The organism is Aromatoleum buckelii (assembly GCF_012910785.2).
Taxonomy (GTDB): Bacteria; Pseudomonadota; Gammaproteobacteria; order Burkholderiales; family Rhodocyclaceae; genus Aromatoleum; species Aromatoleum buckelii.
The window spans coordinates 396,758-856,678 of record NZ_WTVH02000009.1; the positions used below are offsets into that span (position 1 = coordinate 396,758).

Consider the following 459,921-nt stretch of genomic DNA (forward strand, 5'->3'; position numbering starts at 1 on the left):
GCCGGCGGCACGATGACCGATACCTTCTTCGTGCGCGGGGATGGTCGTTTCGTCGTCGGCAAGGCCCAGAGCAATCCCGGGGACGAATCCCTGGCGATCTACAACTCGTCAGTCGACGCGCTGGCACACTGGGGGCGGGAAGTCGACGACGTCTATCCGGAGCTGGCGACCTGCGTCTACTCGGGCACCGCGATGCTCAACCGCGTGCTGATGCGCAAGGGCCTCGACGTCGGCCTGATCTGCAACCGCGGCTTCGAGCAGATCCATTCGATGGGCCGCGCGCTGCAAAGCTACCTCGGCTACGCGCTCGAGGACCGCATCCACCTCAACACCCACCGCTACGACGAGCCGCTGGTGCCGGTGTCCCGGACCCGCGGCGTAACCGAGCGCACCGACGTGCAGGGCAAGATTGTGATCCCGCTGCGCGAGGAAGAAGTGCGCCAGGCCACCCGGGAGCTGGTCGAGGCCGGCTCGCAGGCCATCGTTATTTGCCTGCTGCAGTCGCACAAGAACGAGAAGAGCGAGCAGCGCGCCCGCGACCTGGCCAGGGAAGAGCTCAAGGCGCTCGGCGTCGACATTCCGGTCTTCGCGTCGGTGGACTACTACCCGTCGCGCAAGGAAAGCCATCGCATGAACACGACGATTCTCGAGGCCTATGGTGCCGAACCGTCGCGCCAGACGCTGAAGAAGGTCAGCGACCGTTTCAAGAAGCACGGCGCGAAGTTCGACCTGCGGGTGATGGCGACGCACGGCGGCACCATCAGCTGGAAAGCCAAGGAGCTGGCGCGCACGATCGTCTCCGGGCCGATCGGCGGCGTGATCGGCTCCAAGCTCCTCGGTGAGTACCTTGGTGACGAGAACATCGCGTGTTCGGACATCGGCGGCACGTCGTTCGACGTCGCGCTGATCACCAAGGGCAGTTTCGCGATCAAGTCCGACCCCGACATGGCGCGACTGGTGCTGTCGCTGCCGTTGGTGGCGATGGATTCGGTCGGCGCCGGCGCAGGCAGCTTCGTGCGCCTGGACCCGTACTCGAAGTCGCTCAAGCTCGGGCCTGACAGCGCCGGCTACCGCGTCGGCACGTGCTGGCCGGAAAGCGGACTGGACACCGTGTCGGTGTCCGACTGCCACGTCGTGCTCGGCTACCTGAACCCGAACAACTTCCTCGGCGGCGCGATCAAGCTCGACGTGCAGCGCGCACGCGACCACATCAAGGCGCAGATCGCCGACCCGCTGGGGCTGTCGGTCGAGGACGCCGCGGCCGGCGTCATCGAGCTGCTCGACCTCACGCTGTCCGAGTACCTGCGCGCGAACATCAGCGCGAAGGGCTACAACCCGGCCGAGTTCACGTGCTTCTCGTACGGCGGCGCCGGCCCGGTCCACACCTACGGCTACACCGAGGGAGTCGGCTTCAAGGATGTCGTTGTGCCCGCTTGGGCGGCCGGCTTCTCGGCTTTCGGCTGCGCCTGCGCCGACTTCGAGTACCGCTACGACAAGTCGGTCGACCTGGGCGTCGCCCAGCTCGCGAGCGACGAGGTGAAGGCCGCCGCCTGCGCGACCTTGCAGGAAGCCTGGAGCGAGCTCGCGACGAAGGTCATCGAGGAGTTCGTCATCAATGGCTACAAGCCCGAAGACGTGATGCTGATCCCCGGCTACAAGATGCAGTACATGGGCCAGTTGAACGACCTCGAGATCGTCTCACCGGTGTCCACCGCCGCGACCGCCGCCGACTGGCAGCAGATCATCGAGGCCTTCGAGAACATGTACGGCCGGGTCTATGCAAAGTCCGCCCGTTCGCCGGAGCTGGGCTTCTCGGTCACCGGCGCGATCCTGCGCGGTACCGTCGTGACGCAAAAGCCGGTGCTGCCGGAAGACCCGGACTGCGGCCCGACGCCGCCGAAGGAGGCCTACCTCGGCACCCGCCCGTTCTATCGCAAGAAGAAGTGGGTCGATGCCGCGCTGTGGAAGATGGAAGCGCTCAAGGCGGGCAACCACATCGTCGGCCCCGCGATCATCGAATCGGATGCGACGACTTTCGTGGTGCCGGACGGCTTCGAAACCACGATCGACAAGCACCGCCTGTTCCATCTCAAAGAAGCCCGGTAGTCGCCGGCCGCCCCAAGGCCGGCGGCGCGCCCCCTCGGGGGCGACGCCGAAGGCGGCTTGGGGGCCAATCATTCACTGAGGAGACACGACCATGAACATGATGACTAACAAGGAAGTCGGCTTTGCCGACCTGCTGAAGAACGGTCAAACGCTCAAGCAGTTCCGTGACGGCATCCTGGAGCGCACGAAGACCTCGGGCCACTACAACGGCCTGGAAAAGCTGGAACTGCGTGACTCGGACCCGATCGGCTATGAAAAGCTGTTCTCGAAGCTGCGCGGCGGCCTGGTGCATGCGCGGGAGACCGCGAAGAAAATCGCGGCGAGCCCGATCGTCGAGCAGGAAGGCGAGCTGTGCTTCACGTTGTACAACGCCGTCGGCGACTGCGTGCTGACTTCGACCGGCATCATCATCCACGTCGGCACGATGGGCGCGGCGATCAAGTACATGATCGAGAACAACTGGGAAGGCAACCCCGGCATCAATCCCGGTGACATGTTCACGAACAACGACTGCTCGATCGGCAACGTGCATCCGTGCGACATCGCGACGATCGTGCCGATCTTCTGGGAAGGCCGGCTGATCGGCTGGGTCGGCGGCGTCACGCACGTCATCGACACCGGCGCGGTGACGCCGGGCTCGATGTCGACCGGCCAGACGCAGCGCTTCGGCGACGGCTACATGATCACCTGCCGCAAGACGGGCATCAACGACGAACCGCTGCGCGACTGGCTGCACGAATCGCAGCGTTCGGTGCGCACGCCGAAGTACTGGATTCTCGACGAGAAGACCCGCATCGCCGGCTGCCACATGATCCGCGAGCTGGTCGAGGACGTGATCCGCGCCGACGGCATCGAAGCCTACGAGAAGTTCGCCTATGAAGTCATCGAGGAAGGCCGCCGGGGCCTGATGAACCGCATCAAGGCGATGACGCTGCCGGGCAAGTATCGCAAGGTGTCCTTCGTCGATGTGCCGTTCAAGCACGAGGACGTTCAGGTGTCGAACGCCTTCGCCAAGCTCGACTCGATCATGCACTCGCCGTGCGAGATGACGATCAAGGCCGACGGCAAGTGGCGCCTCGACTTCGAAGGCGCGAGCCGCTGGGGCTGGCACACCTTCAACGCCCACCAGGTCGCGTTCACGTCGGGCATCTGGGTGATGATGTGCCAGACGCTGGTGCCGACGCAGCGGATCAACGACGGCGCGTACTTCGCGACCGAGTTCCATCTGCCGAAAGGCACTTGGTGCAACCCGGATGACCGGCGCACCGGCCACGCCTACGCCTGGCACTTCCTCGTGTCGGGATGGTCGGCGCTGTGGCGCGGTTTGAGCCAGTCCTACTTCAGCCGCGGCTACCTCGAAGAGGTCAACGCCGGCAACGCCAATACGTCGAACTGGCTGCAGGGCGGGGGCATCAACCAGGACGGCGAGATCCACGCGGTCAATAGCTTCGAAGCTTCGTCCTGCGGTACCGGTGCGTGCGCGGTCAAGGACGGCCTGAACCACGCCGCCGCGATCTGGAACCCGGAAGGCGACATGGGCGACATCGAGATCTGGGAAATGGCCGAGCCGCTGCTGTACATGGGCCGCAACGTCAAGGCCAACTCGGGCGGCTACGGCAAGTACCGTGGCGGCTGCGGCTTCGAGACGCTGCGCATGGTGTGGAACGCCCAGGACTGGACGATGTTCTTCATGGGCAACGGCTTCATGAACAGCGACTGGGGAATGATGGGCGGCTATCCGGCGGCGACCGGCTACCGCTTCGAAGCCCACAAGACCGGCCTCGAGCGTCGCATCGCCAACGGCGAAAGCCTGCCGCTGGGCGGCGACATCGACCCCGCTGCGCCGACCTACGAGCACAACATCGACGCGACCGCGCGTATCAAGCGCGACAAGCAGTGCATGACCACCGAGGACTGCTACGACAACCACGACCTGTACCTGAACTACCTGCGCGGTGGCCCGGGCTTCGGTGATCCGTTCGACCGCGAGCCGAAAGCGATCGAGAAGGACCTGAACGAGAAATTCCTGCTGCCGGAATTCGCGAAAAAGGTCTACGGCGCGGTGTTCACGCAGGACGCGAAGGGCGTGTTCAGCGTCGATGCGGCCGCTACCCAAACCCGTCGCGCGGAGCTGCGCAAGGAACGTCTGGCCCGTGCGGTCCCGGTGCGCGAATGGATGAAGGAAGAGCGCGAACGCATCATCAACAAGCACGCGTCGCAGGCGGTGCAGCACATGTTTGCGACGAGCTTCGCACTGTCGGAAAAGTTCACCAAGCAGTTCAAGGACTTCTGGAGCCTGCCGGACGACTGGCAACTGCTCGAGACCGAGCTCGGCGTGCCGTCCTACGGTTCCAAGCACCGCATGGACCTGTCGCTGATGCCGGGCGTCACGACCGTCGTCCAGGTCGAAGAGTGAACTCCCCACTGAACGAACATCCGAATCAAGGAGCAGAAAATGACCTACACGAATGAGCAGGTTTCGCACTTGGTCGAGGGCACGCTCGACTGGGACACGACTTTCCGCATGCTGTCGATGCCGAAGGACAACGAGCGCTTCGGCCAGTACCTCGCCGCGCTGCAGAGCAAGGTGAGCTTCAAGGACCGCATCGTGCTGCCGCTGTCGCCGCACATGTACATCGTGCAGTCGGCGAAGACCAAGCAGTGGGTCATCAAGTGTGACTGCGGCCACGAGTTCTGCGACTACACCGACAACTGGAAGATGCACGCATTGATCCACGTGCGCGACACCGAGGAGGCGATGGCCGAGATCTATCCGAAGCTGATGGCGCCCGACACGAACTGGCAGGTGTACCGCGAATACTTCTGCCCGACCTGCGGCGTGATGCACGACGTCGAGGCGCCGACCCCGTGGTACCCGGTGATCCACGACTTCGAGCCGGACATCGAAGCGTTCTACAAGGACTGGGTCGGCTTGCCGGTGCCCGAACGCGCAGCCTGATCCACCGCGGCCGGGCGGGGCGCCCGGCGCCTGCGGGCCGGCGCTTCCCGTGACGGGGAGCACCGGCCCCGGAGCCGCGCTCCGCCTCGCGCCGTTTCTCCCTCTTCAAGCAACGAGCCATGCGAGGCGAATGCCCCGCAGGACTCCGGCATGCCAAAAAAATGAAACTCGCGCCGTTCCGGGGCGTGAAGGACAAGGGGAGGAGGACTCCGCGATGAACAGCTATATGCCGCAAGGCTATGAATGGCGCACGACGCGGCTGGCGCAGTTCATCGCGCGCCACGGCTACCGCGACCTCGACGACCTGCGCGAGCGGGCGGCGCGCGAACCCGAGCCGTTCTGGGACCAGGTGCTCGACGCGATCGGGCTCGACTGGGCGACGCCGTACCGTCAGACCCTCGACCTCACCGACGGCGTGATGTGGCCGAAGTGGTTCGTCGGCGGCCGGCTCGATCTCGTCGATAACCTCGTCGGCAAGCACGCGCGCGCGACGCCGGAGAAGATCGCGATCCGCTGGGAAGGGGACGGCGGCGAACTGCGCACGCTGAGCTACGCGGCGCTCGCCGACGAGGTCGAACGCGTCGCCGCCGGATTGCGCGCGCTCGGCGTCAGCGAAGGCGAGCGAATCGCGCTGTACCTGCCGATGGTTGCCGAAGCGGTCGTGACGATGCTCGCGGCGACGCGAATCGGCGCCGTTTTCATCCCGTTCTTTTCCGGCTACGGCGCCGATTCGGTCGCGCAGCGCGTCGCCGACTGCGAGGCGCGCGTGCTGGTGTGCGCGAACGGCTACTTTCGCCGCGGCAAGCGCGTGCCGATGCTCGCGGACGCCCGTGCCGCGGCGCGGGCCTGCCCGTCGTTGCGTCACCTCGTCGTCGTCGACCGCCTCGGCCTCGGACCGCTGGCGGCGAACGACGGTGCCGCGGAGTCGTTCGCCGAAGTGGATTTCCGCGCGTTGCAGGCCGCATCACCCGATCGTGGCCCTGCTTCTACTGCGTGGCCGGCCGACCAGACGCTGATGCTGATCTACACGTCGGGCACCACCGGCAAGCCGAAAGGCGTCGTCCACACCCACGCCGGCTTCCCGGTGAAAGCGGCGCAGGACCTGCTGATGGCTTTCGACCTGCGCGCCGACGACACGCTGATGTGGGTCACCGACATGGGCTGGCTGATGGGGCCGTGGATGGTCTATGGCGGGCTGACGCTGGGGGCGACGCTGGTGCTCTACGAGGGCACGCCCGATTACCCCGACGCCGGGCGGTTGTGGCAGGTGGTCGAGCGCCACGGCGTCACGCATTTCGGCCTGTCGCCGACGCTTGTGCGCCTGCTGATGGCGACCGACGCGAGCCTCCCTGCACCGGGCGCGCTCGATACGCTGCGGGTGTTCGGCTCGACCGGCGAGGCGTGGAACGAGGCGCCGTGGCGGTGGCTGTTCGAGCAGGTCGGCCGCTCGCGGCGCCCGATCATCAACTATTCGGGCGGCACCGAGATCGGCGGCGGCATCCTCGCGTGCTTTCCCGGATTGCCGCAGAAGCCGTGCTCGTTCGACGGGCCGATTCCGGGCATGGCGGTGGAGGTGCTCGACAGCGACGGACGCCCGGTGTGCGGCAGCGTCGGCGAGCTCGCGATCCGTCAGCCATGGCCAGGCATGACGCACGGCTTCTGGCGCGATGCGGAGCGTTACCGCGAGGCCTACTGGTCGGTGTGGCCAGACGTGTGGGTGCATGGCGACTGGGCGCGCGTGGACGCGGACGGATACTGGTTCGTCCACGGGCGCAGTGACGACACGATCAAGATCGCCGGCAAGCGGGTCGGCCCGGCGGATTTCGAGTCGGCGCTCGTGTCGCACCCGCTGGTCGTCGAGGCAGTGGCGGTCGGCATCCCCGACGAGCTCAAGGGCGAGACGGCGGTGTGCTTCGTCACCGTCGCCGACAGCGAGGCGCTCGCGGCGCGGCCGTGGCAGGCGTGGGAGGCGGAACTCGTCGACCACGTCGGTCGCCAGCTCGGCAAGCCGCTGCGCCCGGCGCACGTGCACCGCGTCGAGGCGATCCCGAAGACGCGCAACGGCAAGACGGTGCGCCGGGTGATGCGCAACGCCTACCTCGGCACCGCCCTCGGCGACCTGTCGTCGATCGAAAATCCGGCCGCGATCGATGCGGTGAGCGCGCTCCGTCCATCCGCACAAGCCGTGCCGGATGCGATCGGAACATGATTTTTACCAGGAGAACCTTATGAGCAAAGTGTATTCGGACGCCGGTTCCGCGCTGGCCGACGTCGTACGGGACGGCCAGACCGTCGCGGTCGGAGGCTTCGGCCTGTGCGGCATCCCCGAGCAGCTGATCCACGGCCTGCGCGACGCAAAGGTCAAGGACCTGACCGTGATCAGCAACAACGCAGGCGTCGACGGCATCGGCCTCGGCCTGCTGCTCGAGACGCGGCAGATCCGCAAGATGGTCGCGTCCTACGTCGGCGAGAACGCCGAATTCGAGCGCCAGCTGCTCGCCGGCGAACTCGAAGTCGAGCTCACGCCGCAGGGCACGCTCGCCGAGAAGCTGCGCGCCGGGGGAGCCGGCATTCCGGCGTTCTACACCCGCACCGGCGTCGGCACCCTCGTCGCGGAAGGCAAGGAGGAGCGCGACATCGATGGCAAGCGCTACCTGCTCGAGCGTTCGCTCACGGCCGACGTCGCGCTCGTCAAGGCGTGGAAGGCCGACCGGGCTGGCAACCTCGTCTATCGCAAGACCGCGCGCAACTTCAATCCGGTGGTCGCCACCGCCGGACGCATCACCGTTGCGGAAGTCGAGGAACTGGTCGACACCGGCACGCTCGATCCCGACCACATCCACACCCCGGGCGTCTTCGTCCAGCGCATCGTCGTCAATCCGCGCCCGACGAAACACATCGAACAACGCACCGTGAGGGAGGGATGACCATGGCCTGGACACGCAACGAGATGGCCCGCCGCGCGGCGCAGGAGCTGCGCGACGGTTTCTACGTGAACCTCGGCATCGGCATGCCGACGCTGGTCGCGAACCATATTCCCGATGGCATGGACGTGTGGCTGCAGTCGGAAAACGGCCTGCTCGGCATCGGGCCGTTTCCGACCGATGCCGAGGTCGACGCCGATCTCATCAACGCCGGAAAGCAGACCGTCACGACGCTCGCCGGCAGCAGCATCTTCAGCAGCGCCGACTCCTTCGCGATGATCCGCGGGGGCCACATCGATCTGGCGATCCTCGGCGCGATGCAGGTCAGCGAGCACGGCGACCTCGCCAACTGGATGATCCCGGGCAAGCTGGTCAAAGGCATGGGTGGGGCGATGGACCTGGTCGCCGGAGTGCGTCGCGTCGTGGTGATGATGGAGCACTGCAGCAAGGGCGGCGAGCCGAAGATACTGCGTCGCTGCGAGCTGCCGCTGACGGGGGCAGGAGTCGTGAACCGCATCATCACCGACCTGTGCGTGCTCGACGTCACGCCACGCGGGCTGCGGTTGCTGGAGACCGCGCCGGGAGTCGGCATCGAGGACGTCATCGCGCGAACCGGCGCGCCGGTCGACGTCGAGGAGATGGTGATCGACTGAACCGACGAATTCGCCCCAGCTTTTTGCCGAGCGATCCGGGGTTTGTGGCCGGCCGAAGCCGAGCCGCTCTCTCGCGCAGCCGCCCCGAGCGGCGTCCGTTCGATTTCCGGACGCCGTCCGACGCCGACCGTCCGGAAACCGGACGGTCGGCGATTTCACCTCCCGGACGCTCCGCCCCGGAGTGTCCGGCCATCAGAGTGTGAAGAGATGTTTCCTTTGATGTTCCTCATGGCATCCATTTTGCTATTCTGCTAAAGCTGCGACGGATGCTGATGTCGTGGCTTTCGATCAGCCGCAGAGCTGACCATCCCACAACACGTTCGACGGCGCCTTCGCGGGCAGAATCCACAAGACTTCATCCAATGGCCGTGCTTGCCTCGGCCCGCCGCGAAGCACGCCTGAGGAGGAGACTTGATGACACGGATGCCGGAAGGGCAGATATTTTCCGACCCTCGTAACGACACTGCAGTGATGGCGGCGTGGGAACGCTTTCTCGACGGGGGCCGACCCGCCGATTCGCTGCGCACGCTCATCGACGGATCGTGGCAGCGCTGCCAGCAGCAGAATGTCGACCCGGACAAGTGCAGTGCGCCGCCGCCGGTCGAGGAATCGACGCTCTTCTCGCTCAAGCAGCACAACAGCGAACTGCTCGAAGCGAGCGCGCCGATCATGGCCTATGCACGGGATTTTCTCGCTGAAACCGGCACGATGATGGTGCTCGCGGACACGAGCTGCACGATCCTGTCGACGGAAGGCGACGACCCGACGCTCGGAGTCGCGGAAAGCATCCACCTGATTCCCGGCGTGTCCTGGACCGAGCGAGTTTGCGGCACGAACGCGATCGGTACTGCGCTTGCCGTCGGGGAACCGGTGCAGATCCATTCGGCCGAGCATTACTGCGCCGGCATCAAGCGCTGGACGTGCTCGGCAACGGTGATCCGCCATCCGCACGATGGCGAGGTCATCGGGGTCGTCGATGTTTCCGGATTATCGGAAAGCTACAGCCGGCAAAGTCTCGCGCTGGTCGTGACGACCGCCAGCCGCATCGAGAGCAAGATCGCGATGCGCGAGATGGAGCGGCGCTACGTGCTGCTCGATGCGTCGTTGCCGCGCTGGTCGGGCGCCGTGGCCGGACTGGTGCTGTTCGATCGCCGCGGGTATCCGGTCAAGATGAACGAGATCGCGCAGGCGGCGATGTCCGCTTTGGGTGCCGAAATCGATCTCGCCAAGCCGCGGCGCATGCCGGAGCTGGCGATCGACGAGCTCGGACAGTTGCGGCAGGACTGGGCCCTGCCGGCGTGGCTGCAGCGGGAATGGCTCGAGCCGGTGGTCGACAGCCGCGGCCAGCGGCTGGGGACGCTGCTCGTCGTGCCGTTGCCGCGCCTCGGGCGCGCCGTCTCGGGCGAAGGCGCACGGGACTTGTCACGCGAGCCTGCCCGCTGGGAGGCCAACCTCCCCGCGGGCTTCGCGACGATTGTCACGCGCGACCCGGGGCTGCGCGAGGCGGTGCGCAAGGCCGACCAACTGGCGCGCTCGAAAGTGCCGGTGCTGCTGCTCGGCGAGACCGGCGTCGGCAAGGAGGAGTTCGCGCAGGGGTTGCACAAGGCGAGTCCGTTCCGCGACGGCCCTTACGTCGCGCTGAACTGTGGGGGACTGACGCGCGAACTGCTCGCGAGCGAACTGTTCGGTTATGTCGAGGGGGCGTTTACCGGGGCGCGCCGTGGCGGTCTGGTCGGCAAGATCGAGGCCGCAAACGGCGGCACGCTGTTCCTCGACGAGATCGGTGAGATGCCGCTCGATCTGCAACCGCACCTGTTGCGCGTGCTCGAACAGAGCGAAATTTACCGGCTCGGCGAGAACGTGCCGCGCAAGGTCAATTTCCGCCTCATCGCGGCGACTCACCGCGACCTGCGCAAGGAGGTTGCCGACGGGCGCTTCCGCATGGACTTCTACTATCGCGTCGCGGTGACGTCGGTGCGCATTCCGCCGCTGCGCGAGCGCTGCGGCGACGTGCGCGCCCTGGCAGAGCATTTCGTCGAACGCTTCTGCAAGCAGCACGACCTCGGGCCGCGGCGGCTCGACGACGAGCTGCTCGTGCATCTCGAAAACTATGCGTGGCCGGGCAACGTGCGGGAGCTGCGCAACGTCATCGAGAGCATGCTGCTGATGAGCGACCAGGAATGCGTCGGCCTCGACGCGCTGCCGCCGGAGCTGATGTCCGGCGCCGAGGCCGACACACCGGGCCTCCCGCCTCGCGCGGGACGCGAGGCCCGTGCAGTTGCGTCCGTAAGCAGCATCGCACAGGGCGAAGTAGAGCTGATTCGCCGCGCGATCGCCACGACGCGCGGCAATCTCACGCGCGCCGCTCGCGAGCTCGATATCGCGAAGAGCACGCTGTACCAGAAGGTCAAGCTCTACGGACTCGAAAGCGAGATCGGCCGCATGCGGGGAAGTTGAGCGCGTTCCCCCTGCCGCCCGCCGGGGCCGGAGCTGTAGGGGGAAGTCGGGCAGCGCGGTGAACGGGCAGGTTTCAGTGCCCGCGATCACACTCTCTTGCAGTCGGCCGAAATGGCAGACGGGTTTTTATCGTATCCTCGGGTGAGCCGGGCGGCGCTTGTGCCCGACTCCGGCGTGCGCGCCCGCACGCCCGTCCCTACTGAATCTCGACGGACCCAGCAATGAAACTTCACCCCGTTATCCTGTCCGGCGGCTCCGGCACGCGTCTGTGGCCGTTGTCCCGCGAGCAATATCCGAAACAGCTGCTGGCGCTGATCGGCGACGACACGATGCTGCAGCAGACGGCGCTTCGCCTCGCCGGTTTTTCCGGAGGCCTGCCGGTTTCCGACCAACCGCTCGTTGTGTGCAACGAGGAATACCGCTTCATCACGGCCGAGCAGATGCGGGCGGCTGGCTGCCCGACGAACCACATCCTGCTCGAACCCGTCGGACGCAATACCGCGCCGGCGCTGACGCTTGCCGCGCTGACGGTGCGGCGCGACAGCGACGACGGGGTGCTGCTCGTCATGCCGGCCGATCACGTCATCCGCGACCGCGAGGCTTTCCACCGCGCGGTCGACACGGGCATCGAAGCGGCGCTCGCCGGCGCGATGGTGACGTTCGGCATCGTGCCGGAGCGCGCCGAAACGGGCTACGGCTACATCGGTGTCGGCGACGAGGCGAGCCCAGGCGTTCACGCGGTCGCGTCCTTCGTCGAGAAACCCGACGCCGAGACGGCGGCCGAGTACGTCGCGAGCGGCGCGTACCTGTGGAACAGCGGCCTGTTCATGGTCAAGGCCGGCGTGTGGCTGAAGGCGCTCGGGCATTTCAATCCGGAAATGCTGGCCGCGTGCGAAGCAGCGCTCGAGACGGCCGGCCTTGATGCCGACTTCGTCAGGGTCGGTCGCGAGGCGTTCCAGGCGTGTCCGTCGGATTCGATCGACTACGCGGTCATGGAGAAGCTCGCGGCGACACCGGAACTGGGCATTGCGCCGCAGGTCGTGCCGATGTCGGTGGGGTGGTCGGATGTCGGGGCGTGGGACGCGCTGTGGACGCTCGCCGACAAGGATGACGACGGCAATTCCGGTCGTGGCGACGTGATGTTCGAGGGCACGACCGGGAGCCTCGTCCATGCGACGAGCCGGATGGTCGTGTGCCTCGGCGTCGACGGACTGGTGATCGTCGAGACGCCCGACGCGGTGATGGTCGCGCGCAAGGACCAGACGCAGGACGTCAAGAAAATCGTCGCGCGGCTCAAGTCCGACAGCCGCCCGCAGGCGCTGGCGCACCGCAAGATACACCGGCCGTGGGGCTGCTACGATTCGATCGACACCGGCGGCCGTTTCCAGGTCAAGCACATCGAGGTCAAGCCGGGCGCCTCGCTGAGTCTGCAGATGCACCATCACCGGGCGGAACACTGGATCGTCGTGCGCGGCACAGCAAGAGTCACGCGCGGCGATGAAACTTTCCTGCTGTCCGAGAACCAGTCGACCTACATCCCGCTGGGCGTCACGCATCGCCTCGAAAACCCGGGGAAGATGCTGCTGGAGATGATCGAGGTGCAGTCGGGAAGTTACCTTGGCGAAGACGACATCGTGCGCTTCGACGATACGTACGGGCGCAGCTGAAGAGAAGGTCTATTTGCGGCGGGCCGAACGTATCCCGCTCCGAGGTTCCGGCCTGCCGCGGTGCTTACCAGAGCTGCCACCAGGGCCGGGTGTCCTTCGGCCCGCCGGCGAAATAGGCGCTGTTCGGGAAGTTCTTGCGCATCACGCGGTCGGCGTCGTCGCGCAGCTCGGTCATGCCGAGCGTGTCGTAGCTTTTCACCAGCACGAACAGCGCTTCTTCGGCGGCGGGTGCCTGGGGATAGGTCTCGAGCGCAGTCCTGGCGCGGTTGACCGCCGCGACGTAGGCGCCACGGCGGTAGTAGTAGCGCGCGACGTGCACTTCATGGGCGGCAAGCGAATTGACGAGATATTGCATCCGCTGGCCTGCGTCTTCGGCGTAGCGGCTTTCCGGGAAACGCTTCACGAGCTGGCCGAAGGTGTCGAACGACTCCTGCGCGCCCTTCGGGTCGCGCTCGGAAAGATCCTGGTTGGACAGTCCGGCGAGCAGCCCGAGGTCTTCGTTGAACGTCGCGAGGCCTTTCAGATAGTAGGCGTAATCGGCATTCGGGTGATTCGGATGAAGCTTGATGAAGCGGTCCGCGGCGGCGATCGCGAGCGCCGGCTCGCCCGACTTGTACTGGGCGTATGCGACCTCGATCTGAGCCTGCTGCGCATAGCGCCCGTATGGATAGCGTGCTTCGAGTTTTTCGAAGAGCTTGATCGCCTGCTCGTATGCCCCTTCGTTCATGAAGGTTTTGGCTTCGGAGTAGAGACGCTGCGCGTTCCAGCCCGCCGTCTCGTCGATCTGTTCGGGCATCGAACCGCAACCACCGAGCAGCAGCGCGGCGATAACCGCTAAACTTCGAAAAGTGACCCTGGCCATCAAAAAGACTCGCGTGAATGAACCGGACGATTATAGCCCACAGGATGCGGCGCCTTTGCACCACCGCTTGACGATTCCGGCCGACTGCGCCGGGTTGCGGCTCGACCAGGCGCTGGCGCGGCTGTTTCCGTCCCATTCGCGCAGCCGCCTGCAGGGGTGGCTGAAATCCGGCCGGGTAAGCCTCGACGGCGACCAGCCCGATGCCAAGTTCAAGGTCTGGGGCGGGGAGTCGCTCGAGGTCGACGCGGCTCCGCCGCCCGAAGCCGCTGCCGAAGCGCCCCAAGACATTCCGCTCGTGGTCGTGCACGAAGACGAGGAAATCCTGGTCATCGACAAGCCGGTCGGGCTGGTGGTCCATCCGGGCAGCGGAAACTGGAGCGGCACGCTCCTGAACGCGCTGCTGCATCACGCACCGCAACTGGCGGCCGTGCCGCGGGCCGGCATCGTCCACCGGCTCGACAAGGACACCAGCGGCCTGCTGGTTGTCGCGAAAACGCTGGAAAGTCAGACTGCCCTCGTGCGCCAGCTGCAGGCGCGCACCGTCAGGCGCCACTACCTTGCGCTGGTGCACCGCGCCGTCGCGGGACCGGGCATGGTCGAGGCGCCGATTGGCCGTCACCCGACCCAGCGTACGCGGATGGCGGTCGTGCAGTCGGGGCGAGCTGCGGTGACCCGCTATCGTCCGCGGGAGCGCTTCGCGCGCGCGACGCTTGTCGAGTGCCAGCTCGAAACCGGGCGTACGCATCAGATCCGCGTCCACATGGCGCACATCGGCCATCCCTTGGTCGGCGACGCGACTTATGGATTGCGCCGCAGCGGCAGCCCGGTGCTCGACGCGTTCGCGCGGCAGGCGTTGCATGCTTTCCGGCTCGGCCTGCTGCATCCGGCAAGCGGCGCCGAGATGACTTGGGAATCGCCGCTCGCCGAGGATTTCGAAGCGCTGCTGGCGAGCCTGCGCGAGGAGTCCGCGGCGTGACGGAGGACTGGATCGAGCCGGACTGGCCGGCCCCGCCGCGCGTGCGCGGGCTCGTGACGACGCGCAACGGCGGGGTCAGCACGGGGCCGTACGCGAGCATGAATGTCGGCCTGAACGTCGGCGATTCGGTCGCCGACGTGCGACGCAATCGGGCCCTGCTTCGGAAGTGCCTGCCCGACGAGCCGGCGTGGCTCGAGCAGGTGCATGGCGTCGCGGTCGCGGACGCCGACGACATCGGCGCTCCGGCCTGCGCCGATGCGTCGGTCGCCAGGCGGCCCGGCGCGGTATGCGCCGTGATGACGGCCGATTGTCTCCCGGTGCTCTTCTGCAATGACGAAGGCAGCGTCGTCGCAGCGGCCCATGCGGGCTGGCGCGGTCTTGCCGCAGGGGTGCTGGATGCGACGGTGGCCCGCATGGGCGTACCGGCTGCGACCGTGATGGCATGGCTGGGTCCGGCGATCGGGCCAGCGGCTTTCGAGGTTGGCGACGAAGTTCGGGCGGCATTCCTCGCGACCGATCCAGCCACCGCGATCGCCTTTCGGCGTGCCGGGGGAGCCGGCAAGTGGACGGCCGATCTCTTTCTGCTCGCGCGTCTGCGTCTGGCCGCGCTCGGCGTCTCGCGCGCGTACGGCGGCGGTCTTTGCACTTATGCCGAACGGGAGCGTTTTTTTTCCTACCGGAGGGAGGGTATCACGGGGCGCTTTGTGTCAATGGTATGGTTGGCACCTTAGCCCGAACGCATGATCCGTACTATTGATCGGGGTTGGAATCGGCATCGCGGGCGTCTGTTTCTTCTGCTCCGCGGCGCTTGCGTGCGCTCCGGCGCCGTGCCGGCGTCCCGAACAGCCAGAGGAAAAGGGCTAGCGGTCCCACCCCCCAGAATATGAAAGTGAGCACGCCGCCAATCACCGTGGTGTCGGAAATGGCAGCAAGCAGAACCACGTATAACCAGGCGATGGCGACTATGTACATGACTGCCGATTCTACCCGGCTTGTGCCCGCGGCCCCATGCCCGGCAAGTAGCGTGGAAGGACGGCATACCACCAGGGTCACCGCGGCATGCCCGCAAGCAGGCCGGACCCAGGCCTCAGGAGGGGCGGATGTCTGATTCGGAAGACAAGCAGGCTAACGCAGCGGTTCAGGGAATGCTGCAGTTCGGCCAGGCCATGATGCAGAACTTCTTCGACGCCGTGGGGCGGCAGCAGGCCGCGATGCAGGACAGCTCCGGCGCAACGGTCCAGCGGCTTCCGTTGCCGGAAGCGGAGGAACTCAGCCGCATGCAACAGCAGTTCGCCGAGCGGCACGCGGCGCTGTGGTCTGCGCTGCTGCAGCGCAAACCCGGCGAGCAGGCGGCACCGATCGTCGAACCGCCCCCTGGCGACCGCCGGTTTTCGTCGCCAGAGTGGGCATCGAGTCCGGTGTTCGATTACGTCCGGCAGGCGTACCTGTTGAACTCCGAATTCCTCCAGCAGGTTTCCGACGCGGTGCCGATGGCCGATGGGCGGGCCAAGTCGAGGGTGCAGTTTCTCACGCGGCAGTATATCGACGCGCTAGCGCCGTCGAACTTCGCCGCAACCAATCCCGAATTCATCAAGACGGCACTCGAGACCAAGGGCGAAAGCATCACGAAAGGGCTGAAGAACCTGATCGCGGATCTCGAAAAAGGGCGCATTTCGATGACCGACGAGGCGGCGTTCGAAGTCGGCCGCAATCTGGCCGTCACGCCCGGCGCGGTCATTCACGAGAACGAGCTCGTTCAGCTGATCCAGTACGCGCCGCTCACCGACAAGGTGGCGCAGGTCCCGCTGCTGATCGTTCCGCCGAGCATCAACAAGTATTACGTGCTGGATCTGCAGCCGGAAAATTCCCTCGTGCGCTTCGCCGTCGAGCAGGGTTTCACGGTGTTCCTGGTGTCCTGGAAGAACGTCGGGCCGGAGGGCGGGCATTTCACGTGGGACGATTACGTCGACAAAGGCGTGCTGACCTCGCTCGACGTCGTACGTGCAGTGACGCGCGTCAAAAAGCCCAACGTGCTCGGTTTCTGTGTCGGCGGCACGATCCTGTCGGCAGCCCTTGCGGTCGCGCGAGGCCGCGGCGAGGAGCCGGTCGAGAGCGTGACGCTGATGACGACGCTGCTCGATTTCGCCGACGCCGGGGAGCTCGCTTGTCTCGTCGACGAAGCGAGCGTCGCGGCGCGTGAAGCGGCGATCGGCAAAGGCGGGCTGCTCAAGGGGCAGGAACTGGCCAACGTCTTTTCCTCGCTGCGCGCCAACGACCTGATCTGGCAGTACGTCGTCGGCAATTATCTGAAGGGCAGTACGCCGCCGCCCTTCGACCTGCTGTACTGGAATTCGGACAGTACGAACCTGCCGGGACCGTTCCTAACGTGGTACCTGCGCAACATGTACCTTGAAAACAACCTCCGCGTGCCGGGCAAGCTCAAAGTGCTCGGCGTCAAGGTTGATCTCGGCAAGGTGGATGTGCCCGCCTATCTGCTCGCGACTCGCGAGGACCACATCGTGCCGTGGAAAGGCGCATACCTGTCGCGCGGTCTGCTCGGAGGCGATACGACTTTCGTGCTGGGTGCGAGCGGGCATATCGCCGGAGCGATCAATCCCGCATCGAAGAATCGCCGCAGCTTCTGGGTCAATCCTTCCACCGCCGCCGATCCCGACGAATGGCTGGAGGGTGCCGATGAACGCAAGGGCAGCTGGTGGCTGCACTGGATCGAGTGGCTGAAGCTGCGCGGCGGCAAGCAGGTGGCGGCACGCGGGCGCCTCGGCAATGCGACATACAAACCGACCGAGCCTGCTCCGGGCCGGTACGTGAAGGAAAAGGCCTGACGCCAGAGCCGACAAGAAGAATCAGCTCGCGGCAGCGGTTACGGGGGGCGCTGCCGGGCATTGTTACAGACCCTTCGAGAGATGAAACGGGAGAGGAGTTAGAACATGGCAAGAGTTGCACTGGTAACGGGAGGCATGGGTGGCCTGGGTGAAGCGGTCTGCATCAAGCTCGCGGCGCTCGGCTACCGCGTGGTGACCACGCATTCGCCCGGTAACGCGAAAGCCGGCGAATGGCTGCAGACGATGAACAACATGGGTTACGGCTTCCGTGCCTTTCCCTGCGACGTGTCGGATTTCGATTCGGCCCGGAGCTGCGTCGAAACGGTGACGAAGGAGGTCGGCGCGGTGGACGTGCTGGTCAATAACGCCGGCATCACCCGCGACATGACGTTCCGCAAGATGACCAAGGCGGACTGGGATGCGGTGATCTCGACCAACCTCGACAGCGTGTTCAACATGACCAAGCAGGTCATGGACGGAATGGTCGAGCGCAAGTGGGGTCGGGTCATCAACGTGTCGTCGGTCAATGGCCAGAAGGGCGCGTTCGGCCAGACCAACTACTCCGCGGCCAAGGCCGGGATGCACGGATTCACGAAGGCGCTGGCACTGGAAGTGGCTCGTTCCGGCGTGACCGTCAACACGATCTCGCCCGGTTATATCGGCACCAAGATGGTTATGGCGATCCCGCAGGAGATCCTCGATACCAAGATCCTGCCGCAGATCCCGGTGGCGCGCCTGGGCAAGCCGGAAGAAATCGCGGGGCTGGTGGCCTACCTGTCGTCCGAGGAGGCGGCCTTCGTCACCGGCGCCAATATCTCGATCAACGGCGGTCAGCACATGTTCTGAGCAAGGTCCGCAAGGTTCGAGGACGGCGTGTTCCGGCAGCAGGAGCACGCCGTTTTTACTTATTGCATTGCAGCATCATGCAACAAATGTGCTTATAATCCTCCCGCTAGTGGTATCCGCGTCCCGGGGTGCCGCCTGTCAGCCAACCGAAGAGCGGGGCAGCCGGCGAAGGCGCGACTGCCTGTGATTCCTCATCACCCAATTGCAGCAAGAGGATTGCAAATGAATCAGAAAGTCGCACTCGTCACCGGCGCCATGGGCGGCCTGGGTACCGCGATCTGCCAGGCGCTGGCAAAGGACGGAATGAAGGTCGTGGCCAATTGTCTCCCGGGCTTCCCGCAGAAGGATGAGTGGCTGGGACGGCAGAAGGAGCTCGGCTTCGATTTCATCGCAGCCGAAGGTGACGTGTCCGACTATGACTCCTGTCGCGCGATGGTGGCGAAGATCGAGGCCGACGTCGGCGCGATCGACGTGCTGGTGAACAACGCCGGGATCACCCGCGACAAGTTCTTCCCGAAGATGGAAAAAGCGCAGTGGGATGCGGTCATCAACACCAATCTCAACAGCCTCTTCAACGTCACCCACCACATCTCGCCGAAGATGGCAGAACGGGGCTATGGGCGGATCATCAATATTTCTTCGGTGAACGGCGTCAAGGGCCAGGCCGGCCAGGCCAACTACTCGACCGCGAAGGCGGGCGTGCTCGGCTTCACCAAAGCGCTTGCCGCGGAACTGGCAACGAAAGGCGTGACCGTCAATGCGATCGCGCCGGGCTATATCGGCACCGAGATGGTGATGGCGATCCGCGAAGACATCCGCCAGGGCATCATCGACAGCGTACCGATGAAGCGCCTGGGCAAGCCGGAAGAAATCGGCGCCCTGTGCTCCTACCTGTCTTCCGACCTGGCTGGCTACGTCACGGGCGCGACGATCAATATCAACGGCGGCCTCCACATGTGCTGATGCAGCATCCGAAGCCTGTGGATGATTGCGAACCCCCGCCGAATGGCGGGGTTTTTCTTTCGGCAGCGCGGTATAATTTTTTTACAGAGCGGAATCGACCGCCGTCGAGGAGAAAAGCGAATATGGCCGAGCAAGGGCGCCTGATCAAGAAGTACCCGAACCGCCGTTTGTATGATACTCGGACCAGCTCGTACATCACGCTGGCCGACGTCAAGGAACTGGTGCTCAGCCGCGAAGAATTCCAGGTGGTCGATGCAAAAACCACTGAGGACCTGACGCGCAGCATCCTGCTCCAGATCATCCTCGAAGAAGAAGCCGGCGGCGCGCCGATGTTCACCAGCGATCTTCTTGCCCACATGATCCGCTTCTACGGCAACGCCACCCAGGGAATGATGGGGAAGTACCTCGAGAACAACATCAAGGCCTTTACTGAAATGCAGGGAAAGCTGCAGGAACAGGCGCAGGCAATCTACGGCGAGAACAGCCCGATCAGCCAGGACCTGTGGGCGCAGTTCCTGAATTTCCAGGGCCCTGCGCTGCAAAGCGTGATGGGCACCTACGTCGAGCAGAGCAAGAAGATGTTCTCCCAGATGCAGGAGCAGATCGAGAGCCAGACCCGCAATATCTTCACCGGATTCCCGTTCCCCAGCTACGCTCCTGCGGGCAAGGACGAGACGGGTGCGAAAACGGCCACCGAAACCGAGATGCCGGCAGAAAAACCCACGGGCAAGGGCGGCCGCGCCACCCAGAAATAAGGCGAACCCGGCCCGCGGCCACGATCGAGGACCGCAGAGGGGTTCAACAGAGAGCATGACTCAGCAGAAATTCCAGCACGTGCCGCGCGTCGGCTTCGTATCCCTCGGCTGCCCCAAGGCCACGGTCGATTCCGAACATATCCTGACTCGCCTGCGTGCAGAAGGCTACGACATTTCCGGCAGCTACGATGACGCGGATCTCGTCGTCGTCAATACCTGCGGTTTCATCGATGCCGCAGTCGAGGAGTCCCTCGACGCCATCGGCGAGGCGCTCGCCGAAAACGGCAAGGTCATCGTCACGGGATGCCTCGGTGCCAAGGACGACGTCATCCTTGCAGCCCACCCCCAGGTGCTGGCGGTGACGGGCCCGCACGCTACCGACGCCGTAATGAAGGCGGTACACCAGCATTTGCCCAAGCCGCACGATCCTTTTACCGATCTCATTCCGCCTCAGGGAATCCGGCTGACCCCGGCGCATTACGCTTACCTCAAGATATCCGAGGGCTGCAACCATCGCTGCAGCTTCTGCATCATTCCGTCGATGCGCGGCGACCTCGTCAGCCGTCCGATCCACGACGTTATGCGCGAAGCCGAATCGCTCGTCGATTCGGGCGTGAAGGAACTCCTCGTGATCTCGCAGGACACCAGCGCTTATGGTGTCGACCTGAAATATCGCACCGGCTTCTGGAACGGCCGTCCGCTCAAGACCAGACTGATCGACCTGGCGAAGGCGCTCGGCGAGCTCGGGGTATGGGTGCGGATGCACTACGTCTATCCGTATCCGAGCGTCGACGAACTGATTCCACTGATGGCCGAGGGCAAGATCCTGCCGTATCTGGACGTGCCATTCCAGCACGCCAGTCCGCGCATCCTCAAGGCGATGAAGCGTCCCGGGAATGTCGAAAACGTCCTCGAACGAATCCGCAAGTGGCGCAGCATTTGTCCCGACCTGACGATCCGATCGACGTTCATCACCGGCTTCCCCGGTGAAACGGATGAAGATTTCGAGCAGTTGCTCCGTTTCCTCGAAGAGGCGCAGCTCGATCGTGTCGGTGCATTCGCGTATTCGCCTGTCGAAGGCGCCGCCGCGAACCTGCTTGCCGACCCGGTGCCCGACGAGGTTCGCGAGGAACGACGGATGCGCCTGATGGATTTCCAGGAAGACATCTCAACGCAGCGCCTCGAACGCTGGATCGGGCGCGACATCACCGTGCTCGTCGAGGAAGTCGACGATGAAGGCGCGGTTGCCCGTTCGGGCAGCGACGCTCCCGAAGTGGACGGGCTGGTGATCATCCCGGATGGCGAGGAGCTCGTTCCCGGCGAATTCGCGAAGGTGCGCGTCACCGATTGCGACGTGCACGATCTTTACGCCAAGCCACTCCCGTGATGTCCTGCTAGCGCCATGTACGAAACGGCGCTCCCGTGCGTGCCCGGCAGCAGCCCGGTCATCGGTCTGGCTCTGGGCAGCGGTGCGGCGCGAGGCTGGGCTCACCTGGGCGTCCTGCAGGCGCTGGCTCGTGAAGGAATCGAGCTCCAGGTGATCTGCGGATGTTCGATCGGAGCGTTTGTCGGCGCCGCGATGGCGGCGGGGGATCTCACGAAGCTCACCGAATGGGCGCAGTCGCTGAAATGGCAGGACGTCGTTTCGCTGCTCGACGTCAGCCTCAGGGGCGGACTGATCCGCGGCCAGAAACTCATCCAGTTTTTCGAGCGCAATTTCGTCGATCGGGATTTTTCCGAACTCCAGCGCTCCTTTGCGTGCGTCGCCACCGAACTGGAAACCGGGCGGGAGATCTGGCTGCGGGAAGGAAGCGTTTCGGCCGCCGTGCGCGCCTCGATCGCGCTTCCCGGGCTGTTCACACCGGTCATCCACAATGGCCGCCTTCTCGTCGACGGCGGCCTCGTCAACCCGGTGCCGGTTTCCCTGTGCCGCGCGATGGGAGCCGATGTCGTGATCGCGGTCGATCTGGGGTCGGACATGATCGGAAAATCCTGGCGTCCGGTGCCGGCTGAGGCCGAAACCGGTATCGGCTGGACGGAGCGCCTGTTCGGACGCCTGGGCTTTTTCGGCAGCGGCGGGAACGGTGAGCCGGGAAACGGTCAGAATCCGTTGCGTGAGGTTAACCTGCCTTCGCTTCTGACCGTCCTCACTAGCAGCATCAACATCATGCAGGTTCGTATCGCGCGCAGTCGGCTTGCCGGGGAGCCGGCCGATGTGCAGATATCTCCGCGCCTGGGCCACTTGGGGCCAATGGATTTTCATCGCGCTGCGGAGGCGATTGCGGAAGGAGAGGCGGCCGTCGAACGGATGCTGCCGACGTTGCGATACTGTCTGGGGCATGGTTGAACGGGAGTTGCCCGATATGAACGAGTTGCTACCCACGCTCGCGGCGGCCGTCGGGGCGCCGCATCTGCTCACCGACCCCGAGTCGATGGCGCCTCACCTGACCGACTGGCGCGGGCGCTACACGGGAACTGCGCTGGCGGTCGTCAAGCCCGCCGGGACGGCCGAAGTTGCGGCAGTCGTGCGCGCCTGTGCGGCGGCCGACGTCGCGATGGTCCCGCAAGGCGGAAATACCGGCCTGTGCGGCGGCGCGACCCCACTGGCGAACGGGCAGACGGTGGTGATCAACCTGTCACGCATGCATCGCATCCGCGCCGTCGATCCCGCCAACAATGCGTTGATCGCCGAGGCCGGCTGCACCCTTGCGGCCGTCCAGCAGGAGGCAACATCGGTCGATCGGCTTTTCCCGCTGTCGCTCGCCTCGGAGGGGAGTTGCGAGATCGGCGGGAATTTATCGACGAACGCCGGGGGAGTCCAGGTCCTGCGCTACGGCAACATGCGAGACCTCGTGCTCGGCGTCGAAGTCGTCCTGCCCGATGGTCGCGTATGGGACGGGCTGAGGACATTGCGCAAGGACAACACCGGCTATGACCTGAAGCAGCTGTTCATCGGGGCGGAAGGTACTCTCGGTATAGTCACCGCGGCCGCGCTCAAGCTCTTTCCCCGCATGCGCAGCCGCGCCACGGCCTGGGTCGCGATACCCGACCCTGCGGCCGCGGTGACGGTTCTGGCCCGGCTTAGGAATGCAGGGGGCGACCGGGTGACGGCGTTCGAAATCGTCGGCCGCTCGGCGCTCGATCTGGTATTGAAGCACTTCCCTGGCGCCCGGTCACCGCTTGCCGATCCGGGCGCATGGGCGGTGCTCGTGGAGTTGACGGACGCTTTTGTCGATGCGCCGCTGGGGGAAATGCTCGAGCGGGCGCTGGCTGAAGCGCTGGACGAGGGGCTCGTGCTCGATGCGGCGGTCGCCTCGAGCCTGGCGCAGGCCGAAACCCTGTGGGCATTGCGCGAAAACGTCTCCGAAGCGCAACGGCTCGAAGGCGTCAGCATCAAGCATGACATCTCGGTTCCGGTAAGCAGGATTCCGGAGTTTCTCGAACGAGCAGACGCTGCCCTTCTGGCCGCATGGCCGGATGCGCGCATCGTTGCCTTCGGCCATATCGGCGACGGGAACCTGCACTACAACCTGTCGAAGCCGGACGCGCAGGAAAACGCCCATTTCATCGCCAGAACAGAGGAAGTCAATCGCCTCGTTCACGATGTCGTCGACCAGCTCGGGGGCTCGATATCCGCGGAGCACGGCCTCGGCCAGCTCAAGCGCGTTGAGGTCCGGCGCTACAAATCGGAAGTCGAGCTGGAGTTGATGCGGGCGGTAAAGGAAAGCATCGATCCGCGCGGTTTGATGAATCCCGGCAAGGTTTTGTGAGATGCAAAGATGATCGCAATTTGGGGTTTACAGTGTCATTGGGTAGCCCTATAATGCGCGCTCTTTCGGGTCAGGGGGTATAGCTCAGCTGGGAGAGCGCTTGCATGGCATGCAAGAGGTCAGCGGTTCGATCCCGCTTACCTCCACCAACCGAAGAAGCGACGATGTCCCCATCGTCTAGAGGCCTAGGACATCGCCCTTTCACGGCGGTAACCGGGGTTCGAATCCCCGTGGGGACGCCAGAACAACGCGGGTCGCCGTAAGGCGGCGCGCAAATCGGCAAAAAACTGCCGATAGCAGGTCAGCGCGGAGTGGTAGTTCAGTTGGTTAGAATACCGGCCTGTCACGCCGGGGGTCGCGGGTTCGAGTCCCGTCCACTCCGCCAGTTTCATAGCAGTGTTGGTGTGTCGTTCGCCGCTACGTGTTCATTCGGATCGGCGAACAAGCTGTGCTTGCAGTGCGTTCATTCAAGCGCTATAGTCTCGCGCTCTGTCGTGGGGGTATAGCTCAGCTGGGAGAGCGCTTGCATGGCATGCAAGAGGTCAGCGGTTCGATCCCGCTTACCTCCACCAACCGAAGAAGCGACGATGTCCCCATCGTCTAGAGGCCTAGGACATCGCCCTTTCACGGCGGTAACCGGGGTTCGAATCCCCGTGGGGACGCCAGAACAACGCGGGTCGCCGTAAGGCGGCGCGCAAATCGGCAAAAAACTGCCGATAGCAGGTCAGCGCGGAGTGGTAGTTCAGTTGGTTAGAATACCGGCCTGTCACGCCGGGGGTCGCGGGTTCGAGTCCCGTCCACTCCGCCAACAGACAAGGGAGCCTTCGGGCTCCCTTTTTTTCGCCCGTCAAGCGAGTGTCATCGGAAAGCGATCATCCAGAGTTGGGTACGGGCCGCCGTGAGTGACGGATGGCTGCGATGGCAGGCATTCGCGGCGCTGGCATCATCAAGGTAAATTGCACTAGAGTTTTCCTTATACGCTTCGGTACGGGATTCTCGATGGCAATGCCGATGTGTTCGTTAAACGACAGGAGCGGGATATACAATGAATATGAAGAAAATCGGGATCGTTGGTGCTGGAACGATGGGAAACGGCATAACCCAGGCGTTCGCGGTGGCAGGGTTCGACGTCGTGATGAGCGACGTTGCGGACGCGGCGTTGCAGCGCGGTCTGGCGACCCTGAGCGGCAGCCTCGATCGGCTCGTCAAGAAAGACAAGATGACCGAAGCGCAGAAGGTTGAGGCGATTGCGCGGGTGCGCGGATCGACGGAGCTCGGCGCGATGAGCGACTGCGACCTCATCATCGAGGCGGCAACCGAAAACCTCGCACTGAAGCTGAAAATCTTCGAGCAACTCGACGCCATTGCAAAACCCGAGGCGATCATCGCGAGCAATACGTCATCGATTTCGATCACGAAGCTCGCTGCTTCCACGCGACGTGCCGACCGAATCATCGGCATGCATTTCTTCAATCCCGTTCCGGTGATGGCGCTGGTGGAACTCATTCGGGGTTTGCAGACATCCGACGCCACTTACGCGGCCGTAGAGACGCTTGCCGGCGCAGTCGGCAAGACGTCGGTGCAAGTGCGCAACAGCCCGGGTTTCGTCGTCAACCGCCTGCTGTGTCCGATGATCAACGAGGCGATTTTTGCCCTCGGGGAAGGCCTCGCGAGCGCGGCCGAGATCGACGAGGCAATGAAGCTGGGCTGCAACCATCCCATCGGCCCGCTCGCGCTGGGGGACATGATCGGTCTCGACGTGGAACTCGCGGTGATGCAGGTGCTCTTCGAAGGTTTCAAGGACCCGAAGTATCGCCCCGCGCCGCTTCTCGTGGAGATGGTGGAAGCGGGCTACCTCGGCCGCAAGTCGGGCAAAGGCTTCTTCGATTACAAATAATCCACTCCGTGAGGCAGCCGGCTGTAGAGGCTGCCTTAAAGTCTCCTCGGTAGGAACCCGATAAAAAACGCCACCCGAGGGTGGCGTTATCACTTGAGCGTTCTGCTTCAGCCGCGGCGCATCGCGTCGAAGAACTCACCGTTGCTCTTGGTGGCCTTGATCTTGTCGAGCAGGAATTCCATCGCGTCGATGTCGTCCATGCCGTACAGCAATTTGCGCAGGATCCACACTTTCTGCAGCACGTCGGCCTTGAGGAGGAGTTCCTCGCGGCGCGTGCCCGACCGATTGACGTTGATCGCCGGATAAACCCGTTTCTCGGCCATGCGGCGGTCGAGGTGCAACTCCATGTTGCCCGTGCCCTTGAACTCTTCGTAGATCACGTCGTCCATGCGGCTGCCGGTGTCGATCAGCGCGGTCGCGATGATCGTCAGCGACCCGCCTTCCTCGATGTTCCGGGCAGCGCCGAAGAAGCGTTTGGGCTTCTGCAGCGCGTTCGCGTCGACGCCGCCGGTGAGCACCTTGCCCGAGGCGGGCACCACGGTGTTGTAGGCGCGCGCAAGGCGCGTCAGCGAGTCGAGCAGAATTACGACGTCCTTCTTGTGCTCAGTCAGGCGCTTGGCTTTCTCGATCACCATCTCGGCGACCTGCACGTGGCGAGACGCGGGTTCGTCGAAGGTGGAAGCGACGACTTCACCTTTGACCGATCGCTGCATCTCGGTCACTTCCTCAGGGCGCTCGTCGATGAGCAGCACGATGACGACGACGTCGGGATGATTGGCGACGATGGAGTGTGCGATGTGCTGGAGCATCACCGTCTTGCCGCTCTTCGGCGGGGAGACGATCAGGCCGCGCTGGCCTTTGCCGATCGGCGCGATCATGTCGATCACCCGGCTCGTGATGTTTTCTTCCCCGCGGATGTCCCGTTCGAGCTTGAGGCATTCGTTCGGGTGCAGCGGCGTGAGGTTCTCGAAGAGGATCTTGTGCTTGCAGGCCTCGGGAGGCTCGCCGTTGATCTTGTCCAGCTTGACGAGCGCGAAATATCGCTCTCCGTCTTTGGGCGTGCGGATCTCGCCCTCGATCGTGTCGCCGGTGTGAAGGTTGAAGCGCCGGATCTGCGACGGGGAAACGTAGATGTCGTCGGTTCCGGCAAGATAGGAAATGTCCGGGGAACGCAGGAATCCGAATCCGTCGGGCAGGACTTCGAGCGCTCCGTCGCCATAAATCGGTTCGCCCTTTTTCGCCCGGTTCTTGAGCAGGGCGAACACGAGTTCCTGTTTGCGCAGCCTGTTGGCACCATCGATTTCATTCGCGATGGCCATTTCCAGCAGTTCGCTTACGTGGAGGGACTTCAGCTCCGATAATTGCATGGCGAGAGGGCGCAACAAGGCGCTATTGGATGAAGCAGGTGAAGGGATCTGGGAGAGAGGCAATCGCGGCGCCGGGAATTTCGGCACGGGGCGCGGGAGGCGCCGCGGAAACGACCTGGACTGTAGCGCCGGTCAGAGGTTGCTGTCAATGAACGCGGTGAGTTGGGACTTCGACAGCGCGCCGACCTTGGTGGCTTCGACGTTGCCGCCCTTGAACAGCATCAGCGTCGGAATGCCCCGCACGCCGAATTTGGCGGGGGTCTCCTGGTTTTCATCGATGTTGAGCTTCGCGATTTTCAGCTTGCCGGCGTATTCCTTGGCGACGTCGTCGAGAATCGGCGCAATCATCTTGCACGGACCGCACCATTCGGCCCAGTAGTCGACCAGCACGGGGGTCTGCGACTGAAGCACCTCGGCTTCGAAATTGCCGTCGGTGACGTAATGGATATGCTCGCTCATGTTTCCTCGCATCAGGGGGTAACGGTAGTGCTTCGGATAGGGGATGGGCCCTGACGGACCCGATCGACAAAGGCGGAATCGAACCGCCTCGTGCTGGGAGTTTCCGAAAAGTTATGCGAAGCCGGCCCGCGCGTCAAGAAGTTCTCCGGGCCGCGGGCCATGCCGGGCGAGGCGGGGAGGCGGCAATGGCACCAAGCGGGCTCTCTCGGCTATATTGTGAGCACTGGGAGTGTTGCCCATTTTGACCGCGTATCGAACTGATGGAGTTCAAATAATGACTTATGTTGTAACTGAAGCCTGCATCCGCTGCAAGTACACCGACTGTGTTGACGTCTGTCCGGTGGACTGCTTCAGGGAAGGGGCAAATTTCCTGGTGATCGACCCGACGGAATGCATCGACTGCACCCTGTGTGTCGCGGAGTGCCCGGTGGAAGCCATTTTTGCCGAGGACGACGTCCCCGAGGGGCAGCATCATTTCATCGCCCTCAATGCGGAGCTCGCGCAGCAGTGGAAGCCGATCGTCGAACGCAAGGATCCCTTGCCGGATGCCGACGAGTGGGCGAAGCGAACGGGCAAGCTCGACGAACTGACCAAATAACGGACTCGAATAACGCAGTGGAGAGCCGCATTCGAGGTCTGCGCACGCCGCGACGACGAGTGCGGCGATTTATGCAGATGCTGTTCGCGCTCACGACAATCCACTAACATCGCCCAAGGTGAATTACATGAAAATGGTGGGGGAATACAAATGCTGGTGAGCGAGATTCTTGCGATCAAGGGCAAGGTGCTCTATACGATTGCCCCCAGCAGGAGCATGGCTGAAGCGGTAGCCATCATGACGGAGCAGGACGTCGGCTCGCTTGTGGTTTTTTCGCAGGGCCAGATGACCGGCATGCTGACTTTTCGCGAGGTGCTGCAGGCCGTACACAAGGGCGGCGCGGGGTGGGCCGAGATGCCCGTCGAAGCGGCAATGCTTCCCGGGCCGATGATCGCGTCCCCCGACATGGAAATGGATGCGCTGCGTCGCCTGATGGTCGATCACCACCAGCGTTATCTGCCAGTGATGGACGGTACTACGCTGATGGGCGTGGTGTCCTTCCATGACGTGGCGAAGGCGGTGCTTGAAGAGCAAAGTTTCGAGAACCGGATGCTGAAAAACTACATTCGCAACTGGCCGCGCGAGCCGGGCGAAGAGGACGAAAAATAACGCAGCAGCTTCTCGTTGCGGCGGATGCGCGAGTCCGGTGACAGGGCGTGACGATCATTGCCGCGGCTCCGATGACAGACCGGATCCCGACGCCGCCTCTCTGACGCCGGGCGGGTTCCGGACGGCTTGATCAGATCGCGCTTGCCGGCAGCGGTTTCTGGCTGAAGGAGTCGATGATGGAAAAGATCTGGCTGCAGAGCTATCCCCCGGGCGTTCCCGCAGAAATCGATCCCGACGAGTTCAGCTCCATCGGCGATCTGTTCAGCCGCAGCGTGCGGCAGTTTGGTGACCAGCCGGCCTACATCAACATGGGCAAGGGCATCAGCTATACCGAACTCGACCGCTTGTCCGTCCGGTTCGCAGGCTTCCTGCAAGGCGCGCTGAAGCTTCCGAAGGGCGCGCGCGTTGCGCTGATGATGCCCAACATGCTGCAGTACCCGATCGCCATGTTCGGAGTGCTCCGGGCCGGCTACGTCGTCGTCAACGTCAATCCGCTGTACACCGCTCGTGAGCTGGAGCATCAGCTCCGCGACTCCGGCGCCCAGACGATCGTCATCGTCGAGAATTTCGCCAGCACGCTCGAACAGGTGCTGCCGAAGCTCACGATGCCTCATATCGTCGTCACGAGCCTCGGCGAAATGCTCGGCTTTCCGAAAAGCCTGATCGTCAATCTGGTCGTCCGACAGGTTAAGAAGCTGGTGCCGTCATGGAATCTCCCGGGTCATGTGAGTTTTTCGGCAGCATTGTCCAGGGGCGCCGCATTCCCGCTCGAGCCGGTGAGCGTCGGACACGACGACATCGCCTTTCTCCAATACACGGGTGGCACCACCGGCGTGGCGAAAGGGGCGGTGCTGACCCATCGCAACATCATCGCGAACCTGCAGCAGGCACACGCCTGGATTGGGCCCTTCGTCCATGAAGGCGAGGAAATCATCATCACGGCGCTTCCGCTCTATCATATTTTTTCCCTGACTGCTAACTGCCTGACGTTCTTCAAGCTCGGCGCGACGAACGTGCTGATCACCAATCCTCGCGACATTCCCGGCTTCATCAAGGAACTCGCCAAGTACAAATTCACCGCCATCACCGGGGTCAATACGCTGTTCAATGCGTTGCTGAACAATCCGGATTTTGCCAAGCTCGATTTCTCCCGGCTCCACATCGCGCTCGGCGGGGGAATGGCAGTGCAGCAGCAGGTCGCGGACCGCTGGCGGAAGGTCACCGGAAAGCCGCTCATCGAGGCCTACGGACTGACCGAAACTTCGCCCGCGGTGACCATAAACCCGCTCGACCTGCCCGCCTTCAATCATTCGATCGGCCTCCCCGTTTCATCGACGGAAGTGAGCATTCGTGGCGACGACGGCAGCGAAATGCCGCTCGGGCAGCCCGGCGAGCTGTGCGTGCGAGGGCCGCAGGTGATGCGCGAGTACTGGAATCGGCCGGAGGACACGGCCCACGTCTTTACGCCCGATGGTTTCCTGCGCACCGGTGACATCGCGACGATCGACGAAAAAGGCTTTGTGCGCATCGTCGATCGTAAGAAGGACATGATTCTGGTATCGGGTTTCAACGTCTTTCCGAATGAGATCGAGGATGTCGTCGCAAGCCATCCGGGGGTGCTGGAAGTCGCCGCGGTCGGCGTGCCGGACGAACGCACCGGCGAAGCGGTCAAAGTGTTCGTCGTGCGCAAGGACCCTTCGCTGACCCGCGAAATGATCATTGCCCATTGTCGCGAAAGCCTGACCGCCTACAAGGTCCCTCACCTCGTCGAGTTTCGCGACGAATTGCCGAAGACGAACGTCGGGAAGATCCTGCGGCGCCTGTTGCGGGACGGGAAGGCGTGAACGAATGCGCCCCCGCGTCGCGCTTGTTTTTCTGTTCCATCCATGGTTAGAATCCGCAGCACTGGTTCCCGATATTTGTAATGCCATGACGCATCTGGTTCTCTCCCTCGTCGTAGTACTGCCGGTACGCGTAGTAGCAAGCGTAGGCAGGCGCGCGTCTTAAGGGCAAGGGACAACCAGGTAGCATCGATTCCAACCCCCGCCGGCGCGCAAGCCCGGCGGGGGTTTGTTTTTGTTCCGCCGGTTCATGTCGCCGAATACGAACCGAAGGAGATCACCATGATCCAGATGACCGGCGCCGAACTGATCCTGCGCTTGCTTGAACGGCAGGGCATACGCACCGTTGCCGGTATTCCTGGCGGAGCGATCCTGCCGCTCTACGATGCGCTGTCGGGTAGCAAACTCATTCGCCACGTGCTTGCCCGTCATGAACAGGGAGCCGGGTTCATCGCCCAAGGGATGGCCAGGGTGTCCGGCCGTCCGGAAGTGTGCTTCGCGTCGAGCGGCCCCGGTGCCACCAACCTCGTCACGGCGATCGCCGATGCGCATCTGGACTCGATTCCGATGGTGGCGATCACCGGGCAGGTGCCGCTTTCGATGATCGGCACCGACGCCTTCCAGGAAGCCGACATCTACGGCATGACGGTGCCGGTCACGAAGCATAATTTCCTCGTGCGCTCGGCTGCCGAATTGCTGCAGGTTATTCCCGACGCGTTTCGCCTCGCGATGTCTGGGCGGCCCGGTCCGGTGCTCATCGACATCCCGAAGGATGTGCAGACCCAGGTCGTGAGCTTCGATGCGTTTCCGCTGCCGGCCATACCGGATGCCGCGCCGGCAGGCGATCCGGACGCTATCGAAGAGGCGGCACGACTCATCAACGCTGCGGAACGCCCGGTGCTGTATGTCGGCGGCGGGGCGGTTCATTCCGGTGCGGCGCAGCAAATCGTCGCGCTCGCCGAGCGGGCCGGCTTGCCGACCACGATGACGCTGATGGCGCTGGGCGTGATGCCGATCGACCACCCGCTTTCGCTCGGCATGCTGGGGATGCACGGCGCGCGCCACACGAATTTCATCCTCGAGGAATCGGATCTGCTGGTCTGCGTGGGGGCGCGCTTCGACGACCGGGCGATCGGCAAGGCGGCGCAATTCTGCCCGCGAGCGAAGATCGTGCATATCGACATCGATCCGTCCGAACTGCACAAGATCAGGAACGCGCATGTCGCGATTAACGGAGATGTCGGCGCGGTTCTCGATGCGCTGTTGCCGCGGGTGAACGTCAGGCTGCGCAAGCGCTGGCTGTCCCACGTCGGCAGCCTCAAAAGCCGCTTTCCGCTGCACCTGCCCGGGCTCGACGATCCGCGCAGCCATTATGGTCTCGTCCAGGCGGTGGCCAGCGTGGTGGGCGATGAGGCAGTGGTCACCACCGACGTCGGGCAGCACCAGATGTGGGCCGCTCAGGCTTATCCGTTCCGCCGGCCGCGTCAGTGGCTGACCTCGGGCGGGTTCGGGACGATGGGATTCGGCTTGCCGGTGGCGATCGGAGCGGCGCTGGCGGTGCCCGCGCGAACGGTCGTGTGCTTCACCGGTGATGGCAGCTTCAAGATGAACATCCAGGAGCTCGCGACGCTCGCCGAAGAGGGACTCAACGTGAAGATCGTGCTGATGAACAACAACTCGCTCGGGCTGGTGTATCAGCAGCAGAGCCTGTTCTACGGTAAACGGGTGTTCGCATCGAAGTACCGGGGCGCACCGGATTTTCTGAAAATTGCCGAGGGTTTCGGCATCGGCGGCGTCGATCTCGATACGGCCCAGAACCCGCGCGCGGCGCTGGTCCAGGCGCTTAGTGGCCCGGGGCCGTGCCTGATCCACGCATCGATCGACCGCGAGGAGTTCGTCTATCCGATGGTGCCTCCCGGCGGTGCGAACACCGAAATGATCGGAGGCTGACATGATCGAACAAGTTGCCGACCCTCTGCAGGAATCCGGCTTCGCCAAAGTCGTGCTGGAACTCGAAGTCAACAATCACCCCGGCGTGATGAGCCACATCTGCAACCTGTTTGCTCGTCGTGCGTTCAACGTCGAAGGCATCTTGTGCATGCCGATGTCCGACCCGCGCCGTAGCCGCATCTGGCTGCTGGTGTTCGAGGACCAGCGGCTGGAGCAAATGGTGCTGCAGGTGGAGAAGCTCGTCGATGTCTTGTCGGTGCGCCGGCACGGGGCGGAGCATGAAGTGTTCGAACGGTTGGAGAAATTTTTCTACTGAGTACCGCGCGAGGTTGCGAACGGGCTGCGAAGCGAGGAGAGCGGCCCGGACGAGACCCGGAGGGTGTCCTGAAGCGCTGTGCTAAACTCGGCGCGTCTCCACTCCTCGTCTGAAATCGCGATTCGATGTCCGGCAATAGCTTAGGCAAACTCTTTTGCGTCACTTCGTTCGGTGAATCCCACGGTCCGGCGATCGGGTGCGTCGTGGACGGGTGTCCGCCGGGCATGGCGATTTCGACGCAGGAGATCCAGATCGAGCTCGACCGGCGCAAACCCGGCACGTCGCGGCACGTCACGCAGCGGCGCGAACCGGACGAAGTGGAGATTCTGTCGGGCGTGTTCGAGGGCGTTACGACCGGCACCCCGATTGCGCTGCTGATTCGCAATCAGGACCAGCGCTCACGGGATTACGGCAACATCGCCGAGACGTTTCGCCCCGGCCATGCCGATTATGCGTACTGGCAGAAATACGGGATTCGCGATCACCGCGGCGGCGGCCGCTCGTCGGCGCGCGAGACGGCGGTGCGTGTCGCAGCGGGTGCGATCGCACGCAAGTGGCTGAACCAGCAGCACGGAATCATCATCCGCGGCTTCATGTCGCAGCTCGGACCGATCGAGATCCCGTTCGTCGACTGGGATGAAGTCGGGCGCAACCCGTTCTTCGCCCCCAACACGTCGATCGTGCCGGCGCTCGAAGACTACATGGACGAACTGCGCAAATCCGGCGACTCGGTCGGCGCGCGCATCGCTGTCGTGGCCAGCGGCGTGCCGGTGGGCTGGGGGGAGCCGGTGTACGACCGGCTCGATGCGGATATCGCCTACGCGATGATGGGCATCAACGCGGTGAAAGGCGTCGAAATCGGCGCCGGTTTTTCCAGCGTTGCGCAGCGCGGCACCGAACATTCCGATGAAATGACCCCCGAAGGCTTCCTCTCGAACAATGCGGGGGGAGTTCTGGGCGGCATTTCGACGGGGCAGGACATCATCGTGAGCATGGCGGTGAAGCCGACCTCGAGCATTCGGCTCGATCGCCGCTCGATAGACAAGCGGGGCGACGCGGTCGTTATCAATACCCATGGTCGTCACGACCCGTGCGTCGGCATCCGCGCGACCCCGATCGCCGAAGCGATGCTCGCGATCGTGTTGATGGATCACGCGCTGCGTCATCGCGCCCAGTGTGGCGACGTTTCCTGCGCGACGCCGAAGCTCGCCCGGCTCGCGCCGTCCGGCGTGCAGCGCGTTCCCGCGCCTCCGCGCTGACGGGTTTGCCGTTCGTTGGGGCGCCGGCCGTGCGTCAGGCACTGTCTGCCGCGTCCCGCCAGCGCCGCGGCTAGGACGCCATCCGTGCTGCCGTACTGGCGCCTGTCCGCCTATTACTTTTTCTATTTTGCGTTCGTCGGCGCCTTTTCGCCGTACTTCACGCTCTATCTCCAGTCGATCTCGCTCTCTGCAGCCGACATCGCGATCCTGATGTCGCTGATGCAGGTGATGCGCGTGATCGCGCCCAACATCTGGGGCTGGCTCGCCGAGCATGCCGGACGACGCCTGTGCATCATCAGGCTATCGGCGATCGCCAGCCTCGCCGGATTCTGCGTCTTTTTCGTGACGACGCGCTTCGACGGGCTGTTGATCGCGATGGCGTTGATGGCTTTCTTCTGGAGCGCGGCGCTGCCGTTGGTCGAGAGCCTGACGTTCGCGCATCTCGGGTCCCAGGCAAGCCGTTATGGCAGCGTCAGGGTGTGGGGATCGATCGGGTTCATCGTCGCGGTGCTCGGCATCGGTTACCTGCTCGATTTCCTGCCGCTCGATTCACTGCTGTGGATAACGGCGCTGGTGCTCGGGGGCATCGCACTGTGCGCACTCACGCTGCCCGAAGCCCGCGTCCCAGTGCCGCACTGCGAGACCGCGCGCTTGCGCGATACGCTGCGCCGGCCCGAAGTGCAGGCCCTTTTCGGCGCCTGCTTCTTCATGTCGGCCGCGCACGGCGCACTGTATGTGTTCTATTCGATCTATCTTGTCGATCACGGCTACAGCAAGGCCCTCGTCGGCTGGATGTGGACGCTCGGCGTGCTCGCCGAGATCGGGGTGTTCATGCTGATGCCGCGCATCGCCCGGTCGTTTTCGATGCGCACCATCCTGGTTTTCGCTTTCGCCTGCGCGGTGCTGCGCTTCGCGCTGATCGGCTGGGGAGTCGAGTCGCTGCCCGCCCTCGTGTTCGCGCAGCTGCTCCACGGCGCGACCTTCGGTGCCTATCATGCCGCAGCCATCGCCACGGTGAACCTCTGGTTCCCCGGCAAGCTCCAATCGAAAGGGCAGGCGTTGTATGGAAGCATTTCCTTCGGTGCCGGTGGCATGCTCGGCGGGCTGCTGAGCGGTTTTACGTGGGAAACGATCGGGCCGGCCTGGACGTATACTTTCGGCTCCGGCTTTGCCCTGGGCGGCCTGCTGTGGTTGTTGCGGGGGTGGCGCCCGGGGCTGGAAACGATCAAAGGAGAGGCAGCGTGAAAAACGGATTGAGGCATTGCATCGCGGCACTGATCGCCGGCTTTATCGCAGTGGGATGTCAGACGGTGCAAACCACGCGCGGCGGGACGGTCGGCGTGGAGCGCGGGCAGATGATGATGGTCTCTGCCGAGGAAGTGGAGCAGGCGTCGAGCAAGCAATACGCCGAGGTGCTGGCCGAGGCGCGCAAGAAGAACGCGCTCAATCGCGATCCGCGGCAGGTGGCGAGAGTCCGTGCGATCGCCAGTCGGCTGATTTCGCAGGCGACGGCATTCCGCCCGGATACCGGCGACTGGCAGTGGGAGGTCAATGTGCTCAGTTCCGACCAGCTCAATGCATGGTGCATGGCCGGCGGCAAAATGGCGATCTACTCGGGGCTGATAGAGCAGCTCCAGCTGAGCGACGACGAAATCGCGGCGGTGATGGGACACGAGATCGCGCACGCGCTGCGCGAGCATTCGCGCGAGCAGGTTTCGAAAGCGATGGCGACCGGTCTGGGCATTTCCGTCGCCGGAGCCTTGCTGGGCGTCGGCGAAGTCGGACAGGACCTGATGGGCATGGTGGCCAAGGTGACTTTCGAACTGCCCAATTCGCGCCTGCACGAAGTCGAGGCGGACCGTATCGGCGTCGAACTCGCTGCGCGCGCCGGCTACGATCCGCGCGCCGCGGTGGGCCTGTGGGACAAGATGGCGTCGCGCGCAAGCGGTTCGCCTCCGCAATGGCTGTCGACTCACCCCGCCCACGCAAACCGCCAGAAGGATCTGGCCGAATACGCAGCGCGGGTGATGCCGTTGTACGAAGCGGCCAAACGATGAGGAAAGCCTTGCGGGCCGCGGCTATTCATGGTGTCTCCCCTGTGAAATAATCAATCCCTTTTCTTTCCACGGAATGCATGGGATGGAAGCCCAAACCCTGTACGAAAAGCTCTGGTCCAGTCACGTCGTTCATCAGGAGGCGGACGGCACGGCGCTGATCTATATCGACCGCCACCTGATCCACGAGGTGACCAGCCCGCAGGCCTTCGAAGGCCTGAAGCTTGCCGGGCGCAAGCCGTGGCGCGTCAGTTCGATCGTCGCGACGGCCGATCACAACACGCCGACCGACCACTGGGAACGAGGCATTCTCGATCCCGTCTCGCGCCAACAGGTCGAAACGCTCGACGCGAACATCCGCGAAGTGGGCGCGCTGGCCTACTTTCCTTTCAGGGACGCGCGCCAGGGCATCGTCCATGTGATCGGGCCCGAGAACGGCGCAACGCTCCCCGGCATGACGGTCGTGTGCGGCGACTCCCACACGTCGACGCACGGCGCCTTCGCCTGTCTCGCGCATGGAATGGGGACTTCGGAAGTCGAGCACGTGCTCGCGACGCAGTGCCTGTTGCAGAAGCGTTCGAAGACGATGCTGGTCCGGGTGGACGGCGAACTGGGCCGCGGCGTATCGGCGAAAGACATCGCGCTCGCGATCATCGGTCGCATCGGTACCGCGGGCGGAACCGGCTACGCGATCGAGTTCGGCGGCAGCGCGATCCGCGCGCTGTCGATGGAAGGGCGGATGACGATCTGCAACATGGCGATCGAAGCGGGCGCACGTGCCGGTCTGGTCGCGGTCGACCAGACGACGATCGACTACCTGCGCGACAAGCCGCTTGCGCCGAAAGGCGAGGCGTGGGATCAGGCGGTCGATTACTGGCGCACGCTGAAAACGGACGATGGCGCGAAATTCGACAAGACCGTCGAACTCGACGCCGCGCAGATCCAGCCGCAAGTCACGTGGGGGACTTCGCCGGAGATGGTCGAGACGGTTTCGGGGCGCGTACCCGATCCAGCAGGCATCGGCGATCCGGTCAGGCGCGAAGGAATCGAGCGCGCGCTGAAATACATGGGTCTCGCGCCGAACACGCCGATCAGCGAGATTCCCGTCGATCAGGTGTTCATCGGTTCCTGTACCAATTCCCGCATCGAGGACCTGCGTGAAGCGGCGTCGGTCGCGAAGGGACGCAGCAAGGCGCCGAGCGTCAAGCGCGTGCTGGTCGTGCCCGGTTCGGGTCTGGTCAAGCGCCAGGCCGAGGCCGAGGGATTGCACGAGGTGTTCCTCGCTGCCGGATTCGAGTGGCGCGAGCCGGGGTGTTCGATGTGCCTCGCGATGAATGCCGACCGGCTCGAGCCGGGCGAACACTGCGCGTCGACGTCGAACCGCAACTTCGAGGGCCGGCAGGGCGCCGGCGGCCGGACGCATCTCGTCAGCCCGGCGATGGCTGCCGCGGCAGCGGTCACCGGCCATTTCATCGACGTGCGCGAACTCGCGTGATCGCCGCCGTGGCGCAGGGTATGAATATTTCGAAAGGATGGCGAGCCCATCCAGAGGTGGTGAGACCATGAAGCCGTTTACCGAACTCAACGGGCGCGTCGCCCCGCTCGATCGCGCGAACGTCGATACCGACGCGATCATCCCGAAGCAGTTCCTGAAGTCGATCAAGCGCAGCGGCTTCGGCCCGAACCTGTTCGACGAATGGCGCTACACGGATCACGGAGAGCCCGGCCAGGATTGTGCGAACCGGCCGAAAAATCCGGACTTCGTGTTGAACCAGCCGCGCTACGAAGGAGCGCAGATACTGCTGACGCGCGACAATTTCGGCTGCGGCAGTTCGCGCGAGCATGCCCCCTGGGCGCTCGAAGACTACGGCTTCCGGGTGTTGATCGGTCCGAGCTTCGCCGACATCTTCTTCAATAACTGCTTCAAGAACGGCCTGCTGCCGATCGTGCTGCCCGGGCCGGAAATCGATGAGCTGTTCCAACAGTGCGAGGCCACCGACGGGTATCGGCTCAAGGTCGATCTCGCGGCGCAGACAATCACCCGTCCCGACGGCAAAACGATCGCGTTCGACGTCGACCCGTTCCGCAAGGAATGCCTGCTCAACGGCTGGGACGACATCGGCCTGACGCTGCGGCATGCGGACAAGATCCGCGCCTTCGAAGAGAAGCGCCGCGTCGATCATCCTTATTATTTTGTTGCCTGAGCCGGACCGGCCGGGCATAGCAGGAGACGTTTGCCGATGAAGATTTGCATTCTGCCGGGCGACGGCATCGGGCCGGAGATCACCGCGGAAGCGGTGCGCGTGCTCGAGGCGCTGGACCTGAAGTTCGAGATGGAAGAGGCCCTGCTGGGCGGCGCGGCGGTCGATGCGACCGCCGACCCGTACCCGGAGGCGACGCGCAAGCTCGCTCGCGAGGCCGACGCGGTGCTGCTCGGCGCGGTCGGCGGACCGAAGTGGGACACGTTGCCGCGCGAACAGCGCCCGGAGCGCGGTCTGCTCGGCATCCGCAAGGACCTCGGTCTGTTCGCGAACCTGCGCCCGGCGGTCCTGTATCCGGAACTCGCGAATGCGTCGTCGCTGAAGCCGGAGGTGGTGGCAGGGCTCGACATCCTGATCGTGCGCGAACTCACCGGCGACATCTATTTCGGCCAGCCACGCGGCATCGAGGTTCGCGACGGCGAGCGTTTCGGTTTCAACACGATGCATTACACCGAATCCGAGATCCGCCGCATCGGGCGGGTCGCGTTCGAGGCGGCGCGCAAGCGCAACAAGCGGCTGTGCTCGGTCGACAAGATGAACGTGCTCGAGACGACGCAGCTGTGGCGCGACGTGATGATCGAGCTGGCCCCCGAGTACCCGGACGTCGAACTCAGCCACATGCTGGTCGACAACGCCGCGATGCAGCTCGTGCGCGCGCCGAAACAGTTCGACGTGATGGTCACCGGCAACATGTTCGGCGACATCCTCTCCGACGAGGCGTCGATGCTGACCGGCTCGATCGGCATGCTGCCGTCGGCCTCGCTGGACGCGAACAACAAGGGGTTGTACGAGCCGTCGCACGGCTCCGCGCCCGACATCGCCGGCCAAGGCATTGCGAATCCGCTGGCGACGATCCTTTCCGTGGCGATGATGCTGCGCTACACCTTCGGCCAGGAAAATGCGGCGCTCCGCGTCGAGAATGCGGTGAAGAAGGTGCTGGCGCAGGGCCTGCGGACCGGCGACATTTTCGAGCCGGGCACGACGAAAGTCGGCACGAAGCAAATGGGCGACGCCGTGTTGGCCGCTCTCTGAGATTTCTGGCAATTCGAGGTGAAGGCAATGAACAAGGTAGGTCTGGTCGGTTGGCGTGGGATGGTCGGTTCCGTGCTGATGCAGCGGATGGTCGAGGAGGGGGATTTCGCCCACATCGAGCCGGTGTATTTCTCGACGTCCGCCGCCGGCGGCAAAGCGCCGGCTTTCGGCGGCCGGGAAGCGCCGCTGCCGCTGCAGGACGCGATGAACGTCGACATGCTGCGGCAGATGGACATCGTCATCACCTGCCAGGGCGGCGATTACACGAAAGCGGTGTATCCGCAGCTGCGGGCGGCGGGCTGGAAAGGCCACTGGATCGACGCGGCGAGTGCGCTGCGGATGGAAGACAACGCAGTGATCGTCCTCGATCCGGTCAATCTCGACGTCATCAAGGATGCGCTCGCGAAGGGCGGCCGCGACTGGATCGGCGGCAACTGCACCGTGTCGCTGATGCTGATGGGCCTGGGCGGGCTGTTCCGTCACGGGCTCGTCGAGTGGGTCTCGGCGATGACCTATCAGGCCGCGTCCGGCGCCGGCGCGCAGAACATGCGTGAACTCCTCAGCCAGATGGGGGTACTGCACGACGCGGTGCGGGCCGAACTGGCCGACCCCGCATCGGCAATCCTCGACATCGATCGCAAAGTCGCCGAGACGATGCGCTCGGCCGATTTCCCGGTGAAGAACTTCCGCGGCGTGCCGCTGGCGGGCAGCCTGATCCCGTGGATCGACGTCCCGGTGGAAAACGGCCAGTCGAAGGAGGAATGGAAGGGCGGCGCGGAATGCAACAAGATCCTCGGCAACCCGCCGTTCCGCAGCGCCGGCAGCGTGCCGATCGACGGAATGTGCGTACGCATCGGTGCCATGCGCTGTCATTCGCAAGGCTTGACCATCAAGTTGCGCAAGGATGTGCCGCTGGATGAGCTCGGCGAGATCATCGGCACCGCCAATGACTGGGTGAAAGTCGTTCCCAACGAGCGCGAGATCAGCGAACGGGAACTGACGCCGACCGCCGTGACGGGAACACTCAGCGTGCCGGTCGGGCGGTTGCACAAGATGGCGATGGGACCCGAATACCTGGGTGCCTTCACCGTCGGTGACCAGCTCCTGTGGGGCGCCGCCGAACCCCTGCGGCGCATGCTGCGAATCCTGCTGTCGCAGTGAAATCGCCGGCCGGAATTGCGCCTGACGCGGTTCCGGCCCAATTCTCTCCCGCATGTCACGAACGCCGTTCGAGGGAGGCGTTCGTCCGTGAAGCGCTTCGGCAATCAGAGAATTGCTGTCAGCATTGAAACAAAATGTTAGATTGCGCGGAGCATAGCGAACACTCGCTCGCGTCCACGACGCCATCTTCCACGCAGTTTGGTGCCCTTGCAGGGTGCGGATGATATACAGTTATGAAGACCTCGCTCAAGGCTTCCCTGATCGCAGCCGCGATCGCCACGATTTCCTCCGGCAGTCAGGCTGCCGGACTTGGTCCGATCAACGTTTTCAGCGCCATCGGCCAGCCGCTTAGGGCAGAGGTCGAGCTCAACGCGACGCCGCAGGAGATGCAGTCGCTGACCGCGAGGATTGCGTCGGCGGAAGCGTTTCGGCAAGCGAGCCTGCCGTATCCCCCCCTCATGAGCGCGCTTAAACTCGCTGTGGAGAGCCGCGGAAACCGCGCCGTCGTGCGCATTTCGAGCGACCGCCCGCTCAGCGACCCTTTCGTCGATTTGCTTATCGAGCTCGACTGGACGTCCGGACGGGTCATCCGCGAATACACCTTCCTGCTCGATCCGGCTCCGGCTGGAACGCCGCCTGCACCCGTCGCGGCGCCGGTGACGGCCCCGCTGGTTGCCGCGTCGTCAGCGACACAGCGCGCCGCGCCGTCAACACCTCCGGCGCTCTCTGGCACCTCGGCTCTCCCGGCCCGCCACGAGGTGCGGCGCGGCGATACGCTGCATGGAATCGCCGAAGCGTATCGTCCCCGCGGTGCGACGCTCGACCAGATGCTGGTTGCACTATTGCGGGAGAATCCCGAGGCGTTCGACGGCGAGAACATAAACCGGATGCGAGCCGGTGCAATTCTCAAGGTTCCCTCCGAGGCAACCGTGAGTGCCGTCGAGCCGGCCCACGCGCACCGGGAGGTCGTCGCCCAGGCAGCCGATTTCGAGGCCTATCGAAAACGGTTGGCCGGAAGCGTGGCCGCACGTGCCGCAGCAATCGAACCGTCTGCGTCTCGAGTTAGGGCCGGTGCGATCGTCGCAAGAGTCGCCGAACCTGTGGGGCAGCGGGCAGGCGGCGATCAGGTAAAAGTGTCCTCCCCCTTGAATCCGGTCGCGGCCGAGGCGCTGACCGGCGAGTCTTCGCGCCTCGCCCGGCTTCAGTCGCTCGAAGAGGAATTGGTCGTCCGCGACAAGGCCCTGGAGGAAGCGAACAGCCGGCTCGCCGCGCTCGAGGCCAGCATCCGCGAAATGCAGAAACTGCTGGAAATTCGAAGCGAGGGCCTCGGCGAGTTGCAGCAGCGGGCTGGGGCCGGTGCTCCGGATAGCGCCGGCGCCGGTGCGCAGGCGAATGGACCGGCGGCAGCGGCGCTGATCGAGGTTGCAAGTGTACAACCGCGGACTGTGGAGACTGAGGCTTCGGGACCGCTCGCAGAGGAGTCGAAACCGGAAGCTGCGGTGCCGGTCGTCGAAGGCGATTTTCTCCAGAGCCTCGCTGAAGATCCGAAGATGGTCGCGGCAGGGGGCGGCATTCTTGTACTGCTTCTCGGCTATGCCGGCATCAAGGTGCGCGAACGGCGCAAGGGGGAACAGGACAGCCGCGACGCGCTGGGAATCATGAGCGAGTTGCCCCTTGCTGTGGAGGCCGGCTTCGGCGCAGCGGGCGGGCAGAACGTGAACACCGGGGACGGCAGCATCCTCGCCACCGACTTCAGCCAGTCCGGCCTCTCCGCGATCGATACCGACGAGGGAGTCGATCCGGTTGCCGAGGCCGATGTGTATATGGCGTACGGACGGGACGCCCAGGCCGAGGAAATACTGCTGGATGCACTCAAGGCAGACACTTCGCGCCTTGCGATACCGTTGAAACTGCTCGAAATTTACGCGCAGCGCAACAGTCCGAAGCAGTTCGGAGTCACTGCGTCGGCGCTCCATTCCCGTACCGAAGGTGTGGGACCGGACTGGGAGAAAGCGGCGGAGATGGGCCGGAGGATCGATCCGGACAACCCGCTCTACGGCGTATCGACCACGGCTTCCCGCGCCTCCGGCACCCAACTTCGGCAAGGCGCCACTACGAGCGATCCGCTTTCTTTCGCTACGGTAGGTGCCGGGCTTGGTGCCGTGGCGGCGGAAGCCGGCGCCGCTTCTACGGATTTCGACCAAGCTGGCGCATCGTCGCCTACCTCCGACAGGGCCGAGCGACCGGTCAGGGACTTGGACTTCCCCACCTATTCCCAAGGGGCTGACGATATTTCGCCGGTAGATCGGCCGTTCGCCGAAGCCGAATCGGCACTGTCGAAGAACCCATGGGAGCTCCCGGCTGGCGAAACCGGTGACGAAGCGGGCACTGACGCGGGCGACATCACCCTGGATGCGACCGAGGTCGATCAGGCCGTCTTTGATGCCTTGCCGCAAATCGATGCCGCAGCACTCGATTTCGACCTGGATGTCGGCCTCCCGTGGGGAGACGAAGCGACGCCTGCGGACGCCGACCAGGACGCTGCGGCAGTCGACGCTCCGTTGCCGAACGGCGCGGTTCCGGATCTCGATTTTCTCGGTGAAAGCGACGCTCCGTCAGCGGCTGAAGCGCTTCCGAGCGCCCCCCTCGTCAGCGACAGCGACGCCGATCTGCCGCTGATTCCGGGCACCCGCTTCGATCTTTCGCCGGATCTCGAGGAGCTGATGCCGGATGCCGAGGCCACCGATTTCAACCTCGATGGGCCAACGCTGATTTCCGGAGAAGTTTCCGGCGACGCGAGTCTTGCCGGCGCGGATCCGGAAGAAACGACATTCGACAGCAACCTTCTCGACTTCGATTTCGATTTCGACGATGCCACTCCGGAATCCTCGCCCGTTGTCCCGGCGCTGGACCCATCGAGCATCACTCTTGAGGAATCCGGGCACGATGAAGGCGGGATTGCCGCGCCGCTGCCGGAAATTCCGGCGGACAGCGCATTGAGCGACGAAGTGACCGAGGAAGTCGATACGAAGCTCGAACTCGCCCGGGCTTATGAGGAGATGGGCGACAAGGAAGGCGCACGCGAACTGATCGAAGAGGTGCTGCGCGAAGGCTCGCTTGCTCAGCGCGAAGCGGGAAAGCGCCTGCTGGAGCAGCTTGTCTGACTGCAGCGCGCGTCGAGTTTCCGCTGTTGCCCGGCTTCCTCCGCAAAGCGGTTTTAGTATGCATGCAGGATTGCTGATACTGATATGGGCCGCCGGCGTTGCGGTCATACAGGCTGTCTCCGGCGTGTGGCTCCTGGCCGCGGTGATCGGGAGCGGGCTCGTTGCGTCGCTGCTTGCCCCCGCGCGCAGCTGGCGTTTGGTGCGGCGGGTACGCTTCCTGCTGCTCGCTATCGTCGTTTTTTTTGCCTGGTTTACGCCGGGTGAGGCGTTGGTGGCGGACTGGCCCGGGCTGAGTCCGACTGCGGAAGGCGTGCTGCTGGCGGCGCAGCATGGCGGGCGGCTCGTCGCAGTCGTGTTTTGCGTCGCCATCCTGCTCCAGCGACTTTCCGTCGATCGTCTCGTCAGCGGCCTGTATGCGCTGTTACGGCCGCTGGAGTTTGCCGGCCTCCCGGCGAGCCGGCTCGCGGTTCGCCTGCTGCTCGTGCTGCGCTATGTCGAAGCCGGGGCCGAGCACGGCTGGACACACTGGCTCGACGAGGCCGACGATCCGTTGGACGAGACGATCAGCGTCGTGCGGGAGCGCTTCGGCTTGCGCGAGATCGCGCTGTCGGCATTATGCATCGCGTTGGGCGTGGCCTTGCTGGGGATCGTGAAGTGAGAATCGTGCTTGGCGTGGAATACGCCGGAAATGCGTTCGAGGGTTTTCAGAGCCAGGCCCATGGGCGGACGGTGCAGGATCATCTGGAAACGGCGATCGGACATATTGCCGCGCATCCGGTGCGTCTCCACTGCGCCGGCCGCACCGACGCCGGCGTTCATGCGACGGCGCAAGTCGTGCATTTCGATACCGAATCGGTCAGACCGAACTCCGGCTGGGTGCGCGGCGTCAATAGCCGCCTGTCTTCGCCGGTTGTCGTGCGCTGGGCGACCGAGGCCGGCGACGTGTTCCATGCGCGTTTTTGCGCGGTCTCGCGCCGGTACCGGTACATCCTGCACAATTCGCCGGTCCGCCCCGCGCTTCTTGCCGGCCGTGTCGGATGGTTCCATCCGCCGCTCGACGAGACCGTGATGGCCGACGCGGCCCGTTGCCTCGAAGGGTGGCACGATTTTTCCGCATTTCGCGCCGCGGGGTGCCAGGCCAAGTCGCCGGTCAAGCTGATGCACGAAGTCCGGGTGCAGCGCACCGGGGACTACATCGTGTTCGATTTCTGGGCCAATGCCTTTCTCCATCACATGGTGCGCAATCTCGTCGGCGCCCTGGTGTACGTCGGCAAGGGACGCCACTCGACCGCGTGGCTCGCAGAAGTGCTCGCTGCACGTGACCGCAGCCTTGCCGCGCTGACGTTTCCCGCTGACGGTCTTTACCTGTGCGGCGTCGAGTATGCCCCGCACTGGTCTCTGCCGGGTGAAGGGCGTATCATCGCCGTTCCTCGTATTCCTTTCGTCTGAGTGGCCCGAACCCGTATCAAGATCTGCGGCCTGACCCGCGCCGAGGATGTCCGGTCTGCGGTCGAGGCCGGCGCCGATGCGATCGGGCTGGTGTTTTATCCGCCCAGTCCGCGCTTCGTGTCATTTGAGACGGCTGCAGAACTCGCGGCGCTCGTCCCCCCGTTCGTCACCATCGTAGGACTTTTCGTCAACCCCGCGCCGGCTTTCGTCGCCGAGGCGCTGCGCCGTGTCCCGCTGCAGTTGCTCCAGTTCCACGGGGACGAAGACGAGCGCGAGTGCGTCCGCCACGGCCGTCCGTGGGTCAAGGCCGCACGGGTGCGTCCCGGAGTCGATCTGGTAGAATTCTCGGCTTGCCATCCGGGTGCCTCCGGGCTGCTGCTCGACGCGTTCGTCGAGGGCTATGGTGGCGGTGGCAAAGTATTCGACTGGACCCTGATTCCTGCAGGCCTGGACAAACCTCTGATCCTTTCCGGCGGGCTCGATCCCGACAATGTCGGCGAGGCCATCCGTCGCGTCAGGCCGTGGGCCGTCGACGTGTCGAGCGGCGTGGAATCGGGCAAGGGGATCAAGGACGCGGCGCGCATCGCTGCGTTCATCGCTGGAGTTCGACATGCAGATGGCTGACGCGCCTTACCGTTTTCCCGACCCGAGCGGTCACTTTGGTCCTTACGGCGGCGTCTTCGTCGCCGAGACGCTGATTCCGGCGCTGGACGAACTGCGCGCGGCATACGAAGCCTGCCGCGACGACCCGGCCTTCATTGCCGAGTTCGAGTACGAGCTCAAGCACTACGTCGGCCGCCCGAGCCCGATTTACCATGCCAGGCGCTGGTCCGACCTGCTCGGGGGCGCACAAATCTACCTCAAGCGCGAGGACCTCAACCACACCGGCGCGCACAAGGTGAACAACTGCATCGGCCAGGCCATGGTCGCGCGACGCATGGGCAAGCCGAGGGTGATCGCCGAAACCGGCGCGGGACAGCACGGCGTTGCCACCGCGACAGTTGCGGCGCGTTACGGCATGGAATGTGTCGTCTATATGGGGTCCGAGGATGTCAGGCGACAGGCTGCCAATGTCTATCGCATGAAACTGCTCGGCGCCACGGTGGTGCCGGTCGAATCCGGCTCGAAAACCCTGAAGGACGCGCTCAACGAGGCGATGCGCGACTGGGTCACGAACGTTCACAACACGTTCTACATCATCGGCACCGTCGCCGGGCCCCATCCATATCCGCTGATGGTGCGCGATTTCCAGACCGTCATCGGGAAGGAGTGCCTGCTGCAGATGCCGGAAATGACGGGGCGGCAGCCCGACTGCGTGATTGCGTGCGTCGGCGGCGGGTCGAACGCGATGGGCATCTTCCATCCTTACATCGACATGCCCGACGTGCGCCTGATCGGCGTCGAGGCGGCAGGCGAGGGGATGGAGTCGGGCCGCCATGCGGCCAGCCTCACCGCAGGCAAACCCGGCGTCCTGCACGGCAATCGGACTTATCTGCTGCAGGATGACGACGGTCAGATCATCGAGACGCATTCGATTTCCGCCGGCCTCGATTATCCGGGCGTCGGACCCGAGCATGCGTGGCTCAAGGACAGCGGCCGGGCGGAATACGTGACCGTCACCGACCAGGAGGCGCTGAAGGCGTTTCATGACCTGTGCCGCCTGGAGGGCATCATACCCGCGCTCGAGTCGTCACACGCGCTCGCCTACGCGGCAAGGCTCGCGCCGACGTTGCCGAAGGACAAGATCCTGCTGGTCAATCTCTCCGGGCGCGGGGACAAGGACATGCACACCGTCGCCGAGAAATCCGGCATCCAGTTCTGAGCCTGACGGGTCGCCTCGCGGCCCGCATTCCTGACACCGAATATGTCCAAAATCCAATCCACTTTTCAGCGCCTGCAGGCCACCGGGCGGCGGGCGCTGATTCCCTTCATCACTGCCGGCGATCCGGCACCGGAACTCACGGTGCCATTGATGAACGCGTTGGTCGAGGGAGGCGCCGACATCATCGAACTGGGCGTTCCGTTCTCCGACCCGATGGCCGATGGTCCGACGATACAGCGCGCCTCGGAACGCGCTCTGGCCAACGGCATGACCCTGCGCAGGGTGCTCGATACCGTCCGCGAGTTCCGCACCGGCAACGCCGAGACCCCGGTGGTCCTGATGGGGTACGCGAATCCGATCGAGGCGATGGGCGTCGAGCGGTTCGTGTCGGCCGCGCGCGAGGCCCAAATCGACGGCGTGCTGATCGTCGACTACCCGCCGGAGGAGTGCGAGAGCTTCGCGCGGGCGGCAAAAGACGCCGGACTGGATCCGATCTTCCTCCTCGCGCCGACCTCGACCGAGCAGCGTTTCCGCGACGTCGCGAGAGTCGGCAGCGGCTACATCTATTACGTCTCGCTGAAAGGCGTCACGGGCGCCGCGACGCTCGATTTCGACGAGGTGGCGGCGCGCATTCCGCAGATTCGCGCGCAGGTCGGCATGCCGGTCGGCGTCGGCTTCGGCATCCGTGATGCGGAGTCGGCGCGGCGCATCGGCGAAGTGGCTGACGCGGTGGTGATCGGCAGCCGCATCATCGAGGAGATCGAGCGCAGCCCGCGGGATCGGCTCGCCGCCAATGTCATCGCCTTCCTCAGGGAAATCCGCACGGCGCTCGATCAGATCGAAGGGGGCGTGCGATGAGCTGGCTGCAGAAACTGTTGCCGCCCAAGATCAAGCGGGCGGAGTCGGCGGCGCGCAAGTCGATCCCCGAAGGGCTGTGGAGCAAGTGCTCTGCATGCGAAGCGGTGCTGTACCGGTCGGATCTCGAAAGCAACCAGATGGTGTGCCCGAAATGCGGACATCATCAGCGCCTGCGCGCACGGGCGCGCCTCGACTTGCTGCTCGACGCGGAAGGCCGGTTCGAGATCGGCGCCGAGGTGGTGCCGGTCGACCCGCTGAAATTCAAAGACTCGCGCCGCTATACGGAACGCCTGTCGGCGGCGAGCGCAGATACTTCCGAAGCCGACGCGATGGTGGTGATGCAGGGCGCGATCCTGACCGTCCCTGTGGTCGTCGCCTGCTTCGAGTTCGAGTTTCTGGGCGGTTCGATGGGTTCGGTCGTCGGTGAGCGGTTCGTCCGCGGTGCCAAGGCTGCGCTCGACCAGCGGCTGCCGTTTATCTGCATCACGGCGACCGGCGGCGCCCGGATGCAGGAAGGCTTGTTCTCGCTGATGCAGATGGCGAAGACGACTGCGGCGATCACCCAGTTCGCCCAGCGCAAACTGCCGTTCATCACGCTGCTGACGGATCCGACGATGGGGGGGGTGTCGGCGAGCTTTGCGTTCATCGGCGACGTTGTGATCGCCGAACCTGGTGCCCTGATCGGCTTCGCCGGCCCGCGGGTGATCGAGCAGACGGTGCGCGAAACTCTCCCTGAGGGATTTCAGCGATCCGAGTTCCTGCTCGAAAAAGGCGCGATCGATCTGATCGTCGATCGGCGCGAGATGCGACCGAAGCTTGCCGAACTGCTGACGCTGTTGACGCGCCAGCCGGCGATCGGCGTATAGGCCAAGCGGAACGACGCCCGATGCAATCCCCCGAAACCCTGAAGGGCTGGCTGGAACTGCTGGATCGCCGCCCGGGACTGCCGATCCGGCTCGGCCTGGAGCGGGTTGCCCAAGTCCGGGACGCGCTCGACAGCCGCAGCGACGCAGTGGTGATAACGGTCGGAGGCACGAACGGCAAAGGATCGACATGCGCGATGCTCGAAGCCGTTCTGATCGCCGCAGGTTATCGCGTCGGGTGTTATACGTCGCCCCATTTGCTGCGCTACAACGAACGCGTGCGCATCGACGGGCGCGAGGTCGGCGACGAAGCGCTCGTCGCGGCTTTCAACTGTGTCGAACGGGCGCGCGGCGACGTGCCGCTGACGTATTTCGAACAGGGCACGCTCGCGGCTTGGCAGGTGTTCTGCCGCGAGCCGCTCGACGTGATCATTCTCGAAGTCGGGCTGGGCGGTCGGCTCGATGCGGTCAACGTGTTCGAGCCGGATTGCGCCGTTGTCACAAGCGTCGCGATGGATCACATGGATTATCTCGGCGATAGCCGCGAGAAAATCGGCTTCGAGAAAGCGGGAATCTTCCGCGCCGGTCGCCCCGCGATCTGTTCCGATCCGCTGCCGCCGGAATCCTTGATCGCGCACGCGCGGCAGATCGGTGCCGATTTGCGCCTGGTAGGCCAGGATTTCGGATTTTCGGGCGATCGCACGCAGTGGACCTGGTGGAGCCGGGACGGCCGCCGTCGAGGCGGGCTCGCGTACCCGTCACTGCGCGGGGCGAATCAGCTGCTCAATGCCGCGGCAGTCCTGATGGCGCTCGAAACCGTGCGCGAGCGAGTTCCGGTATCGATGCAGGCGGTGCGCGAGGGCTTGATGCTGGTCGAACTGCCGGGGCGTTTCCAGGTGCTCGCGGGGAAGCCCTCGGTGGTGCTCGACGTGGCGCATAACCCGCAGGCGGCCGGCGTGCTGGCCGAAAATCTTTCGAACATGGGCTACTTTCCGGAGACGTGGGCAGTATTCGGCATGCTCGCCGACAAGGACGTGGAAGGCGTGGTCAACCTGATTCGCGACAAGATCGACCACTGGCTGCTCACCAGTCTGCCCGGCCCGCGCGGCCTGTCCGCCGCCGCACTCGCCGCGCGCCTCGCTGCCTGCGGGGTCGGCGGAGAGGTGCGCTGCTTCGATCGGCCCTCGGACGCGTTCGACGTCGCCCGAACGAGCGCCGAGGAGGGTGATAGAATTGTCGCCTTCGGTTCATTTCTCACGGTGGCGGACGTGCTCGAAGCGGTGCATGCTGCTCGCCACTGAGGTTTCGCGTGACAGATAACGACAACCTCGACCTCAAGAAACGGTCGCGACGCCGTTTGGTAGGGGCCGCGGCCATTGCGTTGCTTGCGGCAATTGTGCTCCCCATGGTGATGGACCAGGAGCCCCGTCCGCCTGCCGAAGACATCCAGATCACGATTCCCGATCGGGACGCCGACGCTGCACTTTCCCTGCCGATCGCCGGTCGCCCCTTGGTACCCGCCGAGCCCCCGCTCGTGCAATCGCCCGAGGAACAGCCGTCGTCCCCGGACAAGACCGCCGAAACCGATCCTGTGCCTGTTGCGCCGCTTGCCGACCCGAAACCGCCTTCTGCCCCGCGCTCGACCGGCACTGCCCAGAAACCGGTCGAGCCAAATGTTCGTCCTGCGCCGGATCGTGCGGCTGCACCGCCGGCCGGCGATGAAGCCGCGCGGGCGCTGGCACTGCTGGAGGGCAAGAAGCCGACTGTCGCTTCGACTGACGAGTCCTTCGTGGTTCAGATCGGCGCGTTCGGTGAAGCATCGAAAGCGAATACCCTGGGCGCAGATCTCAAGAAGCGCGGATTTGCTGCCTATACGGAGAAGGCCGGTGCTGTCACGCGGGTACGCATCGGACCTTTCAGTAGTCGTGAAGAGGCGGACAAGGTGGCCGAAAGGCTGAGATTGAGCGGTATGAGCGGTGTCGTGGTGCAGCGGTGAGCCTGCGGCGGGCCCGCGTTCTTGATGACCGCGTTTGACTACATTTTTCTGGGCGTGCTGGGATTTTCGGCACTCATCGGCCTCTGGCGAGGTCTGGCAAGCGAAGTGCTTTCCCTTTTGGCCTGGGTGCTGGCGCTGTTTGCAACCTGGCGTTATGGAAGTGACACCGCAGCATCGCTGGCGGGAATCGTGAGCGAGCCCGCGTGGCGGTATGTGGCGGCGTTTGTGCTGATCTTCATCGCAGTCCTGTTGCTGGCGGCGCTGCTGCGGTTTTTGCTCCGGGAATTGTTGAAAGCTGCCGGACTCGGCGCTGCCGATCATTTTTTTGGCGCGATTTATGGGCTCGCACGCGGCTTGGCGATAGTGTTCTCGGCAGTGCTGCTTGGAGGAATGATCGGTGTGGCGCAGGAGCCCTGGTGGGCGAACGCGAAGTTCGCGCCGCCGATGGAAGTGGCGGTGATTTCCGTCAAACCGTGGCTGCCGGACGTGGTGGCTGACAGGATTCGTTTCAGATAGGTGTTTATTCCATGTGCGGAATTTTAGGGGTCGTCGCGACTTCCCCGGTCAACCAGTTGCTCTACGATGGCCTCCAGGTCCTGCAGCACCGTGGTCAGGATGCTGCCGGGATCGCGACTTCCGAGGGCGGACGCTTCTTGATGCACAAGGGGCCGGGCCTCGTGCGCGACGTGTTTCGTACGCGAAACATGCGCAATCTCGTCGGCAACTGGGGTATCGGCCATGTCCGCTATCCCACTGCGGGGTCCGCGTACAACCCCGCTGAAGCGCAGCCGTTCTACGTCAATTCCCCGTTCGGGCTGTTGCTTGCGCACAATGGCAACCTGACCAACTCGGAGGAACTCAAGCGGGAAATGTTCCTTTCCGACCTGCGGCACATCAACACCAATTCGGATTCCGAAGTGCTGCTGAACGTGCTGGCCCATGAACTGCAGGCGGCGGCGAAGGGTTTCAAGCTAGATGAGGACGCAATCTTCCGCGCCGTCTCCGGCGTCCATCGGCGCTGCCGCGGCGCGTATGCGGTGGTCGTGATGATTGCCGGCTACGGCCTGCTCGCGTTCCGCGACCCGTACGGGATCCGGCCGCTCGTGGTCGGGCGCAATGACGTCGAGGCGGGGCAGGAATGGCTCGTCGCCTCGGAGTCCGTCGCGATGGATGTCCTCGGATTCAAGATGCTGCGCGATGTCGCCCCCGGCGAAGCGATTCTCATCGATACGCAGGGGAATTTCCGAAGCCGGCAGTGCGCGGACAAGACTGTCGAAGCGCCCTGCATGTTCGAGTTTGTTTATCTCGCGCGGCCGGATTCGATCATCGACGGGGTGTCGGTGTACGAATCGCGCGTCAAGATGGGCGAGTTCCTCGCCGACAAGCTCAAGCGCGTGATGCCGCACGCCGAGATCGACGTCGTGATCCCGATTCCCGATTCGAGCCGACCTTCGGCGATGGAAATGGCCCACCGGCTGAATCTTCCCTATCGCGAAGGGTTCGTGAAGAACCGTTATATCGGCCGCACTTTCATCATGCCGGGCCAGGCGATCCGGCGTAAGTCGGTGCGCCAGAAGCTGAACACGATTCCGCAGGAATTCAGGGGCAAGAAAGTGCTCCTCGTCGACGATTCGATCGTGCGGGGAACGACCAGTCGCGAAATCGTGACGATGGCGCGCGAGGCCGGTGCCGAGAAAGTCTACATGGCGTCGGCCGCGCCTCCTGTCCGGCATGCGAACGTGTACGGAATCGACATGCCGACGCGCAGCGAACTGATCGCCGCAAGCCGCGACGAGGCGCAGATCTGCCGGGAGATCGGAGCGGACGGGTTGATCTACCAGGACCTCGCCGACCTGAAGGCCGCAGTGAGAGCCGTGAATCCGGCGATCAGCTTCTTCGAGACTTCGTGCTTCGACGGATGCTACGTGACTGGAGACATCACGTCGGAGTATCTCGACGGGATCGAGAACCGGCACGATGCCGGCAGCTCCTCATCGGACGATAGCGAGGGCGGACAGCTCGACCTCAATCTGGTCGGCAGCCACGACAACTGATCATGCCCATGAATCCCTACGAATTCGACACCTTGGCCGTGCGGGCAGGCACTGCACGCAGCCAGTTCAACGAGCACAGCGAAGCGCTTTACCTGACATCGAGCTTCGTGTTTGGCAGCGCAGCGCAGGCGGCAGCGCGTTTTTCCGGCGAGGAGCCGGGCAACGTCTATGCGCGTTTCTCGAACCCGACCGTCACCGCAATGCAGGAGCGGCTCGCGGCGCTCGAAGGCGCGGAGGCGTGCGTCGCGACCGCGTCCGGAATGTCGGCGATTCTCTCGCTGGCGATGGCGACGCTGAAAGCCGGCGATCACGTCGTCGCTTCGACGGGGCTGTTCGGTGCGACACAGCAGCTGTTCGGCACGATCCTCTCGAAGTTCGGCATCGAGACCAGCTTTGTCGCCGCCACCGAACTCGATGCGTACCGCGCCGCGGTGACGCCGCGCACGCGCCTTTTCTTCGTCGAAACGCCGTCGAATCCGCTCACCGAAGTCATCGACATCGCAGCGGTCGCGGAGATTGCCCATGCTGCGGGTGCGCTGTTCGCCGTCGACAACTGTTTCTGCACCCCCGCATTGCAGCGCCCGCTGGAGCTGGGCGCCGACGTCGTCGTGCATTCGGCGACCAAATACCTCGACGGGCAGGGAAGAGTGCTGGGCGGCGCGGTCGCCGGGGCGAAAGTCGTCGTCGACGAGGTGCTGAAGTTCCTGCGTACTGCCGGACCGAGCATTTCGCCGTTCAATGCGTGGGTGATTCTGAAAGGTCTGGAGACGCTGCGCATCCGAATGGAAGCGCAGTCGGCGACGAGCCTCAATCTGGCGCGCTGGCTGGAGCATCAGCCGGGAGTGGTGCGCGTGTTTTACCCCGGCCTCGCGTCGCACCCGCAGCACGCACTGGCGATGCGCCAGCAAAAATCCGGCGGCGCGATCGTCAGCTTCGAAGTTGCAGGGGGCCGCGAACGCGCGTGGCAGGTGGTCGACGCCACCCAGATGATTTCGATCACCGCGAATCTCGGCGACACGAAAACGACGATCACTCATCCGGCGTCGACGACGCACGGGCGCATCAGCGCCGAAGCGCGTGCTGCAGCGGGAATCGGAGAAGGATTGCTGCGTGTCGCCGTCGGTCTCGAATCGATCGAGGACCTGCGTGCCGACCTTGCCCGGGGTCTGGGGGCCTGATCCTTCGGCCTCGACGGCAAGGTTGCGGTCAGCGGTCGGCGTTCGGCCCGAACCGCAGCGCCACCGGGGGGCCGGCCTCCTCCCAGCGCAGATAGGGCGCGTCGTCGTGCCAGTCGGCGAGCACCCATCGTCCGCATGATCGGCCGTCCACGATGTGCACATGGTGCGCCGGACGATGCGTATGACCGTGAATGAGCGTCGGATAGTCGTGCTCGCGTAGCAGCGTTTCGACGGCGGACGCATTCACGTCCATGATCTCCATCGTCTTTTCCTGCTTCGCGGTTTCGCTTTGGGATCGCAGGCCCTCGATGACCTGTTTGCGCTGCGCGAGCGGCCGCTCCAGAAAAACTCGTTGCCAGACGGGGTCGCGAACCAGGCGACGAAACGACTGGTAATGCTCGTCGTCGGTGCACAGGATATCGCCGTGGCTCAGCAGTACCGCTTTCCCGCCGAGATCGATCAGCGCCGGATCGGCAAGGATCTGCAGGCGGGCTGTGCGGGCGTAGGACTCGCCAAGCAGAAAATCGCGGTTGCCCGGCAGGAAGAAGAGGCTCGTCCCCGTTTCGGCGAGCGCCGCCAAGGCGTCGCTGACCGCGTTGCCCAGCGGTGTCGCGTCATCATCCCCGGCCCAGTATTCGAAAAGGTCGCCGAGGATGTAGAGGGCCTGGGCGCTGCGCGCCGGGCCCTGAAGGAACGCGAAAAAAGCCCGGAGCGTGCCGGGCCGTTGCTCGCACAGGTGGAGGTCGGAAATGAACAGGGCCGACATCGAGGCCTGTGCCGGCAAGTTGCGCAGCGAGTCAGACGATTTCGGCGCGCTCGATCACGACGTCCTCGACCGGGACATCCTGGTGAAAGCCGCTGGAGCCAGTCTTGACCGAGCGAATCTCATTCACGACATCCATGCCGTCGGTAACCCGGCCGAACACGCAGTAGCCCCAGCCCTGGGTGTCCGCCGAGCGGAAATCGAGGAAGTCGTTATCGGCAACGTTGATGAAAAATTGCGCCGTCGCGGAGTGCGGAGCCTGCGTGCGGGCCATCGCGACCGTTCCGGTGACGTTCTTCAGGCCGTTGTCGGCTTCGTTCTTGATCGGCTCGCGAGTCGGTTTCTGCACCATGCCGGGTTCGAAACCTCCGCCCTGGATCATGAAACCCTTGATGACACGATGAAAGATCGTGTTGTCGTAATGGCCGGCGGTAACGTAGGCGAGGAAATTCTCGACCGTTTCCGGAGCCTTCTCGGCATCCAGTTCGATGGTGATCGTACCGTGGTTGGTATGAAGCTTGACTGCCATGGAAAGCTCCTGGTTGGGCTTACTGCTGGGGGGATTTTGCCGGCGCCGCGTCCACGATGCGGACCGATTCGATCGTGACCGGCTGCTCGGGAACATTCTGCATGCCATTCACGGTGCGGGTCGGAAGCCGGCCGATTTTCTGCACGACGTCGAACCCCTCGGTGACTTCGCCGAAAACCGCATACCCCCAGCCGTCACGGGCCGGGTAGTCGAGAAAGCGGTTGTCGACGAGGTTGATGAAGAATTGTGCGCTCGCCGAATGAGGATCGGCCGTGCGGGCCATGGCGAGCGTGCCGGCTTCGTTGCGCAGGCCGTTCTTCGCTTCGTTCTCGATCGGGGCGCGGGTAGGTTTCTGCCGCATCGCCGCGTCGAAGCCGCCGCCCTGAACCATGAATCCGTCGATGACGCGATGGAAAATGGTGCCGTTGAAGTGGCCGCTCTTCACGTATTCAATGAAGTTCGCGACGGATTTGGGTGCCTTGTCGGCGAAAAGTTCGATCACCACCGGACCTTCGCTGGTCCGCATCTCGACAACCGGGTTGGCTGCGCCGGCGGAAATGAGCCAACCGAACAGAAAGAGTGAGGCGAGCAGGCGCTTCATCGTCGGGTTTCCAGGAGTGAGGAGTGGAGGAGCGGAGAAGACATTTTATCGGGCGAGGCGTTCTGTGATCGTCGGGCCCTGCGCCGGGTCGTGTTGAGAGCCGCACGGGTGAGTCGGTGCAACGAAGGGATTCGAACCCGCTCCGGCTCGGAACATGTTGTCGTTATGCTAGAATCACCGCGACTTTCCGTGAAATCCGCGCGGATCGAGCACATTCTATCAAAGAAATCTGCGCCGCATCGCAATCGAGTGATGGAGGCGAAACGGCTGGGGCGGACCGACGGGTACCGCCTTTTTTGTTGTATCGGTGGCGGTTGCCGATTCCATTCGCGACCTGCGAATCGGCTGCCAGAACCCGACCAGGCGGAAGAAACATGCTGCACATTCACAATACGCTGACACGAAGAAAGGAAGCCTTCGTTCCGATCGACCCGGGCAAGGTGCGGATGTACGTCTGCGGGATGACGGTCTATGACTATTGCCACCTCGGGCATGCGCGCGTGATGGTGGTCTTCGACATGGTAGCGCGCTGGTTGCGGGCGAGCGGTTTCGAACTCACGTACGTGCGGAACATCACCGACATCGACGACAAGATCATCAGGCGGGCGGGCGAGAAAGGTGAATCGATCCGCACGCTGACGGACCGGTTCATTGCCGCGATGCATGAGGATGCGGATGCGCTCGGCGTGCTGCGGCCCGACCACGAGCCGCGTGCGACGGAATATGTGGCGCAGATGCAGTCACTCATCGGCCGCTTGCGGGACAAAGGGCTCGCCTATGTCGCCGGGAACCGCGACGTGTGCTACTCGGTTCGAAAATTCGACAGCTATGGCCGGCTTTCCGGCAAGTCGCTCGACGAGCTGCGCGCCGGCGAGCGCGTCGAAGTTGCCGGCGACAAGCAGGATCCACTCGATTTCGTGCTGTGGAAGCATGCCCGGACCGACGAGCCCGATGAAGTCAAATGGGCGTCGCCGTGGGGAGCGGGGCGCCCCGGCTGGCACATCGAGTGCTCGGCGATGAGTTCGGACCTGCTGGGTGAACAGTTCGACATCCATGGCGGCGGTCAGGACCTGCAGTTTCCTCATCACGAAAACGAGATCGCGCAGTCCGAGGGCGCGCACGGGCATACGTTCGTCAATTACTGGATGCACAACGGTTTTGTCCGGGTCGACGACGAAAAGATGTCGAAATCGCTCGGCAACTTCTTCACGATCCGCAACGTCCTCGAGCGTTTCGACCCTGAAGTCGTCCGCTTTTTCATCCTGCGCGCGCACTACCGCAGCCCGCTGAATTATTCCGACGCGCACCTCGAAGACGCGCGCCAGGCGCTGACACGCCTCTATACCGCGTTGCGCAACGTCGAGCCGTCCGATGCGCAAGTCGACTGGGATGAACCGCATGCGGTGCGATTCCGCGCCGCGATGGACGACGATTTCAACACTGCGGAAGCGGTGGCGGTGCTTTTCGAACTCGCGAACGAAGCCAACCGCAGCGGATCCGCCGCGATCGCGGCGCAGTTGAAGGGGCTGGGAGGCGTGCTCGGCCTGCTCGCGCGTGAGCCGGCGAACTTCCTTCAAGGCAGGATGGCCGGCGAACCGGATGAGGGGGAAGGCGTCGCGATCGAGTCGATGATCGAGCGCCGCGCGTTGGCGAAGAAGTCGAAGGACTACGCGGAGGCCGACCGGATCCGCGCGCAACTGCTCGCGGCCGGAATCGTCCTCGAGGATACGCCGCAAGGCACGATCTGGCGCCGCGCCTGAACGCGTTGTTTCCCGGCGACTCGCGACGCGAGCCCCCGGGGCAGGTGTCGATTTGCCGCGGTGAGCTTGCCGCTCAGGCGCCGAAGAAGTCCTTGACCTTGTCCATCCAGGATTTTGCCTTCGGGTTGTGGCGGTCGGCGTCCGAGCTGGAAACCTCCTCGAATTCGCGCAACAGCTCTTTCTGACGTTCCGTAAGATTGACCGGGGTCTCGACGACGACATGGCACATCAGGTCGCCATGCCCCTGCGAGCGGACGTTGCGAATTCCCTTCCCGCGCAGCCGGAACACTTTGCCGCTCTGCGTCTCAGCGGGAATTTTCAGCCGTGCCATGCCTTCGAGCGTCGGGATTTCGATCTCGCCGCCGAGCGCCGCGGTCGTGATGCTGATCGGCATCTCGCAATGCAGGTCGTCGTGGTCGCGCTGGAATACCGGGTGGGCGCGGATATGGATCTCGACGTACAGGTCTCCCGGTGGCCCGCCATTGACACCCGGTTCGCCGTGACCGGCGTGGCGCAGACGCATTCCTTCGTCGATTCCCGCCGGGATCTTCACTTCCAGCGTCTTCTGCCGCTTCACTCGGCCAGCGCCGCCGCAGTCGCGGCACGGGTCCGGAATGATCCGTCCCGTGCCGTGGCACTTCGGGCAGGTCTGCTGGATCGAGAAGAAGCCTTGCTGGATGCGTACCTGGCCGGCGCCGCCGCAGGTGGGGCAGGGCTTCGGCTGCGTGCCGGGTTTCGCGCCGCTGCCATGGCAGGTTTCGCATTCCTCGACGGTCGGGATGCGGATCGTCTTGTCGGCGCCGCGGGCCGCTTCTTCGAGAGAGATTTCGAGGTTGTAGCGAAGATCTGCGCCGCGATACACGTTCGACCGTCCGCGTCCGCCGCCGCCTGCGCCGCCGAAAATATCGCCGAAGATGTCCGAAAACGCGTCGGCGAACCCTTCGAAACCCTGCCCGCCCGGCCCGGCGCCCGCAGACGAATCGACGCCCGCGTGTCCGTAGCGGTCGTACGCAGCACGCTTTTGCGCATCGGACAGGATCTCGTACGCGTTTTTCGCTTCCTTGAAGTGGTCCTCGGAGTCCTTGTTGTCCGGATTGCGGTCCGGATGATGCTTCATGGCCAGCTTGCGGTAGGCCTTCTTGATCTCGTCATCCGAGGCGTCGCGGTTGACACCCAGCACCTCGTAGTAATCCCTTTTTGCCATCTTGGTCCGCTCAGGCTGTGAGACCGGGAGGGTCTCCAGATCATGCAAAAGGCCGAGCCGGCCGGTGCGAGGGGCACCGGCAGGGGCTCGGCCGACATCTCGCCTTCCGGCGAGCGATTACTTCTTGTCTTTGACTTCGGTGAACTCGGCGTCGACGACGTCGGCATCCGCAGCCTTCGAGCCGCCCGCGGCGCCGCCGCCAGCTGCCTCGCCCGTGGCACCGCCTTCGGCGCCGCCCTGCGACTGCGCGTACATCTGCTCGCCGAGCTTCTGGCTGGCCGTCGCTAGAGCCTGCATCCGGGCTTCGATCGTGTCCTTGTCGTTGCTCTTCAGCGCCTCTTCCGCGTCCTTCATCGCCTGTTCGATCTTTTCCTTCTCGTCGGCGCCGATCTTGTCGCCGTATTCGGTCAGCGATTTCTTCACCGAATGCACCAGTGCGTCGCACTGATTGCGGGTATCGACCAGCTCGTGGGCCTTCTTGTCTTCCTCGGCGTGCGCCGCGGCGTCCTGCACCATGCGCTTGATCTCGTCCTCGGACAGGCCCGAGTTCGCCTGGATCTTGATCTTGTTCTCCTTGCCGGTCGCCTTGTCCTTCGCCGACACGTGCAGGATGCCGTTCGCGTCGATGTCGAACGTGACCTCGATCTGCGGCATGCCGCGCGGCGCGGGCGGGATGTCCGACAGGTTGAACTGGCCGAGGCTCTTGTTGCCGGAGGCCATTTCGCGTTCGCCCTGCAGCACGTGGATCGTCACCGCCGACTGGTTGTCGTCGGCGGTGGAGAACACCTGGCTCGCCTTGGTCGGCACCGTGGTGTTCTTCTGGATCAGCTTCGTCATCACGCCGCCGAGCGTCTCGATGCCGAGCGACAGGGGGGTCACGTCGAGCAGCAACACGTCCTTGACTTCGCCCTGCAGCACGCCGCCCTGGATCGCTGCGCCGACGGCAACGGCTTCGTCGGGATTCACGTCGCGGCGCGCTTCCTTGCCGAAGAACTCCTTGACCTTCTCCTGCACCTTCGGCATCCGGGTCTGGCCGCCGACGAGGATGACGTCGTCGATGTCGGTGATCTTGAGGCCGGCGTCCTTCAGCGCGATGCGGCACGGCTCGATCGTGCGCTGAACCAGCTCTTCGACGAGCGATTCGAATTTCGCGCGCGTGATCTTCACCGCGAGATGCTTCGGACCCGACGCGTCAGCGGTGATGTACGGCAGGTTGACTTCGGTCTGCTGGCCCGACGACAGCTCGATCTTCGCCTTCTCGGCTGCTTCCTTCAGGCGCTGCAGCGCGAGCACGTCCTTCTTCAGGTCGACGCCCTGTTCCTTCTTGAACTCGGTGACGATGTAGTCGATCAGGCGCTGGTCGAAGTCCTCGCCGCCGAGGAAAGTGTCGCCGTTGGTCGCGAGCACTTCGAACTGGTGTTCACCGTCGATGTCGGCGATCTCGATGATCGAGATGTCGAACGTGCCGCCGCCGAGGTCATACACCGCGATCTTCGAGTCGCCCGGCTTCTTGTCCATGCCGAACGCGAGCGCCGCCGCGGTCGGCTCGTTGATGATGCGCTTGACTTCCAGCCCGGCGATGCGGCCGGCGTCCTTGGTCGCCTGGCGCTGGCTGTCGTTGAAGTAGGCCGGCACCGTGATGACGGCTTCAGTGACTTCCTCGCCGAGGTAGTCCTCGGCGGTCTTCTTCATCTTGCGCAGCACTTCGGCGGACACCTGCGGCGGCGCGATCTTCTTGCCGCGCACTTCGACCCACGCGTCGCCGTTGTCGGCCTTGCAGATCGTGTAGGGCATCAGGTCGATGTCCTTCTGCACTTCCTTCTCTTCGAAGCGGCGGCCGATCAGGCGCTTGACCGCGAACAGCGTGTTCTTCGCGTTCGTGACCGCCTGGCGCTTGGCCGGTGCGCCGGTCAGGATCTCGCCGTCCTCCGCGTACGCGACGACGGACGGGGTGGTGCGCGCGCCTTCGGAGTTTTCGATGACCTTGGGCTTGCCGCCTTCCATTACGGCGACGCAGCTATTCGTCGTGCCCAGGTCGATACCGATGATTTTTCCCATTGCCGTTCCTTTCAAGTGAGGGGTGAAGGGTGAGGCGGAGGACGCCTGGCGTCGCCTAACCACGCCTCACCGGATTTTCGTTGTTCAGTAGATCGGGGCGCCGCGCCGGATTTCAAGCATCCGCGGCGAGGCTTACGTACCCTTGGCTTTCGAGACCATCACCATTGCCGGACGGATCACGCGGCCGTGCAGCAGGTAGCCTTTCTGCAGTACGCTGAGGACCGTGTTCGGCTCGCCTTCGGCTTCGATCGCGCTGATCGCCTGGTGCTTGTTCGGGTCGAACTTTTGCCCCGCCGGGTCTTCTTCGGCGAGGCCCGCGTTCTGGAACGCAGCGTTCAGTTGCTTGAGCGTCAGTTCAACCCCTTCCCGCAGGCTCTCCAGAGTCTGCTTCTCGCTCGCGAGCGCAGCTTCGAGACTGTCCTTGACCGGAAGCATGCCGCCAGCGAATTTCTCGGCGGCAAACTTCGACGCCTTGGCGATGTCTTCCTGCGCCCGACGGCGGACGTTCTCGGTTTCGGCGCGGGCTCGCAGCCATGCGTCGTGGTGTTCGGCGGCTTTCAGTTCGGCCTGACGCAGGGTTTCCTCAAGGCGCGGCATCGTGTCCATATCCGCGTTCGCCTGTTCGTTCGCCGGCTGCGGCGGCACGGACTCGCCCTCGGAAGGCTCGGGCAGTTCGCCCTGGATTTCGGAAGGCTGCTTGTTTTCCTGCATGGGTGGAATCTCCCTTTGTTCTTCGACCGAGCCCAATTGGGGGCATGATTCCATTTTTCAAGAGGGCGAGCGACTTTTCGAAAGTTGCCGGTTTGGTGGCGGGTGTGTCACGATTCGCCCCCCTTTGCGTGAACGGCGCGAGGCAGTGCTTACTGCGGGCGGGAAGGCATGGAACGAGGATGAGCGAGATTCCGCACAGCATCGGAAAATACCGGGTCCTCGAGGAGGTCGGGCGCGGTGCGACCGCCACCGTCTACAAGGTGGACTCCCCGGATGACCCGGAGCCGCTGGCCGTCAAGCTCGTCCGCTTCCAGGACAAGGCCAGGGACGAGGCGAAGTGGAACCGTCGCCTGCTGAAGCTGCTGAAGGCCGAACAGGCAGTCGTCAGCCGCCTCGACCATCCGAACATCGTCCGCATCCATGAAGTCGTCACCGAGCCGGACCAGGCTTACGTGGTGATGGAGTATTTCCCCGGCGAGTCGCTCGAACGCTACTGCAGCTTCGAACGCCTGCTGCCGATTCATCGCACGATCGGCATCGTCTTCAAGTGCTGCATGGCGCTCGATCACGCATACCGGCAAGGCGTTGTCCACCGAGACATCAAGCCGGCCAACATCCTTGTCGACGAGAACGACAACGTAAAGATCACCGATTTCGGCCTGGCGCTGAACATCAACAAGAAGGTCGAGACCGACTCGACTTTCATCATGGGCGTCGGTTCGCCCGCCTACATGAGCCCCGAGCAGATCAAGGGCTACCCGCTGAACCAGAAAACCGATCTGTATTCCCTCGGCGTCGTGCTGTTCCATTTGCTGACGGGTCGCTTGCCGTTCCGTGCGGCCAATCCGGCGCAGCTGATCTACAAGATCATCAATGCGGACCCTCCGCTGGTTTCGCAGCTGAACCCGGACATGCCGGAGTTGATGAACACGGTGCTGCGCAAGGCGCTGGAGAAGGATCTTTACTCGCGCTACCGCAACGGCGCCGAGTTTGCGAAGGACCTGTCGGCGGTGCGCTACAAGATCGTCGTCGACGACGACGGGCCGCAGGACACGACGCGGTTCGCGACCCTGCGCAAGCTCGCGTTCTTCACCGAATTCGACGATGTGGAGCTGTGGGAGGTGCTGCGCACTTCGACCTGGCGCAGCGTCGGGGCCCGGACGACGCTGATTCGCGAACGCGACGCCGACCAGCGCTTCGGCGTGGTGGTGGCTGGCGAAGTGGAGCTCTCCGTCGAAGGGCGCCGGGTGCAGCGGCTCGGCCCGGGAGAGGTCTTCGGCGAGCTGGCGTGGCTCGACACGATCGACCACCGGCATCCGCTCAGTGCGGTCGCGGTGGCGCCGACGACTTATATCGAGATCAACCCGGCGGCGCTGGCCCTGGCGACCGAAGAGGTCCTGGAACTTTTCCGTCGGCTGCTCGCGACGACGGTTGCGCGGCGACTCGCGCGGGTCGCGCGGGAAGTTGCCAGGCATTGCGAGCCGGCCGTTATCGGCGATCTGACCGCAACCGGCGGGCTCGACCTGCAGATCCTCGATGACTGAGCCGGGAAAATCGCAGGGCCCGCGAGGCCATGATCAATTCCGGCGCCCGGTGACGATGCGGACCTGCCTGCCGTCGCGCCCGCTCAGCGCCACGCTCGCGAGCCAGGTGAGCAGGCTGTAGAGCAGTGCGGCCCAGAAGGCCGTCCAGAAGTCCGGGACGTACACGCCACCGACGAGGCTCGCGACGGCCCAGAACAGCAATGCGTTGATCACCAGCGTGAACAGCCCGAGTGTCAGCAGTGTGATCGGCAGCGTGATGAAGATCAGGACCGGCCGGATCAGCGTATTGATCAGCGCGAGCAGCAGCGCGGTGACGAGCGCTGCGGCATAGCTGTCCACGCGCAGGTCGGTGATGACTTCCGGGAGCAGCATCAGCGCGACCGCGTTGAGCAGCCACTGCAATGCGAGTCTGAAACGAGGATCCATTTCAGCGCTCCGCTCCTGCGGCACGTGCCCGTTGCGCGGTTGCCGCGAGGCGTTCCGCCGCTGGCGCAGGCGCTTCCAGCCAGTCGCCGATCCGGCTGCGGACGAGGTCGGTCAGTGCCGCTATCCAGTCATGTCGCTCGTTGAGGCAGGGAATGTAATGAAAGGCCTTGCCGCCGGCGCCGAGGAACGCGGTCCTGCATTCGAGGGCGATTTCCTCGAGGGTTTCGAGGCAGTCCGAAGCAAACCCCGGGCAGATCACATCGACGCGGTCGGTTCCTTTGCGGCCGAGTGCTTCGAGGGTCGGCTGGGTGTAGGGTTTCAGCCATTCCGCCTTGCCGAAACGGGACTGGAAAGTGAGCTGCCAGCGCTCGGGCGGCAGGTCGAGCTTCGCGGCGAGCAGGCGGGCCGTAACGTGGCACTCGCAGTGGTAAGGATCACCAAGGTCGAGCGAGCGCTTTGGTATGCCGTGAAAGCTCATCACGAGCTGGTCGGGTTCGCCGTGTTTTGCCCAGTGGTCGCGTACGCTCTTCGCGAGCGCTGCGACGTAGCCGGGGTGATCGTGGAAGTTCCGCACATAGCGGATCTCGGGCAGGTTGCGCCAGTGGGTCAGGCAGCGCGCGACCTCGTCGATGACGCTCGCGGTGGTGCTCGCCGCATACTGGGGATACAGCGGTACGACGAGAATTCGGCTGCAGCCGTCGGCTTTCATGCGGACGAGCGCATCGGCTATCGAAGGCGCCCCATAGCGCATCGCCCAGTCGACGACGACGCCGGTGACCCCTGCATGGCCGAGATATCCGGCAAGGAGCTTTGCCTGTCGTTCGGTGTGGACCTTGAGCGGGGAGCCGGCGTCGCTCCAGACGGCCGCATATTTCTCGGCCGATTTCTTCGGGCGCAGGTTGAGAATGACACCGTTCAGAATCGGCCACCAGATCACGCGCGGGATCTCGACGACGCGCGGGTCGGAGAGGAATTCCTTGAGATAAGGGCGAACCGCCGCGGCCGTAGGCGCTGCGGGGGTGCCGAGATTGACGAGCAGGACGCCGGTGCGCTCGGGCGTGCCATGGGTGTGGGCGGGTTCGGGCCAGTAACGGGCCATGCAAGTCCTTTGGGGCGGCCGAAGCGTTCAACCGGGGTTCGAGAGCGCGTTCGACAGGAGGCGCGCCGTGATGTCGACGATCGGGATGACCCGATCGTAGGCCATGCGCGTCGGGCCGATGACGCCGACCGAACCCACCACTTTGCCGTTGACTTTGTAGCCCGCGGTGACGACGCTGCAGCCGTCGAGTTGCGAGAGCCCGGATTCGTCGCCGATGAAGATCTGCACGCCCTGCGCGCGGTTCGAGAGGTCGAGCAGCTGCATCAGGCCGGTCTTCTGCTCGAAGAGCTTGAACAGTTTGCGCAGGCGCGCCATGTTCGACGACAGATCCTCGACGTCGAGCAGGTTGGTTTCGCCCGACAGCACATAGCTCGCGCTGTCCTCTTCGGCGGCCGCATTGCCGGCCTCGACGGCGGCCGTCATCAGTTCGCTCATGTCGCTGCGCAACTGCTTGAGTTCGTCGCGGATGCGGGCGCGGATGTCGTCGAATCCGAGCCCGGCGAAGTGCTCGGTGAGATAGCTTGCCGCCTCGGCGAGTTCCGCCGGCGAATAGGCGCGGCGCGTGATCAGAATGCGGTTCTGCACGTCCCCCGCCGTGGTCACGATGATCAGCAGGATGCGGTTCTCGGCGAGGCTGATGAACTCGATCTGCCGGATCTTCACGGTATCGCGACGCGGCGATACGACCACGCCGGCGAACTGGGTGAGTTCGGACAGCAGGTGCGACGCGGAATTCATCAGGCGCTGCGGCTGATCGGGCTGCAACTGGCCCTTGAGTTCGCGCACGCGCGCCTGCTCGAGCGGCTGCACGGTCAGCAGCGAATCGACGAAGAAACGGTATCCCAGGGCGGTCGGGATGCGCCCGGACGAGGTGTGCGGGCTGGTGATGAAACCCATCTCCTCGAGGTCGCTCATCACGTTGCGCACCGTCGCCGGTGACAGCTCGAGGCCGGAATAGCGTGAAAGCGCACGCGAGCCGACCGGCTGACCTTCGACGATGTATCGTTCGATCAGGGTCTTCAGCAGTATCTGTGAGCGGGGGTCTAGCAGCTTCATGATCCGTTACGCACTATTGCGATGATTCTAACAGCCTGAGGACGAGCGCTGTCGTCTGCCAAGGCATTACGCGATGTGGTTTAATCCGCGCATGAGCAAGAACTTCCGCGTCGTTGCACTGATCGGCAAGTACCAGAGCCCCGACGTGGCGGAGGCAGTGCTGCGCATCGCCGAATTCCTGCGAGTGCGCGGACTTGACGTGTGGATCGAGCAGGGAACTGCAAGTTCCATTGGCATGGCCGGTCAGTTCGCCGTGGCGAGCTACGACGAGATCGGCGCCCAGGCCGATCTCGCGGTCGTGCTGGGGGGCGACGGCACGATGCTCAACACCGCACGCCGGCTGTCCCAGCACGGCGTGCCGCTGGTCGGAATCAACCAGGGCAGGCTCGGTTTCCTCACCGACATCTCGCGCGATGAAGCGTTGCCGAAACTCGCCGAGATCCTCGAGGGACGCTACATCGAGGAATCGCGGGCGATGCTCGACGCTGAAGTGCTGCGGGCCGGCCAGCGCGTATTCCAGACGCTCGCGCTCAACGATGTCGTGATCAACAAGGGCGACCTAGGCCGGATGATCGAGTTCGATCTGTCGATCGACGGCGAATTTGTCTATACGCAACGTTCGGACGGGATGATCCTGGCGACCCCGACGGGTTCGACGGCATACGCGTTATCCGCCAACGGGCCGATCCTCCATCCGAACGTCGGCGGGATCGCGCTGGTGCCGTTGTGTCCTCACGCGCTCACCGCGCGTCCGGTCACGTTGCCGGACACTTCCCATATCGAGATCGTGCTGTTGCCCCAGCATGACGCCCGGATACATTTCGATGGCCAGGCCCGCTTCGACGCCCGCGCGGGCGACCGGCTGCGAGTTACCCGTTCGCCCGATGTCGTCCGCCTGTTGCATCCGCAGGGCTACAGCTATTTCGCCATGCTGCGCGAGAAGCTCCACTGGAGCGCGACGCCGCGTCGTCCCTGACTGACATACCACCAACCTTTTTCAACCCTCCACCGCTCATGCTCCGTCGCCTGACCATTCGGGATTTCGTGATCGTCGACCGCCTCGAGCTCGAGTTCGAAGCGGGGTTCGGCGCGTTGACCGGGGAAACCGGGGCGGGCAAGTCGATCCTGCTCGACGCACTCGGCCTTGCCTTGGGCGGGCGTGCCGACGCCGGGGCAGTACGCACGGGATGCGGCAAGGCGGATATCGCGGCCGAGTTCGACCTGCCGCTGTCGAGCCCGCTCAACGAGTGGCTCGCGGGGCAGGATCTGGCGGCGGATGACGGAGCGGTGATCCTGAGACGGGTGGTCGAAGCCGGCGGGCGCTCGCGAGCCTGGCTCAATGGCGTGCCGGTCACGCAGGGGCAGTTGCGTGAAGCGGGCGACTGGCTTGCCGACATTCATGGCCAGCACGCCCATCACGCGCTGCTCAAGCCCGACGCGCAGCGCGCATTGCTCGACATGCACGCGGGCGCTGCGCCGCTCGCCGCGGAAGTCAGCGCACGTTTCCACGCGTGGCAGCGTCTCGTCGAACTGCGTCGTGCGGCGGACCACGATTCGGCGGCGTCCGAGCGTGAGCGTGAACTCCTTGCCTGGCAGATACGCGAACTCGACGAGCTCGCGTTCAGCACTGAGGAGTGGGGCCGGATCAATATCGAACATGCACGTCTTGCCCACGCGGCGGGTTTGATCGAGGGAGCGGACGAAGCGCTCGCGACGCTCGGTGAAGGCGATCTCGCGATCGCTTCGCAGCTGCGCCACGTCAGCGTCCGGGTCGATGGCATGGCCGAGATCGATTCCGATCTCGCCGACGTCCGCGATCTGGTCGCCGGCGCGGCGATCCAGGCCGATGAGGCGCTGCACGCGCTGCGGCGCTATCGCGAGCGGCTCGACCTCGATCCTCAGCGCTTGGCCGAGATCGAGCGCCGCATCGAGGACGTCATGACGCTGGCGCGCAAGCACCGCGTGGCCCCCGACGAGTTGCCGAACCTCCGCGCTGACTGGGCGCGAAAACTCGACGATCTCGTCTCGCGCGCGGATCCGGCCCGCCTTGCCGAAGAGGAAAAGCGCCTCCACGGCGAATACGAGGCAGCGGCCCGGCGTCTTTCCGCAGCACGTATGCCGGTAGCCGAAGCTTTATCGCGCGACATCACCGACGCGATGCAGACGCTGGCGATGGCGGGCGGAAAATTCGAAGTGGCGCTCGAAGCCTGTGCCTCACCGATGGCCTACGGCTTGGAGTCAGTCGAATTCCGCGTCGCCGCGAATCCGAACCAGTCACTGCGCCCACTCGCGAAAGTCGCGTCGGGGGGCGAGCTGTCGCGCATCGGACTCGCAATCCAGGTCATCACCAGCCGCGACTCCGCAACGCCGACCCTGATATTCGACGAGGTCGATGTCGGGATCGGCGGGCGCGTCGCCGAGATCGTCGGCCAGTTGCTGCGCCGGCTCGGGCAGGAGCGCCAAGTGCTGTGCGTGACGCATCTGCCGCAAGTGGCGGCGGGCGCCGACTGGCAATGGAGCATCGCCAAAGTGCAACGCGGATCGGAAGTCCTGAGCACGGTTCGCGTGCTCGACAGGGAAGCGCGGGTCGAGGAGATCGCCCGCATGCTGGGCGGCGTGAACATCACCGAGACGACCCGCCGTCACGCCGCGGAAATGCTCGGGGCGGAGTCGTCCGGAGGTTGATCGCAAGGCCCTCTGCCGCTACCGCGAAAACCGCCGGGAAAGGGGGGCCTCCTGCTCAGTCTTCCTCTTCCAGCTTGCGGTTCGGACAGTCCTTTCTCAGGCAGTCCGCGTACAGATAAAGCGCGTGTTCGCGGACGATGAAACCGCGCTCTTCGGCGATCCTGTTTTGTCGCCGCTCGATTTCCGCGTCGAAAAACTCTTCCACCTTGCCGCACTGCACGCACACGAGGTGATCGTGATGGCCGCCTTTCTTGAGTTCGAACACTGCCTTGCCCGACTCGAAATAGTGCCGTTCGAGCAGGCCCGCCTGCTCGAACTGGGTGAGCACGCGGTAAACCGTCGCCAGGCCGATATCCATTCCCTCCGCAATCAGGAGACGATAGACGTCTTCGGCAGTCAGGTGGCGCAGATCGGACGTCTGGAATAGATCGAGGATCTTCAGGCGCGGATAAGTGGCCTTGAGGCCGATGTTTTTCAGGTTTTCCGAATTTTCTGACATGGTCGCCCCGCTGGGTGGCCCCGGAGCCAAGAAGTCATGGCTCGTGCCCGCATATGATATATTTTTTCGCCTTTGCCTGAACGATACGCCGTCTGGCGCCACCGACCAAGAACTCCATCCATGCGCTTCGTGACTCTCCTGCCGGCTGTCGCCGCCTTCGGCCTGTTGGCCGGTTGTTCCATCAGCTCGCTCACCGACCAGATCAATCCCTACCGTATCGACGTGCGGCAGGGCAACTACGTGGATCAGGAAATGGTGGCCAGGCTGAAAAAGGGCATGACGCGCGAGCAGGTGCGGTTTGCGCTCGGCACGCCGCTGATCGTCGACGTGTTCCATCCCGATCGCTGGGATTACGTTTACCGCTTCCAGCCCGGCAGGGGAGAACCGCAGCAGCGCACGCTGAGCGTTTTTTTCGTCAGCGACCGGCTCGATCGCGTCGAAGGGGACATCGAGCCGGGCGATGCGCAAGCCGCGACGGCTGCGCCGCAGGCCGAGCGCAGCCGAGTCGTCGAGATCGCGCCGGCCGCCGAGGATTGACCCGGGTGGCCTGGAAGCGATCGCGCATCGCGCGAGGCTCCCGATCATGTCGAGCAAAAGGAATTCATTGATGTTGCCATTGCGCATTGCCATAGCGGGTGCATCCGGCCGGATGGGCCGGATGCTGATCGAAGCCACGCTGAAGGAGGAGGGAGCGGTGCTCGCTTCGGCCTTCGACCGTCCCGGCACAACTTTCATCGGACGCGACGCCGGCGAACTGTCCGGAAACGCGACCGACGTTCTCATCACGGACGATCCGCGCGCCGCGATCGCCGCGGCCGACTGCGTCATCGATTTCACGCGTCCGGAAGGCACCCTCGCGCACCTTGCCATCGCGCGCGCACTCGGCAAGGCGATGGTCATCGGCACCACCGGCTTCTCGCCGACCGAGAAGGAAGCGATTGCCGCCGCGGCGCAAGCCATCCCGATCGTGTTCGCGCCGAACATGGCAGTGGGTGTGAACGCGGTGTTCAAGCTGCTCGAAGTGGCTGCCCGCATTCTCGACGACGGCTACGACGTCGAAGTGATCGAGGCGCATCACCGCTTCAAGGTCGATGCTCCGTCGGGTACCGCGTTGCGCATGGGCGAAGTGGTCGCACGCGAACTGGGGCGCGATCTGGAAACCTGCGCGATTTACGGGCGCGAAGGGGTGACCGGGGAGCGCAAGGCCGAGACGATTGGTTTTTCGACGATTCGCGGCGGCGACGTCGTCGGGGATCACACCGTTCTGTTCGCCGGTATCGGCGAGCGTATCGAGATCACCCACAAGTCCGGCAGCCGCATGCCGTATGCTTCCGGTTCGCTGCGCGCGGCGCGTTTTCTCGCGGGGCGTTCGAGTGGCCTGTTCGACATGCAAGACGTGCTCGGCCTGCGCTGATTCGGCCCGGACTGCGAGGGGCGCGATTGCCTCGACAGGCGCGAAACGCTATAATTAGCGGCTTCTTGAAAGCGGGATTGGCCGGTCGGCTCGTCCCGTTTTTTTCACGTTCGGGGTGGCTCGATAGCTTTTCCCGTGTCTTTTCGGCTGAATTCAGGAGTTTGTCGTGACTGCTTCCCCGCCCGCCCTACTAGCGCTTGCCGACGGGACGGTATTTTTTGGCAAGGGAATCGGTGCGGCCGGCAGCACGGTCGGTGAGGTGGTGTTCAACACCTCGATGTCCGGTTATCAGGAAATCCTCACCGACCCGAGCTACTGCCGCCAGATCGTAACGCTGACTTATCCGCATATCGGCAACACCGGCATCAATCGGGAAGACGTCGAAGCGGGGCGTGTTCACGCCGCAGGTCTGGTGATCCGCGACCTGCCGATACTGCCGTCGAATTTCCGCATGGATCAGACTCTCGATGCCTATCTCAAGGCCGAGAACATCATCGCGATCGCGGGGCTCGACACCCGCAAGCTGACACGCGTGTTGCGTGAAAAAGGAGCGCAAGGCGGCTGCCTCGTCACTGCCGCCGACGGTGCCACTTTGAATCCCGAGGCTGCGATCGCCGAAGCTCGCGCGTTCCCCGGTCTTGCCGGCATGGACCTGGCCAAGGTCGTCTGCGCCGAAAGCCCGTACCAATGGACCGAGGGCGAGTGGGCGCTCGGCAGCGGCTACAGCGAGCGGGGAGACGGGCGCTACCACGTCGTCGCGTACGATTACGGCGTCAAGCGCAACATCCTGCGGATGCTCGCGAGCCGGGGCTGCAGGCTCACTGTCGTGCCGGCACAGACTCCGGCTGCCGAAGTCTTCGCGCTCAATCCGGATGGCGTTTTTCTGTCGAATGGGCCAGGCGATCCGGGCGCCTGCGATTATGCGATCGCGGCAGTGCGCAAGTTCCTCGAGCGCGGCATCCCCACCTTCGGCATCTGTCTCGGCCACCAGTTGATGGCGCTTGCGGCCGGCGCCAGGACGGTCAAGATGAAGTTCGGCCACCATGGCGCGAACCATCCGGTCAAGGATCTCGAATCCGGGCAGGTCCTGATCACGAGCCAGAACCATGGCTTCGCGGTCGATCCCGACACCCTTCCGGTGAATGTCCGCGCAACGCATGTGTCGCTCTTCGACGGCAGCCTGCAGGGGTTCGCCTGGAACGACGTGCCGGCGTTCTGCTTCCAGGGACATCCGGAAGCGAGTCCGGGACCGCACGACGTGTCTTACCTGTTCGACCGTTTCATCAGGATGCTCGAGACGCGCGTCAAGTAATTCGCCAGCGGCAGCCCGGAGTTGCCGCTCATCAACGCAAGACCGAGGTTAGGCAATGCCTAAGCGTACAGACATTCAAAGCATACTCATCATTGGCGCCGGTCCGATCATCATCGGCCAGGCGTGCGAGTTCGACTATTCCGGCGCGCAGGCGTGCAAGGCGCTGCGCGAGGAAGGCTACAAGGTCATCCTCGTCAATTCGAATCCGGCGACGATCATGACCGACCCGGAAACGGCCGACGTCACGTACATCGAGCCGATCACTTGGCAGGTGGTCGAGAGCATCATCGAGAAGGAGCGGCCGGACGCGCTGCTGCCGACGATGGGCGGGCAGACGGCGCTGAACTGCGCGCTCGACCTCGCGAAGAACGGCGTGCTCGAAAAGTACGGCGTCGAACTGATCGGCGCGTCGCGCGAAGCCATCGACAAGGCCGAGGACCGCCTCAAGTTCAAGGACGCGATGACGAAGATCGGGCTCGGTTCGGCCCGCTCGGCAATCGCACACAGCATGGAAGAGGCGCTGCAGGTGCAAGGCGGCATCGGCTTCCCGGTGATCATCCGCCCGAGCTTCACGCTCGGCGGCACCGGCGGCGGCATCGCCTACAACATGGAAGAGTTCGACGAGATCTGCAAGCGCGGTCTCGAGGCGAGCCCGACGAGCGAGCTGCTGATCGAGGAGTCGCTGATCGGGTGGAAGGAATACGAGATGGAAGTCGTCCGCGACCGTGCGGACAACTGCATCATCGTCTGCTCGATCGAGAACCTCGACCCGATGGGCGTGCATACCGGCGACTCGATCACCGTCGCGCCGTCGCAGACGCTCACCGACAAGGAATACCAGATCCTGCGCAATGCCTCGATCGCGGTGCTGCGCGAGATCGGCGTCGACACCGGCGGTTCGAACGTGCAGTTCGCGATCAACCCCAAGGACGGTCGCATGATCGTCATCGAGATGAACCCGCGCGTGTCGCGTTCGTCGGCACTCGCTTCGAAAGCGACCGGTTTTCCGATCGCGAAGGTCGCAGCGAAGCTTGCCGTCGGCTACACGCTCGACGAGCTCAAGAACGACATCACCGGCGGTGCCACGCCGGCCTCGTTCGAGCCGTCGATCGACTACGTCGTCACGAAGATCCCGCGCTTCGCGTTCGAGAAGTTCCCGATGGCCAACGACCGCCTGACGACGCAGATGAAGTCGGTCGGCGAAGTCATGGCGATGGGCCGCACGTTCCAGGAATCGTTCCAGAAGGCGCTGCGCGGTCTGGAAGTCGGCGCCTACGGCCTCGACGAGGTCGAAGCGGACCGCGAGGACCTCGAGCACGAACTGGCGAACCCGGGCGCGCAGCGCATCTGGTACGTCGGGCAGGCGTTTCGCGAAGGTTACACGCAGGAGCAGGTGTTCAACCTGACGAAGATCGATCCGTGGTTCCTCGCGCAGATCGAGGATATCGTGCTGACCGAGAAGGCGATCACCGGCCGGTCGCTGAAGGCGCTCCAGGCCGGCGAGCTGCGCGAGCTGAAGCGCAAGGGCTTTTCCGACCGCCGCCTGGCGAAGCTGCTCGGGGTCGACGAGACCGCGGTGCGCCTGCATCGTCACGCGAACGGCGTGCGGCCGGTGTTCAAGCGCGTCGATACCTGCGCGGCCGAGTTCGCGACCTCGACCGCGTACATGTACTCCTCGTACGAGGACGAGTGCGAGGCGCGCCCGACCGACAAGAAGAAGATCATGGTGCTCGGCGGCGGGCCGAACCGCATCGGGCAGGGGATCGAGTTCGACTACTGCTGCGTCCATGCTGCGCTTGCGCTGCGCGAGGACGGCTATGAGACGATCATGGTCAACTGCAATCCGGAAACCGTGTCGACCGACTACGACACGTCCGACCGCCTGTATTTCGAGCCGATCACGCTCGAAGACATCCTCGAAATCGTGCATATCGAGAAGCCCGTCGGCGTCATCGTCCAGTTCGGCGGCCAGACCCCGCTCAAGAGGGCGCAGGCGCTCGAAGACAACGGCGTGCCGATCATCGGGACCAGTCCTGACATGATCGACGCTGCCGAGGACCGCGAGCGCTTCCAGAAGCTGCTCAACGATCTCGGCCTCAAGCAGCCGCCGAACCGCACGGCCCGCACGCCCGAAGCCGCAGTGCGGCTCGCGGCGGAGATCGGCTATCCGCTGGTCGTGCGTCCGAGTTACGTGCTCGGCGGGCGCGCGATGGAGATCGTGCACGAACAGAAGGATCTCGAGCGCTACATGCGCGAGGCGGTGAAAGTCTCTAACGAATCGCCGGTGCTGCTCGACCGCTTCCTCAACGACGCGACCGAAGTCGACGTCGATGCGCTGTCCGACGGCAGGCAGATCATCATCGGCGGCATCATGGAGCACATCGAGCAGGCAGGCGTCCACTCGGGCGACTCGGCGTGCTCGCTGCCGCCCTACACGCTCTCGGCGAAGCTCCAGGACGAGCTGCGCCGTCAAACTGAAGCAATGGCTCGGGCGCTGAACGTTTGTGGCCTGATGAACGTGCAGTTCGCGATCCAGGGCGACGGCGACGAGGCGACCGTCTACGTGCTCGAAGTCAATCCGCGCGCCTCGCGCACCGTGCCGTTCGTGTCGAAGGCGTGCGGCCTGCAACTGGCGAAGATTGCCGCGCGCTGTATGGCCGGACAAAGCCTGGCCAGCCAGGGCGTGACCACCGAGATCGTGCCTCCTTACTATGCGGTCAAGGAAGCCGTCTTCCCGTTCGTCAAGTTCCCGGGCGTGGATACGATTCTCGGACCGGAAATGAAGTCCACGGGCGAAGTGATGGGCGTGGGGCGAAGCTTCGCCGAAGCTTTCGTCAAATCGCAACTCGCGGCCGGCGTACGCCTGCCGCAGTCCGGCACGGCCTTCATCAGTGTCAAGCCGACCGACCGGGGCGTCGCGGTCGAAGTCGCGCGCGAACTCCACGAGCTCGGCTTCGGACTGGCCGCGACCCGCGGCACGGGCTCGGCGATCGAGGCCGCCGGCCTTCCCGTCACGATGGTCAACAAAGTCAACGAAGGCCGTCCGCATATCGTGGACATGATCAAGAACAATGAAATCAGCCTCGTGATCAACACCGTGGAGGAAAAGCGGCAGGCGATCATCGATTCGCGCTCGATCCGCACCAGCGCTCTCGCGGCGAAACTCACGGTATTCACCACCATCGAAGGTGCACGCGCCGCATGCATGGGGATGCGCCATCTCGAGGGGCTGCAGGTGTACGGGTTGCAGTCCCTGCATGCCGAACTGAACAAAAAATCATGATCAAGACTCCTCTTACCGTCGCGGGTGCAGAAAAACTTCGCAACGAACTCCACCGGCTGAAAACCGTCGAGCGCCCCAGCGTGATCGCCGCGATCGCCGAAGCACGGTCCCATGGCGATCTGTCGGAAAACGCCGAGTACGACGCCGCCAAGGAACGCCAGGGATTCGTCGAGGGCAGGATCAAGGAGATCGAAGGCAAGATTTCGAGCGCCCAGATCATCGATCCGAAATTGCTCGATGCCGACGGACGCTGCGTGTTCGGCGCTACCGTTGATCTCGAGGATATGGACAGCGGACAGACGGTGACCTATCAGATCGTCGGCGATGACGAGGCGGACCTGAAGGAAAACAAGATTTCGATCAGCTCGCCCATCGCTCGCGCCTTGATCGGCAAGTTTGCCGGGGATATCGCCGAAGTCCAGGCGCCGGGCGGGGTGAGAGAGTACGAGATCATCGACGTTCGCTACGTGTGAGCGGAGCGCCCGCTTCGTACCGCGAGCCTCGTTCGGGCATCAGCCGGGAAACATCGTGAGCCGCCTTTCCGAGCATCTGCTGGTAGTGTTGATCACGCTTTGGGCCGGCGCGCTCTGGTCGATCGGTTACATCGTCGCGCCGACCTTGTTCAACATGCTTTCGGACCGCGCCCTCGCTGGCGACATCGCGGGGCGCCTGTTTGCGCTGTTGGGCTGGATCGGGGTCGGCTGTGCCTTCTACGTGCTGGGGTTCATGCTCATGCGCTGGCGATGGCGAGCGTTCCGGAGCGGCCTGTTCTGGCTGGTCGTGGCGATGCTGCTGGCGACCCTCGCGAGCCAGTTCGGCATCCAGCCGTTGATGGCGCAGATGAAAGCGGACGCGTGGCCGCGCGAGGTGATGGACACCGTGATGCGGGACCGATTCGCCACGTGGCACGGCGTCTCGAGCGTGCTCTATCTCATCCAGAGCGTGCTCGCGTTGCCGCTGGTGCTGGGTGTCCGAAAATTGTTGGGTCGCTGACGGGGGCGTCCCGTCAGGCGAACTATTTGCCGCCGGCCGGCCCGGTTTTACGCGTATAGGTCCGGCTGCGCTTGGCCGCGAGACGCTTCTTGTCCGACGCGGCTTTGATCAACGCGGTGCGACGCGCAGCGGCTGCAAAGGCGCGCGCCGATTTGGCCCTCGCAACGCCTGTGCGCGCACTGGAGGTCATGGGCTTCGCCTGGACGGATTTTTCGGTTTCTTCCCGACGTTGGCGCCAGATGACGAGAATTGTGCCGATGTGCTGGACCGATGAGGCATCGAGAGCCTCGCAGACCGCTTTCATCAGGGCTTCGCGTGCAGCGCGTTCGGCCCCGTGAACCTTGATTTTGATCAGCTCGTGAGCCTGCAGGGAGCGATCGATTTCGCCCAGCACGGCCGGCGTCAAGCCGTTTCCGGCAATGCTGACGACGGGGTTCAGGTGATGGGCGCCGGCGCGCAGTTCGCGCCGCCGGACAGGGGTGATCTCGCTCATACTTTTCTCAAATCTTTCAGGGGCATGGATTTTACTCCGATGAAGCGAACCAAGACCAGCAAGGCGTGGATGCAGGAGCATGTCAACGACCCGTACGTGCAGCGTGCAAAAAGCGAAGGTTATCGGTCGCGGGCAGCATTCAAGCTCCTCGAGCTCGATGAGCGCGATCGCCTGATGCGAAGCGGACTGGTCGTCGTGGACCTGGGCGCTGCCCCGGGATCCTGGAGCCAGGTCGCATTGCGGCGGGTCGGGCGCGAGGGTCGGGTCTTCGCGCTGGACCTTCTCCCGATGGAACCGTTGGGCGGCGTCGAGTTCATCCAGGGTGACTTTCAGGAAGATGCGGTGCTTGCCGAACTCGAGTCGAAGCTCGGCGGGCTACCCGTCGACGTCGTGCTGTCGGATATGGCGCCGAACATGTCCGGCATCGACACGACCGACCAAGCCCGCTCGATCTACCTCGGGGAGCTGGCGCTGGAGTTCGCGGGGCGGCAGCTCAAGCCCGGCGGCAGTTTCGTCGTGAAAGTGTTCCAGGGACAGGGTTTCACCGAGTATCGAAACGAGGCCGCGAAGCATTTCAACGCGCTGCACGTGCGAAAACCGAAGGCCTCGCGCGACCGCAGTGCGGAAGTGTATCTGGTGGGCGTCGGGCACCGCGGCAGTTAAACTTCTCGTCGCAGCGCCAAAACTGCGGAACTCCGCAGTCCGGCACGGACTCTTCCATTGGTGATGCCGGACGCGACAAACCTTTTCGCGGTCATATTGCAATTCAGGCCGGCGACCCCATATCGGAATCGTTGCGGCGCGCCAATCAGGGGATTGAAACAGCCCATCGGGCCTATTGGTTTACGCCGCGGAACGTTCGCCACTAGAATGAGTCCATCTGTCGCTGCCCCCGTTGGGCTCTCAAGGAAAGAAGTTGAATAATCTCTTCAAGAATCTCGCGATCTGGATGGTTATCGGCGTCGTGCTGATGACGGTATTCAACCAGTTCAATACGCGGCAGGTTTCGGCCAGTACAATGGAGTACTCCCAGTTTCTGGAGGAAGCCAGGGCCGGACGCATCGCGAAAGCGACAATCGACGGCCGTCTGGTGCGTGCGACGACGCAGGAAGGCCGGCAGATCACCGTGTATACGCCTGGCGTGCAGGACATCTGGATGGTGTCCGACCTGATTCGCGCCGGCGTCGCCGTGAACGCGTCGAAGCCCGAAGAAGAGCAGTCGTTCCTGATGAGCATCTTCGTTTCCTGGTTCCCGATGTTGCTGCTGATCGGAGTCTGGGTGTTCTTCATGCGCCAGATGCAGGGAGGCGGACGGGGCGGAGCGTTTTCGTTCGGCAAGTCGAAAGCCAGAATGCTCGATGAGAGCGCCAATTCGATCACTTTTGCGGATGTCGCAGGCTGCGACGAAGCGAAGGAGGAAGTGTCCGAACTCGTCGATTTCCTGCGCGACCCTTCCAAGTTCCAGAAACTCGGTGGACATATCCCGAAAGGCGTGCTGATGGTCGGTTCGCCGGGTACCGGCAAGACTTTGCTCGCGAAGGCGATCGCCGGCGAGGCGAAAGTGCCGTTCTTCTCGATTTCCGGCTCCGATTTCGTCGAGATGTTCGTCGGGGTCGGCGCGGCGCGCGTGCGTGACATGTTCGAGCAGGCGAAGAAACACGCGCCGTGCATCATCTTCATCGACGAGATCGATGCTGTCGGCCGTCAGCGTGGCGCAGGCATGGGTGGGGGCAACGATGAACGCGAGCAGACTCTGAACCAACTGCTCGTTGAGATGGATGGTTTCGAAGGGCAAACGGGCGTCATCGTGATCGCCGCGACGAACCGCCCTGACGTGCTCGATCCGGCGCTGCTGCGCCCGGGACGGTTCGACCGGCAGGTCGTCGTTCCGCTGCCCGACATTCGTGGCCGGGAGCAGATCCTCAAAGTCCATATGCGCAAGGTGCCGATCGCGCCTGACGTCGAACCTGTCGTCCTCGCCCGCGGCACGCCCGGATTTTCCGGCGCGGACCTCGCGAACCTCGTCAACGAAGCGGCGTTGTTCGCCGCGCGGGGCGGCAAGCGACTCGTCGATATGGAAGACTTCGAGCGCGCCAAGGACAAGATCATGATGGGGTCCGAGCGTCGTTCGATGGTGATGCCGGAAGAGGAGCGCCGCAATACGGCGTACCACGAATCCGGGCACGCGCTGGTCGCGAAGTTGCTCGACAAGACCGACCCGGTGCACAAGGTCACGATCATCCCGCGAGGTCGTGCGCTGGGGGTGACGATGCAGTTGCCGGAACAGGATCGTTACAGCCAGGACCGCGAACGGTTGCTGCAGACGATCGCCGTGCTGTTCGGTGGGCGGATCTGCGAAGAGATCTTCATGAACCAGATGACGACCGGGGCTTCGAACGACTTCCAGCGGGCCACTGACCTCGCCCGCCGGATGGTGACGCAGTGGGGCATGTCGGACAATCTCGGGCCGATGGTGTATGGCGAAGAAGAGGGAGAGATCTTTCTCGGACGCCAAGTGACGACACACCGGAACGTGTCCGAGGCCACGATGCAGAAAGTGGATGCCGAGATACGCCGCATAATCGATCAGCAGTACGCGCTGGCGCGGCGCCTGATCGAAGACAACCGCGACAAGATCGAGGCGATGACGCGTGCGCTGCTCGAATGGGAAACGCTGGATGCGGAACAACTGAACGACATCATGGCGGGACGTGCTCCGCGCGCACCAAAGCCGATCACACCGGCGCCGAGTCGCCCGAAGGACGACGCGCCGGGAGCCGAGCCTACGGCGCCTGCCCCGGCAGCGTAAATTCGCGCCCCGACAAGAAGTTCCACCTTTCCCTCGGGCCGGCATTTAGCCGGCCCGAGTTCATTTGAGGACTGATATGCAGGTTTTGAGATGCGGCCGATTCCGCCTGGAACTCGACCGTCCACACATCATGGCGATCGTCAATGTCACGCCCGACTCGTTTTCGGGCGACGGCCTCGGGCGGGATCTGGACACGGCGGTGCGACGGGCGCAGGCGGCAGTCGATGCGGGAGCGGATCTGCTCGATGTAGGGGGCGAATCGACACGTCCGGGGTCCGAGCCCGTCTCGGAGCAGGAGGAACTCGATCGCGTCATCCCGCTGGTCGAGCGCCTGGCCGACTGGGCGGTGCCGGTTTCGGTCGACACGTTCAAGCCAGCCGTGATGCGGGAATCGCTGCGGGCGGGGGCGAGCCTGATCAACGACATCAACGCGTTCCGCGCCCCGGGCGCGGTCGATGCCGTGCGGGACAGCGAAGCGGCACTGTGCGTGATGCACATGCAGGGCGAGCCCCGCGGCATGCAGTCCGATCCCCGCTACGATGATGTCGTTGCGGAGGTGATCGAGTTCCTGGACGACCGTGTTCGGGCGCTAGCGGACGAGGGCGTGGCCAGGGACCGGATCCTCCTCGACCCGGGGTTCGGATTCGGCAAAACCCTCGAGCACAACCTCGCGCTGTTCCGCGCCCTCGACCGCATCGTCGCGCAAGACTATCCGCTGCTGGTGGGAGTGTCGCGAAAGTCCATGATCGGGGCGATCACGGGCCGACCCGTGGGTGAGCGAGTGCATGGCAGCGTCGCCGCAGCGCTGCTCGCTGTCGGACGGGGGGCACGGATCGTGCGAGTCCATGACGTCGCCGCGACCCGTGATGCATTGAAAGTGTGGCAGGCGGTAACCGGCATCCCGACATAGCAGGAGCGCACGAAGTCTCCCCGTCGTTGATGCGATAATTCCTTTTTCGACGAATGTCACGGGGGAAAAATGGGGAGAAAGTATTTCGGCACCGATGGCGTGCGGGGGCGTGTCGGCGATTCGACGATCACGCCCGAATTTGTCATGCGTCTCGGTTATGCTGCCGGGGTAACACTGGTGGGGCGGGAGCAGTTGCCTGCCGGAGAGCGACCGGCGATTCTCATCGGCAAGGACACGCGTATTTCCGGCTACATGCTCGAGGCCGCCCTCGAAGCCGGGTTTGCAGCGGCGGGCGTCGATGTGATGCTTGCCGGCCCGGTGCCGACGCCCGCGGTGGCCTATCTCACCCGTGCCCTCCGTCTCCAGGCCGGAGTCGTGATCTCCGCCTCGCACAACCCGTACGACGATAACGGCATCAAGTTCTTTTCCGCGAACGGCACCAAGCTGCCGGACGCGCTCGAGGAGGAGATCGAGTTCCGGGTCGATCAGCCGATGGTCTGCGCCGAGGCGTCGCGCCTGGGCAAGGCGCGCCGGATTGTCGATGCGGCGGGGCGTTACGTCGAGTTCTGCAAGAGTGCGTTTCCGAACGAGTTCGACCTGCGGGGTTACCGCATCGTCCTGGACTGTGCCCACGGAGCGGCCTATCACATCGGACCCAGCGTTTTTCACGAACTGGGCGCGGAAGTGATCCCGCTGGGAGTCGAGCCCAACGGATTGAATATCAACGACCAAGTCGGCGCCACGCATCCGCAGACGCTGCGTTCGGCAGTACTGGCGAACAAGGCCGATTTCGGCATCGCTCTCGACGGCGACGGCGATCGTGTCGTCATGGTCGATGGAGACGGCGAACTTTACGATGGCGACAAGCTGCTGTACGTGATTGCAGCCTCACGGCAGGCTGAAGGGCGCCTCGAGGGCGTCGTCGGCACGCTGATGAGCAATCTCGGCCTCGAGCGCGCGATCGGCCGTCTCGGTCTTGCCTTCGCACGGGCCAAGGTCGGCGACCGCTACGTGCTTGAAACGATGCACGAACGGGGCTGGAAGCTCGGCGGGGAAAACTCCGGTCATATCATCTGCCTCGATCGTCATACCACGGGTGACGGCATCGTCTCCGCGCTCCAGGTTATCGCGGCGCTGATCAAGCGCCATTGCACGTTGGCGGCTGCCTGTGCGGACCTCGTCTTCTATCCGCAAAAACTCATCAACGTGCCGCTGGCCGCAGGATTCGACTGGCGGTCCGACAAGCGCATTGACCAAGCGCGCAGCGACGCCGAACTGGAACTGGGCGAGCAGGGCCGGGTGCTGCTGCGCCCTTCGGGAACCGAGCCGCTGCTCCGGGTCATGGTCGAAGGGAAGGACGGTGCGCAAGTCGAGAGACTGGCGCGACATATCGCCGACTGCATCCGGCACGCCAGCGCCTGACGGAGGCCGCCCAGCCTTTGGAGCCTTCGGCGACGAGGGCTTCGACGGTCTCGTTGTGGCCAATTCTTTTGGTTCCGGCAGCGAGTAGCCTGCCTGTAACACTCCCGAAATATTGCGTCCGTACACTTCGGGCGCCCGAACAGCATCGAGCCGAGTCGTTTTCTGAGACAGATATCGGCTTCGCGATGGATGCGGCGGCTCGGTGCTCGCCAGTGTCAAATTTCTGACACATTTGGCGAGGATGATTCGAGGCGCCTGAAGTCGCGGCAAGATCGCAGCGGCGCCGGGCATCGTTCATTTACCAGGAGATTCCGTATGTCGGGTTTCAAGCAGGTCGTCTTGGCGGCTGCTCTCGTCCTGTTCGGTTCGCATGCTGCCCACGCGCAGTCCATCGTGAAGGTGGATGGTTCCAGCACCGTGTTCCCGATCACGGAGGCCGTCGCCGAGGATATTCAGAAGGCCCGGAAAGGCTCGGTGAAGGTCACTGTCGGCATCTCGGGTACAGGCGGCGGTTTCAAGAAATTCTGCCGCGGCGAGATCGATGTTTCGGGCGCTTCACGTCCGATCCTGAAAAAGGAGATGGAAGCATGCGCGAGCGCCGGCATCAGGTATTACGAATTGCCGGTGGCCTTCGACGCGTTAACGGTCATCGTCCACCCGAAGAACGCCTTCGTCCAACAGCTGAGCGTCGAGCAACTGAAGAAAATGTGGGAGCCTGACGCGCAGGGCAAGGTCACCAGCTGGAAGCAGGTCGACTCGTCGTTCCCGGATGTCCCGCTGAAGCTTTTCGGCGCGGGCTCCGATTCCGGCACCTTCGATTATTTCACCGAGGCGGTCGTGGGCAAGGCAAAAGCTTCGCGCGGTGATTTCACGGCCTCAGAAGACGACAACGTCCTCGTTCAGGGGGTTTCACGCGACCAGAACGCGATCGGCTATCTGGGTTACGCCTACTATGCGGAGAACCAGGGCAAGTTGAGGGCTGTGCCGATCGTGAACAAGGAAGGCAAGGCGGTTTCGCCCGGCCCCGACTCGGTGATCAGCGGCGCCTACAATCCGCTGTCGCGGCCGATCTTCATTTATGTCAGCGAAAAGTCGCTGGAGAAGCCCGAAGTGCGCGATTTCGTGACTTATTACATGAAGAACGCGTCGGATCTTGCGACCGAAGTGAAATACGTTCCGCTGCCGCCGAAGGCGTATGAAACCGCGATGGAGAATATGAACAAGAAGAAGGTCGGCACCGTTTTTGGCGGAGAGGCGGAAGTCGGCGTCACGATCGAGGCGCTTCTGAGCCGCGAAGCAAAGCTTTGACGTCCGGGTGCGCGGGCGGCGCTCGCGCACCTTTTACCCTGTCAACGGGCCAAGAATGCAAGACGCAAACAGCATCGAATCGCTCGAAGGCGCATCCTTCGAGCCGCTGAAGGTCAGCGACCGGCTGGCCAGGAAGGCGCTGCGCCACACGAAAGAACGCGTCATCGAGGCTCTGCTTTTCGCCGCAGCCGGTGTCTCGGTGCTGACGACGGTGGGCATCGTGTGGGTGCTGGTCCGCGAGTCCTACCACTTCTTCACCGTCGTGCCAATCTGGTCCTTCCTGACCGACACGATGTGGACGCCGCTTTTCGCCGACGCGCATTACGGCATCCTGCCGCTGCTTGCCGGCACGCTTACGACTTCACTGGTCGCGCTCGTGGTCGCGATTCCGCTCGGGACGACGATCGCGATCTACCTCTCGGAGTTTGCACGACCCGCGGTGCGGGAAGCGGTGAAGCCGTTTCTAGAGCTCCTCGGCGGCATCCCGTCGATCGTCTATGGCTACTTCGCGCTGGTCGTCGTCATTCCGCTGTTGCAGCTGTTCATCCCGGGCTTGCCCGGGTTCAACATGCTCGGAGCCGGCATAGTGATGGGGATCGCGATCATTCCCTACGTCAGTTCGCTTGCGGAGGACGCGATGCGAGCCGTGCCGATGAGCATGCGCGAAGGGTCCTATGCGATGGGCGGCACGAAATTCCAGACTGCCGTCAGGGTCGTGATACCCGCGGCGCTTTCGGGCATTTTGTCGGCGTACATCCTCGGGGTTTCGCGCGCCGTCGGCGAGACCATGATCGTTGCGGTCGCTGCCGGGATGCAACCGAACTTCACGATGAATCCGACGGAGCCCGCACAAACGATTTCGGCGTACATCGTGCAGGTCGCACTCGGCGACCTGCCTCACGGCTCGATCGGCTACCAATCCATTTTCGCCGCAGGGCTGAGCCTCATGGTGATGACGCTGCTCCTCAATGTCGCCGGTCACTTCGTGCGGCGCCGCTATCGTGAAGCCTATTGAGAGGATGAGCATGATTCCCGCGGATCTCTCCGGCATTCAGCGCATCATCCGGCGCAACAAGCGCCGCGACCTGATTTTTGCGATCTTCGGTTTCGTTGCGCTGCTGATCGGCGTGCTGACCTTTCTCGCACTGTTCCTGCAGATGGCTTTCGCGGGATGGGAGCGCCTGACCCCGGACTTCTTCACCTCTTTCCCGTCACGGCGTGCCGGCCAGGCAGGGATCCTCTCCGCGTGGGTCGGCTCGGTGCTCGTGATGCTGGTGACGGCGGTGTCGGCGGTCCCGCTGGGCGTCGCTGCCGGGGTGTACCTCGAGGAATACGCGACGAGGAGTTGGGTCACCGATCTCATAGAAATCAACGTGACCAATCTCGCGGGTGTGCCTTCGATCGTCTACGGACTGCTCGCGCTCGGTGTCTTCGTCTACGCTTTCGGCTTCGGCCAGAGCATCCTGTCGGCGGGCCTGACGCTGGGCCTGCTGATCCTTCCCGTCGTCATCGTTGCCACGCGCGAGGCGATCCGCTCGATTCCGCAGCACATCCGGGAAGGTGCCTATGCGCTGGGCGCGACCCGTTGGCAGGTCACACGCGACCACATCGTGCCCTATTCGATGCCCGGCATCCTTACGGGGGTCATCATCGGCATGTCGCGTGCGATCGGTGAAACCGCACCGGTCATCACGATCGGCGCGCTGACCTTCATCGCCTTCCTGCCGGAGTCGCCGATCGGGCCGGAGTTTCCCTGGGTGAACTTCGAGTGGCTGAAATCGGGCTTCACCGTCATGCCGATCCAGATGTTCAACTGGACTTCCCGTCCCGAGGAGGCTTTCCAGCAGAATGCGGCCGCCGCCGGTTTCGTGCTGGTCCTCATGACCCTGGCCATGAACGCGATTTCCATCTGGATTCGTTATCATCTGCGCAAGGACATCAAATGGTAGGCCACATCGCAATGCGTTCAATTGATCGACCCGACGGGCAGGCAGCAAGGCCGACTCTCGGGAGTGTTGCCGGCGCATCGAGCGCACTCGCACGCGATGGCCGCTCCTTGCCCGACACGCCCCCCATCAAGGCCGCAGCGGAAAACTTCAGTTTTTTTTACGGCCAGTTCCAGGCCCTGAAATCCATCACGCTGCCCGTCTACGAGAAGCACGTCACTGCGCTCATCGGGCCATCCGGATGTGGCAAGTCCACGCTGCTGCGGGCCTGCAACCGGATGCACGATCTCTACCCGGGCAACAGGTACGAGGGCGCGATCCGGCTGCTGCCGGACAACACCAATCTGCTCGACCCTGCCGTCGATCCGATCGAAGTCCGGATGCGAATCGGCATGGTGTTCCAGAAACCGAACCCCTTCCCGAAATCGATCTATGAGAATGTCGCGTACGGACTGCGCATCCGGGGGGAAAAAAGCCGTTCCGTCCTCGACGATCGGGTGGAGGAGGCCCTCAAGGGCGCGGCGCTGTGGGCTGAAGTCGCACATCGCCTGAACGAACCTGCATTTGCGCTGTCCGGCGGGCAACAACAGCGACTGTGCATCGCGCGTTGTCTCGCGACGGATCCCGAAGTGCTGCTGTTCGACGAACCTACTTCGGCGCTCGACCCGATTGCCACCGCCAGCATCGAGGAACTCATCGACCAGCTGCGGCAGAAGGTCACGATTCTGATCGTCACGCACAACATGCAACAGGCGGCGCGGGTGTCGGACTTCACTGCATACATGTATCTCGGAGAACTGATCGAGTTCGGCGAGACCCGCCAAATGTTCGTGAATCCTGTTCGCCCCGAAACCGAGGACTACATCACGGGGCGCTTCGGCTAGTTATCGGGCGCACACTGTTTTTCTGCGCTCCCCGCTGGGCCCGGACGGGCGGGGGGTCAAGGGGGCGACTTTACCCCGTAGGGCCGGGCACGATAGAATGGCCAGATTTGGCGGATTCGAGTGGATGGAACGCAAGCTTGTCGTCGGCAACTGGAAGATGAACGGCGATCTGGTTGGCAATCAGGCGCTCTTCGAACAGCTTGTCGACCGCAGTCCCTCCAGCGTCGATACTGCCCTGTGTGTTCCGTTTCCTTATCTGGCGCAGGGTCAGCGAGCGTTGTCGGGGAGCGCGATGATGCTCGGCGCCCAGAATCTGAGCGAATTCGATGCCGGAGCGTATACGGGGGAAGTCAGCGGGCGGATGCTCTCGGACTTCGATTGCCGCTTCGTCATCGTCGGCCATTCGGAGCGGCGTACGTTGTTCCGGGAGGATGACCGGCTGGTTGCGCGAAAGGCACGTGCCGCGCTGGCGGCAGGTCTCGTGCCGATCGTGTGCGTCGGCGAGTCGCTTGCCGAACGGGACACAGGTCAGGCAGAAGATGTCCTGTTGCGCCAGCTCGAAGCATTGGCCGAGCTGCTCGACGGCGCGTCGCTGGCACGGCTTGTGATCGCGTACGAACCGGTGTGGGCGATCGGTACCGGACGGGCAGCCTCTCCCGAGCAGGTCCAGCTGATCCTGGCATTCGTGCGCGGCTGGTTGGCCCGTCGCGTGGGAAATTCTCGCGCGGTCAGGATCCTGTACGGCGGAAGCGTGAAGGCGGATACTGCCGCCGCATTGTTCAGTCTGCCGGATTCGGATGGTGGGCTGATTGGCGGCGCGTCGCTCGTTGCCGAGCAATTTCTTGAGATCTGCGAAGCTGCTGCCACAGCTGCGCAGGACGACGATGTGGGTGATTTCAAAGGTTCTCGATGAGTAACTATATTTTTTCAATCGTTCTGACGATTCACGTGCTGGTTGGCCTGTTCATTATCGGACTGGTGTTGATGCAGCACGGCAAGGGGGCGGATGCCGGTGCGGCATTCGGCGGCGGGGCTTCCGGCAGCGTGTTCGGATCGTCCGGTTCGGCGAATTTTCTCAGTCGGACGACAGGCATCCTTGCCACGGTCTTTTTCATAACCAGTTTGGGTCTCAGTTACCTGGCCAGCAACAAGCCGAGCCAGCCTTCGAGCGTGATGGAGGGCGCTTCGACCTTATCCACGCCCGCGACGGAGGCGAATCCTGCTGACGGCGGCGCGGAGGATTCGAAGGCGAAGGCGATTCCAAAATAAGTTCATTTTGGGTTTGCGCACTGCGGAAAAAGTCGTATAATTTTTTGGCTGTAACAACGTGGCCGACGTGGTGAAATTGGTAGACACGCCATCTTGAGGGGGTGGTGGCGAAAGCCGTGTGAGTTCGAGTCTCACCGTCGGCACCAGGTTTTGAAGATCGCCCGCTAATGCGGGCGTTTTCATGCCGTGCAACAGCGAAGTCAGAGCAAATCTAATATTCAAAACGGGGTGTTTCGATGCTGGAAAACTACTTTCCTGTCCTGATGTTCATCCTCGTTGGTCTGGGATTCGGTGTGGTTCCCGTGATTCTCGGGCGTGTTCTCGCTCCTTATCGGCCGGACGGCGAGAAGCTGTCGCCTTATGAGTGCGGCTTCGAGGCGTTCGAAGACGCTCGCATGAAATTCGATGTGCGCTATTACCTCATAGCCATTCTTTTCATTCTCTTCGATCTCGAAATTGCCTTTCTGTTTCCGTGGGCGACTGTTTTTCAGGAATTCATTGCAGCCGGCGAAATTGCCTGGTTTGTATTTGGTTCGGTAATGGTTTTTCTTGCCGTGCTGGTTATCGGCTATGTCGTCGAGTGGAAGAACGGTGCACTCGACTGGGAGTGATGCATGAGCATTGAGGGCGTTTTTCGCGAGGGATTTGTTACCACCTCGCTCGATGCGGTGATCAACTGGACTCGCACGGGTTCTCTGTGGCCAATGACCTTCGGCCTGGCCTGCTGTGCAGTCGAAATGATCCACGCGGGTTGCGCGCGATACGATCTTGACCGCTTTGGCGTGGTTTTCCGTCCCAGTCCGCGGCAGTCGGATCTCATGATCGTGGCGGGTACGCTTTGCAACAAGATGGCGCCGGCATTGCGCAAGGTTTATGACCAGATGGCCGAGCCTCGCTGGGTGATCTCGATGGGCTCCTGTGCCAATGGCGGTGGCTATTATCACTACTCGTATTCGGTCGTGAGGGGGTGTGATCGCATCGTGCCGGTCGATGTCTACGTGCCCGGCTGCCCTCCGACTGCAGAAGCGTTGCTGTACGGCATCATTCAGTTGCAGAACAAGATCAAGCGCACTAACACCATTGCGCGGTGACAGGTGGCCCATTTATGAGTTCGAAGCTGGAACGTCTGAGCAGTTCGCTGCAAAACATCCTGGGTGCGAAGGTGCGGTCGGTGGTTGTTGATCGTGGGGAGGTTACGCTTGAAGTCGCAGCGGCTGATTACCTCGCCGCGGCGCAAATGCTGCGGGACCATCGTGATCTGCGGTTCGAGGAACTGATCGATCTCACCGGTCTGGATTATTCGGCTTACGGAAACGGAGCCTGGACGGGGAAGCGGTTCGCCGTTGCCGTACATCTGCTTTCGATCACGCACAACTGGCGCATTCGGTTGCGTGCATTCGCCGATGATGATGCCTTTCCGGTGTTCGAGTCGCTGGTTGGAGTGTGGGCGGGTGTCAACTGGTACGAGCGCGAGGCCTTCGATCTCTACGGCATCATGTTTGCCGGTCATCCGGATCTGCGCCGAATCCTGACGGATTACGGATTCGTGGGTCATCCGTTCCGCAAGGATTTTCCTGTTTCCGGCTACGTCGAGATGCGTTACGACCCCGAGCAGGGAAGGGTGGTGTACCAGCCCGTGACCATCGAGCCGCGTGAGAACACCCCGCGCATCGTGCGCGAAGAGAACTACGGGGATGTCGGCAATGGCTGAGATTCGCAATTACACAATCAACTTCGGCCCGCAGCATCCTTCGGCCCACGGCGTGCTTCGCCTGGTGCTCGAGCTCGACGGCGAAGTCGTCGTGCGTGCCGATCCGCATATCGGCCTGCTCCATCGCGGAACGGAGAAGCTCGCGGAAACGCGCACCTGGGTGCAATCGGTTCCTTATATGGACCGGCTCGACTATGTGTCGATGATGTGCAACGAGCACGCCTACTGCATGGCGATCGAGCGCCTGCTCGGGCTCGAAGTGCCGATTCGTGCCCAATACATCCGGGTCATGTTCGACGAGATCACGCGGATTCTGAATCATCTCCTCGGCATCGGCACGCACGCGCTCGATATCGGTGCGATGACGATGGTGCTGTATACGTTCCGCGAGCGTGAAGATTTGATGGATGCCTACGAGGCGGTTTCGGGCGCGCGCATGCATGCCGCGTATTACCGTCCCGGCGGCGTCTATCGCGATCTGCCGGATCGCATGCCGCAATATGCGGTTAACAAGTTCAAGAATGCGAATACCGTTCGGGAACTGAACGAGAACCGCCAGGGCTCATTGCTCGATTTCCTGGAGGATTTCACCCAACGGTTCGGCGGCTACTGCGACGACTACGAGACGCTCCTCACCGACAACCGGATCTGGAAACAGCGCACGGTGGGTATCGGTGTGGTCACGCCCGAGCAGGCCAAGGCCTGGGGATTCACCGGGCCGATGCTGCGGGGTTCCGGCGTCGCGTGGGACCTGCGCAAAAAGCAGCCTTACGAAGTGTACGATCGCGTGGACTTCGACATTCCGATCGGGAAGAACGGCGATTGTTACGACCGTTATTTGTGCCGCATGGAAGAGATGCGCCAGTCGAACCGGATCGTCAAGCAGTGTATCGACTGGTTGCGCAAGAACCCGGGACCGGTCATCGCGGACAATTACAAGGTTGCGCCGCCGCCGCGCGAAAGGATGAAGGGCAACATGGAGGAGCTCATCCACCATTTCAAGCTCTTCACCGAAGGCATGCATGTCCCGAGCGGCGAGGTGTACGCCGCAATTGAACACCCGAAGGGTGAATTCGGCGTCTATGCCGTCTCGGACGGCGCGAACAAGCCTTACCGTCTGAAACTCAGGGCGCCGGGGTTCGCGCATCTCGCGGCGATGGACGAAATCGCCCGTGGCCACATGATCGCCGACGTAGTCGCGATCATCGGCACGATGGATGTGGTGTTCGGCGAAATCGACCGCTGAACGAACTGGCATGACAAACGTCGGCAGGCAATCCGGGAAGACGAACACGAAATGCTGAGTCAGGAATCGCTACAACAGATCGATCGCGAAATCGCGAAATATCCGCCCGATCAGAAACAGTCGGCGGTAATGTCGGCGTTGCGTATCGCCCAGATTGAAATGGGCTGGCTGGCGAAAGAGACGATCGAATTTGTCGCCGGCTATCTCGACATGCCGGCAATCGCCGCTTACGAGGTGGCGAGCTTCTACAACATGTACGATCTTCAGCCGGTGGGACGCCACAAGATCACGGTGTGCACCAACCTCCCGTGCGCCTTGTCGGGGGGCGTGCATGCAGCCGATTATGTAAAGCAGAAGCTCGGGATCGATTTCAACGAGACCACCCCGGACGGCAAATTCACGCTCAAGGAGGGTGAATGCATGGGGGCCTGTGGCGACGCTCCGGTGCTGCTGGTGAATAATCACCACATGTGCAGCTGGATGACGACGGAAAAGATCGATCAACTGCTGGCCGATCTGGAAAACAAATGAGCGCACGCGGACTTATTCTCGCCGGCGTCGACGGCGACCGTACCTGGCGGTTACAGGACTATATCGGGCGCGGAGGTTATTCCGCTCTGAAAAAGATCATTGCGGAAAAGATTCCGGCCGAAACGATCATAGCCGAATTGAAGGCTTCTTCGCTGCGCGGGCGCGGCGGTGCGGGTTTCCCCACCGGGCTCAAGTGGAGCTTCATGCCGCGCTCATTCCCGGGAGCGAAATATCTCGCCTGCAATTCCGACGAGGGCGAGCCGGGCACTTTCAAGGACCGCGATATTCTTCGCTACAACCCTCACAGCGTCATCGAGGGGATGACGATCGCGGCCTATGCGATGGGTTGCGAGCGGGGCTACAACTACATCCACGGCGAGATTTTCGAAATCTACGAGCGCTTCGAGGAGGCGCTCGCCGAAGCGCGTGAAGCGGGCCTGCTCGGGCAGAAAATCCTGGGTTCGGATTTTTCGTTCGAACTGTTCGCACACCACGGCTACGGCGCTTACATCTGCGGTGAAGAGACGGCGCTGCTCGAGTCGATCGAGGGCAAGAAAGGCCAGCCGCGCTTCAAGCCGCCGTTTCCCGCAAGCTATGGCCTTTACGGCAAGCCCACGACGATCAACAACACCGAAACATTCGCGTCGGTGCCGTTCATCGTCAATATGGGCGGCGAGAATTTTCTCAACCTCGGGAAGCCGAACAACGGCGGCACGAAGCTGTTCTCGATCTCGGGGCACGTCAATCGTCCGGGGAATTACGAGATCGGGATGGGCACGCCCTTCGCCGAGTTGCTCGAAATGGCGGGCGGAATGCGCGGCGGGCGCAAGCTCAAAGCGGTCATTCCCGGGGGGTCTTCGTCCCCCGTGCTGCCTGCAACCGTGATGATGGACTGCACGATGGACTATGACTCCATCGCCAAGGCGGGCTCGATGCTCGGTTCGGGCGCGGTGATCGTCATGGACGAGACCACGTGCATGGTGAAGGCGCTCGAGCGCCTGTCGTATTTCTACTTCGAGGAATCCTGCGGGCAGTGCACCCCGTGCCGCGAGGGAACCGGTTGGCTTTATCGGGTGGTTCATCGGATCGAGAACGGGCTGGGACGTCGCGACGATCTCGATCTGCTCAACTCGGTGACCGGCAACATCATGGGACGCACCATTTGCGCCCTCGGTGATGCCGCGTCGATGCCGGTGCAGAGCTTCATCAAGCACTTCGGCTCCGAGTTCGAGTACCACATCGAAAACAAGAAATGTCTAGTGCCGCCCGAGGTCCAGCACCAGGGCAGCCAAATCTACGTGAGTCCGTGATGCTAGAGATCGAAATCGACGGCAAGCAGGTATCGGTCGAGGATGGCAGCACCGTGATGGATGCCGCGACCAAGATCGGTGCATACATTCCGCACTTCTGTTATCACAAGAAACTGTCCATCGCGGCAAATTGCCGCATGTGCCTCGTTCAGGTCGAAAAGGCGCCGAAGCCGCTGCCCGCGTGCGCGACTCCGGTCACTAACGGCATGAAGGTGTGGACGCGGTCGGACCAGGCGATCAAGGCGCAAAAGGGGGTGATGGAGTTTTTGCTCATCAACCACCCGCTCGATTGCCCGATCTGCGATCAGGGCGGCGAGTGCCAGTTGCAGGATCTCGCAGTCGGTTACGGCGCGAGCCAGTCCCGCTACGAGGAAGAAAAGCGCGTCGTGTTCAACAAGAACCTCGGCCCGCTCGTCGCGACCGACATGACGCGTTGCATCAACTGCACACGCTGCGTGCGATTCACGACCGAAATTGCAGGCATGATGGAACTCGGCCAGGCATTTCGCGGCGAGCATGCGGAAATCATGCCGTTCATCGAAAAGACGCTGGATTCCGAACTGTCGGGCAACATCATCGATCTTTGCCCCGTCGGTGCGCTGACGTCGAAGCCTTTCCGTTTCGCGGCGCGGACGTGGGAGCTTTCCCGGCGCAAATCGATCAGCCCGCACGATTCGCTCGGCTCGAACCTCGTCGTTCAGGTCAAGCACGACATCGTCAAGCGCGTGCTGCCGCTCGAGAACGAGGCAATCAACGAGTGCTGGCTGTCCGACAAGGACCGTTTTTCGTACGAAGGCCTGAACAGCGAGGATCGCCTGACGGTCCCGATGATCAAGCGCGATGGCGAGTGGAAAGAGGTCGACTGGCAGGCGGCGCTCGAATTTGTCGCGAACGGCCTGCTCGCGACGGCGAAAGAAAACGGGCCGGCGACGATCGGCGCCCTGGCATCGCCCCATTCGACGCTCGAAGAACTGCACCTGCTGCAGAAGCTTGCGCGCACGCTCGGTACCGATAACATCGACTTCCGGTTACGCCAGTGGGATTTCCGCGCGGACGGTCACCGGACCGGGGCCCCATGGCTCGGGATGGCGATCTCCGAGGTCCCGGAGCTGAATCGGCTGCTCATCATCGGCAGCTTCTTCCGCAAGGATGCGCCGCTGCTGGCGCAGCGCGTGCGCCAGGCGGCCAAGCGTGGACTGCACGTGAATGCCATTCACGCTGCGAGCGACGACTGGCTGTTGCCGCTCAAGAACCGGGCGTTGGTTGCCGCGTCGGCAATGGTCGGGATGTTGCTGCAGGTTGCGGGAGCGCTGGCGGCTGAAAAAGGCCTGTCGGTCACGGACGAAATCGCTCCCCGCGTGCCCGCCGAGATCTCGGATGAAGCGCGTGCGATCGCGCAGAGCCTCTCCTCGGGCGCTCGCGTCGCGGTGTGGTTGGGCAATTTTGCGGAACAGTCCGAATTCGCCGCCGAACTGCAGGTCGTTGCGCAGGAAATCGCCCGGTTGAGCGGCGGGTCGCTGGGCTTCATCGGCGAAGCGGCGAACAGCGTCGGCGGATATCTCGCGAAGGCGGCCCCGATCGTCGGCGGGTTCAACGCCCGGCAGATGGTCGAGCAGCCGCTGAAATCCTATCTGCTGCTCAATGCCGAGCCCGATCTCGATTTTGCGAATCCTGTCGCGACAATGGCGGCGCTGCGCGGCGCGCGGCTGGTCGTGGCGCTGTCGGCGTTTACGTCGCCTGCGCTGCGCTCCTGTGCCACCGTGCTGCTGCCGATTGCTCCCTTCAGCGAAACGTCCGGCACGTTCGTCAATTGCGAGGGCAGGGCGCAGAACTTCAATGCCGTCGCGCGTCCGCGCGGCGAGGCTCGACCTGGCTGGAAAGTGCTTCGCGTTCTCGGCAACCTGCTCGAACTGGAAGGATTCGATCAGAACGATTCCGAGGCGGTCGCAGCGGAAGTGCTGTCCGCGGACGTCGCCGAGCGCCTCGGGAACGATGTGTCGGGCGTCGAGCTTTCGGCGCGCCCTGCTGTTGCAGGTGGGCTGGAGCGCGTAAGCGACGTGCCGATCTATTTTGCCGATCCGCTGGTGCGCCGGTCGCCGCCGCTGCAGAAGACGCGGGATGCCGCCGCACCGTCCGTTCGGGTGAGCTCGGCAACGTTGGCGCGCCTGGGATTCGAGGCAGGGGCGCGTGTTCGCGTGAAGCAGGGCGGGGCCGCCGTTGAACTTGCTATCGTCGTCGATGAAAACGTCGCCGACAAGTGCGTTCGCATCGCGGCCGCTCACCCTGCGACCGTGGCCCTCGGCCCGATGTGCGGCGAAATCAGCCTGGAGCGTGTCTGATGGAAGCTTTGCTCGAACCCGTGGTGCAGTTGTTCGGGCCTGCGTGGCCCGCCGTATGGACCCTCACGAAGATCGTTGCGATCATCGCGCCGCTGATGCTTTGCGTAGCGTATCTGACGCTGGCGGAGCGCAAGGTCATCGGCTACATGCAGGTGCGGATCGGGCCGAACCGGGTCGGTCCGAAGGGACTGTTGCAGCCGATTGCCGACGGGATGAAACTCCTTTTCAAGGAAATCATCGTCCCGTCCGGCGCCAGCAAGGGGCTGTTCATCCTCGGTCCGATCCTGGCGATCGCGCCCTCGCTGGCAGCCTGGGCGGTCGTGCCGTTCGGCGACGGAATGGTGCTTGCGGATGTCAACGCGGGGCTGCTGTTCCTGCTGGCAATCACGTCGGTCGAAGTGTATGGCGTCATCATCGCGGGGTGGGCGTCGAACTCGAAATATCCGTTCCTCGGTTCCATGCGTGCCGCGGCGCAGATGGTGTCGTACGAAGTAGCGATGGGATTCGCGCTGATTTGCGTGCTGCTGATATCGGCGAGCCTCAACCTCACCGACATCGTTCGATCGCAGGGACAGGGTCAATTCCACGACATGGGGTTGTCCTTCCTGTCGTGGAACTGGATCCCGCTGTTTCCGATGTTCATCGTGTTCCTGATTTCGGGCATTGCGGAAACCAACCGCGCGCCGTTCGACGTCGTCGAAGGCGAGTCCGAAGTCGTGGCCGGTCACATGGTCGAGTATTCCGGCATGGCGTTCGCGCTGTTCTTCCTCGCCGAATACGCGAACATGATCCTGGTCTCGATCCTGACGTCGGTGCTGTTTGTCGGCGGCTGGCTGTCCCCGGTCAGCTTCCTGCCTGACGGGTTCTTCTGGCTGGCGTTGAAAACGGCATTTTTCCTGTTCGTGTTCCTGTGGGCGCGAGCAACGTTCCCGCGTTTCCGCTACGACCACATCATGCGGCTGGGCTGGAAGGTATTCATTCCCATCACCCTGGTGTGGGTGATCGTGGTGGCAGTGTGGATGATGTCTCCGCTGTCGATCTGGAAATGAGAGGCTGAAGATGGGTGCGAAGGATTACATCGGTAGCCTGTTCCTCACGGAACTGATCAAGGGCATGGCGCTGACCGGGCGCCACCTGTTTGCGCGCAAGATCACGGTGCAGTTCCCGGAGGAGAAGACGCCGGCGAGCCCGCGGTTTCGCGGACTGCACGCGCTGCGTCGCTATCCGAACGGAGAGGAGCGGTGCATCGCCTGCAAGCTTTGTGAAGCGATCTGCCCGGCGCTGGCGATCACGATCGAATCCGAGCAGCGGGACGATGGGTCGCGGCGTACCAGTCGCTATGACATCGACCTCACCAAGTGCATCTTTTGCGGTTTCTGCGAGGAAGCGTGCCCGGTCGACGCAGTGGTTGAAACCCGGGTGTTCGAGTATCACGGTGAAAAACGCGGCGATCTCTACTACACGAAGCAGATGCTGCTTGCCGTGGGCGATCGTTATGAAGCGCAGATCGCTGCCGATCGCGAAGCCGACGCCAAGTATCGCTAAGGGAGGGCGCTGACGGGCGCCACGAAAAGAAAATGGATTTCAAGACTTTCGTCTTCTACGTTCTCGCCGCGATCATGGTTTTCGCCGCGCTGCGGGTGATCACTGCGCGAAACCCGGTCCACGCGGCCTTGTTCCTGGTGCTGTCATTCTTCTCGGCGGGCGGGATCTGGCTGTTGCTGGCGGCGGAGTTTCTCGCGATCGTCCTCGTCATGGTGTACGTGGGTGCAGTCATGGTGCTGTTCCTGTTCGTCGTCATGATGCTGGACATCAACCTCGACCGTCTGCGACAGGGATTCTGGAGCTATCTGCCGGTCGGCGCGCTGATCGGCGTGCTGCTGGTGGTCGAAATGGCGCTGGTGCTCGGCGGGCGGTACTTCGGACTGGAAGCGATGCCCGAGCCGCCCGCGGCGCAGGCGGGGTATAGCAACACGCGCGAGTTGGGGCGGCTGCTCTATACCGATTACGTGTATCCGTTCGAACTCGCTTCGCTGTTGCTGCTCGTGGCGATGATCGTCGCGGTGACCCTGACGCTGCGCAAGCGCAAGGGCGTGCGCTATCTCAATCCGTCCGAACAGATTTCGATCAAGCGTGGCGATCGCGTCGAACTGATTTCGATGTCCGCCGAGAAAGAATAAGAACTGCTGCCGCTGTTAGGCCGATGCAATCAGGGAGTCATTGATGCTTTCGCTTTCCCACTATCTCGTTCTGGGCGCGATCCTGTTCGCGATCAGCGTGGTCGGGATTTTCCTCAACCGGAAGAACCTGATCGTCCTGCTGATGGCTATCGAGTTGATGTTGCTCGCGGTCAATCTGAACTTCATTGCCTTTTCGCATTATCTCGGCGATTTGGCAGGGCAGATTTTTGTTTTCTTCATTCTCACCGTGGCAGCAGCAGAATCGGCAATCGGTCTTGCGATTCTGGTGGTGTTGTTCCGCAATCTGCGGACGATCCATGTGGATGATCTCGACAGCCTCAAGGGTTAAGGAAGCGGCTCGATGACGGACATGCAAAAGCTTTATCTCCTGGTACCGCTGGCACCGCTGGCCGGCGCACTTCTCGCCGGTCTGTTCGGCAAGCTGATCGGACGCGCGGGCGCGCACATCGTCACGATCCTCGGGGTCGCAGTCGCGCTCGCGGCATCGGTGGTGATCTATCAGGACGTGCAGACCGGGAACACGTTCAACGGCACCGTGTACACGTGGATGACGACCGGAAACCTGACCCTCGAGGTCGGTTTCCTGATCGACTCGCTGACCGTGATGATGATGCTCGTCGTGAGCTTCGTGTCGCTGATGGTGCATATCTACACGATTGGCTACATGCACGACGACCCGGGCTACCAGCGGTTCTTCAGCTATATCTCGCTGTTCACGTTCTCGATGCTGATGCTGGTGATGTCGAACAACTTCCTCCAGTTGTTCTTCGGCTGGGAAGCTGTGGGTCTCGTCTCGTATCTGCTCATCGGCTTCTGGTATGAGCGCCCGACGGCGATCTACGCCAACCTCAAGGCGTTCCTGGTCAACCGCGTCGGCGACTTCGGCTTTCTGCTCGGCATCGGCCTGATCGCCGCCTACGCCGGAAGCCTCGATTACGCCGAAGTGTTCGCGAAGGCGGGTGAACTCGCGGCGCAGGACATGGCCGTCACGGGCTGGCCGCTGATCACCGCGATCTGCATCTGCCTGTTCATCGGTGCGATGGGCAAGTCCGCACAGGTTCCGCTGCATGTCTGGCTTCCCGATTCGATGGAAGGCCCGACCCCGATTTCCGCGCTGATTCATGCGGCGACGATGGTGACGGCCGGCATTTTCATGGTCGCGCGCATGTCGCCGCTGTTCGAGCTGTCGGACGTCGCGCTGTCGTTCGTGCTCGTGATCGGCGCGACCACCGCGCTCTTCATGGGTTTTCTCGGCATCGTCCAGAACGATATCAAGCGCGTCGTCGCGTACTCGACGCTCTCGCAGCTCGGCTACATGACCGTCGCCCTGGGTGTCTCGGCATATTCGGCTGCAGTGTTCCACCTGATGACGCACGCGTTCTTCAAGGCGCTGCTGTTCCTCGGCGCCGGTTCGGTCATCATCGGTATGCATCACGACCAGGACATGCGCAACATGGGCGGGCTGTGGAAGTACATGCCTGTGACCTGGTTCACGTCGCTGCTCGGGTCGCTCGCGCTGATCGGCTTTCCGTTCTTCGCGGGTTTCTACTCGAAGGACTCGATCATCGAGGCAGTGCATGCTTCGACGATTCCCGGTGCCGGCTACGCGCTGTTCTGCGTGCTGTTCGGTGTCTTCATCACCGCGTTTTATTCCTTCCGCATGTATTTCCTTGTTTTCCACGGCAAGGAGCGGTTCGGCGCGAACCACGGTCATCACGATCACCACGGCGACCACGAGGACGAGGAACCGAGCGCGGATCACCACCACGGTCTCGCGCCGGGCCAGAAGCCGCACGAGTCACCTTGGGTCGTCACGCTGCCGCTGGTGCTGCTCGCGATTCCGTCGGTCGTGATCGGGTTCTTCACGATCGAGCCGATGCTGTTCGGAGAATGGTTCAAGGGCGTGATTCACGTCGGCGCCAACCACGTCGGTCTGTCCGAAATGGCCGAAAACTTCCACGGGCCGGTGGCCATGGCGATCCACGGGCTCCAGACCGCGCCGTTCTGGCTCGCGATGGGCGGGGTCGGGCTCGCGTGGTTCTTCTATATGGTGCGGCCAGACATTCCGGCAGCGATACAGCGCACTTTCCGGCCGCTGCATGCACTGCTCGAGAACAAGTACTTCTTCGATCGTTTCAACGAAATCGTTTTTGCCGGCGGCTCGCGTCAGCTCGGCAAGGGATTGTGGAAGGGCGGCGACCAGGGGTTGATCGACGGAATTGCGGTGAACGGGACCGCCAGGCTGGTCGGGTGGGTCGCACAGATCAGCCGGCTGTTCCAGACCGGGCACCTTTACCAGTACGCGTTCGCAATGATCATCGGGGTCTTCATCCTGCTCACCTTCTGGTTCAACCTCGGTTGAACGGGCCGGAACAGTGAATAACGATAAACGCGCGTCGGTCGTCGACGCACTTGACGGAAAGTAACGATGACGGGTTTGCCATTCCTGAGCCTTGCGATCTGGGTACCGATCCTGGGGGGGTTGCTCGTGCTAGCGACCGGGTCGGATCGTAATGCGCCGCTGGCGCGATTCCTGGCCATGCTGGTCGCCATTGCCGGTTTCCTCGTGACGCTGCCGCTGTACTCGCAGTTCGACGCGAGTACCAGCGCGATGCAGTTCGTCGAGATTTTGCCGTGGATCCCGCGCTTCAACATCAATTACCACCTCGGCGTCGACGGGATTTCGGTCCTGTTCATCCTGTTGAACGCGTTCATCACGATCATGGTCGTGATCGCGGGATGGCAGGTGATCCGCGAGAAGGTGGCGCAGTACATGGCTGCGTTCCTGATCATGTCGGGCCTGATGAACGGCATCTTCTCGGCACTGGATGCCGTGCTGTTCTACACGTTCTTCGAGGCCTCGCTGATCCCGCTGTATCTGGTCATCGGTATCTGGGGCGGCGCGAACCGGGTGTACGCGGCGATCAAGTTCTTCCTCTATACGCTGCTCGGCTCGCTGCTGATGCTGATCGCGTTGCTGTATCTGTTCATGGAAGCGGGGGGCAGTTTCAACATCCTCGACTGGCACCAGCTGCCGCTCGGGATGGGGCCGCAAACGCTGATTTTCTGGGCTTTCCTCATCGCGTTCGCGGTGAAGGTGCCGATGTGGCCGGTTCATACGTGGCTGCCCGATGCGCACGTCGAGGCGCCGACCGGGGGTTCGGTGGTGCTGGCGGCCATCGCGCTGAAGCTGGGTGCCTACGGTTTCCTGCGTTTCTCGCTGCCGATCGTCCCGGACGCGGCCCAGGCGATGGCCCCGATGATGATTGCGCTGTCACTGATCGCGGTGATCTATATCGGCTTCGTCGCTCTCGTGCAGACGGACATGAAGAAGCTGGTCGCCTACTCGTCGATCTCGCACATGGGCTTCGTCACGCTCGGGTTCTTCATGTTCAACACCATCGGCCTCGAGGGGGCGCTGGTGCAGATGATTTCGCACGGCTTCGTCTCGGGCGCGATGTTCCTTTGCATCGGCGTGCTCTACGACCGCATGCACTCGCGCAACATCGCCGATTACGGCGGCGTGGTGAAGGTGATGCCGAAGTTCGCCGCGTTCTTCATGCTGTTTGCGATGGCCAACGCCGGACTGCCCGGCACCAGCGGCTTCGTGGGCGAATTCATGGTCGTTCTCGGTGCGGTCCAGTTCAATTTCTGGGTCGCGTTCGGCGCAGCGATCACGCTGATTCTTGGCGCTGCATACACTCTCTGGATGTACAAGCGCGTGATGTTCGGCGTGATCGGCAACAACCACGTGGCCCAGCTGAATGACATCGACGGGCGAGAGTTCGCGTTTCTCGGGGTCCTGGCCCTGTGCGTGCTGGCAATGGGCTTGTACCCATACCCCTTTACCGAAGTCATGCATGCTTCGGTCAATGAACTCCTGCGGCACGTTGCCGTAAGCAAGCTCTAATCGAGCGGGCGAGACTTTTTTCGGACTGGTCAGAAGATGAATTTTGTTATTCCGGACTTCTACCCCGCGGCGGCCGAGATTTTTGTTGCCGTGATGGCGCTCATCGTCATGATGGCAACGACCTTTGCGCGTGGGATTGCGCGCGGTCTGGCCTATTATCTGACCCAGGCAACCCTGGTCGCCGCCGCGTTCATCACGATTGGAACGATGGACGGTGAGGTCACGTTGACTTTCAGCAACATGTTCATCTCGGACCTGATGGGCGATTTCCTCAAGGTGATGATCTACTTCACCGTCGCAATCGCCCTGCTGTACGGGCGAGGCTATCTCGCCGACCGCAACATCGATCGTCCCGAATACTATCTGCTCACGCTGCTGATGACGCTCGGCATGATGGTGATGGTTACGTCGAACCACATGTTGTCGCTTTACATCGGACTGGAGATGATGTCGCTGTCGCTTTACGGGATGGTGGCGTTCGACCGCGAGTCGGCTCGTTCGACCGAAGCGGCGATGAAGTATTTCGTGCTCGGCGCGCTCGCGTCCGGCCTGCTGCTGTACGGCATGTCGATGGTTTATGGTGCGACCGGCAGTCTTGAGTTCTCGGGAATCGCGCAGTCGATCTATCACCAGGCCGCGAACAGGACCGTGCTGCTGTTCGGCGTGGTGTTCCTGGTCGCGGGAATCGCGTTCAAGCTGGGGGTGGTGCCTTTCCACATGTGGGTGCCTGACGTCTATCAAGGCGCGCCGACGGCCGTGACGCTGATGATCTCGTCGGCACCCAAGCTTGCCGCGTTTGCGATGACGATGCGGTTGCTCGTGTATGGCCTGTTCGAGCTGGCGGAACAGTGGCAGTCGATGCTGATGTTCCTCGCCGTGCTGTCGATCATTCTCGGCAACTTCGCGGCGATCGCCCAATCCAGCATCAAGCGGATGCTGGCGTATTCGGGCATTTCGCACATGGGCTTCGTGCTGCTGGGCCTGCTTTCCGGCGTGGTCGAGGGCGACCGCCATTTCGCGCTCAACGCCTACAGTTCGGCGATGTTCTACGCCGTGTCGTACGTGATCATGAGCCTCGCGTCGTTCGGAATGGTGATCCTGCTGTCGCGGGCGGGGTTCGAGGCCGAGAATATCGACGACTTCAAGGGCCTGAACAAGCGCAGTTCCTGGTTCGCCGCAATGATGATGGTCGTCATGTTCTCGATGGCGGGCATCCCGTTCTTCATCGGATTCTTCGCGAAACTGGCCGTGCTCCAGGCGGTCGTCGCAGCGGGCTATGTGTGGCTCGCCGTGCTGGCCGTGGTGATGTCGGTGGTCGGCGCGTATTACTACCTGCGCGTCGTGAAGGTCATGTATTTCGATGAACCCGCCGACTCCGCGCCGATTCGTGCTCCGGCCGAAGTCCGCGTGATGCTCTCGGCCAACGGTCTGGCGATCGCGGTACTCGGCCTGCTGCCCCAGGGGCTGATGTCGGTCTGCGCCTATGCCTTGCTCGCCTCCCTCTGAGCGGGACCCCCTCGAAGAACTCGAACTCGATTCCGAGCGGGTTTTCGACGGGGCATTGCTGGAGGTCAGACGCGATCGCGTCAGCCTCCCCGATGGGGCGGAATCGCTGCGCGAATATGTGCGGCATCCGGGCGCGGTGGTGGTGCTCGCAGTGCTTCCCGACGGCGGGCTGCTGTTCGAGCGCCAGTATCGCTACCCGCTTCGGCGGGCCTTTCTCGAGTTGCCGGCCGGAAAGATCGATGCCGGCGAAGACCTGCTGAGTTGTGCTCGCCGGGAACTGCGCGAAGAGACCGGTTACGAGGCGGACGAATGGCAGTACCTGGGTGTTATGCACCCGTGCATCGGCTATTCGGACGAACGCATCGAGATTTTTCTCGCACGCGGCCTCACGCATGTCGGTACCGCCCTCGACGACGGGGAGTTTCTCGAGGTCCTGACCCTTTCCGTCGAGGAGGCACTCGAGGCGGCCCAGGAGGGACGCATCACGGACGCCAAGAGCATCGTTGCGCTGTTCCGGGGTTTTCGTGCGCTGGGCCTGGCGGTGGGACCGGCGGGCGGCAGCTGAAAGGTCTCGAGGCAACCCTGCCTAGCTGTGCCGCTTGTTCCTTTGCGATCACCAAAAGCCCGCGAGTTTCCGCTCGCGGGCTTTTGTTTTGCTCCTCAGCCGCAGGTCCCGACGGCACCGCAGGCGGTGCAGAAATCGCAACCGTCCTTGCGGATCACCGAATAATTCCCGCATTCGGCGCACAGCGCACCCTGCATGACTTTCGGGTCGCTGTTCTCGCGCGGCGCCTCGAGAATACCCATCTCGCGGACCGGATAGCCTTTTTCATCGAGAACGCCGAGCATCGCGTAGCGGTGGATGATCAAGCGTGCCATGTACGCGACGGTGCTCGGATAGTTCTGCTGACGCTTTGTCCCCGGCACGAAGGCCATGAAGTCGCCGAGGGGTTCGGGGTAGTTCAGCAGCTTGCGCAGCTTCATGCCGATCCACGCCGGGTCCATGACCCGCATGTCGAGCGACAGGATGCGGGTCAGCCCGTCCAGCGCCCGGGGGTAATTGCCGGAGAGCCACAGCGAATACGGCCGAGTGACGCCTACCGAGAAGTCGTCCTGGGCCGGTAGCGTGATCTCCTTCATCCCGAGCACGAAGTCTTCGCCGGTAGCGGGGTTCTGGATGTCGACAGTCCAGGACAGCGTGCCGTCGGTGCCGGTCTTCGGCTCCTGCAGGCTGAACAGCGTGTCGAGCACTGGCGTGGGGCCCTCGACAGCGAGTGCGCCGAGCCGTTCGCAACGATAGCGCACGACCTGAGCGAACGCGGAAACAACACCCGGGAAGAGTTTTTTCTCCCCGTGAGGCGGGAACGGCATTTCGAACGACTTTTCGCCGATCGTCATGGCCAGCGTCTCGAGCTTCAGTTTGAGCCAGCCGTGGTCGTTGGCGCGCATGTCCATCGACAGCGTCTTGGCGACTGCGCCGAGGCCGCGCGGCTGGTCGGCGCCGTTGACCCAGACTTCGAACGGGAAACCGCTGATGCCTTGGGTTTCGGTTTCGATGTGGCCGACGAACAGCGCGAATTCCCCTTGCGGCGTACCGAGCATGTAGGTCCACGCGAGGTTGCCGTCGGGCAGTTCGGGGCGGCCGGGCCAGCGCAGGCTCGACAGCACCGGCGCGGGCAGGCTCTTGATCGCCAGGCGCTTGTTCGGCCCGGAGAATTCGATGTCCTGCGGTTGCTTCGGTCCGGCGGAGGGCGTCACCGACAGCACCGAGCCCAGCACCGAGTTCGGGCGATAGGTCGCCAGACCCTTGAGACCGGCTTTCCATGCCGACAGGTAGAGGTCCTCGAACTCGGCATATGGGTAGTCTTCCGGCACGTTCACGGTCTTCGAGATCGACGTGTCGACGTACGGCGCGACCGCTGCGACCATGTCCTTGTGCGCCTGCGCGGAAATTTCGAGAGCGGTGACGAAATAGGGCGGAAGCTCGTCGATATTGCCGCCGAGGTGCTTGAAGAGCCGCCACGCGTAGTCCTCGACCGCGTATTCCTTGTAAGTCCCGTCGGCCATGCGCTTGCGGCGCGTGTAGGTGTAGGAGAACGGCGGCTCGATGCCGTTCGACGCGTTGTCGGCAAAAGCGAGCGAGATCGTGCCGGTGGGGGCAATCGAGAGAAGGTGGGAATTGCGCAGCCCGTGCTTGCGGATCTTGTCCTTGAGGTCGGCGGGCAGGCGCGATGCGAAGTTGCCGCCCGACAGGTACAGGTCGGCGTTGAACAGCGGGAAAGCCCCGCGCTCCTTCGCAAGCTCGATCGACGCGAGGTAGGCGCGGTCTCGCATGTACTCCGAAATCTTTGTCGCCATGGCGCGCGCTTCGGGCGAGTCGTAGCGTTTGCACAGCATGATCAGCGCGTCGCCAAGTCCCGTGAAGCCGAGGCCGACGCGCCGTTTCGACTGCGCTTCGTTCTCCTGTTGCGCCAACGGCCAATGCGTGACGTCGAGCACGTTGTCGAGCATGCGGATCGCGACGTCGACGACCTTGCCGAACGCCGGGTAATCGAATTCCGCCTTGTCGGTGAAAGGGTGCTTGACGAACGGCGTGAGATTGATCGAACCGAGGTCGCAGCAGCCGTATGGCGGCAGCGGCTGCTCGGCGCAGGGGTTCGTCGCTTCGATCGTCTCGCAGTAGTGAAGGTTGTTGTCCTGGTTCATTCGGTCGAGAAACAGGATTCCCGGCTCGGCGTGGTCGTACGTGGAACGCATGATCTGGTCCCACAGCTCGCGCGCGGGCAGCTTGCGGTAGACCCACAGGCCGTCGTCGCGCTGGTAGGCGCCGGCCGCTTTCAGTTCCTCGATCGGTTCGGCCTTGTGCGCGAGTTCGACGTCGGCATCGGTGTCGACAGCCTTCATGAACGCGTCGGTCACGCCCACCGAGATATTGAAGTTGGTCAGGTCGCCATGATCCTTGGCGTGAATGAATTCCTCGATGTCCGGATGGTCGCAGCGCAGCACACCCATCTGGGCACCGCGACGGGCGCCTGCCGATTCGACGGTTTCGCAGGAACGATCGAACACGCGCATGTAGGAAACCGGGCCGGAGGCATTGGAAAGCGTGCCCCGGACCAGCGCGCCCTTGGGCCGGATGCTGGAAAAGTCGTAGCCGACTCCGCCGCCGCGGCGCATCGTTTCTGCTGCCTGTGCGAGGGCGGTATAGATTCCGGGGCGCCCATCGACTGCTTCGGTCACCGAATCCCCGACCGGCTGGACGAAGCAGTTGATCAGCGTTGCCTGAAGATTCGTTCCGGCAGCGCTGTTGATGCGGCCGGCGGGCACGAAGCCTTTTTCCTGGGCTTCGAGAAATTTCGCTTCCCAGTGCGGGCGCTTGTCTTCGGCTTCGACAGTCGCCAGCGCCCGTGCCACCCGGGCGCGCACTTCGCCCACGCTCCGTTCATCACCCTTGGCGTATTTTTCGACCAGGACTTCGCCGGAAATCTCCTGCGGCGCCAGCGTGGATGTGTCGGTCTTGCCCTTGGCCTGATGATGGATAGCGATGCTCATGGTCTTTTTTGGAGTTGTCTGAAGGTGATCGAAGAATAGCGTGTAAAAGCCGATAAGGCAAAAAAATAAAAGTGTTAAAAAACAAGATCTTGATGTTTATTTCGGTATGTCAACCGCTAGATTTGCACTATATGTAGTAGGTCTGGTGAGGGCGTTTTTCCCCCGGATCCCGCTTCCCGCAAGGGTCTTGCGGGGTTCTGCCGGAAGCGGTGGCGGAGGTCCGGTGAAAAGAATTCCTGCCGCCTCGGTGTCCGGCCGAATGCGAAAAGACGGCTATGGTCTGCTGACCTGGAACGACCCGGGCGATCCTGCCCGCAACGTGATTCGGGCAACTGCGTGGTCCGGAGGATCGTCACGAGGCGGAGTTCCTCCGCAGCGAACCACGTTTCCGTCTTGCTCAGCGAGATCCGGGGGGAGGGCTCGCCGCGGACTTCGGCCCGGGAGGGCGCGATGAAAACGTGACGATCTGGCCTGGCAAGGGTTCAGGCTGGAGCGTTGCATGGTGGATGTCGAATTGCTCGGCGAGGAGCCGTTGCAGCGCCACGAGGCTTGTTGGCCACGCTTGCGATGAGTGCAGGACGACATGCGCCGAAAGTGCGACATGGTTCGAGTCGAGGCTCCACACATGCAGGTCGTGAATCGAATGCACTCCTTCGACTTCCGCCATCGCGTGACCGATGGCCCCGAGTGAGAGATTGTCCGGCACACCTTCGAGCAGCGTGTGGGTCGCCACGCGAAGCAGTTTCAGCGTCGAGGCGAGGATCAGTCCGCAGATCAGCATCGACAGCAGGGGGTCGGCGGGGTACCAGCCGGTATAAAGGATTACGATCCCGGACGCGAGTGCGGCGACAGAGCCAAGCAGATCGCCGAACACGTGAAGCAGCGCGGCACGTGTGTTCAGATCGCCTTCGCCGCGCGACAGCATCCACGCGACGATCACGTTGATCGCCAGCCCCAGCGCGGCGACGCCGATCACGGTGCCGGCTTCCACCGGCTGCGGCGTGATCAGGCGCTCGATCGCGTGCCACGCGATCAGCGCCACGACGAACAGCATGAACAGTCCGTTGAGCATCCCCGCCAGAGTCTCGACGCGGCGCAGTCCATAGGTGTGCCGGGGGCTGGAGGGACGGCGAGCCAATATGCTCGCCGCGGTCGCCAGTGCCAGGGCGAGGCTGTCGGTGAGCATGTGTCCTGCGTCCCCGAGCAGCGCCAGCGACCCTGACCACCAGCCTGCCATGGCCTCGACTGCGGCAAAGCCCAAAGTCATTGCGAGCGCCCAGGGCAAGGCGCGGTTGGGGTGTCCGTCGGGATGGAGGGCCTCGCCATGCCCGTGGTGCGCGTGATCGTGGATCGCCGTCCTCCTGTTCGTCGTTGTCGGAAGGTGCTCCCGCGTTCCCCTGCAGGGATGCCTAGAATGAGTATGTTTCGTGCTCGATCCTCGCCGGGTCACTGGGGCGAGCGTGCAAGATCGCCCGGAGGCGAGAGTCCGGACGGGCAACCGGAGTCGAAGTATGCGCATTGTTTCGTGGAACATTCAATAGGGCCGCGGCGCGGACGGGCGCGTCGACCTGGCCCGGACCGTCGCCGCGATCCATGACATCGGCGATGCGGAGGTGATCTGCCTGCAGGAAGTGGCGCAGAATTTCCCCGGTCTCAAAGGCGGCAACTGCGAAGATGAAGTGGCGCTCCTGGCTGCGGCCTTCCCGGGCCATGAAGCGATATATGGGGCGGGCGTCGATGTGCCCGATGGGGCCGGCGGGCGGGCGCGTTTCGGCAACCTGATGCTGTCGCGGCCGGAGGTCGGCGCCGTATTCCGGCATCTGCTTCCGTGTCCTGCCGACCCGGGACAGCCCGCGATGCAGCGCTGCTGCGTCGAGGCCGTACTGCAGGCGCCGTGGGGCCCGGTCCGCGTTCTGACGACGCATCTCGAATACTATTCCGCGCGACAGCGCGGGGCGCAGGTGGCCATGTTGCGGGCGCTGCAGAAGGAGGTTGCCGGACACGCCGGCGCCGACCCTGGCGGCGGGGACGTCAGCCCGGCTTTTGCGGCACGGCGCCGGCCGGTGACCGCAGTCGTCTGCGGAGACTTCAATTGTGAGCCCGGATCCGGCGCCTACACGCTGATGTCGGCGGATATCGCGTTACACGTCCCGGCGTGGCGGGACGCCTGGCGCGTCAAGCATGGCAGCCGCGCACATGACCCGACGGTCGGCCTTCACGGTGCCGAGTGGCCGGGACGGGCCTATTGTTGCGATTACGCCTGGGTGTCGGAGGATCTCGCTGCCCGTGTCGCGAAAGTGGAAGTGTACGCAGCGACTCCGGCGTCCGACCATCAGCCGCTGGTGCTCGAGTTGAACGATTGACGACGGTCTTCAGCCGGCCGGCGCGGCCGGCAGCACGAGGTCGCGATACGCGTGCCAGCTCGCGTGGCCGACGATCGGCATCAGCACCACCAGCCCGAGATGGAAGGTCATGAATCCGATCACCGTCAGGCCGGCGATCAGGAACGCCCAGAGGATCATCGCGCTTGGGTTGCGCATCAGTGCACCGACGCTCGTCAACATCGACGAAATCGCATCCTGGTTGCGGTCGAGCATCAACGGCACGGAAATCACGCTGACGGCGAACACGATCGTCGCAAAGATCAGGCCGACGCCGAAATAAACGAGCAGGAACTCGAGGTTGTCGAGGGCCAGCAACTGCGTCAGAAAACCTGACAGGTTCGGCATCTCGTTAGTGTAGAACAGCGCGAACACGACCATCGAGGCGCGCGCCCAGACGAGGAACACGATGCCCAGCACGACGGCGAAAATGCCGATGTTGCCAGCGTTACGCTTCCACACCGTCAGGGTCGGAAGGAGCGCGCAGGCCGCGCCTTGCTCGCGCCGCCGGCTGATCTCGTACAGGCCCATCGCGAGAAACGGCCCGAGCAGGAGAAAACCCGACGTGAGGGCGACGGTGTAGGCATAAGCGTGCTCGAAAACCATCGTGACGAGCAATCCCATCGCGGCAAAGCAGAATCCGTAGAACAGGCTCGGGATCGGACACGCGCGGAAATCCGCCCAGCCGCTCCTGAGCCAGTGCAGCGGCGCCCCCGCTCCGACGTCCCGGACAACGGGAAACGCCCACTCCTCGGTTCCCAGCTTGACATCCTCCGGCTGCGACATCTCTCTCTCCTGTTGTGGACTTTGTTGTCGATGCAGCGCACGGATTGCCTCTTTGTCTTGTTGTCAGCGGCGGGTGAGGAAGCTCCGTATGGCATTGCCCACTGCATCGGGGGCCTCCGCCAGCATTGCGTGCCCGGCACGAGGAATGGATATCATACGTGCGCCGTCCGTTACCCCGGCAAGCGCTTCGTGCAGGGGTTTGACTGCGCGCCGCGGAGTCATCTGGTCGCGCTCGGCGCAGAGCAGCAGCGTCGGGCAGCGGACCGCTGCGGCAGCCGCGAGACCCCCTTCGTAGGCGTTGCAGGCGCCGAGGTCGATGGCCAGCACGCTGTCGCCCTGTCGTTCCATGAGTCGGCGATTCAGTCCAGTGAGCGAGATTCCCGGTACCGCGCTCGCCCCGAGCTGCGACGCGAAAGTGTAGGACCAGTGGTTGATCATCGCGTGGGCTGCGGCCCGGTCACCGTTTGCGGCGGACAGCAGCGGTTCGGCAACCGGCATCGGCGCGACACTTCCGAGCAGAATCAGCTGCGTGGCGCGATCAGGGAACTGTGCCGCAGCCTGCAGCGCGACGAGCGACCCCATGCTGTGACCGGCAATGGCGGCACGCCGGACGCCGGCCGCATCGAGCAGTGCCCCGAGCCAGTCTGCGAGCGCTTCGATCGACGCGAGCGGGGCGCCGCCCGAGCGCCCATGTCCGGGGAGATCCGGGACGAGCACCGAAAAGCCGTGGCGCGCGAGGTGGCGCGCCTGGAAGTTCCACACGCTGTGATCGTGAGCGGCGCCATGCAGCAGCACGACGACCGGCTGCGCGGGCGCGAAACTCTGCCCGCCCGTATAGATGAAGACCGGGAGCCCGGATACCGTCAGCTGCACCGTCTCTATCCTCCGACCACCCGGCTCGCCGCATACAATCCGCGGTCGAGGTCTTCGATCAGGTCGTCGATGTGCTCGAGCCCCACCGACAGTCGCAGCGTGCCTTCGCCGATCCCGGCGGCAGCGAGCGCGGCGGCGGACAGGCGGCAATGGGTCGTGCTCGACGGGTGGCTCACGAGCGACTTGGCATCGCCGACGTTCGCCAAGTGCGAGAACACTTTCAGGCTCTCGATGAAGGCGCGGGCGGCCTCGCGTCCGCCGGTCAGCTCGAAGGACAGGACCGCTCCCGCGCCATCCGGCAACAGCCGGCTCGCCAGCTCGTGATCGGCGTGGGTCGCGAGTCCGGGATACGCGACTCGTGCGACGATCGATTGACGGGTAAGGTGGGCGGCGACGGTTCGCGCATTCGCGACGTGCGCACGCATCCGCAGCGGCAGCGTCTCGATGCCCTGGAGGATCTGGAATGCGTTCATCGGCGAGAGACAGGCGCCGAAGTCCGGCAGCGCCTCGCACCGAACGCGCAGCAGGAAAGCCGCGACCGGAGATTCCTCGCTGAAATCCATGCCGTGAAAGCCGTCGTACGGCTCGGTCAGCGTCGGGAAGAGGCCCGACTGCTCCCAGTCGAACCGCCCGCTATCGACGAGCAGGCCGCCGACGGCGACGCCGTGGCCGCCGAGAAACTCGGTGGCCGAATGCAGGACCAGATCTGCGCCGAGCGACAACGGGCGCTGCAGGCAGGGGGTGACCAGCGTCGCATCGACGAGCAGCGGGACGCGGCGGGCATGGGCGATCGCGGCGACGGCGGGAATGTCGAGCACCTCGAGGCCGGGATTGCCGAGCGCCTCGCCGAACAGGAGCCGGGTTTCGGGCCTGATCGCGTCACGCCATTCGTCGGGGCGGCGTGGATCGACGAAAGTCGTCTGGATACCGAAGCGCGGCAGCGTGTGGGCCAGCAGATTGCGGGCTGCGCCGCCTAGCGAACGCGACGCGACAACGTGATTGCCGGCTCCCATCAGCGTCGTGATCGCGACATGCAGTGCCGCTTGGCCGCTCGCCAGCGCAATCGCGCCGATTCCCCCTTCCAGGGCGGAGATGCGCTCCTCGAGGACTGCGCTGGTCGGATTCGAGAGGCGCGTATCGACGTGCCCGGGGCGCTCGTGGTTGAACAGCGCCGCGGCGTGATCGGCATCCGGAAAGACGTAGCCGGCGGTGAAATAAATCGGTGTCGCGCGCGCGCCGAAGGCCGGGTCAGGGAACTGCCCTGCATGCAGGGCGAGCGTCTCGGGGGCAGGGGGTCCGTACTGGGTCATTGGCGGCCCGGAATCCTCGTCATCCGGCTTCAGGCCCGCTCGTCGGGTTCGAGCATGCGTTCGACGACGGCGATCCGGTCTTTCAGGGCGAGCTTGCGCTTCTTGAGGCGGCGCAGCAGCAATTCATCTTCCTGGGGCGACGCATCGAGGTGGCTGATCGCCTCGTCGAGGTCACGATGCTCGGCCCTGAGTTCGGCCAGCCTCACCTGCAGGCTGGTAACGTTGTCGAATGCTTCCTCGCTCATCGTATACCTGTTCAATTTAAGGGGATTGCATGCGGTCCGGGCGGCGGGGCCGGTAACGCCGGATGGTATGCCGCAGAACGGGCAATGACAACTCCGGCCGGGCTTTCGGAAGCGCGGAACTGCGCCAGCGGCGACGGGGGATGCGGGATCGGGGGCCGTGTCGGGCACGAAAATGGCGAGCGATGCCGCCGGTTGCCTCGCTCCGCCATTCGTGTCAGGCTCGCGTCCGAATTGCGTCCGCCCCGTTCGCCGCTTTCCGCCATTGCCGAGTCGTTCCACAATGATTCCCCGACGCTTCCCCGCCTGGTCCCTGCTGTGTGCCGCGCTGCTTCCGTTTCACGCCGACGCGCAGGAGTCCTTTCCTCGCTGCCTCGAAGAGTTGCGCGGTATGGCCGCCACGCACGACATCGCACCGCCAACTTTCGAGCAACATGTGGCCAGGCTCGAACCGGACATGGCGGTGATCGGCTTGCTCGACTACCAGCCCGAATTCCACACGCCGATCTGGGACTATCTGGCAGGACTGGTGGACGACGAACGCGTCGCCGACGGCCGTGCGATGGCGGTCCAATGGGCCGGGACGCTGCAGGACATCGAAGCGCGATATGGCGTCGATCCCGCTACCGTCGTTGCGGTGTGGGGCGTCGAGAGCAACTTCGGGCGCAATTTCGGCAAACGCCCGCTGCTCGTTTCGCTCGCAACCCTGTCCTGCTTCGGTCGGCGCCAGGACTACTTTCGCGGTGAGTTCTTCACGGCGCTGAAAATCCTCGAGGATGGCCACGTCGCCCCGGAGCGCCTTGCCGGTTCGTGGGCCGGGGCGTTCGGCCACACGCAGTTCATGCCTTCGACTTTCCGGCGCGTCGCAGTCGATTTCGACGGCGACGGCCGGCGCGACCTGATCGACAGCATTCCTGACGCGCTCGCCTCGACGGCGAACTTCCTGCGCGAGGCGGGCTGGCAGACGGGCCGGCCATGGGGTTTCGAAGTCGCTCTCCCGCCCGACTTCGACGCCGCCGGCCTGGCCGGGCGCCGCAACAAGCGGCCACTGTCCGAATGGGTCGCACTGGGCGTGCGTCGCGCGGACGGAAGCGCGATCGAGCCGGGCGCCGAAGCCGCGGGCCTGCTGCTCCCTGCCGGCGAGCAGGGCCCGGCGTTCCTCGTCCTGCGCAATTTCGATGCGCTGTACTCCTATAACGCGGCCGAAAGCTACGCGCTCGCGATCGCCCATTTGTCCGATCGCCTTCGCGGCGGAGAGCCGTTCCGCACCTCGTGGCCGACCGACGACCCGGGGTTGTCCCGCGCCGAGCGGCGCGAAGTGCAGACATTGTTGTCGCAGCTCGGCTACGACGCAGGAGAGGCCGACGGCGCGCTCGGTGCCCGTTCACGCGCAGCGGTGCAGCAGTTCCAGCGCGGGCAGGGGCTCGACCCTGACGGCCGCGCCGGTCGGCGGGTGCTCGAACTGCTGAGAAAGGCGTACGCTGAGCGCTGACGACCGGCTATCGCATTCCTGCGAGCCTTTGCCGAAGAACTGGATGCCCATCGTGAACAAAGCCTTTGTGACAGAAAACGACGGCGCCGACGATGACGACGACGTACCCGTCGCGGTGCGCCTGCCGGTCGGTGCGAAAAACTACATGACGCGCCGTGGCTACGAGAGCCTGCGCCGCGAACTCGATCACCTCGTCCGCGTCGAGCGGCCGAAGATGGTCGAAACCGTCGCCTGGGCGGCGTCGAACGGCGACCGCTCCGAGAATGGCGATTACATCTACGGCAAGAAACGGCTGCGCGAGATCGACCGGCGCATCCGTTTCCTGATCAAGCGCATCGAAAGTGCCGAAGTCGTCGATCCCGCCGACCAGCGGGAAATCGACCAGGTGTTTTTCGGCGCGACGGTCAGCATCGTCGACATCGATAGTGACGACGACAGCGAGCAGACCTGGCAGATCGTCGGCGTCGACGAGGCCGACGCCAGCGCCGGCCGGATCAGCTGGATCTCCCCGCTCGCACGGGCACTGCTCAAGGCGCGCGAAGGCGACGTCGTGCGCTTCATGAGTCCGGCCGGGCCGCGCGAGATCGAAGTGGTCGAGATCCGCTACGTCTGATCTCGTGCGGGGGCTTGAAATCCGGGGTCTCCGCTCCCATCTGCTGCGCGTTAATCAGCAGATGGAGTTCACGCAATGACCACCGAGCACGCCGCAGGCGCTCAGACCCTCAATTTCCAGGCCGAGGTGAAGCAGCTGCTTCACCTGATGATCCACTCGCTGTACTCGAACCGCGAGATATTCCTGCGCGAACTGATTTCGAACGCGTCGGACGCGTGCGACAAGCTGCGTTTCGAAGCGCTCGACAAGCCGGAGCTGTTCGAAGGCGACAGCGAGCTGGCGATCCGCATCGGCTTCGACAGCGATGCGAAGACGGTCACCGTGTCGGACAACGGCATCGGCATGAGCCGCGATGAAGTGATCGCGCACCTCGGCACGATCGCCAAATCCGGCACCAAGGAATTCTTCTCGCAGCTCACCGGCGACCAGAAGAAGGACGCGCACCTGATCGGCCAGTTCGGCGTCGGCTTCTACTCGGCGTTCATCGTCGCCGACAAAGTGACGGTGGTCACCCGCCGCGCGGGCTTGCCGGCGACCGAAGGCGTGAAGTGGGAATGCGCGATGACTGGCGACGCGGCGGGCGAATACACCGTCGAAGCGATCGACAAAGCGGCTCGCGGCACCGAGATCACGCTGCACCTGCGCGAAGGCCAGGAAGACCTGCTGTCGGGATGGAAGCTGCGCGGTCTGATCCGCAAGTATTCGGACCACATCGTCCAGCCGATCCTGATGAAGAAGGAAGAGTGGGACAAGGACAAGAACGAGCAGGTCACGACCGACGAAGACGAGACGGTCAACCAGGCGAACGCGCTGTGGACCCGCTCGCGGAACGACATCACCGAAGAGGAGTACAAGGGCTTCTACAAGCACGTCGGGCACGACTTCGACGAGCCGCTGGCCTGGACGCACGCGCGCGTCGAAGGCCGCCACGAATACACGCAGCTGCTCTACATCCCGTCGCACGCGCCGTTCGACATGTGGGACCGCAACGCGCGCCACGGCATCAAGCTCTACGTCAAGCGCGTGTTCATCATGGACGACGCCGAGAAGCTGATGCCCGCCTATCTGCGCTTCGTGCGCGGCGTCGTCGATTCGAGTGATCTGCCGCTCAACGTGTCGCGCGAAATCCTGCAGGAAAGCAAGGACATCGACACCATCCGCTCGGGCTGCACGAAGAAAGTGCTGGGCCTGCTCGAGAGCCTCGCGACGAGCGACGACGCTGCCGACAGGGAGAAGTACGCGACTTTCTGGAAGGAATTCGGCCGTGTGCTGAAGGAAGGCGTCGGCGAGGATTTCGCGAACAAGGACAAGATCGCCGGGCTGCTGCGCTTCGCCTCCACGCATGCCGACACACCGGATGAAGTCGTGTCGCTCGCCGATTACATCGGCCGCATGAAGGAAGGCCAGGACAAGATCTATTACGTCACCGCCGAATCGTTCAACGCGGCGAAGAACAGCCCGCATCTCGAAATCTTCCGCAAGAAGGGCATCGAGGTGTTGCTCTTGACCGACCGGATCGACGAGTGGGTCATCGGCAACCTGCCGGAATTCGACGGCAAGCCGCTGGTGTCTGTTGCGAAAGGGGGGCTCGACCTCGGCAAGCTCGAAGACGAGGCGGAGAAGAAGGAAACCGAGAAGGCCGCCGACGAGTACAAGGAACTGCTCGAGAAGATGAAAACGAGCCTCGGCGAACGCGTCAAGGAAGTCCGCGTCACGCACCGCCTGACCGATTCGCCAGCCTGTCTCGTCGCCGACGAGCACGACGTCGGGATGAACCTGGCGCGGATCCTGAAAGCCGCCGGCCAGCAGGCACCGGCGTCGAAACCGATCCTCGAGATCAACCCGCAGCACCCGGCCGTGATGCGTCTGAAATACGAGGAACGCCAGTTCGACGACTGGGCGGCGGTGCTGTTCGACCAGGCATTGCTTGCCGAGGGCGGCACGCTCGACGACCCGGCGACGTTCGTGAAACGGATCAATCAGTTGATGATGGCGATGGGCGGTTCAGCCGGCGCCGACTGAGCGCCGCAGCGGGCGGCGCGCCCGCGTGATGCGACAACGCCACGTACCGGTGCGGTAGGTGGCGTTTTTTTATTTCACGGAACTGCGACTGCCGGCGGACAGCATTGCGCTTTCGCGCTGCACCTGGGCAGTGGCCTGGCGCAGAGCCGGATACGAGAGCGCGTGGTAGAGCGGGATCGGTGCAACCGACTTCGAGAAGGCGTGAGACACGACTGCCGTCGCCATCAGCGGCAGCAGCATCTCGTGGTTCGCAGTCATCTCCATGACGATGACGAAGGACGTGATCGGCGTCTGCGTCATGCCGGCGAGGAACGCGACCATGCCGAGAACCAGGATCACGGCGCTGTGTTCCTCGGGCAAAAGGATCGCGAGGTCGGCGCCCAGGCCGGCGCCGACGGCGAGTGCCGGAGCGAAGATGCCGGCCGGAATGCGGCTGAGGAACGCGAGCCAGATCGCGGCCATCTTCGCGATCAGGAAGTAGAACGGCAGCGTCGCGGAGCCTTCGAGCGCGGCCTTCGATTCGGCATAGCCGGTGCCATACGTAACGCCGCCGCTCATCAGGCCGATGATCGCGGTGCCGAGGCCGCAGGCGGCGGCGAAGGCGATCGGCCGGCTGCGCGAGAATTCCCCGATCGTGCCGGGCAGTCCGCGCGAGGACGCGATCAGCAGGCGGCTGAAGAGTCCGCCCAGCACGCCGCCCGCGGCACCGCACATCAATACCGGCCAGATCCCGGCGGGCCACGTCAGGGCTGCGGGCGTGCGCCCGAAGTACGTGTAGTTGCCGAGCACGCCGAGCGACATCAGCCCGGCGAAGATCACGGCGATGAGCGTTGTGCTGTTCGCGTGAAAGGGCCGGTGGCGGCACATTTCCTCGATCGCGAACATGATGCCGCCGAGCGGGGTGTTGAACGCGGCGGCGATGCCGGCGCCGCTGCCGGCGACGATCAGGTCGCGGCTTGACGCGATGCGCGCCTTCTTGCGTCCGGCGAGCATGTGCATGACCGAGGCGCCGATCTGCACGGAAGGCCCTTCCCGGCCGATCGAACCCCCCGACAGGAGTCCGCCCAGCGTCAGCACGACTTTCGCGATCGCGATCCGAAACGACAGCAGTTTGTGGCGAATGCGCCGATCGTCGGTCATCGACGCGGCGATCGCTTGCGGGATACCGCTTCCTTGCGTGCCGGGGAAAAATCGCCGGGCGATCCAGGCCATCGCCGCGAAGCCGGCGGGAGCGATCAGCAGGGACAGCCACGGCGACACGTTCATGAGGTGTTGATGGGCGTCGATGGCGAGATCCGCGCCGATCGCGAAGAGGATCGCAATGAGACCGGCCAGCAGCGCTGCGCCGACGAGCAGGATGCGCTTGCCCCAACGGCCGACCGACAGCCACGGCAACGCATAGCGTCGGCCGCCCCGGGCAAACTGCCGCATGGCGCGGCCGGAAGGGGTTTCGTTACCGCCTGGCGAATCGAAGGACACGATGAGAGGAGTCAGTCAGTGTGCTGGACAGTCGCCCCACGCTCGGCGGCCGGCGATGAAAGTGAAAAAAACGTGCTCTGCACGGGGAAAGGGGCTGTTTAGATTCCTGCTTACCATGTTCTCGTACATATCGGGAAAGGTGTCGTCTTTTACCCAAAATAGGGTACGGAGGGAATCCCCTTTCCGCTACGATACCCGCGGCGTGTGCAGCTATTAAATGTTTTGACAAATATTTCCCGAATAAATATAGTTGGAGCCCTGATTCATGTCGCAAGAGCAGTCTTCGGCCTTGACAAAATCCCCGGAACGCAAGTCATCGGTTTCGCCCTTGTCGGTTTTGCAGCGTTTTCGCGTACTCATCCGCACTGCGCAGCGTCATTCGCAGTGGATCGAGCGCAAAAGCGGTGTCACCGGTGCGCAGTTGTGGGCGTTGCAGGAACTCAATGAAGCGGAGGGGCTGCGAGTCGGGGAACTGGCGGGGAGAATGGCGCTACACCAGTCGACCGCGTCGAACATGGTGGACAAGCTCGAGTCGGCAAAGCTGATCCGGAAGGAACGCACGAGCGTCGATCAGCGCGTCGTTCGACTGTACCTGACCGAGGCAGGGCGCGATCTGCTCAAGCGTTCTCCGTCGCCCGCCCGCGGAGTGCTGCCCGAGGCGCTGCGCCTGCTCGACGAAGATGCGCTGATGCGCCTGCAACGTGAACTCGACAGTCTGCTGCGGCAGATCAAGGATCTGGACGAAGGCTTCGGCATGCAGCCTTTGCCCTTTACCGAGTAGCAAACCGCGCCGGCGGTCTATCCCGGCAGTGTCTTGCGAACGTGCGGACAGCAGTTTGAAAGCGGCCTTCGGGCCGCTTCTTTTTTGCCATTACTGCTTCTTCGACAACTGCTGCATCGCCCGCTCGAGACCGCCGAGCGTCATCGGAAACATCCTCCCGCCCATGATCTGGTCGACGATCTCGATCGACTTGCGGTACGGCCACAGGTGCTCCGGTTCGGGGTTGAGCCACGCCGCAGCGGGCCAGGTGTCGAGCAGGCGGCGCAGCCACGCCGCGCCCGGCTCGCTGTTCATGTGTTCGATCGAACCGTGCGGGTGCAGGATCTCGTATGGGCTCATTGTCGCGTCGCCGACGAAAATCAGCTTGTAGTCGGGGCCGTAGCGGTGGAGCAGATCGGAAACGGCGATGTTCTCGCTGTGGCGCCGCGAGCTGTCGCGCCAGACTTTTTCGTAGACGCAGTTGTGGAAATAGAAATACTCGAGGTGCTTGAACTCGCTGCGGCACGCCGAGAACATCTCCTCGCAGACCTTGATATGGTCGTCCATCGAGCCGCCGACGTCGAGAAACAGCAGCACTTTCACCGCGTTGTGCCGTTCCGGGCGCATCATCAGATCGAGCCAGCCGGCGTTTCGTGCCGTCGCGGCGATGGTTCCATCCAGGTCGAGTTCGTCGGCTGCGCCTTGCCGCGCAAACCGCCGCAGCCGCCGCAGAGCGACCTTGATGTTGCGGGTGCCGAGTTCGACCGAATCATCGAGGTTGCGGTATTCGCGCTTCTCCCAGACCTTGATCGCCGTCCGGTTGCCCGCTGATTCGCCACCGACGCGGATGCCTTCCGGGTGGTAGCCGTTGTTGCCGAACGGCGAGCTGCCACCGGTGCCGATCCATTTCGACCCTCCCTGATGACGCTCTTTCTGCTCGCCGAGGCGCTTGCGGAACTCTTCCATCAGCTTGTCCCAGCCGAGCTTTTCGAGCTTCGCCTTGTCCTCGGGCGAAAGATGCTTCTTCATCATCGCCTGCAGCCATTCCTGCGGCAGCTCGGCTTCGAGCCCCGGAATCTCGGTGATTCCGTTGAAGTAGCTCCCGAACGCCGCGTCGAAACGGTCGTAGTGGGATTCGTCCTTGACGAGGCAGGTGCGGGCGTAGAAATAGAATTCGTCGATGCTGTGGCTGCAGGCGCCGTCACGCAGTCCTTCGAGGAGCGTCAGGAACTCGCGGGTGGACACTTTGAGCTGGCCCGCTTTCAAATGCAGGAAAAAGTCGATAAGCATGATCTGCTCCGTTCCCGAAATCGCCCGGGCGCCCGATTTCGAGCGCCCGGGGAAGACTTCGAGATGATTTCTTGTGGCGAGCGCAGTGGCGATGCCGGGAAAACAGTGGGGCAAACGCCCTGACGTCAGCGGTTGCTGCGCGCCATGAACACCAGCCGTTCGAACAGGTGAAGGTCCTGCTCGTTCTTCAGCAGTGCGCCGGCAAGCGGCGGGACTACGGCCTTCTGGTCCTTTGCCCGCAGCGCTTCGGGCGGAATGTCCTCGGCGACGAGGAGCTTGAGCCAGTCGATCAGCTCCGATGTCGACGGCTTCTTCTTCAGCCCCGGGACGTCGCGCAGGCCGAAGAACACTTCCAGTGCCTCGCGCAGCAGGTCGCGCTTGAGTCCCGGGAAATGGACGTCGACGATGCGCTGCATCGTGTCGCGATCGGGGAAGCGGATGTAATGGAAAAAGCAGCGGCGCAGGAACGCGTCCGGCAGCTCTTTTTCGTTGTTCGACGTGATGAAGACGATCGGACGATGACGCGCGCGCACCGTCTCGCGAGTCTCGTAGACGTGGAACTCCATGCGGTCGAGTTCGCGCAGCAGGTCGTTCGGGAATTCGATATCCGCCTTGTCGATCTCGTCGATCAGGACGACTGTCGGCGTTTCGGCGTCGAACGCCTGCCACAGCACGCCCTTGAGGATGTAGTTGGCAATGTCCTTGACGCGGTCTTCGCCGAGTTGCGAGTCGCGCAGACGGGACACCGCATCGTATTCGTACAGCCCCTGCTGGGCCTTGGTCGTCGACTTGATGTGCCACTGCAGTAGCGGAACGCCGAGCGCGTCGGCGACCTGCTCGGCCAGCATGGTCTTGCCGGTGCCCGGTTCGCCCTTGATCAGCAGCGGGCGCTGCAGTTTGATCGCGGCGTTGACTGCCAGCATCAGGTCGGGAGTGGTGACGTAGTCTTGTGAACCTTCGAAGCGCATCGGGAAATCCTCTGAGTAAACCGGACCGATTATAGGGCCAGCCTGCGCGGGCAAGGGCGCGCCGGATTGACGGATTTACGGAGTTTTTCGAAGAATGACAGGTATTTGCATTCCGCTTTAGGCGACGTAGAATTTTTTGCGGCCGTTTCAGCCATACTTAAAACAACCCGAGGAGACGCCATGCACGGACGACATTTGCTCATCGCCGCCTGTCTTGCGCTGAGTGGACCCGCCGCGTCGGCGCTGGAAGGCGACGCAGAAGCTGCCCAGGCCAAGACTTCGATGTGCATGGGGTGTCATGGCATTCCGGGCTATCGTACCGCGTTCCCGGATGTCTACCCGGTGCCGAAGCTCGGCGGGCAGCATGCGGCCTACCTCGTGCGCGCACTGCAGGCGTATCGCGACGGCGAACGCAGCCATCCGACGATGCGCGCGATTGCCGCGAGCCTGTCGGAGCAGGACATGGCGGACCTTGCGGCCTACTACAGCGTCGCGGGAGGAGAGGCGCAATGATGATGCGAAATATCACCCTCCCGGCGCTGGCGGCCCTTGCGCTGGCAGGTTTCCCCGCACACGCGGGCGATCCTGCCGCAGGCAAGGAAAAGTCGACGGTCTGCGCAGCGTGCCACGGCCCGGACGGCAACAGTCCGTCGCCGGAATTTCCGCGCCTGGGCGGGCAATACGAAGACTATCTCTACCAGGCGCTGCTCGACTACAAGACGGGCAGGCGAAAGAATCCGATCATGGCGGCCCAGGTCGAGAACCTGTCGCCTGCCGATCTGGGCGATCTTGCAGCGTACTTCGCCAGCCAGAGCGGCCTGTACCAGAAACGGTGAGCGCGAAGGGGAGGGGCACGCCGGCTAGTTCGAGCGTGCCCGGCGCAAGACACACGAAACGTAAGCCGGGCCGTCCGGTTGGGCGTTGTTGCGCTGCGCGTCGAAGAGCGTTTCGCCGAGGCATTCGAGCACGTCGTGGAGCGCATCGTGACGGTTGCCACGCCGGCGCTGGCACGCTTCGAACGCGGCGCGCAGGCCGGGCGGCTGGTCGATCGACAGTTGCTCCTCGATCGCGAGGTGGAACGACAGGTGCAGGAACGGGTTGATCTGTCCGTCCTCCGGCAGGAAATCGCGCGACAGCGAATCGGGGTCTTCGAGCAGTGCCTGATATTCGGGATGCAGGAGCACGAGGTCGGAGGCGATGTGTTCGAGCGGCGTCAGTACTTCCTTCGCCTGATGTTTCCGCCAGCTTTCGATGAAGAAGCTGCGTACCTGGTCACGTGAGGGATTGAACATCTTTTGGACTCGGTTGCTCTGGGTTAAACGGTCTTGTCGCGGAACTCGCACAGGTCGCGCACTCGGCAATCTTTGCAGCGCGGCTTGCGCGCCGTGCAGACGTAGCGCCCGTGCAGGATCAGCCAGTGATGGGCATTGTGCAGGTATTCCTTCGGCACCCGACGCATCAGAGCCTGCTCGACGGCGAGAACATCCTTGCCGGGAGCCAGGCCGGTGCGATTCGCGACGCGGAAAATATGAGTGTCGACCGCCATCACCGGTTCGCCGAAAACAGTGTTCAACACGACGTTGGCGGTCTTACGGCCGACGCCGGGTAGCGCTTCGAGAGCTTCGCGGCTACGCGGCACTTCGCCGCCGTGGCGCTCGAGCAGTAGCCGCGACAGCGCGACGACGTTTTTCGCCTTGTTGCGGTAAAGGCCGATCGACCTGAGGTGTGCGGCAACATTTTCCTCCCCGAGGCTCAGCATCGCTTCGGGAGTCGGGGCGACAGCGAACAACTCGCGGGTCACCAGGTTCACGCTCTTGTCGGTGGCCTGTGCCGAAAGCACCACGGCAACCAGCAGCTGGAAGGGCGACCCGTACTCGAGCTCCGTCGTCGGGCTCGGATTCGCCGCAGCCAGGCGGTGGAAAAATTCACGAATCGCGTCGCGTTTCATCCGGCCGGTTCAGGGCGCCGCCGAAGCCGGGGCAGCCCCTTCGCTGTCGCTCGCCGGGCGCGCTGGCTTGCCGACTGCCGCACGCATGCGGATCCGGTTCGACAGCGCGATCAGGCAGCCGAGCGTAAAGAACGCGCCAGGGGGCAGCACGCCGATCAGGAAACCGGGGTAATCGTCGCCGAACACCGCCAGCGGAGACAGGCCCGGGATCAGCATTTCGATCCCCGAAAACAGCGTGCCGCTGCCGACCAGTTCGCGAATGCCGCCGAGCACGCCGAGCAGCCACACCAGCCCGAGTCCCATCATGATTCCGTCGACGGTGGACGACACCGGATCGTTCTTTGCCGCGTACGCCTCGACCCGCGCGAGGACGATGCAGTTCGTGACGATCAGCGGAATGAAGATGCCCAGCACCAGGTAGAGATCGTGCAGGTAGGCGTTGAACGCGAGGTCAACGACCGTCGTCAGCGCGGCGATGATCAGGATGAACACCGGGATCCGGATCTCGTACGGGATGAAGTTGCGCAGCGACGCGACGGCGAAGTTCGACACGGCCATCACGACCACGGTCGCGAGCCCGAGGCTCACGGCATTGACGACGCTCGTGCTGACCGCGAGGATCGGACACAGGCCGAGCAGCTGCACCAGGCCGGTGTTCTGCTTCCACAGGCCATTCCACGCGTTTTCACGAAAAGTCTGGAGATTCATTGCTGTTTTTCCATCAGATCGCGCTGCCGGTGGACGCGGCAAACAGCGCATCGCGGTGCTCGGCTGCATATTCGAGGACCCGCCCCGTCGCGTTCGTCACGGCACGTGCACTGATCGTCGCGCCGATGCGATATGCGAAGATGCCGCCGTCGCGCTTGACTTTCCACTGCACGGGCGCAACCTCCGCGAACGACATCCCGGCGAATTGACCAATCCACGGCTGCGTCTTGTTGCGATCCTTTCTGGGGTCGATGTAGTCACCGAGCCCCGGCGTTTCCTTGTGCGCGGTCACGCGAACACCGCCGAGGCGGCCGTCGGCGCCGACCGCAACGACGAGCTGGATCTTGCCGCCGTAGCCGTCGGGCGCGGCCGCTTCGAACACGAGGGCCGCAGGAACGCCGGCGCGACGCGCGCGATAGATGCGCCCGCCCCGGTCAAGGCCCAGCTCGGGCGTCGGTCCGGCGGCGACGAAGTCTTCGAGGAGCGTGTTGTCGTAGCTGCCCGGCGGAAGCACGTCGTTGATCAGGCGCATCTTCTGCTCCTGCTCGGACGCTTCGATCGCCGGCCGGGTCGTGCGGTACATCTGCGACATCATCGCGGTGAAGGCGAGCGTGAACACAATCATGATGCCGGCAGTGCGCAGCGAGGTACGGGTGGCGGTATAGCGGTCGCTCATGGCCGGCTCCCACGATGACCGAACACCACTGGTTGCGTCTTCATGTCGATCAGCGGCACGCAGAGGTTCATCAGCAGCACGGCAAACGCGATGCCTTCGGGGAAGGCGCCGAATACCCGGATCAGGTAGGCAATGACTGCGATGCCGGCGGCGAAGATCAGCTTGCCGCGCGGCGTCGTCGCACCGGAAACGGGGTCGGTGACGATGAAGAACGCAGCAAGCATTGCGCCGCCGCTGGCGAGGTGGAACAGCGGCGGCGCGAAGCGCGCGGGTTCCGCGAGCCAGAAGATGCCCGACACGACGGCGAGCGTCGCGATGAACGCGACCGGCATGTGCCAGGTGATGATGCGACGCGCGAGCAGGAACAGACCCCCCGCAAAATAGCCAAGCGCCAGCCATTCCCATCCGCGGCCGCCGACGGCGCCGAACGTGCCGCTTTGCTGCAGCACGCTCTCGACGCTCGCGCCGCTTGTCCGCAGCCCGGTGCGCATCGCGTCGAGCGCCGTCGCGCCGGTGATCGCGTCGAGCTGCCGGGCACCGCCGAGCACGAGGTCGAGCTGCGTCTGGAAGTCGATCTGTCCGGCCGGCGGCCATTGCGACATCAGCGACGGGAACGCGACGATCATCGCGCAATACGCGACCATCGCGGGGTTGAACGGATTCTGGCCGAGCCCGCCATAGAGATGCTTGACCGCGACGATCGCGATCAGCACGCCGAGCACCGTGACCCACCACGGCAGGATCGGCGGAAAGCACAGGACGACGAGCCACGCGGTGACGACGGCCGACAGGTCCGACAGCGCCGGGGCGACCGGCCGCTTGCGCAGCATGAGGATCAGCGCTTCGGCGGCGAGCGCGGTCACGGTCGCGATCAGCAGGTTGACGACGACGACCGAGGCGACCTGCACGACGTAGGCGGTGACGCCGGGAAGAAGCGCGAGCAGCACCGCGAGCATCACGCTCTGGACGCTCGCGGGCTTGCGGATGTAGGGAGAATGGATCATGTTCAGAAGGTTGCGTCGCTGTCGTGCAGGTGCGGCTGCTCGCGCCGGCTGGCGATGTCCGGTTGTGTGCCCGGTCCGCCCGCGTGAGAGGTGGCCGTATTTGCTGATTCGGTCGTCCCCGCCTGCTGCTTGGCGCGGGCGAGCGCTGCCGCGATGAGGACTTTTTTCGGGTCGTCTCCGGCTGCGGCGTCGGTCCCGGCGGCCGACCCGCTCAGCTTGGCTCGCGTTTCGGCAGCTTTCGCCGCGAGTTTGGCAGCTTTTTCTTCCTTTTCCCGCTCCTGCCGATAGTTGCGGAACTCGAACCGCTCGCGCGCCTGATCGGACGCCTTGAGCTCGCGCTCGCGTGCCCAGATCTCGCTCTTCGAAAAGCGGAAATAATCGACGAGCGGAATGTGCGAAGGGCAAACGAAGGCGCAGGAGCCGCATTCGATGCAGTCGAAGAGGTGATATTCCTGCGCTTTGCCGACGTTCTTCGCACGCGAGAACCAGTACAGTTCGAACGGCTGCAGGTCCGCGGGGCACGCGCGCGCGCACGCGCCGCAGCGGATGCACGGCAACTCGGGCGGCGGGGGTGGGAACAGCGCCGGCGACGCGGCAATGATGCAGTTGCTCGTCTTGCCGATCGGCACCGACAGGTCGGCAATGGTAATGCCCATCATCGGGCCGCCCATCAGATAGCGGTCGGTGTCCGGTTTCGGCGTCGCGAGCGCGAGCAGCGTCTCGACGGGGGTGCCGACGAGTACTTCATAGTTGCCCGGATGGCTGACGTTGCCGGTCAGCGTCACGACGCGCGACACCAGCGGTTCGCCGTGGTGGATCGCGCGGTGGACGGCATGGGCCGTGCCGACGTTGAAGCACTGCACGCCGAATTCCGTGCCGAGCTTGCCGTGGGCGATTTCGATGCCGGTCAGCACGCGGATCAGCTGCTTTTCGCCGCCTGCGGGGTACCGAGTGGGAATCGCGATGATCTCGACGGGTGCGGGGAAGTCCGCTGCGGCTTCGCGCATCGCCCGGATCGCTTCGGGCTTGTTGTCCTCGATGCCGACGAGCGTGCGGCGTGCGCCGATCAGTTCGTGCAGGATCGCCGCGCCGGAAACGATCTCGGCGGCGCGCTCGCGCATCAGCCGGTCATCACAGGTGATCCACGGCTCGCATTCGGCGCCGTTGATGATCAGGGTTTCGATGCCGTGGCCGTTGCCGAGCTTGATGTGGGTCGGAAAACCGGCGCCGCCCATGCCGACAATGCCGCACGTGCTCAGGTACCGGAGCGCTGCTTCGCGCGAGACGGCACGGTGGTCGAATGCGCGGCGCTCGATCCATTCGTCCTTGCCGTCGGGCTCGATGACGACCGCCAGCGTGTCGAGGCCCGACGCATGAGCCATCGCGCAGGGAGCGATGCCTACGACCGTGCCGGACGTCGAGGCGTGGACGTCGGTACCGAGCGGACCTTCGCCGGCGCCGATGCGTTCGCCCTTCCGCACGCGCTGACCGGGCGCGACGAGGCAGCGGGCGGCTGAGCGCACGCTCTGGCGCAGCGGAATCGTGAGGCGCGGCGGCAGCGGTGCGGCAGCGATCGGTAGGGATGAGGACTCGTTCTTGTGGGAATCCGGCTTGACGCCGCCGTGAAAGTTGAACAGACGGGCGATCATGCCGCGGACCTCAGATCAAACACCGGGTATTTCCATTTCCAGGTCTCGAGCGTTTCCGGGAGGGGCGTCATCGCGATGCAATCGACGGGGCAGGGCGCGACGCATAGTTCGCAGCCGGTGCATAGCGCCGGGACGACCGTATGCATGTGCTTCGCCGCTCCGACGATGGCATCGACGGGGCAGGCCTGGATGCACAGCGTGCAGCCGATGCACAGTTGCTCGTCGATCCGCGCGACCGATTTGGGTTTTTCCTCGCCATGCTCTTCGGACAGCGGCTTGAATTCGCGCCCGAGGAGGTCGGCGAGTTTGCGTATGCCCTCCTCGCCGCCCGGCGGGCACTGGTTGATGTCGGCTTCGCCGTTCGAAATCGCTTCCGCATACGGCTTGCAGCCGGGGTAGCCGCACTGGCCACACTGGGTCTGCGGAAGGATCGCATCGATTTTTTCGACCAGCGGATTGCCTTCGACCTTGAAGCGGATCGACGCATAGCCCAGTGCTGCGCCGAGCACGATGGCAATCCCGGTCATGACGAGGAGGGCGGTCAGCATGATGAAATGTCGCTCAGTGAGGCGCAGCAGCGTAAACGTTCGCGCCCGCCCGCGTGTTGCGTCTTGTCAGGAGTGGGTAAGTTGATTTTCAATTACTGAAACCGGTCCAGGCCCGCGAAGCCCATGAACGCGAGGCTCATGAATCCGGCGGTGATCATCGCGATCGCGGTTCCCTTGAAGGGCGCGGGGACGTCGGCGCCGTCAAGGCGTTCGCGGATGCCGGCGAACAGGATCAGCGCGAGCGTGAATCCGATCGACGAGCCGAAGCCGAACAGCAGCGACTCGAGCAGGTTGTAGTCGAGCGCGACGCTCAGCAGCGGGACGCCGAGCACTGCGCAGTTCGTCGTGATCAGCGGCAGGTAGATCCCCAGCACCTGGTGCAGCAGCGGACTCGTCTTCTGGATCACCAGCTCGGTAAGCTGCACGATCGCCGCGATGACGACGATAAACGACAGCGTGCGCAGGTAGGCGAGGTCGTACGGCTGCAGCAGGTAGTGGTCGATCAGGTAGCTCGTGCCCGAGCCGAGCGTCAGCACGAACGTCGTCGCCGCACCCATGCCGATCGCCGTTTCGAGTTTTTTCGACACCCCCATGAACGGACACAGCCCGAGGATGCGGACGAAAACGACGTTGTTGACCAGGACCGCGCCGATGACGACAAAGATGTAACTACTCATGATCCAGTACCGGGTGTAATCGCGGGATTATCGCCGCCATCAGTCCGCTGCTCAAGCGTGGTCGGGTTATAGGCTTATGCCCATTCGTGCCGCTTGGCGGCCGGTCAGGCGCCGAAGGAAGCGGATGCGGCGGCGCGGCCGGAGACGACGAAGTCCGTCGTCGCCCGCACGCATTCCCCGATGAGGGATGGGCCGCGGTAAATGAGGCCGCTGTACACCTGTACCAGCGAGGCTCCGGCAGCGAGCTTCGCGCAGGCGCCACGTCCGTCAAGGACGCCGCCGGCCGCGATGATCGGCAGTTCGCCGGCGAGCGCCCGGGAGAGCTGCACGACGACCGCGGTGGAGGCTTCGAAGACCGGCGCGCCCGACAGCCCGCCCTGCTGTTCGGCGTAGCGCACGCCCTGGACCTTGTCCCGCGCGATCGTGGTGTTCGTCGCGATCACGCCGTCGATGCGGTGGCGGCGCAGCGCGTCGGCGATGTTGGTGACCTGAGCCGGCTCGAGATCGGGAGCGATCTTGAGCGTCAGCGGCACGTAACGCCCGTGCCTGTCCGCCAGCTGCTGCTGGCGTGCCTTAAGCCGGCCGAGGAGGTCGTCGAGCTCGGATTCGCCCTGCAGTTGCCGCAGGTTCTTCGTGTTCGGCGACGAGATATTGACGGTGACGTAGCTTGCCAGCGGGTAGACCTTGTCGAGGCAGGCAAGGTAATCGTCGGCCGCGCGCTCGATCGGCGTGTCGAAGTTCTTGCCGATGTTGATGCCGAGGATGCCCCGGTATTTTGCCGCCCTGACGTTCGCGACCAGCGCATCGACGCCGTGATTGTTGAAACCCATGCGGTTGATGATCGCGCGCACTTCAGGCAGGCGGAACATCCGCGGGCGGGGGTTGCCGGGCTGAGGGCGCGGCGTGATCGTGCCGATCTCGAGGAAACCGAAGCCGAGGCGCGCGAGACCATCGATCGCCTCGCCGTTCTTGTCGAGGCCGGCGGCCAGGCCGATGCGGTTCGGAAAGCGCAGCCCCATGACGTCGACGGGGTCCGATTCCGCCGGGGTTCCGGCGGGCAGAACGCGTCCGAAGAAATGGAGCGCGGCGAGGGAGAGTTCGTGGGCGGTTTCCGGGTCGAGCGAAAACAGCAGCGGGCGGGCGATGTCGTAGAGCATCGCGGGATTTTACCGGTTTGGAGGTCGCCTCGCTCCAGGGTTTTTGCTCACTGCGCCGTGGCCCCGTCTCCTTACTCGGAGGCGCGATCGCGCAGCGGATCGATGTCGCGCCATTCTCCGCGCAGCCGGCCCTCGAGCGGATGGAAACGGACTTTGTAAGTCATCTTGCGGCTTTCCTTGATCCAGTAGCCGAGATAGAGGTACGGCAGCTTGAGGCGGCGGCACACTTCGATCTGCCACAGGATGCCGTACGTGCCGTAGCTCGCGTGCGTCTGGTCCGGATCGTAGAACGTATACACGCTCGACAGGCCGTCGCTGAGCCGGTCGATGACGCTCACCATGCGCAGCGCGTCGCCTTCACGGAATTCGACGAGGCGGGTGTCCACATGACTCTGCAGCAGAAAGTGCGCGTACTGCTCGCGGTTGTCCTGGTCCATTCCGCCACCGGCATGGCGCGACGCCTGGTAGCGCTGGTAGAGCGCGTAATGCTCCTCGGAATACGCGAGCGGCTGCTCGTTGGCGCGCAGCTCGTGGTGCATTTTCCAGGCGCGACGCTGGCTGCGGTCGGGTTCGAAGCGCTTGACCGGGATCCGGACCGGCACGCAGGCCCGACAGTGGTCGCAGTACGGGCGGTAGGTGAACATGCCGCTGCGGCGAAAGCCGTTGCGCACCAGCTCGCTATACACCGGCGTATCGATCAGATGGCCGGGCGTCGCGACCTGCGAGCGCGCGACACGGTCCGACAGATAGGAACACGTATAGGGCGCCGTGGCGTAAAACTGGATCAGCGCGTAGGGATAGTCCTTTTGCATGTTCGATCCGTCATGAGAAATTTCGCGAAATCTCCGCCGCTCCCTCGCAGCTCCAGTGTCCAGGCCCGGGGCCTTCATTCGTCCAGCTTGCCAGGCCGGCGCAAAACCTGGCGCGCGGCATCTCTTCGGCGCCGAGCGACAGCAGGTGGGCTGTTGTCATCTGGCAGTCGATCGCGGCGAAGCCGAGCCGTTGCAAATGTACCGCGAGGTGAGCGAGCGCCACTTTCGATGCGTCGTTTCGGCGACTGAACATCGATTCGCCGAAAAACGCCCTTCCCAACGCGATGCCGTACAACCCGCCGACGAGAGTCCCATCGACCCACGATTCGACACTGTGCGCATATCCGAGTTCGTGCAGGCGCAGATAGGCTTGCCGGATTTCGGTGCTGATCCACGTTCCGCCGCCAGGCTCGCGGGGTTCGGCGCACGCGGCAATGACGTCGGCGAAGGCGGTGTCGAAGCGGACTTCGAAGCGTTGCTGCCGGAGCGTGCGGCGCAGCGAGCGGCTGATCCTGAGATGCGCGGGGATCAGCACCAGTCGCGGGTCGGGGCTCCACCACAGGATGGGCTGGTCTTCGGTGTACCACGGGAAGATTCCCCGCCGGTACGCAGCCAGCAGCCACGCCGGCGAAAGCTCGCCTCCCGCGGCGAGCAGGCCATCCGGATCCTCGAGCGCCTGCTCGACAGGCGGAAAATCCGGTCGTCCCGCGAGCCAGGGAATCATGCCGCGACGTGGACGAGCCGGTGCTCCTGGCGAGTGTGCACCGCGTCTTGCGAGTCTTTCTGGAACGTGACGACGTGATCGACATCGAGGCGGATGCCGATTTTCTCGCCGATCGCGTGATTGTGATGGCTCGGCACCAGCGACAACACCCGCGCGCCGCTCGCCAGCCGCAACGTATACAGAATGTCTGCCCCGCGAAACGCCTTGTGCACGACTTCGGCCTTCATCGCGCTGGCATCGTCATGGACGATGTCGTCGGGGCGCAACAGCACTTCCACCGTGCAGTCGCGGTCGCAGTTCGCGCAGCCGATCCCGCACTCGACGGGGATCGCGCTGTTGAGGACGCCGAGTTCGACTTTCACTTGGTGATCGTTCAGCACCAGGCCGGGCAGGAACACGCCCTGGCCGATGAAGTCCGCGACGAAACGGTTCGCGGGCCGGTGGTACAGGTTGTATGGCGTGTCCCATTGCTGGATGCGCCCTTCGTTCATGATGCCGATCTCGTCGGCGACCGCGAAAGCTTCGTTCTGGTCATGGGTCACGAGAATCGCCGTGGTGCGCGTTGCCTTGATGATGTCGCGCACTTCGTGCGACAGGCGCTCGCGCAGTTCCACGTCGAGATTCGAGAACGGTTCGTCGAGCAGCAACAGGCTCGGGCGCGGAGCCAGCGCGCGCGCCAGGGCCACGCGCTGCTGCTGGCCGCCGGACATTTCGTGCGGGTACTTGTGGCCCTGATGGTCGAGGCCAACGATGCGGAGCAGTTCGGCGACGCGTTCGCGCCGCTGCGTCTTGTCCATGTCGCGCAGGCCGAACGCGATGTTTTCCGCAACCGAGAGGTGAGGGAACAACGCGTAGTCCTGGAACACCATGCCGATCCGGCGACGTTCCGGAGGCAGGTGGTGGCCCTTGCCGCTGACGACCACGCCATCGAGCCGAATTTGGCCTGCCGCCACCGGTTCGAAGCCGGCGATGCACCGCAGCACCGTGGTCTTGCCGCAACCGGAAGGCCCCAGCAGACATCCGATGCTGCCTTTTTCGAGTCGCAAGGAGAGCTTGCGCACGACGCGCTGAGCGCCGTAGGCGAGGTCGATGTCGGCGAGTTCAAGGTGAGACATGACGGATCCGATACGGTAGAGGATTTCGCACGGATCATTATTGCATCGCGGCAATCCAAATGCGATCAATTATAATTCGTCACAGTTTGCTGCGCGGAAGGGTCCGCGGCACCGTGCGCGGGAGTGTGATGAAGTTGCTAGGAGGGCTGGAGAGGCTGGTACGGGATGCATCGTGGCTGACGCTCGGCGCGCTTCTCATCGCCGTGCTGATCGCGACGCCGGTGATATCGGTATTCTCGAACGTCTTCACCGGAGGCACTTCCGGGACCTGGTCGCACCTCGCAAGCACGGTGTTGCCCGAGTTCATTCGCAATACCGTGATCCTGTGCCTCGGCGTCGGGCTGGGCGTCGCGAGCATCGGGATCACGACGGCCTGGCTGACGACGATGCTCGATTTTCCGGGGCGGCGTTTTTTCCAGTGGGCACTCGTCCTGCCGCTTGCGGTTCCGGCTTATGTGATGGCCTATGTCTATACCGATTTCCTGCAGTTCGTCGGGCCGGTGCAAAGCTGGCTGCGCGAGACGTTCGGCTGGCGCGCCGGACAATACTGGTTTCCCGACGTGCGCACACCGGGCGGCGCGGTCGCGATGTTCATGTTCGTGCTCTACCCGTACGTCTATCTGCTCGCCCGCACCGCGTTCCTCGAGCGGGCTTCGGGCATGCTCGAAGCCGGACGTTCGCTCGGCCTCGGGCCGTGGGGCTGTTTCTTCCGCGTGTCGCTGCCGCTGGCGCGCCCGGCGGTGATTGCCGGCACCGCGCTGGCCCTGATGGAGACGCTGGCCGACTTCGGCACGGTTGCCTATTTCGGCGTGCAGACTTTCACGACCGGCATCTACCGGGCGTGGTTTTCGCTCGGCGACCGCATCGCCGCGGCGCAGCTGTCGGCGGCGTTGCTGGCGTTTGTCGTGCTCGTCCTCGTGCTCGAACACGCCAGCCGAGGCCGCGCGCGCTTCAACAACACGTCACGCCAGCAGACGACGCCAGTTCCGATCCGTCTGTCGCCGCTTGTCGGGATGATGGCGGCGCTCGCCTGCTTCATGCCGCTGCTGCTGGGTTTTCTGCTGCCGGCCGGGCTGTTGCTCGACATGGCGTTCTCGGACGGGGACGTCCAGTTCGGCCCGCGCTTTCTCCACCTCGCGCGCAACAGTTTCGTCCTCGCCTCGGTGACGTCGGTGCTCGCAGTGTTGCTGGCCGTGGTGCTCGCGTACGCCGCGCGGCTCGCCCGTTCGCGACTGCCGCAGATGTTCAACCGGGTCGTCGGCCTCGGCTATGCGGTGCCCGGGTCGGTGATCGCGGTCGGCGTGCTGATCCCGGTGACGCGCCTCGACACCCAGCTCGCGGCGTGGTGGCAGGACGTGTTCGGCGTCAATCCCGGGCTGTTGCTGACCGGAGGCATCGCGGCGCTCGTGTATGCTTATCTGACGCGCTTCCTCGCGGTGGCCCTGCACACGGTGGATTCGAGCCTCGGCAAGATCACTTCCAGCATGGACGACGCGTCGCGTTGCCTCGGGCTCGGACGGTTCCAAACCCTGCGTCGGGTCCATGTGCCGATCCTGCGCGGCAGTCTCCTGACGGCGGGCCTGCTGGTTTTCGTCGATGTGATGAAGGAACTTCCGGCCACGCTGGTGATGAGGCCGTTCAATTTCGACACGCTGGCGACGCAGGCGCACACGCTCGCAGCGGATGAACGCCTGACCGAAGCTTCGACGGCAGCCCTGACGATCGTGGCGGTCGGCCTGTTGCCGATGTTCCTGATTTCGCGCCAGATCGTCCGCGGGCGACGACGCACGCTGGAGGAAGCAGAAGTCTAGTCGCCGCGGTGAGACCGCGCTCTTAACGATGTGGAGTAGGACATGAAAGTACTGATGTGGTGTGACAACTTGGCGACCCGCAGGGACCTGGAAGCGGCGTGGATGGCAGCCGGATTGACGGTGCTCAAGAAAAACACGACCGAGGTGCCGGACTGTATCGTCATCGACATGGCGGTGCGCAACCCGTGCGTGCGCATCGCCGAACTTCGTGCGGCGCATCCGCAGGTCGACATCATCGCGTTCGCGTCCAAGTTCGACGCCGAGGCGTTTGCGGCAGCCCAGGAGGCTGGCGCCACCGAAATGGCCGCGCAAAACTCGATCGTGGAGCGGGTCACACGGCGCGCGCCCAAGTGAACAGGGTGGGCCGGCTGCTGTCATGTCACCGGTTTGTGGTCTGTTCGACACAAACAGGGCGACTTTGAAAGCATGAATTCAGCGAACGATGAGATAATGCCGCGATGAACGCACCACAACCGACTTCCCCTCGCCGCCGCATGCAGGAACTCCTGGAGATCCCTGATAGCCAGCGCACCGAGGCCGAGTGGGACGAACTCATCGAACTCGAAATTTCAATGGCTCCGGGCAACCGTGAAGGCGCTCCGCAGCCGGGCGCCCGGCGCATGGATTCGGGAACGGGAGGGCCGCGCAAGCCGGGGCGGCACGCGAAACCGGGCAGCGGCCAGCCGCGCTCCGGGCCACAGGGCCCGAGACCTCCGGCCCAGCCGAAACCGCAGGGCCAGGCGAAACCGGCCGAAGACGGGCAACCCAGAAAACCGGCAAGAAAGTTCCGCAAGCGGCCGCCGAAGGAAACGCCGCCGCAATAAGAGTATCGCCGGCATCCCCTTCAGGGGAACATGATCCTGATCATCCCCGGTTTGTCGCCGCGGGCCGCGTTGCGGTTCATGATGTTGGGGATCCGGTCGACGATTTCGGGGTCTCCCTCGACCGTGCCTGCGAACGAACCCGTGCCGTTCCGGTCCAGCTCGCCGCGACCGGCAACACGAATGCTCCCTGTCACCGTGTCGAGTTCGAGCGCCGTTCGATCGCCGACGAGCCGCAGCGTGAGCAGATAGTCGCCGAAATGTTGCCCAGGCACGATATCGACGCCCGCATCCCGCCATGTGATTCGCAGTTCCCCGTTGCACCGGCCTCGCCAGTCGCACGCGATTGCGGGTGCCGAGAATCGGGCATTGCCGCGCCACCCGGCTCGTGAGGCGGGGTGCGGAATCGCGTCGGCGACAAGCGCCGCCGGCAGGTCGAGATCGAGTCCGGACAGATCTGCACCTGTTACGGAGAACAGCAGTTGCGCCAGCGGCCTGCCTTGCTCTCCGAGTTGCAGTGACAGCGCGCTCCCGGTGGTGCCGAAGCGCCAAGTGACCGGGCGCACCGCGCGAAGTTGGCGCCGCCCGTCCGAAGTGGCGAGCGTCCCGCTGCCGCGCCAAAAACTGCCTTCGGCGGCGGCAATCCGAAGGCGTCCGTCACTGGCGGATGCGACGACATGGTCCATGAGGCTCGCAGGCAGGCGCAGCAGCACCAGCGCAAAACCCAGCAGCGCAAAACCCAGCAGCACAAAGAGCGCGAGCTTTTTCATCGCTCCGGGGTTGCTGCGCGTGCCAGGTCGATGTCGACGCTCAACGTATCGCCTTGGGCGGAAACAATTGCGCGCTGCGGGCGCAAACCCAGTTCCCTGTGCATGTCCGCGAGCCATTCGATCAGCTCGTCGAAATCGGCGACTCCCCGCACCTGCAGCGTTTCCCCGGACAGGGCGATCGACAGCGGCAGTGCGCGCGATGCGGCAGCGGCTCGCGCAGCCTCGAGCACCGTCGGCATCGCCGGAGCTGCCGGAAGTGGTGTCCGGCTCAACCGCTGCAGTTCGGCCGCATCTTCCTGCATGCGCGCGAGTTCGCTGCGCGCTTCGGGCAGGCGCCGGGCGAGCTCTGCGCGTGCGTCCCAGACTTGGTCCGCGACGTGGAAAAGCGCGCTCGCGCTGACGACGATTGCCGCGACCGCGAGCAGCTGCCGTTCGCGCGGCGAGCGCGTCGCGACTACAACTGCGATGCGGGTTAGCGGGTTCATGGCTGGTTCTTCCTCGAAAGCATCAGGCTCGGTGCTGCGTCGCCGGTGCTTCGAACAACGTAGCCCAGCAATGCGAAGCGCTTTTCCAGCACGGCGACCTCGCTTGCCGCGGCTGCATCGAGCGTGAGTTTCAGCTGCCCTGCTTCGTAGTCGAGGGTACGCACTGAAGCGGGAGCCGCGCTGCCGCCGATCTCGGTGTACGCCCACAGTAGCGCGAGCAGGTCATCTTCGCGAAGTTCGCCGTGCAGGCTGCGGGCTTCATCCAGATGGCGGCGCAACTGCAGCGCGGGGGCGATCGCCGGCGTGTCGGGGACAGCGGTGACGAAGAGCCGGCGCATGCGCTCTTCGATGCCGTCGAGCTCGTGGCGCTGCCACAGCACGAAGGCAAGGTTCACTGCGACGAACACCGCTACCGAGACGGCGGCGAGAATCAGCGGACGGCGCACTGCCTGCCGCGCAGCCGACCCCCGCTGCGAGGGGGCGAACTCGCCGTGCAGCAGATCGGCACTCCCAGCCGGCGTCTCCCACCATCGATACGCCGACCCGGCCTCGACCCTCAATCCGGCCACCGCCCCGGCAAGGGCTGCCGGCTCGACGCTTCCCGGCGCCGTGGGTGCGCGCCGGACCTCCAGGGCATCCGGTTCGGCGCCGCTCGCGCGGGCCTGCAGGAGCGCATGCGCGAGGATATCGGCGAGCGCGCCCGCATCGGCGACGAACGCATGCGTCGCGTCGACACGCAGGATGCCTCCGCCAGTCGGGCCGAGCGCCAACGTCCAGCTCGATCCGGCATCGGGGACCGCCTGCAGTTCGGCGACCGCGCGCAGCGGCACGCGGCCGACTTCGGCGAGCCGGGCGAGCACGGTGCGAAGCCGCGCGCGGCTGATCACCAGCACGCCCGCCTCGAGCCCTGCGCCCTCGCCGCGCTGATGCGTCACCGCGAGGTGCTGCGCATCCACGTCCTTCAGCAGCTGGGTTTCGAGCGCGTAGCGCAGCAGCCGCTCCTGTTCGCGGCGCGCTGCTTTCGGAATGCGGGTCTCGAACGCGCTGCATTGGGCGCCGCCCAGCACGAGCTCGCAGTGCGGCACGGCCGGCCAGTGCGCCGGTTCCGAGCGACCTTCCTGCACGATCCGATTGCGCTCGTCGAGCAGCACCCACGGCGCTGACGGGATGACAGGCCAGGTTTCGTCGATATAGATGATCAGTCGTTGGGTCATAGGATGCGTTGCCACAGGATGGTGGGCCAGGTTTCGCGGCGATCCAACAGTACTTCCATGCGGACCACCGCGCTGCCGAAACCGGATCGCCCGATGACGGCGAAGTGACGGCTCCTGACGTCGAGCCCCGTCCCGGGGGCCTGCGCGCCGGCCGGCAGACGCGCCGAAAAATCCGCCAGATCGCGGAACCACGCGCGCTCGCGCTCGGCGACAAGGATGCGTGCGTCATTGAGTTCGAGATCGGCGACGACCGCGGCCAGCACTTCGGCCGGTGCGGTGTTGACGTTGATCCGGGTCGGCGCCGGCAGCGCAGTGACGAAAGGGGTGAGCCGATCGACGAGTGCTTCGTCGAAACCGGCGACGAGGCGAAGCTCCGCTGCATCGAGCAGTGACCCGTTTCCCCCCGACGCGCGCAGGCCGGATGACGCTATTCCGTTTTTTTCCTCATTGGTCGTGCTGCCGCCGATCCAGTCGACGACGGCGTGGGCGAGCCGCCCGGCGTCTGCCGGCGCGACGCCGAGCGTTGCCAGCAGCCGCCCGAACTGCGCCAGCGCGACCGGGTCGGCCTTGCCGTCGGGCATCAGATTGTTCAGGTTGAAAAGGCCGGAGCGGTCGTGGATCTCGCCGCCGACTTCGCCGTCGCCGACCGGCGTCGGTGGCACGCGCACTGCCCACATTTCGTGCGCGTGATCGACGTTCGTGCGCTTGAAATCGTCCGCCAGCACGTTGCGCGCCCAGTCCACTGCGCCGCGGGCGAGCAGCCGCGCCTGGGCCTGGTCCTGGCGGCCGGCGACGCTGTCGAGCGAGCGGCCGAAATCGCCGAGTAGCGCGGCCGTCAGTCCGGCGGCGAGCGCGACGCTGAGCAGCGCAAGGATCACGGCCGCGCCGTGCTGGGAACCGGTGTCAGCGCAGCGCATACAGGCGGGTCAGGGTGCCGGCCCCGGGCAGGTCGAGCTGCAGTTCGACGCCAGCGGGAACACTGCCGGGGCTGGACTCGGGCGGCCAGTGATCGAGCCATCCGGCGCTGCCGAGAAAGCGCCAGCGCACGGCGCTGACCGTGTCGAGGAGCGTATTGACCCGGGGGGGGGCGTGCGCATCGCGTCCGGGCCAGCGCAGCCATTCGAAGCGCGCCCCTGCATGACGGAACGCGATGCGGCGCGGCGTATCCGCGGAGGACAGGCTGAGGAGCCGCAGTTCGCTGTCGTCGCCCCTGCGCTGCAGTTCGATCGCCGCAGCCCCGCCCGCGACCGGGCGGGGTGCGGCGAGCTGCTGCAGGTCGGTCTCGATGAGGTTCAGCGCGCGCTCGACTGCGCGCCAGCGTTCGAGCTCGCCACCGAGCCGCTGCCGGCTGTCGATCAGTTGCGCCGTGCCGCGGTAAGTCAGCGTGCCGAGCACCGCGAACACCGCCAGCGCGACGATCAGTTCGATCAGCGTGAGTCCGTGCGGGCGGGGGGTCATCGCAGCGGCCTGACGACGAAACCGGAAAACTCTGCAAGCGCGGCGGGTTCGGCTTCGCCGAACACTCGCACTTCGACGCGGCGGAACAGCGGGTTCGGCGTCGCGTGGACTTCTTCGCGCCACCGGTAGCTGCGGCCGGCCTGTATTGCCTGTCCTTCGTTGCGCCCGAGCGCCGGCCACGCCGCGGTCGCGCGCAGTTCGGCGAGGCGGTTTTGCGCGACCCAGCCGGCCAGCGTGCGCTCCTTGAGCGCTGCGCTCGACTGCGCGGTATTGCCGACCGCGCGCAGCGCCGAAGTCATCGCGACCGCGAGGATCGCGAGCGCGACGACGCATTCGAGCAGCGTGAAGCCCTCGATGCGCTTCACGCGTCACGCTCCCGTGCGCGCTGCTCGATGACTGCCCCGGTTTCGCTGCCCGACAGCGTGATATCGCCTTCGGGAGTGTGCAGCACCAATTCGAAGCGCGGTGCGCGGGTGCCGAACACGAGGCGCTCGGCTGATCGGCCCTCGACGCGCAATTCCCAGTGCATCTGCTGCGGCAGGAGTTTTTCCGCGAACACGGGAGGCTCGTCGAACGCGACCCAGCGGCCGTCCGCGTCGAGGGTGCTGAAGCGATAGCCGTCCGGCAGCAACTCCATCGCGATCGGCCGGCCGCGCACCTGCGCGCGCTCGGCGCTGGCTTCCAGTACCCAGCGCAGGCGCTCGGCGGCGAACTCCGAATCCCGACCACGCAGCGCGTCGAGTCCGAGCGACGCCCCGGCGACGGCGATACCGATGACGATCATCACCACCAGCAGCTCGACGAGCGTGAAACCGCTCACCGTGTGGTGGCCGCACCGCCTCGCGGCGCGCCGCTCAGAGATTCCAGGAGCCGATGTCGGCATCGAAACCTTCGCCGCCGGGCGTGCCGTCCGCGCCCAGGCTCATCACATCAACGTCGCCCTGCAGCCCGGGATTGAGATACTGGTAGGGTGCACCCCAAGGATCGTTCGGCAGACGTTCGAGGTAGGACTTCCAGTTGTCCGGCTGCGGCGCCGCAGCGGGGCGCTCGACGAGCGCCGGCAGGCCTTGTTCGTTGGTCGGGTAGCGGCGGTTGTCAAGCTTGTAGAGTTTCAGCGCCTGCATCAGCGAGGCGATGTCCTGCTTCGCGGCGACGACGCGGGCCTCGTCGGGCCGGCTCATGACGCGCGGCACGACCAGCGCGGCGAGCACGCCGAGGATGACGATGACGATCATCACTTCGATGAGCGTGAAGCCGCGGCAGCGGTGGCAGCGGGGGAGGGTGGAGCGGTGCGGCATTGTTCGCTTACCTCAGCAGGGTGTTGATTTCGATGATCGGCTGCATCACCGCGAGCACGATCGCGAGCACCAGCGCGCCCATCGCGAGCAGCAGCGCGGGTTCGAGCAGGCTCGTCAGCACGGCGGTGCGGTTTTCCAGTTCCTGCTGCTGCAGCCGTGCGGCGCGTTCGAGCAGCTCGTCGAGGCGGCCGGTCGCTTCGCCGTTCGCGATCATGTGGATCAGCAGCGGCGGAAACGCCGCGGTGGCGCCGAGCGCGCGCGCGAGGCCGTGGCCTTCGCGCACGCGCTCGGCTGCGTCGCGCACCGCGTCCTGCAGCGGCAGGCGCGTCATCACTTCGCGGCCCGCGTCGAGCGCCGGCAGCAGCGGCACGCCGCTGCCGGTGAGGATCGCCAGCGTGCTCGCAAAGCGCGTCGCGTCGAGCGTGCGCAGATGGCGGCCGAGCACCGGCAGGCGCAGCAGCCGTGCGTCCCAGCGCCGTTGCACCGAAGAATTGCGCAGCAGCAGGCGGGCCCACAGCCCCAGGCCGCCGGTGCCGACGAGAACCAGCCAACCCCATTCGCGCAGGAAAGCGGACAGGCCGATCATCGCGCGCGTCAGGAGCGGCAGCGCCTGCCGGCTGTGCTGGAACACCGTGACCACCTGCGGCACCACGTAAGTCATCAGGCCGACCACGACGAGCAGCGCGACGGCCGCGACGATCGCCGGGTACAGCAGCGCCTGCAGCGTCTTCTGGCGCAACGCGCTGCGCCGCTCGAGGTAGTCGGCGAGCTGCATCATCACGCCGGGCAGCTCGCCGGACTGCTCACCCGCGGCGACCGAGGCGCGGTAGATCGTCGGGAACGCAGCCGGGTAGCGCTCGAGTGCGGCGCGCAGGCCGTAGCCGGCGAGGATCTCGGAGCGCACGCCGGCGAGGATCTGGCGCGTCGCTTCGCGCTCCGCCTGTTCGATCAGCGCGGCAAGCGACGCATCGACGGTGAGGCCGGATGCGAGCAGCGTCGCCCATTGGCGCGACAGCAGCGTGAGCTCGGCGTCACGCAGCCGGCCCGGCCTGCGTTGATGTCCGGTGGAACCGCGCACGTTCGCCACGTCCAGCGGATACAGGCCGCGCTCGCGCAGCAGGCCGCGTGCGGCGCGGGCGGTATCGGCTTCGAGCACGCCGGCGCTTTCACGTCCGGCGTCATCGACGGCGCGGTAGCGGAACGCAGTCATGGGGCGTCAGTCCTTCGTCACCCGCAGCAGCTCTTCGGCCGACGTGAGGCCGTCCGCGACGTACCGCAGGCCGTCATCGCGCAGGCTGCGCGTACCGGCGCAGCGGGCGTGGCCGCGCAGCTGCGCTTCGTCCGCGCCGTCATGGATCAGCCGCGCCAGGGCCTCGTCCGTGACGAGCAGTTCATAGAGGCCGCTGCGGCCGCTGTAGCCGGTGTGGCTGCAGGCGGGGCACGCGCGCGCGGTCCACAGCGTCGCCGGGCATGCATCGCCGAAGGCGGCAGCCGCTGCGGCGGTGGCCGGCGCCGTGTCGCGACATGCCGGGCACAGGCGGCGCACCAGCCGCTGCGCGAGCACGCCGCGCAAAGTCGAGGCGAGCAGGAACGGTTCGACGCCCATGTCGACGAGGCGCGTGACGGCCGACGGCGCGTCGTTGGTGTGCAGCGTCGCGAGCACGAGATGGCCGGTGAGGCTCGCCTGCACCGCGATCTGCGCGGTTTCGAGGTCGCGGATCTCGCCGATCATGATGATGTCCGGGTCCTGGCGGAGGATCGCCCGCAGCGCCTTCGCGAACGTCAGGTCGATGCGCGGATTGGCCTGGATCTGGCCGACGCCCGGCAGGTCGTATTCGACCGGGTCCTCGACCGTGACGATGTTCATCCGCGCGGCGTCCATCGACTGGATTGCCGCATACAGCGTCGTGCTCTTGCCGGAGCCGGTCGGCCCGGTCACGAGCACGATGCCATGCGGCTGGCCAAGCAGCGTGCCGAACGATGCGCGCGTGTCCGCAGCCATGCCGAGCGCGTCGAGCCCGAGCTGCGCGTTGCTCTTGTCGAGCAGGCGCAGCACGATGCGCTCGCCGTGCGTCGTCGGCAGCGTCGACACCCGCACGTCGACCTGGCGGCCAGCGAGCCGCAGGCCGATGCGACCGTCCTGCGGCAGGCGTTTTTCGGCGATGTCGAGGTTCGCCATGATCTTGATGCGCGACGCCATCGCCGCGTGCAGGCCCCGATGCACTTCAACGATGTCGCGCAAGATGCCGTCGCGGCGCAGGCGCACCAGCGAGCGGCGCTCGTACGGCTCGATGTGGATGTCCGAGGCGCCGTCCCGCACCGCCTGCGTCAGCAGCGCATTGATCATGCGGATGATCGGCGCGTCGTCCTGGCTGTCGAGAAGATCGGCGACCGCCGGCAGTTCGGTAATCAATTTGGACAGATCGACGTCCTGCCCTGCGTCGGCGATGACTTCGGCAGCGCTGCTGTCGGTGCCGTTGTATGCGTCGGCGAGCCGTGCCTCGAACACGGTGTGCGCGACGCGCGTGATCGAGACCGGGACGCCGAGCGTGCGGCGCACTTCGGCGAGCGCGGTGAGGCTTGCGTCGTCGCGCAGCACGAGTTCGGCCGACGCATCGCTGCGGCCGGCGACGAGTATGCCGTGTGTGCTGGCAAAGCCGTATGGCAGGGGGGCGGCGTCAATCACGGGTTGACCCGTGCCGGACTCCGGCCCGGCTGCGCTGGGGTGGTGACGAAGGGCGCCGGCGCGAAGCGGCCGGGCGCGTGCGACACTGGGACGGCAGGGGCCGGGGTGCTGGGCGCGGGCAGCTCCGGCGGCGTGTTCTCGCCGCGCAGCAGCGCGTCCGGTGTGGCGACGTTGCGCTGCTGTCCGATGATGTAGTCGTAGCGCGCGTTGGTGATCGTCGAGTAGCTGTCGCGGTCGCGCAGGATCACCGGCCGCAGGAACACGACGAGGTTCGTCTTCGTGCGCCGTCGCGTGTCGTAGCGGAACAGGCTGCCCGCGAACGGGATGTCGCCCAGCAGCGGCACTTTTTCCTCGCCGGAGCTGTAGTCGTCCTCGACCAGCCCGCCGAGCGCGATGATCGCGCCGTCGTCGACGAGTACGGTCGACTGGATTGAACGCTTGTTGGTCGTCGGCCCGGCCGAGTCGTCGAGGGTCGGCACGACCGACGAGGCTTCCTGGTAGATGTCGAGCCGGATCGCGCCGCCTTCGGAAATCTGCGGCCGCACCTCGAGGGTCAGGCCGACGTCGCGGCGTTCGATCGTCTGGAACGGATTCGCCGGCGTCGTGCCGCCGCCGGTATTGGTATATTGGCCGGTGATGAACGGTAGGTTGCGGCCGACGACGATCTTCGCCCCTTCGTTGTCGAGCGTGACCAGGCTCGGCGTCGACAGGATGTTGGTGCGGCTGTCGGTTTCGAGAAAGCGCGCCAGCAGGCTGAGGTTGAAGACTTCGACCATCTGCCCGTTGATCGGAACTTTCACCGTGCCGCCGCCGAGCAGGAAGTTCATCCCCTTGCCGACCGAGCCGATGTTCTGCGCCGCGCCGATGATGTTCTGCCCGGCACCGCCGAAGTTCGTGCCGCCGAAAAAAGTCGAACTGCTGCCGGCGCCAGGGGTGTTCGCGCTCTGCCACTGGATGCCGAACTCGGCGGCGCGCTCGGTCGAGATCTCGGCGATTAGCGCCTCGATATACACCTGCGCGCGGCGCCGGTCGAGCAGGTCGATGACGTGGCGCAGGTTGCGGTAGATCGCTTCTGGCGCGACGATGATGAGCGCGTTATTGACAGGATCGGCCTGGATCATGCCGCCGCGTTCGGAGGCGTTGCCCTGTTCCGGCGAGGGGCGATACGTCGCCGGAGCGAGGCCGGCGCCCTGCGTCGTCATGCGGTCGGGCGTCGACGCCCCCAGCGGTCCGGACGAGGCACTGCTGTCGCTCGTGGAGGATGCCGAACCGTCACCGGCAAGCGCGCCGTTCAGCGTCTGCGCGACTTTCGTCGCCTCGGCGTTCTTCAGGTAGACAACATGGATGTTGCCGCCTGCGCCGGGACGGTCGAGCGACGCGACGAGCTGGCGCAGCGCGCTGATGCGGGAGGGATTTTCGGTTCTGACGAGCAGGCTGTTGGTGCGCGCATCGGGCACGACCTGCACGCGCTGGCTTGCATCCGCGGCGTTCGCCCCGCTGCCGTTCCCGGTTCCGTCGTTCATCAGGCGGTTCAGCGTCGCGGCCAGGTCGACCGCTGCCGCGTGCCTGAGTTCGAGCACGTGAACGTCGCCCTGCGGAACGTCCACCGAATCGATGATGCGTGCGATCCGTGCGACGTTGTCGGCATAGTCGGTCACCACCAGCACGTTGTTCGACGGGAAGGCGGTAACAGTGTTGTTCGGCGACACCAGCGGGCGCACGACAGCGAGCATCTGCGTGACCGATTCGTTGCGCATCGGGAAGACCTGCGTGACGAGGCTGTCGCCCCGTCCGCGCAGTACCTCCTTGCCGACTGGCACGCCGTGCAGCTTGGCGTCGGCCTCGGGCACGATCTTCGTCACGCCCGGTCCTTCGACCGCGGTATAGCCCTGCAGCCGCAGCGCCGACAACAGGATCTGGTATGACAGGTCGCGCGACACCGGCGTGTTCGTGACGATGTTGAGCGTGCCCTTGACGCGCGGATCGATGAGGAAATTCTTCCCCGATATCTTGCCGATGGCCTTGATGACGGCGTCGATCTCGGCGTTCGCGAAATTCAGCGACACCGTCTCGTCCTGCGCGGTGAGCGCAAGCGGGGAAAGGGAAAGCAGGCCGAGCGTCAATAGCAGGCCGCGCGCGCGAGTCGTCAGGGTCATGGGCACGGGTAGGCTAGCGGTCCGGTTTTGCGGTGGTGGTGGCGACAGGGGGGGAGCTACCGGGCGATTGCGGCACTTCCAGATGGAGCGTCCTGGTGATGCCGCTGCGTTCGATCTCGACGCGGTCGGCATGGATCCGCGCGAGCCGGGTATCCGGTGCGAGCGTTTCCCCTTCGGTCGCGGGGATGACGCTGCCGCCTTCGGGTTTCAGCAGCGCGAAACCCCGGTCGCTACCGAATCCGGTCGCGATGCCGATGAGCGCGTATGCGGGGCTGTCGGTCGTCGCGCCGGAAGCGGTGCGCGTCTCGATGGCGAGCGGCGCGCTGTCGACGATCTTCCGTGCTGCCGTTGCCGGATCGGCCGAGGAACGGAAGGTGGCCGAGATATTCCCGGGAGCGGCAAAAAGCAGGAAAGAATCCGCTGCGACCCACGCCGAAACCGATAATGCAGCGATCCATGCGAACGTCGCCGGCCAGCGACCGAATCGCATGGAGAAAAAACGTTTGAGCATCGGGAGCGACGTGCGGCCTTGAACGAAGGGCGCATATTACTCCTTCGTTTGCGCGTGCAGGAATACGGTAGAGAATGACGAAAAAAAGCCGCCCTGCAGGGCGGCCACGGTATCAGCAATACCGGATATCGTTTAGCGGAAACCGGCGCGGTCGTAGATGCGCTGGGCTTCGGCCGCGGTCTTGGCCAGATCGCCGACAGGCAGCCTATCCGCCTTGAAGTCGCCGAGCGCGTCGAGGGCAGGGTTCGTGACTTTCACGGTCTTGACCACCGGCCATTCATTGTTGCCGTCGGCGAAATACTTCTGCGCACTGTCGGACGCGAGGTATTCGAGGAACTTGACGGCGGCAGCCTTGTTCGGGGCGTGCTTCAGCATCCCGGCGCCGGAGATGTTGATGTGCGTGCCCCAGGTCTTCTGGTTCGGCCACACCGCGCCGATCTTCGCGACAACGGCCTTGTCCTCTTCCTTCGTCGAATTCATCAGCCGCGCGAGGTAGTAGCTGTTCGCGATCGCGACACCGCACTCACCGGCGGCAACCGCCTTGATCTGGTCGGTATCGCCGCCTTTCGGCGCGCGGGCGAAGTTCGCAACGAGATCGCGTGCCCACTTCTCGGTCTTCTCGGCCCCTTCGTGATTGATCATCGCAGCGCCGAGAGAAATGTTGTACGGATGGCTGCCGGAGCGCGTGCAGACCTTGCCTTTCAGCTCGGGGCTGGCAAGGCTGGCGTAGGTCTGGACCTGTTCGGGTTTCACCGTTTCCTTATTGTAGACGATCACGCGCGCGCGGGTCGAATACGAGAACCAGTTGTCGGTGCGCAGGTGGTCCGGGATCCGCTCTTCGAGCATCTTCGACTTCACCGGGGCGAAGACGCCGAGCTCGTCGGCCTTTGCCAGGCGCGATGCGTCGACGGTGATGAACACGTCGGCCGGGCTGTTCGCGCCTTCATTGCGGATCCGCTCCAGCAGCTCGTCTTCCTTGCCCTCGATGCGGTTGATCTTGATGCCGGTCTGCTTCGTGAAGTCCTGGTAGAGGGCTTCGTCGGTCTGGTAGTGACGGGCCGAGTAGAGGTTCAGCTCGTTGTCCGCCGCGTGCGCCTGGACAGCGACCAGGCCGAGGCCGATCAGGATGGAGGCAAGGAGGGTCTTCTTCATGACTTGGCGCCTTTGTGTGTGATTCGACGTCGGCATAATAACGATAACAATTCGCAGTTGCAATCCATTCGTATTAGCGGCAATATGGATGCGAATAATTCTCAACAAGGAGATTCGCATGAACGCCCTGATCGTCGGCGCCGACCGCCTCGGCAACATCCCGGACGTCCTCGCGGGGTTCGGCATCCGCATCGCGGCACACGTCAGCGGGCGCGACAGCGCGCATCAGCGCCGCAGCGCACCGTTGCCGGCCGGCATCCAGATGGTGATCCTGTTTACCGATTTTCTCGGACATAACGTGATGCAGCGTTTCCGCGAGGCCGCCAGCCGCGAAGGGGTGATGCTGGTGTGCTGCCGCCGGTCGGTATGCGCGCTGCAGCAGGCGCTTGGACGCCGCATCGAGCAGGCCGACTGCGAAGGCTGCCGGGGCGGTTGCGCGACGCGCAGGAAGTGAGCGGGGCTGCCGCTAGCGGGGCAGCATCGCGTCGGCTTCCGGCAGCAGGCGACGCGCGCCGTTGAAACGCTGGCTCCAGTAACGCTCCCCAATCTCGTCGATGCGCACCCGGCCGCCACTTGCCGGCGCATGCAGGAAGCGTCCCTCGCCCATGTAGATGCCGACGTGCGAGAACGTGCGGCGCATGGTGTTGAAGAACACCAGGTCGCCCGGTTTCAGGTCCTGCAGGCCCACCTTGTCGCCGAGGCGCGCCATTTCTCGCGCGGTGCGCGGAAGATTCAGCCCGAGCGCGTTACGGAACACGTTCTGCACGAGGCCGCTGCAGTCGAGCCCGGTCGCGGGAGAATTCCCGCCGAAGCGGTAGCGGATGCCCAGATACTCCATCCCTTGGTTCATCAGTTCCTGAGCGGCATTGCCGTAGCGCTCGATCAGGTCGACAGAACCGTTCTCTGCACGGGCATCGCTTTCTTCCACCGCTGCCGCAGGCGTCGCAGCGAATGCGAGGGCGATCAGCAGCGCGGCGAGGACGCCGATGCGAGACAGCGTCCCGCATTGGGCAGCGCCCGGATGTTTCATCATGTCTGTCGTCTCAGATGGCGGCACGAGCGCTCTAGTTCTGCGAGGCTGCGCGGAGTGTTGAGTCCGAGCGCGAGCGCGCGTGCCTGGGCGGCGAGCATCAGCTGGGCGATCGCCCACGCGTCGCCGAGTGCATGGTGGCGCTGGAAAGTCTCGATTCCGAACGCTTTCATCCAGTCCGCGAGGCGGGCGGGACGATCGATGAGTTCGCCGTACAGGGCCGGCAGCAGCCAGTGAAGATCGAGCCAGGTCCATTCCGGCTTGATCCCGAGGTGTTCGCCGAGGGCGCGTTCGAGCAGGGTGCGGTTGAAGCCTGCATTGAAAACCACGACTGGACCCGCCCCGGAGAAAGTCAGCAGGTTGATCAGCGCGGTCGCCGGGTCGGGTTCGAGTCGCGCGTAATAACTCGCGGTCGGCGACAGCAGTCCGCCATCGACTGCGATCGCGCCTACCGCGAGGAGGCGGGCGGCGTCCAGATCCAGCCCGGTCGCCTCGGTATTGACGATGACGTAGCGGGCTTCGAAGTGCGCGACGCCCAGATCCGGCTCGGGCGCGGCCTGCCAGTGCGCGAGCGTCTCGCGCAGCGCGATGTCGAGCGCAGTGATGTCGGCCCTGTTCGAGAGCAGTCGCGTGAGCCAGTTCATAGCTGGTAGTCGAGCTTCAGCCGGAGCTGGAGCTTGCGAGCCTGGCGAAACGCTTCCTTGAGGATGCGACGGTCGAGTTCGTTGAGGTCGTCGGGATTGATGCGATTGTCGCCCGGTGAATCGTGTTCGGTTTCGAGATGCTGCGAGCGCAGGCGCAGCAACTGGATGAAGTGGAAGCCGTCGATCAGCGCTGCGATTTCCTCGGCTTGCATTCCCATCTTCGCGCCGGCCTGGCGCAGGCGCTGAACGGTGCTGCTCGACGCGACGCCGGTGCGCAGCGCGAGGATGCGGGCGACGTCGACAAACAGGCGGGCGCCGCACTTTTTCAGGTCGATCGTGCCGTCGTCGTCCAGGACAAAATCGCGGATGCGGCCGAGCGGCGGGACGACCTGCAGCGCGTTCACCGCCATCATGCGCAGGAAAGCGGTATTCGCTCGCGCGGTATTGTTCAGCCATGTGCGCAGCTGGTCGCCCAGCCGTTCGTTGCCGCACAGCACACGGTAATCGAAGAAAATCGACGCATTGAGGAGCGCCTGCGGGTCCGGTTGGCGGATCCAGTCGCCGAAACGCCCTCGCCATTCCTCGACCGTCAGGCATAGCTCCGGGTTGCTCGCCATGATGTTGCCCTTGCACAACGGGAAGCCGCAGGCCGCGAGGTTTTCGTTCACCTCCCTGCCGAATGCGAGCAGGCGCTTGCGCACGGCTTCCCTGTCTGCGTTCGGCGGGCTGACGAAAATCACGCCGTTGTCCTGGTCCGACGACAGGGTCTGTTCATGCCGTCCTTCCGAGCCGAACGCGAGCCAGGCGTAATCGATGCCGTGGATGTCGTGGCTGGCAGAGGCGAGATCGATGATGCGCCGCGTGAGCGCATCGTTGAGCGCGGAGATGAATTGGGTCAGTTGTTCGGCGCCGACGCCCTGGGCGATCAGGTTCAGCGCGAGCTGGCGAATGTCGCGGCTCGCCCGGTGCAGCCCCTCGACATCCGCCGCGCCTTCGATGCCGGCTCGAACCTGGCGCAGGCTGATGCGCTGCAGCGAGAACAGGTCCCGCTCGGACACCACTCCCTTGAGCCTGTCGTCGCTGTCGGTGACGAGCAGGTGGCGCACGCCGTGCGTTGCCATCTCGAGCGCTGCGTCGTACGCCGACGCCGAGGCTGGCATTTGGTGGGGATCACGAGTCATGACCTCGCTGATCGGGCGCTGCAGGTCGATCGCCGGCAAAACGATGCGCGACAGCAGGTCGCTCTGCGTGAGGATGCCGATCGGGTGCTGTTCGGCGTCGACGATGACCATGCAGCCGAGGCGCATTTCGGACATCTTTTCGAGCGCGGCGCGGATCGACGTGCGGGGTGGGACGAAGATCGCTTCGTTCTTCACAAGTTCGCCCAGCGGCGTCGTCATCGTCTGTTGCTCGGCGGCGCGCTGCGCGAAGCTGGTCTGCAGCTGCTGGCGCGACTGGTTGAGCAGGCTGGCGATGTACTGGGTGCAGAACAGGTGGAACACCGGGCTCATCTGCATGAGCTTGAGAAAATCCTCGGCCGGCAGCTGGTAGATGAAGCTGTCCTCGACGGCGACGTAGCTGTTCGTCGACGGGCGCTGCGCGGAGATCGCGCCGATCGGAAAGCATTCGCCCGGCCCGAGCGTCATCGTCGTGTAATCCGTGACCGTTGCCGGGCTGAACTGGCGCGCCTGCACCTTGCCGCGCTGGACGATATGGAAATGCCGCGGCTGCCCCATTTCCGGCGTCAGGATCTCGCTGCCCCGGGCATGAAATGCCAGCACTGCGCGCTCGGCGAGGAAGTCGAGCGCGAGCGGCTCCATCCCGTTGAAGGGCGAGAAGCGCTTGAGAAAATCCGAGCTGGCGCCGATCAACATCCCGGCGGCGGTGGCGGTCATGGGGCTCTTCCGCACAAAAAAACCCGCGCATTATAGGCCGCGTACCCGTTAATCGGGATGATCCGGAAATGTTTCAGAGGCGGACGTGCGCCCGCCGGTGCGGCGAGCGCACGCGGTTACAGCACTTCGGCCGCGTGATCCGCGAGCCGCGAACGTTCGCCGCGCTGCAGCGTGATGTGGCCCGAGTGCAGCCAGTCCTTGAATCGATCGACGACGAAAGTCAGGCCCGAGCTGCCTTCGGTCAGATAGGGCGTGTCGATCTGCGCGATGTTGCCGAGGCACACGACCTTGGTGCCGGGGCCCGCGCGCGTGATCAGCGTTTTCATCTGCTTCGGCGTCAGGTTCTGCGCCTCGTCGATGATCAGGAACTTGTTGATGAAAGTGCGCCCGCGCATGAAGTTCAGGCTCTTGATCTTGATGCGGCTGCGGATCAGGTCGCGTGTCGCGGCGCGGCCCCAGTCGCCGCCTTCGCCGGCCGTGCCGTTCAATACGTCGAGGTTGTCCTCGAGCGCACCCATCCACGGCGCCATTTTCTCTTCCTCGGTGCCGGGCAGGAAGCCGATGTCCTCGCCAACCGGCACGGTCACGCGCGTCATGATGATTTCGGAATAGCGCTTGGCTTCGAGCACCTGGGTGAGGCCGGCAGCCAGTGTCAGCAGCGTCTTGCCGGTGCCGGCCTGGCCGAGCAGCGTGACGAAGTCGATTTCCGGGTTCATCAGCAGGTTGAACGCGAAATTCTGCTCGCGATTGCGCGCCGTGATGCCCCACACGTTGTTCTTGGTGTGCGCGTAGTCGACCAGCGTTTCGAGCAGCACGCTGCGGCCGTCGCGCTCCTTCACCCACGCCTGCAGCGGCGCCTCGCCGTTCTGGAACAGGAACTCATTGACCAGCAGTTCCGGGGCCAGTGGACCGCTGAGGCGGTAATAGGTGCGGCTGTCCTCTTTCCACGATTCCATGCCCTTGCCGTGGGTGTCCCAGAAGTCGGGCGGCAGTTCACGCCAGCCGCTGTAGAGGAGGTCCGTGTCCTCCAGCACCTTGTCGTTGAAGTAATCCTGCGCATCAAGGCCCAGTGCGCGGGCCTTGATGCGCATGTTGATGTCCTTGGAGACGAGGATCACCGGGCGCTGCGGGAAGCGCTCGGCCAGGTGCATCACGACCGCGAGGATGTGGTTGTCGCCTTTCGCGGTGGGCAGCGCGGCGGGCAGTGCGACGTTGATCGCTTCGGTCTGCAGGAACAGCTTGCCGGTCGCGAGCCCCCGCGACGGGCCCTCGAGGGCGATGCCCGCGTGGATGTCGTCCGGGCTCCCGCTGACGATGTCGTCCATCATGCGGCTCGCCTGGCGAGCATTGCGGGCGACTTCGGACATCCCCTTCTTGTTCGCGTCGAGTTCCTCGAGCGTCATGATCGGGACGAAGAGGTCATGTTCCTCGAAGCGATAGAGGCTCGTCGGATCGTGCATCAGCACGTTGGTGTCGAGGACGAACAGCTTGGTCTTCTGGGTGCGGGGCGCGCGTTTGGTCATGGAGTGCGGAGCAGGTGGGAGGGAGGCCGGCCGGATCTAAAGGGTGGTGACGAAGTCGAGCACTTCCTGGGCGTGTCCCGGCACCTTGACGGCGCGCCATTCGCGGCCGATCGCGCCGTCGGCGTCGAGGACGAAAGTGCTGCGCTCGATGCCGCGCACCGTTTTGCCGTACATGTTCTTCATCTTGATGACGCCAAAGGCGCTGCAGGCGACTTCGTCGGGGTCGGAGATCAGCTCGAACGGCAGCGCGAGCTTGGCCTTGAAGTTTTCGTGCGACTTGAGGCTGTCGCGCGAGATGCCGAAGACTTCGCAGCCGGCGGCACGAAACGCCGCGTAGTGATCGCGGAAGTCCGCCGTTTCATTCGTGCATCCGGGTGTGCTGTCCTTCGGATAGAAGTACAGCACGACCTTGCTGCCGCGCAGAGCGGCCAGCGCAACGGTCGTTCCGCCCGTGGCGGGCAGGCTGAAGTCGGGGGTGGACGAAGTGTCGCTTGCGCTCATGGACCCTCCAGCGAAAATGGATGGCTGCAGCGTAGCGGACAAACGTTGCAGCTGACAATGCGCGCCGGAAGGCGGGCGCGGCGTTCAGGGCGCGTCGAAAATCAGTGCGGCCGCGACGGCGCGACCTTCGGTGGCGAGAATATTGTAGGTGCGGCACGCCGCAGCGAGGTCCATGACTTCGTAGCCGATGCCGGCGTCGATCAGCGGGCGCAGCACGCGTGGCGACGGAAAGCGCAGCCGCGCACCGGTGCCGAGAAGGACGACTTCGGGTCCGAGGTCGCGCAGGGCGACGAAATCGTCGGCAGCAAGGTCGTCGAAACCGGCCGCTTCCCACGCCAGCACGCGCTCGCTCGTCACGATGAGGTTGCCCTCGTGGCGCACCTTGTTGACCATCACGTGGTCGGCGGCGTAGCCGGTGAAGAGATTGAGGTTCGGGTTCTGTTCGAGATTCAGCTTCATGACGGTTCGCTCGGTCGGCAAAATTGCCGGGGGGGGCCGGCTTGGATAAGATAGCTTCTTTTGGCTCGCCGGTCCGGCACGAGGCATTCTACCCCGGCGAGCGAAAACCTTGCGCGCCACTGCCGTGGTGCGGAGTAGCCAGATCATGCGAAAGAAAGGACGGATTGCGATGAGCCTCGAGCCGAAACTACGTGTTGCCCCCCTGGTGGCGGAAACCCAAGCCTCCCCCCTGGCACCCGACACGAGGATGGTGCGCAAGTCCGCGAAACTCGCCAACGTCTGCTACGACATCCGCGGGCCGGTGCTGGTCAAGGCCAAGCAGATGGAGGACGAAGGGCACAAGATCATCAAGCTGAACATCGGCAACCTCGCCGCGTTCGGCTTCGATGCGCCCGAGGAGATCCAGCTCGACATGATCCGCAACCTGCCGAATTCGGCCGGCTATTCGGACTCGAAAGGCATCTTCGCGGCGCGCAAGGCGGTAATGCACTACACGCAGCAAAAGCACATCAAGGGCGTGACGCTCGAAGACATCTACATCGGCAACGGCGTGTCCGAGCTGATCGTGATGGCGATGAACGCGCTGCTGAACATCGGCGACGAGGTGCTCGTGCCGGCGCCCGATTACCCGTTGTGGACTGCCGCGGTAAGCCTGTCGGGCGGCACGCCGGTGCATTACATCTGCGACGAAGCCAACGAATGGCTGCCCGACCTCGACGACATGCGCGCCCGCATCACGCCGAACACGCGCGCGATCGTCGTCATCAACCCCAACAACCCCACCGGCGCGCTGTATCCCGACCACATCCTGCAAGGCATCGTCGACATCGCCCGGGAGCACGGCCTGATCCTCTACGCCGACGAGGTGTACGACAAGGTGCTGTACGACGGCGCGACGCACCGGTCGATGGGTTCGTTCTCCGAGGACGTGCTGACGATCCTCTTCAACGGCCTGTCGAAGAACTACCGTTCGTGCGGCTACCGCGCCGGATGGATGGTCGTGTGCGGCGACAAGCGCCACGCGCAGGACTACATCGAAGGGCTCAACATGCTCGCGTCGATGCGGCTGTGTGCGAACGTTCCCGGCCAGTATGCGATCCAGACCGCGCTCGGCGGCTACCAGAGCATCGACGATCTGGTCGCGGAGGGCGGGCGCATGCGCCGTCAGCGCGACCTCGCGCACGAGCTGATCAGCGCGATCCCGGGCGTCAGCTGCGTCAAGCCGAAAGCGACGCTGTACATGTTTCCGAAGCTCGACCCGAAGTTTTACCCGATCGAGGACGACCAGGCGTTCATCGCCGAACTGCTCGAAGAAGAGCGCGTGCTGCTCGTGCAGGGCAGCGGCTTCAACTGGCCATACCCGGATCATTTCCGGCTCGTGTTCCTGCCGCACGAGGACGACCTGCGCGACGCCATCGCACGGATCGCGCGCTTCCTCGAGCAGTACCGCAAGCGGCACGCCACCTGAGCGGATTCCGCCTCAACCGTGGCACCCACTCGACTCACTCAGCCCAATTCCCAACCGAATCTTATCGAACGAGCTTTTATGAAACCGATCAATGTTGGCCTGCTGGGCATCGGTACCGTCGGCGGCGGTACCTTCACCGTTCTGAAGCGCAACGAGGAAGAAATCACCCGTCGCGCCGGTCGCCCGATCCGCATCACCGCAGTGGCTGACAAGAATCTCGAACTCGCGCGCACGGTCGCAGGCAGCGGCGTACGACTGACCGACGACGCGTTCTCGGTCGTCGCCGACCCGGAAATCGACATCGTCGTCGAACTGATTGGCGGCTACGGCGTCGCGAAGGAACTGGTGCTGAAAGCGATCGAGAACGGCAAGCACGTCGTCACGGCGAACAAGGCGCTGCTCGCGGTGCACGGCAACGAGATCTTCGCCGCGGCGCAGAAAAAGGGCGTCATGGTCGCGTTCGAAGCCGCGGTCGCCGGCGGCATCCCGATCATCAAGGCGCTGCGCGAAGGCCTGTCGGCGAACCGCATCCAGTGGCTCGCCGGCATCATCAACGGCACGACGAACTTCATCCTGTCCGAGATGCGCGACAAGGGGCTGCCGTTCGCCGACGTGCTCAAGGAGGCGCAGGCGCTCGGCTATGCCGAGGCCGACCCGACTTTCGACATCGAAGGTGTCGATGCCGCGCACAAGGCGACGATCATGAGCGCGATCGCGTTCGGCGTGCCGATGCAGTTCGAGGCCGCGCACGTCGAAGGCATTACGAACCTCGACAGCGTCGATATCGCCTACGCCGAACAGCTCGGCTACCGCATCAAGCTGCTCGGCATCTCGCGCATGCGCCCCGAAGGCATCGAACTGCGCGTGCACCCGACGCTGATTCCGGCCAGGCGCCTGATCGCGAACGTCGAGGGGGCGATGAACGCCGTCGTCGTCCATGGCGACGCGGTCGGCGCGACGCTGTATTACGGCAAGGGCGCCGGCGCCGAGCCGACTGCAAGCGCGGTGATCGCCGACCTCGTCGATGTCACCCGCCTGCACACCGCGGACCCCGAGCATCGCGTGCCGCATCTCGCTTTCCAGCCCGACCAGGTGCGCGGCCTCAAGGTGCTGCCGATCGAAGAGGTCGTGACCTCGTATTACCTGCGCATGCGCGTCGAGGACAAACCGGGCGTGCTCGCCGACATCACACGCATCCTCGCCGACAGCGGCATCTCGATCGAAGCGATGATCCAGAAGGAAGCGCCGGAAGGCACGTCGCAGACCGACATCATCATGCTGACCCACATCACGATCGAGAAGAACGCCAACGCCGCGATCGCGAAGATCGAAGCCCTGCCGGTCGTGCAGGGCAGCATCACGCGCCTGCGCATGGAAAGCCTGCAGTAAGCGCGGCGTCAAAAAAACGCCCCGGCTACCGGGGCGCAAGCGGATCGTCCGGGGCCAGGTGGAGGAGACCGGACCCGTGCAGCGGCGATCCGCGCAACAGCGGCCCGCGAGCCGCGGGAATGTGACAAAAATGCGGAACCGGGAGGTTTCCCGGTCGCCGCATCCCAACCCGGCCGGGCGCGGAAACCCCGCTAAGCCTTCATGATCTTCAGCGTCTGGATCGAGGTGTATTCCTCGAGCCCGTAGCGGCCGAACTCGACGCCCAGGCCCGACTGCTTGACCCCGCCGAACGGCGCGTCGGGCTGCACGGCGCCGTGCTCGTTCACCCACGCCGTGCCGCATTCGAGGCGCAACGCGAGCTCCGCGGCTTTCGCCCGGTCTTTCGACCAGATCGAGCCGCCCAGCCCGTTTTCATTGTCGTTCGCGCGCGCGATCACTTCCTCGATGTCCGAGTAGCGGATCACCGGCAGCACCGGGCCGAACTGCTCCTCGTCGACGACGCGCATGCCGTCCTTCGCGTCCGCGATCACCGTCGGCTCGAAGAAGAAGCCGCCGCCGCTGCGGGCCTTGCCGCCGGACAGGATGCGTGCGCCATGCGCGCACGCGTCCTCGACGAGTTCCTGCACGAAATCCATCTGCGCCTTGTTCTGCACCGGTCCGAGCTGCGTGCCTTCGACCAGTCCGTCGCCGACGACCGTCTCCTTGGCGATACGCGCCAGCTCCGCACACACTTCTTCGTAGATGCTGTCGTGCACGTAGAGGCGCTTGAGGCACGCGCAAGTCTGGCCATTGTTGTGGAAGCCGACGCCGAAGAGCTTCGGCGCGATCGCCTTCGGGTCGACGTCCGGCAGCACGATTCCGGCATCATTGCCGCCGAGTTCGAGCGTGAGCCGCTTCAGGTTGCCGGCAGCGTTCTGCATGATGTTCTTGCCGGTCGGCGTCGAACCGGTGAACACGATCTTGTTGATGTCCGGGTGCTTCGCGATCGCCGAGCCGACGCCGGATTCGCCGGTGACGATGTTCAGCACGCCCGGCGGCAGGATCGCATTGGCGAGCTCGACGAAACGGATCGTCGCGGTCGGCGTCATGCCCGACGGCTTGATGACGACCGTGTTGCCTGCACGCAGCGCCGGGATCACGTGCCAGATCGCGATCATCAGCGGCCAGTTCCACGGCGTGATCGAGCCGACCACGCCGAGCGGCTTGCGATGCACTTCGATGCGCGCATCGTCATTGTCCTGGATCACCTCGACGGGCAGTTCGAGGTCGGCGGTGACGTGCGTCCACGCGATCGCGCCCCCGACTTCCATCCCCGACCCGACGCCGTTCAGTCCGCCGAGCGGCTTGCCGGCCTCTTTCGTGACCAGTTCCATCAGCTCCGGCATGTGCGCTTCGAGTGCCGCGCCGAGCGCGTGCATCAGGCGCTTGCGCTCGGCGTCCGGAGTGCGGCTCCAGCCGGGGAACGCCGCGCGGGCGGCGGCGACAGCCTGGTCGACGTGCGAGGCGTCGCCCGCCTGCACGCGCGCGAACACTTCCCCTGTCGCTGGATTCACGACGTCGAAGGTGCTGCCGGCACGCACCGGCTTGCCGTTGATGATCATGTCGAAAACCTGCATCTCGTCTCCTTCACGCTTGCGTCGAAGCGAATTGTTGTAAGTCACCAGCCATCGCGGCGGGCGATGGTCGCAAGCCTATGGGACGCGGCACGCACAGTGTTATCCGAGATCGGCAAGAGCGCGTTCGCGGCGGCCGGATAGGCGCCCCTCGCGGCCCGGGATGGCGACCCGATCCTGTCCGCTCCACGTCCTCCGACGCTCGGACGCGCGGCAAACAGGGAACGGACGCTCGCGCAGATCTCCTGTCGATCCGCTAAAGATTGCGTGGAAACGGACGATAGACAGGATCAGGCGGGAGATTGACGGCCGCGTCTTCGAACTGGACAACTGCGCCGTCGATGCATTCCGAAAACAAGACCCAGGAGACTTCATGAATTCGAATCCGCGCAGCGGTCTTGCTGCATCCCTGTTCCCATTTCTGCGCAAAGGCCGTGACGAGAGGTCGCGCTCGCTGGCGGATCTGAGTGGTGAAAGACCGGATATCGGCGAGAAAGCGACCGGAGTGCGAAGCGGTTTTGTCGCGCAGGTCCGGGAGACGATCGCCGCGCTGCGTGGCAAAGGCTCGAGCATCGCTGTCGAGGCGGCGAAACTGAACCTGCGCATTCATCAGACCACCGTCAGTGCGAACCGCCAGCGTGAGCTCGCAGCGCTGGTTTTCGATGCGAGTCAGACCACTCGCGCAGCCGTTTCGCGGGTGAGCGCCCACGCCGACGAGATCGACGTGGCGACCGCAGCGAACCTGGAGGCGGTGCAGACCAACTATCGGGAACTGCTCGACGTCGCCGAACGCATCAGCGGGATCAGCGAGAAAGTGCAGTCTTTCGACCGCATCGTTGCCGAGCTGAACAATCATTCGGCAAAGATCCGGGATATCGGGCTGCTGATCAATCACATTTCGGACCAGACCAACCTGCTGGCGCTCAATGCGGCGATCGAAGCGGCGCGCGCCGGCGAATCGGGTCGGGGGTTCGCAGTGGTTGCGGATGAAGTCCGCAAGCTCGCGGAAAAGGTCAAGGTCGCGACCGGTGTCATCACCGAGAACTCGGACCAGATGCTCGGCCTCGTCGCCGACACCGAAGTCGAAACGCGCGGCATTGCCGACGACTCGGAGCTGGCACGGCAGGTGGTGCAGAAGTCTTCGGCGAATTTCGCGCTGATGATCGGAGAATTGCAGCGCGTCGGCGCCCAGATGAAAGTCATCACCCATTCGATTCACGAGATCCGCAACACCAACGAGACGGTGCATGAGCGAGTGAACGAAATCAACTCGCTGTCGGGGCAGGTGTCGACGCAAATGCTCGAATCGGAACGCTTCTCGAAGGACCTCCGGGAGCATACCGAAGGCCTTCACGCGCTGTCGTCGCGCTTTCGCATTGGCGAGTCGGCCTACGACAGGTTGGCGGCGGTGGCCGAGGCAAGCCGCAACGAGATGGTCGCGTTCCTCGAGGACAAGGCGCGCACGCTGAACATATTCGATACCCGCTACCAGCCGATCCCGAACACGCACCCGCCGAAATTCCACACCAGCTACGACATGGCGATCGGCAAGGAGCTGCAGGATATTTACGAGCGCGCGCTCGAAAGCTTCCCCGGCCTGGCGTTCTGCGCGGCGGTCGATACGAACTGCTACATGCCCGTCCATAACCGGCGTTTTTCGGCGGAGCCGAACGGCGACCCCGAGCATGACCTGCTGTTCAGCCGGCAAAAGCGCATCTACGACGATCCGACATGCCGCCGCGCGCTCGCCAACACGGGGCACGCGCTGCTGCAGACTTACGTGCGCGACACCGGCGAGGTGCTGTGCGATCTTTCGCTGCCGCTCGTCGTCGGCGGCCGCCACTGGGGCGCCTATCGCTTCGGCTTCGCGCCGGCGCTGCTGCAGGACTGAAGCGGGAGCCGTGCGGTCGCGGCGCGTGGACTGGGTGCGTCCGCTGACGGATAATGCGGCCCTTGTGCCGCCGTAGGGCCTGGGCCCCGGCGCTCTGGCGGCCCGCCGCCCGTTCCATTTGAACCTGCTGATCTGAAGGACTCCCACCGTGAAGTATCTCTCCACGCGCGGCCACGCCGCGCGACCCGAGTTCTGCGACATTCTGCTCGGCGGTCTTGCGCCGGATGGCGGGCTGTATCTTCCCGAGAGCTATCCGCAGATCTCGCGCGCCGAGCTCGACGCATGGCGCTCGCTGCCGTATGCGGATCTCGCGTTCGCGATCCTGTCGAAGTTCGTCACCGACATTCCCGCCGCCGACCTGAAGGCGATCTGCGACCGGACCTACACTGCGGACGTTTATCGCTTTGCGCGTGCGGGCGACGATGCCGCCGAGATCACGCCGGTGCATTGGCTCGAAGCCGGCAAGCTCGGTCTGCTGGAACTGTCGAACGGCCCGACGCTCGCGTTCAAGGACATGGCGATGCAGCTGCTCGGCAACCTGTTCGAGTACGTCCTCGAGCGCCGCGGCGAGACCATCAACATCCTCGGCGCGACTTCCGGCGATACCGGTTCGGCGGCCGAATACGCGATGCGCGGCAAGCACGCCGTGCGCGTCTTCATGCTGTCGCCACACGGCAAGATGAGCGCTTTCCAGCGCGCGCAGATGTATTCCCTGCAGGACGAGAACATCCACAACATCGCCGTCACCGGCATGTTCGACGACGCGCAGGACATCGTGAAAACGGTTTCGAACGATGCGGCGTTCAAGGCGAAGTACAAGATCGGCGCGGTCAATTCGATCAACTGGGCGCGCGTTGCGGCGCAGATCGTCTATTACTTCAAAGGCTATTTCGCCGCGACGCGGTCGAACGACGAACAGGTCGCCTTCTGCGTGCCGTCAGGCAATTTCGGCAACATCTGCGCCGGTCACATCGCCCGCCAGATGGGCCTGCCGATCGCGCGGCTGATCCTCGCGACGAACGAAAACGACGTGCTCGACGAGTTTTTCCGCACCGGCGTCTATCGTCCGCGCAAGGCTGCCGAAACGCACGTCACGTCGAGCCCGTCGATGGACATTTCCAAGGCGTCGAACTTCGAGCGCTTCGTGTTCGACCTCGTCGGGCGCGACCCGAAGCGCGTCGCCGAACTCTGGAAAGCGGTCGATGCCGGCGGCGCCTTCGACCTGTCGACATCCGCCGATTTCGCCCGCATCGGCGATTTCGCGTTCGTGTCCGGCTGCAGCTCGCATGCGGGGCGTGTCGCGACGATCCGCAAGGTGTTCGAGCAATACGGCACGATGATCGACACGCACACCGCCGACGGCGTCAAGGTCGCCTGGGACCTTACCAGCAGCGTGCCGGAGGGCGTGCCGTTGCTGGTGCTCGAAACCGCGTTGCCGGCGAAGTTCGCCGAAACGATCCGCGAAGCGCTCGGGCGCGAGCCGGAGCGTCCGGCCGAGCTCGAAGGCATCGAGAAACTGCCGCAGCGCGTCGAACTCATGGCGCCCGACGTCGAGGCGGTCAAGCGCTTCATCGCCGAGCGCGTGTAGCTCCGGCAGAGCGAGGCCGTGAGCGGGCGTCCATCGCGGCCTCTGGCGGCTGCCCGTGCGGAGGGCGGCTGCTGCGGTCCTGTCTATTAACCCGGCAGGCAAATACCGTTCGGGCTGAGCCTGTCGAAGCCCTGCCAATGCCCTTCGACAGGCTCAGGGCGAACGGTTGTATTTGATTGCCGCCTTAATAAAGTGAAGCAGCGGGCCTCATTCCTCGACATGGCGCAGCGACAGGTCGATCGCCCGGACGTCCTTCGTCAGACTGCCGATCGAAATACGGTCCACGCCCGTTTCGGCGATCGCGCGCACTTTTTCCAGATTCACTCCGCCCGATGCTTCGAGCTCGGCGCGCCCGTCGGCGATGCGCACGGCTTCGCGCATCGTCTCGAGGCTCATGTTGTCGAGCAGGATCATCTTCGCGCCCGCGTCGAGCGCTTCATGAAGCTCCTCGAGCGTCTCGACTTCGATCTCGATGAACACGTTCGACGGCGCGATCGCCTGGGCCTGCTCGATGACGCGCGCGATGCTGCCGGCGGCGATGATGTGGTTTTCCTTGACCAGGATGCCGTCGTAGAGTCCGACGCGGTGGTTCACACCGCCGCCCACCGTCACCGCGTATTTCTGCGCCAGGCGCAGCCCGGGCAAGGTCTTGCGGGTGTCGACGATCTTCGCCCGGGTGCCGGCGATCGCGTCGACGAAACGTCGGGTCGTCGTCGCGGTCGCTGAAAGCAACTGCAGAAAATTCAACGCGGTGCGCTCGGCGGTGAGCAGCACGCGGGCGCTTGCGACGACTTCGCACAGCACCTGGCCCGGTTCGATCCGGTCACCGTCGCGGACATGCCAGACGACCGCGGCAGCCGGGCTCATCACCTCGAACGCGGCGTCGAACCACGCGGTGCCGCACAGGACCGCCGCTTCGCGCGTGATGACGCGACCGCGTGCGTCGGTTTCCCACGGGATCAGACGCGCGGTGAGGTCGCCCGTGCCGACATCTTCCGCCAGCGAGGCGGCGACGTTGCGCTGGATTTCGATGCGTAGCTGTTGTGACAGATTCATTGGCGTCGGCCTCCGAAGTGGAGCGGGGATTCTAGCGGTTCCGTCCCTTCGATGGCGCGAATCTCGTTTGTGCCGGCGCGGGTTCGGGTGCCGTGGCAAGCGCCTCCTGCCGACGCTGCGCGGTACGTCGGCCATCGATAGCAATCAGCACACCTGCGCCGCCGATCGTAAGGATGCCGACCAGTCCCCAACCATCCGGCAACTGGCCGAAGCCGAACCAGCCGATAAGGGTCGCCCACAGCAGCTGCACGTACAGGATCGGTGACAGCATCGAAGCCGGGGCGTCGCGGAACGCGCGGATCAGCAGGAAATGGCCGCAGCCGCCGTAGATGCCGAGCGATGCGATCAGCAGCGCATCGAGCGGTCCGGGCATCGGGCCCTCCCACAACCACGGCAGCGCTAGGCTCGTGGCGGCAGTGCCGACCAGCGCCGTGTAGAACAGCATGTTGACCGGGGTTTCGGTTGGGGAAAGCTGGCGGGTGAGAATCTGGTAGGCCGCGTAGCTCACGGCCGCGCCGAGGGCGAGGGCCACGCCTTCGGCCACCAGCGCGCCGCCGGGCCGGGCAATCAGCAGGACGCCGACGAAACCGGTCACGACGGCCACCCAGCGCAGCGGGCCGATGCGTTCGCCGAGCAGCGGTCCCGCCATCAGGGTGACCATCAGCGGCGCGGCAAAGACGATCGCGGTCGTCTCGGCCAGCGGCATCACCTGCAGCGCCGTGATATTGAAGAACGTCACGGCGAGCAGGCAGGTGGCGCGAACGATCTGCCGTCCCGGCCGCTTCGTCGTGATGAGCTTCAGCCGCATCGACGGCGCCAGGAACACCACCATCAGCAGGAAGTGCAGCGCATAGCGCGACCACACCAGCATCGGGACCGGGTAGGTCGCGGCGAGGCGTTTGGCGGTGGCGTCGAGGAGCACGAACAGGAACAGCGCGCCGAGAAGCAGCATGATGCTGCGCAGCGCATGGGGGTGAGTGTCGGGCATGGGGCGGGGACTCGATTATTGTGGAGGCAGACACGCGGAAGTCCCGGATCGAAGCACGCCGGCGCAGTATTTTCGCCCGCCGGTTTCCTAATTCCTGCTGCCTTCGACAAGGTAGTCGAGACGACCGCGCGGGGCGAGGTATTCGACGGTTTCGACCGGAAGCTTTGCGGCGCTCAATGCCGATTCGATGGTCAGCTCGGCGTCGCGCAGGTCGATCAGCAGTGCCTCGGAGCGCGGAATGTCCGGGTCGTACAGCATCACCAGTGGGTGGAGCAGGTCGGCGGCGTTGGTTTCGACGACCATGCCGACGCTGCCGTTCGACAAGGCAACGAAAGTTCCCGGTGGGTAAACTCCGAGTGTCTTGATGAACAGTTGCATCATCTGCTGGTCATGGCGGGCGGCCTCGTTGCGGAACATCTGCCGCAGCGCTTCGGCCGGCGCTTTCGCTTCGCGCAGGTCGAACGGATTGCACAGGTTGTCGTAGCGATTAGCGATCGCTGCAATGCGGGCGAGACGGGGAATCCTTTCCGCCACGAGGTGATTTGGAAATCCGCTGCCGTCGCAATGCTCGTGATGACAGGCGATGATGTTCTTGACCGGCACGGGCAACTCGCGCAGCCCGCTGACCGCCTTGATGCCGTAGCCGACGTGGGCGCGGTAGAACTCCTCTTCCGGAGCAGTGCGCCGACTGCTGCGCAGAATGCGCGACGGGACGTCCTGCTTGCCCACATCGTGAAGGAGCCCACCGAGACCGAGCTGCCTCATTTCCTCGTCGGGCAGCTGCAGCGTCTTGCCCAGCATCAGCGAAAGGCCCATCACGTTCAGCGCGTGAAAGGCGAGACCGCCTTCGCGGCTCTTCTGGCTGACGAGATGGATGACCATGTTCTCGGTGCCGACCAGTTTTTCGACGATCCCGCCGACTAGGGCGCAAGCGTGGCGGTGGGCGTCCTGTGGGCGGGCGAGCAGGGAGCGGAAAATGTCGCCCGCCGCGATGGCCTGCTGCTCGAACTGCCGTTCCCGGCGCGCCAGGCCTTCGCGCTGCTGTCGCACCCGCTCGAGGCGCATGCGTTTTTCGTCTTGCATGCCGGCGAGCGCTGCCCGGCCGAAATCCGGCTCCGGTCCGCTGGCGTTTCCGGCAGGGCATTCGGGGAGCGGTTCGACGGTACTGCGTGCAGGGTCCCACTCGACCGAGACGATCCCCATTTCGCGCATAGCCTGGATCTGCCGTTCGCTCGAAAGGCAGAACCGGTTCAGCAGGAACGGGTGTTTCATCCATCCGTGTCCGGCGAGCGAGACGAATATTCCGGGCTGGAGGCGATCGACGCTGATTTGCGGCATGAAAGGCGAATGTCGGGACGAGCGCCGATTCTAGCAGCGCACCGGGCGCGCTTCCGACATCGCATCAGGTCCGTTGAGACTTTCAGCGCCCCCGGGCAGCCTTCACGATCCAGCCGTTGAATACGCCACGCGCGGCTTCGGCGACTTCGCTCGCGGTCAGGCCGATCGGGCCGATCCCTTCGCGGGCAAGGCGGTCGGCAGCCGCACCATGCAGATGCACCGCCGCAAGCAGCGCCGAACGGGCGGGCCAGCCCTGGGCGAGCAGGCTGGCGATCAGGCCGGTCAGCACGTCTCCCATGCCCGCGCTCGCCATGCCGGGATGGCCGGTGGTGTTGATGAACCATTGTCCTGTCGTCGTCGCAAGGACGCTGCCGCCTCCCTTGATCACGACGTCGGCGCGAAAGCGCGTCGACAGTTCGAGCGCCGAGGCAACGCGGTCAGCTTGCACGACAGCGGTGCCGATGCCGAGGAGGCGACCGGCTTCGCCGGGGTGGGGGGTAAGCACGGTTGGAGCTTCGCGCGCGGCGACCTGCGCTTTCAAGTGTGGCGTCTCGGCCAGCAGGTTGAGCGCGTCGGCGTCGAGCAGCAGGGGGCGATCGGAGCGGACCGCACGCTCGAGCAGCGCCAGCGCGGCTGCGCTGGTACCTAGGCCGGGCCCGAGTGCGAGGACGCTGGCCTGTTCGAGAACCTGTTCCGGCCGCTTCAGCATCAGTTCGGGCTGGGTGTTGTCGACGGGGAGCGCGTGATCGTCGACGAGCCCGACATACACCCGGCCGCTTCCGAGTTTCAGCGCCGCGCGGCCCGCGAGCAGCGCTGCGCCGGTCATCCCCGGTGCGCCGCCGATGATGCCGACGTCGCCGTAGCTGCCTTTGTGGGTGTTTTGTCGTCGCGGCTGCAGGAACTCCCGCATCATCGCAGGGCGGATCTCGAATCCCGGCGGCGAAACCCAGGCAGCGGGGTCGATGTCGAGCCGATGGACGTGCACCGTGCCGGCGCAGTCCGGCCCGTCGAGCGTGAGCAACCCGGGTTTGAGTGCGATGAAAGTCAGCGTCGCGGTTGCCTGGAACACCGTCCCGAGGATTGCGCCGGTGTCGGCGTCGAGGCCGCTCGGGATGTCGATCGCGAGCCGCGGCGCCTGCTGCGCGTTCATTGTGTCGATCCAGCGGGCGTAGCGGCCTTCGACCGGCCGGCGCAGGCCGATACCGAACAGCGCGTCGACGACGAGAGCCCAACCGTTCGCAGGCGCGCCGGGAAAGTCCGAAACCGTTTCACCGCCGGCCGCGCGCCACGCGGTGAAGGCCGCCTTGGCGTCCGGCGGCAGAGTGCGCGGATCTTCGGCGAATGCTACCGTCACCGCACGCCCGGCCTGCAGGAGCCGGCGGGCCATGACCAGCCCGTCGCCGCCGTTGTTACCCGGCCCGCACACGATAAGCACCTGTCCTGCACGGTCCTGCGTCAGGCGCACGGCTTCTTCCGCCGCGGCGCGGCCTGCCCGCTCCATCAGCGACGGCTGGGCGAGCGGTGCGACACGTGCTTCGATGGTGCGGATGCCGGCGACCGGATAGATCGGACTGGGCGGCTGGAACATGGGGTCTCCGGATGACGAGGGAAAGTCCCGATTCTACCGCCCGGCGATTTGTCGATGATGCGTAACGGGTGATTCCTGCGAGATCGGAAAGGGTCGGCAGGCCCCGCCTGCCGCGTCCTGTGCTCCTCGCAATGCCCCCCCCTGTCGGCGGTGTCCGTCAGTTGTCCGGATGCCCGCGGCGCTTCTCGATCCTCGTCTCCTGCACGAGTTCGACAGTACCGTCCTCGTGCTGCGTCTCGAGGCGTACGGTGAATCCCCACAGCCGTGCCATGTGCTTCATGACTTCGTCGATGGTGCCGCCAAGGGGGCGCCGCCGGTATTCCTGATGGCGCAACGTCAACGAGCGGTCGCCCCGCAGATCCACGTTCCAGACCTGGATGTTCGGCTCGCGGCTGCCGAGGTTGTACTGGTCAGACAGGATTTCGCGCACGCGACGGTAACCGCGGTCGTCGTGTATCGCAGACACCTTGAGCTTGGACTCGTGCTCGTCGTCGAGAATCGCGAACAGCCGCAGATCCCGAATCACCTTCGGTGACAGGTACTGGGCGACGAAGCTCTCGTCCTTGAAGTTCTTCATCGCGAAATCGAAGGTCTCGTGCCAGTCGCTGCCAGCGATGTCCGGAAACCAGGCTCGATCCTCCTCGGTCGGCGATTCACAGATGCGGCGAATGTCCTGCCACATCATGAAACCGAGCGCGTAGGGATTGATGCCGTTGTACCAGCGCTCGTTGTAGGCGGGCTGATACACGACGTTGGTGTGCGACTGGAGGAATTCGAGCATGAAGCTGTCTGCCAGCAACCCCTCGTCGTAGAGCCGGTTGAGGAGCGTGTAGTGCCAGAAGCACGCCCAGCCTTCGTTCATCACCTGAGTCTGGCGTTGAGGGAAGAAGTACTGCGCGATTTTGCGCACGATGCGCACGATCTCGCGCTGCCAGGGTTCGAGGAGCGGCGCATGCTTTTCAACGAAATACAGCAGGTTTTCCTCCGGTTCGGGCGGGAAGCGGGGGCGCAACGCCCGGCCCGGCTTGGCGTCATGGAGCGGCAACGTCCGCCACAATTCGTTCACCTGGCTCTGCAGATATTCGGTGCGTTCGCTTTGGCGCAGTTTCTCCTTCGCCAGCGAGAGCTTCGGCGGGCGCTTGTAGCGGTCCACCCCCAGATTCATCAGCGCATGACACGAGTCGAGCAGCAACTCGACTTCTTCCTCGCCGTGGCGCTCCTCGCACTCGGCGATGTAATGCCGCGCGAAGATCAGATAATCGACAATCGCGTCGGCGTTGGTCCAGGTGCGGAAGAGGTAATTGCCCTTGAAGAAGCTGTTGTGACCGTAAGCCGCGTGGGCGATCACCAGCGCCTGCATCGTCAGGGTGTTCTCCTCCATCAGGTACGCGATGCAGGGGTTGGAGTTGATGACGATTTCGTACGCGAGCCCCATCTGGCCGCGCCGATAACCTTTTTCCGTCGTCAGGAAGTGCTTGCCGAATGACCAGTGGTGGTAGTTCACCGGCATGCCCACGGACGCATAGGCGTCCATCATCTGCTCGGCGGTGATCAGTTCGATCTGCGGTGGATATACATCGATGCCGAATTCGCCGGCAACCCGTGCAATTTCGGTGTGATATGCGTCGATCGCCTCGAACGTCCATTCCGAGGTCGCGGGTAGCTGCTGGAGCTTTTTCACGGCGGCACGTTTCATACGAGCGTCTTCTTGAACAGTTCACGGAATACCGGATAGATGTCGGCCGGCGCTTCGATTCTCTGCATGGCGAAGTTCTTGTGAGCCCCCATCAGCTTCTCGTATTCGCGCCAGAGGTTCTGGGGTTCGCCGGGGGTGATCTCGATGTATGCGAAGTACTGGCAGTAGGGCAGGATCTGGGCATCGAGCAGGTCGCGGCAGATCGGGGAATCGTTGTCCCAGTTGTCCCCGTCCGAAGCCTGGGCCCCATAGATGTTCCAGTTGCCGCGCGCGTACCGTGACATGATGACTTCGTGCATCAGCTTGAGCGCGCTCGACACGACCGTGCCGCCCGACTCGCGCGAGTGAAAGAACTCATCCTCGTCGACTTCCTTCGCGATCGTGTGGTGCCGGATGAACACCACCTCGATGTGCTCGTAAGTGCGATTCAGGAACAGGTAGAGCAGCATGAAGAAGCGCTTTGCAGTGGCCTTCTTCTCTTCGTCCATCGAGCCGGAGACGTCCATCACGCAGAACATCACCGCTTGCGTGGTCGGCTTCGGCACCTTGATGCGGTTGTTGTAGCGCAGGTCGAAGCTGTCGATGAACGGGATCGCCTCGATCTTCGCCCGCACCCGGGCGATTTCCTCCCGCAGCGCGATCGCTTCCGAGCTGTCTTCCCCGCAGGTCTCGATGACTTCGTCGAGTTCTTTCTGCAGCTCCCGCAGTCGCACCGTGAACGGGGAACCGAGCGCCAGCCTGCGCCCGAGCGCCCCGCGCATCGAGCGGATGATGTTGATGTTCGCCGGCGTACCGTCGGCGGTGAAACCGGCCCGCTGGGTCTTGTAGTCGGTGATCTTGGCCAACTGGGTGCGGATCAGGTTCGGCAATGCAAGGTCGTCGAAAAAAATGTCGAGGAATTCCTCGCGCGACAGGTGGAAGACGAAATCGTCCTCGCCTTCGCCCTCGTTGCTGGCCTTGCCCTGGCCGCGACCTCCGCCGCCGGCTGGCGGGCGGTTGATCAGGTCGCCGCTCGAGAACTGGTCGTTGCCCGAAAAGACCTGCTCCCACACTCCGCCGCGGCCGTGCTGGAATTGCGGTTCGCTCAGATCCTTCGACGGGATCGATATCTGTTCGCCGTTGTCCAGGTCGCGGATCGAACGATCCTGGATCGCATCGCTGACCGCGCGGCGAATCTGCTGCTTGAAGCGACGCATGAAGCGCTGGCGATTGACCGCGCTTTTCTTCTTGCTGTCAAACCGTCGATCGATGATGCGGGTCATGGGTTCCTCCCGTGTTGGACTCCGCCCGCCACCATGCGGCGGGCGGGACGTCGCTTACGACGACTTGCGGACCCGCAGATACCACTCGCACAGCAGGCGAACCTGCTTCTCGGTATAGCCTTTTTCGATCATCCGGTTGACGAAATCCTGGTGCTTCTTCTGCTCGTCGCCGCTCGCCTTCGCGTTGAAGCTGATCACCGGCAGCAGTTCCTCGGTATTCGAGAACATCTTCTTCTCGATAACGGCGCGCAGCTTCTCGTAGCTCGTCCAGCTCGGATTCTTGCCATCGTTCTTGGCCCGCGCGCGCAGCACGAAGTTGACCACCTCGTTGCGGAAATCCTTCGGGTTGCTGATGCCCGCCGGCTTCTCGATTTTTTCGAGTTCGTCGTTGAGCGCCGAACGGTCGAGGATCTCGCCGGTATTGGGATCGCGGAATTCCTGGTCCTGGATCCAGAAGTCGGCGTAGGTCACGTAGCGGTCGAAGATGTTCTGGCCGTATTCCGAATAGCTCTCGAGGTAAGCGGTCTGGATCTCCTTGCCGATGAACTCGGCGTAGCGCGGGGCGAGAAACTCCTTGATGAAGCCCATGTAACGGGCCTCGACTTCGGGCGGGTACTGCTCCTGTTCGATCTGCTGTTCAAGTACATACATCAGGTGCACGGGGTTCGCCGCGACTTCACGGTGGTCGAAGTTGAACACCTTCGACAGCGCCTTGAACGCGAACCGCGTCGACAGACCCGTCATTCCCTCGTCCACACCGGCGTAGTCGCGGTATTCCTGGTAGCTCTTCGCCTTCGGGTCGGTGTCCTTGAGGTTCTCGCCATCGTACACCCGCATCTTCGAATAGATGCTCGAGTTCTCGGGCTCCTTGAGCCGCGACAGCGCCGCGAACTGCGCCATCATCCGCAGCGTGTCGGGCGCGCACGGAGCTGCCGCGAGCGAACTCTCGGTAAGCAGTTTCTCGTAGATGTGTATCTCGTCCGACACCCGCAGGCAGTAAGGCACTTTCACCGTGTAGATGCGGTCGAGGAACGCTTCGTTGTTGCGGTTGTTCTTGAACGCGACCCACTCCGATTCATTCGAGTGCGCCATCACGATGCCGTCGAACGGGATCGCCCCGAAGCCTTCGGTGCCCTTGTAGTTGCCTTCCTGCGTCGCGGTCAAGAGCGGATGCAGTACCTTGATCGGCGCCTTGAACATCTCGACGAATTCGAGCAGGCCGCGGTTGGCAAGGCACAGGCCACCCGAATAGCTGTATGCGTCGGGGTCGTCCTGCGAATATTCCTCGAGCTTGCGAATGTCGATTTTTCCGACCAGTGAAGAAATGTCCTGATTGTTCTCGTCGCCGGGTTCGGTCTTCGCGACCGCGATCTGTTTCAGGACTGACGGGCGCAGCTTAACGACGCGGAAACGAGTGATGTCGCCGCCGAACTCGTGCAGGCGCTTCACTGCCCACGGACTCATGATCGTGTTGACGTAGCGGCTCGGGATGCCAAAGTCGTCTTCGAGCAGGCGGCCGTCCTCGTTCACGTCGAACAAGCCGAGCGGCGACTCGTGCACCGGCGATCCCTTGATCGCATAGAACGGCACTTTTTCGATCAGCGACTTCAGCTTTTCGGCAAGCGAGGACTTGCCGCCGCCGACCGGGCCGAGCAGGTAAAGGATCTGTTTCTTCTCTTCCAGACCCTGCGCCGCGTGGCGAAAGTAGGAAACGATATGCTCGATGACCTCTTCCATGCCATAAAAGTCACGGAAGGCCGGATACAGCTTGAGCATCTTGTTGGAAAAGATGCGTGACAGTCGCGGGTCGACGCGGGTATCCACCAGTTCGGGTTCCCCGATGGCCATCAGCATCCGTTCCGCGGAGGTGGCATATGCCGAGCGGTCCGACTTGCACAGCTCGAGATACTCCTGGATCGACATCTCTTCTTCGCGGGCTGCCTCGAATCGCGCCTGGTAGGCATTGAAGATGGTCATCTGGATATCTCCCTTCATGATCGAATCAGTTGAAACACAGAGCGGCAAACACGCTCTTCGACGTTTGGCGAACGACCCGGCACCCTCGGCCCGGCGCGTCTCCAGCCCCTGCCGTCACCCGTGAGAGGCACCTGGACGCAGCAAGTTCCATGCAATGTGCACCGTGCCGGGAAAGATTCCTCGTGGCATTTTGCCGCCGAAAGCCGGCTGGAAGGAAGCTCCGGAGGCTGTGTTAGAATTGAATTTTTACTCCTAATCTGCCCGTTGAACTCACCTTGATCGGCATCGCGCCGCTTGCTGGTCGGGAGTCGATTTTCAGGGCAAACTTTGACTCGTCAGGGATCACTTAATGCAGACCAACCAGGAAACGCAGGGCGCGCTCGAGCGCCGCATCGACATGTCCGTGCCCATGGCCGAGATCGACAAGGAAGTCGATTCCCGGTTGAAGCGGATGGCCCGCACCGTGAAGATGCCGGGTTTCCGGCCGGGCAAGGTCCCGATGAAGATCGTCGCGCAAACCTACGGCTCTCAGGCTCGTTCCGAGGCCATCGGCGCGGCGGTAGAAAAAGCTTTCGGCGACAAGGTCCGGGAACAGAATTTGCGCGTCGCAGGCTACCCGCGGATCGAGCCCCGCGAGGCGGCAGCTGAGGGAGCACTGGAATTCAGCGCAGTGTTCGAAGTCTATCCTCAGGTGCCGCTGGGCGACCTGTCGGGACAGAAGGTGGAGCGGCCGGTGCTGACGGTGGGCGACGCCGAAGTCGACAAGACGATCGAAGTGCTGCGCAAGCAGCGCACAACGTTCGAGGCGGTGGATCGGCCCGCTCAGGAGGGCGATCGGGTAGTGATCGACTTCGCGGGGCGCAAGGAGGGGGAGCTGTTCGAGGGCGGAAAGGCGCAGGATTTCCCGTTCGTGATCGGCGCCGGTTCGATGCTCAAGGATTTCGAGAGTGCCGTGCTGGGTCTCAAAGCCGGGGAAACGAAGACTTTTGAAATGACGTTCCCGGAGGACTATCACGCAAAGGATCTTGCCGGGCAGAAAGTGGAGTTCGAGATCACGGTGAAAGGCGTCGAAGCGCCGGTCCTGCCCGCCGTAGATGCGGATCTGGCCCGCGCGCTCGGAGTGGCCGACGGTGACGTGACGAAGCTGCGTGACGAAGTCCGGGCGAACCTGGAGCGCGAAGTGAAACGTCGCATCCAGGGCAAGGTCAAGGAACAGGTGATGGAGGCGCTGCTGGTGGCGAATCCGATTGAGGTGCCGAAAGCGCTGGTCGAGGCGGAGTCGAGGCAACTCGCCGAGAACGCGAAGCGCGATCTCGAGATGCGCGGCATGAACACCAAGGACATCCCGGTGGAGCCCGCGTGGTTTGCCGATCAGGCTGTTCGTCGCGTCAAGCTCGGTCTCATCATGGCAGAGCTAGTGAACGCGAAGGAACTGTACGCAAAACCGGAGCAGGTCCGCGCGATGATCGACGAGATGGCGCAAAGTTACGAGGATCCGGCGGAACTGGTGCGCTGGTACTACGCTCAACCGGAACGTCTGGGTCAGGCCGAAGCGGTCGTGATCGAGGACAACGTTGTTGCATGGGTGCTGTCCCAGACTCAAACTGAAGACAAGACGGTGACTTTCGACGAATTGATGGGTAACGCGGCCTGATGCCGCAAGGGGCAAAGCGATGAACAGTGCAGCGCCACAGGGAAGCAGCAACTGGGATCCGGTCGGCCTCGGACTGGTCCCGATGGTGGTCGAACAAAGCGGTCGGGGCGAACGCGCCTACGACATCTACTCGCGTCTGCTGAAGGAACGGGTGATCTTTCTGGTCGGTCCGGTCAACGACGTGACCGCGAACCTGATCGTGGCGCAGCTGCTGTTCCTCGAATCCGAAAACCCGGACAAGGATGTTTACTTCTACATCAATTCGCCGGGCGGTTCGGTGTCGTCGGGGATGGCGATCTACGACACTATGCAGTTCATCAAGCCGAGCGTGAGCACCTTGTGCATTGGCCAGGCGGCGAGCATGGGTTCGTTCCTGCTCGCGGCGGGCGAAAAAGGCAAGCGCTTCTGCCTGCCCAATTCACGCGTGATGATCCATCAACCGCTCGGCGGGTTCCAGGGGCAGGCTTCCGATATCGAAATCCACGCCCGCGAGATTCTCGGCATCCGCGCGAAACTGAACGAGATGTTGGCCAAGCACACCGGCCAGCCGATCGAGCAGATCGAGAAGGACACCGACCGGGACCGGTTCATGTCGGCTGCCGATGCCGTGGAGTACGGTATCGTCGACAAGGTGCTGACCAATCGCGCCGACAGTTGATATAAGAGAGGAAGACCATGACGGATAAAAAGGCGGGTGGCGAAAAGCTGCTGTACTGCTCGTTTTGCGGGAAGAGCCAGCATGAGGTTCGCAAACTCATTGCGGGGCCGTCGGTCTTTATCTGCGACGAGTGCATCGAACTGTGCAACGACATCATCCGCGACGAGATTGCCGAAACCGTCGACGCGGAAGGGACTCGCACGACGTTGCCTACCCCGCAGGAAATCTGCGAGATCCTTAACCAGTATGTGATCGGGCAGACCCAGGCCAAGCGCAACCTGTCGGTCGCCGTCTACAACCATTACAAGCGTCTGCGCCACCTCTCCGGCCGCAAGGAAGAGGTCGAGCTGTCGAAGAGCAACATCCTGCTGATCGGTCCGACCGGTTCGGGCAAGACGCTGCTTGCGCAGACTCTTGCGCGCCTGCTCAATGTGCCTTTCGTCATGGCCGATGCGACGACGCTCACCGAAGCCGGCTACGTCGGCGAGGACGTCGAGAACATCATCCAGAAGTTGCTGCAGAAATGCGACTACGACGTCGACAAGGCGCAGCACGGCATCGTCTATATCGACGAAATCGACAAGATTTCGCGCAAGTCGGACAATCCGTCGATCACACGAGACGTTTCCGGCGAAGGTGTGCAGCAGGCGCTGCTGAAGCTGATCGAAGGCACGGTCGCGTCGATTCCGCCGCAGGGCGGGCGCAAGCATCCCAACCAGGATTTCATCCAGATCGACACGACGAACATTCTGTTCATTTGCGGCGGCGCGTTCGACGGCCTTGAAAAAGTGATCCGCAACCGGACCGAAAAGATCGGCATCGGTTTCGGCGCCGAGATCAAGAGTCGCGAGGGAAAGAACGTCTCGGAGTCGTTCCGTCAGGTCGAACCGGAGGATCTCATCAAGTTCGGTCTGATCCCGGAATTCGTGGGTCGGTTGCCGGTTGTCGCCACATTGCAGGAACTTGACGAAGAAGCGCTGATCCAGATTCTGGTGGAGCCGAAAAACGCGCTCGTCAAGCAGTACCAGAAGCTTTTTTCGATGGAAGGCGTCGACCTCGAGATTCGTCCCGCAGCGCTTCATGCGGTCGCTCGTAAGGCGATCCGGCGCAAGACCGGGGCACGTGGTTTGCGCTCGATTCTCGAGTCCGCTTTGCTCGATATCATGTATGACCTGCCCACGCTGGAAGGGGTGGAAAAGGTGGTGGTGGATGAAGGCACCATCGAAGAGGGCGCTCAGCCTCTTCTGATGTATGCCGAGCAGCCGAAGGTTTCGGGCTCGAACTAGCCCGGACGAATCGGTAGCGCGCCGCTTGATTTTTCCCGGTCGGGTCCCCATGTGGGCTCGACACGTCCCATCGAGGTAACAACAATCATGTCAGGCCCGCTCGAGCTCCCCAACGAACAAATGGAACTGCCGCTTCTGCCGTTGCGCGACGTGGTGGTGTTTCCCCATATGGTGATCCCGCTTTTCGTCGGGCGTCCGAAGTCGATCAAGGCTCTCGAGAACGCGATGGAGGCGGGCAAGGGCATCCTGCTAGTAGCGCAGAAGTCGGCTGCCAAGGACGAACCGTCGGCCGAAGACCTGTACGAAATCGGCTGCATCGCAAACATCCTGCAGATGCTCAAGCTTCCGGACGGCACGATCAAGGTGCTCGTGGAAGGCGTGCAGCGCGGCCGTGTCGACTCGGTCGAAGACCAGCGCAGTGTCTTCGTCGCGAAAGTCACGCCGGTCCCGGTTCCCGAAACCGACACCAATGAACTCGAGGCGATGCGCAGGGCGATCGTCGCGCAGTTCGACCAGTACGTGAAACTCAACAAGAAGATCCCGCCCGAGATCCTCGCGTCGCTCACCGGCATCGAGGATCCGGGCCGGCTAGCGGATACGATCGCAGCGCATCTGCCGCTCAAGCTCGAGCAGAAGCAGGAAGTGCTGGAAATGTTCGGCGCTGGCGAACGGCTCGAGCGGCTGCTGACGCAGCTCGAAACCGAACTGGATATCCTGCAGGTCGAAAAGCGCATCCGCGGCCGCGTCAAGCGCCAGATGGAGAAGAGCCAGCGCGAGTACTATCTCAACGAGCAGGTCAAGGCCATCCAGAAGGAACTCGGCGAAGGCGAGGAAGGTGCCGATCTCGAGGAGATGGACCGCAAGATCAAGTCAGCCGGCATGCCGAAGGACGCCCTCGCGAAAGCGCAGGCGGAGTTCAAGAAACTGCGCCTGATGTCGCCGATGTCCGCCGAAGCGACGGTAGTGCGTAACTACATCGAAACGCTGATCGGGTTGCCGTGGAAGAAGAAGTCGCGCGTCAGTCGCGACCTGGCAGAAGCCGAAAAGGTACTCGACAAGGATCACTACGGTTTGGAGCGGGTCAAGGAACGCATCCTCGAGTACCTTGCAGTCCAGCAGCGCGTCGACAAGGTGAAGGCGCCGATCCTGTGCCTCGTCGGCGCTCCCGGCGTCGGCAAGACGTCGCTCGGGCAGTCGATCGCGAAAGCGACGAACCGCAAGTTCGTGCGCATGGCGCTCGGCGGCGTGCGCGACGAGGCTGAGATCCGAGGCCATCGCCGTACCTACATCGGTTCGATGCCGGGCAAGATCCTGCAGAACATGCAGAAGGTCGGCGTCAAGAACCCGCTGTTCCTGCTCGACGAAGTCGACAAGCTCGGTCAGGACTTCCGTGGCGACCCGAGTTCGGCACTGCTCGAAGTGCTCGATCCGGAGCAGAACCACACGTTCCAGGATCATTACATCGAGGTGGATTTCGATCTCTCCGACGTGATGTTCGTCGCGACTGCTAACACGTTGAACATTCCACCGGCGCTGCTCGACCGGATGGAGGTGATTCGCCTGTCCGGCTATACCGAGGACGAAAAGGTCAATATCGCGCGGCGTTACCTGCTGCCGAAGCAGATGAAGAACAACGGCCTCAAGCGCGACGAGCTGTCCGTGACGGAAGAGGCGTTGCGCGACGTGTGCAGGTATTACACGCGCGAGGCAGGGGTGCGCAGCCTGGAGCGCGAAATCTCCAAGATATGCCGCAAAGTCGTGAAATCGCTGGTGTTGCGCAAGCGCGCGAGCAAGATCATCGTCAATGCCCGCAATCTCGACAAGTATCTCGGCGTGCGTCGTTACTCCTTCGGCATGGCGGAAAAGGAAAACCAGGTCGGGCAGGTGACCGGCCTGGCGTGGACGGAAGTGGGTGGCGAATTGCTGACCGTCGAGGCGGTGGTGTTGCCCGGCAAGGGCAAGGTCGTGACTACCGGCAAGCTCGGCGAAGTGATGCAGGAGTCGATCCAGGCCGCGTTGTCGGTGGTGCGCAGGCGGGCTCGCTCGCTCGGTGTTCATGAGGACTTCTACCAGAAGAGCGACATTCACATCCATTTGCCGGAAGGCGCAATTCCGAAGGACGGACCTTCCGCTGGCACCGCGATCTGCACCGCACTGGTGTCGGTGCTGACCGGGATTCCGGTGCGCTGCGACGTCGCGATGACCGGGGAGATCACGCTGCGGGGTGAAGTCCTGCCGATCGGGGGCTTGAAGGAAAAGTTGCTCGCAGCGGTTCGCGGGGGCATCCGGGTGGCGCTGATCCCTGAGGAAAACGTCAAGGACCTGGCCGAGATTCCGGAGAACATCAAGAATACCCTCGAGCTGATCCCGGTACGGTGGATCGACCAGGTGCTCGAACATGCGCTCGAGCGACAGCCGCAACCGCTGACCGAAGCCGAACTCGCGCAGGAGACGGCGGCGGTAGCGGAGCCGGCTGAAGGCGTGGCTGGCAAGAGCGGTGCCAGAGCGCACTGAACGCTTCGGTTTCATATCCCCGGAAGACGTGACGCAGCTTGATTTTCAAGCTGCGTCGCCGCTGCACGGGACTGGCTGCATCCGGTCGGCCAAGGCAAAATTGCACTGGCAAAGCGGGGAAGGATAGTTTAAAGTTCCCGGCTTCCTCGAGTCTCCGGCTACGGGTGCTTAGCTCAGTTGGTAGAGCGCCGCCCTTACAAGGCGGATGTCGGCGGTTCGAGCCCGTCAGCACCTACCAGATACGAACAACAACCAGCATCACGCAGTACCATAACCCGCACGGCTTAAGGCTTTGCGGGTTTTTTGTTATGCCAGCCGACGAAGTCCTGTCTCTTGCCGGGGCATTCATCTTCGGTTCAGGCAACAAAATCTAGACTCGGTCCATGTTTACAACTACCGGGTCTTGTCATGAAACGTCGCGCCGCAACTTCGATCCTGTTTGTTTCAGCACTGCTTGTTGCGCCTGTTTTGGCGCTGGCCGACGTCGAATCGGCGCGCTCCGAACTTTCCGCGGAGCGTCCCGTCGTGCCCGGACCGCTCGGGCCGCGCATGGAGGTGATCCGCGCGACGCTCGTCACCTCCATCAAGGCTCATCCCGACCTGCGCCTTACGCAAGCTGAAGGCGCAGCGCTTGCGTTGGAAGTGGGCAGGGAAATCGATTCGATTCTTGCGGACAGGGCGCTTTCCCGCGCGGCGGGCAGACAGGCGAGCTTGCTGCTTGGCGACATGCGCGACGGGCTCGAGCTCATGCGCACGGCAGGCCACGATGACGCGCGGCGCGTCGGATTGATGAAGGTCGTCCAGGACCTGAGACTCTACGGGCTGCTGTTCGAGCATCCGGGATGGCAAGGTGTGCCGGAAACCCGCTGAATGGCGAAGCGCCTTTCGGACATCCTCGACATCCTCTGGCGCCACTTTTTCATCCGGACGATCCCGCTGTCCTACATCCCGGTACAAGAGAAGGCTCAGGCGCAGGGCATGATCCTGCCCCGCCTGCCCCGCCTGCCCCGCCTGCCGCGTCGACGCAGGCCCCGGTCACTGCATGCCCCGGAGTTTTCATCATGAAACGAATCAAGCTCGGACTCATCTTCGTCCTCATCTTGCTCAGCCTGCTGTGGTGGCAGGCCGATCCGCTGTTGCTGCAGGGCGACCGTTTCTTCGCCGTGCGCAAGCTGGTGGTCAACTACACCGGCGTGCTTGCGATGGGCGTGATGAGCTTCGCCATGGTGCTGGCTTTGCGACCGGTGATCCTGGAACCGCTCCTCGGCGGGCTGGACAAGGGTTATCGGCTGCACAAGTGGCTTGGCATTTCCGGGCTGGTGCTGGGCGTCACGCACTGGCTCTGGGGCAAGGGGCCGAAATGGGCGGTGGGCTGGGGGTGGCTCGAGCGTCCGCAGCGCGGCCCTCGTCCCGAGCAGACTGTGGAAATTTTCCGCTTCTTCCAGGAGCAGCGCGGCCTGGCCGAGACCATCGGCGAGTGGGCGTTCTACGCGTTCGTCATCGCTGCTGCGATCGCGCTGACGAAGCGCTTTCCCTACCGTCGCTTCTTCCAGATACACCGCGTCCTGGCGGTTGTGTACCTGGCGCTCGTGGTGCACAGCGTGATCCTGCTGCCATTCTCATACTGGGGCACTGCCGTCGGCGTCGTGATGGGGGTGTTGATGGCGGCCGGCAGCTACGCGGCAGTCAAATCCCTGCGCGGCCAGATCGGCCGCAGCCATCGCGCCGCGGCCGAGATCGAGACGCTCGTGCGCCATCCGGGCAATCAGGTGCTCGAAGTCGGGCTCAGGCTGAAGAGCCCGTGGCGTGGCCACGACGCCGGCCAGTTCGCCTTCGTCACCTTCGACCGGCGCGAGGGGCCGCATCCCTTCACGATTTCGTCAGCGTGGAAAGGGGACGGGCGGCTTGTGTTCATGATCAAGGCGCTGGGCGACTACACGAAGAGCCTGCCGGAGACGCTCAGCGTGGGAAGCCCGGTCGAAGTGGAAGGCCCCTACGGCCGCTTCGACTTCAGCGGCGACCAGGCGCACCAGATCTGGGTCGCGGGCGGTATCGGCATCACGCCCTTCATCGCCCGTCTGCAGGGGCTGGCGGGGGAACCGTCCCATCCGCCGGTCGATCTTTTCTACAGCACGAGCGCGCTGGACGAAAATTTCATCGCGAGCATCCGGGAACTCGCCGAGCGCGCAAGGGTACGGCTGCATGTCCTGATTGCCGACCGGGATGGCCGCCTCGATGCGGACGGGATCTGCCGCCGTGTGCCGGACTGGCAAGCCGCCGGGTTGTGGTTCTGCGGACCGGCCGGATTCGGGCAGGCATTGCGTCGGGCGTTCAGCGCGAAAGGGTTCGCCGAGGAGAGGTTTCACCAGGAGTTGTTCGAGATGCGGTGAGGGAACCTGCAGGTGCTGGCTCCCGGCTGCGGCCCGGCGGAAAGAGTGCTTTGGTGCGTTGCAGCAGAATGCTAGTCTTCAATGCACGGAATAACGCATTGGAGCGAAAACGGTATGAGCGAAGCTGACCTGAAGAGGTTTTTCCTCGAGCAGGTACGCCTGTTCGAGAGTTTCCCCGCGGGCAAGGTCGAGGAGATCGTCGCCAGATCCCGCATGGCGACTTTCGAGGGCAACGAAGCGATCCTCGAAACCGGTGACGAGGGCCGCTATATCGGAGTGGTGGTCAGTGGCCACGCCGAGATCTCGATCACCGACAACACCGGCACGCGATCGGTGATCAGCGAGCTCGGCGCGGGCGATGTGTTCGGCGTGATGTCGCTGCTCACCGGCGATCGCATCATTGCCGACGTCATCGCCGGCAACCGCTGCTTCGTGCTCATGATCCCGCGGGAAGTCTTCGAAGCCTGCATCCTGACCAATCCGAAGGCTGTTGCCTACCTCTCGCGCCTGCTGGCCGAACGGAGCCGGGCGATGTCGGTGGATCTCGCGACCGCCCAGAGCCGGGCCATCGCCAGATCGGATGATCCGTATGCGCTGTCGCTCGGTACCAGCACGCCGGGCAAGGTCCTGGTGCTCAACGTCGGAATCAGCCAGATTCATTTCGGCATCTACGACACCCGGGATCTCGGTTCCGACATCCACGGCATCATCGACAACATCGACGAGGACATTGCCCGCATCAGCGTCGCAGTCGGTCCGCATGTCCGCAACATGGAGTGCGCGCGGTTTCCGCTGTCCGAGCTGTTCGCGGTAATGCAGGCGGCCACCGGATTGCTCGGCGATGCGTTCGCCTTTCATCCGCAGGAGGTCAGCGCCGTTGGCCATCGCGTGGTGCATGGCGGGAGCAGGTTTTCCAGTGCAGCCGTCATCACGCCGGCGGTCATCGCCGACATCGAGGCGCTCTCGGTATTCGCCCCGCTGCACAACCCGGTAAACGTCCAGGGCATCCGGGAGGCAATGAGGCAACTGCCCGGGGTGCCGCATGTCGCAGTGTTCGACACCGCTTTCCACCAGACTCTGCCGCCCTACGCGTATCTGTACGGGTTGCCCTACGAGCTGTACAAGCAGGGCGGCATTCGCCGCTACGGGTTCCACGGCACCTCGCACCGCTACGTGTCGCTGAAGGCGGCCGAAGTGCTCAGGCGTCCGCTGGGCGAACTGGAGATCGTGTCCTGCCATCTCGGGATCGGCGCCTCGCTGTGTGCGATCGACCACGGCCGCTCGGTCGACACCACGATGGGGATGACGCCTGCCGACGGCCTGATCATGCCAAGTCGCTCCGGCAGCGTCGATCCGGCGGTGATGATCCATCTGTTGCAGAACTGCGGGATGTCGCCGGAGCAGCTCTCGAATCTGATCAACACCGAGAGCGGCATGAAAGGCATTTCCGGCATCTCCGGCGATATCCACGAGATCGAGGCTGCCGCCAACGAAGGACATCATCGCGCGCTGCTTGCGCACAAGGCGTTCTGCTATCAGGTGCGCAAGAACATCGGCGCCTGCGTCGCGGCGATGGGGGGCATCGATGTGCTGACCTTCACCGGCGACGTCGGCGAAACCAGTGCCGCCGTGCGCAGCCTGGCCTGCCAGGGCCTGGGTTACATGGGCATTCGGCTCGACGAGGAAAAGAACCGCAACCTCGGCAAGGTCAATTCCTGCAGCGTCATCTCGGCTGATGATTCACCGGTCACCATCCTTGTTATCGCCAATGACGACGAGCGTCTGGTGGCCTGGGAAACCCTGCGCGCGATCGAGCGCAATGACCTGACGGTGGCGATGAAGGAAGGCCATCCCGAGGCGCCGATCCCGATCGAGGTCTCGGCCCACCACGTGCACCTGTCGCAAGCCGACGTAGACAAACTGTTCGGGCCCGGGCACCAGCTGACGCCGGAACACGAGCTTTCCCAGCCGGGCCAGTTCGCCTGCAGCGAAAAGGTTCACCTGGTCGGTCCCAAAGGGCGGATCGCCAACGTCCGCGTTCTCGGACCCACGCGCAAGGAAACCCAGGTGGAGATCGCCATGACCGAGCAGTTCAAGGTCGGCATCCAGCCTCCGATCCGCCAGTCCGGCGACCTCGCCAATACTCCCGGCGTGACTCTCGAAGGCCCGTACGGCAGCACGACGCTCGAGCGCGGCGTGATCTGCGCACAGCGGCATATCCACATGGCTCCCGAGGACGCGCTGCGCTTTCGCGTGCGCGACAACTACGTCGTGCGCGTACGTGTGGGCGGTGACCGCGAAATGATCTTCGGCGATGTCGTGGTGCGGGTGAATCCCGCCTATCGCCTGGCGATGCACATCGATACCGACGAGGGCAACGCGGCAAATATCCGGACCGGCATGATCGGCTACATCGAGGAGATCCAGAGCCGGCACTAGCGCCTGGAAAGTGACCTCAGCCCGTTCCAGGGCACTTCGCGTCCGCCCGTTTGGCGACGTTCTGCAAAGGCCCAGTCAAGGTGCCAGGCGACAAGCGTAAACCTTGCGCTCGATGCCCGAGTGAAAGCCGGCATCCTGATTCGGCGCCTACGGGCACGAATCGCAACTACCGGACCCGGTGTCGGGCACCTATACAGTAAGGATGCCGTTACCGCCAGCGCATTGGCGTCATGTGGGCGAGCATCGGCGGGGCGTGCCGCTGGAGCCTCGGAGGTGGGGGCCGAAGCGCAACAGCTGCGCTCGACGGCGAGGCCGCTGGGGCTTCGGTTTCATCGTGCTCCCGTCCGTCCCTTAATGGTAGTCCTTCAATGAACAAGGAGACTGTGATGATGCGAGGATGCCGTACGGCGGTGATTGCGGTTGCACTGGGGAGTCTGTTTCCGGCAGCGCAGGCTGCCGACTCGATGGAGCGAGATGGGGATCGCATGATGCGCTTGAGGGCGTCGGCCACGATCGATGGCTGCACCGATCCCGGTATTGTGGGAGCGGCGCGTTTTGTCGAGCGTCCCTCGCCCGAAGGGGTGAAGCTCGTCGATGTTCAGATTTCGGTGAAAGGATTGCCCGATGGCCTGCATGCGGTTCATATTCATCAGACCGGAGCGTGTGCGCCCACCTGCGCCGCCGCGGGTGGTCATTTCGATCCGGGACCGTACGGCCACGTGTCGCCCGACGGTAATCACCCATTCCACGCCGGCGACCTGATCAACCTCGACGTCAAGAATGGTCGCGGCATGCTCAGGACCACCACCAGCCGAGTCACCCTTTCGCCCGGCCCGCTCGGGGTGTTCGACAGCGACGGCAGCGCCCTCATCGTGCATGTCGATCCCGATACCTATTGTCCTGACGGCGCGGTCCCCGGTTGCGCAGGGGGCGGGCGCGCTGCTTGCGGCATTATCGAACCGGTTGGTGGCGACGAGGACGAGTGGTTCGATTGAGCGGCCCGCCAGTGCCGGCCCCATCGTGGTGAAAATCGAGGGGCGGCACTATCATCAAGATTCACGCAGCTGCGCTCCGGCAGGACGGGCTGTTTCTTCATCTCCGGAAACCGAGTACGGCGCGGCGCGGTTTTCCCTGCCCGGCCCGGCCCGGGCCGGCTGCGTAACCATCCCTACAGGAGCAAGCACATGCAGATCACGGACATCCTTGCGCAGACAGGCGGGCTGCAGTCGCTCGCGCGCGAACTGGGCCTTAGCGAGACGCAGGCGGCGAGGGGCGCCGAGGCGCTCGTTCCGGCAATCCTTGGCGGATTCAAGAAGCAGGCGCAGTCACAGCCTGCGGGGGCCGAAGGACTCGATGGACTGCTCGGGCAACTGGGCGGCGGTGCGCTTCTCGATCAGGTGCTGGCGCCGCAACCCACGGACGTGAGCCGGGGCGACAACGTGCTCGGCGAGATATTCGGCTCGAAGGACGTAAGTCGCGCAGTCGCGCAGAACGCGTCCGACCGGTCGGGCCTCGATCCCTCGCTGTTGAAGAAGATGCTGCCGATGCTTGCAATGCTCGTCGCAGGCTATTTGGCGAAACAGCGGGGCGCCGGCGACGCCGGGCACTCCTCTCCAATGGGCGGCGGGCTCGGTGGCCTGGGAGGTCTGTTCGGCGACCGACCGTCAGGCGCTGCCGGCGATGCAACCCCTGGCCGCGCTGCTCCGGGACTCGCTTCGATGCTCGACCTCGACGGCGACGGCAACATGCTCGACGACATCTTGCGTATGGCCGGCAAGGTGATGCGCTGATGAGTACGGCACGTTCGCTGATTCTCGGTCTTTCGGTGCTGTGCATGACTGCAGCCGGGCATGCCGCGGATATTCGGCCCGGGCTGTGGGAATTTCGCTCGACGCGGATGAACATCGGCGGGCTGCCCGACATGTCGTCGCAGATGGCGCAGATGCAGCAGCATCTGAAGAGCCTTCCTCCGGACATGCGCCGCATCGTCGAGCAGCAGATGACGGAACGCGGCGTGACCCTGGGGCAGGATGGCACGGTGCGCAGCTGCATCTCGCCGGAACAGGCGAAGGAGGACAACATCTACTCCGGCAAGACCGAGGGCAACTGCACGCTGGGCAACGTGATGAAGACCGGCGACAGCGTGACGGGACGCCTGACCTGCACGCAGCCGCAAGCCACCGGCGACTTCGCGGCGCGGGTCAGCAGTCCGGAACACTTCACGACGCGCGTCAATATGAAGTCGGCGCACGGCGACATGCAGATGGAAACCGAAGCCCGCTGGCTTTCCGCACACTGCGAAGTTCCTCAGCGCGTGCCGCCCATAGCGCGTTAGGGTCGGGCGGCAGGTACTGGGGGTTTCGGGGGAAGGAATGGGGCGGCTGCGCCGGTGCGAAGCGCCTGCCGTCGAAGTTTGCGTCGTTATTGACCGAGTCGAACAAATTGGAAGAGAACTTCTTCATCGATCCCGAAGCGATCGTTCCGGCCGGGCAGGACCCGGAAGGCGACGACGCGCTGCTTGACGTCGCCCGCGAGTTGCACGCCTACCTGCAGGGATTCGGCGCCCGGCTGGTGCACAACGAAGGCGCGGTCGCGATCGAGGTCGCCGGCAATGTCGAGGTCGATGGTCGCCGCTATCCGTTCCGCCTCGTGCCCGAGCGCGGCGTCCTCGCCCGTGTCCAGAAGTGGCGCAAGCTCGCTGCCGAGCGTCATCTGGCGCTGGTCCGCGAGCGGCTCAACGAGGCGTCGGTCGCCGAGTTCGAAAGCGAGGTGCACCGTTTTGTCGCGCGTGTGCTGCGCGAGGCCGAAGCCGAGGGGCTGGCCGGAGCGCGCTTTCTGCGCGCGCTCGAAACCGGCAAGGAGCTGGCGAGCCGGCGCTTTCGCATCGTCGAGGACCGGCTCGCCGAAGCGTCGTCACGCCGTCGCACCGAGACGCTTGCCGAGGTCGCGCGCGGCACGGTCCAGCTCACCCGCTACCCCGAGTCGTTCGAGACCGCATTCATGATGCGGCGCCGCTTCGTCGCGATCCTCGGGCCGACGAACTCCGGCAAGACCCATCAGGCGATGGAAGCGCTCGCGCAGGCAGCAACGGGTGTGTACCTCGCGCCGCTGCGCCTGCTCGCGCTGGAGAACTACGAACGCCTCGCCGACCGCGGCGTCGCGGTGAGCCTGGTGACCGGCGAGGAGCGCCGCCTCACGCCCGGGGCGACACACGTCGCAAGCACGATCGAGATGCTCGACACGTCGCGCGCGGTCGAAGTCGCGGTGATCGACGAGATCCAGATGCTCGAGGACCTCGAGCGCGGCTCCGCCTGGACCGCTGCCGTGTGCGGGGCGGCGGCGAAGACCGTGTATCTGCTCGGCGCGCTGTCGGCGCGTCCAGCGGTCGAGGCGCTCGCCGAGCGCCTTGGCTGCGAGCTCGAAGTGACCACGCTCGCGCGCAAGTCGCCGCTCGAGATGGCGCCGCGCGCCGTGGGCAGCATCGGCCAGCTGCGCCGCGGCGACGCGGTCATCGCGTTCTCGCGCCGCGACGTGCTCAACTGGGCGACGAACATCGCCGCGGCCGGATTTCGCGTCGCGACGATCTACGGCAACCTCTCGCCCGAGGTCCGGCGCGCGCAGGCGCAGCGCTTTCGCGACGGCGAGGCCGACATCGTCGTCGCGACCGACGCGATCGGCATGGGGCTCAATCTTCCGGTCGCGCGGGTCGTGTTCTCCACCGCGAAGAAGTTCGACGGCATCTCCGAGGACCTCCTGGCGCCGTGGCTCACGCACCAGATCGCCGGCCGGGCGGGGCGTTTCGGCCTGCACGAGGCGGGGCTGGTGGCTGGATTCGATGACCACACCCACCGCATCATCTCGCGCCTGATGCGCACGCCGGCCGACCCGTTGTCGAACCGCGGCTTCTACGTCACCCCGTCGCTACGGCACGTGAAGAGCATCGCCGCGGCAACCGGGGAGCGTACGCTGGCGCGGCTGCTCGAACTGTTCTCGCGCAACATCGACCTCACCGATGATTTCTTTCTCCCCGGCGACCTCAGCGAGCAGACCGAGCGCGCGCAATGGCTCGACTCCCTGCCGCTGTCGCTCGAGCACCGCTTCACGCTGTCGCTCGTGCCGGTGTCGACGCGGGTCGAAACGCTCAATCAGGCGTGGCAGGGATGGGCGCGGGCGCTGGCGAAGGAGCGTAGCTCGCATCTGTCGATCGAACCGGTCGGCGACGCGCGCTATGCGTTGCAGGCGGCGGAGGACGCGTGCAAGAAGTACTCGGCGTACGCGTGGCTGGGCTACCGACTGCCCGATTACTATCCTGATGCCGAAGCGGCAGTGGCGCTCGCGCGCAGCATGTCGGAGACGGTGGACGAGATGCTCGCCCGCCAGCACGGCCGGCGGCGCGACGAGAAACGCACTCCGACTCCCGCCCGGCGCGTTCGCCGCGGCCCCGCATTTCGAGGCGATCGACGAGAAGGGCGGACGCGCACCGGGGAATGAGCGGCATCCGCATAGGCGGTCGCGTGCGCCCGCCTGTATGTAACTCGCATTGAATGCCGATGTGCTGGCTGCCCTGCATTTCCGCAGCGACGGCAAAAAAGTTGTATCTGCAACTGCTTGATTCCCACCAAATCAACTGCTATTGTTCCGCCCGTTTTGGGCCGTCCCGCCCGGGTTGCTTCCAGCGAGGCCTCCGGATGGAGGTCGTGCGGCGCGCCGCGAGCGCACGCGGCGGCGCATGAAATCAAAACGGCACGCGATCAGGAATTCAACGGAGACAAGTTCATGCTGCAAAAATCGTCGCCCGGCGGGGCGCCCGTCGACATCGGCCGGATCCTCGATCACGGACCCTTCACGTCGATGCAGATGCTCGCCGTCATGCTCGCCGCGTTCGCGATCGTCATGGACGGATTCGACGGACAGCTGATCGGGTTTGCGATCCCGATGCTGATCAAGGAGTGGGGCATCACCCGCGCGGCGTTTGCGCCGGCGGTGGCGGCGGGCCTCGTCGGCATGGCAGTCGGCAGCGCCTGCGCCGGGATCGTTGCCGACCGGATCGGCCGGCGGCTGGTCGTCGCCGCGAGCGTGTTCCTGTTCGGCATTGCGACCTGCGCGATCGGCTTCGCGCCCGACGTGGTCACGATCTCGGTGCTGCGATTCATCGCAGGCCTGGGGATCGGCGGTGCATTGCCGAGCGCCTCGACGATGACCGCCGAGTTCACGCCCGCGCGTCATCGGACTCTCGCAGTCACCTCGACGATCGTGTGCTACCCGCTCGGCGGCATGCTCGCGGGCCTGTTCGCGAGCGCAATCCTTCCGGTGTTCGGCTGGCGCGGGCTGTTCTGGATCGGCGGCGCATTGCCGATCGCGTACAGTTTCGTGCTGCTCGCAACGCTCCCCGAGTCGCCCCGTTATCTCGCCCGCAAACCGAATTACTGGCCGGCGCTGAAGAAACTGCTCGCCCGCATGGCCCGTCCGACCACCCCCGACACGACTTTCGTCGATGCGGCGGAGCGGGCGGCCGAACAGCGCGCCGGATTCGCTTCGCTGTTCGCCGGGGGACTGGCACGCGACACGCTCGCGATCTGGTGCGGATTCTTCATGGTCATGCTGGCGACCTACACCGCGTTCAGCTGGCTGCCGGCGATGCTCGCGTCCGAGGGGCTTCCCGCGGCGTTGGCCAGTTCCGGTCTGACCGCCTACAACCTTGGCGGCGTCGTGGGGTCGCTGGGCTGCGCGGTCGCGATCACGCGTTTCGGCTCGCGCTGGCCGCTGATCCTGTGCTCGGTCGGCGCGGCTGCGAGCGCGTTCCTGCTCAAGTACGTCGATATCGCCGAGAACGGAACCTGGCTGATGATCGGCCTCGGCGTGCACGGCATGTTCGTCATCGCGGTGCAGGCAACGATGTACGCGCTGTGCGCATATGTCTACCCGACGATCGTGCGCGCCACCGGCACCGCCTCGGCGCTGTCCTTCGGCCGCCTCGGCGCGATCCTGAGCTCGTTCGCGGGCGCTGCCGTCATCACCTCCGGCGGCGCGTCGTCCTACCTGTCGATGCTCGGCTTCACGATGGTCTTGACGCTCGTTGCGCTGGCGCTCGTCAAACGCCATATCCCAAGCGTGAACGCACAGCCGCCCGTCGCTGCGCCTGCGGCGGCGACGGCAAAAGGCTACGCCTGATCGTATCAGGCCCGGCCCGGACTTCGCCTTTCGGCAGGGCCGGGCCTTCCGCTGTTGCGGAAGCTGCCGGTGACGGGCAGCACGTTTCCTCGCCGCCTTCACCCTTTGTCCCGGTTGTAATCACGTCCCGTCCGGCGCCGAGTGCCTCGTGTATCCGGCGATTGCCTCTCGCCGGCCAGCCGGCTTACGTTGCTGTTGGTGGCGTCGATATCGCCGAAGCTCACTGCCCCCAACATGCGAACTTCGCCTCGTGCACGATGGCGCGCGCCTCGTACGCACAGGCCATCACCACGGCCGATAGCCGGCGTCGGCTCGCCTCAGGTTCGGATGGGTGGTACCTGAAGGTGCATCGGCAATCGCGTTTGACAACTTGTAATGAGTGAACCATCATTCGCACGCATTGACCGACGGGCCATCGGTGCGAGCCTTTCGCGGGTACGGAGGCGGTGCGCGGCCGATCCGCAGTTCTTTTGCTGCTGTTTTCCTGGGCGTTCCGCTGCATCCGGTTCGGACTGTTGGTCACGGCCGAAGCCGGTCATCCCACCTGTAGAAAGGAAAAACGATGAAGACTCGCAACGTGCTCACACCGCTTTTCGCCTCCGTCCTGATGACGTTCGGCGCCGCCCACGCGCAAGGGGACAACGTCGTCACACTGCGCCTGCACCACTTTCTGCCGCCGTCGTCGAATGCCCAGGTGAAACTCATCGAGCCGTGGTGTGCAAAGATCGGCGCGGAATCCGCAGGCCGGCTGAAATGCCAGATCTATCCGGCCATGCAGATGGGGGGGACGCCGGCGCAACTGTTCGATCAGGCCAAGGATGGCGTCGCCGACATCGTCTGGGCGGTTCCCGGGTACCAGGCGGGGCGCTTCCTCGTGTCGGAGGTGTTCGAACTGCCGTTCATGGGCATTTCGGGTGAAAAGTCCAGCCGGGCGTTGTGGGCCTATGCGACGAAAAACGCGACGGACGAATATCGGGGTATACGGCCGCTGATGTTCCACGTCATTGCCGGAATGGCGCTGCACACGACGAAGAAGCCGATCAGGACGATGGCGGATTTCAATGGCCTCAAACTGCGTGCGCCGACCCGTCTCGCCACCCAGATGGTGACCGCATTCGGCGGGACGCCGGTGCCGATGCCGATGCCCCAGGTCTCGGAGAGCCTCGCCAAAGGTGTCATCGATGGCGCCATGATGCCGTGGGAAGTGGTGCCGGCGATCAAGGCGCAGGAGATCGTGAAGTATCACAGCGAGACCGACCCGACGATGCCGCTGCTGTCGACGACCACCTTCGTGCTGGCGATGAATCCGGCGAAATACGACAGCCTGCCGGCGGAACTGAAGAAAGTCATCGACGCTAACAGCGGGGCCGACATGTCGGCGTGGGCGGGCAAGGTTTTTGACGAGGCGACGCTGACCGGGCGCCAGTCGGGCGTGGATCACAAGAACACGTTCTACATGGTGCCCGCGGACGAAGTGAAGAAGTGGCAGAAGGCCTCGGACGGGGTCGCGATGGAGTGGGTCAGCGAAGCCACGGCGAAAGGCCACGATGGGCAGAGGCTTCTCGCGGAAGCCAGGGCGCTTCTCGCCAACTGACGGGCCTGCCGTGCGGGCGCAAGCACGGCAGTAAGCAGTCGCCCGACGCAGCCGAAACGAAGGCCGTTGATCTGGACGGGCAGCGAGCCAGCTCCTTGCCCGTTTTCATGCTGGTCCGTTCCCGAATTGACCGCCCGCGATTCGCTGCTCTACAATATTTCGAAAATAGTGGAAACATAGAATCATGGACCAGAAATCAGCGCTTGCGGTGTTCGAGAGTCTCTCGTCCGGAGTGCGGCTGGATGTGTTTCGACTACTCGTCAAGGCGGAGCCGACGGGTGTCGTCGCCGGCGAGATCGCCTCTGCACTGGACGTCGCCCCGAGCAGCCTGTCTTTCCACCTGCGCACGCTCACCCAGGCGGGCCTGCTCACCGTCGAACAGGAGGGGCGCTTTCTGCGCTACCGGGCGAATCTTTCGCTGATGGCCGAAGTCATCGGTTTCCTCACCGAAAACTGCTGCGCCGGCGTCCCCGGGCGCTGTGCGGCGATATGCGATGCCGAGGCGCAGCTTGCGGACTGCGCCGGCAGCCGCAGTGTCGGTACGGAGCGCCGGGCATGAAAGTGCTGTTCCTGTGCACCGGCAACTCGTGCCGCTCGATTCTCGCCGAAGCCACGTTCAACGTGCTGGCCCCGCAGGGGCTGGAAGCGATCAGCGCGGGCAGCCGCCCTGCCGGCTACGTCCACCCGCGCGCGCTCGCGCTGCTGGCGCGCGAAGGGATCTCGACCGAAGGGCTGTCGAGCAAGTCGTGGGATGAACTTCCGGTTACGCCCGACCTCGTCATTACCGTTTGCGGCAGCGCAGCCAGTGAAACGTGTCCGGCCTATCTCGGACCCGTCGTGCGCGCGCACTGGGGCGTCGAGGATCCCGCCGAGGCGAGCGGCAGCGATGCCCGGATCGACGCCGCCTTCGAACATGCCTACCGCACGCTGCGCGCCCGCATCGAAGCGTTTCTCACGCTTCCGGAAAACCTTGCCCGACGCGATCCAGCCGCCTTCCGCGCGGCGCTCGAGCGCATCGGGCAGATCGCTGCCTGACCCCGTAGAACTTTTAAGGAATCCGTCATGACCACGATCCAGATCTTCGATCCCGCGCTGTGCTGCAGTTCCGGCGTGTGCGGCACCGATGTCGACCAGCAGCTCGTGAACTTCGCCGCCGACGTCGAGTGGGCGAAGCAGGAGGGCATCGCGATCGAGCGCTACAACCTCGCCCAGCAGCCGCTCGCTTTTGCCGGGAACGCGGTGGTGAAGGGCTTCCTCGAGCGTTCGGGGGCCGACGCGCTGCCGCTGGTGCTCGTCGACGGCGAGGTGGCGCTCGCGGGGCGCTACCCGAATCGCAGCGAGTTGGCGCGCTGGGCGGGAGTGAAGGCGAAGCTCACGCCGTTGCCGGCGAGCGAGTGCTGCAGCGGCGGCCGCTGCTGCTGAGGCGCGGGAATCGCGATGCGTTTCCTCGACCAGCCTCCGCGTTACCTCTTTTTCACCGGCAAGGGCGGCGTCGGCAAGACTTCGCTCGCGTGTGCGACTGCGATCCATCTCGCGGGGACCGGGCGCAGCGTGCTGCTCGTCAGCACCGACCCCGCCTCGAACGTTGCGCAGGTGTTCGAACAGGAGATCGGCAACCGCATAACGCCGCTGACGGCGGTGCCCGGCCTGTCTGCGCTCGAGATCGACCCGCAGGCCGCGGCGCGGGCTTATCGGGAGCGCATCGTCGGTCCGGTGCGCGACGTGCTGCCCGAGGCCGTCGTGCGCAGCATCGAGGAACAGTTGTCCGGCGCGTGCACGACCGAGATCGCGGCGTTCGACGAGTTCACCGGCCTGCTCACGGATGCGGCCTTGACGGCCGGATTCGACCACGTCGTGTTCGACACCGCACCGACCGGCCACACGATCCGCCTGTTGCAATTGCCAGGCGCATGGTCGGGTTTCCTGCAGAACAATACCGACGGGGCGTCCTGCCTCGGCCCGTTGGCCGGGCTCGACAAGCAGCGCGAGCAGTACGGCGCAGCGGTCAGCGCGCTCGCCGACCCGGCGCGCACGCGGCTGGTGCTCGTCGCGCGCGCGCAGGCTTCGACGCTGCGCGAAGTCGCCCGCACGCATGTCGAGCTCGCGGCGATCGGCCTCGCGCGGCAGTTCCTCGTCATCAACGGCGTATTGCCCGCGGCGGAAGCGGCCGCGGACGACGCGTTGGCGGCGGCGGTGCTGCGACGCGAAGCAGCGGCGCTCGACGAGCTGCCGGCCGGGCTGCGCGGCCTGCCGACCGACCGGGTGCCGCTGATGCCGTTCAACCTGGTCGGCCTGCCGGCGCTGCGGGCCTTGCTCGGCAGCACCGAGGCGGCAGCGCAGGCCTCGGCCCCCGCCGCTGCGCCGGACGATCGCCCCGCCTTGCCGGACCTGGCGAGCGTCGTCGATGAACTGGCCACCGATCGTCACGGCCTGGTGATGCTGATGGGCAAGGGCGGCGTCGGCAAGACGACGCTGGCGGCGGCGATTGCCGTCGAACTCGCGCAGCGCGGCTTTCCGGTGCATCTGACGACGTCGGACCCGGCAGCGCACCTCGCGGACACGCTCGACGGCTCGCTGCCGAACCTCGCCGTCAGCCGCATCGATCCGCAGGCGGAGACGGAACGCTACCGTCGCGATGTGCTCGACACCCGCGGCGCGAGCCTCGACGCGCAGGGCAGGGCGCTGCTCGAAGAAGAGTTGCGTTCGCCCTGCACCGAAGAGATCGCGGTGTTCCAGGCGTTTTCGCGCGTCATCGGCGAGGCCGGGCGCAAGTTCGTGATCATGGACACGGCGCCGACCGGGCACACGCTGCTGCTGCTCGACGCGACCGGCGCGTATCACCGCGAAGTGGCGCGCCACATGGACAAGAGCGGCGTCGCGCAATTCACGACGCCGATGATGCAGCTGCAGGACCCCGCGCAGACGAAAGTGCTGGTCGTGACCCTCGCCGAGACGACCCCGCTGCTCGAGGCCGCGAGCCTGCAGGCCGACCTGCGCCGCGCCGGCATCGAGCCGTGGGCGTGGATCATCAACAACAGCCTGGCCGCGACGACGACTGCGGCGCCGCTGCTGCGCCGGCGCGCCGGGCAGGAATGGGCGCAGATCGAGGCGGTGCGCGAGCATCACGCGAAGCGGCTCGCGCTCGTTGCGATGCAGGCCGACGAGCCGACCGGAATCGGGCGGCTGCGGGCGCTGGCGGGAAATCATGCGAATTGAAGGGAGGCAGCGCTTGTCATGTCCGCGCAAGGTGAAGTGATGGCGCAAAACGAGGCGTGCATTCCGCTCGGACGATTCGAGCGTTACCTCAGCGTCTGGGTGTTCCTGTGCATCGTCGCAGGCACGGTGCTGGGGCAGGTCCTGCCGGCGGCAGCCCAGGCGGTGGGACGGCTCGAAGTCGCGCACGTCAATATCCCGGTCGGGGTGCTGATCTGGGTGATGATCGTGCCGATGCTGATGAAGATCGACTTCGCGTCACTGCACGAAGTGCGCGCACAGGGGCGCAGCATCGGCGTGACGCTGTTCGTCAACTGGGCGGTCAAGCCGTTCACGATGGCGCTGCTCGGCTGGATCTTCATCCGCCACGTGTTCGCGCCGTGGCTGCCGGCCGAACAGCTCGACAGCTACGTCGCCGGGCTGATCCTGCTCGGCGCGGCGCCCTGCACGGCGATGGTTTTCGTGTGGAGCAACCTGTGCCGCGGCGATGCGAACTTCACGATCAGCCAGGTCGCGCTCAACGACCTGGTGATGGTGTTCGCCTTTGCGCCGATCGTCGCGCTGCTGCTGGGCGTGTCGTCGATTCCGGTGCCGTGGGAGACGCTGTTCCTGTCGGTCGTGATGTATATCGTCATCCCTCTGGCGATCGCGCAGTTCGTGCGTCGGCCGCTGCTCGCCCGCGGCGAGCCGGCTTTCCGTCACGCCATGGAGCGCATCGGCCCGGTTTCGATCGTCGCGCTGCTGGCGACGCTGGTGTTGCTGTTCTCGTTCCAGGGACAGGCGATCATCGAACAGCCGCTCGTCATCGCGATGCTGGCGGTGCCGATCCTGCTGCAGGGGATATTCATTGCGGCGCTCGGCTACTGGCTGAACCGCAGGCTCGGAGTCGCGCACAGGGTCGCCGGGCCTTCGACGATGATCGGCGCGTCGAACTTCTTCGAACTGGCGGTCGCGGTCGCGATCGTCCTCTACGGCTTCGATTCGGGAGCGGCGCTGGCGACCGTCGTCGGCGTGCTGATCGAGGTGCCGGTCATGCTGTGGCTGGTGCGCATGGTCAATGCGAGCAAGGGCTGGTACGAAGCCGGCGCGGCGCCCGGCAGGCTCGCCGCCGCCGCGCCTCGTCGCCCATCGCGTTGAATCGGCGCTGGATTCGCCCTGGATTAGCCCTGGATTAGCCCTGGATTCGCGCCACTCCCCCGGGACGTCGATTGTCGCCGGGGTGGCGGTGGCGCATGATTTCGCCGGCTGCACGAATTTTCGTTGCGCCACCCGCGACCGCGCGGGTTCGATGCATGATGCGGTTTTTCCGAGGCAATCGATGAGAGCGATCCTGCTGGCTGCGCTGACCGCGGCTCTTTTGCTGACCGGCGGCTGCGCCGTCTTCGCCGTTGCCGACGCAGCGGTGTCGGTCGTCGCGACGACGGTGAAAGTCGGCGCCAAGGTCGTCGGCGCGGGCGTCGAAGCGGCGCTGCCCAATGACGAGGACGAGGACGATGACGACTGAAGCGCCGCTGCCGGGCTTCCTGAAGCGGACATCGGGGGCCGGGCAGGAACGTTGTGCCCTCCCTTGCGCGGCGTCGGGAAAACAGATTGCTTCGGCCCGGCCCCGGTGCTACTTTCGGGAACGCAAAAGCCGGATCGGCGAACGGAAACGCCCGCAGCCGGACCCCTCGGCGCCAGGCAGTCGAAAGCCCGTTGGCGATGCTCGTAGTCTCGAAAACGTGTCACAGCCCGGAGGAAATCATCGATGTGGAAATCGCTTCACATTGACCCCGCCAAGTGTACCGGCTGCCTGCAGTGCGAAATGGCATGCTCATACGAACACACCGGCGTCATCAATCCCAGCAAGTCGCGCATCAAGGTCTTCAGCTTCGAACATGAAGGGCGCAAAGTGCCTTACACCTGTACTCAGTGCACCGAAGCATGGTGCCTGCACTCCTGTCCGGTCGATGCGATCCGGCTCGACCTGACGACCGGCGCGAAGATGGTGTTCGAAGACACCTGCGTCGGCTGCAAGGTCTGCACGATCGCCTGTCCGTTCGGCACGATCAACTACAACCAAGACACCGGCAAGGTGCAGAAATGCGACCTGTGCGAGGGGGATCCGGCGTGCGCGAAAGCCTGCCCGACTGCCGCGATCACCTACATCGATGCCGACTGGACAGGCCTCGCGCGCATGCAGGCCTGGGCGGCGAAAGCCAACACGCCGGCCTCGGCGGCTTGAGAGGAGCGGACATCATGGGATGGAATCGCAAGGTCCTCCGCGTGAACCTCGCCGCAGGCACGTGCACGCCTGAGCCGCTGAACATGCAGTGGGCCGACGAATACCTCGGGTCGCGCGGGCTGGCGACGAAATACCTCGTCTCCGAAACCGATCCGAAAGTCGATCCGCTGTCGCCGGACAACAAGATGATCATGGCGACCGGCCCCTTGACCGGCACGATGGCCTCGACCGGCGGGCGCTACACCGTGGTCACGAAAGGAGCGCTGACCGGCGCGATCGCCTGTTCGAACTCCGGCGGCTTCTTCGGCGCCGAGATGAAGTTCGCCGGCTGGGACATGGTGATCTTCGAAGGCCGCTCGCCGACGCCGGTGTACCTCTTCATCGAGAACGAGCGCGCCGAACTGCGCGACGCTTCCCACCTGTGGGGCAGGAGCTGCTGGGAAACCGAGGGGACGATCCGCGCGCAACACCAGGACCCGCTGATCCGCGTGTCGTCGATCGGCCGCGCGGGCGAGAACCAGGTGATGTTCGCATGCATCGTCAATGATCTCCATCGCGCGGCGGGGCGTTCGGGCGTCGGCGCGGTGATGGGTTCGAAGAACCTCAAGGCGGTCGCGATCCGCGGCACCAAAGGCGTTTCGGGGATCCGCGACTTCCCCGGGTTCGTCCAAGCGACGAGCGAGGCGAAGAAAGTGCTCGCCGGCAACCCGGTGACGAGCGAGGGCATGCCGAAATTCGGCACGCAGGTGATGATGAACGTCATCAACGAGATGGGCGCGCTGCCGACGCGCAACCATCGCGACGTGCAGTTCGAGGACGCGTCAAAGATCTCGGCCGAGGCGATGCACGAGAAGCGCCCGAGCGACGGCAAGCCGCAGCTCGTGACGAACGCGGCATGCTTCGGCTGCACGATCGCGTGCGGCCGCATCTCGGCAATCGACAAGACTCATTTCACGGTAAAGAACAACCCGAAATACTGGGGTGCTTCCGGCGGGCTCGAATACGAGGCAGCGTGGGCGCTCGGTGCGGCGAACGGGGTCGGCGACCTCGAAGCGCTGCAGTACGCGAACCTGCTGTGCAACGAGCAGGGCATGGACCCGATCTCGTTCGGCGCGACGGTCGGCGCGGCGATGGAGCTGTACGAGATGGGCGTGCTGACCCAGGAGCAGCTCGGCCTCGACGCGCCGTTCGGCTCGGCCGAGGCGCTCGCGAAGCTCGCCGAGATGACCGCGACCGGCGAAGGTTTCGGGCGCGAGATCGGCCTCGGCTCGAAGCGCCTGTGCGCGAAATACGGCCACCCGGAGCTGTCGATGAGCGTCAAAGGCCAGGAATTCCCTGCCTACGACTCGCGCGGCATCCAGGGCATGGGCCTCGCGTACGCGACGTCGAACCGCGGCGCATGCCATTTGCGCGGCTACACGGTCGCCTCCGAAGTGCTCGGCGTGCCGGTCAAGACCGATCCGCACGTCATCGAGGGCAAGGCCGAGCTCGTCAAGGCGTTCCAGGACGCGACCGCGGTGTTCGATTCGGCCGGCATCTGCGTGTTCACGTCGTTCGCGTGGACGCTCGCCGACGTGCAGCCGCAGATCGCCGCGGCCTGCGACGGCGACTGGTCGATGGACAAGCTCGCGACGGTCGGCGAGCGCATCTGGAACATGGAGCGCCAGTTCAACAACGCTGCCGGCCTGGCCGCGAAGGACGACAACCTGCCGCCGCGCCTCACGAGCGAACCGGCAAAGACTGGGCCCGCGAAAGGCATGGTGAATCGCCTCGCCGAGATGCTGCCCGAGTATTACGGCGTGCGCGGCTGGACGCCGGAAGGCACGCCGACGCCGGAAACGCTGTCCCGGCTGGGGCTGTCGTGACCGCCGGATGATTTGTCTGCGGGAGGCGGCGCAGCGTCCTGCACCGCCTCCCCGCCTCCCGCCTACGCGGCCGCCCGTACGGGCCGCGCCTACCCGACGCGAACGAGGACCTTCCCGATGAAACACGTGATACTCGGCAACGGCCCGGCGGGCGTGATTGCCGCCGAAACCCTGCGCCGCGCCGCGCCAGCCGACGACATCCTGCTCTTTGGCAGCGAAGACGCGCCGCCGTATTCGCGCATGGCGATCCCCTACCTGCTGGAAGGAAACATCGACGAGTCGGGCACATGGCTGCGCAAGTCGCCCGGCCATTTCGACCGCTTGCGCATCCACGAGGTGCGCGGGCGCGCGGTGTCGCTCGACAGCGAGCGGCGTCGCATCCTGTTCGACGACGGCCACTTCGAATCGTGGGACCGGCTGCTGATCGCGACCGGCTCGCACCCGGTGCGTCCGCCGATCCCGGGCATCGATCTGCCGGAAGTGCAGACCTGCTGGACGCTCGAGGACGCGCGCGCGATCGCCCGTTTCGCGACCCCCGGGGCACGCGTGCTGCAGCTCGGCGCAGGCTTCATCGGCTGCATCATCATGGAAGCGCTCGCCGCGCGCGGCGTCGAACTGACGGTCGTCGAGATGGGCGACCGCATGGTGCCGCGGATGATGACGCCGCAGGCCGGCGGCATGATCCGCAAATGGGTCGAGGACCAGGGCGTGCGCGTTGTGACGAACGCCGGCGTCAGCCGTATCGATTGCCGCGCGAGCAACGATGCGCCGCTCGACGTGACGCTGTCGACCGGCGAAGTCGTCGTCGCCGATCTCGTCATCGTCGCCGCCGGCGTCGCGCCGAACATCGCGTTCCTCGAATCGACGCCGGTGCATGTCGCGAAAGGCGTGCTCGTCGACGACCGGCTCGAGACCAGCATCCCCGGCATCTTCGCCGCCGGCGACGTCGCCGAGGCGCCGGACCTCTTCACCGGCGCGCATCTCGTTGCCGCGATCCAGCCGAACGCGGCCGATCAGGCGCGCGTCGCCGCGCTCAACATGGCGGGGCACGAGACGCGCCTGAAAGGCGTTCTCGCGATCAACGTGCTCGACACGCTCGGGCTGATCTCGTCGTCATTCGGGCAATGGTGGGGCGAGGAACGCGAGCGCGGCGGGGCCGGCGTCGAACACGTCGACGAAGCGGCGTACCGCTACTTGAGCCTGCAGTTCAAGGACGACGTGCTGATCGGCGCGACCTCGATCGGGCTGACCGAGCACGTCGGTGCGCTGCGCGGCCTGATTCACGGCAAGGTGCGCCTCGGCGAATGGAAGGAGCGGCTGTTGCGTTCGCCGCTGCAGTTCGTCGATGCGTACATCGCGCGCTCGCAGCAACCGATGGCGCTCGCACGGTGACTTTTGCATTGCGTGCGTGCGGCGGTGCGCGAGGGGGGCGCGCGGGATGAGGGTCGCGTTCAAGCTCTTCGCGTCGCTGACGGACTATCTCCCGCCCGAGCGCGACGGCAACCGCGTCGAACTCGACGTCGAGGAGGGCATCACCGTCGCGGAGCTGATCGCGCGTTTCCGGGTGCCCGAACGCAGCCCGCACCTCGTGCTTGTCAACGGCCACTTCGTGCCGCCGGCGGCACGTGCGACGCGCCGGCTCGGCGACGGCGACGAGCTCGCGGTGTGGCCGCCGATTGCCGGCGGTTGAGCGCGGGGACCGGACTTGGGACTCGCGCCGATCGCGGATGAGTTCGAGCGCGAAGTCAGCGCGTCGCCGCAGCAATTCGAGCGCGAATTGCGCAAGGCCTGGCCCGCGGGCGTCGAGACGCTCGCCTTCGGGGGGTTCCGCGTGCGGGAAGGTCACACGCAGCTCGACATCGAAACGGAATCGCGTGGCGTGCGCCGGCTCGGCCTGTTGGAGCTGCCGGTCGTCGTCGTGCGCTATCGCTTCGCCGGCGGCGACCCGGCAACGCGTCGTGCGTTGCTCGCGGCGCTCGACCGCGCGATGCAGCGCGGCGGCGGCTGAGCGACGCAGCTCGGCGACAGCGCTTCAGACGAGCGCAGCAATGACGACGCCGGGCGCGACGCAGGGGCGCGACCAGTGCCACAGCGCGGGGTGGCCGAGCCAGGGCGTCAGCCAGCGCAGCCATCGATTGGCGACGAGGGGACGAGGGTCTTGCGCTTCGGGATTCGGCGTCGTTCGAATTGCCGTTCAGCTGCCTGCCGGAGGCGGATTGTTGAAGCGGATCCGGTCGGGAGCGGTCGTGCCGCCGGTCATGACGAAAGTCATCGCCTCTTCCATCGTCCAGTCCGTCTGCACGACGTTGGCGAGGGGGACGATTTCTATATAGCCCGAAGTCGGGTTCGGTGCCGTCGGCACGTAGACTGCCGCGAGCTCCGCGCCGCTCGTCGTGTCGCGCATCACCTTCGTCACGAAGCCTATCGTCTTCATCTCCGGTGTCGGAAAGCTGATCAGAACGACGCGCTGACCCTTGACCGGCGGCTTCTGCAGCGTTTGCAGGAAACGCTTCGTGCCGCCGTAGATCGTTTGCACGAGCGGCAGGCGCGCGACCATCGCTTCGGCGGCGTCGAGCAGCTTGCGTCCGATCACGAGCGAGGCCATGACGCCGATCGCATAGAGGCTCGCGAGCGTCAGCAGCACTGCGACGAGCTTCTGGAAGTCGGAGTCGAGCAGCCACGCGGCAAGGGTGTCCGACATCGGCTCGACGAGCCGTGCGGACGCGCGCAGCAGCGGCGTTCCCATCGCGGCGAGGATGCCGAGGAGGAAGTCGAACACGAGCCAGGTTACCCACAGCGGCGCGACGGTGAAGAATCCGATCAGCACGCGCCGGCCGAAATGACGGCTCGCGCGTCCGGGATGCGGAAAAGTCGGGTCCTCCGCGGTCATCGCGTCGCGCCAGGCGCGTTCGGGTTCCCCCCGGCCTGCGGCATCAATGCGGCCGCCGCCGCCGCGCGGGGGTGAGCGTCGATCGTTGTCGAGTGAATCTGCCTGTCCTCCCACTTTGCGTGCCGCCCGAGCGGCGCCCCGGACACTGCGCCTGCCCGCCAGCAGCCGGTTCGATTCGTCGTTGCCAGCTTCGATATTGTATCGTCGCCCGCGTTCCGATTGCTTTGGGAAGGAAGATATTCGTCACGGCCCCGTGAGAAAGGCCCGGGCGATGTCGAAACGCCGCCGTTCCGCTATCCTCCCGCCGATGTCCCTGTTTGCCGCGACCTTCTCCGAAGCGTTTTCACTGCTCGCCACGTTCGACGACCGCGTCGCGGAGATCGTCGTGCTGTCGCTGCGCGTCAGTGGCGGCGCGGTGCTGATCGGCATGCTGTTCGGGCTGCCGCTGGGGGCGTGCCTCGCGATCGGCAATTTCCCCGGCAAGCACACGCTGTCGGTGCTGATGAACGGGCTGATGGGCGCGCCGTCGGTCGTGGTGGGTGTCATCGTCTATCTGCTGCTGTCGCGCTCCGGCCCGCTCGGTGATTACGGCCTGCTGTACACGCCGGCCGCGATGGTGTTCGCGCAAAGCCTGCTGGTCATTCCGCTGATGGCGGCGATCACGCGCCAGGTCATCGAGGACGCTTGGCAGCGCTGCGCCGAGGAACTGCGCGTGATGCGGTTCTCGTGGTGGCAGAGCGTCACGACGCTGCTGTACGACTGCCGCCATTCGCTGGTCGTCGCGGTGCTGGCGGGACTGGGGCGGGGGATGAGCGAAGTCGGCGCAGTGATGATCGTCGGCGGCAACATCGACCGCGCGACGCGCGTGATGACGACGACGATCGCGCTCGAGACGAGCAAAGGCGACCTGCCGCTCGCGATCGCGCTCGGCGTCGTGCTCGTCGTCGTGATCCTGGCGCTCAACGCGTTCGCGTTCGCGATGCGCGGCTGGGCGATGCGGCGGTACGGATGAGCGCGATGTTCCCGCTGCGCATCCGCGACCTGCGTTTCCAGCCGAACGGCCGGGCAGTGCTCGACGGCGTTGATCTGGAACTCGCCGGCGATGGCATCACGCTGGTGCTTGGGCCGAACGGCGCGGGAAAAAGCGTGCTGCTGCGCACGCTGTGCGGCCTGATCGAGCCGAGCGGCGGGACGATCGACTGGGGCGGGACGGTGCGGCCAAAGTTCGGCGTGACGATGGTCTTCCAGCACCCGATGATGCTGCGCGCCTCGGTGCTGGAAAACGTCGCGCTCGCGTTGAAGCCGCATGGCATCGGGCGCGGCGAACGCCATCGCCGCGCCGCGGCAGTGCTCGCGCGCGTCGGGCTCGGCGGACGCGAGGCCGACAGCGCGCGCTATCTGTCGGGCGGCGAGAAGCAGCGCCTCGCGCTCGCCCGCGCGTGGGTCACTGCGCCGCGCCTGCTGCTGCTCGACGAACCCACCGCGAGCCTCGACCCGTCGGCGACGGCCGAAGTCGAGCGCATCGTGCGCGAGATCCGCACCGACGGCACGCGCATCCTGATGGCGACGCACAATCTCGGCCAGGCGACGCGCCTCGGCGACGACGTCGTCTTCATGAGCGCCGGGCGGGTGCGCGAGCACGCGCCGGTGCAGCGATTCTTTGCGAAGCCCGCGTCCGAAGAGGCGCGCCTGTTCATCCAGGGCGAACTGCCGTGGCGGATGAATTTCTGAACCGCGCAGTGCGGCCTGGCGTTCCCTGCCGGTTGCGGTCGTTCAGGCGCTGACGCGCGGCACTGCGCGAGTCCAGTACGGCGTCGGCCCGAACCGTTCCGCGAGGTAATCGACGAGCACGCGCACCCGATGCGGCACGTAGCGGCTGCCGGGGAAGACCGCATAGATCTGCAGTTCGGTGGCCGAATAGTCCGCCAGCACTTCCTCGAGCAGACCCGCCTGAACCGCTTGCGCGCTGAGGAAAGTCGGCTGGTTGGTGATGCCGAGGCCGCGGATTGCCGCTTCGAGCAGCGCGTCGCCGTTGTTCATCTGCAGGCGTCCCTTGACTGGAACGGTGCGCTGTTCGCCGTCGATGCGGAAACTCCAGCCGGACGATGGCGCGAGCGTGTAAGTCAGGCAGTGTTGCCCGAGCAACTCGTCCGGGTGCTGCGGACGCCCGTGGCGGTCGAGGTACGCAGGCGCGGCGACAACTGTGAGCTCGCTGGTGCTCAGGCGGCGGATGACGAGCGTCGGGTCGATGTGCTGCGAGATGCGCACCGTGAAGTCCAGCCCGCCTTCGATCAGGTTGACGCGCCGGTCGGTGAATTCGAGATCGACGGTGACTTCGGGGTAAGTCGTGATGAAGTCGGAAATCAGTGGCACGAGGTGGCGAATGCCGAAGCTCATCGGCACGCTGATGCGGATCGGCCCGCGCGGCGCGCGCTTCTCGCCGGCGAGATCGCCTTCGGCGGCTTCGACCATCGCCAGGATCTCGCGGCATTTTTCCAGGTACGCGGCGCCCGACGACGTGAGGCTCAGGCGCCGCGTGCTGCGGGCGAGGAGCTTCGTGCCGAGGTGCGCCTCCAGCCCGGCGATCTGCCGCGTGATCGCCGAGCGGGCGACGTTGAGGTAATCGGCGACGGCGGTGAAGCTGCCAGCTTCGGCGACCCGAACGAAGACATCCATTGCCTGCAGACGGTCCATTGTTTTCCTGATCGCAACAAAGAATTTGAAAATAGCGCCTGTTTCGATACTAATCAATCGCCTAAAGTATGCCGCTTGAAACTCGCGACATGAGAGGACGGCAGGGTGATTCTGGTGACAGGGGCGAGCGGGCAGTTGGGACGGCGAATCGTCCAGTGGCTCTCGGTCCGGCTTCCCGAAGGGGGCGCCGGAAAACTCGCCGTCAGCGTGCGGGACCCGGCACGCGTCGACGTTGCGGCGCGCGGCATCGAAGTGCGGCACGGGAATTTCGACCGCCGTGAAACCCTGTCCGCCGCGTTCGCCGGCGTCGAATGCCTGGTGCTGGTGTCCACGGCCGGGCCGGAAGACGCTTGCATCGCCCGCCATTGCAATGCCATCGAGGCTGCCGCGGCCGCGGGCGTGCGGCGGGTCTGCTACACGAGCTTTCTCGACGCGGATGCGAAGTCGCCGTCGGCCTTCGCCCGGATGCATGCCGCGGCCGAAGCCGATCTCGCCGCGTCCGGCCTCGCCTGCACCGTGCTGCGCAGCGGCCTTTATGGCGATTTCCTGCCGATGAAATTCGCCGCTGCGCTGCGAACCGGGGCGCTGCGGCTCCCGGCAGGCGACGGCAAGGTGAGCTACCTGTCACGCAACGAACTGGCCGAGGCGATTGCCGCCGCCGCTGTCGCGCCGCGGTTGGAGAAACAGACGTATGAACTGACCGGGCAGACCGCCCATGATTATCGTGACCTCGCCGCCCGAGTCGCTGCCGCGGTCGGCAAGACGCTGCGCTACGAAGCGGTGCTTTCGGGTGCCCCTGTCGAGTCGTTCGAAGCCGGGGACATGCCCGCGGCCACTGCTCGCGTGCTCGCGCCCCTGTACGCGTCGATCGCCGGGAACCGCGTTGCCCGCACGACCAACGACTTCGCCGCGCTCGTCGGCCACCCGCCGAAATCGATCGATTGCCTCGTCGCCGAATTCTTCCGCGCGCCCCGCGCGTAGCACGCGACGCTCCCCAGCACGCAAAAGGAGAAAACCCGATGCCTTCCTGGCCCCATTACACCGTAGCCGCCCGCGCCGCGCACTGGCTGATGGCCGCGCTGATGCTCGCCGCGTTCCCGCTCGGCGTCTATATGCACGACCTGCCCCTGTCGCCATTGAAGCTGCAGCTCGTTTCGTATCACAAGTGGCTCGGCGTGGCAGTGCTGCTGCTGATTTTGCCGCGCCTCGTCGTGCGCCTCGCGCACACGCCGCCCGCGCCCTTGCCTGCGCCGACGTGGCAACAGAAAACCGCCGTGGCGACGCACCTGCTGCTGTATGCGCTGATGATCGCGGTGCCGGTGACGGGCTGGCTGATGAGTTCGGCGAAAGGCTTTCCGGTCGTCTTTCTCGGCGTGCTGCCGTTGCCCGACCTCGTCGGCAAGAACAAGGAACTGGGGGAGCTGTTCATGGCTGCCCACGAAATCCTCAACTACACGCTGCTGGGGCTGGTCGGGCTGCACATCGCCGCCGCGCTCAAGCACCATTTCATCGACCGGGACAGAACCCTGTCCCGCATGCTGCCGGTACTCGAACGGGTCCGCTAAGGAAAATCAAAATGAATGCACCGCTGTCATTCAACGCCGCACTGCTCGCCATCGCGCTGCCGCTCGCCAGTGGCGCCCTCGCTGCTGGGCTGGAACAGGTGTTCAACCACGTCCAGGCGGACAAGACCCGGGTCGATTTCGTCTTCAAGCAGATGAACGTGCCGATCGAAGGGCATTTCGGCAAGGTCAGGACCGATCTCGTGTTCGACGCCGCGGCGCCCGCAAAATCGAGCGTCCGGCTCGAACTTGACCTCGCGAGCATCGACGCCGGTTCGTCCGAAGCCAATTCCGAAGTGCTCGGCAAGCCGTGGTTCAACGTCAAGGACAACCCCACTGCGACGTTCGTTTCCACCGCGGTCAAGCCGCTCGGCGGCAACCGCTTTGAGGTCGTCGGCAATCTCAGCCTGAAAGGCAAGACGCAGCCGCTGACGGCGCCGGTCACCGTCACCCGCCAGGGCGATACGGCGACGTTCGACGGTGGCTTCACGCTCAAGCGCCTCGAATTCGCAATCGGCGACGGCATGTGGGCGGACACGTCGGTCGTCGCCAACGACGTCGATGTCCGTTTCCATGCAGTCGCCCGCAGCGCCACCGCGAAGTAACGTCGCCCTGCACTCTTTTTTTTACCTACTCAACGCAAAAAAGGAATCAACAATGAACGAACTCGTCCGTTTCGCCGTCGCCACCACGTTCGCCGCTGCTGTCGCCGCTCCGGCGCTGGCCGCTCCCGAAACCTTCAGCATCGATAACTCCCACACGTTTCCGCGCTTCGAGTACAGCCACTTCGGCTACTCGACGCAGCAGAGCCGTTTCAACAAGACTTCCGGCACGATCGTGCTGGACCGGGCCGCGAAGACCGGTTCGGTCGAGGTCACGATCGATGCGAAGTCGGTCGACACCGGTTCCCAGCTTTTCGACGCTCATATCCAGGACGAGAAGTTCTTTCACACCGAGAAATACCCGACGATCACGTTCAAGTCGACGGGCGTAAAATTCGACGGCGACAAACTCGCGTCGGTCGATGGCGACCTGACGATAAAGGGCGTGACAAAGCCGGTGACGCTCGAGATCAGTTCGTTCCACTGCATGCCGCATCCGATGCTGAAGAAGCTCGGCTGCGGCGCGAATGCGACGACGATGATCAAGCGCTCGGAATTCGGCGCCGGTGCGAACGCGCCGTATGTCAGCGACGAAGTGAAGCTCGTGATTGCGGTCGAAGCGGTGCAGAACTAAGCGCGGACTGCGCATTCCGAGGCACGCAGTGCCCCCGGCGATGGGGGCACTGTCGATTGGGCCCGGCGTTTCCGGAGCGGGAGGCGTGAGGTCGTTTCCCGACGGCTGGCGCGGAATTTATTGGAGAAGCTGGTGGATCTGAATTCGGGAGCTTCGCGCTCGCCTGCGTTGCCGCGACCATCGGCAGGCGCTGCAGGGGCATCGCCATCGTGAGCGGCGACGTATCGATCGTGTGGAACGAGGACGGAAAGGTGCGCTCGGCGCGGTGGCGTTCGGAGAGCGCAACGCCGGCGCCGAAACGCGTCGTCGTCGCCGACGATCGCCTGAGCGCGGATGCCGCGTACCGGCTGGCGTGCGAGGGGACCGCGATCCTGTGGCGCGGGGACTTTCAGAATGCGCGCCAGCTGCTGCAGGCGATGGCGCGGCGCACCGAACGTCGGGGCGGACGGTCGGGCAAGCCGGGCAAGGCCGCTGCCGAAGGCAATGTGGCCGCGACCGACGCGTTTCATCTGCACCGCCAGGCTCAGGCCCAGCGGGCGCGCACGCTCGGCATGCTGCTGCTGCCGTTCGATGCCGACTACACCATTCCGCTGCGCCGTGCCCCCGACGTCCGGCAGGCGTGCGCCGAAGCCTACGGGCCGCGGGCCGAGTCTTTCGTCGTGTCGCTGCGCGAGCTGCTCGGCCTGATCGGCGCGCACGAATGGCGCAAGAAAGGGGTTTCGATCCCGGCGCTCGGCGAGCGCATCCACCCTCATTACGGCGTGTTTTCGCCGCTGCGCGGGGAATACGTCGGGCTGGTCGCGGAGGCGCCGCTGCCGGCGGGCGCCGAAACACTCGCGTTCGACATCGGCACCGGCAGCGGCGTGCTCGCAGCCGTGCTCGCTCGCCGCGGCGTTCGTCATGTCGTCGCGACCGACCAGGATACGCGCGCCCTCGCGTGCGCTGCCGAAAATCTCTCCCGGCTCGGCCTCGCCGCGCAGGTCGAGGTCGTCCGCGCCGACCTCTTTCCCGAAGGCCGCGCGCCGCTCGTCGTGTGCAACCCGCCGTGGGTGCCTGCCCGGCCGAGCTCGCCCGTCGAGCACGCGGTGTACGACCCTGACAGCCGCATGCTGCGCGGTTTCCTCGGCGGACTCGCCGCCCATCTCGCTCCTGGCGGGGAAGGGTGGCTGATCCTGTCGGATTTTGCCGAGCATCTCGGACTGCGCTCGCGCACCGAACTGCTCGCGCTGATCGACGAAGCAGGCCTGCAAGTCGTCGGACGTCTCGACGCCCGCCCGCAGCATCCGCGCGCCGCTGACGCCTCCGATGCGCTGCACCGGGCGCGCGCAGCGGAAGTGACATCGCTGTGGCGACTCGCAGCGCGTTGAGGCCGGTCGGAATCGCCTCCCGGGAACGAGGATTGCTGCACGAACGGGTGACTGCGGATTTCACTTCGCCGATTAGGTCGTCGGTCAGGCGGATCCGGTCGAGGAGCTCACCCAACGACAAGGAGTGACGAAATGAACTGGGATCGTGTCGAAGGCAACTGGAAGCAGTTCAAAGGCAACGTCAAGCAGCAGTGGGGCAAGCTCACTGACGATCAGCTCGATGTAATTGCGGGCAGGCGTGACGAGCTGGCCGGCCGCATCCAGGAATCCTACGGGATATCGAAGGACGAGGCGGAGAAGCAGATCGCCGACTGGGAAGCTCGGCAAAAGGACTGATGCACCAGCTTCCTCACGGCGCGAGTGTCGTGCCCGCGGGGGACGCAAAAAAGGCCCCTCGCGGGGCCTTGTCGTAATGTCTTCGAACCGAATCGTAATTGTCTACGCGGATTTCTTGCCGTAAGGGCGCCCTTCAGTTGCCTGCGAAGCTGCTTCGGTCGCCGCGGTGAGATTGTCGGCAGTCAGCGATGAAAACCGACGCATACCGGTGTTGAAGGCTTCGAAGGCGGAATTCCAATCACCAACAAACGGGTTGCGGCCGGCGAACTGTGGAATCATCGCATTGAAAGCTTCCTGCTGAGTCTTGGCGAGGATGTCGCAAGCCTTGCGTGTGTAATTCTGGGCGTTCTCCAGCAGCGGCTGGAAGACCATCAACTGGACATCCTGGGGATTCTTGGCACGGGCCATTTCCTGCATCGCCGATGTGCTGATTTCCATCGCTTCGTGCATCGCGCTCATGTTCAATTCCGCCAAGCGCTGGGCGCTCGCCAGATAAAGCGTCGAAATTGTCTGGAACGCCTGGACGACATTCGCGCCGATCGCTTCGTGCTCGTGCTTCGTGGGCATCGTGTTATTCCTCCGGATTCTCGTTGTCGGACGCCGGAGCCTTGCCGACTTCTTCTTGCGTCACCGTTCGTCTGTCGCGCCATGGTGTACGCGGCAGCGAGGGAGTCCAGTTTCCTCCGTTGGGTGCGAGATGCAATCCCTCAATCACTACCGGATGTTTCGAGCGCTGCAGCCTGGCTCAGCGTACTCCGAAAAGCCCGATCAGACCGATGACAATCAGGTAGATCGCGACGATGTAGTTGAGCAGCCGCGGCACGATCAGAATCAGGATCCCCGCGATCAGCGATACCAGGGGGCCGGTGCTCAGGTGCAGGTCCATGCTCGAACTCCTTGTGCGATGTTCCAATATAGTAGAAATCCTTTACCGGTTTTTCCGCCGTTCGTGGCTGCCGGATCATTCACGCTGCGGGTTTTTCGCTTCGCGGATGAGCTTCCCGCAGTCGCTGTCCAGGCCGGGTCCGGTTTCGATCAGCGGGAGGAGGGCGAGCAGCGGGTTGATCAGGCCCAGTGCGACGGCTCCGAGCCCGCGCGCGGCAACCTTGGCGGTGTCGACGGAGGGCTCGGGATTCGCGAAAGTCCCCTGGATGTAAATCGGGCTGCGCAGCGCGACGGGAGTGGTGACCTTGGTGTCCGATTCCAGCGTGAGGTCGAGTTTTTCCTCGCCCAGATCGACGGTACCGGACCCGATGATCCGCATGATGTCGGTGTCGAGCACGAGCGCGTTCGTTTTCATGAGCCCGTCCGTCACGCTGAAGTCGGCGATTACGCAGCGGATCTCGACGAGTTCGTCGCCGGTAAGCTTCAACTGCAGCATGTCCCACAGGTGCAGCCCGAGCGTTTCCACCATGAAACGGCTGATCTGGCCTTCGGACAGGATCAGCGTCGCTTTGCCGTCCGCGGTGCCGAGCATGCCGGCAACGGAATTTCCCCGCCCCTCGAGGTCAATCTGGCCATTGAGTTCTCCCAGCGTGGGCTTCGCGAGGTCGGACGGAGGGAACAACTTTGCAAGCTTGAGGCCTCGCACCCGAAGCTTCGTCTTCGCCTCGAGCGGTTTTTCCTGGCCATTCATGCGGACAGTGCCGCTGAGCGTCCCTCCGGCAATGCCGAACTCGAGCGGATCGAGCGTCAACACCGAATCCTGCATCTGCAGGCGGGTCACGAACTTGTCGATCGGCAGCGCGTCGGGGCGGCGGATCCGGTCGGCCCGGAGCTTGACGTCGGCATCGACGGTGTCCCACCGTCCGGTGCGGAACGGGATCTCGGGCAGCACGGTGCCGTCTTGGGCGGGCGCGTCGGGGGCAGCGTCTTCCGATTTGGCCGGCGCTTCCTTTGCCCCGACGAGCGGGCCGAGGTCGGCGAAATCGAGCAGCTTGAACGCCAGGTCGCCATGCAGCGCCGGCCGTTCGCCGCCGGTGGCGACTTGCAGCGTGCCCGCGACGTCGCTCTTGCCGATCGCCCCAGAAAAGTTCTCGTAGCGCCACATCGTGCCGTTGCGGATCAGGTGACCGGTAGTGCGGTAGGGCGGCGTTTCGGGCAGCGCGATGCCGATGAGCCGATACAAGTCAGCGATGCTCGCCCCGCGAAGGTCCAGGTCGAGGTCGATCGCGGTCAATTTCAGCAGGCTGGTGATGCTCCCTTCGGCTTTCACCGCCGTGTCGCCGAAGCGCGCCTGCACGTCGAGCGGGTAAGGCGTTTCCTCGTCGCGCAACGCCAGTACCGGGCCACCGGTGCCGCGTGCATTCATCGGCAGCCCCTTGTATTGCCCTTTTGCATCGAACCGGATGCCGCCTTCGGCCGCTGTGCCAGCCGGGGCGTCGGCTCCGGGTTTCTCGCCGGCTGCGCCGTCACGCTGGCCTTCGCCGCTGTCCCCGCCGCCGGTCGTCGACAGCGTGGCGTCGATGCGTGTCTTCTGTGCGGGATCCGCGTAACGGATGCGGCCGTCGTGCAGCGCGAGGCGGCCGATGCCGACACGCGCGCCTTCGTCCTTCTGCTCCCGGTCGAGTAGCCAGTTTTTCCGGCCGTCCGGGTGTTGTTCGAGAAAGACATCCGCGCGGTCGAGCGTAATCGTCGGCAGCATCACGACGCGCCTGAACAACTGCGGCAGGCTGACCCCGACGCTGACGTTCTCTGCAGTGAACATTTGCGGTTCCTCGGCCCACTCCGGATTCGCAAACGTGACGCCGGCGGCGCTTAGGCGCGTAACCGGCCAGCCCCAGTCGATGTCCAGATCGCCGTTGATCACGAGCTCGCGGCCGGTCTTCTCGGTCGTCTGGCTCATGATCGGGCCGCGTAGCCAATTCGGGTCGAACAGCAGCGCAGCGAGCACGAGCAGCGCGATCAGGCCGAGAACCGTCACCCCAATGCCCTTGAGTACTCCCCCCGCTTTCATCTGTCCCGTGCCTCCGCGATCTCCGGCGCGTTGCTACCTCATTTCACGCCTGGCGGAGGCGCGAAGGTACAACGTTGCGGCCATGCCGCTCGCAAGCAATCGGGATTCCCGGACGCAGCGATGCCGCGACCGTTCAGGTCTTCTTCTTCGATCGTCGGGCCTTTGCCGGTCGAGTCTTGCTGCTGCCCGGCGATCCGCGTGGAAGCGCTGCCGCGGCAGCGCTCTGGTCGGCGATGCGCTCGGCGCTCACGTTGTCCGCTCCCAACGCGAGCGCGTCGCGGCTCTCACGTAACACCGCATCGACGTCGGCCCTGCGCCCGCCGGAAGCGGCCAGCACTGCCGCCTTGCGCATCAGCGCGCGGCCGAGTTCGGCGTGGCGTGCAGCCGCGCCTTCGGCGCCTGCGTCCTGCGGTCGGGTCGGGTCGGCCGAGCATAGGGTAATGAGGCCGCGCAGGCGTGCGATCGCCCGGTCGATCAGCACGATCTCGCGGCGCGCTTCGCCGGTACGGACCTCGAGCTTCGCGAGCTGTTCGACGGCACGAATCGGCACGCGCCCGCTGCCGTCCTCGGCTTCGATCGCGCGGCAGTATGCGGCACGCGCCGGCTCGAATCCTTCGGCGCCGAGTTCGCCATATACCGCGCCGAGCGCCGCCTGTACTTCAGGAAGCGCCTGCCACGCGGCCGGCCCGCGTGCAAGCAAAGCACCGAGTTCGCATTCGAGCGTCGCGAGATCGCGAGGCGCGTGGCCGAGGGCGACGCGGACGCAGTCGAGCGCATTTACCAGCTCCACCGGAGACACCATCGCCGCCGTGCTCCATCCTTCCGTCTCCACTGCGGACGGCTCGAGCACATGCTCGGGGTCGCCGTACGCCTGGTAGGCGCCCCAGGTGTTGTACTGCGGAAAGCGCTCCCACGTGCTGCGACGCGCCGAGAACACTGCCGGACCGAACGGCTGGCAGCGACGCACGAAGCCGTCGAAGAAAGTCGTCGCGAAGACTTTCGCCGCCTCGTCGTTGACCTGCCAGCCGGCGACGACGACGCAGCGCGCGCCGATCTCGATCAGCTCGCGCGCGAGGCTGTACGCGAGCCGGTTCGCGGTTTCGCGTTGCACAGTCATCGCACCGAGGTGACAGCAATTGAGGAACACGAGCTCCGGCACGGTTTCCATCTGGCCGACTTCGGCTGCCGTGAGCAGCAGCCCGTCGGACAGCACGACGCCGCTGCGCGCATGCCCGTCGCGTGCGACCACGCGGAACACGCCGTGCGCGGCGATCACGAGGATGCGCCACGGCTGATGGAAAAGGCGAGCGAACACGTCGAGCGCTTCAAGTCCTTCGCCGTAAGTGACTTCGTAGCCGCACTCGGCGAGCAGATCGCGGATCGCCGCCCCTTCGGCCGCCGCCCCGGGGAGGTCCGGGAGGTGATCGGCGCGCGGCGGCGCAGCGGCGACCGGTTCGCCGAAAGCGGCGTGGTAACCGCGCGTCGAGGGATTCGCGATGACGCACGCGACCTTGCGCGTCAGGATCATCGGGTTGCGGCGGTAACGCGGCGAGGCGAACTTGCGCACGATCGCCGTCTTTAGCGCGAGCGGCTGGTCCTCCGCCTGCAGCATCTCCCACGGCAGGTTAGCGGTGTAGCGGTCGACGACGAGCACGAGTTTTTCAGCGTCGCGCACCGTGGCCTTGAATTCGAGCGGCATCATCAGCTGGAACAGCGTTCGCGACAGGTCCGCGCTGTATTCGTCGCGGCCAATCGCGTTCTTCACCAGGGCCTCGATCAGGCCGGGCTGGCGTTGCTGCACGACGGTTTCGGCGCGGGCGCGCTCGGACAGGAACACGTAGTTGAGCCGCGACGTGACCGGCCGGGCAGGCGGATGCGGCGCCTCGCCCGGAAGGGCTGGCAATTGCCCGATGTCGTCTTCGCCGTCGAACGCAGATTCGTCGCTGCGATCCGCGTCGGTGACCATCAGCCGCGGCCAGTAGCCGAAGCGCGCGAACACCGCGAGGCGCGGGCGCGCGCCTTCACCCTCGCGCAGTTCTTCGGCCGGCGCGACGCGGGCGTCGAGCCGGCGCAGATCGGCGGCGATGCGTTCGGGCAGTTCGCGTACCGCGCGCGCCGCACTGATCGCAGTGTCGAGGAACAGTTCGATCAGCTCGAGGTGGGTGACACGCAGCCGGGTGCCCGGCATCGCGTCGGCGAACTGGCGGTTCGCCGCGATCACGCCGCGCACGATCATTGCAATCGAGTCCTCGATGCCGATATGCGCGGTCGAGTTGTAACCGATCAGCAGGCTCGCGAGCGTCAACCCGCTACCGGCGTCGTCAACGGGCGCTGCGTCGCCATCCTGAGGGTCCAGCGAGTGCAGCAAGAAAAGCAGCACGCCGGCGCGCACCGTCTCGGCGATGTCCAGCGTCGTCACTTCGCCGAAGCGCCCGAGGCCGACGATCACGGCGCCGCGCGCGGTGCCGCGCAACCGGTCTGCGGCGTTGGGGGCCTGCAGCACGACTGCGCTCGAGCCGACTTCACCGGCGTACACGCCGAGTCGTTCGCGCTGGCGCAACGCCCCGTCGACGAGGTAACGGTCGATGCTGGCCTCGGCCCCGGCGATCGTGTCGCCGATGTAGTGGCCGCAGATGACCGGGTCGCGGGCGAAGCGCAGGTCCATCGCCGCCACCGAAACACGCAGCGACTGCAGGTTCGCCGCCGGCAGGCGAGGTTTCGGCTTGCCGCCGAGGATGCTGCGCGCGAGTTCCTCCTCGGTCGGCAGCACCGGCGGAGGAGCGTCGTACGTCACCGTCGCCGCGGCCGCGCCGCGCAACACCGGCAGGCGGCCGAGGCGGCTTGTCGTGCCGGCGTGCAGCAGCTCGACGATGGCCGGAAAGTGCTCCGCGGTGCCGGTCAGGCTGCCGTGATCGGCCGGCATGAGCCAGCATTGCCCGTCCGGCAGGCCGGCGAGCCGCCCCGACGCCCAGCTCACCGAGCCGTCGCCCTCCGGGGTGCCGACCATCTTCAGCCGGCCGCCGTCGAGCACGAGTCCGCACGGCGTGTTGTCGGCCTTGCCGAACACGTAGACGACGCGCTCGACTGGCTGCGGTGCCGTGCCCGTCGCGAGCGTGACCTGCCACAGCTCGCGGGCCTGCGCCACCGTGTCGGCATCCGGTCGAGCGGCGACGTGGTTGCCGAACCAGCGGTCTTGGTTCTGCTCGGCGAGCGCCGGCCACACCGCGGCGTCGAGATAGTCGGCGTGCAGGGCTGCGCCGTTGTCAACGAAGCCCGGCCGCGGCAGGAGCTGCAACGCGCCGGGGAAGCCGGCGACGATGTCGAGCACGTGCTGCATGTCGTGGCGCAGGTCGAGCCGCGCGAGCTTGCGCACCAGGTCGGACTTGCCGAGCAGGGCCTCGACCATCAGGTGCGAGCCGTTGTTCGGCGTCCCGAGCATCACCAGCCGGCCACCGGGCCGGTGCACGAGCTGCGCCCACAGCTGCGGGTGCTTCGCGATCATCGTGCGGGTGACGAGGCCGCCGAGGCTGTGCGCGAGCAGGCGCACCGGCTGGTTCGGGTGCTCGGCGAGGGCCTGCTTCAGCACCGCCGCGAGATGGTCGGCCGAGGCGCCGTCGGCCTGCAGCGCCTGCCGCCAGTCGTACGGGCAGCGGATCACGAAGTGGCTGTCGGAGAGGTAGTCGGCGAGAGCCCCGTAGAACATGTCGAACAGCGCTTCCTCGCGCACGTCCGGCCGGTCGAAACGGATTTTTGCGAGCCCGCCGCTCGCAAGATCGAGAAAGTCGAACCACACCCGGTCGCCTTCGCCGGGCCGCCGGTCCGGGTCGCGGACCTCGAGGTGCGAACCCATGATCCCCGGCAGCAGGATCACGACGGGCCGGCTGTCACGGAGCGGCGCGGCGCGCCTCGCTGCACGCGTGCGGACGCTCGCGGCATCGGGCTCATGACGTCGGACGAGGGGCGCGAAAGCGGTGAGCGTCGCGGGCTCGTCGGCGGTCAGCCAGTCGCGCAGCGCGCTTCGCGTGCGTCGATTCGAGAAATAGCTGAAGTGATGCACCGATGCCCCTTGGTCGAACAGGTAGCGGGCGTCGTTGCGCGCGGCCAGCCCCGCGTACATCGACTCGGTATCGATGACGAGATCGTTGTCGACGCGGTCGAAGAACATCCAGTCGGTGAACAGCACGCCGATCCGCTTGAGCACGCTGCCGCCTTCGATGTCGCCGCTGATGATCGACATCGCGATGCCCTGCTTGCGCTGGGCGTCCGCGAGGAGCCGCGCCATCGGCGCGTCGGTCAGCATCGCCTCGATGCCCGGCAGAAAGCGCGGGTCGATGCGCTTTGCGGCGACCTCCAGCACGACGCGCGTGAAAGCCGACAGCGCCGCGCTGCCGGCCGGGCCGGTCGCCGCGCCGACGAGCTTCGTCGTCAGGCTCAGCAGGCCGGACAGGAACACGTCGAGGTTGTCCGTCAGCAGCGACGTGCCCCGCGCCGGACATGCGACGCGGACGTAACGTTCGATGCGGAAGTTCTTGTCGGCGAGTTCCTGGCGCAACGCGCGCAGCGAATCCTGTTCGCGCGCCGCGACCAGTTCGCGCAGGCGCTTTTGCTGCGCCGTCTCGCTTGTGTTCGGCGGCCGATCGCGACGATAAGTGGCGATCGCGGCATCGGTGAGGCCGGCAAGGCAAAGCAAGTCGCCGACGAGGCCGCCGCGCGAGTGCGTGACGAGCGACAGCCGGGCGCCTGCGGGCAATGCCCGCGCGAGCGCGAGCGCGTTGTCGATAGGACTTTCGGAAAACGTCCGGTGCTCGAAGCCGAACACCCGGCCGCCGAAGCGCTGCGCCAGCGCCTCCCAGTCGCCGGCGGCGCTGCCGCTGCGCAAATCGCCGAAGCTGGCGAAGGTGTGCGAGCCGGCGCCGTGGATGAACAGCAGGATTGGCGCGTCCGCGCCGTTCGCGAGCCGTGCGTCGCCAGGCTCGCAGCGGTCGGAAGCGGCGGGCGGGGCCTCATTGCGCCAGTGGTAGATTCCCGGTTCGCCAGGCAGACGGCTTTCGATCGCCCACATCAGCGCTTTCGCGCCGAGCCACGATGCACCGGCCGGGGCGAGATCGGGCGCCGCTTCGCCGAGCCAGTCGCGCAGCCATTCGCCGGCCTTCGCGAGCGCATCCGCAGTGATCGCGTCGCTGCGCAGCGACAACACTGACACTCCCGACCAAATCCAGCCAGCCACGCCGCGCGCCGCCGCGTCCGGGTCGTGCAGCGCAGCGAGATCGAGCGAACCGTCCGCGCGCAACGCTGCAGGACGCACTCGGGCGAGATCGTCGCGCAGCTTGTCGGCGCGGATGATGACCGTCGTGCCGTCTCCCGCTTCGAGCGCGAACAGGCGGTCGTCGACGACTGAGACCGCGCTTTCCGGTCCGCCCGCGCGGCCCGGTGCGACGAGACTGAACGCGGCTTCGACCGTGACGATACGATCGAGAAACAGGTCCGGAGCGCTTGGCGCAGCCCGGCTTCCGGCGGTCAGCGCAGGCGGCAGCGCGTCGGCAGCAACGTTTGCGGGAAGCGCCTCGCCCGGCAGGTGGACGAGGATTTCGCCCGGTTTCAATGTGTTCGGCATCGGGCCTCCGTCGGAAGTGCGCTCCACCCGCGCGGGCGGGCTGCGATTCGGGCGAAGGTCGCGAGGGGCGTAGAGTCCCGCCGGACGTATCGCACCCCCGCGGTTCGTCGCCGCTGTCGTCGCGCACCCGGACGCGGCGGTCGGGGGCTTATTCTTTTTGACTATTCCTGTTTAGAAGCCGGCTTCGCATTTGTCAATCGGCCAGGGCCGGCGCCTTTCGCTGCGCCCTCCGCGATGGCGAACCGAATGCATGCGCGAACTGCCGTTGTCGCCGACTGGCGACAAAGCCGTCGGAGCTGAAAACATTTGTCATGGCTGGGCACTTGTCCCCGCTGGCGCTGGCAACGGATGGGGGGCGCAGCCGCGCATGCGCCTCCCGCAGGTGCTGCCCGGCTGTTGTGGATCGGCGACGGATTCGCTGCCCGAGGACGCGCTGCCCGCGACGTCGCCTCAGCCAAAAGGCTTGCCCTTGCGGGTTTTCCCCGAGTGGCACCGAATTTGCTCATTCGCCAACGCCGGAGTTTCACCGGTTGCCGACTCGAATCAGACACCCTCAGGAGACCATCATGAAACGCAAACTCACTCTCACGGCCTTGATCATCGCGGCAGCTGTGCCGCTGACGGCGGCAGCCCAGGGCAGCGGCTACGGCAGTGGCCAGGGCACGTCCCCCAGCCGGACGACGCCTTCCGCCACCACGCCTGCGACCCCGGCGACACCGGCGACTCCGGCTTCGCCGGGCGAACGGATGGGTAGCGATACCGCGAAGGACGCAGACGCGACGATGTTCATGGAACTGGACCGTGACAGGGACGGTCAGGTGACCAAGGCCGAGGCACAGCGCTCGGCCGATCTGACGGCGCGCTTCGACCAGCTCGACACCGACCAGGATGGCAAGCTGTCGATGAACGAGTGGAACGCCGGCAACAAGAAGACGCCGTGACGAAATGCCCTTCACGGGACGACGGACGTAGCTGTCATGTCGTCCTCCGCTCGAAGGCTCCCGGCGTGCCGGATCGACATCCGGTGCTTCGGGAGGCATGCCAAGGAGTTCATGATGCCGATGTTCGCGCGTTCGCTGCTTGCTGTTCTGCTGTTGCTTGCGTCGCTGCTGGTCGCCGCGCAGCAAAAGGCGCCGGATGCTCTGGTCAAGGACGTCACTGAAGAGGTGTTGACGATCCTCAGCGAGGACAAGCAGATACGCTCTGGAGACAGCACGCGCGCCGCCGAGTTGATCGAGACTCGCATCGCGCCACACTTCGATTTTCCGCGCATGACTGCGCTCGCCGTCGGGCGCCACTGGGCGCAGGCGAACGAGGAGCAGCGTAGGCAGCTTACTGAGGAATTCCGCACGCTGCTGGTGCGCACTTATGCGAACGCGCTGACCGAGTACCGCGACGAGACGGTCACTTTCAAGCCCATGCGCAAAGGGCCGGACGCGAAGGAAGTGTTGGTGCAGAGCCAGATCAACAAGCCCGGGGGGCAGCCGATCGATCTCGACTATCGGCTCGTCGACAAGGGAGGCGAGTGGAAAGTAATCGACGTAACTGTCGCCGGAGTCAGTCTCGTCACGAATTACCGCAGCGGCTTCAACAACGAGGTCAGTAGCGGCGGTATCGAAGGGTTGCTGAAGTCGCTGCAGGAGAAGAACCGCAACCCGCAGGCACCTTCCCCTACCGCCGGCCGGAAGAGCTGATCCACGGTGCCGACGGGTGACGGCCGAAGTTCGCTACCGAGCAGGAGACCGTCGCCCGGGTTTTTCACCCTCAGTCATCCACCTGTTGGCGGAGCGTTACAGCCCCCCGAGACGCTTCGCGTTGGCTGTCGCCTTGGCATGGATCGGGCGGAGTCCGCGATGCGCGAGCGTCACGCCCGAGCCGGCGAGCTTCGACATGCTCTGCGCCGATTCCGAAACCAGATTGAAGAGATCGGCCTGTCGTTCGACCGACTGGCCCAGCGTCTGGCTGCCAGCCAGCGACAGCATTGCAGTGGCGCCCTCGATCATGCGGGCGGACGTCTGTTCCCACAGCCGCTGGTTGAGTTTCATCAGGTGCATCGTCATCGCTTGCGCCGATTCGGTGGCCGCCTCGAATTTTTCCTGCCCCATCAGCGCGAATTCCTCCTGGTCACTCGCACTGGGCGCAAAACCCGCGCCGGCCATCCGCGTCGTGCGGTGAGCGATCACCTGGGTGGATGCCATCATCATCTCGATCGTCCTGACGGCGAGGTTGGTCCATTGGAGCATCGGATCGGCGGACAGGCCACGGGGTCGAGCTTGAGTCATGGTGATGTTTTCTTCCATTCAATGAGACGGAGTTGCGGGAACACAGCCCCGCGAGCGTGGTGAAGGTCGAGAGTAACAAGAAACGGGGGCGGAACGTGTTACGACGCGTGCCCGTCGAGTTTTCGACGCGACACGAAGTCGTCGCGCAGCTTGAGCAAAGACTAGGATGCGGGGTTGAGCACGGTTGCGGAAGGCGTGGCGAGCGGCTCCAGCTTTCGCAACCACCACGCCGCTCCCAGCGCAATCGACATCGCCAGCGCGAGCGCCGCGACGACACCCGGCCAAGCCGCGCGCTCCCACGCCAGCCCCGAGAGCGTGCCGAGCAGGCTTGCCCCGAGATAGTAGCTGCACAGGTACAGGGCCGCTGCGAGGGCGCGGCGGTCGTGGGCGCGCCGGCCGACCCACCCGCTTGCCGCCGTATGCGCGCCGAAATAGCCGAACGTGAACACCGCGACGCCGGCAATGACCGCGGGCAGGGCCCCCGACAGCGTCAGCGCGAGGCCACAGCCGCTGGCGAGAATCATCGCCCATAGCACCGTGCGCCGGCCGACCCGGTCGACGAGCCGGCCGGTCCATGCCGACGAGGCGGTGCCGACGAGGTAGAGCATGAACACGCCGCCGATCGCGCTCTGGCCGAGGGAGAACGGTGCGAGCTGAAGGCGGAAGCCGAGGTAGTTATAGAGGCTCGTGAACGCGCCCATCATCAGGAACGCGATCGCGAAGAGGCTGCGCATGCCTCGGTCGCCGAGCAGCGCCGCGACGTCGGCGAGCACGTTGCCGAGCCCGGCGGCGCGCGGCGCAAAATGGCGCGAGCGCGGCAGCGCGTACCAGAACAGCGCGGCGGAGATGACACCGATGAAGCCGAGGGCCCCCAGGGCGAGCCGCCAGGAACTCCAGTCCGTCAGCACGGCGACGAGAAAACGCCCGCTCATGCCACCGAGCGCATTGCCGGCGATATAGAGGCCCATCGCACGACCTTGCGCGCCCGGAGCGACCTCTTCGCCGAGATAGGCCATCGCCGCCGCCGGCAGGCCGGCGAGCACTGCGCCGAGCAGCACGCGCAGCACCAGCAGTTGCGTGAAATCCGCAGCGAACGCAGCCGCGAGCGCGACGATCGCGCCGAGCACCAGCGCTGCCTTCATCACCCGCTCGCGCCCGTAACGGTCCGACAGCACGCTCGCCGGGATCAGCATCGCCGCGAGCGCGGCCGTTCCCGCAGCGACGGACAGGCTGGCAGTGGTCGGCGCGACTGCGAAATCGGTGGCCAGGCGCGGCAGGATCGGCTGAGTCGCGTAGAGCATCGCGAACGTCGCAAAGCCGCCGACGAACATCGCGAGGTTCGCTTTGCGGAACGCGCTGCTGCCCGCTTCGATGCGCTCGTCCTCGCCGATCGCGTCGGCAGTGTCGCAACGGCTGGGCATGGTCGTCTCCTCGGGCAAATGCGCTGTTCCTCGAGACGAATGCTAGGCGGTCGTGATGCAACGAGTCCAATATATTGTTCTGGCCTTATCGATATAAAAAACAGATCATGGAATTGCGCCATCTTCGTTATTTCGTCACCGTCGCCGAAGAGCTCAACTTCACGCGCGCGGCTGCGCGGCTGCATATCGGGCAGCCGCCGCTGTCGATGCAGATTCGCGATCTGGAAACGGAAATCGGCACGCCGCTGTTCGATCGCAGCCGGCGGCACGTCGCGCTCACCGAAGCGGGGCGGCGCTTTCTCGACCACGCGCGGGAAATCCTCGCCCAGTCGCGCGAAGCGGTCGAGGAGGCAAGGCGGGCCGGACGTGGCGAGGCCGGGGAACTGAAAGTCGGATTTGCGTCTTCGCTGCCGTATACGTCGACACTGGCCGACACGCTATACACCTATCGGCAGCGATATCCGAAAGTCGGTCTGCAGCTGCATGAGATGTTCACGGCGGAGCAGTTCGGTGCGATCCTGCACGGCGTTCTGGACGTCGGATTCGTGCGGCACGGCGGCCTCGAAGTGCCCGCCGGCATCCGGGCACGCGAAATCGGGCGTGACCCGTTGCGGCTCGTCGTCCATGCCGCGCATCCGCAGGCCGACCGGGGGGAAGTGTCGCTTGCGGAATTTCGCGACGACGGCTTCATCGCGTTTCCGCCCGATGTCGGTTCGGGCCTGCCGTTCGTCCTCGATCGCCTGTGCCGCAGCGCCGGGTTCGTGCCGCGCATCGTGCAGACGGCGCGCGAGGCGACGACGCAGATCGGACTGGTCGCCGCGGGTCTCGGCACCGCGCTGCTGCCGGCGCCGCTGGAGTGCGTGCGGCTGCCACGCGTGCGCTACCTGGCGATCCGCGACGAGGGAGCGCATTTTTCGCTCGCCATTGCCACGCGTGAAGGCGCCCCGAATCCGTTGCTGGCGGGATTCCTCGAGGTGCTGAAAGAGGTCGCCGGATAGGCGGTCAGGCCGTGCCGGCCTGCAGCACCCAGATCACTGCACTGATCGTGAAGAACGCACTGACCGTCGCGGCCATCAACGCCGCGGCGCACAGGTCTTCGCGGCCGTATTTCTGCGCCAGGATCGGATAGATGCTCAGCATCGGCATGCATGCGAACGTCACCGCGGCGATCTGCAGCGCGCGGTCGGCGGGCGGAACGAGCATGACTGCGGCGAACACTGCGAGCGGATGGAGCAGCAGCTTCCCGGCGACGATATACGCGATGTCGCCGCGCATACCCTTGATTTTCAACCCGACCAGCGTGCCGCCGATGACGAACAGCGCGATGCCGGCCGACGCCAGCGCGAGCAGGTCGATCGCCCGCAGCGCCGGCCCGGGCGGCCGCAGTTCGAGCATCGCGCACGCGAACCCGGCAGCGATCGCGAGGATCAGCGGATTGCGCCCGAGGCGCAGAAACGTGTTCGACAAGACCTCGAGAGCGCTTTCACCGTTGCCGTCGCCGCTCTCCGCGAGCGCCAGCGCGAGAGGCAGGATCAGCAGATTCTCGACGAGAAAGCACAGCGCGAGCGCGATCGCCGCGGGCGGCCCGAGCAACTGCAGAACGATCGGATAGCCGATGAAGGCGCTGTTCGACAGCGACATCCCCATCCCGTGCACGGCGCTCAGCTGCAGGCTCTTGTGACGAAAAAAGCGCGTGGCCGCAACGCCGATCGCAAAGGTCGCGAGCGAGCCCAGCGCGTAGGCCAGCAGGTAACGGGTGTCGAGGATTTCCGCGAACGGCCGTTCGGTCAGCGCCTTGAACAGCATTGCCGGCAGGGCGATGTTGATCGCGAATTTGCCGAGGATGCGCGTGTCGGACTTCGCGAAAAACCCCCAGCGCACGGCGGCGAACCCGAGGGCGATGACGATGAAGACCGGGCCGGTGATCGTGAATACTTGCAGCATGAATGAAATCCAGGCGCAGGCCGTATCCGGAACGGATTGCCAGGCGAGCGGGCGAGGATAACACCGGACTGCAGAGTCTCAGGGCGCGGCGCAGCAGGGACGCGGGAGTGCTGCGGCGAGCGGGATGAGCGGAGAGAAGGGGAGAGCGAGGGAAAAAACAGAGGCAGATAAACACCGCGCTGCAAGGTCCATTCCCTGCAGCGGGCGTTCACCTGCCGGGATCGTTACGCCGCGCGACGGCGGTCGGGGAAGTCGATCACGCGAGCCTGGGTGCGACGCTCGAATACCACCGGTGTGGCCGCGTCGTTCTGCGCGCCGGTCGCACCGAAGCCAGCCAGCAACCCCATTTCGGTCTGCACAGCGGCGGTCATTTCGAACCACGAGCGGATGAGTTCGGTGATTCGCTGCGCGTTTTCCGCGTCGAGCGGGCGCAATGCCTGATCGTTCCCCTCGTGGTCCGACGCCGGAGCGCGGGAACGAGACACCTCGGCGATCGCGACGTTCGCAGCCTCGCTCTGCATCTGCACCGTCCGCTCCCGCAGCGAATCGAGCAGCGTCGTCATCCTGGTGATCGTCCGCATCGTTGGTGCGCACGGCGTGCCGTCCACCTGCCGGAACGTCGCCGCCCCGGCGCTCGCCGTTGCATTCGTCAGCGGGCTCGCTTCCGCGCTGTTGTCCGCATTTGCGGCCTGCCAGGCGAGCACCGCGTTCAACTGGCGTTCCCACGCGAGCCCCCAGGTTTCCGGCAGATCGAGCGGTGGAACGAATTCGCACTCCATGTTTTCGGTCCGAAGCTGTTCTGTCGGGAAATTCTTCATGTCTGGTCTCCTCATCTTGCGTCGATTCGGGTATCGGTGCACCACCGGCTGCGCCTCGACCCGCTAATACTGATTAATAGTCGTCAAAGAGCGACTGGCCAAGGAGATTATGAGCAGGATCGGGGAGGTTGCCGATACCGCACCCGGTGTAGCTGGCATCGTGGGAAAACGGGTACCTTGCTGTCCCGAAGCGCGGCTATTAACCCGATCAAATACAACCGTTCGCCCTGAGTTTGTCGAAGGGCACTGCCAGGGCTTCGACAGGCCCTCCCGAGCAAGGCCGAAGGGCTCAGTCCGAACGGTATTTAGGTGCCGGGTTAATAGGCGAGCTGCGCCGGCGATGCTAGCATTCGCGCATTTGATGCGTATCGACGATATCCGGCAGCGCCTGCGTGGGAGCGGCGCCAAACCCTGCCACGAAGAGCGCGTGTTGCGCGCCTGGACGCAGGCACTCCCGCTCGACGGCGGCCGATGCCGGTCCGAGGATTTTTTCCCTGCGCCGCTGCGCGCCGGACTGCCCGCACTGGCCGTGGAACTCGCCGCGCTTGCGCAAGTGCGCTCTGAACATCCGGGCGAGGATGGCGCGCGCCTGCTGGTCGAACTGGCCGACGGCCAGACCGTCGAGAGCGTGCTGTTGCCGCGCGACGGCCTGTGCGTGTCGACGCAGGTCGGCTGTGCCGTCGGGTGCGCTTTCTGCATGACTGGCCGCGACGGCCTGCTGCGCCAGCTCGGCAGCGCCGAGATCGTCGCACAGGTGGTGCTCGCCCGTTCGCGCAGGGTCGTCCGCAAAGTCGTGTTCATGGGCATGGGCGAGCCCGCCCACAATCTCGACAACGTGCTCGAGGCGATCGCGCTGCTCGGCACCGAAGGCGGGATCGGACACAAGAACCTGGTTTTCTCGACCGTCGGCGACCGGCGCGTGTTCGAGCGGCTGCCGCAGGGGAAGGTCAAGCCGGCGCTCGCGCTGTCGCTGCATACGACCCGCGCCGCGTTGCGGGCGAAGCTCATGCCACGCGCGCCGCGCATCGATCCGGCCGAACTCGTCGAGCTAGGCGAAACCTACGCCCGCGCGACCGGATATCCGATCCAGTATCAATGGACATTGCTTGCAGGGGTCAACGACGACGACGAGGAGCTCGACGGCATCGTCCGGCTCCTCACCGGCAAGTACGCGGTGATGAACTTCATCCCGTACAACAGCGTCGCCGGCACGGGTTTCGCCCGTCCTTCGTGGGAGCATGCGGCGGCAATGGCGCGCCATCTGCACCGGCGCGGAATCCTGACGAAGCTGCGCCATTCGGCGGGGCAGGATGTGGACGGCGGCTGCGGCCAGTTGCGCGCCCGGGCGATCGCCCCGGGTGAGATCGGGCAGCTGGCAGAAGCCACCGCCGATGGGGTGGTCCTTGCGCGCTGCGGGCAGGCCTGATCCGAACGTAGCGCTGCGATGCGCGGCCCTCAGGCGTCGAGGGCGTCGATGAGGGCGAAAAGGCGACGGTAGAAATCGGGGTCGGCGACCGTTTCCTCGCCGACTTTCACCAGCGCTTCCTTGTGTGCAGTCCACGGCAGCGAAATCGAGCCGACGCCGGCGACGCTGACCCCGGTGCTGTTCGAACTCGACTTCAGCTCGTAACGCGTCTGCAGCGCGTTGGCGTACAGGACCGTTCCGACGTTGCTGGGCAGGCACACCAGCGTGATGTGGAGCGTTATCCCGTGGTCCGCCTTCGGCTGGAAGAATTTCTCGCCGCGGATGCTCGTCGGATTGGCGCTGTCGATGCGGTAACCCTGGCTCAGCAGCGCGCGTTTGCCCACTTCGCACGCGACAGGCGGTTCCTGCGTGCTCCAATTGACGAACGGGGACTCGGGTTCGAAAGTCTCGGTACGGTAGACGGGCTGGGGAGACGAGCAGCCGGCCAGGAGCAGTCCGATGACAGCGATGACCGGGAGAAGACGCGTGCGCGGGAGCATGAGGGGAAGTCCGGAGAGCAATAGCCGATTCATTGGTGCCAATGTTAGAACATCCGCGGTCGTTCGGTGGGGTCACTTGTCCGAGGCCTGAAAAAACAGCGCGGCCCGTGCCCCGGTTTCGCCCCGCTGGCAACGCCGGCATCCAGAGGCTACGATCAACTATCAGCCGATCCGCCGGGGAGAAGCCCGTGAAAAGCGTCGCCGCCATTCTGAAGGAGAAGCGCGATCCGAGCGTCTATACGATCGGGCCCGACGCGTCAGTGTTCGAGGCGCTCGAGCGGATGGCGGAACACAACGTCGGCGCGCTTCTCGTGATGGAACGCGAGCGGCTCGTCGGCATCGTCAGCGAACGCGACTACGCGCGCAAAGTCATCCTGCTCGCGCGCTCATCGAGGGACCTGCCGGTGCGCGCGATCATGTCGTCGCCGGTGAGGTATGTGAGCCTGCACCAGACCAGCGAGGAATGCATGGCGCTGATGACCGAGAAGCGGCTTCGCCATCTTCCCGTCGTCGACTCCGGCAAGGTCGTCGGCATCGTGTCGATCGGCGACCTGGTGAAAAGCATCGTCGCGGAGCAGCGGTTCATCATCGAGCAGCTCGAACACTACATCGCCGGCGACCGCGGAGTCTGAGCGCGGGGTGAAGCCCCCCTCAGCGGCCCCTCGCCCCGCGGCCGCCGGATTTCCTCACGCCTCGATGAACCCGCAGGACGCGTCAGTGCGCCCTGCGCGCACGCGGAGGTTTGGCCGCGGCAGCTTGCGGCGGCGGCGCCACCGAAGGCAAATAATCCTCGATCAGGTCCCGCAAAGTCGTGCTGAGCGGCATTGCGCCGGTCGTCTCCCGCAGCGCCGCAGCGGCGTCCCGCTGCCACGTCGACAAGGCTTCCTGCACCGCCGTAACGAAAGCGCTCTGGCTGCCGATCATCGTTTCGGCGAGGTGCTGCACGGCATTGACCTGGTGCTGCGCGGCTTTCCATGGCGTTTCGCCCGCCGCGAGCGTCACTGCCGTCCAGTCGCCGGCAGCGAGCATGCGACCGACGGCGGTTTCCAATTCGGCGCTGCAAGTGTCGATCGAATGAGTGCTCGCGTCGATCCAGCGCAGGCTGTTTTCCCGCAGCAGCGCGCACAGGCGCAAGTACAGTTCGAGATTCGTCTTGTACAGCGCCAGCGACGCACGCGTGTCGAAATGCATGGCGACCTCCTTTTCGGGAAGTGACGAACGGGATGGCGGTGGAGGCCGGCAAGTGCCTATTTTTCCCGCACGTACTGGCCGGGGGCATCATCGAGGACGGGATAGCCGGACTGCGGTGCACCGAGCGTCGGCGACGCGACCGGAGCGGTCGAGCGCGCCTTCAGCCAGGCAATCCACTCCGGCCACCACGACCCTTCGTGTCGGGGCGCGATTTCAAGCCAGTGGTCGGGTGAGACATAGTTGCCCCCGACACGCCGCTCGAGGATCTGGAAGTGCCGTCGTGCGCGTCCGGGCTCGCTGATGATGCCCGCATTGTGACCGCCGCTGGTGAGCACGAAGGTGATTTCCGCCGGGGTCAGGTAATGCAGCTTGTGGACCGACCGCCACGGCGCGACGTGGTCCGTGACCGTGCCGACACAGAAAATCGGCGTATCGATGTCGCTCAGCGCAACGGGTTTGCCGCCGACCGGGTAACGTCCTTCGCTCAGGTCGTCGTTGAGAAACAGCAGCCGCAGGTACTGCGTGTGCATGCGCGCGGGCATGCGCGTCGCGTCGGCGTTCCACGCCATCAGGTCGTTCATCGGCGCGCGCTCGCCCATCAGGTATTCGCCGACCATGCGCGACCACAGCAGGTCGTACGAGCGCAGCAACTGGAACGCGCCGGCCATTTGCCCGGCGGTGAGGTAGCCGGTCTCGGCCATCTGGGCTTCGAGCAGGCTGACTTCGCTTTCGTCGATGAAAAGCGCCAACTCGCCCGGCTCGGTGAAATCCGTCTGCGCCGCGAACAGCGTCATCGACGCGAGCCGCTCGTCGCCGTCGCGCGCCATCGCTGCATTGGCGATCGACAGCAGCGTGCCGCCGAGACAGTAGCCGGCGGCATGCACCTTACGGTCGGGGACGATCGCGTTGACCGCTGCGAGTGCCGCATGGAAGCCGGACTGCACATAGTCTTCCATGTCGAGGTCGGATTCTTCCGCGCCCGGGTTCTTCCAGGAGATGCAGAACACCGTGTGTCCCTGGTCGACGAGGTACTTCACGAGCGAATTGTGCGGGGACAGATCGAGGATGTAGTACTTCATGATCCACGCCGGAACGATCAGGACCGGTTCGGGATGGACTTTTTCGGTCGTCGGCGAGTACTGGATCAGCTCGATCAGGCGGTTCTTCAGCACCACTTTGCCCGGCGTCACGGCGACATCGCGGCCGACGACGAAATCTTCGGCGCCGGCTGGAGGGTGTCCGGTCGCGACGCGCTCGAGATCGTCCAGCGCATTCACCAGCCCCCGCCACAGGTTCGTTCCTCCCTGCTCGGTGGTGCGTTTCAGCACGAGGGGATTCGTCGCGAGGTAATTGCCCGGTGAAAAGACGTCGAGCCACTGCCGTGCGGTGAACGAGACGACGTTCTCGTGATGCCGGGAGACGCCGGGAACGCCGCGCGTCGCCGCCTGCCACCATTCGTCGGCGAGCAGGAAGGACTGGTGCATCAGGTTGAACGGCCAGTGGTGCCATTCGTCGGCGACGAAGCGCCGGTCGCGCGCCGGAGGCTCGATGCATTCATGGGCCGGCGAGCCCGGCAGCGCACGTGCGAGTTCGCGGATGTAGCGCACCAGGCGGCGGTTCTGTTCGAGCCCGAGGTTGACGAGCTCCAGCCGTTTGCCCGGCGAGCCGGCAAGGTGTCCGGCCCAGTCGATCGTCGCGAGCAGCAGGGACATCGGGGAAACCGACGACGTCGCCCGTGCCAGCGCGGCATGAACCTTGATGTCGAGAGGATTGCGGGTGCGGGAAGGGGGTTCCGGAATTGTCGGAGGCGTCGCGGGCGAGGGATTGCGCATGTTCATGTTCGTCTGCTCCTGCAGGGCAACAGCGGGGCGATTATCCGTCGAGCGGGGCTCGCGCATAGTGTGGGGCATTCTTTTATGCTGTGTTAGAGTTTTTGCTGCCCGGCATGGGGTGGACGGAACGTCCACTCGCCGGAACGCGCAGCACCTCAGGATTCAATTCCCTCGAAGGAGACGTCGATGAAGCTCTATCACTCCCCCGGAGCATGCTCGCTCGCGCCGCATATCGTCGCGCGCGAACTGGGCCTTGCGGTCGAACTGGAAAAAGTCGATATCCCGACGAAGAAGACTGCCGGCGGCGACGACTACTGGAAGATCAATCCGAAAGGCTACGTGCCGGCGCTGGTTCTCGACAATGGCGAGGTGCTCACGGAAGTGGGGGTCATCTGCCAGTACCTCGCGGACCAGAAACCCGAATCCGGGCTGGTGCCGAAATTCGGCACGATGGAGCGTTACCACCAGATGGAGGCGCTCAATTTCGCCGCCACCGAAGTCCACAAGCAGATCGGGGCGCTGTTCAATCCGGCGATGACGCCGGAGTCCAAACAGGTGCAGCTCGGCACGATCGAGCGCCGCTTCGATGCGCTGGAAAAAATCCTTGCCGGGAAGCAGTTCGTCACCGGTGACACCTTCACCGCCGCCGATGCCTATCTGTTCACGGTGCTCAACTGGACAGGGATGCTGAAGATCGACGTCGCGAAGTGGCCGAACATCCAGGCGTTCATCGCCCGCGTCGCGCAGCGGCCGAAGGTGCAGGAGGCGATGAAGGCAGAAGGTCTGGTCGCGTAGCGGCGACGGCTCTCGCATGCGGCAAAACGGCCCGTCGACGTGTGTCGACGGGCCGTTTCGTTTTTTGCGCGCCCCGTCGAAGGGGCGCGAAACAGCGCTCGCTCAGGCGGCGAAATTCTTCGACGCGAAGTCCCAGTTCGCGAGATTGTTCAGGAACGCGGCGACGAAGTCCGGGCGGCGGTTGCGGTAGTCGATGTAATAGGCGTGTTCCCACACGTCGATGCACAACAGCGGCTTGTCGCCGGTCGTCAGCGGCGTCCCGGCCGCGCCCATGTTGACGATGTCGACGCTACCGTCGGCTTTCTTCACGAGCCACGTCCAGCCGGAGCCGAAGTTGCCGACGGCGGAGGTGGTGAAGGCTTTCTTGAAGTCTTCGAACGAACCCCACTTGGCCTTGATCGCGTCGGCCAGCGAGCCCGCCGGTTCGCCGCCGCCGCTCGGCTTCATGCAGTTCCAGAAGAAGGTGTGGTTCCAGACCTGGGCGGAGTTGTTGTAGATGCCGCCGGCTGGGGCCTTCTTGACGATTGCTTCGAGATCGAGGTTCTCGAATTCGGTGCCCTTGATCAGGTTGTTCAGGTTCGTCACGTAGGCCTGGTGATGCTTGCCGTAGTGGAATTCCATCGTCTCGGCCGAGATGTGCGGGGCCAGCGCTTCTTTCGCGTAGGGCAGCTGAGGCAGGGCATGTTCCATTTTTCTCTCTCCTGTTGCAATTCAGGTTGTTGGGCTAAAAGCCTGCCGATTCTAGGCGGGCTTTGATGATGGTGGCAATGCCGCAACAGCGACTCCGCAAACAGCGCTCTGCCGGAACCGCGCGTTTTTCGCGTCATGCGTCCGTGCTGTTCACCGTAGCATGAAGTCGGCCGGTGGCCAGTTCGACCGATACCTTTTCACCGCTGCTGACACCCGCCGACGTGCGCAGGATGTGGCCCTGGGCATCCCGTGTGATGCTGTAGCCGCGCGCCAGCACGGCGTGTGGCGCGAGGTGCTGAAGATGGGCGGCGAGGCCGGCGAGGTGTGCGCGATGCCGGTCGATCAGGCGATCTGCGGCGAGGACGAGGCGGTTCGCAAGGCGTGCGCAGCGTTCGGCCTCGCGGTCGATATCGGGCCGGCGCGTTTCGAGGCGAAGGGAAAGCTGCTCGTTACGGGCGTGCAGGCGCTCGAGGCGGCGGCTCATCGCGGCGGCGAGGCGCACGCCGAGACGGGCGGTACGCTCGTGTGCCACCGCGAGGCGTTCGCGCGGGTGTACGAGGCGCAAGGCGGCGCGGTCGATCCGCTGCGCGAGCGTGTCGAGGCGATAGTGCAGCGCCGCCGAAAGCGTCCGGCCGAGCGAAGTGATGCGCGCGCAGGCTTCATGGTAGCCGGCGCTCGCGAGCTCGGCCGCGCCGGTCGGGGTCGCCGCGCGCAGGTCGGCGGCAAAGTCGGCGATCGTGAAGTCGGTCTCGTGTCCGATGCCGCTGACCACCGGCACCGGGCACGCGCGGATCGCCCGGGCGAGGTTTTCGTCGTTGAACGCCCACAGATCCTCGATGCCGCCGCCACCACGCACGAGCAGCAGCAGGTCGATGCCATCCATTGCGGCGCGCGCCGAGGCAACGCGCACCGCCTCGGCCAATCGCGTTCGAGCCGCCTCTCCCTGCACCGGAGCGGGGTACAGCACGACTTCGAGGTGCGGCGCGCGTCGCCGCAGCGTCGCGAGAACATCGTGCCACGCGGCCGCTGCCGGCGACGTGACGACGCCGATGCGGCGCGGGTAGCGCGGCAGCGCCCGCTTCAAGGCGGCATCGAACAGTCCTTCACCGGCGAGCCTGTCCTTCAGGCGCACGAAAGCTTCGAAAAGATTGCCGACCCCGGCTTGTCGAAGCGCTTCGATGCCGAGCTGGAAGTCGCCTCGCATCTCATACAGCGTCACCAGCGCGCGGGCCTCGACACGCATGCCGTTTTCCGGCCGGAATGGCAGCAATTGCGCGCGATTGCGCCACATCGTGCAGCGAACCTGCGCTTGCGCATCTTTCAGCGTGAAGTACAGGTGGCCCGATGGCGCGCGAGTCAGGTTGGACAGTTCGCCGCCGACCCACAGCAGCGGAAAGCGGGATTCGAGCGTCTGGCGCGCGAGCCGGTTGAGTTCGGCGACGCTCAGCACGTGGCCAGCCGAAGGGAGGCGGCACGGATCCCCGTCGCCATGCGGGAGCTCGGTTTGCATGCGCGGATTGTAGCGGAATCCACAAGCGCGGCGCCTTGTCAATCCTGATTAGGAAAACCCTTTCTATTCAAGGTCGTATTTTCAACATATTGATAATAAAGGAAATTTTAGTTGCTCATTTTTTGATCGAAGTGGCCATTGGCTTGACGCGACAGAGTTTCGGGGCGCTATCCGCGAAAAATCCACATACTTATCCACAGCTTTTGTGGATTCTTCGAGGCCCGCTGCCCGAGTGGCCGAGCTTGCCCTGCCGACATGCGAACGCTAGAGTTCCGCCTTTGCAAAGGGGAGTCTTCTCGCGTGTTCGCGCTCATACAGGCCTCGGGCTGGCCGATCTGGCCGCTGTTGCTGGCATCGGTGATCGCCCTGGCTCTCATCATCGAGCGCGTGACGACGCTGCGCCGCTCCAGAATCGCCCCTCCCGACCTGCTCGACAAGGTGCTCGCGGATCTGCGCCAGAAAGGCGTATCGAGTGAAATGGCGAACCGCGTCGCGGCCCATTCGCCACTCGGGAAAGTTCTCGCGGCCGGACTGCGCAACGTCAACAGCTCGCGCGAGGTCATGAAGGAGGCGATCGAGGAGAGCGGCCGGGTGGTCGCGCACGAGCTCGAACGGTTCCTGACGACCCTCGGCACGATCGCGGCGATCAGCCCGCTGATGGGGCTTTTCGGCACCATCGTCGGCATGATCGACATCTTCGCGTCGCAAAGCGCCGCCGGCACGAACCCGCAGCAACTCGCGCAGGGCATCTCGACCGCGCTCAACTCCACCGGCCTGGGCCTGATCATCGCGATCCCGGCGACGATCTTCTGGCGTCATTTCCGCGCCCTCGTCGACAGCTTCGTCATCGAAATGGAGCAGCAGGCGATCAGGCTTGTCGAAGTCGTGCACGGCGAGCGTCGCGCCTGAGAACGCACATGAACTTCCAGCGCGGCCGACGCCAGGAAGAGCCGGAGATCAACCTGATCCCGCTCATCGACATCATGCTCGTCCTGATCATCTTCCTCGTGCTGACGACGACGTTCTCGAAAGTCTCCGGCCTCGAGATCAACCTGCCGACAGGCGAAGCGCAGCCGGCCGAGACGTTGCCCGACGAGATCGACCTCGCGGTGAGCGCTACCGGCGACATCCTCGTGAACCGGCAGCCGGTCGGAGGCAAGGACATCGAGGCGATTGCGGCGGCGCTCGGACGGGCGGTTCCTGCCGGAAAGGATGAGCCGGTCGTCGTCATCAATGCCGACGCGAAAGCCGCCCATCAAAGCGTCATCAACGCGATGCAGGCAGCGCAGCGGGCGGGCCTGTCGCGCATCACGTTCGCGGTCCAGGCGCCGACCCAATGACGCCGGCCCCTGCCTCTTCCCGCCAGGGACCGGCGCGGTCGTTCTGACCCATGCCGCGCAACGCGCCGGCGTTCTGGCAGACCCGCTCGCTCGCAGCCGTACTGCTGCTGCCGCTGTCGGCCCTGTTCCTGCTGCTTGCAGCCGCGCGCCGGCAGTTGTTCAAGCTCCGGATCCGGCGTGCGGTGCGCCTTGCGGTGCCGGTCGTCGTCGTCGGCAACATCGCGGTCGGGGGCAGCGGCAAGACGCCGGTCGTCGAATGGCTCGTCGCTCGGCTGCGGGACGCGGGCTTCACGCCGGGCATTGTCAGCCGGGGCTACGGCGGCAAAGTCGCCGGGGCCGTGATCGTGCCACCGCACGGGGACGTGCGGCTGTTCGGCGACGAGCCGGTGCTGCTCGCGCGCCTCACCGCCTGTCCGGTCGCTGTCGGCGCCGATCGCCCCGCCGCAGCGCTCAAACTGCTGCAGGCACACCCCGAATGTGACGTCATCGTCGCCGACGACGGCTTGCAGCATTACCCGCTCGCGCGCGACGTCGAGATCGCGGTCGTCGATGAACGCACGCTGGGCAATCGCTGGCTGCTGCCGGCGGGGCCGCTGCGCGAAAGGCCGGGGCGACTGCGCGACGTCGATATCGTCGTCGCCCATGGCGCACTGTCGCCCGCACTGTCGTCGCTACTCGACGGGCGTCCGGTGTATGCGATGCATCTCGAAGGCGCCGAATTCCGCCGCCTCGACGGCAGCGCATGCTGCAATGCCGAAACGTTTCGCGGCAGGCGTGTGCACGGCATCGCCGGCATCGGCCGTCCGGAGCGTTTCTTCGCCCAGTTGGCCGGGATGGGGCTCGATGTCGTGCCGCACCCGTTTCCCGATCATCATCCCTTCACCGCGGCGGACCTCGATTTCGCGTCGGGCGAGCCGAAAATCCTCACCAGCAAGGATGCGGTAAAATGCGCGTCTTTCGCGTCCGCCGACACTTGGGAGTTCCCGGTGAAAGCGCATATCGCCGCGGGCGCCGCCGAACGTATCCTGGAGAAACTGACGCATGGACGCCCGACTGCTTGAAATCCTCGTGTGCCCGATCTGCAAGGGCCCTCTCGACTTCGTCAAGGACAAGCAGGAACTGGTGTGCAAGGCCGACCGCCTCGGCTTCCCGGTCCGCGACGGCATCCCGGTGATGCTCGAAGAGGAAGCGCGCCAGCTCGGCGCCGAAGAAGTCGACGCCTTGCGGCGCCGCTGATGGCTGCGTTCCACGTCGTCATCCCGGCGCGCCACGCGTCGAGCCGGCTTCCGGGCAAGCCGCTCGCCGACATCGCCGGCAAGCCGATGGTCGTGCGCGTGCTCGAGCAGGCGCGCCGCGCCGGCGCCGCGTCGGTGTGGGTCGCGACCGATCACCCGGCGGTGTTCGACGCGGTCAGGGCGGCCGGCGGCGATGCGCTGATGACGCGCGAAGACCACCCGAGCGGCACCGACCGGCTCGCCGAAGTCGTCGAAGCGCTGGGCTGGAAAGCGGACGACATCGTCGTCAACGTTCAGGGCGACGAACCACTGATCGAGCCGAAGCTGATCGCGGCCGTCGCCCAGGCGCTCGCCGACGACCCGCTCGCGGCGATCGCGACGGCGGCGCACCCGCTGCACGCCGCGGCCGAGCTTTTCAACCCGAACGTCGTCAAGGTCGTCTGCGACGCGCGTGACCACGCGCTGTATTTTTCGCGCGCCCCGATTCCGTGGGCGCGCGATGCGTTCTCCACTGCCCGCGACGGGATTCCCGCCGGCCTGCCGGTGCTGCGTCACGTTGGCTTGTACGCGTACCGCGTCGCGTTCCTGCGCTGCTACGCGAGCCTTGCCCCGTCTCCGCTCGAGCAATGGGAAGCGCTCGAACAGTTGCGCGCGCTGTGGCACGGACACCGGATCCGGGTGATGCCTGTCGAAGTTGCTCCGGCCGCGGGTGTCGACACCCCCGAAGACCTCGAGCGCGTGCGGGCGGCGTTTGACCGCCATGAACGAGTCGGTTAAGTTTTGCGGCTTTTGTTGGCAGTTCTTTTTTGCATAACGACGCGGCTGGCAGCATCGGCCGCCTGACTGGGAGAGAGGTGTATGCGTCTGATTCTGTTGGGACCGCCGGGCGCGGGGAAAGGTACGCAGGCGAACTTCATCAAGGAGAAGTTCGGCATTCCGCAGATTTCCACGGGTGACATGCTGCGCGCCGCCGTCAAGGCCGGCACGCCGCTGGGCATCGAGGCGAAGAAAGTCATGGATGCGGGCGGCCTGGTGTCCGACGACATCATCATCGGCCTCGTGAAGGATCGCCTGAAGGAAGACGACTGCAAGTCCGGCTACATGTTCGACGGCTTCCCGCGGACAATCCCGCAGGCCGACGCGATGAAGGAAGCCGGCGTGCCGATCGACTTCGTCCTCGAAATCGACGTGCCCGACAGCGAGATCATCGAGCGCATGAGCGGGCGGCGCGCGCACCTGCCGTCAGGGCGCACCTACCATGTCAAGTACAATCCGCCGAAAGTCGCGGGCAAGGACGACGTCACCGGCGAAGACCTGGTCCAGCGTGACGACGACCGCGAGGAGACGGTGGCGAAGCGCCTCGAGGTCTATCATTCCCAGACCAAGCCGCTCGTCGAGTACTACTCGAAGTGGGCCGCGTCGGGCCAGCCGGGCGCGCCGAAAGTGCGCAAGATCAGCGGTCTGGGCGCAGTGGACGAAATCACCGCGCGGGCATTCGCGGCGCTGAAGTAAACCGGAGTTTTCCCGCATGGCGCGGCGAGCGGCGGGAATTTTTCCCGTCCCTCGCCGCGTTTGCGTTTCTGGACCGTGATGAACAAAGCCAACCTGCTCTATGCCCAGTCCGGCGGCGTGACCGCGGTCATCAACGCGACCGCGGCAAGCGTCATCGAAGCCGCTCGGGCCCGCGCCGATGCGGTCGGGCGGGTGCTCGCTGCGCGTCACGGCATTCTCGGCGCGCTCGACGAGGATCTGATCGACACCGCGCCGCTGTCGGCCGCCGATCTGCGCCGCCTCGCCGGCACGCCGGGCGGGGCGTTCGGCTCGTGCCGCTTCGACCTCGATGCGCCGGAGGCGAACCGCGACCAGTACGACCGCCTGTTCGCGGTGTTCGCGGCCCACGACATCGGTTACTTCCTCTACAACGGCGGCAACGGTTCGATGGACACGGTTGCGAAAGTGTCGCGTGCGGCTGCCGAGCGCGGCTATCCGCTGGTGTGCGTCGGGGTGCCGAAAACGGTCGACAACGACCTCGAAGGCACCGACTGTTCGCCCGGTTTCGGCTCCGCAGCGAAATACGCGGCGACGTCGATGCTCGAAGCCGGGCTCGACCTGGCGGCGATGACGAGTCGCGTCGGGCGCGCGTTCGTGCTGGAAGTCATGGGGCGCAACGCCGGCTGGCTCGCTGCGGCGACCGCGCTTGCCGCGCGCAACGACGACGAGCCGCCGCATGTGATCCTGATGCCCGAAGTGCCGTTCGACGAGGAAGCTTTCCTCGCGGCGGTCTGCTCCACCGTGTCGCGTCTCGGCTATTGCGCGATCACCGTATCCGAAGGCATCCGCCGCGCCGACGGCTCGCTGCTGATGGAGCAGGACGAGGATGCGAAAGGGCATGTCCAGCTCGGCGGCGCCGGGCAGTGCATCGCGCGCCTGATCCACGCGCGCCTCGGCTACAAGCATCACTGGGCGATCCCGGACTATCTGCAGCGCGCGGCTGGCCACCTGGTGTCGGCGACGGACCACGCGCAGGCTCGCGCCGTCGGGCAGGCGGCGGTGGAGTACGCGCTGGCGGGGCGCGACGGCGTGATGGCCGCGATCCGCCGCCTCGCCGACGCGCCGTACCGCTGGGACGTCGCGCCCGTCGCGGTGGCCGCGGTCGCGAACCTCGAACGCCAGGTGCCTGCGGCTTTCATTCGCGCCGACGGGCTGCACGTCACCGACGCCGCGCGGGCGTACCTGCGCCCGCTGATCGAAGGGGAAATGCCGGCGTGTTTCGCCGGCGGACTGCCGGATTACCCGCGTTTCGCGCTGCCTGGCGTGCCGCGCAGGCTCGCGCCGTACCGTCCGTGACGCGTGCTCGCCGCGCCCGCCTGCCTCACCCCGCGCGGCGCTCCAGCGCGGGATTCAGGCTATAGAGGCCGGTCAGCTTCGCCTCGGCGAGCACATGGGCCGTGAGCGCATTGCGCACTTCGGCGCCGCCGAAGCGGCCTTCGAGCGCGATGCATTCGACGTCGAGCGCGTAGAGCGTGAAGACATAATGGTGCACCAGCTCGTCGTTCCACGGCGGACAGGGGCCGTCGTAGCCGTAGTAGTCGCCGTGCATCGACTCGTCGCCGGCAAACCACGCCGTGTAATCGTTGATTCCGTGCCGCCCGTGCGGCGCTTGCGGCCCGGGCTTGCCGCCCGGCGTGACGGCCGCCGAGAAGCTGCCGGCGGCGATTTCGCTCAGCTCCGCGGGAAGATCCACCAGCACCCAGTGGAAGAAATCGACGCGCGGCAGACTCGCCGGCACGACGCGTCCTTCCTGATTGACGTCGTCGCCCTTGCCTGGAACATCGGGGTCATGGCAGATCAGCGCGAACGAGCGGGTTCCGGACGGGATGCTGCTCCATGCCAGGTGCGGGTTGAGGTTGCTGCCGAGGCACACGTGCCCGGCGGTCGCGGGAATGCAGAATGCGAATTCGCCGGGAATCGTGGCGTTGTCGGTGAAGCTCTGGCTCGTGAGTTTCATGCCCTCGGGCTCCTTCGGTGGGGCGGCGGGAAAGCCGGGATGGATTCATTGTAGAGCGCGTTGCGGTGATCGGCGTCCCGCCTCCGGAGCGACATCGACCTCCCGCCGACCTACGCGGCGCGGCGGCGAAAATCGCGCAGGCGAAAGCCGAGTGCCAAAAGCGTCGCGAAATACGCAACCATGCCGGCGACGACGACCACCGACAGCCGCAGCACGCGCGCCAGCCCGCCTTCCGCGAGCCACCAGGCATCGTCGCCGCGCCCGAACCACAGCACGGTGCCGAGCACCACCAGCCCCCCCGCGAGCCGCAGCCAGAACCGGCCCCACGCCGGCTGTGGCCGGTACACGCCGCGCCGCCTCAGGCCGCGATACAGCAGCCCCGCGTTGAGCAGCGACGCGAGGCCGATCGACAGCGCGAGCCCGGCGTGCTGCAGCGGCACGATGAAAGCGAGGTTCATCAGCTGCGTCGCTGCGAGCGTCAGCAGCGCGATCTTCACCGGCGTGCGGATGTCCTGGCGCGCATAGAAGCCCGGCGCGAGGATCTTCACGAGGATGAGCCCGGCAAGCCCGACGGTGTAAGCGATCAGCGCGAGGCGGGTCTGCATCACGTCGGCGGGGGTGAACGCGCCGTGCTGGAACAGCGTCGAGATCAGCGGCACCGCGAGCAATGCCAGCGCCAGCGCCGCCGGCAGCGTCAGCATCAGCGTCAGCCGCAGGCCCCAGTCGAGCAGCGACGAAAAAGCTTCGGGCTGTTCGTCGGCGTGCAGCTTCGACAGGCTCGGCAGCAGGATCGTCCCGAGCGCCGCGCCGAGCAGCCCGGCGGGGAATTCCATCAAGCGGTCCGCGTAGTACAGCCACGACACGCTGCCGCTGGGGAGAAACGACGCGAAGACGGTGTTGATGATCAGCGAAACCTGGCTCACCGACACGCCGAGCATCGCCGGCCCCATCAGCTTCGCGATGCGGCGCACGCCCGGATCCGACAGATTCAGATCGAAGCGCGGCAGCAGCCCGATGCGCGCGAGCGGGCGCAGCTGCAGCGCGAGCTGCAGCACGCCGCCGATGAACACCGCCCAGCCGAGCGCGAGCACGGGCGGGTCGAAGTACGGCGCGGCGAACAGCGCCATGCCGATGAACGACAGGTTCAGCAGCACCGGCGTGAAGGCCGGAATCGCGAACCGGCTCCAAGTGTTGAGCACGCCGCCGGCGAGCGCGACGAGCGACATGAACAGGATGTAGGGGAAGGTGATGCGCGTCAGCTCGACAGTCAGCGCAAACTTGTCCGGATTCGCCGCAAACCCGGGCGCCGTGACCTGGATGATCCACGGCGACGCGAGAATGCCGAGCACCGACACTGCGGTTACCGCGAGCCCGAGCGCCGTGGCGACCCGATTGACGAGCCGGTGCGCTTCCTCGGGCCCCTGGCGGTTCCGGTATTCGGCGAGGATCGGCACGAAGGCCTGCGAGAACGCACCTTCGGCGAACATGCGCCGCAGCAGGTTCGGCAGACGGAACGCGACAAAAAAAGCGTCGGTTGCGATCCCGGCGCCGAACGCACGAGCGATGACGAAATCGCGGACGAAGCCCAGGATGCGCGACAACAGGGTCATGCCGCTTACGGTGGCGAGGGCGCGCAGCAGATTCATCTGGGGTAGCCAAAAGGGGAGGATGATAGCGGCTGAAGGCTCGCGGCGCACTTGCATCAGACAGCCCGAATCGGTAGACTCGCGCGTTTTCAAGAACCAACCAACGGAAGAACATCTATGGCCAATTCGGCACAAGCCCGCAAGCGCGCCCGTCAGGCGGTCGTGGCCCGCGCTCACAACGGCAGCCTGCGTTCTCGTCTGCGTACCGCGATCAAGGCTGTGCAAAAGGCCGTCGTGGGTGGCGACAAGGCTGCGGCGCAAGCCACGTTCCGCACCTCGATGAGCACCATCGACAGCATCGCGGACAAGAAGATCATCCACAAGAACAAGGCCGCTCGCCACAAGAGCCGCCTGTCGGCCGCGATCAAGGCGATGACTGCCTGAGCTTCACACCGGGCTGGCAGCAAATGAAAACGGCGACTTCAGGTCGCCGTTTTCATTTTCAGCGTCGCATCCGCCGCGGCGAGGGTTCAACGCCCGCTTCTGGTTCAACGTCCGCTTCTGCCGCGAGCCGAAAAGGGCCGGGCTGCGCGGAGAATCAGATCTTGACCTGATCGTCGTCGATCCGGTCCACGACCAGGTCGTTGTCTTTCGCGAAGTTGAGCAGGAACTTGTAGGCCAGAGGTTCGATTTCGTACAGTCGGGCATCGACGAGCACTGCCTTGTGCCCTTTGAGCGTGCAGCCCGGGCGCACGTAGGGCGAATACATCATGCGGTGATCTGCGCCGAATGCCGACATGATGCCGCACAGGCGATCGGCCCAGTCGCTCGGGCGGAAAGTCTTTCCCTCTCGCGTGACCCCGATGATGACAAAGCTTTCGATCAATTGGCTCATGTGGCGCAACCCGGCGGCTGAGGGAATTTCAGAAGGCGGCGTCCCGGCTCGAGCCGGTGTTGTGAGGACCGCGAAAGACGCGGCGGATTCTAGCAGAAAACCGGCTTTGCGATTTCATGTCGTGGCTGACGGTTTCATGATGCGAGTGTGATGAAGCGGGGAGGCGACACGCGGCGCGGGTTCGGAACGGGGGCTTGCAATCTGTACAAGGCGCGCATTTTTCGCTTAACATCGACCCTTCGATTATTCACGGCGGCGAGTGCCGCCGTGTGCATTTCTGCTTCATCCTGATCGGGGTCCTCCATGTCGCATCTCATGAATACCTACGCCAGATTGCCGGTCGCATTCACGCACGGCGAAGGGGTCTGGCTCTTCGATGAGACGGGCAAGCGTTATCTGGACGCCCTGTCCGGGATCGCCGTGTCGACGCTCGGTCACAATCACCCGCGTCTGGTGCGCGCAATCGCCGGCCAGGCGGCGAAGGTGCTGCATACGTCGAACATCTACCGCATCCCGCTGCAGGAAGAACTCTCCGACCGGCTCGCCGCGGTGTCGGGCATGGACGAAGTGTTCTTCTGCAACTCCGGCTGCGAGGCCAACGAGGCGGCGATCAAGCTCGCGCGTTTCTACGGACACCGGAAAGGCATCGACCAGCCGGCGATCATCGTCATGGAAAACGCGTTCCACGGGCGCACGCTGGCGACGTTGTCGGCGACCGGCAACCGCAAGACCCAAGCCGGCTTCGAGCCGCTGGTGTCCGGTTTCCTGCGCGTGCCGTACAAGGACATCGGCGCGATCCGCACGGTCGGCGAGCACAATCACAACGTCGTCGCGGTCATGCTCGAAATGATCCAGGGCGAGGGCGGCGTCAATATCGCCGACGAAACCTTCCAGCGCGAGCTGCGCGCGATCTGTGACGAGCGCGGCTGGCTGCTGATCTGCGACGAAGTCCAGTGCGGCATGGGGCGCACCGGAAGCTGGTTCGGTTTCCAGCAGGGTGGGGTGACCCCCGACGTGATGACGCTCGCGAAGGGCCTCGGTTCCGGCGTGCCGATCGGCGCATGCATCACCGCCGGGCGCGCCGCCGGCCTGTTCGGACCGGGCAATCACGGTTCGACTTTCGGCGGCAATCCGCTCGCCTGCGCCGCGGGCCTCGAGACGCTGGCGACGATCGAGGACGACGGGCTGATGGCGAATGCCGTCAAGGTCGGCGAAGCGATCCGCGCCAGCTTGCAGGAAGCGCTCGCCGGGCTTTCCTGCGTCGTCGACATCCGCGGCCGCGGGCTGATGATCGGCATCGAGCTCGATCGTCCGTGCGGCGACCTGGTTCGCCAGGCGCTCGACGCCGGCCTGCTGATCAACGTCACCGCCGACCGCGTCATCCGCCTGCTGCCGGCGCTGGTGTTCACAGAGGCCAATGCCCAGGAGCTGGTGTCGCGTCTCGCGCCGCTGGTGCGCAAGCATCTCGAATGAACGGGCGCGCGATGACCAAACCCAGGCATTACCTGCAGTTCAAGGATTTCACGCGCGACGAATACCGGCACGTGTTCGAGCGCACGCGCTGGATCAAGGACAAGTTCAAGCGCTACGAGCCCTATCACCCGCTGTTCGACCGCACGCTGGTGATGATCTTCGAGAAGGCCAGCACGCGCACGCGGCTGTCGTTCGAAGCCGGCATGCAGCAGCTCGGCGGTTCGGCGATCTACCTCAATACGCGCGACTCGCAGCTCGGTCGCGGCGAGCCCGTCGAAGACGCGGCGCAGGTGATCTCGCGCATGAGCGACGTCGTGATGATCCGCACTTTCGAGCAGGACATCATCGAGCGCTTCGCCGCGCATTCGCGCGTCCCGGTCATCAACGGGCTGACGAACGAATACCACCCGTGCCAGATCCTCGCCGACATCTACACCTTCATCGAGCACCGCGGCTCGATTCAGGGCAAGACGGTCGCCTGGGTCGGTGATTCGAACAACATGTGCAACACCTGGCTGCAGGCCGCCGAGCTGCTCGACTTTAACGTCCACGTGTCGACGCCGCCCGGCTACGAAGTCGAGCCGGAACGGGCCGGACTGTACGGCACCGGTCATTTCGAGCAGTTCGCCGACCCGATGGAAGCGTGCAAGGGCGCGGACCTCGTCACCACCGACGTGTGGACGTCGATGGGTTTCGAGGCGGAAAACGACGAGCGGATGAAGGATTTCGCCGACTGGTGCGTCGACGCCGAAATGATGGCGGCGGCCCGCGCCGATGCGGTCTTCATGCACTGCCTGCCGGCCCACCGCGGCGAGGAAGTCACCGCCGACGTCATCGACGGCGCGCAGTCGGTCGTGTGGGACGAAGCGGAGAATCGCCTGCACGTGCAGAAAGCGCTGATGGAATACCTGGTGCTCGGCAAAGTCGAAGACTAGCCGGCGTCTTTGCAAGTCCAGGCTGCAGACCGCAGGGCTGCGGCCTGTCTGTTGAGCGGAAATCGGAAAAAGCGGAAATCGACATGAGCGACGTCAAGAAAGCGGTGCTTGCCTATTCGGGCGGGCTGGATACTTCAGTCATCCTGAAGTGGCTGCAGGATACCTATCAGTGCGAAGTGGTGACGTTCACGGCCGATCTCGGCCAGGGCGAGGAACTCGAGCCTGCGCGCCAGAAGGCGCTGAAGTTCGGCATCAAGCCTGACAACATCTTCATCGACGACCTGCGCGAAGAGTTCGTGCGCGACTTCGTCTTCCCGATGTTCCGCTGCAACACTGTTTATGAAGGCGAATACCTGCTCGGCACGTCGATCGCCCGCCCGCTGATCGCCAAGCGCCAGATCGAGATCGCGCGCGCGACCGGCGCCGAGGCCGTGTCGCACGGCGCGACCGGCAAAGGCAACGACCAGGTCCGCTTCGAACTCGGCTACTACGCGCTGATGCCGGGCGTGAAAGTCATCGCGCCGTGGCGCGAATGGGATCTTTTGTCGCGCGAGAAGCTGCTCGCGTACGCCGAGAAGCACGGCATCCCGATCGAGATGAAGCACAAGCAGGGCGGTTCGCCGTATTCGATGGACGCGAACCTGCTGCATATCTCGTTCGAAGGCCGCCACCTCGAGAATCCGGCTGCGGAAGCCGAGGAGTCGATGTGGCGCTGGACCGTGTCGCCGGAAGCGGCGCCGGATGCGGCCGAGTACGTCGACCTCGAATTCGAGCGTGGCGATCTCGTCGCGATCAACGGCACGCGCCTGAAGGCGCACGAGCTGCTCGCGAAGTTGAACGAGCTCGGCGGCAAGCACGGCATCGGCCGCCTCGACCTCGTCGAAAACCGCTACGTCGGCATGAAGAGCCGCGGCTGCTACGAGACCCCGGGCGGCACGATCCTGCTGCGCGCGCACCGTGCGATCGAGTCGGTCACGCTCGATCGCGAAGTTGCGCACCTCAAGGACGACCTGATGCCGCGCTACGCCAGCCTGATCTACAACGGCTACTGGTGGAGCCCGGAGCGTCGCGCGCTGCAGGCACTGATCGACAACACGCAGGAATCGGTCAACGGCTGGGTACGCGTCAAGCTCTACAAGGGCAACGTCATCGTAACGGGGCGCGACTCGAAGACCGATTCGCTGTTCGACCCGACGATCGCGACGTTCGAGGACGACCAGGGCGCCTACAACCAGAAGGACGCGCACGGCTTCATCCGCCTCAACGCACTGCGCATGCGCATCGCGGCGAATGCGAAGACGAAGCGCGGCTAAGGAGGCCGATCGATGGACGGCGACGCAGTCATCTTCGGACTGACGATCGCGGAGTTCGAGGACTGGTCGCTCAAGATCCTGCTGACTGCGCTGATCGTGTACATGCTGTTCATCATCGGCAACCTCGCGAAGCAGTCGAAAGCCGGCAGATACGGCACCGTGTGGCTGTTCATCGCGCTCGGGCTGGGGTTCGTCGGCTTCGTCGCGAAGAGTTTCATCCAGAGATTTCTCGGCATCGAATAGGAAAGCAGCAATCATGAGCCTCACCGAAAAGTTCGACGGCGTCACTGTCGCCACCAAGGCCAACGTCTATTTCGACGGCAAATGCGTGAGCCACGGCATCGTGCTGGCCGACGGCACGAAGAAGTCCGTCGGCGTGATCCTGCCGGCAACGCTGACGTTCAACACCGGTGCGCCCGAGATCATGGAAGGGGTCGGCGGGAGCTGCCGCGTGCGCCTGAAAGGGGCCAACGGTGAAATGGGCGAGTGGAACGTCTACGGCGCCGGCGAGTCCTTCAAGGTACCGGCCAATTCCAGCTTCGACATCGAAGTTGCCGGCGAACCGTACCACTACGTCTGCCACTTCGGCTGACCGGAGTCGAGCCATGCCATCCTTCGACATCATGTCCGAAGTCGATCTGCCTTCGCTGAAGAACGCGGTCGACGTCGCCAACCGCAAGATCAGCGGCCGCTACGACTTCAAGGGCAGCGACGCGCGGGTCGAGCAGGGCGAAAAAGTGCTGACGCTGTTCGGCGACAGCGACTTCCAGATCGACCAGATGCGCCAGATCCTGCTGCCCGAAATGACGGCGAAGAAGATCGACGTGCGCTGCCTCGAATATGGCGACCTGCAGAAGATCGGCGGCAACAAGCTCAAGCAGGAGCTCAAGGTCCGCGTCGGCGTCGAGCAGGACCTCGCGAAGAAGATCGTCAAGCTGCTCAAAGACAGCAAGCTCAAGGTCCAGGCCGCGATCCAGGGCGAAGCGATCCGCGTCTCGGGCGCGAAACGCGACATCCTGCAGGAAGCGATCGCGCTGGTGAAGAAGGACATCACCGACTTCCCGCTGCAGTTCGGCAACTTCCGCGACTGACGGCGCCCGCCGATGAACGTCGCCGCGATCGCCGCCACCGCCTCCGCAAATAGCGCAGCCACCGTCCAGGCGCAAGCTTCGCTATTGGTCCTGAGGAAGGCGATGGACGTGCAGCAATCCCACGCCGCGCAGCTCTTTCAGGCGCTCCCCCAACCCGCGGTCGCGCCCACTCCCGGCGCAACCGTTGGCGGATCGATCGACATCTTCGTCTGACCTTGTGCGCGTCGCGGCGCGAGCGATCCGGCGTCGAAGCGACGGGCGATTCTCGGAAAACTCCCCCCGGGAAACCCTGCATTTCCGACGTCGACTACCCGTTTTTGGTAGTCGATGTACATCCTGTTCGTCATAACAATCCTGCTGTTCAGCGTCTAGTGTTCCAACTGGTGACCGCCCCGGGCCTCGGGGGACGGTCGGGGGGCCGCGTGCGACGCTTCCGGGGACAGCCAAAGGAGAGATCGATGAACAGACGACGTAGCCCGGTTTTCGGTGCCAGTGTTGTGGTCGCCGCCCTCTTGACGGGGGGAGCACCGAGTCATGCCCAGGACGCTCCCGACCGCCCCGCCGCGGCGCCCCGCGATGCAGCGGCCGAAGTGCAAACCCCCGGCCAAGTCCCGATCACCCGCCCCGAGCAGCGCCTGTCCGAACATGACCGGTCGAACGTGTTCAACCCCCCGGAGGGTGCGCCGCTGTCGCCGGCTTTCCGCAACCAGCCCGACAATGGCCGCGTGCTGGGCTTCGATTTCGCCCGTGACCCCCTGAACGCCAAGGAGCCGATGCAGACTTTCGAGGAAACGATGCGCGCCGACGTCGCCGCCCGCGCCGAGGTCATGCAGACCCAGCGCGGGTTGCTGGCGAGCCGCTACGACCTGACGCCTCGCCTCGACCCGGAAGCGCGGATGTCCCGCGGCAAGCCGCTGCCGGTCGGGCCGACCGCACGTCTTGCGCGAGGCGTCGACTGGGATGCCCTCGCCGAAATGCCGCCCGAGCAGATCCGCGAGCGCGGCCTCTTCCCCTATCCGTCGCTGCCTCATCCGAAGCAGGCCACCGGCGGCCAGGTGTTTCCGCAGATGCAGATCGACATGTTCCCGCGGCTGGAGCGCTTCGACGTCGAGTTCGACCTGCCCGAAGCTTTCCTGCCGGAATTCCCGCCAGCGATTTTCCTGCAGAACCGCCCGGAGCTGGGCGACGTGTCGCGCGGCGAAGTGGTGTCGATCAACAACTTCCACCGCCTGTTCAAGGGCATCCTGACGCCGGTTCAGCTCGACGGACTGCGCCTCCTCGTCACGCCTTTCCCGCAGGAAGAATTCAACGCGACCGACGACCGCAAGAGCGCACAGCCGAGCCTGGGCGTCGCCTGTTTCGACTGCCACGTCAACGGCCACACGACCGGGCAATTCCACCTGAACCCGGACGACCGCCCGCAGGAACGGCGCTTCCGCCTCGATACGACCAGTTTGCGCGGTCTCTTCAACCAGCAGATCCATGGCTCCAAGCGCAGCCTGCGCTCCGTCGAGGATTTCACCGAGTTCGAGTTCCGCACCGCCTACTTCAACGGCGACCCGATCCACGCGATGAAAAAAGGGTTCACGATCTTCGACCGCATCCACGTCAGCCACATGGCGCAGCTGCAAAACATGCTCGACTTTCCGCCGACGCCCAAGCTCAACGTCGAAGGGCGGCTGGACCCGGCCAAGGCGACCGAGCAGGAGCTGCGCGGCGAGGCCATCTTTTTCGGCAAAGGCCGCTGCGCCGGCTGCCACGAGCCGCCCGCCTACCTCGACCACCAGATGCACGACTTGCATCTCGAACGCTTCCTCGACGAGCCGGGCGACGGACCGATCAAGACTTTCACGCTGCGCGGCATCAAGGACAGCCCGCCGTACATGCACGACGGGCGCTGCCTCACGCTCGAGGACACAGTCGAGTTCTTCAACCTCGTGCTGGCGCTGAAGCTGAACGGGCAGGAGAAAGCCGACCTGGTCGCATTCATGCGGCAGCTGTAGGGAAAAAGGCGGGAGGGGGCGCAGTTCAGGAGGGCTGCGCCGCTCCTCCCGCGACGCGGGGCTGCGATCCCGTTGGGTGATCGGCGACGGTCTCACCCTCCGGGGGTCATCCCAGCCGCTCGTCGAGTAGACTATGGCCCTTCATCGACAGCCCCACCGCCCGATCGAGGCTCCGATTCACAAGCAAAGGGACGTCTGAAGAGTGATTGGAATCCTGAACAGAATCATGCGCAGGAAGCACGACGACAACAAGCGGTCGCTGAGAGAGAACGCCGAAAAAGTCCTGAGGCACGATCAGCTGATTGCGAGAGTGAAATCGGGGACAGAGGTAGGCGCCGCAGCGGTCCCCACCCCCGCCCCAGTGCAGGAATTCTCTCCGGTGGAACCGGTGATCGATCTCGAAAGCCACGTGGCCGCTGGCCCCGAACCCGACCTGCCGCCGGGATTCGAGGAGGAGCTTCGGCGGCTCAGTAAACTGATGGATTTTTGATGACGTATGGGTAAATAAGCCAGACTTTTCCCTGTCGTCTCTCACTCGCTGACCGTTTGATGCGGGATTTCGTCATCCTCGTTGCAGGTCGCATTGCGCTTAATCACGATGAAGTTCTGATTCTCGAGGCTTTCTGTCACCGTGAGATAAGACGACGGGTGAGCGCGGTTCGACTCGATACTGCCGTCACTAACGCCTTCGACACCAAAGCGACAGACCTTGACACCCGATTCATTCTCAGCCCCGACTTTAGCTCCCGTTCCCGTGAAATCTACCGTAAGCGTACCTGACCAGACCGGCGGTGTGGCTAAATCGCCATCATTGTCGACGGGTGTTATAACGCAGCTGTAGGAAATGATGTCCCGATTCATCTTCTTTGTTGGATCGGGCGGGACTGGGGCAGGATCGGGCGTGTTTGGAAGGGCGCTGTCGTCGAAGCATTCGTCGACAAGAGTGCCTGGATCGATATTCGCCGCTGCTGAAATGGTTGTCTGACCCCCGATCGTGGTTGTGTCTGTAGATATGCTAGTCGTGCCGATATTCAGGAATTCTGGGGGAGCTCTTGAGCTCTTTCCCGCGCTGATATATCCGGAAAGCAGGTACCCCTTCAAAACCGTGCAATCGGTGTAGTTGCCGGTAGTTAGATCTGCCAGAACGTCATCACTAATAGTTGCGTCCTTATCGGTACAGCGGTACTCGATGATCCCTGTATCGTTGTTGAACACAAGCCGTACATTCGGTGATCCGGGGGGGGCGAAAGCGCTTTTTCCACCCGTTAGATCCTTTGCAGGATAAGGAATGCGCAAGTTGCGATTGTATGGCGTCTTGATGACATCCTTGGTGCCGCAGCGGATGTCGGTATCGGTCTGGCACGCAATTAGCCACGCTGCGTCGGCCGGATCATGTTTGGCTATGATAGAGGGTAGCGTCAGAGTTCGGGTGGCGCCTTGCTTGTTACTAACTTTCCCGAAAGTAATGCCATATAGGCGATAATATGCGGCATGAAATGCAAGCGAACTTCCGACGGTCGCGCCCACGATCATCACACCTTGCAGGTGATGCGGCAGCAGGCCATCAAAGCGGTGCGTGAGGGGCAGACCGTGCAGAGCGTCGCCGCCTCGTTCGGCGTGAATCCTCGCAGCGTCTTCCGCTGGCTGGCCGACTTCGCCAACGGCGGCCAGAACGCCCTGCTCGCCAAGCCGATCCCGGGACGTCCGCCCAGGCTCAGCGCCGAGGAGATGGCCTGGCTCGCCCGCGCGGTCCGCGACCACACCCCGCAGCAGTTCAAGTTCGAGTTCGGGCTGTGGACGCTGACGCTGATCCGTCACCTGATCAATCGTCAGCTCAAGAAGGAACTGTCGGTTTCCTCGGTCCACCGGCTCATGAAGATCCTGGGCTTCAGCGCCCAGAAACCGCTCTATCAGGCCTGGCAGCAGGATCCCGTGCTGGTGCGGACCTGGGAGACCGAGACCTATCCCGCCATTCGCGCCGAAGCGCGTGCGACGGGCGCGACGATCTACTTCGCCGACGAGTCGGGAATCCGTTCCGACTACCACACCGGCACCACCTGGGCGCCGCAGGGCCAGACGCCGGTGGTGACGGCCACCGGCCGGCGCTTTTCGCTGAACATGATCTCGGCGGTGAGCGCGCAGGGCGAGTTTCGGTTCATGCTGCATGAAGGCTCGGTCGGTGCGAAGGTCTTTCTGGAGTTCCTCAAGCGCTTGATGATCGGCGCTCAGAAGCCGGTGTTCGTCATCGTCGATGGTCATCCGATCCACAAGGCAAAGTTGATCAAGACCTATGTCGACAGCCTCGGCGGCCGGCTGAAGCTGTTCTACCTGCCGCCGTATTCGCCGCACCTGAACCCGGACGAAACGGTCTGGGCGCATGTGAAGCGCAAGGTTTCGCGCCAGGTGGTCGAGAGCAAGGAGGACATGAAGCGCCTCGCACTCGGGGCCCTGCGCAGCATTCAGAAACTCCCCGAGCTCGTGAAGTCATTCTTCCGGCAACCAGAGTGTCAATACACTCTATAGTGACACTACTTATTGAAAAGTTAGTATTCCAAGTCATGTCGATCAGGACCAGTTTGAGGTCAGGAGTGACGGTGACGGAAGGCGTTCCTGCCCAAGTCAGACTAACCGAGTTGGCGGTTACCGTCGTCCCGCGATTGAAGGCTGCGACGTAATTGCTGTTGTTGATCGCCGCACTCGGAACGTTGGCGATTTGGGCATACGCGAAATTCGAGGCCAGGGGAGTTGCCGGAACATCGATTACGTCAAATCCCCGTAGCCGATCCATCTGCTCCTGCGCAAGGAACAGCGCCTCCACCCGGTCCCGACCGGTTCCGATCGCATCGGCGAGGGTAATTTGGAATTTTCCGATTGCGAGTAACCCGAAACCGAGAATCACAAGAGCAAGTAGAGCTTCGATCAGACTGCTGCCGGTTTGCAGATTTTTGGCGGTGAAGGTTGATCGAAGCGAAGAGCCAGATTTCATAATTGTTTCTCCAGTGTGACGTAACGATAAAATCTCACCAATCAGTGAAAATCGCAGTCGTTACACCAGTCCTTCCATCCGCCCGGAATTCGCACATAGCTGCCTAGATTACGTTTGACGTTATTAAGAACATTGGAATCATAAGTCGGATTCGGGGTGCCTGTTGCTTGGAAATTCCCCTCGGCAATGGCTGCCCCGATGATCTGTGAAGTGCCACCTCCGGAGTTGTTCCAGGTAAACGCACTGCAGTAAACTACTCCGTAGATGACGACATTGCCGTTTATTTGCAAGGGTCCGTCGACGATCAGGATCACCGGCTCCGAGGCGGTACCAATTGTAACGTTCGAGTTAATTTGTGCTCCGCTCGTGGTATTCACCCAGATGACCTTGCCTTGCCCGTCCACGCTATCGATCGCGCTCGGACAAGGGCCATTGCAATCTATCTGCACGGCTTCCGCCTTGACGCTGTCCTTGCTTTCGCCAAAAAAACCTTGGAAAAATCGATCACCGGTCAAATTTGAAAGCGTTGAATCCTCTTTTGCGACGCTCGCTTCCGGGGGGGTACCCGGCACCGTAACCAGGTCTGCGCTGCCATCCGAGGTATAGGTGCCTCCGGCGTGGACCGTGGTGCCGTTTGTGGCGGCCTCTGTGTTGGTAATGGTGACGTTTCCGCTGAAACTTACATTCCCTTTCGCCGTGAGCGCAGCAGAGGGGGCTGAGACCATGCTCGGTTTGAATACTACGCTTTGAGTCGCTAAGGCTCGGGACGTGCAAGCAGCCGCGCCGGGCGCCTGTCCGTCGGCGCAACCCAACACGTTGATCAGGATCGCCCTGTTGGGATCCGTGATTGTGGAGGGGGTGCTCAAGCGTTTGAAGCGAGCCTGAAAGGAACTGATGTTTACGCCAACTGGTGCCGTTGGCATGGTGCCGTCGGTCGTAGCGGCGAGTCTTACTTCATCCACGAGGCCATTCGGGGTGTTGCTCGTGTCGAGGAAGAAACCGTAAAGCGTACCGTCGTACCATGGGTCGGTCACTGGATCTGAGGGCGATCCGATTAGCAGCTTCTCGCGATTCGTTTTTTTTGCCAGCACCGCCAGCGATGCTTCGAGCCCGCCCATCGCCGCTTCCTGAGCCATGATTGACTTGATCTGATTGGCCTGGCTTTTCACGCCAAATACCAGATTGCGATTCGTGAACAGGGCGGTCAGGGTCGCCGCGACAAGCAGCACGAGCGCGACGATCATTGCAACGCCGTGCTGGCGCATCCGAATTGTGTTCCTGCGCTTATTCATAGCGGACCTCATGTTGCGGGAGGGGTGGACTCGGCGGCACCCCCCTTGAAGATGTCGGCGCGCACTCGCACCCGCTCATTCAACGTCCGTTTAACGGCGCTATCAGCTTTCAACTGGCCCGACATCGTGATTGCGATCTCGGTGACGAAATGAGCACCATCATGGCTTTTCGAAGGGGTGGGCGGTGTTCCAGCGCAGACCGCCGGACCTCCATTTGCAGGATCGTCTCCATCGATGTCGATGCAACGATAGGTTCGGCTTAACGCGAATTCGGTAATTTGGGTGACGTTTGGGTCGGTAATGGCCTGCCAAGTACCTCCGTCCCGACGCTGAAGCGTATTCGAGTCCAACCTGTAGCCATGCTGCTCGGTAGTCGCACCGGTATCCAAGGTGTCGTCCGAGTTCTCGTCGTACCAGAATTTGATCTCGCTTCCGCTAATATCGGCTTGCGGATTCAGGAAAATCGGAAAAGTCGCAGCCCGGGAACTCGAATCCTGGGTCAGATTAAGGATATCGAGATGAACGTCACGCTTGTAGCCCATGCGTTTAATGTCGCGTGCGACGATGTCCATTGCCGTCCGCATCTCCTGATCGAGACGCGCCATCTGAATCAATTGCCGGTTGTTTTGCAGATAGTTGACAAAAAACGTTGTGATGCCGGTCATCACGACCAAGCCGACGGTGACGCCGACCATCAGTTCGACGAGCGACAGACCTTTCTGCGTAGAGCGTTGGGGTTTCAACATGATGGGTACCCCATGGATGCGCCATCGGTCGAAGGCGCGCAGAGCTTCACTGAAATTGGCATAGGCTTGACGCCCGCCTTTCCTGTGCTGTTTCCAACCAAAATTGTGTCTACGCCGATAGTGCCGCCGACGGCGTCGGTGATGGTGCCCTGCGTGCCATCAAAGGTCAGTGATGTAAATTCTGACGTCAATATCGTGCCATTGAACGCGCTGCCTGCAACCGTTTTGATTACGCAGTCTGCCGGCGTTGCGCAGCCAGGATCCGTGTCGTTCACGCTGTAAGACCAGTCTTCGCCGGGGGTAATCGAAACCGTAATCTGCCGATTGCGCAGCACGGCCTCGGACCTAGCATAAGTGAGATCGGTGTGAAGCGCTTCCGCTGCGCCCCGAACCCTTGCTTTCTTTATGAAATCATTAAGCGACGGTACGGCGATGGTTGCGAGGATTGCGGCGACCGCAATCACCACCATCAACTCGATCAATGTGAAACCTGAACTGCGGGTGCCATCGTCCATGTTACTTACTCCAACAGGCGGCAGTCGGTCCGTTGCTTACCGTATTACCGCCGCCGGTCACGGTCATCGTGATCGTTGTGCAGGTGGTGTCTGCAGCTTGGGATTTTCCGCTCACCGGGCTCGCCGTTGCGGTGTAGCCAATCGCTGAAACCGCGCTTAGTGCGATGGTGTAATAGCCCTCAGTAGACGGAAGCGGGTCGGCCAGCCCCAATTGGACCAAGGTGCCGTAAGTAGTGTTATTCAATCTGTATGTTTCCTGCGCCAGCTGGATCTTTGCCAGTGAGGTCGTTGCGTCCGACCGGCGCGACTTGCGGATGGATTCCATATATGACGGAACGGCGATGGCTGCGAGAATTGCGACTACCGCCACGGCGATCATCAGCTCGATCAGCGTGAATCCGCCTGTTCTGGACTTCATGTGTTTCTCCGAATGGCTGGAGTTTGGGTTGGTGGAAATGCGGCTTTTCAGTTCGAAGCGGCCTAGGTCGGCGCGGACGTGTCGAAGGCCCTCCGGACTCTGACATAGTCTTACACTTTATTACAGAGCCGTGCGAGAGAAGCTCGACAGGCGGCACGTACGGCGCGATGACTGGCAGCGGTGTATCGACTGAGGATATTAAGGTGTCGCAAGTCGGCAGGGCAGTTGGCTCGGCACCCGGCGCGACGACGCAATTTCGAGGTATGACAGCATGGGTTATGCGGGCTCCGGCAACAGCGTGACGCTCCCCGATTTCCGCAATCTGGGAGTGATGCTGCGGATTTTGGTCATCGCGGAGTTTGCGAGCAGTGTCGCGCTGGTGGCTCATGCACCGGAGGGCTTTGCCGTGCTGCTGCACATCACCGAGTCGGGACTGTTGTTCGAGTCCTCGCTGTTGCTCGTCGTGCTGCTGCTTTTTCTGCTCTCGCCGTCGCTGGGCCGTTTGCCGTACAGGAGGGGAGTGTGGGCGGTGGCAGGTGTTGCGGCGGCGGTTTCCGGAGCGCTCGATCTGGGCGTGCGCGCCTGGGTCGGCGGCGCGCCTACGGGAGGGGCGGTGAAGGCGGCAGTATTCGCGGCCATGCTGGCCGGGTTGCTACTGGCGTATTTCAACTGGCGGCAACGTGTGCTTTCTCCTGCACTGCCCGAGGCGCGCCTGATGGCGCTGCAGTCACGCATCCGGCCGCACTTCCTGTTCAACAGCCTCAATACCGCTGTATCGCTCGTTCGGCGCGACGCGCGCCTCGCGGAGCAGGTCCTGCTCGACATGTCCGACCTGTTCCGGGTGCTGCTCGCGGAGCCTCGTTCGCTGGTGCCGCTTGCCGAGGAGATCCGCCTTGCACGCTCTTACCTGAAGATCGAACAGCTTCGCCTCGGTGAACGTCTTCACGTGACATGGGACTGCGAAGGCGCCCCGCAGGGAGTCCCTGTGCCCGTGTTGCTGCTGCAACCGTTGCTGGAGAACGCGGTGAGGCATGGCGTGGAACCATCCGAAAACGGTGGCGAGATCCGGGTCCGAATCGGGGGCCGGGGCAGGGTTCTCGATATCGAAGTGCAGAACACGATCACGGATTCAACGAGCGGAACCCCTGCGGGAAACCGGATCGCGCTGGCAAACATAGCGGAGCGTCTAGCTTTGCATTTCGATGCGGAAGCGCAGCTGCGAACCTGGCAGCAGGAAGACAGCTTTATCGTGCGCGTGCAGCTTCCGCTGCTCAAGCATCAGGAGGGGGTGCTTCGTTCTTGATGGGTCACCCGTCTGGACAGGGAGGATGCCCGGTCACTTTCGCTACTGCTGTTTTCGGCGAGCAGGTCCGGATTCGGCCGACGTTGCTGACGATCACTTTGATTTCCTTGCCGCCGGGTGACCGCAACGAGAGGGTGACGTTCGTGCCGAGCGTCGTGCCCGAAATCGGGTCGAACCGGGTGGCATTGCGGTTTGCGCTGGCGGTGATGCCTTGAAATTGCGCCCCGTCGAGCACCGTGAGCGCTCTGCCGCCGCTGGAGGGGATGGTGCATGCATCGGGTTGCGCCGGGTTGGACAGCGAAGTGTCGCACTGGCTGTGGTCGTGAATGCCCATCCTCCAATTGACCGTGTCTTTCATCGAGTACGTTACGAACATGGGCGCGCTCTGTTGTATCGCCTCCGTTCTTGCGTAGTGCAGTTGCGTGACGAGGAGGTCGGCCGCACCGCTGATGCGACTGGCTTCGAGGAAGCTGGCGAGGAGCGGCGGCGCAATTGAATAAAGGATCGCAGCCACCGCGATCGTCACCATGAGTTCAACGAGGGTGAGCCCGTGCATTTTCCGATTCATGACAAATATATAAATCAGCAGGGCGTATTATGCAAATCGTGTTTTCCAGCACCATCACAACCTCGGCCCAAGTCGGGGATCAGCCCGTCCTGCTGGTGCAATCGGGTATTCGTCGGTAACCTTTCTTGGTTGTCTCGAGAGCGGTTCGCAGGGCGGGTTCGAGGCGCAATTTCTTCTTCGAAGGTCATCGATGCGGCAGATTTCCAAGCTGTGCCGGGTTGCGGTGGCGTCTCTCGGGACGGCTTGCGCCGGGGCGTCGTTCGGCGCGGAGGTCGAGCTGGTCGGCGTGTTCGGCGCGAAGGCGGTGCTGATCGTCGATGGTGGCGCCCCGAAGACGCTGGCCGTCGGCGAGCGCACGCGCGAGGGAGTCAGGTTGATCGAAGTGCGCGGCGAGACGGCGGTCGTCGAGGTTGACCGCACGCCGCGCCGGATTGCGCTCGGGCAGGCGGTGTTGCGCGCCGACGGGCCGCAAGCGGAATCGGCGACAGCCAGTCTTTTTGCCGATTCCTCCGGTCATCACTTCGCGAACGGCACGATCAACGGCGCCGCGGTGCGTTTTCTCGTCGACACCGGCGCGAGCATGGTGTCGATTGGGATGTCGGATGCGCGGCGGGCCGGCATCGACTACCGTCGCGGCATGCCGGCCCACACACAGACGGCAAGCGGGCCGGTAATGGTGTGGAAAGTGCGGCTCGATACCTTGCGCGTCGGCGACATCGTGGTGCACGGCGTCGATGGACTGGTGCATGAAAACGACCTGCCGTTCGTGCTGCTCGGGATGACTTTTCTCGGCCGCATGGACATGCAGCGGGACGGTGACCGGCTCGTGCTGCGCAAGCGCTACTGAACGCCCCAGGAAACGGCTTTGCCGTTTCCGCCCGCGAACGGGACAAGAAAATCCGTGGCCGCCGGGCGTTTTCTGGAGAGGTAAGACGAGTGATCGAAAAGAAGCTCATGGAAGCGGCACTGGATGCCGAGGGGCTGCGGCGCCGGTTTGTCGATGCGCCGCAGATGGCGCCGGTGCGCGAAGACGGCTCCCACCGGGGCGAGTTTCGCCCGGCTGCGGTGCTGGTGCCGGTGGTCCTGCGCCCGGAACGGCTCGCCGTGCTGCTGACGCGCCGCACCGATCATCTGCACCATCATCCGGGCCAGATCAGCTTTCCGGGCGGGCGGGTCGAGAAGGCGGACGTCTCGGCGGTGATGACGGCGTTGCGCGAGACGGAGGAGGAGACCGGTCTCGATCCGGAACGCATCGAGCTGCTCGGCGAGCTGCCCGAATACTTCACCGGGACCGGCTTCAGGATCACGCCGGTGGTCGGGCTCGTGCATCCGCCGTTCGAGCTCAAGCTCGACACGTTCGAAGTTGCCGAAGCGTTCGAAGTGCCGCTGGCGCATTTCCTCGATCCGGCCAACCACGAGCGCCACACGATGGAGTACCAGGGCCGGATGCGACAGTATTACGCGATGCCGTACGAAGGGTATTTCATCTGGGGCGCGACGGCGGGAATCCTGGTGTCGCTGTACCGGTTTCTCGGTGGCGAGGCGCCCGTGTAGCGCTCGCCGAGGTTGACGTTGACGTCAACGGACATTATGTTGCGCCCTCGAACGCCCGGATCCGGGCGGCATTCACGGAGAGTCTCGCAATGAAGATCGAAAATGGTGTGTTCGTCGTCACCGGAGGCGGATCGGGGCTGGGGGCGGCGACTGCGCGGATGCTGGTCGGCGCCGGAGGCAAAGTGGTGCTGGCCGACGTGAATCGTGACGCGGGCGAGGCGCTGGCGGCCGAGCTGGGCGCCGCGGCGGCGTTCGTCGCGACCGACGTGACCGACGAGGCGAGCGCGAAGGCGGCGATCGAGCGCGCGGTGTCCGGCTTCGGCGCACTGCACGGGCTGGTCAACTGCGCCGGCATCGCTCCGGCCGAAAAAGTCGTCGGCCGCGAGGGACCGCACCAGCTCGAATCGTTCGCGCGCACGATCACCGTCAACCTCATCGGCAGCTTCAACATGATGCGCCTCGCGGCGGACGTGATGACGAAGGCGGCGCCGAACGACGAAGGCGAGCGTGGCGTGATCGTCAGCACCGCGTCGGTCGCAGCCTATGACGGGCAGATCGGCCAGGCCGCGTATGCGGCATCGAAGGCGGGCGTCGTCGGACTGACGTTGCCGGTGGCGCGCGAGCTGGCGCGCTTCGGCGTGAGGGTGATGACGATCGCGCCGGGAATCATGGAGACGCCGATGCTGATGGGCATGCCGCAGGAAGTGCAGGATTCCCTCGGCAGGACCGTACCGTTCCCGTCCCGCATGGGACGGCCTGCGGAATACGCGGCGCTGGTGCGCCACATCATCGAGAATGCCTACCTCAACGGCGAGACGATCCGCCTCGACGGCGCGATTCGCATGACAGCGAAATGAGCTGAAGCGGACGGCGCCGCGGCGACGGTAAGCGGCGCGTGCGACGATTGCGGCTCTTCGGGGTTGGCGTGCCGCAAGTTTTGCTGCACTGCAATAGCGGCGGGACATCAAGTGTGCTAAAAGACGTTTCGCTGCCTGACCGGACGGAGGGGGCCGCCCACTCGCCGCCCTTGCCGCCCTCGGTGTTTCCCTGATGAGCGCTTCCGAAATCGAGTCTGTCCGAGCATCGTTGCCTGAGCAGGACTGCTATCACTGCGGCCTGCCGGTCCCGCCCGACACGCACCATTACGTGACGATCGACGGCGCGTCGCGGCGCATGTGCTGCGTCGGCTGCGAGGCCGTCGCCGAGTCGATCGTCGCCAATGGCCTGACCGATTACTACCGCCATCGCGACGCGATGCCCGAGCCGCAGAAGGAGGCGCTGCCCGCCGAACTGCAGGAACTCGGGCTGTTCGATCATCCCGATTTCCAGAAAACCTTCGTCCAGCCGATCGGCGAGCACGAGCGCGAAGCGGCGCTGATCCTCGAAGGCATCACCTGCGCGGCGTGCGTGTGGCTGAACGAACAGCATGTCGCGCGCCAGCCGGGCGTTTCGTTGGTCGAGGTCAACTATGCGACCCGGCGTGCGCGGGTGCGCTGGGACGAACGGCGCGTCAAGCTGTCCGAGATCCTCTCCGCGATCCAGGCGATCGGCTACCGCGCGTATCCGTACGACGCGGAGCGCTCGGAGCAGATCGGCAAGCGCGAGCGGCGGTCGATGCTGTGGCGCGTCTTTGTCGCCGGCTTCGGCATGATGCAGGTGATGATGTACGCGTTCCCGGCGTACATCGCGCCGGAAGGCGACCTCGCGCCGGACATCGAGCAGCTGATGCGCTGGGCGAGCCTGCTATTGACGCTTCCGGTCGTGCTGTATTCCGCGGCGCCGTTTTTCCAGCGGGCGTTGCGCGACCTGAAGCTGCGCCGCCTCGGCATGGACGTGCCGGTGGCGCTCGGAGCCGGCAGTGCGTTCGCGGCAAGCCTGTGGGCGACGCTCGTCGGGGGCGGCGAAGTGTATTTCGACTCGGTGACGATGTTCGTGTTCTTCCTGCTGTGCGGGCGCTATCTGGAGATGGTCGCGCGCCAGAAAGCGGTGCGCGGTGTCGAGGAGCTCGGCAAGGTGTTGCCGGCGTTTGCCGAGCGCCTGCCCGGCTGGCCGGCGCCGGACGGGGAGCGCGTGCCGGTGTCGCAACTGGTACCGGGCAACTTCGTGCGGGTGCGTCCCGGTGAAGTCATGCCCGCCGACGGCGTCGTCGTCGACGGACGCAGCGAGGCGAACGAGGCGCTGCTGACGGGCGAGAGCCTGCCGGTGCCGAAGTTTGCCGGGAGCCCGGTCACCGGCGGCAGCATCAACATTTCGAGTCCGCTGACGGTGCGCGTCGAGCAGGTCGGCGACTCGACCCGTCTCGCGGCGATCCGCCGCCTGATGGAGCGCGGCGCGAGCGAAAAGCCCCGCCTCGCGCAGCAGTCGGACCGCGTCGCAGTCGTGTTCATCGTCGCGCTGCTGGTGCTCGCGTTCGCGACGGGTCTCGCGTGGTACTTCATCGAGCCGGGGCGGGCGCTGTGGGTGTTCGTGTCGGTGCTGGTGGTCGCGTGTCCTTGTGCGCTGTCGCTGGCCACGCCGACGGCGCTGACGGTAGCGACCGACGCGCTGGCCCGAATCGGAGTGCTGGTGACGCGCGGCCACGCGATCGAGACGCTCGGGCGCGCGAATCACTTCGTCTTCGACAAGACCGGCACGCTAACGCGGGGGCGGATGAGCCTCGAAGAAGTCCTGCCGCTCGGCGAGCTTGGCGAAGCCGAATTGCGAGTGCTGGCAGCGGCGCTCGAGCGCGATTCCGAACATCCGGTCGCCGAGGCACTGCGCCGCGTCGGGGGTGACGACGTGCTGCCCGCGGTCGATGAGGTCATCGCGCAAACCGGGCAAGGCATCGCGGGGCGGATCGATGGCGTGCGCCATGCGATCGGACGCCCGGCCTACGTCGCAGCGCAACTGGATCTCCTCGAACCCGCGCGGTGCGCGGAATTCGAGGCGCGGGGCGGGTCGGTGATCGCGCTCGGCAGAACCGGCGAATGGCTCGGTCTGTTCCGCCTCGCGGACGTGCCGCGCGAGGAAGCGGCGCAGCTGACGACGAAGCTTCTCGCAGAGAAAGTGCGCATGACGGTGCTGAGCGGCGATTCGCCCGGCGCGGTCGATGCGGTCGCGCAGGGTCTCGGTATCGATGACGCTCACGGCGGGCTGACGCCTCAGGGCAAACAGCAGTTCCTGGCGAGGCTGCAGCGTGCTCCCGGGGCAGTGGTGGCGATGGTCGGCGACGGCGTCAATGATGCGCCGGTGCTTGCCCAGGCCCACGTGTCGGTGGCAATGGGCGGCGGCACCGAGCTCGCCCGCAACGAAGCCGACATCGTGCTGTTGAGCGAGAATCTCGCCGGGCTGGGGCGCGGGCTCGACCTTTCGCGCCGCACGCTGCGGATCATCCGGCAGAACCTGTGGTGGTCGTTCGCGTACAACTTCACGTCGGTGCCGCTCGCGATGGCCGGCCTGGTCACGCCGTGGATGGCGGGCATCGGCATGGCCGGGAGCTCGCTGCTCGTCGTTCTCAACGCGCTGCGCCTGCAGCGCCAACCGCAGAGCGGGGTTCGCTGATGGAAAGCCTTTACATCCTGATCCCGCTCTCGGTCGTGCTGGTTTTCGTGATCGGCGTGATTTTCTGGTGGTCGCTCAAGTCAGGGCAGTACGACGATATGGAAGGTCCGGCGTACCGGGTGCTGATGGACGACCGCGATGCGCCACCGCCTGCCGAGAAGCAGCCGGACGGCACCGACCGCGAGGCGCCGAAGTGAGGCGGAGCACCTCGCGGCACTGCCGGGGACACTCTTTGTTGATCCTGGTCAAAACTTCATCCGGCCGAGATGGGCATACTTTTTCCATGGTTTTTACGGGTGTCGCCGCGAAATTTCGGGAGGCATTCCGGCAGCTGGTATTCATGTCTCTCTGTTGGGGTTGGGGGTGCGTTCGATACGCACCCTTTTTTTTGCCTGCGATTTTCACCATGTTTCCAACATGGTTTTTTTGCGCGATTGGTGCTCCATATGCTTCCGCCCGATTGCGCGGTGCAATATAATGTTGACCTAAGTCAACGGCCGATCAGCGGTGTTGTGCATTGACGCGTTCGTCCCGGATGCTAGTGCGTCGATGACTGCAGACCGGGCGTAAAGGTTTTTCATCAGGGGGGCAGTTACATGCAATCGCAAGCGACTTACAACTACAAAGTCGTGCGCCAGTTCTCCATCATGACAGTGGTGTGGGGAATCGTGGGCATGCTGGTCGGCGTGATCATCGCGGCACAGCTTGTATGGCCGGAACTCAACGTCGCGGAATGGTTCCACTTCGGCAGGCTGCGTCCGCTTCACACGAACGCGGTGATCTTCGCGTTCGGCGGCTGTGCGCTCTTTGCGACGTCGTATTTCGTCGTTCAGCGCACCTGCCATACCACGCTGTTCGCGCCGGGTCTCGCGGCTTTCACGTTCTGGGGCTGGCAACTGGTCATCGTGCTGGCCGCGATCACGTTGCCGCTCGGCATCACGAGCAGCAAGGAATACGCCGAGCTCGAATGGCCGATCGACATCCTGGTCGCGGTGGTTTGGGTGTCCTACGCGATCGTGTTCTTCGGCACCATCGCCAAGCGCAAGACCTCGCACATCTACGTCGCGAACTGGTTCTTCGGCGCGTTCATCCTGACGGTCGCGCTGCTGCACATCGTCAATAGCGCCGCGCTTCCGGTAACGCTGACCAAGTCTTATTCGGCGTACGCCGGCGTGCAGGACGCGATGGTGCAGTGGTGGTATGGCCACAACGCGGTCGGCTTCTTCCTGACCGCGGGCTTCCTCGGGATGATGTATTACTTCGTGCCGAAGCAGGCAGAGCGCCCCGTGTATTCGTACCGCCTGTCGGTGGTGCACTTCTGGGCGCTGATCTTCACCTACATGTGGGCCGGCTCGCACCATCTGCACTACACCGCGCTGCCCGACTGGACCCAGTCCGTCGGCATGGTGTTCTCGCTGATCCTGCTGGCGCCGTCGTGGGGCGGGATGATCAACGGCATCATGACGCTGTCCGGCGCGTGGCACAAACTGCGCACCGACCCGATCCTGAAGTTCCTGATCACCGCGCTATCGTTCTATGGCATGTCGACGTTCGAAGGTCCGATGATGTCGATCAAGACGGTGAACGCGCTGTCGCACTACACGGACTGGACTGTCGGTCACGTCCATTCGGGCGCGCTCGGCTGGGTCGCGATGATCTCGATCGGCTCGATGTATTACCTCCTGCCGCGCATGTACGGCCGGACCGAGATGTATTCGACGGGCCTGATCAATGCCCACTTCTGGATCGCGACGATCGGCATCGTGCTGTATATCGCGTCGATGTGGATTGCCGGCGTGATGCAGGGGCTGATGTGGCGTGCGACGAATCCGGACGGCACCCTTACGTACTCGTTCGTCGAGAGCGTCAAGGCGAGCTACCCGTTCTGGTCGATTCGCCTGGCAGGCGGCGTGCTCTTCCTGACCGGCATGCTCATCATGTTCTACAACATGGTCAAAACGATGGCCGGCCACCGCGCGTACGACGCTCCCGTCGTGCTTCCCGCCGCTGCGCACGCCTGATCGGAGAAACGTGACATGGCCAAATCCAAATCGAATCACGATTTTATCGAGCGCAGTGTTGGCTGGCTGATCGTGCTCACGCTGCTGACGGTGAGCGTCGGTGGTCTTGTCGAGATCGTCCCGCTGTTCTTCCAGAAGTCGACAACGATGCCGATCGATCGCCAAGGCAACCAGCTGAACGTCAAGCCGTACGATCCGGTGCGGCTCGTCGGGCGCGACATCTACGTCCGCGAAGGCTGCTACAACTGCCACTCGCAGATGATTCGGCCGTTCCGGGCCGAGACCGAACGCTACGGCCACTACTCGGTCGCCGGCGAATTCATCTACGACCGGCCGTTCCAGTGGGGCTCGAAGCGGACCGGCCCAGACCTGCAGCGCGTCGGCGGTCGCTACTCGGACGAGTGGCACCGGGTGCACCTCAACAATCCGCGCGACGTCGTGCCGGAATCGAACATGCCTGCGTTCCCGTGGCTCGAACGTCCGGTCAAGGCGGACGACATCGAGCAGAAAATGCAGGTGCTGCGCACCCTCGGTCATCCGTATTCCGACGAGGAAATCGCCGGGGCCCGGGCAGCGCTCGAAGGCAAGACCGAGATGGAAGCGTTGATCGCGTACCTGCAGGGGCTGGGTACCGCGCTTTCGAACTTCAAGTGAAGAACAGGAGAAGCGCCGTGGATATCAACGATTTGCGATCCCTCATCACCGTGCTCGGCCTGACCTGCTTCCTGGGCATCTGTTTTTGGGCCTACAGCAAACGTGCCCGGGCCGGATTCGATGAAGCGGCGCTGCTTCCCTTCACCGATGATGATGCGCCGATGCCGCATGGTGGCCGGCAAGCCAAGGAAGGATAAAAAATGGCTGACTTTGTTAGCGGTTTCTGGAACGTGTATGTGATGGGCCTGGTGGCCCTGAGCCTGCTGTTCTGCCTGTTCGTGCTGATGTCGAACAACAAGCGCGAGACTGGCCCAGTGGAGTTGCACGGCCACGTCTGGGACGAAAACCTCGCCGAATACAACAACCCGCTGCCGCGCTGGTGGTTGTACCTGTTCTGGCTGACGCTGGTTTTCGCAGTCGTCTACCTGATCCTGTATCCGGGGTTCGGCAACGCGAAAGGCCTGCTCGGATGGGCGTCGGTCGGGCAGTACGAAACGGAAATCCGGAAGGCGGAAGAGCGCTACGCGCCGATCTTCGCCAAGTACCAGGGCATGGACGTGGCGGCAGTGGCGGCGGACCCCGAGGCCCGCGGGATGGGGCAGCGGCTGTTCGTGACCTATTGCGCGCAGTGCCACGGGTCGGATGCGCGCGGGGCGAAAGGCTTCCCGAACCTCACCGATAAGGCCTGGCACTGGGGCGGCGATCCGGAGACGATCAAGGCCACCGTCACCAACGGGCGGATCGGCGTGATGCCCCCTCTCGGTCCGACGCTCGGCGCCGGCGGCGTGAAGGATGTCGCGAACTACGTGCGCTCGCTGTCCGGCCTCGCGCACGACTCGCTGCGCGCGCAGCGGGGTGCGGAGCTGTTCCAGCAGAACTGCGCGGCCTGTCACGGAGCCGAAGCGAAAGGGATGCCGGCGATGGGCGCTCCTGATCTTTCCGATGACGCCTGGCTGTACGGGTCTTCGGAGGCGACGATCATGGAAACGGTCACGAAGGGCCGGATGAACCGGATGCCGGGGTTCGGCGAATTCCTCGGCGAGGCGAAAGTGCACCTGCTGACGGCGTACGTGTACGGCCTCTCGAACAAGCCGGCGCAGTAAACCGTTTCGGGCAGCAGGGATTCCCCGGGGGCGACCCGGGGAATTCAAGCCCGAGAAATTAGAATTTACGGATATAGCGATATATGACCGCCCCGATACCTCTTCGGAAGTTCCCTTCCCCGCGCGACAAATCGGCCGCCGAGTCCGACGACCTCTATGCTGCACGGAAGAAGCTCCATGTGCGTTCGGTGAGCGGCCGCTTTGCGACCTGGCGGTGGATCCTGGTGTGGTTTACGCAGATCCTCTATTACGGCCTGCCCTGGCTCACGTGGAACGACCGGCAGGCAGTGCTGTTCCACCTGACCGAGCGCAAGTTCTACATCTTCGGTTGGGTGTTCTGGCCGCAGGACGTGTTCTACCTCGCGATCCTGCTGATCATCTCCGCTTTTGCGCTGTTCTTCTTCACCGCGATTGCGGGGCGGTTGTGGTGCGGGTACGCGTGTCCGCAGACGGTGTACACCGAAATATTCATGTGGATCGAGGAGAAGATCGAAGGGGATCATCTCAAGCGCAAGAAACTCGACAGCGCGCCGATGGGAGCGCGAAAACTTGCGATCCGCTCGGCCAAGTACGGTGCGTGGATTCTTCTGTCGCTGTGGACCGGTTTCACGCTGGTGGCGTATTTCACGCCGCTCGAGGAGTTGCTCGAGGCGGCGAGGACGCTGAGTTTCGGGCCATGGGAAATGTTCTGGATCCTGTTCTACGGCGGCTTCACCTACCTTTTCGCGGGAGTGATGCGCGAGCAGGTGTGCAAGTACATGTGCCCCTATGCACGTTTTCAGAGCGTGATGTTCGATGCCGACACCCTCGTCATCACTTATGACCAGGAGCGCGGCGAGCCGCGGGGCTCGCGCAGGAAAGGCGTCGCACCGCGCTCGTCCGGGTTGGGCGACTGCGTCGATTGCGGGATCTGTGTCCAGGTGTGCCCCACCGGGATCGACATCCGGCAGGGCCTGCAGTACGAATGCATCGGTTGCGCGGCGTGTATCGACGGCTGTGACGGCGTAATGGACCGCATGGGCTATCCGCGCGGGCTGATCCGTTATTCCACGGACAATGCGCTCAAGCAGCACTGGGGACGAAAGGAAATCGTCGCGCACGTGCTGCGGCCGAGAACGCTGATCTACAGCGCGATCCTGACGTCCGTTTGCATCGCGCTGCTGTGGGGCCTGGCGACCCGTTCCGACCTGCGAGTGGACGTGATCCGCGATCGGGCAACTCTCGCACGCGAAGTCGAAGGGGGCTTGATCGAGAACGTCTACCAGCTGCAGATCATGAACATGCTCGAGACTCCTCGTGTGTTCGACATCGCCGTGTCGGGCCTGGACGGGATTCGCATCGACGGCGTCCGGCAGGTGAGCATCGCTCCGGCCTCGACCGAATCCGTGACAGTGCATGTGCGGGTGCCGCCCGAAGCGGGGGCGCCGGGTTCGCACGAAATCGTCTTCGATGTCGGCATGAGCGGTGATCCGTCCGTGTCGGTGCAGGAAGACACGACTTTCCATTTGCCGCGCTAAGAGGGATCGATCGAATGCGCACAGCAGTTCTGACGAAAGACATTCAGCCTTGGTATCGGCAGGGCTGGCCGTGGTTCCTGATCGCAATCCCGGCGACCGCCGTGCTTGCGGGCGCAGTGACCTTGTGGCTCGCCATCACCACTTGGGACGGGCTGGTGGTGGACGATTACTACCAGCAGGGCAAGACAATCGAAAAAACCATCGGGCGCTCGGTCCGGGCACGCGAAATGGGCCTCGTCGCCGATCTCCGGCTTCGCGCGGAGGAGGTCAGCATTCGGCTGGACGCCGCGCAGGGAATCGTGTTGCCCCCGACAGTCGTGCTGACGATCGCGCATCCGACGCGCGCCGGGCAGGATCAGAAGCTCCTGCTTAAAGGGCGCGACGGGACGTTCGCCGGGGCTGTCGCACCGCTATCGACGGGTCGCTGGCTGATTCAGCTCGAGGACGAGGCGCAGACGTGGCGACTCAGTGAAACCATCCTCGGGCCGACGGGCGCGGAGATCCGGATAGTCCCCGCGGATTCTTAACTGACTGGCGAAGGGGGTGTCACGTGCTGAAATGGATCCAGGTCCTGTGGCCTTCGTTTCTTGTCGCAGGCATTGCCGAAGCGGTTTTTTTTACCGTTGTCGATCCCAAGACCCTGTATTTTCTTGGCGAACCTGTTGAATATTCGCTGACGGCTACTTATTCGATCGGGTTTTTCGGTTTCTGGATCGTCTGTGCCGTCTCCAGCCTGGCAACGCTGTTTCTGCTGCGCAGTCCGGAAGAGCTGAACCGGCAGCAGCCCTAGCTCGCTGCAGCGAGACCCGCCGCCGGCGGGCTTCGCCTGCCGGCCGTCAATCTCAGCGATACACCAGCACGGGAATATTGCTGTGGGTAAGCACTTTCTGCGTCTCGCTGCCCAGCAACAGGCCGGCAATTCCCCGGCGACCGTGTGAAGCCATGAAGATCAGGTCGCAGCCGTGCCGCTTCGCCGCGTCGATGACCGCTTCGTACGGCACTTCGTTGACGAGCGTATCGGTGTCGGCAGCGACCCCTTCGCTATCTGCCACCGCCTTGGCCTTGCCGAGGATCTTCCTCGCTTCCTCTTCGGCCGATTTCGCGAACTGCTCCGGTGTGGTCGGATCGATCAGCGCGCCCTCGCCGTAGATCGGCATCGGAAAATCGGGCTGCGCATAAAAGAAGGTGATCCGCGCGCCGGCATCCTTAGCGAACGAAACCGCCCGTGCGACAGTGCCTTCCGACAGCGGCGAGCCGTCGGTGGGGACGAGAATGTGCTTGAACATCGCGTTGCTCCCTCGGTTTTTGATGGACGATTGATTATAGCCACGTCGGGCGCGATGGCGCGCTGCGGGCAGCGGCGGACGATTGACACAGGTCAACCAGCACGTAGGGATATGAGAACAAGCTACCCGCATTGCGGGAGGGGCTATGGACGTGACATTTTTCGGCGCCGCCGGCGAGGTTACCGGATCGTGTGCAAGGGTGCGCCACGAGGGTGGCATGTTCCTCGTGGATTGCGGCATGTTCCAGGGCGGCCGCGATGCGACGCGAAAGAACCTGCAGGCGCTCGACTTCGACCTCTGCGAAGTCGATTTCGTTGTCCTGACCCACGCTCACCTCGATCATTCGGGGCTTGTGCCACGGCTGGTTTCGCTCGGTTACCGGGGAAAAATCCATGCGACCGCTGCGACAGTCGACCTTCTCGGCGTGATGCTGCTCGATTCGGCGCACATACAGGAGAAGGAGGCGGAGTGGGCGGTCCGCAACAGCCGCCGAAAGAACGCGCGGCACGGCTGGTCGGCAGCGCCGCTCTACACGGTTAACGAGGCGCGCGAGAGCCTCGCGAGCCTGCGCAAGGTTGCCTACGACGAAGAGATCGTTCCGCACCCCGGCGTGCGCTACCGGTTCCGCGAGGCAGGCCACATCCTCGGTTCGGCGATCGTCGAAATCGACATCGAAACGGGCGGAACGTCGCGCAGGCTGGTTTTCAGTGGCGATTTGGGGCGACCGATGCGACCGGTGTTGCGGGATCCGGTGAAGATCCCGCGGGCGGATTATCTGTGCATCGAGTCGACGTATGGCAATCGTGCGCATCGTCCCATCGGGGCTACTGAGTCGGAACTGATTCACGTCCTGCGCGATACGTTGGAGCAAAGGCGCGGCAACGTGATCATTCCTGCGTTTGCCGTGGGGCGCACGCAGGAGGTGATCTTTGTTCTTGCCGATCTTGTCAGGGCGGGGAAGATCCCGCGGCTCGAGGTCGTCGTCGATTCTCCGATGGCATCGGCCGTGACGGAGCTGACCCTGCAGTACGACGAACTGTGGGACGAGGAAACCCGGTCCCTGCTCGCCTGGATTCGCGCCCATCCGGAAAGGATCAGCGTGCGTTTCGTCCAGGACGTCGAGGACTCGATCGCATTGAACGCACAGCCCTCGGGACTGGTCATCATCTCGGCAAGCGGCATGTGCGAAGCCGGGCGTATCCGTCACCACCTCAAGTACAACGTCGGCCGCAGCGAGTGCAGCATCGTGATCTGCGGCTTTCAGGCGGCAGGGACGCTGGGTCGCCGGCTGGTCGACGGAGCACGCACGATCACGCTGTTCGGTGAATCCATCGCAGTGCGTGCGCAGGTGCATACGATCGGAGGACTCTCCGCCCATGCCGACCAGCCGGAGCTGCTCGAGTGGCTCGGGCACATCGAAGAGGCGCCGCGCCGGACGTTCGTGGTTCATGGTGAACAGGAAGCCGCGTCAGCGTTTGCCGAGGCGCTCGCCTCGCGGCTGCAGTGGGCCGGGATTACGATTCCTGCACCGGGGAACGTCTACGCGCTGGATTGATTGAGCAGGCTCCTTTCGGCGGCGATTGCAGGATGCAGCGATTCGCCCCAAAACGACGGGATGATGAGCGTGAATACAGCAAGAAACGGAAAGCCCTCCAGTCCGCTCACACCGCCGCAGGCAGTGCGGCGGACGCTGCGCGAGATTCACGACCACGTCGAGGGCACTGTCGATCCCCTCGGCGTCGCAGCGCCGATCGTGCATGCGCAACTCGCCTGGGCTGCGCATCCCCAGGAACTTGCGGAAAGGCTTGCCAGCCTGTCCTCCGATCTTTGGCGGCTGCAGGAGCACTCGTGGCGCCGCGCCGTGGGGCTGGCGAATCCCGATCCGATCAGCCCGAATGCCGACGACGAACGCTTTGCCGACCCCGTTTGGACGGATATGGCGACTTGGGATCTGATCAAGGAGTGGTACCTGGCCTTTACCCACCACATGCAGGACATGCTGTACAACACTCCCGGAATGTCCGGCAAGGAGCGTCGCAGGGCCGCATTCTGGTGGCGCCAGTGGATCAATGCAGTGGCGCCGACGAACTTCTATTGGACGAACCCCGTCGCGATGCGCAAGGCCATGCAGGCCCGCGGCGCGAGCCTCTTGCGCGGATATGGCATTTTTCTCGGCGATCTGCAGGCGGGCGACGTTCGCATGACCGATCCCGCCGATTTCGAGGTCGGCAGGAACCTTGCGACGACCCCCGGCGCCGTCATCTTTCGCAACGATCTGCTGGAAATCATTCATTACGCGCCGACCCGGGCCAAAGTGCGTGCCGAGCCGGTCGTGATCGTCACGCCCTGGATCAACAAGTTCTACATCCTCGATCTGGTGCCAAGGAAAAGCATGATCCGCTTCCTCCTCGACCAGGGGCTGGACGTGTTCATCACGAGCTGGAAGAGCCCGGACGCCGGGATGCGCGATGTGGGGTTCGACCGTTATCTGCAGGACGGCGTTCACGCGATTGTCGAGACGGCCCGGCGCTTTACCGGCGCCGCCCGGGTGCACGCCGTGGGCTACTGCATCGGCGGGACAGCGCTGGCGATGTACATGGCGTGGGCCAACCGGCGTTTCCCCGCGGAAGACGTCCCGGTGGCGGACTGGACGTTGCTGACGACGCTCGTGGATTTCCGCAAGCCCGGCGACATCGAAGTCTTCATCGACGACGGAAGCATCCGCTATCTGACCGCGAGCATGGCGCGCAAAGGGTTCCTCGACGGCAAGGAGATGGCTTCCGCGTTCCGCCTGCTGCGCTCCAATAGTCTCATCTGGCACTACGTCGTCCACGGTTGGCTGTATGGCGAGGCGCCGCCGCCGTTCGACGTGCTGTACTGGAACATGGACACGACGCGGATGCCGTGCGCGATGCACTCATGGTATTTGCGCGAACTCTACCTGCACAACCGGCTGATCGAGCCCGATGCGCTGGTGGTCGCCGGCGAGCCGATCGATCTCGCCCGCATCACGCAGCCGCTGTATGCCGTCGCCGCCGAGGACGACCACATCGCCCCGTGGCAAGAGGCTTATCGCGTCAACAACTTCGTCACCGGACCGAAGCGCTATGTGTTGTCGAGCTCGGGGCACATTCTCGGCATCGTCAATCCTCCCGTGACTCCGCCGAAGCGCAAGTATCGTGTCGCCGACGCGCACCGCTCCGACGCCGCGGAAGCGTGGCATGCGAAAGCCGCGGAAGAGCCGGGCAGCTGGTGGACCGACTGGATGAACTGGCTCACGCCGCGGTGCGGAGAGCTGGTCGAGGCGCGGGACGCCGCATCGGAGGCCTATCCCCGGCTCGCGGATGCACCTGGGGTCTATGTCCTCGAGCACTGAGCACGATCTGAGCACGATTCGTCCCGCGGCTTTTCCGGACGCCGCCGTCCAGGCCCTCTCCACGGGCTTCTTTATGCAATTGACCCGAGTCAAGGTGAGCACTCGGAGCGCTGGGGAGAATGCTTCAGGCCTGCAAGCCCGCCCGCTCTTGCGATCAGCCTTGGTAGTGGGCGAGGCCGACGGGATCGTGCAGGGCGATGTGTTTGCCGTGGACGGTGATCAGTCCTGCATTGACGAGGTCGTGGAAAATTCGCGAAAGCGTTTCGGGAGTCAGGTTCAGACGCGAGGCAATGACCTGCTTGCTGGTCGGCAGCTGGATATCCTGAGCGCCGGTGGCGCCCTCCTGCTCGACCTGCTGCAGCAGGTAACCGATCACCCGCTGAGTGCTCGAGCGCAACGAATAGATTTCGACGTCCTGGATCATGCTGTGCAACCGGATCGCCATGCCCGCCAGTAATTTGCGGGCGAAGCTGGAGTCCTGGTCGATCAGATCCGAGACGACCGCTTGCCCGATGTGGAGAAGGCGGGTGGCCACGAGTCCTTCGGCGAAAACGGGATACGGGCGGTTCAGGAACATCACCGCTTCACCGAAGCTGTGCATCGGGCTGATGATCTCGACGACTTTCTCGTTGCCTTGGGCGGACGAAACCGCGAGTTTCACCTGGCCGGAAACGACGAAAAAGAAACCATGGACCGGGTCGCCGCGCTGGAACAGGACTTCACCTTTTTCCAGCGTGCGTTCCCGGGTGTAGCGGGCAACCCGGTCGATGTCGTCGGCGGAAAGTTCGCTGAAGAACGAAATCTGACGCAGCAGGGTGGGGATGTCGGCAATGGGGTTGGGCATCTTGGCCTCCAGCGGAAACAACTGGCCATTCTACCGTGTCGGACCCTTGCCCCCGGAATTCCCGGCCGTAACGGCCGGGCAGGGATTCACTGAAGGAACGCAGCACCATGCAGACTCAAACCCAGGCCGCGCCCGCGCCGCCGATTCTCTTCGCAGCGCCGCATCGGGCGATGTTCTTTTCCGGTGGCGTGATGTTGCTCGTGGCCTTCGTGCTGTGGGCGTTCGAGCTCGCGGGCCGCGTCGGCGCGGTGGCGCCGCTGCCGTGGACGCTTCCGCCGGGCTGGATGCATGCGTTGCTGGTCCTCGCGGGCGTGTTCCCGTTGTTCATGTTCGGGTTTCTCCTTACCGCGATGCCGCGCTGGCAGGGCGCGCAGGACGTGCCCGTTACAGTCTGGCTGCCACCGTGGCGTCTGCTCGTCGCCGGGTGGGCCGTTGCAATCATCGGATTGTGGGTTCCCGGCCTGCTTGCGGTCGGCCTGCTGCTGGTGCTGGCCGGGTGGGGCGGCGTCCTGCGGGTGCTGTGGGGCGTGGCATTCAACGACAATCCCGATTCGCTGCACGCCCGACTTGTGACGGCTGCGCTCACGGCAGGTGCCTTCGGCGTGCTCGCCTGGTTCGTTTTCGCAATCACCGGTGACGGCGTCTGGGCGCGCGTGGCGATCGGCCTCGGGGTGTGGTGGTGCCTGCTGCCGGTGTTCTTTACGGTCTGTCACCGCATGATTCCGTTTTTTTCCAGCAACATCGTCAAGGATTACGTGATCGTCCGTCCGCGCTGGGCGCTCGGCGTGGTGCTGGGGGCGAGTGTCATCCACGGCGCGCTGGCGATGGCGGGATTCGGGGCGATGACGTGGATCGTCGATGCGCCCGCGGCGGCGACTGCGCTGTGGCTGTCGGTGCAATGGCGCCTCATCCCGGCTTTGCGCGTGCCGCTCTTGGGGATGCTGCATATCGGTTTCGCGTGGCTCGGGATCGCTTTCCTGCTGTCGACGCTGCAGGGGGTCGCCGCGCTGTTCGGCCATGCATGGCTCGGCCTCGCGCCGCTGCACGCGCTGGGTGTCGGATTCTTCGGCTCGGTACTGCTCGGCATGGTGTCGAGAGTGACTTTGGGACATTCGGGCGGCAAGCTCGTCGCAGACAAGCTGACGTGGTCGCTATTTCTCGGGCTCGAGCTTGTCGTGGTCGTGCGCGTGGCCGGCGAAATGGTGCCGCCTTCCTGGTCGAGCGGCGTGATGCTCGCCGCGGCGCTGGGCTGGATTGCTGTGTTCGGCTTGTGGGGAACCCGATATCTGCCCGTCTATCTGCGCCCGCGCAGTGATGGCCGGCCGGGTTGACGTGCGGTGTACGCTGCGATCAAGCACCTGCACATCCTCTGTGCGATGTTGAGCGGGTCGGGATTCCTGCTGCAGGGGGTATGGATGATGCGGCGCAGCCCGCTGCTCGATCACCGCGCAACCCGAGTTGTACCGCACGTGATCGATACCGTGTTTCTCGCCAGCGCGATCACGCTCGCCGCGCTGAGCGCGCAGTACCCGTTCGTCGCCCCGTGGGTCACGGCGAAGGTGATCGGGCTGGTCGTCTACGTGGTGCTCGGTTACATCGCGCTGCGCGGCGGCCCGACAATGCGCATACGCGTCTTCGCGCTGGTCTGCGCATTGCTCGTCTTTTCATGGATCGTGTCGGTCGCGTTGACGAAGAATGCGGCCGGCTTTCTTGTTCTTACCGGAGCTTTCTGATGGCTGATTCCCTGATACCCGTTGCTCCCGGCCTGGAAACGCCGCTCGAAATGCTTGAAGCCTGCCATGGGCGGCTGCAGGCGCAGCTCGCGACGCTGTCACGCCTCGCGGCGTGGCTGCCCGAGCATGGCGCCGACCGGCAGGCACAACAGGCGGCCGCCAACGTGATGCGCTATTTCGACCTGGCTGCCGTCAATCACCATCTCGATGAGGAAGACGACCTGTTCCCGGTTTTGCGCGCGCGCGTCGATGGCGGACGCCGGGAAGCACTCCACGAGTTGATCGACTGGATACTGGCGGACCACCAGGAAATGTTCGCGGCCTGGGCCGCAATCCGGGCGAAGCTCGAGCCGATCTCCCGTGGCGAGCCGGCGGACCTGTCGGCCGCGGAAGTCGAGCAATTCACGGCCCGTTACCGGCGCCACATGGAGCGCGAAGAGGGCGAACTGCTGCCGTATGCGCGCGAGTTGTTGACAGAACAGGACGTTGCCGCCCTGACCGCGACGATGACCGCGCGACGGCGGCAGGACGCGCCGCCGCGCAGTTCCTGATCCAGGTCAGGCGCGCGGCGACGGGTGGTGGATCAGCTTTTTCAGGCCGCCGATATTGAGAATGCGGATGTGCTTCTGCTGGACGGCGATCAGTCCCTCTTCCTGGAACTTCGAGAACGCCCGTGACACGGTCTCCAGCTTCAGCCCCAGATACGAGCCGATTTCCTCGCGCGTCATACGCAGATGGAATTCCGCTGCAGAGAAGCCGCGCGCGGTGAAGCGCTGCGACATGTTCAGCAGGAACGCCGCCAGACGTTCTTCCGCGCGCATCGAACCGAGCAGCGTCATGACGCCGTGGTCACGTACGATCTCGCGGCTCATCACCTTGTGGAACTGATGCTGCAGACCTTCGACGACGCGCGACAGCTCTTCGAGCTTGCCGTAAGCGATCACGCAAACTTCGCTGTCCTCGAGCGCGATCGCATTGCACGAATGCAGTTCCGTGCTGATGCCGTCGAGCCCGAGCATCTCCCCGGTCATCTGGAAACCGGTGACCTGCTCGCGTCCGTCTTCAAGCAGCACGTCCGTCTTGAACGAACCGGCACGGATCGCGTAGATCGCCTCGAAAGCGTCGCCGGCGCGATAGAGGTGGTGCTGGCGCTTGATCTTGCGACGCGCTCCGACAAGTTCGTCGAGGCGGTCGATCTCGTTTTCCGACATGCCGAACGGCAGACACAGCTCGACCAGATTGCACTGGGAACACGCGACTTTCAGACTGGCTACCGTAATTGGCACCGTGGCCTTCATTTGCACGATAATAATGCCCTCTGTTCAAGTCCGACTTGCGATTGCCAAGGAAGTCCGTTGATCCACGTCAACCCCCACGGCGCTGCTTTTTGCGATCGTACGAAACGCACCCGAGCGATACAACTATGACCAGCCAGAACGATCTTGTATTCGACCCGCAGCTGATCCGCCGCTTCGATATCAACGGGCCGCGCTATACGTCCTATCCGACCGCCGATCGCTTCGTCGAAGCCTTCGATGACCGCGCCCTCCGGGACTGGCTTGCCCAGCGTGCGGTGGGCGGGGTAAGCAAACCTCTTTCATTATACTTCCACATCCCATTTTGTAACACGATTTGCTACTACTGCGCGTGTAACAAGATCATCACGAAAGATCATGCTCGTTCCGCCAAGTACCTGAAATACCTCGATAAAGAAATCGGCATGCAGGCCGAGGCGCTGGGCGGCAGCCATCAGGTCACTCAGCTGCACCTCGGAGGAGGAACGCCGACTTTCCTCTCGCACGACGAGTTGCGCCAGCTGATGGATTCGGTCCGTTCGCGCTTCACTCTGGTGCCGAACGGCGAATACTCGATCGAAGTGGACCCGCGCAAAGTCGACTTCGAAACGGTCAAGCTGCTTGCCGACCTGGGTTTCAACCGCATGAGCGTCGGCGTGCAGGACTTCAACGAGGACGTCCAGGTCGCGGTCAATCGGGTGCAGAGTTTCGACGAAACCAAGCTGGTCATCGACTCGGCCCGGTCGACCGGCTTCAAGTCGATCAGCCTGGATCTGATCTACGGGCTGCCGAAGCAGAACATCATCAGCTTCAACCGCACGCTCGAACAGGTTCTTGCGCTGTCCCCGGACCGCATTTCGCTATACAGCTATGCGCATCTGCCGGGTCTGTTCAAGCCGCAACGCCGCATCACCGTCGTCGACATGCCCACTTCGGACACGAAGCTGCAAATCCTGCAGCTGGCGATCCGCCGGCTGACCGACGCGGGCTACGTGTATATCGGCATGGATCACTTCGCGAAGCCGGACGACGAGTTGACCGTCGCGCAGCGCCAGGGCCGGCTGCATCGGAACTTCCAGGGCTATTCGACGCAGGCCGAATGCGACCTGCTCGCGTTCGGCGTGTCCGCGATCGGCAAGATCGGACCGGTATATTCGCAAAACTACAAATCGCTCGACGAGTATTACGACGCGCTCGATCGCGACGAACTGCCGGTGCTGCGCGGCATCGAGCTGACAGCCGACGACCTGCTGCGCCGCTCGATCATCCAGGCGCTGATGTGTCATTTCGAGCTTTCGATCGATTCGATCGAAATCGCGCACTTGGTCAAGTTCAACGACTATTTCGCCGAAGAATTGCAGGACTTGCGCGCAATGGAAGAGGCTGGGCTCGTCGAGGTTACCGACAAGTGGATCAGCGTCATGCCGGCAGGCCGTCTTCTGGTGCGGGGCATCGCAATGGTGTTCGACCGGTATCTGCGGGCCGATCGGGAGCGTGCTCGCTACTCCAAGGTGATCTGACCGCGCCACGGCCGGAGCCCGGCGACAGGTGAGTGTTAGAATAGAAGCGTTTTCTGCGACGCGGTACCGCGTCGCTTTCGCTTGATTCGACGCTACCTGATGCCTGAAACCGGTTATATCGCAGTTTTCCTCATCGGCCTGCTTGGCGGAACTCATTGCGTAAGCATGTGCGGGGGGATCGTCGGGGCGATGACCTCGGTGCGCATGCTGGGCGATACGCGTCGGCAGTGGCCGATCCACCTCGCCTACAATCTCGGGCGCATCGCCACCTACACCCTGCTGGGCGCGGTGCTCGGCGCGCTCGGCACCGTCGGCCTCCTGTTCAACGACGTGCTGCCGGTCCAGCTTGGTCTCTATGTGCTGGCGAACCTGATGCTCATCGCGCTCGGCCTGTACCTGACCGGCTTCACGCGCCTATTGACGCCGGTGGAGCGAGTCGGGCTGCGGCTGTGGCGGGTGGTTCAACCCCTGACGCGGCGCTTCCTGCCGGCACGTTCGGCGGCTCAGGCGCTGCCGCTTGGCCTGTTGTGGGGGTTCCTGCCGTGCGGCCTTGTGTACAGCGTACTGACCACTGCGCTCGTCACCGGCTCGGCGGGGCGCGGCGCCGGACTGATGCTGGCGTTCGGGCTCGGGACGCTGCCGAACCTGATGCTCGCAGGAATGCTCTTCAAGCGGTTCCGCGATGTCACGCGCAACGGCAAAGTTCGCTTCGCCGCCGGTCTGCTGGTGCTCGGGTTCGGAGTATTCGGGCTCTACAACGCGCCGACGCTCGGGGGCAAGCTGTGGAGCGGGGTGGTCTGCGAAGTGTGAATGCCGCCGGCGAGCGAACTTTTCTCCCTGTGCCACTTTGTCAATCAGCCTCCCCGCCGAGGGTGCGCAGGATCGGACACGGTGCCGGTGCTTCCGTGTGCTCGCAGCAGCTGACGAGCTCCTGCAAGGCGGAATGCACGCTCTGAAGTTGCCGAATGCGCTCTTCGACATCCGCAATCTTCGTCCTTGCCAAAGCCCGGGCACTTTCGCGGTCGGTTTCCTCGTCGAGGGCGAGCAGGCTGGCGATTTCATCGAGCTTGAAACCCAGTGCCTGGGCGCGGCGGATGAAACGCAGGCGCGCGAGCTCCGGATCGCCATAGACGCGAAACGCTCCTTTCTTCGTGCCTGCCGTCGGCAGCAGGCCTCGGCGCTGGTAGTAGCGCACGGTCTCGACGCCGACGCCGGCAGACCGTGCCAGCGTGCCGATCGTGATTTCGCTGCTCATGGGAGTTGACTCCGTACTTTGGTACAGGGTCTAGACTGCCACTGACAGCTGCGGTCCGCAACATCGTTTCCGCGGACCGTTGACCTTCGGTGTTTTGCAGAGGCGACCAATGAACAATCCCGTGATGGATCCGCGCAACGCTGCAATCGAACTGCCGGTCTCCGGCATGACTTGCGCCGCCTGCGCTGCGCGCATCGAGAAAGTGCTGAACCGCCTGCCCGGCGTCAGTGCGAATGTGAATCTCGCGGCCGAGAAAGCGCGCGTCAACTTCTCCGGCGTCCAGGCCGGCCCCGCGGAGGTCGTCGCGGCGATCCGCAAAGCGGGTTTCGATGTTCCGGCGGCGACGCTCGAACTGGCGATTTCTGGCATGACCTGCGCGGCCTGCGCGGCGCGGCTCGAAAAAGTCCTCAACCGTCTGCCGGGCGTCGAGGCAGCGGTGAATTTCGCCACCGAGCGCGCCACGGTGCGTTACCAGCCCGGTCTGGTAGCGGTCGAAGCGCTGAAGGATGCCGTGCAGCGTGCCGGTTTTTCTGCCGCGGAAACCGGGCTTGCGGACCGGGAGCAGGTGCGTTTGCGGCAGGCGGCGGTGTGGAAAGCCGAGCTGCGGCACTTCTGGATCGCTGTGTTGCTGACGCTGCCACTCGCTGCCCAGATGCCCGCGATGTTCGGTGGGGGCTGGGCGGCCGACGCGCACCACGAGTTCCTGCCGCGCTGGCTGCAGCTGATGCTCGCGACGCCGGTGCAGTTCTGGATCGGCGCGCGCTTTTACCGCGGTGCCTGGTCCTCGGTGCGAGGAGGCGGCGCGAACATGGACGTGCTGGTCGTGCTCGGCACGAGCATGGCCTGGAGCTACAGCGCGATCGTCACGCTGTTCGGTCGCCATGACCTGCACGTGTATTACGAAGCGTCCGCGATGATCATCACGCTGATTCTGCTCGGCAAGCTGCTCGAAGCCCGGGCGAAGGCTCGCACCACCGCTGCGCTCGATGCGCTGCTGCGCCTGCAGCCCAGGGTCGCGCATGTCGAACGTGACGGCGATCTCGTCGCGGTTCCCGTCGACAGCCTGAAGCCGGCGGATCTGTTCGTGGTGCGGCCGGGAGATGCCGTGCCGGTCGATGGCGAAGTCGTTTCCGGAGTGTCGGCGCTCAACGAGGCGATGCTGACCGGCGAGAGCATGCCGATCGACAAGCGGCCCGGTGACAAGGTGTTCGCCGCGACGCTCAATGGGGAAGGCGTATTGCGCTGCCGGGCGACCGGCGTCGGCGCCCACACGCTGCTCGCCGGCATCATCCGCATGGTCGAGCAGGCGCAGGGCTCGAAAGCGCCCGTGCAACGCCTTGCTGATCGCATCGCGGCGGTGTTCGTGCCCGTCGTGGTGGGGATTGCCGTCGTCACTTTCGTCTCGTGGTGGTGGCTTGGCGGCGACTTCGCGCAGGCGCTGATCAGCGCGGTTGCCGTGCTCGTGATCGCGTGCCCGTGCGCGCTGGGGCTCGCGACGCCGACCGCGATCATGGTCGGAACGGGACAGGGTGCGCGCGCGGGCATGCTTGTAAAGAACGCCGAAGCGCTCGAACTCGCCGAGAAAATCCGCGTGCTGGTCGTCGACAAGACGGGCACGCTGACCGAAGGTACGCCGGCGGTCAGCGACGTCGTGCCGGCCGACGGCTGGGACCGCGCCGGCCTGCTCGGCATTGCGGCGGCGCTCGAGCAGGCCAGCGCGCACCCGATCGCTGCGGCAGTCGTGGCCGAGGCGCGCGCGACGGGCGCCTCGATTGCCCCGGCCGGGGACAGCGTCGCCGAGCCGGGCAAGGGACTGTCGGGCCGGGTCGATGGACGGGACGTCGTGCTCGGTACTCCCGCTTTCCTCGCAGAGCGTGGCATCGACATGTCGGGCGTCTCGTGGGAGAGCCTCGCAGCGGCCGGCAAGACGATGGTCGCGGTCGCAGTCGACGGCCGGTGCGCAGGCGTGATCGCGGTCGCCGATCGCGTGCGGCAGGATTCGGCGAGCGCCGTGGCGCGCTTGAAGGCGCGCGGCTTGCGGGTCGTGATGCTGACCGGCGATCACGCTGCCACGGCGGCCGCAATCGCTCGCGAAACCGGCGTCGACGAGTGGCAGGCGGGCGTGATGCCGGCAGACAAGGCAGCCGCGGTGCAGACTTTCGCCCAGGACGGCGAACGAATCGGGATGGCCGGCGACGGCATCAACGACGCGCCGGCGCTCGCCGCGGCGGATGTGTCGTTCGCGATCGGGGTCGGGGCGGACGTTGCGGTCGAAGCGGCCGACATCACGCTGGTGAGGAACAGCCTGCACGGTGTCGCCGACGCGATCGACCTGTCGCGCGCGACTTTGTCCAAGATCCGGCAGAATCTTTTTTTCGCGTTCATCTACAACATACTCGGCATCCCGCTCGCTGCGTTCGGATTGCTCAATCCGGTGATCGCCGGTGCGGCGATGGCGATGAGTTCGGTATCGGTCGTCACCAATTCACTGTTGCTCAAGCGGTGGCGGCCAGGGCGGTGATTTTCTGTGGACAGGAGAACTCGTGATGGTTGAAACGGTAATCAGGGTCGAAGGGATGAGCTGTGGCGGGTGCGTGAACAGCGTCACGGCGGCGCTGAAGTCGCTCCCCGGCGTCACGGACGCCAACGTGTCGCTGGATTCGGCGCAGGCGCGCGTGCAGTACGACCCGGCAACGGTGTCCGAGCAGCAACTGCGCGAGGCGGTCGAGGATGCCGGTTTCGATGCGCCGGTGTAATTGGACTGCTGGCGCGACGCACTGCTGACCCATTCAATCGTCGAGACGGAACACGATCGGAACGCGCAGCCAGCTGTCGACCCGCGCCTCTCCCCGCTGCGCGGGCGTGAAACGCCAGTTGCGCACGGCTTCGCGCGCCGCCTCGTCCAGCCGCGAGTGGCCGCTGCTTTCCGCCACTTCCACTGCGTCGGTGCTGCCGTCCCCGAGTACATGCACCTTGAGGATGACTTTTCCTTCGTCGCCGCGTCGTCGCGACGATCGCGGATAGGTGGGCGCCGGGTTATGCAGATAGGCGGCATCGAAGCTTGGGGGAGTCACTGCAACGGCCGTCCCTTGTGAAGCCGGTGGTGGGGGCGCCGCAGAAGGTGTGTCGGGAGCCCCTGCACTGGCGGAAGGTGACGAGGATGGCGCAGCGTCGGCGACGGGCAGGGGCGGGTCGTCGGGATGCGGAGATGCCTCGCCGGGCAGGACCGGCGCCGGGGACGGACGGGGCGACGCGGGCTGAGGGCCGGGGGCGGCGCGCAGGTCGCGTTGCCGGTTTTGCGACGGTGCTGCGTGGTGCGACTGTCGCAACAGGCGGCGCCTCCGCGGGCACTGGCGTCACCGACGGAGGGGCGGCCGGCGCCGGCGGGGCGATCAGGCGTACGCTGAGGGTCGCCGGTGCGGAAGGCGGAACCCGGGCCGGCGCGGGGCCGCCGAGACCCGACAGCGCGAGCAGCCCGGCCGCGTGTGCGCCGGCGACGAAAGCCAGCGATCCCCACTGGACCGACGAGAACTGCCTGCGGGCGGCATTACCGCCGGACCAGGCGGATCGAGAACCGGGTGAGCCCATTGAATCCCGCGCAAAGGTTGTCGAATGCGGGGCTGGCACGGGCACGAGGCACGTGCTGCGCGGCCGGCCCGCAACGCAGTCACCATCACGAAGGCCGGTCTCCGGGCTTTGCGCAGGGCGCGCATTTACCGTTGCGGGGGCAGCGCAGGAATTTCACCTGCTTCCCGATTCTCCGCGGCATCGATCGTCGCGGCACCTTCGAGCGGGCCGATTATATCGCTTCCGCCGGTCGTTTTCTGCGCGCGTCTGCGGCTGACCCGATGGCCAGGCTCGGCTGCGGCAAATTTGCCGCGGGGGACCGCAGCTATCAAGGCGGCGATCCCGGCAGATCGGGAAATGCGCGAACGCCGCGGCGCGGGTGCGGTCCTTTTGGCATGGACCACGAACGACCGATGATTCCTCCTCGCCCGCTCGTTCCGCTCGTGCTGCCTTGGAAGCCCGGAGATGATCCGGCGGCGCTGCGCGAGCGGGAATGGCTCGTGACGAACGGGATGGGCGGCTTCGCGTCGGGAAGCCTCCTCGGCATGCCGACGCGCCGCTATCACGGGCTGTTCGTGCCGAATCTGTCCGAGCCGAAAGGGCGCTACGTCGCGCTGTCGCGGCTCGACGAACTTATCGAGACCTCCGCCGGGCCGGTCAATCTCGGCGGCGCCGAGTTTATCGACGGCACGCGCAAGGGGGTTGCCGAACGTCACCTGCGCGAATTCCGGCTCGACGGGCTGACACCGGTGTGGGTGTTCGACATCGACGGCAGCATCGTCGAGCGGTCGATCGTGATGCCGCATGGACGCAACGCGGTGTGCGTGCGATGGCGGCTGCTCGACGGGCCGGCGCGACGGATGCGCGTACGGCTCTACGTGGGCCCGCGTCGTCAGGACGCCGCGCTGGTATGCGACGACGCGCGGCCGTGCGAGCTCGAGCGCGCGACGGCGCAAGACGGCGGACAGGTGCTGCGGATCCGACAACCGACGCGCGACATTGTGCTGCGCGTCGCGGTGCGGCCGGACAACAGCGCATTCGTCGAGGACTGGCAGATCGACCGCGAGGTGCTTTTTCGCGTCGAACGCGATCGGGGCTATGACCGCGTCGAGCATATGCACAGCCCCGGCGGCTGGTCGTTCGAGCTGCGTCAGGAGTGCGAAGCGGCGCTGTTCGCGACGACGGACGCGGAGCTGCCGGCGCTCGATGCGGGCACGTGGTTCGACGCCGAGCGTGGGCGGCTCGAGGCGCTGCTTGCCCGCGGCGGGTTCGATGAGGCAGACGGAATCGCGCAGCGGCTCGCGCTCGCCGCGGACCAGTTCATCGTGCTGCCGGGCAGCCGCAGGGATGAGCCGCCTGGCGGGTCGGCGGGCGAGAGCGCGTTCCGCTCGGTGATTGCCGGTTATCACTGGTTCAACGACTGGGGGCGAGACACGATGATCTCGCTCGAAGGGCTGACGTTGTGCACGGGCCGGCTCGACGAGGCGCGGGCGATCCTGCGCACGTTCGCGGGCTATTTGCGCGACGGGTTGCTGCCGAACCTGTTCCCGGAGGGCGGACGCGAAGCGCTGTACCACACGGTCGATGCGACGCTGTGGTACTTCCACGCGCTCGAGCGCTACGTGCTGCGCACGCGAGACATCGCGCTCGTCGGCGAGCTCTATCCGGCGCTGCAGGACGTCGTCGCGCATCACCTGCGCGGCACACGCTTCGGCATCGGCGTCGATCCGCGGGACGGGCTGCTGCAGGCCGGCGCCGAAGGCTATCAGCTGACGTGGATGGACGCGAAGGTCGACGACTGGGTCGTGACGCCGCGCCGTGGCAAACCGGTCGAGATCCAGGCACTGTGGTACAACGCGCTGCGGCTAATGGCCGGCTGGGCGCGACTGCTCGGCGTCGCCGATGACGGCTGCGACGCGCTCGCAGACCGCGTGCAGGCGGCGTTCAACGCGCGCTTCTGGTCGAGCGGGCGCGGCCACCTCTTCGACGTCATCGACGGGCCGGCCGGCGACGACGCGAGCCTGCGACCGAACCAGATCTTCGCGCTGTCGCTGACGCATCCGGTGCTCGACCGGGATCGCTGGGACGACGTGCTCGCGGCCGTCGAGCGCGCACTGCTGACGCCGGTCGGGCTGCGCACGCTCGCGCCCGGCGAGCCGGGCTACCAGGCGCGCTACGAGGGGTCGCTGCGCGAACGCGACGCGGCCTACCACCAGGGCACGGTGTGGCCGTGGCTGCTCGGCCATTTCGTCGATGCCCGGATCCGTGTGCGCGGGCGCACTGGAGCACGCGAATTTCTTCAGGCGTTTCCCGCGCAACTTCTCGAAGCCGGGATCGGCAGCCTCAGCGAGGTGTACGGCGCTGAGCCGCCGCACCGCGCCGGGGGATGCATCGCGCAGGCATGGAGCGTCGCCGAAGTGCTGCGTGCGTGGCTCGTGACGCGGGAGCGAAGGAAAGCGGATGGCTGAACACTGGTACAAGAATGCGATCGTGTACTGCCTCGACGTGCGCACGTTCGCCGACGGCAACGGCGATGGCACCGGCGATTTCGTCGGCCTCGGGCGCAAGCTCGACTATCTGCGCGGTCTCAATGTCGATTGCGTGTGGCTGCAGCCATTCTTTCCGTCGCCGATGCGCGACAACGGCTACGACATCGTCGACTACTACAGCGTCGATTCGCGCACCGGCACACTCGGCGACTTCGTCGAGTTTTCGCGCCGCGCGCGCGAGAGCGGTATGCACGTCATGGTCGACCTCGTCGTCAACCATACATCGGTCGAGCATCCGTGGTTCCAGGCCGCGCGCAACGACCCCCATTCGCCGTATCGCGACTATTACGTCTGGAAGGAGGATAAGCCGGACGACGCCGACCAGGGCATGGTGTTTCCCGGCGAGCAGCATACGACCTGGACCTGGGATCGCGAGGCGAAGGCGTATTACTACCACCGCTTCTACGACCATCAGGCCGAGCTCAACATCGCGAACCCCGCAGTCGTGCGCGAGATCGAGAAGATCGTCGGCTTCTGGCTGCAGCTCGGCGTCACCGGCTTTCGCATCGATGCGTTGCCGTTCCTGATCGAGCTTAAGGGCCTCGAGGTCGAAGGCGAGCGCGACCCGCATCGGTACTTGCGCGAGCTGCGCCACCACGCGCAGACCCTGTGCGGCGAGGTCTGCCTGATGGCCGAGGCGAACCTGACGCCGGAGGAGGTGCCCGATTACTTCGCTGACGGCGACATGATCCACATGTCGTTCAACTTCTGGGTCAACCAGCACCTGTTCCTCGCGCTCGCGCGTGGCGACGCGACGCCGATCCGCGAAGCCTACGCGGAGTTGCCGCCGCTGCCGAAGTGGTGCCAGTGGAACAACTTTCTGCGGAGTCACGACGAGCTCGACCTCGGCCGGCTGACCGATGCCGAGCGCGAGGAAGTGTTCCGCGCGTTCGGCCCCGATGACGACATGCAGCTCTACGGCCGCGGCATCCGGCGTCGGCTCGCGCCGATGCTCGGCAACGACCGGCGGCGCATAGAGCTCGCGCACAGCCTGCTGCTGACATTGCCGGGCACGCCGGTGCTGCGCTACGGCGACGAGATCGGCATGGGCGACGACCTGTCGCTGCCGGCGCGCGAGAGCGTGCGCACGCCGATGCAATGGAACGACGAGCCGAACGGCGGCTTCTCGTCTGCCGCACCCGATCGCCTCGCGCTGCCGCCGATTGCCGACGGCGAGTTCGGTTATCGCACGGTCAACGTCCAGGCGCAGCGGCGCGACCCCGACTCGCTGCTGAACTGGCTCGAACGCGCGCTGCGGCGACGCAAGGAATGCCCCGAGTTCGCGTTCGGCGAATGCACGTGGATCGACACCGACCAGCCGCAAGTGCTCGCGCAGCGCTTCGAGCTGGGCGATTCGACGTGCTTCGTGGTTCACAACCTCGGCTCGAAGCGGGTGAAGTTTTTGCTGCCGGTCGGACGCGGCGAGCACCTGCACGACGTGCTCGCGTTTCACCGCCACGAGGTCGAGGAGAAAGGACACTTCCGTCTCGAGCTTGAACCGTACGGCTACCGCTGGCTGCGGCGCGGCCCTGCGGACTAGGGGGCGGCCCGGGTGGGCTGAACGACGCTAGGGCGCTCGACAATCGCTGGAGCAGGGACTGCCTATGGTCTGGAAACGCAGGCTTACCGCTTTCGTTGGCCGCACCGACGACTTCATCGATCGGGGGCGCGTGCGGCTGGGAAGGCTGTGGCCCGCCTCAGGGCCGTTTCTTATCGTGGCATACGCGAGCTACGGGACGCGAGAGGAGGTGTTCGTCCACGGTCGAGTGCTCGAGGACGAGGGGTTCGTGGCACCGAGCGCAGGCGAGCGTACGTGGCACAATCTCGTCGAGCTGTACAAGCGCTTCGAATCCGACGAGGTTCCGCAGGCGCGGGTGAGGGTACGCTTTGCCGGGGTAGACGAGACAGTGACCGCGGACATGGAAGGCTATTTCCGCATCGACCTCTCGCTGGCTACGCCGCTCGAGCGGTCGGGCTGGCACGAAGCGGAACTCGAGCTCGTCGATCCGCTCCCGCGCTCGGGCGCCGCGGTTCGCGCCGCGGCGCCGATTCTCGTCCCGCCGCCCACGGCGCGTTTCGGTGTGATCAGCGACATCGACGACACGGTGATGTGGACGAACGTCACCGACAAGCTGCGCATGGTGTTGCTGCTCGTGCGCTCGAATGCGCACACGCGCAAGCCGTTCAAGGGTGTCGCCGCGTTCTACCGCGCGCTGCGCGACGGCGCCAGCGGCGCGGAAAACAATCCGGTTTTCTATGTCTCGGGGAGTCCGTGGAATCTCTATACGCCGCTCGTCGAGTTTCTGCGCCTGCAGCGCATCCCGGACGGACCGCTGCTGCTGAAAGACTTCGGCGACCACACATTGTTCGCATCCGGCGATCAGCAACTGCACAAGCTCAGTCATATCGAGCGGATTTTTGCGCGCTATCCCGAGCTGCCGTTCGTGCTGATCGGTGACAGCGGCGAAAAGGATCCGGAAATCTACAGCGAGGTCGTTCGGAGGCATCCGGACCGGGTGCGCGTCCTCTACATTCGCAGCATCGACCCGGATCCCGACCGGGTCGCCGCGATCGACCGTCTGATCGCCGAGGTCCGCGAGGCGGGCGCCCAGCTCGTGCTCGCGCCCGATACGGAGTTCGCTGCCGCGCATGCCGCAGCCGAGGGGCTGATCGGCACGCAGGCGCTGGCCGACGTGCGAGCCGACAAGCGGGAAGAGCTGGACGGGCCGCCCGCTTAGCAGGCCACCCGGTTCGCGCCGGACCCGGTGCTGCGCAGCGTCTCCGACGGAAGTTCGCCGAACATCGTGCGGTAGTCGGCCGCAAAGTGCGACAGGTGCCAGAAGCCCCATTGCGCGGCGATGTCCGCGACCGCCGCATGCCCATGCTCGGCGCTCTTCAGCGCGCGACGCACACCGTTCAGGCGCAGGGCGCGCAGGAAGCTGACCGGGTTGAGGTTGAGGATGTCCTGGAAGCTGTATTGCAGCGTGCGCCGCGATACCTCGAGCTCGGTGCATAGGTCCGCGACCGTGATCGGCTCGTCGATGTGGGCGTTCATGTATTCGCGCGCGCGATCGACGATAAGTTGCCGCCCGCGTCCCGGCGTGGATGCGCGCGCAGCGTCCGGTGAGCCGCTGATGGCTGCGAGGAGGCTGGCGTAAATGGCCTGCTCGAGGCCTTTGCGCATCTGCGGATGGCGGAGCAGTTCCGGTGTCGCTTCGAGGCTGGAGATCACCGTCAGCAGGAACGATCGCAGCGTCGTGGCCTGTTCGGGCGTCGCGGCGATGACCCGGCGGTTGCCGATTTCGGCTTCGATGTCGCGGTGCTCCACCTGTGCCGCGTAGTCGCTGAACGCTTGGGTGTCGGTCGTGACCGCAACGACGTCGTGCACACGCGGCGTCCGGTAGTCGAGATCGTCGCCGCCGCGCAGCGTGATCAGCGAATCCACTCCGCAGGCTTCGCCGCAGTACCAGCCCGTGCCGTCGAGCGCGACCGGCACGCCCACTGTGCGCGAGCCTTCCCACGCGCTGCCGATTTCGTGCACGACCTGGTTCGTACGCTCGCGAAAGACCTGAACGTTGCCGAACCAGAACTCCTCGAACTTGCCGGAGAATGCACCTGCCGACAACTGGTCGTAGCGCTGGCGCCAATGCTGAAGGCACGACGCGTGGTCGTCCGCGTCGCGCGTGTCGAGCTGGACGACGGAAAAAGCGTCGTCGCCGGCGAGCGCCGGGTCGTCGCTTGCCGCCGTCATTGCAAGAGCTTCCATTCGGTCTGTCTCCTGACCGGAAAGTGTTCTGATGATGTTTTCTTTATATCTTTCAGACTAATCCCAAACCCACACGGGGAACAAGTTTTTTCGGTTGTTTCGTGTATCGCGATTCACAACCGCTGGCTCTGGGATCGGCGGGTGCGATGCGCTCCGGCGTCAGTGGGGGGCAGGCGTTCCTGCGCCGGTCGTGCAGTTCGCGCCGCCGTTTCGGTCTCGCGTGGGGCAGGCGGCAGGGAAATTGTGCTTGCCGATTTCGGATAACGCCTGACGAAGACCCGTTCCTACAATCCGCCTCACCGATGCGTCCGCAGACCGGGCCCAATCGACAATAAAACGATCCGCCGCACAATCGCGAGCGGGACACGGAGACAGCGAAGGCGCGCCCTCGGCCGCCGTCGCCCGAAAAGGAGGTCGACCCATGGCTCGACGTCACGCCCTGCACGCCCGGTGCTTGCGATCCGCTGCGCCGCATGCGCCTTTCCCGGCACATCGCCCGGCGTATGCCGTGCACTCCGATCTTTCCTCCCCGGCAGTCTGCGCTCGTTCCCGGCTGTCGCCTGCGGATTCCGGCTGCGTCCGATCCTGCAGGCGCAGAGCTGCGGCGCGCAGCGGGCAGCACAACACGTCATCGAGAACGTGAAGGCAGCAGAAGTACAGGCAACACACACAAAAAGCGAGGAGACGAACGTGACCAGAACGACCATCAAACCGCCCCGCCTGGGCCTTATCTGTCTCGCCGTGGCGGCCCTTATCGGCAGCTCGGTTGTGCAGGCGGCGGCTAGCGACGCGGAAGCTGCCGCACTCGGCAAGAACCTGACGCCGATCGGCGCCGAAGCCGCGGCCAACCAGGACGGCTCGATTCCCGCCTGGACCGGCGGCATGACGAAAGCGCCCGCAGGCTGGAAGCCGGGCCATCTCGACCCGTTCAAGGACGACAAGCCGCTCTATTCGATCGATGCGTCGAACGTCGACAAATACGCTGACAAGCTGTCGGCCGGGCAGGTTGCGCTGATCAAGGCGTACCAGGGCTACCGGATGGACGTGTATCCGAGCCGCCGCAGCTGTCCGGTGCCCGACTTCGTTGCGGAGCAAACGAAGAAGAACGCGACGGCCGCGAAGCTCGGCGGCGACGGCTGGCAGCTCGAAAAAGTGTTCGGCGCCGGGATTCCGTTCCCGATTCCGAAAACCGGTGCGGAAGCGATGTGGAACTTCAAGCTGCGCTACACCGGCCTGGGCCGGCGCGCGCAGATCGCGGCGCTGATGCCGGAGAAGGACGGCTCCTACGTCGAGAACAAGCAGTGGGCGTACGAGATGTATCCGTTCAACGACCCGAAAGTGACCGGTCCGGCGGACGTGGGCAGCGTCGAGGCGAAGCTGCTGTACGACGTGCTGACGCCGCCGTCGCGCGCCGGCGAGGGCTACCTCGTCCATACGTACGTGGACAAGCCGCAGGACGCGTGGATCTACTTCCCGGGACAGCGCCGCGTGCGCCGTTCGCCGACCTTCGCGTACGACAACCAGGTCGCCGGCTTCGACAACCTGTACTTCGTCGACCAGATCAACATGTTCACCGGCGCGCTCGATCGCTACGACTACAAGTTGGTCGGCAAGAAGGAGATGTTCGTCCCGTACAACTCGTACAAGCTGATCGACAAGTCGCAGAAGTTCAAGGACATGCTCGGGCCGGAATATGTCGACCGCGACCTCATTCGCTACGAGCCGCATCGCGTATGGGTCGTCGAGGCGACGGTGAAGCCGGACAAGCGCCATTCTTTTGCGAAGCGCGTGTTCCACTTCGACGAGGATTCGTGGGCCCTGCTGCAGGTCGACATGTATGACGCCAAGGGCAACCTGTGGCGCGTGCAGGAAGGCAGCCTGTGGGCGGCGCCCGAGGTCGGGGCGTGCATCACCTACGAGACGCAGATGTACGACCTCGTCGCGCGCCGCTACGTCGTCGACAACTGGACTGCGGAAGGCGAGGTGCTCGACCTGACCGCCGCGAAGGACGGCCGGATTACGGCCGCGAACTTCACGCAGGACGAAATGCGTCGCCGCGGCGAACGCTGACCGCCGCCCACTCGAGGGAGAAAACCAATGAAAACAAAGACGATTTTGCATCGTCGGGGCGCGTTCGCGCCGTCGATCCTGGCCGTGTCGGTGGCGGCGGCCTGCTGGGCGCCGGATAGTCAGGCGTTTCGCTTCGGTTCCGAGGAAGGGTTGTCGGGGAGCCTCGACAGCACGATTTCGTTCGGCGTCGCGAGCCGGCTCGAATCGCCGAGCTGTTCGATAATCAGCAACGACAGCGGCGGCTGCAACAACACGACGAACAACGAGCTGCACACCAAGCAGGCCGGAAACGGCTACGCGAACGCCGACTTCAACTACACCCAGTTCGACGACGGCAACCTCAACTACGACGAGGACGACATTGTTTCCGCGGCGTTGAAAGGCACGCACGACCTGTCGCTGAAGTACCCCGGTGGCTGGAGCGCGCTCGCCCGGGTGAACTGGTTCCATGACTGGAAGGCGGACGACACCGAGCGCACCGACGTCGCGAGCGAGGCGACCGACGATGCGACGCTGCTCGACCTGTGGGTCGCGAAGACGTTCAGCCTCGGCGACCGTCGCGGCAAGGTGAAAGTCGGCAACCAGGTGCTCTCGTGGGGCGAGGACATCTTCATCGTCGGCGGCGTGAACCAGATCAACGCGATCGACCTGCAGAAATTCCACGTGCCGGGCACGCAGCTGAAGGAAATTTTCATCCCGGCGCAGATGATTTCGGCTTCGATGGACCTGACCGAGCAGCTCGGCGTCGAGGGGTACTACCAGTGGCGCTGGAACGGCTTCAAGTTCGACCCGTCCGGCACGTTCTTCTCGACGGTCGACGTGCTCGGCAAGGGGCGGCGCATCGCATACGTGCCGACGAGCATCATCGAGGACTTTGCCGGCGTCGGCGCCTGCGCAGGCCTGCCGAACGGTCGCTGCGGTGACGATCCCGGTCTTCCCGATGCCGATCTCATCGCCGAAGGCCTGGCAGTGCCCTATCTCGGCCAGGACGAGCCGAAGAAAGGCGGCCAGTACGGCGTGAATTTCCGCTACAACGCCGAGGAGATCGACACCGAGTTCGCGTTCACGTATCAGCGCTACCACGACAAGCTGCCGTTCCTCGGCTTCACCGGCACTCCGGAAGGCGCCGTCACCGGCTACTTCCTCGCGTACGGCGAGGACAAGGACCTGTACGCGATCTCGGCGAACACCAAGCTGATGAACATCGCCGTCGGTGCGGAATTGTCTTACCGGCCCGACGACAGCGTCGGCGTCGACCCGACGGTGCCGTTCGCGGGGAGGTTCAGCAGCTACGAGAACGGCAGGCATCCCGGTTTCGTCGAGGAGGAGAAATACCAGTTCCACCTCACCGGCTTCTACACGTTCTCGCACAACGATCCGCTCGGCGGCATCGCGAAGGCGCTGGGCGCGGTCGACGGTTTCATCCTCGCCGAGGCCGCGGTCGCGCATTACCCGGGTCTCGACCGCAGCGGCGTGACGCCGTACTTCCTGCCCGACTATTCGCTGCCGGACAAGACCTCGTGGGGCTACGTCGTCGAAGCGGCGCTGAACTACCCGAACGCGTGGGGCACCGGAGTCACGCTGACGCCGCAGATCGACTGGTACCACGACGTCAATGGCACGACGCCGAACGGGCTGCCGTTCGTCGAAGGGCGCAAGGCGCTGACGCTGTCGCTGTTCGCGAACTACCGCGACAACTGGAAAGGCGGGATCCAGTGGGTCAACTTCTCCGGCGGCGGCGCGAACAACCTGATGCGCGACCGCGACTTCCTGGCCGCGAGCATTTCGCGTTCGTTCTGAGTTAGAGCGCCGGCGCGGCGGGAGCTTTCCGCCGTGCCGGCCTGACGGATACCCAACATGATCGAGACACTGGTGCGTGCGTTGCAGCAGGCGTGCTTCCGGCACCGCCCGATGATCCTGCTCGCGCTGCTTGGCTTCACCGTGGTGATGGCGGTGTTCGCTTCCCGCCTCGAAATGAGCGCCGGCTTCGACAAGCAGCTGCCGCAGGACCATGAATACATTCAGACTTTCAACCAGTACCGCGATGTGCTGTTCGGCGCCAACCGCATCATCGTCACCGTCGAGGCGAAGAACGGCGACGTCTGGAACGAGAAGGCGCTGACGAAACTCCACGATGTCACCCAGGCGGTGTTCTTCATGAAGGGCGTCGACCGCCGCACGGTGACGTCCCTATGGACCCCGAACGCGCGGGCGGTGCAGATCACCGAGGAGGGCATGCGGGCCGAGGACGTGATCGGCGGCGACGTCACCGTCAAGGCGCTCACCGACGACAACATCGCGGCGATCCGCGAGCGCACAATCGTCGGCGGCTTCATCGGCAGCCTCGTCGCGAACGACTCGTCGTCGGCGATGGTCGTCGCCGAACTGGCCGATCCCGATCCGCAGACCGGTGAACGGCTCAATTACCAGGAATTCAGCGAGCGCCTCGAGCGCGAAATCCGCGACGCCTTCACCGACGACGACATCCGCATCCGCATCATTGGCTTCGCGAAGCAGATGGGCGACATCTCGGAAGGGGCGACCAGCGTCATCGAGTTCTTCGCGCTCGCGTTCCTGCTCACTGCCGCGGCGGTCTACTGGTACACCCGCTCGCTGATGCTGACTTTCCTGCCGCTCGCCTGCTCGCTGGTGTCGGTGGTATGGCAGTTCGGCACGATCACGCTGCTCGGCTTCGGCCTCGACCCGCTCGCGATCCTGGTGCCGTTTCTGGTGTTCGCGATCGGCGTGTCGCACGGCATCCAGCAGGTGAACTACATTGCCAAGGAGGTCATCAACGGCGCCGACGGCTACACCGCAGCGAGCCGCAGCTTCACGGGCCTGTTCGTGCCCGGCACGCTCGCGCTGATCACCGCCTTCGTCGGCTTCGCGACGCTGGTGCTGGTGCCGATCCCGATGATCCGCGAGCTCGCGATCACCGCCTCGGTCGGCGTCGCCTACAAGATCGTCACGAACCTGATCATGCTGCCGGTGGTCGCGAGCTATTTCCGCTTCGACGACGCTTTCGTGCTGCGCGCGGGCAAAGTCGAGGCGATGCGCAACCGCATGATGTCGACGCTCGGTGTGCATATCGCAAACCCGCGCAACGCCGCGATTGGCACGCTGGTGTGCCTCGTGCTGATGGGCATCGCAGTCTGGCAGAGCCAAGGCCGCCACGTCGGCCACGTGCTGCCCGGTGCACCGGAACTGCACGACGATTCGCGCTACAACCAGGACGTCGAAGCGGTCGTCGGGCGCTACGGCCTCGGTCTCGACTTGCTGACGGTGGTCGTCGAATCGCCTGCGGACGGTTGCTACCGCCACGACGTCATGAGCTATGTTGACCGCTTGACGTGGTATCTCGCGAACGTGCCCGGCGTGCTGTCGGCGCAGTCGCTGCCGAGCATGACGAAGCTCGCCGCGTCCGGAGTCAACGAGGGCAACCCGAAATGGGCCGCGCTGCCGCGCGAGGAGCTGACGCTCGGCGAAGCGGTGCGCCAGGTGCCTGAAGGCATGCGGCTTTTCAACGCCGACTGCACGCTGCTGCCGGTGAATCTTTATCTGGCCGACCACAAGGCGTCGACGATCGAAGGGGTCGTCGCCGCAGTGAAGCATTTCCGCGCGATGCAGCCGTTCGACGGCGTCACCGTGCGGCTCGCGAGCGGCAACGCCGGCGTGCAGGCGGCGACGAACGAAGTCGTCGAGCATTCCGAACTCCCGATGATGCTCTACGTGTATGCAACGATCTTGGTGCTGGTGTTCGCGGTGTATCGCGACTGGCGCGCGATGATCGCGTGCTGCGTGCCGCTGACGTTGGCGACTTTCCTCGGCTACTGGTTCATGAAGGAGCTCGACATCGGGCTCACGGTCGCGACCTTGCCGGTGATGGTGCTGGCGGTCGGGATCGGCGTCGACTACGCGTTCTACATCTACAACCGCCTGCAGATGCACCTCGCGCATGGCGACGACATCGTCACGGCGTTCAAGCAGGCGCTGCGCGAGATCGGCGTCGCGACGGTATTCACCGCGGTGACGCTGTCGATCGGTGTCGCGACGTGGTCGTTCTCGGCGCTCAAGTTCCAGGCCGACATGGGGATGCTGCTGACCTTCATGTTCATGATGAACATGATTATGGCGATCACGCTGCTGCCGGCGCTGGCGGTCACGATCGACATGCTGATTCCGCGCCGCGGCCCGGTCCGCGCGCCGCTGATGGCTCACTGAGGAGATGCCCGTGAAAAGATCGAACCGATTCACGCGCGGCATCGTGGTACTGGGCCTGGCGATCGGCGCCTTGGCGTGCGCGGCCGCCCCGGCCGCTCCGGACAGCATCACGACGACCGTGCCGGCGATGAAAGCAAGGCTCGCAGCGAAAGTGCCGCTGACCGGCATCGCACGCGCCGGCAACACGCTCGTCGCAGTCGGCGACTACGGCATGGTCGTGCGCTCGACTGACGGCGGCAATACCTGGCAGCAGGCCGAAGGGCCCGTCAGCGCGCTGCTGACAGCGGTGCATTTCGTCGATGAGCGGCACGGCTGGGCGGTCGGCCATGGCGGTGTGATCCTCGGCAGCGACGATGGCGGCGCGAGCTGGAAGCTGCTCGAGGTGCTCGACGAGCGCCCGGTGCTGCTGTCGGTGCATTTCCTCGACGCCAAGCGGGGCTACGTCACGGGTGCCTACGGCGTGGCGTTCCGCACCGCGGACGGCGGGCGCAGCTGGACGCCGATGGCGGTGGGCAGCGGCCAGGATGCCGACTACCACCTCAACCACCTGTTCTCGGTGCGCGACGGCACGCTGTTCATTGCGGGCGAAAGCGGCCTGGCGTTCCGCTCGACCGATCGTGGCGCGAGCTGGACGAAGCTCGATACCGGCGTGTCCGGCTCGCTATGGAGCGGATTCGAGCTCGGCGGCGGCGAAGTCGTGTTGCTCGGCATGAGCGGCAAGGTCATCACGAGCCGGGACGGCGGCGATACCTGGCAGGCGCGAGACACCGGCACCGAGCAGTCGCTGACTTCCGGCATCACGACGACCGACGGCGGCGTGATCGTCGTCGGAGCGGGCGGCGTGGTGTTGCGCGGCAAGGGCAGCGGCCCGCTGCAGCTGGAAATCCGGCCCGACCGGCAGAACCTCGCCGCGGTGATGACGGCCCCGGACAGCGGTGGCGTCGTCGTGGCCGGACAACTCGGCGTCGAGCGGCTCGTGCCGGCGCGCTAATTCAGGACATTCCGTGGAGACCTCCGCATGTTGACAAAACTGATGGCGCTGCTGTCCGGCGAACTCCAGCCCGAAGGACTGGAAACCGGTCCGTTCGAGCGACGCCATATTGCCGTCGCAGTCCTGCTGCTCGAGGCGATGTACATCGACCATCGCGCCACCGAGCGTGAGCACGCGGCTGTCGGCCGCCTGCTGCACAAGCATTTCGGCCTGGCGGAGGACGTCGCACGCCAGCTCGTGGCCATCGCCGACGAACGTTTCGCCGAGGTGCTCGACGACTGGGAGTTCGCTGAAGCGGTGCGTGCGGGCTTCGACGCGGCCGAGCGGCAGGAGGTGCTGACGATGTTGTGGGAGGTGGCCTATGCGGATGGCGATCTCGTCCGTCTCGAGGACCGCCTGATGAACCGGCTCGCGAAGCAGCTCGAAATCGGGCCGCAAGCGGCGGATGCGGCTCGAGCCGCCGCGGTGGCGCGCGCCGGGCTGCTCGACGATGGTGCCGGCGGAAGCTGACAGGGACGAGAGGCGCAACGATGAGCATTCCTCAAAATAAAGAACCACTTGGGTGGAAACGGAGGGCGATGTGAAGGCGCAAATGAGCGAGGCGTTTCGCGAAGGGGTTCGCGACGGGATTCGCGACGCAATGCAGTATGGGGCGAGGATCGCGGGCGTTCTGGCCGTCGCGACAGGCGTGGCCGGTGTGGCGCACGCGGCGAACGGTGACGCCGCGGCGCAGCAGCTGCTCGAGGCGAAGTGCGGCGCCTGTCACTTGGACAACGGCAAGCTGAACCGCATTTCGGAGATCCGCAAGAGCCCGGAAGGCTGGGACATGACGGTCGTGCGCATGGGCATCTGGCACAAGGTCGAGCTGACGCCCGGTGAGCGGCAGACGATCGTCAAATACCTCGCCGACCGACAGGGCCTCGCGCCGTCGGAGAGCGCGGCCTACCGTCCGCTCACCGAGCGCCAGCCGAACATGCAGGACACTGCGCCCGACGAGGAACTCGCGCAGATGTGCGGACGCTGCCACAGCTATGGACGCGTCGCGCTGCAGCGGCGTGACGAAGGCGAATGGCGCAAGCTGATGCACACGCACCTGGGCCAGTTCCCGAGTGCGGAATACTCGGCGATGGGCCGCGACCGCAACTGGTGGGAGATCGCCCGCGATCAGATGCCCGTGCGACTGGCAGCGCTGTACCCGAAGGACACGCCGGCCTGGCGCGAATGGCGCAGCGCGAAGCATCGCCCTGCGACGGGGAACTGGGTCGTCGCTGGCGAGCGCCCGGGCTGGGGGGCGTACACCGGCACGATGACGGCGCGCGCGGCCGGGCCGGATCGCTACGAAGTCAGCTACGAGCTGCGCTTTGGCCCCGGCAACACGGTGCGCGGGCAGGGCGACGCGATCGTCTACACCGGCTACGAATGGCGCGGCTCGGCGAAGCTCGGCAACGAGGACACGCGCTCGATCTTCGCGCTGAGCCCCGATGGTTCGCGCATGTCGGGACGCTGGTTCCTCAAGGGAGCCGACGAGATCGGTGCACGCTTCGAAGCGGTGCGCGCCGACGACGCGGTGAAGAACGAGCTCGTCTCGGTCACGCCGCGGATGCTGCGCAACGGCGCGACGGCGGACCTGACGCTCGCCGGCGTCGCGCTCGACGCGAAAGTCGACTTCGGCCCCGGCATCGAAGTCGTCGAATGGCTCGGCACATCGCCCGGCGGGCTGAAAGTGCGCGTCCGCGTCGCGGCCGATGCGCCCGAAGGGGTGCGCAAGGTCGTCGTCGGCGGCCGCGAGTCCGCGCAGACCGTCGCGGTGTTCAAACGCTTCGACGCAGTGCGCGTCGAGCCCGCGTTTGCGGTCGCGCGGCTCGGCGGCGGCACCGTGGCGCCGATGAGCGCGCAGTTCGACGCCATCGCCTTCCTCAACGGCGCGGACGGCAAACCGGGAACCGACGACGACATCCGCCTCGGCAGCGTGCCCGCGAAATGGTCGACCGAGCCGTTCGACGACCGGGCGCGCCACGACGAGGACGCGCGCTACGCCGGTCACATGGCGCCGCACGGCCAGTTCGTGCCGTCGTTCGGTGGTCCCAATCCGCTACGACGCGGCGGCATCAACAACGTCGGCAACCTGTCGGTCATCGCGACGGTCGCCGACGGCGACCAGACGCTTAACGGCAAGGGCCAGCTGATGGTGGTTGCGCAGCGCTGGAACCCGACACCGCTGCGCTGAAGGAGACATCCCGTGACGACATTGCAGGTGCAGGCCCACAACTATCGTTCGATCCGCTCCGGCGGCCGGCATGTCCTGCTGCACGTGCCGACGACGTCGATCTTCGAGCTCGATCCGGCCGCGACCGACCTGCTCGGGCTGTTCGAGTCGACGCCCGCGGTCGCCGCCGACGACATCCAGGCGCGCTTCGACGGGCGTTATTCGCCGGGTGAGCTGTGCGACAGTCTCAGCGACTTCATCGAGCTGGGGATCGTCGCACCGCAGCCGAAGCACTACGAGATCCCGCCGCGGCTGGTCGAGCGCTCGCCGCTGAAGACCCTCGTGCTGACGCTGACGACCGGCTGCAACCTCGGCTGCAGCTACTGCTACCGCGAGGACCTGACGTCGCCGAAGAACTCGTCGGTGATGGACTACCAGACCGGCACGCGCTCGATCGATCTGCTGCTCGCCGAAGCGAGCGAGAACGAGCGCGTCGCAGTGGTGTTCTTCGGCGGCGAGCCGCTGACGCGCATCGCGGTGATCCGCGACCTCGTCGAATACGCCGAACAGAAGGCCGCGGCCGCCGGCAAGGACGTCGAGTTCTCGCTGACGACCAACGCGACGCTGCTCACCGACGACGTCATCGATTTCCTCGATGCGCACCGCTTCGGCATCACCGTCAGCATCGACGGCGGCGAAGCGCAGCACGACCGGCATCGCCGCACGATCGCCGGCGGCGGCACTTACAAGACGGTCGCGATGCGCGTGCAGCGCCTGCTCGAACGCTACAAGTCGCGCCCGGTCGGCGCCCGCGTGACGCTCGCCTCGGGCAACGTGGACGTCGCCGGCATTTACCGGCACCTGCACGACGAGCTCGGCTTCTTCGAAGTCGGCTTCGCGCCGGCGACCGCGGGGCCGGATTCCCCGGTCGGGCTGTCGCCGCAGGAGCTCGACGAAGTGTTCGCGGCGATGCAGGCGCTCGGCCGCGAATACGTCGGCGAAGCCAAGCGCGGCCGGCGCCACGGCTTCGGCAACATGCACCAGCTGATGACCGACCTGTGGATGGGTACGCGCAAGGTGCTGCCGTGCGGCGCCGGCGTCGGCCTGCTCGCGGTCGGGACGACCGGCAAGATCTCGCTGTGCCACCGCTTCACCGGCTCCGACTCCGACCTCGCCGGTTTCGGCGACGTGACGAGCGGCATCGCGCGCGAGTCGCTGTCCGGTTTCGTCACCGCCGCGCAGAACCCGCATGCCACGTGCCGCACGTGCCCGGCGCGAAGCCTGTGCGCCGGCGGCTGCTACCACGAATCGTATTCCCGCTACGGCGACCCGTTCCTGCCGACTTTCGAGTACTGCGAGCAGATCCGTGCGTGGATCGCGTTCGGCCTCGAAGCCTTCGGCGAGATCGCGATCGCCAATCCGGCCTATTTCAACGCCTCCAACGGACAAAGGAGTGCCAGACAATGAAACGCTTGCGAGCCCTCAACCACAAGGCACAGCTGCTCGAACACGCTGTGCAGGAAGGCAACGGCGAGGAAGTGCAGCTGATGAGCAGCGTCGTCGGCTGCACGACGACTTTCGATCCGGGCTGGGAAGTCGACGCCTTCGGCGGACTGGCCAGCCTGTGCCAGCCGATGGAGGCGGATCTCTACGGCTGCACCGATCCGTGCTGGTGGCCGGCGCAGCTCGCCGACGGCCTGAACAGCGCGCGCGACTGGACCGACGGCAAGAACTCGGCGCTGCGCGACTGGCGCGAGCTGCAGACCCTGTTCCCGGGAGATTGAGCATCATGAAGAAACTGCTCGTTGCGCTGTGCTGCATTGCGGCATCGGCGTCCGCGATCGCCGCGGAATACCTGCTGACGGTGACGCGGCCGAACACCTTGCACGTCATCGACCCGGCCAAGCGCGAAGTCGTGCGTTCGATCACGATCCCCGGCGATGGCGTGCCCGGCACGATCACGGTGCCGAAAGATGGCAAAGTCGCCTACGTGCTGACCAACCGCATGGAAAGCGTCGTCGGCATCGACCTCGACAGCGGCAACCAGGTTTTCCGCGCCGACTTCTCGAGTCCCGGCAAGCGCATCAAGGGCTTTTTTGCCGCCGCCGTCAGCGAGGACGGGCGCGAGCTGTACGTGCACCAGGCGCCGGTCGTGCTCGGGCGCTCCGAGTACCAGGTCGAGGACACTTACATCGCGGTGTTCGACACCGCCGACGGCGTCGGCGCGAAGCCGCGCCGCACGTTCCCGGCGCCGCGCCGCATCAGTCTCCTCGCGCCGACCGGCAACAAGGACCACCTGCTCGCGCTCGGCTGGGACATGTATCTGTTCAACACCCGCAGCGGGACGATCGAGAAGACTTTCCCGATCCGCCACTGGGATCGCCCCGGCCTCGGTGAGCCGGACGTCCTGGCGATGTGGGGAACGTTCGAGCAGGCGCGCGCGCTGAGCACGCCGTATTTCGTCGCCAACACCGCTGCCGCGCCCGATTCCGCGGACGCGTTCAAGGCCGGCATTGCGGTGTTCGACCTCGACGCCGAGACGCTGAAGACGGTCGAGTTCGAGAACGCGCAGACGGCGATGTTCTCGTCGGTGATCAATCCGGCCGCTCGCAACGAAGCTTTCCTCGTCATGAACCAGCTGTCGAAAGTCGATACCGAAACCGGCAAGCTGATCAAGCGCGTCGACCTCGAGCAGACGTTCTACGCCGTCAATATCTCGGGCGACGGCAAGGAAGTCTATATCGGCGGGGCGCTCGACAAGATCGCGATCCACGACGCCGAGACACTCGAGAAAACCGGCGAGATCATGATGCCGGGCGGGGCGGATCAGTCGATCGGATGGCTGCGGGTCGTGAAGCGCTGACGAGCGTCGCCGCGTGATCGCGCTGCGGAAAAAAGGATCGCTGCCGCTGCAGGCGCTCGCGTGGGCGTGGCCGACCGTGCGCGGCCGCGCGGGCGCCGTAGGCGGCATTGTCGTGCTGTCCTTCCTCGCGTCGGGCGCCGCGCTGCTGCCGCCGTATCTCACGCAGCGCCTCGTCGATGACGGTATCGTCGGCGGGCGCATGGACGTGGTGCTGCAGCTGTGCGGCGCGTTCCTCGCGCTGCTCGTCGCCGGCGTCGCGATCGAAGCCGTTTCCCGGCTCGCGTATCTGAAGCTGTCCGCGCACGTGCTGTTCGGCCTGCGCGAACAGATCTACCGCCACCTCCAGACGCTCGCGCCGACTTACTACGCGCGCACCCGCGGCGGCGAGATCCTGTCGCGGCTCGACGGCGACGTCGCCGAAGTGCAGCGTTTTGCGATCGACGCGCCGATGGGGCTCCTCAATGCGGCGTTCTCGCTGGTCGTCGCGCTGGCGCTGATGCTGTCGCTGAGCCCGCTGCTGACCGCGCTGGTGTTCGCACTCGTGCCGCTACATGTCGCGGCGCTGCTCGGGTCGCGCGGATGGCTCGAGCGCAGCGCCCAGGCGGTGCGGCAGCAGAGCGCGGCGATGTCGAGCTTTTTCGTCGAATCGCTGCGTGCAATGAAGTTCATCCAGGCGACGAATGCCGGCGCGCGCCAGGAGGCCGAGCTGCGCGCGCATCATGGCGACTATTTCGCGGCGCTGCGGCGCTCGCAGGTCGCTTCGCTCGGCGCCGGGGGCGTGCAGCGCATCCTGTCGGGGCTCGGCGTGTTGCTGGTGTTCGCGGTCGGTGGCAGCCTCGCGGCGGCGGGCGAACTGACCGTCGGCGTCGTCGTCGCGTTCATTGCCTACACGACTCGCGCCGCCGGTCCGCTGCAGACTGCGGCCGGCGTTTTCATGGGCTGGCAGCGGGCGAAAGTCAGCCTGCAGCGGATCCGCGAACTGGCCGCCGAACTGCCGACGGTCACGTCGCCGGCCGAGCCCGTCGCGCTCGCCCGGCCGGTGCGCGGCGACCTCCGCCTCGTCGGCGTGCGTTTCGGCTACGGCGAGACGCGCGTGCTCGACGGCGCGTCGCTCGACATCCCGGCTGGCCGCAAGCTCGCCTTGGTCGGCGCGTCCGGCGCCGGCAAATCGACGCTGATCGATTTGCTGCAGCGTCATTACGATCCGGCCGCCGGACACATCCTGCTTGACGGCGTGCGGCTCGATCGGCTCGATCTTGCCGAGTTGCGGCGGCGCGTCGTCGTCGTCGATCAGGACCCGGTGCTGATGCCCGGCAGCGTGCGCGACAACCTGCGCTTCGTCGCGCCGGACGCCGACGAGCCGGCGCTGCTGCGCGCGCTCGACCTCGCCGGTCTCGCGCGCTTCGCCCACGCCGGCGGCCTCGACAAGGCAGTCGGCGCGTCGGCGTCGGCGCTGTCCCGCGGCGAACGGCTGCGCATCGCGCTCGCCCGCGCGATCCTGCAGGACCCGGCGGTGCTGATCCTCGACGAGACGACCTCCGGGCTCGATCTGCCGGTCGCCCAAGCGATCGTCATGGCGGTCGATCGCGTGTTCGCCGGGCGCACCCGTATCGTCATCACGCACAACCTCGCATCCGTCGGAGAGCTCGACGGCGTCGTCGAACTGCGTGACGGCATGCTGGTCGAGCAGCCGCCGGTGCGAGCGCCGGCGCCGCTGCTGAGGGCCGTATGAAACTGCGCGTCGGCATCGTCGATGGCGGTTTCGAGCGCGTGCCGCCGGCGGCGCTGCACGCCGCCGCGCAGTTCGCCAGCGGCGACTTCGATGGCGCCGAGTCGTCCGATGGGGGCGTACGCTGCGAAGCGCCGCATCGCCCTGCGCTGCCGCACGGCGAATGCGTCGCCGCGCTGGTCCTCGATGCGGCGCCGACCGCGTGCCTGCTCGACGCGCGCGTCGCCGCGCTCGCCCGACCCGCGACGCCGCGCCTCGTCGCCGCAGCGATCGACTGGTGCGTCGCCGAAGGGGCCCGGGTCGTCAACCTGAGCCTCGGCCTCGCCGACGACCGCCGCGTGCTGCGCGAAGCCTGCGAGCGGGCCGTGGGGCAGGGCGTGCTGCTCGTCGCCGCAGCGCCGGCGCGCGGCTCGCCGGTCTATCCGGCGCGTTATCCCGGCGTGCTCGCGGTGAGCGGTGATGCGCGTTGCGCTCCTGACCAATGGTCGCGGCTCGATCCGGCGAGCGCAGCCGGCGCCGCGTGGGGAACCTGTCCCGACGCGCCCGGCGGACGCCCCGGTGGCGCGAGCATGGCGGCGGCGCGCTTTGCCGGCATCGTCGCGAATCACCTCGTGCAGCACCCCGACGCGGGCCTTCGCGGGCTCCTCGACCACCTCGCGGCCTATGCCATCTGGCACGGGCGCGAAAACAGAAGAATCGCGGAGACCGATTCATGACCTCGACCTCAACCCCGACCGCTTCGATTACGCCAAACCCTCCTGCTGGTCCGATCGAGCTCGGCTTCGCGCTCGTCGACGAGCGTGAGCTGGCCGCGTTCGCGCGCCATGAGCGTGTCACGCGCGACGACTATCTCGAACAGCTCGGCGACGCGCGACAGTGCGTCACGCTGCCCGACGACGCCGAGCCGACGCATTTCTTCCTCGGCAGCGAGTTCTGCGAGCACCTGCTGCCGAGCGTCGAGGCGATCGATCGCGCCGTGGCCCTGTGCGAGCGCTGGGGAGTCACGTTCGGCCTCGTCACGCCGATCGCCTGCGACAGCCTGTTCGAGCCGCTTCGCGCCGCGTTCGCGCGCCTGCCTGCGGGCGCCGAAGTGACCGTCAACGACTGGGGCGTCGCGCGCGTCGTGCAGCGCGAATTCCCGGATCTGCGGCCGGTCGCCGGGCGCCTGCTCGGGAAGATGCTGAAGGACCCGCGGCTGCCGTCCGCGACGTGGGCGCGCATGTACCCGAACGGCCTGCGCGCCGGCCCGTTCCGCGAAATCCTCGACAATCTCGGCATCGGCCGCCTGGAACTCGACTTCCCGCCGTTCGGCGCTGCCGACATGTATGCCGGCATCGATTTCCCTGTCGGCGTACGCGCGCCGTATGGCTACATCGCGAAGGGCCGCATCTGCAAGCTCGGTTCGCTGGCGCTCGATGTACCGGAAAAATTTTCGCCCGGCCACCGCTGCCGCCGCGAATGCCTCGGCTTCTCCGAAGTCGGTGCCCGCCCCGGCACGCGTGAGCTGCAGACTTCACAGCGCGGCAACACGATGTATTACCGCCACGCGCCTGGCATGACGGCGGCAATCGCCGAGGCGGTTGCGAATGGCTGGGTCAGCCGTATCGTCCTGTCGGGAGCCTGACATGAAGCCCCCACGCTCGCTTTGTTCGCTGCCCCCCGAGGGGGTTGAGGCCTCCCTTGGGGGCGGCCCTACGGGAGTCCTATGAAAATCACTGCACCGATCAGCACGCCTGCCGAAGTCGAACCGCTGGTGCGGGCCGGCGCGCGCGAACTGTATTGCGGCGTCGTGCCGCCGGACTGGATCCGGCGTTTCAACACTTCGGGCGTCAATCGCCGCGTGTTCGGCAACCTCAACGGCTATGCCGACCTCGAGCGCGTCATCGACAACGCGCACACGCTCGATGCCGAAGTGTTCCTCGTCCTCAACGCGCAGCAATACGGCGAGCAGCACCTCGACGCGCTGACCGAAATCGCCGCGCACTTTCGCAGCATCGGCGGCAACGCCGCGATCGTCGCCGACATCTCGCTGATCGCCTCGCTCACGGCGAACGTCCCGGATCTCGCGATCCACGTCAGTTCGGTCGCGACCTGCCGCAACGTCGAATCGGCGCGCTTTTTCGCGCAGCTCGGCGCGCGCCGCATCATCCTGCCGCGCGACGTCACCGTTGCGGAAATCTCCGCGATCGCAACCGAACTCCCCGAGCTCGACATCGAAGCCTTCGTCCTCAACGACGGCTGCGTGTTCGAGGAGGGCACGTGCCACACCGTGCATCTGCCGATGAACAAGGGCGGACCGATCTGCATCGACAACTACCAGTTCGAATACCGCGCGGCGAGCGGCGAAGCGCCTGCCGAACGGGCGCTGCGGCGGCTGGAAAAAAACGACCAGGACTACAAGCGCTGGCTGTGGTATCGCTTCGGCAACGGTTTTTCGGTCGCGCCGAACGGCTACCCGTGGGGCCCGTGCGGCCTTTGCGCAATGCCGGCGATGCACGCGGCAGGGGTGCATTCGGTGAAGATCGCCGGGCGCGAAGGGGCGAGCGAGCGCAAGGTGAAGAGCGTCGAGCTCGTCCATGAGGTGTTGCGCCGCATCGAGGACGGCGAACCGGAGACGAAAGTCCGCGAATGCGCAGTCGGACTGCGCGACGCGCCGAGCCACTGCGCGAGCGGTTACATGTGCTATTACCCGGAGAAGCGCAGCCAGCCGGAGATCCCCGTTCACGCACAACCCGCCTGAAGTCGCTGCCGGAGCGCCTCCGGCATCGGACGTGCTGTCATCCCGCCGCGACCGGATCGCTTCCGAAGTTCGTCACGAACGATGTCCTGGCCGCTCCTGCAAGCGCTGGTTGCTGCCGACACTTTCGTTCGGCCTCGGGCAGCGGCGCGGCGCATCCTGCATCAGGTTTTTCTGACATACTATTTACATCGTGGCCGTCTCCTCCGGGAGGTTTCATGGATACCCTTTCCGCTGCCTTTGTCCCGCTCCTTTACGGCGGGCTCGGCAACCTCGCGGCGTATCTCGCGGCACACGTGCTTCTTTGCCTGCTGCCGGCTTTTTTCATTGCCGGCGCGATGGCGGCGCTGATCCCGAAGGAAACGATCACGCGCTTTCTCGGACGCAATTCGAGCAAGGCCGTGTCGTATCCCGCCGCCGCTGCGGCAGGCTCGCTGCTGGCGGTCTGTTCGTGCACGATCGTTCCGCTGTTCGCGGGGATCTACCGGAAAGGCGCCGGCCTCGGCCCTGCGATCACGTTCCTGTTCTTCGCCCCGGCGGCGAACATCCTCGCCCTGGTCTATACGGGCGGCATCATCGGCCCCGATCTCGCAGCGGCCCGCTTCATCCTGTCGCTGACGTTCGGCATCGGCATCGGGCTGATCATGGCGCTCGTCTTCCGTGCCGACGACGCCGCGCACGACAAGGCGACCGACACCCTGTTTTCGGCGCAACGCGCAGCGGGTATGCAACACGCAGCGCTGCTGTTCCTGCTCGTCTGGATCGCGCTGCTGCTGGCTGGCACGCTCAAGTTGAGCGTCCTGACGGGGACGGCGTTTTCGTTCGATCTCCCCGCGGCGAACGCCGCCGGCTGGCAGGCTGCGCTCGACCGCCTCGTCCCTTATGACGCAGCCAGAGGCGAAGAAGGGGTGTCGGTGCAGGGCGTCGTGCTGATCGCGCTGCTCGTTGCGATCGGCTTCACCGCATGGCGGGGCTTCGAGAACATCCAGGACGGCGTCACCGCCTGGACCCGCGCGAGCCTCGCGCTGATCGGCGTGACCCTGCTGTTTGCGGCGCTGTCGCTGCAGGCCACCCCGGAGGGCCTGCGCGTCGGCCTGACCGGCAAGTTCTTCGGCGTGGCGGCTGCGCTCGCCGTCCTGTATCACGTCGGCTCGCGCCGGCTCGCAACGGAAAACGTTCAGGACTGGCTGTGGGAATCGTGGCGCTTCGTCAAGCAGATCTTTCCGTTGCTGGTGATCGGCGTCTTCCTCGTCGGCGTCATCCGCGTCCTGATTCGGCCGGAATGGATCGAAGCTATCGCCGGCACCAATTCGCTTTCCGGCAACTTGGCAGGCGTCGCCTTCGGCGTGTTCATGTACTTCCCGACGCTCGTCGAAGTTCCCATCGCGAAGATGTTCCTCGATCTCGGGATGCATCGCGGGCCGCTGCTTGCGTACCTGATGTCCGATCCCGAATTGTCGCTGCAGAGCATCCTGATCATCTCGGCGATTCTCGGCAGGAAGAAAACCGCGGTCTACGTCGGCCTCGTTGCGCTGTTCAGTGCCGCGGCCGGCCTGACCTACGGTGCGTGGATCGACGGGATGCCGCTGTTGATCATCACGCTGTGGCTCGCGGCGTTCATCGGGTTGCTCGTGACGTCGGTCAATTTCATGAGCCGCAATACGAAAGCCAAAGCTCTCGGGGGAGTCTGATCATGATCACCATCAAGGTTCTGGGGCCCGGTTGCGCGAATTGCCGCAAGCTGGAGGAGGTCGCGCGACAGGCGGTGGCGTCGGTCGGCGTCGAAGCGGACATCGTCAAGATCACCGACATGGCCACGATCATCGACTACGACGTCATCCAGACGCCGGGTCTCGTCATCAATGAAAAGCTCGTTTCGTCGGGGCGGATTCCGACCGCCTCGACGATCGCCGAGTGGATCAGGACGAGCAGCTGACTGGAAGGGTCGCCGCTCGGGAGCGATCCGGCAATCGAACATCGGACAGTCAATTTGTAACGATGTGTTTCGGCAGCTGTTTGGTGTCGCGAAGCCGACTGCATAACGCATAGGCGTAATGCCTGCCGAAGTCTGGCAGCGCGGGGCGCCCCACGGACTGTCCTGCGCGAACGTCATCGTAGTGGCGGGGCGCGCGAAAGTTGCTCGCGAATGGCTGCTGGGAAAGAATGCTTCACCGCACAAAAATACTGCGTGTGCGGTAGCAATAATCGAGGGTGCAGCGGGGCGGTCACAGCCCGGCACGCTGCACTCGAAGCTGAACCCGGCGGTTCGCGCCGCCACATAGCAGGCCCTGCCCGGACCCTCCGACGGTCCTATTCGGGGCTGAATCCCGGATCGTCGATGAAGCTATTCTCTGCCTGGCCCCGCTGGGTCCAAATCCTTTTTTCCGTCGCCGTGTTTTTCACCGTTGTCGCCGGCTGGGTCGCGTTCGACTACCACAGCCACGCGCCGAGCGCGGCCGGCAAGACCGAACTCGCTCGCCAGTTCGAGTCCGGCCCCCGCATGTGGCTCGATCACCCGCTCGACGCCTCGGTCTTCGCGGACAAGCTTCGACAGGGCGAGATCGCCGCGGCCGGCGTCGATGGCCAGCGCGTGCTCGCGACGACCCGCAGCGGCGAGCAAATCAGCACCGAACTCGTCGCCGGCGACGAAGGACTGCTGGCCGGCCTCGAAACCGCAAGCCGGCAGCAGGGTTTCGCGCTGACCCGCATCAGCATCGACTCGCGCACACTCGGCGAACGCATCCTCGCCAGCACGGGCAGCGTGCTCGAGCGGCTCTTCACGCTGTTGACGGTCGCCGCGATGGTGGTGCTCGGCATCTATCTGCTGCGGCAAGGCACAATGGGCGGCAGCGCGAAAGCCAAGCTTGCCGAGAAGCCGCAGACGAGTTTCGCGGACGTCGTCGGCGCGTCGGATGCCAAGACCTCGCTTCAGCAGGTGACTGCCTTCATGCGTGACCCGCAGAAATATCTCGCGCTCGGGGCGAAGCCGCCGCGCGGCGTGCTTCTCGAAGGTCCGCCCGGAACCGGCAAGACCTTGCTGGCCCGGGCGCTCGCCGGCGAATGCAAGGCCAACTTCATCGCTGTCGATGGCTCGCATTTTTCGAGCATGTTCTACGGCCAAGGCATCGCGAAGGTCCGCGAGCTGTTCGCAACCGCCCGCAAGAATGCCCCCTGCATCATTTTTATCGACGAGTTCGACGGCATCGGCAAGCGCGCGAGCGGTGCGAAAGTCGAGGGCGGGCAGTCCGAAGAGAACCGCATCATCAACAAGCTGCTTGTCGAGATGGACGGTTTCTCGACTTCCGACCACATCATCGTCATCGGCGCGACGAACCACGTCGGCAACGTCGACGAGGCGCTGCGCCGCCCCGGCCGCTTCGACCTCGTCGCGCGCGTCAATCTGCCCACTGTGCACGATCGTCGCGAACTGTTCGAGCTGTGTCTCGCCCGCGTCCGGGCCGAGCCCGCAGCGATCGACGCGGAGGCGCTCGCGCGCGCGAGCAGCGGCCTGTCGCACGCCGACATCACCAACATCGTCAATCGCGCGACGGTGCTGGCGGCGGAGTCTGGCAGCGCTTCGGTGACCCAGGCTCACCTGCACCGTGCGCTCGAGACGCATCAACTCGGCGGCGAAGTCTCGAGCCTCAAAGCCGCGTTCACCGAAACGCACCGCGAGCGCATTGCGGTGCACGAGGCAGGCCACGCGCTGGTTGCCCATGCACTGAAAGCGGGCCGTGTCGAGCGCATCAGCATCGAGCCCCGCGGCCAGGCGCTCGGCGTGACCTTCGTCAGCCGCGAGGACGAAGTGCCGCTGTATGGCGAGCGCGAACTGAAGGCGCGGCTGTCGATGCTGCTGGCCGGCCGTGAGGCCGAACTGATGAATTACGGCAACACGACGTCGGGCGCGGCCGACGACCTCAAGCGGGCCTCGGAACTGGCGATCGAGATGGTCAGCTCGATGGGGTTTTCGAGCCATTTCGGGCTGCTGAGTCTCGCCGGCGTACCCGAAGCCCTGGTCGGGCCGCACATCCAGGAGCGGGCGCTCGGCGAAGCGCGCGCGATGCTCGAAGCGGCGCAGCGTGCGTGCCGCGAGACTCTGGAACGCCATCGTCACGTGCTGCACGCCGTGACCGCAGCGCTGCTGAAGGACGACACGGTTTCCGGCGCGCTGCTGCGCGAGATGTTGCCGGTGCATGATTTCCATATCGACGCGGCAAACGATGCGGCGGCACTGCGTGTTGCGATGGAGACGGCCCCGGGGCCCGTGTAAAGGGCGGTTCCGGGACCTGCCTTCAGGTGATGGCGGGTGTCAGAGACGCTTTGTCGCGACGATCGCGCCGCGGATCTCCCCTTCCTTGTAACCGGTGGCGCGGTCGTCGGGATAATGCTCGTCGATGACGGCCCTGACTTCGGGCTTGAGCTGGTCGCGCGGGCCGTGGCAGCTCAGGCATAGCGCCTGCGTCGGCAGGGCCTTCGCGTAGCGATAGACGGGCCTGCCGGCAGCCTCGACCACTTCCCCTTTCTCCAATGCCGCAGGGTTTTCGCCCGCAGCGGCGCGGCGGTCGAATTCTTCCAGCGCCGCTTTTTCCCACGCGTCCGGCGTGGCGCGCTGCGCGTTGCGCGGCTTCAGGCTCACGCGCTTGAGCTGCCAGCCGGTGCTTGCCGCGACTTCTTTGGCCATCGCCGGCGCCATGTCCTTGCACACCGGGATCGCCCCTTCGGGACCCACCGCGGCGATTTTCTCGTTCAGCGCGGCCAGCAGCTTCGGCGGCAGCGAGGACGCCGCTGCCCGCGCTTCCGCGATCCTTGCGTCGTCGGCAGCGAGCGCGGAAAACGACAGGCAGGCACAGCCGAGCGCGACGGCCACGGGGGTGGGGAGGCACTTGAGGGCGGGAATGAGTTTCATCGGAATCTCCTCGTCTGTCGTATAAAAGAAAACTCTAATATTACGCCCGATTTCCTTCGCGTGCGATCGGCACGATGGCGCTTCACGTCCGGCCGCGACCTGGACGGGGCGCTGTGCAGCAAGTCACCCGCTTCGTATGGGTAAAAAAGCGCTATCGCCGGCCGTTCCGCAAACCGGATCGGAGGCCGGGAAACCGCCGCTGGAGCGCCGGCGATGCAGCGCCTGGCTTATTCCGTGGTGCACAAAAGGCCGGGCCTTTTGTGGTATCTTGGCCAAAAATGAATGGTTTGCAGACTTTTTTTCCCCGACCTCCCCCTGAATGACGCTTTTCTCGCTGATCGTTGCACTGCTTATCGAGCAGCTGCGCCCGCTGCCGGTCCGGCAGGTTGTTCTGGATCCGCTCAGGCGGTTTTCCGGCGTACTCGTTGACCGCTTCAACGACGGCCGGGCGCGCAACGGAACGATCGCGTGGTGGTTGCTGATGCTTCTCGCGGTCTTGGGAGGCGCGCTGGTCTTCGTCCTGCTGTGGCTGATCCACCCGACGCTCGCGTTCGCATTCAATATCGGCGTGCTGTATCTGACGATGGGCTTTCGCCAGGAGAGCCATTACTTCACCGACATCCACCTCGCGTTGCGCATGGAAGAGCTTGCGCGCGCCCGCACGCTCCTCGGCGAATGGCGCGGCGGACAGTATTCCGAAGCGAGTTCGAGCGAGGTCGCGCGGCTCGCGATCGAGAAAGCGCTCGTCGCCGCGCACCGTAACGTGTTCGGTGTCGTGTTCTGGTTCATCGTCATGCCCGGACCGACGGGCGCGATTTTCTATCGGCTGGCGCGCTTCCTCGGCGAGGAATGGGGGCAGCGTCGCGATATCGAATTCGGCGAGTTCGGCCGCTTCGCGAGAAAAGCGTTCGCCGTCATCGACTGGCTGCCGGCACGCCTGACCGCAGCGTCGTTTTCGGTCGTCGGCGATTTCGAGGATGCCGTGTTTTGCTGGCGCACCCAGGCCATGCTCTGGGGCGAAAGGGCGTCCGGTATACTGATTGCAGCGGGTGCGGGAGCGCTGGGAGTGCGCTTAGGGATGCCCGTGCACGAGTCCGGCGAGATCGTCGAGCGGCCGGAAATGGGCGTCGGCGCGGAAGCCGATGCCGATTACATGCAGAGTACCGTGGGCCTGGTATGGCGAGCGCTGGTGCTTTGCTTGTTAATGCTCGCTTTGGTTGTGATAGCCGGCTGGGTTGGTCGTTGATTTTTGAGGAGGGAGCACTGAGATGGCGAATCGTGAAGTAGTGGTTTTGAGTGCGGTACGTTCGGCGGTCGGCGGTTTCGGCGGTTCGCTGAAGGACATGGAACCGGCTGAACTCGGCGCTGTGGTCGTCAAGGAAGCGATTGCCCGCTCCGGGGTGGACGCGAAGCAGATCAGCTTCGCCGCGGTCGGCAACTGCATCCCGACCGAGTCGCGCTACGCGTACGTCGCGCGCCTGGCGACGGTCCAGGGTGGCATGTCGATGGATTCGGTCGCCTTCGCGGTCAACCGCCTATGCGGATCGGCGCAGCAGGCAATCGTCAATTCGGCCCAGGCCATCATGCTCGGCGACGCGGATTTCGCGATCGGCGGCGGCGTCGAAGTGATGTCGCGCGGCGCGTACCTGATGCCGGCGCTGCGCAGTGGCGCGCGCATGGGAGACACCAAGGCGATCGACGCGATGGTTGCCGTCCTGACCGATCCGTTCGGTGTCGGGCACATGGGTGTGACCGCAGAAAACCTGACGACGAAGTGGAACATCAGCCGCGAGGAGCAGGACGCGTTCGCGCTGGAGTCGCAGAACCGTGCGGCGGCGGCGATCGCCGATGGCCGTTTCAAGAGCCAGATCGTGCCGATCACGTTCGAGACGCGCAAGGGACCGGTCGTCTTCGACACCGACGAGCATCCGCGCATGACGACGATGGAAGCGCTGGCGAAGATGAAGCCGGCCTTCAAGAAGGATGGCTCGGTGACCGCCGGCAACGCCTCGGGCATCAACGACGCTGCGAGCTTCCTGGTGCTGGCCGAGGCGGGCAAGGCTGCGTCGGCAGGCCACAAACCGATCGCGCGCCTGGTCGCTTACGCGATCGCCGGGGTGCCGAACGACGTGATGGGTGAAGGCCCGATTCCCGCTTCGAAGCTCGCGCTGCAGCGCGCCGGGCTGACGCTGGACAAGATCGACGTGATCGAATCGAACGAAGCGTTTGCCGCTCAGTCGATCGCCGTCAATCGTGGCCTCGACCTCGACCCGAAGAAGACGAACCCGAACGGCGGCGCGATCGCGCTCGGCCATCCGGTCGGTGCGACCGGCGCGGTGATCATCACCAAGCTGCTGCACGAGCTGATCCGCGTCAATGGCCGCTACGGCATGGCGACGATGTGCATCGGCGGCGGCCAGGGCATCACGACGATCTGGGAACGCGTCTGATCGCGTTTCGCGACCGGTAAGAGACCCCGCTGCGGCGGGGTTTTTTTCGCCTGTAATTCTCCGCGGTCCGGAGGACGGCGGGACGAATCACCAGCCCTGCGTTTGCCGTTTCGCGTGCGTGATCTCTTCGCGGATGACGCGAAAGTGCTCGAAGCGTCGCGCATCGATCGCTCCCGCTGCAATCGCCGCCCGCAGCGCGCAGCCCGGTTCGGATTCGTGCAGGCAGTCGCGGAAGCGGCATTTTCCCAAGTGCGGCGCGAACTCGACGAAGCTCGCCGCCAGTTCGTCGGCAGTCAGGTGCGCGAGACCGAAGGCCTGCAGGCCGGGACTGTCGATCAGCCACCCGCCGTCGAGCGCATAGAGACGCGCGAACGTCGTCGTGTGCTTGCCGCTGTTCAGCGCTTCCGAAATTTCCCGCGTCGCTGCCTGCGCCTCGGGTATCAGGGCGTTCGTCAGCGTCGATTTGCCCATGCCGGACTGGCCGACGAGGATGCTCCGTTGGCCCGCGAGGAAAGGGCGCAGCGCTCCGGCCCCTTCGCGCGCACTGAGTTCGACGATGCGGTAATCCAGTTTCTCGAACGGCGCGAGGATTCGCCGGGCGGCCGGCAGCTGATCGCGCAGATCGGCCTTGTTCAGCACGATCAGGGTACTGATCTGCTGGCTTTGCGCTGCGGCGATGCAGCGCGAGATCAACCGATCCGAAAACCCCGGTTCGGTCGCGACGACGACCACGACCTGCGTGAGGTTCGCGGCGATGAGCTTTTCGCGGAACGCGTCCGAACGCCACAGCAGGTTGCGGCGCGGGTGCAAGCGGTTGATGACGCCCTGTCCGCTGCCGGTAGGGTTGATCTCGACTTCGTCGCCGCACGCAAAGACGCTTTTCTTGCCGCGCGGATAGCACTTCAGCCGCGGCTGCGCCGGATCGGAGCCGCTTGCAGCGTGAGGTGCGGCGATATCGACTTCATAGTGACGGCCGAACGCGGCGGTGATGACGCCGTTCAGGCTTGCGCCGCTGTCGGGCGAGTGGGATGCAGTCAATTGGGTTCGCAAGCCTCAGGTGCCCGCGCGCAGGCGCGAAACCCGCAGCGAAGCTGGCGGGTGGGAATCGAAAAAGCGTGAATACAGCGGATCGGGCGTCAGCGTCGAGGCGTTGTCGCGATACAGCTTGACCAGCGCTGCGGCGAGATCGGCTGCGCTCGCTTGCCGGGCCGCGTACGCGTCGGCCTGGAACTCGTGCACCCGTGACCAGTGGCTCATCAGCGGTCCGAGCGGAAACGCGAACACCGGCAGCACCAGCGCGAACAGCGCCAGGGCGGCCGCAGTGCTGCCGGCCCCGTCGTCGACACCGAGTCCGGCGAAGAACCAGGACTGTTCCATCAGCCAGGCGAGCAGCCAGAGCAGCGCGAGGCTCGTCGCGGCGATCACCGCGAGCCGCTTCCAGATGTGGCGGTGATGGAAGTGCCCGAGTTCGTGCGCGAGAACGGCCTCGACTTCGGCGGGGCTGAGCTTGTCGAGCAGCGTATCGAAGAACACGATGCGCTTGGCGGCGCCGAAGCCCGTGAAATAGGCGTTGCCATGTGCCGAACGACGCGAGCCGTCCATGACGAACAGTTCCCGCGACCGGAAGCCGCAGCGCGCGAGAAGGTTTTCGACGCGCTTTCGCAGCGCTTCGTCGGCGAGCGGGGTGAACTTGTTGAACAGCGGGGCGATGAACGTCGGCCAGACGAACAGTCCGAGCAGGTTGAATGCGAACCAGAACAGCCACACCCACAGCCACCACTGCTCGCCCATCGCGCCCATCAGCCACAGCACCGCGGCGAGCACCGGCAGGCCGATGAGCGCGGCAAGAAGCGCTTCGCGCGCGACGTCGGCGGCGTACAACGCCGGAGTCATCCTGTTGAAACCGAAGCGTTTTTCGATGACGAAAGTGCGATACAGCGCGAACGGCACTTCGATGAGCCAGCCCAGGACGCCGAGCGCGGCGAGCAGCGCGATGCCGTGTGCGAGTCCGACAGGGTCGAACCATCCGGCAAGGGCGCGGTGCATCGCCTGCAGGCCGCCGCCGAGCGTCAGTGCCAGCACGAACGCCGCACCGACCGTGGCGTCGACGACGCCCAGTGCCATCCGTGCGCAGGTGTAGTCGGCAGCCTTGCGGTGCGATTCGACACTGATCGAGTCCGCGAACGGCGCAGGCACCTGATCCCGCCGCGCCCGCACGTGATGCCTCTGGCGCAGCATCAGCCCGACCTTGATGAAAAGGGTGGCGAGAAGCGCAGCGACGAACAGGGCTGAGAAGGTGTCGGGGCCATGCGGGAGGGGGTGGAAAGCGGGGTGCGGCGATTTATGCCACAATCTGCGCTTTGTTAAACCGGGCCGAAGGATTATGGCACAGGATCAGAACCACCTCATCTGGCTGGACATGGAGATGACCGGCCTCGAGCCCGATTCCGACCGCATCATCGAGATTGCGATCGTGATCACAGACTCCCAGCTCAATATCGTCGCCGAAGCGCCGGTCATCGCCGTCCATCAGCCCGACCGCGTGCTCGACGCAATGGACGAGTGGAACCGGAACACGCACGGCAAATCAGGCCTGACCGATCGCGTCAAGGCGTCGCTGATCGGTGAAGCCGACGCCGAAGCGCAGATGCTCGCGTTCCTGCAGCAACACGTGCCGGCGCGCACGTCGCCGATGTGCGGCAATTCGATATGCCAGGACCGCCGCTTCCTGGCACGCTACATGCCGCAGCTCGAAGCCTGGTTCCACTATCGCAACCTCGACGTCTCGACGCTGAAGGAACTCGCGAAACGCTGGCGGCCCGAGGTGTACAAAGGGGTCGAGAAAAAGGGCAAGCACGAAGCGCTCGCCGACATCTACGAGTCGATCGCCGAACTGCGCCATTACCGGGACAATTTCCTGCGCCTCGTGCCGTGATTTCCGGCCGAGCCGGGTGCGATCAGCTGCGGTCGGAAGTACGCCGCATCGCCTCGGCTGCCGCCATAAGGCCTGCCGTCGAAGCGTCGTGCTTCTCCCGCAAGCCCGCCGAAAGACTGCGCGCCATCTCCTTGCCCAGCTCGACGCCGTACTGGTCGAAGCTGTTGATTCCCCAGATCCAGCCTTGCACGAACACCTTGTGCTCGTACAGGGCCATCAGCTGGCCGAGCGAGAACGCATCGAGTGCGGGCAGCAGTACTGTCGTGCTCGGCTGGTTGCCCGGACATGCAAGATGCGGCGCGAGCGCTGCCGCTTCGCTTTCCGCAAGTCCTTTCGCGCGCAGCCCGGCGAGCGCGGTGTCGAGGCTGCGCCCCGCCATCAGCGCGGCCGCCTGAGCGAACGCGTTCTCGACGAGGGCGCGCTGGGACGCGTCGTCCGCCCCGACCGGGACGATGAAATCGAGCGCGACGCGACGCGTGCCCTGGTAGAACAGCTGGTGGAACGCATGCTGGCCGACGGTGCCGACGCCGCCCCACACGATCGGCGAAGTGGGGACGGTGCTCGCGGAGCCGTCGCGCAGGCAGCGCTTGCCGTTGCTTTCCATTTCCAGCTGCTGCAGCCACGCGGCGAAACTGCGCAGGCCGTGCGCATAGGGCAGCAGCGCGAGGCTTTCGATGCCGAGGAAATCGGTATTCCACAGGCCTGCCAAGCCCATCAGGACCGGGAGATTTTCGCCCGGCGGCGCGGTGCGGAAGTGTTCGTCCATCGCGCGCGCGCCGGCCAGGAACACGTCGAACTCGCTCGCACCGATTGCGAGCATCAGCGGCAGCCCGATCGTCGACCATACGGAATAGCGCCCTCCGACCCACTTGGGCAGCGGGAAGACGCGTTCCGCGGCAATGCCGAACGCGGCCGCAGCGTCGGTCGCATTGCTGACTGCCGCGAAATGCAGCGCCGGGTCACAACCGGCTCCCAGGCCGGCCTGCAGCCAGGCCCGGGCTGCCTGCGCATTGGCCAGGGTTTCGGCGGTCGCAAAGCTTTTCGAGGAGACGATGAACAACGTGCTTGCCGGGTCTGCGTCGGCGAGCGCTTCGTCGAGCTCACGCCGATCGATGTTCGCGACAAAGCGGACTTCCGGTGTCGCCTGCAACCCGGTCGGTACGAGTGCCTGCGCCGCCATACGGGGGCCGAGGTCGGAGCCCCCGATGCCGAGGTTGACGACGATGCGGATCGGTTTTCCGCTCGCGCCGGTGATCGTTCCGCTGCGCAGCGCCGCCGCGAAAGCACGCATGCGCTGTTGCGAGTGCGCGAGCGTTGCCGCGTCTTCGGGCGGGGCCGCGCAGGCGCCGCGCAGTGCCATGTGCAGCACCGCGCGATTTTCGGTGAAATTCAGATGTTCGCCGGCGAAAAGCGCTTCGATACCGTCGAACAGGCGTGCCTGGCCAGCGAGATCGACGAGGGCAGCGAGGGCGGGCGCGTCGATCGATTGCTTCGACAGGTCGAGCAGCAGGCCGCGGTGACCGAAGGACAAGGTCGCGAAGCGCAAGGGGTTGCGCTCGAACAGTTCCGCGACGTGCGTTGTGCGCAAGCGGGCAGCGTGGTTTTCGAGCGCACTCCAGGCGGGCAGCCGATGCGCAGGGGTAAAGGGTTCAGTCACGGGGTTTAGTCACGGCGATAAAGACGGAATATTTCGAGTTGTTTGCCACCGCCCCGACGATACTCCCAGATCTGCTGCCATTCCTGGGCGGGCCGGAGCGCGGTGGGGCTGCGGCTATCATATACCAGCAAAAAACTGCAGGCCGTTTCATTGCCGGAAACCCTCTCGGGCCGCACGCCGGCGAAATAATGGAACGATGCGCGCTGGCTTGGCGACAGTCCGAGCATCGCGACGCAGTCGCTCCTTTCCCCGGCCAGCGCGATCCCGAGCGATGTCGCAACCGGCCGGTAGCTACGGTCGTAGTCGAACCACGGCATCAGCAGCACGACCGCGAGGCACCACAACGTCGTCATGCCCATCGCCCAGCTTGCCGGGCCGCGATTGAAGGAGCGCGGCAGGCGCCACATCAGCACGACCCAAGTCACGCAGATGCCGATCCCGGCCAGCGCCTGCGACACGCTCCCTTTGAGTTCGAAGCCCGGGGCGACTCTTGCGACGTGGCGCGCAAGCCCGGGGGGCCAGGAGACGGCCTGGGCCGTCCATGCGATCCAGACCAGCAGCGCGAAGACGACGAAGGTCATCACCGCAAACCAGTCGAAAGCATTCGCTGCGCCGCGGCGCAACGTGGGAATGCCAGCCGCCGCGAGCAATGCGAGCGGGGGGATCAGCGGGAGCATCGTTGCCTGCGCGAGGCTGCCGTTGGCGATGATCCAGCTGCCGGCAAGCAGCGCTGACGCGATCGGCAGGAGCCAGGAAATCCGCATCAGCTGGCGGCGTGCCCGCCATAACGACCACAGCGTGATCGGCCACAACGGCCAGGCGAACCAGCCGAACAGTTCGACGAGGCGTGAAAACTCGTCGGGCCGCAGCGGGTCCGCGCCGAACTCGAGCCATTCCCTGCGCCACCACAGCGCGAGCAGTTCGGGAGCCTGATAGTGAAGAACCAGCGGCCACAGCGCGCCGGCTCCCACGGCAAGGCTCAGGCCGAGAATCAGTCCGCCGCTGGCGCGCGGGTTGCGGCATTCCGGGCATGCAATGACGACGACGAGAAACAGCGGCAGCGTCAGCATCACGCCGGGGAGGCCGCCGGCGAGAAATGCGAGCACCGAACCGGCAGCGGCCTGCAGGCTGCCGAGTGCGGGCCGCGTCGGGATCAGCGACAGGCCGGCAAGGGTCATCGCGACGAACGACATCACGGCGATCATCGGCTGGGTTTCGTGCGCGTGGAGCACCAGTCCCAGCGTGCCCAGCGTCAGCAGCGCGGCCGGAGTGCGCGTGTGCTTGCCGTACAGCCGCGCGGAAGCGCGGGCGATCCAGAAGATCGCGAGCGCCGTGTATAGCGTAGTGGCGAGGCGAGCCGCATCGTGCGGCGGCAACAGCCAGCCGAACAGCAGCGCAAACACTGAACCGGTCCAGTAATACAGCGGCGGGAAACTTGTGGACGGTTCGCCGGCGATCAGCGGGAACAGAACGCCGTTGCCCTGCAGCATCTCGAAGATCGGGCCGAAATGCCGGGCGTCGTCGCCGCGCCACGGGACGTGGCCGGTCAGGCCGACAAGAAGATACAGCGCGACGAGCACGGCCAGCCCGGCTGCTCCGTAAAGGTGCTGCTTCGGCAGGGGAGAGTTGGGGGTGCGAGTCATTCGGGACGGGTGTCGGGCAGCACTTTCAGGTGCGGGGACCACCACGGACACGTTCGCGACGCACCGTCGTCGTCAGGGCGGAATTCTAGCCGGCAAACGGTCGGGCGCGCTGTGGCGAGCGACGGGGGCCGACGGCGCGGCAGCGGTTGAATAAAAAAGGCAGCCGAAGCTGCCTTTTCTAGACTTTGGCCACGAATCAGCCGAGGCGCTGGACGCTGCCGTATTTCTGGCGGAAACGTTCGACACGGCCAGCGGTGTCGACGATCTTCTGCTTGCCCGTGTAGAACGGATGGCAGGCCGCGCACACTTCGACGTGCAGCGCCGGCTTACCGAGCGTCGAGCGCGTCTCGAAGGTGTTGCCGCAGGAGCAGGTCACCTGGACTGCGGCGTATTTGGGATGGATGTCCGCTTTCATGATGATTCCCTTGTACGAGCGGGCGGTGACTGTGGCCGCCCTGAGAGCTGATGGAAACATAGAATTATCGGGGATGAAAGGAGCAAAAGCAAGGATCGGCGCACGACTGCGGGCAACCGAGCGGCTACGCCTGTGCCGCTCCCACTCGCCTGCGCTGGCGCGCGATTGCCCCTACAATACGCAGCTTTCTTGCCGGAGCTTCGTGTGCGGCTCGTTTTCGCGCCGATAAAGGCGTCCCCCAACATGCGCCCGGCACCGGACAGTGGCCGAACCGGCTGTCCAGGAATCATCCTCGCGCGGGCAACCTTTTCCAGGAGATCCCTTCGATGCGCCATCGGGCTGAAATCGACTCTCTCGTGACGTGTCGCGGGAGAGTCGGTCCGGCGCTTGCCGCCGGAGTCCCGAGTCGATGAGCTACGCCAATTCCCGCATTCCCGCGAGCGCCCAGTCCGGCATCCACGAGCAGCTGTTGCGTCGCGTCGAGCGCCATCTCGCCGAGCCGTTCCGCAAGCCTTACGCCGACTACAATCGGGCGGCTTTCGCCGCGAGCCTGGAACGGTGGGACGGAACGGCGCCGCTTATCCTGGATGCCGGGTGCGGCGTCGGGCACAGCACGATCCAGCTGGCGCGCAGCTTTCCCGACCACTGGGTGATCGGTGTCGACCAGTCCGAGGACCGCCTGAGCCGGCGCAAGCCCTACCCGCAGGCGCTGTTGCCGACGAACATGGTGTTCGTGCGCGCCGATCTCGTCGACTACTGGAGACTGTGTTGCGATGCCGGCCTGACGCTTGCCCGCCACTACATCCTGTATCCGAACCCGTGGCCGAAGATCGGGCATCTGGCGCGGCGCTGGCACGCCCATCCGGTGTTCCCGTTCATCCCGCGGCTCGGCGGCGTGCTGGAGTGCCGCAGCAACTGGCATGTCTATATCGAGGAGTTCGCGTGTGCGCTGCGGCGCGTGACCGGCCGCGAAATCATCCCGGAGGAATTCGAGGCGCCGATGCCGCTGACGCCTTTCGAGCGCAAATATCGGGACTCCGGCCAGCAACTGTATCGCGTCGTCTGCGACCTCGGCCCTGCGGCTTGCGCGCCGTTGCCCGAAGGCGCACCCTGCGTGCCTTGACGGAGAAGAAACGATGAATATCGAAGCAGCGCCCCAGGACGAAACGCCGAACTCGCATCTGCTCGACGACGCGCAGTTCGAAGCCCTCGAAGAACTGCTCACGTCCGACGCGGTGCCCGAAGACTGCATGGACCTGGAGATGCTCGACGGATATCTCGTCGCGGTGCTGGCGTCGCCGCGGCGGATCGCCCCCGAACGGTGGCTGCCCGAGGTGTGGTCCGCACACGGCGAGGACGCGTCGTTCGGTTCGGGAAGCCAGATGCAGCGAGCGATCGGACTGGTGCGGCGCTATTACAACGAGCTGGCGACCACGATCGGCGAGCCCGAAGGGTGGGAGCCTTTTTGCTACGCGGCAAGCGACGGCGATTCGCTGCGTATCGGCGAGGAATGGATCGAAGGCTTCGCCCAGGGGCTCGAGCTGTGGTCGGACGATTGGGACCGGAGCGTGCCCGAGGACGCGGCGCAGGCCGTGCGGGATGCGATCGATACCATGATGGCGCCCTGGGCCGACGAAGCGGCGGCCAGCGCGGCTGACGATGCCACCCGGTTGCAATGGCTCGAACTCGCTGTCACCAGCGTCGGGCAGATCATCGGGCAGTGGCGAAAGCTCGGGCTCGCACCGGTCGAGCTGCTGTCGGTCGATGAACCGGCTGCACCGGCACCGGCAAGTGCGGGGCGCAACGAGGCTTGTCCGTGCGGCAGCGGCAAGAAATACAAGAAATGCTGCGGCGCCCCGCGATGACGGCCAGTTCGGCCTGTCGGGCTTTTGTCATCGAAGGCAGGGCGCGCGGTACGGCAAGCCGATGAGCGACGACCACTGCACCCGCTGCGGCGCGTGTTGCGCGGCTTTTCGGGTGGATTTTCATCGTTCCGAGCTGGCGAGTGCGACGGCCGGCGGCGTGCCCGACGGCATGACCGTGCCGGTGACCGGCGCGCTCGTGCGCATGCGGGGCACCGACGAAGAGCCGCGCTGCGTGGCCTTGGCGGGCGAGATCGGCGTGCGCGCCCAGTGCACGATCTATTCGAGCCGGCCTTCGCCGTGCCGCGACTTTGCGCCCTATGCGGCGCTCGGGATCGGCGAAGATGGGTGCGGCCGGGCGCGTGCCCGGCACGGCCTGCCGCCGCTGCAATCCTGAAGCGGCTCGGCACGCCGGCACGTCCGCCGGTGTCGGCTCCGGGTGTTTCCGGTTTCGATCACGCGGGAAAACCGACCGACGCCAGCAGGTGCAGCGGGCCGATGCGGCGCACGACGTCGATCTGTTCGGGGCGGCGCACGAACAGCGATCCCGCGAAACCCAGCGCGTTCACCGAAATGCCTTGATGCTGCTCGCGGCTGCGCGGAACCACGACGAGCCAGCCGCTGCCGGTCAGCATGTTGTAGGGCGGCATCGGGTCGCGGTCCGCAGCGATGCCGAGGGCGGCACAGGCGGCCTGGAAAGCCTGGTGCAGGGCTGCTCCGTTGAGGGCCGCGGAATCGCTGCCCGGCGGCGCAGGCCGAAGACGCATGAAACGATGCCGCCACGGCAGCTTCGCGTCGAATATGGCCTCACCAGGCCCGACTGCGGGCAGGCGGGCCGTGATCCGGTTGAAGTTCGAGCTGGCCGGAGTGGTGGCGGGAACCCACTGCAGATGCTTGTGGCGCTGGCTCGCGCCGGCTTCGGCGCCGCCATTGTAGAAACCGAGCCCGCCGAGCTCGGTGGTGACGCGCGCGAGGGCGACGAAATCCGCAAGGCTGAGCGGCATCGTCTGGGATTCGAACGTGCGCGTGACGATGAGCAGATGGCGCTCGATCACCGGATATTTGTTCAGCACCGCGAGATGGTGTTTGCCGACCGGCCCGACGTTCAGGTCCTCTTCGGGTGGCAGGAAAGGATTATGGTCCGGGTCGCGGCGCAACGCTGCGCTGACCCGGCCGGCATCCTTCAGCGCGAGCGAAGATACCCAGCGAACGGTGAAGTCGAAGTCTTCGTCGCGGATCAATGCGCGCTCGGTGCGGATCGGCTGCAGCGCCCCCGATTTGTTCGCGTGGACGTACGTGCGGTCGATTCTCGGCAGGAGCGGCAGCGGCATGTTTCTCGTTCGCGGAAGCGGCAGACGGTGAGCTGGCAGTGTAGGCTCGCGGCTTCCGATCGATCAATTGATTCGCGCAGCTCGAGAGGGCGGTGCGGGAGTATGCAATGACAATTTCCTTTGCCGTGCGCGGCGAATACATCCAGCTCGACCAGCTGCTGAAAGCAACCGGCCTCACCGGAACCGGCGGCGAAGCGCATGCCGCGGTCGAAGGCCAGCGGGTCCTCGTCGACGGGCGGGTCGAATCGCGCAAGCGGGCCAAGCTGCGCCCAGGCCAGACGATCGCTTTCGGCAACGAGACGGTCGTCCTCGTCGCTGCGCAGGGCTGAACCCCCTCAGCGTTCGTGCGCGGCCGGACTTGCCACCGGAGCGCGCGAGAATTTCTCCCACAGCCATCCTCCCGGCAGATCCCGTCCGGTCAGCACATAGGTGAGGGCGTGTTCGTTCGATAGCGTCAGGTCGAATTCACGCCTCGCCTCCTGCCGGCCGACCAGCAACAGTTCGTCGCCAGCGCGGATTTCGGTGTCGGGATCGGGCAGCAAAAGGTGATCGTCGTCGTCGCGGTGCAGGTACAACACCTCGCACGCGAGTTCATCGTTGCGGTTCGAAGGGGCGCGCAGGATTTCCCGCAGCGTGATCGTCGCGCCATGCATCAGCTTGCGGTGGAGCGCCGGTGCCTGCATGAAGCTGATGCGTTCGCTCCAGACGCGGGGCACCTGCCAGCCGAACCGTCCGGTCAGCCGGTCGAGCAGCGCCGCGCACCAGGGTTCGTCGCGGCGCTTGACCTCGTTCAGGAAGGGCACGAGCAGCGGCGTCGTCAGGATCGCCAGGCATTCGTGCGCAATGATTTCACTGGGCACGACGTCGACGTCGGAATCGTAGGCCTCGAACAGTGAGCGGTTGGCATAGTGGTTCTGGCGCAGGATCACGAACAGCTCGGGATTCAGTTCGCGCGCGGTGACCGCGATCGACAGGTTGTCGACGTCGTTGCCGGTGCCGGCGATGATGCCGGCAGCTTCGCGCACGCCCGCCTGCTCGAGCGCCGGGGCGCCGGTGCCATCCCCCTGCACCCAGCGGTGGTGAGGGTTGTCGGACGACTCGCGGTCGATGATCGTGATCGATACCGCCGATTCCTGTTCCATTGCCTGCACCAGCACCCGGCCGAAGCGCCCGTGGCCGCATACGATCCAGTTGCCCGACGGCGGATCCCGCTCGCGCTCGACGGTCGTCCCCGGCAGTCCCGTCAGCCAGGTCAGCAAATGCCACGCGGCCGGCGCGTGCAACGCGAGCGACAGGTATTCGGCGAACTTCTCGAACGGGTTAATGATGTGACGTGTGCCGAACGAGGCCATGTTGGCAGCGGTCTCCGGCGTCTCGGCGCGGCACAGCGCCGGGATCTTCGGCGCGAGCAGGCGGGCGGCGATCGCGATCGCGAGGTTCGCGCTGTCGTCGTTCGTCAATGCGATCACGCCGATGCAATATGGATGGGTGAGGCCGGCGAACTGCAGCAGCTCGGGGTTGCGCGCATCGGCGCACATCGTCGGCACGTCGGCCCGGTAGCTGTGCAGGTCGATTTCCCCGGCCTTGACTTCGTCGCATTCGACGACGACAGCGCGATAGCCGAGCTGGTCGAGCGCGCTGCAGATCAGCCGTCCGGTCTCGCCATATCCGCACACGATGTAGAACGGCTCGCGCAGGCGCTTGACTGCGCGCAGGAAGCGATGCGTGCGGATCGCGAGCTGCAGGCTGCGATCGGCGAGCAGCGCAAAGACGGTGCCGATGCTGTACGCCCAGCCGATCACCGACAGGTAGATGCACAGCGTCACCCACAGGCGCTGCTGGTCTGAAAATGCGTACGGAATCTCGCCGAAGCCGATCGTCGTCGCCGTGTAGCTCATGAAATAGAGCGCGTGGAAGAAGCTCAGGTAGTGGAGCCTGCCTTCGTCGTCCACGCCCGGCGCGAGCGTCAGCCCGAGCACCGAGATCGCAAGGATGCTGATGAGCAGGATCAGCGGCGCCCGCAGGCGGCGCATGATCAGCAGAATGATGCTGTGATGGCGCAGCAGAGGCGTCATCGGCGCGCCTCGCCGCCTAGCGGCGCTGCATGATCGTTTCGGCGATCAGGATCGCCACCGACACGACGTTCGCGAACAGCGCTCCGCCCGACAGTGAAACCACCCGGGCGACCATCTCCGGCGTCACTCCACCTGCGGAGACATGCGCGGCATAGCCCCATACCATTGCGGCCGCGGTGAGCTGCAGGTCCGCCACCAGGCTCGTCGCCAGGTGGACCGCGCCGATCTGGGTACGGTCGCCGAACTTGAGGACGGTCGCGACCAGGCTCACGACGATCGCTGCGAAAAGCTCGTAGATGTCGTGATGCGAAGGATCGTCGATGTCGCCGACGAAGAAACCGAAGTTGAGGGTGGCGGCGAGCACGATGAAGAAGCCGAAGATGACTTTTTCGAGGTTCATGTTTTTCTCGTTGCCGGATCGCCCTGCGGCTCGTCGGTTGTCATCGGAATTAAGTCAAACGGGATATTTCCGGGCAATTATAGGGGCCGGGGAGCGCCGCGTGACGGCTTCACTCCTGAATATCGCCCTCCACATACTGCCAGCGGCCCTCGGTGCGCACGAATCGGCTCGTCTCGTGCAGGCGATGAGCGCGGCCGCCGACGCGGTATCGCGCGACGAACTCGACGACGGCGGTATCTGCACCGGTCTGGACGTGTTGGCGGATTTGCAGCCCGATCCATTTTCGCGCCGGCTCCGCCGTGAAATCGATGGCTGCCGGCCGGCTCGACGGATGCCAGCTGGCGAGGAGATACGCCTCGTCGCCCAGCGTGAACGCCGTGTAGCGGCTGCGCATCAGCGCCTCCGCGGTGTCGGGCAGCAGCTGGCCGGCGATGAGCGGAGCGCAGCAGTCGTCGAACGATCTGCCCGACTGGCAGGGGCAGGGCGGGGCGGCGGTTCGTCGCATCGGCGAATTCTATTGCACGCGCCCGAGAATCTCCCGCAGCACGTACGGCAGGATGCCGCCATGACGGTAGTAATCGACCTCGACCGGCGTGTCGATGCGGCACAATACCGGCACCTCGATCCTCTCGCCATTGCGCCGGTGCGCGACCAGCGACAGATCCTGCTGGGGTTGGAGCGTCGCATCGATGCCGAGGACGTCGAACGTCTCGTCGCCGACGAAACCGAGGCTCTCCCACGAGTCCTGGCCCTTGAACTGGAGCGGCAGCACGCCCATGCCGACGAGGTTCGAGCGATGAATCCGCTCGAAACTTCTGGCGATGACGGCCCTGACGCCGAGCAGCTGCGTGCCTTTCGCGGCCCAGTCGCGGCTCGAGCCGGTGCCGTACTCCTCGCCGGCGAAGATCACAGTCGGCGTGCCGGTCGCCATGTATGCGGTCGCGGCGTCGAACACCGTCGTCTGCCGGTCGTCGAGAAGCGTATAGCCCCCTTCGACGCGCGAGCCGTCCTGTTTCGGCGGCAGCATCATGTTCCTGATCCGAACGTTGGCAAAAGTGCCTCGCACCATCACGTCGTGATTGCCGCGTCGTGAGCCGTAGGAGTTGAAATCCTGCTTCGCGACGCCTTTGGCGATCAGCCACTGCCCCGCCGGAGTCGTCTCCCTGAACGAGCCGGCCGGCGAGATGTGGTCGGTCGTGACCGAGTCGCCGAGCATCAGCAGCACGCGCGCGCCCTTGATGTCGGCGACAGCACCCGGTTGCGGCAAGAAACCTTCGAAGAACGGCGGACGCGCGATGTAGGTCGATTCCGGCCATGCGTACACCTGCCCCGCCGGCGCCGAGATCTCGTTCCACAGGTCGTGGTCTTTCGTGAAGTCGGAATACAGGCGCGTGAACGTCGCCGGGTCCATCGCAAAAGGCATCACCGCGGCGATCTCGTCGGAAGTCGGCCAGATGTCCTTCAGGTACACATGGTGGCCGTCCGATCCGGTGCCCAGCGGGTTCTCGATGAGATCGACGTTGGCCCGCCCCGCGATCGCGAACGCGACCACGAGCGGCGGCGACGCGAGAAAGTTGGCGCGGATGTTCGGATGAATGCGCGCTTCGAAGTTGCGGTTGCCCGACAGCACCGCGGCGGCGATGACGTCGTGCTCGTTGATTGCATCGTTGAGTTCCGGCGCGAGGTCACCCGAGTTGCCGATGCAGGTCGTGCAGCCGTAGCCGGCCAGCGCGAAGCCGAGCTCGGCGAGCGGTTCGAGGAGCCCGGCCTTCTGCAGGTAGTCGGTGACGACGCGCGAGCCCGGCGCGAGCGACGTCTTGACGTGGGGTTTCACGCGCAGCCCTTTCGCGACCGCTTTCTTCGCCAGCAGGCCGGCGGCGATCAGCACCGCCGGGTTGCTGGTGTTCGTGCAGGACGTGATCGCCGCGATCAGGATGTCCCCATGGCCGAGGTCGACGTCTGGCAGCTTCGTCGGAAAACGCGTGCCGAGGGCAGCTTCCGGCTGGCCGAAGCCGTTTTCGCTTGCCGGCCGGGAGAACAGCCGGTCGAACATCTCTTCCATGTCGGACAGCGGGATGCGGTCCTGCGGCCGCTTCGGCCCGGCGAGCGACGGGACGATCGACGCGAGGTCGAGCGTGACCGTCTCCGAATAGTCGATCTCGCCCGCCTGCGGCACGCCGAACAGCTGCTGCGCCCGGAAATAGGCTTCGAACAGTTCGCACTCAATGTCGCTGCGGCCGGTGCCGCGCATGTACGCGACGGTCTTGTCATCGACCGGGAAGAAGCCCATCGTCGCGCCGTACTCGGGAGCCATGTTGGCGATCGTCGCCCGGTCGGTGACGGTCAGGCTGGCAGTGCCTTCGCCGAAGAACTCGACGAACTTGCCGACGACCTTGTGCCGGCGCAGCAGTTCGGTGACGGTCAGCACGAGGTCGGTCGCCGTGACGCCTTCGTTCAGTCGCCCCTTCAGTTCGACGCCGACGACGTCCGGCGTCAGCAGGTAGACCGGCTGGCCCAGCATGCCGGCTTCGGCTTCGATCCCGCCGACACCCCAACCGACGACGCCGACGCCGTTGATCATCGTCGTGTGCGAGTCGGTGCCTACGAGCGTGTCCGGGTAATACAGCATGCCATCCCCGGTGTCGTGCCCGCGCACGCCGCGGAACAGATATTCGAGATTGACCTGGTGGACGATGCCGATGCCCGGCGGCACGACGCGGAACGTGTCGAATGCCTGCATCCCCCATTTCATGAACTGGTAGCGCTCGCGGTTGCGCTGGAATTCGAGTTCCATGTTCTGCCGTAGCGCGAGCGGTGAGCCGTAGTGGTCGACCTGCACGGAATGGTCGACGACCAGATCCACCGGCACCAGCGGTTCGATCAGCTTCGGGTCTTTGCCCATGTCGGCTGCGACGTTGCGCATCGCGGCGAGATCGCACAGCAGCGGCACGCCGGTGAAGTCCTGCAGCACGACGCGGGCGACGACGAACGGAATCTCGGCGGTGCGCGGCGCGTTCGCTGTCCAGCCGGCGAGCTGGCGCACGTGTTCTTCGGTGACTTTCCTGCCGTCGCAATGGCGCAACACGGCTTCCAGCACGATGCGGATCGACACCGGCAGGCGCGAGATCGTCGCGACGCCGGCGGTTTCCAGGGCCGGCAATGAATAATAGCGGCCGCTGCGCCCGGTGGGGGTGGAGAAGGTCTGGAGCGTGTCGAACAGAGTATGGAGCATGGTTCGTCTCCCGATGAATGGGACTTCGTCGAAGGGCGCGAGGTGCCGCCGCCGGTTGCACAGCCACCATTGGAGCCCTTGCTGGCGGCGCTCGTTCCCGTCGTGCTCCTTGCCCTGTTTAGTCGAAAGCGCTGCCCAAAGCAATGACGGCGTGATGAGGGGGCGCCAGCCGGCCCGCAACCGGAGCGGGAAGAGTAGAATCCCGGCGCGGCAACGGGATGACCCGGATGCTGCATCGCACACCAGGTCTTATAAAAGACATATAATCACAGAGTCCCGTTCGGGTACGCACCCGGACGCCCTGCCACCGCCACGATATTGGAAGGAATCGCCCGTGCTTGAAGCCTACCGTGCCCATGTCGCCGAACGTGCCGCCCTCGGAATCCCGCCGCTGCCGCTGTCGAAGCAGCAGACCGAGGAGCTGGTCGCGTTGCTGAAGAATCCCCCGAAGGGCGAGGAAGAGTTCCTCGTCGAACTCCTGACCTACCGCGTGCCGGCGGGCGTCGACGATGCCGCGAAGGTCAAGGCGGAATTCCTCGCCGAAGTCACGAAGGGTGAGGAGACGTGTGCGCTGGTGTCCCGCACGAAGGCCACCGAACTGCTCGGCACGATGCTCGGCGGCTTCAACATCAAGCCGATGATCGACCTGCTCGGCGACGCCGAAGTCGGCGCGGTCGCGGCCGAAGGGTTGAAGAAGACCCTGCTGATGTTCGATTACTTCCACGACGTCAAGGACCTGGCCGTCGCCGGCAACGCGAACGCGAAAGCCGTGATGCAGTCGTGGGCCGACGCCGAGTGGTTCACGAGCCGTCCGGAAGTGCCGGCGTCGCAGAAGCTCACAGTGTTCAAGGTCACCGGCGAAACCAACACCGACGACCTGTCGCCCGCGCCGGACGCCTGGTCGCGCCCCGACATCCCGCTGCACGCGCTGGCGATGCTGAAGAACCCGCGTCCGGGCATCACGCCGGAAGAATCGGGCGTGCGCGGCCCGGTGAAGTTCCTCGAAGAGCTGCGCGCGAAGGGCAACCTGGTCGCCTACGTCGGCGATGTCGTCGGCACCGGTTCCTCGCGCAAGTCGGCAACCAACTCGGTGCTGTGGTTCACCGGTGAGGACATCCCGTTCGTGCCGAACAAGCGTTTCGGCGGCGTGTGCCTGGGCTCGAAGATCGCCCCGATCTTCTTCAACACGATGGAAGACGCCGGCGCGCTGCCGATCGAGCTCGACTGCGGCCAGCTCGACATGGGCGACGAGATCGAGCTGAAAGTCGACGCGACCACCGGCAAGGTCACCGCGCTCAAGAACGGCGCCGTGGTGTCCGAATCGCAGCTCAAGACCCTCGTGATCCTCGACGAAGTGCGCGCCGGCGGCCGCATTCCGCTGATCATCGGCCGCGGTCTCACGGCCAAGGCGCGCGAAGCGCTGGGCCTGCCCGTGAGCACGCTGTTCCGCCTGCCGCAGGCCCCGGCGGACTCCGGCAAGGGCTTCTCGCTGGCGCAGAAGATGGTCGGCCGCGCCTGCGGTTTCCCGGAAGGCCAGGGCGTGCGTCCGGGCACCTACTGCGAACCGAAGATGACCACCGTCGGCTCGCAAGACACCACCGGTCCGATGACTCGTGACGAGCTGAAGGATCTGGCCTGCCTCGGCTTCTCCGCCGACCTGGTGATGCAGTCGTTCTGCCACACCGCCGCCTATCCGAAGCTGGTCGATGTCCGCATGCACCGCGAACTGCCGTCCTTCATCTCGACGCGCGGCGGCGTCGCGCTGCGTCCGGGCGACGGCGTGATCCACTCGTGGCTGAACCGCCTGCTGCTGCCCGACACCGTCGGAACAGGCGGCGACAGCCACACCCGCTTCCCGATCGGCATCTCCTTCCCGGCCGGTTCCGGCCTCGTGGCGTTCGCGGCGGCGACCGGCGTGATGCCGCTCGACATGCCGGAATCGGTGCTGGTGCGCTTCAAGGGCAAGCTGCAGCCGGGCGTGACGCTGCGTGACCTGGTCAATGCGATTCCCTACTACGCGATCAAGCAGGGCCTGCTGACGGTCGAGAAGAAGGGCAAGAAGAACATCTTCTCCGGCCGCGTGCTGGAAATCGAAGGCCTGCCCGACCTGAAGGTGGAACAGGCGTTCGAGCTGTCCGACGCTGCCGCCGAACGTTCGGCCGCCGCCTGCTCGGTGCACCTGGATAAAGAGCCGATCATCGAGTACATGCGCTCGAACATCACGCTGATGAAGTGGATGATCGCCAACGGCTACCAGGACGCCCGCACCCTGGGCCGCCGCATCAAGGCGATGGAAGCGTGGATCGCCGATCCGAAGCTGCTGAAGGCCGACGCCGATGCCGAATACGCCGCCGTGATCGAGATCGATCTGGCCGACGTGGCCGAGCCGATCGTCGCGTGCCCGAACGACCCGGACGACGTGAAGCTGCTCTCCGAAGTCGCCGGCGACAAGATCGACGAAGTGTTCATCGGCTCGTGCATGACGAACATCGGCCACTTCCGCGCCGCGGGCAAGGTGCTCGAAGGCAAGTCGGACATCCCGACCCGCCTGTGGATCGCCCCGCCGACGAAGATGGACGCGATGATCCTCAACGAGGAAGGCTACTACGGCGTGCTCGGCAAGTCCGGCGCACGCATGGAGATGCCGGGCTGCTCGCTGTGCATGGGCAACCAGGCGCAGATCCGCAAGGGCTCGACGGCGATGTCGACTTCGACGCGCAACTTCCCGAACCGGCTGGGCATCGACACGCGCGTCTATCTCGGTTCGGCCGAACTTGCCGCAGTGTGCGCGCTGTTGGGAAAGATTCCGACAGTCGCGGAGTACATGTCGCAGGTGGAAGTGGTCAACGCGAAGGCGAAGGACGTCTATCGCTACATGAACTTCGATCAGATCGAGGAGTTCAAGAGCGTGGCCGACACCGTCACGGTCTGATGCAGGAAGCCGGGCCGATCGGGTTCGCCTGATCAGTCGCTTCACCACGACGCCCCTGTCCGGGAAACCGGGCAGGGGCGTTCTGTTTGGTTTGACGCACCGTGCACGCTCGTTCCACCCCCGGAACGGCCAGCCCGGTCGAATGCGTGGCTCCGCTGTTGTACTACGATGAAAACCAGGCGACCGAGGTATCCGGCGCCGAGTCCGCACCCGACAGTGAAACTCCGACTTGCAAAAGGAGCACGCGATGCTACTCAACCCCTACCTGACGTTCGATGGCCAGTGCGAGGCCGCTTTCCGCTTCTATGCCGATTGTCTTGGCGGCACCGTGACGGCGTTGGCCCGTTTCGGCGAAGCGCCTCAGTGCGACGAGGTGCTGACGCCGGAGCAGCGTGATCGGATCATGCATGCGCGCCTGGCGGTCGGCGACCAGGTGCTGATGGGCTCGGACACGACTCCCGAGCACCCGTACGAAGGCATCCACGGCTGTGCGGTATCGCTGAACGTGGACTCCATTGCCGAGGCCGAACGCATCTTCAGAGCGCTGGCCGAAGGCGGTACGGTGCAGATGCCGCTGGCGCAAACGTTCTGGGCAGCGCGCTTCGGCATGTGCCTCGATCGCTTCGGCGTGCCGTGGATGATCAACTGCGAGAAGAACCAGTGAGACACCCGTGAGGCGCGGGGCAATGTACTGCGCCAGAGTTGGACATCTTCTGTAGATAGCGAGCGCTTCGCGGCTTCGCCACATGAGCATTCAATGAGCAACGACGTCACGATCGGCGAACCCGTCGATCGTGCTGACCTTCATCGACGTGAAGATGCTCATTGCCCCCTGGTATCACGTCCCGGTTGCCGCATCGTTGACGATCGTCGCCGTGCTGATCGGATCGAGCGTAATCGTCAGCCTGCTGGCGACACGCCGGCCTTCGGCCTGACGGGGCGAAAACCTGCAAGCCCTGCATTGATCGCTGTCGCATAAAATATTTGTGCAAAAGCAATTTGCTATAATGGCTTCCACTTTCGCGCCGGAGCGCGGCAACGTCCGAGCCGGCGCTTCGTCACAATCGAGATCCGGTGTGCTGCCGGAGATTCCGATCCTTGCTTCCCGACACGAGGTTTCGGCCGTGTGTTGCGAAGACCCGGACTGAATGGACCGCGTGATCCGGTGCCGTGCCTCCGATGGGGCGCGTCCCGGCACCTGGACGATGAGCGCCGATTCACGCGGACGAAGGAGGGGACAAAACATGTGCGGTATTGCAGGTGAAATCAGATTCGATGGACAGTCGCCTGACGTGGCGGCGCTGGAGCGGATGAATGCGCGACAGCGCGTGCGCGGCCCCGACAGCGGCGGGGTGTTCGTGCAGGGCGCGCTCGGCTTCGGCCACCGCCGGCTGAAGATCATCGACCTGTCCGAATCGGCGCAGCAGCCGATGTTCGATCCGGCGCTCGGCCTGGGGATCGTCTTCAATGGAGCGATCTATAACCACGGCGCGCTGCGCCGCGAGCTCGAGACCCTCGGTTACCGGTTCTACTCGACGGGCGACACCGAAGTCCTGCTGAAGGCCTACCACGCGTGGGGGCAGGATTTCGTGCAGCGGCTCAACGGCATGTTCGCTTTCGCGATCTGGGAGCGGGACAGCGGCCGCGTCGTGCTCGGCCGCGACCGGCTCGGCATCAAGCCGCTGTATTACAACGAACAGCCCGGCCTGCTGCGCTTCGCGTCGAGCCTGCCGGCGCTCGTTGCCGCCGGCGGCGTCGATACCACGGTCGATGCCGTCGCGTTGAACCACTACCTCTCGTTCCATGCGGTCGTGCCGGCTCCACACACGATTCTCGCCGGCGTGCGCAAGCTGCCGCCCGCGACGCTGATGACGGTCGACACGGACGGGCGCCGCAGCGAACACAGCTACTGGTCGCTGGCCTATTCGCACGACCCGAACGACGCGGCGCGCAGCTTCGAGGAATGGACGGAAATCCTGCTCGAAGGCTTGCGCAGTGCGGTCGGCCGGCGCCTGGTCGCGGACGTACCGGTCGGCGCGCTGCTGTCGGGCGGCGTCGACTCGAGCCTGATCGTCGGACTGATGGCACAGGCTGGCGTGCAGGGCCTGAGAACTTACAACGTCGGCTTCGAGGACGTCGGCGGGGAAAAGGGCAACGAGTTCGAATATGCCGACATCGTCGCCGAGCGTTTCGGCACGATCCACGAACGCATTTTCGTGCCCGAGGCGCAACTTCTCGCGCGGCTGCCGGAAGCGGTCGCGGCGATGAGCGAGCCGATGGTGAGTCATGACTGCATCGGGTTTTTCCTGCTGTCGGAGGCGGTGTCGCGCCATTCGAAAGTCGTGCAGAGCGGGCAGGGGGCGGACGAGGTGTTCGGCGGCTACCACTGGTACCCGAAGCTCGCTGGCAGCGTCGACCCGGTTGCCGATTACCTCGCGGCATTTCGGGACCGCGACTACGACGAGTATTCCCGCACGGTTGCCGCGGCACATCGTGCCGACGACTGCAGCGCTGCGTTCGTCGCCGCCCACTTCGACCTGCCCGGTGCAATCGACCCGGTCGACAAGGCGCTGCGTCTCGACACCACCGTGATGCTCGTCGATGACCCGGTAAAACGCGTCGATAACATGACGATGGCGTTCGGCCTGGAAGCCCGTGTGCCTTTCCTCGACCATGAACTCGTCGAGCTGGCGGCACGCATTCCTGCGCGCCACAAGCTCGCGCACGGTGGCAAGGGCGTGCTTAAGGAGGCGGCGCGCCAGATCATTCCTTCCGCGGTCATCGACCGGCCGAAAGGCTATTTTCCGGTGCCGGGGCTGAAATACCTGCAAGGCCCGGTGCTCGAGCGGGTGCGCGACGCGCTGACGAATCGCGCCGCGCGGGAGCGCGGCCTGTTCCGCCGGGAATACGTCGACATGCTGCTCGCCGATCCCGGCGCGCACATCACCCCGCTGCGCGGCTCCAAGCTCTGGCAGCTCGGGCTGCTCGAATGGTGGCTGCAGACCCATGTCCGCTGAGGTGACGCGATGATCCGCAAACAGCTTGCCCGGTCGCTGCGCACCGGAAACCCGCCGCTGCACCTGCCTGCCGGCCAGCCCGAGGCCCAGGCGATGCCCGACAACGTCGTGATCGAGTGCGGCTGGGGACGACTGCTGCCCGGCCAGACGTGGCGCGAACCGGCGCTGCTCGCGACGGAACTGCTGCAGGAGCGACCCGGCCAGCGCGACATCGCGTTCTACGTCGAGAAGCCGCACGTCGTGGTCGCGGCAGCGCCGCAGCAGCTCTTCGTCGATCCTTCCGAAGCTTTTCGGCTGTCGCTCGGCGGTTATCGCAGCGCCCGCCAGACGAGGCGGGGCTTCACGTTGCGACGCCTGCGCACGCGCGCCGATGTCGCCGCGATCAACGTGCTGTACCGCAGCCGTGGCATGGTGCCGGTCGATACGCAGCGCGTGTGGCGCGAGCGCGCGAGCAGGGCGATTACCTACGCGATGGCCGAAGACCGCACGAGCGGCGAGATCATCGGCGTCGCGATGGGACTCGACCATGTCGAGGCGTTCGCCGACGCGCAACACGGCGCGAGCCTGTGGGCGCTCGCCGTCGCCCCGCAAGCCGCCCATCCCGGCGTCGGCGAGTCGCTCGTGCGCTACCTCGCCGAGCATTACCAGGCGCGCGGGCGGATAAGCCTCGACGTGTCGGTGATGCATGACAACAGCCAGGCGATCGCGCTGTACGAAAAGCTCGGGTTCCAGCGCATCGCAGCGTTCGCCGTGAAGCGGCGCAACGCGATCAACGAACCGCTCTTCACCGGCCCGGAAAACGGCGCGCAGGACCTCAATCCTTACGCCCGCCTGATCGTGACCGAGGCGCGCCGGCGCGGCATCCTCGTCGAAGTGCTCGACGCGGAAAACGGCTATTTCCGCCTCACGCTGGGCGGGCGCAGCATCGTCTGTCGCGAGTCGCTGTCGGAGCTGACCAGCGCGATCGCGATGAGCCGCTGCCAAGACAAACGGGTGACGCTGAAGCTGCTGCGCGAAGCGGGGCTGCACGTCCCGGCGCAGGCGGACGCGACGGATGCCGAGGCCAACGAGCGCTTCCTCGCCGAGCACGGCGTGGTCGTCGTCAAGCCCGTCGAAGGCGAACAGGGCAAAGGCATCAGCGTGGATCTGCGCTCGCCCGACGAGGTCGCGGCTGCGATCGAGCGCGCTCATCATTTTTGCGACCGCGTGATTCTCGAGCAGTATTGCGAGGGCGAGGATCTGCGCATCGTCGTCATCGACTTTCGCGTCGTCGCTGCGGCGGTGCGCCGTCCGCCGGTTGTCGTCGGTGACGGGCGTTCGACGGTGCTGGAGCTCATCGAGAAGCAGAGCCGCCGGCGCCAGGCCGCTACCGGCGGCGAGTCGAGCATCCCCGTCGACGAGGAGACCGAGCGCTGCCTGCGCATGCAGGGACATGGTCTCGAGGACGTGCTCGCCCAAGACGTGCAGGTCAGGGTGCGAAATACCGCGAACCTTCACACCGGCGGGACGATCCACGATGTCACGGATGAGCTTCATCCGGCGCTGCGCGACGCGGCCGAAGCGGCGGCGCGGGCGCTCGACATCCCGGTCACCGGGCTGGATTTCCTGGTGCCGGCGGTCGACCGCGGCGATTACGTGATCATCGAGGCGAACGAGCGCCCGGGCCTGGCCAACCACGAGCCGCAGCCGACCGCGGAGCGCTTCATCGACCTGCTGTTCCCGCGCACCCGGGCCGCCTGAATCACGAAAGGAGGGATGATGATTCCGCTCGCCAATGCATTGCCGGAGATCGACTACGACTACCTCGAGGAGACGATGCTGCAGCTCCTCGCGATCCCGAGCCCGGTCGGACTGACCGATGCAGTCGTGCGCTATACCGCCGCCCGGCTCGAGGCGCTCGGGATTGAGTACGAGCTCACGCGGCGCGGCGCGATTCGCGCGACCCTGGGCGGCCGCGAGGCGCAGCCGGCGCGCGCGGTCGTCACGCACCTCGACACGCTGGGCGCGATGGTTCGGGAGATCAAGCCGAACGGGCGGCTGGGGATCGCGCCGATCGGTCACTGGTCGGCGCGATTTGCCGAGGGCTCGCGCCTAACAGTGTTCACCGACCACTGCCAGCTGCGCGGCACCTGTCTGCCGCTGAAAACTTCGGGGCACGCCTTCGGCAGCGAGATCGACACCCAGCCGGTCGGCTGGGACCACGTCGAAGTGCGGGTCGACGTGCCGGCAACGACGGCGTTGGAGCTCGAACAGGCCGGCCTGCACGTCGGCGACTGGATCGCGTTCGATCCGCAGACCGAAGTCCTGCCCGGCGGCTACATCAACTCGCGCTACCTCGACGACAAGGCCGCCGTGGCGGCTCTGCTCGCTGCATGCAAGGCGGTCCGCGACCATCGCCTGCCCCTTGCGGTGGACGTCCACCCGTTGTTCACGATCACCGAGGAAGTCGGCTCGGGCGCGTCCGCGGCGCTGCACGGCGAGATCGCGGAGATGGTCAGCCTCGACATCTCGATCGCCGCCCCAGGCCAGAATACGTCGGAGCATGCCGCGACGATCTGCGTGCAGGACATGTCGGGGCCGTTCGACTACCACCTCACGCACAAGCTGATCGCGCTCGCGCGCGAGCATGACATCCCGCACCGGCGTGACGTGTTCCGCTTCTACCGCTCGGATTCGGCCGCAGCGGTCGAGGCAGGCAACGATATCCGTACGGCGCTGATCGGCTTCGGCGGTGATGCGTCGCACGCGCAGGAACGCACCCACCGCGACGCGCTGGTCGCGTTGACGCGGCTCGTGGTCGCCTACATGACGAGCGAACCGGTGACGCGGCGCGACCGGTGCACGATGAGTTCGTTGGCCGGCTTCACCGAGCAGCTGCGGCCCGAGGACATGGTCGTGCCGTCGACGCCGCTGCCGGTGCCGGGCGAATTTCTCGAGGGCGGCCGGCAGGACGCCAGCGTGGACAGCGGCGGCGAGGCGCGGGATTGTGAGACACCGCAACGCGAACCCGGAGGCGATCCGAAAACTTGATTCGCCCCTGCTACGGGCGCTCGTCGCCTTCGTGCAGGAAGCGTCCCGTCGCGAGGAAAGCTGCGACCTGGCGCGCGCAGGCTTTCGAGAACAGCATTTCGGAATGGGCGACGTGCAGCGTGAGGGAGTCGGTCGCACCGGCAAGCTGCGTCTCGGCGACCGCGACGATGCCGTCATTGGGTTTCGGCAGGCCGAACAGCAGCGGTCCCGTGCCGACGCCGCGATCACCCGCAATGACGCCGATCTCCACCCCGGCGGCGAGCGGCCGCGGGATTCCCCGCCAGTCCTGCATGGAGTGTCCGACGATCCGCGCGCATCCGGGAATCCCTGCCAGCATGGTCGCACAATGCGATCCGCGACATGGCGTTCCCATCAACACGGCACGGCCCCTGTGCGGCAGGGCAGGCCGTGACAGCAGGTTCAATATCAGCAATCCCCCCAGGCTGTGCCCGACGAGGTGCACTGTTTCGGCCTCCCGGGCGGCGACGAAGTGCGCGAGCAGATCGGTGTTCGCCGCAAGACCGCGACGCACTGACGGATAGGAAAAGGTCTCCACCCGAAAACCGCAGCGCATGAGCGCTTGCCGCAGAAAATGAAAGACGATCCCGTGCATCCATAACCCATGGACCAGGATGACGGTTTCGCCGCGCTGCGGGCGCGGTGGCTTTTCAGTTGGAGACAGGGTGAATCGCGTACCGCGGGAGTATTGCAGGCCTGCCAGTCAATCCTGCCGATCGACCTCGAACATATGGAGGACCGAATTGAAGGCATCGGCGCTGACGCACGGGTCGTAGCGCGAGAGAAGTTCGAGCTGGCGGACTTTCGTTGCCGACTGGGCGAGATCGATGATCAGCTGCCGCTCGGCGGCAATCTCGTCGCGCATGCGGCTGGTGACGAACAGGAACGGAATCGGTATGTAAAGATCATCCGGCCCCTGCGTGTGATAGCGAAGATTCGTGATGCGTGTCTCGTTGTCGGTATGTCTTTTCATTGTTGCGCCTTTTTGTTGACGTTCGGAGCACATCTAACTCTGCGAGTCCAATCGCCGAAAAGCGTTGATGTACCGCAAGAAATCTTGAAGGCACGTATCGGTCCGCACAATACCCATTTTCGCGCAATTGCCATAAGCGGTTGCAAAGATGCGAAAACCGTGCACTATAATGCATCGATATGAATCATCCTTCCAACGGTGAACGCTCATGCACAGCGAAAACAGTGGCGAAAGACTGAAGCGGCCCGATTTGACGGTCGAAGAAAACGGCTATCTGCTGATGCTTGGCGAGCGTATACGCGAACTGCGTGCCCGGCGCGGAATGACGCGCAAAGCGCTGGCGCAACAGTCGGGGGTGTCGGAACGCTACCTCGCTCAACTGGAAACCGGGCACGGCAACATCTCGATCATCCTGCTGCGACAGATCGCGTTGGGCATGGGTCTGCCGCTCGTCGACCTGGTGCGCGAAGAGCCCGAGCAACCGGCCGAGCTGACGCTGCTGGTGCAATACCTGAGCCGGTTTTCACCGAAAAAGCTGAACTGGGCGCGCGGCCTGCTGGAAAACGAACTTGAATCGTCCGGCAAGGCCGGGCGGCGTGAGCGGATTGCGCTGATCGGACTGCGCGGCGCCGGCAAGACGACGCTAGGTTCCCTGCTGGCGAAAAATCTCGAAGTGCCATTCTTCGAGCTGGCGAAGACCATCGAACAGGAAGCAGGGGCCGAGCTTTCGGAAATCTTTTCGCTCTACGGGCAGGGCGCCTACCGGCGCTACGAGCGCCGCAGCCTCGAGTCGATCATAGAGAACAACGAGCGCTTCGTGCTCGTTCCGGGCGGAAGCATCGTCTCCGAGCCGGCAACGTTCGAATTCCTGCTGTCGTCGTGCTACACGGTGTGGCTCAAGGCTTCGCCCGAAGAGCACATGGAGCGCGTCGTCGCACAGGGCGATTATCGCCCGATGAAGGACAGTCAGGAGGCGATGGACGACTTGCGCCGCATCATTGCCGGCCGTATCGCGATGTACAGCAAGGCCGACGCGATCGTCGAAACATCGGGCATGACTGTTGAGCAGAGCCTGGCTGCGCTGCGTGAAGTCGTCGTTTCGGCCTGAACTGCCCACGGTCGGCGTCACCGGCCGTGCCGCTGCCATTCTCCGGCGGCCTCTTTTCCCCGCCGCTCCTCGCGCCGCCGAAATTTTCCCCCTCCCGCCTTCGCGGGGGCCCCGGCGAGCCCAGCAATCTCCCTCAACGCTTCATCCCTGCGTGCCGTTTCCAAGAGGACTCCGGGCTCTCCAGAGGCGTTTTCACGCTCCGCTTGGTCCGATTTATCTTGCTGCAATGCACAAAATTGCATGTCCGGAGAAAATGCCGACGAAAAATGCACGGGAGTGCAGTTTTCCTGTGCCGCATTTGATCTATGTCAACAGCGGCTGCACTGGAGTGCGTACTATGCGCAATCATGCAGGGCCGGAAAAATAATGCAGCAGCCGCGGGGTCGGTACAGGCGTCGCGGATAAATCAGAGGAGATAGTTCGATGAGCGATGGTTTGTTCGACCAGTTCAAGACTTGGTACGAGAAGCGCCACGATTATGCACGGGACTGGAAGGCACGGACCGGTGGGCAAGTGGTGGCAACGATGTGTACCTACACTGCCGAGGAATTGCTGATTGCCGCCGGCATGCTGCCGGTGCGCGTGCTCGGTGCCCATGAACCGCAAAACGTGACCGAGCCGCACATCTTCGGCATGTTCTGCCCGTTCTGCCGCGACTCGCTCGCCCAAGGCCTGCTCGGCCGCTTCGATTACGCTGAAGGCGTCACGCTGACCCAGTCGTGCATCCAGTATCGCCAGACCTTCGGTTCGTGGCGCCAGCATGTCCCGACGGTGAAGTGGGACTACTACGTGCCGATGCCGAACGAAGTCCAGTCGCAACATGCGAAGAAGGCTCATTACGAAGAGCTGCAGTCGTTCCGCGTGTTCCTGCAGACGCTGATCGGCAAGGAAATCACCGACGACATGCTGCGCGAGTCGCTCGCCGTGGTCGACGAGAACCGCCGCCTGCTGCGCGAACTGTTCGACTACCGCAAGGATGCGAATCCGAAAGTCACCGGTGTCGAAGCTGTCTATGCATCGCTGACCGCGCAGTTCATCGACAAGCGCGAGCACAACGAGCAGCTGAAGAAGGTTCTCGCCGCGCTGCCGAAGCGCCAGGTCGAGCGCAAGACTGGTGCCCGTTTCATGACCATCGGGTCGGAAAACGACGACATCGCGTTCATGGCGATGGTGGAATCGGTCGGCGCGACGATCGTCATCGACGACCAGTGCTCCGGTACCCGTTACTTCTGGAACGAGTCGAAGCCGGAAACCGATGTCATCAAGGCGATTGCCGATCGTTACTGCGATCGTCCGGCCTGTCCGACGAAGGATTACCCGGTTCATACCCGTTACGACCACGTGCTCGGCCTGGCCAAGGACTACGACGTTCAGGGTGCGATCTTCCTGCAGCAGAAGTTCTGCGATCCGCACGAGGGCGACTACCCGGACCTGAAGCGTCACCTCGAAGCCAACGGCATCCCGACGCTGTTCCTGGAATTCGACATCACGAACCCGATCGGCCCCTTCCGTATCCGTATCGAGGCATTCCTCGAGACGTTGAGCGAAGAAGAGCTGTTCTGAACTGACTGCGGAGAGAACGATGAACGCAATGGCAAACAAGTATCCGACCGAGCCGCTCAAGCTGTGGGGCAAGGCCAAGCAGCTGCGCGAGCAGTACTACCAGAACTACGCGCGGGCGAAGGAAAAGGGCGGCATCCGCTGGTCCGGCTCGGCATGGGCGCTCGACGCGATCCCGGCCGGCCTCGGCGAGGACGTGTATTCGCTGACCGGCGAGCCGTATGCGGCAGCTGTCGCGCATGACCGCAAGTTCGCGAAGGAGTGTATGGACGCAGCGGAAGCCTACGGCTTTGCCCGCGACCTGTGCTCGTACATGCGGATCTACTGGGGCGGCATGCATCTGAACAAGTACGCGTTCGGCGGCGAGTTCCCGAAGCCGGACTTCGTCTTCCAGACGCAGATCTGCTGCTCGCACTCGAAGTGGTACCAGCACGTCGCGAAGGAAGAGAAGGTTCCCGAGTTCTACCTCGACGTCGGCGTCGGCCCGTATCGCGACATGACCGATGCGCGCCTCGACTACGTCGCGAACCAGCTGCACGACGGCATCGAGTTCGTCGAGAAGGCGAGCGGGCGCAAGTTCGATGACGAGCTGTTCATCAAGGCGGTCAAGAACGAGATGCGTTCGACCAGCCGTTGGGCCGACATCTGCGCGCTGAACAAGGTCAAGCCCGCGCCGCTCGACGAGAAGACGATGTACTCGCTGTACGTGCTCTGCACGCTGCAGAAGTCGTCGCAGTGGTGCGCCGACTTCATGGACGAGCTGTACGAGGAAGTGAAGGATCGCGTTGCTCGCGGCATCGCCGCCGTGCCGAACGAGTCCGTGCGTTTGATGACGGATACGCAGCCGCCCTGGTCGTTCCTGAAGATCTTCCGCTACCTCGAGACCTACGGTGCGGTGTCGATCGGTTCGCTCTACACCTTCGCGCTCGAAGGCATCTGGGAAGACAAGCCGGACGGTTCGTGGGGTGGTCGCACGCTGCCGTGGGAGAAGGGCATCGAGATGAACGATCGCGCGACGGCGGTGCGTCTGTATGCCGACTGGAACCTGTCGAAGCCCCAGTGGCAGCACTTCTACGATCCGCGCATCAAGAGCGAAATGATGCTGCGCATCATCAAGGAATGGGGTGTCGATGGCGTGATGCTGCACCTGAACCGCGGCTGCGAAGGCCTGTCGATCGGCATCATGGAAAACCGCCTCGCGATCGCTCAGGCCGGCGTCCCGGTGATGACGTTCGAAGGGAACATGGGCGACGAGCGTGAGTTCGACGAAGTCCGCACCCAGGCCCGTGTCGATGCGTTCATGGAACAGCTCGGCATGCGTCGGCAAGCTGCTTGATCAGAACTGAGAACTCAAGGAGGACACGAAGAATGATTACCGCAGGAATCGACATGGGCTCGCGCAGCGTCAAGGTGGTGCTGCTCGAAGAGATCAAGGTGGATGGCGCGCCGCAACTGAACTACGCGGTCAAGAAAGCGCACCTGATGATGCCGGGCGACATCGACGCCGACCAGGCGGCCGAGAAGGCTTTCACCGAAGCGCTGGCCGCGGCCGGCGTGTCGCGTGACCAGGTGAAGTCGGTGTTCGCGACCGGCGCCGGGCGCAAGCAGGTCGAGTTCGCGACCGAAGGCGTCACCGAGATGACCGCGGGTGCTCGCGGCGCGGTGTACATGTACCCGCAGGCGCGCACCGTGGTCGACGTCGGTGCCGAGGAAGGTCGCGGCATCAAGACCGACTCGGACGGCAAGGCGATCGACTTCGCCGGCAACGAGAAGTGCGCCGCCGGGGCGGGTTCGTTCGCCGAGGCGATGAGCCGCGCGCTGCAGCTCACGCTCAAGGAATTCGGCGAAGCGAGCCTGCGCTCGGACAAGTCGATCCCGATGAACGCGCAATGCACGGTGTTCGCGGAATCCGAAGTGGTGTCGCTGATCCACTCGGCGACGCCGAAGGAAGACATCGCCAAGGCGGTGCTCGACGCGGTGGCGAGCCGGGTGTGCGCGATGGTGCGCCGCGTCGGCATCGAAGGCAACGTCGTGCTGATCGGCGGCATGGTGCACAACCCCGGCTTCGTCCAGTCGCTCAAGAACGCGATGGACGTCGATCAGGTGCTGCTGCCCGAGTTGCCCGAATTCGTCAGCGCTTTGGGTTGCGCGCTGATTGCGGCCGAGCGCCAGCACTGAACCGCCAAACGACACGGATAAAGGAGCGATCAAAATGAATGCAGAAGTTGCTGCGGCATCGGTGGCAGAAGCGGCCCCCGAGAAGAAGGAATTCTGGCGTTGGCAGGAAAACACCGTCTGGGACGAGAACAAGGACTGGCGCGACGCGAAGATCATCACCTGCGGCATCGACGTCGGTTCGGTGTCCTCGCAGGCGGTGCTGGTCTGTGACGGCGAGCTGTACGGCTACAACAGCATGCGCACCGGCAACAACTCGCCGGACTCGGCGCGGAACGCGCTGCAGGGCATCATGGACAAGATCGGCATGAAGCTCGAGGACATCAACTATGTCGTCGGCACCGGCTACGGCCGGGTGAACGTGCCGTTCGCCCACAAGGCGATCACCGAGATCGCGTGCCACGCTCGCGGCGCCAACTACATGGGCGGCAACAAGGTGCGCACGATTCTCGACATGGGCGGGCAGGACTGCAAGGCGATCCACTGCGACGAGAAAGGCAAGGTCACGAACTTCCTGATGAACGACAAGTGCGCGGCCGGTACCGGGCGCGGCATGGAAGTCATCTCCGACCTGATGCAGATCCCGATCGCCGAACTGGGCCCGCGCTCGTTCGACGTCGATGTCGAGCCGGAAGCGGTATCGTCGATCTGCGTCGTGTTCGCCAAGTCCGAAGCGCTGGGTCTCTTGAAAGCCGGCTACACCAAGAACAAGGTGATCGCGGCCTACTGCCAGGCGATGGCCGAGCGCGTCGTGAGCTTGCTCGAGCGCATCGGCGTCGAGGAAGGCTTCTTCATCACCGGCGGCATCGCGAAGAACCCGGGTGTCGTGAAGCGCATCGAGCGCATCCTCGGCATCAAGCAGGTCGAGACCAAGATCGACAGCCAGATCGCCGGCGCGCTGGGCGCAGCGCTCTTTGGCTACACGCTGATGCAGAAGCAGGCGAAAGCCGCCTGAAGTCGGGGCTGAAGCAGCGCCGGCCGTCTCGGGGAAACGCCGCGAGTGAACGCGGCGGTTTTTCCGGACGGCCGGCAGCCTACGACTCAATTCACAGGAGAGAACGGACATGATCGCGAACTACGGCTACAAGGACGGTTCCGGCGAGTATTACATCAGCATCGACACGGACAAGTGCATCGACTGTACTGCGGCGCGCGCCTGTCTGACCGCCTGCCCGAAGAATATGTTCGAAATCATCACCGATGATTACGATGACGAAGTGGCATGGGTGAAGAAGGAATCCACGCGTACGCTCGCTTACAGCTGCGCCGAATGCAAGCCGGCCGGTGGCTACACCAGCCTGCCCTGTATCACCGCCTGTACCCCGGGCGCGATCAAGCATTCCTGGTAGGCCGGACGAGATGAAAGGCGTGACGACGGAGGGTTCCGCAGTGAACGTGAAGAAGATGATCCCGATCAAGCTTGCTTCAGCGAATGAAGAAGAGGAAATCGAAGACCGTCTGTTGCGCCAGGGTTGGAAGCGACTGACGACGATCGGCGAACCGCGGTTGTCGGAGATCGCCGAGGCTTATCGGGGCATGGGTTTCGAGGTGCACGTCGAGACTTACAAGAGCGAAGGCGACGGCTGCAACACCTGCCTCGACGCCGACCAGGAAATGGGCAAGATCATCGGCACGGTATACACGCGCCGCGCGGCTGTGCCGCAGAAGGATGACGAGTTGTTCTGAACGGCGTGCGACGCGCGTCCAGCGCGAAGCCGCGATACCCAAGGAGGAGTGCAGATGGCCGAACAGAAGCGCGTAATGCGGGTGATGAACAAGGACGACCTGAATGCGATCGTCGAGATCGATGCCGTGGCTTCGAAGCAGAATCGTCGCGATTACTACGAGCGCAAGCTCGAAACGATCCTGAACCCGAAGCACAACATCAATGCCTCGCTCGTCTGTGAGATCGACGGCAAGGTCGCCGGTTTCGTCATGGGCGACATCTATTTCGGTGAATTCGGGATTCCGGAAAGCACCGCGACGATCGACACGATCGGCGTCGACCCGCGCGTCCAGAACCATGGCGTTGCAAGCGAGCTGCTCGAGCAGTTCATGATGAACATGAAGGCGGGCGGCGTGAGCAAGGTCTACACGCTGGTGAACTGGGACGACTTCGCACTCGAGAAATTCTTCTCGCGGCAGAAGTTCGTGCCTTCCAAGCGCATCAACCTCGAATACACGGTGGTCTGAGAAACGACTGCGCGGAGCCCATCCCCATGTGGATCGATTGCCACTGCCACACCAAATACTCGTACGACAACTGGCTGGAGCCGGTGAACCTGATCCGGCGTGCCCGTGAGCTCGGGCTCGATGCGGTTTGCATCACCGAGCATTACTCGTACGAGGCGTCGGAGCCGGTCGAGCAGGTCGGTCGCGACGAGGGGATGCTGGTTCTGCGCGGCGTCGAGATTGCGACGGACCGCGGCCACATGCTGGCCTACGGCGTCGAAGACGACAGCTGGAACATCTGGGGGCGTGACAACTACCTCCCGCTGGCCGCAGTCGTCGAGCGCATCAATGAAATCGGCGGCATCTGCGTGCCGGCCCATCCGTTCCGCGAAGTCGGGGCGTGCCTGCTCGAAAGCGTGCTCGACCTGACGGGTCTTGCAGCAGTCGAGACGCACAACGGCGGCAACCGCGAGAGCGACAACGAACTGGCGATCTCCGCCGCGCGGCACATGGCGCTGCCGTCGCTCGGCGGCAGCGATTGCCACAAGACCGAAGCGGTCGGCCGCTGCGCGACGCAGTTCCTGCAGCCGGTGACCGACATGAAGAGTTTCATCGCGGCGGTGCGTGCCGGAGCGTGCCAGGGAGGGTACTTCCCCGGTTTCACGCAGGCAGCACTCGCAGCCTAGCCCGGACGCTGCCCGGCATGGTCCGGCAGCGAACACCGCACCACCGCACAATCGAACGCAACCTGGCCCCGCCGACCCGGAGCCTGGAGCAAGAACAGCGCAAAACGACGCCGGAAAGCGAAAACCGGCGATAGCAGAGGGACGAGAGACATGGAAGCCGTACAGACATCCGAGATCAGGTGGTGGAAGGCCAGCCGGCCGGTCGATATGCCGGAGTTCGGCGCCCCGGTGCAGTTCAGCATCGACGGCGTCGAGGTCGAAGCGCCCGCCGGCGCGTCGGTCCTCAATGCCGCGACGGCGGCCGGCCTCTACATTCCCGCGCTGTGCGCGCATCCCGATCTGCCGCCGGCCGGCCAGCGTGGCGCCGGAGACGGCGGCTGCAACCTGTGCATGGTCGAGGTCGAAGGCGAAGAGGGGCTGCGCAAGGCCTGTTCGATGCCGGTCAAGGCCGGCCTCGTCGTCAAGACCCAGTCGCCCGCGATCCAGGAATCGCGCCAGGCGAGCCTCGCCAAGATCCTCGGCCCCCATCCGCACGTCTGTCTGACCTGTCCGCAGCGCGAAGGCTGTTCGCGCTCGCAGTGCTCGTACGGCAACCCGCAGGAGACGCGCTGCTGTTCGATCTTCTCGAGCTGCGAGCTGCGCAAGGTGTCCGACTACATCGGCATCCCGAACACGACTCCGCCGTACAAGCCCGCGCAGCTGCCGATCGTCCTCGACGAGCCGTTCTTCGACCGCGACTACAACCTCTGTATCGACTGCCGCCGCTGCCTCGTCGCCTGTAACGACGTGCGCGGCGTCGGCTGCCTCGAAGTCAAGGAAGTCGAGACGCCGCAAGGCAAACGCACCTATGTCGGCACGATCGCGCCGACACTGATCGAATCCGGCTGCACGTTCTGCCAGGCCTGCGTGACCGTGTGCCCGACCGGTGCGCTGATGGACCGCACGCTCGACCCCGCCCGCCGCGAGGAATCGATGGTGCCGTGCAAGTCCGCGTGCCCGGCCGGCATCGACGTGCCGCGTTACGTGCAGCTCGCTGCCGAAGGCAAGTATGGCGAGGCGATCGCGGTGGTGCGCGAAAAACTCCCGTTCCCGGGCATCCTGGGCCGCGCCTGTTTCGCGATGTGCGAGTCGGCCTGCCGCCGCAAGGACCTCGACGACCCGCTGTCGATCCGCAACCTCAAGCGCATCGCCGCCGATAACGACACCGGCATCTGGCGCGAATTCGCCAAGAAGCTTCCCGCGACCGGCAAGAAGGCCGGCGTGATCGGCGCCGGGCCGGCAGGCCTGACCGTCGCGTACTACCTCGCGAAGCAGGGTCACGCGGTCACGGTTTTCGACGCCCAGCCGGCCGCTGGCGGCATGGCGCGCTACGGCATCCCGTCGTACCGCGTGCCGGCCGAAGTCATCGACGACGAAGTCAGCGAGGTCGCGGCGCTCGGCGTCGAGTTCCGCTACGGCGCGAAAGTCGAGAACGTCGATGAACTTTTCAATGACGGCTATGGGGCGGTGTTCGTCGGCATCGGCGCGCAGGGCGGCGACAGGCTGGGCATCCCCGGCGACGACCTGCCGGGCGTCGTCGACAGCCCGACTTACCTGAAAGCGGTGACGATGGGCCTCGTGAATACGCCCGAGGGCATCCAGACCGGCAAGAAGGTCGCGGTTATCGGCGGCGGCAACGTCGCGACCGACAACGCGCGCTCGTCGCGCCGCTACGGCGCCGAAGTCGACATGGTCTATCGCCGCACCCGCGAGGAAATGCCGGCGCGCCTCGAAGAGTTCGAAGGCTGCGTCGAGGAAGGCGTGAATATCCGCTACCTGCTCGCGCCGAAGAAGATCGAGCCGGGCACCAACGGTTTCCGACTGCAGATCACGTACGCGAAGATGGCGCTCGGCGAAGCGGACGCTTCCGGCCGCCGTCGCCCGGTCGAGACCGGCGAGGAAATCGTCGAAGGCGTCGATCTCGTGATCGGTGCGATCGGCCAGTTCCCGAACCGCTTCGAAGGCTTCGGCGTCGAGACCGACCGCAAGGGCCGCATCACGGTGCGCGAGGATTCGATGCTGACGAGCCGGCCCAAGGTCTATGCCGGCGGCGACTGCGTGCTCGGACCTTCGACGCTGATCGAGTCGGTCGCTCAAGGCCGGGTTGCGGCCTCGGCGATGGACAAGGCGCTCGGCGGCGATGGCGACATCTCCGAAGTGCTGCTGCGCGACGGCTGGGAAACCAACCCGTGGATCGGTCGCAAGGACGGCTTCAACACGACGCGCAAGTTCCACCCGATCATGCTTGCGCCGGAACAGCGCACGGGCTGGGACGAAGTCGAACTCGGCTTCGACGACGCGACTGCCCGTCTGGAGGCTGCGCGCTGCTTCAAGTGCAACCTCGCGCCGAAGATCGCCGAAGCGGTGCTGCCGCCGGAATCGTCGCTGACTTTCGACGCCGCGGCGATCGCCGCAGTGCCGACCGAAGCCGGCGTGTTCCAGCTGCTCGACGGTGACAAGAACGTGCTGATGATCAAGGGCGTCGAGAACCTGCGCGAAGGGCTGATGGAACAGCTCGAACGCGGCGGCGACGCGACGAACTTCGTGTTCGAGGAAGCGGCGATGTTCACGTCGCGCGAAAGCCAGATGATCCAGGCTTACCTGCAGCAGTACGGCAAGATGCCGGGCGGCGGCTCGGACGAACTCGACGACCTGTTCTGAGCGGCACCGACATGGGACAAGTCATCGATTTCTGGTCGGCGGAGGAACTCCGCCCGACGATCTCGGCGGAGGCCAAACGCCGCTGCACGAATTGCGGCGCCGACTTGTGGCACATCAGCTGTGACGGCGAAGTGTGCTGTGCGGACTGCGACGCCGTGTGCCCGTACCGCCTGCAGGTAAAGAACGAAAACTGAACACGATCCAACCGCACGACCCGGAAAAAACGGGAAACGGGAGACACCATGACGCAAGCGCAATTCAAGTTCATTACCTACAGCGTCGCCAATGGCCTGGCGACGCTGACGATCAACCGGCCGCCGTTCAACGTGCTCGACATTCCGACGATGGAAGAAGTCAACGTCGCGCTCGAACAGTGCCTCGTCGCGACTGACGTCAAGCTGCTGATGATCACCGGCGCCGGTGAAAAGGCGTTCTCGGCCGGTGTCGAGGTCGCTGACCACACGCCGGACAAGGTCGACCGGATGATCGAAGTGTTCCACGGCATTTTCCGCCGCCTGCAGGAACTGCCCGTGCCGACGCTCGCCGCGGTCAACGGCGCGGCGCTCGGCGGCGGCATGGAAGTGGCGATCGCGTGCGACATGATCGTCGCCGCGGCGAATGCCAAGTTCGGCCAGCCCGAAATCAAGCTCGCGGTGTTCCCGCCGATCGCGGCGGTGCTGCTGCCGCGCCTGGTGCCGCCGGCGCGGGCGATGGAACTGCTGCTCGGGGGCGAGAACATCGCGGCCGAGGAAGCCCGTGCGATCGGACTCGTGAACCGCGTCTTCGCGAAGGAAACTTTCGCCGCCGACGTGCAGGCTTTCGTCGCGCCGTATCTCGCGCTTTCGCGCGCCGCGCTGGTGAGCACGCGCAAGACGATCCGCGCGACCAGCGGCAAGCCGTTCGGGCAGGCGCTCGATGTCGCCGAAAACATCTATCTGAACGAACTGATGGCGACCGAGGATGCGAAAGAAGGTCTCGCCGCCTTCCTCGAAAAGCGCAAGCCGGTGTGGCGTCACCGCTGACCGCCGCGATCGATCGAACGACACTGATTTAATGGAGACAAGCGTGATTCCGCAATTCATCGATACCTGGCAGATGACCGAGCCGGGCAAGCTGCAAAAGACGCGCGTGCCGATGCCCGAACTCGGACCGGGCGACGTCGTCGTGAAGATCGCCGGCTGTGGCGTGTGCCACACCGACCTGTCGTATTTCTACATGGGCGTGCCGACGGTGCAGAAGCCGCCGCTGTCGCTCGGCCACGAGATCTCCGGCACCATCATCGGCGGCGAAGCCTCGATGATCGGCAAGGAAGTCATCGTCCCTGCCGTGATCCCGTGCGGTGAATGCGAGCTGTGCAAGACCGGTCGCGGCAACCGCTGTCTCGCGCAGAAAATGCCGGGCAACTCGATGGGCATCTATGGCGGCTATTCGAGCCACATCGTCGCGCAGTCGAAGTACCTGTGCGTGGTCGAGAACCGCGGCGACACGCCGCTCGAGCATCTCGCGGTGGTCGCCGACGCGGTCACGACGCCCTACCAGGCTGCCGTGCGCGCGGACCTGAAGAAGGACGACCTCGTGATCGTCGTCGGTGCGGCGGGCGGCGTCGGCAGCTTCATGGTGCAGACTGCGAAAGGCATGGGTGCGAAAGCCGTCATCGGCATCGACATCAACGAAGAAAAGCTCGAGATGATGAAGGGCTTCGGCGCCGATTTCATCATCAACCCGAAGGACAAGAGCGCCAAGGAAGTGAAGGAGCTCTTCAAGGGGTTCTGCAAGGAGCGCGGCCTGCCGTCGAACTACGGCTGGAAGATCTTCGAGGTCACCGGCAGCAAGCCTGGCCAGGAGTTGGCGCTGTCCTTGCTGTCCTTCACCGGCAAGCTCGTCATCGTCGGCTACGGCACGGCCGAGACGAACTACATGCTGTCGAAGCTGATGGCCTTCGATGCCGAAATCATCGGCACCTGGGGTTGCCCGCCGGACCGCTATGCCGCCGTGCGCGACATGTGCCTCGACGGTCGCATCCAGCTCGGACCGTTCGTCGAAACGCGTCCGATGAGCGAGATCGAACACGTGTTCGACGAGGCGCACCACGGCAAACTCAAGCGACGCGTCATCCTGACGCCCGATTTCTGAACCACGCTGACAACTGTAAAAACAGGAGACATTTCATGGCACTCGATTGGCTGCCCCGCGACAACGAAATCAAGGATCACGCCCTGCTGGGCGAAGAGCACTTCGGTACCGAGGCTCCCTCGGTCCTGTTCGAGAAGCGCCCGGTGACGGATCCGCAGGGCAACGTGGTTCCCGGCCTGTACGCAGCGTGGATCATTCTGAACAACCCGAAGCAGTACAACTCCTACACCACCGAAATGGTGAAGGCGATCATCGCTGGCTTCCAGCGTGCGTCGTCCGACCGCACGATCGTCGCGGCTGTGTTTACCGCCGTCGGCGACAAGGCGTTCTGCACCGGCGGCAACACCGCCGAGTACGCGTCCTACTATGCACAGCGCCCGAACGAGTACGGCGAGTACATGGATCTGTTCAACGCGATGGTCGACGGCATCCTGAACTGCAAGAAGCCGACGATCTGCCGCGTGAACGGCATGCGCGTTGGCGGCGGCCAGGAAATCGGCATGGCGACCGACCTCACGGTCACCTCCGACATGGCGGTGTTCGGTCAAGCCGGCCCGAAGCACGGCAGCGCGCCGGACGGCGGCTCGACCGACTTCCTGCCGTGGATGCTGAACATGGAAGACGCGATGTACAACTGCATCTCGTGCGAGCCGTGGAGCGCGTACAAGATGAAGTCCAAGAACCTCATCACCAAGGTCGTGCCGGTGCTGAAGAAAGATGGCGAATGGGTGCGCAACCCGCTGGTTCGCACCGACGCGTATGTCGATGACGGCGAGCTGGTCTACGGTGAGCCGGTCGCCGCCGACAAGGCCAAGGCGGCGAAGGAACTGATCGCGCAATGCACGACCGACTTCGCGAAGCTCGACGAAGCCGTCAATGCGCTGGTGTGGAAGTTCACGAACCTCTTCCCGCAGTGCCTGATCAAGTCGATCGACGGCATCCGCGGCAAGAAGAAGTTCTTCTGGGATCAGATGAAGCTCGCGAACCGTCACTGGCTCGCCGCGAACATGAACCACGAGGCATACCTCGGCTTCACCGCCTTCAACAACAAGAAGGCAACCGGCAAGGACGTCATCGACTTCATCAAGTTCCGCCAGCTCGTCGCCGAAGGGCATGCGTTCAACGACGCCTTCGCCGAGCAGGTCCTGGCCAAGCCGCAGTCCTAGAGTCAAAAGTCTCTCCCTTCTCGGGGTGGGGGCGACGGTGATCCGTCTTTAACCCACCCCGTTTTTTTTCGCCTGGGAGAGAGCGAAATCCCTGGCTGTACCTAATTCAGTAGCCGCGTCCGCAACAAGGGGAGCAGACATGCAATTGAAGGACAGAGTCGCCATCGTCACCGGCGCCGGGCAGGGCATCGGCGCCACGGTGGCGAGGGCCTACGCCCGCGAGGGCGCGAAAGTGGCGGTAATCGATCTGAACATCGACGCCGCCAATGCCGTTGTGGCCGAGATCGTCGCGAACGGCGGCGAGGCGCTCGGCGTCGCGTGCGACGTGTCGAACCGCGACCAGGTGCTGGCGATGGCCGAGCAGGTCACGGCCAAATGGGGACGCGTCGACATTCTCGTCAACAACGCCGGCATCACGCGCACCGCGATGCTCAACAAGATGACACCCGAGCAGTGGCAGCAGGTCCTCGGCGTGCATCTGACTGGCGCCTTCAACTGTCTTCAGGCGGTCGTCGGCGGCATGATCGAGCGCCAGTACGGCCGCATCATCTACGTCACCTCGACGGCTGGCCTGCTGGGCACGATCGGTCAGATCAACTACAGCGCCGCGAAGGCGGGCATCCTCGGCATGACGAAGAGCACCGCGAAGGAGCTGGCGCGCTACAACATCACGGCCAACGCGATCGCGCCGGGCGCGGCGACGCCGATGACGGAAACCATCCGCACCGACGAGCGTTTCAAGGAAAAGTATCTCGATCGCATTCCGCTCGGACGTTGGGCCGAGCCGGAAGAGATCGCCCCGGTGTTCCTGTTCTTCGCCTCCGACGCGTCGAGCTACGTGACCGGACAAATACTGGCAGCTGACGGCGGCATGACGATCCGTTAGCCACTGCGCCACCGTGCGAACGCGCGGCATCGACGCGGCGGGTCGAAACGATTGGGCGGGATTCGGATCGCGTCGGTGAAAGAAATCGTCAATCGAGTCGAATTGGAGGACAGACCATGCCAGAACTGAGTACCGCCGACCACACGTCGAGCCCCCCGCACATCACGATCCCGCGCGACTACAACGCTGCCCACGATCTGATCGAGCGCAACCTGCGTGCCGGCCGCGGCAACAAGATCGCGGTGATCGACGACGCCGGCCAATACACCTATGCGCAGCTGGCGGAGCGCGTCGACCGCTTCGCCCACGCGCTCGGCGAGATGGGCGTGCGGATGGAAGAGCGGGTGCTGCTATGCCTGCTCGACACGGTCGATTTTCCGACGGCGTTTCTCGGCTGCATCAAGGCCGGCGTCGTCCCGGTGCCGATCAACACGCTGCTGACCTCGTCCGATTACAGCTACATGCTGCGCGACAGCCGCGCCCGCGTGCTGGTGGTGTCGTCGCTGCTGCTGCCGGCGTTCGCGAATGCGATCGAGCAGAGCCCGTTCGTCAAGAACGTCGTCGTATCCGGCGGAGATGAAGGCGTCAGGGGCAGCCATCTCGATTTTGCCGATCTCGTCGCCGCACCGCGCCCGCCGTTCGAAGCCGCGCCGACGTGTGCCGACGATCCCTGTTTCTGGCTCTACTCGTCGGGCTCGACCGGCGCGCCGAAGGGCACGGTCCATCTGCATTCGAGCCTGATCAACACGTTCGAGCTGTACGCACGGCCGATCCTCGGGGTGCAGGAAAGCGACGTCGTCTTCTCCGCCGCCAAGCTGTTTTTCGCCTATGGTCTGGGCAACGGCCTGACTTTCCCGCTGGCGGCGGGCGCGACGGCAGTGCTGATGTCCGAGCGCCCGACGCCTGCGTCCGTCTCCCGCGTGCTGCGCCAGCACCAGCCGACCGTGTATTGCGGCGTGCCGACGCTGTACGCATCGATGCTTGCGAGCCCGGAACTTCCCGGGCGCAGCGAAGTGTCGATCCGCCGTTGCGCGTCCGCGGGCGAAGCCCTGCCGGCCGAAGTCGGCAAGCGCTGGACCGAGCACTTCGGGGTAGAGATCCTCGACGGCCTCGGTTCGACCGAGATGCTTCACATCTTCCTGTCGAACCGGCACGGCGAGGCGCGCTACGGCACCAGCGGAAAGCCGGTGCCCGGCTATGAGCTTCGCCTCGTCGGGGACGACGGCGAACAAGTCGCGCCCGGCGAATCCGGCGAACTGCAGGTGCGCGGTCCGACCAGCGCGGCGCTCTACTGGAACAACCGCAGCAAGAGCCGCGACACCTTCATGGGGCAGTGGACGCGCAGCGGCGACAAGTACAGCCAGGACGCCGACGGGAATTTCGCCTACGCGGGCCGCAACGACGACATGCTCAAGGTGGGCGGCATCTACGTCTCGCCGATCGAAGTCGAGTCCGCGCTGATCACTCACGAGGCAGTGCTCGAAGCTGCAGTCGTCGGCAAGGCCGACGTCGACGGCCTGATCAAGCCGCTCGCGTTCGTCGTGCTCAAGCCCGGCCTGCGCCCGTCCGCCGGCCTCGGCGACGAACTCAAGCTGCACGTGAAATCGAAACTCGCGCCGTACAAGTATCCGCGCTGGCTCGAATTCGTCGATGAGCTGCCGAAAACCGCGACCGGAAAAATCCAGCGATTCAAGCTGCGCGCCGCGTCCTCCGTGTAACATCACGTTCCAATAAACGTATCGAGCCGAATGATCGGCCAACCACCGGAGGAGTCCCGCCATGAGTCATGAAGTCAATCGTCGCCAGTTTCTGATCTCCAGCGCCGCGGTCGCAGCAGGCCTGGCGTTGCCGTCTGCGCCGCTGTTCGCGCAGGGCGCGAGGAAGGTGCGGGTCGGGCTGATGCTGCCCTATACCGGCACCTATGCGGCGCTCGGCAATGCGATCACCAACGGCTTCAAGCTGGCGGTCGAGCAGGGCGGGGGCAAGCTCGGCGGGAGCGAGGTCGAATACTTCACCGTCGACGACGAGTCGGATGCGGCGAAGGCGCCGGAGAACGCGAACAAGCTGATCAAGCGCGACAACGTCGACGTGCTCGTCGGCACGGTCCACTCCGGCGTCGCGCTGGCGATGACGCGCGTCGCGCGCGAGGCCAAGGCCTTGCTGATCGTGCCGAACGCCGGCGCCGACGAGATCACCGGCCCGCTGTGCGCGCCGAACATCTTCCGCACGTCGTTCTCGGCGTGGCAGCCGGCCTATGCGATGGGCAACGTGATGGCCGAGCGCAAGCACAAGAACGTCGTCACGTTGAGCTGGAAGTATTCGTTCGGCGAGCAGTCGGTGGCGGGTTTCAAGGAAGCGTTCGAAAAGGCCGGCGGCAAAGTTGTCAAGGAGCTGTACCTGCCGTTCCCGAACGTCGAGTTCCAGCCGTACCTGACCGAAATCGCGGCGCTCAAGCCGGACGCGGTGTTCGTGTTCTTCGCCGGTGGCGGCGCGGTGAAGTTCGTCAAGGACTACGCGGCGGCAGGACTCAAGAGCACGATCCCGCTGTACGGATCGGGCTTCCTCACCGACGGCACGCTCGAGGCGCAGGGCGAGGCCGCCGAGGGCCTGCTGACGACGCTGCATTACGCCGACGGCCTGGATATCCCGAAGGACAAGGAGTTCCGGGCCGCCTACGCATCCGCGTTCAAGATGCAGCCGGACGTCTATGCGGTGCAGGGCTATGACGCGGCGCAGCTCTTCGCCACAGGCCTCGCGGCCGTCAAGGGCGACGTCGGCAAGCGTGACGAACTGGTCAAGGCCATGGAATCCGCGACGATCGACAGTCCGCGCGGGAAGTTCACGCTATCGAAGGCCCACAACCCGGTGCAGGACATCTACCTGCGCAAGGTCGAGGGGAAGGAAAACAAGGTCGTGTCGGTGGCAGCGAAGGCGTTGGCCGACCCGGCTCGCGGCTGCCGCATGTAATCCTCTCCACGCGGGGCCGCGCCTGCGGCTCCGCGGCCCCTCGCTTCGCCGTCATCCGGGCGCCTTCGCGGCGGCCCGGACTGGAGCCTTCATGGACTTGACGACCTTCCTGATTCAGCTACTGAATGCGTTGCAGTACGGGTTGCTGCTGTTCCTCGTCGCCAGCGGACTGACCCTGATTTTCGGCATCATGGGCATCATCAACCTCGCCCACGGCAGCTTCTACATGATGGGCGCCTACATGGCGTTCGCGCTGACCTCGGCGACGGGCAATCTCTTCGTCGCGATCCTCCTCGGCATCGTCCTCAGCGCGCTGATCGGCTTCCTGCTCGAATGGGGACTGTTCAGCCGGCTCTACAAGCGCGATCACCTCGACCAGGTGTTGCTGACCTACGGACTGATCCTGATGTTCGAGGAGATACGCAGCATGATCGTCGGCGACGACGTCCATGGCGTGCGGATTCCCGAGATGCTATCGGCGTCGATCCAGCTCAGCGAGACCCTCAGCTATCCCGTATACCGGCTGTTCATGTCCGGAGTCTGCATCGTGCTCGCAGTGCTGATGTACTGGCTGATCCGCCACACCCGACTCGGCATGATGATTCGCGCGGGCAGCAGCAACCGCGAGATGGTCCAGTCGCTCGGCATCAACATCGATCTCATCTACCGCCTCGTGTTCGCGCTCGGCGTCACGCTCGCCGCGTTCGCCGGCATGCTCGCGGCGCCGGTGTCGTCGGTCTATCCAGGCATGGGCAACCAGGTGCTGATCATCTGTTTCGTCGTCGTCGTCATCGGCGGCGTCGGTTCCGTGTGGGGAGCGTTCGTCGCGGCCCTGCTGATCGGCCTCGCCGACACGTTCGGCAAGGTCATCATTCCCGACTTCGCCGGACTGACCGTCTATCTGCTGATGGCCGCGGTGCTGCTGTGGCGCCCTGAAGGCATCTTCCGGAGAATATGACCATGTCTGCAGCCATCAAGACTCCGCGCGGCGCGCTGTTGGCGACGCTGCTGGTGCTGTCGATCTTCCCGCTGTTCGGCTCGGACTACTACAGCGAGCTGCTGACGAAGATCATGATCATGGCGATCTTCGCCATGAGCCTCGACCTGCTGGTCGGTTTCACCGGCCTCGTCAGCTTCGGCCACGCCGCGTTCTTCGGCATCGCCGCCTATGCGGTCGTGCTGGTGTCGCCGCAGTACGACCCGTCCAGCCTGTGGCTCGTGCTGCCGGCCGCGGTGCTCGCAGCGGCAGTCGCCGCGTTCGTCATCGGGCTGTTCGTGCTGCGGACGAAGGGGATCTATTTCATCATGGTGACGCTCGCGTTCGCCCAGATGATCTACTTCGTGTTCCACGACTCTCCGCTCGGCGGCGGGTCGGACGGCGTGTTCATCAACTTCAAGCCGGAACTGCGGATCGGCGAGACGCAACTGCTCGACCTCGGCAACGCCGCGCACTTCTACTACGTCGTGCTGCTGCTGCTGGTCGCGACGTACGTGTTCCTGCGCATCCTGCTGCGCTCGCCGCTCGGGCATGCGCTTGCCGGAATCAAGAGCAACGAACACCGCATGCTGTCGCTGGGCTTCCCGGTGTTCCTGTACAAGCTCGCCGGTTTCGTCATCGCAGGCGCACTGGCCGGCGTGGCCGGGTTCCTCTCGGCGTGCCAGTTCGGCTTCGTGACGCCGGAGATCCTGTCGTGGCACCAGTCGGGCAACGTGCTGCTGATGGTGATCCTGGGCGGCATGGGCACCCTCAACGGTGCGGCGATCGGCGCGTTCGCGTTCGTCGTGCTGCAGGAAGTGTTCTCGGCGCTGACCAAGCACTGGCAGTTCCTGATGGGCACGGTGATCGTGCTGGTGGTGATGCTGCTGCCGGGCGGGCTGTCGAGCCTGACGCAGCGGGTGCGCCGCCTGCTCGTGGGAGGTGGCTCGAATGGGTGAATTGGTACTGGCCGCGCGCGGCCTGTCGCGCCAGTTCGGCGGGCTGGCCGCGAACAAGGACGTGTCGCTCGACATGCATCGCGGTGAGCTGCACGCGGTGCTGGGACCGAACGGCGCCGGGAAATCGACGCTGATCAACCTGCTGTCGGGCGATCTGCCGCCGTCGGGAGGGCAGATTCTCTATCGCGGGCAGGATATTTCGGGCTGGAGCCCGGACCGGCGCTCGCGCGCCGGGATCGGCCGCAGCTATCAGCGCACGAACATCTTCCCGGCGTTCACGGCATTCGAAAACTGCCGGCTCGCGGCGCAGTCGCGCGCGCCGCGTGCATTGCATGTGTTCTCGCGGGCTCAGAACTACGACGACCTGCGCAGCGCGGCCGATCGTGCGCTCGAGCAGGCCGGACTGGCGGCGCGACGCGACGTCGTCGCCGCGACGCTGAGCCACGGCGAGCAGCGCCAGCTCGAGATCGCGATGGTGCTCGCGACCGCGCCGTCGGTGCTGCTGCTCGACGAGCCGCTCGCCGGCATGGGCTCGGAGGAGTCGCAGCTGATGGTCTCGCTGCTGCAGAAGCTCTCGGCCGATCACGCGATCCTGCTCGTCGAGCACGATATGGACGCGGTGTTCGCGGTCGCGGACGTCATTACCGTGATGGTGACCGGGCAGGTGCTCGAGAGCGGGCCGCCGGATCAGATCCGCTCGAGCCTCGCGGTGCAGGAAGCCTATCTGGGCGGAGGAGAACCCGACGATGAGTGAAACCTTGCTGGAAGCGGAAGGCCTTCATTCCTTCTACGGTAGCAGCCACATCCTGCACGGCATCGATTTCGTCGTGCGCCGCGGCGAGACGATCGGGCTGATGGGCCGCAACGGCATGGGCAAGACGACGCTGATCCGCAGCATGCTCGGCCACGTTCGTCCGCGGCACGGGCGCGTTGCGGTGCGCGGCAAGACGATGACCGGTTCGGCGCCGTATCTGATCGCGCGCAAGGGCATCGCCTACGTGCCGGAAGGGCGGGGCATTTTCCCGAACCTTTCGGTGCGCGAAAACCTGCTGATGGCCGCCAAGCCGGGCATCGACGGACGCCGGGACTGGACGTACGAGCGGGTGCTGGAGACTTTTCCGCGACTGGGCGAACGGCTGACGAACGGTGGCGGGCAGCTCTCCGGAGGGGAGCAGCAGATGCTGACGATCGGTCGGGCGCTGATGACGAACCCGGACGTGCTGATCCTCGACGAGGCGACCGAAGGCCTGGCGCCGCTGATCGCGAAAGAGATCTGGTACATCGTCCGCCAGATCCGCGCGACCGGCATCGCGACGATCGTCATCGACAAGAACCATGCGGCGGTGACCTCGATCTCGGATCGCAACGTCATCCTCGTCAAAGGCAAGGTCGCGTTCGAAGGCTCGAGCGCGGAGCTGCGCGCGCAGCCCGAACTCCTGCAGAAGCATCTCGGCGCAGGCTGACGCAAACCGCACGGCGCGCGCCGTGCGGTCAATTCGATAGTGATCCCGCCGACACTTCATGAAGCGGCGTGGCACAGGATTTAACCAACAGGAGACAGGCAATGCGGAAAATCGACGTACACGAGTTGATCGACAAGGCGAAATTCAACCGCTTTCACTGGCAGGTGCTGTTCTGGTGTGCGCTGATCATCATTTTTGACGGCTACGACCTGGTGATCTATGGCGTCGTGCTGCCGGTGCTGATGAAAGAGTGGGACCTGACGCCGCTGCAGGCCGGCACGTTAGGCAGCTACGCGCTGTTCGGGATGATGTTCGGGGCGCTGATCTTCGGTCCGTTGTCCGACCGGTTCGGGCGCAAGCGAGTGATCGCGATCTGCGTCGTGCTGTTCAGTTTCTTCACGTTCATAAACGGCTTTGCGACGACACCGACCGAGTTCGCGATCTGTCGCTTCATCGCCGGGCTGGGCATCGGCGGGGTGATGCCGAACGTCGTCGCGCTGATGACCGAATATTCACCGAAAAAGCTGCGCACGACGCTGGTCGCGATCATGTTCAGCGGCTATTCGGTGGGCGGCATGTTGTCGGCCGGCCTCGGCATGTACCTGATCCCGAATTTCGGCTGGCCATCGGTGTTCTTCGTCGCCGGGGTTCCGCTGCTGCTGCTGCCGGTGATCCTCTACGCGCTGCCGGAGTCGATCGGCTTCCTGCTGCATGCGAAGCGCGATGCCGAAGCGGGCGTGCTGCTCGGAAGGGTCGAGCCGAACTTCGCGCCGCGGATCGGCGACCGCTACGAGATGCCGACCGGCAAGACGTCCCACGTGTCGCTGGTCGCGCTGTTCAAGAACGGGCGCGCGCTGAGCACGCTGATGTTCTGGCTGGCGTTCTTCATGTGCCTGCTGATGGTGTATGCGCTCGCGTCCTGGCTGCCGAAGCTGATGACCCAGGCGGGATACGGACTCGGCTCGAGCCTGTCGTTCCTGCTGGTGCTCAATTTCGGGGCGATTTTCGGCGCCATCGGCGGCGGCTTCATCGCAGACCGGCTGCACCTGAAGACCGTGCTGATGGTGTTTTTCGTCATCGCCGCGTTCTCGATCAGCCTGCTCGGCTTCAAGAGCCCGACTGCCGTGCTCTACCTGCTGGTGGCTGCGGCCGGCGCGACGACGATCGGATCGCAGATCCTGCTCTATGCGTACGTGGCGCAGTTCTACCCGATGGCGATCCGCTCGACCGGCATCGGCTGGGCGTCGGGTGTCGGGCGCAGCGGCGCGATCGTCGGGCCGATCCTCGGCGGGACGCTGCTCGGCATGGCGATGCCTTTGGAGTACAACTTCATGTTCTTCGCGATCCCCGGCGCGATCGCGGCGTTCGCGGTGTCGCTGGTCGCGCGCAGCGCGGCCCACGCTCCGACCGAAGAGCTGCCGTTGCCGTTCGCCGCGGAGGCAGGCGCCATTTCCGACTGAGTCGGCCGCGCGCCGCGTTCGCGCGGCGCGCGGGGTGCGCCCGTTATCGCGGGCTGGTGCCCCAGCGCAGCATGTTCACCATCGTCGCCGCGATTTCCTGCGGCGACCGCTGCCCCTCGCGGTACCACAGGTATACCCAGTTCATCGCGCCGAGCAGCGTCAGCCGCAGCAGCGAGCGGTCGGTGCCCGGCGCGACGGGCAGGGCGTCGATGAGCCCGCGGTACAGATCCTCGTAGTCGTCGCGCACCGGCCGGATCTTCGCCAGCAGCGCGTCGTGGCCGATCAGCGCCAGGCTGTGGCCCGTCACGCGGTGCACCGGCGAGCCGCCGACGATCAGATACACATGCACTTGGCACGCGCGCGTGAGGCGCTCCCACGGGTCGCTCGCGCTGTCGACCGCGCGCTGCACCGCTTCCATGACATCGCGGAAACCTTCGCGGTGCACTGCCAGATACAGCTCGTCCTTCGACGCGAAGTGGTGATAGACCGATCCGGCGAGCAGTCCGGCCTTGTTCGCGATGTCGCGGATCGAGGCACGGTCGTAGCCCTGTTCGGAAAACAGTTCGGCCGCTGCGTTGAGGATCACCTGTCGCCGGTCCAGCGGCTCGTCGAGCGGCCCGGCTTTACCCCCCGACGGTCCCCGCGCCGCTTGCGCGCTCAACGTCGCGCGCTCGAGCAGCCGGCGCTGGCTGTCGCTCAGCGCGGCGAGCCCCCGATCCGAATCGCGTATCAGTGCCTGCAGGCGCTTTGCCGCCGTCTCCAACCCGTGCTTCTGCCACAAGTAGCGCACGCCAGACGCTGAAATCCGCACTCCCGATCGCCGCAGCCGCTCCGCGACCGCAGCCTGCCCGAGCTCGGGCTCCTCACGCGCGAGCCGCAGTACCGCCTGCTCGGTGTCGAGCGCAGGCGAGTTGTCGTCGGAAGTCGTTTTCGGGGCCATCCAAAATCCTGCAGTGCGTCGGGGTCGCAATGATAGCGAGCAATGACCGGAAACGCGCCCGCATAACGTCTGCCTGCACGGCGTCGAATCGTCGCGTGCTGCGTTCCGTCTGTCTTGCGACACTCACTAACAAACTACTTGAACAAGTGTTTGACAAGATCGTTCAGCATTGCTAACTTTGCGACACGCCGACATCTTTCGGCGCGATACCCAGAGCGGTCCAGCCGCCGTTCGATTGACCCGGGGAAATCCGGAGTCAGAACCAGAGGAGTGACCATGCAAGTCAAGAAGCTCGCAGTCCTGTGCTCGTTCGCGTCGCTGTCGTTTGTTCAACCCGCTGTCGCGGATATAACGGTCGGGGTTTCACTGTCGGCGACCGGCCCCGGTGCGTCGCTCGGCATTCCGGAGAAAAACGTCTTCGCGCTGCTGCCGACGCAGATCGCGGGGGAAAAAATCCATTACATCGTGCTCGACGACGCGACCGATCCGTCGATCGCGACGAAGAATGCGCGCAAGCTGGTCACGGAAAGCAGCGTCGACGTGCTGGTCGGCTCGTCGACGACGCCGGCCACTGCGGCGATGGCTGAAGTCGCAACAGAGAGCGGGACGCCGCAGGTCGCGATCAGCCCGGTGTCGCTGCCCGAGGACCGCAACAAATGGGTGTTCCGTACGCCGCAGCAGAACAGCGTGATGGCCGATGCGCTGCTCGCTCACATGAAGGCGACGGGCGTCAAGACGCTCGGCTTCATCGGCTTTTCGGACGCCTACGGCGAAGACTGGCTCGGCGCCGTGAAGAGCCGCGCCGAAGCGGCGGGCATCAAGATGGTCGCGGTCGAGCGCTACGCGCGCGCCGACACGTCGGTCAGCGGGCAGGTGTTGAAGCTGGTCGCGGCGCGGCCCGACGCGGTGCTGGTGGTTGGCTCCGGAAGCCCCGCGGCGCTGCCGCAGACGACGCTCGGCGAGCGCGGGTACAAAGGCCAGATCTACCAGACCCACGCGGCCGCGAACCAAGCTTTCCTGAAGGTTGCGGGCAAGGCCGCCGAAGGCGCGATCATGCCGGTCGGCCCCGTCGTCGTCGTCGACCAGGTGCCGGACGCCCACCCCTCGAAGATGGCCGGGCGCGAGCTCGTGCGCAAATATGAAGCCGCGTACGGCGCAGGCTCGTTCTCGTCGTTCGCGGGTCACGCGTTCGATGCGTTCCGCCTCATCGAACAGGCGATCCCGGTCGCGCTGAAGGCCGCGAAGCCGGGAACGCCGCAGTTCCGCGCGGCGCTGCGGGACGCGATCGAGTCGAACAAGGAGGTTGTCGGCAGTCATGGCGTGTTCAACATGAGCGCGGCCGACCACTTCGGTCTCGATGCGCGCTCGCACGTGCTCGTGAAGATCGAGAGCGGTGCGTACAAGATGATCCCGCAGTAACCCCAACGGAAAATCCCATGAGCACCGTGATATCCGATATCGACGCGATGTTCGCCCGGCCGGTCGTGAACGTCGAGGCACGCCCCGATGGCAGCCGCATCCTGCGTTCCGGAATTCCGCTGCCGGACAGCTACGCGCGCTGCGTCGGCGAGTGGCTCGAATGCTGGGCGCGCAACACTCCCGAGCGCCTGTTCCTCGCCGAGCGCAACGCGGCCGGCGAGTGGGACCGCGTCAGCTATGGCGAAGCGCGCCGGCGCGTCGTCGCGATCGCGACTTGGCTGCTCGGCCAGAACCTGTCGGCCGAGCGGCCGGTGGCGATCCTCTCCGACAACTCGATCGAGCATGCGCTGCTGATGCTCGCGGCGATGCACATCGGCGTGCCGTCGTGCGCGATCTCGTCGGGCAACTCGCTGATGTCGAAGGACTTCGCCAAGCTGAAGGCGAACATCGAGCTGTTGCGGCCGGGCGTCATCTATGCCGATCCGGTCGGCAGGTTCGCGGCGGCGATCGAGGCGATCGGACCACTGCACGACGGCGTCATCGTCGCCGGAGGCGGCAGCGAACCGACTGCCGGCTGCATGCCATTCGCCGATATCGAGGCGGACAGCGACGAGGCGGCAGTGATGGGCGCATACGCGCGCCTCACGCCGGACACCATCGCGAAGTTCCTGTTCACGTCCGGCTCGGTCGGCACGCCGAAAGCGGTCATCAACACTCAGCGCATGCTGTGCGCGAGCCAACTCGCGAAGGAGCTGGTGTGGCCTTTCCTAGTCGACGAGCCGCCGCTGCTGATGGAATGGCTGCCATGGAGCCACACTTTCGGCAGCAACCACAACTTCAACATGGTGCTGCGCTTCGGCGGCAGCATGTATCTCGACGACGGCAAGCCGACCCCGGCGCTGCTCGACAGGACGCTGCGCAACCTGCGCGACGTCTCGCCGACGATCTACTTCAGCGTGCCGCGCGCGTTCGACATGCTGGTGCCGGTGCTGCGTCGCGACAAGGTGCTGCGCGACAGCTTCTTCAAGCGCCTGAAACTGATCTTCTACGCCGGCGCGGCGCTGCCGCAGCACCTGTGGTCCGAGCTGGAGAACCTGTCCGAGGAAGCGACCGGCCGCCGCGTCACGATGGTTTCGTCGTGGGGCTCGACCGAGACTTCGCCGCTCGCGACCGACTGCCATTTCCAGGCGGTGCGCTCGGGCGTCATCGGCGTGCCGGTGCCCGGCACGGAACTGAAGCTGGTGCCTTCGGCCGACAAGCTCGAAGTGCGCGTCAGGGGGCCGAATGTGTTCCCCGGCTACTGGAAGCAGCCCGAGCTGACGGCGAAATCTTTCGACGACGAAGGTTTCTACCTGATCGGCGACGCGGTCGAGTTCGTCGATCCGGCCCGTCCCGAACAGGGCCTGCTGTTCGACGGGCGCGTCGGTGAGGACTTCAAGCTGCTGACCGGCACGTGGGTGCATGTCGGAGCGCTGCGCGTGAAAGGCATCGACGCGCTCAAGCCGGTCGCGCAGGACATCGTCGTCACCGGGCATGACCGCGACGACATCGGCTTCCTGGTGTTCCCGAACATCCCCGAATGCCGTTCGCTGTGCCCGGGACTGCCTGCCGATGCGCCGGTCGAGCAGGTGCTGTCGAACCCGGCGGTGCTCGCCCGCGTGCGTCTCGGCATGGCCGCGATGATGCAGGCCGGCGGCGGCTCGTCCACGTGCCCGACGCGCGCGCTGCTGATGGCCGAGCCGCCATCGGTCGAAGCCGGCGAGATCACTGACAAAGGCTACATCAACCAGCGCGCGGTGCTGACCCGGCGCCACGACCTCGTCGAATCCCTGTACGCGGCGATGCCGGACAAGTCCGTCGTCACCGTGTAGCCGGACGCCGACCGGAGAACTTCGGCATGAATCACGAAAGGATCATTTTGATGACCGAACAACTGGTAAGAACCTCGTATGAGGACGACATCTACACCGTCACGCTGGCTCGCCCCGCGAAGCGCAACGCGATCAGCGACCGCCTGCTGGCCGCGATCGACGACGCTTTCGCGACCATCCCGGACAGCGCGCGGGTGATCGTGCTGGCCGGGGAGGGTGAGCATTTCTGCGCCGGCCTCGACCTGACCGAGCACCAGCACCGCGAGCCTTTCGGCGTCATGAAGCACTCACAGGGTTGGCACCGCGTGTTCAGCCGCATCCAGAACGGCGGCATTCCGGTCGTCGCGGCGCTGCACGGTGCGGTCATCGGCGGCGGCTTGGAGCTGGCGGCCGCGACGCACGTGCGCGTTGCCGAGCCGAACACGATCTATCAGCTGCCCGAAGGGCGCCACGGCATTTTCGTCGGCGGGGGCGGTTCGGTGCGCGTCGCGCGGATCATCGGTGCCGGACGGATGGGTGAAATGATGCTGACCGGACGCATCCTCGATGCCGACGAAGGACAGCGCCTCGGCCTGTCGCATTACCTCGTTGGGCCCGGCGAAGCGCTCGCGAAGGCGCAGCAGCTCGCGCGCCGGATCGCCGAGAACGCGCCGATGGCGAACTGGGCGATGGTCACGTCGATCGCCCGCATCGAGAACATGGCGGCCGACGACGGCTTCTTCGTCGAGTCGCTGACCGCCGCGGTCACGCAGACCGGCCCGGAAGTCGCCGAGCGCATCGGCCAGTTCCTGCAGCGCAAAGGTCAGGGAGCACAGCGATGAACACGACGAATTCCTACGCCGCGTCGCAAGCCGCGGCCCATGCCGCGCGCTATGACGACATCTGGCTCGTCGCGGGCAGCCGCACGCCTTTCGCCGACTACAACGGCGTGCTGCGCGACGTGTCGCCGACCGACCTCGGCATCTTTGCGGCGCGCGCGCTGTTCGACAGGAGCGGCATCCCTGCCACTGAGATCGACGCGATCGTCGCCGGCAACATGGCACAGGCGAGTTTCGACGCGTATTTCCTGCCACGCCACATCGGCCTGTATTCGGGGGTGAATCCGTCGGTGCCGGCACTGCTCGTGCAGCGGCTGTGCGGCACCGGCTTCGAGACGATCATCGCCGCCGCCGACCAGATCACGCTCGGCAAGGCGAAAGTCGCGCTCGCCGTCGGCACCGAATCGATGTCGCGCAACCCGATCGCCGCGTACACGCACCGCGCCGGTTTCCGCATGGGCCAGCTCGATTTCCGCGACTTCCTGTGGGAAGCGACGAAGGACACCGCGCCCGGCGCGAGCATGGGCGACACCGCCGAGAACCTCGCGAAGCGCTACGGCATCTCGCGCGACGAGGTCGACCGCTTCGCCGAGCAGAGCTTTGCACGCGCCGTCGCGGCGTGGGAGTCGGGCTGGTTCGCCGGCGAGGTGGCGCCCGTCGTCAATGCGAAATGGGAGCTCGACGGCTACAACGCCCGTTCGCTGAAGCTCGCCGACCGGGCTGAAGTGTGCGATCGCGACGGCCATGTGCGCCCGACGTCGTTCGACGCGCTGCAAAAACTGAAACCCGCGTTCGGTGGCGTGCAGACAGGCGGCAACAGCTCGGCGATCGTCGATGGCGCGGCCGCGGTGATCGTCGCGCATGGCGACTGGGTGCGCGCGCACGGCATCCGCCCGCTCGCGCGCATCGTCGCGGCGGCGTCGGTGGCAGTGCCGCCGGAGATCATGGGCATCGGGCCGGCGCCGGCGATCCGTGCCGCAGCGGTGAAAGCCGGACTCACTGTCGGCGACCTCGGGCGCGTCGAGATCAACGAAGCCTTCGGCGCGCAATACCTCGCGTGCGAGCGCGAACTGGGGCTCGACCGCGAGCGTGCCAACGTGCATGGCGGCGCAATCGCGATCGGCCATCCGCTGGGTGCATCCGGCGTGCGGCTGACGACGACGGTGGCGCGCGAGCTGCAGGAGGCGCGGCTGCAGTTCGGCGTGTCGTCGGCGTGCTGCGGCGGCGGCCAAGGTGTCGCGATCGTCGTCGAGAACGCCGACTGAACGACCGGTCGCGGAAAAGGGGAAAAACGATGAAACTCGAAAACAGCACTTTTATCGTCACCGGCGGGGCGTCTGGGCTCGGCGAAGCGACGGCGCGCGCGTTCCACGGCGCCGGCGCGAACCTCGTCATCGCGGACCTGAACAGCGTCGGCGGCGAAAAACTCGCCGATGAGCTCGGCGCCCGCGCGGCGTTCCACCGTACCGACGTCGCGTCCGAAGCCGATGCACGCGGCTGCGTCGAGCTCGCGCTCGCGCGCTTTGGCGCGCTCAACGGACTCGTCAACTGCGCGGGTATCGGCAGCGCCGCGAAAGTGCTCGGCCGCGACGGCCCGCATCCGCTCGACACGTTCGCGCGCATCGTGAACATCAACCTGGTCGGCACGTTCAACATGATCCGGCTCGCGTCCGAAGCGATGGCGAAAGGCGAGCCGAACGCCGGCGGCGAGCGTGGCGTGATCATCAACACCGCGTCGGTCGCCGCGTACGACGGCCAGATCGGCCAGGCCGGCTACGCCGCGTCGAAAGGCGGCATCGTGTCGATGACGCTGCCGATCGCGCGCGAGCTCGCGCGTTTCGGCATCCGCGTCGTGACGATCGCGCCGGGCCTGTTCCTGACGCCGATGATGCAGGCGCTGCCGCCCGAGGCGCAGAAATCGCTCGGCGAAGCCGTGCCGTTCCCGCCGCGCCTCGGCGAACCCGCCGAATACGCGCAGCTCGCGCGCCAGATCGTCGAGAACGCGATGCTCAACGGCGAGACGATCCGCCTCGACGGCGCGATCCGCCTCGCACCCCGCTAAGACCACTTGGCCGGACCTGCGCCGGCCGGAGCCGCCACCATGCACGATTACGCCGCGCCGCTGCGCGACATGCATTTCATCCTCCGCGAGCTGGCCGGGCAGGACGCGGTTTCTGCGCTGCCGGGATTCGAGGACGCGACGCCGGACGTCGTCGAGGCGATCCTGGACGAGGCGGGCAAGTTCGCCGCCGGCGTGCTCGGCCCGATCAACGCTCAGGGCGACGTGCAGGGTTGCCGGCTGGATGCCGACGGGCGCGTCGTCACGCCCGACGGCTGGAAGGATGCGTGGGACCGCTTCGTCGACGCCGGCTGGACCGGCCTGTCGCTGCCGCCGGAATTCGGCGGACAGGGCCTGCCGAAGCTCGTGTCGACGCCGGTGTGGGAGATGTGGTTCGCGACGAACATGGCGTTCGCGATGCTGCCGCAGCTGAACGTCGGCCAGGCCGAAGCCTTGCTGATCGCCGCCAGCGACGAGCTCAAGCAGACGTGGCTCCTCAAAGTCGTCAGCGGCGAGTGGGGCAGCACGATGAACCTTACCGAGCCGCAGGCGGGCTCCGACCTCGCGGCGACGCGCACCCGCGCCGAGCCTGCCGCCGACGGGATCTTCCGTCTGTTCGGCCAGAAGATCTTCATCTCTTACGGCGAGCACGAACTGACGAGCAACATCGTCCATCTCGTGCTCGCCCGGCTGCCCGACGCACCGGCCGGCGTCAAAGGGCTGTCGCTGTTCCTCGTGCCGAAATTCCTGCTCGACGCCGATGGCAATCCGGGGGCGAAGAACGACGTGCGCTGCATCGCGATCGAGCACAAGCTCGGCATCCACGGCAGCCCGACCTGCACGATGAGCTACGGCGACGCCGGCGGCGCCGTCGGCTGGCTCGTCGGCGCGCCGAACCGCGGCCTCGAGACGATGTTCATCATGATGAACGAAGCGCGCTTCGGCGTCGGCGTGCAGGGCGCCGGGCTCGGCGAGCGCGCCTATCAGCTCGCGCTCGGCTATGCGCGCGAACGCGTGCAGGGCCGCGACGCGATCACCGGCGAAGCCGGCCAGCCGATCCTCCATCACCCCGATGTCAAGCGCATGCTGCTGTCGATGCGCGCGCGGGTGATGGCGATGCGCACGCTGCTATACACCGCAGCCGGCTGGTTCGACTTCGCCGAGCATCATCCGGAGGCCGCCTTCGCCGCGAAATGCCGGCGTTACGTCGACCTGTTGATGCCGGTCGCGAAAGGCTGGTGCACCGAAGTCGGCCAGCAGGTCTGCAGCGACGCGATCCAGGTGTTCGGCGGCATGGGCTTCGTCGAGGAGACGGGCATCGCGCAGTTCGCCCGCGACGCGCGCATCATCACGATCTATGAAGGCACGACCGGCATCCAGGCCAACGACCTGATCGGCCGCAAGATCCTGCGCGAAGGCGGCGAGACGCTGCGCGAACTGATCGCGGACCTGCACGCGACTGCTGCGATGTTGCGCGAAGAGGCCCAGCTCGCGTCGCTTGCCGACGGATTCGCCGACAGCATTATCGCCGTCGAACGAGCGGCCGAGTGGGTGCTCGCGAACGGGAAGGAACGCTTTGCCGAAGTGCTCGCTGGCGCAGTGCCGTTCCTGCATCTGCTCGGGATCACGTGCGGTGCGTGGCAGATGGCGCGCGTCGCGCTCGCCGCGCGGCGACGGCTCGCGGCCGGCCAAGGCGACCCGGTGTACCTCGCGAGCCTCGTCGAGCTCGCCCGTTTCTACATCGCAAGCTTCGGCCCGCAGGCGGTGGCGTGCTCGCAGGCCGTGCGGGAAGCCGGCGGGCCCTTGATCCGCTTCCACCCTGCTGCCTTCTGAGCGAAGTAAGCCCCGCCGTGGCGAGGCAAAGTGAGACGGAGAAACAGCCGAGGCCGTTCGCCCTGAGCCTGTCGAAGGGCGCTGCCAGGGCTTCGACAAGCTCAGCCCGAACGGTAATTAGCTGACGAGCCAATAATGGCGAATGGAAGCTGTTTCTCGAGAGCCCGCGCCGCCCGCTTCATTCGAGCCGCTGCCGCGTTGCGTCGAACTCCTTGCGATAGCGCTCGACGAGTTCGCGCGCGATCTGCCGCAGCTGCTGCGGCTCGGCGTTCAGGGCGTCGCCGATGCCGTCCGCGAGGTCCTCCAGCGCGACCGTCGCACGCACTTCCGGCGGCTCCCACGTCGCGGCGAAAGCCGCCTGCTTGCCGGGCCGTTCGCCCGCGGACGGGTGGAGCAAGTTGACGCGCGGCAGCGCGAAGGCCATCGCGACGATCCGGCCATGCAGGCTGCTGCCGCAGTACCCGCGACTCGCTGCGATCAGCGCGCAGATGTCCCAGATGTCGAGCGATTCGACGATCCTCAGCGGTGTCGCCGGCAGGCGCGCCGCGAGCCGCGCGTAGCAGGCGGTGTCGTCGTGCCACGGCGCTGCGCCGGCGCGAAACAGCACGACGCCGTGACCGCTCGAACGTGCGCTGCGTTCGAGCCCGGCGGCGATCGCGTCGAGCGTTGCGTCGGCGCCGAAGTCGGCGCTGAACTGAACCGCGAGATAACCTTGCGGGAACGCGGCGCGGATCTGCGCGATTTCGCCTACGCGCGCGTGCCGGGCAATGCGCTCGCCGAACAGCGCCGCGACCATGACTGCGGGATCGGGCACGAGCCGGGCGGTGATGCCTGCCGCGCCGAGCTGCGCGAGCGTCTCGCGGTCCCGCACGCCGACGACATCGGCAGCGCGAAGATTCGCGAGGACTTCGGTCCGCAATGCTTCGTCGCACTCGCGAAAGCCCGTGCCGCCGACCGCGTTGTAGATCAGGCGTGCAGCGGGGAAAAGATTCTGCGGCACGCAATAGGGTGCGAGGGCGCGAGTGCCCAGCCGGCGCTGCGCCCATTCCAGCGCCTCTTCCGGGCGCGGGTCGAGGCGGGCGACGACTACGTGCGCGTCCCGCAGCGGGAGCAGCATCACCGCGGCGTGCCACGCGCCGCACGTGAGAATCTCGCCGCCGACGTGGATGAGGTTGACGCGGCGCTCACCACAGGCCGCCGCGAGTGGCCCGATCGCGCGGATCGCATGCCCGCCGAAACGCCGCAGATCGGCGTCGACGAGACCGGCGAACACCGGCTTCCGGTCGTCGAGCATCGCGGCGACGACGTGCGGAAACAGCAGGTCGCCGAAGTTGTGGCGGTCGAACGCGCCGAAAAGGATCGTCGCGATGTCCGTCTGCGGCTGGGGAACGACCTGACTTCCTGCCACGACTGTCTCCTTTTGGTGTCCGCTGTCAGGCCGCAATGATTGCCTCTAGAATGTGCGGCCCGAGCCCAGCGCAAACCTTGTGGCGATTCCCGAAGGATCAGGCCGTCACTGCCGTCAGCGGACGTTCCTGCCGCGACCCCGCTCACCGATCCGGTCTTCCCGACAGGTTCTCCTGCCATGATGTCAGACACCTCCTTGCGCGTTTTGTCGGTGATCCCGCCGATGACGCAACTCAACACGCCGTACCCGTCCACCGCGTACCTGACCGGCTTCCTGCGCTCGCGCGGCATCGATGCGGTGCAGGAGGATCTGGCGCTGGCGCTCGTGCTGCGGCTGTTTTCCGGCGACGGCCTGGCGGCGATCCGCGACAACATCGAAGCGACGCCCGAATCCAAACGCCCGCCGCGCGTGCGGGATTTCCTCGCGCAATTCGACCGCTACCGGACGACGATCGGGCCGGCGATCGCGTTTCTGCAGGGGCGCGATCCGACCGTCGCGCACCGCATCGCCGGGCGCAGCTTCCTGCCCGAAGGCTCGCGCTTCGAGTCGCTCGACGTCTATGTCGATCCGGACGGAGGCGATCCGCTCGCGTGGGCGTTCGGTGCGCTCGGACTGCAGGACCGGGCGCGGCATCTTGCGACGCTGTATCTGAACGACGTCGCCGACGTGCTGCGCGAAGCCGTCGATCCGCGCTTCGAGTTCGTGCGCTACGCCGAATCGCTGGCGCAGAGCCAGCCGACTTTCGATCCGCTTGCCGAAGCCCTCGCAGCGCCGCTCAATCTCGTCGACCGCACGCTGCGCACGCTGACATTGGACGCAATCGCACGCCATGCGCCGCAGCTCGTGCTGCTGTCGGTGCCGTTCCCGGGGGCCGTCTACGCGGCGTTTCGCATCGCGCAGGCGATCAAGGAACACGACCCAGCGATCGTCACGGTCCTGGGCGGCGGGTTCGTGAATACCGAGTTGCGCGAACTCCGCGAGCCGCGGGTATTCGATTATTTCGACTACGTGACGCTGGACGATGGCGAGCGCCCGATCCTGGCGCTGCTCGACCACCTTGCCGGCGCGCGTTCGCGGCAGCGCCTGGTGCGCACTTTCGTGCCCGGCGACGACGCGACGGTGCGCTACATCGACATCGGCGAAGCCGACATCGCGTTCGCCGAAGTCGGCACGCCGACCTGGGACGGCCTGCCGCTGGACCGCTACCTTTCGGTCCTCGACATGCTCAACCCGATGCACCGGCTGTGGTCGGATGGGCGCTGGAACAAGCTCACCGTCGCGCACGGCTGCTACTGGAAGAAGTGCAGCTTCTGCGACGTCAGCCTCGACTACATCTCGCGCTACGACGGTGTCGCCGCGACGACGCTGGTCGATCGCATCGAGGCGATCATCGACGAGACCGGCCAGACGGGTTTCCATTTCGTCGACGAAGCCGCGCCGCCGAAAGCGCTGAAAGCGCTCGCGCAGCAGCTTCTCGACCGCCGCCGCGCAATCTCGTGGTGGGGCAACATCCGCTTCGAGAAATCGTTCACGCCCGAGCTGTGCCGGTTGCTGGCCGACAGCGGCTGCATCGCGATTTCGGGCGGCCTCGAAGTCGCGTCGGACCGCCTGCTCAAACTGATGAACAAGGGGGTGTCGGTCGAGCAGGTCGCGCGCGTCACGCACGGTTTCAGCGAAGCCGGCATCCTCGTCCACGCCTACCTGATGTACGGGTTTCCGACCCAGACCGTGCAGGACACCGTGGATGCGCTCGAATACGTGCGGCAGCTCTTCGAAGCCGGCTGCATCCAGTCCGGGTTTTTCCATCGCTTCGCCTGCACCGTGCATTCGCCCGTCGGCCAGCAGCCCGAAATGTACGGCGTCACGCTGGCACCGCTACCGCCGGCATCGTTCGCGCGCAACGACGTGCGTTTCCTCGACCCGACGGGCGTCGACCACGACATGCTGGGGACTGCGCTGAACAAGGCGCTGTACAACTACATGCACGGCATCGGTCTCGACGAAGACGTGCGCAGCTGGTTTTCCGATCGCGTACCTCGCCCTCGCGTGCCTCGCCAGTTCATCGCGCGGGCGTTGCGGTGAGCGTTTCGGACGGGTCGTATCAGCGTCAGCGCGCGGTCGCCGGCGTTTTCTCCGCCGCGGTCCTTGAGGCGAAGCGCCCCTTGCGCTAGGCTGGTACCCCAGTGCGGGGGGCGGAGGTCGATGATGACGGTGCCGGCATGACGGGCGCACGATTCGGCGATCCCGACTGCGGCCCCCGAAAATGCACTGTCCGTGACCACAGGTCGCGAGGTTCTTTGATATGGAAATGGAGTGTTCGAGCATGAGTGCGTGGAGCTGTCCTCACGATCTGGAAGGAATTTGTCAGCGGGTGCAGGGCGCGGTCTGTTCGCCCGGCATGCGTGGTTGCGAGCTGGAAGGCAAGGTCCGGTTCGCCCGCGACGAGATGAACCTGCCGCGCAAGCCGGTCAAGGCGGCTCCCCCCGCCCGCAGCGAAAAGCCCGCGCAAGCTCCGAGGCGCCGGCTGCCGTTCTGAGAGCCCGCCAGGAAACAGCTTTGCCGTTTCCGTGCCCCCAAGGGAACAAGAAAACTTGAGGCGGCGCCGCGTTTTCTCGAGAGCGGGCCGCACGCGACAATCGAATTTATCGGCCTCGGCGTCGCCAGGCCCTCTTCTCAAGGACAGAGATGAGCCGACTCCGCTCCGATGTGACACTCGACGTGCTCAATCAGCGCGGCGGCGAATACCTGCCAGGCTATCTCGGCATCGAAATCCTGTCGGTGGAGCAGGGCACGCTCAACAGCCGGATGCCCGTCAGGCAGCTGCATTTCGCACCGAACAATTTTCTCCACGCGGCGAGCATCGTCGCGCTGGCCGACACCACTTGCGGCTACGGCACGATGGCGCACCTGCCGGACGGCGCCGAATCGTTCACGACGATCGAACTCAAGAGCAACCATCTCGGCACGGTCAGGGACGGCAGCATCGCGTGTGTCGCGACCGCTCAGCATCTGGGGAAGAGCACGCAGGTGTGGGACGCCGTCGTGACCGACGAAGGGACCGGGCGCAAGCTCGCGCTGTTCCGCTGCACCCAGATGATCCTGTGGCCGAAGTCCTGAGCGGGCACCCGATGCTGGTACCGCACAGCGTTTGCGCACAATAGCGAGCCGGTACCGGCTGCACAGGGCCTGAAACGCTTTCGTTCCGATTTGCCGCGCCGCTTGCAGGCGCGAGTCCGCTTTTCTCAGCTCCGCCAATCCCCTGCGTTGCCTGCATCCTGATCGGACCCGAACCCGCGCTTCCTTTCTTGAAGCCGCGAATCCACGGGTGCGCGCGTGTAGCGATTGCGCCGAATTTAAACCGCTTGTCACTGAGAATGCTTCGCGTTTATGATGCGGCCCGTTCTCATTTACTCACGTCGAATCTCCCGGGACGATTCGGCGCAAATTTTCCAGTCAACGGCAAGCCAGGCGACATCTCTCCCAGCCAGCCAGGATTCACGAAGGAGCAAGATAGATGTCGTTCAAGATCCGCATGAAGCCCGCGGCAGTGGCCGTGTTCGCCGCGCTCGGCGGCGCTCATGTCGCTGTGCATGCCGCCGACGCCGTGCTGGGCCCGGTTCTCGTCAAGGGCGAGGCCGAGCGGGCCGACGGACCGGTCGAAGGCTATCGCGCGACCCGTTCGGCCACTTTCACCAAGACGGACACGCCGTTGAAAGAAGTGCCGGCGTCGATCACCGTCGTGCCGGGAGAAGTCATCCAGGACCAGGCGATGCGCGGCATGTCCGACGTGCTGCGCTACGTGCCGGGCGTGACGGCGGCGCAGGGTGAAGGCAACCGCGACCAAATGGTCATCCGCGGCAACAACACGACGGCCGACTTCTTCGTTAACGGCATCCGCGATGACGCGCAGATCTTCCGTGACGTCTATAACCTCGAGCGCGTCGAAGTGCTGAAGGGCCCGGGCGGCATGACATTCGGCCGCGGCGGCGCCGGTGGCGTGGTCAACCGCGTGACGAAGCGGCCGGTGTTCGGCCATTTCGGCGAAGCCAGCCTTACCGTCGGCAGCTGGGATCAGCTGCGCGGCACTGTCGACGTCGGCGAAAAGATCAACGACGCGGCGGCGTGGCGCCTGAACGCGATGGCCGAAAAAGCCAACAGCTTCCGCGACGGCGTCGACCTTGAGCGCTACGGCATCAATCCGACAATCACCTTCACGGCAGGCGGCAACACGGCGTTGACTCTCGGCTTCGAGCATTTCCGCGACGAGCGCACCGCCGACCGCGGCGTGCCGTCGCAGAACGGCCGGCCGTTCGACGACAGCCGCAGCCGCTTCTTCGGCAATGCCGACCAGAGCGAATCGCTCACCGGTGTGGACGCGCTCACCGCAGTCATCGAGCACGACTTTGGCGGCGTGCAGCTGCGGAACAGCTTCCGCGCGGCGCAGTATGACAAGTTCTACCAGAACGTCTTCGCCGGCAGCGCGATCAATGGCGGGGGAACCCTCACGCTGTCCGCCTACAACAACTCGAACGACCGGCTGAATGTCTTCAACCAGACCGACCTGACGACGAAGTTCGCGATCGGCGGCCTGCAGCACACGCTGCTCGCCGGCATCGAGCTCGGCTATCAGGACAGCGACAGCCGACGCAAGAGCGGCCAGTTCGCGCCCGGCACAAACGTCGTGCCGGCGGGCAATCCCTTCGGGACGGCGATCAGTTTCAATCCGACTGCCGGCGACGCGAACAACAACGTCGAGTCGAATACTTACGCCATCTACCTGCAGGACCAGATTGCGCTGAACGAGCAGTGGAAAGTGCTTGCGGGCCTGCGCTACGACAAGTTCGACGTCGACTTCAACGACAAGCGTGCGAATCCAGCTGACCTGTCGACCACCGACGAGGAAGTCAGCCCGCGTTTCGGCGTGATCTGGACGCCGACGGCGGCGCAGACCTACTACGCGAGCTACAGCTACTCCTTCCTGCCCGCTGGCGAACAGCTGAGCCTGTCGCCCACGACCGAGGACCTCAAGCCCGAGAAAGCGATCAACTACGAAATCGGCGCGCGCTGGGATCTCGCACCCGCGCTGACGTTGTCCACGGCGGTGTTCCGCCTCGACCGCGAGGACGTGCGTGCCGCCGACCCGCTCAACCCGGGCTTCTTCGTGCAGACCGGCGAGCAGCGCACCGAAGGCTTCGAGATCGGTCTGCAGGGCCAGGTGACACCGTGGTGGCAAGTCTTCGCCGGCTACGCGAACCTCGACTCCGAGATCACGAAGTCAACCTCCAGCGGGCCCAAGGGACGCAAGGTCGGCCTCGTTCCCGACCACATGGCGTCGATCTGGAACCGCTTCGACCTCGGTCAGGGCTGGGGCGTCGGTCTCGGCGTGATCAACCAGTCGTCGAGCTATACGTCCTTCACGAACAGCGTGAAACTGCCGTCGTTCACCCGCGTCGACGGCGCGGTCTACTACACTTTCAACGACCGCAAGACCCGGCTCGCGCTCAACGTCGAGAACATCACCGACAAGGAATACTTCCCGACGGCGCACAGCGACAACAACATCAGCCCGGGAGCGCCTCTCAATGCGCGTCTGACCCTGAGCACGGCGTTCTGAAAACTGATCCTTCCGCGGGCTGACGCGACGTGCAAAAGCCCGCGGAAGACCGGCCCAAGCGGGCCCGACGGCTTTCGCGAGCCCTCGGGCCCGTTTTTTGATATACCTTTTCGGCACCAGACTTTGCCGGAAGGAAATGACATGACGACGAACACTGCGAACACTGCCTATTCCGCGACTGCGCCCGAGCGTGCGGAGATCGATGCGCTGCAGGAGCCGGCTGTCGTCGAGTTCGGCGCGAACTGGTGCGGGTATTGCCAGGCGGCGCAGTCGCTGATCGCCACTGCGTTCGCCCGCCATCCGCGGGTGCGGCATATCAGGGTCGAAGACGGCAAGGGGCGCAAGCTCGGCCGCTCGTTCGGCGTCAAGCTGTGGCCGACGCTGATCTTCCTGAAAGAGGGAAAGGAGGTCGCCCGCCTGGTCCGCCCTGCGAATGCGGACGCGATCGCGGAGGCGCTCGGGCGCATCGACACGGACGCGTAACGCGCGCGGCTTTCATCCGCCTTCGTTGAACCCCCTGATTTGCCGCCGCGCCTTCTTCGTCGGGCGCCCGCGCAGATCGCTGCCCGGTACCGGCGCGAGCCGGCGGTTTTCCTTTTCCGCCGCGCGCCGTTCGCCGCTTTCGATGGTCTCCTCGTACAACTCGCGTGCTTCGGGCGCCGGACGACGCTGCTCATTGAGGCCGCGCACGACGACAGTCCAGTGCGCATCGCCCGTGACGATCTCGAGCGTGTCGCCCGGGCGCACGTCGCGAGCAGGCTTGACGGCGTGACCGTTGAGCCTGACGTGACCGGCCTCGACGGACTGGCTGGCGAGCGAGCGCGTCTTGTAGAAGCGCGCTGCCCACAGCCATTTGTCGAGGCGCATGCGGTCGGTGTTTTCGGCGTTTGCCATGCTGGAACGTGGTTCTCCGGACGGTTTTTCCGTGCTTGCCGATTCACCCGGCCGGCAGGTCGGGCAGACGAGGGGACGGGCCAGCGGCCGGCTCAGCGTACCTCGATTTCGTTGATCACCCCCCTGACACCGTGCAGGAACCACGCGTCCAGTTCGGCGCGCTGGCGTTCGTCCTCGGAGGGCACAACGCCCTTGAGCGTGACGACGAAGTCGCGACTGCTGATGGCGATCTGCTCCGCATGCACGAGCGGATCGGTTTCGAGCACGAGACGCATCGCCTCGACGACTTCCTCGTCGTTGTCCTCTTCGGGAGGCCGGATTTCGAGCGCGTTGTCGACGTCGCGACAACCTCGCGCCCACCACGCCAGCACCCCCGCCAGGCGTTTGTGGGACAGACTGATGACGTGGCCGCTCAGCGTGATCACGCCATCCTCGACGGCAATATCGATCGCGCCGCTCGGGTCGACGCTCGCGTCGCGCAGCACTTCCAGACGACCCGAGCTCAGGACCCGCAGCGTGCAGTTGAAGAAATCGACGTCCCGCGAAATCCGTTTGCAGGCCGCGTCGCGGATCGCGCCGTCGCCTGCTTCCGCGACCGGTGCAATCCGCAGCCGATCGATGACTGTCTGCACACCCTCGACCTCGGTGGCGGCTGTAACCGCGCGTCGCTTGCTCGCGATTCCCGGCACTTCGCCGGACAGGGTCACCACGCCCGCGGCAACGCTCACGTCGAGCGGATGAACGACGGGATCGATATGCGCGCCGCGCTCGAGTGCGGCAAGAACACGACGCACGATGTCATCTTTCGTCTGCATGATTCCGTCTCCTTCGGCGATGGCGGCAGGGCCCGTTTGTCTGATCATAGACAACGAACCGGCAGTGGCGCGATGCTCAGGGGTGATGGAGGTGTAGCAGGCGGGGCAACACGGCCCGACCGATCCGGCGCCCAAAAGCACAGCGCCCCGCTGCTGGCGGGGCGCTGTGGCGTTCTTTGCTGTCAGGCCGCTCGGCGGCCGCAGCCTCAGCCGCCGGCGATGATCGGCACCAGCGTGACGCGGTCACCATCGTTCAACGCGGTCTCGCGCTCGCCCGACAGCACCATGCGGCCGTTGACCGCGACGTTCCACGAATGGTCGCCGAGTTCCTCCTGCGCTTCCGGGAACCGCCGGCGCAGCGCCTCGCGCAGCGCGATCACGTTCGATACCGGCTCGTCGATGACGATGTCCTTGTCCGGCGCACCCGGAATCGGCTTCGGCAGTTCGACGCGGACCGCAAAGCCGGTCATCGTGCGGGCGAGCTGCTGGTGCCAGTCGGCGCTCGGCACGCCTTCGGCGTTCAGACCGGTGACCGTGTAGAAGCGCGACTTCATCGCCTCGAATTCCTTGCGATCGACTTTCTCGCCCTTGAACGGACCGACTTCGATTTCCTCGTCGAACCAGCGCCGCGGCAGCGTGTCGTCCTTCGCGCGCAGGCCGAGGCGGAAGTTCAGCAGCCGCTCGATGCCGGTGATGTTGCGTCCGATCTCGTTGAGATCATCGGCGCTGAGCGTCACGTCGGTGGCAGTCGACACCTGGGTCGCGAAGTCGCCGCAGTCGGGCGTGGTGGGCGAGTTGAACAGCTTGGTGTTGAACCGGCACATGCCGACCGAGTCGCCGACGGCGAACGTGTTCTCGCAGCGACGCACCGCGAACTCCTTGCCTCCGTAGCCGTTCGGCTCCGGCACGACGGCGCCGCCGTAGAGCTGCGTCTTGAATGCCGCGTCGTCGTTGATGCGCGCGTTGATCTCCAGCGTGACGCGGTTGCGCAGGTGGTCCATGCCGCGCGTCGCGACCGACAGACCGAGCGCGAACGCCTTGAGGATGCGCGCGTCGTGCGGATCGGACTGGAACAGGCCCTTGACCGCCATGCGGTAATCGAGCGCTTCCTTCGGGTACTTGCCGCGCTCGACGGCTCGTGACGAGTCGGCGATCGTGTCGCCGAAGCCTTCGCGCTTGGCTGTCATGAACAGCAGCTTTTCGATCGACTCGTAGTTGCCCCACGACAGGTCGAGGCCGCCGGTGTGACTGGCGTCGATGATGCCGCGCTGCCACAGCTCCATCGCCCACGCGATCGCGCTGCCGGTCGAGGCCGAGTCGAGGCCGAGGTCGTTGAGGATGTTGTTGAGGCGCAGCACCTGTTCGGGTTCGCGCAGCCCGATCATCGGACCGAACTTGCCGACAGTGACGTACTCCGGGCCGTCACCCTTGTCGTACTTGTCGAACTGGCCGTCGTTATGGATGCCGTTGTAGGTGCGCTGCTTCTTGTGCTCGACATCGGCCTGGGCCTTGTCGTAGCTCGCATTGCCCTTCAGGCCTTTCAGTGCCGCCGAGCCCCAGCCGCCCTTGCCTTCGGGGGTCATGTCGTTGAGGTTGCGGCAATGCACCGGGCACTTGAAGCAGCCGTCCATGCCGGGACGGTAGGGGTCGAAGTTGTCGGCGTCAAGCGACTCGTGCCACGCGGTCTTCTGGTTGTTCATCGTGCCGAGCGCACCGAGCACGCGCGAAGGCTTGTACAGGAACGGCGTGCCGACCTGCTTGAGCGCATTCTTGATGACCGAGGTCGAAGTGATCTTCTTGCCGATCACCTTGTTGTGAGCCTTGAGCTCGGCCACTTTCGGCGCCTCGTCGGGCTTGCCGTGCACCATGATCGCTTTCAGGCGCAGCGCGCCCATTTTCGCGCCGCCGCCGCCACGCGCCCAGATCGCCTTGATGCCGCCCATGATGCCGCTGCACAGCGCGAGGTTTTCGCCGGCACTGGTGATGCGGGCGAGCGCCATGTCCTTGCGTTCGGTGCAGTCGAAGTCGCGCTCGATGGCGCCGGGGATCTCGAGGTTATCGAGGCCGACGTAAGGCGTCGCGTCGAGGAACTGGACTTCGTCGTGCGCGATGCGCAGCAGCGTCCATTGCGGCGCCAGGCCGTACAGCACAATGTGATCGTAGCCGTGGCGCTTGACGAAGGACGGGAAGTAATCGCCGCCGTTGGTGTCGAGGATCGCGTCGCTTTCCGGCGAGCGGCTGGTGAAATTGCCGCGCGTTGCGGCTGGCATGTCGCCGGTAAGCGTGCCGGCGCCGAAGATCAGCGGCACTTCGGGGTCGAGCGCGTCGCGTTCTTCCTGCAGCAGATTGTAGAGCAGGTACATGTTGGCGCCGCGGCCGCCGAGGAACGTCTGCAGCACGTCGCGCGGCAGGTATTTGCGGCGCGTCTCGCGGCGTTCGAGATCGACGAACAGGGTCAGGCCCTGTGTCGGGAACTGCGGCTCGTCATGCATTCTGGCGCACAACTGCTCGACCTTCGTCCTGATATTCATTGGCGTATCCGTGGCAATCAAGGGGTGTTTCGAAGTATAGAGAGCAAATTGTTTGACGTCAAACAATGGCGGCGAGAAATGAATGCCTTCGAACGGCAACTGATTTCCGAACCTTCGGCGACGAACCTCTGCGCTGTCTCATCCCTCGATCGCGCCACCCGCCCGGGCATCGAAACGGCGGTGCAAATGAAAACGGGCGCCGCGGCGCCCGTCGATTCTGGGCAGCAGATGATCAGAACAGGTGGTTCAAACCGACCATCAGGTTGCGGCTCGTGTCGCCGGGCGAAGTGTTGGCCGCGCTCACAAACGACGGGGAGCGGACTGCCCGTCCGTCGTCGTTGCTGATGTGGCCGTAACCAGCGTAGGCGAGCGTGCGCTTCGACAGCGAGTGGGAGTACACCAAAGCCCAGGAGTCGGCGTCGCTGTCGTTCGTATCCGCGTCCAATTGGCCATAGGCCACGGAGAATTTGCCCGAGGTGCCAATCGGCAAGGTGCCGCCGATATGCCAGACGTTGTCGGTGTCTTCCGCTGCGGTGGCATCCTCGATGCGCTGATACGAGCCGGCCAGCTTGAACACGCCGAAATCGTAGGAACCGCCGATGTATGCTTCGCGCTTGTCCTCGTCGCCGACGTGTTCCTTCACTTGGCTGTAGATCAGGCCGATGGCGAGCGGGCCGTTCGCGTAGTCGGCGCCGATGGCGGCAATGTCGCCTTTCCTGCGGTCGTCGTCCTGGTTTACTTCATTGAGACCATAGATCGCGTTGAGCGTCAGGCCGCCGAAGTTCGGCGACTTGTAGTTGATCGAGTTGCTGACGCGGGCGGGACCTCCTGCTACCAGGTTCGATCCGGCGGCAGCCGCCAGGGCAAACTGCGGGCTGATCGGCACGGGAACGATGGCGTCGTACTTGAACACGTAGTAGCCCGGGTGGTACTGGCGACCGAGGCCGATGAAGCCGAAGCCGCCCTGCAGGCCGATGAACTGCTGCCGCGAAAGGTTGGGGGCTGCACCGAGGCCTGCGTTCTGGTCGAGCTCGATCCCGTACTCCAGCGTGAACAGGGCCTTGAGTCCGTTACCGAGGTCTTCGGTGCCGCGGAAGCCGAGGCGCGAACCCGCCCAGCCGCCACTCTGCACACCGGTAAATTTCGCGTCTCCGGTCTTGCCGTAGCCGATGAAAGCATCGGCCACGCCATATACCGTCACATTCGACTGGGCTGCGGCGGAAGCCGAAACCAGACCGGCGACGATACAAGAGACCGCTATGGCGAGACGTTTTTTGTGCATTGATTTCCCCTTTTTTGATGTGGATTCGAAGCCCGTTGCAAACTCGTCCGATGCAGGCCGGCAAGTTGAACTTTGTTATGAAAGGTGCTGCTCTCCCTGGTGAAACCTGTGCCGGTTCTTGTCGGCGCATCGCCGGGGCGATAACCATTCTTGCGCCAATGTATTTTCCGAATCGTGTCTAACAAATAGTTACAAGTCAAACAAAAGATCAACGAATTCATCCATCAGGCATCGGATGCTTCACGGCGCGTGCCGCTGCAGAGCCGTCCTGAGGTCGGGGACAACCCGCTTGCGAAGTCCCTGGCAAGAGGCATTTATGAATATCGTAGATTGTTTGATATTCATCAATCGAAGCGAAAATAGGCGGTGCTTCGTGTTGTGGGGCGCCTGCCCCAGGCCTATCGTGCAGGAAAACAAAAACCACGAACCGATACACCGGAGGAGCAGATGAGCAAAGGTATTTCAGCGGGATTCAAGGTAGTGGCCGGGGCGACGATGGCCCTGGCGTTCGGTGCAGCGTCGGCGCAGGAAGTGACGCTGAAGGTGCATCACTTTCTGCCGCCGGGTTCGACGGCGCACGCGAAGTTCATCACGCCGTGGTGCGACAAGATCAACAAGGAATCCGCCGGCCGGCTGAAATGCCAGATCTACCCGGCGATGCAGCTCGGCGGCACGCCGCCGCAGCTGATCGATCAGGCGCGTGACGGCATCGCCGACATCGTCTGGACGCTGCCCGGCTACAGCGCCGGGCGCTTCCCCGCGGTCGAAGTGTTCGAGTTGCCGTTCATGACCAAGACGGCGGAATTGTCGAGTCGTGCATTGTGGGAATACGTCACGGTGAACAAGCTCGACCAGACCGAGTTCAAGGACATTCATCCGATCCTGTTCCACGTCCACGACAGCGGCCAACTGCACCTTGTCAAAGGGCCGATCACCCAGCAGTCAGACTTCCGCGGCCTCAAGCTGAGGGCGCCGACGCGCCAGACGAACAAGTTCCTCGCCGCGCTCGGTGCGACGCCGGTCGGCATGCCGGTGCCGCAGGTTTCCGAAGCGCTGTCGAAAGGCGTCATCGACGGAGCGATGCTGCCGTGGGAAGTGGTCCCTGCGGTCAAGGCCCACGAACTGGTCAAGTTCCACAGCGAAGGCGACCCGAAAGCGCGCGCGCTCTACACGACCGCGTTCGTCTTCGCGATGAACAAGGCGAAGTACGCCAGCCTGCCCGCCGACCTGAAGCAGGTCATCGACGCCAATGGCGGAGCAGAGGCCTCGACGTGGGTCGGCAAGGTGTGGGACGAGTCGGCGGCCGCCGCGCGCAAACTGGCGTCGGACCGCGGCAACCAGTTCAATGTCATCCCCGCAGCCGAACTCAAGAAGTGGGAGAAGGCCGGCCAGCACGTCTATGACTCGTGGGTTTCGGAAGTCTCGGGCAAGGGATACGACGGCAAGGCGCTGCTCAAGAGCGCGCAGGACCTGATCCAGAAGCACGATCCGATCTGAAGCATTCGGCACCTCGCGATGCGAACCGCCTCGGTTCGCATCGCGGCCACATGACCCGCGGTCTGCGGGTCCGGCGACGAATCGCTCGCCGGCCGGGATCGCCTCACCGGGAGACTTCAAATGTCCGAACCCATTGCAACGCCGGTCTGTGCACCGCAGGACCCGATCGGCCGCTCACTGTTCTTCCTTTCCCGCACGTTCGCCGCGGCCGGCGGACTGGTGCTGGTCGCGGTCAGCATCATGTCGGTGTTCAGCATCGCGAGCCGCGCGCTGACCGGCAACGCAGTGCTCGGCGACTTCGAACTGGTGCAGATCGGTTCCGCCGTTGCGGTCGCCGCGTTCCTGCCGTGGGGCCAGATGCGCGGCAGCCACGTGTTTGTCGACTTCTTCACGACCGGCCTGCGCCCCTGTATGCGGGCACGACTCGACGGTCTCGGTGCCTTGTTGCTCGCCATCTGCGCTGGGATCGTGGCTTGGCGAATGACGATCGGCACGGTCGATCTCAGGGCCAGCAGTGAAACCTCGATGCTGCTCGGCGTGCCCACCTGGTACGCGTACATGCTGATGTCGCCGTCTTTCGCGCTGCTCGCCGCGACCGCGTTTTACACGTCCTCACAGAAATTCCGGGAGCAGCCAGCATGAGCGGTACGGCAATCGGTGCAAGTTTCTTCGTTTTCCTGCTGGTGCTGCTGGCGCTGCGGGTGCCGATCGCAATCTCGATGCTGATCACCGGCGTGGCCGGCTACGTCACGATGGCGGGCTGGGATCCGCTGCTCGGCTATCTGAAGACCGCTGCCTACGGGCGCTATTCGATCTACGATCTGTCGGTCGTCCCGCTGTTCCTGCTGATGGGCAGCTTCGCGTCGCGCGGTGGCCTGTCGAAAGCGCTGTTCGGTGCCGCCGAATCGATGATCGGTCATTACCGCGGCGGGGTCGCGATGGCGGCGGTCGGCGCTTGCGCAGGGTTCGGCGCGATTTGCGGCTCGTCGCTCGCGACGGCGGCGACGATGGGGCAGGTCGCGCTGCCGGAACTGCGCCGGCTCAATTACTCGCCGGCACTCGCGACAGCGACGCTGGCCGCCGGGGGGACGCTGGGCATCCTGATTCCGCCGTCGGTCGTGCTGGTGATCTACGCGATCCTCGCCGAGCAGAACATCGCCAAGCTGTTCGCGGCGGCGCTCATTCCCGGGATCATCGCCGCCCTCGGCTACATCGCCGTCATCGCGCTGCACTGTCGGCTCAACCCGGATGCGGGCCCGGCGGGGGAACGCAAGAGCGTGGCGCTGCGCATTCGTGCGCTGATCGACGTATGGCCGGTGCTGGCGATCTTCGTCGTCGTCATCGGGGGCATCTACGGCGGCATCTTCACGCCGACCGAGGCCGCTTCGGTCGGCACGATCGGGGCAGGGGTGCTGGCAGTCGCCAAGGGCATGCGCCTGGACGGACTGATGGAGTCGCTGTACTCGACCGCCGAGGCCACGGCGATGATCTTCCTGATCCTGCTCGGGGCCGACGTGCTCAACGTGTTTCTCGCGCTGACGCAGATGCCGGCGGAACTGGCGAGCTGGGTTTCGGGTTCGGGACTGCCGCCGCTGCTGGTGCTGTTCGCGATCATCGTGATTTACGTGTTCCTCGGCTGCGTCATGGACAGCCTGTCGATGATCCTGCTGACGATCCCGATTTTCTTTCCGGTGATCATGGGGCTCGACTTCTGGGGCCTGGACCAGTCCGAGAAGGCGATCTGGTTCGGCATCCTCGCGCTGATGGTCGTCGAAGTCGGCCTCATCACGCCGCCCGTCGGAATGAACGTCTACATCATCAACAGCATGGCGAAGAATGTCCCGATGTCGGCGACTTTCCGGGGCATCGTGCCGTTCCTGATGTCGGACGCGCTGCGCGTCGTCCTGCTGGTTTTCTTCCCGGTCCTGACGCTGTTTCTGGTCCGGGTGATTGAATGAAATCCGGGCCTTCCGGGTTAGAGGAGAAATCGCAATGAATGCTGCGGAAACTTTGTTGTCGACGGGCGCCGACACGGCGATCGCGATCGAATGCGACGATGAAAAAGTGAGTTACGCGGTGCTTCGCGACCGCGTGAGCCGTGCGGCCGGCGCGTGGAAGGCACTCGGCCTGCAACCCGGCAATCGCGTCATCGTGTTCGCGCCGGACAGTGTCGACTGGGTCGTTGCCTACCTCGGCGCGATCTGGGCGGGCGGGGTCGCGATCGGCGTCAATCCGCGCCTGTCGATGAACGAGTTCGCGCCGATCCTCAACGAATGCGAGCCGCGCTTCGTTTGGTGCGAGAACGAGCAGGCCAGCGCGCTCGTCGCGGAAGCCCATACCGCCGCAGAGATCGTCGCGGACGGCCCCGGCACGTCCAACTGGGCGACGCACCTCGCTGCGGCCGAAGCTATCGCGCCGCTCGAGCGCGCCACCGAGGACGCCGCCCTGTGGATCGGGACGTCCGGGACGACGGGCGTGCCGAAAGGCGTCGTCCATGCGCAGCGCACGGTCGCCGACGCGCATTCGTTCGCCTGTGGCATCCTCGGGCTGACTGCGGCGGACCGGCTCTACGCCAGTTCCAAGCTGTTCTTCGCTTACGCGCTCGGCAACAGCCTTTTCGCGGGTCTGCGCGTCGGCGCGACGGTGATCCTCGATCGCGAATGGCCGACCGCCGAGCGCGTCGAGTACATGGTCGAAAAACACCACCCGACGCTGCTGTTCAGCGTTCCGACGCTGTACCGCAAGATGCTGCAGACCGGCGTCGCGCGGCGGATCGCGAAATACGGCATCCGCCACTACGTCTCGGCCGGCGAAGCGCTGCCGCTGGGGGTGCGGCAGGACTGGCGCGAAGCGACGGGCCACACGTTGATCAGCGGCTACGGGACGTCGGAGACGCTGTGCCTGATGCTCTTCAGCGACGACGATTCCGGCCTGATGCGGCCGACCCCGCTGACCGAAGTCCGTCATGCCGACGACGTCGATCCGGACGTGCCGCAGCGCGTGTGGATCCGCCATTCGGCAGTCGCGCTCGCGTATTGGAAGCGGCCCGAGGCGCAGGCGGACGGGTTCCGCGACGGCTGGTTTTCTCCCGGCGACATGTTCCTGCGCCACGCCGACGGGCGTTTCGAATACACCGGGCGCAACGACGACATGCTGAAGATCGCCGGCCAGTGGGTCAGCACCTTGTGGGTGGAGCAGTCGCTCGCATCGGTCTGTGGCGAAACGCTTCATCAGATCGCCTCCGTCGGGGTAAGCTCCGCCGACGGCCTGACGGCGCTCGCAGTGCTCGCAGTGGCAGCGCCGGAGCGCGGCAGCGAAGCACGCCGGAAGATGGACGAAGGGATTGCGACGCTGCCCGGTCATCGCCGTCCGCGCTGGGTCCATTGGCTCGATGAGCTGCCGCTGACACCCACCGGCAAGCTTCAGCGCGGGCGTCTGCGGGCATTGCACGAGAGCGCAGTCGGCGTGTCCTGACCGGAGGTGGGCCCCGCGCGCATTGCGAAAATTCTGCCACGGTAGGGGAGAACGGGAATGCGCGCGGACGAACTTGATTTCTTCTCCCTCGTCGAGCTGCGGCCCAACGAAGGGGCGATCGAGTTCTGCGGCCGTCGCGCGATCCTGCTGCATACCGATGCGATGGGAGCGCTGCGCAAGGAGCTCGTCGAGACGCTCGGCGCGGAGGCGGCGAAAGTCGTCCTGACGCGCTACGGCTTCAGTTGCGGCCACGAGGATGCCGGCCTCCTCGCCGCGTACATGCATCCGGACACGATCGAGCAGTTCGTCCGCGGCGGCCCGCGCACGCACATGTTCGCCGGCATCGCCGAAGTCGAGACCCGCTCCGTCGAGATCGACTGCGAGCGCCGGCGCTATCGCATGGGCGGTTTCTGGCGCCGCTCGTACGAAGCCGAGCAGCACTTGCGCCTGTTCGGCCGCTCTCATGAAGCGGTGTGCTGGACGCTGGCCGGCTACGCGTCCGGCTTCGCGTCGTTCGTGTTCCAGACCGACATGATCTGCATCGAGCACGAATGCGAAGGGCGCGGCGACGAGCGCTGTTCGTGGACGCTGATGAATGCCGACGACGGCTCGCCCGAACTCGCCGAACTGCGCAAGTATTTCCAGCCGCTGAACATCAAGGATCAGATCAACGGACTCGAAACCAAGGTCTTCGAGCGCACGCGCGAGCTCGAGGCGTCCGAGCAGCGTTACCGCAACCTGATCGAGGATCTGCCCGAAATCGTCTTCGCGCTGCATCTGTCCGGTCGTCTGGTGCAGCTCAACAAGGCCGGGCGGACGCGCCTGGGCATCGACGAGGCCGAGCTGCCGTCGCTGCGCCTGAAGGATCTGGTGCTGCCGGAGTATCGCGCGCAGGCGTCGAGCTTCCTGAAGCAGAGCGCGCGGCAGCGCAGTGTGAGCCGCCTCGATGTCGTGATGAGCGATTCGGCCGGACACCCTTTCCCCGTGCAGTTGCAGGTCGAGCCGGTCATCAAGGACGACAAGATCGTCGGCTACAGCGGTCTCGCGCTCGATGTCACTGCGCAACAGGAACGCGAACGCAAGCTCACCGAATATGCCGCGCGGCTCGAGAATCGGGAACAGCAGATTCAGGACATCATCAACGATGCGGTGTACATCCTCGATCTGGACGGGCGCCTGAGCTTCGTCAATACGCGCATGGCGGAGCTTCTTGGCGTGCCCGCGGACCGCGCGATCGGCCGACGCTGCGGCGAATTCATGCTGCATTCGTCGGCATTGCGACTGGAGCGGGATTTCCGGCGGCGTCTGGCCGGCGGGCCGGGGCTGCCGTTCGAGATCGCGATCGAGGCGCCGGGCGGGACGAACTGCCTCCTCGAAGTCAGCACCGCGGTGCTGCTGACGAATGGCAAAGCGGAAGGCGTGATCGGCGTCGCGCGTGACATCACCGCCCGGCGCGAAATGGAGCGACAGCTCGCGCAGGCGAATCGCCTCAGTTCGCTGGGGCAGTTCGCTTCCGGCATCGCGCACGAGATCAACAACCCGCTCGGCCTCGTGTCGGGCTTCGCCGAAGAGCTGCAGTCGCTGATGGAGGCGATCCCGAATGCCGCGCAGATCCCCGGCCTGGAAATCATCCGCGACGGGCTGACGACGATCCAGGAACAGGCGCAGCGCTGCAAGGCGATCACCGACAATCTGCTGCTTTTTTCGCGCCGACAGAGTCCGCCGATCGAACCGGTGGACGTCGCGTTGTACGTGCGTGAGCGCTTTGCCTCGTATCGCGAGGTCGGCCTCACGCGCGGGCTGGAGATCACGTTCGACATCGAGGAGCGCCTGCCGCCGGTGCGCACGAACCCGACGCTGCTCGACCAGGTGCTCCAGAACCTCGTCAAGAATGCACGCGACGCGATGAACGGCGCGGGCCGCCTGCGGGTCGAGCTGCGAAGCGCGGACGACGCCGTCGAGTTCGGCGTGCTCGACGAAGGCGCTGGTCTGCCTGCGGGCGTCATCGACCATGTCTTCGACCCCTTCTTCACGACGAAGCCGCCGGGCCGCGGTACCGGCCTCGGCCTGTCGATCTGCTACGGGATCATGTCCGAGCTGCACGGCAGGATCACCTGCGGCAATCGGCAAGAAGGCGGGGCGTGGTTCCGGATTTCGCTGCCGTACGACGAAGCCGGCATCGAGGGGGCGGACCGATGAACCGACATATCCTGATCGTCGACGACGAGGCGCTGTACCGCCAGCTGCTCACCAGCCGGCTCGGCCGCGCCGGCTACCGCCTCAGCGAAGCTGCGGACGGCGAAGCGGCGCTCGAATGTGCGCAACACGGTGGAATCGACCTCGCGCTCGTCGACATCAAGATGCCGGGCATCGACGGCATCGAGGTGTTGAAGCGCCTCAAGGAGCTCGACCCGCTGATCGAAGTCGTTATCCTGACGGGGCACGGCAACGTCGACACCGCGATCTCGGCAATGAAGCTCGGGGCCTTCGACTACCTGTCGAAACCTTACAAGCTGACCGAGCTCGACATCGTCGTCGAGCGTGCGCTCGAAAAGCGTGCGATGGCACAGCGCTGCGCAGCACTGAGCGCCGAAATCGCCCATCTGCGCGGCCCGGAGGAGGCGGCCGTGATCGGCGCGAGCCCCGCCTGGCAGCGCACCCTCGCGCTCGTCCGCAAGGCCGCACCGCTCGACTTGCCGGTGCTGATCACCGGCGAGAGCGGCGCCGGCAAAGAGGTCGTCGCGAGCGCGCTGCACCGCTGGAGCGGCCGCGCGGCCGAATCGTACGTGCCGCTGAACTGCGGTCTGCTCGATGACGATCTCGTCGAAAGCGAACTGTTCGGCCACAAACGGGGCGCGTTCTCCGGGGCGACGAGCGACAAGGACGGCCTGTTCCAGGTCGCAAGCGCCGGAACGCTGTTCCTCGACGAAATCGGCGAACTTCCCGCCGCCTGCCAGGCGAAGCTGCTGCGCGTGCTCGACAGCGGCGAATTCCGGCAACTCGGAGCGACCGCGCTGCGGCACACCCGCGCGCGCGTCATCGCCGCGACGCACCGCGACCTCGATGCGCTGGTCGCGGGGGGCAAATTCCGGCACGACCTCCTGTATCGCCTGAACGTCGTCCATATCCATGTCCCGCCGCTGCGCGAGCGGCGCGAAGACATTCCGCTGCTCGTCGACTACCTGATGCGCCGCGCCGCATCCCACCTGACCCGCCTGCCGCGCCTCTCCGCGGCGGCGCTGTCCCGGCTATCCGATTATCCTTGGCCGGGCAACGTGCGCGAGTTGCGCAACGTCATCGAGCGCCTGCTGGTCTTCCACGAGGGCGAGACGATCGACGAGGCTACGGTCTGTTCGATCTTGTCGATCCCGCCGGAAATATCGACGGCTTCCGCTGCGCGCCGTGCCTTTTCCGCCATCACGCCTCTCGAAGAATTCGAACGCGAATACATCGTCTGGGTGCTCGACAAGCTGGACGGCAACGTCAGCGCCGCAGCCCACGCGCTCGGCGTGTCGCGCTCGACGGTGTATCGTTTTCTGCGCACTACCCAGCCTGCCGATTAGTAACGGCTTGCTGCGAGGCGGCGGGTTTTTCGGCCGTCACTTCAATGTGCCGTTGTGCAGGCCGATTTCCCGCCATTCTCCGCAGGTGGCACCTGTCTCCGAGCGCCACGACCGGTTCGGCAGTTTGCGCCTCGCCTCCCGTTTCCGCAGGTCGAGGCAGGGCGCGCTCGCGACCTGAAACTCGCCGCAGTCGATTTTCCGCTCACGCGTGCCGATGTCAGGTAACGCGGGACATCAACTCCTCTCCAAGTGCCGGGCTGAATCCGCGGAATGCGCAGGGCTTTGCGGCGACTCCAGTGATGCAGGTCCCTCGCCCTGATCCCGCCGCAGCGAAAAGGCCGCCTGATCCTGCCGTTACATTTTGTCGAAGATTTTTACATCTGGCTGCTCCATGCCTTCGACGCAGTTCGTAATCCATTGAAAGTAAAATTGATTTTCGCTATGGCCCGCAAAATGCATCGAATGCCTGCAGCGGAGGTTGCGTGCATTCCATCCGCCAATAAGTTCAACAGCGGGCCAAAGGGGGGCGATCATGACATCGATTCTGGGTACATCTCGAATTGAACGACATACAGGGGACCAGTCGGCTGGAACGTTTTCCAAAGACGCAACAGCGTTCCTGGTCGCACTTATCGTGATCCTGGCAGGAGCCCTTGCGGCCGCCGACGCGTCCGCTTCGCCCCTCGACGAATTTCAGGCGCGCTATGAGGACGGGACATTTCTGGCCCACGAGTCGGATTATGCTGACCTCTATTCCAGATCGACTGACCGCACAATCCAAATCACCCACGCGCAGCAATTCGATGATCGCATCGACGCTTGGTATCACACGGTAATGCTGCTTGACGGCGAGCCCTACGAGCAACGCGGCGTGATGTCCTTGTATATCGAGGAGGGCCAGGTGGTACGCGAAGAGCATGCCGTCATCGAATCGGCCGAGGGGGTGGACCTTGCGATGGCCGGACAGGCTGCCGACATCGGCACAACTGCAGCAGCACTGGGTATGGGATTCGCGGAAGGCAATCCGGCAGTTGCAGCGCTCATTGGCACGCCGGGCGGGATCGTGGCGGTCGTCGGCCTGAAGCTCGGGGCCGTGCAATACGCGAATTCACGCGGCCTGGCAGAGTGTGTCACGGCACGCTCGCTGCTCGGGTCGATCGGGTGGGGCGCTGGAGCGTGGAACGTCGGCATGGTGGCGGCCGGCCCCGTTGCTGCGGTCGTGCTGGGAATTACATCGGCGTATGTCGCTTGGAACCGCATCGTCGCCGACTCGCCCGCCAGATGTATCACCGCGGTTTGATTCGCCGCTGATCGAGAATCCGGCACCTGCCGATCTTGTCGGCGGTGCCGACTTCTCGCGTTTGCGGCATGCGATCTGCAGCCCCGTCGAGGGTGGCCGACGCATGTCCCGCCGACGCGCATTTGCGGACGGTCGATTAAGTTCATCACGACCGAGTGGGGCTGTGCCCGTTCTATCCGCGTACCGCCGTTCGGCGAGACGCTCATGCGCGCCGTTCTGTCGCAAAAACCGACACTGCCTGAATTTGCGACACCCTGGCGAAAACCCGGGACAACTGGACAAAGCGACCGGCATAGGCACGCCATACCGGAATATGTCCAGATTTCCGACACTTTCCCCGTTGTGCTTCTCGCTCTAGCTGATTTCATAACTGACTGAAAACAATGGAGAATACCCGCGCTGCCCAACTCGGCATGGACCTTGCGTTACTGCCTTTGCGGGAATGCCGCAGAGACGGGAAACAGGGAGGAGAACGGGATGCGTGCCAACAGGTTGGCGTGTTTAGTTATTGGCGCCGGGGCGATGCTGGGGGCGGCCGGTGCCGGGGCCGGGCAGTGGCGCGACGGGGCGCAGGTGTACGAGAAAGTCTGTGCGCACTGTCACGAGGCCAATGTCGGTCCGGTGCTCAAGGGCCGGCAGCTTCCGCAGGTGTACATCGAGCGCGTCGTGCGCCACGGCAATCGGGCGATGCCGAGTTTCCGGCCGAGCGAGATCGACGACGCGGCCCTTGCCGAGGTGGCCCAGCTGATCGGCGCCAGCGCGCCGCTTACCAAAGAGTAGGCGCGCTATGGAGCGACGTGATTTCCTCAAGGGAGTGTTGGGAGGCGGAGCGCTGGCCGGAATGCCGCTCGGGACCTTCGCAGCCGCAGCCGCGCCGGCCGATATCGGGGCCGCAGTCCCGGTGACCCTCGTCAGCCAGGTCGATCTGCCTTTTGCGGCGGCGCTCGCCGGACGGATCGCCGGCAGCCTGGAGGCGAGGGGCCTGCGCGTCGCCCGGCTTGCACCGCACGGCAACGAGCTGGGCCGCTACGCGAGCGTCATGTCGATCCTCGACGGCGCGCGCCACGGGCATCTGATCGGGGTCATGGACGATGCCTCGGCGGTGATCGTCCAGCAGCTCGCGGCTTCCCGCGGCGCGGCGTGCGTGATCCAGACGCATCACAGGGTGTCAGAAGGGGCGGTGCGCAGCTGCTGCACCGTTGCCGGCCTCGACTCGAATCTCGTCTGGTCCGACGGCGTCGCGTCGCCGGCAGACCGTATCGGGCGCCTGTACGCCCAGGCGGTCGGTCGCGGAGGCGCCAGGTCGAGCAGCCCGGCTGCAGTTGCCGAAGACGCGTTCGCAAGCGCCAGCGGCGCTTCCGCGGCGAGCCTCGTGTCTTTCGTCATCAACACCTCGAGCATCGGACGAGGTCATACATCCACGGAGACCGCAGCATGAGTTCAAACAACAGGGTACTGCCGAAAGGCGTGACGGCCGGCGATTTCGACAAGGCGATGCAGGAGATCCGCGCCATCGTCGGCGCCGAGTACGTGCTCGTCGACGAGGAGCCACTCGCGCCGTACAACAAGATCATGGTGCCGGTGGCCGATGCGCAGCATGCGCCGTCCGCGGCGGTCATGCCGGACGGCGTCGAGCAGGTCCGGAAAATCATGAAGGTCGCGAACACGTACCGCGTGCCGGTCTATCCGATCTCGACCGGCAAGAACATCGGCTACGGTTCGGCAGCACCAGTCGAGCGCGGCCAGATCGTCCTGGACCTGCGGCGCATGAACCGGATCATCGAAGTCGATGCGGAGTTGTGCACCGCGCTCGTGGAACCGGGCGTGACTTACCAGCAGCTCTACGACTATCTGCAGGAGCACAACCTTCCGCTGTGGTTCTCGTGCCCGGCGCCGTCGGCGATCGCCGGCCCGGTCGGCAACATGGTCGACCGCGGCGTCGGTTACACGCCTTACGGCGAACATTTCATGTTCTCGTGCGGCATGGAAGTCGTGCTCGCCGACGGCGAAGTGCTGCGCACCGGCATGGGCGCGATGGAGAATTCGAACACTTGGCAGGTGTTCAAGTGGGGCTACGGACCGACGCTCGACGGCATCTTCACGCAGTCGAACTACGGCATCGTCACGAAAATGGGAATGTGGCTGATGCCGGCGCCGCCGGACTTCCGCCCGTTCTGCATCCAGTACCCGAACGAAACCGACATCACGAAGATCGTCGATGCGCTACGCCCGTTGCGCATCGCGATGGTGATCCCGAACGCCGTGGTGATCGCCCACACGCTGTGGGAAGCGCCGTGCACGCCGGTCAAGCGCAGCGACTACGTCACCGGGCAGGGCGCGATTTCCGACGACGCAGTGCTGAAGATCCAGGCCGACCACGGCATCGGCGCGTGGAACGTGTACGCGGGTCTCTACGGCACGAAGGAAACCAACGACGCGAACTGGAAAATCATCGAGGCGGTCGCGGCCGCCACCGGCGGCAAAATCATCACCGAAGAAGCTTCGCGCGGCAGCCAGGCGCTGCAATACCGCTTCGACCTGATGAAAGGCAAGCCGAACCTCGGCGAGTTCGGGCTGTACAACTGGCGCGGCGGCGGCGGCTCGATCTGGTTCGCGCCGGTGTCGCAGGCAAAAGGCTCCGAGACGCTCAAGCAGATGAAGATGGCGAAGGAGATCCTCGGCAAGTACGGCTTCGACTACGTCGGCGAATTCATTGTCGGCTGGCGCGACATGCATCACGTCATCGATCTCCTCTACGACCGTTCGGACGACACACAGACCAAGAACGCCTACGCGTGCTACGACGAGCTGCTGCATACCTTCGCGAAGGAAGGCTACGGCATGTACCGCGCGAGCACCGCATTCGCCGAGAAGGTCGCAGCGACTTACGGGCCTGTGAAGCGCGACGTCGAAAAGCGCCTGAAGCAGGCGCTCGATCCGAACAACATCATCGCGCCGGGCCGGTGCGGCATCAGCCTCTAGGAGGAGACATGAAGGAATACAAGCTCTTCATCGACGGTGAATGGGTCGAGTCGTCGTCGGGCACGATTCTCGACGACCTCAATCCGGCGACCGGCGAAGTGTTCGGACGCGTGCATCAGGCTTCGGCCGATGATCTGGAGCGCGCGATCGCGGTGGCGTACCGCGCGCGTGAAAGCTGGGGCGGCACGCTCGCGAACGAGCGCGAGGCGATCTTGATGCGCGCAGCGACGATCCTTGAGCAACGCATCCCGGAAGTGGCCGAGGTGCTGATCGACGAAGCCGGCTCGACGTTCGGCAAGGCGATGTTCGAGGCGTCGTTCGTCGTGAACCTGCTGCGCAGCGCTGCAGGCGAATGCCGGCGCATCACCGGCGAGACGATCCCGTCGGACAGCCCCGGCGTGTTCTCGATGAGCGTGCGCCGGCCGCTGGGGGTGATTGCGGGCATCGCGCCGTTCAACTTCCCGTTCCTCCTCGCGACGAAGAAAGTCGCGCTCGCGCTCGCCGCCGGCAATACCTTCATCCTGAAGCCCGCGAGCTACACGCCGGTCACGGGGCTCAAGATCGCCGAAATCTTCGAGGCCGCGGGCCTGCCGAAAGGCGTGCTGAACGTCGTGCCGGTGCAGGGTTCGGTGCTCGGCAACACTTTCGTCTCCGACCCGCGCATCCGCATGATTACTTTCACCGGCTCGACCGAGGTCGGGCGGGAGCTGTCGGCTGAGGCCGGCAAGCACTTCAAGCGCATCACGCTGGAACTCGGCGGGAAAAGCCCGCTGATCGTGCTGAAGGACGCCGACGTCGATTACGCAGTCGATGCCGCCGCGTTCGGCATCTTCCTGCACCAGGGCCAGGTGTGCATGGCGAACTCGCGCCTGATCGTCGAGGCGCCGATCTTCGACGCGTTCTGCGACAAGCTGACCGCCAAGATCAAGAGCTTTCAGGTCGGCGATCCGCATGACCCGCAGACCGTGATCGGCCCGCTGATCGACCGCAAGCAGTGCCGCGTGCTCGATGGCCACGTCGCCGACGCCGTCAGTAAAGGTGCGACGCTGCTTACCGGGGGCAGGAGCGAAGGTGCTTTCTACCAGCCGACGATTCTCGCCGGCGTGACGCCCGACATGCTGGTGTTCCGCGAAGAGAGTTTCGGCCCGGCGGTATCGGTGATCCGCGCCGCAGACAGCGAAGCGGCGCTGAAGCTCGCGAACGACTCGTGCTACGGCCTCTCGTCGGGCCTGATCACGAACGACCTGCAGAAAGCGTTCGACCTGTCGCTGCGGCTCGAGGCGGGGATGGTGCACATCAACGACTCTTCGATCATGGACGAGCCGCATGTGCCGTTCGGCGGCGTCAAGGACAGCGGCTTCGGGCGCGAGGGCGGGCATCACTCGATGGACGAGATGACCGAACTCAAGTGGATCACCGTGCAACTGGGTCAGCGGCAGTTCCCGTTCTGATGCAGCCCGGTCCCCGGCACTGCGCCGCGATGCGCAGTGTGGGGCGGGTGGTGCGGAAAATCGAATATCAGGGAGAAAACATGAAGTTAAATAAAATGGCTGTGGCCACCGCGCTGGTGGCCGTGGTGGCGGGCAATGCAGTGGCGAAGGAGGGTGGCGACCAGTACCCGAACGGCGCGGAAAACTGGCTGGCCGGCGCAGTGCCGCCGCCCGGCAACTATTTCCTGAATTACTTCGGCTATTACGACGCGCAGCTGCGCGACGGCGACGGCGACAAGGTACCGAACACGTCGGTGCGCGCATGGTTCGACGCCCTGCGCTTCATCAAGATGACCGACACGAAGATCCTCGGCGGCGACTGGGGCATGCACCTGATCGTGCCGGTGGTCAGCCAGGAGGTGAAGCTCGGCGGACGCAGCGCGTCGGAGACCGATCTCGGCGACATCACGATCAACCCGATTATCGTTGCCTGGCATACGCCGAACCTGCACTGGACCGTCGCGCTCGACTTCAACCTGCCGAGCGGCAAGTACAAGTCCGGCGATCCGCGCAAGAGCATCGGGACGAACTACTGGAGCATCGAACCGATTTTCGCGATGACATGGCTGTCGGACACCGGCTGGGAGGTGTCCGGCAAGTTCATGTACAACATCAAGTCGAAGAACAAGGATTTCCGCCCGGCGCCCGGCGCGCCGAAAATGGATTACGAGTCCGGCGACGACTTTCACATGGACTACGTCGTCGGAAAGCATATCGGCCCGTGGGCGGTGGGCCTGTCCGGCTACTATCTGAAGCAGACCACCGACGACAAGCTCGAGGGCAGGAAGATTTCGTCGGCGATCGGCCCGTGGTCGTCCGGGCGGCGAGGTGAAGTGTTCGCCATCGGCCCGAGCGTGAGCTACACGAGCAAGACCGGGACGATGTTCATCGCCCAGTGGCAGCATGAAACGGAAGCGGAGAATCGATTCCGTGGCGACAAGGCGTGGTTCAAGGTCGTGCTGCCGTTGTAGGTGCCGCGATTCGTTGGTGAACATCTCGCTCCTCAGCCAGCCCCGCAACGGGGCTGGAAAAGCCGCGGAATCAGATCCGGCTGCCCGGCGTTATTGCCGACCCGACAACAAGATTCCGTTCGGGCCAGGCTTGTCGAAGCCCCGGCAGCCTTTCTACAAGCACAAGGCGAGCGGCTGTATTTGATTGCCGGATTCGTAACGTCCGGGACTACCCCAGCCTGCGCGTCGGACAAATCTTCCCCAGCAAACCGCGCCGGTTCCACTGTCCTTCCTCGTTCACCGTCGAGCCTTCCATAGAAGGCACACCGATTGCCTGTCTTCGCCGTGATGGCCGGGCCGCTGCTCTGGCCATGAATGGACTGCAACCGAGTGACAGGAGGCGACGATGAATACGAACAATCCGGACATCCCCGGCGCGGGCGACGCGTTTCGCATGTCGACCGGCGGCACTGCGGCAGGGCCGTCGGCCGCAGGGGCCGCGGCAGGTGTCGGCACGACAATGGAAGTGGGCACGCCGGGTGACACGAGTGCCGGCAGGGGCAACGCTTCGGGTGACGGAGGCGACGGCGGGCGCGGCCGGCCGGAGCGGGAGATCCGGCGCGAAGCGAAACATCTCGCCGAGTCGCTGTTCGACAGCCAGAAAAGCGGCGTTGCGAAGGGCGCGGGCGGTCTCGCCCGGGCATTGCGGCGTGCCGGCGACGAGCTCGAGCAGCAGGAGCAGCAGAGCGTCGGCCACTACGTTGACTGGGCTGCGGACCGGCTGGAAGGTTTTGCGCGGTCGATGGAGCACAAGAAGGTCGACGGCCTCATCTCGGATGCGCAGGACCTCGCGCGCAGGCAGCCGGCGCTGTTTCTCGGCGGCGCGGTGGTCCTGGGGTTCGGGCTTGCGCGAATGTTGAAGAGTTCCGCGCGGCGGCCGCACGAACAGGAGCGCGCCGGCGAGCGGGATCGCGGGAGCGACTTCGAGCGTTATCAAGGGCGCGCCGGTTTCGAACAGGACGACGCAAACGTCCCCATTGCCGCGCACGCACCCGCGGCAGAACACCCGTTCGGCACAGGTCATTCGACCAATCCGCTCGATCGCACCGTCTCCGGCGCAGATCCCTCGGTCGGTACCGCCGTCACCCCGGGCGAACGGGAACCCAAGCTGCCGGCTGGAGGGCCAGTGTGATGGACATCAACAAGGAAACCCGCAGCCTGCCGGAACTCTTCACCGATCTGATGCGTGAAACCTCGACGCTCGTGCGCAAGGAGATTGATCTCGCGAAGGCGGAGATGAGCGAAAAGATTTCGCAGACGACGTCCGCGCTGACCTCGCTCGCGGTGGGCGGGGTCATCGCGTTCGCCGGCGTGCTGGTGCTGCTCGACGGCATTGCGCGCGCGATCGCCGTGTTCGCCGACATCGGCCTGTGGGCCGCTGCGCTGCTCGTCGGCGTCATCGTCCTGGTCATCGGGCTGGTGATGCTGAATCGCGGCCGCCACAACCTCGACGCGCGCAACCTCGTGCCGCGGCGCACCGCGCAATCGCTGCGCAGGGACAAGGAATTCGTGAAGGAGCAGACGAGATGAACACAGACAATCCCAGGAATGCCACTTACCGGCAGCCGCAGCAGTATCTCGACGAGGGGCAGACGCGCGCGCCCGATGCGCCGATGACATCCGACCGCAGCCCGGACGAGATCGAGGCCGAGATCGCAGCGGAGCGCGCACGGATGGGCGACACGCTCGAGGCGATCCAGCGCCGGCTGTCGCCGGGGCAATTGCTCGACCAGGTGCTCGACTACACGAAGCGCGGGTCGGGCGATTACGTGGCGAATCTCGGCGCCAGCGTCAGGGACAACCCGCTGCCGGCAACACTCGTCGCGGTCGGCCTCGCGTGGCTGATGGCGTCGGGAACGGGCACGCATATGCGCAGTGCAGAGCACATCGCTCGCCCGAGGGCTGCGGACGACGAGTCCTCGACCGGACGGATCAAGGGCGCGGCCGAGCGTGCGAGTTCGGCGGTGAGCGACGTGGTCCATCGCGTCGGCGACGCCGCGCGCAGCGTCAGGGAAAGTGTCAGTGGCGCGGCTCACAGCGCGCGAGAAAGCGTCGGGCACGCACGCGAATCCGGATCGCACGCCGGCGAGCGGATGCGCGAACAGGGCCGCCACGCGCGCGATTCGGCCAAGCATTACGCGGAGCGCGCCTCCAGCGGTTGGAGCTATATGGCCACCGAGCAGCCGCTCGTGCTCGGCGCGATCGGCGTGGCAATCGGCGCCGCGCTGGGTGCGGGACTGCCGTCGACGCGGCGTGAAGACGAACTGCTCGGTGAATACCGCGATGAGCTTGTCGATCGCGCCACGGAGACCGGCAAGGAGCAACTGGAGCGTGGCAAGCGGGTCGCTACGGCCGCGGTCAGCGCCGCCGCGTCCGAGGTCGATCGCAAGGCCAGGTCAGCGGAGGCAGGCGACGACACGACCGGCGCGGGACCGGGCGGCATGGAGGCGGTCGCCAAGGCGGCTGCTGCCGCCGCGAAGGGAGAGGCCGAGCGGCAGGGGATCCTGCATATCGGTTCGGGGTCCGCGATGAAGTCGGGGACGGCCGAGAGCGCGCAGGCGACCTCGACGTCGGGCGCGAGTGGAATTGCGAGCGGTTCTTCGGCCGCGACGACCGGGTCGTCGCCGTCCGCCCAAGGGACGAGTCCCGCCGGCGCGAGCGCCTCCGCCTCTGGCGCGACTCCAGCGTCCACGAAGTCGCCCGGCAGCAGGTAGCACCGCTGGTCGCAAGCGAACCGGGCGGGCGCAAGAAACCGGAGTCTTCCGCGAACGATAATGCGACGCGCGACGGCGAGGCGAGGTCAAGACGTCTCGCCGTCGTTTTTGCAGAAGCGTTCCGCCGAATCTGGCTTACGTATGCGACTGCGTCAGACGCTGTTCCGGAAAGATCTTCTGCAGCAGCCTCACCAGCGTGACGCGCTCCTCTTCGGACAGGTGTTCGACGAGCCGTTTCTCGTGTTCGCCGACGCGGCGCTTGAGCTTTTTCAGCAGCGCGACCCCGTCCGGAGTGAGCACCAGCGCGTTCGAGCGACGGTCGTTTTCGGCCGGGCGTCGTTCGACGAGACCGCGCCGTTCGAGATTGTCGATCACCGAAACCACCGTCGAGCGGTCGAGGTGCGCGGCACGGGCAAGTTCGCTCTGCTTGAGCCCGGGGTTCGCGTCAATGATGACGATGACGCCGAACAGTCCGGGCGTGACGTCGAACTCGCCGAGCGCAGCGGCGAAATCGCGAAAGATCGCGATCTGTGCAAGCCGCAGCTGATAACCCGCCAGACTGGGCAGAATGCCGAAATCGAGGCCTTTGTCTGCGGATGTTTTCTTTTTTGTCATGTCCATTCCGGGCTTGGCGTCACGGGCGCCACTCAGGTTCCAGGGTCGAATGCTACCGCAGATCGGCTCCGCGTTGAACTGCGCTTGTATTGTTAGACATCAAACAATTTGACTGGGAGCATTACGGGTGTTACCGTTCGGCCATCGGAATGCTGGCGATAGCCGGAGGGGTGCCTCCCGCCGATGCACTCCTCCGGCCAACCCGGGCCGAATCACCATGGACCCAAGCATACAAACCAGGAGAAAGCGGTAATGGCCTTGATGATCAACGACGACTGCATCAGCTGCGACGTGTGCGTTCCGGAATGCCCGAACGATGCAATCGCGACCGGAGACGACATTTTCGTCATCGACGCCGGCAAGTGCACGGAATGTGTCGGCTACTTCGACTCGCCGCAATGCATCGACGTCTGTCCGGTCGATGCCATCGTGCCGTTGGTCGCTGCGTAGCGCCTCTTCCGGTGTTGCCCGATCTGGCGGCCCCTCGCCGACACGGAGAGGGTGACGAAATACGATACAAACAAAAAGCGCGAAAGCGCTTTTTGTGTATCATTAACGCATTATGGATTGATTGACCAGGAACGGTTTCCGGGTCAGCAGTCAGCGGAGGTGCGGTTCTGCGTTTCTGTGCTACTGCTGCTCCGCCGTTTCCCGGTGTGTAGTGTCCTCGAGGCCGCCGAAACGTTCGTAGAAGTATGGTGCGGCGGGCGGCAGCGGGCCATTGGGCGTCTTGCATGTCGCCATCAGGTGCTGCTGGGCGAGACGGTAGGTGATGCGATAAATGTCGCGGCACACTTCGCGGGCCACCGAGCCGCTCCAGTCGGCAGGCATCAGTTGATCGGGCAGGAGCGGGTCGTGCAGCAGGGCGCGGCGAAAATCGTGCATCGTCAGGGTCTGCACGAGAAAGCATTGTTCCGGATCCAGGTCGCGAGCGGTGCGCAGCGCGCGCAGCACGGGCCGCAGCCGGTCCGCAAACTCCCGGTAGGTCGCGCCGATTGCCTCCAGATTCCAGCATTCGCGCGCCAGATCCTGCAGCGGCCGGTTCGACAGCGCGCCAAGATTGGTGGCGGTCATCGGCACGACCTTGTCGTGGGTGCCGGTCTCCTGCAGGATTTCCAGCAGGGTTTCGGTATCCGCCGACGGATGTGCGAGCACGCTCGGGGCGACCGTTCCGTAGCCCGCCCACGACAGTTCCTTGCGCAGCGCGTCCCGCTGCGGGGTGGCCAGCGTCGACGGCAGGATCACGATCTGCCATTCGCCGTTCCAGGGTAGCTGCCGTGCGTCGTAGATTCGGCGGTAGGCGTGTTCGAACCGCCGCCGACCCGAGGCGGTGAGGCTGTAATAGCTGTTGCGTCCGATCTGCTCGGAAACCAGCCACTTGTCCTGCGCCAGTCGATAGACGCTGGTGCGGACCATTCTCTCGTTCAGGCCCAGCGGCTCGACCAGCCGTATGAAGCTGCCGAGCCATACGGTTCCGCCGTGCGGGGCGATGAAGTCTCCGTAGATGGTGATGATCAGCGAGTTCGCGCGGACGCGGCGTTCCGCCAGGTAGTCGTTGATCCACTGCGTAATGAACCGGCTCTTCATTGTCGTGAACGTGTTTCTCTGAGGGAAGGTTATTTCGTTATTGAATTGAATGCTGATTGATTCTAGCGCCGCTCGGGCGATTTAAGAACAGAAGGAACGTGATTCGGACAGCGGATCCCGGCCGCCGGAGAGCAAAATGCGACGTTCGCTGCCGCGACGCGCAATGATGCATCGCACCATGAAACGTTGGATGAAAAACGATACAAATCTATTGACTTATATTGGCTTGATTTGTATCGTTACGGTCAATTGAAGGAGCTGATCCGCCAATCTCGGCGGATCGGGGTGAAACCGGTTGGCGGGGTGAGCGATGCGGCACGATTCGGATTCGATCGCAGATTCGCACGGCAGGGTGGGGGTGGAGCGCTGGATCGACGGCGACGCCACCCGCGAAGAAGACCTGGTTGCCGAAGAAGTTCCTGCCGCCCTCGTGTACAACGGATTTTCCCACGCCGTAATGATGACCACCCCTCAGGACCTCGAAGACTTCGCGCTCGGCTTCAGTCTCAGCGAAGGCATCATCAACGAGGCCCGTGAGCTCTACGACATCGAAGTTGTCGACCACCCCCTGGGCAGCGAAGTGCAGATGCGCATCGCCGGCGAACGCTTCGCCGGTCTGCGCCAGCGCCGCCGCGCGATGGCCGGACGCACGGGCTGCGGGCTGTGCGGCGTCGAGAGCCTCGAGCAGATCGCCGGCCGCCCGCTCGGCACGGTGGATGCGGGCCGCGGCGCGCTGCAGGCTCGCGCATTGTCCCGGGCGCAGGCCGAGCTGCACGCGCGCCAGCACCTGTTCCACCTGACCGGTGCGGTGCATGCGGCGGCGTGGTGCGGCCTGGACGGGGCGGTCGAATTCGTGCGCGAGGACGTCGGCCGGCACAACGCGCTCGACAAGCTGATTGGCGCGGTCGCCGCCAGCGGCAGCGCGTTCGGCGACGGCTTCGTGCTGATGACGAGCCGCGCGAGCTACGAGATCGTGCAGAAAGCCGCCGCCGTCGGCATCGCGGTCGTCGCGGCGGTGTCGGCCCCGACCGGCATGGCGGTGCGCCTGGCCGAAGCGGCCGGGGTCACATTGATCGGGTTTGCACGCGGCGAGCGCCACAGCGTGTATTCGCACCCGCAACGCATTCATTGAGGTGAGAAACAACATGACGCTTGCCCCCAAGCCGCAGTCGGTCGCCAAAGTCGCGAGCTACTGCTACAACTGCGTCGCCGGCCCGGACTTCATGACCGTCAAGGTCGTCGACGGCGTCGCGACCGAAATCGAGCCGAACTTCGCCGCCGAGGATGTGCATCCGGCGCGCGGGCGCGTGTGCGTGAAAGCCTACGGGCTGGTGCAAAAGACCTACAACCCGCACCGCGTGCTGCAGCCGATGAAGCGCACGAACCCGAAGAAGGGGCGCAACGAGGATCCGGGCTTCGTGCCGGTGTCGTGGGACGAGGCGCTCGATCTCGTCGCCGCGAAGCTCACCGCGACGCGCGAGAAAGGGGTGACGGACGAAGCCGGCCTGCCGCGGCTCGCAGCGAGCTTCGGCCATGGCGGCACGCCGGCGATGTACATGGGTACGTTCCCGGCCTTTCTTTCCGCGTGGGGTCCGATCGACTTCAGCTTCGGCTCGGGCCAGGGCGTCAAGTGCGTGCACTCCGAGCACCTGTATGGCGAGTTCTGGCACCGCGCCTTCACGGTCGCGGCGGACACGCCGCTTGCCGACTACGTGATCTCGATCGGCTCGAACGTCGAAGCCTCCGGCGGCCCGTGCGCGGTCACGCGGCACGCCGGAGCGCGCGTGCGCGGCTACAAGCGCGTGCAGGTCGAGCCGCACCTGTCGGTGACCGGCGCCTGTTCCGCTGAATGGGTGCCGATTCGGCCGAAGACCGACCCGGCGTTCATGTTCGCGCTGATCCACGTGCTGGTGTGCGAACAGGGTCTGGACAAGCTCGACGTGTCGTTCCTGCGTGATCGCACCTCGTCGCCGTATCTCGTCGGCCCCGATGGCCTGTACCTGCGCGACGCGGCGACCCGCAAACCGCTGCTGTGGGACGAGGCGAGCGGGCGCGCCGTGCCGTTCGATACGGCGGGTGCAGTGCCGGCAGTGGCCGGGTGTTTCCCCGTGGCCGGTGCCGTGAGCGTCGACGCCGACGATGCGTGTCGCGAAATGGGCGCGGTCGAAGGCAGGACCGCGTACACGATGCTCGTCGAGCACATGAAGAAATACACGCCGGAATGGGCGGCAGGCGTGTGCGACGTGCCGGCCCCGACGATCCGGCGCATCGCCAACGAATACCTCGAAGCCGCGTCGATCGGCGCGACGATCGACATCGACGGCCACACTCTGCCGCTGCGCCCGGTCGCGGTGACGCTCGGCAAGTCGGTCAACAACGGCTGGGGCGCGTTCGAATGCTGCTGGGCGAGGACGCTGCTGGCGACTCTCGTCGGCGCGCTCGAGAACCCCGGCGGCACGCTCGGCACGACGGTGCGGCTGAACCGCCCGCACGATGACCGCCACGTCAGCGTCAAAGCCGGCGAAGACGGCTTCATGGCGCAGAACTTCAACCCGACCGACAAGGAACACTGGGTGTCGACGCCGACGGGGCGCAACGCGCACCGCACGCTCGTGCCGATCGTCGGCAACAGCGCTTGGAGCCAGGCGCTGGGCCCGACGCAACTGGCGTGGATGCACCTGCGCGAAGTGCCGAGCGACTGGTCGATGCCGGTACCGACGCTGCCCGACGTGTGGTTCGTCTATCGCTCGAACCCGGCGATCTCGTTCTGGGACACGCCGACGCTGGTCGACACGATCGCGACGTTTCCCTTCACGGTGTGCTTCGCCTACACGGTGGACGAGACCAACTGGATGGCCGACGTGCTGCTGCCCGAGGCGACTGACCTCGAGTCGCTGCAGATGATCAAGGTCGGCGGCACGAAGTTCGTCGAGCAGTTCTGGGAACACCGCGGCGTCGTGCTGCGCCAGCCCGCGGTGGCGCCGCAGGGCGAGGCGCGCGATTTCACGTGGATCAGCACGGAGCTGGCGAAGCGCACCGGGCTCCTCGAAGGCTACAACGCTGCGCTCAACCGCGGTGCCGGGGGCGGGGCACCGCTCAAAGGCGAGCATTACGACCATTCGCTCGACCTGAGCCAGGAGCATGGTGTCGAGCCGATCTGGGACGCGATCTGCAAGGCTTCGTCGGCAAGCCTGTCGAATGGCGCCGAAACCCACGACCTCGAATGGTTCAAGGAGCACGGCTTCTACACGGTGCCGATGTCGAAGCTCGACTGGTACCTCACGCCGACGCTCGAAAAGCACAATCTCCGCTACGAGATGCCGTACCAGGAGCGCCTCTTGCGGATCGGCCGGGAGCTGGGCAACCGGCTACACGAGCAGAAGATGCACTGGTGGGACGCGCAGCTCTCCGAATACACGGCGCTGCCCGAGTGGCACGACGTGCCCGGACGCTGGACCGAGCAGCTCGTCAATGTCGGCGCCAACCCGGACGACTTCCCGCTGTGGCTGCTCGCGACCAAAAGCATGCAGTACCACACCGGCGGCAACGTCTCGATTGCGCTGATGCGTGAAGTCTCGCAGAACGTGCGCGGCCACACCGGCGTGATCATCAACGCGAAGACGGCGAAGAGCCTCGGCATCGCTGAGGGCGACCGCGTCGAGATCCGCTCGCACATCGGCGCGACCTACGGCGACGCCGTGCTCGCGCAGGGCGTGCGCCCGGACACGCTCGTGATCCTCGGGCAGTTCGATCACTGGGCGACGCCTTTCGCCAAGGATTTCGGCATGCCGAGCCTCAACACGATCGCGCCGATGTCGCTCGAATTGACCGATGCGACTGGCTCGGGTTCGGACATCGTGCGCGTTGCGCTGCGCAAGGTTGCTGCTAAGGAGACTGTATGACCCGCTACGTGATGGCCATCGATCTGCGCCGCTGCGTCGGCTGCCAGACCTGTACGGCGGCGTGCAAGAACGCCAACGCGACGCCGCCGGGCGTGCAGTGGCGCCGCGTGCTCGATATCGAAACGGGCGAATTTCCCGACGTGCGCCGCAGCTTCGTGCCGGTTGCGTGCATGCACTGCGACGAGCCGCCGTGCGAGGAAGTGTGCCCGACCACGGCGACGAAAAAGCGCGCCGACGGTCTTGTGACCATCGACTACGACACTTGTATCGGCTGCGCGAACTGCGTGATGGCCTGTCCGTACGAGGCGCGCTCGATCGTGCACGAGGCGAAGTTCGCCTACGGCGACACGCCGATCAAGTCCGAAGAGGTGCGCTTCGACCCGGCACGCATCGGGGTGTCGATGAAATGCACGTTCTGCGTCGATCGCATCGACGAGGCGGCGAGGACCGGGCAGGTGCCCGGGCGCGACCCCGAAGTCACGCCGGCGTGCGTCAATTCGTGCATCTCGGGAGCGATGAGCTTCGGCGATATCGACGACCCCAACAGCAACGTCAGCCGGCTCTTGGCCGAGACGCAATCGTTTCGCATGCACGAGGAACTCGGCACGGGCCCCGGCGTGTATTACATCTGGGACAAGGGGTGAACGCCGCGATGAAAGCGAAGACCTTGAAGGCGGGCGACCGGATCGGGCCGCGCCAGCAGCACAACTGGGACTGGCGCGCGGCGTCGAACTTCATAGCAGGCGGAGCGGGCGGCGGGCTGCTGTTCTTCGCCGCCCTGGCGAGCCTTGCGGGCATCGACGTTCGCGCCCTGCTGCTCGGCGGGATGGCGCTGATCGGCGCGGGGCTGACCTGCGTGTGGTTCGAGATCGGCAAGCCATGGCGGGCGTTGAACGTCTATCGACATCTGGCCACGTCGTGGATGACGCGCGAAGCGGCGGTGGCGCCGCTGGTGTTTGTCTGTGGCGCACTCGCGCTGCTCACCGGCCATAGCATTTTCGTGCTGCTGACGGGCGTGTTCGGCGCCGCTTTCGTCTATGCCCAGGCGCGGATTCTGTCCGCCGACAAGGGGATCCCGGCGTGGCGCCACGCGCGCTGCCGGCCGATGCTGGTCGCGACCGGTTTCGCTGAAGGCGCGGCGCTGGTCGCGGTGGCAGCGCCGTTCGTGATGACGAGCGCGGCGGGCCAGATCGCAGTCGCCGCCGTGACGCTCGGGCTGCTGCTGATTCGCGTCCTGCTGTGGCGCAGTTATCTCGCCGGCCTGCGTGCCGACGGGGCGCCGGAAGGTAGCCTGCGTGCGCTGGCGGCGGTCGATGGGCAGTTCCTGAAGTTCGGCAACCTGCTGCCAGCGGCATTGCTGCTGGTTGCGGCGCTCGGCGCGCCGCTGGCGGGCCTCGCGCTGATTCCGGCCGGACTGATCGCGGTCGGCGGCGGGTGGCTCGTCAAATACACGCTGGTGCGCCGCGCCGCCTTCACGCAGGGCTTCGCGCTGCCGCACCTCCCGGTGCGCGGGCGCGGTCCGGCCGGCGCCGCGGTGAAACCGGGCTGGGGCGGCGCCAGCTGAACGGCCGGGGGCTGACCCCCCGCCAACCGAAGCAAACGACAGGGACCGGGCCAGCGAGCCGGGTTCCGCGAGCAGCAGGAGGAGACAAGATGTACGAGGTGCGATTCCATGGCCGGGGCGGCCAGGGTTCGGTGCTGGCGTCGGGCATTCTGGCCGCGGCGCTGGTCGAGGAAGGCAAATATGCGGTATCGATCCCGTCGTTCGGCTTCGAGCGGCGCGGCGCGCCAGTCGTGTCGTTCCTGCGCGCGAGTGAGCGTCCGATCCGCCAGCTCACCAATATCTACAACCCCGACTGCCTGATCTGCGTCGATCCGACGCTGACCCGCTCGGTCGATATCTTCGCCGGCCTGAAGCCGGGCGGCACGCTCATTCAGGCGACGCACAAGCCGCTCGCGGAGCTCGTGCTGCCCGACACGGTCGGGCGCGTCGGACTGTGTGACGCGGTGAAAATCGCTCTCGAGGTCTTCCGCCGCCCGATCACCAACACCTTGATGCTCGGCGCGTTCGCGAAGACGACGGGCGTGGTGTCGCTCGACGCCTTGAAGCGCGCGCTTGAGCACTCGGACTTTCGCGACGCCGGGCTCGCGCAGAATATGACGGCGCTCGAGCGCGGCTACGCCGAGACGACCGTCCACCAGATCGAAAGGAGGGTCGCCGCATGAGCCGGCATCAAAGCTATCCGCTGTTCAACCTCGAGCAGGCCAACGTCCCCGACGACCTGTGCCCGGTCGCGACCGACATCAGCCCGATGCTGCCTGGCGACTGGAGAAGTCAGCGCCCGGTCGTCGACCGCGACAAATGCGTCAAATGCGCGGTGTGCTGGCTGTACTGCCCGGTGCAGTGCGTCGAGGAGCACGCCGCGTGGTTCGACTTCAACCTCAACACCTGTAAAGGCTGCGGCATCTGTGCGACCGAGTGCCCGCAGCGCGCGATCACGATGATCGGGGAGGCCCAGTGAACATGAGCACCACCACGCTCGAAAAACCCGCCGTCAGCGCGCCGAAGAAGCAGAAAGTGATGCTGTGCGAAGGCAACGAAGCGGCCGCGCTGGCCGTCGCGCTCGCGCGCCCCGACATGGTCGCGGTGTATCCGATCACGCCGCAGTCCTCGCTCGTCGAGCACGTCGCCAGCCTCATCGCCGACGGCAAGATGGACGCCGACATCGTCGACGCCGAGGGCGAACACTCGGTGCTGTCGGTGCTGCAGGGCGGCGCTCTGGCCGGTGCGCGCACCTACACGGCGACCTGCGGGCCGGGCCTCGCGTTCATGTTCGAGCCGTATTTCCGCACGTCGGGCATGCGCCTGCCGATCGTGATGTCGATCGTCACGCGCGACGGCATCACGCCGCAGTGCGTGTGGGGCGGGCACCAGGACGCGATGACGGTGCGCGAAGTCGGCTGGGTGCAGATCTACTGCGAGACGGTGCAGGAAGTGCTCGACACGACAGTCATGGCGTTCAGGATCGCTGAAGACCACGACGTGATGCTGCCGGTGAATATCTGCCTCGACGGCAATTACCTGTCGTACGGCACGGCGCGCATCGAGCTGCCCGACCAGTCGGACGTCGATGCGTTCATGGGGACGAAGGACGTCAACTGGCACGTCGCGCTCGACCCGCTCAAGCCGATGGCGGTCGATCCGCTCACCGGAGGCGCGGGCGGCAAGGGGCCGGCGACGTTCGTGCGCTATCGCAAGAGCCAGTGCCGCGGCATGCAGAACGCGCTGGGCGTGATCGAAGCGGTGCATGCCGAGTGGGCGGAGCGCTTCGGGCGCAGCTACGCGCCGCTCGTAGAGGAGTACCGCTTGGACGACGCCGACTTCGCGATCATGACGCTCGGCAGCATGACGGGGGCGGCAAAGGACGCGGTCGACGAGGCGCGTGAAGCCGGCAAGAAAGTCGGCCTCATCAAGATCAAGACGTTCAGCCCGTTCCCGGTCGAGGCGCTGATGCGTGCGCTGTCGAAAGTGCGCGCGCTCGGCGTCGTCGACCGCTCGGTCGGGTTCCGCTGGAACTGTGGGCCGATGTACCAGGAAGTGCTCGGCGTGCTGTACCGCCTCGCGCGGGAATCGGGCACGGTGCTGCCGGCGATGAGCTTCATCGGCGGCCTGGCAGGCGCGGACATCACGATTCCACACTTTCACCGCGTCATCGACGCCACCGAGCGGCTGCTCGATGGGCCGGCGCCCACCGAGCCGGTGTGGCTCAACGAGAATGACTGAGGGCGGCAGAACCATGGAACCAGCGATGGAACAGACCCAATACCTGATCGTCGGCAGCAGCCACGCGGCGCTCGAGGCGATCAGCGCGATCCGCATGCATGACGCGACCGGCACACTGACGGTGGTGACGCGCGACGCGCACCTGCCGTATTCGCCGACCGTGCTGCCCTATGTCGTGTCCGGAAAATCCGCGCCCGAGCGGGTATTCCTGCGCGACGACGACTTCTTCGCGCGCAACGCAGTGAGCTACCGGCCGGGCGCCGGGCTCGCCGCGCTGCACGCGGACTCGAACACCGCGGAACTTGCCGACGGCACGCGGCTCGGCTACGACAAGCTCTTGCTCGCGACCGGCACCTCCCCCGCGATCCCGCCGATCCCGGGCATCGACACCGTGTCCTACCACGTGCTCCGGACGCTCGACGACGCACTCGGGCTGCGCGACGCGATCGCGCAATCGCGCCAGGCAGTGGTGCTCGGCGCAGGGCTCGTCGGCATGCACGCGGCCGAAAACCTCGTCAAGGCCGGCGCGAGCGTGACTATCGTCGAGATGAGCGACCAGCTCACCGCGGGCTACTTCGACAAAGTCGCTGCGCAGATGATCGAGCAAGCTTTCACCGACAACGGCGCGAAGATCCTCACCGGCAGCCGCGTTGTGCGCCTCGAGCCGTCACCCGTTGGCGCGCGCCTGACGCTCGCCAACGGCACGACGCTCGAAGCCGATCTCCTGCTCGTCGCGACCGGCGTCAAGCCGAACCTCGAGTACCTGAACGGCAGCGGCGTCGCGTTCGACCACGGCATCCTCGTCGACGACACGATGCGCACGAGCGTCGCCAACGTCTGGGCGGCGGGCGACTGCGCGCAGGCGAAGCATTTCTTCTCGCCGACGCCGCGTGTCAACGCCATCCTGCCTTCGGCGACCGAGCAGGGACGTCTGGCCGGCATGGCGATGGCGGGCGATGCCGGCATCAAGCCTTACCCGGGCGGCGTGCCGCTCAACACCTACCACTTCTTCGGCCGGCATGCGATCTCGGTCGGTTCGAGCGAGGCGCCCGAAGGCAGTGAGGTCCTGACCCGCTTCGATGAAAAAACCGGGCGTTACCTGAAGGCGATCTTCCGCGACGGGCGCCTCGCCGGCATCTTCGGCGTCAATGAATTCTTCGACGGCGGCATCATGTGCCAGCTGATTGTGCGGCGCATGGACCTCACGGCAGACAAGGAGCGCCTGGTCGCCGACCCGCTCAAAGTCGGCCGTGAGCTGATGTCGAGGACGTGGCGCTAGAAGCGCCCGATCAAGGAGCAGATATGGGACGAGCTTACAGCACGATCGCCTTCGACCCCGCCAAGTGCGACGGCTGCGGCGATTGCATGACGGCCTGCGCGCAGGCCAAGACCGGCACCGATGATTGGGCGCGCTCGCGCATCCAGATCGTCGGCCGAGGTAACGCAACTCAGGACGCAATCAGGGACGCAATTGAGGACGCCACTGAAAAAGCGTTCGAGCTGGCGCTGTGCCGCCAGTGCGCCGATCCGAAATGCGTCACCGTGTGTCCGGCAGGCGCCTTGGCCAAGGACGGCGCATCGGGCGTGATCGGCTGGGACGCTTCGAAATGTGTCGACTGCCTGTTGTGCACGGTCGGCTGTGCGTACGGCGGCATCGCGCTCGACGAAGTCAGCGGCCACGTGTCGAAGTGCGACACTTGCGATGGCAAGCCGGCGTGCGTGCCGGTGTGCAGCAAGGGCGCGCTGACCTATGTGACGACGGCGAACATCTACAACGAAGTCGGCGACTGGGAAGACCTCTTCGCGCCGGGGCTTGCGGGCTGCCAAGGCTGCAACACGGAACTCCTGATGCGCCACACGCTGCGCCGCGTCGGCCCCGACACCGTGCTCGCGACTCCGCCCGGGTGCGTGCCGGGGATGGGCTCGGTCGGCTTCAACGGCACGACCGGCACGAAAGTCCCGGTCTTCCATCCGCTCTTGACGAACACCGCGGCGATGCTCGCGGGCGTCAAGCGCCAGTTCAAGAGGATGGGGCGCGACGTGACCGCCTTGGCGATCGCCGGTGACGGCGGGGCGTCCGACGTCGGCTTCCAGTCGCTGTCGGGAGCCGCCGAGCGCGGCGAGCAGATGCTCTTCATGGTCGTCGACAACGAAGGCTACATGAACACCGGCATGCAGCGCTCGAGCTGCACGCCGTACGGCGCCTGGACTTCGACGACGCCGATCGGCGCCGGCTGCAGCGCCGGCCAGCCCGCGCAGGGCAAGACGCAGGACGCGAAGAACCTGCCGCTCTTGATGGTGAATCACCGCTGCGCGTACGTCGCGACCGCGTCGACGGCGTACATGGAAGATCTCTACGCGAAGCTCGATCGCGCGATCGAAGCGTCGAAAACCGGTTTCGCCTACGTGCATGTCTATTCTCCCTGCACGACCGGCTGGCGCTTTCCGTCCGACCAGAACATGGAAGTCGCGAGGAAAGCCGTCGAGACCAACTTCGTCATGCTGTGGGAATTCACGCCGAGCGAAGGCCTCAGGTTCAGTCGCTCCGTCGACGACCCCCTGCCGGTCACCGACTACCTCAAGGCCATGGGACGATTCCGTCACCTGAGCCCGGAGCAGATCGAGCACATCCAGGGGAAGGTCGTGGAAAATTCAAAATTCATCCAACGTTTTTCGGAGCAGGCCCATGGCGGCTAGACAAGACTGGGAGTCGGGGCGCGCCCCGGCAGGTGATGAACTGGAACCGATCGAGACTGCGAGCCGCGAGGAACTGGCCGCGCTGCAGCTCGAACGGATGAAATGGTCGTTGCAGCACGCCTACGACAACGTGCCGCACTACCGCGCCGCGTTCGACGCCGCCGGCGTGCATCCGTCCGACCTGAAGCAATTGTCCGACCTCGCCCGTTTCCCCTTCACGAGCAAGAAGGAACTGCGCGAGAACTACCCTTACGGGATGTTCGCGGTGCCGATGAGCGAGATCGTGCGCGTGCATGCCTCGTCCGGCACGACCGGTCTGCCGACCGTCGTCGGCTACACGAAGAACGACATCGCGATGTGGGCGGGCGTCATGGGGCGCTCGCTGCGCGCCGCCGGCGGCACGCGCAACGACATCATCCTCAATTCCTACGGCTACGGACTGTTCACCGGCGGCCTCGGGGCGCATTACGGCGGCGAGAACCTCGGCGCCGCGGTGATCCCGATGGGCGGTGGCAACACTGAGAAGCAGGTGCAGCTGATCCGCGAATTCGGCCCGACGATCATCCTCGCGACGCCGTCGTACATGCTGACGATCGCCGACGAGCTGCAGCGCCAGGGCATCGACCCGACTTCGACGTCGCTGCGCCTCGGCGTGTTCGGCGCCGAACCCTGGACCAACGAGATGCGCCGCGAGATCGAGACGCGCCTCGGCATTGACGCGATCGACATCTACGGGCTGTCCGAAGTCATCGGCCCGGGTGTTGCGTGCGAATGCGTCGAGACGAAGGACGGTCCGCATATCTGGGAAGACCATTTCTATCCCGAAATCATCGATCCCCAGACCGGCGAAGTGCTGCCCGACGGCGAACCGGGCGAGCTCGTGTTCACGTCGCTGACGAAGGAAGCGCTGCCGATCATCCGCTACCGCACGCGCGACCTTACCGTGCTGCTGCCGGGGACCGCGCGGCCGATGCGTCGCATCGGCAAGATCACCGGCCGCAGCGACGACATGCTGATCATCCGCGGCGTGAACGTCTTCCCGACGCAGATCGAGGAAATCCTGCTCAAGCATGAATGCCTGTGCGGCCATTACCAGCTTCAGATCACCCGTGAACACCACATGGACGAAATGACGGTGCTCGCCGAAGTGCGCCACGACCTGTCGGAGGTGCTCAGTGCGAGCCAGCGCGCCGCGATTGCGACCGAGCTCCGCCACGAGATCAAGAGCGCCGTCGGCGTGTCGGCCGATGTCCACGTGCTCGAGACGGGCAGCATCGAGCGCACGCAGGTCGGCAAGGCAAAGCGCGTCATAGACAAGCGGCCGAAGGCGAGTGTGTGATACGGCACCGATAGCACCAGGGAATTCCAACAAAAGCCGCGCGGCAATCCGCGGGGCGATAACGGAGACAGCACAGTGAACGATCGGTCGACATTCAATCCGGGCGCAGCGGTGAACGCCGTGGCCGGAGAGCTGTTCAAGCAGGCAGCGTCGGAAGGGCGCGACGCGCTGAATGCCGCGGAACTCGAGAAGTTCGTCGCGAGCTTCGGCGCCGCGCTGGCGGAGGGAACGCCGGGCGGCGTCGATCTTCGCATCGAACTGAACAACACGCGCGAGTTCGGCATCGTCATCACCGCAGGGCAGGGCGGCATCGATGCGCAGCTCGACCGCGACAATTTCCGCAAGGACCGCGCGAGCGTTTCGGCCTCGGTCGAACTGACCGACGCCGCCGGCTTTCTCGACCTGTTCCGGCGCACCCTCGCGTACCGCAAGATGGCAGCGCTCGCGCAGCGTGACGGACGTCGTCCGCCGGACCAGGTGCTCGAATTCTGCTTCGGCCTGATGCTCGGCCTCGCTCGCGAGTATTCCGCGGCCAACCCGCAAGCGCCGTACGTGCTGCGCACGCTCGAACTCGACTCGGTGCAGTTCAACAAGAAGCCGACCGTCGGCAGCGCCCGCTTCGAGTTCGGCGCCCCGGTCGCGGGTCGCCTGCCGCGCCCGGTGCACAAGATCGACAAGCTGATCCATCCCCAATCGATCGGCATCATCGGCGTGTCGGCGACGAGCATGAACTTCGGCCGCATCATCCTGAAGAACCTTATGGGCAGCGGCTATCCGAAGGAAAAGCTGACGATCCTGCGTCCCGGCGAGACCGAGATCGACGGCGTGCGCTGCGTCGAGGGCCTCAAGGCGCTCGACCACAAACTCGACCTCCTGATCGTCGCGGTCGCCGCCGACGCGGTGTACGGCCTCGTCGACGAGATCATCGAAACCGACGCGGTCGAATCGGTGATGCTGATTCCCGGCAGCCTCGGCGAGACGGCGAAGAGCCGGGAGCCGGCAGCGGCGCTCGCCGCGCGCATCAACGCAGCACACGGCAGACCCGACGGCGGGCCGGTGTTCCTCGGCGCGAACTGCCTCGGCGTGGTGTCGCATCCGGGCGGCTACGATTCCTGGTTCATCCCGCTCGAGCGCCTGCCCAAGCCGCAGAAGAAGCCCGAACGCAACTCGGTGATGCTGAGCCAGAGCGGCGCGTTCATGATCACGCGGCTGTCGCAGAACCCGTGGCTCGACCCGCGCTACATGCTCGCGCTGGGCAACCAGACCGATCTGACGCACGGCGACATGCTCGGTTTCTTTGCCGAACGACCGGATATCGAGACGATCGGCGTCTACATCGAAGGCTTCAAGGACGGCGACGGACTCGATTTCGCCAAGGCAGTGCGCCGCGCAGTCGAAAACGGCAAGCAGGTCGTCGTCTACAAGTCCGGCCGCACCGAAGCGGGCGCGGGCGGCGTCATGGGCCATACGGCTTCGATCGCCGGCGACCCGGTGCTGTTCGAGTCGGTGCTGCGCCAGGCCGGCGCAATCGTTGCCGAGGACTTCAATACGTTCGACGATCTTTTCTACATCGCCGGCGCGCTGCATCACAAGAAGGTCGGCAAACGCATCGGGGCGATCAGCGGCGCCGGTTTCGAGGCTGTCGGCATGGCCGATTCGATCATCTCCGAGACTTTCGCGCTGGAGATGGGCGCGCTCGAGGAGGCGACCGTCAAGCGCGTCGGGGAGATCCTCGCGGCGAAGCGGCTCGACGCGCTGGTCGAAGTGCGCAATCCGATCGACATCAATCCGGGGGCGGACGACGAAGCGCACCTGCTGATCACGCAAGCCTTCCTCGACGACCCGAACATCGACGCGGTCGTCGTCGGCCTCGACCCGACCGCGCCGTCGATCCGCGCCCTCGAATCGAGCAAGCTGCGGCCCGGCTTCGATTTGTCGGACCCGAAAGGCACGGTGCACCTGATGCCCCCGCTGGTCGAACGCAACGACAAGCCGGTGATCGGCATCGTCGACGGCGGCGTCCTCTACGACGCGATGGCCGGCCGCCTGATGGACCAGGGCGTGTGCGTGTTCCGCAACTGCGGGCGCGGCACCCGGGCGCTGGTCCGCTACGTCGAGGCCCGCCTCAACGCGGACGCGATCAAGAACCGCAATCAATAGACTTGGTTGAAAAAGCGGCAGCCTTCCATCCGGGCGGCTGCCTTTCGAAAACATGGAACAACTGGAGGAAATCAAATGAGCGAGACCCTGAAACCCGGCCTGACCTCGACGCGGCGTTACGACATCGATGCCGGTCGCACGATCGGATTCATGGGCGACGATTGCCGCGTCTACTCGACGCCGAGCCTGCTGTACGACATCGAAGTCGTCTGCCGTGACCTGCTGCTCGAAAACATCGAAGCCGGCAAGGACTCGGTCGGCACGCGCGTCGAACTCGACCACGTCGGTGCGACCCTGCTCGGCATGTGGATCGAGATCACCGTGACGGTGACCGAAGTCAATGGTCCGGCCGTGACGTTCGAATTCACCGCGCGCGACGCGCTCGAGGAAGTCGCCCGCGGCAAGCACAGCCGCTTCGTCGTTGGCGCCGAGAAGACCGCCCAGCGGCTGAAGGCGAAACTCGCCAAGGCGCTGGCTGCGGCGTAAGGCGTTAAGCATTGAGGCGAGCGGCGCTGCGCTGCCGAATGCGGCAGCACAGCGCCGTTGCCCCTCTGCAGGAGGAGGTGGGTCGGGCCCGCCCCACCCCTCCCGAATCCTCCGTGCCAACCCCGGAGCCCCGAAGAAATTCCGCGGTTTCCGCTCTTTCGCTACTCGTGAGCCGGGTGGCCGGCTCCCGTGTTGCGTGGCAGCACGACCCTGAAAGTCGATCCGGTGCCGACTTCGCTGCGGACTTCGATGCGTCCGCCATGCTTATGTACGATTCCGTATGAAAGCGACAGGCCGAGCCCGGTGCCTTTGCCGACTGCCTTGGTCGTGAAAAAGGGTTCGAAGATCCGCCCGACGTGCTCCGGCTTGATGCCTTTGCCGGTGTCTTTCACTTCCACCCAGACGTTGTGTGCGTCGTGCCCGGTGCGCAGTGTGATCCGGCCGCGATTGTCGATCGCGTGCGCTGCGTTGATCAGCAGGTTCATGAATACCTGGTTGATTTGCGACGGGAAGCATTCGATCTGTGGAGGATTGCCGTATTCCTTGACGACCTCGGCCTTGTACTTGAGTTCGTTCCACACCACGTTCAGCGTGCTCTCGAGCCCGGTCTCGAGGTTTGCCCACTCGCGCTCCGAGCGGTCGACGTGGGAGAAATCCTTCAGGTCCTGCACGATGCGTTTCACCCGCTGCAGTCCGTCGAGGGACTCGCTCAGCAGGCTGGCGATGTCCTCGCTCAGGTAAGCGGCGTCCACTTCCTTCTTCAACTCGTCGAGATCCCGGAGCTTGTCCGCAGCGAGCGTTTCTTCGAGCTGCTCGTAGGCCGCCAGCAGCTTCAGCATGTCGTTCGTGTATCTCTGCAAGGTGCCGAGATTGGAGTTGACGAACGCGATCGGATTGTTGATCTCGTGCGCGACCCCAGCGGCGAGCTGGCCGATGGAAGCCATCTTTTCCGACTGCAGCAGCTGGTTTTGCGCTTCTTCGAGCTTCCTGATCAGCACCTCCTGGCGCATCTTCTCGGCCAGCAGCGTCGCGTTCGCGGTTTCCAGTTCCGCGGTCCGCTCCCGCACGCGTTCTTCCAGCCTGTCGCGCGAGTCGCGCAGCGCCTCTTCGGCATGCGTGCGCTGGGTGATGTCGTTGTAGCCGAACACACGCCCGACGATGCGCTCGCCAAGATACTGCGGGCGCGACTTGCATTCGAAAACGCGGCCGTCTCCGAGCCGCAGGAGATCCTCGGTTTCGCTGCTGTCGACGATCGCCTGCAGGCGCGCGCGACAGCTTTCCGACTCGACGACGTGCTCCGCCATGAATTCGATGATCGCCGCGTCGTTGCGCTCGAGCAGCAGGTCGTCGGGGATGTGCCACATCGTGCTGAACAGCCGGTTCATGCTCGAGATGCGGCCGTGCCCGTCGATCACGAGGATTCCGTTGCCGGTCGATTCGAGCGTCGCCCGGAGCTGCGACAGGGTCTGCTCCAGCGCGTCCTCGACCTTGCGCTCGTTCTGAACGTCCCTTGCCTGCACCAGCAGCAGGGGCGCGCCGCCGTGGTCGACGACCCGGACGGACTTAACGACGTTCAGCATCGACGCATCGGCACAGTGATAGAGCCCTTCATGGCTCTCGATCTCGCGATACTGGCCGTTGCGCACGTCTTCCCAGTAGAAGACGTCCTGCAGCGAGCTTTCGATGTCGGTGATGGTCATCGCGAGCAGCTCGTCGGCGGAATATCCGAGCGCCTGCGCGGTGATGCGGTTAGCCATGACGATTCCGAGATGGACCGGTTCGACGAGCAGCATCATGTGCGGGCTGTGATCGAGCATCAACTGCGGAAGGCTGTTCATGTCGCGACCGCTTCCTGCCCGGGCTTGCCGGCGTCGAAGTAATAGCTCACCCGCTTGCGCGGACTCAGGTAGTTGTAGATCTCTCCCGGTACCTGTGCAGGCCTGATGGCCCGTGCGATGTTCAGATCGGGTTCGCGTACCAGATCGACGAGGATCGCGTCGTCCTTCGGAATGTTCGCGTCGTAGATCACGATCATCGGCTTCATCGGCGCGGCGGTATTGACGGTGGCGACCATCGCGATGACGCCGTTGGACAGCTGCACAATCGTTCCCGGCGGATAGACGCCGAGGCAACGGATGAATATCTGCAGCAGCTTCGGATCGAACTTGTTGCGCAGCTTGGCGAACATCACCGACAGCGCCTCGTGCGGCGTCATCGCATCGGTGATATCGACGGGATTGCACAACTCGTCGTAATAGTTGGCGATGGCGACAATGCGCGACAGCAGGCCGATCGCCTCGCCCTTGAGTTTGTTCGGGTAGCCGGTGCCGTCGAACAGCTCGTGATGCTCCCGAATGATCGCCAGGACCGCCGGGGCGAGCTGCAACCGTTGGCCAATTTCGACGCCGTATTGACAATGCATTTCATACAGATGCCGTTCGGCCTGGGTCAGCGGCTCGTTTTTCAACAGGATCCTGTTCGGGATCTCCCTGCGGCCGATATCGTGGAACAACGCGCCCATGCCCAGCACGCCGACGACCGCCTGGGGCAGGCGGATGTCGCGCGCGACCATCATCGACAGCATCGTGACGTTCAACGAATGAAAATAAAGCTCCTCGCCGCCCATCTTGTCGCCCATCACGTGGATCGCCAGTTCCGGCGCGCAAAGTATCGACTCGGCGATCTGCGTCACCAGTTGCGTCGCCTGGTGCACGGTTTCGGCAGGCCGGGAGAGCAGGTTTTTCTCGATGTCGCGGATCGCCTTGGCTGAATTGATAAAGGCGCTCTCGATGCGTGCGGCAGCTTCGCGCTGCGCTTTTATCCGCTCCATCAAGGCGCGTTTGGCTTGGAGCGCGGGGACCAGATCCGGCTTGGCCTCCGCGGCGGCTGCGTCGGGGTCTGGCTGCGGCGTGCCTTGGAGTGGCGGCTGGATGTCGCTGAGGGACGGGTTGTAGCGGACAGTCTTCAGCCCGAGGCTACGGATGGTCCTGATCTGCTCCTCGGTCTTGATCTTGAAATGACTGAACGCAAAAGGATGTTCGAACCAGCTGACATCGAGAACGACGTACAGCCCGACCCGAAGTTGGTCCATGGTGACACTGGAATTATCTGGCATCGATGACGGCGGCCTGATTGTTGCCGGACGGGGGTAGGACGGGGGTAGATGGGGAGCTGGACGCAAAGCGCATCATCGTATTGTCCCCACCGCGATTATTCAACGTTGCCCGCGCACCGGCGTGCGCTGTCGTGGCGCTGCACGTGCGCGCTCCAGTAAACTGCGGCGCGAGGAGACGAGTGCGATGAGTGACGAAGATTTCATGCGGGCGGCGCTGGAGCAGGCGCGAATGGCGGGGGCGTGCGACGAGGTGCCGGTCGGCGCGGTCGTCGTGCTCGACGGCGAGATCGTCGGCCGCGGCTTCAACCAGCCGATCGGGCGCCACGATCCGACTGCGCACGCCGAAGTGATGGCGTTGCGCGACGCGGGAGAACGGCTCGGAAACTACCGCTTTCCCGGCTGCGAGCTGTTCGTCACGCTCGAACCGTGCGCGATGTGCAGCGGCGCGATCATGCATGCGCGGGTGGCGCGCGTCGTCTTCGGCGCCCGCGACCCGAAGACGGGCGTTGCCGGCAGCATCATCGATCTTTTTGCCGAGCGGCGGCTGAATCATCACGCAGAAGTCGCCGGCGGCGTGCTCGCCGACGAATGCGGTCGCCTGTTGTCGGGGTTCTTCGCTGCCCGGCGCGGGCGCACCCTCATCGCGTGACGATCATGCACATCCGGATCAGCCTTGCCGGGCAGCGGCTGTTTCTGTTCGGGCCGGACGGCGCCTGCATCCGGTGCTATCCGGTATCGACCGGCGAAAAGGGTGCCGGCGAAGTTCGGGACAGCGGCTGCACGCCGCGCGGCCTGCACCGCATTCGGGCCAGGATCGGCGCCAAAGCGCCCGCAGGCGCGGTATTTCGCGGACGCCGTCCCACCGGCGAGATCTGGTCGCCCGGTTTCGCTGCCCAGCATCCCGGCCGCGACTGGATTTTGTCCCGCATCCTGTGGCTGTGCGGTTGCGAGCCGGGTCGCAATCGGCTCGGCAACGTCGATTCGATGCGCCGCTATATCTACATTCACGGTACGCCGGACGACGAGCCGATGGGCGTGCCGCGTTCGCACGGCTGCATCCGCATGCGCAACCGCGACATCATCGAGCTGTTCGAACTCGTCCCGGCCGGCACCCCCGTCGAGATCGTCGAGTAGGGCCGCCAGGCGGCACGCGGCGACGCGGCAGGCACGGCGCGTCTGCTGCGACTCAGCGTGCAACGGGAGTGCGTGCGGTAAAGCGGTGCCGCACCTCGCTTGCAAGTTCGCCCTGGTCATCCCACGTCCATTCGACGAACTTCACGTCGCCGTCGCGCCGTACCGTGATCACGGTGGAGCAGCGCGTGCCGTAACCCGGCGCGCGGATGAAGGCAGGCGACAGCCAACGCTCCCAGTCTGCGCTGACGCCGGTTTCCGGCAGATGGCTGTCGGGCGCTGGAGCGTCGTCGCGCAACAGCGGGAGGAACGCATCCTCTTCGTCTTCGGGCAGGCGGGCGAGGGCGGCGGCGAAGCGCTCGCGGGCGAGCCGGACCTTCGGCCACGGCGTGTCGAGGACATGGTTCGACAACCCGTAGATGCCCGGCTCAAGGAGCCTCACGGCGCCAGTGGTGCTTTCATGAATGCCCAGACGCGCACCGTCGCTGACGAGCAGGTTGAACGCCGCGTAGTCCGGGCTGACCGCGGCAATGCGGCCAAGGGTTGCCTGGGTGTTGGCATTGACGTTGTCGGCGGCAGTGAGGCAGTCGCGCACGAGAATGCCGCGCGACGGCGCGCCGGGCCGGTGCAGCGTCGGGTCACGATAATTCGTCAATGCTGCGAAGCGCCCGCCGCGCGTGACTCCCATCCACGTCCCGCCGCCTTCGAGATCCCGGCCGGCGAGCAGATCCGGCGCGTCGGTCCACCAATGAGCGGGCACGGCGGGACGAGCGAGGAACTCGTCGCGGTTCGCGGCCACGACGAGCGTGTAGTCGGGGTGAGCTTGCCAGCCGACGACGATCAGGCACATTCGACGAAACGTTCGAGGTGCCTGGCCGAACCGGGTTCGATCAGGTCGGCGAGCCGATGCGCTTCGGTCTCCGCACCGAGCGCCGCTTCGAAAGCGACCGGATCGGCAACGGATTCGTAGATCTCCATCCACGTCGCATCGTCGCCGCGACGCTCCATCAGCCGGCCCGCGACCATCGTGCGGGCGGCAACGGCGGCCTGCATCGCGCGCACGTTCGCATGCGCGTCGTCGCGGTCGACGCCGGCGCGAATGCGGTAGTAGATGAAGTAATGGATGCGCCCGGTTTCGCTGATGGCCATCATTCAGGGCAGGGCGTAAGGAAGATCGAGAAACGAAAGCCGCGGACCGGTGAGGCTGCCGAGATGTACGTCGCCGGCCTCGGCGCAGCTGGTCTGCATGACCGCGAGCGCCTCGAACCCGCCTTCCGGGGAAGGTGCGACGTTGACCAGCTTGCCTGCGGACTGGTCGCCGAACTCCGGCGCGAAAAGATCGGCGCCCGGCAGCGGCTCGGCGCCATTGGCAATCCGGACGTGATACATGCGCTTCTTGAGCTTCCCGAGGTACTGCGTCCGCGCGACGATCTCCTGGCCGGGGTAACAGCCTTTCTGGAAGCTGACGCCGCCGATGACTTCATAGTTGAGCATCTGCGCGACGAATTCTTCCTGCGTCGGAACGGTGATCAGAGGCACGCCGGCGCGGACCATCGCGAGCTGCCACGCTGCGGTGCCGGCCTTCGTGGCGCCCGCTGCGAGCAGCGCGCCAAATGCTTGCGGGGCTTCGGCGACGGGAAGCGCGATGAGGAAGTTGTTGTCGTCGAGTCGGATGCAGCGCGTGTTTTCCGTTACGGCCTGCGTCATCGCGCCGGCCGGCACGGCGAGCCCGGCGCGCGCAAGCACCTGGCTCGCGTCGCTGCCGCTGACGCCGACGAGCGCCGTTTCGGCGCTGTCATCGGCGAGCTTGACCTTGCTGCGCAGCACGTACATCGACAGCTTCTTCAGCAGCGCCGGCTGGAGGTCGGCGGACATCACGAGCGCGTGACCGTCGGCTTCCTTCCACAGCAAAATGCTGGCGAGCATCCTGCCTTTCGGCGAGTTGAAGCTGGTCCACTGCGCGCCCGCGGCCGAGAGGTTCTTGACGTCGTTCGAGAACAGGTTGTGCAGGAACGGCGCGGAGTCTTCACCGCGGCTGCGGATGATGCCGAGATTGACGAGCGGCACGACGACAGTGGCAGCCGGCGCAAGCCCGGCGTCCGGGGCATCGAAGCGGATGCCGGCGCTTTCGATCGTGGCGCCTTCCGCAATGAGAAAATCGGTCCAGGTCGAATCGGTCCAGGTCGTATTCGTACTATTCGTATTCATGTCGTTAAGCCGGAGTCGAAGAATGCGATGAAGTATTATAGGGTCCGTCCGCCGCCAGCGGTCGTCGGCGCATCGCCTCCGACACGCCGACGTCCAATTATTTTAATATCGCATGAAGTCGCTGCTCCTCCGATTGTTTCTCGTCGTCGCACTCGGCGCTGCAGCGAGTCTCGCCGCCGCGTGGTGGTATGTCACGCGTCCGCTGCCGCTCGCCCGGCCGGTCGTCGACTTCACGGTGCACCGCGGCTTTACGATGCGCGAGGCGGCTGCGGCGATCGCCGAGGCGGGCGTCGAGGTCGATCCGCGGGTGCTGTACTGGATCGCGCGGCTCACGGGCAAGGCCGACCGCATCCTCGCGGGCAGCTACGAAGTCCACGCCGGCATCACGCCGTGGCTGCTGATCCTCAAGCTGTCGAGTGGGGATGTCTCGCAGGCTCAACTGCGCCTCGTTGAAGGTTGGAATTTTCGCCAGGTACGGGCCGCGCTCGAAGCGAACCCCGAGCTGATCCAGGACACGGCGGGCCTTTCGGAGGCCGAGATCCTGCAGCGCATCGGTGCGACGGAATCCCACCCCGAAGGGCTGTTCTTTCCCGATACCTATCTTTTCGACAAGCAGTCGAGCGCGCTGGCGCTGCTCGCCCGCACGTATCGGGCGATGCACGAGCGGCTGGCGCAGGCGTGGGAGGCCCGAAATCCCGATCTGCCCCTCGGGTCGCCATACGAAGCGCTGATTCTCGCCTCGATCGTCGAGAAGGAAACGGGTCGCGCGGAAGATCGCGCGCTGATTGCGTCGGTTTTCGTCAACCGCCTGCGCAGCGGCATGCGTTTGCAGACCGATCCGACGGTGATTTATGGCCAGGGCAGCGCGTTCGACGGGAACCTGCGCAAGCGCGACCTCGAAACCGACCACGCGTACAACACCTATACGCGCGACGGACTTCCGCCGACCCCGATCGCGATGCCGGGGCTCGATGCGCTGATTGCCGCAGTCAGGCCGCCGACGACCGATTACCTTTATTTCGTCTCTCGCGGTGACGGCACGAGCGAGTTTTCGACGAATCTGAACGACCATAACAAGGCCGTGAGTCAATACCAGCGGAGAACGGGAAGTTGAGCGGATCGCAGGCGAAGGCACGTTTCATCACGTTCGAAGGCATAGACGGAGCGGGCAAGAGCAGCCAGATCGCGGCCGTCGTCGCGCTGCTCGAGGCGCGCGGCCTGTCCGTCGAACAAACTCGGGAACCGGGTGGCACCGCGCTCGGCGAGCGCTTGCGCGAGTTGCTGCTGCACGAGCCGATGCACCTCGAAACCGAAGCGATGCTGATGTTCGCCGCGCGCCGCGAGCATCTTGCCGCGCGCATCCTGCCGTCACTGGCGGCCGGACGGTGGGTCGTGTCGGACCGCTTTTCGGATGCCACTTATGCGTACCAGGTGGGCGGGCGCGGCCTCGACCCGGCGAAGTTCGCAGCGCTCGAAGCGTGGGTGCATCCGGGCTTCCAGCCCGACCTGACGCTCGTCTTCGATCTGCCGCCGGAGGTCGCCGCCGCGCGGCTCGCGAAGGGCGGCGCGGAACCCGACCGCTTCGAGCGCGAGCAGCGCGATTTCTTCGAGCGGGTGCGCGCCGCGTACCTCGAACGGGCGCGCATGGCGCCCGCCCGCATCCGCGTCGTCGATGCCGCGCGCGCTCCCGAATCGATCCGCGCCGAAGTCGAGGCGATCGTCGAGGAGTGCTGCCTGCGATGATTCACCCGTGGCTGCAGGAAACCTGGCAGCGGCTCGTCGCGCTCGGTGAACGCCTGCCGCACGCACTGCTGTTCGTGGGGCCGGCGGGCCTGGGCAAGCGCGATCTTGCCGACGCGCTGGCCGCGCGCCTGTTGTGTGCGACGCCTCGCCCGGACGGCTGCGCCTGCGACCAGTGCACGACTTGCCAGCTGCGCCGCTCCGGCAACCACCCGGATCTCTTCATGATCGTGCCGGCGGCGGATATGGAAGCCGGCGACGGCGACGAGAGCAGGGAAGGCGGGGAACGCGACGCCGGGTCGGCAAAGAAGAAGTCCACGCAGATCGTCATCGAGCAGATCCGCGACCTGCAGCAATCGCTGTCGGTGACCGGCCACCAGAGCGGACGGCGCGTCATCGTCGTCGATCCGGCCGACGCGATGAACCCGTATACCGCTAACGCGCTGCTGAAGCTGCTCGAAGAGCCTCCCGCCGGTTGCCTGTTCGTGCTCGTGTCGTCGGCTCCGCGCCGCTTGCTGCCGACGATCCGCAGCCGTTGCCAGCAGTGGAGCTTTTCGCGGCCCGCGGCGGACGTGGTGGCGCAGTGGCTCGGCACGCAGGAAGCGCCGGCAGCGGACCTGCTCGCACTGGCCGGCGGCATGCCGCTTGCCGCGCAGCGGCTGGCCGCACAGCGCGCCGGTGCGCTGCTGGGCCGTTTCGTGCGCGACGTGGGGCAATTGCCCCCGACCGATCCGCTCCAGCTCGCGGGCCAGTGGGAAGCGTGGCTGAAATCGAAGGAAGCGCTTGCAGCCGGTTTCGGTATCGTGCAGCTGGTCGAATGGATGCAGCGCTGGGTCAGCGATCTCGCTTCGCTGCGCCTCGGGGGCCGCGTACGGTTCTTCCCGCGCGAGGAAGGTGTGATGTGCGCGCTGGCGCAGCGCTCGGACGTCGCCGCAGTGTTGAACTGCTACAATGAACTCGCCCGGATTCGCCGGGTCGCACAGCATCCGCTGAATGCCCGGCTGATGCTCGAAGACATGCTGGTGCGCTATGCACGCGCGGTGGCGAGGCCCCGATCATGAGCGAAAGCAAACCGAGCGCCGCACGGCCGAGCGTGTTGTCGCTGAACATCAACTCGAAGTCCGCGCTGTACGCCGCGTATATGCCTTTCCTTGCGAACGGCGGCATCTTCGTGCCGACGCCGCGGCCCCATCAGATCGGCGACGAGGTGTTCATGCTGCTGCAACTGATGGACGACCCGACGAAGCATCCGGTCGCGGGGACCGTCGTGTGGATCACGCCGCATGGCGCGCAAGGCGGCCGTACGCAGGGGATCGGCGTGCATTTCAGCGCCGACGATTCGGGACGCGCGCTGCGCGGGCGCATCGAGCAGATCCTCGCCGGGCACCTCGGTTCCAGTCGCCCGACCCACACCCTTTGATTCCACCCGGTTTCCCCGAGGTTCGTCGATTCCATGTTCGTCGATTCACACTGTCATCTCGATTTTCCCGACCTGGCCGCACGTGAAGACGCCGTGCTCGCGGCGATGGCTGCGAATCGCGTCAGTCATGCACTGTGCGTGAGCGTCAAGCTCGAAGACTTCCCGCGTGTGCTGGCGCTCGCCGAGCGTCATGCGAATCTCTTCGCTTCGGTCGGCGTTCATCCCGACAGCGACGACGTCGAGGAGCCCGACGAGACGCGCCTCGGCACGCTCGCCGATCACCCGAAGGTGGTCGCGATCGGCGAGACGGGCCTCGATTACCACTGGCAGAAGGACGCCCCCGAATGGCAGCGGGCGCGCTTTCGCACCCACATTCGTGCCGCGCGGGCCTGCGGCAAGCCGCTGATCGTCCATACCCGCTCCGCCGCGGCCGACACGCTGCGCCTGATGCGCGAAGAAGATGCCGCCGGCGCCGGGGGCGTCATGCACTGCTTCACCGAGACGCGCGAGGTGGCCGAAGCGGCGCTCGACCTCGGCTTCTACATTTCTTTCTCCGGCATCGTCACATTCAGGAACGCGACCGATCTCAAGGCGGTCGCGCAGTACGTTCCGCTCGATCGCCTGCTGATCGAAACCGATGCGCCGTATCTCGCGCCGGTACCGCACCGCGGCAAGACCAACGAACCCGCGTGGGTGGTGCATGTCGCCGAAGAGATCGCGCGCTTGCGCAACGAGCCGCTGGACCGCATCGCTGCGGCGACGACCGAAAATTTCTTTCGCCTGTTCCGCCACGCCCGGAGATCCTGATCCCATGAAGCGAACGATCCTTGCCGCGCTGCTTGTCCTCGCGCTCGGCAGCGCACCCGTCCTGGCCAGCAGCTATGACGATTCGCTGAACGCTGCACGGCTCGGCGACACCCGGCCGCTGGTACAGCTGCTCAACCGCGGGCTCGATCCGAACACCGTCGATGAACAGGGCAATACGCTGCTGATCCTTGCGGCGCGCGAAGGTCACGCGGACACTGTTGCGGCGATTCTCGAATTCCGGCCGAAGCTCGGCCAACGCAACGCAGCGGGCGATTCGGCGTTGATGATGGCGGTGCTCAAGGGCCATGACGAAGTCGTCGATCTGCTCCTCGACGCCGGCGCTCCGGTCAATCACGACGGCTGGACGCCGCTGATGTACGCCGCTTTCGAAGGCCGTGTCGCGATCCTCGAACGCCTGCTGGCGCAAGATGCGGACGTCAACGCGCTGGCGCCGAACAAATCGAACGCGCTGATGCTCGCCGCGCGCAACGGTCACATCGACGTCGTGCGCCGGCTGCTGCGCACGGACGTCGATCTCGAGCAGAAGAACGACGCGGGCTTCACGGTCGACAGCTGGGCGCAGGCCAACGGCAACACCGACATCGCCGAGTTGGTGCGAACCGAGCGCAGCAGGCGCACGAAGGCGTCCTCGGCGCCGCGGACCGAAACCAGGTAAGGGTTTTGGCAGTTCGCTTGCGATGGAGCCGCGATGCACCAGGATGTGGTGCGCAAGCACGAAAATAGTGCATAGAAGGGCAACTTCAAGGAAAATCCTCGTCCGCCCGCGTCGCGGGTGTCCGGTCACCTTCCTGCCAAAGGCCAATGCAATGCGCTATCAGTCCCTCGAAGAGTTCCTGTCTCATGTAGAACAACGCAATCCCGGTCAGCCCGAGTTCATCCAGGCGGTGGCCGAGGTCATGGAAAGCCTCGTACCGTTCATCACCGAACATCCGCGCTATGCCGAACACGGCCTGCTCGACCGCCTCGTCGAGCCGGAGCGCGCGATCCAGTTCCGTGTGTCGTGGGTCGACGACCGCGGCGAAGTCCAGGTCAACCGCGGCTACCGCATCCAGCACAGCTCGGCGATCGGGCCGTTCAAGGGCGGACTGCGTTTCCACCCGTCGGTGAACCTGTCGGTGCTGAAATTCCTGGCATTCGAGCAGACGTTCAAGAACGCGCTGACGACGCTGCCGATGGGCGGGGGCAAGGGCGGCTCCGACTTCGATCCGAAAGGACGCAGCCCCGGTGAAGTGATGCGCTTTTGCCAGAGTTTCATGACCGAACTGTATCGGCATGTGGGCTCGGATACCGATGTGCCCGCCGGTGACATCGGCGTTGGAGGGCGCGAGATCGGCTTCCTTGCCGGCATGATGAAGAAGCTGTCGAACAAGGCGAGCTGCGTGTTCACAGGTAAGGGACTGAGCTATGGGGGCTCGCTGATTCGCCCCGAGGCGACCGGTTACGGCATGGTGTATTTTGCCGAGGAGATGCTGCGTCACGCCGGCAAGACGATGGCCGGCATGACGGTCTCGGTCTCGGGCTCGGGCAATGTCGCGCAGTACGGCATCGAGAAGGCGATGGCGCTAGGGGCAAAAGTCATCACCGCGTCCGACTCGAGCGGCACCGTCATCGACGAGGCGGGCTTCACCCCCGAAAAGCTCGCGGTGCTGATGGACGTCAAGAACGTGCATTACGGTCGCGTCAGCGAATACGCCGAGCGCCTCGGCCTGCATTTCGAGCCCGGCAAGCGGCCGTGGCACGTCCCGGTCGACATCGCGTTCCCGTGCGCGACACAGAACGAGGTCGACGGTGACGACGCCGCGGTGCTCGTGCGCAACGGCGTCCAGTGCGTCGCCGAAGGCGCGAACATGCCTTGCAATGCGGTTGCCGTGCGCGTGTTCGAGAAGAACGGCGTGCTGTATGCGCCGGGCAAGGCGAGCAACGCCGGCGGTGTCGCCACTTCGGGGCTGGAGATGAGCCAGAACGCGATGCGGCTGTCGTGGACCCGCGAAGAGGTCGATGCGCGCCTGCTCGAGATTATGCAGGGGATTCACCGCATGTGCCTGCAGTACGGCACCAAGCCCGACGGTTCAGTGAATTACTCCGACGGCGCGAACGTCGCCGGCTTCGTCAAGGTCGCCGACGCGATGCTCGCGCAGGGCGTCATCTGAGGCCCTCGTAACGAAGGCCGCAACACTTTCTACGGGGAAGGCCGCTCGCTTTCCCCGTGGAACGGAAGCAATTCGCGGCGACCGGCAGACAGCGCCCGGTTCGACGGCCGGCGCCAGGATCATTACACTCGATGTTTTCGCACAACGTCACCGAAACCCGGTTCACAAGGGGGCAGACATGAGCGTCATCGAATCCATCCGGCCCCGTCTCGCGAAACTCACCGAGATACGCCGCGACCTCCACGCTCATCCCGAACTCGCGTTCGCCGAACACCGTACCGCCGACCTGATCGCACGCCATCTCGAAGCCGCGGGCATCGAAGTGCACCGCGGTCTCGGCAGGACCGGGATCGTCGGCGTCGTGCGCGGCGGCCGCAGCTTGCGGGCGATCGGCCTGCGCGCCGATATCGACGCTCTGCCGATGCAGGAGCGCAATGAGTTCGCTCACCGTTCCGTGCACGAAGGGTGCATGCATGCGTGCGGGCATGACGGACATGCGACGATGCTGCTCGGTGCGGCCGAAGCCCTCGCGGCGCGCCGCGACTTCGACGGCACGGTATATCTGATTTTCCAGCCTGCCGAGGAGGGGGAAGGAGGGGGGCTGGCGATGATCGAAGACGGCCTGTTCGAACGTTTTCCGATGGAGTCGGTTTTCGGCATGCACAACTGGCCCGGCATGCCCGCCGGACAATTCGGCGTACGCAGCGGCCCGGTCATGGCGAGCGCCGACCGTTTCGACATCGACGTGCGCGGCCACGGCGCCCATGCGGCGATGCCTCATCTGGGGGCCGACCCGGTGACCGCGGGCGCGGCGCTGGTGCAGGCGATCCAGACCATTGTCAGCCGTACCATCGATCCGATCGACTCGGCGGTGGTCTCCGTCACGCGGTTCAATGCCGGCGAGGCGTACAACGTGATTCCCGACCGCGCCCAGCTGTGCGGCACCGTGCGCGCCTTCAGCGAAATCGTACAGGACCGGGTCGAATCCGCGCTGCAGCGCATCTGCGACGGCGTCGCCGCGGCGTTCGATGTGGAGGTCAGGCTGGATTATCGCCGCGGCTATCCGCCGACGATAAACAGCGCGGCGGAAGCTGCCGTGTGTGCGGAAGTTGCGAGCGAACTGGTCGGGTCGGTGAATGTCGCGACCGACGCGCGCCCGAGCATGGGGGCCGAAGACTTCGCGTATTTCCTGCAGCGCAAGCCCGGCTGCTACGTCTGGATCGGCAACGGCGAGAGCGAAGGCGGGTGCATGCTGCACAACCCGACTTACGACTTCAACGACGGCATCATCGCGACCGGCGTCGCGTACTGGGTCGAACTGGTGCGCAAGGTGCTGGCGCCGGCACGATGAACGGGCGCGACACGGCCTTCCGGTCGACATGAAAACCATCCGGCTCGCATGGCGCATGATGTTGCGCGACCTGCGCGCGGGCGAGCTGCTCCTGCTTGGCCTCGCCATCGTCATCGCGGTGGCGAGCCTGACGAGCGTGGGTTTCCTTGCCGACCGTGTGTCGCACGGGCTGGACCGTGAAGCGAACCAGCTGCTCGGGGGCGACTTGCTGCTGCGCGCCGACCGGCCGTGGGACCGGGAGTTCGCGGACGAAGCACGGCGGCGCGGCCTGCGGACCGCCGAGACAGTGGTATTCACCAGCATGGTGAGTACGGCAGAGGCGGCTCAGCTTGCCGGCGTGAAGGCGGTCGAGGCGGACTATCCGCTGCGCGGCAGCGTGCGCGTCGCGCCCCGCCCGAACCAGCCGGATGCGGTCGCTGAGCGAATGCCGCAACGGGGCGAAGTCTGGCTCGACGAACGGCTTTTTGCCGCGCTCGGCGTCGCGGTCGGCGACACCGTCGGACTCGGGCAGCTCGAATTCCGCGTCGGCGCGATGGTGACTTTCGAGTCGGATCGCGGCGCGAATTTCTTCAGCCTGTTGCCGCGCGCGATCTTCAACGCCGCGGACCTGCCCGCAACCGGCCTGTTGATCGCCGGCAGTCGCGCGAGGTGGCGGCTGCATCTGGCCGGCGAAGCGGACGCCGTTGCGGGTTTTCAGCGCTGGGCGGAGCAGCGGCTTGAACGCGGGCAGGCGGTCGAAAGCATCGAGAATGCGCGCCCCGAGGTGCGCGGCGCGCTCGACCAGGCGCAGCGCTTCCTGCGGCTCGCGGCGCTCCTCGCGGTGATCCTCGCCGCGGTCGCGGTCGGCCTCGCGGCGCGCCGCTTCATGCAGCGTCATCTCGATGGCTGTGCGGTGATGCGCTGCCTCGGCGCGGGCCAGGCGCAGGTGTTGTGGATCGTCGTCGGCGAGTTCGTGTTCTTCGGGCTCGTCGCGGCGACGCTCGGCGGCGTGGCTGGCTGGGCGGTGCAGTTCGGGCTCGCGACAGTGCTCGCCGAAGTGATGGGGGCGGAGCTGCCGGCGCCGTCGCTGCTGCCGTTTGCGCATGGTGTGGCGGTCGGCATGGTGCTGCTGGTCGGCTTCGTGCTGCCGCAACTGCTGCGCCTCGGGAAAGTATCGACGGTGCGCGTGCTGCGGCGCGAAATGGGCGCGGTCGAGCCGGTCAGCGGACTCGCGTGGGCGTGCGGCGCCGGCGCGCTGCTCGCGATCATTTTCTGGATCGCCGGCGACCTGAAGCTCGGCGTGACGGTCGCAGCCGGCTTTGCGGCGGCGCTCGGCCTGTTTGCGCTCGCCGCGTGGGGCGTGTTGCACGCGATCACCGGGTCCAGGGGCCGCCGCACGATCCGCCACGGCGGCTGGCGCTACGGGCTCGCGTCGCTGGCGCGGCGCATGGCGGGCAGCGTGATCCAGGCGACCGCGCTCGGCTTGGGGCTGACGGCGCTTCTGCTGCTGACGCTGGTGCGTACCGATCTGCTCGAGAACTGGCGCGGGATGACGCCACCGGACGCGCCGAACCGCTTCATCATCAACATCCAGCCCGATCAGCGCGAAGCGCTCGCGGCGTTTTTCGTCGACCACGGACTCGTTGCTCCCGACATCATGCCGATGATCCGCGGCCGCCTGGTCGCGATCAACGACCGGCCGGTCGATCCGGACGATTTCGTCGATCAGCGCACGAAACGGCTCGCCGAGCGGGAATTCAACCTCAGCTACGGCGCCGTGCTTCCCAACGGAAATCGAGTGGCCGAGGGACGTTGGCACGGCGATCAGCGCGAACCTCAGTTCTCGGTCGAGAAAGGCCTCGCGGAGACTTTCGCGTTGCAGGTCGGCGACCATGTCCGTTTCGACGTCGCCGGACGCCTCGTCGAGGCACCGATCACGAGCGTGCGCGAGCTCGACTGGAATTCGATGCGGGTCAATTTCTTTTTCATCGCCGCGCCCGGCATGCTCGAAGCCGATCCGGCGAGCCTGATCACGAGCTTTCGTCTGCCGCCTGAAAGCCACGCGTTCACGGCCGCGCTGGTGGCCCGCTTCCCCAACCTGTCCGTCATCGACGTGGGCGCGGTCATCGAGCAGGTCCGCTCGATGACCGACAAGCTGGTGCTGATCGTGCAGTTCGTGTTCGGCTTCGCGGTGCTGGCCGGGTTCGTCGTGCTGTATGCGGCGCTGCAATCGACGCACGACGAGCGCGATTACGAACTCGCGGTGCTGCGCACGCTCGGCGCGCGCAACCGCCAGGTGCGCGACGCGCTGCTCGCCGAATTTCTCGTGCTTGGCGGCGTCGCCGGCGCGCTCGCCGGCGTCGGTGCGACGGTGATCGGCTGGGCGCTTGCGCATTACGTGTTCAAGATGGCGTACGTGCCGGCACCGTGGCCGACCGTGCTCGCGATCGTCATCGGTGCGGGCGGGGTGGTTGCCGGTGGCTGGCTCGGCACGCGCAAGCTGCTCGCGCGCCCGCCGCTCGCGAGCCTGCGCGCGTCGGCGTGATGCCGGCGCTGACCTCCGGCATCCCTGCGGCGCTGCAGGCGATTATCCGGCGCGGTCCGCTGGCCTTGGCTGGTGGCACCGCCGCGGCTGTCGCAATCGGACCGGGCGGGCCGAATCATCGTCGCTATAATCCGACACGATTTCGAACGGAGTGGGCTGCGGATGCCTGAATACATGCTGGCCGGGCTGCTCGCCGGACTGATCGTGATCGTCGCCTGGCTGGCGTGGCGCATGCGCCGGCTCGAACAGGATCTCCCCGAGGTGCTCGTCGGCGAAGTCGGCGCCGCGCTCGCCGGACAGCACCGTGCGATGCTCGGCGATCTGCACGACGGCCTCGCACGCCAGGCCGACCGGCTGGCCGAACATGCGCGCGCCGACCGTGACCTGCTGCAGCGCGGCCTCGCGGGCGCCTCGGGCCAGCTCGCCGCGAGCATCGAAGCGATGACGCGCAGCGTCGATCGTCGTCTCGAAACCCTGTCCGGCCACGTCAACGAGCGCCTCGACGAAGGTTTTCGCAAGACCAACGAGACGTTCACGAACGTCATGGCACGACTCGCGACGATCGATGAGGCGCAGAAAAAGATCGACGGCCTGACGACGAACGTCGTCAGCCTGCAGGAACTGCTCGGCGACAAGCGCGCGCGCGGGGCGTTCGGCGAAGTCCAGCTCGAGGCGCTGGTGCGGAACATGCTGCCGCCCGATTCCTACGAATTCCAGCACACGCTGCCGAATAACGCGCGCGTCGATTGCGCGCTGCGCCTGCCCGAACCGACCGGCCTTGTCGGTGTCGATTCGAAGTTTCCGCTCGAAAACTACCACCGCATGGTCGGCCAAGGCGTTTCCGACATCGACCGCAAGCTCGCGCAGACGGCGTTTCGCACGGACGTCAGGCGCCACGTGGACGCGATCGCGTCGAAATACATCATTCCCGACGTGACTTCCGATGGTGCGGTGATGTTCGTGCCCGCCGAGGCCGTGTTCGCCGAGATCCATGCCCATCATCCTGAGGTCGTCGCCTACGCGCAGGGGCGCCGGGTATGGATCGTGTCGCCGACGACGCTGATGGCGGTGCTGAACACCGCGCGCGCCGTATTGAAGGACGTCGAGACGCGCAAGCAGGTGCACGTCATCAAGGATGCGCTCGGCAAGCTCGCGAAGGACTTCGCGCGCTTCGACGAACGCATGAACGCGCTGGCACGCCACATCGAGCAGGCGAGCAAGGACGTTCAGGATGTACAGGTCAGCTCGCGCAAGATCAGCGCGCATTTCCAGAAGATCGAATCGGCGCAGCTCGACCAGGGCGGCAGCGACGAATTGGTCCCGGTGATGGTGGCGTCGGTGAGGCGGGCGGAAGGCGGTGCGGGCTGACGGTGACGGTATGCGCGTCGCCGGCGTGGCTCAACCGCCGATGTAGGACATTTCGATCTTGCGCAGTCCGGCGGTATTCGCAGTGCGGATTTCCGAGTAGCGGTCTTCCCGGTTGTGCCATACGCCGGCGATCGTCTGGTCCAGTTCGTCATCGGAGACGCCCGCGCGCAGCATTTCACGCAGATCGTGCCCGGTCTGCGCGAACAGGCAGGTGTAGAGTTTGCCTTCGGTCGACAGCCGGATGCGCGAGCAGGTCGAGCAGAATGCCTGCGTCACCGACGAGATGACGCCGATCTCGCCGGCGCCGTCGCGATAGCGCCAGCGTTCGGCGACTTCGCCGGTGTAGTTCGGATCGACCTGTTCGAGCGGAAAGACCTGGTCGATGCGTTGGATGATTTCACGCGACGGCACGACCGAATCGAGCTTCCAGCCGTTCGAGCTGCCGACGTCCATGAACTCGATGAAGCGCAGGATGTGGCCGCTGCCGCGGAAATGGCGCGCCATGTCGAGGATGCCTTGGTCATTGACGCCGCGCTTGACGACCATGTTCACCTTGATCGGTCCGAGCCCCGCATCCTTTGCCGCGGCGATGCCTTCGAGCACCGCCGCGACCGGGAAATCGGCATCGTTCATGAGCCGGAAAGTCGGGTCGTCGATCGCGTCGAGGCTGATCGTGACGCGATCGAGCCCCGCGTCCTTCAAGGTCCGCGCCATTTTCGGCAGCAGCACGCCGTTGGTCGTGAGCGTCAGTTCGATGTCGGGAATCTGCGCCAGCATTTCGATGAGGTTCTCGACGTGCTTGCGCAGCAGCGGCTCGCCGCCCGTGATGCGGATCTTGCGCACGCCGCGTGCTGCGAAGCGGCGGGCGACGCGGGTGATTTCCTCGAACGACAGCAGTTCCTTGCGCGGCAGGAACGGGTAGTCGGCCCCGAACACCGAGCGCGGCATGCAGTAGATGCAGCGGAAATTGCAGCGGTCGGTGACGGAAATCCGGAGGTCCTGCACCGCGCGGTCGCGACGATCCTTCAGCGGGCCGTCCGTCGGATATGCGGTGCCGGGGACAGCCTGCAAGGCGGTCGAAGGGCCGGGGAGAATCGGGATGATTTTCATGTGAGGCAGTTCGCTGAGAGCTTTTGGCGATTATCGGACGCCGAGCCTCCGGATTCCTTGCCCTGGAGCAAGCAGCCAGGATGGCAGCCGTCGGCTTTTCCATTATCGGCAGCATCGACAAGCCGCGCAAGCCGCGCCGGTTCAGCCTCTCCATTCATCGTGTTCCTTCCGGTGTGCCTACTGTGTCACGACAGGCTGCCGGTCCCGGTGGTTCGCAACCGGCGGCTCGGATATAAAAGCGAATTCTGGATTTCAACGGCCATACGAGGCCGGGCGGAGTGTTCCGATGCGGAGAAGAGTTACCGAAACATCTACCGATGAGCTTTACGAGCGGTTTCCCCATCTGCGGAAGATCGACCTGCTTTGGGGAAGCCCGGAGTGCCGGAAGTTCCTTTTCATGCTGATGACCGACACGCGCGGCGGCACCCGGCAGGGTTTTCCGCGCGAACACGGCGCGACGATCATGGCGCTGCTTCTCGAGCACGACCGGTGTTTTCCGCAGTTCGAGCACGTCGTCAGCCCCCACGACCAGCGCTGGGGAAATGACATGCGACGCAAGGAGTGGCGTTGATCGGCGCCTTGCCGTTGAGGCGGATTGGAGGGGATCATGACGGGAGCTTCGGGCAGGTCGGCCGGAGCTCCCGTTTCATTTCGGCATCTGGAGAACGACGATATGGCCGATTTCGAGCCTCTGCCTGCGGAACGGTTGCGCGTGGTCTGTGCCCCGGACGTTTTCGAATTCGATTCGACGGCCGGTCTCCCCGATCTGCCCGGAGGGCTCGGGCAGGCGCGGGCCGAGGACGCGTTGCGCTTCGGTCTTGCGATGCGCCAGCCCGGCTACCATGTTTTCGTCCTCGGTGAATCGGGCACCGGTCGCCATGTCGCGGTGCAGCGGCTGCTGCGCGAACTCGCGGACCAGGGCGAGGTGCCGCCGGACCTGTGTTATCTGCATAATTTCGACGATCCGCTGCGCCCGCGGCTGCTGACGTTGCCGGCAGGGCGAGGGGCGATGCTGCGTGCCGACATGCAGGCATTCATCCGCGAATTGCGGCCGGCGATCGACGCCGCGCTCGACAGCGACACTTACAGCAGCCGTACTGAATCCTTGCAGGAAGCGCACAAGTCGCGCGAGGAGGCGGCGCTGCGTGAGCTAGGGCAGGCGTGCGCGGCGGATGGGATTTCGCTGCTCAGAACGCCCAAAGGCTTCGTCTTTGCCCCCATCCGCGATGGCGGGACGATGTCGCCTGAAGACTTCGAGGCGTTGCCGCAGCCCGAGCGGGAGGCGATCGAGGCCAAGGTCGGCGCATGGAGCGAGCGGCTCACCGATCTGCTCGAGCAATTTCCCGGCTGGCGCAAGGAACTGCACGAGGCCATGAAGCGGGCCGCGCGCGACGCGCTGGCACCGGCCGTGTCGCATCTGACACGAGGCTTGCGCGAGCGCTACGTGGACCTGGAGCAGGTGGAGAGTTTCCTTTCCGCGATCACCGCCGAATTGCTCGACAGCGGCGAGGAGTGGGCTGGCGCCGAAGACGAGGAAGACGTTTCCGAGGACGAAGCGCGGACGCGATTTCACCGTTACCAGATCAACCTCCTCGTCGATCACTCGGCAACGCGCGGAGCGCCCGTCGTGTACGAGGACAATCCGGGCTTCGTCAACCTCATCGGCCGCATCGAGCACATCGCGCAGATGGGCACGCTCGTGACGCATTTCAACCTGATCCGTGCCGGGGCGCTACACCGGGCCTGCGGCGGCTACCTGGTCATCGATGTCGATCGCTTGCTCGGGCAACCTTTTGCATGGGATGGACTCAAGCGGGTGCTGCGGGGGCGCGACATCCGCATCGAGCCTCCGGCCGAGGCGCAGGGCTGGACCAGCATCGTGACCCTCGAGCCGGAGCCCGTGCCGTGCGACATCAAGGTCGTGCTGATCGGCGATCGCGAGCTGTTCTTCCTGCTCACCGAGCACGATCCCGATTTCCCCGAGCTCTTCAAGGTCGGCGCCGATTTCGATGACGACCTGCCGCGGACGGCCGAAAATGTCGTGCGTTACGCCCATCTTCTGGCGACGCTCGCACGCTCGGCGGGCCTGCTGCCGCTCGACCGCAGCGGCATCGCCGCCATGGTCGAACATGGCGCCCGTGTTGCTGAAGACGGCGGACGGTTGACGCTGCAGACGCGCCTGCTAGCCGATGTGATGCGTGAGGCCGACTACCATGCACGCAGCGCGAAGCTGACGATCATCGGGCGTGCGCAGGTCGATCTCGCCGTGGCTTCGCGCGCGCGGCGTTATGCGCGCTACTCCGAGCGAGTGCTGGAAGCGATGGTCGAGGGGACGACGCTGATTTCGACGTCGGGCGAGCGCTGCGGCCAGATCAACGGCTTGGTGATCGTCGACATGGCGGGAGAGCGCTTCGGTCACCCGGTGCGGATCACCGCGACGGCGCGGCTCGGTGAAGGCGACGTCATCGATATCGAACGCGAAATCGAGCTCGGCGGGGCGATCCACTCCAAAGGCGTGCTGATTCTCTCGGCTTTCCTGGCATCCCGCTATGCCCGCCATCAGCCGCTGTCGTTGTCGGCGAGTCTCGTGTTCGAGCAGTCGTACGTGCCGGTCGAAGGTGATTCTGCATCGCTCGCGGAGCTGTGCGCGCTGCTGTCCGCGCTCGCGCAGCTGCCGATCCGCCAGTCGTTCGGCGTTACCGGATCGGTCAATCAGCTCGGCGAGGTTCAGGTGATCGGCGGCGTGAACGAAAAGATCGAAGGGTTTTTCGACCTCTGCGCGATACGCGGGCTGACTGGGGAGCAGGGCGTCGTGATCCCGTCGGCGAGCGTGCGTCACCTGATGCTGCGCAACGATGTCGTCGAAGCGGCGCGGAACGGACGATTTCACATCTACAGCGTCGCAACGGTCGATGAGGCGATGACCGTGCTGACGGGGCTGGCCGCAGGGACTCCCGATGCGAAGGGCGTCCTGCCGAAGGACAGCATCAACCAGCGCGTCGCGTCGGCGCTCGCCGTGATGACCGCCGCGCAGCATGCGTTTGCCGAAGGGCCGAGGCGCATGCACCGCCACCGCAGGCGGAGCGATCATTGAGGCACGGCCCCTCCGTTGGCGAGGCAAGGCAGGATCTGAATTTGCTTCACGTAGTGTCTCTGCCCATCCTGGAGCCTACGATGATCTCGAGTGCCATTGAATTGTCCAGGCAGGAACGGGTTCCCCATCGGTGGCATGTCCTCAAGGTGTTGCGGGCGATGCGATCGGGACATCCGTTCATACGACTTCTCGACGTATCGTGTCTGATGCACCTTGAAGGTGTTCCGCTGGCGGTGCATTTCTTCACATACCTGGAGCGCAACGGCTACATCGCTCCCCGCGCGAGGGTAGGTCTGCTCGCCCACTATTACACACTCACTTCCGATGGGATCACGTTGTACGAGGAAGGGGAGCGCTGGTGGGGTTCGTTGGGGTGGCAGCAAAAGCTCTGGGTTATCTGGCGGGGGTAGATCTTGCGCAATCGCTCCGGTTTGCGTGGTCCTCGACGATCGACTCAGTTTCTCCGGCAGGCTCGATTTCAGGCCACGGCGTAGCGATCCGCGACGAGCCGAAGGCGGCCGGTGGTGAGGAGCGTATCGAGCCGTTCCCCCAGGACGCCGGCAATGTTGGCCGAGGCGCGCCCGAAGCCCAGGAGATCGAGGGCGCTGGTGATCGCTGCGTCCCGATCCATCGAGAAACCGGCCTGGATCGCCTGCAGCAGTGCGGCGTCCAGCTCCTCTCGTGAGACCCATTCGATCCTGCGCTCGGCCGGCGCAAAGGCGCTACGACTTCGTGCCTGGACCTCGCCACGGGGTTCGGTATCGAGGAATCCGTCCGCATGGTTGAACAGCCTGGCGCGCACGCCGTGTTCGACTGCTCTCGTGACCGCCTGCGTGATGCGACTGCCGGCACGACTCACGCCGAAGGCCTCCATGAGGCGCCGGGTTACCTCGGCTTCATGGACGGGGGCTTCGATCGCCACGACGTTCTGTATGAAATCCGCCAGTTGCGGGAGGCCGACCTCGTGGATCGCCTCCGCGCCTTTCCAGCGCGGCAGAACGGTTTTGCGGTAAGTCGCGACGCCAGGCAAAGTCGTCTCCGCGTCCGGCTGCGCACGCTCTATGAGCGGCGCCTTCACGGGCTTGACGGCCGGTTGAACAGGGCGGGCCGCCTTGCGCAGTGCGCACGCCGCCTCGATCGCGGCGGTCGCGCGGTCGAGTTCACGCCCCGGGTCACGAAACCAGTCGGTGCTCCAGATCCGGTGGAAGGTCCAGCCGAGGCCTTCCAGAACGCCTTGGCGCAGGCGGTCCCGGTCGCGTGCCGAACGTGAACTATGATAGGCCGCCCCGTCGCATTCGATCGCCAAAACGTACCGACCCGGCAGCTCCGGGTCCTTGACCGCCATGTCGATCAAATATCCGGCCGTGCCCACCTGGGGTTCGATCCGGTAGCCGCGCGCCTGCAGCGCGGTCATGACTTCGAGCTCGAAGGGTGAGTCGGGCGCGCGGCCGGTTTCCCGTGGGATGTCCAGCACGCGGGTCTCGGCGTACTTGAGGAAGTGCTTGAGGGCCCGCACGCCGTGACTGGCAGTCTCGTCGATGTCGAGTTCCTCGCCGCGGAAGTTGCTGAACACCGTCATGCCCATCTTCGCGCGGCTGATGAGTACGTTCAGGCGCCGCTCGCCGCCCTCGCGGTTCAGCGGACCGAACTCTTTCGCGATACGTCCGGACTCGTTGCGCCCGTACCCGATGCTGATGAAAATGCGGTCGCGCTCATCGCCCTGGACGTTTTCCAGGTTCTTGACGAAGAAGGGCTCGGTCGGATGGGCGTCAGTGAAGAACCGCTCAGGCTCGGGCGATTTGCGGCGCAACAACTCCAGCTCCACTTGGATCAGGTCGCGCTGCGCGACGCTGAACGCTACGACGCCCAGCGACAGGCCCGGGTGCGTCGTCGCATGCTCCATCACTGCCTGGGCGACCGCGCGGGCTTCGTCGCGGTTGGTCCGCGTGCGCCCGCGGTCGTACAGGGCATGCGGAAGACAAACCATCTCCAGGCCCGTCGCCAATGCGTTCATGCCCGACGAGGGGAAAATGGTGAGCCTGCGCTCGTAGAACTCGACATTGGATACGGCGATCAGCGATTCATGGCGACTGCGGTAATGCCAGCTGAGGTAGCGCTCCTGGGCGCCACGGGCGCGAAAAAGCGACAGCACGCTCTCGATGTCGGCGGTCACGTTGTCCTCTTCGTCGAATTCGACGTCCCGTCCGAAGAAATCGGTGGGCGGCATCTGGCGCGTGTCGCCGACGACGATCGCCTGGCGGCCCCGCAGCAGCGCGCCGAACGCATCGACCGCCTTCACCTGCGAGGCTTCGTCGAAGATGACGACGTCGAACTCGACTTTGCCGGGCGGCAGGAAGCTGGCGATGGACATCGGGCTCATCATGAAGACCGGCTTGATCGCCTGCACCGCGCGGCCCGCCTGCTCCATGAGCTGGCGGATCGGCATCAGGCGGCGCTTCTTGTTGGCCTCGTTGCGCACGATGGCCATCTCTCCCGGATCGGAAAGACGGGGCTGGGTCTCCCATATCCGCTTCGCGAGGCCGGCCTGCGCGTGGCCCAGCGACAGCTGGTCGAGGTGGCGGAAGCGGTTGATGAGGTGCGCCTGCTTGACCCGGTCGAACCGGGCGAGCGCAGGCGAGGCGCCGTAGGCCTGGGCGACGAGGCCCGCATACCAGCTGTAGTCGAACGCGTGAACGAGGTCGTCCGCGTCGCGCTCCCAGTCCGCTGCCGCCTGTGCCACCTCGGGCAATCCGAGCGCGATGAGCTCGTCGTGAAGGGCGTTGAAGCGGATCGTCTCGTAGATCGTCGGCACCGCTTCGAGCCATGTCGCAAGCTGCTCGCGCAGCTCGACAAAAGGGGAGTCGAGGAGCGTGGAGGCCGGTCGGTTCCGGGCGAAACCCAGAAGGTCGACGATCGTCGTCACCCGCGTCCGCAAGGCGGTGGCAGCGGCGTCGATCACGGCGATCGAAGTGCCCAAACTGTCGGCATTGGAGTGGCCGGCGAGGAAGTCGACGATGCCGGCAGGCAGAAGCCCTTTGCCGATGTCGCCGTGGAGTGCGACGATCCATTCGCTCGCCCGCCCGAAGGCTTCCCAGTCGGAACGTTCGCCCATCCATTGGGTGCCGAAAACCGTTTCACCGAGCGCGAGATGCTGGTCGTAAGTGCGCTTGCTCAGCTGGTAGCCGAGGATGCCGTCCACCAGCGTGAGGGCCGACGCGTTGTCCTTGGGCAGCGACTTTTTGCACAGGCCCTGAACGCGGGCGCGGGCACGTCGATAGGCGCCCGAGAAAACACGCCACCACTTTTCGCCCAGCTGCGCGAGGTGCTGGCGCTCGGTCAGCAGGTCCTGTTCCCATGCCTGTTCGATCAGCATCCCGTCGTGCGCGGCGCGCGTCGAAGCCATCAGGCGGCCGGCCGCGACGAGCGCCCGGATGGACTCTGGCGCCGCCTTCCACGCTGCGCTATCCAGCCGCATGCCGCTGAGCGAAGGCGCTTCGGTCGCGCGCCGGGCTGTGCGACAGACCACGTCGACATCCTGGAGCGTCGCCGGACGTTCGAGGCCGAAGCGGGCAGCCAGCTGCCCCGCCGACTCCAGCAGGCGCGCCAGCACCGTGATGGCGTGCCGCAACTCCTCCGTGACCTGCGCCTGCTGCACGGGCGAGAACGTCGTGCACGCGGTCCCGTGGAACGTATTGAGCGACGGCGGCCCGTTTTCCCGCACGTGACGGGCCAGCTCCGCGACCTTCTCGCGAGCGCGGAGCTGGTCTCGGTGGGACCACGCCTTCATCGGCTCGAAGGACCACACCGGCAAGCTCTCATGCTTGCGCCCAATGCGCAAATAATGGCCGAGCGCGGTGATGAAGGGGATTGCGCTCGCGCCGATGGCCGTATTGACTGCCTCGCAGTACGCGTTCAGCTCGTCGCGGACTTCCTTGAGTGCCGCCAGGTCGTCCGTGCCGTCGGCAGCCAGCGGGCGACCTTGCTGCAAGGTGCGTTCGAGCTCCCGAATCACTGATTGCTTGGTCGCCTTGTGGCTGTGCAGTTCGAGAACCGCGTCGCCCAGATGACACTCGTCGAGGCGGCGCTTGACGACCTCGAGCGCCGCCATCTTCTCGGCGACGAAAAGCACTTTTTTGCCGCCCGCCAACAGCTCCGCGACGATGTTCGTGATGGTCTGGGATTTTCCCGTGCCCGGCGGTCCCTGGATCACCAGGTTGCGGCCTTCCCGCGCCTCGAGGATCGCCATCGTCTGGCTGCTGTCGGCGTCACGCACGAAGCGCACTTCGCCCGGCTCGATGATCGTGTCGAGACGGGTGTCCTCGGCGACGAAAGGGGTTTCGTTCGAAAAGCCTTCGCCGAGCAGGCGCCCGAGAATCGGATGTTCGCTCGGCCGCTTGTCCTCGGGCCAGACTGTCTCGTCGAGGTCGTTGAACATCAGGAATTTGCCGAACGAGAAAAAACCGAGGTGGATCTCGTCGCGTACCACTTTCCAGCGCGGCTGCTTCGACACGCACGCGGAAACGGCTTCGTAGAAAGCTTCGGTGCCCGGCATCTCGGACGCATCGGCGTTCGCATCAGCCAGGTACTGCGGCAGATCGAGCGCAAAGTCCGTCTTGAGCTTCGCAGCAAGCGACAGGTTCTGAACGAGGTCGTCGTCGCTGTAGCGCAGCCGGAAGATATCCCGGGTGCCCGTGCGGGACAGCTCGACGGGCACGAGCAGCAGCGGCGCCTTGCGAAGTTTGTCGGAGGATTCAGCCTCGTACCAATGCAGGAAGCCCAGCGCAAGAAAAAGGATGTTTACCCCTTGCTCCTCAATGAAGGTCTGCGCTTCGGTGTGAATTTTCAGCAGGCTGAGAAATAGCCGTTCCTCGGAAAGAGACGTCTGCAGCTTGGTATCCGTATGCTGCGCTGCGATACTGCCGCCGGCGACGTCCTCATTCGCCCAATCGACGCCGTCGAGTTCTGCGACGAGGGCCATCGTCGCCGCGTCCGGGGCCGCCGCCTCGACTTCCCCGCGCTCTTCACCCGACTCCGCGGCCGGGTCCTGAACGGAGTCTGTCCTGACGATGCTGTTCCCGGTGTCTTTCCCGCCCTTCGTTTTTTTCTCGGGTGCGGGCACGAACGTCATGGCCTTGTTCTGCCGGTACAGGAGCTGAAGGATCTGCTCCGAGCGCTCACCGACGATCGCCAAGCTCCTGGGGCCGCTGCGAAAGTTGACCATCGTGTTGCGCAGCCCTATGTCGAGGAGGTCCTTTCGACTGCTGGCAAGCTTCCTTTTAATCTCTGCGTGCGACATTTCACGTTACCTATTCAACGTCAGCGCGGGCACAGGATACCGGACCCATAAAGCCGATCAATGGTAAGCGAATACCCTCTGTCTCCGAGGTCCGCCGCCCGAGTCCGGATGACCCCGAAGCCATCAATCTGGCGAAGCCGCGACAGCACATCAACGCTATTCGGCCGGAAACGGGCCGCGGAAAAGAAAAAGGCCAACCGGTGAAGGCTGGCCTTGTCCTGCTTTTCCTGGCTCCCCGACCTGGGCTCGAACCAGGGACACACGGATTAACAGTCCGTTGCTCTACCGACTGAGCTATCGGGGATCGGTAAGGTGTCCGGCGAAAATCGCCAGACCGAATTTTTGGCTCCCCGACCTGGGCTCGAACCAGGGACACACGGATTAACAGTCCGTTGCTCTACCGACTGAGCTATCGGGGAATTGAGCCGCGCAGTATAGATATCCGGCGCGGACCCGTCAATATTTGACCAGGAGGATTTTTACGCCTTCGCGACGGACGCGATCGCCTTCGCGACGTAGCCGATATTGCGCGAGTTCAGCGCCGCGAGGCAGATCCGTCCCGTCGACACCGCATAGATGCCGAACTCGTTCTTCAGCTGCTCGACCTGAGCGGCGGACAGGCCGGTGTAGGAGAACATGCCGCGCTGCTCGATGACGAACGAGAAATCCTGGGCGACGCCGGCGCCTTTCAGGCTCTCGACCAAGCCAACGCGCATCGCGCGGATACGATCGCGCATGCCGGCGAGCTCGTCTTCCCACATCTGACGCAGTTCGGGGGCGTTGAGCACTGCAGCGACGACTGCGCCGCCGTGGGTGGGCGGGTTCGAGTAATTCGTGCGGATGACGCGCTTGACCTGCGACAGCACGCGACCGGCTTCGCCCTTGTCCGCGGTGACGATCGACAGCGCGCCGACGCGCTCGCCGTACAGCGAGAACGACTTCGAGAACGAACTGGAGACGAAGAACTGCAGGCCGCTGGCGGAGAACAGGCGCACGGCGACCGCGTCCGGTTCGATGCCGTCGGCGAAACCCTGGTACGCCATGTCGAGGAAGGGCACGAGGCCGCGCGCGCGGCAGGCCTCGACCACTTCGCCCCACTGCGCTTCAGTGAGGTCCGCGCCGGTCGGATTATGGCAGCACGCGTGCAGCACGACGACGGAGCCGGCAGCCAGTTCGCCGAGCTTCGCTTTCATGCCGGCGAAGTTCACGCCGCGCGTCGCGGGATCGTAGTACGGGTACGTGTCGACGGCGAAACCGGCGGACTCGAAGATCGCACGATGGTTTTCCCAGCTCGGGTCGGAGATGTAGACGGTTGCGGCCGGATTCAGCCGCTTCAGGTAGTCGCCGCCGACTTTCAGCGCCCCGGTGCCGCCGAGCGCCTGGATCGTCACGACCTGGCCGTTGGCGATCAGCGCGGAATCCTTGCCGAACAAGAGGTTCTGCACCGCGTTGTTGTAAGCCGGAGCGCCTTCGATCGGCTGGTAGCCGCGCGGCGGCATTGCCTCGAGGCGCGCCTTTTCGGCAGCCTTCACTGCGGCCAGCAGGGGAATCTTGCCGTTGTCGTCGTAATAGACGCCGACGCCGAGGTTGACCTTGTCCGTGCGGGTATCAGCGTTGAAGGCCTCGTTCAGGCCGAGGATCGGGTCACGGGACGCCATCTCGACGGCGGCGAAGATCGAAGGCATACACAACTCCAGGTTGGGCGGGCGCGCGGTCCGGCCCGAAGCCTCGTCTCGAGTCCGGGTCCAGGCTGCCGTGCTTTGAGCCGCGTTTTGGGAAATAATAGGCCTCTTGCCGTGGCCACTCCGTCCTGGACGGCAACCCGGCAAGCGCCTGAAACAGCCGGAAATTTTAGCATGACGAGTTCGACCGACAGCGTTCCGGTGATCACTTTCGCGGACAGCCCGTACCGCCTTCACCAGCCATTCCCGCCCGCCGGCGACCAGCCTGCGGCGATCGAGCTGCTCACCGAGGGCATCGGCGACGGACTGATGTACCAGACCCTGCTCGGCGTGACCGGCTCGGGCAAGACGTACACGATGGCGAACGTCATCGCCCGTTGCGGCAGGCCGGCGCTCGTGCTCGCGCCGAACAAGACGCTGGCCGCGCAGCTCTACGCGGAATTCCGCGAGTTCTTCCCCGAAAACGCCGTCGAGTATTTCGTCTCGTACTACGACTATTACCAGCCCGAAGCCTACGTGCCGTCGCGCGATCTGTTCATCGAGAAGGATTCGAGCATCAACGAGCACATCGAGCAGATGCGCCTGTCGGCGACGAAGAGCCTGATGGAGCGGCGCGACGTCGTCATCGTCGCGACCGTGTCGTGCATCTACGGCATCGGCGACCCGGTCGACTACCACGCGATGATCCTGCACCTGCGCGAAGGCGAGCGCATCGCGCATCGCGACCTCGTGCAGCGTCTCGTCGCGATGCAGTACACGCGGTCGGACATCGATTTTCGCCGCGGCACTTTTCGCGTGCGCGGCGACGTCATCGACGTTTTTCCGGCCGAGAACGCCGAACTTGCGGTGCGCATCGAGCTGTTCGACGACGAAGTCGAGCACCTGACGCTGTTCGATCCGCTCACCGGGCACCTGAAGCAGAAGCTCGTGCGCTTCACGGTGTATCCGTCCAGCCACTACGTCACGCCGCGCGCGACGGTGCTGAAGGCGATCGAGGCGATCAAGGACGAACTGCGGGACCGGTCGGCGTATTTCCAGACATCGGGCAAGCTCGTCGAGGCGCAGCGCATCGAGCAGCGCACCCGCTTCGACCTCGAAATGCTCAACGAGATGGGATTCTGCAAGGGCATCGAGAACTACTCGCGCCACCTCTCGGGACGTGGGCCGGGTGAGCCGCCGCCGACGCTGATCGACTATCTGCCGTCGGATGCGCTGCTGTTCGTCGACGAGTCGCATGTGTCGATTCCGCAAGTCGGCGGCATGTACAAGGGGGATCGTTCGCGCAAGGAAAACCTCGTCGGCTACGGTTTCCGGCTGCCGTCCGCGCTCGATAACCGACCGCTCAAATTCGAGGAATTCGAGCGCCTGATGCCGCAGACGATTTTCGTCTCGGCAACGCCCTCGACCTATGAAGCCGAACACCAGGGGCAGGTGGTCGAGCAGGTCGTGCGTCCGACCGGGCTGATCGACCCGGCGATCGAGGTCCGGCCGGCGACCACGCAGGTCGACGACCTGCTGTCCGAAGCGAAGCGGCGCATCGCAGCGGGCGAGCGGGTGCTGGTCACGACGCTGACCAAGCGCATGGCGGAGGATCTGACCGACTATCTCGCCGAGAACGGGATCCGCGTCCGCTACCTGCACTCCGACATCGACACGGTCGAGCGCGTCGAGATCATCCGCGATCTGCGCCTCGGAAAATTCGACGTGCTTGTCGGTATCAATCTGCTGCGCGAGGGGCTGGACATCCCCGAAGTGTCGCTGGTCGCGATCCTCGACGCCGACAAGGAAGGCTTTCTGCGCTCGGAGCGCTCGCTGATCCAGACGATCGGGCGGGCCGCGCGACACATCAACGGCCGTGCCATTCTCTACGCAGACGTGGTGACCCGGTCGATGCGCGCGGCAATCGACGAGACCGAACGACGGCGGACCAAGCAGATCGCGTTCAACGAGACAAACGGCATCGTGCCGAAGACAGTGAGCAAGCGGATCAAGGACATCATCGACGGTGTCTATGGAGGTGACGAGGCGCGCGAAGGGCGAAGCGTGGCCGAACCGCCACCCGAGTACTTTTCGATGAACGAGAAGACCGTGGCAAAATTGATCCGCAAGCTGGAAAAGGAAATGCAGGAGCACGCCCGCAACCTGGAATTCGAGAAAGCGGCTGCCGCACGCGATGAGCTGTTCCGCCTGCGACAGCGGACGTTCGGCGCCGACCAGCACGGCACCCCATGAAGGAGGAAAGATTGACGAAAGTCCTGTTCGTCTGCACGGGCAACATCTGCCGGTCGCCGACTGCCGAAGGCATTACCCGTCACCGGATCGAAGCGGCCGGACTGTCCGCGACGATCATGGTCGACTCCGCCGGAACCTATGGCGGCCACATCGGGGAGCTTCCCGATCCACGCGCCCGGAAAGCCGCAGAAAAGCGTGGCTACGATCTTTCCACGCTGCGGGCGCGAAAACTGGAGATGGCCGATTTCCAGAATTTCGACCTGCTTCTGGCAATGGACGCGGGCCATCTGGAGACCATGCGCAACCTCTGCCCGGAAGTTTATCGGCCGAAACTGCAGCTGTTCATGAACTACGCCCGCAAGCACCCGCTGAGCGAGGTGCCCGATCCTTACTTTGGGGGCGAGAACGGTTTCGAGGCGGTGCTGGATTACTGCGAGGATGCCGTCGAAGGTCTGCTCGAGGAGATAGTCGGGCGCTGAGGTGAACAAGAGTTCGCCTGCCGCTTCCGGCATTGCGGGCTTCCGGGGCTGCAGCGCGAAAAAATGGGGCCGTCCGCGAGGACGGCCCCATTTGCGCCAAACGCAAGGCTTATTTGGAGTGGGTTTCGACCTGCTGCAGCGGTTCGTTGACGATGACCGGTGCCGGACGCGGCCGGCGTCCCAGCGGCCGGGCAGGCGTCTCGTCCGCCGTACTTGCCAGCTCCTGCACCTTGTCGCGGCTGGTCTCGATCATCACCAGGCCGCTTTCGGCCAGATTCACGCCGAGGTCGATCGGAGCGGAGGGCCCCCGGGACTCGGCCGCCCTGACTTCGGCTTCGGTTACGGCGACTTCAGTTTCCGGCGCGATGACCTCTTGCGCGGGGGCCGCAGTGGACGCCTGCTCGGTTTCAGCTTCGGCCAATTCCTCGCCCACGGGTGCCTGTGCCGGTTCGGCACCTGCAGGGGCGACGGGCTCCATCAGAGCGGCCTGCAACGATTCGCGCGCGCGCTCGGCAGCTTCGATCGCCGCTTCCGGTGCAACTTTCGCTTCGAGTGCCGGTTCAATTGCAGCTTCTCTTACGGCTACAGGTTCCGCGGCAGTTTCGAACTTCACCGGCGCCAACGCTGCTTCGCTTTCCGCAGGTGTTTCAACCTCGATGCCGGTTGCCGGATGCAAAGAAACAGGCAACGGTGCGGCTTCGGCTGTGACAGCGATGGGTTCCGGTGAGGTGACGGCGACAGGCAGCGGGGCGGCAGCTTCCGCGGCAACGCCGGGCAGTTCGGCGGCGGCCTCGTCAACCGGTTCGGCACTGACGATTGGAGTCGTTTCCGGTGCGGTTTCGATGCTCGGCACAGTTGTTTCGGCCAAGGTTTCCGCGGTTTCGTCCCCCGATGCGGCAACTTCCGTCTGCTGTTCGGTCCCGCGCCGGTCACGGCGGCCGCGGCTGCGGCGACGGCGCTTCTCGGCAGTGCCGTCTTCGGCTGTGGGAACGATGGCGGCAGGCTCCGTCTGTGCAGTCGGGGCGGCGGCGATTGCGACAGTGCTGACCGGCAATTCCACGACGTTGTCTACTACAGCGCCGGCCTCACCCTGTTTCGGCTGAGTGCGCGGACCACGGCCCTGGCGCGTACGGCCGCCGTTGTCACGCTCCGGACGGGCGGGCCTGTCGCCGCGCTCGACGACGGTGTCGGATCGTTCTGTACGCTCGGGCCGTTCGGGCCGCTCCGCACGTTCGCTTCGCATCGGCCCTCTTGCAGCCTGGGCGGCCGATATCGACTCGTCACGCTCACCCCGTTCGGTGCGTTGCTGGCCATCGCGACGGTTGCGATTGTTGCCGCGGCGAGTGTCGCTGCGCTCGGCCCGCGGGCGGGGCTCCTGCTTCGGGGCAACTTCCGGAGCCAGCTGCGGCGTCACGACAGGCTTCTCGCTGCGCAGCCAGCCGAACAGCCGCTGGAACAGTCCAGGCTTCGCGACCGGGGCGGGCGCCGCCAGCGGCTCGGGTTTCGGTTCGACGATCGGGGCAGGCTGGGCCGGCGAGATTCCCTTCACCACGGCTTCCGCGCGCGGCGGCTTGTTGTCGTCCTTCGACGGCAGCCGCAGATCGATTTCCGCAGGTTTGCCGACCATCTGGTAGCTCGCCAGCGCGACTTCTTCCTGGTTCAGCTGGTCATGGCGCAGGCGAGTGATTTCGTGGTGCGGCGTCTCCAGGTGGCGGTTCGGGATGATGATCATCTGGATCTTGTGGCGCACCTCGATATGCGCGATGTCCACGCGCTTCTCGTTGAGCAGGAAAGTCGCGACGTCGACCGGAACCTGCAGATGCACGGCGCCGGTGTTTTCCTTCATCGCTTCCTCTTCGAGGATGCGCAGGATGTGCAGCGCCGACGATTCGGTGCTGCGGATGTGGCCCGTGCCGTTGCAACGCGGGCACGGGATGTAGCTGGTTTCGGCGAGCGCCGGGCGCAGGCGCTGACGCGACAGTTCGAGCAGGCCGAAGCGGCTGATCTTGCCGGTCTGGACGCGCGCGCGATCGTGCCGCAGCGCGTCCCGCAGCAGGCCTTCGACTTCGCGCTGGTTCTTTTGCGACTCCATGTCGATGAAGTCGATGACGATCAGGCCGCCCAGGTCGCGCAAGCGCAGCTGGCGCGCGATTTCCTCGGCCGCTTCGAGGTTGGTGCGGAACGCGGTTTCCTCGATGTCCGCACCTTTGGTCGAGCGACCGGAGTTGACGTCGATCGACACCAGCGCCTCGGTGTGGTCGATGACGACCGCTCCACCGCTCGGCAGGGTAACCTGGCGCGAGTACGCGGATTCGATCTGGTGCTCGATCTGGAAGCGCGAGAACAGCGGCACGTCGTCGCTGTAGCGCTTGACGCGGTTGACGTTCGCCGGCATCACGTGTGACATGAACTGCCGCGCCTGTTCGTACACGTCGTCGGTGTCGATCAGGATTTCGCCGATCTCGGGCTGGAAATAATCCCGGATCGCACGGATCACGAGGCTGCCTTCCTGGTAGATCAGGAAAGCGCCGGACTGCGACTGTGCTGCGCCATCGATCGCCCGCCACAGTTGCAGCAGGTAGTTCAGGTCCCACTGCAGCTCTTCAGCGTTGCGCCCGATCGCGGCGGTGCGCGCGATCAGGCTCATGCCCGAAGGAATCTCGAGCTGATCCATGACGTCACGCAGCTCGGTGCGCTCGTCACCCTCGACACGGCGCGACACGCCGCCGCCGCGCGGGTTGTTGGGCATCAGGACAAGGTAACGGCCCGCGAGCGAGATATAGGTCGTGAGCGCAGCACCCTTGTTGCCCCGTTCGTCCTTTTCGACCTGGACGATGAGTTCCTGACCTTCCTTCAGCGCGTCCTGGATGCGGACCTTGCCGGCATCGGTGCCAGTGGCGAAATAGGTGCGGGAAATTTCCTTGAACGGCAGAAAACCGTGCCGCTCGCCGCCGTAATCGACGAATGCGGCTTCAAGACTCGGTTCGATGCGGGTGATGACGGCCTTGTAGATGTTGCTCTTGCGTTGTTCCTTGGCGGCCGATTCGATATCGAGGTCGATCAGTTTCTGACCGTCCACGATCGCAACGCGCAATTCCTCGGCCTGCGTCGCGTTGAAAAGCATGCGCTTCATTTATGTCGTTCCCCCGCGCGGAACCCACGGGCAGGACGAACGGCGCGCACCATCGCGCTTACTACGAGATCAGGAGCGGGTAGTGATGCCTACTTTTTTCTGGTCGGTAATGGGCAGTGATGGGTCGGCTGGTCGAATTCTCGCGTGTTCCCGCCGAAGGCCGGAACCCTTGATCCTGCGTGTGCGTTACGCGTCTAGATTCAATCAAATGGATTGAAGTTTGTCGATTGCGTTACCATCAATGCCTTTTTTGGCAGCGCTGGCACGTTTTGGTTGCCCGGGAGCTCGCATTCGGGCTCGTTGTCGTCCGTCCGCATCCGCTTTCGTGCGCGAGGGACTTCGACTGCAACCGGGGCCAACCGGGGCCAAGTATATTTCAGGATGATGGGACAAGGCAAAGCGATTGCGGTACGGCGCGAGCGGGTGGACGAGGCAGCGGCCGGCCAGCGTATTGACAACTACCTGTTGCGGATCTGCAAAGGCGTGCCGAAGAGCCACGTCTATCGCATCCTGCGCAGCGGCGAGGTCAGGGTGAACGGCGGACGGGTCGCCCCGATGTACCGTCTTGCGGAGAACGACGAAATCCGTATTCCCCCGATCCGGCTGGCCGAGAAGACGACAAGCGGGCCCGCTCCGGCCGGAGAACCGCTGCCGGTGGTCTTCGAGGATGAAGCGCTGCTGGTAGTGGATAAACCGTCGGGCAAAGCGGTGCATGGCGGCAGCGGCGTGAGCTTCGGCGTCATTGAACAGCTGCGCAGCCAACGGCCCGATGCGCGGCTGCTCGAACTCGCGCATCGCATCGACCGCGAAACCTCCGGTTTGCTGATGATCGCGAAGAAACGCTCGGCGCTGACCGCGCTGCACGACATGATGCGCGAGGGGCGCGTCGAAAAGCGTTACCTGACGCTGGTCGCCGGCCGCTGGGCGAACCCGCTGCAGCACGTCAAGGAACCGCTGTTCAAGTACCTCACCGCCGAAGGCGAACGGCGCGTGAGGGTGAGCGGCGACGGAAAGGCCTCGCACAGCATCGTCAGGCTGGTGCGGCGGTGGTCGCGGTTCAGCCTCCTCGAAGTCGAACTCAAGACCGGACGCACGCACCAGATCCGGGTCCACCTCGCACATCTGGGTTTTCCGCTGTGCGGCGACGACAAGTACGGGGATTTCGCGCTGAACAAATCCCTCGAGGCCGAAGGCCTGAAGCGGATGTTCCTGCACGCGGCGCGGCTGTCCTTCGCCCACCCGCTGACAGGCGAAGCGATCACGCTGACAGCCGATCTGCCCGCCGAATTGCAGTCCTTCCTCGCCCACCTCGACGCCACGGAGCCGCGCAAGCATGGCTGACCGCTACGACCTCATCGTTTTCGACTGGGATGGCACGCTGATGGATTCGGCTGCGGCGATCGTCGCGGCAATCCTGGCGGCGTCGCGTGACCTGAACCTGTCCGAGCCGTCGGAAGAGCGCGCGCGCCACGTGATCGGCCTCGGCCTGTCGGAGGCATTGCGCCATGCGGTACCCGACCTGGCCGAAAGCAACTACCCGCTGATGGTCGAACGTTATCGCTTTCATTCCCTGTCACGCGACCACGAGCTGACGCTTTTCCCCGGCGCCGCCGCGATGATTGCGCAGCTTGCAGCGATGGGACGGAGCCTCGCGGTGGCGACCGGAAAGAGTCGGCTCGGGCTCGGGCGGGCGCTGAAGCAGACCGGCCTGGGGCCGTATTTCCACACCACGCGTTGCGCCGACGAATGTTTTTCGAAGCCTCATCCGGCAATGCTCGAAGAGATCATGGACGAGCTCGGAATTGCGAAGCATCGCACGCTGATGGTGGGCGACACCACGTACGACCTGCAGATGGCGAGGAATGCCGGCGTCGAATCCCTCGCGGTGGCGTTCGGCGCCCATCCGCGCGCGGCGCTAGAGGCGGAGGCACCTGTCGACGTCCTTGCGACTCCGGCAGACTTGGCAGCATGGCTGCGGGACAATGCCTGATCTGCTGATCTATGCGTGGGGCGAGTTGCTCGAAGGCGGCGACGGGGGGATCAGCGCGCCAGAATGAGGAACAGCGCAGGGCGTCGCGCGAGATCCGGCTTCGGGGCGCGCTGCCATTCAGCGATGGTGCGCGTGCGGATCCATTCGTCGTCGGTCGTCAGGTTGCGCGCGATACAGAGGCGCGAAGTCGTGTGGCAGACTGCGAGCAGCGCTTCATGGAGCCGTTCGTTGCGGTAGGGCGTCTCGATGAAGATGTGCGTGCGCTTGAGCCGGCGTGACTCTTCTTCGAGTTGGCGGATGCTCCGGTCGCGTTCGGCTTCGGCCACTGGGAGATAGCCGTTGAACGCGAAGCTCTGGCCGTTGAGCCCCGAGGCCATCAGCGCGAGCAGGATCGACGAAGGTCCGACCAGCGGCCGGACCGGGATCTCGAGCGCATGCGCGCGGGCCACGAGCCGCGCTCCCGGATCGGCAACGGCCGGGCAACCGGCTTCGGACATCAGGCCGATGTGTTCCCCGGCAAGCGCCGGCTGGAGCAGCGCGTCGAGCTCGGCGTCGCTGTCCCGCTCGGGCAGGACGCGGATGTCGAGCTCGCGCAATGGCGCCGGATGTTCGAGGCGCTTGAGTTCGGCTCTGGCGGTCTTGGCGTTTTCGACGACGAAGTGACGGATGCCTGTCGCGATGCGCTGCGCTTCGGCCGGCAGGAAGCGCGTCCAAGACGTGTCGCCGAGGCTCACCGGCACCAGGAACAACGTTCCCGATGGCGGCTTCATGGCAGCTGAAGGCCTTCGGCCCGCAGCATGCGCGACAGCGCGATCAGCGGCAGGCCGATCAGCGCGGTCGGATCGTCGCCGGACAGCGAGTCGAGCAGCGTGATTCCCAGCGCTTCGGACTTCGCGCTGCCGGCGCAGTCGAGCGGACGTTCCTTGTCGACATAACGAACGATCTCGTCGTCCGACAGCTCGCGAAACTTCACCCGCGTCGGTACGTTCTCGCAGCGGACCTGCCCGCTGCGTGCGTTGACCAAGGCCACCGCAGTATGGAATATCACCGTCGCCCCGCGCATGCGTTGCAGCTGTCCGATCGCGGCCGCGACCGTTCCGGGTTTGCCGAAGATTTCGCCGTCCAGGTCAGCGACCTGGTCACTGCCGATGACTAAGGCATCCGGATCGCGCGCCGCGACTGCGCGCGCTTTCTCCACTGCGAGGCGGTTCGCGGTATCCCGCGGCATCTCGTTCGGCAAGGGCGTTTCATCGACGTCCGGGCGGGCCGTCTCGAACGGTAGCTGGAGGCGCTCGAGCAGCTGACGCCGGTACGCGGAGGTCGAAGCGAGGACGAGTTTCATCGGTATCGGGCGTGTCGCGGGAGAGATATTGATTTCAGTCAGTTGCCCGGCGGGATGCCGGCGATCGAATATCGTGCGGCCGCTTCAGCTATTTTGACAGGGCAAGCCGAAAATAATATCATGCGCGCCTTATGTCGCAACGATGCCTTATTCCGGATCCGTTCAAGTTTGCCGCCGAGGGGCGCAAGCTGTCCGGCACCATCCCGTCTGCCGATCTGAGGCGGCTCGCGGATGTGCTTCTCGATACTTCGGGGGAAGTCATCTATGAGCTGTCAGGGGAGCTGGGGGTCGATCGCAAGCCGCGTCTCAGGCTGCGCGCGACCGGTGTGTTTCCGTTGCAGTGTCAGCGTTGCCTGGGTCGGATGGATTGGCCGCTGAACATCGAAACCCGGCTCGAACTGGTCAGGCCGGGGCAGGCGATTCCGGAAGGCGAGCTGGAAAACGATGAATTCGATGCGATCGAAGCGACGCCGGATCTGGATGTCCTGGCGCTCGTCGAAGACGAAATCGTACTCGCGGTGCCCATAGCGCCGCGGCATGAAAAGTGTGACGTGCCACGTCCGTCGGACGGGGCGGAAAAGAAATCGCCTTTTGCTGCGCTCGAGAAGCTTCGCAAGAGCGATGACGCAACTTAGGCGCGATATTTGTATTAGGAGCGTTTCATGGCTGTTCAGCAGAACAAGAAGTCCCCTTCGAAGCGTGGCATGCACCGTGCGCACGATTTCCTGACCGATCCTGCGCTGGCGGTCGAGCCGACCACCGGTGAAGTGCATCTGCGTCACCACATCAGCCCGAGCGGCGTGTACCGCGGCAAAAAGGTCGTCAAGACCAAGGGCGAATAAGCCCGGTCACCGGAAACGGCGCGGCGCCTTGTGCGCCTGCGCCGTTTTTTCATCCGAATCAATTGTTCGAGCCACGCGAGAAGCCGATGGGTGTCACCGTTGCGATCGACTGCATGGGTGGCGATCATGGCCCGGCCGTGACCGTTCCTGCTGCGCGAGCGTTCCTGCGCAATCATCCCGAAGCCCGCATCATCCTCGTCGGGCGCCAAGATGCGCTCGAACAGGCGATCGGCGCGATCGGGAACGGATTCGGCGAGCGGCTTTCGCTCCGCGCCGCGTCCGAAGTCGTCGCGATGGATGATCCGCCGGCCATTGCGATGCGCACGAAGAAGGATTCGTCGATGCGCGTCGCGATCGACCTCGTCAAGTGCGGCGAGGCGCAGGCTGCAGTGTCGGCCGGCAACACCGGCGCGTTGATGGCGATTTCGCGCTTCGTGCTGAAAACCTTGCCGGGAATCGACAGGCCGGCGATCGCGACGATTCTGCCGACACGCAAGGGGCAGACGTACGTCCTCGATCTGGGCGCCAACGTCGACTGCCTGCCCGAGCATCTGCTCCAGTTCGGCATCATGGGCGCAATGCTGGTGTCGGCCGTCGAGCATCTTGACCGGCCGACGGTCGGCCTCCTCAATATCGGCGAGGAAGCGATCAAGGGCAACGAGGTGGTGAAGCGGGCCGGGGAATTGCTGAAGACGAGCGGCCTGAACTTCTACGGCAACGTCGAAGGTGACGACATCTACAAGGGCACGACCGACGTCGTCGTGTGCGACGGATTCGTCGGCAACGTCGCGTTGAAGACCTCGGAAGGCCTCGCGCAGATGCTGGCGACTTTTCTGCGCGAGGAATTCAGTCGCAATCTGCTCAGCAAGGCGATGGCGCTGATCGCGATGCCGGCGCTCAAGCGCTTCAAGCATCGCGTCGATCACCGTCGTTACAACGGTGCGGCGCTGCTCGGATTGCGCGGCGTGGTCGTCAAGAGTCACGGCTCGGCCGATGCGTTCGCGTTCGAGCAGGCAATCCACCGCGCCGCCGAGGCGGCATCGAACCGCTTGATCGAGCGCATTACCGAACGGATGACGGCTATGGGGGTAGCAGCATGATCTACGCACGGATCGCCGGAACTGGCAGCTTCCTGCCGGGCGACCCGGTAACCAACGATGACCTGGTCGCGCGCGGAATCGATACGTCGGACCAATGGATCATCGAACGGACCGGAATCCGCACTCGGCATCTGGCGTCGGCGGAAATGTCGTCCAGCGATCTGGCGACGACGGCGAGCGAGCGCGCGCTCGAAGCGGCAGGAGTGCGGCCCGACGACATCGACCTGATCATCGTCGCGACCTCCACGCCCGACTGCATCTTTCCCAGCACCGCCGCATTGCTCCAGTCGAAGCTCGGTATTCGCAATGGCGCTGCCGCGTTCGACGTGCAGGCGGTTTGCAGCGGTTTTGTCTATGGGCTGACGATCGCCGAGAAGTTCATCCGCTCCGGCAGCCACAAGCGCGCTCTGGTCGTCGGTGCCGAAGTGTTCTCGCGCATTCTCGACTGGTCGGATCGCGGCACTTGCGTGCTGTTCGGGGACGGCGCCGGCGCAGTCGTGCTCGAAGCGGCCGAGGCGCCGGGAATCCTGGCGAGCGCGCTGCACGCGGACGGAAGCCATCATCCGATCCTCTGCGTTCCCGGCGCAGTGGCGGCCGGTCAGGTCGTCGGCGACCCGTTCCTGCGCATGGACGGCCAGGCGGTGTTCAAGTTCGCGGTCAGGGTGCTGGGCGACGTCGCGCTGGAAGTGCTCGACCACGCGGGCGTCACGATCGACGCGGTGGACTGGCTGATTCCCCACCAGGCGAATATCCGCATCCTGCAGGCGACTGCGCGCCGTCTCGGCGTCTCGATGGACAAAGTGATCACGACCGTCGATCGCCACGGCAACACCTCTGCGGCATCGATTCCGCTGGCGCTCGACTTCGCTGTCCGCGACGGCCGTGTCCGCCCGGGGCACCGCTTCCTCATCGAAGGGGTGGGCGGCGGTTTCACGTGGGGCGCGGCGCTGCTCCAATTCTGATACAGGACGGATACGATGGTTTTTGCGCTGGTTTTTCCCGGACAGGGGTCGCAAGCGGTCGGCATGATGTCGGCCTACGGTGAGCGGCCGGAGATTCGCGACACCTTTGCCGAAGCGTCGGATGCTCTCGGCGAGGATTTGTGGCAGATGGTGAGCGACGGGCCGGCAGAGCGGCTCGCGCTGACGGTGAATACCCAGCCGCTGATGCTCACCGCCGGAGTCGCCGCGTACCGCGCGTGGCTGGCCGCCGGCGGACCGAAGCCTTCGCTCGTCGCCGGTCACAGCCTCGGGGAATACTCGGCGCTGGTCGCCGCCGGAGCGCTGAGCTTCAAGGACGCCGTGCCGCTGGTGCGCTTTCGCGCGCAGGCGATGCAGGAGGCGGTTCCGGCCGGCGAAGGGGCGATGGCAGCGCTGCTTGGCCTCGACGTCGATGCGGTTCGCGAAGCATGCGCCGAGGCGTCCCGGGGCGAAGTCGTCGAAGCGGCGAACCTGAACGCGCCGGGCCAGATCGTCATCGCCGGAGCGAAAGCTGCGGTCGAACGCGCGATCGAGGCAGCGAAAGGGCGCGGCGCGAAGCGCGCGATGCTGTTGCCGGTCAGCGCTCCCTTTCACTGCGCGCTGATGAGGCCGGCAGCCGAGCGGCTGGCCGAGCGCCTCGCGACGGTCGCGATCGTGCCGCCCGAGATCGCGGTGCTGAACAACGTCGATGTCGCTGTGTGCAACGATCCGGCGGCAATCCGCGACGCGCTGGTCCGGCAGGCGTTCTCGCCGGTTCGCTGGATCGAAATCGTGCAGGAAATTTCCCGCCGCGGCATCAGCCACGTCTTCGAATGCGGTCCGGGCAAAGTGCTCGCCGGGATGACCAAGCGGATCGCAGGCGACCTCCAGGGTGGCTCGATTCACGACGCCGCCAGTCTCGAACTCTCGATCGCGGCGGTCAAATGAGCGCAACGAATTCACCCCTGAAAGGGGCAGTGGCGCTGGTGACCGGCGCTTCACGCGGTATCGGCCGCGCAGTCGCGCTCGAACTGGGTCGTCTCGGCGCCACGGTCGTCGGGACCGCGACTTCGGAGGCGGGCGCGGCCGAAATCGGCAAGAGCCTGCTCGAAGCCGGCGCCGAAGGCTGCGGTCTGGCGCTCGATGTGACCGACGGCGCTGCGTGCGAGGCAGCGATCGGAGAGATCGAAAAGCGTTTTGGCGCAGTCGGTATTCTCGTGAACAATGCGGGCATCACGCGCGACAATCTCGCGCTGCGCATGAAAGATGACGAATGGGATGCGGTGATCGACACCAATCTCAAGTCCGTCTTCCGCATGTCGCGCCTGGTCATGCGCGGCATGATGAAGGCGCGCGGCGGGCGCATCATCAACATCACTTCGGTGGTCGGCAGCGCCGGCAATCCGGGGCAGGCGAATTATGCGGCAGCAAAGGCCGGCGTGGCCGGCATGAGCCGCGCCCTCGCGCGCGAACTTGGCAGCCGCAACATCACAGTCAATTGCGTTGCGCCCGGATTCATCGACACCGACATGACGCGGGCACTGCCCGAAGCGGCGCGCGACGCGCTGCTGGGCAACATCGCGCTCGGTCGTCTCGGCCGACCGGAGGAGATCGCCGCCGCGGTCGCCTTCCTTGCTTCACCCGCCGCTGCTTACGTTACCGGGACGACCCTGCACGTGAATGGCGGTATGTACATGTCGTGAGCGCCGGCCGCGATAGCGGTTGCCATCCTTTTTGGTAGAATACGCCGGCTTTTTTATTCATATCTGGATCATTCAGGGAAGGAGTTAGTTCATGGAGAACATCGAACAGCGCGTCAAGAAGATTGTCGCCGAGCAGCTTGGCGTGAACGAATCGGAGATCAAGACCGAATCGTCTTTTGTCGACGATCTGGGCGCGGATTCGCTGGACACCGTCGAACTGGTCATGGCGCTGGAAGAAGAATTCGAGTGCGAAATCCCGGACGAAGAGGCCGAGAAGATCACCACGGTTCAGCAGGCGATTGACTACGTCACCGCTCATCTGAAGAAATAAATCTGATTACCGGAGCGAACATTGACCCGTCGCAGAGTCGTCATTACCGGTCTCGGGATCATCTCGCCGGTCGGTAATACCGTTCCGGAAGCCTGGGACAACATTGTCAACGGCCGCTCCGGCATCGGCGAAATCACGCGTTTCGATGCCTCCAGCTTCCCGGTCAGGATCGCCGGCGAAGTGCGGGGTTTCGATATCGGCGCCTACCTTTCTCCGAAGGAGGCGCGTCGTATGGACATTTTCATCCACTACGGGCTGGCAGCGGGCATCCAGGCGTTCAGGGATGCCGGACTGGACGTTACCGCGTCCAATGCGGAGCGCATAGGGGTGAACATCGGGTCGGGGATCGGCGGTTTGCCGATGATCGAAGCGACCCACGACGATTTCCTCAAAGGCGGGGCACGCAAGATTTCCCCGTTCTTCATTCCCGGCACGATCATCAACATGATCGCCGGCAACCTGTCGATCATGCTCGGACTGAAAGGCCCGTGCCTGGCGATGGTCACGGCGTGCACCACGGCGACGCACTGCATCGGCGAGGCAGCCCGCCTGATTCAGTACGGGGATGTCGATGTGATGGTGGCCGGCGGCGCCGAATCCACCGTCACTCCGCTCGCCGTCGGCGGCTTCGCCTCGGCGAAGGCGTTGTCGACGCGCAACGATGATCCGCTTACTGCCAGCCGTCCGTGGGACAAGGGACGCGACGGTTTCGTGCTCGGCGAAGGCGCCGGCGTGCTGGTCCTCGAAGAGTACGAGCACGCGAAGGCGCGCGGCGCCCGGATCTACGCCGAAATATCCGGCTACGGCATGAGCGCCGATGCTTATCACATGACTGCACCGGCCGAAGATGGGGACGGCGCCGCGCGCTGCATGACGAACGCGATGCGCGATGCGCGCATGACGGTCGAGGAGATCGACTACGTCAACGCCCACGGCACCTCGACGCCGCTTGGAGACGTGGCCGAGACGACCGCGGTGAAGCGCTGTTTCGGCGATCGGGCAAAGTCGATCGCGGTGAACTCCACCAAGTCGATGACCGGGCATCTGCTCGGGGCCGCGGGAGGTGTGGAAGCCGTGTTCACCGCGCTGGCGCTGCACAACCAGATCGCGCCACCGACGATCAACATTTTCGAGCAGGACGAGCGCTGCGACCTTGATTACGTCGCGAACAAGGCGCGTCCGATGGAGATCCGGGCAGCGCTTTCGAATTCGTTCGGGTTCGGGGGCACGAACGGCACGTTGGCGTTTCGCCGCATCTGAACGGACGGGATAGCGCTGCACGTGCGCTATCCGCTCGAACTGCCGCTCAGGCCATCCCGACAGGCACTGGTCATGATCGCCGCGATCCATACGATCGCGGCGATCGCGTTTCTGCGTTCGTCGCTTTCCGCGCCGGCTCTCTATCCTGTTCTTTTCGTGCTTGCCGTATCGCTCTTCGCCGGCCTGCGTATGGAGTGGCGCAAGGCTGGCCGAGTTCTGACGCTCCAGAACGATGGAACGCTTCGCGACGGCAGCGAAGTGGCGATGCTGGCGCCGGAGGCGGGCTGCACCGATTTCGGATGGGCGGTTTGGCTACAATGGCGACGCCACGACGCGGACGCCACCGGGACGCGCTGTCGTGGATCGATCATGCTGCTGCCCGGCAACCTGCCCGGAGGACACTGGCGCGGGCTGCGCATCTGGTTGCGGCAGAAAGTTCGTGCCGCTCCCCAAGAGGTGAGGGTCGGCGAAAACCCGGGGGCGCGGCGGTAGGCTCAGGTTTTTCGCGGCTGCAGGATCGTCGGGAGAGCCTCGTCGAGCAGTCCCGGATAGTCGCGCGAGAAGTGCAGTCCGCGGCTTTCCTTGCGCTCGAGCGCGCAGCGCACGATGAGATCGGAAGTGACGACCAGATTGCGCAATTCGATAAGGTCGTTGGTCACGCGGAAGTTCGAGTAGAACTCGTTGATCTCGCTCGTCAACAGGCGGATGCGGTGCTGAGCGCGCTGCAGGCGCTTCGTCGTCCTGACGATGCCGACGTAGTCCCACATCGCGCGCCGCAATTCCGCCCAGTTGTGCGCGATCACGACCTCTTCGTCGGCATCGGTCACCCGGCTCTCGTCCCATTCGGGCAGCGCAGCGATCGGGTCGCGCGGGCGCGCCTGGATGTCTTTCGCGGCCGCTTCGCCGAATACCAGGCATTCGAGCAGCGAGTTGCTCGCGAGCCGATTCGCGCCGTGCAGGCCGGTGCACGCCGATTCGCCGACGCAATAGAGGCCTGCCACGTCGGTGCGAGCGGCAAGGTCCGTGACGACGCCGCCGCAGGTGTAATGAGCGGCCGGGACGACGGGGATGCCTTCGCGCGTCATGTCGATGCCCAGTTCGAGGCAGCGCGCGTGGATGTTCGGGAAATGTTCCCGCAGCCAGTCGGCCGGCTTGTGGCTGATGTCGAGATAGACGCAGTCGAGGCCGCGTTTCTTCATCTCGAAGTCGATTGCGCGCGCCACGACGTCGCGCGGGGCAAGTTCCGCTCGCGGGTCGTGCTCCGGCATGAAGCGCGTGCCATCAGGAAGCCTGAGGATCCCGCCTTCGCCCCGAACGGCTTCGGAAATCAGGAACGACTTGGCTTGGGGATGGTAGAGGCAGGTCGGGTGAAACTGGATGAACTCGAGGTTCGCGACGCGACAACCGGCGCGCCACGCCATCGCGATCCCGTCGCCGGTGGCGACGTCCGGATTCGTCGTGTAGAGGTAGGCCTTGCCGGCCCCTCCGGTCGCGAGCACTGTGCTGCGCGCCGCGATCGTGATCACGCGTCCGTCGGCGATGTCGAGCACGTAGGCCCCGAGGCAGCCTTCGCCATTGCGTCCGACCTTGTCGCCGAGGATCAGGTCGATCGCGATGTGATTCTCGAGAATGTGGATGTTCGGGTGCGCACAGACGCGCTCGGTGAGCGTCGCCTGGACGGCGGCCCCGGTCGCATCGGCGGCGTGGATGATGCGGCGATGGGAGTGCCCGCCCTCACGCGTCAGGTGGTATCCGATCGCGGACTGGTCTTCCCGGGTGAAGGGAACGCCCCGGCGTATGAGCCATTCGATCGCAGCTTTGCCGTGTTCGACGACAAAACGGGTCGCCGCCGGGTCGCAAAGACCTGCGCCCGCGGTGAAAGTGTCCTGGATATGGGCTTCGATGCTGTCGGTGGCGTCGAGTACCGCTGCAATGCCGCCCTGTGCCCAGGAACTCGCGCTATCCGCGATCGAGCGTTTGGTCACCAGCGCAACGCGCAGATGGTCCGCAAGGCGCAGTGCCAGCGATTGGCCGGCGGCGCCACTGCCGAGAATGAGTACGTCGTATTGTATTGACAAGGTCGTGGGCATCCAGGGTCGGTCGCGCGCCGGAATATAGCACGTCGCAGGGAGCGGCCGGAGTTCACGCATACTATTGCATCCAGCGGAATCACAAGACCCCTTCGTCGTCTGAACTATTCCTGAAGGGCTGTGTCTGTTGCAGTAGCTTCGGCTTTGCCGGACTCATGGGCGGTCGTTATACTGGCGCGGATTTTGCCCAACCTAGAGAAACGACCCGCTCATGAGCGATCGCGAAATTGATCAGCAGCTTGTCGAACGCGTGCAGCGCGGCGACAAGCAAGCCTTCGGCTTGCTGGTAACAAAATACCAACGCAAGTTGCATAGGCTGCTTTCGCGGTTGATTCGCGATTCTGCCGAGGTGGAGGACGTCGCCCAGGAGACGTTCATCAAGGCTTACCGTGCCTTGGGTTCTTTCAGGGGCGACAGCGCTTTTTACACTTGGCTTTACCGGATCGGAATCAACACCGCTAAGAACTACCTGGTATCCCAGAGCCGCCGTGCCCCGACTTCGACCGGATTCGATTCGGAAGAGGCGGAAACCTTCGAGGAAGGCGACAACCTGCGCGACATCAATACGCCTGAACGGCTGATGATGACGCGCCAGATCGGGCAGACGGTGGATGAGGCGATGGAGGCGCTGCCCGAGGAGCTGCGCACCGCGATCATGCTGAGAGAACTGGAAGGCCTTAGCTACGAAGAGATCGCGAGCATCATGGATTGTCCCATCGGGACGGTCCGGTCCCGGATTTTCCGGGCGCGTGAGGCAATTGCTGAACGACTGCGGCCGCTGCTGGATACGGCTCCTGACAAACGTTGGTAGGTGGGTGGTACTCATGAAGGACAAACTGTCGGCACTGCTGGATGGCGATCTGGACGAACAGGCAATGAGCCCGGTATTTGACTCGATTCGTCGAGATCGGTCTTTGCGCTCCGACTGGGAAACATATTGCCTGATAGGCGACGTCTTGCGAGGCGCCCGGGACACTTCTCCTGGTCTGGTCGCCCGGGTGATGGCCGGCATCGAAGCCGAGCCGACCGTGCTTGCCCCTCCCGCTTCCGGTTCCGCCAGTGCGTCGCCGGGGGCTTCGCAGCCTCGGGCGCGAAAATCGCTGATGCCGCTCGCCGCGTCGATCATGGGCGTCGCCGCCGTGGGGTGGGTCGCGTACACACTGAATGCCCAGCCCGAAGGAGAGATCCGCACCGCGAGCGCTGTCAGTGGCATCCAGGCAGTGGAAAATGTTTCCGTCCCGGTGGCGGCGAACATGGCTCCCTCACCCCAGGTCGACCGCCAGCGCGAATATCTCTTCGCGCATCAAGCCATGACTTCCGGCGGGCCGCTTTCGGGCGTCATACAGCACGTCCGGACAGTTTCGGACGTGAGACAGGACGTCAATCGATGAGAGGTTTTGCCGCTGCGTTGAGTCTGTGCCTGCTGTTCGCCCAGACCCAGGTTCTGGCGCAGGCACCGAGCGACCCGGTGTCCTGGCTCGAGCGCATCGCTACTGCAGGACAACGCCTGACCTACTCCGGGACTTTCATTTATCAGTCGGGCAAGAATTTCGAAACTTCCCGGATCTCGCACATGGTCGACGCGGGTGGGACGGAGCACGAGCGGCTCGAGGTACTCGACGGAAGCCCTCGCGAGGTGATCCGGACCAACAGCGAAGTGCGATGCGTCCTGCCGGACCAGAAGATCGTCATAATCGATCAGCCGGGCGGACAGCGCGCGTTTCCCGCACGGCTTCCGGCATCGTTCGGGAGCCTTACCGAGAATTACCGCATCCGCAAGGGCGAACCTAGCCGCGTCGCGGGACTCGCGCGCAGCTCGTCATCCTGGAGCCCAAGGACGACCTGCGCTACGGCCATCTGTTGTGGGCCGAAGTCCAGTCCGGCCTGTTGCTCAAGGCCCGCACGATCGACGAACGCGGCGAGATCATCGAGCAGTTCACTTTCAGCGATGTGAAGATCGGCGGCGAGATTGCCACCGAAGCCTTCAAGCCGCGCTATGTCAAGGACGACCGATGGCGCGTCGTCCGCGCCCATGGGGTCGAGGTGGGAAAGGAAGAGAGCGGCTGGATGTTGACGACGCCGCTGCCCGGGTACTCGATGAAGTCGATCGTGCGACGTCCGATAGGGCGTGATCGCGCCGAAGTTCTCCATCTCGTATTCAGTGACGGTCTGGCCGCAATCTCGGTGTTCATCGAATCGCTGGGCCCGGATGGTGCCGTCAATAATGCAGGGCCGCTGCCAGCCAGCGGCGCGATAAACACGTACAAGCGCGTCGTTGCCGGCCACCTGGTCACGACGCTGGGCGAGGTTCCTCTGCGGGCAGTCCAGAGGTTGGGCGACGGGATCGAGCCGGTCGCACGATGATCGAAGCCAGGGCGGTTGTCACGCGCGCGGAAAGCGGCGAGGCGTGGGTTCGCATCGAGGATCGCGCGGGCGGATGCGGGCGCTGTGACGAACCGGGCGGGTGCCGCTCGACCGGACTCGCCTATGCGCTCAAAGCGCCCGACAAAGTGTTCAAGGTGCCGAACCGGATCGGCGCCGAAGCGGGCGACGCGGTACGCCTGCGCATCGATGATGCTGCTCCCCTGCGCGGTGCCTTGCT

At 64.9% G+C, this 459,921-nt stretch carries 420 protein-coding genes, 10 tRNA genes, 1 pseudogene and 1 riboswitch (2 of these 432 only partly in view); of the genes and pseudogenes, 303 read left to right on the forward strand and 128 right to left on the reverse strand.

The features are described 5' to 3' along the window. The 8 genes from GO608_RS08005 to GO608_RS08040 all read left to right on the forward strand — a co-directional run. A protein-coding gene (locus GO608_RS08005) for a hydantoinase/oxoprolinase family protein (RefSeq protein ID WP_169197476.1) crosses the window boundary here: on the forward strand, positions 1–2,106 show its 3' portion. It extends 45 nt beyond the left edge of the window; only the last 2,106 of its 2,151 coding nucleotides appear in the window; its start codon lies beyond the left edge, outside the window; the stop codon is at positions 2,104–2,106. Between the two features lie 91 nt (positions 2,107–2,197). Continuing rightward, on the forward strand, positions 2,198–4,522 hold the full coding sequence (locus GO608_RS08010; protein WP_169197475.1) for a hydantoinase B/oxoprolinase family protein: 2,325 nt from the start codon (positions 2,198–2,200) through the stop codon (positions 4,520–4,522). Between the two features lie 39 nt (positions 4,523–4,561). Beyond that, complete coding sequence (locus GO608_RS08015; RefSeq protein WP_169197474.1) at positions 4,562–5,065, forward strand: acetone carboxylase subunit gamma; 504 nt, start codon at positions 4,562–4,564, stop codon at positions 5,063–5,065. A gap of 214 nt (positions 5,066–5,279) precedes the next feature. Further along, on the forward strand, positions 5,280–7,274 hold the full coding sequence (locus GO608_RS08020) for an AMP-binding protein (RefSeq protein ID WP_169197473.1): 1,995 nt from the start codon (positions 5,280–5,282) through the stop codon (positions 7,272–7,274). A 19-nt stretch (positions 7,275–7,293) separates the two neighbouring features. Then, entirely contained in the window at positions 7,294–7,992 is a 699-nt protein-coding gene (locus GO608_RS08025) for a CoA transferase subunit A (RefSeq protein ID WP_169197472.1), read from the forward strand. 2 nt (positions 7,993–7,994) lie between these two features. Beyond that, the gene (locus GO608_RS08030) at positions 7,995–8,642 is read left to right on the forward strand and encodes a CoA transferase subunit B (RefSeq protein ID WP_169197471.1); all 648 of its coding nucleotides are present in this window, start codon (positions 7,995–7,997) and stop codon (positions 8,640–8,642) included. 414 nt (positions 8,643–9,056) lie between these two features. After that, positions 9,057–11,099 (forward strand): sigma-54-dependent Fis family transcriptional regulator, encoded by a 2,043-nt coding sequence (locus tag GO608_RS08035; protein ID WP_211159245.1) that lies wholly within the window; start codon positions 9,057–9,059, stop codon positions 11,097–11,099. 221 nt (positions 11,100–11,320) lie between these two features. Then, positions 11,321–12,766, forward strand: coding sequence for a mannose-1-phosphate guanylyltransferase/mannose-6-phosphate isomerase (locus GO608_RS08040; RefSeq protein WP_169197470.1), 1,446 nt, complete (start codon positions 11,321–11,323; stop codon positions 12,764–12,766). A gap of 64 nt (positions 12,767–12,830) precedes the next feature. Here GO608_RS08040 and GO608_RS08045 read toward each other — a convergent pair whose 3' ends face one another. Next, the gene (locus GO608_RS08045; RefSeq protein ID WP_169197469.1) at positions 12,831–13,628 is read right to left on the reverse strand and encodes an outer membrane protein assembly factor BamD; all 798 of its coding nucleotides are present in this window, start codon (positions 13,626–13,628) and stop codon (positions 12,831–12,833) included. 13 nt (positions 13,629–13,641) lie between these two features. On the opposite strand from GO608_RS08045, the gene rluD reads away from it, so the two are divergent. Both rluD and pgeF read left to right on the forward strand, forming a co-directional pair. After that, a complete protein-coding gene (rluD, locus tag GO608_RS08050) occupies positions 13,642–14,604 on the forward strand; it encodes a 23S rRNA pseudouridine(1911/1915/1917) synthase RluD (protein WP_247002947.1) in 963 nt (320 codons plus the stop codon). Further along, positions 14,601–15,335, forward strand: coding sequence for a peptidoglycan editing factor PgeF (pgeF, locus tag GO608_RS08055; protein WP_169197467.1), 735 nt, complete (start codon positions 14,601–14,603; stop codon positions 15,333–15,335). Before rluD ends, pgeF begins: the two co-directional genes overlap by 4 nt. A 19-nt stretch (positions 15,336–15,354) precedes the next feature. Here the strand turns inward: pgeF and GO608_RS08060 are convergent, their stop codons facing one another. Continuing rightward, positions 15,355–15,576 carry a hypothetical protein gene (locus GO608_RS08060; protein ID WP_169197466.1) on the reverse strand — a complete coding sequence of 74 codons (222 nt, stop codon included), beginning with the start codon at positions 15,574–15,576 and terminating at the stop codon, positions 15,355–15,357. A gap of 128 nt (positions 15,577–15,704) precedes the next feature. Between GO608_RS08060 and GO608_RS08065 the strand changes: the two genes are divergently transcribed. The 14 genes from GO608_RS08065 to GO608_RS08130 all read left to right on the forward strand — a co-directional run bounded on the left by GO608_RS08065 (position 15,705) and on the right by GO608_RS08130 (position 25,678). After that, positions 15,705–17,447, forward strand: coding sequence for a PHA/PHB synthase family protein (locus GO608_RS08065; RefSeq protein WP_169197465.1), 1,743 nt, complete (start codon positions 15,705–15,707; stop codon positions 17,445–17,447). A 105-nt stretch (positions 17,448–17,552) separates the two neighbouring features. After that, positions 17,553–18,293 (forward strand): acetoacetyl-CoA reductase, encoded by a 741-nt coding sequence (gene phbB / locus GO608_RS08070; RefSeq protein ID WP_169197464.1) that lies wholly within the window; start codon positions 17,553–17,555, stop codon positions 18,291–18,293. Between the two features lie 222 nt (positions 18,294–18,515). After that, positions 18,516–19,256, forward strand: coding sequence for a beta-ketoacyl-ACP reductase (gene phbB, locus GO608_RS08075; protein ID WP_053422338.1), 741 nt, complete (start codon positions 18,516–18,518; stop codon positions 19,254–19,256). A 122-nt stretch (positions 19,257–19,378) separates the two neighbouring features. Continuing rightward, the gene (gene phaR, locus GO608_RS08080; RefSeq protein ID WP_169197463.1) at positions 19,379–20,011 is read left to right on the forward strand and encodes a polyhydroxyalkanoate synthesis repressor PhaR; all 633 of its coding nucleotides are present in this window, start codon (positions 19,379–19,381) and stop codon (positions 20,009–20,011) included. Positions 20,012–20,066: 55 nt separating this feature from the next. After that, positions 20,067–21,398 (forward strand): 30S ribosomal protein S12 methylthiotransferase RimO, encoded by a 1,332-nt coding sequence (rimO, locus tag GO608_RS08085; protein WP_169197462.1) that lies wholly within the window; start codon positions 20,067–20,069, stop codon positions 21,396–21,398. A gap of 15 nt (positions 21,399–21,413) precedes the next feature. Beyond that, the gene (gene rssA, locus GO608_RS08090) at positions 21,414–22,358 is read left to right on the forward strand and encodes a patatin-like phospholipase RssA (protein WP_169197461.1); all 945 of its coding nucleotides are present in this window, start codon (positions 21,414–21,416) and stop codon (positions 22,356–22,358) included. 16 nt (positions 22,359–22,374) lie between these two features. Further along, positions 22,375–23,781 (forward strand): FAD-binding oxidoreductase, encoded by a 1,407-nt coding sequence (locus tag GO608_RS08095; protein ID WP_169197460.1) that lies wholly within the window; start codon positions 22,375–22,377, stop codon positions 23,779–23,781. A gap of 73 nt (positions 23,782–23,854) precedes the next feature. Then, positions 23,855–23,930, forward strand: a tRNA-Ala gene (locus GO608_RS08100). Positions 23,931–23,947: 17 nt separating this feature from the next. Continuing rightward, positions 23,948–24,023, forward strand: a tRNA-Glu gene (locus GO608_RS08105). 66 nt (positions 24,024–24,089) lie between these two features. Further along, positions 24,090–24,166, forward strand: a tRNA-Asp gene (locus GO608_RS08110). Between the two features lie 111 nt (positions 24,167–24,277). Continuing rightward, positions 24,278–24,353, forward strand: a tRNA-Ala gene (locus tag GO608_RS08115). A 17-nt stretch (positions 24,354–24,370) separates the two neighbouring features. After that, positions 24,371–24,446: transfer RNA gene (locus GO608_RS08120), tRNA-Glu, on the forward strand. Between the two features lie 66 nt (positions 24,447–24,512). Beyond that, positions 24,513–24,589: transfer RNA gene (locus GO608_RS08125), tRNA-Asp, on the forward strand. Between the two features lie 237 nt (positions 24,590–24,826). Next, positions 24,827–25,678 carry a 3-hydroxybutyryl-CoA dehydrogenase gene (locus tag GO608_RS08130; protein WP_169197459.1) on the forward strand — a complete coding sequence of 284 codons (852 nt, stop codon included), beginning with the start codon at positions 24,827–24,829 and terminating at the stop codon, positions 25,676–25,678. 107 nt (positions 25,679–25,785) lie between these two features. Here the strand turns inward: GO608_RS08130 and rho are convergent, their stop codons facing one another. Both rho and trxA read right to left on the reverse strand, forming a co-directional pair. After that, positions 25,786–27,045 carry a transcription termination factor Rho gene (gene rho, locus GO608_RS08135; RefSeq protein ID WP_169197458.1) on the reverse strand — a complete coding sequence of 420 codons (1,260 nt, stop codon included), beginning with the start codon at positions 27,043–27,045 and terminating at the stop codon, positions 25,786–25,788. A gap of 132 nt (positions 27,046–27,177) precedes the next feature. Then, positions 27,178–27,504 (reverse strand): thioredoxin TrxA, encoded by a 327-nt coding sequence (trxA, locus tag GO608_RS08140; RefSeq protein WP_169197457.1) that lies wholly within the window; start codon positions 27,502–27,504, stop codon positions 27,178–27,180. A gap of 274 nt (positions 27,505–27,778) precedes the next feature. Here trxA and fdxA point away from each other — a divergent pair, with 274 nt between their 5' ends. The 24 genes from fdxA (at position 27,779) to GO608_RS08260 (ending at position 53,969) form a co-directional block, all read left to right on the forward strand. Next, a complete protein-coding gene (gene fdxA / locus GO608_RS08145) occupies positions 27,779–28,102 on the forward strand; it encodes a ferredoxin FdxA (protein WP_169197456.1) in 324 nt (107 codons plus the stop codon). A 150-nt stretch (positions 28,103–28,252) separates the two neighbouring features. Then, positions 28,253–28,711, forward strand: coding sequence for a CBS domain-containing protein (locus GO608_RS08150; RefSeq protein WP_169197455.1), 459 nt, complete (start codon positions 28,253–28,255; stop codon positions 28,709–28,711). Between the two features lie 176 nt (positions 28,712–28,887). Continuing rightward, complete coding sequence (locus GO608_RS08155) at positions 28,888–30,555, forward strand: long-chain-fatty-acid--CoA ligase (protein WP_169197454.1); 1,668 nt, start codon at positions 28,888–28,890, stop codon at positions 30,553–30,555. 279 nt (positions 30,556–30,834) lie between these two features. Next, positions 30,835–32,502: an acetolactate synthase large subunit gene (gene ilvB, locus GO608_RS08160; RefSeq protein ID WP_169197453.1), complete on the forward strand. Its 1,668-nt coding sequence runs from the start codon at positions 30,835–30,837 to the stop codon at positions 32,500–32,502. Position 32,503: 1 nt separating this feature from the next. Then, on the forward strand, positions 32,504–32,818 hold the full coding sequence (ilvN, locus tag GO608_RS08165) for an acetolactate synthase small subunit (protein ID WP_169197452.1): 315 nt from the start codon (positions 32,504–32,506) through the stop codon (positions 32,816–32,818). Between the two features lie 125 nt (positions 32,819–32,943). Beyond that, on the forward strand, positions 32,944–34,077 hold the full coding sequence (gene aroC, locus GO608_RS08170; protein WP_169197451.1) for a chorismate synthase: 1,134 nt from the start codon (positions 32,944–32,946) through the stop codon (positions 34,075–34,077). An 84-nt stretch (positions 34,078–34,161) separates the two neighbouring features. Next, positions 34,162–35,322, forward strand: coding sequence for an MFS transporter (locus GO608_RS08175; protein ID WP_169197450.1), 1,161 nt, complete (start codon positions 34,162–34,164; stop codon positions 35,320–35,322). Next, entirely contained in the window at positions 35,319–36,134 is an 816-nt protein-coding gene (locus GO608_RS08180) for a M48 family metallopeptidase (RefSeq protein ID WP_011238498.1), read from the forward strand. The genes GO608_RS08175 and GO608_RS08180 overlap by 4 nt, the downstream gene beginning before the upstream one ends. Positions 36,135–36,216: 82 nt before the next feature. Next, positions 36,217–37,626: a 3-isopropylmalate dehydratase large subunit gene (gene leuC / locus GO608_RS08185; RefSeq protein ID WP_169197449.1), complete on the forward strand. Its 1,410-nt coding sequence runs from the start codon at positions 36,217–36,219 to the stop codon at positions 37,624–37,626. A gap of 67 nt (positions 37,627–37,693) precedes the next feature. Next, complete coding sequence (gene leuD / locus GO608_RS08190) at positions 37,694–38,335, forward strand: 3-isopropylmalate dehydratase small subunit (protein ID WP_169197448.1); 642 nt, start codon at positions 37,694–37,696, stop codon at positions 38,333–38,335. 36 nt (positions 38,336–38,371) lie between these two features. Next, positions 38,372–39,424 carry a 3-isopropylmalate dehydrogenase gene (leuB, locus tag GO608_RS08195; protein ID WP_169197447.1) on the forward strand — a complete coding sequence of 351 codons (1,053 nt, stop codon included), beginning with the start codon at positions 38,372–38,374 and terminating at the stop codon, positions 39,422–39,424. A 27-nt stretch (positions 39,425–39,451) separates the two neighbouring features. Continuing rightward, complete coding sequence (asd, locus tag GO608_RS08200) at positions 39,452–40,585, forward strand: aspartate-semialdehyde dehydrogenase (RefSeq protein ID WP_169197446.1); 1,134 nt, start codon at positions 39,452–39,454, stop codon at positions 40,583–40,585. 233 nt (positions 40,586–40,818) lie between these two features. Further along, on the forward strand, positions 40,819–43,749 hold the full coding sequence (locus GO608_RS08205) for a motility hub landmark protein FimV (RefSeq protein WP_169197445.1): 2,931 nt from the start codon (positions 40,819–40,821) through the stop codon (positions 43,747–43,749). Between the two features lie 70 nt (positions 43,750–43,819). Then, on the forward strand, positions 43,820–44,407 hold the full coding sequence (locus tag GO608_RS08210) for an energy-coupling factor transporter transmembrane component T (RefSeq protein ID WP_343316774.1): 588 nt from the start codon (positions 43,820–43,822) through the stop codon (positions 44,405–44,407). Continuing rightward, positions 44,404–45,198, forward strand: coding sequence for a tRNA pseudouridine(38-40) synthase TruA (gene truA / locus GO608_RS08215; protein ID WP_247002949.1), 795 nt, complete (start codon positions 44,404–44,406; stop codon positions 45,196–45,198). The genes GO608_RS08210 and truA overlap by 4 nt, the downstream gene beginning before the upstream one ends. After that, the gene (locus GO608_RS08220; RefSeq protein ID WP_169197443.1) at positions 45,199–45,822 is read left to right on the forward strand and encodes a phosphoribosylanthranilate isomerase; all 624 of its coding nucleotides are present in this window, start codon (positions 45,199–45,201) and stop codon (positions 45,820–45,822) included. After that, a complete protein-coding gene (trpB, locus tag GO608_RS08225; protein ID WP_169197442.1) occupies positions 45,809–47,020 on the forward strand; it encodes a tryptophan synthase subunit beta in 1,212 nt (403 codons plus the stop codon). Before GO608_RS08220 ends, trpB begins: the two co-directional genes overlap by 14 nt. Positions 47,021–47,062: 42 nt before the next feature. After that, positions 47,063–47,878 (forward strand): tryptophan synthase subunit alpha, encoded by an 816-nt coding sequence (trpA, locus tag GO608_RS08230; RefSeq protein ID WP_169197441.1) that lies wholly within the window; start codon positions 47,063–47,065, stop codon positions 47,876–47,878. Then, positions 47,875–48,744 carry an acetyl-CoA carboxylase, carboxyltransferase subunit beta gene (accD, locus tag GO608_RS08235; protein WP_169197440.1) on the forward strand — a complete coding sequence of 290 codons (870 nt, stop codon included), beginning with the start codon at positions 47,875–47,877 and terminating at the stop codon, positions 48,742–48,744. The genes trpA and accD overlap by 4 nt, the downstream gene beginning before the upstream one ends. Before the next feature lie 20 nt (positions 48,745–48,764). After that, positions 48,765–50,042 (forward strand): bifunctional tetrahydrofolate synthase/dihydrofolate synthase, encoded by a 1,278-nt coding sequence (gene folC / locus GO608_RS08240; protein WP_169197439.1) that lies wholly within the window; start codon positions 48,765–48,767, stop codon positions 50,040–50,042. Positions 50,043–50,050: 8 nt separating this feature from the next. Continuing rightward, on the forward strand, positions 50,051–50,737 hold the full coding sequence (locus GO608_RS08245; RefSeq protein WP_169197438.1) for an SPOR domain-containing protein: 687 nt from the start codon (positions 50,051–50,053) through the stop codon (positions 50,735–50,737). A gap of 24 nt (positions 50,738–50,761) precedes the next feature. After that, positions 50,762–51,253 carry a CvpA family protein gene (locus tag GO608_RS08250; protein ID WP_169197437.1) on the forward strand — a complete coding sequence of 164 codons (492 nt, stop codon included), beginning with the start codon at positions 50,762–50,764 and terminating at the stop codon, positions 51,251–51,253. An 11-nt stretch (positions 51,254–51,264) separates the two neighbouring features. Next, entirely contained in the window at positions 51,265–52,791 is a 1,527-nt protein-coding gene (gene purF / locus GO608_RS08255) for an amidophosphoribosyltransferase (RefSeq protein WP_169197436.1), read from the forward strand. A gap of 8 nt (positions 52,792–52,799) precedes the next feature. Continuing rightward, the gene (locus GO608_RS08260) at positions 52,800–53,969 is read left to right on the forward strand and encodes an O-succinylhomoserine sulfhydrylase (protein ID WP_211159241.1); all 1,170 of its coding nucleotides are present in this window, start codon (positions 52,800–52,802) and stop codon (positions 53,967–53,969) included. Positions 53,970–53,997: 28 nt separating this feature from the next. On the opposite strand, the gene GO608_RS08265 is transcribed toward GO608_RS08260, so the two are convergent. The 3 genes from GO608_RS08265 to GO608_RS08275 are packed head-to-tail and all read right to left on the reverse strand — an operon-like array spanning position 53,998 to position 55,862. Further along, complete coding sequence (locus GO608_RS08265) at positions 53,998–54,735, reverse strand: UDP-2,3-diacylglucosamine diphosphatase (protein ID WP_211159240.1); 738 nt, start codon at positions 54,733–54,735, stop codon at positions 53,998–54,000. A 31-nt stretch (positions 54,736–54,766) separates the two neighbouring features. After that, positions 54,767–55,261, reverse strand: a complete 495-nt coding sequence (locus GO608_RS08270; protein ID WP_169197433.1) for a peptidylprolyl isomerase — start codon at positions 55,259–55,261, stop codon at positions 54,767–54,769. A 19-nt stretch (positions 55,262–55,280) separates the two neighbouring features. Beyond that, complete coding sequence (locus GO608_RS08275) at positions 55,281–55,862, reverse strand: peptidylprolyl isomerase (RefSeq protein ID WP_169197432.1); 582 nt, start codon at positions 55,860–55,862, stop codon at positions 55,281–55,283. A gap of 374 nt (positions 55,863–56,236) precedes the next feature. Here GO608_RS08275 and cysS point away from each other — a divergent pair, with 374 nt between their 5' ends. Next, a complete protein-coding gene (gene cysS / locus GO608_RS08280) occupies positions 56,237–57,622 on the forward strand; it encodes a cysteine--tRNA ligase (RefSeq protein ID WP_169197431.1) in 1,386 nt (461 codons plus the stop codon). Between the two features lie 73 nt (positions 57,623–57,695). Here cysS and dnaJ read toward each other — a convergent pair whose 3' ends face one another. From dnaJ to grpE, 3 genes are all read right to left on the reverse strand, one after another. Further along, positions 57,696–58,826 carry a molecular chaperone DnaJ gene (dnaJ, locus tag GO608_RS08285; protein ID WP_169197430.1) on the reverse strand — a complete coding sequence of 377 codons (1,131 nt, stop codon included), beginning with the start codon at positions 58,824–58,826 and terminating at the stop codon, positions 57,696–57,698. Between the two features lie 117 nt (positions 58,827–58,943). Next, complete coding sequence (gene dnaK / locus GO608_RS08290) at positions 58,944–60,884, reverse strand: molecular chaperone DnaK (RefSeq protein WP_169197429.1); 1,941 nt, start codon at positions 60,882–60,884, stop codon at positions 58,944–58,946. 132 nt (positions 60,885–61,016) lie between these two features. Further along, complete coding sequence (gene grpE, locus GO608_RS08295) at positions 61,017–61,595, reverse strand: nucleotide exchange factor GrpE (RefSeq protein ID WP_169197428.1); 579 nt, start codon at positions 61,593–61,595, stop codon at positions 61,017–61,019. 179 nt (positions 61,596–61,774) lie between these two features. Between grpE and GO608_RS08300 the strand changes: the two genes are divergently transcribed. Then, positions 61,775–63,139 carry a protein kinase domain-containing protein gene (locus tag GO608_RS08300; protein ID WP_169197427.1) on the forward strand — a complete coding sequence of 455 codons (1,365 nt, stop codon included), beginning with the start codon at positions 61,775–61,777 and terminating at the stop codon, positions 63,137–63,139. Positions 63,140–63,172: 33 nt separating this feature from the next. Here GO608_RS08300 and GO608_RS08305 read toward each other — a convergent pair whose 3' ends face one another. From GO608_RS08305 to hrcA, 3 genes are read right to left on the reverse strand one after another with little or no spacing between them, the layout of a single operon-like run. Further along, on the reverse strand, positions 63,173–63,565 hold the full coding sequence (locus tag GO608_RS08305; protein ID WP_169197426.1) for a phage holin family protein: 393 nt from the start codon (positions 63,563–63,565) through the stop codon (positions 63,173–63,175). A gap of 1 nt (position 63,566) precedes the next feature. Next, the gene (gene hemH / locus GO608_RS08310) at positions 63,567–64,664 is read right to left on the reverse strand and encodes a ferrochelatase (RefSeq protein WP_169197425.1); all 1,098 of its coding nucleotides are present in this window, start codon (positions 64,662–64,664) and stop codon (positions 63,567–63,569) included. A 27-nt stretch (positions 64,665–64,691) separates the two neighbouring features. After that, positions 64,692–65,720: a heat-inducible transcriptional repressor HrcA gene (gene hrcA / locus GO608_RS08315; RefSeq protein ID WP_169197424.1), complete on the reverse strand. Its 1,029-nt coding sequence runs from the start codon at positions 65,718–65,720 to the stop codon at positions 64,692–64,694. 91 nt (positions 65,721–65,811) lie between these two features. On the opposite strand from hrcA, the gene GO608_RS08320 reads away from it, so the two are divergent. Both GO608_RS08320 and recN read left to right on the forward strand, forming a co-directional pair. Next, positions 65,812–66,696 carry an NAD kinase gene (locus GO608_RS08320; RefSeq protein WP_169197423.1) on the forward strand — a complete coding sequence of 295 codons (885 nt, stop codon included), beginning with the start codon at positions 65,812–65,814 and terminating at the stop codon, positions 66,694–66,696. 38 nt (positions 66,697–66,734) lie between these two features. Then, positions 66,735–68,405, forward strand: coding sequence for a DNA repair protein RecN (gene recN, locus GO608_RS08325; RefSeq protein ID WP_169197422.1), 1,671 nt, complete (start codon positions 66,735–66,737; stop codon positions 68,403–68,405). Positions 68,406–68,460: 55 nt separating this feature from the next. Here the strand turns inward: recN and fur are convergent, their stop codons facing one another. Then, the gene (gene fur / locus GO608_RS08330; protein WP_011238530.1) at positions 68,461–68,904 is read right to left on the reverse strand and encodes a ferric iron uptake transcriptional regulator; all 444 of its coding nucleotides are present in this window, start codon (positions 68,902–68,904) and stop codon (positions 68,461–68,463) included. A gap of 120 nt (positions 68,905–69,024) precedes the next feature. Between fur and GO608_RS08335 the strand changes: the two genes are divergently transcribed. From GO608_RS08335 to GO608_RS08360, 6 genes are all read left to right on the forward strand, one after another. Beyond that, a complete protein-coding gene (locus GO608_RS08335) occupies positions 69,025–69,441 on the forward strand; it encodes an outer membrane protein assembly factor BamE (protein ID WP_169197421.1) in 417 nt (138 codons plus the stop codon). 70 nt (positions 69,442–69,511) lie between these two features. After that, positions 69,512–70,318, forward strand: a complete 807-nt coding sequence (dapB, locus tag GO608_RS08340; RefSeq protein ID WP_169197420.1) for a 4-hydroxy-tetrahydrodipicolinate reductase — start codon at positions 69,512–69,514, stop codon at positions 70,316–70,318. 166 nt (positions 70,319–70,484) lie between these two features. Beyond that, a complete protein-coding gene (carA, locus tag GO608_RS08345) occupies positions 70,485–71,630 on the forward strand; it encodes a glutamine-hydrolyzing carbamoyl-phosphate synthase small subunit (RefSeq protein ID WP_169197419.1) in 1,146 nt (381 codons plus the stop codon). A gap of 55 nt (positions 71,631–71,685) precedes the next feature. Further along, positions 71,686–74,913, forward strand: a complete 3,228-nt coding sequence (gene carB, locus GO608_RS08350; protein WP_169197418.1) for a carbamoyl-phosphate synthase large subunit — start codon at positions 71,686–71,688, stop codon at positions 74,911–74,913. Then, entirely contained in the window at positions 74,910–75,386 is a 477-nt protein-coding gene (greA, locus tag GO608_RS08355; protein ID WP_169197524.1) for a transcription elongation factor GreA, read from the forward strand. The genes carB and greA overlap by 4 nt, the downstream gene beginning before the upstream one ends. A 55-nt stretch (positions 75,387–75,441) precedes the next feature. Further along, positions 75,442–75,906, forward strand: a complete 465-nt coding sequence (locus tag GO608_RS08360; RefSeq protein ID WP_169197417.1) for a DUF4149 domain-containing protein — start codon at positions 75,442–75,444, stop codon at positions 75,904–75,906. 22 nt (positions 75,907–75,928) lie between these two features. On the opposite strand, the gene GO608_RS08365 is transcribed toward GO608_RS08360, so the two are convergent. Then, complete coding sequence (locus GO608_RS08365; protein ID WP_169197416.1) at positions 75,929–76,399, reverse strand: YhbY family RNA-binding protein; 471 nt, start codon at positions 76,397–76,399, stop codon at positions 75,929–75,931. A gap of 39 nt (positions 76,400–76,438) precedes the next feature. Here GO608_RS08365 and rlmE point away from each other — a divergent pair, with 39 nt between their 5' ends. The 26 genes from rlmE to GO608_RS08495 all read left to right on the forward strand — a co-directional run bounded on the left by rlmE (position 76,439) and on the right by GO608_RS08495 (position 102,266). Next, positions 76,439–77,062: a 23S rRNA (uridine(2552)-2'-O)-methyltransferase RlmE gene (rlmE, locus tag GO608_RS08370; protein ID WP_169197415.1), complete on the forward strand. Its 624-nt coding sequence runs from the start codon at positions 76,439–76,441 to the stop codon at positions 77,060–77,062. 253 nt (positions 77,063–77,315) lie between these two features. Then, complete coding sequence (ftsH, locus tag GO608_RS08375) at positions 77,316–79,208, forward strand: ATP-dependent zinc metalloprotease FtsH (RefSeq protein ID WP_169197414.1); 1,893 nt, start codon at positions 77,316–77,318, stop codon at positions 79,206–79,208. Between the two features lie 76 nt (positions 79,209–79,284). After that, positions 79,285–80,118: a dihydropteroate synthase gene (folP, locus tag GO608_RS08380; protein ID WP_169197413.1), complete on the forward strand. Its 834-nt coding sequence runs from the start codon at positions 79,285–79,287 to the stop codon at positions 80,116–80,118. A gap of 69 nt (positions 80,119–80,187) precedes the next feature. Continuing rightward, positions 80,188–81,540 (forward strand): phosphoglucosamine mutase, encoded by a 1,353-nt coding sequence (gene glmM, locus GO608_RS08385; RefSeq protein WP_169197412.1) that lies wholly within the window; start codon positions 80,188–80,190, stop codon positions 81,538–81,540. 315 nt (positions 81,541–81,855) lie between these two features. Further along, positions 81,856–82,848: a PstS family phosphate ABC transporter substrate-binding protein gene (locus GO608_RS08390; protein WP_169197523.1), complete on the forward strand. Its 993-nt coding sequence runs from the start codon at positions 81,856–81,858 to the stop codon at positions 82,846–82,848. 55 nt (positions 82,849–82,903) lie between these two features. Further along, entirely contained in the window at positions 82,904–83,863 is a 960-nt protein-coding gene (gene pstC, locus GO608_RS08395) for a phosphate ABC transporter permease subunit PstC (protein ID WP_169197411.1), read from the forward strand. A gap of 10 nt (positions 83,864–83,873) precedes the next feature. After that, positions 83,874–84,797 carry a phosphate ABC transporter permease PstA gene (gene pstA, locus GO608_RS08400; protein WP_169197522.1) on the forward strand — a complete coding sequence of 308 codons (924 nt, stop codon included), beginning with the start codon at positions 83,874–83,876 and terminating at the stop codon, positions 84,795–84,797. 11 nt (positions 84,798–84,808) lie between these two features. Beyond that, a complete protein-coding gene (gene pstB, locus GO608_RS08405; RefSeq protein WP_247003021.1) occupies positions 84,809–85,678 on the forward strand; it encodes a phosphate ABC transporter ATP-binding protein PstB in 870 nt (289 codons plus the stop codon). Positions 85,679–85,802: 124 nt separating this feature from the next. Then, complete coding sequence (gene tpiA, locus GO608_RS08410) at positions 85,803–86,591, forward strand: triose-phosphate isomerase (RefSeq protein ID WP_169197410.1); 789 nt, start codon at positions 85,803–85,805, stop codon at positions 86,589–86,591. Then, the gene (gene secG / locus GO608_RS08415) at positions 86,588–86,947 is read left to right on the forward strand and encodes a preprotein translocase subunit SecG (protein ID WP_169197409.1); all 360 of its coding nucleotides are present in this window, start codon (positions 86,588–86,590) and stop codon (positions 86,945–86,947) included. Before tpiA ends, secG begins: the two co-directional genes overlap by 4 nt. Before the next feature lie 61 nt (positions 86,948–87,008). Beyond that, a tRNA-Leu gene (locus GO608_RS08420) sits at positions 87,009–87,093 on the forward strand. Positions 87,094–87,183: 90 nt separating this feature from the next. Continuing rightward, complete coding sequence (ndhC, locus tag GO608_RS08425; RefSeq protein ID WP_169197408.1) at positions 87,184–87,558, forward strand: NADH-quinone oxidoreductase subunit A; 375 nt, start codon at positions 87,184–87,186, stop codon at positions 87,556–87,558. 3 nt (positions 87,559–87,561) lie between these two features. Further along, on the forward strand, positions 87,562–88,038 hold the full coding sequence (locus GO608_RS08430; protein ID WP_011238548.1) for a NuoB/complex I 20 kDa subunit family protein: 477 nt from the start codon (positions 87,562–87,564) through the stop codon (positions 88,036–88,038). Between the two features lie 14 nt (positions 88,039–88,052). Continuing rightward, positions 88,053–88,658, forward strand: a complete 606-nt coding sequence (locus tag GO608_RS08435) for an NADH-quinone oxidoreductase subunit C (protein WP_169197407.1) — start codon at positions 88,053–88,055, stop codon at positions 88,656–88,658. Next, entirely contained in the window at positions 88,651–89,904 is a 1,254-nt protein-coding gene (locus GO608_RS08440) for an NADH-quinone oxidoreductase subunit D (protein ID WP_169197406.1), read from the forward strand. The genes GO608_RS08435 and GO608_RS08440 overlap by 8 nt, the downstream gene beginning before the upstream one ends. 51 nt (positions 89,905–89,955) lie before the next feature. After that, positions 89,956–90,435: an NADH-quinone oxidoreductase subunit NuoE gene (gene nuoE / locus GO608_RS08445; protein ID WP_169197405.1), complete on the forward strand. Its 480-nt coding sequence runs from the start codon at positions 89,956–89,958 to the stop codon at positions 90,433–90,435. Continuing rightward, positions 90,432–91,745, forward strand: coding sequence for an NADH-quinone oxidoreductase subunit NuoF (nuoF, locus tag GO608_RS08450; RefSeq protein WP_169197404.1), 1,314 nt, complete (start codon positions 90,432–90,434; stop codon positions 91,743–91,745). The genes nuoE and nuoF overlap by 4 nt, the downstream gene beginning before the upstream one ends. Further along, positions 91,745–94,084 (forward strand): NADH-quinone oxidoreductase subunit NuoG, encoded by a 2,340-nt coding sequence (gene nuoG, locus GO608_RS08455; protein ID WP_169197403.1) that lies wholly within the window; start codon positions 91,745–91,747, stop codon positions 94,082–94,084. Before nuoF ends, nuoG begins: the two co-directional genes overlap by 1 nt. Continuing rightward, entirely contained in the window at positions 94,084–95,133 is a 1,050-nt protein-coding gene (gene nuoH, locus GO608_RS08460) for an NADH-quinone oxidoreductase subunit NuoH (protein ID WP_169197402.1), read from the forward strand. The genes nuoG and nuoH overlap by 1 nt, the downstream gene beginning before the upstream one ends. 10 nt (positions 95,134–95,143) lie before the next feature. Beyond that, complete coding sequence (gene nuoI / locus GO608_RS08465; protein ID WP_053422276.1) at positions 95,144–95,629, forward strand: NADH-quinone oxidoreductase subunit NuoI; 486 nt, start codon at positions 95,144–95,146, stop codon at positions 95,627–95,629. 32 nt (positions 95,630–95,661) lie between these two features. Next, positions 95,662–96,264: an NADH-quinone oxidoreductase subunit J gene (locus GO608_RS08470; protein ID WP_169197401.1), complete on the forward strand. Its 603-nt coding sequence runs from the start codon at positions 95,662–95,664 to the stop codon at positions 96,262–96,264. 43 nt (positions 96,265–96,307) lie between these two features. After that, positions 96,308–96,613: an NADH-quinone oxidoreductase subunit NuoK gene (nuoK, locus tag GO608_RS08475; RefSeq protein ID WP_011238557.1), complete on the forward strand. Its 306-nt coding sequence runs from the start codon at positions 96,308–96,310 to the stop codon at positions 96,611–96,613. A 12-nt stretch (positions 96,614–96,625) separates the two neighbouring features. Further along, entirely contained in the window at positions 96,626–98,647 is a 2,022-nt protein-coding gene (nuoL, locus tag GO608_RS08480) for an NADH-quinone oxidoreductase subunit L (RefSeq protein WP_169197400.1), read from the forward strand. A gap of 66 nt (positions 98,648–98,713) precedes the next feature. Beyond that, a complete protein-coding gene (locus GO608_RS08485; protein WP_169197399.1) occupies positions 98,714–100,195 on the forward strand; it encodes an NADH-quinone oxidoreductase subunit M in 1,482 nt (493 codons plus the stop codon). A 36-nt stretch (positions 100,196–100,231) separates the two neighbouring features. Next, positions 100,232–101,701 carry an NADH-quinone oxidoreductase subunit NuoN gene (gene nuoN, locus GO608_RS08490; protein ID WP_169197398.1) on the forward strand — a complete coding sequence of 490 codons (1,470 nt, stop codon included), beginning with the start codon at positions 100,232–100,234 and terminating at the stop codon, positions 101,699–101,701. Then, on the forward strand, positions 101,679–102,266 hold the full coding sequence (locus GO608_RS08495; protein WP_169197397.1) for an NUDIX domain-containing protein: 588 nt from the start codon (positions 101,679–101,681) through the stop codon (positions 102,264–102,266). The genes nuoN and GO608_RS08495 overlap by 23 nt, the downstream gene beginning before the upstream one ends. Positions 102,267–102,361: 95 nt before the next feature. Here GO608_RS08495 and GO608_RS08500 read toward each other — a convergent pair whose 3' ends face one another. Together GO608_RS08500 and GO608_RS08505 are read right to left on the reverse strand one after the other, a co-directional pair. After that, positions 102,362–105,253: an adenosylcobalamin-dependent ribonucleoside-diphosphate reductase gene (locus GO608_RS08500; RefSeq protein WP_169197396.1), complete on the reverse strand. Its 2,892-nt coding sequence runs from the start codon at positions 105,251–105,253 to the stop codon at positions 102,362–102,364. 397 nt (positions 105,254–105,650) lie between these two features. Next, a complete protein-coding gene (locus GO608_RS08505) occupies positions 105,651–106,703 on the reverse strand; it encodes a cation diffusion facilitator family transporter (protein WP_281505717.1) in 1,053 nt (350 codons plus the stop codon). Positions 106,704–106,821: 118 nt separating this feature from the next. Here GO608_RS08505 and GO608_RS08510 point away from each other — a divergent pair, with 118 nt between their 5' ends. Next, on the forward strand, positions 106,822–107,616 hold the full coding sequence (locus tag GO608_RS08510; protein WP_247003023.1) for an endonuclease/exonuclease/phosphatase family protein: 795 nt from the start codon (positions 106,822–106,824) through the stop codon (positions 107,614–107,616). Between the two features lie 9 nt (positions 107,617–107,625). Here the strand turns inward: GO608_RS08510 and GO608_RS08515 are convergent, their stop codons facing one another. The 4 genes from GO608_RS08515 to GO608_RS08530 all read right to left on the reverse strand — a co-directional run bounded on the left by GO608_RS08515 (position 107,626) and on the right by GO608_RS08530 (position 110,848). Further along, positions 107,626–108,420 carry a DUF2189 domain-containing protein gene (locus tag GO608_RS08515; RefSeq protein ID WP_169197395.1) on the reverse strand — a complete coding sequence of 265 codons (795 nt, stop codon included), beginning with the start codon at positions 108,418–108,420 and terminating at the stop codon, positions 107,626–107,628. A gap of 63 nt (positions 108,421–108,483) precedes the next feature. Further along, on the reverse strand, positions 108,484–109,293 hold the full coding sequence (locus tag GO608_RS08520; RefSeq protein ID WP_169197394.1) for an alpha/beta fold hydrolase: 810 nt from the start codon (positions 109,291–109,293) through the stop codon (positions 108,484–108,486). A 5-nt stretch (positions 109,294–109,298) separates the two neighbouring features. Next, positions 109,299–110,603 (reverse strand): O-acetylhomoserine aminocarboxypropyltransferase, encoded by a 1,305-nt coding sequence (locus GO608_RS08525; protein ID WP_169197393.1) that lies wholly within the window; start codon positions 110,601–110,603, stop codon positions 109,299–109,301. A 29-nt stretch (positions 110,604–110,632) separates the two neighbouring features. After that, the gene (locus GO608_RS08530) at positions 110,633–110,848 is read right to left on the reverse strand and encodes a DUF465 domain-containing protein (protein WP_169117011.1); all 216 of its coding nucleotides are present in this window, start codon (positions 110,846–110,848) and stop codon (positions 110,633–110,635) included. A 280-nt stretch (positions 110,849–111,128) separates the two neighbouring features. Between GO608_RS08530 and GO608_RS08535 the strand changes: the two genes are divergently transcribed. The 3 genes from GO608_RS08535 to htpG all read left to right on the forward strand — a co-directional run bounded on the left by GO608_RS08535 (position 111,129) and on the right by htpG (position 114,972). Then, positions 111,129–112,337, forward strand: a complete 1,209-nt coding sequence (locus GO608_RS08535; protein ID WP_169197392.1) for a lytic murein transglycosylase — start codon at positions 111,129–111,131, stop codon at positions 112,335–112,337. A gap of 52 nt (positions 112,338–112,389) precedes the next feature. Continuing rightward, positions 112,390–112,950: a transcription elongation factor GreB gene (gene greB / locus GO608_RS08540; RefSeq protein ID WP_169197391.1), complete on the forward strand. Its 561-nt coding sequence runs from the start codon at positions 112,390–112,392 to the stop codon at positions 112,948–112,950. 75 nt (positions 112,951–113,025) lie between these two features. Beyond that, positions 113,026–114,972 (forward strand): molecular chaperone HtpG, encoded by a 1,947-nt coding sequence (gene htpG / locus GO608_RS08545; RefSeq protein ID WP_169197390.1) that lies wholly within the window; start codon positions 113,026–113,028, stop codon positions 114,970–114,972. Positions 114,973–115,041: 69 nt separating this feature from the next. Here htpG and GO608_RS08550 read toward each other — a convergent pair whose 3' ends face one another. After that, positions 115,042–116,403 (reverse strand): chloride channel protein, encoded by a 1,362-nt coding sequence (locus GO608_RS08550; RefSeq protein ID WP_169197389.1) that lies wholly within the window; start codon positions 116,401–116,403, stop codon positions 115,042–115,044. Between the two features lie 313 nt (positions 116,404–116,716). On the opposite strand from GO608_RS08550, the gene GO608_RS08555 reads away from it, so the two are divergent. Continuing rightward, positions 116,717–117,232 carry a MarR family winged helix-turn-helix transcriptional regulator gene (locus GO608_RS08555; RefSeq protein WP_169197388.1) on the forward strand — a complete coding sequence of 172 codons (516 nt, stop codon included), beginning with the start codon at positions 116,717–116,719 and terminating at the stop codon, positions 117,230–117,232. A gap of 90 nt (positions 117,233–117,322) precedes the next feature. Here GO608_RS08555 and GO608_RS08560 read toward each other — a convergent pair whose 3' ends face one another. Both GO608_RS08560 and GO608_RS08565 read right to left on the reverse strand, forming a co-directional pair. Continuing rightward, the gene (locus GO608_RS08560) at positions 117,323–118,501 is read right to left on the reverse strand and encodes a vWA domain-containing protein (protein WP_169197387.1); all 1,179 of its coding nucleotides are present in this window, start codon (positions 118,499–118,501) and stop codon (positions 117,323–117,325) included. Positions 118,502–118,626: 125 nt separating this feature from the next. Next, entirely contained in the window at positions 118,627–119,469 is an 843-nt protein-coding gene (locus GO608_RS08565; protein WP_169197386.1) for an AAA family ATPase, read from the reverse strand. A gap of 180 nt (positions 119,470–119,649) precedes the next feature. On the opposite strand from GO608_RS08565, the gene GO608_RS08570 reads away from it, so the two are divergent. Together GO608_RS08570 and GO608_RS08575 are read left to right on the forward strand one after the other, a co-directional pair. Beyond that, on the forward strand, positions 119,650–119,982 hold the full coding sequence (locus GO608_RS08570) for a c-type cytochrome (protein WP_169197385.1): 333 nt from the start codon (positions 119,650–119,652) through the stop codon (positions 119,980–119,982). After that, positions 119,979–120,305: a c-type cytochrome gene (locus tag GO608_RS08575; RefSeq protein ID WP_247002956.1), complete on the forward strand. Its 327-nt coding sequence runs from the start codon at positions 119,979–119,981 to the stop codon at positions 120,303–120,305. The genes GO608_RS08570 and GO608_RS08575 overlap by 4 nt, the downstream gene beginning before the upstream one ends. Before the next feature lie 24 nt (positions 120,306–120,329). Here GO608_RS08575 and GO608_RS08580 read toward each other — a convergent pair whose 3' ends face one another. The 12 genes from GO608_RS08580 to GO608_RS08635 form a co-directional block, all read right to left on the reverse strand. Continuing rightward, the gene (locus GO608_RS08580; protein WP_169197384.1) at positions 120,330–120,761 is read right to left on the reverse strand and encodes a DUF1841 family protein; all 432 of its coding nucleotides are present in this window, start codon (positions 120,759–120,761) and stop codon (positions 120,330–120,332) included. A gap of 23 nt (positions 120,762–120,784) precedes the next feature. After that, a complete protein-coding gene (nth, locus tag GO608_RS08585; RefSeq protein ID WP_169197383.1) occupies positions 120,785–121,417 on the reverse strand; it encodes an endonuclease III in 633 nt (210 codons plus the stop codon). 9 nt (positions 121,418–121,426) lie between these two features. Continuing rightward, positions 121,427–122,125 carry an electron transport complex subunit E gene (locus GO608_RS08590; RefSeq protein ID WP_169197382.1) on the reverse strand — a complete coding sequence of 233 codons (699 nt, stop codon included), beginning with the start codon at positions 122,123–122,125 and terminating at the stop codon, positions 121,427–121,429. A gap of 13 nt (positions 122,126–122,138) precedes the next feature. Then, a complete protein-coding gene (locus tag GO608_RS08595; RefSeq protein ID WP_169197381.1) occupies positions 122,139–122,801 on the reverse strand; it encodes an RnfABCDGE type electron transport complex subunit G in 663 nt (220 codons plus the stop codon). Next, positions 122,798–123,805, reverse strand: a complete 1,008-nt coding sequence (locus GO608_RS08600) for an RnfABCDGE type electron transport complex subunit D (RefSeq protein WP_169197380.1) — start codon at positions 123,803–123,805, stop codon at positions 122,798–122,800. Before GO608_RS08600 ends, GO608_RS08595 begins: the two co-directional genes overlap by 4 nt. Before the next feature lie 2 nt (positions 123,806–123,807). After that, entirely contained in the window at positions 123,808–125,454 is a 1,647-nt protein-coding gene (rsxC, locus tag GO608_RS08605; RefSeq protein ID WP_169197379.1) for an electron transport complex subunit RsxC, read from the reverse strand. Beyond that, positions 125,451–126,002 carry an electron transport complex subunit RsxB gene (gene rsxB, locus GO608_RS08610; RefSeq protein WP_011238586.1) on the reverse strand — a complete coding sequence of 184 codons (552 nt, stop codon included), beginning with the start codon at positions 126,000–126,002 and terminating at the stop codon, positions 125,451–125,453. Before rsxB ends, rsxC begins: the two co-directional genes overlap by 4 nt. Positions 126,003–126,094: 92 nt before the next feature. Beyond that, positions 126,095–126,679, reverse strand: coding sequence for an electron transport complex subunit RsxA (gene rsxA / locus GO608_RS08615; protein ID WP_011238587.1), 585 nt, complete (start codon positions 126,677–126,679; stop codon positions 126,095–126,097). Between the two features lie 104 nt (positions 126,680–126,783). Next, positions 126,784–127,836, reverse strand: coding sequence for a quinone-dependent dihydroorotate dehydrogenase (locus GO608_RS08620; protein WP_169197378.1), 1,053 nt, complete (start codon positions 127,834–127,836; stop codon positions 126,784–126,786). A 71-nt stretch (positions 127,837–127,907) separates the two neighbouring features. Further along, entirely contained in the window at positions 127,908–128,648 is a 741-nt protein-coding gene (locus GO608_RS08625; RefSeq protein WP_169197377.1) for an arginyltransferase, read from the reverse strand. 10 nt (positions 128,649–128,658) lie between these two features. Then, positions 128,659–129,372: a leucyl/phenylalanyl-tRNA--protein transferase gene (aat, locus tag GO608_RS08630; RefSeq protein ID WP_169197376.1), complete on the reverse strand. Its 714-nt coding sequence runs from the start codon at positions 129,370–129,372 to the stop codon at positions 128,659–128,661. Next, the gene (locus GO608_RS08635) at positions 129,369–130,487 is read right to left on the reverse strand and encodes an ABC transporter ATP-binding protein (RefSeq protein WP_169197375.1); all 1,119 of its coding nucleotides are present in this window, start codon (positions 130,485–130,487) and stop codon (positions 129,369–129,371) included. The genes aat and GO608_RS08635 overlap by 4 nt, the downstream gene beginning before the upstream one ends. 128 nt (positions 130,488–130,615) lie before the next feature. Between GO608_RS08635 and GO608_RS08640 the strand changes: the two genes are divergently transcribed. From GO608_RS08640 to GO608_RS08650, 3 genes are all read left to right on the forward strand, one after another. Further along, complete coding sequence (locus tag GO608_RS08640) at positions 130,616–132,298, forward strand: ABC transporter permease (protein ID WP_169197374.1); 1,683 nt, start codon at positions 130,616–130,618, stop codon at positions 132,296–132,298. 42 nt (positions 132,299–132,340) lie between these two features. Next, positions 132,341–132,652 (forward strand): hypothetical protein, encoded by a 312-nt coding sequence (locus GO608_RS08645; protein WP_169197373.1) that lies wholly within the window; start codon positions 132,341–132,343, stop codon positions 132,650–132,652. 104 nt (positions 132,653–132,756) lie between these two features. Further along, complete coding sequence (locus tag GO608_RS08650; RefSeq protein ID WP_247002958.1) at positions 132,757–133,122, forward strand: hypothetical protein; 366 nt, start codon at positions 132,757–132,759, stop codon at positions 133,120–133,122. A gap of 20 nt (positions 133,123–133,142) precedes the next feature. On the opposite strand, the gene gspN is transcribed toward GO608_RS08650, so the two are convergent. The 13 genes from gspN to GO608_RS08715 form a co-directional block, all read right to left on the reverse strand. After that, positions 133,143–133,889, reverse strand: coding sequence for a type II secretion system protein N (gene gspN, locus GO608_RS08655; RefSeq protein ID WP_169197372.1), 747 nt, complete (start codon positions 133,887–133,889; stop codon positions 133,143–133,145). Next, entirely contained in the window at positions 133,886–134,374 is a 489-nt protein-coding gene (gspM, locus tag GO608_RS08660) for a type II secretion system protein GspM (RefSeq protein WP_169197371.1), read from the reverse strand. The genes gspN and gspM overlap by 4 nt, the downstream gene beginning before the upstream one ends. Continuing rightward, positions 134,371–135,588 (reverse strand): type II secretion system protein GspL, encoded by a 1,218-nt coding sequence (gspL, locus tag GO608_RS08665; RefSeq protein ID WP_169197370.1) that lies wholly within the window; start codon positions 135,586–135,588, stop codon positions 134,371–134,373. Before gspL ends, gspM begins: the two co-directional genes overlap by 4 nt. Next, positions 135,585–136,505, reverse strand: a complete 921-nt coding sequence (gene gspK, locus GO608_RS08670) for a type II secretion system minor pseudopilin GspK (protein ID WP_169197369.1) — start codon at positions 136,503–136,505, stop codon at positions 135,585–135,587. The genes gspL and gspK overlap by 4 nt, the downstream gene beginning before the upstream one ends. After that, on the reverse strand, positions 136,492–137,046 hold the full coding sequence (gene gspJ, locus GO608_RS08675) for a type II secretion system minor pseudopilin GspJ (RefSeq protein WP_169197368.1): 555 nt from the start codon (positions 137,044–137,046) through the stop codon (positions 136,492–136,494). The genes gspK and gspJ overlap by 14 nt, the downstream gene beginning before the upstream one ends. Then, positions 137,043–137,411: a type II secretion system minor pseudopilin GspI gene (gspI, locus tag GO608_RS08680; protein WP_169197367.1), complete on the reverse strand. Its 369-nt coding sequence runs from the start codon at positions 137,409–137,411 to the stop codon at positions 137,043–137,045. Before gspI ends, gspJ begins: the two co-directional genes overlap by 4 nt. Then, positions 137,408–137,866 carry a prepilin-type N-terminal cleavage/methylation domain-containing protein gene (locus GO608_RS08685; protein ID WP_169197366.1) on the reverse strand — a complete coding sequence of 153 codons (459 nt, stop codon included), beginning with the start codon at positions 137,864–137,866 and terminating at the stop codon, positions 137,408–137,410. Before GO608_RS08685 ends, gspI begins: the two co-directional genes overlap by 4 nt. 34 nt (positions 137,867–137,900) lie before the next feature. Then, the gene (gspG, locus tag GO608_RS08690) at positions 137,901–138,344 is read right to left on the reverse strand and encodes a type II secretion system major pseudopilin GspG (RefSeq protein ID WP_169197365.1); all 444 of its coding nucleotides are present in this window, start codon (positions 138,342–138,344) and stop codon (positions 137,901–137,903) included. Between the two features lie 7 nt (positions 138,345–138,351). Further along, complete coding sequence (gene gspF / locus GO608_RS08695) at positions 138,352–139,554, reverse strand: type II secretion system inner membrane protein GspF (protein WP_169197364.1); 1,203 nt, start codon at positions 139,552–139,554, stop codon at positions 138,352–138,354. 6 nt (positions 139,555–139,560) lie between these two features. Next, positions 139,561–141,030, reverse strand: coding sequence for a type II secretion system ATPase GspE (gene gspE / locus GO608_RS08700; RefSeq protein ID WP_247002960.1), 1,470 nt, complete (start codon positions 141,028–141,030; stop codon positions 139,561–139,563). Continuing rightward, positions 141,027–143,186 carry a type II secretion system secretin GspD gene (gene gspD / locus GO608_RS08705; RefSeq protein WP_169197363.1) on the reverse strand — a complete coding sequence of 720 codons (2,160 nt, stop codon included), beginning with the start codon at positions 143,184–143,186 and terminating at the stop codon, positions 141,027–141,029. Before gspD ends, gspE begins: the two co-directional genes overlap by 4 nt. A 13-nt stretch (positions 143,187–143,199) precedes the next feature. Further along, positions 143,200–143,676: a type II secretion system protein N gene (locus tag GO608_RS08710; RefSeq protein WP_169197362.1), complete on the reverse strand. Its 477-nt coding sequence runs from the start codon at positions 143,674–143,676 to the stop codon at positions 143,200–143,202. 153 nt (positions 143,677–143,829) lie between these two features. After that, complete coding sequence (locus GO608_RS08715) at positions 143,830–144,849, reverse strand: Fe(3+) ABC transporter substrate-binding protein (protein ID WP_169197361.1); 1,020 nt, start codon at positions 144,847–144,849, stop codon at positions 143,830–143,832. Between the two features lie 118 nt (positions 144,850–144,967). On the opposite strand from GO608_RS08715, the gene GO608_RS08720 reads away from it, so the two are divergent. After that, positions 144,968–145,303, forward strand: coding sequence for a DUF2325 domain-containing protein (locus tag GO608_RS08720; protein ID WP_041646396.1), 336 nt, complete (start codon positions 144,968–144,970; stop codon positions 145,301–145,303). 12 nt (positions 145,304–145,315) lie between these two features. Here the strand turns inward: GO608_RS08720 and GO608_RS08725 are convergent, their stop codons facing one another. From GO608_RS08725 to GO608_RS08750, 6 genes are all read right to left on the reverse strand, one after another. Continuing rightward, on the reverse strand, positions 145,316–145,882 hold the full coding sequence (locus GO608_RS08725) for a C40 family peptidase (RefSeq protein WP_169197360.1): 567 nt from the start codon (positions 145,880–145,882) through the stop codon (positions 145,316–145,318). Further along, positions 145,879–146,523: a 3'-5' exonuclease gene (locus GO608_RS08730; RefSeq protein ID WP_169197359.1), complete on the reverse strand. Its 645-nt coding sequence runs from the start codon at positions 146,521–146,523 to the stop codon at positions 145,879–145,881. The genes GO608_RS08725 and GO608_RS08730 overlap by 4 nt, the downstream gene beginning before the upstream one ends. Continuing rightward, positions 146,520–148,418, reverse strand: coding sequence for a DUF294 nucleotidyltransferase-like domain-containing protein (locus tag GO608_RS08735; protein ID WP_169197358.1), 1,899 nt, complete (start codon positions 148,416–148,418; stop codon positions 146,520–146,522). Before GO608_RS08735 ends, GO608_RS08730 begins: the two co-directional genes overlap by 4 nt. 116 nt (positions 148,419–148,534) lie before the next feature. After that, on the reverse strand, positions 148,535–149,941 hold the full coding sequence (locus GO608_RS08740; RefSeq protein WP_169197357.1) for a PhoH family protein: 1,407 nt from the start codon (positions 149,939–149,941) through the stop codon (positions 148,535–148,537). Between the two features lie 36 nt (positions 149,942–149,977). Continuing rightward, positions 149,978–150,442, reverse strand: a complete 465-nt coding sequence (locus tag GO608_RS08745) for a peroxiredoxin (protein ID WP_169197356.1) — start codon at positions 150,440–150,442, stop codon at positions 149,978–149,980. A gap of 84 nt (positions 150,443–150,526) precedes the next feature. Beyond that, positions 150,527–150,901: an Mth938-like domain-containing protein gene (locus tag GO608_RS08750; RefSeq protein ID WP_169197355.1), complete on the reverse strand. Its 375-nt coding sequence runs from the start codon at positions 150,899–150,901 to the stop codon at positions 150,527–150,529. A 247-nt stretch (positions 150,902–151,148) separates the two neighbouring features. On the opposite strand from GO608_RS08750, the gene GO608_RS08755 reads away from it, so the two are divergent. Next, complete coding sequence (locus tag GO608_RS08755; RefSeq protein WP_169197517.1) at positions 151,149–152,369, forward strand: pyridoxal phosphate-dependent aminotransferase; 1,221 nt, start codon at positions 151,149–151,151, stop codon at positions 152,367–152,369. A 78-nt stretch (positions 152,370–152,447) separates the two neighbouring features. Continuing rightward, positions 152,448–153,758 carry a homoserine dehydrogenase gene (locus tag GO608_RS08760; RefSeq protein ID WP_169197354.1) on the forward strand — a complete coding sequence of 437 codons (1,311 nt, stop codon included), beginning with the start codon at positions 152,448–152,450 and terminating at the stop codon, positions 153,756–153,758. Between the two features lie 191 nt (positions 153,759–153,949). On the opposite strand, the gene GO608_RS08765 is transcribed toward GO608_RS08760, so the two are convergent. After that, on the reverse strand, positions 153,950–155,374 hold the full coding sequence (locus GO608_RS08765; protein WP_169197353.1) for an aldehyde dehydrogenase family protein: 1,425 nt from the start codon (positions 155,372–155,374) through the stop codon (positions 153,950–153,952). A 370-nt stretch (positions 155,375–155,744) separates the two neighbouring features. Between GO608_RS08765 and GO608_RS08770 the strand changes: the two genes are divergently transcribed. After that, entirely contained in the window at positions 155,745–157,262 is a 1,518-nt protein-coding gene (locus GO608_RS08770; protein ID WP_169197352.1) for a methyl-accepting chemotaxis protein, read from the forward strand. Between the two features lie 148 nt (positions 157,263–157,410). Further along, on the forward strand, positions 157,411–158,850 hold the full coding sequence (gene thrC / locus GO608_RS08775) for a threonine synthase (RefSeq protein WP_169197351.1): 1,440 nt from the start codon (positions 157,411–157,413) through the stop codon (positions 158,848–158,850). A 207-nt stretch (positions 158,851–159,057) separates the two neighbouring features. On the opposite strand, the gene nadC is transcribed toward thrC, so the two are convergent. The 7 genes from nadC to GO608_RS08810 all read right to left on the reverse strand — a co-directional run bounded on the left by nadC (position 159,058) and on the right by GO608_RS08810 (position 168,755). Beyond that, the gene (gene nadC / locus GO608_RS08780) at positions 159,058–159,906 is read right to left on the reverse strand and encodes a carboxylating nicotinate-nucleotide diphosphorylase (protein WP_169197350.1); all 849 of its coding nucleotides are present in this window, start codon (positions 159,904–159,906) and stop codon (positions 159,058–159,060) included. A gap of 31 nt (positions 159,907–159,937) precedes the next feature. Continuing rightward, complete coding sequence (locus tag GO608_RS08785) at positions 159,938–160,894, reverse strand: DMT family transporter (RefSeq protein ID WP_169197349.1); 957 nt, start codon at positions 160,892–160,894, stop codon at positions 159,938–159,940. 87 nt (positions 160,895–160,981) lie between these two features. After that, entirely contained in the window at positions 160,982–162,232 is a 1,251-nt protein-coding gene (locus GO608_RS08790; protein ID WP_169197348.1) for a cyclic di-GMP phosphodiesterase, read from the reverse strand. Between the two features lie 82 nt (positions 162,233–162,314). Next, entirely contained in the window at positions 162,315–163,820 is a 1,506-nt protein-coding gene (locus tag GO608_RS08795; protein ID WP_169197347.1) for an NAD(P)H-hydrate dehydratase, read from the reverse strand. Positions 163,821–163,977: 157 nt separating this feature from the next. After that, positions 163,978–165,516, reverse strand: a complete 1,539-nt coding sequence (locus tag GO608_RS08800) for a SpoVR family protein (RefSeq protein ID WP_169197346.1) — start codon at positions 165,514–165,516, stop codon at positions 163,978–163,980. Beyond that, on the reverse strand, positions 165,513–166,778 hold the full coding sequence (locus tag GO608_RS08805) for a YeaH/YhbH family protein (RefSeq protein WP_169197345.1): 1,266 nt from the start codon (positions 166,776–166,778) through the stop codon (positions 165,513–165,515). Before GO608_RS08805 ends, GO608_RS08800 begins: the two co-directional genes overlap by 4 nt. 54 nt (positions 166,779–166,832) lie before the next feature. Continuing rightward, the gene (locus tag GO608_RS08810; protein ID WP_169197344.1) at positions 166,833–168,755 is read right to left on the reverse strand and encodes a PrkA family serine protein kinase; all 1,923 of its coding nucleotides are present in this window, start codon (positions 168,753–168,755) and stop codon (positions 166,833–166,835) included. A gap of 349 nt (positions 168,756–169,104) precedes the next feature. Between GO608_RS08810 and tig the strand changes: the two genes are divergently transcribed. The 26 genes from tig to GO608_RS08940 all read left to right on the forward strand — a co-directional run bounded on the left by tig (position 169,105) and on the right by GO608_RS08940 (position 196,771). After that, the gene (tig, locus tag GO608_RS08815) at positions 169,105–170,409 is read left to right on the forward strand and encodes a trigger factor (protein WP_169197343.1); all 1,305 of its coding nucleotides are present in this window, start codon (positions 169,105–169,107) and stop codon (positions 170,407–170,409) included. A gap of 19 nt (positions 170,410–170,428) precedes the next feature. Continuing rightward, positions 170,429–171,067: an ATP-dependent Clp endopeptidase proteolytic subunit ClpP gene (gene clpP / locus GO608_RS08820; RefSeq protein WP_053422230.1), complete on the forward strand. Its 639-nt coding sequence runs from the start codon at positions 170,429–170,431 to the stop codon at positions 171,065–171,067. 17 nt (positions 171,068–171,084) lie between these two features. Then, positions 171,085–172,353 (forward strand): ATP-dependent Clp protease ATP-binding subunit ClpX, encoded by a 1,269-nt coding sequence (gene clpX / locus GO608_RS08825; protein WP_011238635.1) that lies wholly within the window; start codon positions 171,085–171,087, stop codon positions 172,351–172,353. An 87-nt stretch (positions 172,354–172,440) separates the two neighbouring features. Continuing rightward, positions 172,441–174,867: an endopeptidase La gene (gene lon, locus GO608_RS08830; RefSeq protein WP_169197342.1), complete on the forward strand. Its 2,427-nt coding sequence runs from the start codon at positions 172,441–172,443 to the stop codon at positions 174,865–174,867. A 162-nt stretch (positions 174,868–175,029) separates the two neighbouring features. Next, a tRNA-Val gene (locus tag GO608_RS08835) sits at positions 175,030–175,105 on the forward strand. 170 nt (positions 175,106–175,275) lie between these two features. Then, entirely contained in the window at positions 175,276–175,737 is a 462-nt protein-coding gene (locus GO608_RS08840) for a hypothetical protein (protein WP_169197341.1), read from the forward strand. Further along, entirely contained in the window at positions 175,738–175,932 is a 195-nt protein-coding gene (locus tag GO608_RS08845; protein ID WP_169197340.1) for a hypothetical protein, read from the forward strand. Then, positions 175,929–177,257 (forward strand): ferredoxin reductase family protein, encoded by a 1,329-nt coding sequence (locus GO608_RS08850; RefSeq protein WP_169197339.1) that lies wholly within the window; start codon positions 175,929–175,931, stop codon positions 177,255–177,257. The genes GO608_RS08845 and GO608_RS08850 overlap by 4 nt, the downstream gene beginning before the upstream one ends. A gap of 114 nt (positions 177,258–177,371) precedes the next feature. After that, a complete protein-coding gene (locus GO608_RS08855) occupies positions 177,372–179,696 on the forward strand; it encodes an acetate/propionate family kinase (protein ID WP_169197338.1) in 2,325 nt (774 codons plus the stop codon). Between the two features lie 368 nt (positions 179,697–180,064). Further along, the gene (locus tag GO608_RS08860; RefSeq protein ID WP_169197337.1) at positions 180,065–180,691 is read left to right on the forward strand and encodes a superoxide dismutase family protein; all 627 of its coding nucleotides are present in this window, start codon (positions 180,065–180,067) and stop codon (positions 180,689–180,691) included. 189 nt (positions 180,692–180,880) lie between these two features. Then, on the forward strand, positions 180,881–181,486 hold the full coding sequence (locus GO608_RS08865; RefSeq protein WP_169197336.1) for a DUF937 domain-containing protein: 606 nt from the start codon (positions 180,881–180,883) through the stop codon (positions 181,484–181,486). After that, positions 181,486–182,031, forward strand: a complete 546-nt coding sequence (locus tag GO608_RS08870) for a DUF3617 domain-containing protein (protein ID WP_169197335.1) — start codon at positions 181,486–181,488, stop codon at positions 182,029–182,031. Before GO608_RS08865 ends, GO608_RS08870 begins: the two co-directional genes overlap by 1 nt. A gap of 107 nt (positions 182,032–182,138) precedes the next feature. Beyond that, positions 182,139–184,187, forward strand: coding sequence for a helicase-related protein (locus GO608_RS08875; RefSeq protein ID WP_247002964.1), 2,049 nt, complete (start codon positions 182,139–182,141; stop codon positions 184,185–184,187). Positions 184,188–184,472: 285 nt separating this feature from the next. Further along, positions 184,473–185,867 carry an MFS transporter gene (locus tag GO608_RS08880; protein WP_169199477.1) on the forward strand — a complete coding sequence of 465 codons (1,395 nt, stop codon included), beginning with the start codon at positions 184,473–184,475 and terminating at the stop codon, positions 185,865–185,867. A 562-nt stretch (positions 185,868–186,429) separates the two neighbouring features. Next, positions 186,430–187,461, forward strand: a complete 1,032-nt coding sequence (locus tag GO608_RS08885) for a TRAP transporter substrate-binding protein (RefSeq protein WP_169199476.1) — start codon at positions 186,430–186,432, stop codon at positions 187,459–187,461. Between the two features lie 184 nt (positions 187,462–187,645). Continuing rightward, a complete protein-coding gene (locus GO608_RS08890; protein WP_169199475.1) occupies positions 187,646–188,020 on the forward strand; it encodes an ArsR/SmtB family transcription factor in 375 nt (124 codons plus the stop codon). Next, positions 188,017–188,496, forward strand: a complete 480-nt coding sequence (locus tag GO608_RS08895) for an arsenate reductase ArsC (protein WP_169199474.1) — start codon at positions 188,017–188,019, stop codon at positions 188,494–188,496. The genes GO608_RS08890 and GO608_RS08895 overlap by 4 nt, the downstream gene beginning before the upstream one ends. 27 nt (positions 188,497–188,523) lie before the next feature. Continuing rightward, the gene (gene arsD / locus GO608_RS08900; RefSeq protein WP_169199473.1) at positions 188,524–188,883 is read left to right on the forward strand and encodes an arsenite efflux transporter metallochaperone ArsD; all 360 of its coding nucleotides are present in this window, start codon (positions 188,524–188,526) and stop codon (positions 188,881–188,883) included. A gap of 15 nt (positions 188,884–188,898) precedes the next feature. Continuing rightward, positions 188,899–190,677 (forward strand): arsenical pump-driving ATPase, encoded by a 1,779-nt coding sequence (arsA, locus tag GO608_RS08905; RefSeq protein WP_169199472.1) that lies wholly within the window; start codon positions 188,899–188,901, stop codon positions 190,675–190,677. A gap of 18 nt (positions 190,678–190,695) precedes the next feature. After that, positions 190,696–191,811, forward strand: coding sequence for an ACR3 family arsenite efflux transporter (arsB, locus tag GO608_RS08910; protein WP_169199471.1), 1,116 nt, complete (start codon positions 190,696–190,698; stop codon positions 191,809–191,811). Positions 191,812–191,992: 181 nt separating this feature from the next. Next, a complete protein-coding gene (locus GO608_RS08915; protein WP_169199470.1) occupies positions 191,993–192,178 on the forward strand; it encodes an NF038104 family lipoprotein in 186 nt (61 codons plus the stop codon). A gap of 243 nt (positions 192,179–192,421) precedes the next feature. Then, positions 192,422–192,898 carry a 4Fe-4S dicluster domain-containing protein gene (locus GO608_RS08920; RefSeq protein WP_011238651.1) on the forward strand — a complete coding sequence of 159 codons (477 nt, stop codon included), beginning with the start codon at positions 192,422–192,424 and terminating at the stop codon, positions 192,896–192,898. Between the two features lie 14 nt (positions 192,899–192,912). After that, positions 192,913–194,763, forward strand: a complete 1,851-nt coding sequence (locus GO608_RS08925; RefSeq protein ID WP_169199469.1) for an aldehyde ferredoxin oxidoreductase family protein — start codon at positions 192,913–192,915, stop codon at positions 194,761–194,763. Between the two features lie 117 nt (positions 194,764–194,880). Next, the gene (locus tag GO608_RS08930) at positions 194,881–196,155 is read left to right on the forward strand and encodes an NAD(P)/FAD-dependent oxidoreductase (protein ID WP_169199468.1); all 1,275 of its coding nucleotides are present in this window, start codon (positions 194,881–194,883) and stop codon (positions 196,153–196,155) included. 46 nt (positions 196,156–196,201) lie between these two features. Continuing rightward, on the forward strand, positions 196,202–196,453 hold the full coding sequence (thiS, locus tag GO608_RS08935; protein ID WP_169199467.1) for a sulfur carrier protein ThiS: 252 nt from the start codon (positions 196,202–196,204) through the stop codon (positions 196,451–196,453). A gap of 15 nt (positions 196,454–196,468) precedes the next feature. After that, on the forward strand, positions 196,469–196,771 hold the full coding sequence (locus tag GO608_RS08940; RefSeq protein ID WP_169199466.1) for a hypothetical protein: 303 nt from the start codon (positions 196,469–196,471) through the stop codon (positions 196,769–196,771). A gap of 186 nt (positions 196,772–196,957) precedes the next feature. On the opposite strand, the gene GO608_RS08945 is transcribed toward GO608_RS08940, so the two are convergent. After that, a complete protein-coding gene (locus GO608_RS08945) occupies positions 196,958–197,653 on the reverse strand; it encodes a DUF502 domain-containing protein (protein ID WP_169199465.1) in 696 nt (231 codons plus the stop codon). 307 nt (positions 197,654–197,960) lie between these two features. Between GO608_RS08945 and GO608_RS08950 the strand changes: the two genes are divergently transcribed. Both GO608_RS08950 and GO608_RS08955 read left to right on the forward strand, forming a co-directional pair. Beyond that, complete coding sequence (locus GO608_RS08950) at positions 197,961–198,665, forward strand: ABC transporter permease (protein ID WP_169199482.1); 705 nt, start codon at positions 197,961–197,963, stop codon at positions 198,663–198,665. A 5-nt stretch (positions 198,666–198,670) separates the two neighbouring features. After that, entirely contained in the window at positions 198,671–199,384 is a 714-nt protein-coding gene (locus GO608_RS08955; protein WP_211159484.1) for an ABC transporter ATP-binding protein, read from the forward strand. Between the two features lie 42 nt (positions 199,385–199,426). On the opposite strand, the gene GO608_RS08960 is transcribed toward GO608_RS08955, so the two are convergent. Next, entirely contained in the window at positions 199,427–200,347 is a 921-nt protein-coding gene (locus GO608_RS08960) for a LysR family transcriptional regulator (RefSeq protein WP_169199463.1), read from the reverse strand. A 105-nt stretch (positions 200,348–200,452) separates the two neighbouring features. Between GO608_RS08960 and GO608_RS08965 the strand changes: the two genes are divergently transcribed. From GO608_RS08965 to GO608_RS08990, 6 genes are all read left to right on the forward strand, one after another. Beyond that, entirely contained in the window at positions 200,453–201,328 is an 876-nt protein-coding gene (locus tag GO608_RS08965; RefSeq protein WP_169199462.1) for an NAD(P)H-binding protein, read from the forward strand. A 38-nt stretch (positions 201,329–201,366) separates the two neighbouring features. Next, positions 201,367–201,912: a cytochrome b gene (locus GO608_RS08970; RefSeq protein ID WP_169199461.1), complete on the forward strand. Its 546-nt coding sequence runs from the start codon at positions 201,367–201,369 to the stop codon at positions 201,910–201,912. Between the two features lie 11 nt (positions 201,913–201,923). Beyond that, positions 201,924–202,514 (forward strand): YceI family protein, encoded by a 591-nt coding sequence (locus GO608_RS08975; protein ID WP_169199460.1) that lies wholly within the window; start codon positions 201,924–201,926, stop codon positions 202,512–202,514. A 52-nt stretch (positions 202,515–202,566) separates the two neighbouring features. Then, a complete protein-coding gene (locus tag GO608_RS08980) occupies positions 202,567–203,145 on the forward strand; it encodes a YceI family protein (RefSeq protein ID WP_169199459.1) in 579 nt (192 codons plus the stop codon). Between the two features lie 209 nt (positions 203,146–203,354). Beyond that, positions 203,355–204,512: a methyltransferase gene (locus GO608_RS08985; protein WP_169199458.1), complete on the forward strand. Its 1,158-nt coding sequence runs from the start codon at positions 203,355–203,357 to the stop codon at positions 204,510–204,512. Positions 204,513–204,644: 132 nt separating this feature from the next. Beyond that, complete coding sequence (locus tag GO608_RS08990; RefSeq protein ID WP_169199457.1) at positions 204,645–204,848, forward strand: CsbD family protein; 204 nt, start codon at positions 204,645–204,647, stop codon at positions 204,846–204,848. A 102-nt stretch (positions 204,849–204,950) separates the two neighbouring features. Here the strand turns inward: GO608_RS08990 and GO608_RS08995 are convergent, their stop codons facing one another. The 4 genes from GO608_RS08995 to GO608_RS09010 form a co-directional block, all read right to left on the reverse strand. Continuing rightward, the gene (locus GO608_RS08995) at positions 204,951–205,415 is read right to left on the reverse strand and encodes a phasin family protein (protein WP_169199456.1); all 465 of its coding nucleotides are present in this window, start codon (positions 205,413–205,415) and stop codon (positions 204,951–204,953) included. A gap of 178 nt (positions 205,416–205,593) precedes the next feature. Next, the gene (locus GO608_RS09000) at positions 205,594–205,734 is read right to left on the reverse strand and encodes a DUF3096 domain-containing protein (protein ID WP_082308070.1); all 141 of its coding nucleotides are present in this window, start codon (positions 205,732–205,734) and stop codon (positions 205,594–205,596) included. A gap of 75 nt (positions 205,735–205,809) precedes the next feature. Continuing rightward, complete coding sequence (locus GO608_RS09005; protein WP_169199455.1) at positions 205,810–207,804, reverse strand: AsmA family protein; 1,995 nt, start codon at positions 207,802–207,804, stop codon at positions 205,810–205,812. A 133-nt stretch (positions 207,805–207,937) separates the two neighbouring features. After that, complete coding sequence (locus tag GO608_RS09010; protein ID WP_169199454.1) at positions 207,938–213,418, reverse strand: alpha/beta fold hydrolase; 5,481 nt, start codon at positions 213,416–213,418, stop codon at positions 207,938–207,940. Between the two features lie 566 nt (positions 213,419–213,984). Here GO608_RS09010 and GO608_RS09015 point away from each other — a divergent pair. Together GO608_RS09015 and GO608_RS09020 are read left to right on the forward strand one after the other, a co-directional pair. Then, positions 213,985–214,359 (forward strand): EF-hand domain-containing protein, encoded by a 375-nt coding sequence (locus tag GO608_RS09015; protein ID WP_169199453.1) that lies wholly within the window; start codon positions 213,985–213,987, stop codon positions 214,357–214,359. Between the two features lie 114 nt (positions 214,360–214,473). Next, on the forward strand, positions 214,474–215,112 hold the full coding sequence (locus GO608_RS09020) for an MlaC/ttg2D family ABC transporter substrate-binding protein (RefSeq protein WP_169199481.1): 639 nt from the start codon (positions 214,474–214,476) through the stop codon (positions 215,110–215,112). A 96-nt stretch (positions 215,113–215,208) separates the two neighbouring features. Here the strand turns inward: GO608_RS09020 and GO608_RS09025 are convergent, their stop codons facing one another. Both GO608_RS09025 and GO608_RS09030 read right to left on the reverse strand, forming a co-directional pair. After that, a complete protein-coding gene (locus GO608_RS09025) occupies positions 215,209–215,700 on the reverse strand; it encodes a polyhydroxyalkanoate granule-associated phasin (RefSeq protein WP_169199452.1) in 492 nt (163 codons plus the stop codon). 161 nt (positions 215,701–215,861) lie between these two features. Then, positions 215,862–217,121 (reverse strand): MFS transporter, encoded by a 1,260-nt coding sequence (locus tag GO608_RS09030; RefSeq protein ID WP_247002966.1) that lies wholly within the window; start codon positions 217,119–217,121, stop codon positions 215,862–215,864. A gap of 107 nt (positions 217,122–217,228) precedes the next feature. Between GO608_RS09030 and GO608_RS09035 the strand changes: the two genes are divergently transcribed. Next, complete coding sequence (locus tag GO608_RS09035) at positions 217,229–218,119, forward strand: LysR substrate-binding domain-containing protein (protein ID WP_169199451.1); 891 nt, start codon at positions 217,229–217,231, stop codon at positions 218,117–218,119. Between the two features lie 4 nt (positions 218,120–218,123). Here the strand turns inward: GO608_RS09035 and GO608_RS09040 are convergent, their stop codons facing one another. Both GO608_RS09040 and GO608_RS09045 read right to left on the reverse strand, forming a co-directional pair. Further along, complete coding sequence (locus GO608_RS09040; protein WP_169199450.1) at positions 218,124–219,065, reverse strand: AEC family transporter; 942 nt, start codon at positions 219,063–219,065, stop codon at positions 218,124–218,126. A gap of 224 nt (positions 219,066–219,289) precedes the next feature. Next, complete coding sequence (locus GO608_RS09045; protein ID WP_169199449.1) at positions 219,290–219,883, reverse strand: hypothetical protein; 594 nt, start codon at positions 219,881–219,883, stop codon at positions 219,290–219,292. A 361-nt stretch (positions 219,884–220,244) separates the two neighbouring features. Here GO608_RS09045 and GO608_RS09050 point away from each other — a divergent pair, with 361 nt between their 5' ends. Next, positions 220,245–221,309, forward strand: a complete 1,065-nt coding sequence (locus tag GO608_RS09050) for an RNA methyltransferase (protein WP_169199448.1) — start codon at positions 220,245–220,247, stop codon at positions 221,307–221,309. 29 nt (positions 221,310–221,338) lie between these two features. Here the strand turns inward: GO608_RS09050 and GO608_RS09055 are convergent, their stop codons facing one another. Then, positions 221,339–221,848, reverse strand: a complete 510-nt coding sequence (locus GO608_RS09055) for a DUF2242 domain-containing protein (RefSeq protein ID WP_169199447.1) — start codon at positions 221,846–221,848, stop codon at positions 221,339–221,341. 188 nt (positions 221,849–222,036) lie between these two features. Between GO608_RS09055 and GO608_RS09060 the strand changes: the two genes are divergently transcribed. Beyond that, a complete protein-coding gene (locus tag GO608_RS09060) occupies positions 222,037–222,480 on the forward strand; it encodes a CBS domain-containing protein (RefSeq protein WP_169199446.1) in 444 nt (147 codons plus the stop codon). Between the two features lie 82 nt (positions 222,481–222,562). Here GO608_RS09060 and GO608_RS09065 read toward each other — a convergent pair whose 3' ends face one another. Then, a complete protein-coding gene (locus GO608_RS09065) occupies positions 222,563–223,039 on the reverse strand; it encodes a hypothetical protein (protein ID WP_169199445.1) in 477 nt (158 codons plus the stop codon). Between the two features lie 56 nt (positions 223,040–223,095). Then, entirely contained in the window at positions 223,096–224,871 is a 1,776-nt protein-coding gene (locus GO608_RS09070) for a PHA/PHB synthase family protein (RefSeq protein ID WP_169199479.1), read from the reverse strand. A gap of 186 nt (positions 224,872–225,057) precedes the next feature. On the opposite strand from GO608_RS09070, the gene gstA reads away from it, so the two are divergent. After that, positions 225,058–225,666, forward strand: a complete 609-nt coding sequence (gene gstA / locus GO608_RS09075; RefSeq protein WP_169199444.1) for a glutathione transferase GstA — start codon at positions 225,058–225,060, stop codon at positions 225,664–225,666. Positions 225,667–225,768: 102 nt separating this feature from the next. Here the strand turns inward: gstA and GO608_RS09080 are convergent, their stop codons facing one another. Then, a complete protein-coding gene (locus GO608_RS09080; protein ID WP_169199443.1) occupies positions 225,769–226,356 on the reverse strand; it encodes a superoxide dismutase in 588 nt (195 codons plus the stop codon). A 133-nt stretch (positions 226,357–226,489) separates the two neighbouring features. Then, positions 226,490–227,866: an exodeoxyribonuclease VII large subunit gene (gene xseA / locus GO608_RS09085; protein WP_211159481.1), complete on the reverse strand. Its 1,377-nt coding sequence runs from the start codon at positions 227,864–227,866 to the stop codon at positions 226,490–226,492. Between the two features lie 300 nt (positions 227,867–228,166). Between xseA and GO608_RS09090 the strand changes: the two genes are divergently transcribed. From GO608_RS09090 to GO608_RS09120, 7 genes are all read left to right on the forward strand, one after another. Beyond that, a complete protein-coding gene (locus GO608_RS09090) occupies positions 228,167–228,775 on the forward strand; it encodes a MotA/TolQ/ExbB proton channel family protein (protein ID WP_169199442.1) in 609 nt (202 codons plus the stop codon). 8 nt (positions 228,776–228,783) lie between these two features. Beyond that, positions 228,784–229,206 (forward strand): ExbD/TolR family protein, encoded by a 423-nt coding sequence (locus GO608_RS09095; RefSeq protein WP_169199441.1) that lies wholly within the window; start codon positions 228,784–228,786, stop codon positions 229,204–229,206. A 50-nt stretch (positions 229,207–229,256) separates the two neighbouring features. Continuing rightward, positions 229,257–230,267 (forward strand): tetraacyldisaccharide 4'-kinase, encoded by a 1,011-nt coding sequence (gene lpxK, locus GO608_RS09100; protein WP_169199440.1) that lies wholly within the window; start codon positions 229,257–229,259, stop codon positions 230,265–230,267. Next, positions 230,248–230,442: a Trm112 family protein gene (locus GO608_RS09105; protein WP_053422189.1), complete on the forward strand. Its 195-nt coding sequence runs from the start codon at positions 230,248–230,250 to the stop codon at positions 230,440–230,442. Before lpxK ends, GO608_RS09105 begins: the two co-directional genes overlap by 20 nt. Continuing rightward, positions 230,442–231,218 carry a 3-deoxy-manno-octulosonate cytidylyltransferase gene (gene kdsB, locus GO608_RS09110; RefSeq protein WP_169199439.1) on the forward strand — a complete coding sequence of 259 codons (777 nt, stop codon included), beginning with the start codon at positions 230,442–230,444 and terminating at the stop codon, positions 231,216–231,218. Before GO608_RS09105 ends, kdsB begins: the two co-directional genes overlap by 1 nt. Before the next feature lie 81 nt (positions 231,219–231,299). Next, complete coding sequence (adk, locus tag GO608_RS09115) at positions 231,300–231,953, forward strand: adenylate kinase (protein WP_169119459.1); 654 nt, start codon at positions 231,300–231,302, stop codon at positions 231,951–231,953. A gap of 78 nt (positions 231,954–232,031) precedes the next feature. Continuing rightward, positions 232,032–233,288 (forward strand): 6-phosphofructokinase, encoded by a 1,257-nt coding sequence (locus tag GO608_RS09120; protein WP_169199438.1) that lies wholly within the window; start codon positions 232,032–232,034, stop codon positions 233,286–233,288. Between the two features lie 25 nt (positions 233,289–233,313). Here the strand turns inward: GO608_RS09120 and GO608_RS09125 are convergent, their stop codons facing one another. Continuing rightward, complete coding sequence (locus tag GO608_RS09125) at positions 233,314–233,949, reverse strand: YbhB/YbcL family Raf kinase inhibitor-like protein (protein WP_169199437.1); 636 nt, start codon at positions 233,947–233,949, stop codon at positions 233,314–233,316. A gap of 110 nt (positions 233,950–234,059) precedes the next feature. Continuing rightward, positions 234,060–235,595: a murein biosynthesis integral membrane protein MurJ gene (murJ, locus tag GO608_RS09130; RefSeq protein WP_169199436.1), complete on the reverse strand. Its 1,536-nt coding sequence runs from the start codon at positions 235,593–235,595 to the stop codon at positions 234,060–234,062. A gap of 117 nt (positions 235,596–235,712) precedes the next feature. Here murJ and rpsT point away from each other — a divergent pair, with 117 nt between their 5' ends. Beyond that, on the forward strand, positions 235,713–235,979 hold the full coding sequence (gene rpsT, locus GO608_RS09135) for a 30S ribosomal protein S20 (RefSeq protein ID WP_011238693.1): 267 nt from the start codon (positions 235,713–235,715) through the stop codon (positions 235,977–235,979). 154 nt (positions 235,980–236,133) lie between these two features. Here rpsT and GO608_RS09140 read toward each other — a convergent pair whose 3' ends face one another. After that, positions 236,134–236,430, reverse strand: a complete 297-nt coding sequence (locus tag GO608_RS09140; protein WP_169199435.1) for a DUF3579 domain-containing protein — start codon at positions 236,428–236,430, stop codon at positions 236,134–236,136. Positions 236,431–236,733: 303 nt separating this feature from the next. Between GO608_RS09140 and GO608_RS09145 the strand changes: the two genes are divergently transcribed. The 9 genes from GO608_RS09145 (at position 236,734) to GO608_RS09185 (ending at position 243,735) form a co-directional block, all read left to right on the forward strand. Continuing rightward, positions 236,734–237,903, forward strand: a complete 1,170-nt coding sequence (locus GO608_RS09145) for an aspartate aminotransferase family protein (protein ID WP_169199434.1) — start codon at positions 236,734–236,736, stop codon at positions 237,901–237,903. 11 nt (positions 237,904–237,914) lie between these two features. After that, complete coding sequence (gene argF, locus GO608_RS09150) at positions 237,915–238,838, forward strand: ornithine carbamoyltransferase (RefSeq protein ID WP_169199433.1); 924 nt, start codon at positions 237,915–237,917, stop codon at positions 238,836–238,838. Positions 238,839–238,921: 83 nt separating this feature from the next. Then, positions 238,922–240,151, forward strand: coding sequence for an argininosuccinate synthase (locus GO608_RS09155; protein ID WP_169199432.1), 1,230 nt, complete (start codon positions 238,922–238,924; stop codon positions 240,149–240,151). Between the two features lie 12 nt (positions 240,152–240,163). Beyond that, positions 240,164–240,394, forward strand: coding sequence for a DUF2788 domain-containing protein (locus GO608_RS09160; RefSeq protein WP_053422179.1), 231 nt, complete (start codon positions 240,164–240,166; stop codon positions 240,392–240,394). A 13-nt stretch (positions 240,395–240,407) separates the two neighbouring features. After that, positions 240,408–240,743, forward strand: a complete 336-nt coding sequence (gene ppnP / locus GO608_RS09165; protein WP_169199431.1) for a pyrimidine/purine nucleoside phosphorylase — start codon at positions 240,408–240,410, stop codon at positions 240,741–240,743. Positions 240,744–240,756: 13 nt separating this feature from the next. Then, the gene (locus GO608_RS09170; RefSeq protein WP_169199430.1) at positions 240,757–241,242 is read left to right on the forward strand and encodes a YajQ family cyclic di-GMP-binding protein; all 486 of its coding nucleotides are present in this window, start codon (positions 240,757–240,759) and stop codon (positions 241,240–241,242) included. A 12-nt stretch (positions 241,243–241,254) separates the two neighbouring features. Further along, positions 241,255–241,455 (forward strand): YjfB family protein, encoded by a 201-nt coding sequence (locus GO608_RS09175; RefSeq protein ID WP_169199429.1) that lies wholly within the window; start codon positions 241,255–241,257, stop codon positions 241,453–241,455. Between the two features lie 245 nt (positions 241,456–241,700). Then, positions 241,701–243,245 (forward strand): cytochrome B6, encoded by a 1,545-nt coding sequence (locus GO608_RS09180; RefSeq protein WP_169199428.1) that lies wholly within the window; start codon positions 241,701–241,703, stop codon positions 243,243–243,245. Positions 243,246–243,447: 202 nt separating this feature from the next. Continuing rightward, entirely contained in the window at positions 243,448–243,735 is a 288-nt protein-coding gene (locus tag GO608_RS09185) for a hypothetical protein (RefSeq protein WP_211159479.1), read from the forward strand. Between the two features lie 41 nt (positions 243,736–243,776). Here the strand turns inward: GO608_RS09185 and GO608_RS09190 are convergent, their stop codons facing one another. Then, positions 243,777–244,772, reverse strand: coding sequence for a hypothetical protein (locus GO608_RS09190; RefSeq protein ID WP_169199427.1), 996 nt, complete (start codon positions 244,770–244,772; stop codon positions 243,777–243,779). Between GO608_RS09190 and GO608_RS09195 the strand changes: the two genes are divergently transcribed. Beyond that, complete coding sequence (locus GO608_RS09195; RefSeq protein ID WP_247002968.1) at positions 244,737–245,768, forward strand: IS630-like element ISAzo33 family transposase; 1,032 nt, start codon at positions 244,737–244,739, stop codon at positions 245,766–245,768. The genes GO608_RS09190 and GO608_RS09195 overlap by 36 nt on opposite strands. 504 nt (positions 245,769–246,272) lie before the next feature. Here GO608_RS09195 and GO608_RS09200 read toward each other — a convergent pair. From GO608_RS09200 to GO608_RS09220, 4 genes are read right to left on the reverse strand one after another with little or no spacing between them, the layout of a single operon-like run. Further along, positions 246,273–247,523 carry a pilus assembly PilX family protein gene (locus GO608_RS09200; protein WP_169200276.1) on the reverse strand — a complete coding sequence of 417 codons (1,251 nt, stop codon included), beginning with the start codon at positions 247,521–247,523 and terminating at the stop codon, positions 246,273–246,275. Between the two features lie 8 nt (positions 247,524–247,531). Beyond that, a complete protein-coding gene (locus GO608_RS09205) occupies positions 247,532–248,269 on the reverse strand; it encodes a PilW family protein (protein WP_169200277.1) in 738 nt (245 codons plus the stop codon). Continuing rightward, positions 248,263–248,784, reverse strand: coding sequence for a GspH/FimT family pseudopilin (locus GO608_RS09210; RefSeq protein ID WP_169200278.1), 522 nt, complete (start codon positions 248,782–248,784; stop codon positions 248,263–248,265). The genes GO608_RS09205 and GO608_RS09210 overlap by 7 nt, the downstream gene beginning before the upstream one ends. Before the next feature lies 1 nt (position 248,785). Continuing rightward, the gene (locus tag GO608_RS09220) at positions 248,786–249,202 is read right to left on the reverse strand and encodes a type IV pilin protein (RefSeq protein ID WP_169200279.1); all 417 of its coding nucleotides are present in this window, start codon (positions 249,200–249,202) and stop codon (positions 248,786–248,788) included. Positions 249,203–249,473: 271 nt separating this feature from the next. On the opposite strand from GO608_RS09220, the gene GO608_RS09225 reads away from it, so the two are divergent. Then, positions 249,474–250,505 (forward strand): sensor histidine kinase, encoded by a 1,032-nt coding sequence (locus GO608_RS09225; RefSeq protein WP_169200280.1) that lies wholly within the window; start codon positions 249,474–249,476, stop codon positions 250,503–250,505. A gap of 4 nt (positions 250,506–250,509) precedes the next feature. Here GO608_RS09225 and GO608_RS09230 read toward each other — a convergent pair whose 3' ends face one another. Beyond that, a complete protein-coding gene (locus GO608_RS09230; RefSeq protein WP_425532293.1) occupies positions 250,510–251,073 on the reverse strand; it encodes a GspH/FimT family pseudopilin in 564 nt (187 codons plus the stop codon). Between the two features lie 190 nt (positions 251,074–251,263). Between GO608_RS09230 and GO608_RS09235 the strand changes: the two genes are divergently transcribed. The 12 genes from GO608_RS09235 (at position 251,264) to GO608_RS09290 (ending at position 262,252) form a co-directional block, all read left to right on the forward strand. Next, entirely contained in the window at positions 251,264–251,920 is a 657-nt protein-coding gene (locus GO608_RS09235; RefSeq protein WP_169200282.1) for a retropepsin-like aspartic protease family protein, read from the forward strand. 89 nt (positions 251,921–252,009) lie between these two features. After that, on the forward strand, positions 252,010–252,627 hold the full coding sequence (locus tag GO608_RS09240) for a CoA pyrophosphatase (protein WP_425532294.1): 618 nt from the start codon (positions 252,010–252,012) through the stop codon (positions 252,625–252,627). A gap of 89 nt (positions 252,628–252,716) precedes the next feature. Further along, positions 252,717–253,484: a 3-hydroxyacyl-CoA dehydrogenase gene (locus GO608_RS09245; protein WP_169200283.1), complete on the forward strand. Its 768-nt coding sequence runs from the start codon at positions 252,717–252,719 to the stop codon at positions 253,482–253,484. Positions 253,485–253,677: 193 nt separating this feature from the next. Further along, positions 253,678–256,167 (forward strand): heavy metal translocating P-type ATPase, encoded by a 2,490-nt coding sequence (locus tag GO608_RS09250; protein ID WP_169200284.1) that lies wholly within the window; start codon positions 253,678–253,680, stop codon positions 256,165–256,167. Next, the gene (gene ccoS / locus GO608_RS09255) at positions 256,167–256,364 is read left to right on the forward strand and encodes a cbb3-type cytochrome oxidase assembly protein CcoS (RefSeq protein ID WP_169200285.1); all 198 of its coding nucleotides are present in this window, start codon (positions 256,167–256,169) and stop codon (positions 256,362–256,364) included. Before GO608_RS09250 ends, ccoS begins: the two co-directional genes overlap by 1 nt. 399 nt (positions 256,365–256,763) lie before the next feature. Next, entirely contained in the window at positions 256,764–258,188 is a 1,425-nt protein-coding gene (ccoN, locus tag GO608_RS09260; RefSeq protein ID WP_169200286.1) for a cytochrome-c oxidase, cbb3-type subunit I, read from the forward strand. A 15-nt stretch (positions 258,189–258,203) separates the two neighbouring features. Continuing rightward, positions 258,204–258,842, forward strand: a complete 639-nt coding sequence (gene ccoO / locus GO608_RS09265) for a cytochrome-c oxidase, cbb3-type subunit II (protein ID WP_169200287.1) — start codon at positions 258,204–258,206, stop codon at positions 258,840–258,842. Positions 258,843–258,859: 17 nt separating this feature from the next. After that, positions 258,860–259,039 carry a cbb3-type cytochrome oxidase subunit 3 gene (locus GO608_RS09270; RefSeq protein WP_169200288.1) on the forward strand — a complete coding sequence of 60 codons (180 nt, stop codon included), beginning with the start codon at positions 258,860–258,862 and terminating at the stop codon, positions 259,037–259,039. Between the two features lie 3 nt (positions 259,040–259,042). Further along, positions 259,043–259,945, forward strand: a complete 903-nt coding sequence (gene ccoP, locus GO608_RS09275; protein WP_169200289.1) for a cytochrome-c oxidase, cbb3-type subunit III — start codon at positions 259,043–259,045, stop codon at positions 259,943–259,945. An 83-nt stretch (positions 259,946–260,028) separates the two neighbouring features. Continuing rightward, positions 260,029–261,462, forward strand: coding sequence for a cytochrome c oxidase accessory protein CcoG (ccoG, locus tag GO608_RS09280; RefSeq protein ID WP_169200290.1), 1,434 nt, complete (start codon positions 260,029–260,031; stop codon positions 261,460–261,462). Positions 261,463–261,476: 14 nt separating this feature from the next. After that, positions 261,477–261,989 (forward strand): FixH family protein, encoded by a 513-nt coding sequence (locus GO608_RS09285; protein ID WP_169200291.1) that lies wholly within the window; start codon positions 261,477–261,479, stop codon positions 261,987–261,989. Positions 261,990–262,012: 23 nt separating this feature from the next. Further along, entirely contained in the window at positions 262,013–262,252 is a 240-nt protein-coding gene (locus GO608_RS09290) for a hypothetical protein (protein ID WP_169200292.1), read from the forward strand. Positions 262,253–262,304: 52 nt separating this feature from the next. Here the strand turns inward: GO608_RS09290 and GO608_RS09295 are convergent, their stop codons facing one another. Beyond that, on the reverse strand, positions 262,305–262,748 hold the full coding sequence (locus GO608_RS09295; RefSeq protein ID WP_169200293.1) for a universal stress protein: 444 nt from the start codon (positions 262,746–262,748) through the stop codon (positions 262,305–262,307). Positions 262,749–262,893: 145 nt separating this feature from the next. On the opposite strand from GO608_RS09295, the gene GO608_RS09300 reads away from it, so the two are divergent. Both GO608_RS09300 and GO608_RS09305 read left to right on the forward strand, forming a co-directional pair. Continuing rightward, positions 262,894–264,303, forward strand: a complete 1,410-nt coding sequence (locus GO608_RS09300) for an MBL fold metallo-hydrolase RNA specificity domain-containing protein (RefSeq protein ID WP_169200294.1) — start codon at positions 262,894–262,896, stop codon at positions 264,301–264,303. Positions 264,304–264,366: 63 nt separating this feature from the next. Continuing rightward, entirely contained in the window at positions 264,367–266,124 is a 1,758-nt protein-coding gene (locus GO608_RS09305) for a PHA/PHB synthase family protein (protein WP_425532295.1), read from the forward strand. 154 nt (positions 266,125–266,278) lie between these two features. Here the strand turns inward: GO608_RS09305 and GO608_RS09310 are convergent, their stop codons facing one another. Next, positions 266,279–266,968, reverse strand: coding sequence for a Crp/Fnr family transcriptional regulator (locus GO608_RS09310; RefSeq protein ID WP_169200295.1), 690 nt, complete (start codon positions 266,966–266,968; stop codon positions 266,279–266,281). Positions 266,969–267,075: 107 nt separating this feature from the next. Here GO608_RS09310 and GO608_RS09315 point away from each other — a divergent pair, with 107 nt between their 5' ends. Genes GO608_RS09315 through GO608_RS09325 form a run of 3 tightly spaced genes read left to right on the forward strand, consistent with a single transcriptional unit; the run spans position 267,076 to position 269,252 of the window. After that, the gene (locus tag GO608_RS09315) at positions 267,076–268,299 is read left to right on the forward strand and encodes an NnrS family protein (protein ID WP_169200296.1); all 1,224 of its coding nucleotides are present in this window, start codon (positions 267,076–267,078) and stop codon (positions 268,297–268,299) included. A 6-nt stretch (positions 268,300–268,305) separates the two neighbouring features. After that, the gene (locus GO608_RS09320; RefSeq protein WP_169200297.1) at positions 268,306–268,701 is read left to right on the forward strand and encodes a SirB2 family protein; all 396 of its coding nucleotides are present in this window, start codon (positions 268,306–268,308) and stop codon (positions 268,699–268,701) included. Continuing rightward, positions 268,701–269,252: a hemerythrin domain-containing protein gene (locus GO608_RS09325; protein ID WP_169200298.1), complete on the forward strand. Its 552-nt coding sequence runs from the start codon at positions 268,701–268,703 to the stop codon at positions 269,250–269,252. Before GO608_RS09320 ends, GO608_RS09325 begins: the two co-directional genes overlap by 1 nt. 6 nt (positions 269,253–269,258) lie before the next feature. Here GO608_RS09325 and fnr read toward each other — a convergent pair whose 3' ends face one another. Continuing rightward, entirely contained in the window at positions 269,259–269,999 is a 741-nt protein-coding gene (fnr, locus tag GO608_RS09330) for a fumarate/nitrate reduction transcriptional regulator Fnr (protein ID WP_169200307.1), read from the reverse strand. Between the two features lie 125 nt (positions 270,000–270,124). Between fnr and hemN the strand changes: the two genes are divergently transcribed. Both hemN and GO608_RS09340 read left to right on the forward strand, forming a co-directional pair. Next, positions 270,125–271,516, forward strand: a complete 1,392-nt coding sequence (gene hemN, locus GO608_RS09335; protein WP_169200299.1) for an oxygen-independent coproporphyrinogen III oxidase — start codon at positions 270,125–270,127, stop codon at positions 271,514–271,516. A gap of 99 nt (positions 271,517–271,615) precedes the next feature. Next, positions 271,616–272,326: a sulfite exporter TauE/SafE family protein gene (locus GO608_RS09340; RefSeq protein WP_169200300.1), complete on the forward strand. Its 711-nt coding sequence runs from the start codon at positions 271,616–271,618 to the stop codon at positions 272,324–272,326. Positions 272,327–272,366: 40 nt separating this feature from the next. On the opposite strand, the gene GO608_RS09345 is transcribed toward GO608_RS09340, so the two are convergent. Next, positions 272,367–272,771: a MerR family DNA-binding protein gene (locus GO608_RS09345; RefSeq protein WP_169200301.1), complete on the reverse strand. Its 405-nt coding sequence runs from the start codon at positions 272,769–272,771 to the stop codon at positions 272,367–272,369. 109 nt (positions 272,772–272,880) lie between these two features. Here GO608_RS09345 and GO608_RS09350 point away from each other — a divergent pair, with 109 nt between their 5' ends. Beyond that, positions 272,881–275,292, forward strand: a complete 2,412-nt coding sequence (locus tag GO608_RS09350; protein ID WP_169200302.1) for a heavy metal translocating P-type ATPase — start codon at positions 272,881–272,883, stop codon at positions 275,290–275,292. A gap of 25 nt (positions 275,293–275,317) precedes the next feature. Next, positions 275,318–275,527, forward strand: coding sequence for a heavy-metal-associated domain-containing protein (locus GO608_RS09355; RefSeq protein ID WP_169200303.1), 210 nt, complete (start codon positions 275,318–275,320; stop codon positions 275,525–275,527). Between the two features lie 33 nt (positions 275,528–275,560). Here GO608_RS09355 and GO608_RS09360 read toward each other — a convergent pair whose 3' ends face one another. After that, on the reverse strand, positions 275,561–275,845 hold the full coding sequence (locus tag GO608_RS09360; protein WP_169200304.1) for an energy transducer TonB: 285 nt from the start codon (positions 275,843–275,845) through the stop codon (positions 275,561–275,563). Between the two features lie 589 nt (positions 275,846–276,434). Further along, positions 276,435–276,574: riboswitch (cobalamin riboswitch) on the reverse strand. Between the two features lie 177 nt (positions 276,575–276,751). Between GO608_RS09360 and GO608_RS09365 the strand changes: the two genes are divergently transcribed. The 3 genes from GO608_RS09365 (at position 276,752) to GO608_RS09375 (ending at position 281,625) form a co-directional block, all read left to right on the forward strand. Beyond that, a complete protein-coding gene (locus GO608_RS09365; protein ID WP_169200221.1) occupies positions 276,752–278,806 on the forward strand; it encodes an amylo-alpha-1,6-glucosidase in 2,055 nt (684 codons plus the stop codon). Continuing rightward, on the forward strand, positions 278,799–280,427 hold the full coding sequence (locus GO608_RS09370) for an alpha-amylase family protein (protein ID WP_169200222.1): 1,629 nt from the start codon (positions 278,799–278,801) through the stop codon (positions 280,425–280,427). The genes GO608_RS09365 and GO608_RS09370 overlap by 8 nt, the downstream gene beginning before the upstream one ends. Before the next feature lie 247 nt (positions 280,428–280,674). Then, positions 280,675–281,625 carry an App1 family protein phosphatidate phosphatase gene (locus tag GO608_RS09375; protein WP_169200223.1) on the forward strand — a complete coding sequence of 317 codons (951 nt, stop codon included), beginning with the start codon at positions 280,675–280,677 and terminating at the stop codon, positions 281,623–281,625. Here the strand turns inward: GO608_RS09375 and GO608_RS09380 are convergent. Next, positions 281,622–282,653, reverse strand: coding sequence for a helix-turn-helix domain-containing protein (locus GO608_RS09380; protein ID WP_169200224.1), 1,032 nt, complete (start codon positions 282,651–282,653; stop codon positions 281,622–281,624). The genes GO608_RS09375 and GO608_RS09380 overlap by 4 nt on opposite strands. Before the next feature lie 690 nt (positions 282,654–283,343). Here GO608_RS09380 and GO608_RS09385 point away from each other — a divergent pair. The 16 genes from GO608_RS09385 (at position 283,344) to GO608_RS09460 (ending at position 303,740) form a co-directional block, all read left to right on the forward strand. After that, a complete protein-coding gene (locus GO608_RS09385; protein ID WP_169200225.1) occupies positions 283,344–284,723 on the forward strand; it encodes a DUF1329 domain-containing protein in 1,380 nt (459 codons plus the stop codon). A gap of 27 nt (positions 284,724–284,750) precedes the next feature. Beyond that, on the forward strand, positions 284,751–286,523 hold the full coding sequence (locus GO608_RS09390; RefSeq protein WP_169200226.1) for a DUF1302 domain-containing protein: 1,773 nt from the start codon (positions 284,751–284,753) through the stop codon (positions 286,521–286,523). Between the two features lie 57 nt (positions 286,524–286,580). After that, positions 286,581–288,944, forward strand: coding sequence for an efflux RND transporter permease subunit (locus tag GO608_RS09395; protein ID WP_169200227.1), 2,364 nt, complete (start codon positions 286,581–286,583; stop codon positions 288,942–288,944). 4 nt (positions 288,945–288,948) lie between these two features. Beyond that, the gene (locus GO608_RS09400) at positions 288,949–289,935 is read left to right on the forward strand and encodes a WD40/YVTN/BNR-like repeat-containing protein (protein WP_211159585.1); all 987 of its coding nucleotides are present in this window, start codon (positions 288,949–288,951) and stop codon (positions 289,933–289,935) included. A 27-nt stretch (positions 289,936–289,962) separates the two neighbouring features. Next, positions 289,963–290,445, forward strand: coding sequence for a tellurite resistance TerB family protein (locus GO608_RS09405; RefSeq protein ID WP_169200229.1), 483 nt, complete (start codon positions 289,963–289,965; stop codon positions 290,443–290,445). An 82-nt stretch (positions 290,446–290,527) separates the two neighbouring features. Beyond that, positions 290,528–292,162, forward strand: a complete 1,635-nt coding sequence (peaA, locus tag GO608_RS09410; protein WP_247002973.1) for a quinohemoprotein amine dehydrogenase subunit alpha — start codon at positions 290,528–290,530, stop codon at positions 292,160–292,162. Between the two features lie 12 nt (positions 292,163–292,174). Then, positions 292,175–293,608 carry a quinohemoprotein amine dehydrogenase maturation protein gene (peaB, locus tag GO608_RS09415; protein WP_169200231.1) on the forward strand — a complete coding sequence of 478 codons (1,434 nt, stop codon included), beginning with the start codon at positions 292,175–292,177 and terminating at the stop codon, positions 293,606–293,608. Further along, positions 293,605–293,925 carry a quinohemoprotein amine dehydrogenase subunit gamma gene (gene qhpC, locus GO608_RS09420; RefSeq protein ID WP_053422135.1) on the forward strand — a complete coding sequence of 107 codons (321 nt, stop codon included), beginning with the start codon at positions 293,605–293,607 and terminating at the stop codon, positions 293,923–293,925. The genes peaB and qhpC overlap by 4 nt, the downstream gene beginning before the upstream one ends. A gap of 5 nt (positions 293,926–293,930) precedes the next feature. Beyond that, entirely contained in the window at positions 293,931–295,004 is a 1,074-nt protein-coding gene (gene peaD, locus GO608_RS09425; RefSeq protein WP_169200232.1) for a quinohemoprotein amine dehydrogenase subunit beta, read from the forward strand. A gap of 13 nt (positions 295,005–295,017) precedes the next feature. Then, positions 295,018–296,736 carry an ABC transporter ATP-binding protein gene (locus GO608_RS09430; RefSeq protein ID WP_169200233.1) on the forward strand — a complete coding sequence of 573 codons (1,719 nt, stop codon included), beginning with the start codon at positions 295,018–295,020 and terminating at the stop codon, positions 296,734–296,736. Beyond that, the gene (qhpE, locus tag GO608_RS09435; protein WP_169200234.1) at positions 296,733–297,449 is read left to right on the forward strand and encodes a subtilisin-like serine protease QhpE; all 717 of its coding nucleotides are present in this window, start codon (positions 296,733–296,735) and stop codon (positions 297,447–297,449) included. The genes GO608_RS09430 and qhpE overlap by 4 nt, the downstream gene beginning before the upstream one ends. Next, positions 297,446–298,357, forward strand: coding sequence for a hypothetical protein (locus GO608_RS09440; protein WP_169200235.1), 912 nt, complete (start codon positions 297,446–297,448; stop codon positions 298,355–298,357). Before qhpE ends, GO608_RS09440 begins: the two co-directional genes overlap by 4 nt. Before the next feature lie 81 nt (positions 298,358–298,438). Further along, positions 298,439–299,473: a U32 family peptidase gene (locus tag GO608_RS09445; RefSeq protein WP_169200236.1), complete on the forward strand. Its 1,035-nt coding sequence runs from the start codon at positions 298,439–298,441 to the stop codon at positions 299,471–299,473. 215 nt (positions 299,474–299,688) lie between these two features. Beyond that, a complete protein-coding gene (locus GO608_RS09450; protein WP_169200237.1) occupies positions 299,689–301,161 on the forward strand; it encodes a permease in 1,473 nt (490 codons plus the stop codon). A 2-nt stretch (positions 301,162–301,163) separates the two neighbouring features. Then, a complete protein-coding gene (locus GO608_RS09455; RefSeq protein ID WP_169200238.1) occupies positions 301,164–301,406 on the forward strand; it encodes a thioredoxin family protein in 243 nt (80 codons plus the stop codon). A 402-nt stretch (positions 301,407–301,808) separates the two neighbouring features. Beyond that, the gene (locus GO608_RS09460) at positions 301,809–303,740 is read left to right on the forward strand and encodes an ATP-dependent metallopeptidase FtsH/Yme1/Tma family protein (protein ID WP_169200239.1); all 1,932 of its coding nucleotides are present in this window, start codon (positions 301,809–301,811) and stop codon (positions 303,738–303,740) included. Between the two features lie 39 nt (positions 303,741–303,779). On the opposite strand, the gene GO608_RS09465 is transcribed toward GO608_RS09460, so the two are convergent. Then, positions 303,780–304,376, reverse strand: a complete 597-nt coding sequence (locus GO608_RS09465) for a Tll0287-like domain-containing protein (protein ID WP_169200240.1) — start codon at positions 304,374–304,376, stop codon at positions 303,780–303,782. Between the two features lie 319 nt (positions 304,377–304,695). Here GO608_RS09465 and GO608_RS09470 point away from each other — a divergent pair, with 319 nt between their 5' ends. Both GO608_RS09470 and GO608_RS09475 read left to right on the forward strand, forming a co-directional pair. Beyond that, positions 304,696–305,622: a CobD/CbiB family protein gene (locus GO608_RS09470; RefSeq protein ID WP_169200241.1), complete on the forward strand. Its 927-nt coding sequence runs from the start codon at positions 304,696–304,698 to the stop codon at positions 305,620–305,622. A 22-nt stretch (positions 305,623–305,644) separates the two neighbouring features. Next, entirely contained in the window at positions 305,645–306,826 is a 1,182-nt protein-coding gene (locus tag GO608_RS09475) for an acetyl-CoA C-acyltransferase family protein (RefSeq protein ID WP_169200242.1), read from the forward strand. An 87-nt stretch (positions 306,827–306,913) separates the two neighbouring features. On the opposite strand, the gene rsgA is transcribed toward GO608_RS09475, so the two are convergent. Both rsgA and GO608_RS09485 read right to left on the reverse strand, forming a co-directional pair. Next, positions 306,914–307,864 (reverse strand): ribosome small subunit-dependent GTPase A, encoded by a 951-nt coding sequence (gene rsgA / locus GO608_RS09480; protein ID WP_247002975.1) that lies wholly within the window; start codon positions 307,862–307,864, stop codon positions 306,914–306,916. 15 nt (positions 307,865–307,879) lie between these two features. Next, positions 307,880–309,178: a M48 family metallopeptidase gene (locus GO608_RS09485; protein WP_247002977.1), complete on the reverse strand. Its 1,299-nt coding sequence runs from the start codon at positions 309,176–309,178 to the stop codon at positions 307,880–307,882. 31 nt (positions 309,179–309,209) lie between these two features. On the opposite strand from GO608_RS09485, the gene orn reads away from it, so the two are divergent. Continuing rightward, entirely contained in the window at positions 309,210–309,761 is a 552-nt protein-coding gene (gene orn, locus GO608_RS09490) for an oligoribonuclease (RefSeq protein ID WP_169198853.1), read from the forward strand. Positions 309,762–309,783: 22 nt separating this feature from the next. On the opposite strand, the gene pgi is transcribed toward orn, so the two are convergent. The 3 genes from pgi to rpmE all read right to left on the reverse strand — a co-directional run bounded on the left by pgi (position 309,784) and on the right by rpmE (position 313,476). Continuing rightward, the gene (gene pgi / locus GO608_RS09495) at positions 309,784–311,418 is read right to left on the reverse strand and encodes a glucose-6-phosphate isomerase (RefSeq protein WP_169198854.1); all 1,635 of its coding nucleotides are present in this window, start codon (positions 311,416–311,418) and stop codon (positions 309,784–309,786) included. Between the two features lie 5 nt (positions 311,419–311,423). Continuing rightward, positions 311,424–313,061: an ArnT family glycosyltransferase gene (locus tag GO608_RS09500; RefSeq protein WP_169198855.1), complete on the reverse strand. Its 1,638-nt coding sequence runs from the start codon at positions 313,059–313,061 to the stop codon at positions 311,424–311,426. A gap of 196 nt (positions 313,062–313,257) precedes the next feature. Beyond that, on the reverse strand, positions 313,258–313,476 hold the full coding sequence (gene rpmE, locus GO608_RS09505; RefSeq protein WP_169117254.1) for a 50S ribosomal protein L31: 219 nt from the start codon (positions 313,474–313,476) through the stop codon (positions 313,258–313,260). Between the two features lie 409 nt (positions 313,477–313,885). Here rpmE and trmB point away from each other — a divergent pair, with 409 nt between their 5' ends. The 3 genes from trmB (at position 313,886) to GO608_RS09520 (ending at position 315,735) form a co-directional block, all read left to right on the forward strand. After that, entirely contained in the window at positions 313,886–314,599 is a 714-nt protein-coding gene (trmB, locus tag GO608_RS09510; RefSeq protein ID WP_169198856.1) for a tRNA (guanine(46)-N(7))-methyltransferase TrmB, read from the forward strand. Positions 314,600–314,612: 13 nt separating this feature from the next. Then, positions 314,613–315,341, forward strand: coding sequence for a UPF0149 family protein (locus GO608_RS09515; protein WP_169198857.1), 729 nt, complete (start codon positions 314,613–314,615; stop codon positions 315,339–315,341). A 61-nt stretch (positions 315,342–315,402) separates the two neighbouring features. Beyond that, positions 315,403–315,735: a YkgJ family cysteine cluster protein gene (locus GO608_RS09520; RefSeq protein WP_169198858.1), complete on the forward strand. Its 333-nt coding sequence runs from the start codon at positions 315,403–315,405 to the stop codon at positions 315,733–315,735. A 58-nt stretch (positions 315,736–315,793) separates the two neighbouring features. On the opposite strand, the gene GO608_RS09525 is transcribed toward GO608_RS09520, so the two are convergent. Beyond that, complete coding sequence (locus GO608_RS09525; RefSeq protein ID WP_169198859.1) at positions 315,794–316,669, reverse strand: ATP adenylyltransferase family protein; 876 nt, start codon at positions 316,667–316,669, stop codon at positions 315,794–315,796. A gap of 107 nt (positions 316,670–316,776) precedes the next feature. Here GO608_RS09525 and GO608_RS09530 point away from each other — a divergent pair, with 107 nt between their 5' ends. Further along, on the forward strand, positions 316,777–316,998 hold the full coding sequence (locus GO608_RS09530) for an RNA-binding S4 domain-containing protein (protein WP_169198860.1): 222 nt from the start codon (positions 316,777–316,779) through the stop codon (positions 316,996–316,998). Positions 316,999–317,004: 6 nt separating this feature from the next. On the opposite strand, the gene GO608_RS09535 is transcribed toward GO608_RS09530, so the two are convergent. The 4 genes from GO608_RS09535 to acnA all read right to left on the reverse strand — a co-directional run bounded on the left by GO608_RS09535 (position 317,005) and on the right by acnA (position 322,376). Continuing rightward, positions 317,005–318,744: a potassium channel family protein gene (locus GO608_RS09535; protein ID WP_169198861.1), complete on the reverse strand. Its 1,740-nt coding sequence runs from the start codon at positions 318,742–318,744 to the stop codon at positions 317,005–317,007. Positions 318,745–318,760: 16 nt separating this feature from the next. Then, complete coding sequence (locus tag GO608_RS09540) at positions 318,761–319,144, reverse strand: DUF6394 family protein (protein ID WP_169198862.1); 384 nt, start codon at positions 319,142–319,144, stop codon at positions 318,761–318,763. Between the two features lie 109 nt (positions 319,145–319,253). Further along, on the reverse strand, positions 319,254–319,649 hold the full coding sequence (locus tag GO608_RS09545; RefSeq protein WP_169198863.1) for a YchJ family protein: 396 nt from the start codon (positions 319,647–319,649) through the stop codon (positions 319,254–319,256). Positions 319,650–319,658: 9 nt separating this feature from the next. Continuing rightward, positions 319,659–322,376, reverse strand: a complete 2,718-nt coding sequence (gene acnA / locus GO608_RS09550) for an aconitate hydratase AcnA (RefSeq protein ID WP_211159422.1) — start codon at positions 322,374–322,376, stop codon at positions 319,659–319,661. 334 nt (positions 322,377–322,710) lie between these two features. Here acnA and GO608_RS09555 point away from each other — a divergent pair, with 334 nt between their 5' ends. The 6 genes from GO608_RS09555 (at position 322,711) to GO608_RS09580 (ending at position 331,355) form a co-directional block, all read left to right on the forward strand. Continuing rightward, a complete protein-coding gene (locus tag GO608_RS09555) occupies positions 322,711–325,308 on the forward strand; it encodes a bifunctional aconitate hydratase 2/2-methylisocitrate dehydratase (protein WP_169198864.1) in 2,598 nt (865 codons plus the stop codon). Between the two features lie 247 nt (positions 325,309–325,555). Beyond that, positions 325,556–325,972, forward strand: coding sequence for a VOC family protein (locus GO608_RS09560; protein WP_169198865.1), 417 nt, complete (start codon positions 325,556–325,558; stop codon positions 325,970–325,972). A gap of 130 nt (positions 325,973–326,102) precedes the next feature. After that, a complete protein-coding gene (locus tag GO608_RS09565) occupies positions 326,103–326,243 on the forward strand; it encodes a hypothetical protein (protein ID WP_169198866.1) in 141 nt (46 codons plus the stop codon). A gap of 309 nt (positions 326,244–326,552) precedes the next feature. After that, a complete protein-coding gene (locus tag GO608_RS09570; RefSeq protein ID WP_169198867.1) occupies positions 326,553–328,325 on the forward strand; it encodes an N-acetylglutaminylglutamine amidotransferase in 1,773 nt (590 codons plus the stop codon). Between the two features lie 9 nt (positions 328,326–328,334). Beyond that, positions 328,335–330,065 (forward strand): N-acetylglutaminylglutamine synthetase, encoded by a 1,731-nt coding sequence (gene ngg, locus GO608_RS09575; RefSeq protein WP_169198868.1) that lies wholly within the window; start codon positions 328,335–328,337, stop codon positions 330,063–330,065. Between the two features lie 15 nt (positions 330,066–330,080). Further along, the gene (locus tag GO608_RS09580; RefSeq protein WP_247002979.1) at positions 330,081–331,355 is read left to right on the forward strand and encodes an osmoprotectant NAGGN system M42 family peptidase; all 1,275 of its coding nucleotides are present in this window, start codon (positions 330,081–330,083) and stop codon (positions 331,353–331,355) included. 10 nt (positions 331,356–331,365) lie between these two features. Here GO608_RS09580 and GO608_RS19575 read toward each other — a convergent pair whose 3' ends face one another. Further along, positions 331,366–332,076, reverse strand: coding sequence for an esterase/lipase family protein (locus tag GO608_RS19575; protein ID WP_343316841.1), 711 nt, complete (start codon positions 332,074–332,076; stop codon positions 331,366–331,368). Then, on the reverse strand, positions 332,077–332,346 hold the full coding sequence (locus GO608_RS09595) for a hypothetical protein (RefSeq protein ID WP_053422104.1): 270 nt from the start codon (positions 332,344–332,346) through the stop codon (positions 332,077–332,079). 208 nt (positions 332,347–332,554) lie between these two features. Here GO608_RS09595 and GO608_RS09600 point away from each other — a divergent pair, with 208 nt between their 5' ends. The 22 genes from GO608_RS09600 to GO608_RS09705 all read left to right on the forward strand — a co-directional run bounded on the left by GO608_RS09600 (position 332,555) and on the right by GO608_RS09705 (position 354,757). Further along, positions 332,555–333,454, forward strand: a complete 900-nt coding sequence (locus GO608_RS09600) for a helix-turn-helix transcriptional regulator (protein ID WP_169198870.1) — start codon at positions 332,555–332,557, stop codon at positions 333,452–333,454. A 423-nt stretch (positions 333,455–333,877) separates the two neighbouring features. Further along, entirely contained in the window at positions 333,878–335,017 is a 1,140-nt protein-coding gene (gene bzdN / locus GO608_RS09605) for a benzoyl-CoA reductase, bzd-type, subunit N (protein WP_169198871.1), read from the forward strand. Between the two features lie 19 nt (positions 335,018–335,036). Beyond that, on the forward strand, positions 335,037–336,350 hold the full coding sequence (bzdO, locus tag GO608_RS09610; RefSeq protein ID WP_247002981.1) for a benzoyl-CoA reductase, bzd-type, subunit O: 1,314 nt from the start codon (positions 335,037–335,039) through the stop codon (positions 336,348–336,350). 32 nt (positions 336,351–336,382) lie between these two features. Beyond that, positions 336,383–337,192, forward strand: a complete 810-nt coding sequence (locus GO608_RS09615; RefSeq protein WP_169198872.1) for an acyl-CoA dehydratase activase — start codon at positions 336,383–336,385, stop codon at positions 337,190–337,192. A 34-nt stretch (positions 337,193–337,226) separates the two neighbouring features. Then, positions 337,227–338,144: a benzoyl-CoA reductase, bzd-type, subunit Q gene (gene bzdQ / locus GO608_RS09620; protein WP_169198873.1), complete on the forward strand. Its 918-nt coding sequence runs from the start codon at positions 337,227–337,229 to the stop codon at positions 338,142–338,144. Positions 338,145–338,253: 109 nt separating this feature from the next. Beyond that, positions 338,254–338,538, forward strand: coding sequence for a ferredoxin (locus GO608_RS09625; RefSeq protein ID WP_169198874.1), 285 nt, complete (start codon positions 338,254–338,256; stop codon positions 338,536–338,538). A 40-nt stretch (positions 338,539–338,578) separates the two neighbouring features. Continuing rightward, positions 338,579–338,875 (forward strand): hypothetical protein, encoded by a 297-nt coding sequence (locus GO608_RS09630; protein ID WP_236255353.1) that lies wholly within the window; start codon positions 338,579–338,581, stop codon positions 338,873–338,875. Positions 338,876–338,929: 54 nt separating this feature from the next. Beyond that, entirely contained in the window at positions 338,930–339,382 is a 453-nt protein-coding gene (locus tag GO608_RS09635; protein ID WP_169198875.1) for a GNAT family N-acetyltransferase, read from the forward strand. 26 nt (positions 339,383–339,408) lie between these two features. Beyond that, positions 339,409–340,047, forward strand: coding sequence for a PHP domain-containing protein (locus GO608_RS09640; protein ID WP_169198876.1), 639 nt, complete (start codon positions 339,409–339,411; stop codon positions 340,045–340,047). A 150-nt stretch (positions 340,048–340,197) separates the two neighbouring features. Next, positions 340,198–342,747, forward strand: a complete 2,550-nt coding sequence (locus GO608_RS09645; protein ID WP_247002983.1) for an FAD-dependent oxidoreductase — start codon at positions 340,198–340,200, stop codon at positions 342,745–342,747. An 11-nt stretch (positions 342,748–342,758) separates the two neighbouring features. After that, on the forward strand, positions 342,759–342,941 hold the full coding sequence (locus tag GO608_RS09650) for a hypothetical protein (RefSeq protein WP_041646458.1): 183 nt from the start codon (positions 342,759–342,761) through the stop codon (positions 342,939–342,941). 48 nt (positions 342,942–342,989) lie between these two features. Further along, positions 342,990–343,769 (forward strand): enoyl-CoA hydratase/isomerase family protein, encoded by a 780-nt coding sequence (locus tag GO608_RS09655; RefSeq protein ID WP_169198877.1) that lies wholly within the window; start codon positions 342,990–342,992, stop codon positions 343,767–343,769. A 43-nt stretch (positions 343,770–343,812) separates the two neighbouring features. Continuing rightward, entirely contained in the window at positions 343,813–344,880 is a 1,068-nt protein-coding gene (gene had, locus GO608_RS09660) for a 6-hydroxycyclohex-1-ene-1-carbonyl-CoA dehydrogenase (protein WP_169198878.1), read from the forward strand. Between the two features lie 35 nt (positions 344,881–344,915). Continuing rightward, complete coding sequence (gene oah, locus GO608_RS09665; protein WP_169198879.1) at positions 344,916–346,046, forward strand: 6-oxocyclohex-1-ene-1-carbonyl-CoA hydratase; 1,131 nt, start codon at positions 344,916–344,918, stop codon at positions 346,044–346,046. 139 nt (positions 346,047–346,185) lie between these two features. After that, positions 346,186–346,932, forward strand: coding sequence for an SDR family NAD(P)-dependent oxidoreductase (locus tag GO608_RS09670; RefSeq protein ID WP_169198880.1), 747 nt, complete (start codon positions 346,186–346,188; stop codon positions 346,930–346,932). Positions 346,933–347,048: 116 nt separating this feature from the next. Continuing rightward, on the forward strand, positions 347,049–348,650 hold the full coding sequence (locus tag GO608_RS09675; protein ID WP_169198881.1) for a benzoate-CoA ligase family protein: 1,602 nt from the start codon (positions 347,049–347,051) through the stop codon (positions 348,648–348,650). A 61-nt stretch (positions 348,651–348,711) separates the two neighbouring features. After that, on the forward strand, positions 348,712–349,899 hold the full coding sequence (locus GO608_RS09680) for an ABC transporter substrate-binding protein (RefSeq protein WP_169198882.1): 1,188 nt from the start codon (positions 348,712–348,714) through the stop codon (positions 349,897–349,899). A gap of 91 nt (positions 349,900–349,990) precedes the next feature. After that, the gene (locus GO608_RS09685; protein WP_169198883.1) at positions 349,991–350,857 is read left to right on the forward strand and encodes a branched-chain amino acid ABC transporter permease; all 867 of its coding nucleotides are present in this window, start codon (positions 349,991–349,993) and stop codon (positions 350,855–350,857) included. A gap of 2 nt (positions 350,858–350,859) precedes the next feature. Next, a complete protein-coding gene (locus tag GO608_RS09690; protein WP_211159424.1) occupies positions 350,860–351,834 on the forward strand; it encodes a branched-chain amino acid ABC transporter permease in 975 nt (324 codons plus the stop codon). Continuing rightward, entirely contained in the window at positions 351,827–352,588 is a 762-nt protein-coding gene (locus GO608_RS09695; RefSeq protein ID WP_169198884.1) for an ABC transporter ATP-binding protein, read from the forward strand. Before GO608_RS09690 ends, GO608_RS09695 begins: the two co-directional genes overlap by 8 nt. Then, the gene (locus GO608_RS09700; RefSeq protein ID WP_169198885.1) at positions 352,581–353,297 is read left to right on the forward strand and encodes an ABC transporter ATP-binding protein; all 717 of its coding nucleotides are present in this window, start codon (positions 352,581–352,583) and stop codon (positions 353,295–353,297) included. The genes GO608_RS09695 and GO608_RS09700 overlap by 8 nt, the downstream gene beginning before the upstream one ends. Positions 353,298–353,398: 101 nt before the next feature. Then, the gene (locus GO608_RS09705; RefSeq protein ID WP_169198886.1) at positions 353,399–354,757 is read left to right on the forward strand and encodes an MFS transporter; all 1,359 of its coding nucleotides are present in this window, start codon (positions 353,399–353,401) and stop codon (positions 354,755–354,757) included. Positions 354,758–354,800: 43 nt separating this feature from the next. On the opposite strand, the gene GO608_RS09710 is transcribed toward GO608_RS09705, so the two are convergent. Beyond that, complete coding sequence (locus tag GO608_RS09710) at positions 354,801–355,697, reverse strand: TetR/AcrR family transcriptional regulator (RefSeq protein WP_169198887.1); 897 nt, start codon at positions 355,695–355,697, stop codon at positions 354,801–354,803. A gap of 276 nt (positions 355,698–355,973) precedes the next feature. Between GO608_RS09710 and GO608_RS09715 the strand changes: the two genes are divergently transcribed. The 6 genes from GO608_RS09715 to GO608_RS09740 are packed head-to-tail and all read left to right on the forward strand — an operon-like array spanning position 355,974 to position 363,697. Continuing rightward, entirely contained in the window at positions 355,974–357,116 is a 1,143-nt protein-coding gene (locus tag GO608_RS09715; RefSeq protein ID WP_169198888.1) for an ABC transporter substrate-binding protein, read from the forward strand. Between the two features lie 17 nt (positions 357,117–357,133). After that, positions 357,134–358,987, forward strand: coding sequence for a feruloyl-CoA synthase (locus GO608_RS09720; RefSeq protein ID WP_169198889.1), 1,854 nt, complete (start codon positions 357,134–357,136; stop codon positions 358,985–358,987). A 50-nt stretch (positions 358,988–359,037) separates the two neighbouring features. Continuing rightward, positions 359,038–359,808, forward strand: a complete 771-nt coding sequence (locus tag GO608_RS09725) for a crotonase/enoyl-CoA hydratase family protein (protein WP_169198890.1) — start codon at positions 359,038–359,040, stop codon at positions 359,806–359,808. After that, positions 359,805–361,070: a thiolase family protein gene (locus tag GO608_RS09730; RefSeq protein WP_169198891.1), complete on the forward strand. Its 1,266-nt coding sequence runs from the start codon at positions 359,805–359,807 to the stop codon at positions 361,068–361,070. Before GO608_RS09725 ends, GO608_RS09730 begins: the two co-directional genes overlap by 4 nt. Positions 361,071–361,099: 29 nt before the next feature. Then, positions 361,100–361,867 (forward strand): 3-hydroxyacyl-CoA dehydrogenase, encoded by a 768-nt coding sequence (locus GO608_RS09735; protein ID WP_169198892.1) that lies wholly within the window; start codon positions 361,100–361,102, stop codon positions 361,865–361,867. 39 nt (positions 361,868–361,906) lie between these two features. Next, positions 361,907–363,697: an acyl-CoA dehydrogenase gene (locus GO608_RS09740; RefSeq protein ID WP_169198893.1), complete on the forward strand. Its 1,791-nt coding sequence runs from the start codon at positions 361,907–361,909 to the stop codon at positions 363,695–363,697. Between the two features lie 178 nt (positions 363,698–363,875). Here GO608_RS09740 and GO608_RS09745 read toward each other — a convergent pair whose 3' ends face one another. Then, the gene (locus tag GO608_RS09745) at positions 363,876–365,105 is read right to left on the reverse strand and encodes a polysaccharide pyruvyl transferase family protein (RefSeq protein WP_247002985.1); all 1,230 of its coding nucleotides are present in this window, start codon (positions 365,103–365,105) and stop codon (positions 363,876–363,878) included. A gap of 180 nt (positions 365,106–365,285) precedes the next feature. Between GO608_RS09745 and GO608_RS09750 the strand changes: the two genes are divergently transcribed. The 5 genes from GO608_RS09750 (at position 365,286) to GO608_RS09770 (ending at position 371,202) form a co-directional block, all read left to right on the forward strand. Beyond that, positions 365,286–367,187, forward strand: a complete 1,902-nt coding sequence (locus tag GO608_RS09750) for a B12-binding domain-containing radical SAM protein (RefSeq protein ID WP_169198918.1) — start codon at positions 365,286–365,288, stop codon at positions 367,185–367,187. A gap of 241 nt (positions 367,188–367,428) precedes the next feature. Then, positions 367,429–367,641 (forward strand): hypothetical protein, encoded by a 213-nt coding sequence (locus GO608_RS09755; protein WP_053422569.1) that lies wholly within the window; start codon positions 367,429–367,431, stop codon positions 367,639–367,641. A gap of 149 nt (positions 367,642–367,790) precedes the next feature. Further along, on the forward strand, positions 367,791–368,222 hold the full coding sequence (locus tag GO608_RS09760) for a PaaI family thioesterase (RefSeq protein ID WP_169198895.1): 432 nt from the start codon (positions 367,791–367,793) through the stop codon (positions 368,220–368,222). A gap of 397 nt (positions 368,223–368,619) precedes the next feature. Next, the gene (locus GO608_RS09765; protein ID WP_169198896.1) at positions 368,620–370,719 is read left to right on the forward strand and encodes a TonB-dependent receptor; all 2,100 of its coding nucleotides are present in this window, start codon (positions 368,620–368,622) and stop codon (positions 370,717–370,719) included. A 141-nt stretch (positions 370,720–370,860) separates the two neighbouring features. After that, entirely contained in the window at positions 370,861–371,202 is a 342-nt protein-coding gene (locus tag GO608_RS09770; RefSeq protein ID WP_169198897.1) for a thioredoxin family protein, read from the forward strand. A gap of 12 nt (positions 371,203–371,214) precedes the next feature. Here the strand turns inward: GO608_RS09770 and GO608_RS09775 are convergent, their stop codons facing one another. From GO608_RS09775 to GO608_RS09790, 4 genes are all read right to left on the reverse strand, one after another. Beyond that, positions 371,215–371,613 carry an RNA-binding S4 domain-containing protein gene (locus tag GO608_RS09775; RefSeq protein WP_169198898.1) on the reverse strand — a complete coding sequence of 133 codons (399 nt, stop codon included), beginning with the start codon at positions 371,611–371,613 and terminating at the stop codon, positions 371,215–371,217. A gap of 92 nt (positions 371,614–371,705) precedes the next feature. Beyond that, positions 371,706–372,428, reverse strand: coding sequence for a BON domain-containing protein (locus tag GO608_RS09780; protein ID WP_169198899.1), 723 nt, complete (start codon positions 372,426–372,428; stop codon positions 371,706–371,708). A 206-nt stretch (positions 372,429–372,634) separates the two neighbouring features. Next, positions 372,635–374,959, reverse strand: a complete 2,325-nt coding sequence (locus tag GO608_RS09785; RefSeq protein ID WP_169198900.1) for an aldehyde ferredoxin oxidoreductase C-terminal domain-containing protein — start codon at positions 374,957–374,959, stop codon at positions 372,635–372,637. Between the two features lie 232 nt (positions 374,960–375,191). Beyond that, complete coding sequence (locus tag GO608_RS09790; protein ID WP_169198901.1) at positions 375,192–376,241, reverse strand: porin; 1,050 nt, start codon at positions 376,239–376,241, stop codon at positions 375,192–375,194. 447 nt (positions 376,242–376,688) lie between these two features. Here GO608_RS09790 and GO608_RS09795 point away from each other — a divergent pair, with 447 nt between their 5' ends. The 15 genes from GO608_RS09795 to GO608_RS09865 all read left to right on the forward strand — a co-directional run bounded on the left by GO608_RS09795 (position 376,689) and on the right by GO608_RS09865 (position 394,271). Continuing rightward, positions 376,689–377,738 carry a TRAP transporter substrate-binding protein gene (locus GO608_RS09795; RefSeq protein WP_169198902.1) on the forward strand — a complete coding sequence of 350 codons (1,050 nt, stop codon included), beginning with the start codon at positions 376,689–376,691 and terminating at the stop codon, positions 377,736–377,738. Positions 377,739–377,858: 120 nt separating this feature from the next. After that, positions 377,859–378,380 (forward strand): TRAP transporter small permease, encoded by a 522-nt coding sequence (locus GO608_RS09800; RefSeq protein WP_169198903.1) that lies wholly within the window; start codon positions 377,859–377,861, stop codon positions 378,378–378,380. Further along, positions 378,377–379,696: a TRAP transporter large permease gene (locus GO608_RS09805; RefSeq protein WP_169198904.1), complete on the forward strand. Its 1,320-nt coding sequence runs from the start codon at positions 378,377–378,379 to the stop codon at positions 379,694–379,696. The genes GO608_RS09800 and GO608_RS09805 overlap by 4 nt, the downstream gene beginning before the upstream one ends. Before the next feature lie 34 nt (positions 379,697–379,730). Further along, entirely contained in the window at positions 379,731–381,212 is a 1,482-nt protein-coding gene (locus GO608_RS09810; RefSeq protein WP_169198905.1) for an AMP-binding protein, read from the forward strand. A 57-nt stretch (positions 381,213–381,269) separates the two neighbouring features. Continuing rightward, positions 381,270–383,411 carry a PAS domain S-box protein gene (locus GO608_RS09815; RefSeq protein WP_169198906.1) on the forward strand — a complete coding sequence of 714 codons (2,142 nt, stop codon included), beginning with the start codon at positions 381,270–381,272 and terminating at the stop codon, positions 383,409–383,411. After that, positions 383,408–384,775: a sigma-54-dependent transcriptional regulator gene (locus tag GO608_RS09820; protein WP_169198907.1), complete on the forward strand. Its 1,368-nt coding sequence runs from the start codon at positions 383,408–383,410 to the stop codon at positions 384,773–384,775. The genes GO608_RS09815 and GO608_RS09820 overlap by 4 nt, the downstream gene beginning before the upstream one ends. Positions 384,776–385,307: 532 nt before the next feature. Next, positions 385,308–386,075: a hypothetical protein gene (locus GO608_RS09825; RefSeq protein ID WP_169198908.1), complete on the forward strand. Its 768-nt coding sequence runs from the start codon at positions 385,308–385,310 to the stop codon at positions 386,073–386,075. Positions 386,076–386,552: 477 nt separating this feature from the next. After that, on the forward strand, positions 386,553–386,855 hold the full coding sequence (locus GO608_RS09830; RefSeq protein ID WP_169198909.1) for a c-type cytochrome: 303 nt from the start codon (positions 386,553–386,555) through the stop codon (positions 386,853–386,855). Between the two features lie 7 nt (positions 386,856–386,862). Then, positions 386,863–387,513: a hypothetical protein gene (locus GO608_RS09835; RefSeq protein WP_211159425.1), complete on the forward strand. Its 651-nt coding sequence runs from the start codon at positions 386,863–386,865 to the stop codon at positions 387,511–387,513. Then, positions 387,510–389,057 carry an FAD-binding oxidoreductase gene (locus GO608_RS09840; protein WP_169198910.1) on the forward strand — a complete coding sequence of 516 codons (1,548 nt, stop codon included), beginning with the start codon at positions 387,510–387,512 and terminating at the stop codon, positions 389,055–389,057. Before GO608_RS09835 ends, GO608_RS09840 begins: the two co-directional genes overlap by 4 nt. Before the next feature lie 8 nt (positions 389,058–389,065). After that, positions 389,066–390,508: an aldehyde dehydrogenase family protein gene (locus tag GO608_RS09845; protein WP_169198911.1), complete on the forward strand. Its 1,443-nt coding sequence runs from the start codon at positions 389,066–389,068 to the stop codon at positions 390,506–390,508. Between the two features lie 80 nt (positions 390,509–390,588). Further along, a complete protein-coding gene (locus GO608_RS09850) occupies positions 390,589–391,518 on the forward strand; it encodes a SphA family protein (RefSeq protein WP_169198912.1) in 930 nt (309 codons plus the stop codon). Positions 391,519–391,903: 385 nt separating this feature from the next. Continuing rightward, positions 391,904–392,689, forward strand: coding sequence for a hypothetical protein (locus GO608_RS09855; RefSeq protein ID WP_247002987.1), 786 nt, complete (start codon positions 391,904–391,906; stop codon positions 392,687–392,689). After that, complete coding sequence (locus GO608_RS09860; protein WP_169200646.1) at positions 392,689–393,087, forward strand: phage holin family protein; 399 nt, start codon at positions 392,689–392,691, stop codon at positions 393,085–393,087. Before GO608_RS09855 ends, GO608_RS09860 begins: the two co-directional genes overlap by 1 nt. Further along, positions 393,084–394,271 (forward strand): DUF3618 domain-containing protein, encoded by a 1,188-nt coding sequence (locus tag GO608_RS09865; RefSeq protein WP_247002989.1) that lies wholly within the window; start codon positions 393,084–393,086, stop codon positions 394,269–394,271. Before GO608_RS09860 ends, GO608_RS09865 begins: the two co-directional genes overlap by 4 nt. A 135-nt stretch (positions 394,272–394,406) precedes the next feature. Here GO608_RS09865 and GO608_RS09870 read toward each other — a convergent pair whose 3' ends face one another. Further along, positions 394,407–394,886 (reverse strand): MarR family winged helix-turn-helix transcriptional regulator, encoded by a 480-nt coding sequence (locus GO608_RS09870; protein WP_169200419.1) that lies wholly within the window; start codon positions 394,884–394,886, stop codon positions 394,407–394,409. 252 nt (positions 394,887–395,138) lie between these two features. On the opposite strand from GO608_RS09870, the gene GO608_RS09875 reads away from it, so the two are divergent. Further along, positions 395,139–395,336 carry a YfhL family 4Fe-4S dicluster ferredoxin gene (locus GO608_RS09875; RefSeq protein ID WP_053422058.1) on the forward strand — a complete coding sequence of 66 codons (198 nt, stop codon included), beginning with the start codon at positions 395,139–395,141 and terminating at the stop codon, positions 395,334–395,336. Between the two features lie 180 nt (positions 395,337–395,516). Here GO608_RS09875 and paaX read toward each other — a convergent pair whose 3' ends face one another. Continuing rightward, positions 395,517–396,473, reverse strand: coding sequence for a phenylacetic acid degradation operon negative regulatory protein PaaX (gene paaX / locus GO608_RS09880; RefSeq protein WP_169200418.1), 957 nt, complete (start codon positions 396,471–396,473; stop codon positions 395,517–395,519). Positions 396,474–396,783: 310 nt separating this feature from the next. Here paaX and fdhD point away from each other — a divergent pair, with 310 nt between their 5' ends. From fdhD to GO608_RS09940, 12 genes are all read left to right on the forward strand, one after another. After that, on the forward strand, positions 396,784–397,605 hold the full coding sequence (fdhD, locus tag GO608_RS09885; RefSeq protein ID WP_169200417.1) for a formate dehydrogenase accessory sulfurtransferase FdhD: 822 nt from the start codon (positions 396,784–396,786) through the stop codon (positions 397,603–397,605). A 13-nt stretch (positions 397,606–397,618) separates the two neighbouring features. Next, positions 397,619–400,375 (forward strand): molybdopterin-dependent oxidoreductase, encoded by a 2,757-nt coding sequence (locus GO608_RS09890; RefSeq protein ID WP_169200416.1) that lies wholly within the window; start codon positions 397,619–397,621, stop codon positions 400,373–400,375. Continuing rightward, positions 400,372–401,019 carry a 4Fe-4S dicluster domain-containing protein gene (locus GO608_RS09895; protein WP_169200415.1) on the forward strand — a complete coding sequence of 216 codons (648 nt, stop codon included), beginning with the start codon at positions 400,372–400,374 and terminating at the stop codon, positions 401,017–401,019. The genes GO608_RS09890 and GO608_RS09895 overlap by 4 nt, the downstream gene beginning before the upstream one ends. Before the next feature lie 8 nt (positions 401,020–401,027). Further along, a complete protein-coding gene (locus GO608_RS09900; protein ID WP_169200414.1) occupies positions 401,028–401,939 on the forward strand; it encodes a DmsC/YnfH family molybdoenzyme membrane anchor subunit in 912 nt (303 codons plus the stop codon). Positions 401,940–402,028: 89 nt separating this feature from the next. Next, the gene (gene padE, locus GO608_RS09905) at positions 402,029–402,601 is read left to right on the forward strand and encodes an NADH-dependent phenylglyoxylate dehydrogenase subunit gamma (protein ID WP_169200413.1); all 573 of its coding nucleotides are present in this window, start codon (positions 402,029–402,031) and stop codon (positions 402,599–402,601) included. After that, complete coding sequence (gene padF / locus GO608_RS09910) at positions 402,598–402,897, forward strand: NADH-dependent phenylglyoxylate dehydrogenase subunit delta (protein ID WP_053422052.1); 300 nt, start codon at positions 402,598–402,600, stop codon at positions 402,895–402,897. Before padE ends, padF begins: the two co-directional genes overlap by 4 nt. Before the next feature lie 2 nt (positions 402,898–402,899). Next, positions 402,900–404,159, forward strand: a complete 1,260-nt coding sequence (padG, locus tag GO608_RS09915; RefSeq protein WP_169200412.1) for an NADH-dependent phenylglyoxylate dehydrogenase subunit alpha — start codon at positions 402,900–402,902, stop codon at positions 404,157–404,159. Positions 404,160–404,184: 25 nt separating this feature from the next. Continuing rightward, positions 404,185–405,438: an NADH-dependent phenylglyoxylate dehydrogenase subunit epsilon gene (gene padH, locus GO608_RS09920; protein ID WP_169200411.1), complete on the forward strand. Its 1,254-nt coding sequence runs from the start codon at positions 404,185–404,187 to the stop codon at positions 405,436–405,438. Positions 405,439–405,461: 23 nt separating this feature from the next. After that, positions 405,462–406,856, forward strand: coding sequence for an NADH-dependent phenylglyoxylate dehydrogenase subunit beta (gene padI, locus GO608_RS09925; protein ID WP_169200410.1), 1,395 nt, complete (start codon positions 405,462–405,464; stop codon positions 406,854–406,856). Continuing rightward, positions 406,846–408,195 carry a phenylacetate--CoA ligase PaaK gene (paaK, locus tag GO608_RS09930; RefSeq protein ID WP_169200409.1) on the forward strand — a complete coding sequence of 450 codons (1,350 nt, stop codon included), beginning with the start codon at positions 406,846–406,848 and terminating at the stop codon, positions 408,193–408,195. Before padI ends, paaK begins: the two co-directional genes overlap by 11 nt. A 75-nt stretch (positions 408,196–408,270) precedes the next feature. Then, positions 408,271–410,355 carry a CoA-binding protein gene (locus tag GO608_RS09935; RefSeq protein WP_169200408.1) on the forward strand — a complete coding sequence of 695 codons (2,085 nt, stop codon included), beginning with the start codon at positions 408,271–408,273 and terminating at the stop codon, positions 410,353–410,355. A gap of 75 nt (positions 410,356–410,430) precedes the next feature. Next, positions 410,431–410,841, forward strand: coding sequence for a thioesterase family protein (locus tag GO608_RS09940; RefSeq protein ID WP_169200407.1), 411 nt, complete (start codon positions 410,431–410,433; stop codon positions 410,839–410,841). A 161-nt stretch (positions 410,842–411,002) separates the two neighbouring features. Here GO608_RS09940 and GO608_RS09945 read toward each other — a convergent pair whose 3' ends face one another. Together GO608_RS09945 and GO608_RS09950 are read right to left on the reverse strand one after the other, a co-directional pair. Beyond that, positions 411,003–412,679, reverse strand: a complete 1,677-nt coding sequence (locus GO608_RS09945) for an ATP-binding protein (protein ID WP_169199533.1) — start codon at positions 412,677–412,679, stop codon at positions 411,003–411,005. Further along, the gene (locus GO608_RS09950) at positions 412,676–413,932 is read right to left on the reverse strand and encodes a cyclic di-GMP phosphodiesterase (protein ID WP_247002991.1); all 1,257 of its coding nucleotides are present in this window, start codon (positions 413,930–413,932) and stop codon (positions 412,676–412,678) included. The genes GO608_RS09945 and GO608_RS09950 overlap by 4 nt, the downstream gene beginning before the upstream one ends. Positions 413,933–414,140: 208 nt before the next feature. On the opposite strand from GO608_RS09950, the gene tadA reads away from it, so the two are divergent. Next, positions 414,141–414,605: a tRNA adenosine(34) deaminase TadA gene (tadA, locus tag GO608_RS09955; RefSeq protein WP_169199531.1), complete on the forward strand. Its 465-nt coding sequence runs from the start codon at positions 414,141–414,143 to the stop codon at positions 414,603–414,605. 5 nt (positions 414,606–414,610) lie between these two features. Beyond that, positions 414,611–415,090, forward strand: coding sequence for a L,D-transpeptidase (locus GO608_RS09960; RefSeq protein ID WP_169199530.1), 480 nt, complete (start codon positions 414,611–414,613; stop codon positions 415,088–415,090). Between the two features lie 52 nt (positions 415,091–415,142). Here GO608_RS09960 and GO608_RS09965 read toward each other — a convergent pair whose 3' ends face one another. The 3 genes from GO608_RS09965 to ygfZ are packed head-to-tail and all read right to left on the reverse strand — an operon-like array spanning position 415,143 to position 417,295. Further along, positions 415,143–415,937, reverse strand: coding sequence for an NRDE family protein (locus GO608_RS09965; protein ID WP_169199529.1), 795 nt, complete (start codon positions 415,935–415,937; stop codon positions 415,143–415,145). Continuing rightward, entirely contained in the window at positions 415,928–416,239 is a 312-nt protein-coding gene (locus GO608_RS09970) for a DUF4936 family protein (RefSeq protein ID WP_343316825.1), read from the reverse strand. The genes GO608_RS09965 and GO608_RS09970 overlap by 10 nt, the downstream gene beginning before the upstream one ends. Beyond that, positions 416,240–417,295 carry a CAF17-like 4Fe-4S cluster assembly/insertion protein YgfZ gene (gene ygfZ / locus GO608_RS09975; RefSeq protein WP_169199528.1) on the reverse strand — a complete coding sequence of 352 codons (1,056 nt, stop codon included), beginning with the start codon at positions 417,293–417,295 and terminating at the stop codon, positions 416,240–416,242. 112 nt (positions 417,296–417,407) lie between these two features. On the opposite strand from ygfZ, the gene mltG reads away from it, so the two are divergent. From mltG to rmuC, 10 genes are all read left to right on the forward strand, one after another. Further along, positions 417,408–418,409, forward strand: coding sequence for an endolytic transglycosylase MltG (mltG, locus tag GO608_RS09980; protein ID WP_169199527.1), 1,002 nt, complete (start codon positions 417,408–417,410; stop codon positions 418,407–418,409). Beyond that, positions 418,406–419,038 carry a dTMP kinase gene (gene tmk, locus GO608_RS09985; RefSeq protein ID WP_169199526.1) on the forward strand — a complete coding sequence of 211 codons (633 nt, stop codon included), beginning with the start codon at positions 418,406–418,408 and terminating at the stop codon, positions 419,036–419,038. Before mltG ends, tmk begins: the two co-directional genes overlap by 4 nt. Next, positions 419,035–420,096 carry a DNA polymerase III subunit delta' gene (gene holB / locus GO608_RS09990; RefSeq protein ID WP_169199525.1) on the forward strand — a complete coding sequence of 354 codons (1,062 nt, stop codon included), beginning with the start codon at positions 419,035–419,037 and terminating at the stop codon, positions 420,094–420,096. The genes tmk and holB overlap by 4 nt, the downstream gene beginning before the upstream one ends. Further along, positions 420,093–420,455 (forward strand): PilZ domain-containing protein, encoded by a 363-nt coding sequence (locus tag GO608_RS09995; RefSeq protein WP_169199524.1) that lies wholly within the window; start codon positions 420,093–420,095, stop codon positions 420,453–420,455. Before holB ends, GO608_RS09995 begins: the two co-directional genes overlap by 4 nt. 33 nt (positions 420,456–420,488) lie before the next feature. Continuing rightward, positions 420,489–421,262 (forward strand): TatD family hydrolase, encoded by a 774-nt coding sequence (locus GO608_RS10000; RefSeq protein ID WP_169199523.1) that lies wholly within the window; start codon positions 420,489–420,491, stop codon positions 421,260–421,262. Between the two features lie 4 nt (positions 421,263–421,266). Continuing rightward, entirely contained in the window at positions 421,267–421,938 is a 672-nt protein-coding gene (locus GO608_RS10005; RefSeq protein ID WP_169199522.1) for an ankyrin repeat domain-containing protein, read from the forward strand. Between the two features lie 151 nt (positions 421,939–422,089). Next, complete coding sequence (gene gdhA, locus GO608_RS10010; RefSeq protein WP_169199521.1) at positions 422,090–423,433, forward strand: NADP-specific glutamate dehydrogenase; 1,344 nt, start codon at positions 422,090–422,092, stop codon at positions 423,431–423,433. 178 nt (positions 423,434–423,611) lie between these two features. Further along, positions 423,612–424,784 (forward strand): M20 aminoacylase family protein, encoded by a 1,173-nt coding sequence (locus GO608_RS10015; RefSeq protein WP_169199520.1) that lies wholly within the window; start codon positions 423,612–423,614, stop codon positions 424,782–424,784. 28 nt (positions 424,785–424,812) lie between these two features. Further along, the gene (locus GO608_RS10020) at positions 424,813–427,308 is read left to right on the forward strand and encodes an ABC transporter permease (protein WP_169199519.1); all 2,496 of its coding nucleotides are present in this window, start codon (positions 424,813–424,815) and stop codon (positions 427,306–427,308) included. A 162-nt stretch (positions 427,309–427,470) separates the two neighbouring features. After that, complete coding sequence (rmuC, locus tag GO608_RS10025) at positions 427,471–428,676, forward strand: DNA recombination protein RmuC (protein WP_169199518.1); 1,206 nt, start codon at positions 427,471–427,473, stop codon at positions 428,674–428,676. Positions 428,677–428,706: 30 nt separating this feature from the next. Here the strand turns inward: rmuC and moaA are convergent, their stop codons facing one another. Next, a complete protein-coding gene (gene moaA, locus GO608_RS10030; RefSeq protein ID WP_169199517.1) occupies positions 428,707–429,786 on the reverse strand; it encodes a GTP 3',8-cyclase MoaA in 1,080 nt (359 codons plus the stop codon). Positions 429,787–430,183: 397 nt separating this feature from the next. On the opposite strand from moaA, the gene GO608_RS10035 reads away from it, so the two are divergent. Both GO608_RS10035 and GO608_RS10040 read left to right on the forward strand, forming a co-directional pair. Continuing rightward, positions 430,184–430,357, forward strand: a complete 174-nt coding sequence (locus GO608_RS10035; RefSeq protein WP_247002994.1) for a hypothetical protein — start codon at positions 430,184–430,186, stop codon at positions 430,355–430,357. A 102-nt stretch (positions 430,358–430,459) separates the two neighbouring features. Further along, positions 430,460–432,880 (forward strand): Lon protease family protein, encoded by a 2,421-nt coding sequence (locus tag GO608_RS10040; RefSeq protein ID WP_169199515.1) that lies wholly within the window; start codon positions 430,460–430,462, stop codon positions 432,878–432,880. 478 nt (positions 432,881–433,358) lie between these two features. Here GO608_RS10040 and GO608_RS10045 read toward each other — a convergent pair whose 3' ends face one another. From GO608_RS10045 to GO608_RS10060, 4 genes are all read right to left on the reverse strand, one after another. Next, a complete protein-coding gene (locus GO608_RS10045) occupies positions 433,359–438,176 on the reverse strand; it encodes a DUF3320 domain-containing protein (RefSeq protein ID WP_169199514.1) in 4,818 nt (1,605 codons plus the stop codon). 228 nt (positions 438,177–438,404) lie between these two features. After that, positions 438,405–438,480, reverse strand: a tRNA-Asn gene (locus GO608_RS10050). Positions 438,481–438,519: 39 nt separating this feature from the next. Continuing rightward, positions 438,520–438,595 (reverse strand) — tRNA-Asn (locus tag GO608_RS10055). 60 nt (positions 438,596–438,655) lie between these two features. Then, positions 438,656–439,861: an amino acid aminotransferase gene (locus GO608_RS10060; RefSeq protein ID WP_169199513.1), complete on the reverse strand. Its 1,206-nt coding sequence runs from the start codon at positions 439,859–439,861 to the stop codon at positions 438,656–438,658. A 171-nt stretch (positions 439,862–440,032) separates the two neighbouring features. On the opposite strand from GO608_RS10060, the gene uvrB reads away from it, so the two are divergent. Then, a complete protein-coding gene (uvrB, locus tag GO608_RS10065) occupies positions 440,033–442,090 on the forward strand; it encodes an excinuclease ABC subunit UvrB (protein ID WP_169199512.1) in 2,058 nt (685 codons plus the stop codon). Positions 442,091–442,101: 11 nt separating this feature from the next. Continuing rightward, complete coding sequence (locus GO608_RS10070; protein WP_169199511.1) at positions 442,102–442,569, forward strand: low molecular weight protein-tyrosine-phosphatase; 468 nt, start codon at positions 442,102–442,104, stop codon at positions 442,567–442,569. A 109-nt stretch (positions 442,570–442,678) separates the two neighbouring features. On the opposite strand, the gene GO608_RS10075 is transcribed toward GO608_RS10070, so the two are convergent. Beyond that, positions 442,679–445,702: an Rne/Rng family ribonuclease gene (locus tag GO608_RS10075; RefSeq protein WP_169199510.1), complete on the reverse strand. Its 3,024-nt coding sequence runs from the start codon at positions 445,700–445,702 to the stop codon at positions 442,679–442,681. Positions 445,703–446,083: 381 nt separating this feature from the next. Here GO608_RS10075 and GO608_RS10080 point away from each other — a divergent pair, with 381 nt between their 5' ends. Both GO608_RS10080 and GO608_RS10085 read left to right on the forward strand, forming a co-directional pair. After that, positions 446,084–447,043, forward strand: a complete 960-nt coding sequence (locus tag GO608_RS10080) for an RluA family pseudouridine synthase (protein WP_169199509.1) — start codon at positions 446,084–446,086, stop codon at positions 447,041–447,043. Next, positions 447,036–447,692: an HAD-IA family hydrolase gene (locus GO608_RS10085; protein ID WP_169199508.1), complete on the forward strand. Its 657-nt coding sequence runs from the start codon at positions 447,036–447,038 to the stop codon at positions 447,690–447,692. Before GO608_RS10080 ends, GO608_RS10085 begins: the two co-directional genes overlap by 8 nt. A 50-nt stretch (positions 447,693–447,742) precedes the next feature. On the opposite strand, the gene GO608_RS10090 is transcribed toward GO608_RS10085, so the two are convergent. Then, on the reverse strand, positions 447,743–448,462 hold the full coding sequence (locus tag GO608_RS10090) for an SAM-dependent methyltransferase (RefSeq protein ID WP_169199507.1): 720 nt from the start codon (positions 448,460–448,462) through the stop codon (positions 447,743–447,745). Beyond that, complete coding sequence (locus tag GO608_RS10095; protein ID WP_169199506.1) at positions 448,459–449,034, reverse strand: Maf family protein; 576 nt, start codon at positions 449,032–449,034, stop codon at positions 448,459–448,461. The genes GO608_RS10090 and GO608_RS10095 overlap by 4 nt, the downstream gene beginning before the upstream one ends. A gap of 131 nt (positions 449,035–449,165) precedes the next feature. On the opposite strand from GO608_RS10095, the gene GO608_RS10100 reads away from it, so the two are divergent. From GO608_RS10100 to GO608_RS10140, 9 genes are all read left to right on the forward strand, one after another. Next, on the forward strand, positions 449,166–449,669 hold the full coding sequence (locus GO608_RS10100) for a YceD family protein (RefSeq protein WP_169199505.1): 504 nt from the start codon (positions 449,166–449,168) through the stop codon (positions 449,667–449,669). A 27-nt stretch (positions 449,670–449,696) separates the two neighbouring features. Next, on the forward strand, positions 449,697–449,876 hold the full coding sequence (gene rpmF, locus GO608_RS10105) for a 50S ribosomal protein L32 (RefSeq protein WP_169199504.1): 180 nt from the start codon (positions 449,697–449,699) through the stop codon (positions 449,874–449,876). An 86-nt stretch (positions 449,877–449,962) separates the two neighbouring features. Continuing rightward, positions 449,963–450,976, forward strand: coding sequence for a phosphate acyltransferase PlsX (gene plsX / locus GO608_RS10110; RefSeq protein ID WP_169199503.1), 1,014 nt, complete (start codon positions 449,963–449,965; stop codon positions 450,974–450,976). After that, positions 450,973–451,938: a beta-ketoacyl-ACP synthase III gene (locus GO608_RS10115; RefSeq protein WP_169199502.1), complete on the forward strand. Its 966-nt coding sequence runs from the start codon at positions 450,973–450,975 to the stop codon at positions 451,936–451,938. Before plsX ends, GO608_RS10115 begins: the two co-directional genes overlap by 4 nt. A gap of 15 nt (positions 451,939–451,953) precedes the next feature. After that, positions 451,954–452,883 carry an ACP S-malonyltransferase gene (gene fabD, locus GO608_RS10120; RefSeq protein ID WP_169199501.1) on the forward strand — a complete coding sequence of 310 codons (930 nt, stop codon included), beginning with the start codon at positions 451,954–451,956 and terminating at the stop codon, positions 452,881–452,883. Beyond that, entirely contained in the window at positions 452,880–453,638 is a 759-nt protein-coding gene (fabG, locus tag GO608_RS10125) for a 3-oxoacyl-ACP reductase FabG (protein WP_169199500.1), read from the forward strand. The genes fabD and fabG overlap by 4 nt, the downstream gene beginning before the upstream one ends. A 91-nt stretch (positions 453,639–453,729) precedes the next feature. Next, positions 453,730–453,969, forward strand: a complete 240-nt coding sequence (gene acpP / locus GO608_RS10130) for an acyl carrier protein (protein ID WP_011238908.1) — start codon at positions 453,730–453,732, stop codon at positions 453,967–453,969. Between the two features lie 21 nt (positions 453,970–453,990). Next, positions 453,991–455,229: a beta-ketoacyl-ACP synthase II gene (gene fabF / locus GO608_RS10135; protein ID WP_169199499.1), complete on the forward strand. Its 1,239-nt coding sequence runs from the start codon at positions 453,991–453,993 to the stop codon at positions 455,227–455,229. Between the two features lie 21 nt (positions 455,230–455,250). After that, complete coding sequence (locus tag GO608_RS10140; protein ID WP_169199498.1) at positions 455,251–455,721, forward strand: protein YgfX; 471 nt, start codon at positions 455,251–455,253, stop codon at positions 455,719–455,721. Between the two features lie 2 nt (positions 455,722–455,723). Here the strand turns inward: GO608_RS10140 and nadB are convergent, their stop codons facing one another. Then, complete coding sequence (nadB, locus tag GO608_RS10145) at positions 455,724–457,319, reverse strand: L-aspartate oxidase (protein ID WP_343316828.1); 1,596 nt, start codon at positions 457,317–457,319, stop codon at positions 455,724–455,726. Positions 457,320–457,530: 211 nt separating this feature from the next. Here nadB and rpoE point away from each other — a divergent pair, with 211 nt between their 5' ends. The 4 genes and pseudogenes from rpoE to GO608_RS10165 all read left to right on the forward strand — a co-directional run. Then, entirely contained in the window at positions 457,531–458,130 is a 600-nt protein-coding gene (gene rpoE, locus GO608_RS10150) for an RNA polymerase sigma factor RpoE (protein WP_011238912.1), read from the forward strand. A gap of 13 nt (positions 458,131–458,143) precedes the next feature. Further along, positions 458,144–458,710, forward strand: coding sequence for a sigma-E factor negative regulatory protein (locus tag GO608_RS10155; protein ID WP_169199496.1), 567 nt, complete (start codon positions 458,144–458,146; stop codon positions 458,708–458,710). Continuing rightward, positions 458,707–459,683 (forward strand): annotated as a pseudogene (locus GO608_RS10160) (MucB/RseB C-terminal domain-containing protein). Before GO608_RS10155 ends, GO608_RS10160 begins: the two are co-directional and overlap by 4 nt. Further along, positions 459,680–459,921, forward strand: partial view of a SoxR reducing system RseC family protein gene (locus tag GO608_RS10165; protein WP_169199495.1) — the 5' portion only. The gene runs 232 nt beyond the window's last position; 242 of the gene's 474 nt are visible here — the first part of the coding sequence; its start codon is at positions 459,680–459,682; its stop codon lies beyond the right edge, outside the window. Before GO608_RS10160 ends, GO608_RS10165 begins: the two are co-directional and overlap by 4 nt.

Bases quoted from the DNA above. Each gene is read 5' to 3' on its own strand.
- aroC (WP_169197451.1), top strand. From the start codon at position 32,944: ATGTCCGGCAATAGCTTAGGCAAACTCTTTTGCGTCACTTCGTTCGGT.
- GO608_RS09300 (WP_169200294.1), top strand. From the start codon at position 262,894: ATGGACGTGACATTTTTCGGCGCCGCCGGCGAGGTTACCGGATCGTGT.
- ilvB (WP_169197453.1), top strand. From the start codon at position 30,835: ATGATCCAGATGACCGGCGCCGAACTGATCCTGCGCTTGCTTGAACGG.
- GO608_RS09155 (WP_169199432.1), top strand. From the start codon at position 238,922: ATGAGCGACGTCAAGAAAGCGGTGCTTGCCTATTCGGGCGGGCTGGAT.
- GO608_RS09170 (WP_169199430.1), top strand. From the start codon at position 240,757: ATGCCATCCTTCGACATCATGTCCGAAGTCGATCTGCCTTCGCTGAAG.
- secG (WP_169197409.1), top strand. From the start codon at position 86,588: ATGAGTAACTATATTTTTTCAATCGTTCTGACGATTCACGTGCTGGTT.
- orn (WP_169198853.1), top strand. From the start codon at position 309,210: ATGGCACAGGATCAGAACCACCTCATCTGGCTGGACATGGAGATGACC.
- GO608_RS08390 (WP_169197523.1), top strand. From the start codon at position 81,856: ATGTCGGGTTTCAAGCAGGTCGTCTTGGCGGCTGCTCTCGTCCTGTTC.
- GO608_RS09685 (WP_169198883.1), top strand. From the start codon at position 349,991: ATGGACTTGACGACCTTCCTGATTCAGCTACTGAATGCGTTGCAGTAC.
- GO608_RS08920 (WP_011238651.1), top strand. From the start codon at position 192,422: ATGTGGAAATCGCTTCACATTGACCCCGCCAAGTGTACCGGCTGCCTG.
- GO608_RS10100 (WP_169199505.1), top strand. From the start codon at position 449,166: ATGTCGCAACGATGCCTTATTCCGGATCCGTTCAAGTTTGCCGCCGAG.
- GO608_RS10045 (WP_169199514.1), bottom strand. From the start codon at position 438,176: ATGTCGCACGCAGAGATTAAAAGGAAGCTTGCCAGCAGTCGAAAGGAC.
- GO608_RS09790 (WP_169198901.1), bottom strand. From the start codon at position 376,241: ATGCACAAAAAACGTCTCGCCATAGCGGTCTCTTGTATCGTCGCCGGT.
- GO608_RS09350 (WP_169200302.1), top strand. From the start codon at position 272,881: ATGAACAATCCCGTGATGGATCCGCGCAACGCTGCAATCGAACTGCCG.
- GO608_RS08850 (WP_169197339.1), top strand. From the start codon at position 175,929: ATGAAACGAATCAAGCTCGGACTCATCTTCGTCCTCATCTTGCTCAGC.
- GO608_RS09515 (WP_169198857.1), top strand. From the start codon at position 314,613: ATGAATATCGAAGCAGCGCCCCAGGACGAAACGCCGAACTCGCATCTG.
- GO608_RS10000 (WP_169199523.1), top strand. From the start codon at position 420,489: ATGTTCGTCGATTCACACTGTCATCTCGATTTTCCCGACCTGGCCGCA.
- GO608_RS08580 (WP_169197384.1), bottom strand. From the start codon at position 120,761: ATGTTCAATCCCTCACGTGACCAGGTACGCAGCTTCTTCATCGAAAGC.
- nadB (WP_343316828.1), bottom strand. From the start codon at position 457,319: ATGCCCACGACCTTGTCAATACAATACGACGTACTCATTCTCGGCAGT.
- GO608_RS09900 (WP_169200414.1), top strand. From the start codon at position 401,028: ATGAAAGCGAAGACCTTGAAGGCGGGCGACCGGATCGGGCCGCGCCAG.
- GO608_RS08620 (WP_169197378.1), bottom strand. From the start codon at position 127,836: ATGCTCTACGACATCGCCCGCCCGCTGCTGTTTTCGCTCGACCCGGAA.
- GO608_RS10095 (WP_169199506.1), bottom strand. From the start codon at position 449,034: ATGAAACTCGTCCTCGCTTCGACCTCCGCGTACCGGCGTCAGCTGCTC.
- GO608_RS09140 (WP_169199435.1), bottom strand. From the start codon at position 236,430: ATGAGCCAATTGATCGAAAGCTTTGTCATCATCGGGGTCACGCGAGAG.
- GO608_RS08555 (WP_169197388.1), top strand. From the start codon at position 116,717: ATGTCGCAAGAGCAGTCTTCGGCCTTGACAAAATCCCCGGAACGCAAG.
- gdhA (WP_169199521.1), top strand. From the start codon at position 422,090: ATGCGCTATCAGTCCCTCGAAGAGTTCCTGTCTCATGTAGAACAACGC.
- GO608_RS08840 (WP_169197341.1), top strand. From the start codon at position 175,276: ATGAAACGTCGCGCCGCAACTTCGATCCTGTTTGTTTCAGCACTGCTT.
- tadA (WP_169199531.1), top strand. From the start codon at position 414,141: ATGAGTGACGAAGATTTCATGCGGGCGGCGCTGGAGCAGGCGCGAATG.
- GO608_RS09855 (WP_247002987.1), top strand. From the start codon at position 391,904: ATGAATACGAACAATCCGGACATCCCCGGCGCGGGCGACGCGTTTCGC.
- GO608_RS09390 (WP_169200226.1), top strand. From the start codon at position 284,751: ATGAAAACAAAGACGATTTTGCATCGTCGGGGCGCGTTCGCGCCGTCG.
- clpX (WP_011238635.1), top strand. From the start codon at position 171,085: ATGACGGATAAAAAGGCGGGTGGCGAAAAGCTGCTGTACTGCTCGTTT.
- GO608_RS08250 (WP_169197437.1), top strand. From the start codon at position 50,762: ATGACCGCGTTTGACTACATTTTTCTGGGCGTGCTGGGATTTTCGGCA.
- GO608_RS08925 (WP_169199469.1), top strand. From the start codon at position 192,913: ATGGGATGGAATCGCAAGGTCCTCCGCGTGAACCTCGCCGCAGGCACG.
- GO608_RS08810 (WP_169197344.1), bottom strand. From the start codon at position 168,755: ATGACCATCTTCAATGCCTACCAGGCGCGATTCGAGGCAGCCCGCGAA.
- GO608_RS09570 (WP_169198867.1), top strand. From the start codon at position 326,553: ATGTGCGGTATTGCAGGTGAAATCAGATTCGATGGACAGTCGCCTGAC.
- GO608_RS09865 (WP_247002989.1), top strand. From the start codon at position 393,084: ATGAACACAGACAATCCCAGGAATGCCACTTACCGGCAGCCGCAGCAG.
- GO608_RS09995 (WP_169199524.1), top strand. From the start codon at position 420,093: ATGAGCGAAAGCAAACCGAGCGCCGCACGGCCGAGCGTGTTGTCGCTG.
- GO608_RS10115 (WP_169199502.1), top strand. From the start codon at position 450,973: ATGATCTACGCACGGATCGCCGGAACTGGCAGCTTCCTGCCGGGCGAC.
- GO608_RS08270 (WP_169197433.1), bottom strand. From the start codon at position 55,261: ATGGCAGTCAAGCTTCATACCAACCACGGTACGATCACCATCGAACTG.
- GO608_RS08890 (WP_169199475.1), top strand. From the start codon at position 187,646: ATGGACCAGAAATCAGCGCTTGCGGTGTTCGAGAGTCTCTCGTCCGGA.
- GO608_RS09295 (WP_169200293.1), bottom strand. From the start codon at position 262,748: ATGTTCAAGCACATTCTCGTCCCCACCGACGGCTCGCCGCTGTCGGAA.
- qhpC (WP_053422135.1), top strand. From the start codon at position 293,605: ATGAAACGCTTGCGAGCCCTCAACCACAAGGCACAGCTGCTCGAACAC.
- trpB (WP_169197442.1), top strand. From the start codon at position 45,809: ATGCAGATGGCTGACGCGCCTTACCGTTTTCCCGACCCGAGCGGTCAC.
- GO608_RS09795 (WP_169198902.1), top strand. From the start codon at position 376,689: ATGAGCAAAGGTATTTCAGCGGGATTCAAGGTAGTGGCCGGGGCGACG.
- fnr (WP_169200307.1), bottom strand. From the start codon at position 269,999: ATGAAGGCCACGGTGCCAATTACGGTAGCCAGTCTGAAAGTCGCGTGT.
- GO608_RS08950 (WP_169199482.1), top strand. From the start codon at position 197,961: ATGTCCCTGTTTGCCGCGACCTTCTCCGAAGCGTTTTCACTGCTCGCC.
- holB (WP_169199525.1), top strand. From the start codon at position 419,035: ATGATTCACCCGTGGCTGCAGGAAACCTGGCAGCGGCTCGTCGCGCTC.
- GO608_RS09670 (WP_169198880.1), top strand. From the start codon at position 346,186: ATGCAATTGAAGGACAGAGTCGCCATCGTCACCGGCGCCGGGCAGGGC.
- GO608_RS09405 (WP_169200229.1), top strand. From the start codon at position 289,963: ATGTTGACAAAACTGATGGCGCTGCTGTCCGGCGAACTCCAGCCCGAA.
- GO608_RS10005 (WP_169199522.1), top strand. From the start codon at position 421,267: ATGAAGCGAACGATCCTTGCCGCGCTGCTTGTCCTCGCGCTCGGCAGC.
- tig (WP_169197343.1), top strand. From the start codon at position 169,105: ATGCAGACCAACCAGGAAACGCAGGGCGCGCTCGAGCGCCGCATCGAC.
- nuoE (WP_169197405.1), top strand. From the start codon at position 89,956: ATGCTGAGTCAGGAATCGCTACAACAGATCGATCGCGAAATCGCGAAA.
- GO608_RS09625 (WP_169198874.1), top strand. From the start codon at position 338,254: ATGATCGCGAACTACGGCTACAAGGACGGTTCCGGCGAGTATTACATC.
- GO608_RS09345 (WP_169200301.1), bottom strand. From the start codon at position 272,771: ATGAGCAGCGAAATCACGATCGGCACGCTGGCACGGTCTGCCGGCGTC.
- GO608_RS09825 (WP_169198908.1), top strand. From the start codon at position 385,308: ATGACATCGATTCTGGGTACATCTCGAATTGAACGACATACAGGGGAC.
- folP (WP_169197413.1), top strand. From the start codon at position 79,285: ATGCAGGTTTTGAGATGCGGCCGATTCCGCCTGGAACTCGACCGTCCA.
- padF (WP_053422052.1), top strand. From the start codon at position 402,598: ATGAGCCGGCATCAAAGCTATCCGCTGTTCAACCTCGAGCAGGCCAAC.
- gspN (WP_169197372.1), bottom strand. From the start codon at position 133,889: ATGAAAAAGCTCGCGCTCTTTGTGCTGCTGGGTTTTGCGCTGCTGGGT.
- rpsT (WP_011238693.1), top strand. From the start codon at position 235,713: ATGGCCAATTCGGCACAAGCCCGCAAGCGCGCCCGTCAGGCGGTCGTG.
- GO608_RS08870 (WP_169197335.1), top strand. From the start codon at position 181,486: ATGAGTACGGCACGTTCGCTGATTCTCGGTCTTTCGGTGCTGTGCATG.
- rmuC (WP_169199518.1), top strand. From the start codon at position 427,471: ATGCCTGAATACATGCTGGCCGGGCTGCTCGCCGGACTGATCGTGATC.
- trpA (WP_169197441.1), top strand. From the start codon at position 47,063: ATGTCCAAAATCCAATCCACTTTTCAGCGCCTGCAGGCCACCGGGCGG.
- GO608_RS09400 (WP_211159585.1), top strand. From the start codon at position 288,949: ATGCCCGTGAAAAGATCGAACCGATTCACGCGCGGCATCGTGGTACTG.
- GO608_RS09535 (WP_169198861.1), bottom strand. From the start codon at position 318,744: ATGACGCCTCTGCTGCGCCATCACAGCATCATTCTGCTGATCATGCGC.
- GO608_RS08305 (WP_169197426.1), bottom strand. From the start codon at position 63,565: ATGGATCCTCGTTTCAGACTCGCATTGCAGTGGCTGCTCAACGCGGTC.
- GO608_RS08260 (WP_211159241.1), top strand. From the start codon at position 52,800: ATGAATCCCTACGAATTCGACACCTTGGCCGTGCGGGCAGGCACTGCA.
- GO608_RS09470 (WP_169200241.1), top strand. From the start codon at position 304,696: ATGACGCTTTTCTCGCTGATCGTTGCACTGCTTATCGAGCAGCTGCGC.
- gspF (WP_169197364.1), bottom strand. From the start codon at position 139,554: ATGACTGCGTTCCGCTACCGCGCCGTCGATGACGCCGGACGTGAAAGC.
- GO608_RS08065 (WP_169197465.1), top strand. From the start codon at position 15,705: ATGTCTGATTCGGAAGACAAGCAGGCTAACGCAGCGGTTCAGGGAATG.
- GO608_RS08885 (WP_169199476.1), top strand. From the start codon at position 186,430: ATGAAGACTCGCAACGTGCTCACACCGCTTTTCGCCTCCGTCCTGATG.
- murJ (WP_169199436.1), bottom strand. From the start codon at position 235,595: ATGAATCTGCTGCGCGCCCTCGCCACCGTAAGCGGCATGACCCTGTTG.
- GO608_RS09120 (WP_169199438.1), top strand. From the start codon at position 232,032: ATGAACAAAGCCAACCTGCTCTATGCCCAGTCCGGCGGCGTGACCGCG.
- GO608_RS09775 (WP_169198898.1), bottom strand. From the start codon at position 371,613: ATGGCAAACGCCGAAAACACCGACCGCATGCGCCTCGACAAATGGCTG.
- hemH (WP_169197425.1), bottom strand. From the start codon at position 64,664: ATGGCCCGTTACTGGCCCGAACCCGCCCACACCCATGGCACGCCCGAG.
- GO608_RS09970 (WP_343316825.1), bottom strand. From the start codon at position 416,239: ATGATGGCCATCAGCGAAACCGGGCGCATCCATTACTTCATCTACTAC.
- cysS (WP_169197431.1), top strand. From the start codon at position 56,237: ATGCTGCACATTCACAATACGCTGACACGAAGAAAGGAAGCCTTCGTT.
- trxA (WP_169197457.1), bottom strand. From the start codon at position 27,504: ATGAGCGAGCATATCCATTACGTCACCGACGGCAATTTCGAAGCCGAG.
- rssA (WP_169197461.1), top strand. From the start codon at position 21,414: ATGTACGAAACGGCGCTCCCGTGCGTGCCCGGCAGCAGCCCGGTCATC.
- GO608_RS08625 (WP_169197377.1), bottom strand. From the start codon at position 128,648: ATGCAAAAGGACTATCCCTACGCGCTGATCCAGTTTTACGCCACGGCG.
- GO608_RS08990 (WP_169199457.1), top strand. From the start codon at position 204,645: ATGAACTGGGATCGTGTCGAAGGCAACTGGAAGCAGTTCAAAGGCAAC.
- GO608_RS09030 (WP_247002966.1), bottom strand. From the start codon at position 217,121: ATGCCCAGCCGTTGCGACACTGCCGACGCGATCGGCGAGGACGAGCGC.
- GO608_RS08800 (WP_169197346.1), bottom strand. From the start codon at position 165,516: ATGAAACGTGCCGCCGTGAAAAAGCTCCAGCAGCTACCCGCGACCTCG.
- GO608_RS09180 (WP_169199428.1), top strand. From the start codon at position 241,701: ATGAACAGACGACGTAGCCCGGTTTTCGGTGCCAGTGTTGTGGTCGCC.
- GO608_RS08805 (WP_169197345.1), bottom strand. From the start codon at position 166,778: ATGACCCGCATCATCGATCGACGGTTTGACAGCAAGAAGAAAAGCGCG.
- argF (WP_169199433.1), top strand. From the start codon at position 237,915: ATGACCAAACCCAGGCATTACCTGCAGTTCAAGGATTTCACGCGCGAC.
- GO608_RS08725 (WP_169197360.1), bottom strand. From the start codon at position 145,882: ATGATGAAACATCCGGGCGCTGCCCAATGCGGGACGCTGTCTCGCATC.
- GO608_RS09890 (WP_169200416.1), top strand. From the start codon at position 397,619: ATGACGCTTGCCCCCAAGCCGCAGTCGGTCGCCAAAGTCGCGAGCTAC.
- hrcA (WP_169197424.1), bottom strand. From the start codon at position 65,720: ATGAAGCTGCTAGACCCCCGCTCACAGATACTGCTGAAGACCCTGATC.
- adk (WP_169119459.1), top strand. From the start codon at position 231,300: ATGCGTCTGATTCTGTTGGGACCGCCGGGCGCGGGGAAAGGTACGCAG.
- GO608_RS09595 (WP_053422104.1), bottom strand. From the start codon at position 332,346: ATGAAAAGACATACCGACAACGAGACACGCATCACGAATCTTCGCTAT.
- GO608_RS09730 (WP_169198891.1), top strand. From the start codon at position 359,805: ATGAACACGACGAATTCCTACGCCGCGTCGCAAGCCGCGGCCCATGCC.
- GO608_RS09580 (WP_247002979.1), top strand. From the start codon at position 330,081: ATGATGATTCCGCTCGCCAATGCATTGCCGGAGATCGACTACGACTAC.
- GO608_RS08785 (WP_169197349.1), bottom strand. From the start codon at position 160,894: ATGCCCGACACTCACCCCCATGCGCTGCGCAGCATCATGCTGCTTCTC.
- GO608_RS09015 (WP_169199453.1), top strand. From the start codon at position 213,985: ATGAAACGCAAACTCACTCTCACGGCCTTGATCATCGCGGCAGCTGTG.
- GO608_RS08045 (WP_169197469.1), bottom strand. From the start codon at position 13,628: ATGGCCAGGGTCACTTTTCGAAGTTTAGCGGTTATCGCCGCGCTGCTG.
- purF (WP_169197436.1), top strand. From the start codon at position 51,265: ATGTGCGGAATTTTAGGGGTCGTCGCGACTTCCCCGGTCAACCAGTTG.
- GO608_RS09070 (WP_169199479.1), bottom strand. From the start codon at position 224,871: ATGCGCAATCCCTCGCCCGCGACGCCTCCGACAATTCCGGAACCCCCT.
- xseA (WP_211159481.1), bottom strand. From the start codon at position 227,866: ATGCAAACCGAGCTCCCGCATGGCGACGGGGATCCGTGCCGCCTCCCT.
- accD (WP_169197440.1), top strand. From the start codon at position 47,875: ATGAGCTGGCTGCAGAAACTGTTGCCGCCCAAGATCAAGCGGGCGGAG.
- GO608_RS08750 (WP_169197355.1), bottom strand. From the start codon at position 150,901: ATGAAGCTGAATCTCGAACAGAACCCGAACCTCAATCTCTTCACCGGC.
- GO608_RS08430 (WP_011238548.1), top strand. From the start codon at position 87,562: ATGAGCATTGAGGGCGTTTTTCGCGAGGGATTTGTTACCACCTCGCTC.
- GO608_RS09460 (WP_169200239.1), top strand. From the start codon at position 301,809: ATGAAGCTATTCTCTGCCTGGCCCCGCTGGGTCCAAATCCTTTTTTCC.
- uvrB (WP_169199512.1), top strand. From the start codon at position 440,033: ATGACGAGTTCGACCGACAGCGTTCCGGTGATCACTTTCGCGGACAGC.
- dapB (WP_169197420.1), top strand. From the start codon at position 69,512: ATGTTGCCATTGCGCATTGCCATAGCGGGTGCATCCGGCCGGATGGGC.
- GO608_RS08515 (WP_169197395.1), bottom strand. From the start codon at position 108,420: ATGTCGCAGCCGGAGGATGTCAAGCTGGGAACCGAGGAGTGGGCGTTT.
- GO608_RS09010 (WP_169199454.1), bottom strand. From the start codon at position 213,418: ATGCCGAACACATTGAAACCGGGCGAAATCCTCGTCCACCTGCCGGGC.
- GO608_RS09000 (WP_082308070.1), bottom strand. From the start codon at position 205,734: ATGGACCTGCACCTGAGCACCGGCCCCCTGGTATCGCTGATCGCGGGG.
- GO608_RS08865 (WP_169197336.1), top strand. From the start codon at position 180,881: ATGCAGATCACGGACATCCTTGCGCAGACAGGCGGGCTGCAGTCGCTC.
- GO608_RS08365 (WP_169197416.1), bottom strand. From the start codon at position 76,399: ATGAGCGAGATCACCCCTGTCCGGCGGCGCGAACTGCGCGCCGGCGCC.
- GO608_RS09840 (WP_169198910.1), top strand. From the start codon at position 387,510: ATGAGTTCAAACAACAGGGTACTGCCGAAAGGCGTGACGGCCGGCGAT.
- pstA (WP_169197522.1), top strand. From the start codon at position 83,874: ATGATTCCCGCGGATCTCTCCGGCATTCAGCGCATCATCCGGCGCAAC.
- GO608_RS08275 (WP_169197432.1), bottom strand. From the start codon at position 55,862: ATGAAGCGCCTGCTCGCCTCACTCTTTCTGTTCGGTTGGCTCATTTCC.
- GO608_RS08770 (WP_169197352.1), top strand. From the start codon at position 155,745: ATGAATTCGAATCCGCGCAGCGGTCTTGCTGCATCCCTGTTCCCATTT.
- bzdN (WP_169198871.1), top strand. From the start codon at position 333,878: ATGAGCGATGGTTTGTTCGACCAGTTCAAGACTTGGTACGAGAAGCGC.
- GO608_RS08590 (WP_169197382.1), bottom strand. From the start codon at position 122,125: ATGAATCTCCAGACTTTTCGTGAAAACGCGTGGAATGGCCTGTGGAAG.
- GO608_RS09145 (WP_169199434.1), top strand. From the start codon at position 236,734: ATGTCGCATCTCATGAATACCTACGCCAGATTGCCGGTCGCATTCACG.
- gspM (WP_169197371.1), bottom strand. From the start codon at position 134,374: ATGAACCCGCTAACCCGCATCGCAGTTGTAGTCGCGACGCGCTCGCCG.
- trmB (WP_169198856.1), top strand. From the start codon at position 313,886: ATGAGCTACGCCAATTCCCGCATTCCCGCGAGCGCCCAGTCCGGCATC.
- GO608_RS08955 (WP_211159484.1), top strand. From the start codon at position 198,671: ATGTTCCCGCTGCGCATCCGCGACCTGCGTTTCCAGCCGAACGGCCGG.
- arsD (WP_169199473.1), top strand. From the start codon at position 188,524: ATGACCACGATCCAGATCTTCGATCCCGCGCTGTGCTGCAGTTCCGGC.
- GO608_RS08535 (WP_169197392.1), top strand. From the start codon at position 111,129: ATGATTCCCCGACGCTTCCCCGCCTGGTCCCTGCTGTGTGCCGCGCTG.
- ccoN (WP_169200286.1), top strand. From the start codon at position 256,764: ATGCAATCGCAAGCGACTTACAACTACAAAGTCGTGCGCCAGTTCTCC.
- GO608_RS09635 (WP_169198875.1), top strand. From the start codon at position 338,930: ATGGCCGAACAGAAGCGCGTAATGCGGGTGATGAACAAGGACGACCTG.
- rsxB (WP_011238586.1), bottom strand. From the start codon at position 126,002: ATGCTGACCGCCCTCCTCGTCATGACCGGGATTGCCATCGTGCTCGGC.
- GO608_RS09020 (WP_169199481.1), top strand. From the start codon at position 214,474: ATGCCGATGTTCGCGCGTTCGCTGCTTGCTGTTCTGCTGTTGCTTGCG.
- GO608_RS09740 (WP_169198893.1), top strand. From the start codon at position 361,907: ATGCACGATTACGCCGCGCCGCTGCGCGACATGCATTTCATCCTCCGC.
- GO608_RS08970 (WP_169199461.1), top strand. From the start codon at position 201,367: ATGCCTTCCTGGCCCCATTACACCGTAGCCGCCCGCGCCGCGCACTGG.
- phbB (WP_053422338.1), top strand. From the start codon at position 18,516: ATGAATCAGAAAGTCGCACTCGTCACCGGCGCCATGGGCGGCCTGGGT.
- pstC (WP_169197411.1), top strand. From the start codon at position 82,904: ATGCAAGACGCAAACAGCATCGAATCGCTCGAAGGCGCATCCTTCGAG.
- GO608_RS09760 (WP_169198895.1), top strand. From the start codon at position 367,791: ATGAGCCGACTCCGCTCCGATGTGACACTCGACGTGCTCAATCAGCGC.
- GO608_RS09175 (WP_169199429.1), top strand. From the start codon at position 241,255: ATGAACGTCGCCGCGATCGCCGCCACCGCCTCCGCAAATAGCGCAGCC.
- GO608_RS09035 (WP_169199451.1), top strand. From the start codon at position 217,229: ATGGAATTGCGCCATCTTCGTTATTTCGTCACCGTCGCCGAAGAGCTC.
- GO608_RS09380 (WP_169200224.1), bottom strand. From the start codon at position 282,653: ATGGAAGCTCTTGCAATGACGGCGGCAAGCGACGACCCGGCGCTCGCC.
- GO608_RS09765 (WP_169198896.1), top strand. From the start codon at position 368,620: ATGTCGTTCAAGATCCGCATGAAGCCCGCGGCAGTGGCCGTGTTCGCC.
- arsB (WP_169199471.1), top strand. From the start codon at position 190,696: ATGTCCGCGCAAGGTGAAGTGATGGCGCAAAACGAGGCGTGCATTCCG.
- GO608_RS09845 (WP_169198911.1), top strand. From the start codon at position 389,066: ATGAAGGAATACAAGCTCTTCATCGACGGTGAATGGGTCGAGTCGTCG.
- nuoK (WP_011238557.1), top strand. From the start codon at position 96,308: ATGCTTTCGCTTTCCCACTATCTCGTTCTGGGCGCGATCCTGTTCGCG.
- nuoI (WP_053422276.1), top strand. From the start codon at position 95,144: ATGGGTGCGAAGGATTACATCGGTAGCCTGTTCCTCACGGAACTGATC.
- GO608_RS08715 (WP_169197361.1), bottom strand. From the start codon at position 144,849: ATGAAGAAGACCCTCCTTGCCTCCATCCTGATCGGCCTCGGCCTGGTC.
- GO608_RS08980 (WP_169199459.1), top strand. From the start codon at position 202,567: ATGAACGAACTCGTCCGTTTCGCCGTCGCCACCACGTTCGCCGCTGCT.
- kdsB (WP_169199439.1), top strand. From the start codon at position 230,442: ATGGCTGCGTTCCACGTCGTCATCCCGGCGCGCCACGCGTCGAGCCGG.
- GO608_RS09045 (WP_169199449.1), bottom strand. From the start codon at position 219,883: ATGAAGAATTTCCCGACAGAACAGCTTCGGACCGAAAACATGGAGTGC.
- gstA (WP_169199444.1), top strand. From the start codon at position 225,058: ATGAAGCTCTATCACTCCCCCGGAGCATGCTCGCTCGCGCCGCATATC.
- GO608_RS09710 (WP_169198887.1), bottom strand. From the start codon at position 355,697: ATGGCCCCGAAAACGACTTCCGACGACAACTCGCCTGCGCTCGACACC.
- phaR (WP_169197463.1), top strand. From the start codon at position 19,379: ATGGCCGAGCAAGGGCGCCTGATCAAGAAGTACCCGAACCGCCGTTTG.
- GO608_RS09950 (WP_247002991.1), bottom strand. From the start codon at position 413,932: ATGGACCAACTTCGGGTCGGGCTGTACGTCGTTCTCGATGTCAGCTGG.
- lon (WP_169197342.1), top strand. From the start codon at position 172,441: ATGTCAGGCCCGCTCGAGCTCCCCAACGAACAAATGGAACTGCCGCTT.
- GO608_RS09005 (WP_169199455.1), bottom strand. From the start codon at position 207,804: ATGAAAGCGGGGGGAGTACTCAAGGGCATTGGGGTGACGGTTCTCGGC.
- GO608_RS09655 (WP_169198877.1), top strand. From the start codon at position 342,990: ATGACGCAAGCGCAATTCAAGTTCATTACCTACAGCGTCGCCAATGGC.
- GO608_RS08760 (WP_169197354.1), top strand. From the start codon at position 152,448: ATGAAACCGATCAATGTTGGCCTGCTGGGCATCGGTACCGTCGGCGGC.
- GO608_RS08860 (WP_169197337.1), top strand. From the start codon at position 180,065: ATGAACAAGGAGACTGTGATGATGCGAGGATGCCGTACGGCGGTGATT.
- GO608_RS08550 (WP_169197389.1), bottom strand. From the start codon at position 116,403: ATGCGGCAGTTTGCCCGGGGCGGCCGACGCTATGCGTTGCCGTGGCTG.
- folC (WP_169197439.1), top strand. From the start codon at position 48,765: ATGCAATCCCCCGAAACCCTGAAGGGCTGGCTGGAACTGCTGGATCGC.
- GO608_RS09230 (WP_425532293.1), bottom strand. From the start codon at position 251,073: ATGAATCGGAAAATGCACGGGCTCACCCTCGTTGAACTCATGGTGACG.
- GO608_RS08060 (WP_169197466.1), bottom strand. From the start codon at position 15,576: ATGTACATAGTCGCCATCGCCTGGTTATACGTGGTTCTGCTTGCTGCC.
- GO608_RS08020 (WP_169197473.1), top strand. From the start codon at position 5,280: ATGAACAGCTATATGCCGCAAGGCTATGAATGGCGCACGACGCGGCTG.
- arsA (WP_169199472.1), top strand. From the start codon at position 188,899: ATGCGTTTCCTCGACCAGCCTCCGCGTTACCTCTTTTTCACCGGCAAG.
- GO608_RS09235 (WP_169200282.1), top strand. From the start codon at position 251,264: ATGCGGCAGATTTCCAAGCTGTGCCGGGTTGCGGTGGCGTCTCTCGGG.
- GO608_RS08335 (WP_169197421.1), top strand. From the start codon at position 69,025: ATGCGCTTCGTGACTCTCCTGCCGGCTGTCGCCGCCTTCGGCCTGTTG.
- rpmF (WP_169199504.1), top strand. From the start codon at position 449,697: ATGGCTGTTCAGCAGAACAAGAAGTCCCCTTCGAAGCGTGGCATGCAC.
- GO608_RS08595 (WP_169197381.1), bottom strand. From the start codon at position 122,801: ATGAGCGACCGCTATACCGCCACCCGTACCTCGCTGCGCACTGCCGGC.
- GO608_RS08745 (WP_169197356.1), bottom strand. From the start codon at position 150,442: ATGAGCGCAAGCGACACTTCGTCCACCCCCGACTTCAGCCTGCCCGCC.
- nth (WP_169197383.1), bottom strand. From the start codon at position 121,417: ATGAAACGCGACGCGATTCGTGAATTTTTCCACCGCCTGGCTGCGGCG.
- ccoS (WP_169200285.1), top strand. From the start codon at position 256,167: ATGGAAAGCCTTTACATCCTGATCCCGCTCTCGGTCGTGCTGGTTTTC.
- GO608_RS08570 (WP_169197385.1), top strand. From the start codon at position 119,650: ATGCACGGACGACATTTGCTCATCGCCGCCTGTCTTGCGCTGAGTGGA.
- GO608_RS10155 (WP_169199496.1), top strand. From the start codon at position 458,144: ATGAAGGACAAACTGTCGGCACTGCTGGATGGCGATCTGGACGAACAG.
- GO608_RS08435 (WP_169197407.1), top strand. From the start codon at position 88,053: ATGAGTTCGAAGCTGGAACGTCTGAGCAGTTCGCTGCAAAACATCCTG.
- rsxA (WP_011238587.1), bottom strand. From the start codon at position 126,679: ATGAGTAGTTACATCTTTGTCGTCATCGGCGCGGTCCTGGTCAACAAC.
- peaA (WP_247002973.1), top strand. From the start codon at position 290,528: ATGAGCGAGGCGTTTCGCGAAGGGGTTCGCGACGGGATTCGCGACGCA.
- GO608_RS09600 (WP_169198870.1), top strand. From the start codon at position 332,555: ATGCACAGCGAAAACAGTGGCGAAAGACTGAAGCGGCCCGATTTGACG.
- GO608_RS09750 (WP_169198918.1), top strand. From the start codon at position 365,286: ATGTCAGACACCTCCTTGCGCGTTTTGTCGGTGATCCCGCCGATGACG.
- GO608_RS09780 (WP_169198899.1), bottom strand. From the start codon at position 372,428: ATGCAGACGAAAGATGACATCGTGCGTCGTGTTCTTGCCGCACTCGAG.
- phbB (WP_169197464.1), top strand. From the start codon at position 17,553: ATGGCAAGAGTTGCACTGGTAACGGGAGGCATGGGTGGCCTGGGTGAA.
- GO608_RS09680 (WP_169198882.1), top strand. From the start codon at position 348,712: ATGAGTCATGAAGTCAATCGTCGCCAGTTTCTGATCTCCAGCGCCGCG.
- GO608_RS09735 (WP_169198892.1), top strand. From the start codon at position 361,100: ATGAAACTCGAAAACAGCACTTTTATCGTCACCGGCGGGGCGTCTGGG.
- greA (WP_169197524.1), top strand. From the start codon at position 74,910: ATGATCAAGACTCCTCTTACCGTCGCGGGTGCAGAAAAACTTCGCAAC.
- nadC (WP_169197350.1), bottom strand. From the start codon at position 159,906: ATGAATCTGTCACAACAGCTACGCATCGAAATCCAGCGCAACGTCGCC.
- GO608_RS08485 (WP_169197399.1), top strand. From the start codon at position 98,714: ATGACGGGTTTGCCATTCCTGAGCCTTGCGATCTGGGTACCGATCCTG.
- GO608_RS09450 (WP_169200237.1), top strand. From the start codon at position 299,689: ATGGATACCCTTTCCGCTGCCTTTGTCCCGCTCCTTTACGGCGGGCTC.
- GO608_RS09810 (WP_169198905.1), top strand. From the start codon at position 379,731: ATGAATGCTGCGGAAACTTTGTTGTCGACGGGCGCCGACACGGCGATC.
- GO608_RS08500 (WP_169197396.1), bottom strand. From the start codon at position 105,253: ATGAGCATCGCTATCCATCATCAGGCCAAGGGCAAGACCGACACATCC.
- GO608_RS09895 (WP_169200415.1), top strand. From the start codon at position 400,372: ATGACCCGCTACGTGATGGCCATCGATCTGCGCCGCTGCGTCGGCTGC.
- paaK (WP_169200409.1), top strand. From the start codon at position 406,846: ATGGCGGCTAGACAAGACTGGGAGTCGGGGCGCGCCCCGGCAGGTGAT.
- GO608_RS09455 (WP_169200238.1), top strand. From the start codon at position 301,164: ATGATCACCATCAAGGTTCTGGGGCCCGGTTGCGCGAATTGCCGCAAG.
- GO608_RS08995 (WP_169199456.1), bottom strand. From the start codon at position 205,415: ATGCCCACGAAGCACGAGCACGAAGCGATCGGCGCGAATGTCGTCCAG.
- GO608_RS09200 (WP_169200276.1), bottom strand. From the start codon at position 247,523: ATGAATAAGCGCAGGAACACAATTCGGATGCGCCAGCACGGCGTTGCA.
- GO608_RS09105 (WP_053422189.1), top strand. From the start codon at position 230,248: ATGGACGCCCGACTGCTTGAAATCCTCGTGTGCCCGATCTGCAAGGGC.
- GO608_RS08645 (WP_169197373.1), top strand. From the start codon at position 132,341: ATGAAAGTACTGATGTGGTGTGACAACTTGGCGACCCGCAGGGACCTG.
- GO608_RS09755 (WP_053422569.1), top strand. From the start codon at position 367,429: ATGAGTGCGTGGAGCTGTCCTCACGATCTGGAAGGAATTTGTCAGCGG.
- GO608_RS09095 (WP_169199441.1), top strand. From the start codon at position 228,784: ATGAACTTCCAGCGCGGCCGACGCCAGGAAGAGCCGGAGATCAACCTG.
- GO608_RS09530 (WP_169198860.1), top strand. From the start codon at position 316,777: ATGACAATTTCCTTTGCCGTGCGCGGCGAATACATCCAGCTCGACCAG.
- ndhC (WP_169197408.1), top strand. From the start codon at position 87,184: ATGCTGGAAAACTACTTTCCTGTCCTGATGTTCATCCTCGTTGGTCTG.
- GO608_RS09545 (WP_169198863.1), bottom strand. From the start codon at position 319,649: ATGCGACGAACCGCCGCCCCGCCCTGCCCCTGCCAGTCGGGCAGATCG.
- ccoG (WP_169200290.1), top strand. From the start codon at position 260,029: ATGACCGCCCCGATACCTCTTCGGAAGTTCCCTTCCCCGCGCGACAAA.
- GO608_RS09770 (WP_169198897.1), top strand. From the start codon at position 370,861: ATGACGACGAACACTGCGAACACTGCCTATTCCGCGACTGCGCCCGAG.
- fdhD (WP_169200417.1), top strand. From the start codon at position 396,784: ATGCGGCACGATTCGGATTCGATCGCAGATTCGCACGGCAGGGTGGGG.
- GO608_RS09695 (WP_169198884.1), top strand. From the start codon at position 351,827: ATGGGTGAATTGGTACTGGCCGCGCGCGGCCTGTCGCGCCAGTTCGGC.
- gspG (WP_169197365.1), bottom strand. From the start codon at position 138,344: ATGCCGCACCGCTCCACCCTCCCCCGCTGCCACCGCTGCCGCGGCTTC.
- GO608_RS09395 (WP_169200227.1), top strand. From the start codon at position 286,581: ATGATCGAGACACTGGTGCGTGCGTTGCAGCAGGCGTGCTTCCGGCAC.
- GO608_RS09305 (WP_425532295.1), top strand. From the start codon at position 264,367: ATGAGCGTGAATACAGCAAGAAACGGAAAGCCCTCCAGTCCGCTCACA.
- GO608_RS09370 (WP_169200222.1), top strand. From the start codon at position 278,799: ATGGCTGAACACTGGTACAAGAATGCGATCGTGTACTGCCTCGACGTG.
- GO608_RS08560 (WP_169197387.1), bottom strand. From the start codon at position 118,501: ATGCTTATCGACTTTTTCCTGCATTTGAAAGCGGGCCAGCTCAAAGTG.
- GO608_RS08130 (WP_169197459.1), top strand. From the start codon at position 24,827: ATGAATATGAAGAAAATCGGGATCGTTGGTGCTGGAACGATGGGAAAC.
- GO608_RS09250 (WP_169200284.1), top strand. From the start codon at position 253,678: ATGAGCGCTTCCGAAATCGAGTCTGTCCGAGCATCGTTGCCTGAGCAG.
- GO608_RS08765 (WP_169197353.1), bottom strand. From the start codon at position 155,374: ATGCAGGTTTTCGACATGATCATCAACGGCAAGCCGGTGCGTGCCGGC.
- GO608_RS08720 (WP_041646396.1), top strand. From the start codon at position 144,968: ATGAACGCCCTGATCGTCGGCGCCGACCGCCTCGGCAACATCCCGGAC.
- GO608_RS09445 (WP_169200236.1), top strand. From the start codon at position 298,439: ATGAAAATCACTGCACCGATCAGCACGCCTGCCGAAGTCGAACCGCTG.
- GO608_RS08740 (WP_169197357.1), bottom strand. From the start codon at position 149,941: ATGACCAAACGCGCGCCCCGCACCCAGAAGACCAAGCTGTTCGTCCTC.
- GO608_RS08470 (WP_169197401.1), top strand. From the start codon at position 95,662: ATGGATTTCAAGACTTTCGTCTTCTACGTTCTCGCCGCGATCATGGTT.
- peaD (WP_169200232.1), top strand. From the start codon at position 293,931: ATGAAGAAACTGCTCGTTGCGCTGTGCTGCATTGCGGCATCGGCGTCC.
- GO608_RS08565 (WP_169197386.1), bottom strand. From the start codon at position 119,469: ATGCGCTTCGAAGGTTCACAAGACTACGTCACCACTCCCGACCTGATG.
- asd (WP_169197446.1), top strand. From the start codon at position 39,452: ATGAACAAGGTAGGTCTGGTCGGTTGGCGTGGGATGGTCGGTTCCGTG.
- GO608_RS09720 (WP_169198889.1), top strand. From the start codon at position 357,134: ATGAGCACCGTGATATCCGATATCGACGCGATGTTCGCCCGGCCGGTC.
- gspD (WP_169197363.1), bottom strand. From the start codon at position 143,186: ATGACCCTGACGACTCGCGCGCGCGGCCTGCTATTGACGCTCGGCCTG.
- GO608_RS09125 (WP_169199437.1), bottom strand. From the start codon at position 233,949: ATGAAACTCACGAGCCAGAGCTTCACCGACAACGCCACGATTCCCGGC.
- GO608_RS09715 (WP_169198888.1), top strand. From the start codon at position 355,974: ATGCAAGTCAAGAAGCTCGCAGTCCTGTGCTCGTTCGCGTCGCTGTCG.
- GO608_RS09615 (WP_169198872.1), top strand. From the start codon at position 336,383: ATGATTACCGCAGGAATCGACATGGGCTCGCGCAGCGTCAAGGTGGTG.
- GO608_RS09285 (WP_169200291.1), top strand. From the start codon at position 261,477: ATGCGCACAGCAGTTCTGACGAAAGACATTCAGCCTTGGTATCGGCAG.
- leuB (WP_169197447.1), top strand. From the start codon at position 38,372: ATGAAGATTTGCATTCTGCCGGGCGACGGCATCGGGCCGGAGATCACC.
- GO608_RS10040 (WP_169199515.1), top strand. From the start codon at position 430,460: ATGGCCGATTTCGAGCCTCTGCCTGCGGAACGGTTGCGCGTGGTCTGT.
- GO608_RS09960 (WP_169199530.1), top strand. From the start codon at position 414,611: ATGCACATCCGGATCAGCCTTGCCGGGCAGCGGCTGTTTCTGTTCGGG.
- GO608_RS08530 (WP_169117011.1), bottom strand. From the start codon at position 110,848: ATGAGCGAGGAAGCATTCGACAACGTTACCAGCCTGCAGGTGAGGCTG.
- GO608_RS09195 (WP_247002968.1), top strand. From the start codon at position 244,737: ATGAAATGCAAGCGAACTTCCGACGGTCGCGCCCACGATCATCACACC.
- thiS (WP_169199467.1), top strand. From the start codon at position 196,202: ATGAGGGTCGCGTTCAAGCTCTTCGCGTCGCTGACGGACTATCTCCCG.
- nuoH (WP_169197402.1), top strand. From the start codon at position 94,084: ATGGAAGCTTTGCTCGAACCCGTGGTGCAGTTGTTCGGGCCTGCGTGG.
- GO608_RS09705 (WP_169198886.1), top strand. From the start codon at position 353,399: ATGCGGAAAATCGACGTACACGAGTTGATCGACAAGGCGAAATTCAAC.
- clpP (WP_053422230.1), top strand. From the start codon at position 170,429: ATGAACAGTGCAGCGCCACAGGGAAGCAGCAACTGGGATCCGGTCGGC.
- GO608_RS08975 (WP_169199460.1), top strand. From the start codon at position 201,924: ATGAATGCACCGCTGTCATTCAACGCCGCACTGCTCGCCATCGCGCTG.
- GO608_RS08495 (WP_169197397.1), top strand. From the start codon at position 101,679: ATGCCTTGCTCGCCTCCCTCTGAGCGGGACCCCCTCGAAGAACTCGAA.
- GO608_RS09700 (WP_169198885.1), top strand. From the start codon at position 352,581: ATGAGTGAAACCTTGCTGGAAGCGGAAGGCCTTCATTCCTTCTACGGT.
- GO608_RS08880 (WP_169199477.1), top strand. From the start codon at position 184,473: ATGCTGCAAAAATCGTCGCCCGGCGGGGCGCCCGTCGACATCGGCCGG.
- acpP (WP_011238908.1), top strand. From the start codon at position 453,730: ATGGAGAACATCGAACAGCGCGTCAAGAAGATTGTCGCCGAGCAGCTT.
- GO608_RS08205 (WP_169197445.1), top strand. From the start codon at position 40,819: ATGAAGACCTCGCTCAAGGCTTCCCTGATCGCAGCCGCGATCGCCACG.
- carB (WP_169197418.1), top strand. From the start codon at position 71,686: ATGCCTAAGCGTACAGACATTCAAAGCATACTCATCATTGGCGCCGGT.
- GO608_RS08795 (WP_169197347.1), bottom strand. From the start codon at position 163,820: ATGTTCCAGCCGCCCAGTCCGATCTATCCGGTCGCCGGCATCCGCACC.
- rlmE (WP_169197415.1), top strand. From the start codon at position 76,439: ATGAAGCGAACCAAGACCAGCAAGGCGTGGATGCAGGAGCATGTCAAC.
- nuoF (WP_169197404.1), top strand. From the start codon at position 90,432: ATGAGCGCACGCGGACTTATTCTCGCCGGCGTCGACGGCGACCGTACC.
- recN (WP_169197422.1), top strand. From the start codon at position 66,735: ATGCTCCGTCGCCTGACCATTCGGGATTTCGTGATCGTCGACCGCCTC.
- padG (WP_169200412.1), top strand. From the start codon at position 402,900: ATGAGCACCACCACGCTCGAAAAACCCGCCGTCAGCGCGCCGAAGAAG.
- plsX (WP_169199503.1), top strand. From the start codon at position 449,963: ATGGGTGTCACCGTTGCGATCGACTGCATGGGTGGCGATCATGGCCCG.
- rpmE (WP_169117254.1), bottom strand. From the start codon at position 313,476: ATGAAAGCGGACATCCATCCCAAATACGCCGCAGTCCAGGTGACCTGC.
- pstB (WP_247003021.1), top strand. From the start codon at position 84,809: ATGCGTTCAATTGATCGACCCGACGGGCAGGCAGCAAGGCCGACTCTC.
- GO608_RS10060 (WP_169199513.1), bottom strand. From the start codon at position 439,861: ATGCCTTCGATCTTCGCCGCCGTCGAGATGGCGTCCCGTGACCCGATC.
- GO608_RS09210 (WP_169200278.1), bottom strand. From the start codon at position 248,784: ATGGACGATGGCACCCGCAGTTCAGGTTTCACATTGATCGAGTTGATG.
- GO608_RS10085 (WP_169199508.1), top strand. From the start codon at position 447,036: ATGGCTGACCGCTACGACCTCATCGTTTTCGACTGGGATGGCACGCTG.
- GO608_RS10035 (WP_247002994.1), top strand. From the start codon at position 430,184: ATGCTGATGACCGACACGCGCGGCGGCACCCGGCAGGGTTTTCCGCGC.
- gspJ (WP_169197368.1), bottom strand. From the start codon at position 137,046: ATGACCCCCCGCCCGCACGGACTCACGCTGATCGAACTGATCGTCGCG.
- GO608_RS09645 (WP_247002983.1), top strand. From the start codon at position 340,198: ATGGAAGCCGTACAGACATCCGAGATCAGGTGGTGGAAGGCCAGCCGG.
- GO608_RS08320 (WP_169197423.1), top strand. From the start codon at position 65,812: ATGAGCAAGAACTTCCGCGTCGTTGCACTGATCGGCAAGTACCAGAGC.
- rpoE (WP_011238912.1), top strand. From the start codon at position 457,531: ATGAGCGATCGCGAAATTGATCAGCAGCTTGTCGAACGCGTGCAGCGC.
- acnA (WP_211159422.1), bottom strand. From the start codon at position 322,376: ATGCTCCATACTCTGTTCGACACGCTCCAGACCTTCTCCACCCCCACC.
- tpiA (WP_169197410.1), top strand. From the start codon at position 85,803: ATGGAACGCAAGCTTGTCGTCGGCAACTGGAAGATGAACGGCGATCTG.
- GO608_RS08735 (WP_169197358.1), bottom strand. From the start codon at position 148,418: ATGACCGCCACCGCCGCCGGGATGTTGATCGGCGCCAGCTCGGATTTT.
- GO608_RS08790 (WP_169197348.1), bottom strand. From the start codon at position 162,232: ATGCCGCAAATCAGCGTCGATCGCCTCCAGCCCGGAATATTCGTCTCG.
- fabG (WP_169199500.1), top strand. From the start codon at position 452,880: ATGAGCGCAACGAATTCACCCCTGAAAGGGGCAGTGGCGCTGGTGACC.
- GO608_RS09050 (WP_169199448.1), top strand. From the start codon at position 220,245: ATGCGTATCGACGATATCCGGCAGCGCCTGCGTGGGAGCGGCGCCAAA.
- gspL (WP_169197370.1), bottom strand. From the start codon at position 135,588: ATGACCCAACGACTGATCATCTATATCGACGAAACCTGGCCTGTCATC.
- GO608_RS08265 (WP_211159240.1), bottom strand. From the start codon at position 54,735: ATGTCGGCCCTGTTCATTTCCGACCTCCACCTGTGCGAGCAACGGCCC.
- GO608_RS08030 (WP_169197471.1), top strand. From the start codon at position 7,995: ATGGCCTGGACACGCAACGAGATGGCCCGCCGCGCGGCGCAGGAGCTG.
- GO608_RS09815 (WP_169198906.1), top strand. From the start codon at position 381,270: ATGCGCGCGGACGAACTTGATTTCTTCTCCCTCGTCGAGCTGCGGCCC.
- GO608_RS09850 (WP_169198912.1), top strand. From the start codon at position 390,589: ATGAAGTTAAATAAAATGGCTGTGGCCACCGCGCTGGTGGCCGTGGTG.
- GO608_RS08025 (WP_169197472.1), top strand. From the start codon at position 7,294: ATGAGCAAAGTGTATTCGGACGCCGGTTCCGCGCTGGCCGACGTCGTA.
- GO608_RS09040 (WP_169199450.1), bottom strand. From the start codon at position 219,065: ATGCTGCAAGTATTCACGATCACCGGCCCGGTCTTCATCGTCATCGCC.
- GO608_RS09540 (WP_169198862.1), bottom strand. From the start codon at position 319,144: ATGAACCTCGAAAAAGTCATCTTCGGCTTCTTCATCGTGCTCGCCGCC.
- gspK (WP_169197369.1), bottom strand. From the start codon at position 136,505: ATGCGCTGCGCTGACACCGGTTCCCAGCACGGCGCGGCCGTGATCCTT.
- fdxA (WP_169197456.1), top strand. From the start codon at position 27,779: ATGACTTATGTTGTAACTGAAGCCTGCATCCGCTGCAAGTACACCGAC.
- GO608_RS08035 (WP_211159245.1), top strand. From the start codon at position 9,057: ATGACACGGATGCCGGAAGGGCAGATATTTTCCGACCCTCGTAACGAC.
- GO608_RS09640 (WP_169198876.1), top strand. From the start codon at position 339,409: ATGTGGATCGATTGCCACTGCCACACCAAATACTCGTACGACAACTGG.
- GO608_RS09355 (WP_169200303.1), top strand. From the start codon at position 275,318: ATGGTTGAAACGGTAATCAGGGTCGAAGGGATGAGCTGTGGCGGGTGC.
- GO608_RS09940 (WP_169200407.1), top strand. From the start codon at position 410,431: ATGAGCGAGACCCTGAAACCCGGCCTGACCTCGACGCGGCGTTACGAC.
- GO608_RS08040 (WP_169197470.1), top strand. From the start codon at position 11,321: ATGAAACTTCACCCCGTTATCCTGTCCGGCGGCTCCGGCACGCGTCTG.
- GO608_RS09220 (WP_169200279.1), bottom strand. From the start codon at position 249,202: ATGAAGTCCAGAACAGGCGGATTCACGCTGATCGAGCTGATGATCGCC.
- GO608_RS09945 (WP_169199533.1), bottom strand. From the start codon at position 412,679: ATGAACAGCCTTCCGCAGTTGATGCTCGATCACAGCCCGCACATGATG.
- padE (WP_169200413.1), top strand. From the start codon at position 402,029: ATGTACGAGGTGCGATTCCATGGCCGGGGCGGCCAGGGTTCGGTGCTG.
- GO608_RS09365 (WP_169200221.1), top strand. From the start codon at position 276,752: ATGATTCCTCCTCGCCCGCTCGTTCCGCTCGTGCTGCCTTGGAAGCCC.
- rsxC (WP_169197379.1), bottom strand. From the start codon at position 125,454: ATGATCGCCCGTCTGTTCAACTTTCACGGCGGCGTCAAGCCGGATTCC.
- lpxK (WP_169199440.1), top strand. From the start codon at position 229,257: ATGCCGCGCAACGCGCCGGCGTTCTGGCAGACCCGCTCGCTCGCAGCC.
- GO608_RS08300 (WP_169197427.1), top strand. From the start codon at position 61,775: ATGAGCGAGATTCCGCACAGCATCGGAAAATACCGGGTCCTCGAGGAG.
- grpE (WP_169197428.1), bottom strand. From the start codon at position 61,595: ATGCAGGAAAACAAGCAGCCTTCCGAAATCCAGGGCGAACTGCCCGAG.
- dnaK (WP_169197429.1), bottom strand. From the start codon at position 60,884: ATGGGAAAAATCATCGGTATCGACCTGGGCACGACGAATAGCTGCGTC.
- hemN (WP_169200299.1), top strand. From the start codon at position 270,125: ATGACCAGCCAGAACGATCTTGTATTCGACCCGCAGCTGATCCGCCGC.
- GO608_RS09820 (WP_169198907.1), top strand. From the start codon at position 383,408: ATGAACCGACATATCCTGATCGTCGACGACGAGGCGCTGTACCGCCAG.
- aat (WP_169197376.1), bottom strand. From the start codon at position 129,372: ATGATTCCCTGGCTCGCGGGACGACCGGATTTTCCGCCTGTCGAGCAG.
- GO608_RS08710 (WP_169197362.1), bottom strand. From the start codon at position 143,676: ATGCGATTCGGTCGCTGGCCGGCGACGTTCGCATGGATCGCTGCATTA.
- GO608_RS08945 (WP_169199465.1), bottom strand. From the start codon at position 197,653: ATGACCGCGGAGGACCCGACTTTTCCGCATCCCGGACGCGCGAGCCGT.
- GO608_RS09860 (WP_169200646.1), top strand. From the start codon at position 392,689: ATGGACATCAACAAGGAAACCCGCAGCCTGCCGGAACTCTTCACCGAT.
- rimO (WP_169197462.1), top strand. From the start codon at position 20,067: ATGACTCAGCAGAAATTCCAGCACGTGCCGCGCGTCGGCTTCGTATCC.
- GO608_RS09690 (WP_211159424.1), top strand. From the start codon at position 350,860: ATGTCTGCAGCCATCAAGACTCCGCGCGGCGCGCTGTTGGCGACGCTG.
- GO608_RS08930 (WP_169199468.1), top strand. From the start codon at position 194,881: ATGAAACACGTGATACTCGGCAACGGCCCGGCGGGCGTGATTGCCGCC.
- GO608_RS08855 (WP_169197338.1), top strand. From the start codon at position 177,372: ATGAGCGAAGCTGACCTGAAGAGGTTTTTCCTCGAGCAGGTACGCCTG.
- paaX (WP_169200418.1), bottom strand. From the start codon at position 396,473: ATGAAGAGCCGGTTCATTACGCAGTGGATCAACGACTACCTGGCGGAA.
- GO608_RS08915 (WP_169199470.1), top strand. From the start codon at position 191,993: ATGAGAGCGATCCTGCTGGCTGCGCTGACCGCGGCTCTTTTGCTGACC.
- glmM (WP_169197412.1), top strand. From the start codon at position 80,188: ATGGGGAGAAAGTATTTCGGCACCGATGGCGTGCGGGGGCGTGTCGGC.
- GO608_RS08640 (WP_169197374.1), top strand. From the start codon at position 130,616: ATGAAGTTGCTAGGAGGGCTGGAGAGGCTGGTACGGGATGCATCGTGG.
- fabD (WP_169199501.1), top strand. From the start codon at position 451,954: ATGGTTTTTGCGCTGGTTTTTCCCGGACAGGGGTCGCAAGCGGTCGGC.
- GO608_RS10015 (WP_169199520.1), top strand. From the start codon at position 423,612: ATGAGCGTCATCGAATCCATCCGGCCCCGTCTCGCGAAACTCACCGAG.
- GO608_RS08525 (WP_169197393.1), bottom strand. From the start codon at position 110,603: ATGACCCAGTACGGACCCCCTGCCCCCGAGACGCTCGCCCTGCATGCA.
- qhpE (WP_169200234.1), top strand. From the start codon at position 296,733: ATGAAACTGCGCGTCGGCATCGTCGATGGCGGTTTCGAGCGCGTGCCG.
- GO608_RS09475 (WP_169200242.1), top strand. From the start codon at position 305,645: ATGGCGAATCGTGAAGTAGTGGTTTTGAGTGCGGTACGTTCGGCGGTC.
- GO608_RS09520 (WP_169198858.1), top strand. From the start codon at position 315,403: ATGAGCGACGACCACTGCACCCGCTGCGGCGCGTGTTGCGCGGCTTTT.
- GO608_RS08730 (WP_169197359.1), bottom strand. From the start codon at position 146,523: ATGAACTGGCTCACGCGACTGCTCTCGAACAGGGCCGACATCACTGCG.
- GO608_RS10020 (WP_169199519.1), top strand. From the start codon at position 424,813: ATGAAAACCATCCGGCTCGCATGGCGCATGATGTTGCGCGACCTGCGC.
- GO608_RS09965 (WP_169199529.1), bottom strand. From the start codon at position 415,937: ATGTGCCTGATCGTCGTCGGCTGGCAAGCTCACCCCGACTACACGCTC.
- nuoG (WP_169197403.1), top strand. From the start codon at position 91,745: ATGCTAGAGATCGAAATCGACGGCAAGCAGGTATCGGTCGAGGATGGC.
- GO608_RS08095 (WP_169197460.1), top strand. From the start codon at position 22,375: ATGAACGAGTTGCTACCCACGCTCGCGGCGGCCGTCGGGGCGCCGCAT.
- dnaJ (WP_169197430.1), bottom strand. From the start codon at position 58,826: ATGGCAAAAAGGGATTACTACGAGGTGCTGGGTGTCAACCGCGACGCC.
- ccoP (WP_169200289.1), top strand. From the start codon at position 259,043: ATGGCTGACTTTGTTAGCGGTTTCTGGAACGTGTATGTGATGGGCCTG.
- GO608_RS09440 (WP_169200235.1), top strand. From the start codon at position 297,446: ATGACCTCGACCTCAACCCCGACCGCTTCGATTACGCCAAACCCTCCT.
- GO608_RS09025 (WP_169199452.1), bottom strand. From the start codon at position 215,700: ATGACTCAAGCTCGACCCCGTGGCCTGTCCGCCGATCCGATGCTCCAA.
- padI (WP_169200410.1), top strand. From the start codon at position 405,462: ATGGGACGAGCTTACAGCACGATCGCCTTCGACCCCGCCAAGTGCGAC.
- nuoL (WP_169197400.1), top strand. From the start codon at position 96,626: ATGACGGACATGCAAAAGCTTTATCTCCTGGTACCGCTGGCACCGCTG.
- GO608_RS09065 (WP_169199445.1), bottom strand. From the start codon at position 223,039: ATGCATTTCGACACGCGTGCGTCGCTGGCGCTGTACAAGACGAATCTC.
- moaA (WP_169199517.1), bottom strand. From the start codon at position 429,786: ATGAAAATCATCCCGATTCTCCCCGGCCCTTCGACCGCCTTGCAGGCT.
- GO608_RS09310 (WP_169200295.1), bottom strand. From the start codon at position 266,968: ATGCCCAACCCCATTGCCGACATCCCCACCCTGCTGCGTCAGATTTCG.
- GO608_RS09560 (WP_169198865.1), top strand. From the start codon at position 325,556: ATGCTACTCAACCCCTACCTGACGTTCGATGGCCAGTGCGAGGCCGCT.
- GO608_RS09835 (WP_211159425.1), top strand. From the start codon at position 386,863: ATGGAGCGACGTGATTTCCTCAAGGGAGTGTTGGGAGGCGGAGCGCTG.
- GO608_RS09080 (WP_169199443.1), bottom strand. From the start codon at position 226,356: ATGGAACATGCCCTGCCTCAGCTGCCCTACGCGAAAGAAGCGCTGGCC.
- ngg (WP_169198868.1), top strand. From the start codon at position 328,335: ATGATCCGCAAACAGCTTGCCCGGTCGCTGCGCACCGGAAACCCGCCG.
- GO608_RS08650 (WP_247002958.1), top strand. From the start codon at position 132,757: ATGAACGCACCACAACCGACTTCCCCTCGCCGCCGCATGCAGGAACTC.
- GO608_RS09650 (WP_041646458.1), top strand. From the start codon at position 342,759: ATGGGACAAGTCATCGATTTCTGGTCGGCGGAGGAACTCCGCCCGACG.
- GO608_RS09315 (WP_169200296.1), top strand. From the start codon at position 267,076: ATGCAGACTCAAACCCAGGCCGCGCCCGCGCCGCCGATTCTCTTCGCA.
- leuD (WP_169197448.1), top strand. From the start codon at position 37,694: ATGAAGCCGTTTACCGAACTCAACGGGCGCGTCGCCCCGCTCGATCGC.
- fur (WP_011238530.1), bottom strand. From the start codon at position 68,904: ATGTCAGAAAATTCGGAAAACCTGAAAAACATCGGCCTCAAGGCCACT.
- GO608_RS08010 (WP_169197475.1), top strand. From the start codon at position 2,198: ATGAACATGATGACTAACAAGGAAGTCGGCTTTGCCGACCTGCTGAAG.
- GO608_RS08635 (WP_169197375.1), bottom strand. From the start codon at position 130,487: ATGTCTCACCTTGAACTCGCCGACATCGACCTCGCCTACGGCGCTCAG.
- GO608_RS09875 (WP_053422058.1), top strand. From the start codon at position 395,139: ATGGCCTTGATGATCAACGACGACTGCATCAGCTGCGACGTGTGCGTT.
- GO608_RS09325 (WP_169200298.1), top strand. From the start codon at position 268,701: ATGGCTGATTCCCTGATACCCGTTGCTCCCGGCCTGGAAACGCCGCTC.
- GO608_RS09805 (WP_169198904.1), top strand. From the start codon at position 378,377: ATGAGCGGTACGGCAATCGGTGCAAGTTTCTTCGTTTTCCTGCTGGTG.
- GO608_RS09245 (WP_169200283.1), top strand. From the start codon at position 252,717: ATGAAGATCGAAAATGGTGTGTTCGTCGTCACCGGAGGCGGATCGGGG.
- GO608_RS08440 (WP_169197406.1), top strand. From the start codon at position 88,651: ATGGCTGAGATTCGCAATTACACAATCAACTTCGGCCCGCAGCATCCT.
- GO608_RS08155 (WP_169197454.1), top strand. From the start codon at position 28,888: ATGGAAAAGATCTGGCTGCAGAGCTATCCCCCGGGCGTTCCCGCAGAA.
- GO608_RS08845 (WP_169197340.1), top strand. From the start codon at position 175,738: ATGGCGAAGCGCCTTTCGGACATCCTCGACATCCTCTGGCGCCACTTT.
- GO608_RS09725 (WP_169198890.1), top strand. From the start codon at position 359,038: ATGACCGAACAACTGGTAAGAACCTCGTATGAGGACGACATCTACACC.
- nuoN (WP_169197398.1), top strand. From the start codon at position 100,232: ATGAATTTTGTTATTCCGGACTTCTACCCCGCGGCGGCCGAGATTTTT.
- GO608_RS09465 (WP_169200240.1), bottom strand. From the start codon at position 304,376: ATGAAACTCATTCCCGCCCTCAAGTGCCTCCCCACCCCCGTGGCCGTC.
- padH (WP_169200411.1), top strand. From the start codon at position 404,185: ATGGAACAGACCCAATACCTGATCGTCGGCAGCAGCCACGCGGCGCTC.
- GO608_RS08150 (WP_169197455.1), top strand. From the start codon at position 28,253: ATGCTGGTGAGCGAGATTCTTGCGATCAAGGGCAAGGTGCTCTATACG.
- GO608_RS10090 (WP_169199507.1), bottom strand. From the start codon at position 448,462: ATGAAGCCGCCATCGGGAACGTTGTTCCTGGTGCCGGTGAGCCTCGGC.
- GO608_RS09785 (WP_169198900.1), bottom strand. From the start codon at position 374,959: ATGAATATCAGGACGAAGGTCGAGCAGTTGTGCGCCAGAATGCATGAC.
- GO608_RS09160 (WP_053422179.1), top strand. From the start codon at position 240,164: ATGGACGGCGACGCAGTCATCTTCGGACTGACGATCGCGGAGTTCGAG.
- GO608_RS08755 (WP_169197517.1), top strand. From the start codon at position 151,149: ATGGTGCGCAAGTCCGCGAAACTCGCCAACGTCTGCTACGACATCCGC.
- GO608_RS09205 (WP_169200277.1), bottom strand. From the start codon at position 248,269: ATGTTGAAACCCCAACGCTCTACGCAGAAAGGTCTGTCGCTCGTCGAA.
- GO608_RS09800 (WP_169198903.1), top strand. From the start codon at position 377,859: ATGTCCGAACCCATTGCAACGCCGGTCTGTGCACCGCAGGACCCGATC.
- GO608_RS09830 (WP_169198909.1), top strand. From the start codon at position 386,553: ATGCGTGCCAACAGGTTGGCGTGTTTAGTTATTGGCGCCGGGGCGATG.
- GO608_RS08895 (WP_169199474.1), top strand. From the start codon at position 188,017: ATGAAAGTGCTGTTCCTGTGCACCGGCAACTCGTGCCGCTCGATTCTC.
- GO608_RS09225 (WP_169200280.1), top strand. From the start codon at position 249,474: ATGGGTTATGCGGGCTCCGGCAACAGCGTGACGCTCCCCGATTTCCGC.
- GO608_RS09500 (WP_169198855.1), bottom strand. From the start codon at position 313,061: ATGACTCGCACCCCCAACTCTCCCCTGCCGAAGCAGCACCTTTACGGA.
- ygfZ (WP_169199528.1), bottom strand. From the start codon at position 417,295: ATGAATACGAATAGTACGAATACGACCTGGACCGATTCGACCTGGACC.
- GO608_RS10080 (WP_169199509.1), top strand. From the start codon at position 446,084: ATGATGGGACAAGGCAAAGCGATTGCGGTACGGCGCGAGCGGGTGGAC.
- GO608_RS09055 (WP_169199447.1), bottom strand. From the start codon at position 221,848: ATGCTCCCGCGCACGCGTCTTCTCCCGGTCATCGCTGTCATCGGACTG.
- GO608_RS08015 (WP_169197474.1), top strand. From the start codon at position 4,562: ATGACCTACACGAATGAGCAGGTTTCGCACTTGGTCGAGGGCACGCTC.
- ilvN (WP_169197452.1), top strand. From the start codon at position 32,504: ATGATCGAACAAGTTGCCGACCCTCTGCAGGAATCCGGCTTCGCCAAA.
- GO608_RS09340 (WP_169200300.1), top strand. From the start codon at position 271,616: ATGCCTGAAACCGGTTATATCGCAGTTTTCCTCATCGGCCTGCTTGGC.
- GO608_RS08960 (WP_169199463.1), bottom strand. From the start codon at position 200,347: ATGGACCGTCTGCAGGCAATGGATGTCTTCGTTCGGGTCGCCGAAGCT.
- oah (WP_169198879.1), top strand. From the start codon at position 344,916: ATGGCACTCGATTGGCTGCCCCGCGACAACGAAATCAAGGATCACGCC.
- htpG (WP_169197390.1), top strand. From the start codon at position 113,026: ATGACCACCGAGCACGCCGCAGGCGCTCAGACCCTCAATTTCCAGGCC.
- GO608_RS09675 (WP_169198881.1), top strand. From the start codon at position 347,049: ATGCCAGAACTGAGTACCGCCGACCACACGTCGAGCCCCCCGCACATC.
- GO608_RS09870 (WP_169200419.1), bottom strand. From the start codon at position 394,886: ATGACAAAAAAGAAAACATCCGCAGACAAAGGCCTCGATTTCGGCATT.
- rho (WP_169197458.1), bottom strand. From the start codon at position 27,045: ATGCAATTATCGGAGCTGAAGTCCCTCCACGTAAGCGAACTGCTGGAA.
- bzdO (WP_247002981.1), top strand. From the start codon at position 335,037: ATGAACGCAATGGCAAACAAGTATCCGACCGAGCCGCTCAAGCTGTGG.
- GO608_RS09525 (WP_169198859.1), bottom strand. From the start codon at position 316,669: ATGCCGCTGCCGCTCCTGCCGAGAATCGACCGCACGTACGTCCACGCG.
- GO608_RS08575 (WP_247002956.1), top strand. From the start codon at position 119,979: ATGATGATGCGAAATATCACCCTCCCGGCGCTGGCGGCCCTTGCGCTG.
- GO608_RS10075 (WP_169199510.1), bottom strand. From the start codon at position 445,702: ATGAAGCGCATGCTTTTCAACGCGACGCAGGCCGAGGAATTGCGCGTT.
- GO608_RS08600 (WP_169197380.1), bottom strand. From the start codon at position 123,805: ATGATCCATTCTCCCTACATCCGCAAGCCCGCGAGCGTCCAGAGCGTG.
- bzdQ (WP_169198873.1), top strand. From the start codon at position 337,227: ATGAATGCAGAAGTTGCTGCGGCATCGGTGGCAGAAGCGGCCCCCGAG.
- ppnP (WP_169199431.1), top strand. From the start codon at position 240,408: ATGAGCCTCACCGAAAAGTTCGACGGCGTCACTGTCGCCACCAAGGCC.
- ccoO (WP_169200287.1), top strand. From the start codon at position 258,204: ATGGCCAAATCCAAATCGAATCACGATTTTATCGAGCGCAGTGTTGGC.
- mltG (WP_169199527.1), top strand. From the start codon at position 417,408: ATGAAGTCGCTGCTCCTCCGATTGTTTCTCGTCGTCGCACTCGGCGCT.
- leuC (WP_169197449.1), top strand. From the start codon at position 36,217: ATGGAAGCCCAAACCCTGTACGAAAAGCTCTGGTCCAGTCACGTCGTT.